This window comes from Paenibacillus qinlingensis, from assembly GCF_013204845.1.
GTDB classification, from domain to species: Bacteria; Bacillota; Bacilli; order Paenibacillales; family NBRC-103111; genus Paenibacillus_E; species Paenibacillus_E qinlingensis.
In genome coordinates, this window is record NZ_JABMKY010000002.1 from 403,698 (window position 1) to 771,577 (window position 367,880).

A 367,880-nucleotide genomic window follows, 5' to 3' on the forward strand; every position below is an offset into this window, starting at 1 on the left:
TCATTTGGATTGACCTCCTGCAATTGATTACTTACTGTACCTACTTTATCACCCATTCCGAGCCCAAATAAGAAACAGAATCCATGAATCTATAGAACAAAAGTCACATTGTCGAAAAAACGCGAAATGGGTTTATATTCGGTTTCTGAAGCTTGCAGGCGTCCCGCCGGTGGAACGTTTAAAAATCTTAATAAAATAATTATCATTCGCGAACCCGACTCGTTCACCAATTTCACTTATTGTTCGATCCGTTTCGCGCAGCAATCTTTGGGCATGTTCAATTCGAATCTGATGCAAATAGTGAATGATACTGACTCCCAACTTCTTCTTAAATAGACCGCTAACATATTTATCATCCATGCAAACTAACTTTGCCAAAGTGTCTAAGGTAATTTCTTCGGCAAAATGTTCGTGCAAATATGTAATGATCTTGTTGATTTCGGGATGATCAGAAATAGGTATGCGCGAAGCGCTCAAGTGTTTGAAATGTGCTTCCAAACGAGCCAAGAACGCCGATTTAAAATTTATATGATCGGGCGCAAGTATCACCTCTTCATCTGAAGTGGTAAGTTGAGATATTCTCTCACATAAATGCACAATTCTCTTTGCTGCTTGCTTCACTTGCTGCTGAGGCGCATTCTGAACTTCGAATTTCCCCCACAACTCGTTCACAGCTCCTGTAACGGCCTCCCATCTTAACTGTTCTAAGTTATGCCAGATTTCATACTCAAGCCCCCAGGTATCTGCAGTTTCGCGCAGAGGAGAACTCACAGAAGTGCATAGTTTCGCACTAAAAGTCGGATTGTACCATTCCTCATTTAACGCAACTAGAACGCTTTGCCACGTATCCATAAGTTGCGTAGCTGGTTTTAATTCTGTATATATCAGGCTATAAGGTAAGTTACGCTCCGTAGATATGCTGAATTGTGAAGTGGCTGGTAGCCACATGAATAGGTAGCTAACACCTTCAATGGTCAGCGAATGCCAAACAGCTGCGGATGCCATATCATTTTCTATCAAGTTGAGAGCCGTGAAATCATCTAATGTGTATGCTGAAAGCCCGTGTTGTACCGCGATGATGCTCAAATCACGTCCATGAACACCTGGAACTAGGAGCTCGCTTCCCAATCCATCCGTGGAGTCAACTCGCCCAACCATTAATTTCCACAGCTTACGATATACGACTTCAGCATCTCGTATTTCGGCATTTCTACGCTCGAGAAGCTCTTTGTGTACCTTGCTCATTGTCTCTGCTAATGTCGCGTGATCCATGTAGAGCTTGAGCATATAACTCGTCGCTCCGAACTCCAGCGCTTGCTGAACGTTGTCGAAGTCACTCATAACCGTTAGCATGACGAAACGGCTCGTGAAACCTTCCCTGCGCGCTTGCTTCAACAATTCCACACCATTCATGAGGGGCATCACAATATCGGTAATGACAACGTCGGGTTGGTATTCCCGAATTCTCTCCATCGCTTCTAAGCCATTACCTGCTTCTCCAATAATAGTGAAGCCCATTTCCTTCCAAGGCATCGTTTCTTTTACTTTTCTCCGAACAAAAACTTCATCTTCAACGAGTAGAACGGTCCACATGGGAATCACTTCCTTTCTGGTAAGGTGTGGACATGAGGAGCGGAAGCTGGATACGAACCATGCAACCGTGTGATACTGGAACGAAATCAAGACTCGCTTCCTTCTTAAAAAGTAGGGCTAAACGCTCTCTCAAATTTTGTAAAGCGATTCCGTTATGGTCCTTTTTGGATACCCCTTCGCTATATATGAGACCAACGCCATTATCGACTACCTCGAGCATAAGATAAGTATCTTTCGTATACACATGGATCGAGATATGACCTTTCTCTTGAATTTGTGAAATACCATGATAAATCGCATTTTCCACGATCGGTTGAAGGCTAAGTTTCGGAACGAGTGCATATTTCAAGTCATCGGTATACACATAATCAACTTGAAATTGCTGATCATATCGGAATTGTTGGATATAGATATATCCTCGGACAAGCTCTAACTCTTGTTCCAAATGGATGAGATCTACATCGAGTTTCAGTCCTGCCTCTGTTAATCTTCCCAGCGACACACAAATTTGAGGAATTGCGTTGTCCCCTTTTTCCAATGCCAACCAGCGTATTGTGTTCAACGTATTCAACAAGAAATGAGGATTCATCTGCGAAAGCAGCATTTGGAATCGACTGGCTTCCTTCTGCCGTTCCTCAACTTTTAAACGCTGCACAAGGCCGTTCATATCGACAATCATTTGGTTGAATGCTTGTACGATTGGCTGGATGTCCCCACCATACTTTTGATCAGGGAGACGTACTTTCAGCTCTTTACGAACGACATCGAGCATTTTAGCTTGAATGAGTCGAAGTGGACGCGTGACCGCGGATGCGATAAGAAACGTGATTATCATGAAAGCGATTGTGAAAAAAATAAGTGTGCCCATATAGGCGTTCTGAATCGAACGAAGCTCAGCAAAGAGCACGTTAGATGGCACTGTTTTGATTAAATAGGCATGGAAGGATGGGACAACTGTATAGTTAATAAACGTACTTCCTTGTATGAAAAAGCCGTTACTAGAACCGTCTGTAAGCAAACGATCGATAATCGGTGCTTCCAAAGGCATGGTCGACTTATCTGCGCCGGAATGTACGATTTCGTTTCCTTCTTGATCAATCAAATAATACTGCTCGGAAGTTGGACTTCCGTTAGTAGCTGATTTAAACCAGCTTTCATAGTCCACAGCGATGTGTATAATCGCTCGAATGGTGCCATCTGCGTCCCTTATCGGCGTAGAAATAGCAACTAGCTGCGAGCTTTTGTTAACATCAAATAGTACTTCATTGCTTTCCAACTGCCATTGATACGGTGCAGAAGCTGTTAAAGCGCTTTTAAACCAAGGTTTTGCCTGTATCACTTCATAATTTAAGCGCTGCGCTGGCGGGAATGAGGTATACACGTTACCGAGTAAATCAGCAATCGTGTAGAAAACAGGTGGGCTAGAGATGAACAGACTATTCGTTACCGAGCGAAAACGTTCTTCAATTTTACGTTGATTCACGATTTGATCGACGGCTTCCGGCATCTTTAACACTGAAATGACGGATGAATCTTGCTCGAACATCGTAATCGTCTTGAAAGTCGTGGCGAGTAGACTTTCAAGAGATTCATTCATTTTGTTCATTTGTAGGAGGCTTTGTTCACTCGTTTTTTGTTGTAAATTGAGCTTCACTTTTTGAAAATTATAAATATCCAAAACAGAGAACGGTAGAAGAATAAGTACGATGAAAGCCAGAAAAAGGCGATATTTCAATGTCAAAGATGAAAACCAGTTTAGTAACGGCACTTAAATTCCTCGTTTCAGCTGATCGATGTCAAATATTTTTTAGTCTAACATAAAGGGCTCTGAAAAGAGAACAATCCGGGAAGCCCCCTCTCATTCTAAGAACTTCCACTCAACCGTTCAAGAAACAAAATCCACTATTTCATAGAACGATTTACTGATTTATCAGAACTAGATCGAGTTTCACACGCGAAGAAAGCAAAAGCTGCCCTCAAAGTAGATTATTCTACTTCTCGGACAGCTTTATTAGATATACTACTTATTCAATCTTTCGTTCATATAAATGAGCGCTCCAAGCGTGACTCTCGTATCTACCCTGATGAATGAAACCAAGGCCCCGATAATAGTCGTTCAGTGTTGGATTATCTGCCATACAGTCTAAACGCAGCCAGCCTTTACCCTTGTTCTTTATATAGTCTTCTGACCAAGATAATATCCTGCTGCCGATACCCTCTCCCTTGTATTTCCGCGCGACGACTAAACGGTGAACGTATCCAGCATCATCATGAAACAAGTCTCCCCAAATCTCTTCGTACTGCCACTGGATGGAAAAACAACCAATTATCTCACCGTTCTGACATGCGACAAATACTTCTTGGTCATGAATGAAAGATGTTAAATAGTCTTTGGTGAACGAATCCACTCTCCACTGAGTGAATCCCTTTGACACTTGAATCCATTGGGCTGCTTCAACAAACAATTGCTGGATTTCATCTACATCGTTTATTTGAGCTTTCCTAATGACAAATAAATCGTTCTGCTGCTGCGCTGCCGACTTCTCATCTTTGTGCCAATGATACTCGATTTTCGCAGCCGCTGCGAGAGCTCTTTCTTCGCCAAATAGCCTTGCAACGACATAAAGCGCAGCATCGAATCCCGCGGTAACCCCCGCGGACATCACGATCTTGCCATTATCCACATAACGAACATCTTCAACAATCGTAGCATTAGGTGGTACAATTTCGCGCAATACATCAAAGGCATTTCGATTCGTCGTCACTCGTAATCCATCAAGTAAGTTTGCCTTCGCTAACAAGAGCGCACCTGTGCAAACTGATAAAACAATTTCAGCGCTTGCAGCGGTTTGGCTAATCCATGATGTAGTGATTATGTTGTTCATTTCAGTTCGCGATCCTAGACCTCCAGGTACAATCAAAATGTCTGGCAGTGGGCAATTGTCAAAGCTGTATTTGGGATGGATCGTGAGACCACTAACTGTTGTCACAGGTTTTTGCTCTTCGCCCACCGTGTAGACCTTGAAATCCTTGCCCCAATTACTTGATACTCCAAACACATCAAACGGACCGGCAATATCCAATAGATCTACTTTCTCATACATGAGGACTGCCACATTTCTAGCTCGTTCCATTGCATTCTCCTCCTTGAAATGAAAAAAGTATTTGATCGATTGATCAAATACTTTGCCCAGGCGAACGGCTGTTATGGAATATGTGCTCCCCCGTAGTGATCTACGTTTCGCCAGTTACACATACCAAATATTCCCTTTATTATAGTCGGACATGATTATGAAAATCAAGTGAAAATTATTCCGTCATGCCATATTTTGTTTAGACTAATTGTGTAAGTAAATAAACGGAAGTCACCCACATAATTATCGCGGATACTTTGTTGAGATACGTCATAAATGTGTTCGACTTATCTAATTTCCCGACCTGTCTCCCCACGACGGCAAGTGCCAAAAACCAAATCCATGACACAAGAATACAAGCAATCGCAAATACCAGTTTTTCTTTTCCAACATAGTGGATAGAACTTGTCCCAATAACTCCGATCGTATCCAAAATGGCATGTGGATTTAGGAGTGAAACCGATGCGGCAAATGCAATCTGCTTCTTAGGAGATAGTGCTTTCTCATCGGATGAGGTAGCGGCAGGTTTACTTTTCCAAGTCACAATCCCCATATAGATAAGGAAAAGAATGCCTAGTACGAAAAGCACGAACTTAATTGCAGGTATAGTTACGATAACGACGGATATGCCTAAAATAGCCAACGTAATTAGTGCAGTATCGCAAAGTGCTGCCGTAAGAACGACTGGTAGTGCCCTAACTAAACGAGGTTGTGTCACACCTTGATTAAAAACGAATACATTTTGAACACCTAATGGTAAAATCAGACCTGCTGATAAAAGAATTCCTTGGAAGATGGCACTAAGCATGATGTATTTCTCCTATCTACAAATCATTTACTTACATTTAAAAGAAAGCGGAAACGTGCTGAATCAATTTGATTCACAACGCTTCACATGCTCGCTGAGCACCTCGTCAATCGTGCGTAGCGAAATGGCGGCAAGCCCTGGATTCTTGTCTATGTAGTAGGTGTAAGCAATTAATCCAAAAGAAAGCGCCCAGCCGCGTCCTCGCGACCAAGTTGCTTCATCGACCGTTAACAAGGCGCGGAAATGCTTTCGGCTCTCAGGTGTAAGAAAAGTCCATGCAACCATGAGGTCGCAAGCAGGATCACCCACACCTAACGTACCGAAATCAATCACAGCGCTTAGCTCCCCTTGCTCTATAAGAAGATTCCCCGGATGTAAATCCCCATGTACCCAAACACCCTCACTCTGCCATACACGAGCTTGAAGCGCCAGATCCCATACAGCCTCAGCCACATCAGTGTTAATCAACGTGTTCAAGCTTGCGATGGCATGTCGAACTTCCACATCTCGCTTTGCTAAAGGTTCACCCCTGCCAGAATTGTGAGAACCTGGGACTGGTCCACCAGCTGGATCGATTGTTTGCATGGCATGGATGAATTGCGCTAGTGCTGTTGCTGCTTGGTTATAACTATTTAGATGTCCCACTGTCGCATTCTCGCCTTCCAGCCAACGATACACCGACCAAAACCATGGGTAGTCTTCCGTGGGAATTCCTTTTGCTAGTGGCACTGGAATGGCTATCGGGATCAGCGGGGCTAGCTTTGGAAGCCAACGTTGCTCCTTATCCACTTGTCCAATGGCCCAATCAACGTGAGGTAAACGAACCGCCATATCCTCACCAAGGCGAAAGATCACATTGTCTGTTCCTACTGAATCCACAGGTCGTAGAGGCAGTTCTGCCCATTTTGGAAATTGTGAGGAGATCAGTTGTTGCACGAGTTTCAAGTCCATATCTATCTCTTTTGAATGGCTCATTCGAACACTTCCTTTTGAGTTTTGCAAGATCATCCAATTATCACATCTGCACCTGCGTACCAGCATCACCCGGTTCCAAGAGCAAGAGCAAGCACAAACCCCAATTCAATCCCCAAACTCAAACCCCAATTCAATCCCCAAACCAAACCCCAAACCAAAGCCCACACCAAAGCCCACACCAAAGCCCAGACACCGCACTGGCCTAGGCGCTCAGCATAAAGTGAATAGATGGAAAATATGTAGTTATTTTCACGTTTTTCTACGCCTAGTTTGAAATAACTGTAAAAAGTACAGCTAATATCAATGGAAATCGCTGAAATCAACTGAATCAAGAGAATTAGATGTACCTTTTCCATTTAATTTCAGAATTTCAGCCTAAGCTGTCGAAATAGCTGGAGTGTTTCCAGTTATTCGAATTTCTCTTACGCTTACCTCCGCACCTAGCTGTCCAGAACGAGCTTAGTCACAAATTTCTCAGTACCAAAATCATATCCTGCAAACCAAATTTTCGCTTGCTTACCCACTATTATATCGGAGAATTGTGCTGGGCCGCTTCCCTTTCTTAGTTGCGCAAATGGAAGTAATCTATGTTTCACCCCATCAATTTCGATGATACGCTCTACATTTACGCCTTCACCAGTGGTAACAAATCCTGTGACCTTACCATTGGCATCACCGACACCACGATCTACTTCTATGATTTCAAAACGAAGCCCCGCAGCTTGACCAGGGTAACTCGTCAGCATCATACCGTCCGTCCATACTTTAACGGTAGACCCAATCTGAACCTCATTCACTTGTAGCTTTTTCCCATTAAAATTTATAGTTGCATCATCTGACACGCTATACCAAGCAGCATCAGGCATTTTCTTGTCTTGACCAATGAATTTATCGGATGATACGACAAGCAAACTACCCTTCTCATTGATCGCCGTGATTTTCCCGCTTACTTCGACTTGATCTTCTTCAATCTGTCGATCACCGCAACCCGAAATCAGGACACCTATAAGAATCGTACAAAGAACCATCGCCAACCAATTTCGCTTTGTCCACATGAACATATCCCCACCCTTCTTCCGCTTGGTAATACACAATTTCCGTTGTATGTATTAGACGGTCGCTCCTTGATAATTGTTTCTATTTCAAGCCATACTTTGGTAAAATGATCATGACTCGCCATCACATCGGTATTATCAATAAGGAGTGTTTTCAATGGCATACGAAGCCAAAATGAAAGAAACGGATAGCAGTGTCCTTGAGTTTATCGAAAATGTGGAAAGTGCTAAAAAGCGTGAAGACGCTTATCAATTATTAGATATTTTTACAGAAGTGACAGGTTATGAAGCGAAAATGTGGGGTCCAAGCATTATTGGTTTTGGCACTTATCATTACAAATATGCATCAGGTCATGAGGGCGATGCGCCTCTAACTGGTTTCTCACCGCGAAAAGCCAAGATCAGCTTGTATTTTGCAACAGGAGATGATCGGGAGGAATTATTAAAGCAGTTTGGCAAGCATGAGGCTGCAAAAGCTTGTGTCTATATCAATAAAGTTGCAGATATCAACGTTGATATTCTAAAAGCTTTAATCAGTCAGTCGGTCTCATTCCTGCAGGAACGATTCCCAAGCCATGATTAAATTAAAACAGCAAGCATCCCAGATGCTTGCTGTCTTGATTTTATTTCGCTTGAATATAACCTTCCGCTTTAAGCAACTCAGCGATTAGAACCGCACCACCAGCTGCGCCGCGCAAAGTGTTATGCGACAATCCAACGAATTTATAATCGAACATGGAATCTTCACGCAGTCGTCCAACGGAAACGCCCATACCGCGCTCAATCTCGCGATCCAGCTTCGTTTGCGGTCTATTTTCTTCTTCAAAGTAAGTAATGAACTGTTTCGGAGCACTCGGCAGATTCAACTCTTGCGGACGACCTTTGTAGTTCAACCAGCGAGCAAGAATTTCTTCTTTGGATGGTTTATTCTCGAAAGAAGCGAACACCGTTGCTAAATGTCCGTCCGTTACTGGAACGCGGATACATTGCGTCGTAATTAGCGGAGAACTCGCTTTAACGATTTCATTATTTACAATACTGCCCCAGATACGCAGCGGCTCTTGCTCACTTTTCTCTTCTTCCCCACCGATGTAAGGAATCACGTTATCCAACATCTCTGGCCAATCCGTGAAGTTTTTACCTGCGCCTGAAATAGCTTGATACGTAGATGCAACCACATTCGTTGGTTTAAAATCTAACAAAGCGTTCAGAGCAGGCACATAGCTTTGGATGGAGCAATTCGGTTTTACAGCAATAAATCCAGTCGATGTTCCAAGACGTTTTCTTTGCGCAGCAATGATCTCAATATGACCTGGATTAACTTCTGGGATGACCATCGGAATATCAGGTGTCCAGCGGTGAGCTGAGTTATTCGAAATAACAGGCGTGCCTGTTTTCGCGTAAGCTTCCTCTAACCCTTTAATTTCATCTTTTTTCATATCGACAGCACAGAAAATGAAATCAACTCCAGTGGCAACTTCCTCCACTTTCGAAGCATCTTGCACGATAATTTGTTTCACATTTTCAGGGATTGGTGTAGCCAGTTTCCATCTGCTTTGAACAGATTCTTCATATGTTTTACCTGCAGAGCTGCTGCTTGCTGCAATGGCAGTTACTTCAAACCATGGATGTTGATCTAACAATTCAACGAATCTCTGGCCAACCATGCCAGTTCCTCCAACGATACCTACTTTTAATTTTCTCGACATTCTATATTCAAATCCTTTCGCATTCGTATGATACTGATGATAAGCATCTTAATATTAAATTCAAACCGCTTATTACTGTGTGCCTAATATTATAACACGTGCGCAAAGTTTCTTACGCAATAACAAAAAAATCCCACCCCCAAGACTATTGCCAGTCTTAGGGACGAGATTAAAATCCTCGTGGTACCACCCAGTTTCACCAATATGTCGCCATATCAGCCTCTTCAAGTACGACAGGCACAGAGCCTTGCGTATACTTTAGCTCTATAACAGGAGCTCCTGTCACACCATCCCCCACAATTGGTTCCGATGTGCTGCTCTGAGGCTTTGTTCAATAAAGTTCTCTTTACTCCTTTTCAGCGGACGGAGCTCTCTGTGAAAGATTTCGTTTATTTACTCTTCTCTTCAACGCATTTGTTATTGCGATAATATTATCAAATAACGAGAGGTACGTAAACAATAAATTTTGGAAAATGTCTTATTTTTCTTGAAGGGCACCATTTGGATTCGTCATCCACCTAGGCCCCACCCATGTTTCAATTAGAAAACTCTCCGTAAATTTGTTACGGAAAAGCCCGATAACGTGAACCTTTTGCGGGGAAAGTACGAACGAAAGCGTACTGTCAGGGTGAGGCGAATCTTGAAGTGAAGTTGACTGTTGTAGGAGGAGATACGTATCTACGCGTTCAAAGTTACCCACCTGTTGCAGTTCCAACTGTATCCATTGCGGTCCAAGCCAAGTTTCAACCTGAAACCACTTCGTCTCCGTCACATGGCCGTAGGTTAGCCAATCCTCTTGAACGGCAACGATTCGTACATCCTGCGGTGAGATCATCCCGTTCATACCAGTAGATGTATCCTTGGAGCTGTATATAGGTGTATTTTCAAATAAAGTAACAACACTTGGAAATCCAGGTTGAGATGGCGGCTTAATTTTCGATGCCTCTTCCGCGTATCTATTCATTACTTTGTGCATAATCGAAATGGCTTCCGCATTCGTCAGATTGTCTTTCGGGCGGAAATAAGTTGTCGATGCGCTGTCTAACAAACCGTACTGATAGGCGCTTTGAACTAGCCCTTGATGCATTTCTCTGATGTCTTTGAAATCTAAGAAAACTTGTCGCGTATCCAATTGATTATTTGCCCCGCCTCCCTGTACGATGCTGAACGACAGCAATTTAATTAATCCGCCTACTGCCGTCTCCCGGTTCACATGTTGCGCATACTTCGGGGCCAGATCATAGATATAGCCAGCAATCAAATCGTCTTCCTTGCCTTTGGGAAGCTGTACCCCCATCTTCATCATCGTTGCCCAGTTTCCAATATCAATCGGCTCGTCATATCGCGCTGGGTTGAGAACGTAGAAGTAGAACGAGTTCCACTCTTCCCTCGTGATCGGCCCTTCCATCGAGCTGCCGTCCTTATACGGCACGATCTGCTGTTTATAGTTCTTCATTTCAGGTTCAACCCAGTGCGACTCTGCCGCGAATGACCGTAATGGAAGCATAACTAGCATGAGTGCCAACAGGATCGTTACTTTGTGCCTAAATAGAGCTGCTCTTATCAATACTCATCACTCCAAACGTTATTTACTACTCAATTAGACGATATAGTCCACCAATAGTTTCCAGTTCAAGCAATGAAATATTGAAAAAAGGACTACCCAGAGGCAGCCCATCAAATCTTAATGAGAAGCCGAATAAGCTTCTAATTCTGCAGCAGGATCAAATTTCTCTTTACTCATAGCGAATGCTGCCACAAGTGCAATAACGGATGGAATGATGGCCCATGCAAAGGTATGAACGATCGATGAGGACAACGCCTCTGTAATTTTATCAAGAACCTGAACAGGGATTAGTTCCCGGGTTTCTGGTGTCAATATTTTACGCGGGTCACTTAGATCCACACCTTCTGGCATTTGACCACCTGCACGAAACATACCAGCTAATTGATTGGCAAACTGATGACTTTGAATGATACCAAATACAGTGATCCCTAGCGTCATGCCAAGTGAACGCATAAAATTGAGCGTTGAACTTGCTGAACCGCGTTGTCTTGCAGAGAAACCGTGAATTGCCGCGTTACTTAGCACGGAGAACGAAGCGCCGATACCTAGACCAACCAGAATCATGTAGATCGTTACAAGGAATCGGGTTGAATCCGTCGCTAGTGTCGTGAGTAAGGCTATACCTACTACAAGAATGGCTAATGTCGGAATCATGATGGAGCGGTATTTGAACTTAGCAAGCATGGAACCTCCACCGGCGGCAGTCACGACTGAACCGAGCATCATTGGCAGAAGAACAAGTCCCGAATTTGTTGCGGATCCGCCAAGCACGCCTTGAATGAAGATGGGAATGTAGATGGAAGCTGTAATGAATGCCGCGCCAGCAAACATAGCCATGATATTGCTCGTTGCATAGAGGCGGTTTTTGAACATACCAAACGTTATAATTGGCTCTTCTGCTCTGCGTTCGATAAAGATAAAGCCTACAATGAGCACGGCAAACGCGGCAAATAATCCAAGAATCGTACCGGAGTTCCACGCATATTGTTTACCCCCAAGTTCCAGTGCGAACATGAGACAAACGATGGAACCTACAAGCGCAAATGCACCGAGATAATCAATTTTTTGTTTGGAATGCTGGACGGATTCCTTATAGAAGAACGCGATCATAACGAAGGCAATGAAACCAAGCGGTAAGTTAATATAGAAAACCCAAGTCCAATGGATGTAATCCGTAATATATGCACCTAGTAGCGGACCAAAAATACTCGACAGACCGAATACCGCTCCGAACAAACCACCCATTTTGCCACGTTTATCTGCAGGAACGACATCAAACATAATAGTGAAAGCGATCGGCATGAGCGCACCGCCACCTATCCCTTGAATTGCGCGATATATACTCAGTTGAACTATCGTATCTGCTGTCCCGCATAAGGCAGAACCGATCATGAATACGATAATACCGAAAATGAAAAACCGCTTGCGTCCATACATATCTGATAATTTACCGAATATCGGCATACCCGCCATTTCTGCTACTAAATAAGCGGATGTCACCCACATGAATTTGTCAAACCCGCCTAGATCACCAACGATGGTCCCAATCGCCGTTGCAACGATCGTGTTATCCATGGATGCCATTAGAATCGCAAGCAGCAAGCCACCAATAATGATACCTAATTTATTTTCTTTTGCCATTACCTTCATTTCCTCCTCTTATCACAATATTAGTTTCAAAAATCTCCCCGTATGCGACGCTGAAACCTCAGCTACCTGCTCAGGAGTTCCAACGGCGACAAGCTTGCCTCCAGCCGCGCCTCCCTCTGGTCCGATATCGATTACCCAGTCGGATTCTCGTATTAGTTCCAAGCTGTGTTCGACAATCACAACGGTATTGCCTGAGTCTACTAACTTCCGCAGCAATGCGTGTAGCTTCTTGATATCCGAAGGATGGAGCCCAGTAGTGGGCTCATCTAATAAGTAAAGCGTGTGATGCTTTGTCGGCTTACTTAATTCTTTGGCGAGTCGGATACGCTGTCCCTCACCGCCTGACAATGTTTTGACGGATTGGCCCCATTTCAGATAACCGAGTCCAACCTCGCACAGCATCTCGATGATAGCCGCTATTTTTGTTTCCGTCTTGAGGATCTCGAGACTTTCTTGGATGGACATATTCAACAGATCAGATATGGATAGTCCCTTAAAATGAACCTGAAGAACCTCATCCGTAAATCGTTTCCCCTTGCAATCCGGGCATTTCACTTCCAGATCGGGTAGGAAATTCATATCGACGGACATTGTACCTAGACCTTGACATGTCTCACAACGACCACCTGATGTATTAAATGAAAAATGTTTAGATGTGAGCTTACGTTCTTTGGCTTCAGGCAATCCAGCAAAGAGCTGACGCAGATGTGTAAACACATCGGTATAGGTAGCGACATTTGAACGCTGCATTCTCCCCATTGGCATTTGGTCAAAGATAATGGTTTGACCAACATGGTCCATGCCAATAATTTCTTCGCATCCAGTTACATGTCCATTGCCTGCTTGCGCCAGGATATCAAAAACGAGTGTCGATTTCCCTGAACCAGAAACGCCAGTAACGGCGACCAAGCAACCTAATGGAAATGAAACCGATGGAATACTTATATTGCGCACCCCTGCTTCTCGGATTGTGATGTAATGTCCATTCCCTGCGCTGCGAAGCCGTTTCGGAGATGGCAGACTTTCTTCTCGCAAATAGGCACCCGTTATGGAGAACTCATTTGAAATTAAATCCTCTAGACTGCCCTCTCCTACAACAGCTCCTCCGAATTCTCCAGCCCCAGGTCCGATATCGATGATATGATCGGCAGCACGCATCATCTCGACATCGTGCTCAATCACAAGGACGGTATTGCCTAGATCACGCAACTGCTGAAGTACGCGAATGAGGCCAACCGTATCCCGCGGGTGCAATCCTGTAGTTGGTTCATCTAGGATATAGAGCACACCAGTCAAACCTGATCCTAGTAGAGAAGCTAAACGTAATCGTTGTGTCTCTCCACCTGATAATGTCACCGTTTGACGATTCAAAGAAAGATAACCAAGACCGACATCCATGATCCGTTTAAGCTTCGTAGGCATGTCATGAAGGATTGGCTCTAGCATATGTTGCCCTTCTGGCGGAATCGCTTTTTGTATTTCGCTTAACCACGAATAGACATCACCAAGTGACCATTCTGCTACTTCTGTGATTGTTGCTCCTGCTGTCCGTACTAGGAGTATTTCCTTCTTCAGACGCGCTCCAAAGCAATCTGGACACATCTTTTCATGGAAAAAGCTATTTTCCTTTTCCTGGCTGCCTTCCCCCTCTTTCTCCTTATAGCGTCGCCATAAGCCAGGGATAACACCTTCAAACTTCGTACCTTGGACTGGCTTGACGTGGGGAAAATGGCGTTTGAATGATTCGCTCTCAACTCCGTGGTACAGCAAATCAAGTTGGATTTCGCCGTATTCCTTCAATGGTTGATCGGGATCTAGTTCAAATCCATAATGCTTGGCAGCCGCCACTAGGATACGGATTTGAATATCACGATGGACGCCACTGAGCGAGGCAACACCACCTTCTCGCAGACTCAGCTCAGGATTGAACACCGCGGCTTCATCAATGGTCGCGACATGTCCAAGCCCACTGCACATCTCACAGGCTCCTTCCGGCTTGTTGAAAGAGTAGTGCGACATGCCCAGCTTTTCCAAGGATACATCGCAATGAGGGCAAATAATCGTCGAATGGACCATTTCCTCGTCATCCTCTACACGCAATCCTTGGTGCTCCCATGATGGAGTTATTAGTCCGCTGCAGGACGGGCATATGCGCTCCCCAAACCGGGAAAAAATAAACCGGACATACGTGTAAATATCCGTTACCGTTCCTACAGTAGAGCGTGGATTTCGGTTCGTCACATGCTGTCCAACACTTATGGACGGGGAAAGTCCTTCAATGTATTCGACCTTCGGTTTGCTTACTGATCCTGATGACATACCCATGGATTCCATATACTGTCTCTGGCATTCACGCTGAAGTGTATCCATCGCAAGCGTCGATTTACCAGAACCTGACGGTCCTGTTAGCACGACTAACTTATATTTCGGAATCGTTAATGTTATGTTTTTCAAATTATTCTCACGGGCACCCTTGATGATGATGCATTCATTCATCCTAATTCCTCCTATTTTTCGAAATCCACCTTTCTCTTTGCATGAGCAGAACGATTTCGTTATAATAAGCAATATTAATAATATGACTATCAAGTATCTCGTCAATAAAGTATCTTGATAATCAAGATATATTTCATCTTAAAAGGAGGGCTGTCTTTTGTCAAGCCATCAAGAATTAGAACCAACAGAACTACAGGAACAATTTACCTTACGCATGCGTGGCCTAGGTACTCGAACGGTGCTCTATCAGCAAAATGTCGCTACCTCGCTAGGGTTATACAATAACGATTTCATTTCCATCGATATTCTCCGAGAGAGAGGTCCGATTACCGCGGGAGAGCTGTCCAAACTAACCGGACTAACTACAGGCAGTGTTACTGCACTCATCGACCGGCTTGAGAAAAATGGTTATGTTCGTAGGCAGAATGACCCGAATGATCGTCGGAAAGTGATTATTGTGCCTTTATATGAAAATAAGGAAGAAGTCAGTCATACCTACCTCCCCCTTCACAGTGCGATGGTGAAACTGGCTTCCTCTTATTCTGAGGAAGAGCTTACTTTAATCACAACGTTTCTAGAGCAAGCAAGTCATGTGCTTGATGCGCAAATTGATCAACTCAGCGCAAAGCTTAGCAGCAAATCCTCTTCTTGATTAAAAAAGACGTTACCTCCAAGTTCATTGACTTGGGTGTACCGTCTTTTTTGTGCATTAATCCTTGTTACTCCTTTCCCATCCGCTGAAGTCATCTCATCTCTCAAACCGCGTAGCAACGGATATCGCTTGGCATCCAGAGTTTGAGAAGAATCTTTTACTGCTTGCAGGGTTGTTCCTACTTGATTGCGAGATGTGGGTTTGGGTTCGGGTTCGGGTTCGGGTTCGGGTTCGGGGTCAGGTTTACAGTTACACGATAGTGAATTAATGGAAATAGTACAGTTAAATTCGCAATTCTCTCCCCCAGAATTGAGATAAATGGATATTATGCATCTATTTTCCCACTTTCTCTGAGGAACTGGCGAATACTCAAAAAATAACTACATTTTTTCCATCTAATCACATTTTCCACCCGCAAATCGTAACATTAGCTGTAGATTTTCCAGTTAAACATAATTAGGAGCATTTTCATCTGCTGTACTTCTAACTTGCACAGAACCAGAGGAAGTATTGCTTCCTCCACACATATAAATACAATAAAAAAATCCGCCTCTCGGCGGATCGTAAACCAGCTATATGTTTTTATTCAACATCATTTCAAGGACGAGCTTATCGATCTCTGAAGTAGCTTCATTCCCGATCCGACAGAAGTTGTCGATCGTTTTCTCAGCGTCATTTTCGATAAAACCATTCGTCGAGGATATGGTCATCCCCTTCGAAGCGAGAAGGGCAGATTGGACCGCCGCACTAGTACAAGTGGCCACTTTCATCGCACAACCGCCTTTGGCGCCATCGCACATCATCCCTGTGACATTGCCGAGCATATTTTGAATGGCGGCTTTAATTTCGTTCTTCCCTCCGCCTAACAGGTAGGTAATACCACAGCTTGCACCCGTTCCCGATACCGTGACACCGCATAAAGCGGACAATCGACCGAATTTGGACTTTATGTGAATCGTCACTAAGTGACTTAAAGCCACTGCACGAATCAGTTGTTCCTCTGAGGAGCCAAGCTTCTCTGCTGCCGCAATAACCGGATTGGTCGCAGCAATACCTTGATTCCCGCTGCCCGAATTCGCCATTACAGGCATGCTTGATCCCGCCATCCGACCATCTGACCCCGCGGAAGCAAGCGCCATCGCATGAGAGATGAGATCATCGGACAAAATGCCTTTTTTCACATTTTCTTTGATCGTCTTCCCGACTTGGAGACCATAGTCATTCGCTAATCCGTCTAATCCAGCTTTACGGTTCAATTCAATGCTTTGCTTGACCAATTGGAGCTCGGATAGATCTACTGTATTTACGAATGCTACAATGCCATCGACAGTAAGCTCTTCACGTTCCTCTTTAGAACTCTTGAAACTCGCGTTGGCACAGCCTCCTGATTCAACGACCTTGCCATCTACCTCAACTAATGTGATATTCGTGTGGTTATCCGTGATGACAACCTTTGCATAACTATGCGCTGTGTTAACGATGACCTCAATATATAACTTTCTGGTTGTATCAGATAGATGAACCACCGATAAGCCTTGTTCTACCATGCCCTGCGCCATAACAACGTCACTAGGCTGAATATCAGCAAGTACTTCTAATTGTTTGTCCGCATTCCCTGCAATAGCTCCCAAAGCCGCGACAAAATCAATCCCGGTTATATTCGTACCTGGAATCCCAACGGCCAATGCATTCTTGATGATCCCAGCGCTAGCATGAACGGTTACTTTCTCAATAGGACCTTTGATATAGCTTCGTGCCTTCGCGGCAGCTAAGGCGATCGCAACGGGCTCTGTGCAGCCAAGCGCGACAACAAGTTCCGTTTTTAATATGTGAATGAATGTATGTGTATGCAAAGATGAACCCTCCTCGACACCCGAGAATCACGAATTTGCTCGAATGCTAATCTAGAATACTATATCTGCATCGCCTAGTTCAACTACTACTATATAGGAAAAGTATGTGGAGAGTATGTTGAATCTATTTGAAAACATCACGAAATTACCCTTCGGCCACGTCTGCTCCTAATTCACTTGCAACTTCTAACATCCTCGGGATAACAGCTTCATTCGTTCCTGAGACATAAATATCCCCCTGATAATGTCGAAAAGGAATCCTGATCTCACCATAACTCCACATGAAGAAATCCCCCTCGATCGACATGCTGGTAGCGCCAGTCACTGTATATACGGATGTATAAGTGAAATCCGGTTGTGTGGAGAAGTATTGTTTACACGCTTCCAATGAAATGGTTGGTTCCATTCCTTCCTGTTGTTGAAAAGCTCTCGTAATGCGATAGCGTTGACTCATTGTGCGACCTCCGTGATTGTGTAATTTGATCTCATAGATAAACGTACTACAGAACTTCCTTTCGTCACTCTGGACACAAATCCCACTATGACCTACGAACATTCTAATGATAGGACAATTTGAGAAGAATGCCAACTAGAGACAATGGAGTGTGGTAAGAAGTGGGTAAATGGAAATCAGGAACAATTGGCTTCGTATGTGGTGCCTTGTTTTTCTCAGGGCTTTCCTACGCTGCGACCGATCCAATCGGTATAGACGTTTATTTCAGAAAGCTGCAGTATTATTTCGATGGCGAGATGAAGCAACCTCCACCAGATCTTCAAGGTTTCATTTACAAAAATACAACCTATGTACCTCTTCGATTTCTAACGGAATCATTGGGAAAACCCGTGGGTTGGGATGATACGACAAGCTCTATATTTGTTGGGGACAAGCCCCAGCAGACATCTTCTGGCACCGGAGCACTGCAAGTATTTCCAACGAATAATCCTTGGAATACAGACATCTCTGCGTTGCCTATTCATCAGAATTCAAAGAAGTATATCGAATCTATTGGTTTTAATACCAGCGTGCATGCTGATTTCGGTACGGAATGGCAAGGAGCTCCCATTGGGATTCCCTATATCATCGTAAACGGCGATCAACCGAAAGTAAACGTAACGTTTACAGATTACGGCGATGAAAGCGACTCAGGCCCTTACCCAATTCCAGCGAATGCGCCAATTGAAGGCGGATCAAACAGCGAAGGCGATCGTCATGTCATTGTTGTCGATAAAGACAATGCTATGCTGTATGAACTGTTCAATGCACATAACACGGCTGACGGATGGCAAGCCTCGAACGGAGCGAAGTGGAATTTGAACTCCAATGCGCTTCGTACGAAATATTGGACATCCGCTGACGCGGCAGGCTTGCCAATCTTCCCAGGTCTTGTACGTTATGAGGAAGCCAGTACTGGTGAAATCAACCATGCGCTACGATTTACAGTACGGAAGACGCAACGCGGCTTCATCGCTCCTGCTACTCATTTTGCCTCCAATAGCACCGATCCTAATCTTCCACCTATGGGGCTTCGACTCAGGTTGCGTGACAATTTCGATATGTCCAGTTATTCAGCAACGAATCAAGTGATTTTGCGTGCCCTGAAAAAATACGGCATGATTGTTGCTGACAATGGCAGTGATCTCTATGTGAGTGGAGCGCCTAACCCGAAATGGGACGATGATGACTTGCACAATCTGGGTAAACTCAAAGGCAGCGATTTCGAGGTTGTAGATACAGGTCCAATTGAAAAATAGTGCGACTAGGTTACTGATTTCTCACATCATAGTACCATATTCCAGATAAGATCAGCCATTGCCCTCCTAGTAAATACAAATAGGCTATCCTCAAGTAGATTGCTTTACTTGTTGGACGGCCTATTCTTGTTTATCATCACCTTAGGTTATGTTTCCTTCCTTTGATAACGTCATATGTTGAGATTCAATCATACGTAAAATACTAGTTTTACATTTCATCGACAGCCTAAAAACAGAATACCCGATTATACCACCCAACCCATTTAAAATGAGATCATCCACATCAAAACTCCCCATGGAAAGTACAAGTTGTAAACTTTCCAAACATAAACTCAACCCTACTGAGCGTATGAGCGCACCAAACAGTGACATTTTCTTTTGCCGCGACATCAGAATTAGAAACATGCCATACGGCATGAATACCGCGATATTCCCAAACAAATTTACGAGATCATGTTGAGATAAGCTATGAATATTATTCGATATCGTAAGGAAAGGCTTGAAGTTCGCAAATGATAAACGATTTTGGATATGCTCAGGATTCTCTATATTCCGCTGAAGTTGACGCCATAGAAATGGCAAATCAATGGAACTGAATTTAAAGAGAATGACCTTGAACAGGACATACATATAAAAGGCGAATAGCGCCGACAGCAGCATCTCATTCCATGCTTTCATGGGTTTCATACTGTAAATTCACTCTCCTCTGATAATTAGTTTAGTTGCTCCTCATGGAAGCACAGTTACGATGATCCCATCCATGTTGTTGCCCGATAAATGAAAGGAACGACTGCTAGGTACTTGAATCGTACTATTCTGGGTGATTGGATAATATGAAATCTCATAGATTTTCCCTTTTACCTTCGTTGTAATGTTCTTTTGTTGTTTCAAATACGCCAAATATTCTTCTAAGGACAAGTTCATCTGCTGCATGATTATACTGTGTGGTAAACCAACGTAGCGAAAGTGCCAAGGTTCGTATTGAATGCCCGTGATGGCTGTCTTGTCCTTGGGATATCGTAAAATAAACCCATATTCTGCAGCATTTCGAATCATCCATTCGCCCTCTGGCGCCTGATTCATGTCCGCTTGTGTTGACCCAATATCAAGAGCTAATCCTAAGTTATGTTCACTATGACCTGCAGGTAAGGCATAATTAGATCCCATATCTTTGTACAATTGACTTTGTTCTTTATTATCTCGGTAGCCACTGTTAATCAGGAAGTGACGAACACCGTCTTTTTCAGCAGCGCTGATCATTGTAGTAAAAGCTTCAACAACGCGTTGTGATAACCGAATCGTGTTATCTAATAGGCCAAATCCTTTAACTAGCTCTTTATGCTGAAAAAGATTAAGAATATCGGTCTGCATGCCTATTTGATGTACCGGATAATCTTGATTAATTAATACGAGATATCCTTGATATATCTGATCTTTCATCACTTTAATTGTTGTAAGATCCTTCGCAGAGGAAGTCATTGCATAAGTGCTATTTTCTACCTGCGATTGGTCAACCCTTTTACCATCTGCTGAATGTTGCTGTATAGCCTCATATGCTAACAGTACGACTATAACACACCAAAAAACCCACTTCTTCATGTCTCGTTTCCCTCCTAAACCTTGCTTGCATTTAGAATAAAGAAAACTGTTTAAATTAGAAGTGGGACAAATATAAAATTTTTCTTAAATTGTATCAGGACAGTGGCAATCTGACCTCAAAAAGCGTACGAATCACGTTACTTTGGACTGTAATCGTCCCTTTGTGTTGCTCTACGATATTCTTCGCAATGAATAAGCCGAGTCCCGTGCTCCCGCCCTGATGAGTCCGAGCTTGGTCGCCTGTATAAAACATATCAAAGAGATGAGGAAGTTCATCTGGGGGTATACAATTGCCATAGTTGATGACTTGAACAACCACTTCTTCCCCATCTCGATGACCGTTAATATCCACAAATTGACCATCTTTCCCATACCGATTGGCATTCGTCAATAGATTTTCAAATACACGTGCAAGCAGCTCTCCATCTGCTGAAATTTCCAAATATGGAGTAACATCCAACCTGCTTATCAACTTGCTTTTTTCAAAAACGGGATACAATTCCTCATTAAGTTGAATGAGCAGCTCGCTTAGATCAATTTGCTTCTTTTCAATGGACAACATACCATATTTCATTCGCGTAATTTCAAACAATTCATCTATGAGCTTCTCTAAGCGTCGCGATTTGTTAAAAGCAATGGTCGTATAATGGATCATTTGTTCCCTCGATAACTGCTCGTCCTGAAGAATAAAATCCAAATAACCAATGACCGAAGTGAGCGGCGTGCGCAGATCATGAGCTAAGTTCAAAACGAGCTGATCCTTACTGTTTTCTGCAAAATCGCCACGTTCAACTGCTTGTCGTAATTTCTCACTCGCCATATTAATATCTTCAGCGATATCCTTGAATTCGTCATTCGCATCAATATGAATGCGGCTATGAAAGTCCCCGTTAGCAAGTCGATGAATTCCCGTGGAGATCTCGTTAAAATAGGTGGCATAGCGCTTTGTTAGGAAGAAGAAACACAAAATAGATAGCGGTACAAACACCATCAAGAAAAAGTTTAAGTCCCCAATTGTGTTAACAAAATGACGTAATTTAGCTACAGGATCTTCCCGTCGTACGCCTGAGTAATACAGCTTCAATACACGATAAAGGATGAAGGTAAAAGTGCCGGACAACAGCATGCTGAGTCCTAATAAACCGATCATTTTGGATCGAAAACTGCGTAATAGATTAGCCATTGAATGTATATCCCACGCCCCATACTGTTTTGATTAATTTGTTTTTATTGCTATCTTCACCGAGTTTTTTGCGCAGTGTGCGAATATGTACCATGACTGTGTTACCACTTTCATAGTAGGCTTCCCCCCATACATGTCCAAAAATATGTTCGGCACTGAACACTTTCTTTGGGTGACTCGCTAAAAGGTAAAGAATATCAAATTCTTTCGGTGTAAGCTCGACTTTTTCTCCATAGAGAAGAACGGACCTTTGATCCGCATCGATCGTCACGCCTCCCACGTCCAACACAGGGCTGCTCGCTGCTGCCGGCTGGCTCAATTGAATAGACCGCCGCAGCTGAGCATTCACCCGAGCGACTAACTCCATAGGGTTGAACGGTTTCGTCATATAATCGACGGCCCCCATAACTAACCCCGTAATTTTATCCAAATCAGAGGATTTGGCACTCAGAAATATGATCGGTAAGGGATACCGCTCACGTATTTGACGCGTCACTTCATAGCCATCCATCTTCGGCATCATAATATCCAGAATCGCCAGGTCAATGGCGTGAGATTCAATGGCTTGAATCGCTTCTTTTCCATCGGAAACTTTAATCAGGTGATAGCCTTCTTTTTCTAAATGTAACGCAACCAAATCAGCGATCTCCGCCTCATCATCTGCGATTAATATCGTCGTTCGTTTCATCCTTATCGCGCTCCTCATAAATCTTGTCCTGCTCTCGCTTACAATTCATTCCTATTATAACCGATTCAAACAAAAACAGCTTATATGCGGTACCGTATCTTCTAGGCGTGAAATGGAAAATATATACGAATTGATACTGGTTAACTCGATTCGTACATAAGGAGGATGCTTTTATCAGGAAAATAAGCGACAATAAAGATCCCAAACTTGTCTTTCGTCACGTTTTTTTGGCTGCTGGGTTTGGCTGGTTATTTGATGCCATGGATGTCGGTTTGTTATCTTTTATCCTTGTTGCACTTCGCAAAGAGTGGGCGCTCACGGCCCAAGAGGCGGGGCTTCTCGGTTCGGTCAATCTGATTGGCATGACGATCGGAGCAGCACTTGGCGGATACCTCGCGGATAAGATCGGGCGTCGTCCAGTGTTTTTAATGACCTTAGTATGTTTTGGTGTTTTCAGTTTTGGCAGCGCGTTTGCAAGCGGATTAGGGAGTATGCTCATCCTTCGTTTCTTGATGGGGCTCGGGCTCGGCGCTGAGCTTCCTGTCGCTTCTACACTTGTTAATGAGTTCGCGCCACCCGATAAAAAAGGGCGAATTGTTGTATTGCTGGAGAGTTTCTGGGCTGCAGGCTGGATACTAGCGGCTATCCTCGCTTACTTTGTGATTCCTCCATTCGGATGGCGAACAGCTGTAATGATTGGTGCAATCCCTGTTTTGTTTGCTTTCTGGGTCCGGCGAGCGGTCCCGGAGTCTCCACAGTTCGGTAATCATCGTGGAAGGCCGATTAAATTAAGTGAGTTATTCACCACTTATAAAAGGGAGACTATTGCGCTTTGGGCAGTCTGGTTCGCTATTGCATTTTCCTATTACGGGATGTTTCTTTGGCTGCCTTCCATTTTGGTCGAGAAAGGTTTCTCGATGATTCAAAGTTTTCGTTATGTGCTTCTGATGACACTAGCACAACTACCTGGTTATTTTACAGCGGCTTACTTCGTGGAGAAATGGGGGCGTAAGCCGACTTTATCCGTTTTTCTTGTTCTTTCCGGGGGGATGTCATTGGGTTTTGGGTTAAGTAACAGCATTTCCATGCTCCTATTAACCGGCTCGTTATTGTCCTTTTTTAATTTAGGTGCTTGGGGAGCACTATACGCATACACACCTGAAAATTATCCGACAGAAATCAGAGCAGTTGGAACAGGCTTTGCCGCCAGCTTCGGCAGGATAGGTAGTGTGATTGCCCCCTTTTTAGTAGGCGCAATGGTACAAAAGGACATTGGCCACACTTGGATATTTGGCATGTTTACGGTCGTTATTATAATAGGTACAGGGATGCTTCTTCTATTCGGCAAAGAAACCAAGGTACGATGAGTCCAGACACTCCTGCTCAGATGGCTTCTTAAACTGCATACAAGATGTAATGGAGGGAATACTTGGAGAGAATCTGCTGAGAAGGAGAACGTGAATGGAGTCGACTGAAAAAATATCGGGACATCAGTTATGTTTATTAGTTTTTTCCTTTATAGCACCCACACTCATTCTTGTTGTCCCTTCTCTCATGGAGAAAATATCTCGTCAAGATGCGTGGATGACGATTTTTCCTTCTTATTTGATCGGAGCCCTTCAAGTATGGATCATGATCGTTTTAGCGAAACGGTTTCCAGGTCAAACAATCATCCAATACAGTTCTCAGATTTTAGGTAAATTCCTCGGAAAATTACTAGGTTGTTATTTGCTATATTACTGGATTAATTTTGATTTCATTATTCTCAACCAACATATACAGTTCATCAACAGCATTTTTCTCATGAGAACGCCATCGGTCGTTGTTAGTCTAACGTTGGCCATTTTATGCGCAATTGCCGTCTATATGGGCATTGAATCTATCGCAAGGTGTAATGAATATCTATCCTTACTTATCTTTGTTTTACTGATTCCACTCTTGCTGCTTATGCTAGCAGTATCGGATCCCCAATTACTCCGTCCCATGTTAAGTAAAGGGGTTCTCCCCGTTCTCCAAGCGTCTATTTTCCCTATTGCTTACTTGGGTCAATTCATGATTTTAGGCTGGTTCTTTCCATTCTTGAGTCAACCGAAGAAAGCAGCCAAAGCTTCGTTTATCTCATTGTCCATTATTTCTGGTCTTTTCTGCATCACAATTTTACCTCTTATCATGATCTTCGGTCCGTTAACGAGAAAATTGGCTTTTCCAGTATTGAGCGTTATTCAGTATATTGGTATTAAAGGAAGCTTTGAGCGCTTAGAAGCAGTTGCGGTAGCGATTTGGGTTATGGGTTGCTTTGTAAAAGTATCCCTTACCTTCTTTATTATTTGTCTAACGATTGCCCATCTTTTTGAATTAAAAAGTTATCGGACCTTTATCGTACCCGTCATGTTGTTATCTGTGATTGGATCCGTTTTCGTATTCGAAAATTATTCCACCGATTTGAACAGTTATCTTAGAAATACATACCCGAGTTTCGCTTTTTCTACCCATTTATTAATACCACTTGCGCTTCTTCTGATTGATACGATAAAGAGGCACTGGAAGAAGTCAGTGCCTTAAGTGTCATTGCTGTAAGATGATTTTTCCGAAGTGCTCAAACATAAGTCTGGCTAGAACCGTTGAGCTTGGAACATGAATATGGGCAATGACCAAAGAGCCCAGAATTGCACAAACACCCATCAAACAACTATAGATGACGGCCTCTTTAGGCTGTTTTTTATTGAAATAATACCGAGTTTTATAGAAGGACCAACTCAACATTACAATAACATAAACTGCGATCTGTACAATCATCCTGAATCTCCTATTCTCGTAATTCGAAGGTTGAATGTATCATCCCCGCTCCGTGTACTCTCAAGTTAACTTCAATCGATATGTCTACCTCAGGAAACCGCATATCCCATTGATCTTTCAACCTGCTCCACTCATCAGGGTAATTCTTATATATTTCTTGACCAAAACCCACGCTATCTACTTTAAACTCTTTTTGAATTTTAAAAATAAATTCTTGTACTTGCTTTTTGGCTGCATCTTCCAAGGCTTTTTGGATGAGTTGAAAATTAGCCGGTTCGTTAATATCCAATGCCGTATTGTTCTCAAGTAAACTTCCTTGACCATCTAATTGAATCTTAAATTGAACAGAATCTTGTTGAATCTGTGTAATAATTTTACGGTCAACATGGTTTAGTATCATGCCCACTTGCCCATTTCCTTTCGGTAATTTAGCCGTGAGGTAACCAAACCTCAGCTTGCCAGTCACCCACATCTGGCCTAATGTTTCTTTTTCATCAAGTATTCCGGAAAGTTTGAGATCTTTAAACACAGCTGTACCCGCGACCCTGAAAATTTGCTTTTCCGGGTCATTAGAGCGGAGTTCGGGCTCAACAACCCCTACAACGGGATTAGCCCCTTCACTTCCATATAAAATATAAAAATCGCGCAAGGTGACAGCTACATCTTCTCCCGAAACTTCCATTCCCCTTACTGCTTCAATAGGAACTGGCTTTAAAGGAGATTTTAACTGCAAAATACTCCTCGCTTCTCCCCCTTTTACAACCATTAGATAAGTTTTCAAGCGATTCCTAGGGTCATGAGTAAAAATATCCAGCGCATTGTCAATGCCGTGTTTAGCCAACTTTTCACTCAGAAACACAACGCTGCGATGAGAGTAAAACAAATGGCGTGAGCTTTTCTTTTGGAGTTTTTGATGAATCTCATTTCCATTCTCCCCTTCAACAGCTATAACGTATGATTTGCTGCTCTCCCCACCACTCTTTCCTCCTTCCGTAGATGAAGGTATGGCGATTTGAAGGGTACATAAAATATGTCCATCGTCTGTCAGATCTAAGGCAGTTCCCATAACAAAGGCAAGATCATTAATTTCTGTCCGATCCCAACACCCGCTAAGAAGGACGCATACGACAAGATGAATGACAAATTTTAATGATCTCATTTGCTCCCCCACGAACGTTTCGCCCAAATGGGAATCCGAATCAGAACATCCTTTAATGCAGCAACCTTGAACGGAGCAATTGGCGAGAAATATAGAACCCCGAATGATCGTAAAGAGGTCACGTGCAACATGATGCCGAGAAATCCTAGAACAATCCCATATAGGCCTAAACTTCCAGCTAAAAACAACATAGGGAACCGGAGTAATCGAATGCCATTAGCAAAGCTGTATCGCGGAATCGTAAAAGCAGCAATGCCTGTGATAGATACAATAATAACTACGGGAGCAGATATTAACCCAGCTTGAACGGCAGATTGACCGATGACTAAGCCACCAACGATACTTATGGTTGGTCCGATCTGTTTCGGCAGACGAATTCCTGCTTCTCGCAAGGCTTCGAATATGATTTCCATTAATAAGGCTTCAATCATCGCCGGAAAGGGAACCGCTTCCCTTGAGGCAGCAATACTCAGCACAAGATTTGTGGGTATCATCTCTTGATGGAAGGTCGTTATCGCTACATACAGAGGTGGAGCAAATATAGCAAAATGGATAAACAGCAATCGGATCCACCGAAAAAAAGTAGCGACTGGCCATCGAACATAGTAATCTTCACTTGCCTGAAGTCCTGTCCAGAAAGTCATCGGAACAATAAGGACAAATGGCGACGTGTCTACAAGAATAGCTACTTTACCTTCAAGCAATTCAGCAGCCACAACATCTGGACGTTCCGTGTTATGAACTTGGGGAAATGGTGAATACGGTTGATCCTCAATACACTCTTCGATATACGCAGAATCGAGTACGCCGTCCAATTTAATTGGCTTTAATCGTGCTCTAACTTCTTCAACTATAGAGTCCAACGCGATACCTTTTAGGTAGGTAATCGCAATTTTAGTTTGGGTATGTTCCCCTAGAATTAAATACTCAACTTTTAATTTTGGAGTTTTGAGTCGGGACCGTATCAAACTAATGTTTGTAGAAATCTTTTCGATGAAACCGTCCCTTGGACCGCGAATGACTGGCTCGGATGACGCTTCCTCAATACTTCTCTTGGATGAAGCGGGAAGGCAAACCATCATGACATTGCTTGTGCCTGCCATTAGTATTGCGGCATGTCCCTCTAGGACGTTATGAATGGCATCCGAAACTTTGGTAGAGCTCGTTGTGTTTCCTATGGAGATTAACTCGTCTTCTAGATCTCCTGGTTCCGTCGGAACCTGATCCCTTGTTACACTAATTAGCATGGGTTTAATGACATGCTCTTCAAGCATATTCGTATCAATCAAGTTATCAATATAAACAATAAGCCATTGCTTTTTTTGGTTAATTTCTACCTTACGGTATACAAGATCGGAACAATCCTGAAAAACCTCTTTTAATATCTTTTCGTTGTGCTCTATATCGGTTGAAAACTCATTATCATTGTTTTCGTTCAGGCTAATGGTTTTCATTTTATCAAGATTTCCGGTTATTTTGACTTTTCCTCTTTTAAACCATCTCATGAAAGATCCTCCTGATTGCTACAATCACTGTTATTCTCCCAAAAAAAGTAACATAAATGACAAGAACATTATCCCATTCCGGTTTAACTTCTTGGGAAATATAAAAAAGCCGTCCTGTAGTTTCACAGGGCGGCTTGAAAATGATGATGGATACAACGTGCATATCTGTTTTCCTTAATTATTTCTGCGTGACAGCGCGATTGAGCCAATCATGAAAGTGTGTCGTTGTGATTCGTGCGCTGCTGTCAGTAGGAACGAGAGATTGATCATTCACTTCTACTGAACCGAAGTAGAGTGCATTCTCATCTGTGATCACCTGACGTGCATCTTGATTGGCAGCCAAGAATTGTCGAACAAGTTCGTCCAGGGCAATTTGATCTGGACCTGCTACGTCCACAATGCCATTCACTGGTGCACCAAGGGCGAAATCAACCAACACAGCCGCGATATCATCCGAAACAATCGGCTGTGTAAGAGCGGAAGGTAACCGTACGGTATCCCCTTCCGTAGCCACATAGGCGATGCTGCCAATGAATTCAAAGAACTGCGTTGCGCGGACAATTGTATAAGGGATCGGGGATGCCTTGATTAGCTCTTCTTGCGCCATTTTAGCCCGGAAATATCCACTTTGGAGAAGACGTTCGGTACCAACGACTGATAATGCAACGTGATGACGCACACCCGCTACGGCTTCAGCAGCAAGAAGGTTCTTATTCGACGTCACGAAAAATGCCATAACTGCCTCGTCTTCAAACGAAGGGGAATTCGTCACATCAACGACTACCTCTGCACCATGTAGTGCATCAGCAAGCCCTTCACCAGTGATCGTATTGACGCCTAAAGAAGGTGATGCCGGGACTACCTCATACCCAAGCTCACGAAGGTTATTTACAAGTTTGGATCCAATTAGTCCACTTCCACCAATAACTACAATTTTCATCTGAATTCCTCCTAGTTTATAGCCCTTATTTATGGGCTAGGGATGTCTAATCTAAGTACCTCTTTTTTGGTTGACATGTATAAGACAATTGGCGTCTTCGAAGTGTGACAAATATGTATTGGTTATTTTCACCACATTGTTATACTTGAACGTTCAAAAACTAGGCAGGAGATTCGTTGGATGCTCGGGACGCGGACAAGGGACTTCGCGGCTCCGACGGTAGGTTTGGAGGAGGGCGTGAAAAAGCAAATTTGTATGAAATGAATTTATACAGTTAAATAAGAGAAATTACCTCAGGATTTGGATTTAACTGTAAAACATGTAGTTGAAACTGCCGTTTTTGTTCAAATCGAATAAAATGGTCAAAATTAACTACAGGTTCTCCATCTGTTTCTTCGAAAAACTCAATATTTACCTGCATAAAATCCATCTATTTATCAGACGTACCGCATCCCATGCGCCTCCCGACGCGCGCTGCTCGGTCACACGTCGACTGTCAAGCCTCGTGTTCAAAAAGCCGTTGATTCGTTGATTCTGTTTAACCTGATCATATGAAAAAGGAGCTGCTAGGAAGCAAGCCCCTCATTGTTAACTATACTAGTCTTGACGGTAAATAGGCGCTCCAAATGGTGATGAACGCGCTCCCCCATCTACCGTAATTTCTGCTCCTTGCACAAATGAAGAGTCATCAGAAGCAAGAAACAAGGCAACATTGGCAATTTCCTCTGGATCCCCCATACGATTAAGAGGGATTGTTCGTGCTTGTGTGGCTTCCAGTTTAGCGGTTTCTTCCGGAGTCGTCTTTTTCCAAATGGATGTGCGTGTTGCACCTGGTACCACCGTATTTACACGGATACCTCGTGGCGACAGTTCGGAAACGAAAACCCTCGCCATAGAACTGATCGCCCCTTTACTCGCCGCATATGCAGATCTTCCCGGGGCACCGTCAGTTGCACGCGTTGAGCCCGTCAAGATAACGGATGCTCCTTCCTTCAAATGAGGCAAAGCAGCTTGTACCGTAAAAAAGACCCCGGTTATATTCACTTGAAGTACTTCTTCGAAAACCGAAAGTTCAGTTCCTCCCAAAGGTGTTGGAGATGCAATTCCGGCATTCGCGTAAACTATGTCCAGACTGCCGAAGGTTGTGATTGTTTTGGCGACTGCTTTTTCCATACTTCCCGGATCAACAGCGTCCGCTTGAATTGCAAGAACGTTTGCGCCAAGTTCCTCAGCTACTGCGTTTAATGTCGTTTGATTGCGACCTGTAATCACAACCTTCGCACCTTCTGCAATAAATAGTTTTGTAGTTGTCAATCCGATTCCACTACTGCCACCTGTAATTAGAGCAACTTTACCATCTAGTTTTCCCATATTCCTTCTCCTTTTATATACGTTACAAGCAACATCAAGCCAACGATTATACTCCCCAATTCACTCGTATCTATAACCTATCCAATCTTCCTAAGATTTCTATATGTTTTGTTCTTTTACAGTGTTCATTAACCGTTTTGATAAAACTAAAAAAAGCTGCACACGGCAGCTTTTTGGGGGAGTTCATAAGTCTAATAGAATCTAACATGATTTGCGATAAGTTTGTTATTAATTAGGAGTGTAAGAAAGAGTGGCGCTAAATGAGAGTTGGGTAATATCAGCTGCAGAGGGATTAGACGCTACATTCGTTCTTATACGAATACCAATACGATCTCCAACTACAACATTTAATGTTCCTAGATTAATATTAGTTGCAGTATAGAAAGTACCAGCAATAACCGTATTGCCAGGCCCTCCAAAAGTAAGCGAACTAGTCAGCGGAGTTGTCAAGTAAAGTGAAGAAAGATGACTACTCCCATTATTAGGTGCTGAAGGTGCTCTGAAAACTGTAAAATCATAAATAAGAGGTGTCACATTTATAGAAGCCACTGAAGCAACCAACAGATCTGCGCTTATTTGCAAGTTTCGAACGATTCCATTAAAGGGAATTGGGAAAGCAAAACCACCTGCTTCTGGCGGCATCGTTGATTCTCCAGAACCATTAATAACTTCAACTGTTCGATTACCAAAACCCATTAAAATTGGTGCAGCCGATACGACTGTAGCACCACTTAGGATGATACCCGTTGAAAATGGAATTAATCCTCCAGTACCCGCTGGGCCTGTTGCTCCCGTTGCGCCTGCAGCTCCCGCTATTCCCGTTGCTCCCGTTGGGCCTGCCGCTCCCGCTGTTCCCGCTGTTCCCGCTGTTCCCGTTGCTCCCGTTGGGCCTGCTGCTCCCGCTGTTCCTGTTGCTCCCGTTGCGCCTGCAGCGCCTGCAGCTCCTGCCGTTCCCGTTGCTCCCGTTGGGCCTGCTGCACCCGCTGTTCCCGCTGTTCCCGTTGGACCTGCAGCTCCCGCTGTTCCCGTTGCTCCCGTTGGACCTGCAGCTCCCGCTGTTCCCGTTGCTCCTGTTGGACCTGCAGCTCCCGCTGTTCCTGTTGCTCCCGTTGGGCCTTCCGGTCCTTCTGGTCCCGGTGGACCACCCGCAGGGCCTGTTGCTCCCGTTGCGCCGGTTGGACCAGCTGCACCTGCTGTGCCGGTTGCTCCGGTTAGGCCCGTCGCTCCCGCTGTTCCCGTTGCTCCCGTTGGTCCTTCCGGTCCTTCTGGTCCTGGTGGACCACCCGCAGGGCCTGTTGCTCCCGTTGCTCCTACACCTGTAGCTCCTGTAGCCCCTGTCGCTCCTACTGTTCCCGTTGCTCCTACACCTGTAGCTCCTGTAGCCCCTGTCGCTCCTACTGTTCCCGTTGCTCCTACACCTGTAGCTCCTGTAGCCCCTGTCGCCCCTACTGTTCCCGTTGCTCCTACACCTGTAGCTCCTGTAGCCCCTGTCGCTCCTACTGTTCCCGTTGCTCCTGTAGTTCCTGTCGCTCCCCTTGCTCCCGGCGTTCCTTCTGGCCCCTCTGGTCCTTCTGGTCCTTCTGGTCCTTCTGGTCCTTGATGACCTCTTGGTCCTTCTGCACCTTGGTGACCTCGTGGTCCAGCAGGTCCTTCCGGTCCTTTGTGACCTCGCGGCCCTTCTGGACCTTCTTGCCCTTTGTGACCTCGTGGCCCTTCTGGCCCCGTAGCTCCAGTAGCTCCCTTTTCTCCCTTTGCTCCCGCTGCTCCACTAGGTCCTGTTGCTCCCACAGCTCCTTCAGCCCCGGATGTCCCCGTAGGTCCTTGGGGCCCCCGTGGTCCTTCTGGCCCTGGAGGCCCTGGGGGGCAATTACATTTCCCCATACTAATCTCATCTCCCTATTTTCAAACGTATTTCATCATATTAAATGCCCAAATAGATAGACACAGTAAATGCCTACCACATGAATCAATGTGGTAAATAAAGCCAAATATTTAGCGAAATTCAGATCATTTAAGTCTTTGACCCATACCAAAACGACCTTGCTAGCATTAATTACTAAAGATGGTTCGATGGCTAGGGAGTGATAAGTATGGACAAGCGCCCATTTATAGGCATTATGGTAACTACTAGGAAAAGTAGGAGAAGAATTTTGGCACTTTGCCAACATTATCAAAATCAAAACCAAAGACTTTACGCTTTCACTCCAGCAGATATACGTTGGAAAAAGCAACGAATTATTGGGCTTAGCCTTAAAAATGGCAAAGTAACACAACGTTTGTACCCTTTTCCAAAAGCCGTCTATAACCGTTGTTACAACAAAACATCTATCACCATTCAACGTCTTGAGAAAATAATAGGTACCGATAAGTGTTTCAATACGATCAATCAATTCAATAAATGGGAGCTCTACAACCAGTTACAACAATCAAGTCTTTCATCTTATGTACCCAAGACACTTCAATACAATGAAGTGAATATAACAGAACAACTAGAGATAAATAATCTTCTATTTATAAAGCCGATTTATGGGTCAAAAGGCGCATCTGTCTATCGAATTGAACGGCTGGAGAATGAAGATATTCACATTTCCTTACACAGTTTAGCACCAAGCGTTATTTGCAGGAAAAATGAAAGTATTCAAGAAAAATTAGATGAACTTTTCCAGAATAAGAATTTCCTTGTCCAACAAGGGATTCAAATGAGTCCACTCAATCGTCAATATTTTGACATCCGGGTCCTTGTTCAAAAGGGGAAAGTTGGTCAATGGATGATTTCCAACATCACGTGTAGAGTTGCATACGAACGTTACTTTAACACAAGCATGTGTGAACGAGTTTATGATACAGCAGAAATTCTCCAACAACTATATACGTCTGAAAAAGCAACTGAAATCCTACAGTCTCTGAATGAGGTAAGTGTTAAAGCCGCTCAAGAAGCAGAGACTCTTATGGGAACCCTAGGTGAATTGAGTGTGGATTTTGTCATGGACAAACACAGTAAATTATGGATTATTGAACTTAATGGAAAGCCTCAAAAAAATATATACGAGGATCTTAAAGGATTTAAGAAAAAGGATTTGTATCGTAGACCAATGGAATATGCTTATTATCTTACTCAAACATAAATAAACCGAACTCACCGCTGAAAGAGATCGATGAGTTCGGTTTATTCATTTTATTATACATATTCCGATACTAATGGACTTACCTGCACGGCACACACTTTAAACCCAGGCATTTTGCAGGTTGGATCGAGCGCATCATTCGTCAATTTATTGACGTTCTGAGTATCGCCCCAATGCATAGGCACGAACACAGTATCTTCGCGAATAGCATCACTATAGCGACTACGCACGTAAATTTCACCGCGTTTGGACGCCAACTTCACTAGTGTAGCATCTTCGATGTGGTGTTTTTTCGCCGTTCTGGGATGGATCTCCATGAAAGACTCCACATCTCGCGCGGCTAACGATGGACTTTTACGCGTTTGCACACCCGTTAGATAATGCACGAGAACCCGGCCAGTGGTCAAATACAGTGGGAATTCCGCACTGGTCTGCTCCTTGGGCAAATGGTTCTCCACGGTTGTGAGAATCGCTCTACCCGCTGGGAGCGGAAAGGAAGATTCGAATAAGCGTTTGGCACCTGGATGTGATTCTTCCGGACAAGGCCAATAGACACCTTCTTCCTTCCGCAATCGCTCATAGGTAATGCCATAGTAGTCTGCCGTCCCACCGCGACTTGCTAATCGAAGCTCGTTAAAGATATCTTCCACCTGTCCAAATGGAAAGTAATGACCTCTCCCTAGCTTCTCGGCTAGCTCACTAAGGACCTGCCAATCATGTTTAGCTTCACCAGGTGCAGGACGGCCAGCTTCCCTCAGAAGCACGCGTCCCTCTAGGTTAGTCAAAGTCCCGGCATTCTCTAAATAGGCCGTTACTGGTAAAATTAGATCAGCTAGCTGTGCTGTTTCTGAGATTAGGAAGTCCACAACGACAAGGAAATCGAGTTTCTTCAATCCTTCTTCAACGAAGTTAGCGTTCGGGTTGGATACGAGAGGATTCGAACCCATTACGAATAACGCACGGATCTCCTGCTCATGGACCTTCTCCATCATTTCGTAGGCGGAAACACCTTTACCTGGCAGCTCGCTCGGATCGATGCCCCACACGTTCGCAACATAGGCGCGATCTTCTGGATTTTCTATCAGTCGGTAGCCTGGGAGCTGATCTGCTTTTTGACCATGCTCCCTTCCCCCCTGTCCGTTCCCTTGGCCTGTGACAGCCCCATAGCCGCAGCCAGGCTTGCCGATTTTACCAGTAAGAAGCACGAGATTCAGGAAGTTTCGAACTGCCATATGGCCATCCGTTTGCTGCTCCACGCCTCTTGCTGTAAACACCATGCCCGTCTGCGATTTGCCATAACTCAATGCGGCCTTACGAATCAACTGAGACGGCACTCCGGTTAAGTGGACGATCTCTTCCATATCAAGCGAATCGAGATGAGCCTTCAATTCCAGAAAGCCAGTAGTCCGATTAGCTACGAACTCTTCATCCAAGCAACCCTCTTCAAGCAGAACTTTGAGCATCCCATTAGCCAAAGTCGCATCCATGCCAGGCTTCACACGTAAATGAATATCAGAGATAAGCGTAGTACCTGTTTCACGCGGATCAATGGTTATGATGATGGCACCTTTTTCTTTCGCTCTTGTAAAATAAGGCATCAACGTCGGTTGACACTCCGCTATGTTCGTTCCCGCCAGGATGATACACTCGGCTAATTCAATGTCCGAGAGTTGATTCGTTAACCCTCGGTCAATCCCGAACACTTTAACACCAGCAGAAGCCGCGGCTGACATACAAAATCTGCCGTTATAATCAATGTACTTGGTTTGCAGCGCAACACGGGCGAATTTCCCTAATAAATAAGCGGATTCATTCGTGAGTGATCCACCGCCGTATACCCCCACCGTATGGTTGCCATACGCTTCACGGAGGTTGCTAAATTGATTTACGATTAGCTCGTAAGCATCATCCCAAGAAATTTGCTCGAAACGACCATTCCGCTTCAACATAGGATGGAGCAGTCTTTCCCCAGTTAGCACATGCTGATATGCGTTCATTCCTTTGATGCAAAGACGTCCTTCAGACGCTTGATTTGGCTTTGGCACAACAGAATAAACGGACCGTCCATCCGAGGCGCTGCGATCTTCAATGACTTGCATTTTGCACTGCACGCTGCAAAACGGGCACTGCGTATCCATCACATGTAAAGAATCAGAAACGACTTGTTCTTGCTGTGTAAATAGACTCATAAGCTCACCTTGCCAATGCAGCTGTCCGCTGCGAATTTAGTTGCTGTTGTTTTTCCATCAACTTGCTCTCTATCTGCCATCTATGAATGAGCTCCATGCGTTCCGTAAGATTGAATAGTCGTTCACGAAGCAGCGTAATCCCTTTACGCTCAACCCATTGTCCCGTCGTTTCACCGAAATTCGCTTCTTCACGGTACCATTGAAAAAATGCGATTGCAAGATCTAACACGGTTTCCTCGTTGGATTCCATGCAGAACAACTCAGCTTGTCGAAGCTTTGTACCTGCGCTGCCTCCAACGTAGATCTCCCAGCCGCCTGGGACACCTACAAGTCCTAAATCCTTAGTAAGCGTGCCGGCTCGGTGCAAAGGACTTGCAGAAACCGCAACAGTAACCCCTGTTGGCATTTGCATGCCATCCAATCGAAGTTCAAGCCCAATGCCCATGTTGATGGAATCTTGAAGTCCACTTCGATCGTAATCTTTTCCTGCACATGTTGCAACCGATGTGATGATCCTACCGTAAGATGGAGCTGTCGAGGTCCGGTGGCCTAGCTCAGCACCGATGGCATTGACTTGCTCTTCAGCAATACCGAGGAGATCCAGATGTGCCCCTCCGGTTAGCTTCACTAACGGGATGTGATATTTATCGATCACATCAGCAAGTAGCCTTAATTGCTCGGCGTTCGTGACGCCGCCATACATGCGCGGCGTGATGCCGTACGTGCCATCGGCGAGCAAGCTCGCAGCTGAATCCAGCGCCATGGATTCAGTACCCACTTTATCGGCAGCAGCACCACGTGCCTGGCCGAGATAGTACTGCACAGCAGGACGGCATATCGCGCATCCGTCCGCATTGCTCCAACCTAGCGCATGCCTAGCTTCATGCGCGGTCTCAAATCTAGCGCTGCGCACAGCGTCGCGCAGCTCGTCATGACTGTGCGATGTGCATCCGCAAACCGTTTCTTTCGCCGCCGCCGGCGCATCCTGGCTCTGCAGCGCCAGCTGCAGCATCGCCGAAACGAGCGGCTTGCAGCCACCGCAGGTGCTCGATGCTCGCGTGCATGCGCGAACATCCTCGATAGTCGCGCATCCGTTGTCACGTACCGCATCGAGGATGCCGCCCTTGGTTACACCGTTGCAAGAGCACACGGTTGCCGTTAGTGCCAATGAAGCCGCATAGGCTTCATCTGCTCCGCCGCCTACTGCTGAAGCTTCTTCCAGCACGGACACATCCGCTTGTTGCTTAATATAGCCAAGCAATTTATTGCCCTCACTGCTGTCTCCGTAGAGAACGGCTCCAACGATTTTGTTATCACGTACAGCGATTTTCTTATACGTGTTTTTGACCCCATCTATCACTTTCAATGACGTTGTAATTTCGGAATCACGAATTTCCCCTGCCGAAAACACTTCTACACCTGAAACTTTTAATTGGGAATACAGAATTGACCCTTGGTAACCTTCGGTTTTCATCCCGCATATTTGCTTAGCCAGTACTTTACCCTGCTCATAGAGAGGGGCTACCAGACCATAGACCATATTGCGATGCTCCGCACATTCCCCGACTGCATACACACCTGGCACATTCGTTTCCATATAATCATTCACCATAATAGCGCGATTCGTCTCTATGCCACTGTCTGCCGCAAGCTTAATATTCGGGCGTACACCGACAGCAATAACGATTAAATCTGCCTCCACTTTACTCCCATCTTTAAATAGAAGCCCTTCTACTCGTTTCTTACCAAGAATTTTCTCGGTCTGCTTCTCGAGTAGAAATTTCATCCCTTGCTTCTCTAGCTCTCTGCGCAGCATCCCTGCTGAAGTCGGACTCAACTGGCGCTCCATCAAATGATGGTATATGTGGACGACATGAACATCCATCCCCAAATTAAGCAAGCCCCGAGCTGCTTCTAGACCAAGCAGACCACCGCCGATAACAACAGCCTTCTTATATTTTTTGGATGTTTCTACCATTTTATTGCAATCTTTAATATCACGGAATGCTGTCACACCCGGTTTATCTGCGCCAGGCAGCGGAAGCATGAATGGTAACGAACCCGTGGCAAGAATCAATTGATCATAATCAACAGTCCGTCCTTTTTCACTCACGACTCTTCGTTTGGCCGTATCTATACTAATTACGGGATCCCCAGCGTAAAGTGTAATTCCTTTATCTTGATACCATTGCCAATCATTAATGGTAATATCATTCACCGTTGTACTTCCTTGAAGCACTTTTGACAACATAATCCGATTATAATTGGGATGCGGTTCACTACCGAAAATTGTGATTTCGAATCGATCTGGCGCAAGTGCGAGAATTTCTTCCACACAGCGAACGCCAGCCATTCCGTTTCCTATTAAAACAAGTTTTTGTTTCCCCATAGCCTAATGACCTCCACATTCCCATGCTGAAGTGCTCGTGTTCCTATCCCTAGATAAGCTGTACTACGATGCCAATGTACGTTGTTTGTTCAACACCATGCGTCTCGTTGCAAGATTCATCCAAAGACAAGCGCACGCGAATACCATAAGAAAGACAAATCCTAACGTATACGCACCTGATACATCTTTCACAATCCCTAGTACGATTGGTGGGAAAAATCCGCCTAATCCACCTGCTGCACCAACAATTCCGGTAACAGCACCCGTATTACCCGAAGAAACTTCGGGAACCATTTTGAACACGGCACCATTCCCAATACCAAGCAAGGTAGCCGCAACTAGACAACAAATACTAAAAGAAGTAAATTGATGCAGTGATGCTGATAATGCAATCGAAGTTATAATCATACCTGTAAACACCACGACAAGTACACTGCGTGATCCCATACGATCAGCCATATAGCCGCCTAGAGGACGGATGAGCGTTGCAATGACGACAAATCCTGCCGTTTTCAACCCTGCATCTGTGGCAGATAAATGAAACAGATCCTTGAGGAATGTTGGCAAATAGGCACCAAATGCGACGAACCCACCGAAGGTTAGGAAATAAAAAAACGATAAATACCAGGTTGATTGATCCTTTAGGACAACCATCGATTGTTTGAATGTCTTCTTTTGAGGGGGAGATGGTAAATCCTTCGTTCCAATCCAAAAGATTGCCGTCACCAGCACGATCATAATTGCGAGGCTCCAGAACACCCATTGGAATCCGTATTGGTTAAAGACGAAGGGCAATGAAAAGCTCGCAGCCGCACCGCCTAAATTACCTAGGCCAGCTAAACCGAGTACCAATCCTTGTCGTTCAGGAGGAAACCACCTAGAAACGTAAGTAAGGGAAATGGCAAAGGTCGTCCCCGCCATCCCTATAAAAAGTGCACAAAGGAGCAACATCCAGTAAGAGTGCACAAATCCCGTAAGCAGAAGTGGAATCGTCAGAAAGAGCATGGTAATAGCGAATACACGTTTTCCACCGAAACGATCTGTATATATCCCCATTGGGATTCGCATGATGGAGCCGAGCAGCACAGGCGTTGCGATCAACAAACTTTTTTGTATCGTACTTAACTGAAATAATTCTTGAATTTGTCCAGCAATCGGTGAAAAAACGCCCCAGATCACAAAGGATGCCATCATGGCTAACGTGGATAATCCTAAAGCAACTGCTGATCCATTATGTCGCATGATTCGGTACTCCCCTTTGCTAAGATGCCAAGATACTTTCTTCTGAAATATGCAAATACATCTGTCCGCTTGCCTCTTCAATCTCAACCTCGAATTTGGCCACACAGCCATCATCCGGTGCCTGAACAAGTCCGTTGTGTAAATCGATCTTCCAATCATGTAGTGGACAAAATACATGATGGTCACAAACAATCCCCTCGGAAAGCTTACCCGCTTTGTGCGGGCAGCGATTTTCAATAGCTTTGATGACTCCGTCTGAAAGTTTGAACACAGCAATTTCTAAGTCACCAATACGTACAACACGTGATCTTTTTACTGCAATTTCTGAAATATGGCCAATGTGTACCCTTTTCATATGCATCATCCCTTCTATTTCAAAATCGACGCTGCCGATTGTTCTTCAATGGGTGAAAATGTTTGGCGAAGTGCCTTTTCTTCAATAATCTCTTTCCATGGATCCTTCAGCAGTGATAATGCTTTGTTAATGCGGTCGTTGAAGGCAGCACGATCTTCGCTTGACGCCAAAGTTGTTTTAATTGTCTCTAGACCTACGCGCTCCAACCACTCCGATGTGCGCTCATTGTACTTCCCGGTTTCCCGATAGTATTGCAGGTAAGCGCCAGACCATTCGAGCACTTCCTCTTCCGTCTTCACTTTGCACAAAAGATCAGTTCCACGCAGCTTCGTTCCTCCGTTACCACCAACATGGAGTTCCCAGCCGCCGTCTATGGCGACGACACCAAAATCTTTGATTGTCGCCTCCGCACAGTTACGCGGGCAACCCGAGACAGCCATTTTAACTTTAGCTGGCGTATACAGTCGTTCGAACTTCTTCTCAAGTTGAATGCCCATGCCGATCGCATCTTGCGTACCAAAGCGGCAGAACGTGGAGCCCACACAAGTTTTCACCGTACGAAGTGATTTCCCATACGCATACCCTGAAGGCATATCTAGATCCGCCCACATGCCAGGCAAGTCTTCCTTCTTCACACCGAGCAAATCGATTCGCTGTCCGCCTGTCACTTTCACAAGGGGAACTTCATATTTCTCTGCAATCTCTGCAATCTTCTTTAAGTCCTTCGGTGTTGTCACACCGCCGTACATACGCGGAACGACAGAGTACGTGCCATCTTTCTGAATGTTCGCATGATTCCGCTCGTTCACGAAACGAGACTCTCTTTCGTCTTCATGCTCTTCCGGCCACACCATACCCAAATAGTAATTCAATGCTGGACGGCACTTGGAGCACCCTTCTGTATTAGACCATTCAAGTACATTCATAACTTCTTTCGTAGTTGTAAGTTGCATGGTTCGGATCGCTTCAACAACTTCGTCACGCCCAAGCGTTGTACAACCGCAAATACCTTCCTTAACGGTTTTCACACCATCAGCACCAAGGACATAAGTGAGCACATCGGCTACAAGCGGCTTACACCCTCCGCAAGAAGCGGAAGCTTTGGTACATGCTTTGATATCATTAACGCTGGAACAGCCTTTCTCTTGAATCGCTTGGACAATGTCCCCTTTGGAAACACCATTACAGCCACATACGATTTCATCTGCGCTCATGCCAGCAACTAAATCAACACCGGATTGCGTCTTCCCTCCACCATCGCCAAGCAGCACCGTCTTTTCTTTGCCCGTTACATCCTCTCCATTGCGGATCATAGCGAATAGTCTCGAGCCATCGCTGATATCACCGAACAAGACGGCTCCGATCACTTTCCCATCGCGAATGACGACTTTCTTATAGATGCCATCAAAATCATCTTGTACCCGAACAGCACGCGTACCTGGTTTATCTGCATACTCACCTGCGGAGAAGACATCAACCCCAGACACTTTAAGCTTCGTAGAAACGACCGATCCTTGGTAACCTTCCGTATTAACACCTGCTAAACGCTTCGCAAGAACAGCGCCTTGCTCATACAGTGGTGCCACGAGTCCGTATGCAACACCGCGATGTTCCGTACATTCACCAATGGAGTAGATATGCGGGACACTCGTTTCAAGGAAATCATTGACGACAATGCCTCGATTAATCTCAATGCCACTGTTCTTCGCAAGAGCCATATTCGGTCTAATCCCAACGGCCATCACGATAAGATCAGCTTCTACCTCTGAACCATCCGTAAATCGAAGTCCAGTTACCCGTTTCTTGCCTAAAATGGTTTCACTATTTTTCTTTAGCAGGAATTTCATCCCTTGTTGTTCTAATTCTTGTTGCAACATCGTGGATGCGGTTCTGTCGAGTTGAAGATTCATTAAGTATTCGTTGATATGAACGACGGAAACTTCCATATTCAGGTTCAGTAATCCACGTGCTGCTTCAAGTCCGAGTAGGCCGCCGCCGATAACTATTGCTTTTTTGTAATTCTTAGCAGTTTCCATCATCGTCTCGCAGTCCGCAATATCGCGGAAAGCAATCACGCCTTCTTTGTCTGCACCTGGCAGTGGCAGCATGAACGGCAGTGATCCAGTTGCCAGAATCAATTCATCGTAGGGAACCGTGATTCCAAGATCTGTGCTAACAAGCTTGCGTTCCGTATCTATCTTGTTTACGGTATGACCCGTATGCAAGGTAATGTTGTTGTCCCTGTACCAAGACCAATCATTAATGACGATATCTTTCATATCCGCATCTCCAGCCAGTACAGAGGAGAGCAGAATACGGTTATAGTTTGGATGCGATTCTTTCCCAAAGATCGTGATTTCGTAGGAGTTAGGTGCAAGTTTTAGCAATTGCTCTATACAATTAACTCCAGCCATACCATTTCCAACTAAAACTATTTTTTTCTTCATCCTATGTCACGCTCCTATTCAAATTTAAGTAACATTTAGTGTGATGTTTCATATTTATTGTGTATTAAAAAGAGCAAACCTTATATTGTGTAAAATTACCTAACATTTGTTTCTTATTATCAATATACGCTGTATCATCGTTTTTTTCAACAAAAATTTGCCAATTGATTGTAATAACGTACATGATTATTGTAAATTACGAACATTTAACTATAATTTAAGTGTAATTGTACGCTTTTTATATATTGTTTCCGCTTCCATTTACTAGCTTCCATTATTTTTACATCCATATTTTCACTTCTCACTTTCTAACATGTCATATTTACTAACAAAAATATGAATAACAAGATTCATTTCTACAGATTTTCCATATAACCCATGACAATCGCCACTTAACCTCGTTGATTTCTTACAAACGAATTATAAAATATTCATATTGGCAATTTCATAAAACCACCGTTTTATGTCAGATATCGTAACGTACTCACCGAAAATATTTGAAATTATATGATAATTTATAAGAAAAGATTATTTGTCATCAGATTTACGTTAGTTTATATTACATATATACCTATTTTGAAATTTATGGAAAGAGGAGGAAAACTATATGATCAAAACGCGGCGCTACTCCACGTTAGATACAGATGATTTATGGAGGATTCATTTATTAGTCATTTCCGAGGCACAAGTAGAACCTACTCATCAGCATTACCATGATATTTTGCATATACCTGAACAGTATTTGAAAGATGGAGGTGAATTTCTGGTAGGCACTGGAGCAGACGGTAATGTATTGGCCATGGGCGGCTTAAAGCTGCTGCAGGAAGGCAAAGCCGAAATTAAGCGGCTTCGTGTTCATCCTAGTCACCAGAAGAAGGGATATGGTCAGCAGATCCTATCGCAATTAGAAAAAAAAGCTAGAGAGCTCGGTATCAATCACCTCATTCTTGATACACTTTCCAATCAACTCGGCGCTCAAAAGTTATTCTCGAAAAATGGCTATCAACAAAAAGGTCCAGCTACTGTAGATGGCTTCCACGTCTTTCTATATGAAAAAGTACTTCTGTAAGTAAACAAAAGAGGTTGACCCTTTGTCATTAAAGACAATGGGCCAACCTCTTCTATGTTGTGTATCTTATATGTCTCAGGAATTCGATGAAATGTCGTACCGATACATGATGAAAGTAAATGGGGCTGGTCGCGTTACCACATATTCTCCTTGAGGTGTTGATTCCCACGTTACGTGATGCGCCTTTTGAGGAATTAGCACTTCGTCTTTTACATCCATTCGCATTAACTCGGTGACGTTGACTTCACCACTCACACCCCACAGTTTCATAACTGCGGTGTCGGACTCGTGTAGCTCGCGGTAGATTAGGACATAACCATGCGTTGGGCTGCAAATACTTTGCATACCTGTCCAGCTAGCACCTGATGGTTCTTCACCTATTGGTAACACTTGTCCAGCTAAGATCTCAGCATGATATGGCTTCAATGCCTGAATAATTGTAGACAAAGAGTTCATTTGCTGATCCGTTAGCTTCGTTAATTCCATCCAGGCTAATGGATTCGAGAAAGCTGTTGCTGCGAAAGCGTAGACTTGCCCGCAAGTATTTGGAGCTAACGGATCTTCCGCATAGTTATCCGTGTTGCGATTCACATTCAAGAATTCCATTTGCAGCCTTGCTGAGGGTAAATATGGAGCTAGCATCCACAGGTTGCGGAGCGTCCAGTGAGGATAATAATTTTTCCAATCGGTGTAACGATTTTCAAGGAAGATACTACCATATTGGGTTTGCCCAAAGTAACCTAGTCTCTTCTGAGCAGTTGTATCAATATTGAAATCAACTTGTCCGTTGCTCGCTTTCTGAACGTATCGCATCATATTCAGTAAACGAGTCTCTCCCAGCTTAGATCGCAGCTCAATCCCATCTAATTTAAATGCACGGATATTGTAATTTCGATGGAGATGCAATAACGTAGCAATATCCCTTTCCCAATTCATATTGTCATGGACAGAGTCTGGTGAGTACCATAAGCCTAAGTCAACACCCAGTTCCTTGGCTAGCGAAACGATGGGCGCGAGTCCGTTCGGAAATCTGTCTGGATGTACCTCCCAGAAATCTCCATCACCGCTATAATAATCACTCCACAAACCTCCATTCGCCTTCGTTGCTGCATGAACAGAATTAACTGTTGCACCCTTCTGCCACCCGTCGTCAATTTGCATGATGCTTAAACCAAGGGCAGCTGCTGCCTGCAATTCTTTAATTAGGAACGACTCGCTTATGGCACCATCTTTCGAGCGATCCCCCCACGTATTACTCATCATAAAGCTATCTCTACCCCAATTGTGCGCACGAAGATTCCGATGATACGTTTCAAGCAAAGTGTAGCCACCGAGCATAGTCCCATCGTAAACACCAACGGTTACGCCATATGAGGTGATGTCTTCTTTTTGTTGGAGATCACCTTCACTGATCCCAGTGCCTTCCAAGCTCAAACGCTTTCCGCGAAATTGAAATTCCAATTGAGAGTTACCGAATATCCCTAACGGGGTTGGACCTTCTTTGATAATCAACAAACCGCTCTCATGCAGTGTTTTCGTAAGGAATAACAGATTACCTTGTAAGCTTCGTTTCTCATTAACGTATAACAACCCCGTGTCACGACTTACGAGATTATTGTTCGTATCCGTTTGATCAAGGAATTGAACAGATGTCCATCGGCAATGAAGATCTCGAAGTACCATTTGTTCACAATAATCAGCCAGATCAACATGATGTGGTTTATTATTCGTATCTAGTTGAAGTGCTGTAGCGGAACGTGTGCTATTCGCATTGAAATCATCTTTCGTCCAGGCGAGTGTTCGTTCCATATCAGGTGAGAAATGATTGTTTGCGACTTCACTATCTTGTATCACAGTGATTTCATGTCGAATGAATGGCGCATTCGGATAGATCTTCAAGGTTAATCTTTGGAAGGATATCATCGCTTCAACTTGTATATCGACATTCGTTTGTAGATATGACTGCGATATGCCAAAGTCATTCTCAACGAAATTCGAAATGAATATGGCATGCGGCGGCTGTTCATCAGTTACTCCTGGTAGTTGAAACATCGAAGTTTCGGTTTCAGGTGCGAGCCATTCTTGATTTGTATGTTTATCTAGAATTGAGACATTAACTGGACGACCGCTCGCAAAAGACCAACACCTTTCAATCTTAGCATTTCCAACCCGTAGATATGTCCCTTCAACACGAACATAACAATCCAACCATTCCTTAAGCAGCATATCTTTTACAACCTCCATTATGGTAATATATTATCTACTAATCAGATTATATATCCTAGAAATAATAGAAAAAATAGTAACATATTGAGGATTGGTGGTAAAATATTGTGCATAAATCTTATGGATTTAGATACACGGAAGATACGAATCGCCATCTTTTTAAGCTCAACTCTATCGGACACAGTTCGGTAACTGACGAGAACTACCAATGGAACGGACTTAAGCGCGGCGGCCAAGGGGTCATCTTCCAATGGTCAATAAAAGGCGTAGGTAAACTTCGTATTGGGAAAGAACATTACACAATCCCCAAAGGTCATGCATTTGTGGTGTCTATTCCTAACGATCATGAGTATGCATTCGATGCGTCATTGTGCGATCAATGGGAGTTTATTTGGATACGTTTCGAGGGATTTAAAGAGGATTGGTTGCGACAAGATCTGGTTCAAACATATGGACCTGTTTTTGAAATCCATCCTGAGGCCACACCCATTCAGCTACTTTGGAGACTGTATTCAGATACAGCTGAGAACCTATTGAATGATCGATTTGATCTATCGCTCCGCATTTATGAATGGATACTTTCGCTACAACGTTGTTTATTGGATGGGAACACGCCAACAAGTTTAGAAATTCCGTCCGCCTACAAGCGCGTCGCCGCTTACATTCAGGACCATTTAGCAAATGACCTTACCCTGGAACGGTTAGCAGAAATCGCACAGCTGGATAAATATTATTTATGCAAAATGTTCCCCCACTACTTCCGCATAACGCCGATGGAATATGTCCGAAACCGACGTATCGAGAAAGCAGCAGAACTGCTTCGCGATCACGGACTGTCCATTACTAACGTCGCAGCACTATGCGGCTATACTAGCTTGAGCTATTTCGGGAAGGTATTCCATAAAATGGTGGGACTATCCCCCATCGCGTTCCGCCTATCAGAAGTCAGTGAAAGCGAAGATTACTTACGTTTCTTGGAGTAATTCTGATTCATATCTGGCACCTTTCAGTGCAATTGGTGGATAGCCCATGATTTGTTTAAATTGCTTGGAAAACGAATAGGGATCAGGATAGCCTAATGAAAGCGCGACTTTATGAACTTTTTGCCCCCGCTCCGATAAGAGTAACCGTGCATGCGTCATGCGAACTTTAATCTGGTATTCCAGCGGGGTCTGACCTACTTGTTTTTTGAATAGTTCCCGAAAATATTTCTCTGAAAGTCCCGCCATTTCGGCTAATTGATTCGGTAACACAGATGAAGACTTTGCAATTTGGAAATACAATACTGATTGTTGATTGAACGCATTTTCACGAGGAACAGCTAACTGAACGTGGTACTAATGTCGAATAGGCGGAGGATTTAGAATAGTTTTTTCGGAAATGTAAATGATGCCATTGTCATCAACGGAAGCATAGAAGATATCGTCTTGGCAGACCCCTTTCGCTTGCAATTGCGACTCCAACCAGCATGTATCTTTCTTGATATAAGATAGCGTTGTATCGTACAGGGTCCCTTCTACGATTAATGGATAGGACAAATCGATTTGCCGCTTGACTATCCCCAAATCTTCAAGGGTCGGCGCAGATTTCGGACCGCTCTTATACACGGTCAATTTACCATTTGCCTCTAGTATGGCAAGATCAACATCCGGGAGATGAAAAACATCCTTTTCTCGCAACATCTGAAGAATATTATCGATCGAATAACGTACATTCTTGAGGTTATTGACCAACAAGTTTCCTTGATGAATCACGATTGTTGGTTCGAACGAGATTAGTTTTCCGAATTTCCTTGATTTAATAGCTAATATAGAGACAATCCGTTGCAGCAGACCGATTAATACAATAGCTATTCCAATATGGAAATGGCTAATGTTCGGTTCGGCTATATCAGCGCCGACGACGGATCCCAACGAAAGGATGACCAGAAAATCAAATACAGGCAATTCTCCTAGAGACCGTTTACCCATAAATAGTCCCACAATCAACATAAGGGGGTAAATCGTCACAATCCTTCCTGCGATCTGCAAGAAATCTTGAATGGTTTCCATCCACATGGCGTACACGACCTTCCTTCTGACCAAACTAACCTTGATCAGACGTGAGAATTGGATTTATATTCAATATGTCCAATTACCATTTTTTTACTCCATTCGGATTGGGTACACTCTCTATCCTATATTGATTGTGAAGGACTGCAGCATAGCAGTCCTTCTTTTTTTTCTTCCTAATACACTTACCTACGATAACCTATTTTTCCATATTATGGGATTACTAGACTCTATTTTCACGCTAGCTGAGAATCCCTATTTGCTTATTTCATCAAGGAGTTCATTTGAATAATTTCCAGTTTATAGTAAACACTACCTCTGGGAGGTTAGCCATGAATAATTTTTTAGATGTGATGCTAAAAAATAGTAAGTTAAATCGCGATCTGAAAATTGAAATGCTGCAACTTGGAGAAGAACATATCTGGTTAGTATGTTATGACTCTGTTGTAAATGTACAGGAGACCATTACGTTTATTTGGAATTCTGGAATTTCCCCCACAGTTTCCTATGAAGACATTTGTAGGCACTTGGTTGGAAAGGCGTGGAAACCTGAAGAGATGAATGCGCTTCAACAAGGACAAGTCATTTTAATTAATGCCAATGGCGAACAAGCATTCAGTTTTCAAGGAAAGCCAACATCCCTAGCCAGGGCTATTGAAAGACCAGAGAATGAATCGATGCCATTTGCTCCAGCGATCGCCTTCATGGAACCGTTAACCACGAATATCGGACTCATTAGAAAAGGAATGAATTCGCAATCCTTAGTTGCTGAAGGTTTTACATTTACAGGAGCAGCAACGAAAGAGGCTTCCTTAATTTATCATTCAGAACTTGTCGATACGGACCTGTTGCGACAAGTTAAGACCCTTTTGCAAAATGCCTCAAACAGGGATTTACAGAGTGGTCAAGATCTGATGGAAATACTAGACTGCAGTCGATATGACTTACTTTCTCCCTTCTATAAAACTGAAATTCCTATGCAAGCGATCTCCTCCATAATGAAAGGAAGAGTGGTCATGCTGATAGAAGGAGAACCTGTTGCTTACGTGCTTCCTCTGCTCTTCGGTGATTTTATTTCAATAGAGTGGGATAGACAACTTCCATTCCTCATTATGCTTGGTCTCCGATGCTTGCGTTTAATGAGCATAGTTATCGCTTTGCTGACACCTGGACTATACGTAGCCTTAGTTTCAGTAAATCCGGAAGCTTTGCGAATTGAACTTGCACTCTCTGTTGCAAGCAGCCGAATTGGCGTCCCACTACCTACATTTTTAGAAATGGCTTTCTTATTAATTATTAGCGAGATCAGTATTGAATCTACACAGCGATTACCCAAAAACATTGCGGGATCCATTACGGTCATAGGAGGCATTGTTCTTGGAACGGCCATTGTCGATGCAAAGCTGGTAAGCAGCCTTGTTATTATTGTACTATCGGTTTCCGTAACTGCCACCTTTGCTTTTCCTAATTACTTAAACACCTTGAATATTCGAATAATGAGAACTGCCATCGTTGTGCTCTCTGGTATTTTTGGTGTCTTCGGTTTGTTCGCTGGCTTTATAGCCATTTGCTTTTATGTGTGTAAAATAGAACACTTTGGTATACCCTTTATGAAATTTCTCGATTTCAAGAAGATAAGGCAAACATAGGACAAGGAAAGGAGTGACTCCCGTGAGCTCTCGATTGATTTCAACATTAACCGTCCCTTTATTTTTCATAGGAGCCCACTGCAGCATCATCTTTCTGCTCTTTCCTAGAGCTGTGTTACATACAACGAAATTTGGCCATTGGGAACCAGCCGCTATGTATACACTTATTGAAATAATACTCATGGTTATTTTGCTAAAAGGTTTGAACAAATCTGGGGACTTGGATTATGCTGATATACTTCTTCCTCTTGGCAGATGGATCAGCATAGTCCTGCTTCTTCCACTTGTTATCTATATACTCATGATCGGGGTTTTGGGAATTCGCGGTTTTGCCGAACTAATGATTATCGTTTTCGTGGTTCGTTCACCGTTATTTTCAATTTTGATTTTGCTTAGTTTCATTACTTTACTTGGATCATCCATTGGCCCACAAGGCATCTTAAGGGCTAGTACATTAATCTCACTCTTGCATTTACCTGCCCTTATATTCGCACTAGTAGGTTGTCTTGTTAATTCAACTTTTACCAACATCTTTCCGCTTGTAAATACAAACTTTGACTTTTTGCAACATGGAAAGTTTCTTGTTCCATTGTTCTCGATTTGTCCTTTTCTTCTTCTTGGCATGCTACCTCCAGTTATCAAAGTTCGGATGAAGCCTATGCTGTTTACAATGATTCCTATAACTATACTTTATGTGGTTATTATTTATATTCCAATCCTTGTATATGGAATCAACGCTGCAACACTATTGAATTTCCCACTGGTAACGAGTATTGACACGGTCAATTTCACCTGGACAATTTTTAACCGAATTTCATTATTCTATGCCGTTGCAGTGCTTGCTTTCGTCTTATTAATTACCTCCTTTGCACTCTGGTCTTCCGCCGTGTTAGTTCGAAAAATGGTGCCACGGTGGAAGGAGTCGTATATTAGACCCATTCTTTGCTTACTTGTTTTTGTGGGATCAGCGATGATTCCAAACTGGAGTTTTTACGTGAAGATGTACACCATCGATATTGGGTTCCGTATATTTGTCTTTTTGGTCATACCCATTGTCGTCTATATACGAGGTAGTTTCATTCAAAGAGCGGTAAGAAAGAAGGTTTTCAAAAATGATGCGTAAGCTTCAAGTTGGAGCTCTACTAATCACATGTGCGGTATTGTTAACGGGTTGTTGGGATATCAAGGACGTCAATCATCGGGTTCTACCTATTGTAATGGGCGTCTCATACGGTAAAACCAATAAATACAGGATCCACATTCAAGTACCTTTACCGGAAAAGCAAGGACTAGTCTCTAAGGTTTATTACAAGGAAGCCGACACGATTAGTAAAGCACTAACTGATATTGATACGGATATTGAAGCAGGCATCGATTTTATGCATGTACAATTAATCGTATTTGATCGAGCATTTGCGGAAGATGGGATTCAAGAAGCGATAACCTTCATTACAAGAACCCAACAAGTACCTACCAAAGCGCTTGTCGCAATCACGTCAGAAGAAATCGGGGCTTTTCTAGCTCATACAGGGCGTGTTATTCAAACTGACGGAAGCGCACTAATGAACTTTTTCAATAAAAATGCAGGCTGGAGTCCTGAGATTAATTTGGCTTATGTTTGGAAAACCTTCGGCGCTATCCACTCAGATACAGGAGATGTCACTATACCGATCCTGCGATCGGGGAAATCAACGATGTTGGAGTTTCAAGGTTCTGCGGTCATGGCTAAAGGAGAAATGAAAGGAGAGATTAAAAAAGAGCAATCTTTGCTAATAAATTTATATGAGGAATTATTTCAAGGATCCGTAGTTCAAGTATCGGATCAAGTAAGCGTTGCCATTGTAAAATGTAATAATCGAATACGTACCAGTTGGCGTGATCAGCATCCCGTACTTCAAATGAATATGCAGCTTTCTTTACATCTTATTGAAAATAATGGTGCTTTGAATGAGCAACAGATTGAGGAAACAATCGCAAAAGATATGAAAAGAAGGTATGAGGAGCTATTTGGTCAGCTAAAGACTTTAGGATCAGATGCTTTAAACACCGGACAAAATTTCAGAAACACACTATCGATCAATCAACTTCCGAATTGGCGTCAAGATTATTATCCTAAATTGGAAACCGAGCTGACGATTGGATGTATAATCACGAATAGTGGCGATATATCAGAAAATTGAACGATCAGGGTCAATTTGTTCACCAATTTGAAATATCTGCCTTTATAAATTTATTGTCAAAAGGTGTAGAATAATGTAATACGTTTTTTTTACGCAAAGGAGGATTTGTCATATGTCGCAGACATCAACTATTCAAGAAGTACCAGCTCCAATTGTTGCTGAAACCAAATCATTAGACGTACTTGACCAATTACTGAAGCCCGAGGTGCAAGAATCGTTATCACTTTTGGTGGATAATCTCCCTAAACTAGCTGAAATGGTAACCATGCTAACCAAAGCTTACGATTTCGCACAAAATGTGGCCACTGACAAAGTACTCATCAATGATTTTGCCCAAGGTATTGGGGAATTCGTAAAGCCTGTACAAGAGAAAGCAAAAAACATAGCATCGGCAGCTATTGAAGCTGGTGAGCGGTCGCAAGCTGACGTAAGTACAACCATAGGTCTTTTCGGTATGCTGAAAATGCTGAAAGACCCTGAAGTGCAGAAAACACTTCGATTTGCTCAAGCATTCTTAAACGTACTCGCGGAACGAAAAAATTAATCCGGACAAGGGATGGTAACGATGGCTAAACAAATTTTAATTCTTGGCGGCGGGTACGGTGGTCTCTTGACTGCGTTAACTGCACGTAAACATTTATCTGCTTCTGAAGCTAACATTACGATCATTAATAAATTCTCAACGCACCAAATCATTACCGAGTTACATCGATTAGCAGGCGGCACAATTAAAGAACAAGCCGTTGCACTTCCCCTTCAAAAACTACTCGGCGACAAAAATGTCAATATCGTCGTTGATACAGTCCAAGAGATTAAACCAAATGAGAAACAAGTCCTTACGAACAGCGGTGGCGTATATAAGTATGATGCACTAGTTGTAGCACTTGGTAGTGAAACGAACTACTTCGGCATTCCTGGATTGGAAGCGAACAGTTTGATTCTGAAATCAGCTTCTGACGCAAACCGGATCCGTGCACATGTTGAAGCTCGCTTGGACGCTTATAAAGTATCTGGTAATAAAGCAGATGCAACAATTGTCGTCGGCGGTGGTGGCTTAACAGGTGTAGAGCTCGTTGGTGAATTCGCAGATAAGCTTCCTGAAGTATGTCGTGCTAAAGGTATTGATTGGGCTGATATCTCCATCTACTGTGTGGAAGCAGGCCTATCCATTCTACCTGTATTCCCATCAGTTCTCATTGAACGTGCTGTCACAAGTCTTGAGAAGCGTGGCGTTACGTTCCTGACAGGTGTTGCGATCACAGAAGCTACGAATAATTCGGTTTCGTTGAAAAGCGGACAAACGATCGAAGCAAGCACGATTATTTGGACTGGCGGCGTCAAAGGCAACCAAGTTGTCGGCAGCTGTGGGATCGCTGAAGATCGCGGTCGCGCTACGGTAACATCGACACTGCAATCTACATCTCATGCTGATATTTTCTTGGCAGGTGATTGTGCGGTTGTATTCCCAGAAGGTAGTGAAAGACCTTACCCTCCTACTGCACAACTTGCTTGGCAAATGGGTGAGACGGTTGGTTACAATTTGTCTGTTCAACTTAAAGGCGGCGTTATGGATAAATTCGTACCTGTATTCTCCGGAACACTTGGCAGCCTCGGACGTAAAGATGGCATTGGCACAATCGGCGGTAAAAACACACAGTTGAAGGGCTTACCTGCTACATTAATGAAAGAAGCAAGCAACGTTCGTTATCTTTCACATATTCACGGCCTATTCGCATTAGCCTATTAATTCATACAGATGTCTCGCAGCCTATACGGTTTGTGAGGCATTTTTTTTCTTTCTTGTCGCTTGCTAATGTTTAAGATACGACTCCATCATAAATCGGCTCTTTTCCATGTCTTTCTGCAATAGCTCGTTGATTTGAATTACAGTCATCCGACTGAATTTGCCCAAAATTAGATTGCGGCACAGATTATGAGGAAAAGCCAAATCAAGATATAGAAGCTTCATTTCTTGCCTAGATAATGTGTTCATTCTCAGATAAGCACGCATTACCTTAAGAAAAACATGATGATTCCAAGTTTTCGACTTCTTTATCATGGCAAATAGTAATCGATTTATGTCTCTGGATGGCAAATCATATCGGACAAATTCCCAATCAATGAGATAAATCTTCCCTGCTTCATCTAGTAAAATATTTTGAGTATGAAAATCATGATGGCTTAGTACCATGCGACTGTGAACTTCCCCCCAGGTCATATAACCTGACTGTTGTTTAACGCTTTCTATTACAAACTCACCAGTACGCATGTAAAAATCAATATATGTTAACACGGCTATACGCCAGGGTTCTTCAACGCATGCATTCATTTCTTTCCATTTTCCCAAAAAGTGCAGAGCCTTTTCATACTCTTGCTCCCAATCTGCTCCCCTATTTCGGATTGAACTATTGGGAAATTGAAACTCGTTGGATATCGCGTGCATCCTGCCCAGTAAAACAGCTAGCTGAACTACGTTGTCTACATTAATCAGTGGATAAGGTACGGCATTAATCCATTCCTGAAGAACATAGAAATAACCTTTATACAACATGTAATTCTTGTTCTCATTTGTCTGATAAATAGTTGGAATGTTGATGCCTCGGCATCTAAGAAAATCTTCGACTTCCACCATAAACTGCAAGCGAAGCTCATCCATATGCATTCTTTTCAATAGAAAGCTGCCCTGGTGTGTTATGATTTTTAAGACATAAGAACGTGAAGTATTACGCATGAGTACCACTTGTTGGATCGACAAATCATATTTAACCGCAACCTCCGCGAGAAGTCCTTTCCCCATCTGCACCACTCTCTCACTATAGTAGTTTAGATAGTTTATGTTCCTTGTCCAGAAAGGCATGGTATGAAAGCGGATCATGCTATGCCCGATTGAGAGCTGATAGAAACAACAAAAAGCAGTACGCCGCAGCGTCTGCTTAGTCATGCACGCATTTAAAAGTTAATGGGTGAAACATACAATTTGAATAAAGAACAAAACCGCAAATAGATAAAATATTGGATGAACATCCTTTCTTTTGCCCCGAACAACTTTGAGTATCGGATAAACAATGAATCCAATGCCTATCCCCGTGGCTATACTGTAGGTCAGTGGCATCAGAACAACGATCAGAAATGCTGGAAAAGCTTCTTCCAGGTCCTGCCACTCAATTTGTCGTAACACGTTCATCATGAGGAAACCTACGATGATTAAAGTAGGCGCTGTTATTGCCGGTATACTCGCAAGAACTGCAATAATTGGCGAGAACAATAAGGTCAACGATAGCAGGAGACAAACAATGACAGCAGTGAGTCCTGTTCTTCCACCAACTGCGACACCAGAACTAGATTCGATATAAGCTGATGTTGGACTTGTCCCCAGTAATGCCCCCGTTGTGGTACCAACCGCATCCGCCAGAAGAGCACCTCTCGAACGTGGAAATTTATTCACTTTGAGAAGCCCCGCCTGCTCAGCCACCCCCAGCATTGTTCCGGTTGTATCGAATAAAGTGATCAATAGGAATGTGAAAATGACCGCATATAGACCACTGGTAAAGACACCCTTTATATCGAGTTGAAAAGCTGTTGCCACTAGTCCTGTTGGAGCTGCGACGAAGGTATCTGGCAATGCTATAAGCCCATACATCCAAGCAAGAACGGCAGTAATCAGCATACCAAAGAATAGATAACCGCGTACCTGATAAGCCAGTAATACAAGTGAAATGATAAGTCCGATCAAGGTAAGTGCCGTCATGGGCTCTCTCAAATTGCCTAGCGTGAGTAAGGTTGCAGGTGAGCTTACAATGATTTTCGCATTTTGTAATCCAATGAAGGTGATAAAGAGTCCAATTCCTGCGGTAATGGCGTGTTTAAGGCTAGCGGGAATCGCGTCGAGCAATACATAACGAAAAGAAGTGAGCGACAGCACTATGAACAACATGCCAGCAATAAAAACTGCTCCTAACGCTACTTGCCATGGAACCCCATTCCCTCCCACAACTGTAAAAGCGAAGTAAGCATTTAATCCCATTCCTGGTGCAATCACAATCGGATAATTGGCAAAGAGCCCCATGATCAGTGTGGCTACAATACTGGCTAGCACAGTTGCCATGAATACACCATGGAAATCCATCCCCGTCGTGCTTAATATCCCAGGATTTACGATCACGATATAAACCATGGTTAGGAATGTCGTCACTCCTGCCAATAGTTCTGTTGCAACGGTAGTTCCACGCTCTTTTAATTTGAATAGTCGATCCATGGGGTCTTCCTCCTGAGATTAGGTTTAGTTCAGTTTGATTGACTTGCTCACGTTTCCTGCAACAACTCAGCGTCGCGCTGTGGTCCCTTCTTTCGTTTATCTCGGAGATCATGGATATAAAACAAGATGAGCACGAATGCGGGAAGCATGATACAGAACGCAATGTCAAACCAAGGATAGTAAGACTCAAGAATCGCATTATATAGCGTAATATTAGGTGTACCTGCGACTGTTCCCACGAGTAACAGCATACCAACCGGTATGGTCAGCATATGACTTTCCTTTAACTGAAACAGTTCTGCTAGTCCTGATGTCAAGGAGAAAAAGATAAGTAACGTTTTATAAAACACCGATATGAACCATAGAAAAGCCATTACAGCTTCTAACCGTTCTAAGAAATGTCCTATCGTTATTTTCTGTGCGAGTACGAAAGTCGGATAATACTTCGTTTCCATTAAATTGGGTCCTAACACAAGTACACACAGAATCACAATGATAAATAAAATGGCACCACCAATTGCGAAACCTATTAAGATTGGTTTAGTTAGTGATGTAGAACCGACAACATTTGATACAAGCATAAGTAGTACAATCATTTCTGTAAAAGCAGTTACAAAAGCCATGATTGCTCCCTGAAAAATGACACCCATTCCTTCTGCCACAAAAGGTTTCAAGTTTGAGAATTCCACTTGAGGCAGTAATAAAACAAGGAGAACTAGGAATAAAAGCATAAACACAGGAAAAAGCAGCTCTCCCATCCGTGCAAATGCTTCAACACCATACCTGTAAGCTATAATAATGACCAGAATAAATACAGCGATGATCGCATTGATGGGTGTTTCTGGCATTAATTGTGTAGTCATAAATTGACTCATTTCACTTAACAAAGTAAGTGAACACATATAGAATTCGAACAGAAATAATAAAATAAACAAACTTCCAAACCAAACACCCAGATTTAGTCTGATTAGATTGAAGAGTCTTCGTCTACGAAGCTTATTTGCAATACTAGCGAATAGCCCCGCCACAACGAATCCAAGGCATACGGCTAACAACATGGACAACCACGCATCCTGCTTGGAAGAGGCCGCGAGGATGGTCGGCATAATGAGAATCGAGTCTCCAATAACGCCAAGAATGATTAAAATCGTAAACTGGCGTATGGATATAGTAGCATTATCAAATGTTCTCATTCGTACCTCCTTGTCCCAGCAGCGAGCCCATTTAATCCATCCATCCAAACATCCAAGCAACGATTTTGAATGGATTTGGTAACACGATCTCTAATGTGAGCAATATATACAGCACGCTAGCTATTAGTAGGAACATGATGAAAATAACAAACTCTCGTCTATGATTTTGACGTATTAGTTTAGGCGCTTCTAGCCAGAACGTACCCGCGGCTAACGCAAGAACAGTGAATACAGACGCCATTCAAGACCAAGCCTTTCTCCATGCCTATTGCATGGTTGAATTCCCAATTGTCCCCGTTTTTCTTATAAACAATTCGATCTTATAGTTGACAATTGTTTGAGGAAACATCTCATCATTCCACGTTTCTTTAACTTCTTTCCAATACGCAGGCTGATCCTTACCGAGTTGACTGCCAAAACCGATTAAATCCGATTTCATTTTCTTCGCTCGAGTAACGGTCGCTTCCACATTCGATTGTATGATTTGTCTTGTTTCTTGCTCAAGTCGCTTGATCGTTTGAGGATCCTTCAAATCGATATCTCTGCATTGTCTGTCCACAATATTTGCTTCCGCTCGTATGGAAACATCAATCACTGGTTTACCGTTCTCAATGCTTGCTTTCAATTTAGAATCAGAGGATGTAATTTCAATTCCCGTATATTTCTGTTCCGCACAAGGAATTTCAATAGATGTACTATCCAAATTGTTTGTTATATCCGTATATCCTTTACTTTCCTGCTCATCCAGCCAGCCAATTAACTTGTCTTCTTTAAAAGCCGCGATACCCATATAGCGGAATCGGCTGGGAGGTTGAAAGAATTCTACGTTTTTTTTCGATTCCCCCATAGAAGTGTCTCCAATTAATTTGATACCCGTTAACGCTAGTTCGAAACCTTTGCCCGACAGCTTATTCAACGCTTCATCCAATGTCATAGCGACAGTCGGTGCCCAAGACCTTTGTGAAGTCTGTAAGGATTGCTGCATACTATAACTAGATAATTTCTCGACGGGCGTAAATAGTTTCAAAATATTCTCCGCCATATCTCCTCTTGCTACAACGATATTAAAATCCATGCGCAATTCATTATCACGAACTGAATTATCCAGAAAATCTTTAATCCCTCGCTTCGCCAATTCCTCTCCAATGACATACATTTGCAAATGTCCCATGTACACTTTCCGTGGTGCCTCCGCTGTTAAAGACCTTGCTGCCTCAAATAACGTCTTTCCTCTACCTTGATAGAGCGTGCTAGGCGGACGATCTCCCCCTCTTCGTTGTGCAGATATTTCACTTGGATTAACGACTTGAAACGAAACCAAATACTCGCCATCCTTCCAATCCACTCCAACTCCAAGGACAATAAGCAGCTCATTTAATTCACGTCTACTCCAACAACCCGATAGCAGTAGTAAGCAAAGCAGCATAACAGTTAATTTATATTTCATCCTACTGCGCCTCCTTGCTACTACTTTCGTATTCGATCACTGCCTTCATCGAGCGATGTCTCAGGACGTTTAAACGTAAGCCATCGCGGTAATCGAACCAACGTATCCTCTAAATCAGCTTTACGGTAAGGTGAAAATGGAGACATAAAAGGCTCTCCGAAAGAACGAAGAGCACACAAATGTAGTAATAACACAAACATCCCCATCGCAATCCCAAATAATCCAAAGCTTGCCGCAGCTCCCATAAATACAAACCGAAGCAGTCGCACTGGAATAGACATGCTATACGCTGGCAACGTAAATGTTGAAATCGCTGTTACTGAAACGACAATAACCATAGCTGCCGAGACAATTCCCGCTTCTACTGCAGCTTGTCCGATGACAAGCGTGCCAACAACAGATACGGCTTGTCCAATGGCTCTCGGCATGCGAAGACCTGCTTCTCGCAATATCTCAAAGGTCAACTCCATGACTAACGCCTCCACAAATGCGGGTAACGGCACCCCTTCACGTTGCGCCGCCAGGCCAATTAACAGTGAAGCTGGCAGCATATCGCGATGAAAAGTCGTTATTGCGATATAAATGGAAGGCAACAGCAAGGAAATAAATACTGTGCTAAATCGAAGTATCCGAAGAAGAGTGGCATAGTAGGCTCGCTGATAATAGTCCTCTGCTGATTGAAAAAAAGTAACAAGCTGCGTAGGCACTAACAAAATATTTGGTGTACCATCTACGAGAATCGCTACCTTTCCCTCTAATAATTGGGCCGCTGTGGAGTCAGGCAGCTCAGAATTATAAATAGTTGGAAAGAGTGAAAATTTATTATCCTCGATTAATTCCTCGATATATCCGCTGTCCAAAATGCTATCGATATCAATTGCTCTTAATCTAGAGCGAACGAGATCGATTACAGATGGCTTAGCAATCCCGTTAATATACATCATCGTTACGTCAGTTTTGGTCATCCGACCAATGGATATTGTCTCCAACCACAGTCTGGGGTCTTTAATTTTACGTCTGATTAACGCAGTATTGGTGCGAAGTGTCTCGGTAAAACTTTCCCTAGGACCACGAACGGCTGTCTGGTTAGTGGATTCAGTAACATCCCGTCCCTTCCATTGACGAATGTCTGCGCGATAGGCGTGGTGCTGCTGATTAAAGAAAATTATAGCCTCGCCAGAGAGTAGATTTTCATACAGAGTTGCCATATCTGCTACGGTTTGAATGCAGCCTAATCCTGTCATCAGTTCTTTGGCAATAGTTTCTGTATTTAGGCTATCTCCATGTGCGTCCTGAGTGACATTCCTTACCATCATTTTTAACACATCAAAAATATAAGTATTAATCGCCAACGTATCAGAAAGTCCATCGATATATACAACTGCGGCCGCTACTATCAAAGTGCCGTCATCTTGTATTTCTCGAATGACGACATCGTCGCTTCCACCTAAATCCATCATGATTCGTTCAAGGTTTATCTCCACATTCGGGTCAATAGGAATCGTTGCATCATCAGGCATGATGTGAGTCCCTCCTTAGTCTCATCCCTTTTCCATTATGACCATTTGAATTGGGAGATAAACCGTGAAGAACGATTAGGTCAATTCTTGTTGGAACAGCAAAAAGCCGTTACCAAAAGGTAACGACTAGAATTACATAGTAGAATAAGAACATATCTCGCTAAATTCGCATTTCGTAGATAACCGCGAATATACTCAAGTAACAACGGAACGATTAGGAACATGACTTACGATTCAGCCAGCCGCCATGGAGCGGCGACCGAAGGAGATGGCGATAATCATGATGATGACGTTGACATCCGATGGAGATCTATTTATAGCTGCGCTATCTCAAACAACGGTATCCGTATGGCAAACCGATGAGCATGGTGTTTTCTGTGAAGTCGATCGCGGTATTATTGAAGAATTCACACGAATATCCATTCGAATGAGTACGATTACTGATGAGATTGCCTTTTATTTTCGTGACGATGGGACGGAATTTCGGGCTGAAACCTAGATTGATTTCATACTTGTTACAGATAGCTAATTCGTTTCCTTGATCTAGCAGATTCATACACATCCATAACGAGATTAAACGCTTTGAATCCTTCGGGCCCATTCAAACCGTAGCTGCGATCCGATAAGATATGGTCATAGAAATCAGCGATTTGAGTACCATGACTGATTCCCCAGTACGATTTGGCCCCTAGATTCGACGTTTCTGGAGAAGTCAGCATTGTTTGCACTCCATCAATCACGCGATACAACGTATCACCCGTGAGTACGAGTTTCCCTTTTTCAAAGACAAGCTCAATCTCAACAGGGGAATTTATCCCATACGAGTTCGTTGCATAAAAGATAGCCGTGGCTCCACTTTGATACGTGAGGTGTGCATGGACAGTATCTTCTACTTCAATAATCCCCTCAAGTGAATCCGTCGACATGGTTCCTTTAATACTAGTTACTTCTCCGCCTATCCATTGCAATAAATCTAACGTATGAATGGACTGGTTAATCAGGACACCACCACCTTCTGTGGCCCATTTACCTTTCCATTCTGTTTGATAATAGGAGGCATCTCTACTCCATGTAACAATACCTTTTAGACAAAGCAATCTCCCTAATTCACCTGATTGAGCCGTTTTCTTCATGATCTGGGAAGCAGGGTTATATCTATTTTGGAAAATAACACCAAGCTGTACATTCGGATTGGATTCTGCTGCACGCAACATCGTAAGCGCTGCTTCTTTCGTTTCAGCCATCGGCTTCTCCGTAAGAACATGCTTACCAGCATGAAGTGCATCAACTGCCATTGGCGCGTGCTGGTAATGTGCCGTACATATGTGAACAACGTCAATATCAGGATTTTTCAGCATCTCGAGATAATCCGTGTAATACGCGCAGGAGTACGTTTCAGCTGTTTGAGCAGCTAATTCGGCGTTCGTGTCAACCACGGCCACTAGTTTCGCTGTCGGTATTTCTGAAATGGCTTTCAAATGTACGCCGGAAATCGCCCCGCAACCAATAAGTGCAATGCCAATCTGTTTCATTGAAATCCCCTTTTCTGCTTCAATATAATGGTTCAACTCGATGTTACAAATGTATATATTAGAGGTTCGCCCATCCCGAACCAAATCCTTTACAACTCCACATGCGGAAATTGACTACTTATTGCTTTATCATGACTTTTCCACTTGTCCATGTGGTTTCAACGCAATTTCCCACAGCATCTTCTTATTGGCATATCGATCCATTTCATATTCGTCCGTATGAAGGTATGTCCACTTTTCGCTATTAAAAAATCGCTCGATCTCCTCTCGATCAAAAAATCTTCGGTAGATCCCTTCCGATTCCATTAAAAATCTCTCAGTTGTTTGCATGACTTTTCCTTTATTGCCAATTTCATTGGTTGAATTCAACCGGCTTAGTAAAATACCATCTGGTTTCAGCACCTGATGGAGATCTCGGATGACTTCATGGGTAGTCGCTTCATCGAAATAATGAATGCTAAGATCAGCGATCAAAACTTGTACAGATTGTTTTGGAAAAGGAAGACCCTCCGTCATATCCAAACAAAGTGTTTGAACATCCGGTAGGAATGACTTTAATGTACGGATTGCCACTTCGGAGATATCACAAGCGATTGGCGACAGTCCACGTTCTACCAGGTACTTTGTGTTATTACCGACACCACAACCAAGATCAACGATAAGATCTTCGTTACTAACCGTAGATAAGTGTGCTTGCCAATATTTGTCCAGCCAGTTATCGAATGTAGGTTTGAGGTCAGGCCTTTGATACGATTCATTCCAAAATTGTTCTAATGATTTCATTGCTTGGCTCCATCCGTTATTCATTTTTCTCTTCTAATTGGCGATTTTCTTCAAGAATCTGCTTTAATTTTCGATTATTTTTGACGTTATATACTGCCATATATATTACAATGCTCATTCACATTTGTCATTGTATCCCTTCTCCAAGTCCTCCCATGAATTATCTGGAAAATCTACAGTTATATTTCAGCAATACATTATTTCCATTTATTTTCATATTCCAGCGTAATTAAAGCTAATTAGATGTACCTTTTACAATTAAATGTTCCAATCGAGCAGATCAACCCACAGAATCTTCAAATAAAAATAAGCCACCCAGTGAAGCAGCTTACGCTACCACTGGACAGCTCTCTTACATGCTCCGATATCTCGGCAAAATCAATGTGTATCCTTCTGCTTATCTTTCGTCTCTTCGTCCTCTAACAATCCCTTCGTTCCTTGTCTAAACTCCTTGATTGTCGTCCCGAAAGCACGACCTAGCTGCGGGAGCTTTGTTGGTCCGAATAATAATAGCGCAACACCTACAATTACAATAAGACCTGGTATGCCAATACCTGATAGCATATGAGTCACCACTCTTTCCATGATTGAGAAACCTTAAAATTTCACCATTAACGCAGTTACATACATGATTAATATACCTGCTGTAAGTCCGCTAAAGTTTAACCAAGATACCGGAGATAAGCCTTTTTTCTCAGATTCTTTAAGAATCATTTTCGAAATAACGTAAATGACTTGCAGAATCGCACCTGCACCAATACCGAAGAAGAGCGCAGCTAATGTATCGTTAAATATGAAGCCACCCGCCCATGTACCTATTATAGCAGGTCCGCCGGCAATTAAGGCTAATTTGACAAATGTTTTCCATGATGGCCGATCTTTCAGCAGCGGAGCTGCAATACCTACACCCTCTGTAATGTTATGCAGAGTGAAACCAATGATTAGGAACGTCCCTAACGCGGCCTCCCCCACTGCAAAAGCTGAACCAATGGCAAGACCTTCTCCAAAATTATGAAGCCCTATGCCAGTTGCGATTTTGTTCGCGACGCGCTTGCCAGCATACGACTCACTGCTTAATTTACGCTCATTCGACTGGTCGACAGCGATCAGGAATAAACAGCTCAGCAAAGCACCGAACCATACTAACCCTGAGCCCTGGAAGACGCCTGGCGCTTCTGCAGCCATCTCAAAGCCTTCGCCAAAGGTATCAATGACTAGGAAGAACAACAGACCAACGGTCAACGCAAGAATCGCGTGCATGCCTCTAACCGAGAATCTACGAAGAAATGGATACCATAATAGACCAAGCCCTACGGGGATTACACCTACATAGAAGCCAATTAACGCGTATTGCCAGAAAAGCTTCCCATTTGCTTCTGGCGTAGCGGCAGCAGCAGCTACTTCACCTATGAAAATCAAACCATTCGACGTGATGAGTTTCACTTCATGCGGATCACCTTGTACCCATGGGTATGGGATATGGATCATGCCTTGTTCAAATCTTTTTAACGTATCACTAGGTGAAAAAGAAGCATTCCAAAATGCGCCATCAACAACAACTTGAGCGATGGTTAATTCTTCTGGCCCCGAGTTCAGTACTCTCACTTGAATACCGTCATCATTGAGTGTGATTTTCTCGACATTCAAGACTTCGATCGGAGCAGCCGGTTCGTTCTCAATACCGGTGCCTACTTTGGCAATCGTTGTAATAATGGCTAATAGCAAGATCAAGGGCAACAGGCCCCATAGAATAGCTTTTATTTTAGAGGAAGATGATGGCTTAGTGGTTTGTTCGTTGATACTCATATCGTACGTCGCCTCCTTTCTTATTCAGCAATGAAGAATCCCATCCAACCTAGTTCAGCAAATTCGCTTTGATGCGCATGAAACATGTATCGCCCGGGCGAAGGAAACACAATTTCCAGAATCCCACGTTCACCCTGACATTGCATAATGGTATCGGTATACGCTGGCCGAGCTTCAGGATCTGCCCCCGTTGCGTAATAATTGAAAAAATTCGCATGAAGATGAAAGGAATTAATTAAATCAAATTCAGTGAGATTGCTTAAATAAATACGTACAAGCTCCCCAACCTTCACTTTAATCGGTTCCTGCTGATAGGCAAAAGCATAACCATTCACGGTGTAAATTTCATTTTCCCCATCGAGATCCAGATCGTAGCCATTCATCAGCATGTTGAATTCCTTGGCAGCAGCTCTTGGTTTCTTCGGGTCAATAATGAAATTACCATAGAGACCTTTATGGATATGTCTGGCTAAAGGAGCCACATGGCAGTGATAAACGTGCATACCAGCTGGTTTGGCTTCAAATTCATACGTAAACGAATCCCCAGAAAGTACAGATTCAAGTCCATCCATATTCGTAGGGTGCATGCCATGAAAATGAATGGAATGTGGATGCAGGGTGCCATTGGTAAATTTCACACGCAGGACATCACCTTCCGTACAACGGATTGTTGGACCAGGTATTGTCCCATTGAACGTCCAGCCAGGAAACTTGATTCCTTTCGCAATTTCTACATTGGCCTCATAGGCTGCGATTTCATATTCCCTAAGAGTTCTACCGTCAGGAAGCTTACTCACTTTGCCATAATCAAATGCCGTCAGCGCATGCTGTGCAGCTTTGAAACCTTCTGTTACTTCGTTGCTTGGGACATAGCCATGCTTCATACCCTCATGTAATTGTTCTTTCATCGCATGGTGAATATCATGCTTATCTTGCGCTTGTGCGATCGGTGGCCTACCGAATAACGAGGAAGGATTCAATAATGCACTTCCTATCACAGCAAACGCTCCTGTCGTTCCTAGCTTCAAAAGATTACGTCTCGATAACTTTTTATCTGGTTTCTGAAACATCGCTATGACCTCCTATTATAAATTGCTTGTTTACAATTTTTTTTACCTAGGGAAACATTTTAAGTAAAAATAAAGTTTCCAGTGGGACAAAAAGTTTACCAAAGGAAACACCGTGATTTAACTATATGCGGAATGGTGGCGAAAGTAAACCTTTTTGTTAAAAAATTCAAACATTTCATTTGAACCCTGATTTAATACTAAAAGGATATCCGCCAATTTCATAAAAATACATACGATTTCGACAAAAGAAACCTAATTCTCATCTATGGTTTGACAAATATTTTCGTCTATTGAAATTATAATAGAGTTAGGTTTGGTGTTGAGGTTCTTAACTATTGTGTATACATTTGGGAGGATGATCGACATGGACGAGCAGTTTATCAAAAGATTACACACACTTAATCGCCGCGATTCATTAAGGTCTTTGCTGCTTATCGAAGGTGTTCGGCTCACTCTCAGACGTAAAAAGAATGTAAGCTTATTCAAGAGGCTGTTTAATCGCAAGAAACAAACCATCACAGCAAAAGGATGGAAATAACGATAGACTGATAAATGAATAGGGTATTTCTCGCTTAAAGCAGCCATTTATAGTAGAATGATGTCTCAGCTACATGAAATGGATACGGGGTGTAGGAATGGCCATTAGCTTTACGAAGACAATTGTTGCTCAGTTAAAGAAAGAAATTGCTGAACTTGAAAGCAAGCTGCTAAACGAGAAGAAAAAGATAGAAAAAGCACAAGCCAAAATTAATCAGGTTAGGCGAGATATGAAATTAAGCCAGTCGCACAGTGATTTGAGCAGTAAAATGTCGCGCGTGAATAAGTTAAACGAAGAAATGAAGACAAGTGATCGTCTACAAAAAGATATCATGAAAGAATTAACAGCCAAAAAAGCTGCATTGAAGCTGAATCTGGATAAAGCGACAACTCAGGATGCAACCTCAACGTGATCGACAGTAAAGCAAAACACCGCCCAGCTATGCAGGTGCGGTGTTTTTGATATGTCAGGAAGACGACAGGATGTTCAGTTCGGGGATATTCGTCTGCATATGTTTTTTTATCATTTCATAGTGCGATTTAGCATGAATAAGTTGATCATTGGTTAACCTATCCATTGAAATAATTTGAAAGTGGCGTCCTTGTTGACTGTACGTATAGGTTGGAAGAAAGCTGGGATTCATGAGCTCAATTTTCTTGGCATTTCTGTTTGTGGTTTTCAACACGTCGATGGTGGCCATTCCACCTATTTGCTTATATAAGTTGATTTGAGCGGAAAGAAAGTTGCCCAGCGAATACACAACAAACGCACGATGCCCTTGCTTCCCTTCTACCCAAGCAGGCGGTTGTAACACATGCGGGTGATTCCCAATGATGATATGAACTCCCATGTTGGCTAGCTTTTGAGCAAGCGTTGTTTGATTAACATCTGGAATTCGTTCATACTCGTTCCCCCAATGGAGGGCAACCACAATGACATCGCTCATTTGCTTGGCCTGTTCCACATCCGTACGAATTTGCGAGTCATCGATCCGATTGACCAAGAACGGTTTTCCCTTCGGTGTTGATATACCATTCGTTCCGTAGGTGTAACTTAAGAAGGAGAACGAGATCTCATTTCGTGTAACCGTCCTTATTGTGTCGCGGTCATTCTGGGATTTAAAGGCACCCGTGTAAGGAATCCCAAGTGTATCCCAATAGGTGAGCGCACTTTGAATCACTTTCTCGCCTCGATCTAGTGCATGATTATTCGCAATGGTAACAACATCCACCCCTGCTACCTTCAGGGCATCTCCAATTTCATGAGGGCTGTTAAATGCAGGGTACGTGGATAGCCTCAGCTCCTTGCCACCAATCATCGTTTCTTGATTAGCAACAAGGATATCTGGTGCTTGCAATAAACTTCTCACCCCGTCAAAAATACGATTAAAATTGTACGTCCCATCCTTCTGCTTCGCATCTATATAAACTTTATCATGGATAAGGATATCCCCGATTGCAGCAAGCGTGACCTTAGAAACTTTGGTTTCTGATTCTGCTTGTTTCTTTGAAGTCGAATGATAGGACTGTGTCGGTGACGAACTCATCTGGACAAGGGGGGCGACTTGTTTTGCTTCCAAACTTGGATCTTGCGGTGCATGCGTACTTCCTAAGCACCCGCTTGCCAATAAGAATGTCGTAACAATCGCAGCAGCTCGCTTTAACACGACAAACCAGCTCCTTAAGGGTTGACCCTGTATTGACCAGTAGTATTCCCTTAAGAAATTCTCTCATGAATGAGGATTTTTACCAATTCATTTCACTGCACTTCTTTAATTTACACACCAATAATTAATCCCATTAAATTTCTTGAGGTGCCTGTAATCCAATTAGCTTCATCCCATTACGCAGTGTAATTTGAACGCATTGGACTAGAGCTAGACGTGCTTCACGTAACTGTGTATCCTCAACTAGGATATAACAAGCATGGTAAAAGCGATTAAATGCTTGCGCGAGATCGATGAGATAACGCGATACGATCGAGGGCTCCAGCTTTACCATGGCTTGCTCTACTCTCTCCGTAAATAGATAAAGCATTTTCACAACGGCCATGGCCTCTTTATTTTGCAAACAAGCACCGTCTATTTCCGACTTTTGCATCGTATGTCCGACGGCTAATTGCGCTTTCTTCAACACACTGCAGGTTCTAGCATAGGTGTACTGCACGTAGGGTCCCGTTTCGCCATCGAAGTTAAGAGCTTCCTCCCACGAGAAATCAATATCTTTAATTCGATTTGCACTCAAATCGTTAAAAATTACAGCCCCTATCCCCACCTGCTCAGCAACTACATCTTTCTTCGCCAAGCCTGGGTTTCTTGCTTCGATGACATCGCTTATTTTCTGAATGGCTTGTTCCAGCACATTTTCCAGTCTAATCACATTGCCCTTACGGGTCGACAAACTTCCCCCTTCAATACTCACACGTCCAAATGCCACATGCTCAAGCTTGGTGGACCACGCATAGCCCATGAGTTCAACAACTTTAAACAACTGCTGAAAGTGAAGATTTTGAGCATAATCCGTCACGTAGATCAACTTCTCAAATTCGTACTTCTCCGCTCTATAAACAGCTGCCGCTAGGTCACGTGTATGATACAGCGAGCTGCCATCCTTCTTAAGCATCAATGCTGGGGCCATGCCAAAGTCATCCAACCTAACTAATAAAGCACCTTCATCTTCTTCCAAAAGTTGCTTATCCTTCAGTTCCTGAATGACGGGCTCCATCTTATCATTGTAGAAACTTTCACCTTGATAAGCATCGAATTGAACGCCTAGCAGCTTATAAATCTTTTGAAATTCGGTGAGGCTGATCTCTACAAACCACTGCCATAAGGCTAGTGCTTCTTGATCACCTTGCTCCATTTTCGTAAACCAAGAACGAGCTTGATCCTCTAACGTAGGATCTTTCTCAGCTTCCTCATGAAATTTCACATACAGATCGAGAAGTTCATCGATAGCTCTCTCGTATACAGCTTCCTTACTACCCCACAATTGGTAGGCAACAATCAGTTTCCCAAATTGTGTCCCCCAATCACCCAGATGGTTAATCCCCACACAGTTATATCCAAGAAAAGCATGGATGTGGTATAAAGCATTGCCAATCACCGTGGATCTCAAATGGCCAACATGAAAGGGCTTCGCGATATTCGGAGAGGAATAGTCAATGACCACCGTCTTGCCATGACCTAACTTCTGAGATCCATAGCGTTCTCCAGCTTGGCTAATATGATTAATCAGAGACTCAGCAAACGTAGACTTCTTGAGAAAAATGTTTAAATAACCGGAGACGGCTTCCAACTCGTCAATGTGCTCATCTTTTAGCGCTGTTTTTACCTCTTCGGCAATGACTTGTGGTGATTTACTAAGGATTTTGCTTAGTCGAAAACAAGGTAATGTTAGATCTCCTTGATCCGGATTTGCTGGGTATTCCATCCATGTCATAATGTCTTGTTCTTTAAAACCAGTGAGTAATGATGCGATTTTCCCTGCAAAATAGAGCTTATAATGTAACATAACGATTCTCTCCTATCCTTTTTTGAAAATATAAAAAGCCCCCGTCTCTATAAAAGAGACGAGAGCTGAAAATTCCCGCGGTACCACTCTAAGTGTTAAACCTCTGGTTTAACCCCTCTGTTTCGTAACGGTCGATAGACCGGATTTACCTACTCAACTTTCGGCAAACCATTTCCTGGGTCCGTTTCATTCATAACATCCGTACCGGCTTACACTGACCCGGCTCGCTGTGACTGTCTGTTAGGAATTACTGTCCCATTCATTAATATTTCGATATGAATTTTTCAATATCTTACAAGGGATCTGAGGGAATGTCAAGCCTGTTTTCCGCGACTTTCACTGAGTTAAGAAGTTATGCTCGTATGCTAACATCCGAAGATCCATAACTTGTTGCCAAAAAAATCAGACTTTCTCTCCTTTCAAACCATTTAAAATTATACCATCCGCATCAAAGGAGGGAAGATAATAACTATTTACATGTAAACGCTTTCCGAAAAGGCACTGCGAATCCATCCAAATCGTTCACAAACACCAATCAAGGAGGAATTAATTAATGTTGAAAACATGCTTGTCCAAATTACTTGCTGCGACACTCATTGTAGCCCTGCTCGGTTCCGGCTTACAATGGATCGGCGGTACTACAGCTTATGCTGCAACCCCAGTTAATCCCAACGCGACGCAAGCTGTTCAAAACGTACTGAATTATTTCGATACCGTCCAAACGAACAATCAAATCATCTCTGGGCAATACGTACGGGGGCAAAATTATGGATACTTGGAGACCGATCACCTCTATAATCTAACTGGCAAATATCCCGCGATGATTGGTTATGATCTTTTATACAACGTGACGAACGCTAACGATCTCAGTAAATGGCGGTCTTTCATTGTGGATCATGCAACGGATTATTGGAAAAAAGGAGGGCTAGTCACCCTTTCTTGGCATGAGACGAACCCTTTGGATGCTAATGCGGACGCTGGTGGTTGGAACAGTGTGATCAGTTCCATGTCCCAGACGGATTTCGACTCGCTCACAACCCCTGGAACGACCTTGTACAACAAATGGTTAGCACATATCGATACGATGGCGGGCTATTTACAATCCCTCCGGGATCAAGGCGTTGTTGTACTCTGGAGGCCTTATCATGAGATGAACATTGGCTTTTGGTGGGGAGGTAAGTCAGCAGCCAGTTACAAAAAGTTATGGCAGAATATGTACGACCGCTACACCAATTATCATGGTTTGAACAACCTAATTTGGGTGTGGGCTCCAGGACGCGACGATAACAATGCCGTTAACAGCAATTATTACCCTGGCTCCTCTTATGTGGATCTCGGTGGCGCTGACATCTATACGCAAGCCCGTGGGGATGCCAAATTCACAAATGGGAATAGTGAGCTGGCTTCTGTTCTAGGCAGTAAGCGTTATGGCTTGTCCGAAGTTGGATTGCTCCCTAACGAATCTGCCGTTCAAACAAATTTTGACTACACCTGGTTCCTCACATGGGCTATCGGTTGGGCAGACAATCAGTTCTACGGCTACCCCGCTGCAAATGGACCCGGAAATGATACTTACACTATCACGCAATTTTACAATAATGTCGTAACACTCACGAGAGACGAGGTGCCTTCGTTCGGGAGAACGCTCACTTCGGAAACCATCATTTTCAAAGACGCTATGAACGGATACTCAGCAGCTGGTGTCTCCCCCTCTAACTGGACCACTGTGACAACTGGGGGCACCGTTACCGTGCAGAACGTTCCAACTGTGGGACTCGCCACTGGTCCTGATCGAAGCATGAAAATCAATAAGACAAGCACGACGAACGCTGCCACCGCTGAGAAATCGTTCACCCCACAAACTGGCATCGTGACCTTCAAGGCCACCCTGCGGACGGAAGATGTCAATTGGAAGGACTTCATTGTCTATGACAGCTCGAACAGAGCAGCCTTGCATGTGGGCCTACAGGGTAATTACATAAAAGTGTATGATGGTGCAACTACGCTTTCGAGTATTGAATCCATCACCAGTGGCAACTGGTATGATATCAAAGTCATCCTGAATACCGATACCAAAAAGTTTGACTTGTATGTTAACGGCGCAAAAAGAGCCAATCAATTTAGCTTCAAAAATACAGCAGCATCTGATGTCAGTCGGTTGAAAGTTGGCGTTGCCGCAGATGCTACTGGCATCTACTATATGGATAATGTATTTATAACGAAATAAGAGTGAGCCTATCTAAGCACGAAGGCGCCAGCTCCCTCGAGTTAGTCGATTATTTCGACTAACTCACCTCCATTTAAACGGTTGCACCGTCCTTAATGAACTATTTATCGCGAAATAGTGGAACGTAGTTCCATTTCGCATCACCGGAAACATCGCTGAAACGTTCACCACGCGTAATAAAGACACCCCCGCGGGTGTCTTTTTACATTCGCACATTATTTATTAGCGTGCTCTGCCGGTGAAAAGAAGACTAAAGTAGTTAAGTCTTCCGTAATATCAAAGAATCTGTGTTCTTTATGGGCCTCCACGAATAGAATGTCCCCTTTGCTTATTTGTGTAATTGTATCCCCATTCTGAAACGATGATTCACCTTCGAGGATAAAATAAACCTCATCTTCTGTATGTGGCTTTTGTTTATCGCGTTCACCTTTATTCAACTTATAGAGGCCTACACTCATTGACGATACCTTTAGAAATTCATAATAAGCGTTGTTTTCTACTACTTTTAACTCATTAAGATGATTTCGTAAATCGATTAATTTAAAATTCACCTTACTATCTCCTTATTCTTTCAAATCCCCCACATAATAAGCAAACACTTGATCAATCGGTTTAAAATACAAATGTCCATCCTCTTCCCATGGCTGAAAATGCAGGTCCATCCGCGAATCGTTCCAATTCTCAGGTGTTCCTTTCGTACTTAGACGCCCCTCCACCACAGGTTCCTCAATGACTTTGGGAAATTCCTGATAACCGAATAACAGGTTCTCATGCATCGCAATCATTTCATACTTTTCCCCGTGAAAAGCACGCTCCTCTTGCAGCTGATAATGATAGTAGATGTAACTGCTCATCATCTCCGGCTTCAAATGCGCAACCCTACCCACCCGCGAAACGACGGGCTCTTTTCTCAGCCAATGCTCAACACTTGCAGGCTCATTAAAATGAAACACATCAATCATTAAGATCCACTTCCGAGGTTCCGCCTGACCTGGCCACTCCTTCAAAAAAGGAACCGCAGCTCCAGCCACTTCATCAGGCATAACCTCTTGGCTCATGCACTCATAATAGAGGAAAAGATTGTTTCGCCAAACGAAGGCTGCAGCAGTCATTATTTCACCCTGAGCTACCCGTATTTGTGCTTGTTTGTCTAACTCTAAAGCTTTTAGACCGAGGTCCTTCATCCCTGTTTGCCATTCAGCACGATACATCCTTCTTAAAATCATGATGACTAACCTCGACTTTCAATATTAGTTTTAGCTCTAACCAACTAAATCGCGACCTATTTGAACGCATAATAGAACTGTGCTAACATGAATACAGTTCTGTCAAGGTGGTGCAATAGATCCATGGTCATACAAAAGATCTCCATAAATAAACCTATCGGGCTGTTCGTAGCTCTCATTACTGCCCTGCTAGGCGGCTACTTGTTTCAACTCTTACATATTCCTATCCCGTGGCTTCTGGGTCCGATGATTGCGGTATTACTTGGTTCCAATGTGTTCAAAGAGCGATATGCATGGCCTACTCCAATTAGAAATGCAGGACTCATCATTGTCGGATACACGATTGGACTCTCCATGACCGCGACAGCTTTGCATGAAATGGTGATTCAACTGCCTTCCATGCTGCTTATGACACTGCTTTTAATGCTACTCTGTGTATTGCTGGCCTACTTCATATCCAAACTATCTGGGATAAACTTTAAAACAACATTGCTAGGAAGCATACCTGGCGGTCTTACACAGATGGTTATTTTGGCAGAAGAGACTGAGGGTATCAATCTAACTATCGTGACTGTCTTACAAGTCGTTCGCCTCATGATGATTGTTGTCTGTGTGCCGTTGCTGGTGTTTAGTTCGATCATGGGCAATCAGCATACAGTAGAAACTCTAATTCAACAGGTATTGACTTCGACAGCAAGTTGGGGTGCCCTAACACCGAATATCTTCATTTTCGCCATAGTCAGTATTAGTTGTGCACTTCTAGGAAATAAAATCAAGTTTCCAACTGCCTTTTTACTCGGGCCTGCCTTCAGTACAGCAATCATTCAACTCTTAGGACTTCATGGACCATCGCTGCCAACAATGATAATTAATGCAGCCCAAATTATGATTGGTATCCATGTTGGATTAATGCTAAAGCCTGCTCAACTCAACCACAAGCTCCAAATCATTACGCTTGCAATTGGCAGTAGTCTAGTCCTTCTTCTAGGCTCATTTGGACTCAGTTTTATCTTTATGCACCTGCATGCCATCTCCAAATCGACTGCACTGCTCAGTCTCGCACCTGGTGGAATGGATCAGATGGGGATTATCGCTCACGAAATTAATGCTAATTTATCCGTCGTTGTTGGCTACCAGTTGTTTCGTACCTTTTTCATCTTCTTTGCGGTGCCACCACTCTTACGAATGATATTCAAATACAGCGCATCCAAAAAGATGATCAGAAATAGCCCCTCCTAATGAAGGAGTGGGCTATTCTTTATTTCCCTTTTACACGATAGGCTTTCTCATGATACTCGGTAATAAATTCGAACAATTGTCTTCCGTCATACGTCTCGGACGTGCCAAAACTCACATACATAGCCCGATAAGTTTCCGGCACCCATATGTAGGTATGCACGTAATCGGTCAAATGAAATCCGGCTTTTTCCCAGAATCGAATCCGATCCGCATTTTCCTTGGAAGATTCAGCTTCGACCTCAATGACCATACCCCAACAATTGGCTTCGTTCTCTGCCCAATTTCGAATATCATGCATACAAGCCAACCCTACTCCATGACCACGCTGATCTTGGCGAACCGCGATATAATCAATAATTAACATACGTGCACTAGCATTCAACGCAGTAAGTGCCATTGCGACCACATCTTCACCAATTCTCCACGTGTGCAGCAGGCAAATGCCTCTTTCAAACATGCTTCGAATGAGCGCACGATTCTTTCTGCCGTGTTCTGGAAAGGCTCCTTCGTATACTTGCTCTGCTTTCTTCCAAAGAACTTCATCCCACCGAGTCGTTATTTCATAAATCATACGCAATGTCCCTCAGTGCATAATCAACCGCATATTCAGCATGAATTTTCGTCGTATCAAACAAAGGAACCGACGCGTCCTGTTGTGCAATTAAAAGCGTGATTTCGGTGCAGCCCAATATTACCGCTTCCGCCCCTTCATCAACTAGATCTCGAATGATCTCTATATAGGATTGCTTGGAATCCTCGTTTATCGTTCCGAGACATAACTCCTCGTAAATGATATCATGGACAATTTTCCTTGCGTCCGCATTCGGGACAAGCACTTCAAGCTTATATTTGTCCACAAGTCTGCCTTTGTAGAAGTCTTGTTCCATCGTAAAGGCAGTACCGAGTAAAGCGACTTTCTTAATACCCGCCTTCACGATCTCTTTGGCAGTCGCATCAGCAATATGAAGTAGTGGGATGGATACAGCGTCTTCAACCTCTTTTGCCATCTTGTGCATCGTATTTGTGCAAATAACTATGCAATCTGATCCTGCAGATGCCAGTTTCTGAGCGGACTCGATCATCACATTAGTCGCTTCTTCCCATTTACCTTCATGCTGAAGCGTCTTGATCTCATGAAAATCCACCGAATACATCAAACTTTTGGCTGAATGATGCCCACCTAACTTTTCCTTTACTCGCTGATTGATGATTTGGTAATACAGCAAGGAGGATTCCCAACTCATGCCGCCTATTAATCCAATTGTTTTCATTGCCTTTTCCTTTCATACTCTATACTCGTTCGAGTGGACGATAGGGCTCCATAGGAAGGATTACGCGGATTTCATCCCCAACTCGCACTTCTCCCCCCGTTAATACGATCCCCATAACTCCTGCTTTACGGACGAGGTTACCATTATCATCGTGGTCCAAAACTGCTTGCAGCAGCCCTGATTGGAAATGATCGATTTGCACACAGGGATTGCGGAGCCCTGTAATTTCAATGACAGCATCCATGCCGATGGTTAGCTTGGTTCCGGTTGGCAGTCCGAGTAAATCTATGCCACGTGTTGTAATGTTTTCACCTAATTGTCCAGGCTCAACACGAAATCCTGAAGCTTTTACTTCGTCAAATAACTCCGAATGAATGAGGTGAACCTGGCGAAGATTCGGTTGATTCGGATCTTGCGCAACACGTGAGCGATGCTTTACCGTCTTCCCCATGTGTGCATCACCTTCAACGCCAAGTCCGGCCAAGAGCTTAATGCCCTCGACAGTCTGTTTACTAAAGGAATGAGTCGCATAACGACTGGTTGATAGAACTTCTCCAATTTGAGATTCATGGTTTATGGCCATTCTTAACGCATCCTCTCCGATTTGAAAAACTCTTTTAACCCCATTTTACTTCCAATCCTCCACAAAGCCAACTCGCGTTGACAATGCCTGATCTATTTCATATAGAATTTCACTGTAGTAATGACTTGGAATATCCGATGGATGAATCAACTCTTCCTCTTGGATGTTACTGTAGATGTAAGGACCTCTCTTCACTTTGCCAGCTATATAAAAGATAAGTTCGTGTACCGTCACAGTTTCATCCTCATACCCTACCGAAGTTCCGCTAAAGGTCAAATTCACACCAACCCCAAGATGTTCATTCTCTTTGAAAAACTCATCGTAACCTCCCCCATCTACGATGGACCCGCGCTGCCAGCCAGCCTTGGTTAACTTCCCTAGTAACGAGAACCCATTTACCTGTACGCCACCGAAGCGCTCAACACGCAGGGATTCGTCATGCTCTGGCATAAACACCTTACGATCAAGTTGTGCGAAAGGTTGGGCAATATCAAGCCTTTTCAACTGTTCTCTCCATAATTCAATGGAAGTATGATTGAGTTCCAGCGGATGAATATGTCGAATATACGATTTATCATCTAAATCAATTACATTATTATTCGCTGAAGTATAACTCCCATCATCCAAATAGAGGAAGGTTTCTCGCAATTCTTTTTCCTCCGCTGTATAAGCCCCCCAGATCAAAGAGCGTGCAAAGAAATGTAAAATGGGATTCTGTATAAAGAGCTCTTCCCAAGCCGGCTTCGTCCAATAACGCCTTGATGACATCGCTTGTTCTAAGCGGATTGCGATAGAATCCGTAACAAGCTTCAGCTCTTTTTTCAACTGTTTGAATTCATCCGTTGCTGATTTAATAAGCGTTACATCCTCATGTTTCCCAGGTGTCGGCAAAGATTTATAACTTTTGCCTTCAGCGTCCTCAATTCGGATTTCCAGCTTTTTCGTAAGTATCAGATTCAACGCTCGCTCGCCATATTGGAGAACTTTGTGTCCAGTTGAATTAAAACCGAGATTAGATATGATGCGATCGGCAAGCTCCTCTGGATCGATGTCAAGATCTTTTGAAGCTTTAGCTAAAGCCTCCTGAGCTGTTTTCTTAAGTTGCTTAAACTTGCTCTTTCTAGCCAATTGATCAACCATAAGCAAACCAGAATTCTTCTTTGAAAGCACCAATGCTTTCACGGCTTCTGTTGCTACAGCTAATCTTGATTCTAATGGCCACTTCAGGATGCAAGAGTGAAGTTGGTTCATAACTCGCTCATCGCCAAACATCGTAGCAAAAGCCATTATCCATTTCTTTTGAACATCGGCACCTGATTCAAGCCAGTTCTGCATGAGAAACCATGCAACTTGGGAAAGGTCTTCCAATTCTAGATGTTCAGCTACCGAGCGAGCTTCCCAATTCATTACAATCTCATTCTGAATCGCATAAGAATACAACAAATATTGGCTAATGACTGGTTCAATAATTTGTTGATTCGCTTTTAGTCGTATACGTGGTAGTTCATTGAAGGGAATCCAATCTATTTGTTGAAGCTTCGCATGTTGTAGTTGCGCCCTGCAATATGAGCTGATTTCGTCTTTGCTAATCGGTTCTTGATGTGTGATCTCTGGCTTTTCCTTTAAAGTGTTTAGAATAAGCATTTTGATTTTTTCATTTTTCTCTACGTCTAGCAAGCGCTCCAGCTCCATGTGGGAAGGCTCATCATTCCAGCTGCACAAGAGTTGCACCACTGTCTCTCTTATTGCAGGCTTTTTATGGAGAAGATAGGGCAACACAAAAGGCAATGCGGCAGGATATTCTCTTAGTATTGCGATACTTGTATCCCTTACCACCTTATTATCATCCTTCAGATACGTGGAAATGAAAGGTATGTACGTTTCATTATTGGATTGGTGAAGCTCTTCGAGAAGAAACTTCTTCGTATATTTATTATCCTCCGAGTCCTGAAGAAGGGCTACTATGACTTCTCCGTGATCACGTATATAGGATCTCAAAAACTGATATCCGGTTTGGTTAAAGGCCTCATCACCAGAGGAATGTTGTGTATAAGATTTCGTAACTATCATCGGGAGCAATATACGACTATCGCCACCAGCGTTGGTGATTCGTTCAACAAGCTCTGTCACAGTGAATCCTTTATCCGACAGCCAGCTGCCCATGATCCAAAGCGTTTCCATATCGGCATAAGCCAAGAAACACAAACCCCTGTCGAACATCTCGGAGAGGTTGCGTAGATCCTTCAAATCAAGCATTCTACGATAGTTAGAACCTGTTGAAGTCTCATGCAGATGGCGGAAGTACCGTTCAACCTCTGCAAATGGGATTTCTCCTCGAAAGTAAGCATGTAATTGAGGATCATTCGGAATTAATTCTTCCAAATAATTAGTAAATTCCCGAAGCGCATCACCTAAGTAAGGCTTCTCTTCTTCTTTCTCCCAGACTATACGACACAAATGCAGGGTTTTTAATCCTGCTGACATAGCGATTGCTTTTGCGAAGCTCTCTGGTCGAGCAGCGTATTCTTCTCTCAAGACATCATCATAGGACCCGTCGCGGCTTCCTAGACCAGGTCCAGCAAGGTTGATGAGATAGTGCTCCCGCAAAGCTCCAAACTCTTCCAGCATGTAAGGGATTTTACGCAATTCCTTGTCACGATCATGATAAAAAGCCATTCTACAATTCGTTACAAAAGCATTCGGATCCTCATTAATCAGTTTTTTCAAGTATTCCCATGCTATACGACTGTGCTGCTTTACTGAAACAGCCAAATAAACACAATTTCTCAGCTGCTTTCTCTTATTATCTGTATCCAAATGATCAACCGAGGCAAGTCGGTCAAAATGTTTTTCAAACCATGCTAAAGCTTCATTATCTTCACCGTTATGCTTAGTTAACAACGCAGCAATATAGGGCTGCACTTCAACATCTTGATCTGAGTACAACTTGTGCAACAAGTCTGGATCCGTTTGCGCCATTAATTCCACAAATTCCAAGGCATAGGACTCCGGATTTCCTCGATAATCAAAAAACTTGCTCTTCGCTAGCATCCATTCCCAAACGATAGTGTATGGGACGTTGTATTGGGTAACAAGACGTAAACATCCTCTACGCCACAAGGCATCCTCCATATTGAAATCGGAGCTAGTTTCTAGAAAACTATCCTTACCTATGTATATGAATAGTGATAGATATCTTCCGATCCTATCGGGTTCATCTTTCTTCTTCCTCAACATAGCCAGCAATGCCCATGTTTTGCGACGCTGTTCCCGTTGCAGTAATTTGAAATCTTTAGGGGCTACGCATACCATTAATTCATCTTCCAAGATGTTGCCTTCTATATAGGCCAAACCTGTTCGAATTTCGCTTTCATTTAAACCAATCGCTTGTAAAACATCTGTCATTTCGTTTACGTAACTTTGTTCTCTCAATGTGATTCCCCTTCGATTAGCTAAAATGAAAACAAGGAGCAACTGCTGACGCAGATTTGCTCCTTCTTATGACATACACTTAGTAAACAAATGCAGATCTCGTTTTCTTCTCCATCATTGCTTTGATCTCATGCACCAATTGAATCGAAGCTTCGATTTCAACTTTTCGCGTGGAGACACTTTCCACACTGCATCCGATCGGAATGCCTTTTTCAAGGCCGAATTCGAAAATTTCCTCAAATATTTGTTGGGAAACCGATACCGATTTATCAAGCACATCATGCGAGTACTTCAAATCATTTTCCAACCATTTCGGAATTGAAATTCCAAGCCATTTCATAAACTCAAGGGTCTTCGTGGAGCCGCACGGCGCAATATTCATGAGGATTGGCACCATATCCAGCTTATTCTCTTTGCAATGATAATAATAATCCGATAAAAAGTTCTTCGAGGCTTCGACATTATAGGTCGCTTGGGAAATAAAAAACCGACTGCCACTCGCTATTTTGCTGATCATTCTGAGATGTTCATCATCTTTTTTCATATGTCTTTCAGGGATAACGACGGCCCCTAAAGTTAGATTGTCATTCAGCTTCCTACTTAACGCATACGCTTCTGGCAGTCTCATTTGAACATCTTGTTTACTGGAGGATGCCCCCACGAATACGGAGAATCGCTCCTCATCAAGATCAGCTTGAATCCATTCCGCCAACTGTTCCTCTGTGTATTTCCCCACACATCGATAAATAATTTTCGGGATATGCAACTTGCTCAAATACGTCTTACTGTACGTAGTCGGGTCAACCGTCTGCAGATAAGGAAAAGGCCGATCTTGATCTATGCGATCACTTTCTTCCTGAACATCATAGAGAATTAAACCATCTATTTGAAGTTTCTGAAGTCGCTCACATTGTTTTTGTGAAATTTCAGCCATTTTCTCTAACGAATGTGTTTCCTTGGGAGGCGTCATACCATATGTTATGATACCTGATTCTCTTCGAAGTATTTTATCTTTTAACAATTGCGTCACAACCTTATCTGCCTAATTCCCGAAAAATCAAATCACAGTTAATTACTCGGTATTAATTATTTCGACCCCTTTGTGCTAAATCCTTTTCAATTGGGCAGGAACACTACAGGAACTTCCCTCTCATAAAAGCCAAACTTGCCGCAAGTTCATTCTCTGGATCATGGACCGTACACTCCCCAGAAATCATCCCAGCATAGCCAGATGCTTTGAGTGTGGCCGCAAATTGATCATAAGGATATTGCCCTGTGCCAGGCGACAACCGCCCCGTATCGGCAAGATGGATATGCTGAAGCCAGTCCTTATTTTCAATCAACGTGGATATCGGATCCTGCTCCTCATCCATATGATAGAAATCTGCCAATACTCGGATCGACGGAAGATTAACCTGCTTGGCCAACATCACTGCCTCTGAAACCGTGTTCACGATGTTGGACTCCTTTTGATTCAGGGGCTCAATGGCTAGCGTAACACCTGTTCCGGAGAACTCTTCTCCGATACGTGCGAGTAGCTGAAGAAGTTGCTGCTCTCCGCGATTCCGTTCCCAACCATCCGGAATGTGACGTGCTTTTCCACTGCCGAGAACGGCAGTTCTGGCTCCAATCTTATTTAAAGCGCTTGCAGCTTTATGAACATAACGTCGAATTCGTTCCTCATCGGCTTCTGGCCCGACCACTTTCAAGTCTCCTGGGAAAAAAATACTGAATGCCTGTACGGGGAGTGGACTGTTCAGATACATAGGTAGCTTGGCGGCGAAATCCGCCTCATCTTCTAGATTTAAAGCTACAAGCGCACATTCGATATAATCAAATCCCAATCGCTCAAGTCTCTCCGCTTCCTGAATCCCACTGCACCATCCAAACGTGTACATGTACATTCCTCCCTAACGGCTTATAAGTTCATTTCTCCCTATTTAATATACCAAGAAATAACCACGAAGTGGATCTTTTATTTATACAAAAGTATGATCTATTTTAAGGAAATCACCTTACGAAATACAAAAAAGAACTACCATAAGGCAGCCCTTTCTCCATACTATCATAATCAATTATTTAAAATAGATGAAACGCTCTCCAGCGGACATCATGTGGAACTTCTGCGCAGGATACGTATGGAACAAATAATCAACGAAGTAAGCCGGGTTATCACGATTTTTGGAAAACATATCAAAATGAATAGGTATCAGGAGATCGGATCCGATTTCAACACCGAAATCAGCTGCTTCACGGAAGTTCATATTCCCCACAATCCCTCTGGAGGTCCGCGCATAATCACCCCCATTAATTGGAAGAAGTGTTACATGGGGCTGAAATCGTTTGGCATGCTCGATCAACTCTGGTGTGACAACCGTGTCTCCTGTATGAAAGATTCTCACTCCGTTGATTTCGATAAAATAACCCAAATAGTACTGATTCCCATCTTGATCCGTCTCATACGCTGTGTGCGCTCCCGCAACAGGAATTATGGTTACGCCTTGTCGGGAAATCACCTGCTCTTGCTTGGCAGCAATGATTCGATTTGTATCCACTTCTATTTCATGAAGCAAATTCACATGTGAAGCTGGTGCCACGAATGTCGTCTCTGGATGAGCCTCAGAAACACCCTTGATCGTAGTTAAATCCATATGATCATTATGGAAATGCGTGAGCAATACGATGTTGACATCCAGCTCCTGCGGCGTAAGCGGCGGCGGAATTTCCCTTTTAAACTCCGTATCCGGATTCTCCAATTCAATTGAATAACTTAAATAGGGATCAATACAAATGAGTTCGTCAGAGTTGCCTGCTTTAATCAGCGCCCCAGCTTGGCCCAAACTCCATATCGCTACCCCATCCACTGGTACATTCGTACGTTGAATTTCTTTCAATAACAACTCGCCTGCCTTGTAAATAGGTCTTACATTTTCTCTACCCATGTCGGTTACACTCCGTTGGTATGGCTTATCATGCAATACATTCAATTATAAGTGCAAGAACAATGAAAGCCAAGATCTAGTCCATCACATGTATGGATAATAACTTGCCATCTGCCTTAGATTCCGTATACGTGATTGGGATAACGTCATTCGGAAAAGGTACATCAAGCCGAAACACACCGATCTTGTCGTCACTTTTAAGTGATGTTAGATCTTTCAATTCATAACTACCTTGAACACCTGCTTTGGTCAGCAGTTCAAGAAATTTATCCCAACTTATACCTAGATATTGATTATGCAAGTAAGCTGTCCACGTCTGACTATCCCAGTCTGGAGCTTTCACGTCTACACCGGATTGACTCATTGTCTTAAGTACTTTAACAACCGTATGCCCATCTCCTTCCTGCATAGCAGAAGCAAGCGCGAGGTAGGCTCGATTAAACATGGCGGTGTCATTCAATTGGTTTTTGGCAGCAAGTAAATTGAACATATGATCCGTATGTTGTTCCGTAGTAAACCAATAGGTGTGGAAATCCATTGGATTCAGTGGGCTGGTTCCCGTAACTAAATATCTCCCATCATCCGAAACACGAAATACAGGTGAAATATCGAAGCGTGTTGGATACTGTATAACAAAAATCTGACTGCCATCTCCACTGACCATGATTTGTACGGAGATTGGTTCACGCGGCTCTACATCACCTGGCAGAATCGAAGATGAGCCTCTCAAACTGGAGTAATACACATTACCATCTTTTGCTTTTTCCTTGATTAATCGATACATTAACTGACTTTCGTGCATGACAGGCTTTACATCGATTTGGGTTGAATTCCCTTGTGCGGTGCGAATTTCCTCATCCATCTGCCACGTAATATTTGCTACGCCCCGCAGTTCATCAGGCTTCTGTTCGCCGGACAGGTCAGGAAGATGCATAGCGATGCTGTATTCTTCTGGTTGCCACATATAGGCTGTATACTTCGTTTTAGAGGCATAGTACACGTCGGAGAAACTTGTCACATAAGAGATTCCTTCGAGCTGCTTTTTACTACCAAAGTCGAACATACTATAGTGCTTTCCCGAAGCAGTCAATATTCCTGTGATGAGTAACGCTGGAATTAGCAGCACATAGAATGCGTTCACCACTCCTCTTGTTCGAATCTTATCGCTTGGCTGAACCTCAGTCTGCTCAGGGCTAATCGTTAGATTCACCGCTAGCATTTTCATAAGCCAGCCTATCAACAAGGTTCCCATACATGCGTAAGCAAGCAACGGAACCGCATATCCCCATGGAGGTGTCATAGACCGAAACAGACTGATAACTAATGTGCAAATCATAGCCAGCAACGCTAATGACAGCAGAGAACCGATATGGCTGCGTAATATGCGAGGCGCTTTTGCCAATGCAGCACGAAAGCTGCTATTCTCAAGAACGATCACATACGGCGTGAGTGAATAGCCTATCAAAGCAATCATCAAGATAATCCCAATGGGAAAAAAAGCGGCTGCAAAGAAGAGAAGTAACGCGCCGGTCACAGTTTGAAAAATCGTCCATGCGATCATACCTCCGAAATATCTGCGTCCTATCGCGAAGAGCGAGATGTTCTCCTGGTTCAGAACCATTCCTTTCAGAGCGCCTAAATACATGCCTCGTATAAAACTTTGTACTGCCATTAAGGTGGCGGTTACTAGGAACGCTGCTGCTCCCCATGCTGGAGTACCTAAACGTAGAAACGTGTATGGAACTTTCAAGTCACCTAGTGATGGCATATATAGGGGTATTGTTGCGTTGAAACCACCTGTTTGCACAGCGGCACCTGTTGTCGATAACGTTGTCAACGAATACGGATATATCGCAAATCCAAAGTAAATACCCAAACTGACTACCATCGTTATCATAACTTCAACGACCAGCACCATAACAATCAAACGAATAAAGGCCATCTTTACCTCCTTAGATAAACAGATGCCATGCAGTAAGGCATTTATACCATTATTTTACTACCTTGGAGGGATGAATATCGTCATGCGCTTTGGATTCACTCATGTTCCCATTCCGAATCTCGCGCTATATTGATAAGCCCTAATTGCTCCATATCAGTGAGAAAATCAGGCTTCCGATCAATCATGCACATGCTAATGTTTAATACCCGCAGCTTCTTCAGCTTCATGAGCTCGATTGGCAATTCGTGAATCGAGGTATATTGTATCGTTAACTGTTCCAGCTTCTCTAGCTCTCCAATTTCAGCTGGAATGACACTGAGATGAATCTCCTCCTTTGGCTTTATCTGAAATCCCGGAGTCGGCCGATCATAGCTTCCGCATTGGATACTTAATACTCTTAGGTTTTTCAACTTAGCTATCGATGCTGGAATATACGCCAAATCTGCTGTTTGGATTGTCAAGCTATCAAGTTTACTTAACTCGAACAGCCCCTCAGGTAAGTGGAAAAGATCTTGTTCAAAAATGATCAGTTCCCGCAGCTCCGTGAGCTCCCGGATTCTCTCCGGCAACTCTTTAAGTTGATGTCGACTTATATATAACCAATCCGTTTTATGCTTAATGGCATCATCTAGTAGTCGATCAAAGTCTGAGTGAGCCTCTATTTTTAGAAAAAGCCCAGTAATTTGATCCATCAGTTGCATGGCTTCTTCGTTCGTTATATCCATCCCATACTGATGTTCATGCACAATTGAATAAAGGTAGTCGCCACCGCCTTCTTTCAAAAAGCACAAGTCTTCCGGAAGTTTAGGAAATATCCAATCCGACAACTGATTTGCCATCTGCTTCAGCAGATTGCCACTCTCTTTACAACACTTATATAAATAATAAGTTCCCGCGGTATAAAAAGCATGACTGTGATAAGCTTTTTTAACTTGGATAACATCTTCAATAGTCTCGCCCTGGATGATGATCGTCTTCACCAAGTAAGGCTCCAACGATTCTAATACACGTGTGTATTGCTTCTCCTCCCCATCTGCAAGATGCCATAATCTTTCGCTTAGAACAAAACATTCCGAGTTTCGTATCGCTACATCGATGACTTGCTCGTAGGCTTCTCCTTTGGGATCTGTATACATTCTTATCATGGGAATCTCCATTCTAAATCGAAATACATATAGATATTTAATCAGTAAATATTACTAATATTTAATTGAAGAATCGTGATACTAGAATTGTAATCGCAGGACCAATTACCACGAAGCCCAACAATATGGCAACAAATTTCATCGGGGTTGACAACCCTTTTGACGTTTGTAATTGATCCAGTTTTTCGTTTATTCTCTTTAACTCTTCCAGTATTTCTTTGCTCATTTCGTCAGACATGGACAACTATAATTCTCCTCTCACCTACAAAATACACGCAACAGTACCTATTTTACCATAATTAGGAATATCCAAGCGATTAAAAAAGAGACCCAAAGCAACTCGTGCCGTGGGTCTTCGTTCACTTAATCCCATACTTCCTTTTAAATGCCATAATCTCATCAACAGCTTGACGATATCCGCCTGACTCTTGAAAAGAGTCCCTTATTTTTGCAACTGCAGTCAAGAATGAAGTGTTGCTTAACACCTGATCTACGGCATCCCGTAATTGATTTGCCTGCAAAGTTTGCATCTGCAAAGTCAGACCCGCTCCAATACTCTCGACTTGTTCAGCAATAATCGGCTGATCAGCGCTCTGGGGGATCACGATCAGCGGAATCCCGTAATATAAAGCTTCATGTACACTATTCATCCCGCCATGCGTGATAAATAATTTCGTGTTGGGCAGTAACTCTGTTTGTGGAACATATGGTTTCACAGTGAAGTTAGTAGGTATCTCCCCTAGGTCAGATAATCGAACGTTATTCCCAATTGACATGATAATGGTATGCTCTGTGTTCCCCAATGCCTCTATACAAAGCTTATAGAAATCAATAGATCGGTTAAACACGGTCCCTAATGAAATATAAATTGGTTTTTCCGCCTGATTTTCTGTATACGTATTGCTTTCTGAGCTCAATCGTGTTGAGATGGATGGCCCTACAAATTTATATGTCTGGTCGAAAGATTCTCCATTCGGTTGAAACTCCCTAGTTGTATATACGATTGAAAGCGGCGCTGGATTACACCATACTTCGTATGGAGAATGGATGTCTACATCATATTTTTCCTTTACCATCCTCGTCAGAATATGAAATTGTTCATAAATAGCTTGAACAATGTCAGACGAAACGTTTGTATAAAATTGTTCCAACTCTTGCTCGATGGATTCTCTAGATTGTGCAAAAGACGTACAAGAATTTATTGCAGGAAGCTGAAGCAGCTGAGCAAGTAAACGTCCACAACCAAACATGGCATCATGGATGATATAATCAAATTGTTCATCTTTGATCTGTTCAAGTACGCTTGGGATAACGATATCCGTGGTTAATAGAAGACCGTTGATTCGCTCCAGCATATAGTTTCTTCCACCAGAAATAAAGGCTTTTATAAATTGCTGGTCGTCAAATGTTCGTACAGTTGCTCCCGTCTTTTCAATACGCTCCCTAAACGCTTCTATGCAAACGTATACGACCTCTTCGCCACGGGAAATCAGCTCTTGCACGACGCCTATAGTGGGATTAATATGTCCCTCCGATCCACCATTCATAAACAAAACGCGCGCCATTTCTACATCTCCTTATGCTAAATGAACAACTCGCTCTTCATAACCGTCACTGCTTGCCCTGACATTAGTACTCTATTTTCATCTAAACGAATTTGTAAGAGACCGCCTCTTGCGGATGCCTGATACGCATACATGTCCGTTTTATTTAATTTCTTACCCCAGTAGGGTGCAAGACCACAATGAGATGAGCCCGTTACGGGATCTTCATTCACTCCTACCGCTGGGAAGAAGCATCTCGATACAAAGTCATATTCTTGCGAACGGCTTGTCACATTGATGCCCCTTGTTTGAATCGTTTGCAACAAAGAAAAATTAGGACTTAGTCTCTTAATGATGTCTTCAGATTCAACTTCAATGAAATAATCGAATCTATTTCGTCCAACAAATAAAGGATGAATTTGGAGTGCATCAATTAATTCGGACGGATACTCACACGCAAGCACAGGTTCTGACGGAAAATTGAGTTGAATCCAAGAATCATGTTTGAATGCAGTTAATAGTCCACTCTTGGTATAGAAATTAGCACGTTGGCTTAGAGATAATCCCCCTGTTTCCCACAAGATGTGCGCACTTGCCAGTGTCGCGTGTCCGCATAAATCCACCTCAGAATGAGGCGTAAACCATCTAAGTGAATAACCGTCTTGCTGAGGAAACATAAAAGCTGTTTCTGAAAGGTTCATTTCTGATGCAATTTGCTGCATCAACTCTTCGTCTAGCGGTTCTGAAGTTAAACAAACAGCAGCAGGATTTCCTTTGAATATTTTATCCGTGAAAGCATCCACAACGTAGATTGTCAAAGTCAAAATAATCCCCCCTAAACACTTCTAATGGAATGATAATCTGATCTATACTTCCTTTAACCGCTGCTCTGCAAAGCCCATCCGGCACATCGAATACTGAAAACTTGATTGCTGAATTTTATCACTTAAATCCCACAAATTCGTAAGTAGCCGGACTTCAATATTCCTTTTAAAAAGCTCGCCAAAGAGATCTTGTATTTCAAATTGACGGATGGGAACCTGCGATTTCTCACTCACATAGTAACCCGCTCCAAGATCTTGCAGATAAAAATCTGACGAATCAAATTCATACACATATAAGGTTGTACTCTTCATGATTTCAAACCATTTATGCTCAATCGCTACGACGTGATTTACTGACTTTGATGACAAATAGTTCGTACTATCTGCCTCTGTAGTTGCTTCATTGGCATAAAAAGTAACTCTTGGACAATTCCGAGGTGTAAGAAAATTTGGGAAGCATTTCTCGTTAATCGCCCATACTAATCCTACAGTCGGGTCCAGATCTTTTCTTGAAGGAAGTCTAGGATGGAAAATAGAAATATTTTTTTCTTCACTGACGTGAAATAATTTCATCTTACTCCCCCTTTTCAACTACAACTACGCTAACTTTTCTGCCGCATCGACGGTGTGTTTCAACAAAGTGGCTATTGTGACAGGCCCGACACCAGCAGGAACAGGGGTAATTGCTGATGCTCTATCCTTACAAGCCTCATAATCAACATCCCCAATGTTGCCTTCGTTATACCCCGCATCCAACACGGCGGCTCCTGGTTTAATCCAATCCCCTTGCACAAATTTCGGTTTACCAACTGCCGCTACAACAATATCCGCTAATCTAACCATATCTTCAAGATTCGCAGTCTTCGAATGGCACATCGTTACGGTCGCATTGCGATTGAGCAACATCATGGAAACAGGTTTTCCTAGAATGGGGCTTCGCCCTATGACAACAGCATGCTTGCCTTCCATTGCAATCTGATAATAGTCCATAATGGCAAGAATGGCTGCAGGTGTACAGGAAGGGAAATCGGCAAAGCCGAAGGCATTTTGAGCAAATCCAAGCGTTGTAACACCATCTACATCTTTCTCGATGCCAATCGCTTCAAATGCAGCCCTTTCATCAATATGATGAGGCACAGGGTGTTGTAACAGAATCCCATGGACACTAGGGTCAACATTCAGCTTCTGAATTTCAGCAATCAATTCTTCCGTCGATGTATGCTCGGGAAGTTCAATTCGGATCGACTTGATACCAAGTCGTTTACACGCATTCCCTTTCATTTTGACGTAAGTAGCTGAAGAAGGATTACCACCGACCAGAATCGTAGCCAAACATGGCACGATCCCCTTCTCGCCTAATACATGAATCCTACTTTTCAGCGCCTCTTTCATGTCTGTTGCCACTCGATTACCATCCAAGATTACGGTTTCCGCAGTCATCTTATCATTCCTCTCAAGTTAGGTTCAAACATAAAGAGGTAAGGGGATTTCCCCTTACCTCTTGCCCAGGCGTACGGCCATTATCGATATGCTCCCTCATGGTTACCCATGCTCCGCCAGTTACACATCGTTTATTAGTACCTCTATGATAGCAATGAATGCCATTAATTTCAATTCCTATGCACGAACTTCATGACAAGGAAGCTGGTGACATAAAGAACGAATACCACATATTCGTCATGAAAACATCAAGAACTACGAAATAGAACATCTCAAGTCCAACATTTCGCTCGGACAATCCTCTTCTCCATAAGCGGGTTAACCCATAAGAAATCCCAGCAAACAGAAGAAGCACAATCAAGCTAACCCAAACCGATTGCAAGAATTCCGGCATCACCTGCAGCGCAATCGGTTTACGGTAATCGCCTATAAATAGCGCTTTAACTATCAGATACATGGCCATAGAAATTCCAAAGTGCCTTTTCGCATGCTCGTCGTAATGATATTGCCAAAATACGCTGATAACGATAAGATACAGGCCAGGTAAAAGGATCCATTTTAAGCTAATCAGGGCAGTAAGTACGCCAATTCCCCAAAACAATGGCAAATTTCCAGCTGCATGTTGCAAGTCTTCTGCATGAAGACTGTTCATTCGTTGCTCGTATGATAGCTGATCTGTAGCATAGTAAACGCGATACGTCTCGGCGTTCACGGCATCCAGCCATATGACTAATGAACTCCCATTGTACGAAGTATATGTCGGATATACGGCAAAACCACCGAATTGGCTAATACGCGTAGAATCTAACATTTTGCCATCCTTAAAGCCAATCCTGTACACTTCTTGACTTGTTTGACGCCTATTTTTCTCATACACGGAAGAAACTACAAGCGTTAACTCCCCAGAAGATGACTGACTAAACGAAGGATGCAAAATCGTATCGGAATCGTTCCCCTTCGCGACAGGAAGGTTTAGGACCTCGTCCTGCATCTTATCTGGTTGATTGGATGGGATAGTAATCATATGTAAGGTGCTTTTACCTGATTTGCGCGAGCTGGTTGTATACGCGGCAAGCAATGAAGAACCATCTCCACCTAGTGCCAACTCATCCAAACTGCTCGTTGCATAATCTACGTCCTTCAGCTTCATCTGCGCAAGTGGTTTCCAAGATGCTTTTTCAAGCTTCGCAAAGTGAAAGGATTCGTTGCCATCTTTATTAACCGCGTAAACAAGTGATAAACTGCTGTCAGCGTTATCCCAGATACCATGTATTTGCTTCATGTTCGCAATATCTAGCTTAGTCCAGGTAAGATTAGCATTCGGTTGAAATTCGCTGACATAAAGCGTTGAATCATTGTAAGCTAGCAGGACGCTTTCCCTTTTGGAACCAACGACCGTTTGCACACCTGTTATCTCGTTTTCATTAAGTGCGTTCTTCGAACTCCATGACCCATTCTTCCACACACTTGAATACAGTTTATTGCCGTCCCCAATCCAAATAACATGATCCTTATCTATCATCTTATGGGCATGGAAAACGCCAGTATCTGGCAAGGGACGAGTCTCTGTTCGATGATGTCCCTCCCCATCAATGGTGATGATTTCAATTGTTTTTCCTGCGAGATACGTGAAGCCGCCTTCCTCAATCCATTGGACAGGTTCGCCATAGGTTGCCAACTGAGGCAATTCTGTTGCACGGCCGAATGGTTCTGGATATGGCTTCACATACTCATTGGCTAGCATGAAAGACTGGATGATTCCGATGATAACGATGATTGCTAGAAAAGGCACATATGTAAGCAGCTTCCATCTTGCTTTCTTCACTTCTTAACGCCTCCAAACCATATTTGAAAAATAAATAATGATGTGCAATTAATTTTCCATTGTTCAATAAATGCTCATGCCAATGATATCACTGATTCCATTATGCTTCACTACAAAAATTAGAGCGGTGCCATCATGTACTCATCATGGACCGCTCAATCATTAGACACATCGGATTATCAATCCGCTACTTCAAAAATAGAATCCACAATAATCGGCAGGTTATCTCTTAGTGAAACAGCTCCGAAGACCGATCGGGCAGACTTACCCTTGTCGCCGAACACATCCAACATCAGATCCGAACATCCATTAAGCACCACATGATGCTCTTCAAATTCAGGAACAGCATTCACGAACCCTTGTAGTTTGACAACTTGTTTAACTTGCTCCAGAGAACCTAATGCAGATTGCAGAACAGCAAGAATCTCGATCCCTGTTAATCTAGCAAAGTGATAACCCTCTTGTGTTGTGTATTCCTTCCCCAATTTACCTTTTGGACTGCCAGACGGCCCCTTGCCTGACACATACAAAAGTCCGTTAACTTTCACATAATTCGTATATTTCGCTGCTGGTTCACTTGCCGTAGGTAGTAGGATTCCTAATGCCTCTAATCGTTGAGCAATGGTTTGTTCCGTCATAGATATATCCTCCCAAATGCATCTATTTTTCTAACCCTATCATGGCCCAGAACTGATCCCTTTTATTTGGTATTCACCGTTTATGGCTTGAAGTGTGACATAGCGCACACGGTTTTTGATCCAACCATCTTCGGTTCTTTCACCGCCTCCAGCAATAATGAACTCCAGAGAAGCCGGCAATATGTCATACGTGACAATAAAGTAGGTATCCTCCTCATTTTTTAAAATCTGAATGTCATCATGAATCTTATAATTTATAATTCGTTGACTTACAGAGACAGAAGTAGCCTCGTCCTTTTCTAATTCAGTACCAAACAGCTTTTTAACGATCGGTTTCAAGTCATCCTGTTGCTGAATACTCACATCATTGCCCCGCACATGTTGTACAGCATAAGCAGAGCAGCCAGTCATACAACTAACACAACTAAGTAAGATTAGCGTTATCAACCATCTCATCGTATCGCCTCGTCTAATGAATTTTTAGTTGTTTCTATACAACAATCTAGATTTACATATAACCCAGTTTTTAACATCTTACTTCAATAGACGATGACAATACAAATAAGTTGCAATTAGCTTCCTATTATTTACAAGCATTCATCGTATTCCTTAAAATGACAGGCCCTAACTTGCCAGTTTTGGAATTCGCTAAACGAACTTCCATCGTACTATTCGTTAAATCAGCTGTAATATCATCAAGCCTCCCAGTCCAAGTCGGCCCGCCTTCTTCTGGTGTTGGGAACAGTTTGAAACGCCAGCTAATCTCATTTGGAATAAAAGCAAAACCTTCATATCCATCATACTCACCCGCTGTAAATGGCACAGGTAAATGATTCGCATGGATGCTAATACTTGTTCGGGGAAAACTTGGTGTTAACTTCACTTTGTAAACGAGCGCTGCTCCTTTGGCATTCACATTATCTGCCATGACGGATTCAAGAACGGCACTACAAGGCATCGCTACTTCAGCATCACTCCGTTCGGATTGGAACAAGACACTTCCAACTATCAACATAACCATCATCATTTTCTTCATGGAATCCCTCCGAAGTAAATTTCGTGGTTATTTTTCCCATTCAATCCATTTCTATTATGCTTTAGAAAAAAGCCACCTCGCGGTGGCAATACTAGGACTAACTGAAACTAGCATGGAATAACTTGTTCGCGTCGAGGTCCGACAGAAATCGTTGAAATCTTTACGCCGATAGCGGATTCAACGAATTGAATGTAGGTCTTTGCCGCTTCTGGGAGGTCTTCCATGCGTTTAGCTTGTGAGATATCACATTGCCAACCTGGTAATCTTGACCATACAGGTTTGGCAGAATCCAGCCTTGCATTAACTGGAAAGCGATCAACAATTGTACCGTCCGCCAACTCATAGCCGACACAGACTGGAATTTCTTCCAAATAGCCTAGCACATCTAAGTTTGTTAAAACGACACTTGTTGCTCCCTGAATCATGCAGCCATACTTAGTTGCAACGACATCGAACCAGCCCATGCGTCTGGGACGCTTCGTGTTAACACCATATTCACCGGCATCGCCTCCGCGACGACGTAATTCTTCAGCTTCACTGCCCTCAATTTCTGAGACGAAGGGACCAGCTCCTACGCAGCTCGAATAGGCTTTGACAATCGCAATGACCTGTGTGATTGACCTAGCGGGCAACCCAGCTCCTACTGACGCGAACCCAGCAAGAGTCGAAGAAGATGTAGAATAGGGATAAATTCCATGGTCTGGATCCCGTAAAGCACCGAGCTGACCTTCCACCAGTATGTGGTCACCATTAGCTTCGGCATCCTGAAGCAGTGTGGTTGTGTCACTCACATAAGGAGCTATTCGTTCAGCTTGGCTCAACAGCTGTTGCAATAGGTCATCTGACTCGATGGCAGCTCGTCCATATAGATGCTGTAGTAAGACATTTTTCGCTGTGAGCAAATGATCGAGTCGTTCCTTTAACCGAGATTCGTTAAATAAATCAGACACTTGAATGCCAAGCTTCGCATATTTGTCCGCATAAAATGGCGCTATCCCGCGCTTCGTTGAACCATAACTACGTGCGCCAAGCCGCTCTTCTTCGAGTTCGTCAAAAACTCGATGTACCGACAATACGACTTGCGCCCGCTCAGAGATGAGTAACTCCGGCTTAGGTACGCCTCTTGCTGCAAGTTCATCTAATTCGCTTAGCACGATATCGATGTCGAGTGCCGTTCCTGGCCCTATTACGTTCGTCACATGTGAATAAAACACACCTGATGGCAGCATCCGCACCGCAAATTTACCGTAGTCATTTATGATCGTATGCCCTGCATTGCTTCCTCCCTGGTATCGAACCACATAGGATGATTGCGCCGCTAAAACATCTGTCATCTTCCCCTTACCTTCGTCTCCCCAGTTAGCTCCAACTATCGCAGTTACAGTCACATCTAACGCCTCCTACACTTGTTTTACCTGACAAAGCTTATTATAATTGCTCTAATGACATTAGAATAATTGATATAAGTTATACCAGATATAAAGTGAGGTAATGTTGTTGGATGTTAATTTGGAGTGGTACCGCGTCTTTTATTGGACAACCCTTACGGGTAGCCTATCGAAAGCGGCCGAAGTACTGCATATCACACAAACTGCAGTGAGTCATACGATTAAGCAGTTGGAAGCAGCGCTTGGCGGACAACTTTTTTTCCGAACAGCCAAAGGTGTCACGCTAACCGTTGAAGGTGAAGTGTTATTTCGCCACGTCGAGCAGGCATTTCAATCTATGAAAATTGGCGAAAAAGCCATCGCAGACATGCATAGCTTACATAGTGGGGAGATCAATATTGGGGCAAGCGATACGTTGTGCAAGTATTATCTTTTGCCGTATCTAGAGGCATTTCACGAACAATTTCCTGGTGTGCGAATCCGAGTTACGAACCGTACAACCCCTGAAACCATCGCACTTCTTAAGGAGGGGAAAATCGACTTTGGTATCGTCTCCCTCCCTGCTTCGGACAAACAAATCGACTTTCGGGAAAGTACTGCGATTCAAGACTGCCTTGTCGGCGGGAAGCCCTACGCACATCTGGCAGGGAGTCCGTTATCCCTTCAAGAATTACACAACTACCCCCTCTTATTATTGGAAAATGGGGCAAGCACCCGACGCTTTATCGATAACTTCGTTACCTCTAAAGGCATAACTCTCACACCTGAGTTCGAGCTGGGCAGCATCGATCTCCTAGTGCAGTTCGCCAAACGAGGATTTGGCCTCGCATTCGTCATCGGCAATTATGTAGCCGAGGAACTTGCTGCTGGTGATTTAGTCGAAATCCCGCTTGATTGTCCTCCACCTGCACGTCAAATAGGGATTGCTACACTTCGGGGAGTTCCCCTGTCCGCGGCATCGAAGTCATTTCTGGCAATGCTGCCTTGATTGCTCCAGATTGTCGTTCTCATGACAAATAAATGGATTTCATGTAGCTAATTTCACCCATATCTTTAGAAATTCACATATAACTGGATTTCATGTAGCTATTTCGCCTGGATTTCATCGGAATCGTGGACATTCGCAAAATTAGCTGCAGTAAATCCATTTATTGTGCTCATTCCCCTAGTTTCGTTGAATTCAACGGGATATTTTCCATTTATTTGGATAATAGCTCATCCGTACTTAGTTGATTTATTCATAGAACACCATATGAGTTTTATCAGCTTTGTAATAGGAAAGTCTGTCTGCTAACGACCCTGTATGGAATTCGAACTTATGTCCATCAGGGTCGGTGAAATAGATCGACTGCTTGTCTCTTTCGTCCCTAGTTCGACCAGGAAGCATATGGACATTAAGCCGCTTAAGTTTTTCATATATCTCATTGAAATCATTTTCTTCAATCGTAAAAGCCATATGCGTATACGAATAGTGGATGTCTTGACGGGGAATATCCTTCTCCTGATTTAATGCAAGCCAGATCCCATTTAAGTCAAAGTAGGCTAAATTCCGCCCTTTTACCAATAACTTAGCACCGAAAACTTGTTGATAGAATACAATCGACTTCTCCAAATCGGACACCGAAAATAGCAAGTGATTAATCACGCCTATGTTCATAAAGTCCTCCCCCTACGCTTCTGTATGGCATCCCCTATCTTCTGTACCGGAACGCTGAATAAGATGAGAACGGCCGCTAAGCCATCCAGCCAAGATAGCCGCTCTCCCAACAAAATCATAATAAACACAAGTGTTACAAAGGGGGCAAAGAAAGTGAAACTCGCGATTAATGAGGCTGACGAGTACTTCAATGCCCTGAAATACAAGAAAAATCCGAATACGATATTACTCAGGCATAACCATAAGACACCATAGAAATCCATCATCTGAAGCATCTTTCCATGTGAATAGACCAGCATCCCCGCAATGGACAATAGCCAGGCTATGAAGGTCATTACTAAGGTGCTGACTAGCATATCTTTCGTATTTTTCTTCACAAGATTCGTAAACAATCCCCAGCACACGGCGGCAAGAATAGCCAACAAATCGCCTCTCAGGTTCGTGAAACTGAAATTACTGATGTTTCCCTTCGTGATCAATAGGATTGTTCCTGCAAATCCCATGATGATGGAGAGGAATTTATACCTATTCAACCGCTCCTTGTGAATTGGAATTGCGAATATAACGATGAAAATAGGAAATAAATAATTTAACATGGATGCTTCCACGGCTGGAATGAGTTCTAATGATTTTAGATAGAGAAAATCGTATAAGAACGTACAAACTCCGCAAGCAAGCACCAGCAACCACTCCGAAAATCTCCATACCTTGAAGGGCTTCCCCCACGCTTGAATAATTAAAATGACTGCAAATATGCCCACACCTATACCATACATATAAAATAAAATCTGATAGCTTTCCAATCGAGATAATACCAATTTGCTAACCGCTGCAACCGAACCCCAAATCAACAACAAGATGGGCATGAGGACATAAGGATTCTGGGTCGGATTTAATTTCTTTTCATCTTTCATCAAAATTGCTTGCTCCTCAAAAATCTAAATTTTCTTAGAAACTCTAATCTTACTTGATAAGAAAAGGAGAATTCAAGCAAGTAATGTACGCTACAGGTGCAAGAACCTGAAACACATACGAAATCCACCTTTTACAATTTGCTTTTCTTAAACTTCCTCCTCTCTCTTCGCATATTAAAATCCGGCGAAACTATAGCAAGCCCCGCCGGATGTGTAGGTATGTTATTCGTTAATAAATTTCACATGCTGTAAAAATCGTTTCAAAATAACAGCAGCTTGTGCACGTGTCGCTGACTTAGCAGGTGCAAATTGCCCTTCGTCTTCCCCTTGTAATAAGCCAAGAACAACAGACTGCTTAACAGCTGGAAGCGCCCATGTAGATACGTCGTCCAAGTCAGTGAATGGAAGAACAGAAGATACTTCTTCTGTTTCACTACGGCTACCAGCCACTTTCAAAGCACGAATGATCATGACAGCCATTTGCTCCCGCGTTATAGTGGCTTTTGGACCAAACTCATCCTCTGATTTGCCATCTACAAGACCCGCGTTTAGAGCTGCGCCAACTGCTCCTGCATACCATTCGCTAGGTGAAATGTCTTTGAATCTTGATCCTGCTGCGTCTTCATTCAATCCAAGTGCCCGAACTAATAGAGTAGCGAATTCACTTCTAGAAATAGGGAAATCAGGTGCGAATGCATCCTCACTTCTCCCCTTGATTAACAGTTTGGAAGCGAGTAGTTCTACGTCGGATTGGGACCAGTGATTGGTTAGATCATTGAAGGTTTTGGTGTACTGAATGACCATGTAGGCGCTGTTCCCTTTTCTTTTGATTACCGCAACTGTCTTGCCCCCCTCTTGTTTAATCGTCATTGGGACAAAAGTCAATTGCCCATTAGCATCGATCTTCACGGCTGTCACACTATTCTCAACAACAGATGTATTCAGTTCAAGGCCTCGTTCCACATATTGGTTAAAATTGTTCAGTTCAATAGATCGACCTGCCCCTTCTGCAATCACCTGATAATCGAATATATCGGATAGAGAATTAGCGGCTAGCCCATTAATCGTTTGCCTAGCTTTCGCTGCTTGATCCCCATTGACTGGCTTAATGGTCACTGAAACTTGAATATCATCTTGCGCAGCACCCAAAGAATTCGCTATTGCTGTAAGATCAAGAAGCTGTAACGGCAAACTAAAGGAAGCACCCTCCGTTTGAACAATTAGGATTGCCTGTGAATTTTCAGCCGCTGCTTTCACGAGTACACTGCTTGGAAGTGCTACTGTCGTACTACCAGATATACTTGTCGTTTGAACAACGATATATGGCTTTAATGTTCCTTTTAGGCTATTCAATGCTCGGGATAAAGCTTCTGCAGAGATACGGATATGTTGTCCGTTGGACCCATCCGGGTTGCTTTGCATAGTGGTTGTAAGTCCATCTCCTTGCAGCTGAACGCCTTTCGCAATCTCACTTAGCAACTGTTCATTCGTAACAGGTGGCACAGATAAACTTGGTTCTGCGTTTGGTTCTGTATTAGGTTCTGTTGTTGGTTCAGTTGAAGGTTCCGTGGTAGGCTCACTCGATTCCTCCTCAGGACGGACCACAAGATCAAATGTCACAGTTGATCCTGCATAGGCAGCTGTAATACGCGCTGTACCTTGCCCTATGGCTTCAACCGTTCCATCCACACCAATACTTGCAACTTCAGGTTGATCACTTTCATAAGTAATCCCCGTTTCTGGCTCGATTAGTTCTCCGGAGTCATCCATTGCCTTCACCGTGGCAAATAAAGTCTCACCAACCACCATATCTGCTAATCCATTCATAATGAGTCCAACGATCGGTTGCGTGGAATCATCAGTTTTAGAGAAAGTCATGCTGCCGTTCCTCGAAACAAGTCCGAAATAACCTGGCTGACGAATCGCTTGCGGAGCTGTATCCAAATAATTGAAAACTTCGACGCCATCCACTTTCAAAATAATTCGTACCCCATTCGCTTCGTTGAAAGTCCCAAGTTGCAGATGTCGCTCCTGATTGAAAGGAAGCATCGTATTCGGAATAGCCGGCCCTGCTAGACTTGTATAGTTGGCAATCGAACCATAAATTACCGTTCTTTGTGCCTTATTGTAGCGCTGAAGCTCGATGCCAGCTTCGGAAACAACCATGAGGTAGTTATCCTCATCTCCATGACTGTAACCAAGGGTATTACTTTGCTTTCCAAAAAGAAGGGCATACCAGCTTGTCGTGGCATTGATTTTAAGATTAAAATCTATAAACTCGTTCATGAACGTACGTCCTTGATATATGGCATGACCACTATTCGGTGTCGTAATCGTGATACGATCTGTGTCACTCTGCACGTTATTCAAAGTAGTCGGATACACATACCAGCCATCCAAATCATTAATTTCCTTACGCAGTTTGTAATTGTCCTTGGTGGTATTGTTCCACACCCTCACATGATAATAACCTTCTCGCTGTTGCCCAAGAAAATCTCCCTTCAGTAGGAGGATCGCCGATCCTGCTTGAAGCGCAGTTAACGTACCCGTACTTGTCACTGTGGCGATATCTGGCGTTAACGAAGTGAATGTCACGTGATCCAATTCTGTCCGATTACCGAATGATGTGTTCCCGTATGCATGAAGCGCGGTAGTCGACCCTTGCTCGGCATGGAGAATATTCCCCGTTGTGTCGGTAAGTCGAATATCCGTTAAGACATCCCCGACAAAAATATCTGCTTCAAGCTTACGCATAACCGTACCATTCACGATGTAGATAACAACTTGGGTAGAGCCTGTAGAGATGCCGCTTACATTCCCTTGTGCATCAACCGTAGCAATGTCAGGATTCTTGGATTCGTAATACAGTTGACTATCTCCCAGACTAAGCTGCTGATCTTTCCCGTTTTGAGCAATGACTTTCACCTTACTTGTGGTGCCAACATTGAGACTTAGACGCTCTGTCGACCAACGACTGACAATACCTGCCTGTAAATCCTGATAAGCCGGTTCTATCCCCGCTTGCGCAATAATTGCCTTGGCACCTACTGGCCAGTTAGCATCTGGTACGACCGTCGTTCCTTCAAACGTATTGTTGATCCCAATATTGACGTAATACGCTTCCGTCGTATAGTTATTCACAAAATCAAGATCATGGATCAAATTCGTCCATGCTTGCGCCCACCGCTTGGAACCATGCCATGGCTTCGATTCCTTCAAATCGATGACATTGTTCTCATATCGCCAATAAGCGGACGATTGATCTGCATACAATACGGCACTATCGTCCATTTGATTACGAATAAAGTTACCGGAAACAATATTCTTATCCTGCGGACTGGCGCCGTTCGTGCCAAGACTGTAGATGGCCCCGCCATCCCGAACCCCTTTGCCCATGAGATCATAGATCATGTTGTCTTGAATCTTTATATTTTTGGTAACGGGATCAAAATTCTTATCCCACCCGTACCCAATATGCGTTCCGCTATACGGAATGTTGAACATCTCATTATGGCTAATGTCCATATCCAGCGGATAACCGGCCGAGATCGCAGAAGCCGACTTGAAATCAACTCCGATATCATAAATCAGATTGTTGAGGATATCATCATTTTTCATCACCATGCGATAATCCGTTGGGTTAAAATATTGACGATCATTCGAAATCGGTTGACCTACCGAGATCGCGCTGCCGGAAATGTCGTAGAAGCGATTCCCTTCGATCAGGCTGTTTTGTACGCCATTTTGCAAGATTAAGCCTGTGATGCCTAACTTAGCAAAGTCATTCCCAATGAAATTAACTGTATTCGCAAGTTCTACCTCGATAGCCGCATCTGGAAGCTCATCTGGCGTTCCCGCATAGCGCAGATAGTTATTCTGGGCATCCGAATGCCCCATATCCGTGCTCGGTCTCATCCAAGTCGTATACATAAATTTCATGCCCTTAAACTGAAGATTACGAACAGGATGATCCGCTGATTGTCCGATGACTGTTACTAATTTTTCTAAAATAGGTGCTGTCACTTGAGCCGTAGTTAAATCCTCCCAAGCTCTTGGCTTATAATAGACATAACCGTCCGTTTGGTCGTAATACCACTCCCCAGCTTCATCGAGCAGTTCAAAAGCATTCTCATAATAGACAGGAACCGTCACGGAAGATAGTCCGCGAACGGAAGAAGCTGTCCAACCTGGATTTTTCATCGTAATCTGTGCTTTACTGCCGATCACATTCACTGACTCCACTTTCACACGTGAATTTGACCATAAATCATTGAAGACCATTTCTAGATCACTGATCCGATGGTAGTTAGCGAGGAAGGTATCGTCAGAAGTGTAACCTGTCGCTGTCTTTGTTGCGTTAACTAACCCTCCTTCACTTCGCGCCCGAACCGCACGTACGCCATCAATATAAAGTTGTCTTGTTTGAAAATCCGGCCCAACGAATGCACGATACACATGCTTATTGCTGTCAAACTCATTCCAGCCTACGATCGCTTGTCCACCACTAATGACGGGTTGTTCGCCTAGATAATTGTGATACGTTACAAAATAACCATTGCTGCCCGAGTCTGTTTCATCAAATCGAAGTGTATCACTCAAGGTGTAAGTTCCCTCACGTAAATAGATGATGATATCACCCTGCATGTTGATATTTAGCCCTCTTGCAGCTGTTTGTGCCTTAGTAATCGTCTTAAAAGGTGCTAGCAATGTCCCTGGATTAGAGTCATTTCCTCCCGGCGAAACGTACAACTCATGCGCGACGGACCTGTTCACGACAGTCACATTCGTCTGTCCTTGTACCGTGCCCTCCTTATTCGTTGCATAAATACTCGTTGTGCCGGCTCCAACAGCCGTCAACTCCCCATAGGCGTCAACCGTTGCTATAGCAGCATTCGAAGTTCCCCAAACTATTTGCTGCTCGGTAGTCCCTGGTGGTGTGAGCGTAGCATTGAGATACAACCTGGAACCGACGGGGATTGCACCGGAGACAGCTGCAACAGAAATCCCCGTAAGGGGAACTTCGTAAACATGGACAGTTACCGTTGCTTGTGGAATATTCTCATACGGCTGTGCAGAGATGAGTGTCGTTCCTGGTAGCAGACCTTTTACAACCCCATTATGATCTACCGAAGCGATAGTCGGTTCACTGGTAGTCCATACGGCACTCTGTACGGTTGCGTTTGCAGGTGTAAACAAAAGTGGTAGCTGTAAACTAGCATCCTTCGCCAATGTAACATCGTCTGGACGAATGGTTGCACTGACCGCAGCATGATAGGAATACATTTGAAAGTCATCAAAAAAGGCCGTGCCGATGCTGTCTTTATAAATGCCTAAATACATCACAGATGGTACGCCACCGATATCATAAGGCTCACGAGACAATTTCTGATTACCGTTAATGTAAAAATCAAATACATCCGCATCCGTGTCCAGCATCAGCTTAACCTCATACCACTCTCCGCTGGTGAGCGGTTGGATATTCGTCCACGCTGCAGCTCCTTGCTTCATATAGCTGAATTGGCCTGTATTTAAAGCGAATTTCAATGCAGTGCTTCCTGTAACCGCACTCTTCAGAGAGGGCAAATAAATAACAGCATCGGATTGTTCCGCACGAAATTTGTAAGTCATGGTCACTTTCGTGCTTGCACCTGTAATCGCTTTTTCAATATTGTAGGAGGCGGTTGATTTCCCATTTTTCTCAAGCTTCAGCATCTTGCCTGGGTAACCTGCGAGTTCACCTATCGTTGCCGCCAATATATACGGATCTGGCGGCGGACTAACCGCCGTAGAAGGCGTCGGTACTTTCCAAGCCGTAGGCTTCGCTCCTGTTGTTTCCCCATCGAATGGGATGGATAAGAGATCTCCTACTCCCCCGTCATTCGGTGTTATTCCGTTCACGTTCACTACATAGGTCGCATCCGGAACTTGATCTGCTGCTTTGGCCGTAATGCTCGCTGTGCCCGGCGCTATCCCTGTCACCACACCACTTGCAGTAACCGTTGCAATCGCTGTATTACTGGATGACCATGTCAAACTTTGATTCGTTGCTGTTGGCGGTGTGAATATGACGGTTAGTGGTTGGCTTGCACCCACATTCAGCTCATAAACCGCTTGCGTAACGGCAACCGAAGTAGCTGGTACATACCCATAAATATGAAAATCATCGAAGTAAGCGGTACCAATTGTATCTTTGTACAAGCCCAAATAAAAGGACGTTATTGCTTCCGTTTCCGCCATAGGTTCATTCGTGAGTTTCTTCTCATTGTTAATGTATAAGTCAAACGTATCCGCATCTGAATTGAGAAGCAGTTTCATTTCATACCAAGTGACACTTGAAAAAGCATGAATCGTCGTCCAAGTCGATGCTCCTTTCTTCATATATTGGAAGTTGCCACCATTCATCGCGAATTTAGCCATGGCGGTTGTTCCACTTTTGGGTGATGGCAAATACACAGTCCCTGAGGTTTGTTCTGCTCTCACTTTATAGGTAAATACCGACTGACTGCTCGCACCTGCGAAAGCGCGCTCGATTTGGAGATTCCCCGTTGATTTGCCGTTCTTCTCGAACTTTAGCAATGCCGAGGGATAACCAGCTAGATTCTCGACAGATGCTTTAGCGATATACGGTACTGGCGCAGAAGCATCTGCTGCTGGTGGATTTCCAGTCCAGTTGGCGGGCTTAGTACCCAGCGTACTTGTATCAAAATTCTCGATGAATACTTCGTCCGAGCTTGCCATGACGCTAGGTACCGCTACTGGTAAACAAAGACCTGTCAGTAGGGCAAACACCAAGAAAGCGCATACAAATTTGGACTTCAAAATGATACTTCTCATTATTCCTCCACCTTTTCTAGTGTATTGTTGTTTCTGGAAGTAAACATATGACGCAAAGACCCCCTTAAGCAATATTCAACTTTCCCGTATATCGCGTAAGGAGGCCAATTAAGCTCTACTCATGAGGATCTATATGCAACTGTACCTTTGCCATGCCTGGCAAGATTAATCCGATCTGTCTGATTTCTGTAAATTTCGTTCGCGGGACTTCTCCGTCCGCAAAGCTATGATCTTCAACTCGGACTTCTTCCAAATAAGCTTGGATCCCATTCGAATTAGTAATATGATCTAGGCAGAGTACTGCCCATCCGGATTCCAATCTTGTATGACGAACAAAACCTGACTGATCTGTGTGAAGTACCTGCCTTAACTTGACTCGATTCGATTCGTGCACAATTTCTACAGTCATTACCTGTCTCTCAGTATCATTGCTTGTTATTCCATTCAAAGCTGTGATCGCAATGGTCGTTTGCGCATATCTCAACAGCAGCCAATGTCTACTTTCTACCGTTGTAACGATCTCTTCGATGGCACCCGCATAATGGTGTATAATCCACTCATCTGCAATCTCAGAGACACAATGATTCAAATTCGTCATGCTGCGAACCGTAAGTAAACAATGTTCAAACTGCGCTGAACGCGTCTGAATGTCAGGAAAGAATGTTTCCTTAAATAGCGCCGGGGCTAAGTATGACGTACGGTAGGATTCTCCTGGGTGAGTGCGAACCTCGTCACCTAAATCAACATACCAGCGCAAGAATGAGACCCCCTCACCTGTTACACTAAAACTGACAGGGAAGGATTGCCAGCCAAGTCCCCAATCCTGCCACTGGTAGCTGCCAGGGATGACGGGAAAGCGGTTAATGCTGCCAAGTCGAGAGCTAGTACCTACCCAGTAGTAAGCGGTACTCTTATCGAAGATAGGTTCTTCCCATATTCTCGGCTTTGGTTGCAGGTTACTCCCTCCTGTAAGCTCAGTTAACTCCTCTTCAAATAAAAGCAGGCTCAGCATATGATTCATCGTTAATTTCTCTGCTTGCAACGCATCTACTTCCACGAGGCCCGCAAGTGTCCATATCATATCATCACGTTTGGTTTCACCGCTAAAGTTATAGCTGCGGATCGTAGGGACGAATTCTTCGCCATCCTGAAATCTAAGAAACTGGTAAATGTTCTGGATTCTCACGCGTAATTGCTGCTCGAGCGGATGCTGCTGACCCACTAACACTTTAATCGCAATTTGAAGGGCATTTAAGATCACAGACAAATAAACCAAGCTGATATTCTCGCCCCAGCCCCAGCCTCTTCGCGTCGTATATTCCTCCCAGCGTTCAAAGAAGCGGATACCCTCCTCCAAATAATAGGGATTGTTAAGCAAATACGAAATCGCTAAGAGCAGTGCACCATCACTCACAATTTTATTGGGATAGTAAAGGATTGGATCTTCGCATTCCTTACGGAACCACTCACCTGCATGGTGTAACATCTCATGTATAATCACCCTATGGCTGTCAGGTATAACATCTGGATGGCACATATTCAACATAACCAGTGGTCTAAGAATGAAGAAAGCGGCATTCGTATCATTCACGTGTTTCTCTTCCCTATACCAACGAAAACCGCCATAGTGCGAATCAGATTTATCTGTTCGTTGCAGCAAAGCTATGGACTGAAGAATAGCCAATCCTTCCTGTTCATCCAAATGTCCCAATAACATGCCGAATGTATAATAATGCGCGGTTTGCCTGCCTTCATGGCAATAGCCTAAATGTGCAATTTCTCGGGTATGCCCAGGTTTATTGTATCTGACCATGCCGTCTTCTAGAATGACCCCGTTATTTTCGTAAAGAAAGGTTTCATTCATCAATTTATGTATATTGGGTTTCATCTTTACCACTATCGTCACCTCATATGCCCTTAATTTGACGTCCAATAAACACGGAAAGTGCCTCATAGGAGACACTTTCCTTATCCACTTTTCAGGAGATGATTTTATTTAATCTCATACAAATCTTTCATTAATAAAGCTGTTTTCTTGTTAGCTTGGTACCATTCATCGTAGAAAGCATCGACTTTCGGTCCCCCTGCTTTTTCCCAAGCTGCTTTCGCTTCTTGGATGAATTGATCCATCGTATAGCTATTACCACTCACGAGCACTTTCGTTGCCAAATCGACAATCGTTTTATTAGCATTCGTATTAATGGCTACCAAATCTTGCGGGAGAAGTGGTAAGAAATCACGATGCGTCACACCTGGCATTGGACGGCTCGGATCGACATACGCAACGCGCCCTTGCTTCAGTACTTCAAGCATGTCTTTCTCAATCGGCGTAGGATTCGTTTTATTTTCAAGACCTGTGCAGGAATCTTTCGCTAACGAAGCCAGCATGTTCAAGTCAGCAATGTAGCTAACCTCTTTCTTCGTTTTCTCTGCATCAATCGGCTCTGGACAGCCATTAGCGCCTTTTTTGTACTGTTCGCCTTCAATCCCATTATTCATAGTTGTCTTGAATGCTTCACTAGACATGAAATCGATTTCTTTGACAATGGCTGCTGGGTCCTTCGCTGCAGCGTTCACAGCACCTGTGACAGCAATCGGATTATTCAATAGCGGACTGAATTGACCAAACTCGCTCTTCGGCAATGCGATCGGGATAATTTCGGCATCTGGTACATTTTTCTTTAAAGTTTCATAGTTCTTCGTCGGAAGGGAACTTCCGATGATCCCCACTTTACCCGCCATCCAATCTTGCGCGGATTTGGCCCCGTTTTTATCCGTCACAAAATCCTTATCCGTATAGCCCGCTTCATAAATCGTTTTCTGATACGCAATCGCTGCTTTCAAGCTATCCCAATCATGAACAACCTTGTCATCCTTCAGATTCCACGGATATTGGTCCGTACCGAAGAGTGTGAAGCCATTGCCAAACATATGGTTTAGAATAATTCCCGAAATGAAGCTAAGTCCGATACCTTGCGTATCTTTCTTGCCGTTCCCGTCAGGATCGTTTTCTGTAAAAGCTTTCGCGACCGCTAACAGCTCCTCCGTTGTCTTCGGTACTTGTAGATTCAGCTTCTTAAGCCAATCTGCACGGACGAATAAGTAATGGTTAGGATCTAAATTGTAAGGACGGCCCAAGAAGTACATTTTGCCATCAGGCATCGTTGTTGCCTTTTTCAGTGCAGGGTATTTCTCAAGTCTTGCCTTGTATTCTTTACTGTATTTATTAATAATGTCATCCAGCGGCATTAATTGCTTCTGGTTATATAATTGACCTAGATACGATTTATCGAATTCAAAAATAAGATCTGGCGCAGAACCAGAGGCAAATAACACATTGTATTTCTGTAAGGATTCGAACCGAGGAATCGGAACGAATTTCACATCTGCAGGACCTTTTTCATTTACCCATTTCGTCCAGCGATTGTTAATGATCGTCCCTTCTTCTGCCGGGATATTTCCGCGATCGTAGAGCGATGCTGTAATAGTGCCACGTTTCTCCGGTGTCGCTTGGGTTGCCGCACTTGGACTTGTCGTTGACGTTTTCTCATCTTTGGTACTGCAGCCTACGACAACCAGAGCAAGCGCTGTCGCAAGCGCTGCTGTTGCAGTTGTTTTACGTGTTATCCATGTTTGTTGTCTCATTGGTAGTGACCTCCCGAATTAGTATCGCTGTTTACATTCTAATACGACTTGTCCATAACTGCCATTACCCTTTGATGGCGCCGATCATCACCCCTTTAACGAAATACTTTTGCAGAAACGGATACACAATAAGCATTGGAATGATCATGATGATGACGCCCGCCGCCTTCATCCCTTCTGGAGTCACATTGACGACAGCTTCTGGGCCCAGATTATTAATATCTGTAATGAGTGATTGACTCTTGATCATTTGCTGAATCAGTACAGTCAGATTTAACTTCTCCGGGCTGTTCACATAGATCATCACATTAAAGAAGGAGTTCCAGTACTGCACGCCATAGAAGAGGGCAATTGTGGCAATCATCGGCATGGATAGTGGTAAAATAATTCGCATCAGCAGCTTCCATTCGCCGCAGCCGTCCATCCGGGCTGCTTCTTCCAGCTCTTCGGGAATATTTTCAAAAAAAGATCGCATGATGAGCATATTGAACGTACTCACCAAAGAAGGAAGCCATAAGGCGCCGTAGGAATCAATGAGCCCCATCTGCTTGATGACCAAGTAAGTCGGAATCAATCCTCCCTGAAACAACATCGTGAACACGATAGCTAATGTCAAATACTTACGACCGTAGAATACCTTTCTTGATAACGGGTAAGCGGCCAGCACGGTGAAAATCATACTCAGGCCAACACCAACAACAGTAATGATCACATTATTCGTAAAAGCTTGGATGATCGGCGTGCCTTTGAACAGAAGGGCATACGATTCCGTAGACCAATCTACCGGCCAAAGAACAACGAAGCCCGACAATACGGCGTCTTTACCGCTTAACGAAAGCGAAGCCAAATGCATTAAGGGGAGCAGACAAAGCAACCCTGCAATCGCCAAAATTACATAATTAATGCCATAAAATACTTGTTCACCTGAAGTCGTTTTCATGCTCACATCATTCCCTTTACCATAATTGACGGTTAAACCGTTTCGCGATTGCGTTCGTCATCACAACAAGCACAAGTCCTACTAGCGATTCGAACAAACCGAGTGCTGTCGTTAAACTAAATTGGCCGCCTTGCAAACCCGTTTGATAGATGAAGGTTGAGATGACATCTGAAACATTCGAGACAATTGAATTTTGCAACACATAGACTTGGTCGAAACCGACTTCCATGACATGTCCCATTGCTAGGATGAGCATGAGGATAATGGTTGGACTAATACCTGGAATGGTAATGTGCCAGGTTTGCTTCCATTTATTCGCTCCATCCATACTGGATGCTTCATAGAGGCTCGGATCAATCGTAGTCAATGCTGCGAGATAAATAATAGCGCTGAACCCCGCTTCCTTCCAAATACCTGAACCAAGGAATATTGACACCCACGACCATTCATGGAATAGAAAGGCATACGATTCTCCGAATAGCTTGGTCACACCCGCATTAATGACCCCGCTTTGCGAGAACAAGGTAACGACGATTCCCCCGACGATGACCCAAGAGAAGAAGTGAGGTAGATATACAAGCGTCTGCACCATACGTTTGAACCACATCTTGCGTGCTTCATTCAATAGAATGGCAAGTATAATTGGGAATGGAAAACTCACGAATACGGTCAGTACACTTAAAACAAGCGTATTGCGAATAATTTGTACCGATTGTGCCTGTGTGAACAGATGTTGGAAATTCTGCAAGCCTACCCATGGGCTGCCCCAGATGCCTTCATAGAAATTGTAGTTTTTAAAAGCAATCACAAGTCCAAGCATCGGCGTGTATTTGAAAATAAGGTAAAAGGCTGCGATCGGTAGAAACATAATCCAGAGTGGAATGTTTTTCCGAACTCGGCGGCTCATCCAAAAGGTTCGCGCTTTCGATGATGTATACTGACTTGCTTTCTTGTTGGCATTTGTTTGTGTTTCGAGTATTGGACTTGTCTCCAATGTCATACCTCCTTGTGTCAATTGTGTTGTGCCTTGGCTGACATCAACATACCGTCTAGTAAGGCCTTCGAGCAATATTCACTTTTCTCGTATACCTAAACGTTACGGAAACAAAGAAACCCGGCCAATGGCCGGGTTTCTAACGAATGGATGAGAAAGTTGTTTATGTTAATTAGATTGAATTTCCCTTGCGTTCTTCGTATTCTTTACGATAATCACCTGGCGTCGTCCCCACGATTTTCTTGAATACGCGGATAAAGGACATCGGGTATAGATAACCCACCTTTTCGGAAATGACCTGCACAGGCTCCGTCGTTTCTTCTAAAAGCTGCTTTGCTTGTTCCGTTCGAATTCTCGCTAAGTAATCGACAAACTTCTCACCGATTTCTTCTTTAAAAATACGACTTAATGTTTTCGTATTGACTTCAAATGTTTCACTTACTTGAGATAGGGATACATCAGGATCGCTGTAGTGGGTTTCCAAATAAGTCTGTACATTTGAGGCTAACGTATATTGCTCACGATTCATACGCAAATCTTGCAGCTCGGCATGTGATTCTCTAAGCGGCGGCAGCAGCTTCGCTTGTGCTTCCCCAATCCATTCGAAGTCGTCCGCTAAGGCATTCATATGCACGAAACCACCCGCTCGCCACTTCTCTTGAAACTCTTGCGGCAGCTCCTGCATTTCCCGATGCAACTGCATTTTGAAATTGCGAAGTAAGCTCGTCATTTCCGCTTTGGTGTAGAAACCGGCTACCATGGTGTCAAACGATTGCTGTAACAGCATCTCCCACTCTGGATTCCCGATGCGGAATAGTTGTGCAGCTTCGCGCAAATCCATCTGCAACGTATCCAGCCCTCTACCTTCGGTAAGCATGTCCCAGCGAGAATCATACATATGCACACCGTTGGGTCCTACCGATATTTTACGGTCAAGTGCTTTCCGTGCTTCTAGGAACGAAACAGGCAGTGTTTCCGTCTGCTTCACGATATTCGCAATTCCAATCGTCACGGTGAATGTCAAATATTGTTCAATCCAGGCTCTTGCCCGTTCGGCCATCATTTTGATCTTGAGAATGGTTTGTCTCTCGCGATCGGCTCCCTCCGTTCGGTATAACAATCCTAACTGATGGGGAGCTATCCATTCCGTCCACAGATGCTCTTTGTCTGCTTCAGCAATTTCTTGAACCGCACTGCGCAGCGTAAATTTGAATAAGGATTGATCTTTCTGCGTAAAGGCTTCGGCAAATGACCGATAATGATCAATTTCAATGACGGCAACAACCAGGTGATCAAACACTTCATGAAGCCCGACAGCTGCAAGTTCAACTGTAAGCTTATTCATTGGCAATACACGTGTACCATCCAAAATATCTTTAAACAACTGAGCACGCCGGAACAGCATACCTTCCGCTTGTAATTTATCAAAGTTATTCGTATGTTCAATCAAGCTCTCCAGAGATTTGTCGATAAAAGCGAATTCATCATCTGTATCCTGCCGCTTCACTAAACTATTCTTATGCTCGGAAAACGTGGAGATCCGATTCATAACCTGATCGAGCGGACGATAGTGCCGATGACTGATATAGGTCATGGCGGCGATCCCGCCAATGATGGTTACAAATCCAAGCAATACCCATACATAGGAGAAGGTAGAAACATAAGCAAAGAGCCCCTCGTGCTTCATCCCAATGTGCAGGGTCCAATCTGTATAAGACGATTTCAACATCGTATCATCCGATAGATCCTGCCCCGCATTGACGCATTTTCGACCAGAACCTTCAAAGCTTTTCCCATTGCTGTCCGCTAAACATAAGGAGGAAACCCCATCAATTTTCATCTCACGCGTCAAATCATGCAGCGAATCTGCTCTCACATTAATCACGATGAGCCCTTGCTCACCGGAGTAGTAGGGAACCTTTTTGACCAACGAGATCACACGTTTTATTTGATCCTCGTCTTGGAATAAAGAAAGGGTTCGAAGATTACTCCACATCATGGGTGTTTGAACAGACATCGACTCCGTAACGAACCCTCTGTCACCAAACAGAGCCAACTCGGACGAGAGGTGCTGCATAATGATTTTGCCATCAGACTCTCGATATAAATACACGGAATCGATCATAGGCACAGATGCCATGAAGTCCTGTAGAACCTCGGTCACCTCATAATAGTTGTAAACGGACTGTGGCACTTTATTGTTAAAGTAAGCTGTGATTTTACTGTTCAGCAGCACATTTTTGCTGGCTACCGTGTCTATATTTTTCAACGTAGAATCGAGAATTTGTACAACTTGTCCTGCGAAAACTTCGTTAGCTTGAAGTGTCTGTTTACGAACCAAATCACTCATGGTCATAAAAAATAACAACATCAGGCAAAAAACCACCGCGAAGAAGATAGGAATGTAAGACATAATTAAGCGATACAACCATTTTTTCTGCACGGTACATCTCTCCTGTTGCTGGATAGCATCGATTTTACAACTCATTTTAAAGGATATTCGGTGAAAAAGACATCATCAACTTTCTCGTTAATCATTTTTCACTTGTCTGCATGCGTAATATCGTGTTCATTCGCTCTGCTAATTGATAAGCCATTCTCATATGTCCGTATTCTCCGGGATGCACAAGATCCACGGACAATCCAGAAAAATCATCCAAGATTTCAGCACCTTCAATGAGATGTAGGTTAGCATGATTGAATTTCTGTACATGTGCCCGAAGGATGTCATTGAATGCGGCATCTTTTTTCGTAGTTTCACTCTCATTGTAAGTTGCGAAGTTGGGATAAATCGTAATGAGGAAAATCGGTTTATCAGGATGTTTCCCTATGAGTCCTTTCAACAAGTAATCCGTAGCATCATGGAATTGCTCCACTGTGTATCGATCCCGCATGTTAACGCCTAGCTCCAAGGTTGCTAACTGCCAGTCCTGGCGATCTGCAAGAAAGTCTGCAACCTCTTTCTCACACAAACAGGAGCCGCTTAGACCGCAATTATAGACATCCATGCTTAATCTTCTTGCAGCTTGCTGGATATAGGTCATCGGTTGATTATACATGCCATGCGTAATTGAGGATCCGAAGGCAAGCCACTTCTGGTCTGGCATTTCATGCGGTTGTGGCGGACGAACTGGATACCCGAATGTGTGCAAATGGGAAATGAGACAAGTCGTTCTTCCGAAGAAAATACGCCATACTTCAGGAGCAAAGCCCGATTGCACGAGATGCTCGCGATCGACAGTAGGAATACGATTGGGTGCTTCCAAATGAATCGTATGTCTGACACCTGCGTTCAATCGATGCTGTGAATGAAACAGCCCCCCTTTGTAAATAAATACATCACCGTTTGTTTCCGGTATACAAAGTGTAATGCGAATCGCGGGCGCATCCGTTACAAATCTGATCTCACAACCGCTAGCCTCTTCGGATACGATACGTCCTCGATCTCCCAGCGCATGTCGAACATGCTTAGGAAATCTATATAATTGCAATTCTCCTGTCGTGGGATGCTTATCTACCTCAGATACATTATGCAAATACACATGTTCTCTAATCATTCAAATCTCTCCTTATTTTCGCTTAATAGTATGAGGACGCTTGACGCGAATTCGGGATCTCGTATCTCGGAAGGCGTTAATTGAGTTTGAATGGGACTAACGCTGATCTCCATTACTATTAAATGGAAAATATGCGGCTATTTAAACAGAACCTTCACGAAAATTCCATTTAACTGTAAAACATGTAGTTAAAATCTCCACTTTTGTTCGATTCAGATAATTTTCTTAAAAATTAACTACAGCTTTTCCATCTATTCTGCATTTGATCGAAAAAACCCGAAATTTAACTACATAAAATCCATTTATTCCCTTGGAGTACAGGAGAATTCCGAAGCTCACAACCAGCTTGTCACACTTCTTCCGGCTCTTATCATTAAAGGGGTAAGCATCGCTTACCCCAAGATCACAAACCTATTAATGCCCCTGTAGCCTTTGCATGCTTATAATTTCACTTCAGATCCTGTACGTGCTGATTCATAAATAGCTGATAGAATTTGAATCATATGCAAGCCATCAGCTGGGGTAATAATGGGTTGTTCCCTGCCTTGTACACAATCAATAAAGTGATGAAGATGCTCCCCGTGACCATGATGATCTTTCGCAAGCTTAGGTGAGATGTCACATAATGTGCCTTCAATTTCCGTGAAAATTCTCGTTTCGCCATGTTTAAAAGTGAACCCAGCTTTGGTGCCTCTCAACTCCACAAAATTCATCTCTTCTTCAATATTCGAAGCCCAGCTGAACTCAATTTGCAGCGTTGCCCCGTTGTCGAAACGAATAAAACCAGTCGCCAAATCCTCCACATCGTAGATGCCTTGCTCTGCTTTCTCACCGAACTGACTATGTGCCGAATCACTTAACGATGTATCTGCGAACTTGGTATACGTGGCTCCGACAACGGAGACCGGTTTCGGATTCCCCATAAGCCATACAGCAACGTCGATGAAATGGACACCTAAATCAATCAGTGGTCCTCCTCCGGACAATTCTTTCGTTGTAAACCAACCTCCTTTGCCCGGAATGCCTCGGCGTCTCACCCAGCCACAGCGACCCGTATAAATTTCACCAGCTTGTCCTGCGGCTACATACTTTTTGAGGAATTGGATCGCTGGACGAAACCGATTATTCCGCATCGTCATGAGCAGCTTGCCTGATTTCTCAGCCGCATTTGCCATTCGATTCGCCTCTTCAGGTGAAATGGCATCTGGTTTCTCACAGAATACATGATGGCCAGCTTCCAGTGCAGCAACCGCAATATCACTGTGATAGATATTCGGCGCACAAATGTCAATCGCGTCCAATTCAGGATGATTAGTCAGCATTTCCTTATAATCGGTATAATAATGCGGGATTCCCCATTGGTCGGCTTGCTGTTTCGCTCTATCGGCAATCGGATCACAAACAGCTACGAACTCGATTTCCGGATGTTCTGCAAGAACGGGAGCATGGGCAACTTTGAAAATATTACCTGCCCCTACGATACCTAATTTCAGCTTATTCTTCATGTTGTGTTGCTCCTTTTCATCGTGGTTTCGATCTGGCATTGATCGCGTACGCAAGTGGCGTAACGTTCTTTCGTTCGATCTCACCATACAGGGCAGTCTGTTCACGAAGCAATATGCAATTTTCTTGTATACAAGAAAACCTATTTCACGGAAGTATATGATTTGCCGATCACCATATGCCTAATGCCAAATTATAATATGACCTTCATATTCCATTGACATTCCCCGAATACTCCCCTGCTACGCTGAAGCTAAACTTGGAACTACAGGAGGGATTCATATGCGTCTCGCGTTGTTTACCGACACTTTTGTTCCTCAAATGAACGGCGTTGCACTCACACTTGGACGTTTCACCGATTATTTGAATCGACGAGGCATTGAGCATCTTGTTTTTTCGCCTAAAAGCACGGCTGATATGGTCTATTCGGATCCCATTCGACCTGTAACGAGCATCCCATTCTTTCTGTATCCCGAATGTCGTCTTGCTTTACCGAACCTGGCTGCTATTCGTACAGAGCTCGATCGCTTTCAGCCTGATTTACTGCACCTTGCAACTCCTTTTAACTTAGGTTTATGTGGTCTGCACTACGCGCGCAAACACCGTATCTCACATGTTGCCTCTTATCATACTCACTTTGATCGTTATCTGGCTTATTACCATATGAAGCCTGCAATTCCACTTTACTGGAGCTATATGAAATGGTTTCACCATTCCTGCGATGCTACCTTTGCACCGTCTCGTGATACCTTAGAGATCTTACAGGAACAGGGGATGGAACGCTTGTTGCTGTGGTCACGAGGCGTAGATTGCTCCCTGTATACACCAGATAAGAAGAGTTTGGACGTTCGTGAACGATATGGAATCACAGCACCTTACCTCTTTCTCTATGTAGGTCGTATTGCCCCAGAGAAAGATATAGATACCCTATCCGCAATTATGACATCGTTGCCAGATTCCGTGAGCGCGCAAGTTCATTGGCTCATCGTCGGAGATGGTCCACAGCTCCAAGAACTGCGTGAGCAAGCACCTTCGAATGTCACATTCGCTGGTTATAAAAGTGGCGAGGAGCTCGCTCAGATTTATGCTTCCGCGGATCTCTTCGTCTTTCCTTCGAGTACAGAAACGTTTGGTAATGTCGTTCAAGAAGCTATGGCATCAGGGCTTCCTGTCGTTGCAGCCAATAGCGGTGGAGTTCGTGAAATGGTGAGCTCTGGGGAAAACGGCGTGTTGTGTACTCCCCGTCAACCGCAATCCTTTGTACAAGAAATCATCTCTTTGGTAGATGACAATGACCGATTGACAAAGTTTCGCTTTGAAGCAAGGGAATTCGCACTAGGTCGTTCGTGGGACGCTATCTTTAATCAATTGCTTCATGATTATGAGACGATCATCGATTTTCGCCGTATCGGCAAGAAATCTGGCTTCTATTCAGCTTGAAGGAGGACTATGCATGCAATTAACGATTATTGGAACGGGTTATGTCGGTTTAGTTGCCGCAGTTTGCTTCGCAAAGTTAGGACATTTCGTTACAGCGGTCGATCGGGAACATGTGATTCATGGCCTTCGCGAGAATAAATTGTCGTTATGGGAGCCTGATCTACAGGAAATGCTTGAATCGTGCCGCAGAGAAGGCCGTTTGTTCTTTGACACTGATATAACGCATGCCTCCCGGGGTGCGGATGCACTTATGATAGCAGTTGGAACCCCATCTGGTACCAACGGTCATACTGACCTTAGTCAAGTTGACGAAGTAATTGCTCAATTGAAGCAAGGTGATGGTGTCTGTCCACCTCTCATTATTGTAAAAAGCACCGTTCCCGTCGGTACTTGTGATGAGCTGGAGGCTAATTTACTTACTGCAGGACTCCACACGGAAGTCGTGTTCAACCCGGAATTTCTTCGACAGGGCAGTGCGATTAACGACTTTATGAACCCAGACCGCATCGTATTCGGTTGCCGATCGCACCTTGCCAAAGCAGCACTTCACCAAATGTACAAAGGGATCAATGCCCCGATTCAAGTCTGTGATCGACGTAGTGCTGAGCTGATTAAATATGCCTCCAATGCCTTCTTAGCTATGAAGATTTCATTTGCCAATATGATAGCGGATGTTTGTGAAGGATATGGCGCAGATAATCGCCAGGTTATGCAAGGTGTAGGCGCAGATCGACGCATCGGTCCTCACTTTTTGCAAGCAGGAATTGGTTATGGGGGTTCCTGCTTTTCAAAAGATTTGCAATCACTGCTGACATCCGGTAATGCCATTGGACGATCACTTCCCTTACTCGAAGCAACCGCTCAAATCAACGAGGAGAGAATTCCGCAATTGTTGGAGAAACTGATCTCCCTCTGGGGAAATCCACGTGGAAAACGACTAGGCGTGCTGGGTATTTCTTTCAAACCGAATACGAATGATATGCGCGATGCGCCATTTCTAACATTGCTACGGCTATGTTACCTGTACGGGATTGAGGTGCAGACCTTTGATCCTGTCGTCCAAACAACCTCAATAGAAGGAGTAATCCAGATGGACACAGCCTATGAGGTAGCCACAGATGCTGACGCCCTTATTATCATGACGGAATGGCCGCAATTCGCTGAATTGGACTGGGTTCTCATGGCCCAGCTCATGTACCAGCCGATCTTACTTGATGGCCGCAACGTTTTATCCGAAGAGACGATTTCGAGGTTATTGTTAGTGGAAAATGTGATCTACATCCCTGTGGGAAGACCGCTGGAACGGACAAATCTTGCAACCTCATCACACTTATAAAAGCTAAAAAACCGGCAATCTTGAACGAATGAACGTCCTTGATTGCCGGCTTTATTTACTTCTTGCTGCCTGGAAAAATAAATCTTATCGCATGAGGAAAATAAGCATTAAAATAGCTATGTAAATGCAAGCCTTCGGGATCTGTCTCTAGACGTATATAATCCCTTCCGCCAGGAATTTTCTGAGTTAATAGCTCGTAAGCTTTCCTCGTATTCGGTACCATATGTTGCTGTATGGTCGTCCTTCCTACCCCTTCTTGTTCTCCTACATACATATAGATTCGCATATCCGATTGTTTGAATACATGTTGTTTAAGGAAATCCATGATATTCTCATACCATAAGGAAGCTGACATGAGGGCGAATCGGCCGAAATATGCAGGCTTTTGAAATGCTGCATAGAGAGAAATCAATCCTCCAAAGGAAGCACCAGTTATTCCTGTCTGAGCTGCATCTTCAATAATTCGATAGCGTGCTCTCACATAGGGCATGATATCCTCTGTCACCATTTTCAAATACACATCACCTTCACCATCATAAAAACCACCATCATTCATAAGATTATCCGCTCTCCATGGCGTATATTCCCGATTGCGCTCCTCCGGTTTTATGCCAATGAAAATAACTTCTTCCGTTACACCGCTTGCAAAATCGGCTTCAAGTTCATTCATCGAGTCTAGGAAGAGATAATTGCCATCTTGTACAATCACCGAAGGAAAGTGTTTTGATTCTTCCTTGTTGTAGGATGGCGGGGTATATATGTAGATCGTGCGATTTGCGAATTCTAGTGTATCCAACGTTCCTTGCAACCTAATCATCTCCAATTGTGATTCATCAAACTTCTTTATCATTGATAATCATTATCATTAAGAATATGGTAGCATAGGAATGCTTTTCTGTCCATCTTAGGAATCAAACCTACTTAGTTTCGTTTTTAAAAATTGAAACAATTTACCACTCGCATATCTTGTTGGAACGGATTTGTAGATAAACCCCGTCAACATATCGATAGATGTACCACTCACGGGAAGAGCTTTTGTCCCGCGAGGCAACGGGTCTAGTACACTCTCCGGTACCAGAGCAAAACCAAATCCATTTTCCACATATGTTTTCAAAGCTGTCATAGAGCCAATTTCCATCGTGTCTATCCCCACATGCCCTAGCTCTTGAAGGATCATTTCCAGTTTTCTTCGATAGGGACACGTTGCTGACGTTATCAAAAGGCGATGACCCAGGAATAGACTAGGTACAAGCTCATCATACTGGCTAAGGGGGTGTCCAACAGGCACTAAAGCTACAAATTTCTCCAAGAACAACGGTTGAAAAAAAGATCAGTTCCTATCTCTGGTGCTGAACAACAAGCGAAGTCAATATTTCCTTGCAACACAGACTCGACCAGAGCTGGCGTGCTAGCCATTTCAAGCGAAACTCGGATTCGTGGATACATCGTTATGAACTCTTTTAACAATTGCGGTAATCGATAACTGGCCGTTGGCTCTGTAAGACCGATTCGCACACTCCCTATATCACCTGATTGCAGATCCGATAAATTCGTTTGCAACCTTTCCATCCGCTTAACAATCTCCAAACTTTCCTCAAAAAATAATCGGCCCGCTTCTGTTAATCGGATTTTCTTTCCTCGTTCTAACAGTTGCACCCCTACATCGACTTCTAACTTTTGAATTTGCATCGTCACTGTCGATTGAGCATAGTTCATTTCCACTGCCGCTTGCTGAAAACTACCATGTTTTACGATCATATGTAATGTTTTTAGCGTTTTAATATCCATGAGGCTGTTCTCCGTTCTGACAATTCAATAAAAATGAATCCATACTTCAATTTCTTCAATTATACAGAACTCTCATTTGGCATTACAATTTATATATAGTAAGCAAGGAGGAGATTTGTATGCAGTTAGCCAATAAAGTCGCACTCGTTACAGGAGGAGGTACTGGCATCGGCAGAGCGGTAAGCTTCGCACTAGCTAAGCGTGGGGTTGCTGTTGCCGTGAACTATTCACGCTCAAAGGAGGATGCTGAGGAAACAGCTCAAAGGATCATAGATGAAGGTGGTCGCGCGATTGCGATACAAGCTGACGTTTCCAATAACAACGAAGTCATTGAGATGGTACGAAATATTGAACACCTTTTGGGAAGCGTAGACGTATTAGTCAACAATGCGAGTATGACACATCATATTCCCCTTCCTGATCTTGACGCTGTAACCGAGGACATCTGGGATGAATTGTTCGACGTGAATGTGAAAGGAATGTTTTACTGTGCAAGAGCTGTTGCCCCCATGATGAAACAAAGCGGACAAGGTGCAATTGTGAATGTGGGTAGCATTGCAGGATTGACGGGAGTTGGGTCTTCTCTTCCCTATGCGATTTCCAAGTCGGCCGTCCATGGCTTAACCAAGTCTTTAGCGCGAGCGCTAGCACCATATATTAGGGTTAACTGTATCGCACCAGGAGCAGTAGCCACTCGTTGGTGGGCCGGAAGAGAAGAACAGATGCAGAAACTAGCTCCTAACTTGTTGCTCCAACAAATTGCAACACCTGAAGACATTGCTCAGTTTATATGTGCAGCTCTGGAGCAGGAAGCCATGACCGGACAAATCATCACCGTTGATAGCGGTCAGACGTTGTAGCCACCAAATAAAAACAACGTTCTTCGTCAAATTGACCAGAACGTTGTTTGATAATTCTCTTACATTTAAATTGAAGCCAAATGCTCGATCTGTTTCTTGACCTCCAACCAATTCGCTGCACGGTACACATACTCGTTAGCAATACTCAAATTGTAAGGCTGATTAAATAAAATTATGGGCCTCTGAGCTGCAGCTAGCTCTTCTGCATAGTGTGGCGCATCATCAATCAGAACGTCAACTCCATAGTCTATGCAAGCTTGAAGCTTATTTTCAACTAACAATATGTGATGATAATCAATCTGGTACTTTTCAAGCCAGGCCATCGTGACTTTCTGATATTGTTGCGGCCTAGCCGTCACGATCGTAATCTGATGTTGTTTAAATAATTCTTGTAAGATGACAATGGCATTTGGAAATGGAACCGAGCTCCAATGTATGTCATGTCCGAAGCTATAATAAACTTCATCCCGCTTGGCTTTATCCCATCCATATAAGCGGTACAGATAAAAATCATTCACATCCTCATGGGTTAGTTGCAACCCTGAAACTTGATTATAACAATGTAAAATAGCTGAAGTCGCATCCAGTACGGTGTTATCCAAATCTATGCCAATGTGCATCGTGTAACATATCCCCCCTCTTTACATTTCTAAGCAAGCGAGCTGTTCAAGTGACGACTAAGTTCAAGTAAAATGTTTCTTGCCACAGTCACTGGCTCCGCTAAATTGCCCTCTTCATTCTGCTTTCTAAAATAGGCCGATAACTCGAAATCGCTCTCTCGCGCGATTTGTTGCATGCCTGTGTTCATCATTCCGGGGTCAATGGTAAGCATAAGAACCGGATTTCCTTCTTTGTTTTGTTCCATTGCCACACATTTCGTGAACATGTTCAGCGCAGCTTTTGAAGAGCAGTACACACTCATGCTGCTTGCTGGATATTGGCCTGAACCAGATGAAATATTAACAATCGCGCGTTGAGCAGCCCAGTTCGCAGTTTCCTTCATAAAGCTTGATGTAAGTAGTATCGGTGCTGTTAGATTCAGTTGAATGGAAGACACAATTTCATCTGGTAAACATGCTTCTATAGGTTTTATTGGAGTTACAGTTGCCGCATTGTTAATTAGGGTTATCGTTTCGATTTTGGATGAATCCAGGGATTCTATAATTTCCCGGAAGGTCGCTTCAATGCGCTCAACCTGAGTAAGGTCAGCAGCTATGAACTGATAGTTAGCTTTTAAATCCTGCGCAAGCTGTTGAATTTCCCTATTCACTGTTCGTGATAAGCCGAATACTAGCGTTTCCTCCGACAACAACAGTCGTGATAGTGCTGCCCCTAACCCGCTTGAGGCTCCTGTAATGATGTACACGTGTTTACTCATTTCATCCATCCTCCTAATCATTAAACGCTGCACGAGTTACCAATGCTTCTCCAAAGCTTCTTCACTTCGAGCGAACTCATTTCTCACATAAAAATCAACACTGTCAGCACTCGGCCATAAAATAAGAAACTCGACATCGTGTTCTTTGGACCATTGTTCCATAGCTTGATGTATCTTCGTTCCTAATCCTTTACTTCTATTACTAGGCCTTGTATACACATTCGTTACATAGCCAAAGTAAGGATCTGGCGATTTGCCTGGTCTGGGAACTTTATGAATCAATTGCAGATACATATGCGAGACGATCTCGCCATCCACTTCTGCAACCCATATCTTCCAGTTACTGCCGTTCAATGCGTTAACTATGAATGCGCTGCAAATCAATTGAAACTCCTCAAAGATTGCCCCGCTCTTGTTATCTTCCTCTGAGAAATCCCATCTCATTTGCACAAGTGTATCCACATCGTTCAATGTTGCCAAACGAATCATTTCCATATCGTAACCTCGCAATTCCGTTATCCCAGTTAATTCGCTGAGAGACGTTCATTTCCTTTTTTCACCAAATTGAACCGCTAATGACTCAAAGAAAGACCGCCGCAACATTTCGCGGCAGTCTAACTCTCTCATACGGTGTCTACAAATCAATTTTGAATACAGCAATCTCTGGCGAGCAAGCGAAACGAATCGGTAACAACCGCGAAGTTCCCAGACCTCGATTAATATAGAAATGCTTTCGCTTATCGATACGTTTGAGCCCAACGTGATAGTTTTTATACGCACCAATCGTACGCCCAAACAGCCTGATTTGCCCCCCATGCGTGTGTCCAACAAGTAATAAATCGTATGGAATGTGCTTCTGCAGTGAGGTTTCAATAATACTCGGAGAATGAGCTAACATGATGATCACGTCAAAGCTATGTAGTTCATCTACACGCATAGTCAGCCGTTCTTTGCCATATAAGGAATTGTCAAAACCGTAGATCAACCACTTCTTATCTCCGATGTCGACAGGAAATTCACGATTCGATAACACAGTAATATTCGCGTCCCCAATGGTTCTAAGAATCGCCTCATAATCTTGATCTGAATTCAGTTGGAATCGGGATTGGACTAACCCATAACGTTCATGATTACCTGGAACAAAAAATAAACGCTCACACTTTATTTGTCGAATTTCTTTCAGTACTTTGTCCAGTTCCTCTTTCGTAGATGCTAAATCACCTGTAATCATCACAAGATCAGGGTTAACACGATTCACCATCTTACTCAAGGAGCCATTGATGAAATGAGTTTGACCATGCAAATCAGTAATTTGCACAACGGTGACCTTTTTGCTGGCTGGATCGCCCAGATGAATAAGTGAATACTTCACCCATAAGGTGCTTGATAGGATATATAGTGCTGCTAGCACAAGAATACTAACAATGGCGCTAACTAGCATCATGAAAATTGAACCCCCTTCAAGAAGGATATACCTGCCAATATACCTCTTTCTCATTACAAATTCCACTTTCACGGGGTATCCACAGCAATCATTACCTAAAAAATAGTAAAAAACCATCAGGGCAGATATCCTGACGGTCCTTCGCTTTTCAAGCACTGTTTAATGCAGATGTCGCAATTCTTCCAACTGTCGCAGACCCTTGCTGGCTTGTGCCATCATTAGACGAACGTCACTGCTCCAGCTCAGCAACTGCATGCCGTGTTCAACACTTGTTTTCAGAAGCCACTGGTCCGATGATATAATACCCGACCAAATCGTGTGCCGCTGAGCAGCTTCTGCAAGCTTGCTTATAGCTCCGGTTAGATGAGCTGTCGCTGTTTCTGTGCTCAGCGCATCTCCATTTCCCTGTATATCCTGAAGTAAGTCATTAGGCCCAAGCAGCATACCATCGAGTCCAGCTACCGCACAAATCTCATTTACCCGCTCCAACCCTTCTATCGTCTCTATCTGTCCGAGCAGAATCGTCTCTTCATTCGCTTGCCTCATGTAAGCTTCTGCATCAGGAACCTCATAGCCGGCATGCGTTCGGTTCAGGGCTACGCCCCTTTTCCCTAGCGGCCTGTATTTGGCATACTCCACTACTCTTTGCATGTCCTCCGGTCCCGATACCATGGGCACCAAGAGACCGCTAGCCCCCATATCCATGTACTTCAATATACAGGTACGGGACGTATCCGGAATTCGCACGATCACCGACATTCCCCAGCCTTTGGCAACGGCAATCATATTAGCCACAGACCCATAATCGAAGTAACCATGCTCACAATCCACAATCACATATTCGAAGCCGCTGACTTGAAGCATACGAGGAAGATTCGGCGTATTGAATTCCACGGCCATCGTTCCAATCACAAGCTTACCGGACTTCAGTCTATCTTTTAATAAGCTCATGTCACGCCCCCTTATTATTGGCATGTATTTTTTTCAGCAACACTTCTCTTGTTTCGTGTACGCTGGCGTACAAGCCTTCGCTTACTAGTGCTAGTCGCAGTAAGCCGTGAAAAACCTCATCGCATGCAGGTGCCATAACGGCTTCAATTCCGACAGCCTTCGCAATCGCATCCCGCAAAAAAGCATTTTTCATCATCACGCCGCCTGTAAAAGTGATCTGTTCGATAGCTTCGCCAGCTGTTGCCAGTACATACAGATTACGCTCATAAATCGCGGCGATTTCTTCCATCGCTGCGGCAAACAGGCCGCCCACTTGCAAATTATCGGAATCGATATTGTCAATTGTCCCTTTGTCAGCGCCTGTTTGCTTCCCATAAAATCCAACATGCACATGTAGCTGCCCATTACTGGATTGCCCCTTTCCAGTTTTGAAGTGTTGCGCCGCTTTGTCTGCTTCTGCTAGTAGCCGCTCCCACAGCATGTCTTCCGTTAATGTTGTCCCGTAAATCGATTGTCCCACATCGGCAATAAAGCGCACGAGTACGGCCATATTCCGTCCACCGGGCAGCTTTGTAATTGTAGGTAGATTGCGACCATCAAAATAAGGCCGCAGTTCCCACTCGCCGATACGATACGCATCCGACACTCGTGAGACCCAGCCAGCTGTGCCCATGTTGACGATAGCCTCGTTCGTCGTATCTGCGAGGCTGCCCAGTACAGATGCCTGATGATCCCCAATGTCGGGGTATACTGGAATTGCTCCCCACCGGCTATGATAATGACCCACCATATCGGTACCAACCACAATCCGCGGGAATTGCAGCGCTTGGCAGCCCACAGCGCGAACAATATCTTTATCCCACTCGCCTGCCCTAACATCAACAAGTCCGGTAGGTGCTGCATTCGTGATATGGCAAACATGGCTCCCCGTCAAACTCTGGATTAAATAGCCGCCTAAGGTGCACAATCGCTTGGAGGCGGGACATGCCGTCCCCTGCCTCTCCCGCTGATTCTCTACCCCCGAATCTGCTTGCTGCAGCATATGGAATAAACCAACCGCAGCTACTCCGGGCTTCTCCCATAGTCCAGTCCGTCTCCAAGCTTCCTCCCCTACCCGTTCCATCAGTGCGGAGAAATAGCTTGAGCCAAGCTTTGCAGCGTACTCTAAGCCACGCTCGTCCTGCCAGCTAATATAAGGGGTAACAGCTACGCCATAATCATCAGTTATAATAAATCCATGCATTTGCGTCGTAATCCATATCCCCTTGCATCCTGGACAACTGGCCAATTGGCGATCAATCAACCCTTTCATCAGCTCAAGCAGTTGAATCGCATTCCATTCCTTACGCAATGGATTTTCATTAGGAAGCGGTTCGGGCATACGAATTGATTCCATGTGCGTAATCGCAAGATTCTGAACATCGAGCTGACCCGCTTTTAGAAATGTGCTTCCCACGTCAATCGCAATATATCGCATCCAAATTTCCTCCACATAGAATCTCCATTTAAATCATATAAAGGCACATTTCATGAATGAAACAATGCATGTCAACTGCTCTTGCCAAAAAGAGCTACAACCTTTTCTAAAACCTCTTTATTAAACACTGCCACTCCATCAGAACGCACTTCGATTAAACCCACCCAAGGATTATAGGCATAAGGATTATGTCCAATTTCATACAATAACACGCCTGTCACTCTATCATCCCTCACAACAGCTTCGACGAATTCCGCCCGCAAATCATCCCCCTGTGCGATATAGCAATGAACCCACAGCGGTTTGCGCAATGCCGCTACCCGGTCCTTAATCTGTGTAGATAATGTGTTTCGATAGGTGCCCCAATTATAATCCTTGATTGTAATCTCATCAGCAAGCTCGATCAATTTCTCCCAGTTCGGAAGAACCTTCGGCATTGCCCAGAAGCCTAGTTCACCAAATGAACTGGATATTTGCGGGTTTTCATAGCAATCGTGGAAGTGGATCTGAACGATTTTATGATGCTCATGCAGCACATGCGCGGCATCAGTGACAAATTGCAGATAAAAATCCCCCCGGATCCTCATCACATTGAGCGGATCTGCTTGTTCCGTCAGGATATCTATGCCGTATTCTTTGCGATAAGCTTCTACAATCGGTTCATTATAGCCGTAGTTCACATAATCACTAACCATACCCGAGTGATTCTGAAGTCGAAAATCCACGCCATCGATACCAACCGCTATCAATTTCTTCACGACATCCAACCAATATTCCCGCACTTCCGGATAGGCTTCGCAATGGGTGCCTTTCATATATTTCATCTTTCCCCTTGCAATTCCGTAGCAGGTGCCTCCCATCCAACCTTTGCCCCAGATACCTGCTCCATACCATTCGAATTCAAACCCATTGCGTTTGAAAAGCGACTTAGCTCCGCTATTACTGCCAGAACCAGCACCATCTTTGATAGGATACGTAGTATCAAACCATTTCTCGGTTCCAGGTGAGAATGGTTGGAACGAATCAGCAGCATCGCTGCCTGCATCATGGCATGCTTTCTTGTCCTCATGAGTTACTGCCTCGTTTCGTACATAAGGTGTGCAGGTCACCGGAATCTCGCCCAGATCGCCATACACACGAATCATTGAATACGGAATCATCACTACCTGTTCCTGCTCCATTTCCATGGTTATTGCCAGATAGCTAGCATCCGAAGGAATATTCAGCTTAGTAATGTGCACTTCCCGACTTCTCTTCGGTTCATCAAACAAGGGCAATCCGTTGGCATCAAATAGAGGCTTGACAACCACTTCCTCACGTATTTCCAAGCTTCCTTCATATAGCTGATAAGTTCCGTTATCGACACTCGTCCACAATTGAAGTCCCGTCATCGGATAATTAATCAGGCTAACGTCCGGTTTAGAGGCATATACATCCGACCGATCATAGCCCATTCTTTCTTCAACTTGATCCAAACAAAAGCTTAGTGTTAAACGCGTAATGGGCTGAGCGATCAATTGCTCATAATTAGGGATAGGCTTACGCATCACTCGCATGTTCCCATGGTCAGGCAGAAATGAGTCCAATCCTACGCGTTCTCCCCCGATGCAAGAAAGGGAACGGTTCTTGAACGAAGCCTGTTTTCCATGAGGAATCGTATAACCGCCTCCGCCTTCGTAGGGTTTCATAACAGCAAAGGCCTCCATGCCTACTCGATGCGCTTCATATATATGTTCAAAAACAGGATCTCCTACAGATAGAATAGATTCTATGCTGTAATTACCCGCTTGATTATCTGGATTCATCAAGCTCAGCCACGGATTACTGTACATAGGATATCCGGGCAAGGAGATCACAAGGTAAACGCGTCTGTAGCCGAGTTGGGCAAGCAGCTCCATTTTATTGCGAATTGAACCATAGCGATAAGGTACACCGCATAAATCTGGAAAAATATCGATGACCGGTGCAACATTCTTGGGAAAGCCTATACTCATATGAACTCCATCCCTACCTTGATTCAGTTTATAGTAACCGCTTTCACAAGCGGCCTACCTCTATTATAAATCTTGCTTCGACCCTGATCATTTAAAAAATATGCACTAAAACATCAAATTTTAAATAAGCCCGCTCCTGATCCATCCGCTTCTATCTTAATAATTATTCGAAATTATCCTTCAGACACCAATGCATACAGCCCAATATCTCGTATCCTTCCGTGATACAATCATGACCCCCTTTCAAGGCACGATTGATAAAAGCAACACGACGGATATCATCATCCGTACCTACGCCATTTTCAGTAATCATCATCGGCATCTTCAGATTCTCGCTTACAAAGCGGACAACAGCCGCAAGCCCTTCTGGGTAATATTCATTCCCCATTTGTGTTGTCTCTGCATCTTCTGGAATAGGGAGAAGGCCATCATGTTCATACACGGCACGTGTATAGTTTTGCAAACCGAAAAAGTCATCCTCTTTCAATTAGGAAACAAATTGAAGAAACTCCTCTTGCCATACCGCCTTCGCGTTCTCTTCTCCACCAGGCGCACTTTGAATGTTATATATGGCACAATAGGTGAAAAAAAGAGGCTGTCCCAAAAGTCAGTTTTAGACTTTTGAAAGAGCCTCTTTTTTTCATTAATGACAGATGAATAATAAACCTGCTTCTCGCAGAATAACTGGATTTTCTCCATCTAATTGAAGCGGATTTCTCAATTTCGAAAGATTAACTGTATTTCCTGTAGGTAAATTCCTTCGATTTGCTCATTTCTCAAAATTATGTAGAAACGAAATGTACTTTTCCATCTAATCACGAAACTACCTCAGATTGGAGCAAATTAGCTGTAGTTTATACATCTAAACACAAATCGGCAGTCACCTTACGTTTGCAAGCCACAAATCAACCTCAAACCATGCAATTCTACGCCGTATCCTCGTTTGCTTTCTCAGGTTTGTCTTTGGTGACAGCCCCTTTAGCCTGTTGTTATTTACAACACCGTTTGTGGATTCAATGCAGTTGGCTTCTCACAGCTGCTTTTCATCACATAATGCTGTCCCGCATCCGAAGCATCGTGGAAACCATGCATCGCTTCGAGCACATGGTACGCTAACTCACCATTCGCACGGTGTGCGGAGCTGTCTCCTGTGATGAGCGCCTGCGCCATAGCCGCAACGCCAAGTCCACGGTTTGGGTCTTTGTAACCGTGTGATAGCGGAATCGGCTCCCAATCGGAACCGTTTTTGCGAATCATCACCTGTCCGCCGAACGTATTGGGGTCAGGTACCCGCAAGGATCCGTGGCTGCCATAGATTTCGATATTCGGTAACTGCGTGCCGGCCATGATATCGAAACTAGTAATCATCGTAGCAATCGCACCGCTATGGAAATCAATCAAACCAGTCACATGCGTAGGCGTGTCTACCTTGATTTTCTGACCACGTTTTTTCTCACTGGAGATCGTTCGTTCAGGAAAGGATATAGCTGTAGAACCTGTCACGCGACGAATTGGTCCCAGCAGCGCTACCAATGCTGTTAGGTAGTATGGACCCATGTCGAACATCGGACCGCCACCTTTGGCATAATAAAACTCCGGATCTGGATGCCAATGTTCATGTCCTTTCCACATCATGAATGCTGTAGCAGCAATAGGTGTACCAATCCAGCCATCCTCAATCAGTTTCACGCACGTTTGAATGCCGCCACCGAGGAACGTGTCTGGCGCACTGCCGATCAACAACCCATTGCGCTTCGCCACTTCCAAAATCTGTTGACCCTCTTCACGTGTTACAGCAAGCGGTTTCTCAACATAAACGTGTTTACCCGCTTCAAGAATTTGAATACATACTTCTGCATGAACCGCAGGAATGGTTAAATTGATAACAATATCCACCTGAGGGTCACCTAACAATTGTTCTACGGTGTAAGCATACGGAATCGCAAATTCCTCGGCACGTGCTTGCGCACGACTCACATCAATATCCGCACAAGCGTAAAGCTCCAGATGCGCATAACCAGGAATGTTTTTCATATAAGCTGCACTAATGTTCCCACAGCCAATAATACCAACCTTCATCTTGTTCATCGTCTTACTTCCCCTTTTTGACTAGCGCGTTGCCCATAGCAGTCCGCGTCGCATTAATTCCAATGTTTCTGGCATACGCACAATGTCAGCTTGATGCCCCAGTGAGTTATAGTACACTTTGCCTGCGCCGAATGTTTTTGTCCACACAACTGGCATCTCGACATCATCGAAGTCTGTCGCCGCATGCACTTTGATCGCCGGGTCAACATGCATATAATATTTCTCCGAAACGACGACGAAATCTCCGATGCCCGCAGTCAATGGCTGCTCGCTATCTTTGATACGAACCGTGTACGTAACGCCACCATTGCCTGGATGAGCCACCCATTGGCCGCCAACCATGTATTGATACTCCACTTCGTTTCGGAAAGAATCCCCCATGCCTCCGTGACAACCTGCAATGCCTGAACCGCCTACTTTAACTGCGTGAATGAGAGGCATCAGCTGCTCTTTTTCAATTTGCCCCATCGTCCACACAGGAACGATGAGATCAACACGCTTTAATCGCTCCTCATCACGGAAGCTGTCCAACGTATTCGAAACTTCCACAGCGTAATTCTCTTCCCGCAGCAAACCTGCAAAAATCCCCGCAACCTCCTCGGGTTGATGACCTTCCCAGCCACCCCATACAATCAAAGCTTGTTTCTGACTCATCGCAAACCACTCCTCCCATATCTTAGACTTCGCTAATTTTCACCCAACGACGCTGCGCGATCGATTGATCCACAATAAAGGCATCCATAGTAACCGCTTTCACTAGCAGCCTACCTCTATTATAAATCTTGCTTCGCCCCTGATCATTTAAAAAATATGTACTAAAACATCAAATATTAAATAAGCTCTCTCCTGATCCATCCACTGCTTCTTGAATTTGAAAGCATAGTTGTGGAATCCAAATTCCAGTGGGGCTGTCCCAAAAGACAAACCTGAGAAAAGGAAACAAGGATACGGCGTAGAATAGTAGCTGGTTTAAGGGGTCAGTTTGTGGCTTGCGAACGCAAGGTGACTGCCGATTCGTGTTTAGATGTATAAACTACAGATAATTTGCTCCAATCTGAGCTAGTTTCGCGATTAGATGGAAAAATACATGGAATTTGTATATCATTTGAAGAATCGAGCAAATGGAAGGAATATAACTACAGGAAATACAGTTAATCTTTCAATTTCAAGAAATCCGCTTCAATTAGATGGAGAAAATCCAGTTAGATTGTGAAAGGCAGGTTCATTAGCTCAACTGTTATTGAGAATAACTTCTATCGAAGTCCATCAAGGATGTGCGACCGCGTATTTAAGGTAGTTTTTATCGCCAATTATCAAGATGTTTTCGGGTACCGAAAACTTATACTTTCTAATGTGGTAACAAAAAGAGGCTGTTTCGAAAAGTCTGAACGGACTTTTGAGACAGCCTCCTCCTAGTTCTCAAGCCAAGCACAATTACCGCTTATGAGATCGGCTCATTGAATCCAATGAATGAATTATAGGTCTTCTCCAAGTCTATCCGCTATTCGGTGCAAGTTCGTTAAACTAAGCTTCACGCAGTCCATGGGGTTGCCTTGGCACACATCCTGCTCCACAATGTACCAGGCAACGCCATTCTGCTCTCCCCATATCAAAATAGGATCGAAATTGATTACACCGGTGCCAATTTCCGCAAACGTCCGACTCTCATCGTCCCTCATATCTTTCAAATGTATCGTTGGCATCCGACGGCTGTACACACCAATAAATGCTGCCGGATCTTGCCCGGCTTTCGCCACCCAATACACATCAACTTCGGCCAATACGGCATTATCAGCAGAAGGCTCCAGTATAAATTCCAACGCATTTTTTCCATTAACAATTGTCTCAAACTCGAAAGCATGGTTGTGGAAGCTGAGCGTAAAACCACCCGGTTGTATCTTCTTCGCAATATCATTTAATTGAGCGTGAAATTGCTGGAATCCCTCCTCGTTCCGTAGCTCATGGGGCACAGTAGGGCAGATTAATGTTGACGTATTCAATCGTCTTGCTTCCGTTAGCACGCTCTCTAGTTCACTGCATAAACGCTGGAAAGAAACATGCATACCTGCCGTTTGTAGGCCTGTTTCTTGCAGCACTTCGGCAATCGCTTCTGCCGAATAACTGTGCAGACCCGCCAGTTCAACCCCTGCCCAGCCCATACTCTTCAGTTCTCTTAGTACGCCCGGAAAATCTTGTTCGCATTCGTTACGCAGGGTATATAGTTGTATAGCAAATTTCTGTTTCATAGTATAGTCCGCCTTCTCTATGATTTAGTAGGGTTATTCCCGATTCCGTGGAAGGTGTCTAATCAGTCGCTCGAAGTTTGGCTATGCCATTGGCCTCCTGCAGCACAATTCCGAAATACCCGGATTCCAAGATCGGATCCGTCGTATCTACATAATCAAATACCGTTACACCATCGATCTTAAATAAAACACGAACTGTTCCGCCGGATTCATTCAATGCTCCCAGTTCTACGTTGTACCATTGTCCAGAGGTTAGAATTACATCATTATTAGGTACGACAGCTAGATTTCCATAGCTGACCCCACCTTTACGCTTTTGCAGCTCCAACTGGTCGCCCTTAATGACAATAAAATAAGAGTCCGTGTTTGCGACTTTGGTTGCTATGACATCTTTGCTGGATTGTCTTATTACAAAACCATTCCATTGCACCAAATCCTCCAAATAGAAATTAAATGTCAGGATTTCGCGAAGATCGACCTTTTCCGTATACACAATCTCAGTAACACTGCCTGTAACCCCCATAGATAATTCATTTACGTTTTGGGTAACAGCTATACGGGGCGGCACGGCATCACCGGTTTCACGCCATTTAACCTGATCGGTATCGAAAGTCCGGAAGGCAATATTCCTGTGGGTAACTGCTTCCTGTATCGCCTGCCATAGTGTTTCGGTTGCCGTGTTCACTTCCTCTTGCAGCTTGAACTCCGCATCTGCCAAAATCACCTCAGCATCAACAATTGCGGCCTCAAGTGCAGACTTGGCACCAACTACGTATTGCCCAGGGTCAATTCCTTCCTCTATTGTTCCCACTAAAGCCACAGCTTGGGTAATTGCGAGTTCCAAATTAGCCGTGTCGGCTTTGTTTGCTGCCAAATATTCCTCAAATGTCATTGTCATAAATGAATACACTTGGCTGTGGCTGACCGGTGTACGTATTCGAGAATTTGCATACGTAGCAGCTGTAACCGTCCAATAATAGGTGTGGTCATATTGGAAATAATCATCGTTTGCCAACCGATGGAAAGCCTTTTCTGTATCCATAACTTTCACGTTTTGCGTCAATTCTTCGTCCGTGGCCACGGTAACAAAGTAATGGTCTGCTCCAGCCGCTGGGGTCCATTGCAGCAAGACATCACCTGAATACACTTCCCCATGACTGCCATTAATCGGACCATACTGGTTGAAGTCTCCTATCCCCCTTTTGGTTCCGATAATTCCTATTTGCTCGAATGGAATCGGGTTATACGCGAACTCCAGCTCCATGCCACTCTTCAGGGAAAAGTCTCCATTAACAGAGTCGACAAAAGGATCTATATCCGTAACCAAATTAGGTTCTACCGTATGATTGGTTCCGTTGGCGATAATATTTTTGTGATCATAGGATATATTCCCGATAAATGCGTTGCCACTGGCTTTTACAAGCTCACGTTCCTTGGCCGTTATTACATAAGCACTGCCCAGAGTTGCACGTTCGGCTAGTACCTCCTGCATCTTATCGTAATAGTCACACAGCGCAGGCTGTCTACTTCTCAAGGCAGCTTTTGCTGTGCTTGACATACTTTGATACAGGTTATAACTAGATTGCAAAAGTGGTGCACGTAGTAGACGCTGTGGCAGTGTAAAGTGGTCAAAATTAGAGCTTCCCCAGATGGAGGCAATTGAATTTGACCTGCCATGCATGACGATGTTATTCGTCACTACATTGTCTCCACCAGAATTTGTGAAAAATCCAGTGGGAATGTTATTCATGACATTTCCGTATACATAATTCTCAGAGGAGCTTTCATCAAAATAAATGCCATGCGGATTGTAGCTCTCTGATGAAATACCGATGTCATGAATATAGTTGTAGCGATAATGATTGCCTTTAGACACTGGGAAGCCTATGGCGTAAATTGCCGCGCTATCATAAGTTTCTACGGGTCCGCCGACAATCTCGTTATACTCGACGATTGACTCGTTGACATTGGTGGTATAGATGCTGACACCGTAAGTGCCTTGAATCAAATTGTGCGAGACTACATTGCCTACGCCATTTAAGTGAACATATCCATACTCGGGATTGAGTCGGCCGGTATTGTAAATATAGGTGTTTTGCAGAAAGTTATGATCCGGCGTGTAATCAAAATAATCGGAATCGGTTGTAAAACTCGCCGGATTATTCCCGGTATCGTGTATGGTGGATTTGATTAATCCGCTTTCCTTGCCGGCAATAACGACACCTGTTTGTGCAATATACTGTACGGTGCTATTCTGGACAAGCGTCTTGTAGTTGTTGTTATCCATGACAATCCCGTTTTTACCGCCGTATTCAATAATTAAGCCATTTAATACGACATTCCGTGTCCCTTTTAATTGCACAATATCATGAGGTTTGGACACAAAGGTCACTTTTGCAGAGGTTAAATCGTGAATCGGATACATATACAAAAGTCCATTCACCGTATCAAGAAAGAACTCGCCAGGTACATCCATTTCCTCAAGCACATTATAATAATAGTAAGTCTGATCGGGGCCGCTTATTGCACCGAGAGTAGTCCCCCCAGCCAGCTTAATACTGGATGAACTTTGCTTAATGTCGGAAATACGCAGATTTCGTGTATCCCATTCCGCAAACAATGATCCATTCAGCCAAACGTTGTCTTTATCCAGCCACTTAAAGGGTCTATTATTCCCCTCAATAAATTCAATGCCTGTAGAACTCGCATTCGTACCTTGAGCAAAACTGCTGTAACTGGCTGTTACTGGCCCAATATCGAGCACCTTTCCAAGTGGAAGCTTGGTAACATTGGGATAACGAGCCAACCTCATCGCCTCGCCGTCCATGAATACCTGGTAAGTCGGACCACCAGGCCGGCCAGATACGATAGAGCCGTAGTCAGTAATGCCAAGTGCTCGCAAATCAGCCACGACAATATGATCCGAAGCAGCTGGAGCCAATCTTTCTCTTACCGACTCATCTGTTACAGAAGAGAAGTTGTTGCCACTTATTTCGATACCACTTGCGATATGCACTTCTTCATTCATGTATGCGCTCAGGATCACAGACGCTTCGTCGGTTCCAGAATGCTGCTCGCCCAGCACAATGGGTTCTTCTGTGATATAAGTACCTCCACGCAAATAGATCACAATCCCTTTAACGTTCAAACTGGACCGAATCAAGGGAATGTAGCTCAATGCCTTTTGAATCGTAAGCAATGGCGCTAATTTACTGCCACTATTGGTGTCGCTTCCGTTAGGTGCAACATAAATCTCTACTTCGCCTTGAACTACCGCAGGTACAATGACGTTGGCAGCTTCCGCAGCGTCACCAAGCTCCTCTAACCGCTGTTCATACCGATCGAATACAGACTCGCCGTCCATCACAGCATTATAGTTTGCCGGCAACCCCAAATCGACGTTAAGCGGCAAGCCATCCGTTCCTCTCTGCCCAATCGAGAAACCATCGTCGGACAATCGCCAGCGGGCATCAGTTGACGCATCGCCTGGTTGATAACCTAATGAATACTGAAACGGAATCTGCAAGGCAAACAGATTGGCTGTACCGTATGGAGCGGTGATAAGCGGTACATCCAGCACATACTGATCTTGCGTCTTCAACACCGAAAGTCTTATCGCCGGCAATGTACCGGGATTAAACTCCAGCTTCAGGCGGCTATCGTCCGTCAGCTTTAGACCGTCCAAGCTGCTCCAAAAAGCCGCATTCGCACTACCCAACTTCAAGTAAGAATGGCTCAACTTCAGCACATCTGCATTTCCCAGCGTACTCCCCGGACTTGCTAATGCTGCTTCATTCCCGAACCCGTTCAGCACCACGGTTCTTTCTCCAACGACATTCGCTCCCGTTGCTGAACCATAAATAGATCCTGCTGAGGCATTACTATAGACAGCGACCGTCACATTTCCATACAAGGTTGGCGTATAGGACATATTGCTGCCGCTCGGAGGCCGAACATATGGATTGGCTCCATATACAGCAGTTGTCACCGTTCCACCTTTGATGTTGATTTCAACACCTTCATAAACGGTCCCCTCTTTATGAGCCCCATAGATATTGCCTGCCGTTCCCCCGTTCATGTCTATCTTCACGCTTTTCTGGTGAGGATTATCTGTATTCCCCAACCCCGTTCCGAAAATGTTGCTCACGGTCCCTCCATCCATGGTGATGCGGCTGTTGTAATTCTTCGCCCGCAGGATCACACCTTGATAGAAGGAACCGCCTCCGTATACATTGTCGTATTTCCCACTTTCAATCCTGATCGATGTATGGTTGATCGGGGTTGCGAGTCCGACATCCGCATTCGTCCCACCATAGATATCCTTTACAACCCAATTCCCCGCCGCACTGGAGCTGATGCCTTTTCCAAAGTGGATCGCATGGTATCCTCCAAACAACGTCGCCAGCGCTGAGGAGACGACGAGTTTCTCCAGCTTCGTGTCGCCAAATAGATGCAGTACTTTGTTGTTAAACGCCAAACTCCCGGTTGATGTGTAATCCTCCTCATCGTATTGGCTTGTAAGCACGACTAGCCCCTGATGAGCCGGTAAAGCGTAGGCATCTGCCCTGTTCGCCGGTTTCGCCAGCCCAGTGTCACTTGAAATCGATACAGGTCCGGCAATGACGATCACCGCCTTTTCACCCTCTTTCAAGGAACTGGCAAATGCTCCGTACGCCTCTGACAAGTATTGAAAAGCATCATTCCGTGACGTGCCGTCTTCATCCCCTGATCCCACGCCATCGACATACACCACGTAATCTGCTGGCGAGTCGGAAGGGTCGGAGCTTTGAGACAATTGCCAACGGGCATCGGTTGACGCATCGCCTGGTTCATAACCTAATGCATACTGGAAAGGAGTCTGTAGGGCAAACAGATTGGCTGTACCGTATGGGGCGGTGATAAGCGGTACATCCAGCACATACCGTGCTTGCGTCTTCAACACCGAAAGTCCTAGCGCCGGCCATGCACCGGGATTAAACTCCAACTTCAGGCGGCTATCATCCGTCATCTTTAGACCGTCCAAGCCGCTCCAAAAAGTTGCGTTCGCACTTCCCAACTTCAAGTAGGAGTGGTTCAGCTTCAGCACATCTGCATTTCCCAGCGTACTCCCTGGACTTGCTAATGCTTCTTCAGTCCCGAACCCGTCAAGCACCACTGTTCTTTCTCCGACGACATTCGCTCCCGTTGCTGAACCGTAAATAGATCCTGCTGTTGCATTTTGATAGACAGCGACCGTCACACTTCCAAACAAGGTTGGCGTAAATGACATGTTGCTGCCGCTTGGAGGACGGACATATTGATTGGCACCATATACAGCAGCTGTCACCGTTCCACCTTTGATGTTGATTTCAATACCTTCATAAACCGTTCCCTCTTTATGGGCCCCATAGATATTGCCTACCGTTCCCCCGTTCATGTCAATCTTCACGCTTTTCTGGTGAGGATTATCTGTATTCCCCAACCCCGTTCCGAAAATGTTGCTCACGGTCCCGCCATCCATGGTAATGTGGCTGCTGTAATTCTTCGCCCGCAGGATCACACCTTGATAGTAGGAACCACCTCCGTATACGTTGTCGTATTTCCCGCTTTCAATCCTTATCGATGTATGATTGATTGGGGTTGCGAGTCCGACATCCACATTGGTCCCACCGTAAATATCCTTTACAACCCAATTCCCCGATGCATTGGAGTTGATGCCTTTTCCAAAGTGAATCGCATGGTATCCCCCAAACAATGTCGCCAGCGCTGAGGAGACGACGAGATTCTCCAACTTCGTGTCGCCAAATAGATGGAGTACCTTGTTGTTAAACGCCAAGCTCCCGGTTGATGTGTAATCCTCCTCATCGTATTGGCTTGTAAGCACGACTAGCCCCTGATGAGCCGGTAATGCGTAGGCATCTGCCCTGTTCGCCGGTTTCACCAGCCCTGTGTCATTTGAAATTGATACGGGTCCGGCAATGACGATAACCGCCTTTTCACCCGCTTCCAACGAACTAGCAAATACTCCGTATGCCTCCGACAAGTATTGAAAAGCATTATTCCGTGTCGTACCGTCTTCTGCCCCTGATCCCACGCCATCGACATACACCACGTAATCTGCTGGCGATTCGGAAGGGTCTGAATCATCGGCATATAGGGCGGCTGGAAAAAGTTGAAGCACTAGTATCCATGTCAGCAAAATGCTAACAATCCGTTTGTTTACACGCATTCTCATTCTAATTTGGTGATCTTTCATCAATATTCCCTCCCAAATATAAAAATGGAGGAAGTGAAGATACTTATTCTCCACTCCCTCGGCTGTTTACAAAAGTTATTTCACTGCATTATAAGCTTCCGTATATACGGCAATAACATAATCACCACCTTGCTTATGCCAGCTCTCAATCGCTGCTTAAGTTATTTGTTCCAACGATCGAAGGCCGCTTGGTAAACGTCGATCAGATCTTTTGAACCGATTTTCTGCAAGGTAGCAATATACTCATCCCATTTGGAGATAGGTGTCTCTCCATAAATGAATTTCGCTTCTAGCTGTTCAGCATAAGTTTTGAGATCAGTTTGAATTTTATTGACTTTTTCCGTCTCCGCTGCCGTCAGAAAGACATTTGGATAAATTGGTTTTCCGTAAGGAATCTGGTTGTTCACGATATTCTGAGTTAAGAATATCGAATCTGGCGCTTCCTTATTATTGACTGAGAACTGATCTGTATATGTCAAGCTCATATTGGTCACGAACTTCGAACGATAGGTATAGCTGTCAATATCTGCAGGATTCTTAAATTGCCATGTGTTATCGCTGTTCTTTACAACGCCAGCATCTTGTCGCAGCACACCCACATCAGGACCAAAGCGAATGGACATACCTCCTTCTGGCGTATAGGCATAATCAAATATACGCATGGTAGCTTCAGGGTTTTTATTTTTGGATGTAATGGCCATTGAACTAAGTCCACCTAGCGTTACAATGCGTTGGACAGGCCACATTTTCGTATTATTTTGAGGACTAGTTAGTGGCGGAAAGCTCGGATAATCGGTATATTTCTCTGCACCTACGGAAAGAACTGGTGCTGCATCAAAGAAGAAACCCACTAGTCCTTGCTGCGCTTTTCCTCGGTATGCTTGAATATTCTGTGTATAGTATTCCGGATCGATCAAGCCTTCTTTGAACAGCTTATTCATAAAGATCAAATATTCTTTATATTCTGGCTGTTGTGGTGCATAAATGACCTTGTTGCCCGTTTTATCTAAGGTAATGCCATTCCATGACCCTTCTACCAATCCAAGAGCACTTAGGACAATCATGCTCAGCGGGTTTGCTGTACTGCCCGAGGCTGGAATTTCATCCGCTTTGCCATTGCCATTCGGATCCTTCTCTTTAAACGCTTTCAGAACCGTATAAAATTCGTCCAGTGTGGTAGGCATTTTCAAACCCAGCTTATCCAGCCATTGCTTATTAATCCAATACCGTCCTATTGAGGCTTCTCTTTTCACCGGATTAACACCGGGAAGCGCATATATGTTACCTTTGGGATCCGTGATCGACTTTTTGACATCGGGATTAGCGTCCAAAAACTTTTTAATATTCGGTGCATACTTGTCGATTAGTTCATTTAAGCGAATCAGTTGTCCCTGCTGCCCATAATTCAAAACATCAGTAGATGTAAATGCATTGTTTGTCATAAAGAAATCAGGCAATTCGCCTGCAGCAAAGGCAAGATTCTTCTTTTCATTCCATGAAGCGTCGTCCACTTCCGTTGCAACGATTTTTCCTCCCAGCTTCTCTTCCAGATGTTTAGAAATCCAGAGGTCCTGCCAAGCACCCTGATTTGCCGCTTTTTTGACCATAATCGTAAGCTGTATGTTTTCATTGGATATCGGAAACCCAGTTGCATTAACTTTAGTTTTGGGAGTCTCTGATGCTTGTTTCCCTGTATCCGTAGGCTTCGCGGTATTCTGACTCCCGTTTTCACTATTACTGCTGCATGCAGTTACAATCAAACTCATTGCTAATGCAAGTGCCATCGACGTTACAAACACCTTTTTCATTTTCGTCCACGCTCCATTTGATTTATTAAATACCTGTCAAACTTCCCCCGCTTTTTATTCCATACTTTTAGTTTTTTTTACATAGACGATCACTTCCCTTCATTCTCCACCAGCTCAACATCGTTTGCAACTATCCTTTGATCGCGCCAACTAAGAATCCCTTCATAAAATATTTCTGCAGGAATGGATAGACGATCAGCAGCGGAAGCGAGGAGACAATCACCAGACCATATTTCATAATCTCCGCCATGTACATCTGTTTCATCTGACTTTCCATTTGATCAGTGGTCATATTAAGCATATCGTTAACTTGATTAAGCACCAGAATTTCTCGCAGGATGAGCTGAAGCGGGTAAAGATCTCTATCTGACAAATAGATCAAAGCATCAAAAAATGAATTCCAATGAGAAACACCATAGAATAAAGCCATCACGGCAATAATTGGCTTCGATAATGGCAGCACGATACTCAGAAACAAGCGTGTATTCGAACAGCCGTCCATATGAGCGGATTCCTGAAGTTCAATAGGTATGCTTGTCTGAAAAAAAGTGCGTGTGATGATAATGTTCCACGTAAATGCCGCACTCGGCAGCAGCAAAGCCCAATAAGTGTTTACTAAGCCTAGCTTCTTAACGACTAGAAATGTAGGAATAAGCCCGCCATGGAAAAACATTGTAAACACCAATAATAGTGTAATAAAATTCCTGCCCACCAAATCCTTTCTAGACAATGAGTAAGCACAAGTTAGCGTAATGAACAGATTGATAACGGTACCGATAACTGTATAAAAAATCGTATTGCGGTAACCAACCCATAAGGGGTTAAATTCAAAGATCCGCTGATAGCCCTCGAAGGTCAGTCCTTTTGGCCAAAGCCAAACTTCCCCGAGACTAACCCTAATTGGATCGCTGACTGACGCAGACATAATGAAAATGATTGGATATAACACGCATGCCGTTATTAGCAGCAACAATATGTTATTGGCTTTGTTGAACAATTTATCTTTTCTCGTTTCGTAGAACACGTTCCCACTCCTCGCATCATCTATTTTAGAAGTTTAATTCAAGAGGCCACTTTACCAAAGGCTGTTTTGTTTCAAGCTTTTGGCTATTCGATTAACCATAACTAGGAGAATGAAATTGATTATGGAATTAAATAATCCAACTGCTGAAGCGAAGCTATACTGGGATTGTTGAATCCCTCTTCGATAGACATAGGTCGTAATAATGTCGGATGATTCCATATTGAGCGGATTCTGCATTAAATATATCTTTTCGAATCCGACGGACATTAAATTACCTACACTAAGGATAAGCAGGATGACAATCGTCGGAAAAATCCCAGGGATGTTGATGTACCAAATTCGCTGCATACGAGAAGCGCCATCTATGACAGCGGCTTCATTGATTTGCGGATCAATTGTCGCTAACGCTGCCATGTAGATAATGGAGCTCCATCCAGCAGTTTGCCAAACCCCGGAGAATACATAAATCGTTTTGAACCACTCCGGAGAAGTAAGGAATGGGATCGGACTGCCTCCCAAAAAATTAATTACCTTATTGATTAAACCGGTCTGCGGTGAAAGAAAAAAAGTTAACATGGATACAAGCACGATTGTAGAGATGAAATGAGGTGCATATGTGATGGTTTGCACTGCCTTTTTAAAACGTGCACTTCTCAACTCGTTCATCATAAGTGCCAAGATGATAGGTACTGGAAAACCAATGACCAACGAATACACGGTTATTTCGATCGTATTTCTGAATAACTGCCAAAATAAATATGAATTAACGAATTCACTAAAATGTTTAAGTCCTACCCATGAACTTCCCCAAATCCCTTGGGTAGTTACATAGTTCTTAAAAGCAATTTGCACACCATACATCGGCCAATAATGAAATATCGCAAAATACAATAAAGCGGGTAATAGAAAGATATATAATTCATAATTTTTGCTTAACGCTTTCCACTTCATCTCGTCGACTCCTCTTCCTGTAATAAAACGCTTTCAATAATTTGATTATAGGATGCGTTCCATTTGGGAAAATGCTAAATTTCTGCAATAAAACATCAAAAATTTTCACAACATATTAGGATCTTATGTGTAAATGAATTGTCCTAAAATTATGACCTCTTCGGATCATATAAATTTGATATTTAAGTACAAATATTTTATATCATCAGGGATGAAGCAACCTCTTTAATTAAGTTATAAAATAAATGAAAGCGATTTCTACTAACTGCCTGCTTTTCATCCATTCGTTGACGATCCCTTTTATATTCATTAGAATACAAATAATCCCCTAAGGCGGTGCTGCCCTCATGAGTAAGCAGACTAGAGCTAATTTAACCGAGTTTATCAAATTCATCAAAAGCCTGCTCCATTATTCCGCAAGCATCCAAGCAAAAATATTCATTACTTTCAGCATTATCGTCCTGCTCTCGATTGCAGCTATTTCTGTAACCACTTACCTTAATTTCTCTCGTACCATTGAGAAAAATGCGATTAACTATGTATCTGATTCGGTCAAGCATGCGAATGATAATTTCGAACTGATTTTCGAGGACATCAAGAAAATTAGTACGGTGATTGTGACGAACAAACCGAATGTCATAGATGCGATTACGAGCTTTAACGATCCTGTTTCATTTGAAGGCTTTCGCGAGAAGCAAGAGACAGAGAATTTCCTGTTGTCCTTAATCGCTTATAAGGCATCCATCTCGCGTATTGCCATCATTGGGTTAAATGGGAAAATATTCAACACCGGCAGTTCGTTAATCTTCAATTCTATTCTAGACCAGCCTTGGTTTGAAAGCGCCTCCTCCTCCAAAGACAACCAAATTCTGATTGATGCGCCCGCAGTCGGCAGCGTCTCCTTCACTCGTATCATTCGCCAGAATAATCGCCCCGTCGGCGTAGTTATCATTGATTTTGACAAAACTACGATTCAGCAGATGTTTGCGATCAATCCTGTTGAAGGCAGCTTGTTATATGTGGCCGATCCATTAGGTAATTTCATATTTCAACCAGAGCATGCTCAAGCGGAATCCACGATGCAGAACAGTCCGCTGTCGCCCTTCTATACACCGGTTAAATCCGTAACCTCACTTTCTAGTTCCGTCTTTGATCTTAACAACCATCGATATTTAGCAGTACGCTATCATTCCAACATTACCGGCTGGCTGACGCTTGGCTTAATCCCATACAATGCCCTGCTAAAAGATGCCTCAAGAATCCGCAGCCAAATCGGGCAGATCGTAGCACTCGTCTTTTTTGCAGTGCTGCTTGTCTCTATTGCGCTCTCTCGCCAAATTACGAAGAATATCAAGCATCTCAGCTTTACAATGAAGAAGGTACGTGAAGGGAATCTGCAAGCACGCCCTCATGTAGTGTCCAAGGATGAAATCGGCGGCTTGAGCGAAGGCTTTAACCTGATGATGAACAACATTACGACGCTGATGAAAGAAATAAAAATACAGGAGCAAGGTAAACGAGAAGCGGAGCTGTTTGCTTTGCAAGCCCAAATTCGACCGCATTTCATCTACAACACGTTAGGTACGATTAAAAATTTGGCACGCATGCAGAATGTGAAAAATGTCGAAGAATTGCTTGGTTCCTTTATCGAATTACTTCGGATGACACTTGGCCACACCACGGAAATCATTACAATTCGTGAAGAATTGGATTATTTAAGAAGCTATATTCATATTCAAAAATACAAGTATTTGGATCGTATTACGGTCATGCTTCAGGCGGAGGAAGAAATTTTGGATTGTCAGACTCTGAAGCTCGTGTTGCAGCCGATCCTTGAAAATGCGATGATTCACGCCCTCGGTCAGTCTAACAAGAATTTGTTCATTACCATCCGCATCTACAGCGAGCTGGGTCGGGTAAAGTTCGAGGTGACCGACAATGGCATCGGCATGACACCTGAACAAATCGAACGAGTTTTGGAGTCTTCCGAGCATGATGAAAGCTTCAACGGCATTGGGATGAAAAACGTTAATGAACGCATCCGCAGAACCTTTGGCAATGAATACGGCATCGCTATCCTGAGTGAACTGGGCATGTACACAACGGTGGAGTTTACGATACCCGAAATGAGAAAAAGCAGTAAGGCATAGATAGCAGTAACTATTAAAAAGGGGTGTTGCTCATGTATACTCGGGTCATGATTGTCGATGACGAGCTGCTGGCTAGAAACCAACTGTGTGCCATGATTGATTGGGAAGAATATGGGTATGTGCTTTGCGGGGAGGCCGAAGATGGACTGAAAGCCCTGGAATTGATTAAGGAGTTACAACCGCATATTGTGTTAATTGACATCAATATGCCGTTAATGGACGGCGTTGCTTTATGCCAATATGTTAGCGAGCATTACAAAGCCGTAAGTACAATCATTTTAAGCAATTTCGACAATTTCGATTATGTCCGCGATACTCTGAACAGCGGGGCTGTCGACTATTTATTAAAGCATCGGCTGGATCCAGAAAGCTTACTGGATGTACTGGAACGCGCTTCTAATAAGCTTGGGAAAAGCCCTAATACAGAAAATACGCATGACTCTGCAGGGAAACTGGAAGAACGGAAAGCATCTACCGCTGATTTGGAGTCTGTGATCCAGCAGTTAGCGCAAAGTGACGGTTCTGCTTTAATGGATGAAGCCGCTGCAGCGATTCTTAAGCCCTATACGAAGAATACAGTTGTCCTCGTCATGCAAATGCTGCATAACGTTATGCTGGCCGAGAAGCATATAGGGGAGGACCGCAGTATGTTCATCCGTTCCATTCTAGAGCTTTGCCGACAGCTGATCGGCGATGTACATAAAGGCTGTGTTGCTTACACGGGGCATGGTTCGCTTGTTTTTATTTTATCTTATCCGGAATACCGCAGCGAAACGCCAATCCTTCAATCGATACAAACCTTTGCCGACAAGGTAAGTCAAACCCTGCAGATGATCTATACAGTTTCTGTTGCCTTCGGACATAGTCCAGTATGCCATCAGATCGACAAGCTGCCCAGCTATTATCGGCACGCATGTGATGCAATGGATCGCAAGATCACGCATTTACAGTCTGAACCAGTTGTTCGAGCTCCTGGTACAGGGGGTGGTGGAACGGGCTTTGCAGCTGCATCTCCTGCAGGCTACAATTCAAATCACGCTAATTCTATAGGCTCCACGCCAATGATGGCACTTACCATCCGTCAAGAGAAAGAGTTGCTTGCTTCCATTCTCATTTGCAATACCTCCCAAATCGATGCCATTATCGATGAAGTGTTTATTGCTTTTACGGCTCGTTCCAGCGGGTTTCCTCAGCTCACCTTTCTTATCGAAGAAATGATCAATCTTGCTCACCGCGTGGGCAAAAAAATAGGTGCAGACGTGCACTGGATTTCCGTGACTACAGACAGCAGCCTGCCTAAAAGCAGCCATTTGCCTGAAATCCAGATTTGGATCAAAGCACTTTACCATCGACTCGTCGAAGACATCAAACGGCTGCAGACCCAAGGGAAATATTCCAAAAACGTCGAAGAAGCCATGAAGCTGATTCATGAGCATTATTTACAGGGCATAACGCTGGAGGAAGCAGCAGTCACAATTGGGATCACCCCCTCCTATCTAAGCCGCATATTCAAAGAGGAAACCGGCAGGAGCTTCACTGAATCCATCAATCATTTCAAAATAGAGCTCAGCAAGCAATATATAGAGAATGGCAACCAGAAGTTCAAAGAAATGTATTCTCGTATCGGCTTCAACAATTATAGTTATTTTTTCAAAGTGTTCAAAGACATAGTGGGAGAAACTCCGCACTCCTATGCGAAGAAGTATTTGAAAAATAAGTAAGTAGTGGGCTTACCAACCTCAACAAGAAGAAATCCAACACAACGAGGTACGCTGCCAAGTTGATCTTAAAGAGAAAAGCCAGTTGCAATAGCAACTGGCTCTCATTCAAGATTTTAGAAACACCGTTTTGATATCCGTGTAAAACTCAATAGCCGCCTGCCCTTGCTCTCGTGAGCCCGAACTGGACATTTTCACCCCGCCGAATGGGGCTTGCAGCTCCACACCAGCACTTTCGGAATTGATGCGCACAAGGCCTGCGTCAATATCATGCATGAAAGTTAACATTTTCGAGAAGTCTCTCGTGAAAATTGACGCGCTTAGTCCGAATTTCACATCATTCGCAATTTGAATGGCTTCCTCAAAGGAATCCACTTTGATTAAGGCAAGAACAGGTCCGAAAATTTCCTCCTGCGCGATGGTCATCGAACTTGTAATATGTTCAAAAACTGTAGGCGCAATGTAGTACCCTGCATCAAGACCTTCATCTTTCACTTTCCCGCCGCCGCAAAGCAAGGTCCCACCCTCTTCAATCCCTTTGGCAATATAGGATAGTACTGTATGATATTGCTTCTCACTCGCGCAAGGCCCCATCCATGTAGACGCCTCCATACCTGGGCCAACACGAATGTCCTTGACACGCTGAAGCAGCTTCTCTTTAAAAGCATCATACACTTCGCTCTGTACGATCACACGACTCGTTGCTGTGCATTTCTGCCCCGTTGATCGCAAGCCGCCACTCACCGTTGCTTCAACAGCAAGGTCCAGATCCGCATCATTGACAACGATGACCGGGTTTTTCCCGCCCATTTCGAGCTGATATTTTGCACCCTTAGCTAGTGCGCTCTGACCCACTATTTTCCCAATACGATCCGATCCTGTAAAAGTAATGCCGTGGACGTCTGGATGATCCGCGATAGCTTGACCAATTACATCGCCTTGACCCGTCACCATATTTACTACACCTGCAGGGATTCCTGCTTCTTCGAAGCATTCCATGACGAGGGCTGCCGTTATTGCGGTTTCTTGAGCAGGCTTGAACACAATCGTATTACCGAAGATTAAAGCGGGAGCGATTTTCCAAATCGGAATAGCGACGGGGAAATTCCACGGTGTAATCACACCAACTACGCCTAAGGGCACACGTGTCGTAAACATTAAAGCCGCACTATCCGTGGATGGAATCAAATCACCTGTCTTCCGCATACCCTCACCTGCATAATAGCGTAAAATGGCGATGCCCCTAGCCGTTTCACCTTTGGCCTCAGGGAATGTTTTTCCCATTTCAAGCGTCATCATGATTGCAACTTCATCCAATCGGCGCTCCAATTTATCTGCAACCTTGTACAAATACTCGCCTCGCGCTGCACCGGATAATTTACGCCAAGCTAGCTTCGCCGCTTTCGCTGCTGCAACAGCCTCATCCACATCAACAATCGATGATTTCTGTACATAGCCCACGATCTCATGTCGGTTCGCGGGGTTGATACTTGCCTCGATCTCGCCGCTAGAAGACACAACCCACACACCGTTGATATAGTTCCGATATGTTTTAATTTCACCCATATTAATCTCTCCCGCCTCTAAACTCCGTTAACGCCGCCAAAAGTGCTTTTACATAGCCAATTGCATAAGCCCAACCTACCCAATTCATCTTGGTTTCAGCACTTCGATGCGGTGCACGATCCATTTCGAGCGATGTGATATGATCTGGATTGATACAGCCGTTGTAGCCAACCTTATGGAGTTCAAGCAATATTTTCGCCATATTCATATGTCCATCATCCAACATCGCCTCTTCAAACGCGCCAGCCGTTGCCAAACTGCCCCGTACATTGCGGAAATGAACCAAAAAGATTTTATCCTTGCGTCCATACTGATAAATTTCATCAAGAACAAGCGGTGTTCCACCTGCTTCTCCCCGCGTGCCTACACAATAGACGAGACCAACGTTTCTACTAGGGAAACTATCTAACACCCGATTCAAGCCAAGTCCACCGAATGGCGTGTTATGATAAGGCGTATCAGAAGGATGGACAGCTAACTTCATCTCATATTCTTCAGCAAGAGGTACCAGCTTACCGAATACTAAATCAAAGCGCTTCCACCAAGCATTCAATTGCTCCACTGTTGGAGGTTGTTTGTCTAGATTGCGTTTCAAAGACTCTCCACGTACTAGCGCTCCACCTCGGTGTACAGCTGTATATTCCTCTGCCATATAAGGAAATACATCGCCTGCAAAACGCTGACGAACAAGCGAAACCCCTGCTTCGCCGAAGGTTTTGATCGCATTGCTGACATTCTCCAATTGGATTTCTGAGCCTGGTTCCTCCAACATGAAGCTAGTCGACATATCAGGCAGCGTCACCCGATTAATTTCCATCCCGTGAGAGCGAACTCTGCGTTTTAACTGTAGAAGTTGATCAAGATCCGGAAAGCCCTGCTCACGAACACCTGGGAAAGAACCTCCCTGCGTAAAATCAATACAATCAACTCCGAGTTGACACATTTGTCTCAAATCGCTATCTGATAATTCACATGTGGGAACTTGTATGGATACCTTCATCATGCTATTTTCCTCCTAACCGTTATTGGTGATCGCGACCAGGTCTAAACTTCGTTTGATAATGGATTCCAATCGGACATAATGCTCATGTTCTACTTGAACTAGCGGAGTTCGAACTTCAAGTCCAACTGGTAGTCCGACAATGTTCATACCCGCTTTAATCAATGAAACCGCATACCCTTTGCGCAATTGACGAATCCGGTGAATCGGTAAGATGACTTCTTGATAGATGGAACTGACCGTCGCGTGATCTCCAGCAAGCAAGCTTGTATAGAAGGTTCTCGAAACCTGCGGAATGTAATTGGAAATTGCGGATGAGTAGGACAGATAACCTAATGCCGAGTAGGCTGGCATCGTTAATTCAGCAAGCGGCATTCCATTCATCCATTGTAACCTTGAACCAATCGTTTGTACGAATTCAATGTTGAGCTCAAAGTTTCCTAATCCATCCTTAAATCCAATGACGTTTGGTAAATTAGCTAATTTTTCTAATGTGCCCAAGGTAAAAATCGCGTTATCACGCTGATATATGATGACTGGTAAACTTGTGCTCTGTGCCAGCGTCCGATAGTAGTTAAACAAGCCCTCTTGCTCGGGTATGATCAAATAAGGCGGTAGCAGCAATAAACCGTCTGCACCAAGCTTTTCAGCAAGTTGAACGCGTTCAACCGCTTCTCGAATATTGCCTCCAGCCCCTGCGAATACAGGCACTTTACCTGCAACCGTCGCCACGCCTACAGTGACTACCCGCTCATACTCTTTGATATCCAATGATTGATATTCGCCGGAACCTGCACATACAAAGACGGAATCCAAGCCATTTTGCACTAAAAAGTTAATATTCGCTTGTAATGCTTTCTCATCTATTTGCTCCTGAAGATTAAATGGTGTTACCGGAAAGCCCATGATGCCAGCGAGTGAAATGTTCACGTGATTGCCCACTACTAACAGCTCCTTTTCAACTTCTTACGTACCTATGAATGTAAGTATAGAAAATGAAGGCGTTTTCGTCTTTGTAAAAACATGCCGCTTTTTTTCAAAAAATCCATGCTATAATGATCTTCAGTCTACTTGAAAGGAGCCCTCCTGTGTGTTGAATCCATCCATTTACTCGCGTAGTAACCTGTATCTCAACCACAATCTGGTTCAGCTGCAAGGTGCCTCCGCCTCTATTTTCGTTCACTATTGGGGTGCAAAACCGCAGCATAAGGGCAATCGTCCGCATACGCATTCTTTTTTTGAAATCTGCTACGTCGTTGAAGGAGAAGGCCAATACTCGCATGACGGTATCACCTATCCACTACGGCCAGGTACGCTTTATTGCTCGAAGCCCGAAAGCCGCCACTCTATTCAAAGCGATGAGGGCATGCTGCTGTTGTTTTTTGCATTAGAACCGGTCTCGTCCGAGTCGAGTGAGGCTTTTATGCAGGATTTCAGCCAGCTATGTGCTTATCCGCATCTTTTTATCCCAAATGCTGAGGGAACAGCTCCCATGCTCATTTGGCAAGCCCTGCTCATCCAAGCTTCTGAGACGGGGGATCGCTACAAAGAAACGATAGAACAACTTGCATATACACTGGTCATCAGTTGTATCTCCTTGTTTCTGCAGCATTGCCGCTCTGGTGATACCGCTTCATCAACTTTTGATATGGAGCTGCAAGGTACGCTTAAGAAGGTTAAAGCCTATATTCAGGACCATCTTTCTCATAAAATGGCACTTAGTGACGTGGCGCAAAGCCTTCACTTGTCTGAGCGGCAACTCTCCCGTCTGATCGCGGATGAATTGGGACAAACCTTCCCGTCCATCGTGAAAACGGAAAGAATCAAAAGAGCCGCCTATCTGCTAGGCTACACAGACATCCCATTGAAACAAATTGCTGAGGATACCGGCTTTGAAAGCATCCACTACTTCACGCAAGTATTTACCAGAGAAATGGGAACGCCACCCAGTCATTTCCGTAAAAACTGCTTAAACTCCGAAACCGTTGACGCTTGGATTCATAAGTATCTGGCACAAGTTGCGACGCGATATCAGAAGAATAAGGTTGTGCCGACAAGTGAGGAAAGCATTACTTAGCCCCACCTCCCTCTAGTCACACCAGTCACCCCGTCACACCTTACATATAAAATAACTGGAATTTATCCAGCTAATATTCAGCAAATCGGCGATCTTAAGTGAATAACTGGAAAAACTCCAGCTATTTTCAACCAATTCCTCTCGTTTCGCGAAATTGGTGAAATTTAACTGGAGTTTTTCCATCTAATTTGTAAAATTATCCATTTTCGTAGAAATTAGCTGTAACTTTTACATCTATTCGCAGATTTCGGCATATGTTCGACCCTATATCTGCCTAGTGCTCGTCAATTCCTACACTTCCATTGCCGTATTTCGAAGCACCATATGAATATGGTCCTCCCAGACGCCATGAATTTTCAAATATTTGATCGCCAAACCTTCGTCGTAAAAGCCTAGTTTCTGAACGACTTTCATGGAAGCCTGATTGCGCGGCATAATATTCGCCTCGATTCGATGAAGCTGCATCTCATCAAACGCATACGCAATAACCGCTTCGATGCCTTCAGTCATCAACCCTCGATTGAGCAACTCGCCATCCATCCGATAGCCCAAATGACACGATTGGAATGCCCCGCGCACGATATTGTTGAGCGCAATAGATCCAATGATGCGTTCTTCGTATAACATCCAAACTTTGAGAAGCTGCCCATCCTCGATGAGTTTCATTTCCTTATCCAATAATTCCGCGTGAAACTCTGAAGTGTAAAATGACTCGTCCCGCACCATTTCCCAGGGTTCGAGAAATTCACGATTGCGACGAAAGTAATCGACGACCAACTCACTGGATGATGCGTCTAGTTGAACAAGTGACATGCGATTCGTGCTACGTATGACTTTCATAGAAGTGCTCCTTACCAAGTGAAGTCTAAGAAATATGTGCGTAGGGAGCCTTGTCCGAAACAAGATTCAAGCGGACGCCATGTTCCAGATACGCTTTCAATCCACATAATACAATCGTAAATCCTTCAGTAGAATTCAGCGCTTGTTTCACCACTTCATCCGAACTTCCTCTGAAGCCCGAGTCTGTAATGGTCACGAAAGTTTCGTTATCTGCTTGAGCTGTAAAGGTCCACTCAACCAAAGTTCCCCAATCCAGCAAAATCCGCTTGTTTTCCTCGATTTCTTTGACTTCCACATCTGCCGTTGCCCCGTACATTTCCCAATGCCATTGCACGTGAGATCCAACTTCTAATCGGCCAGTTCCCTGCGTAAACCAAAATTTTGACGTAATCCCAGGATCGATAAAAGCTTCAAATACCTCTTGAACTGGCTTACGAATCAGCATTTCAACTTTAACCTTCGGATCTTGAAGAAGCTCAGTCATCTTCATGCCTCCATAACTTGTCTGTTTTTTACTATCATAGCATAGGAGGATAACCAACCAAAAATAAAAGCAGTTCCACAGACTCATCCTCTGTGAAAACTGCTTGATCTCCTTGCCAATCCAACAAATTAAACAAAATGATGACCGCATGACGAACAGAACTTGGTATCTGCAGCAACAACTTTCCCACATGTGCATTCTTTTTCATTTCGAACCTCAGCAATCTTCTGCTCAAGTTCACTAATCTCTTGATTAATTTGAGCGATACCTTGGCAATAATCCGCAACATTGGTTTCCACTTGTGTGTAATCACCCGAGAGATACGATGTGTAAACCGATTCGCCGATAATTTTGTAAATTTTATCAATTTCTCTTTCTTTTAATGAAACTTGTGTCTTGAATTTCGTTATTTCCACGGTTTGCTGCGCTTTCTTTGCCGCTTCAGATGCTCCTTGCTTAACTTTATCAAAAAAAGACATTAGCCTTCCACTCCCCAGCCTTTAAGTTATTCGGTTCATAACGAATCATATGCGATAATGTCGCAAAGTAATACCGTGTGATCGGCTAATCTTGCAATCCCTTACCTTCGAGAATGAGTTGCGCATATTTCTCAATTCTGGATACTCGGGTTTTAGCTTGTTTGGGTTCAGAAAAATGAAGTAAATAAGCTCTTTGTCGTCCTGGTGTCAAAGCTTCAAAAGCCGCTTTCAAAGATCGGTTTTCTTCAAATTGATGTTCTAATTCCTCAGGGACTTTGTACGCTGTACTTTTCTTGAAAGTAACTTCTATGCCGGCCTTTTCAACTTCAATTGCTTCATAGATATAGGCTTTCAAAATCGAATCCATTGCTGCTATTTCACGAACATTCGTGAACCTCATCTGGCGCCCCGCCTGTACATTCTCCGTTTGTTGAATGAGAACACCATTAGCATCCTGTAATAAAGAACCTTTGAAAAACAGCACCGCACAATATTCTTTAAAGCCGTGTACTAATACAATGTTTTTATTCTGAAACGTGTAACAAGGACAACCCCATTTTACTTCTTCGTTCAGTTGACACTCTCCAATAATTTTTCTTAATTCCCCGAATTCATCCTTCCATCGTTTGGCTTTACCATAAAAATCATCAACCGAAATACTCATTCTACTGCTGACCATGAAAGGACACCTTTCTTCATCACTATAATAAAAAGCAGCTCAGTAGCTGCGTATCTTAAGTTTAATTGTACTACTTTTTTTAATAAATCAAATCTGTCCGATTAGCCCCACGGAAATGGCCCCTCCAGCGCCCGAGATAGTCGATTATTGCGACTATCTCCCCGCTCTCTTTACCCCGTGTCCTCCACGCTACCTGCTTAATTCAAATCCTTCGCCTTATGTGGTTTGCTATAATGACTTACTCCACCAGAGCCGACGAGCACCTTCCCGCCTCTATTGAAAATAATCAGTTTTCTTAACCCAGTGGTTAGTAAAACAGTAATCTTTGCGTTGTTCTTTGTAGCAGTATAAACAACGTAACCACTACTCAATACACTTGTCTTCCAATTCTTATCGAATTCCGAACGAGCAACGCGATTCGAATAGACCTGATTTTCCAACCTGGCCGTTTGCACTTTTTTCATCCCACTTTCTCCCCTTCACGCATTCTAGTTGCTCTGCTATTTTATTCACTATTGTAAATTTTGGTATGGATACTAATGATACAAACAGAAAAAACCGCTCAAGTTTAATTAACCCTGAACGGTTCTATACCCGTCGAACTCTTCCCCTCACGGAACTCGGAAGGTGTCCGATTCGTGATCGTTTTGAACACACGATTGAAATGTCTAATATTCGTAAATCCAGTAGAATCAGAGATAACTTGAATCTTTTCATCCGAATAAAGTAGAAGTGACTTTGCCTTCTCAATCCGTTTCTCCGTCAGGAAGTCTATGAATGACTGGCCTTGTTTGCTTTTGAACAAAGAACTGAGATAGGACGGACTGAGATAGACAATCTCTGCCATCGTATTTAACGTGATAGATTCCGCATAATGCTCCTCAACGTAACGAACGACAATTTCGACGGGACTAGTCACCATCTTTTTCTGACGGTTCCCGATACAAACGGTTAGATCACCAAGCAGCTTCTGACACCGCTCGATCAACTCTTTACTGGACGAATACGAGTAAATATCCACCAAAACCTGCTTCACATCCGTGTTCTGCAGCCATTGCTTCACGATAGCTAAATTCACGGCCAACTCGTAGAAATGCAGCAGCATTTTACAAATTTGTTGGTGAATGATCTCAGGATCCTTCCATTGCTGGCATAGCTTCGTCACATAAAGACTGGCTTGCTGCTGTACATTTGGCAAATCTCCCTCTTGGACGAACTGATTCAAAGAATGCCAGTCGGCAGCGTGCCAATCGTGCTTTTCCATTTTCATCTCGGCAACAATCTCGTTTGATAGCAACCGATCCCCGCCAATAACTAATCGATAAAGCAGTGCTAAACCCGCCTCTTTATAAGATTTGGAAATAGATTCCAGGTCTTTTGCAGGACTACCTAGCCCGAATGTAAGGGTAAAATTTGATTGTACTCGAATTTCCTTCCGAATCCGATTCGTCAAACGTTCCATGTCCGCGTTAATAGACGCAACGTCCTCATGGTTAATCAAGGCAACCACTTCAGTTTCATGATGAATGAACACATAGCCTTTAAAGCTCACATCAAGGCTCTCTTGTATGAATTGCTGAATATAGATCGAAAACAGGGATGGATTCAACTGATAATAACGCTCATCCGTCACCGAATCACGATCCAGCTTGGCAATTAGGCATGAGATATAAGCATGCGGGAATTGAATGCCCACATTTTCAAGAAGCTCCTCCTCCCCATGGTGAACATTGCCAGTGAGAAGACCTGCTAACACATGCTGGCGCATCTGATTCTGTACTTGTTGATCCATGCCACTCGATGTATTCGGCCTTTTTTCCGTTAACCATTCTTCCTGCAGCTTCGCAAGCAATGCATATAGCTCTTCCCGCTGAAAAGGTTTCATCAGGTAATCTTTAGCACCCAATCGCAAGGATTCGCGCGCATATTGAAAATCGTTATAACCGCTCATCACCACACAAGAAATATGCGGGTACCGCTCTTTCACAATATATTGAAGTTGAATTCCGTCGATCCTAGGCATTTTGATATCCGTAATGATCAAGTCAGGCTGCAGTTCTTCAATTTTATCTAATGCTTCTGCACCATCCGTTGCTTCATCGATGACGACCCATTCACTTTGCATGTCTGTAATCATCAATCGTATCCCTTTGCGGAAAATCGTCTCGTCGTCCACGATCAAAATACTAGGCATCCATGTTCCTCCCTTCGTGATGACTCTCGATCAACGGTAACGTTAATGTAATCGTCGTTCCTTGCTTCAAATTACTCTCGATCGTTACACCGTACTGATTCCCATAACGTAAGGCAATTCTACGATGTACATTCATTAAACCTGTACCACCAGTACCCTCTTCGGTTGTAGTCATTTGGAACTTGCGATCATGTAAGCTCTGTAAATGACCAGCACTCATGCCAGCGCCGTCATCTTGGATTTGGATCAACATATGGTTATCCTGCTTCTTCCCAATCAGACTAATCGTGCCATACCCATTTCCTTTATCGATGCCATGTACAATAGCGTTCTCAACGATCGGCTGCAAAATAAACCGAATAACCGAATAGCTCAGCAACTCTGGTTCAATGCGAACGTGAAACTTGATTTTATCCTCAAAACGAATTTGTTGAATCGCCATATAGCCCGTCACATGCTCAATTTCCATATGGAGAGGAACTTGGCTCTGATGACTATTAATACTGTAGCGTAAAAGTTTACTAAGATGATTCGTCATTTTCACAACTTCTTTATTGCCTTGAATTTCAGCATACATACTAATAGAACCTAATGTGTTATATAAAAAATGGGGATTAATTTGGCTCTGAAGTGCCGATATTTGTGCATTTTTCTCTCTGATCTCTGACTCATACAGGCGATAACCCAGATCACTTAGCTTCGAAACCATGATGTTAAAAGACTGGCTGAGCTGACCTATCTCATCACGACTATGGATCGGAATGGAAACCGCCAAATCACCTATAACAACCTTTTTCATGAGATTCCGCAATTCACTGATCGGATTCGTGATCCGAAGGGCAAATAAAGTAAAAATAATGATCGCTAAAAGCAAACATACCGCACCGATGCCAATAATATAATTCCTCACATATACCGTGTCTTGTAACAAAACTGCAAGTGGCACCATCTCAATCATCGTCCACCCCGTCAAAGGTGACGTATAGTAGGAAACTAGCTCTGAATCGTTATCTTGTTTATAGACAACAGTCCCCATGCCTTTAAATTGCTTGATTTGATTCGCATCGGGGCTGCTAACCATGCTTTTATAAATCATCGAACCTTCGTTATCAACGATCATAATGTTTTTCTTATCATTGGAGATCGCTTCAATCTTATTGCGAATGATATTTCTGTCTACATCGAGCACCAAGTATGCAAGTACAGCGCCCGTATCTACACTTCGAATTTTTCTGGCAAAAGAGTACACTTGATTCGTAATGCCCATGCCATTTTTACTAAATGTTCCGAGATACACCATTTTACCTGTCTGTGAAACCTTGTTGTACCAGACTTCATTCTTCACTTCGCGTGGTAAGTAATTGGCTTGCTCTTCTGACATTGCGGTATACGTGTTCCCACCCCGAGTACGAAATAACGTCAACCCAGAAATGTCCACACGTCCATTGGCAAATACTCGTTTTGCAAAATCTTCAATCGTTACACGATCATTAAATGAAAGAGAAGCACTCGTCTGCTCACCAACCTCCAAATACTTCATGATTTGTGGAGATTGATACGGTAATAATGTCAACAAATTAAGCTCATTTAAGTACGTATCAATATTGGCGGTCAGTTCCTTCACCACGTCCATCTGATATTTCCCTGTATTTTTCTGAATGGATTCCGAATAGCTCGTAAACGTTAGATAACTGGCAATCCCCAGTGGTACCGCTATAAAAATAGCGCTCAATACGATCAGTTTCATTGCAATTGGCAAATCTTTGATCAACTGCAGCTTATTTTGCATTCGTATTTTGCTGGATTTGAAGATTCGTATTAATGATCTTTTGCGCATTTTGCAGCACCTCTTGTGGCGTGATTTGGCCCGCCATCATCTTCTCAAACTCACGCACAATCTCATCGTTAATCGTTCCCTGCCGCGGTTGATTCGGGAAATATTTCACATCATCGGCTGCACTTGCATAGTCCGGACGGTATTTCAGTTTTTGAAACTCTTCGGAAGTGACTGCATTCTTCACAGCCGGTATATGCCCTGCCTTTGCCCAGCTAGCCCCATGAGCAGCTACCCAATTCGCGAATTTAAGCGCAGCGAGTTGCTTTTGTTTATCAGGCTTTTCATGATAGGGCAGCGAAAAGGTATGAGAATCTCCCCACGCTGCAGGATGATCGTAAATTTGTGGAATTTTGGTCACTCCGAAATGTAAATCTGTTGCTTGCTCGAACGTTCCTGTACCCCATACACCAGAGATTAACGTGGCTGCCGTGCCTTTGGCAAAGCTTAGAACCTGATCATTGATATTCGGCAAAATAAGTTTCTTCGTGTATAGCGAGTTGACGAATTCCAAGGATTTTAGAGCTGATGGATTGTCGATCGCAGCCACTTTGCCATCATCGGTGTAGAATCGTCCGCCATCCTGGTTCATTTGATTATAGAAGGAGTACCAGATCCAGAAGGAATCGATCCGCACATTAGGTTCAGCTAGCGGCGTCACATTCGACGGCACACTAGCACGGATTTTCTCCAGAAATTCTAAATACCCTGCTTCACCGCTCGCCATAATCGGTTTCTCTTTCTCATCCAGAAGACCCGCCAGTCTCAGCCAATCCTTGTTGTAGTACATGACTTCCAAGTGCGTATCCAGCGGAATACCCAGGTGCTTATTGTCGGCTACCGTGCTTTGCAGAATCGTCGGGTTAAAATCATCCCAATGGACACCAGCTTCTATCGCCAGTGCATTCAAATCTGTCAGGAATCCAGCAGGTGCGTACTGCGAATACTTAGCCGAGTGAACAATTGCGATATCTGGCGCCTCTTCGGTAACAATGGCCGTGGACAGCTTCGTATAATAATCACCTGAGTTATTGTTAATTTGCTCTATTTTCACATGATCTTTATTCTCATTATTGTATTGCTGAATGAGCTCCGCCATAAACTGCCCATCCCCTCCACTAAACGGCGTCCAAAAAGTAATCCTTAGCTTACTCGCCGTAGGCTCATCGAGCGTGGTGTCTGACTGCGCATCGCAACCTACCGTGCACGTACTCACAATGAGAAGAAAACAAATTGCTTTTGTCGCTTTCCAACCTAGTCGCTGCCTTCTGCTCACATGAATCCCCTCCGTACTTTCAACCTATGCCATCATCATTATACAAACTTAAGCTGAGGCAAGCCAATGACCTATTTCCGTTAGTCATGGACATATTTTTGGATTTCTAGACAAAAAGAAGCTGAAATGCCCGAAAAGGGGATTTCAGCTTCTTTTTCTGTGCGGGATTTCTCGCCCGCGCGGGGGCTATAACGCCCCAAAAGGGCGTTATCTCCTCGCTTTCGCGGGATTTCTCTCTCACGCGGGGGCTGTAACGCCCCAAAAGGGCGTTATCTCTTTGCTTCCGCGGGATTTCATGCTCGCGCGGGCACTGTAACGCCCCAAAAGGGCGTTATCTCTTGCTTCCGCGGGATTCCTCGCCCGCGCGGCGTCTTTAGCGCCTCCACTCCACAAACTACTCCCCGCCAGGCACCTGAATCGGTACACCTTCCGCAATCGGCGTACCGAAATTCGGCGTACCATCCTTATTCCACTGGAATTGCTGCATACGTACGTTGCGATTCCAGCCGGAGCCTTGTGTTTTAGCGGCGTGGTATACGATCCAGTCCTCTTTGCCGTCCACCGACTTCGTGAATGAGTTATGGCCGGGTCCAAAAACTTGATCCGTTTTCGAAAACACCGCCTTCTCACCCTTCTTCCAAGAGGCCGGATTGAGCACATCACTGCTCATCTCCGTACTTAACATGCCAAGACAATAGTCATCGGTCCAGCTCCCGCTAGCCGAATAAATCACATGAATACGATCCTCATGCAGCAAGACCTGCGGTCCCTCATTGATCGTGGGATTACCGACTAGCTCCCAATCGTAGGTGGGACGTGAGATTTCTACTGGCTTTCCACTAATCGTGTACGGATTGCTCATTGGCGCAATATAGAGGTGCTGGCTTACATTGACAGCGCCTTCCCATCCCGACCATATGAAATAGAGCGATCCATCTTTCTTCTGCAGTGTTGTCCCATCTATCGCCCAGCGGCCAGCTGTGTCCATCATCCCTTTATCAACGTAAGCACCTAGCGGATCATCCGTCACGGATTCGAGGACGAACATACGATGATTCTCATTCTGGCCGTCATCAGCGGCATAGTAGATATACCATTTTCCAGCAATAAAATGTAATTCAGGCGCCCATATATTAGACGTATTCGGTCCGGAAACTGGCGGGAACCAGACGTCTTTATACTCAGCTTCTGCTAACCCCGTCAACGTCTTCGATTTCCATACGCAAATGGAATTTCCGGTTGTATGTGTGTAGTAGTAAGTTCCATCTTTGGTCGTGACCCAAGGATCTGCCCCATTATCGATAATCGGATTGGTGAATGTTTTGGCTTCCTTTGTCGGTGAAACAACGTTACTGGTTTCTTTCATTTGTGTCTCTGCAACTCCCTTCGTACACCCGGCTAATAGCACCAAGCTTAAACAAATCACACTAAATCTCCACATAGAAAACTCACCTCTACCTATTCACTTCGTATCACATTTCTCCCTCTATTGTTTAACCCCTGTAGCTGTAATCGATTGAATAAATTGACGCTGTCCAATGAGGAAAATGATCAAGGTCGGTATCGTCGATAACGTCGCGAGTGCCATTAATTTACCATAGGATTGTGTGAAGCTGCCCGTTGCCATAACCGCAACCCCTGCTGTCAAAGTACGCATTTCAAGGTCTGTCACGGTAAAGAATGGCCACACATAATCATTAAACACACCCATAAAGGTGAAAATGGCAAGCGTAGTTACAATAGAAATGGATGAGGGCATCAAGACAGACGTAAATACTTGCCATTTATTAGCCCCATCAATACGTGCAGCCTCAATAATTTCATTTGGAAATGACTGGAAAAACTGAATTAACATAAACACACCCAGTGCCCCACCTGAGTACGGCAAAATAAGCACATAATACGTATTAATCAAATTGAAATTACTGAAATTCAAATATTGAGGAAGAAATGAAATAATGCCTGGCACCATCATCGAACCAACGAATAGGGCAAATAGTATCCTTTTAAAAGGAATATCTAACTTCGCTAACGCATATGCAGCCATCGCATCCAGAATAATGACTAGAAATGTCGCAGCAAAGCCTACGAAAAAGGAGTTGAACATCCAACGGAAAATGGGAACCTCAACGGCACCACCCACAAAAATAGTATGGAAATTGTCCCATGTAAATTCTTGTGGAAATAAATGAAATACAGGTGACATAACTTCTATATCGGTTTTGAATGAATTAGAGAACATCCATAAGATCGGCAGAATGAAAATGATGCCTAGGATGGAAGCTAGCAGCACATAAAAGATTTTCAGCGTTTTCAACGTCTTCTACTCCTTCCTGCTCGTGACTTTGAATTGAATAACTGACACGATCATGATCGTTAATCCCATGAGAATCGCCATTGCAGATGCGGAACCGATTTCTCTAGCTGTATAAGCTGTTTGCAGAATCCCCATCAATAGCACTTTGGTCTCATCTCCGGCATTACTCATCAAATTAGGCTGAGCAAAGACATTATACGAGGCAATCGTTGAGGTAATCACAACAAAAACGAGTATAGGTCTAATGAACGGAAGTGTAATGCTCTTTAGTCGATCCCAACCATTTGCACCATCAATTTTGGCTGCTTCATAGAGATCCACAGGCACACCATTGAGGGCATTCACAAATATGATCATGTTGAATCCAATCGTCCACCATAGTGTTGCGATAACGAGCGCAAACCACACGAAAGGCGTATCTAACAGCCAGGGAACCGGATCAAACTCTCGAATGCCAACTTTTGCAAGGAGTAGATTGAAGAACCCCCCTGTGACGTCGAACATCCGCTTCCAAATTACGGCCATAACCGTTGCAGAAACAGCATAGGGAATGAAATAGATAGAACGAAACAGGGATCTCAATTTCGCTGGAAGTGCATTCAATAATAAGGCAAATCCGAGTCCTACGATGACTAAAAAAGGAACCGAGAACACGACAAATTTCAATGTGGCTTTCATTCCGATGAAAAACAAGTCATTTTCTTGCGTTCCGTTCGTAAATATTTTGCGGTAATTGTCGAAGCCCACGAAGGGATGCACAGGATCTAATAGGTTGTATTGCTTCAAGCTAATGATGAACCCATAAATAATGGGGATCAGCGTGAAAGCCAAGAAAGCAATCAGATAAGGTAATATGAATAAGCTTGATGTCAGCTTGGATTTCCATTGTGATGGGGTAGGCACGTGATTCCCTCCTCTTCTTTAAAAGGGAAGACGGGTACTGGGTACCCGCCTTTCCATAATATTGCGCTATGGTTACTTCTTCATGGCTGCAGTCGATTTAGCTGCTGCATCATCAAGTGCAGCTTTTGGATCTTTTTTACCTTGTAGGGCGTTAGCAAGCTCGCTCCAAATACTGTCGGAAATCGGGCCCCAATTTAATACTTTTGGTGCAAATTTCACATAGTCAAATTCTTTCGCTACTTCGGTTTGTTGTTGTGTCATCGCTTGGAAAGCTGCGCTATCACGTACGACTTTGGAAGCTACAGCTTGGCCGGACTCAGCCCAATCAATGGAATTGGCATTCACATATTTCAAGAAATCACCAACACCTGCAAGAACTGCAGCATCCGTTGTTCCTTTAGGAATAACGAAGTTATGGGATCCGCCGAACACAGCTTGTTTCACAGTACCCAATTGTGGAACCGGAGCTACACCATAATTAATTTTCGCTTTATCGAAGGCGTCCTTCGACCAAGGACCATTAAAGTGCATCGCACTTTTCCCTTGTTGGAACAGGTTGAAATCGCCATCTGCTGCAACGGTTGGAGGTGAAACCTTCATCGTTGTTAAACTTCTCATGAAAGTAACCGCTTCTACACCAGCAGGTGAATTGTAAGCAATGTTGCCTTTATCGTCTAAGAAATCGCCGCCGTTCTGGAATAGTACCGTCGGGAACAAGAAGTTCTGGATCCAGAAGGTAGGCATTGCAGCTCCCCAAACACCTTTGGAAGCATCTGTTAACTTAACTGCTGCATCTACAAACTCTTGACGATTCGTAGGTACCTTTGTAATACCGGCAGCTTTAAACAAATCTTTGTTGTAGTACATGACTAGAGGATGAATATCAAGCGGAATGCTGTACCAGTTGTTGTCCTTCGTGGAGTATTCCACAGTTGCTGGTGGGAAGTTGCTTTTCTCAACGCCAACTGCTTTGGCAATGGCATCCAGAGGTTGCAATTGATCCTTAGCAATGTAAGTAGGTGTTTGGTCAAGATGCATAATTGCGACATCTGGCACACCTTTTTTCGTAGCAATCGCAGTATCGAGCAACTTATAGTAGTCACCATTCGGTTGAATCGTCATTTTCACTGTATATTTATCTTGTGATTTATTATAGTTATCCACGATTTTCTTCATAAATGGACCATCATTACCTGAGAAAGGGTTCCAGAAGTTAATGGTAACTTTCTCTCCGCTTTTCGCGGGCTCAGGCGCTTTCGTTGCCGCTGCCGCTGATGAAGGAGCTGGTGAAATCGCAGCTGGTGAAGTTTCTGCCGTTTTCGTAGACGAACATCCCGTCAAAACCAAAGCCATCGACAAACTTGCTGCACCCATCATTTGTAAACTTTTCATTTTTCTCATCGTCGTTAACTCCCTTCAATTTTAAACACATAATTTGTACTTGCTTAACCAGCTGAATTTGTGTCAAAATTGTAGTGAGTTGTGAATTTCGGGCAGAAATTCATTCTCACTACCGAGAGCGATTCTAAGGAGTTCCCACGCCAATGGACCTTAGATCGCTCTTTCCTTTGTTTGCCATCCCCGTACCTGTATATATAGGTTTCTCCACTTGCCAATTCGAATGTTGCGCCCTCCTTCGCTCGTCTAAGTTAACCACAATTTAACTATACGGTTTTCCAGAAAACGTTACCATGACGATATTCATGAACCATTGGACATATTTTCAGATATACGTATGCGAAGTAATCTGAACAAAAAAACAGCGACAGCTAGGACTTAAATATAAAGTCGTAGACTGCTGCTGTTTTATCATTCCCGTTTATTCCTGTTGATCTCAATGATTACGCTCCTGCATGCTTCAACATTTGTTCAATTTCCGTAAAATTATTTCGCTTAGCATGCTGCAGCGGGGTAACGCCATCCCGATCAGCAATATGTACATTCGCACCATGGTCGATCAGCAGTCTGGTAATTTCCTGATGATTAGGTCCGCCATTACTCAAAATGGTTACTTCAAGCAAGGCCGTCCAACCCAAGTTGTTAATGTGGTTGACATCCACATCTGTCGTTGCGAGCAACGCCCTTACATTTTCAACATGACCTTTTTCTGCCGCAGGTATGAGTGCATTCCCACCATATCGATTCGTCAACTTCGTGTCGGCACCAGCATTTATAAGTAGCTTCAATATTTCAAGACGTCCTTCGGCACCTGCGTAAAGAAATGGATTATCCTGCTTATCATCTTTCAAATTGATATCGGCCCCAGCTTCAATCAATATCTTTACGATCTTAGGATTGTTGGCATGTGTTGCCGCCATAATCGCTGTCCTGCCTCTATTGTCTCGCTCGTTTAAGTTGACCCCTGTCTCCAGAAGTTGTTGCAATGCTTGGAGATCATCCCGCTCGGCGGCAGCAATCAAGGTTTGGCTCATGATACTCACAACCTTTCAATCTTGAGCTTCTAGTATAATTATCCTCTGTGTCCTATTAACGTTGTTATACTGATTTGGCAAGACGGAATCCAAGATCATCGATGCTGAATGTAGGATGACTGCGACGGCGGCAGGTTGCCCCGCACCCACGCGCCTCTTCTGCCCAGCTGCCTCCCCGGAAAATGCGATAGCTGCCGTACACTTTTTCATCATACACATCCCAACACCATTCCCAAACATTTCCTAACATATCGTACAAACCCCATGGGTTCGGCTCCTTTGTTCCTACTTCATGGACCTCGCCCCCTGAATTCTCTTCAAACCAGGCAATCTTATCAAGCTCCCCGTATGTATAACCTGTCGTCCCTGCTTTACAAGCATATTGCCATTCAGCTTCAGTAGGAAGTCTATAACCGTTTGATGCCCAATCACAAATGACTTGTTCACCATCTGAACTGACGGAGTAACATGCATTCAGTCCCTCTTTCTGCGAAAGTAAGTTACAGAAGGAAATGGCCTCATGCCAGGATATATGAACAACCGGCCTAAGATCCTCGGCACTTGTAGGAGGAATTTGCTCAGTAATCTCATAGTATTGACGGACAGTTACAGGATGGCAAGCAAGCAGAAACGGTCGTATTTCAGCTGTCCATTTGATTTTTCTACGATCATCTCTTAACTCAACTTCTCCTGCTGGTATTTCAACCATCTCCAATTTCTACACCTCACTATCTTAATTGCGTCCTAGAATTAACTTTATTCTATCTAAAATTACCGCATTATACCAATCCTACCTCAGATTTATCATGTGGAAAATGTTAACCTTGTGTTGCACGTGAAATGGCTTCCGTTATAAAATTGCTATTAACTAAGCAAGAGCTATGGACTGCGGGAAGAGGAGCGTGTGCACCAATGGTTTTTATGAAGAAATATGTCAAAAAGCACTGGAAACTGTTTTTAGTTGCTGTGTTTTTCGTCATGCTGGAAGCGCTTGCGGATTTACTGCAACCAACGATCATGTCGCACATTCTGGACGTTGGCGTTGCCGAGAAACGACTTGATTATGTGCTCCGTATGGGCGGTTTGATGCTTATTATAACGGCATTTGGCGCTGTCGCGGCCTCGATTCGGAATATCGTTGCCAGTCATGTTTCACAGAAATTCGGCACGGAACTTAGAGCGGATTTATTTGAAAAGATACAATCACTTTCCTTCACCAATATCGAGCGATTCGAACGCGCGTCCTTAATAACACGTCTAACGAATGATGTGACGCAGGTGCAAAACTTCGTAAATGGCCTTATGCGTATTTTTATCAAAGCACCTCTCCTATGTATTGGGAGTTTAATTATGGCAGTAAGGCTGAATATGCATCTGGCTGTTGTGCTGCTTATCGTGGTTCCGCTCGTTGGTGTGCTCGTGGCTTTGAACTTGAAAGTGGGTTTTGCTAGGTACGTTAACGTGCAGAAAGCACTGGACAACGTTAACCGCGTGATAAGAGAATATTTATCCGGCATTCGTGTCGTGAAAGCATTTAATCGGTTTGATCATGAAGCCGGGAAGTTTCAGAAAGCCAATATAGATTATCAGGACAAATCGATTCAGGTGACAAGGCTGCTCGCGATCTTTAACCCCTCCATCCTGCTCACTGTCAATTTTGGAATTGTTGCCGTGCTTTGGTTAGGTGCCTGGCGAGTTAATCAACATCAGATGCAAGTCGGTCATATCGTAGCTTTCGTCAATTATATGACGCAAATTTTGTTTGCTTTACTAACGATTTCGATGGTATTTAATATGTTTGTTCGTGCCAAAGCCTCAGCTACTCGGATCGGTGAAGTGTTTAATCAAATCAATGAAATGACTTGGAACCCTACCGCTGCCCTACCTGATCATCGTCCTGGTGGCCGAATCGACTTCACGGATGTCTCTTTTGCTTATGATGGAGCTGTCGGTGAACCTATACTGAAGCATATCAACTTAACATGCCTCCCAGGGGAAACAATCGGTATCATCGGCTCTACGGGGTCTGGAAAAAGCAGCCTTGTGAGTCTCGTCCCCCGCTTCTACGACCCGAGCTCTGGCTCGATCCGTGTTGACGGTGTGGATATACGTGAGTTGGACCCTTCCAAGTTAAGGGATCGTATTGCCATCGTGCCTCAGAACACCATTCTGTTCAGCGGCACCATTGAAGAGAACTTGCGTTGGGGTCACGAGCACGCATCGCATGAAGAGGTTGAACAAGCCGCAATCATGGCAGAAGCCCATAGCTTCGTTACTGCATTCCCTGAAAGTTATGAAACGAAGTTGGGTCAAAAAGGAGTGAACTTGTCCGGAGGTCAGAAACAACGGTTATCCATCGCTCGCGCACTTATTCGAAAACCCGACATTCTCATTCTCGACGATTGTACAAGCGCTTTAGATACCGCGACGGAGACGAGAATCAAACAATCACTCAAAGAATTTGCCTCTGGCGTCACTTGTTTGATTATTGCACAGCGCATTACTTCCGTCATGGATGCGGATAAAATTGTCGTTATGGACGATGGTGAAATCGTCGGCATCGGCACACATGAGATGTTACTGGCTAGTTGCCGTATTTATATAGAAATATGTCAATCCCAATTCGGAAAGGAGCTGCCGCATCATGTCAAAGCCGAGTGAAGGTTCACGTCAACAAACACCTGACGTCCCCATGATCACAGGACCCATAGGCCGTGGTGGGCGTGCTCCTACCGTAAAGCCCAAAAACTTCAAACATACGTTACGCCGTCTTTGGTCTTATCTAGGTACTGAACGCAAATGGTTGACCATCGTCTTCCTATTTATTCTAGCAGATGCTGCCCTGACCTTAGCTGGCCCCTATCTCATTGGTGTTGCCATTGATGCGATGGCCGGAGGCGTAGTAAATTATAGTGTTCTCGATGTGGTGATGATTGTTCTAATTGCCACTTACATTGCTGACGGTGGACTTACCTTCATGCAGAGCTGGGTCATGGCTGGACTGGCACAACGTGTCGTGCGGAGACTTCGCCAAACGATGTTTGCGAAGCTGCAAAAACTGCCCCTTGCTTATTTCGACGGACGCACCCATGGTGATGTCATGAGCCGTCTGTCGAACGATATTGACAATGTCAGCAACTCAATCTCGCAAGCAACCACACAATTGATGACGGGCTCTATCGCAATTGTCGGATCCTTCATCATGATGCTCATTCTAAGTCCAACCCTGACGCTAGCTACTTTAATTACGGTTCCACTTGTATTCTTGCTTGCAAAAACAATCACCAAACGTACTAGCGTGCTATTCAAAGAGCAGCAGGCACAGCTTGGCAAGCTAAACGGTCATATTGAAGAAACGATTTCCGGCCTTCTCGTCGTTAAAGCATTTAATCGTGAGCAGAAAGCGATCCATGAGTTCAACAGCGTAAATGGTCGATTGTATGAGGTTGGGTTAAAAGCACAAATTTGGTCAGGTTTTCTAATGCCGATCCTTGGTGTTATCAACAATATCGGCTTCTCTTCTGTTGCGATTGTCGGTGGTGTGTTGGCAGTGAAAGGTCATATTACGGTCGGTGTCATTGCAAGCTTTCTGAGTTATTCGCGCCAGTTCGTGAGACCACTTAATGAGATTGCCAACACTTATAATGTGCTGCAATCCGGTGTAGCAGGGGCGGAACGTGCTTTTGAAGTGTTAGATGAAGCGGAAGAAGCTGAGGATGAACCCGGCGCAGTTGATCTGCAAAAACCTATCGGTCACGTTACCTTCCAAGACGTAACCTTCGGTTATCGGCTGGATAGGCCGATTATTAAAGGAGTTAGCTTCGAGACAGCGGCGGGCAGCAGCTTAGCGCTCGTTGGACCCACTGGTGCCGGTAAAACAACAATCGTGAATCTCGTGACGCGATTCTATGATGCAACAAGCGGTACGATCTTGATTGATGGTCGAGATATCAAATCGTATACCCGCAGCTCTCTTCGCCGCAGCTTCGGCATCGTGCTGCAAGATACTTATTTATTCTCCGGCACTATTAAGGAGAACATCAAATACGGCAACCCTGACGCAACGGATAGCGAAGTGATTGCAGCGTCTAAACTGGCAAATGCCGACGCGTTCATTAGCCGACTGCCTAAGCGCTACGATACGCCACTCTCGGAGAATGGCGGGAATTTAAGTCAAGGCCAACGACAGTTGCTTGCGATCGCTCGCGTTATTCTAGCTGATCCTTCTATACTCATTTTGGATGAGGCAACAAGCAGTATTGATACGCGGACGGAACTTCATATTCAGGAAGCACTTCTCTCCATCATGAAGGGACGCACAAGCTTCATTATTGCTCACCGTCTGAATACGATACGGAATGCAGATACAATCATGGTTATCGATCATGGAGAGATCTCCGAGCAAGGCAATCACAATGCATTAATGAGTCACAAAGGAACGTATTCGCGGATGTTTTCTAATCAATTCGTCACAACGAACCCTACGTCAGAATAATTAGCACGAAGAGGCTGTCTCGAAAGAGACAGCCTCTTGATGTAAAGGGAACTAGAATTCGCTATTAACAGATATATGAACGAAAAGGGCTGCTATAGGGAACGTCAGTACCTTATTAGGCCCAATTTACGCCAAACACGGCGAAAATTAGGCAAATAGCGTATCTACGTTCCTCTTGATTCCCATTTCAACGAATATCGGCGAGATAGCGTAACTACGTTCCCCCTTTTCAAAACAACCTATATCGCTCTCTACTTATTCATTCAATCTCCGAACCATCAAATCCTCATCATAATACTGACCATTATATTTCAGTGCATTATGCTCCACACCATAAACCTTAAACCCAAGGGAATTGTACAGCTTCTTCGCTGCATCATTATGTGAAATGACAGCCAGGTTGATTTGCTCAACACCTTCGCATTCACTAGCTCTCCGAATAAGCTCATTCAGCAGCTTTTTCCCTAAACCTTGACCGCGCTGATTCATAGCAACAAACATCGCATAAACATTGCCTTTATGTGCGGTCTTCAGACTGCTCTCTCTTACAAAGGAGACAGATCCAACAAGCGATCCCTGCTCATCCAATGCCCCAAGTACAAACTTACCGCTAGTTGGCTTTATACGATCAGCAACCATTTCCAGTGTAAAATGTACCTCTCGCTCATACGTGGAGCCAAATGCTTCTGGACTGATTTGCAGCGCACTTAATCTTAATTCATGATATATCTTTGCATCATGTTCATCCAGAACTCGAATATACAATGACTTCTCCTCCACAACCAATTTGCTGATGTTATTCAGTAAAATGCCAGAGAACCCCCGCAGGGTCGATCAAATGAATGGCTCTTTTTCCATAAGGCTGCATCTTAGGCGGAGTTGCTCGAATTTGATATGTACGGATGACCTCTGTGTTTTGGATATGCGCCCACCACGCGTCTATGTCCTGTACACATAGTTCCAACATATAATTTTGCTGTAATTCTACGTTATGATAATTCTGTAAATGAAATTCCGTATCGTCAACTTTGAAAATGGCACCCTGATGATTTGCAAATATTTGTTCAAAACCGAGATCCTTATAAAACTGCACAGCAAGAGGGAAATCCTCACCAGACGGAACAAATGGACGTATTTTTTGAGCGCGCATGTAGGAAACTCCTTTTAACTAGATTTGTAGTTATTTAGATATCACTTACACTTCACATTCGATGTCCGCACCATTACTTCCTGCCTGGCAAATCCAACCCCCGAAAAGCCCTGTAACAAAGAATTTCGTAATATGCGTAAAGCCGGAATCTTGTAATAACCCTTCGATTTGCTTTTCAGGCAAAAAGGATATTTTCATAATACCTGTATTCACCATTTCGTTGACAATGGAAGTCGATCTCCCCGCCTCCAACCAAAAGCTCCTCCAAACATGCAATCTGTCCTTTAATTCGGTACCCTCGCGATCCCCGTACGCACTCACTAGCACAAATGGCGCACCTGGTTTCATTCGTTCATGAATACTTCTGAGCAGCTCCAGCTTCTCTTGCACATTGTCGATGAAATGCAGTACCAAAATACAGCTGGCTGCATCGAATGCCGCGTCAGCTTCTGGCAAATCGGTAATCGTTCCATGAATGAGATTTACGCGATTGGCCATGTCTAGTTGGTTGGTTTTGTGTTGGGCAATTTTAAGCATTTCTGCTGAAATGTCCACGCCTGTAAAGCGCCATTCAGGATTAGCTGGTCCCCATGTGGAAAGTTCTTGTCCCCCTCCTGCACCGACTACCAGCACCGAAGCAGCTTCACCGCTAATTTCAGCTCGGAAATAGGATTGCACCATCCCAAATAATGCATCATAAGTCGGTATTGATATACGAGCGTTTGTTTCATATGCCTGAGCCATTTCCGTATTATAGCTAGATTTATCCTTCATATGGGCAATCTCCATTCTTTCTTTTCAAATTTACTGCAAACTCGCTTTTTGCCAATTCTCCATGAGCAGTTCACCATTTATGCTCATACCAGCTATCGCGCCTAATGAGGCAGCCATGATAGCTTGATACATTTCCGAAGCCGCATCTCCAGCACTATACACGCCAGGAACGTTTGTTTTGCCAAAAGGATCAACCACGACTGTTCCTGCTTCCGTCATTTCACAGCCTATTGTTTGCGGGAGTTCCGATCCGATCACTAATTTCGGGCCAAAGAATATTCCCGTGCAAGAGAGTCGGTTTCCGTCCTCTAGCTCAACATGTTGGACCAAGCCTTCATTCGATACGATGGAACGTATCGGCGAATCATATATCGGTACGTTATGTTGAATGAGTTCCTCTTTTTCAGTATCTGACAACCCATCAGGTCCATTCGTGCAAATTGTGAAACGGTTTGTCCAACCTGAGATCATTTTCGCAAGGTGAAGTGCCTTCGCTCCATTCACGATAAGCACGAGTGACTGATCTCTGAGTTCCCAACCATCGCAATATGGACATACAAAAGCACTTTTACCGTACACCTCAGTCAAACCGGTAATTTCCAAAGGAAGGTCTTTTTTACCTATTGCAAAAAGTACCTTCTTACCCTCGTATCTCTTCCCTTGAGTTGTCGTGATTTGAAAATCGCCATCGCTTCCGGTTATCGACACTGCCCTATCGGACACAAAATCGACAGATGGATAAACGCGAATTTGTTCCATAGCAATCTGCCGAAACTCGCTTGGCTTTATACCGTCCCTTGTAAGAAAACCATGTGTTTCATGAGTAACCTGGTTACGAGGCCGACCCTCATCAATAAGTAGCACATTCTTCCTTGCTCTCCCTAAAACCAAAGCTGCGTTAAGACCTGCAGGACCTCCGCCGATAATTAAACAATCATAAGTCATGTTCATCTTCCTTTCGATCATTCTTATTAGAGACTTAAAAGACTCTCGATATCTACGATAAACCTTGAAAAAAGGACGGAAACTATTCCGTCATAGGCATGCTCACCAAATCTGCGATTTTCTTACTTGCCAGATACTGTTCCAACTGTCGTTCAGCGTCCATCACAACCTGTTGTATCTGACATCCGTTTCCATGATTAAAGCTGCATTCGAACAAAGAGGCTGTACCTTCGATTGCCCGAATGATATCTAGAAAGGAGATGTCCTGCCGATTATGCTTAATACGATACCCACCATAAGCCCCGGAAGAAGAATGAATTAATCCTGCTTTGACAAGCTTCGTCATCAACTTAGATAAATAAGTCTGTGAAACGTTTAGCTTCTCGGCAAGCAATTGCACACCAACTGGTTTATCAGCTTCGGAGTTTACCAAAAAGAGCATCGCATGAAGGGCGTAGTCGGTCGCTTGTGAATATTTCATTTTCAAGCCCCCATTAAAGACTTTATGAGTCTATAATAGCGTTAATCATAATGAGTATCAAGTTTTTCTTTTTAAGAACTTCTCTATTGAACCTTAATCACAAAAAAATAAATGGAATTACCTTTCCTCCGCCTTCCAAACGATCTTCCTTAATTTCCACTCAACTGCTCGACCGCAAACTTATAAAAGGACAAAGCATCCTCCCTACTGGAGAACCCAGCTTGCGCCAGCTTATCACTGCCGCCGCCTTTGCCGTTGTAGCTTCCTAGATGAGCTTTGAAAAAAGCTCCGCAAGCTTGTGCATGTTGGCCACTGTGTGCAAATACGACTTTGTTCTCAGAAGTACTCAGGAACAAGATAGGCAAATCTGTCTTTGACGCAACCTTCGTCGCTAAACTCTGTATGTCTTTCAATGATTTCTCTTCGAATTGACGTGCAATAATTTCCTGACTTTCTACCAACAACTCCTGAGCCAAGTACTCATCTAGTTTCTCTTTCAGCCCAGCTAACTCTGTTTGAACTAGCTTGTGCTCATACTCCCACTTCTCAATGCGATCCATGATTTCATCTTTGCCCGTATTAAATTTGCCCGACAATGCCCCTAGAATTTTGACATTCTCGTTAAACTCAGCCAACGCACGAAAGCCACAGAGGAAATATATCCGGGTGTTCCCCTTTTGCTTCTCTGTTTTCAAAAGCTTAATCATCCCGATTTCGCCCGTTGACGAAACATGTGTACCACCGCACGCGTTATACTCTACCCCGTTGATTTCAACAATCCGAATGTCCTTCGTCACCTTGGGCTGTTTGACAAGCGGCAGCTGTGCTAGCTCCTCGGGTGTTACAATATAGCTGCTAATCAAGCGATTCTCGTAAATCTTACGATTCACCTCTGTCTCAATCGCTGCCAACTTCATCGGTTCAAGATCGAGCGTCTCCACATCAATCGTGCAGTAATCCGTGCCCAGATGAAAGCTCACCGTGTTAGCCTCAAACAGATCTCGGCATACCGCGGAAAGTAAATGCTGACCACTATGCTGCTGCATATGATCGAATCGAAGTTGCCAGTCTATTGTGCAAGTCGCGCTCGTTCCTTCAGGCATGCGCTCTAGCTTATGTAGAACATCGTCCTCCTCCAGTAGCACATCCATTACGGGAATACCGTTGATTTCACCAGCATCACAAGGTTGTCCACCGCCATGCGGATAAAACGCAGTCTCCTCCAAGAGGACATAGTGACCATCTTCACGTTCAATCTTTTGAGTGATCGTCGTTTGCCATTCCTGTTGATAGGCAGAAACATAATAGAGTTTTTTCGTCATGATGTTCGTATTCCTCTCTGTATATCTGTATCAAAGTCTACGGATAAATCTTCTCCCCATTTTCCAACATTAAAATAAACTCTTGGATCCGTTTTACACGGGTTTCTTGCTTCTTAGCTGTATGAATTCGGAACGTAATGGCATATTTATTTTGCCGATCCAGCGTATCATAGAAGGCCTTCGCCTCGCTATTCTTCTCCAATTGCAAAGCAAAATCCTCTGGGATCGTGGCGTGGCTTTGCGGTTCATAAGCTTTCTCCCACTGCCCATTCTTCTTGGCAGACTCTATCGCCTTCAAGCCGGAAGGTTTCATTCGTCCATTTGCAATCAGCGTCTCTGCTTTATCTTTATTTACTTTGGACCAAATGCTCCTAACACCGCGAGGCGTGAAACGCTGAAGCCAGATCTGCTCATCCGCTTTTTCTTTCTGGCTATCAATCCACCCATAGCACAACGCGCTCTCGAGAGCTTGATCGTAAGAAACTGTTTTGACACGAGCACCTTTCTTTGCAATTTGCAATCGGATGCCTAGTGATGTGTTATGATTTATCGCAAGCCACTGTTCAAAAGCAAGTTGATCTTCGAAGTGCACCTGCGGTAATTCGTTTTTCATATTCATATGTTTCGCCTCCCTAGTTGTTCAAACATGATCTCGTCCACAATGATTGTATCGACTGTTTCTATGTCGCATTAAACTACGTTTTTCTTCTGATCACAACGCCATACAAATAAACGCCAATGAAATAAATCGGAAAAAGAATAAGCCCCAATCCCGTCATCGCTAAAATTAGATACATTTTATTCTCGTCTACATCGTTATAATTGTTATAACCATAGAACATCCATATCAGCCAAATGGTCACCAACACATAACCATATCTATACGCTTTCATTATACATTCAACTCATCCTCTTCACCTAAAAATCCCAAAATTTCAAGCGCCATTCTCAAAATTCCGCGATTATTCTCATAGCCGTTCAGATTGTGTTCGGCCCATACATCGGCCGCGTTGTGCCACTTTACTCCCCGAATTTCTTCTGTTTGAGCTTTAAGCTCATCACTGAGCGCTTCGACTAGATAATAATGAGTTTCCTTCTCTACTTGTCCATGTGCCGTGTGCTCGAATTGATAATAATTGATGGTGAGCGGCTGAATGATTCTGCCATCAATATTGGTTTCTTCTTTAATTTCCCGAAGTGCAGCCTGTTCAATCGTCTCCCCAAACTCCATGCGACCTTTTGCAAAAGCCAGTTTCCGATAGCGATCCTCGATTAGTAAAATGTGACATTCATCGCCAATTTGTCGGTAAACGACTCCGCCTGCTGAGATTTCTTTTTTCATATGTTCAATTACCTCCAATCGAACGAAGCTCATCCCTTCTATTTTACAAATAGTACCAACAAAAAAGCAACCAAAGCGAATAGCTTCAGTTGCTCGGAGTTCATTATTTCGTTTCTTGCAGCCATAAAATGCTTGTAACACCGCGCGGGTAATACTTACTTCCTGTAATCTCTCCGGAAATGATTTGATCACTCCAGCTCCAAATGGACAGGGTTGGGTGCGTCAACCAAGCAACATGGGCTGCATCCGCTGCAGCTCCCGTTTCATCCCAAGCTAGATCCAGGATTTCACGCGCGACGAATTGGCACAAATATATTTTGCTTAACCAAGAGTTGTTACTCGTCGAGGAAAGTTTCCAACCACCATCTGTGAAAAGGCAGGTACCTTCAACAAGCACAACGTCCAAATGCTTTTTCAAAGCTTCGATATAAAAGCCGTAACGACCATTGGCATCTAATGCAGACTTATTGCCAGTGAAGTAAGGAAATACTAAGCCTTCGATCGCTGGAATGATTTTGGAATCGTTGCCTTCACCAACTACAGCTGGAATGTAACCTTCTTCCGTGACGAAAGATGTTACCGTTTGTGCACTTTTTAGTGCTTGCTGACTTGCGATGAGAGCTAGATCCTCTCTCCCATTTTGAGCAAAAATAGTTTCCATCGCCACGTATGCCGCCCAACATTTGCCCGCCATATAAATATTGTTACGTGATTGTCCCAGCGAGACATCTAAACTGTCATACGTCGTGATTTCTGCTCCGCCCATAGTACGGCTGCTATCTAAGGACATAATCCCATTACGAAGTTCTGGATTCGGATGATCGCGATGGAGCATACTCGTTAAACATTTCTCAAAAATCGTAAGATTCGCTTGCAGCCAAGCTTGATCATCCGTATGAGCCACATAAGTTGCTCCGCATAAAGTCCAATTCACCAACTGCTCATGTGTCATATGGGAGAAACAGTCATCCAAACCGTACAACTCATAAGCGGAGTATCCTGGTCGAGAAAGTGTATTGGCTACACCCATATCATGCGTAAACGAAATCCCGCCCGGGTATTCAGTAGGATCATCTGGGAAACTAACCTTATCCTCATAGCTATAACGTTTCACGAACATATCTAGTTCATTACGAACCGTCCAAGGATTCACAGCTAACTCATAAAATAATTGATCAACTGTCAAATCGAACGTGTTCATCATCCGATACTCGCCTTCATTGACGATCCAGAATGGCTCATCATCCATATCTAGCAGTTGTGTATTTCCGTTATAGCTTCGGATTGCATGTGCAAGCATAAACTTCTGATCAGCCGACAAGCGCGAATTGACGATGTTAGCGTCTGAGCTTTGAGCTAATGTTGATAGCGTATCGAAATTGTCTAAAGCATAATCGGCAACGGCTTCAATATTCTTGAATAAGCGTGCGTACGTATAGGATGCATCACGCCCCGCAGTGACAATGCCTCCGCGATGGAAACAAATTGCAAATTCATACGAACGTTTCTCGCCAGCAGGCGTATCCGCGAATAAAGCGCCAACAGTACCGAGACCGAAGGTCAAGTTTTCAACAATTTTCATTTTCAAAATATCTTCGATACTAAAGTAAAGCCCTGAACGTACATCAGGATCTTTGGAAACAATCGCCGTAATGCGGCCTTGCCCTACTCCCGCGGCTCCTTCCATCGTATCATCCAGCCTGCGCATTGCGCTGTATGGATCTGTTCCTTGGTACCCGAAGAAAACTCTTCTGGATGCTGTACCTTTGGTATTGTCGACAGTAATCTTAGCAAGAACGGCTGGGACAAGTGCTAGACGTAACTCCTCATCACTCGCTGTAGCTGGATCAGGTACAGACTGTGCAGGAGATATAAGACTGAATTCCAAATCGCCAGCTTTCCACGTGTCCGTGCTGACTTTGAAATCTCGTTGAATCTCATCCTGTGCAAATGGGAATACCGTTTTCTTTTTATTCGGCTTTGGATCCGGATTCTCGATATCATAACGAAGGCTTTCATCCTCGCTCACATACTCGAAGAAAGGCAAAGCGTCATAAGTGCCACCTTGAATCGTTTCTAGCCCAATATATATATTTTGCTTTGGCGGACGCGCTTGTTCGAGATCGAAGCCTCCGCTTTTGCCTGGAAATCCAAGTGTAAAACTAGCAAATGCGCCAATTGGTGAATGGTGTGCATTGAAAAATTGATTTTTCATATTAGGATGATGCTCCTCTCAGTCATTTGCCCTTATTATACAATGAGAGAAACCCTGAACCCATGGGCATTACGATCTTTCATTTGGACAAAACAAACATTTGATTCCATGCTAGTATAGTGAGATAGTTAGTGTAAAGAATGAATCATAAGCTTTTTATAAGGAGACTGATCTATGAAGGTCTTTCAACAAGAATCCTTGCCCGCTGGTCTCGATAATGTCGTTCATGGCGGCATGCTGCCTGATGTGCAGGCATCTTTCCGGATTTTTGCTGCGCATCTTCGCAAGGTTAACGCGCAGTGGTCTTTCCCCGAGCATCAACATCCGATGTTCGAGCTCAATCTTGTCGTTGACGGTTCTCAGCGCATGCGCGTTGGCGACAAGCATTTTGTACAAAGGCAAGGCGATCTGGTTTGGATACTTCCGAATGAAGTGCATGCAAGTTTAGGCGCAGTCGATGGCCATATGATGGAGTATGTGTGTGTGCATTTGGAGGTAACAGATCCTTGGTTTCGTCAGCAGTTAAGTCTAATCGGGCAAATCGTTCACCCGTCTGGCAGCAAAATGGAGAGCTTACTCCGTCCTATTCTTATGGATCTCGCACAAATAGCAAGAGAAAATACCGCCAGCGGACTGAGTCTGAAGTTGCAGACGATGCATGCATCATTTCGTATTTTCACCGCGTTAAGCGAGATATTACTCGATGAGGCTGTGATTTCTAATCAGCAAACAGGTGACTCTGGCTTAGCTGCACAGCTAGCCCAATTAATAGAACACCAAGCATCTACGCTACTCAAAGGGCAGGAACCTTTTCGAATAACGCTGATTGCCAAACAGCTCGGTTATAGTCCTGCTCATTGTAATCGAGTTTTTCACAAAGCTTATGGCGTCTCGCCACGACATTATCTAAGTACAGTCAAGCTGCGTCAAGCCAAGCTCATGCTCATGGACCCCTCTCATTCTATCGAGCACATCGCCGAACAATTGGGATACAAGGATTTGTCTCAATTCAGCAAACAATTCAAACGATGGACGAATTTATCCCCTACCGCCTATAGACATCTTTCTTGGTGAAAATACGTTGGGTATTTCTGAAAATACCATAAGTCATACTATCTTATCCTGTCTTATACTCATAGATATGTCTTTGGATTAAGGATAAGGAGTAATAACAATGAAAATACGAGGTTATAAATCCCTTTGGGAATGGAATGGATTGTGGGAAGGGAAATTAGAGCAAATCGTAGAGGCCGGTTATTACGGTGTCGAGTACACGCCTCCTTCCGACGCGAAGGATGATCGTCAGTTTCGAAAAGATTTGGACGACTTGAACTTGTCGTTCATCGCACAAGTGGTGACGCGGGGCCCGAATCACATTCTATCTTTCCGTGAGCAGGTGCTTCGCGCAGCTGAACTGCGGCCAGATCTGATCAATTCGCATAGCGCTGCTGATCGTATGACTGCTGACGAGCAGCTGCGGTTCTTCGAGGCGGCGCTGCGTGTAGAGCAAGAGATCGGGATACCGATCGCGCATGAGACGCATCGCGGAAGGGCTTTTTTCACGCCGTGGCAAACGGCGGCCGTGTTGAAGCAGCTGCCGGCGCTTACGATTGGCGCCGATTTCAGCCATTGGTGCGCAGCCTGCGAAAGCATGCCGAGTCCGCAGGACGAGGACGTCCAGCTGAGCTTAGCCCGTGCCATTCACATTCACGGACGCGTCGGGTTCCCCGAAGGTCCGCAGGTATCCGACCCGCGGGCACCTGAATTTGCCGCGCATGTGGAAACCTTCATCGGCTTATGGTTGGCGATCTGTCAACACCGATTCGAAGCCGGAGCGGATACGATGACCTTCACACCAGAGTTCGGGCCGCCGCCGTATTTGCAGGTACTGCCTTACACGCAGCAACCCGTAGCGGATTTGTGGGAAGTGAATCTGTGGATGTTCCAAACGTTTAAGGAGCGGTTTGAGGCGACTTTTAATTGAAAACGGAAGTCAATGACGAAGGGTTGCGTCATTGACTTCCGTTTTTCGGTTAATTTGTATTGTACATCAACTGATTGATTGCAGCTATTTCATTTGGAGCTTCACACTTATTTTCTTCGCTTCATCTGTGGCAAGTTGAATCGAATAGCTCCCCTTTACACCCTCAAACTCGATAAGTCCAGTACTTGATGGAGATACTACTTTCTCCCATTGTATGAGATTCGATTTCATTACTCGAAGGGTTACTGTCCCGGATTCAACCGTTGATACGTATGGAATATCAATTTTCCCATCGGTTTTAATAGTAAAATCATGAACCTCATACGTTCCTTTTAGCGTGCCGATAGTAAGTTTAATGTTGCCATTCACATTTGATTTACTAGTAAAAGTCGACACATTATGGCTAGTAACTACCATATCTCCGCCGAATGCTACAATAAGCTTTATCGTGATCATAGCAATGATGAAGATTGCAAAACTAAGAATGAGTATCTTTAATCTCTTTTTGCTCACTTGGTTGAACTCCTCTAACTTTTAAAATACTTCGCGAGATTTTTCTTGAGTTTTAAGAGAATACTGGTTTTAGTATTTCTAAAACCTATGTCCGATTCGTCATTTATATGGCTTTGTCTCGACATATAACCAGTATACATAGCAATCCCGATATCATATGCTTTAAGCATGAGTTCATTTTGCGAAATTTCTTTCCTCTTATTGATTTCAGTGATGAACACATCGAAATCTAACTCGGAAGGGTTAGCCCTCAGAGTTGAACAATAGGTATCAAAGCATAAAGATCCTGAGATAACTATATCATCCAAGTACTGATACCCTGTTTGATTAAGTAATTTTTCAACCATTAGATAATAATACCGATAGATTCCCCATGCTTCTTTTGCATACTGGGACTCAGCCACTATTAAATCCCTCAAAAGTTCGCCTGGTATATTGTTGAAATCAATTGACTCTATGTATTTAATTAACTCTCTCCTAAAATGTATATTCTCATCAACCAGTTCATTAGCATGCTTACCATTCCATTTGAAATAAATAAACTCATTTTGAGTTGAATTATATGTTTCTATAAATTCATTCGGATTCATGATTTTGATCCTTTACATAGGTTTTAAGAGAACTGTCTTCAGTTATTCGATTCATTTTTGACTGTTTCTGAACCCAAGGGAACTAGGAGACACTATTTCCAGCAAAACGAGCGAAAACCGTATCGAAAGGGAACGACAGTGCGCTATTCACTCGAAAACCACCACAAAAACACGAAAACGGGCAAATAGCGCACACACGTTCCCTTAGCTGCCAAAACTAGCCTATTACTCGGAAATAGCGTACCTAGGTTCCCCTTACTGCTTGAATTTGGCTCCCGCGTGTTAGTTAACTAGCTACTTTGCTTGATCCCTCCAACCAGATCATCAATCGTTCCAATGATTTTATGTACCTCTGGCAGTTGATAAAACGTACTCGTTTTTTCCATATCATTTATCTCGTCGGTTGCGAAATACATAAATATCGTCTTCCCTGCTCCGAGAGCGAGGCCCAACTCGACATGGCTTCCCTTCCCGGCTGGCAGCATGATGATGAATAGGTCTGCACGCAACACGGCTTCTTTCTCTTTGGCACCGATCGCCGCAAGGACTTGAAGTGAATCGACATCTGTATGTGTCGTCCAATCGTAAGTTTGAGTAAATCCATTCGAATTCAATTGCTGAGCGACATTTCGAACATTATCAATGTTCTTGAAACTAGATGCTATATAGAATCTCAATGGCTTTCCTCCGTTGTTACTCCTGTGGTCACTCCTGTTTTCTCTCCTGTTGCTGCTCCTGTGGTTGCTCCCTCTACTAATCCTTTGCATGCTTTTCAGCCAAAATCTTCAACTGCTCATTCCGATAGTTCAAAAATCGCATCATATATCTTCTCAATACAACCCTCTCAACGATCCAGCCGATCCAACCCAGCGGGGCTTCAAAACTTAACGTATCTTTCATCAACGTTCTGTCCCCTAAATCAATAAACTCGTGTTCATGCCTCATACTTTTGAATGTCCCCTGCAACATTTCATCGACAAAACGATTAGGTCGCACATAATTCGATATGAGTGACGTGTGCTTTTGCCTAATTAAGAAATGTCTTGCCTCAAAAGTAACCGTATCCCCATCACGAATCATGCCAGTGGTAGTTCCAGCTATCGCTCGTTCCTTGGTGTGTGGCCAAACAGTCTGTGTATGGATATCAATATTCGATGCCATGTCAAAGCAAACATCTATAGATGCTTTAATTTCGATTTGTGTGCGTATCTTAATCACTGGATGCACCTCTTGGGAATTTATTTTCAAGCTTTTTAAATGGTTCTAATTGGGTTCGGATCTGTGACGATACTATATAGTTTATATAAATAATAAGCATGTAAAATAAACAATAACCAGAAGAATACTCGTTTCTTGCGATATGCCCAAACATTTAAAATACAGAATGCAATAGTGAGTATTGTTCCGACAATGAAATAGAAAATAACGAATGATTGGGTTGACACTATGCCCATCTGACTAACTAATTTACCTACATATAAGGCCGTATCTGCGGTGAGGAAAATCCAATAAAGTAAAAACAAACAGATATAAAAGAAACCAGTAACTATCCAAAATGTCATTCTTTTAATTCTTGTCACTACGACACTACTCCTTTATCTTTCCAAGTCACTGGACTCCATTTTTTCTTAAAAACCCAATCTGTAACTGATTTCCAATTCGACATACGCAACCTTTCTCCTTCGTTAAGAAATAAAAAAGACAGCCTCCCCAAGGGAGACTGTCACAATCCACGATAATAAATTAGTTACTAATGAATTCCTGCACCCACTCACCGTTATAATAGGCGACGCCGATTTGGGTGAAGTTTGGGCTTAGAATGTTTTGACGGTGACCAGTACTGTTCATCCATGCTGTCATAACGGCTTCAGGGGATTGCTGTCCTTTGGCAATATTTTCACCCGCGTAGGAGTAATGAATGCCATAGGAGCTCATCATTTCAAAAGGTGAACCGTACGTTGGCGATGTATGATCGAAATATCCCTTATTGTACATATCCTTCGCTTTGTCCAGCGCCATGGCAGTAAGTGCGTTGTTGCTGGTCAAAGGTTTCAATCCCGCCTTCGTTCGCTCCTGGTTGACCAAGGTAACCACTTGGCTCGCAAATGTGGATTGTGTCGGAGTTACTGTCGGTATTGGCGTAACCGACGGTTTAGTCACAACCGTTGTACCCGTGCTTCCAGGAATATTGAGTTTCATCCCCGACCAAATCACGTTCGGATTGGCTACTTGTGGATTCGCTTTGATCAGCGAAGTCAGGCTGACGCCATATTTCTTAGAGATTAACCACAAGGTATCATTACCTGCTACCGTATGAGTTCCCGTTGCAGCAAACGCTGCGTTCGCGCCCATAAGGACACTTAAACCTAAAGCACCTGTAACGACAAGCTTTTTGAAACGCTTCAATTAAAACCTCTCCTTTTTGCGGCCTGCGAGGTTAGCTGTCGGATTCGGATCAAAGAGTAATCACCCGGCCGCGCATAACGCGACTTCACCCCAAAGATTGGTTCCCCCGTGCTTCAAAAAAGCTTCGGCCTTCTAAGTTTTGGACCCGTAATGGATCTCACCGATTGTAACATGGGTTCTCAGTGAGATCATGACTCAAAATTTACCAGCTGAAATAAGATCTGGATACTTCCACCTTCAAACATACAACTTTTCCCATCAACCTGCGTCTAATCAGTAGCAATACTAACTTAGAAAAGGGTGATTATTTTGAAAAAATTTGCCATAAAATGCTCGTTGGTCATACTCGGATTGATGTGCTGGTTGTTGGCGCTACTTCCCATGGAGGCTTCCGCAAGTGTGTCTGTGAAGGCGTCTCTGCCCTATTTTTCAATTCAAATTAATGGACAAAACATGGATATCGCTCACAGCAAATACCCGTTTTTATTATATAAAGACATCACTTACTTACCCATGACGTGGAATAATTTCCAAACGCTAGGCATTGAATACAACTGGAGCGAGTCCGATGGATTACAAATTTGGTCAAATCGAAACTTCCCTCCGCCGATTCATCAGACTCCACTAGAACAGGATCTTACAACCAAAAGTAATGCAAGTAGTTACTTTGTCCAAGTTTCCGATGTGCCCATCACGATAAATCAAATAGAAATCAATAATAAAACAGAGCCCTACCCTTTTCTAACGTATCAAGATGTAACTTATATGCCGCTCACTTGGCGATTCATTCATGATCTGCTTCAAATTGACATCCAATGGAGTGATGAGGAAGGACTATCGCTAGTTGGCGGGCAAAATGCCATATATGCCATCATCGGCGACGATGATAGTTCGTTATATTTCTACTCCCTGCTTTCCGCGGACCCTGCAAAATCCATGCTTAAGATGGATAAAAGCAACTATCAGATCGAATGGAAAGACAATAAAGAACAAGATCAATTCATTAAAGGCCTTTCTGCGTCTCCACACTCATTAGCTGGTCAACCAATAGAGTTGGTGCGTAAAGATCGCGATTTATACTATGGTAATGTAAAAGTATATACACTAACAGACTCCGATGTATGGGAATCGGGAGCCTGGGGAGCGCCTGTCCATACGTACACAGCATTTCCAGCAGGTGATCAACGGATCATCTTGTCCATTAATTTAACCTTGCCTATTGCTGCTATTGGTCCAAATTATGGTACGACCTATACGTTTCTTATTCAAAAAGGGACCGTGACGCGACTCCTTGACTTCAATCAAAAGATTGATCGTGTCATCCCCAACCCTGATGGTACTGTATGGATTGCCTCTGACAAATTACCTAGTCGAAAGGACTTTATTCCAGGCAGTGCTCGCGTTGGGTTGCTAAAGCAAGATGGTACTGTTCAGATGGTAAATGAAAAGCTTCATGAATTGGATGTCTTGGCTTTAGGTATAACTAATCTTTCCTTGCCTAATCCTGCAGCCAGTGATGGAAGTCTTTATATCGTACTTCGTGGTATTTCGAATAAGGATTATGCTGTGCAAGATACGGCTGGACTGTATACGCTGAATACGAAATTAGAAACAAAACGTTTATCCGATTATGTTTTCGGCGACTATTATTTGGATAAGAATAGAAACGTTTTCATTAAGCATCGCAACAATACGATTGAGAACTTATCGACAGGTGAAATGCGAACGTGGTTTGATTATGAATTAGCTGCAATGAAATAAGCATACACATGTATATGAGAAAAGAGGCTATTAGATATCAATCTAGTAGCCTCCTTCTTTGAAAACTAAACGTTTGCCCAATCGAGGCATCTAGACAACCTTCCAATGTGTACGAGATACCCGATTCAACTTTCGCTGAACTAATACCTGTACATTCTGTTTTCAGGCGTTTGCCATCCCCATGTTTATCCTCTTTATTATTAAACACATAAGAAATCTTATCTTTATTGGAAGCCAGATCATAATAAACGGGATCCCCTTCTATTGTCATTTGCGTAACCCGAATTTGACTCTCCACATGGCCTTCCATGTTTTTCAAAAATTGATCGAATCGATCACCATTGATGATTCTTCCGTGAATATTGATGACTTCTCCTCTCGCAGTCGCTTTATCGACGTCGTATTTCTCATCTGCACATGCGCTTAACAAGAGTACACTTCCTAGTAAAACAATGCTTCGTTTCATCACCTTCATGCCCCCTAACCGTTCCTTCTACCTATTTGACGTTAGGAAAATTGGAAATGTTGTACAATTACACAAAAAAAGCTTGATGTCTCAAGCTTGAAAGTGGTACCTATTTTAAATTTTACCTACAGATAGCGCTTGGTATTCCCACAACACATGCTGCACCTCTTGAACTCGTCCCTCATGGCATTGAATAATGACAGCTAACTCGGGTAATCGCTCTTTTTTCCGAATAACATGTTTAAGCAGCTTAATTTGTATGAACCGTGTAACGCAATACCCAATAATAAATCCACAAATTGCCGCTATAATTCCCCAAATAATAGGGCCCCAATACAGAATGAAGCCGACACTAATCCCTATGACAGTTAAAGCCGTAGACGATGCCATGCCGACCTCAAATGCCAACGTTTTCTTATTCGGATTGGAATTGTAATTATGATCGGGTATTTCCATATAGTTATCCATCATGATCGTCATGATTTCGTTACGAGGCAGACCCATGTTCTCCAGCACGGCAAGGGCTTCTTCCACCTCGATCGAATGCTCAAAAGTACTAATAATCAACATGCGTGGCATTCTCCTTTTCAAACAGCTGGATTGGAAAATGAGGGTACTTTTCTGTTAAATACTGCTTCTGCTCGATACGAAAAAGTCTGTTATGATCAATTGCCGTCATATATGCGTCATAGATGGCACCAGCGATTACGGAAGGCATAAACAATAGCCAATGCGGGTCTAAAAGTGCTGTTGATTTGGACAATTTGCCTAGTATCAGATATAAGGCCGCCTCATGTGATCGTGACATAGTCATATAAATAAACCACCAGAAAACTCCGTAGAATCCTAATGCGAGTCGATTGTTATATAGTTGGCCTAATCCTGGAAAAACGAAGGAACAAACCATAGCAGCTCCCGGTCTCTTCATACTTATATTCGTAATTGTCCAAGGTTTAATAAGATTGGAAGTTATTCTTGCTCCCTCCAGCTTAGCCAGATGATATTGCTTATTTGCATCAATCGCTTTGATATAACTATCCCAAATTGTGAATAAATAGACGATCGCATAGGCAAATGCCCATCTTGGTTCGATCACTTGTGCAGCCAATTCGGATTGCCCACTGAAGGAATAATAGATCGCCTCATTGATTCTAGCAAGTGAATTGATAGTAACTTCCCAAGCTGACAGCAGAAATCCACGAATAAATTGATGAAGCAGGAAATGACCGAATCCTGGAAAGGAAGCTGACCACCACAGTATAATCTTCGGATCTTGCCACCGCAGGCTGCTTAAACCGTCAATACTTAATAAAGCTTGATGTCTCCGTGGGGGCTGGGCTTGTAAAGAGCTCAAGTTCGATTGATTCTCCTTAATGAATGGTTTTTTGATCAATCCAATGCTGTTTCAACTTTGTAAATACAAGAACGCACAGCGTCTGCACGATGAGATACACGCAAAAGGAATAACTTAATTTCCAGTGTCGATACTGAAAAACATCAAAATAAACATTCAAATATTCATAGGCTGTTCCTATTAATGAACAACCTAAAATAAAGACAGGAATCATAAACCCACGAATACGGAACCTGTTGTAGTAATAGGCAAAGAAATAACCAAAGACGGGATATAAACACCAAGTTAAGATATCGGCGAAATCAAAATACGGATAAATATTCGTGTTATAGAGGTCGAACGGTGGTACGGCAAGTGTCGTATCCAAACTCTTGGCAGTATCAAGGCTAAATAGCATCATGATGATACTCACGGTTTTTGGCATGTTACTTGGCAGGAACCACATGAAACCATAACTGAGAACGAGGCAGACCATAGTAAATAACGTATTCCGTTGTATTAACACATCAAGGTGACTCAAATGGAATACCTTCCTTTCGCATAACCGTACGGTACAACATTAGGGCAATCCCTATACAAATAAGGAGCAAGATACTTTCCAAGTACGACCAAGATGGTTTCCACTGCGACGAGTACTGCACAATTCCTAAATAGTGATTACAAGTTTTTAGCACCATGAGCATGATTGAAAAAATGATGATATAGACAAGTTTATGCAACAAACTACGCTTTTTTACACACTGGTCCATGGCCCAAATGACAAAAATCGGAGTTATAATCTGCTGATTTACGATTCTTAGGATGATATCAGGCAACCTTTGTGAAGGAATCAGTAAATGATAATTTAAAGTAATAATCATAAAGTAGACATCATGCAAAAAAACTACAATTAACCAACAGAAGATCGTCTCGAACAATTGTAGCCTTCGTTTTATAACGAAAAAGGTGATGATGGTAAGGATATACCATGTAATAAGTAGAATATTTCCCATGCTTGCACCACCATTGTCCCCTTCTTCAACATGTGTTTTTAACAAATATGCCCAACTTTGCACACATTTAAAACTAGGAGGAAGAAGCACAACTCGCCACCAATCTTAATAAAAATGAAAACATGATATACTAGAACAAAATAATGTCATTGATCCACACTAGGGAAGTTAGGTGATAACCTATGTTTGAGAAAGAAGTAAGATTCGCATTAGGCACGAGCAATCAAGCAAAGCGAGCCGCGGTGGAGGCGGCTACGGGGATAGAACCGATTTGTCACGCTGTTCCTTCTGGTGTATCTGACCAGCCAATGACAGAAGATGAAACGATTCTTGGTGCGATCACGCGGGCCAAAAATGTACGTATAGCCGTGCCAGAAGCAGACTTTGGTCTTGGACTCGAAGGAGGGCTCACCTATGATAGCGTCCATACGAAGCAATGGTATCTGTTCTCTGTTTGTGCCGCTTGGGATGGCACTCAGCTTTACGTCGGCAAAGGGCTTTATTTCCCAATCCCCCATGAGATTGGCGAGAAGTTATTACAAGGCGGGACTGAGCTGCGTCATATCATTGATGAACTGAGCAGTACAATCGGGAGTAATCACAAGGAAGGCGCTTATGGTTTATTTACAAATGGTCGAATTACACGAAGTGATGTATTTCGTGATGCGGTCATTGCAGCGCTGACCCCCTTTCAATCCACATTCTATAAGTAACAAAATGATACCGAATAAGAAGACAAATAAAGAAGGCAACCTACTTGTAGATTTTTCTACTAGCAGGTGCCTTCTTTGTTTCACTTATATAGAGGTGCAATAAGATCAATCCGATTCGTCCATATTCCTCCAGTATACGATGCAGGAAGCCGTTCCAAATCCGTTGGCGTATCAAACCCAGTTGAAAACTCCGTGCCATTTCCACCAACTACGATCACTCTCGTATCCACTTGATCCATTCGGTTTAGAAACTTATTCGGCCATCCCCAGAGCAGCGGTGCCAATTTATCAGGAATATGAATCTGTATATGTTCACATGAGGCAGGTATAATGCCTGTCCATCCATAAGCAAGGTACGGGAGCAAGCAGCTCTTCATCGAATCGACAGAAATGACGCGCATATCTGGCATATTTTCCTTCACAATAGATACAGGTAAATTACCGCCATATATGGTCAACTGGCTCCTCCGTTCCGGGGAAAGCTTAGCCAATATATCTACCAACAAGTTACCTTCACGGGGATCATTGGTTTTAATATGAATGAGGAGCATTTTGTCCGAAAATTGTGTGAGCACTTCTTGTAACGAGGGCATCAATCCAATGCCTTTCCCTCGAAATGGATATGATTTCCCATTGTCAGCCGTGTAACCATAGCCAATATCCACCTTTTTCAGTTCAGCCATGGTGTAGTCTTTCGATTGCCCTTTGACATTCGTCCGACAGTCTAGCGTCCAATCATGAAATACGGCAAACTGATCATCTTTGGTTATATGAATATCGAATTCAACCTCATCCGCACCAGCGTCAAATGCAGCTTGCATGGAAGGAATCGTATTCTCCAAATACGGATGTTCCGGCTCAAAGATTCGTTCCGCCGTACACGTATCGTTCTTCAAGTCCTCCGTGTGGAACGTTTGCGAGAGTCCGCGGTGGGCCATCAGAAACGGATCCCCGCGCCGTTCTTTGGCAAGCAATGATGTGTTATTCACGTAGATGAAGACAATGAGAATGAGCAGAGCCCAAACAAATTTACTTTTGACAAGCTTTCGTAATCGTTTCATAATTCCTCCATTTTGATCCTGTCTGCTCCAGAGCCTTCCTCAAGTTCATCATCCAAACTGTGGATTGCTAGCAAAGCATTCGTCCTTTTAGCGACCAGTAATTCGACTGATTGACCGCTACGAAATTGTTCATATTCTGTTGCTTTTACACGCAACTTCATTAATTTTCCATTTGGTTTTCGAATATGAATCCGATATTCTTCGATAAATTCAACCTTAGCTGCTATTTTCTCGGCGTCATTTTGGAAGAGATCTATACTAATAATGACCCCTAGGATGAGAAAAACACCAAGACAAAAACTAAAAATAACAACAAAGCTAATAGGGCGATGGTCTCCTATATTAATGATGAGTTGTACTAAGGATAAGAAGAAAAAAACGCCAACAGTAGCAATCTGAGATTTTAATGATCGTTCGTATAGTTTCACAGTTATCCCCTCCATAACTAAGGTATTCGCGAAAAGCTTCCTATTCCCTTTGCTTGATGGGAAGCAATCCATACAAAAAGCCCGCAAGCGCTTCATCAGCACCAGCGGGCAATCTTCACATATAAACGTTAGCGAGCTTTCCTTTTTCGTTTATGAAATACAAACCACGCCACTCCGATCGTCCCTGCCGCGAGCACTGCGCTAAACAATAGAATGTAACTAAGGTGAAATAGTTGCAACGGATCTCCTCCTCTGTTGATCACCCTTATCTTTCCTTCTCCATTTAGGATGAGTCTCACGAAGGCAAACTATCCCCTATACATAGAAAAAGACCCGCGCATCGCACGGATCCCCTCTTAAATCTTTTTAACAAACTCCGACTTTAATTTCATTGCTCCGAAATCATCGATTTTACAATCAATATCATGATCGCCATCGACTAGGCGAATATTTTTCACTTTAGTACCAATTTTGATAACGGATGAAGTCCCTTTAACTTTCAAATCTTTGATGACCGTAACTGAATCACCATCTTTTAGCACATTACCATTCGCGTCTTTGATCACTTTCTGATCATCGCCGTTCTCATCTTCGCTTACTGATGACGACCACTCATGCGCGCATTCTGGGCACACCAGTAAATCGCCATCTTCATACGTATAGGCAGATTCGCATTTCGGGCATTTCGGCAACTCTTCCATGATGTTAATTCCTCCATTCAATAGTGCTAATAGTGCCACAAACTAGGAGAAATGACAAGGCACGGGCAGCTAATATTATTTGATATCCACCAACGGTAGAGCCCGTTTCCTCGCCTTCACAGCCAAATAACAAGCCGTCACAATCGCCCCTGATGTTCCACAAATGATGTCTGTCATCGTATCGAGCAGGCTTCCATTCTGTGAATTTAGCCCAAAGAGATGGTCCGTCGCGAACTCATAAATCTCCCAAACTCCCGCCATCGCGATCGAAAAGAACAAACAAAGCCACACCGCAACATGCGATGAAGGGTGTTCTGCCCCCTCTTGATGATTCGAAGCTTTGCTATAAATCAATAAACCGATGAAGCAAAGGATCACGCCTGAGAATAGATGCTCTATTTTATCCAAATAAGGGATGACACCATAATAGCCGAATTCATTCGCAAGGAACATCGTGACGAAGATAAATAACAGCACACAGAAACGAAGCGAGGTGAACATGGTCGTCTTCGTCCATTTAACAAGAAGTCGAATGAGTTGAAGTACAGCCACAATGAGCACCGCTTGGAACATTTTCGCCCCGTTGCCTTTAACTAGAAAGTAAACAAAGCAACCTCCTGCCAGTACATACATCGCCAACTCAAAGAGATCATTCCACCGATCTTTGCCCTTCATCTGGTTCATCTCCCTATTACATCATGATCAAAAGGAAGCAACTTTTTCCGGAATATTTCAAACGACTTCATTATCTTATGCCTATAATGGCACAAAATGAATGGCTGGATCGCTGCAAAAGAAAAATCCCGCCTTGCGTGATCAGCGAAGGGCGGGTTCATTCCTGACTATTTTTTGTCTGCAAGCCATGTCGATAACGAATTAATTTCATCATCGGATAGCTTTCCTTTAAAAGCAGGCATTGCACCCTTCCCGTTCGCGATAATCGCGGTGAGTTGTTCTTTCGAGTGCTTTCCGCCAACCTTCTGAAGATTCGGCCCGACTAAGCCCTCCAGATTGGCACCATGACAGCTGACACAATTGGCTTTAAATACCGTCTGCGCATCAGCCTTGGTGGTTGTTCCAGTACTTGCTGATGCTGTTGGTGCTGTTGATGTGCCTGCACTTGGACTAGGTGTCGTTTCACTCTTTCCGCATGCCGATAAGGCTCCAGCAAGCAAAAGGGTGAGTAATACAATCTTTCTGTTCATGAGTATGCTTCTCCTCACATTCCTAGATTCAAAACATGGTTAGAAAACGGAAACCTACCAATACATTACCCACGTTTCCATATTTTCATGCAAATCATGCATAGGAAATACGCTTACAGCTCAACATATCCATAACTACCCAGAAGTACATAAAATTCCATGGAGGTATGACAAGTTGGCTGACAAAAACACGCATAATCATACGCCTGATCACTCACGTCGCCGTTTTCTCAAGTACACCGGAACTGCCATAGGTGGCGTGGTGGTTGGTGGCGTCATTGGAAGCGCAGTTTCGGGAGGGTTTAAGAAAGATGCAACCCAAACCTCTCCCTCACCTTCAACAAGTCCTAAACCACAAGTCACAGCTGATTATAATCAAGCGCCGATGTTCTTCAATCAATCCCAACTGCAGATCGCCGAAGCCGCAGCTGAGCGTATTTTCCCTAAAGACGATAGCGGACCTGGAGCTGCAGAGCTTGGCGCTGCCTTCTACATTGACCATCAGCTTGCCAGTCCATGGGGTGTGAATGCCCGTACCTATCGGATGGGACCGTTTGTGAAAGGTGAAGTCACACAAGGGGATTACCTCAGCATTCAACGCCATGAACTCATTACAATGGGGCTTAATAGCCTTGAAGAAACGGCCAAGACCAAGTATACGAAAGGCTTCGTAGATATTACACCTGAAGAACAAGATGCGATTCTAGCCTCCATGGAAAAAGGTGAAATCAGTGTCGTAAATGGGATTACAGGTAAAACCTTTTTCAATCAATTTCGCGTACTCGTTATGGAAGGCGTCTACTCTGATCCCTTATACGGCGGGAATAAGAATATGGCTGGATGGAAAATGCGGAAGTATCCTGGCAACCAGATGACCTATACGAATATGATCGACAAAGATCAATTCGTTGCCATGGAGCCACGCAGTTTGCACGATCATTTCGTTCATTAAGGAACTTATCTCACGAAGGAAGGAATACATTGATGGCTACTAAAATGCCGAAAGTACCCGTTGTCATTGTGGGCATGGGATGGGTTGGGGGAATTATCGCAGCAGAATTAACGAAGCAAGGTGTCAAAGTTGTTGGGTTGGAGCGTGGAAAGCCGCGCAGCACAGCAGATTACTATATGGTGCATGATGAGCTGCGTTATGCTTCTCGTTATGATCTCATGCAGGATTTATCCAAAGAAACGGTCACATTCCGCAATACGGAGAAGATGGCGGCAGTGCCGATGCGTGAGTACGGCTCCTTCCTGCTGGGAGAAGGCCTAGGCGGTGCAAGCGTGCATTGGAATGGACAAACCTATCGTTTTCTCCCGTACGACTTCGAGATTTACAGTAAAACGGTTGAACGCTACGGGAAGCAAAAAATCCCTGAAGGGATGTCTATCCAGGATTGGGGCATCACGTATGACACGTTAGAGCCTTATTTTGATAAATTCGAGAAATTGGCTGGCATTTCGGGTGATGCCGAGCAGAATCCACTAGTTGGCAAGCGTTCAGCTCCTTTTCCTACCAAACCGATGGTGAAAACACCCGTCCTGAAATTGTTCGAGGATGCGACCAAAAAGCTCGGGTATCATCCGTATATGATGCCTTCAGCAAACTTATCGGAGCAGTATACGAACCCAGATGGCATTACACGTGCTGCCTGCCAATATTGCGGTTATTGTGAGCGCTTTGGTTGTGAATACGGTGCAAAAGCAGATGTGATCGTGACAGCACTCCCCATTGCGCAGAAATCAGGTAATTTCGAGCTTCGCTCTTACTCCAATGTGATTCAGGTGCTGAATGATGGCAAAAAAGCAAGTGGCGTTGTTTACGTAAATACAGTCACAGGAGAGCAATTCGAGCAGCCTGCGGATGTCGTCATCATGGCTAGCTATGTATTTAACAACGTTAAGCTTCTCCTCACTTCCAAATTGGGTAAACCTTACGATCCTGCTACAGGTAAAGGGGTTATCGGTAAAAATTACTGTTACCAAACGAACGGCGGAAATGCAACAGGCTTCTTCGATGAAAAACAGTTCAATTTATACGCCGGGGCTGGTTCCCTCGGCATGGAAATTCCTGATTTCAACGGGGATAATTTTGACCATACGAATCTGAATTTCATCCATGGTGCTGGTATTCGGATTTCCCAAACCGGCCAACGTCCGATTGCAAATAACTCCGTTCCCAAAGGCACACCAGCCTGGGGGAAAGATTTTAAGCAAAAGTCACTGAAATATGCGAACAGTGTTTTGTCTGTCTCACCGCAGGGTAGCAGCATGCCATGGCAACATCATTATGTGGATTTGGATCCGACTTATAAGGATGCCTATGGGTTGCCACTGCCTCGGATTACCTTCGATTTTGAAGAGCAGGATCGACAAATGATCAAATTCGTTGCTGGTAAAGCGGCAGAAATTATGAAAGAAATGAACCCATCGACCATCGGGTCATCGGATACGTTAGCAGCGTACAATATCGTTCCGTATCAATCGACCCACAATACTGGCGGTGTAATCATGGGGGCAGACCCCTCCACCTCCGCGGTTAACTCGTATTTGCAAATGTGGGATGCTGAAAATGTGTTCGTCGTAGGCGCATCGGCGTTCGCTCATAACAGTGGTTATAATCCAACAGGTACGGTTGGCGCTCTGGCTTATCGCGCTGTGGACGGCATTGCGAAATATTTGAAACAAGGTGGAAGTGTCGTTTAATGTGGGCAGCCACAGGTTTCATGATGAAGGAGGAATGACATGGAGCAAGAAGATTGGATCTTACATTTGACAGAAGTTCGCAAGCGATTGCTCATCGTGTTCGCCTGGTTCATCGTCACGCTGTGTGTAGGCTTGTACCTCTCGTCTGATATCCTTCTGTATTTGAAGTCACAGCCATTGATCGGAGAAATCAAATGGAATGTGTTTTCGTTCACGGATGGGCTGATGATTTATATGAAATGCGCGTTTCTATTCGCCGCTTTATTTACGGTGCCTGTCGTTCTCTACCAAGCGTGGGTATTCGTGAAGCCAGGGCTTACTGAAACCGAATCTAGGAACGCGCTTCCTTACATACCCGTCGCTTTTGCGCTATTCATCATCGGGGTGTCGTTCAGTTATTGGGTCGTATTCCCCATGATGATGCGTTTTATGATCCGAATGAATCAATCGATTGGCGCCGTTGAGACGTATGGGATTGATCGATATTTTGCATTCCTGTTTCAAATTGTCATTCCGATGGCAATCGCATTTGAGCTGCCTGTGGTTCTCCTGTTTTTAACAAAAATAGGGCTCTTAACGCCTCAGATTCTGAAAATGTCCAGGAAATACGCCTATATCGCGCTCACCATCACCGGCTCGTGCATCTCGCCGCCTGATATGATTTCACACCTGTCGGTCACTGTACCATTAATTCTCCTGTTTGAAATCAGTGTATTGGTTGCAGGCTGGCAATGGCGAGCTATGCAGCGTGTTGCGAAATTGAACCTAATTGAAGAATAAAAGAAAAGAGGATGAACACCATGTTCAACAATATTGGAGTATCAGGATTAATCTTAATCCTAGCCATCGCTTTAATTGTCTTCGGACCTTCCAAGCTGCCGCAGCTAGGTCGTGCATTCGGCGATACCCTTCGTGAGTTCCGCAACTCAACCCGGAATATCATGGAGGAAGGCGAACATGACCATTTAATCGAAAATGAAGGTAAAAAGCCACCTCTATAAGGAACCGGCTACATGTGAAAAGGAGCCTTTCACTTGGTGAAAGAGCTCCTTTTTTTTACGTTACAACCTAAATCTTCTCCAACCAGATTTCTGTCGATAATTGAATCACTTCTTGCGCTTCAATTCCCCTTGCTCCTGTCAGCTCAGGCGGATAAGGGAGATTAAACGCATCCGTCACATATGTGTAAGGTTCAATTGAGAATGCATCTGTCCAATCTGGTTTAAATAAGACGACGAACGGAAATTTCGGATCAATCTGATAGGCAATGCGATAACCGGCTTCCTTCATATCAAAGCGGCACGTTCGATCTCCGTTCAGCGTCAACAAGGAGCAACCTAGCTTAGGATAGGTGTCCAGAGGTATACCTTGGGACAATCTTTCGCAGAATGCGGTATCTCCGGGATACCCTTTCACGAAAGCCAAGTTGGTGACTGGCCATTCTTCAGCTGCTGGAACGGTCAAGTAACAACCCTCCCCCGCGGGTGGTGTCGCAAAATACGGATGCAACCCCAGAGCAAAGGGTGCCACCTCTCCACCTTTATTTTCAACGGTTAGCTGGGTCTTCAAATGACCGTCAAACACGTTATGTCTCACCGTAAAAAGCAGCGGATGAGGAAAATAAGCCATAATCTCTGGGTGCTCCGCAAAGTCGAATTGACAGCTTACGTACGCCCCCTTCTCATCAGAAGCGCCGACATCTACTACTTTCCAAGCTTTATGTGACATTTCACCGTGCAAATGATGATGAGGCGGCTCATTGAGCGGAAGCCGGTAATGCCTACCACCAAATGTAAACGTCCCTTCCAGAATGCGATTCGGTGGAAATAAAATAGGCGTCCCATACATGGTATGTGCACTTGTCTGTTCGATAAAGACCTGCAAACTGTTTGGTGGTACAATGATAGGAATCTCCTTGTACGAATAGGAAAGTAAATTAGCGCCAAAGTCAGGGGTTATCATCGCGCTTCCATTCTCATGAGTATCCACGAGTTCAAACAACGTATAACCCAACTCCTGAACCTTGTTCACAACATATCGATTCATTGTACAGCACCCTTTCAGTTCTAGTTAGAGGCTCTCCGCGATCATAATACTCGTATCGGTATACTGAAGTTCATGGTCAGGTTTCTTCCCATTGAATATAAGATCGTACAATATTCGCAGGGAGCGGTAACCTTGCTGAATCGGATTTTGCATAATAGTAAAATCAATCAAACCCTCTCGCAATCCTTGCTCAACTTCAGGCATCAAATCATTGCACACGATCCGGATCTGACCACCCTTTCCTACCAATTTCACCGCATCGATACATGCCCCTGCATGACCTGTTGCCATATATATGCCATCCAAATCAGGATACATCTTCAGTGACTCATTCAGCTTGCGAAAAGTATCTTCGTAGCGATCATATCCTTCAATGACATCAACAATCTCAATTTCACTCTGGATTAATTTCTCTTTAAAATACCGAACACGCATGCGATGCGCATGGAATTTCATATTGGCTACAATGACTAACACCTTGGCTTTGCCTGTGAACATACGGGTCATCAATCCTGCAGCAATTTCTCCGCTTTTTCCCAGATCCTGACCCACGAAACAGCTCCGCTTCGAGTTCTCCACATCAGAATTAAACGTAACGACTGGAATGCCTTGTTCAATCGCTCGATCTATGCTTGCTCGATTAGCCTCATCATCAATAGCTGAGAATAGAATGCCGCTTGCACCGTTCGCAATCAGCGTATGAATGGCTCTCGCACCCTCATCTGGCAGTTGATTATTGATATACGCATACTCTAAGCAAATGCCAAGCCCTTTCAACTCATCCTCTGCAGCATGAATCCCCTTGCGGATGTCATCAAAGAATGAAATATCTTTCGGGGGCATTACGATACCTATTTGAATCGGTTTTCTATTGTAAGCGAGCGCCTTTGCAGCCACATTGGGCACATACTGCAGCCTATCTGCAATCGCAAGAATACGTTCCCTAATTTCAGGTTTTACACCTGATCTTCCATTCAGCACACGATCAACGGTGCCTCTGGACACACCAGCTTGCTGGGCAATTTCTCTAATTGTGACACTCATAGGGTTCTCCATTCACAAGGAATTGTGCGCGGGCACGTAACAAGTATGATTGAAATGAAGTTCAATATCAAGTCCGCGGCATTCGTACCTCATGTTTTCTCTTCCCCACTATACCAATTGCATAAACACCTTGCCTGATTCAACCTTCGTTGCATAGGTTTTGAGCTTGATACAGACGGGAACTCGCTTCGCCTCTCCTGTTGTGATATCGAATCGACCGTTATGCTTCGGACATTCAATGAGATTTCCCATGACAAGTCCCTTCGATAGATGAATTTTTTCATGTGTACAATAGCCGTCTGAAGCGAAAAATTGTCCCTGAGCGTTTCGATAAATAGCGAACGTTGCTTCGCCATGATCAAATCGAATAACATCCTCCTCTTCTAATTCACTAGCAGCACAGACTTCAATCCATTCGTTCGTCATATGTGTTGTCTCCTTATTGTAGATTGTTCCTCTTCGCGGTTACCGCCATAATAATAAGGTTGAGCCGTTACGGGTAACGGTTTCACCACCACATAAGAGGGGTTATTTTTTTGTAACCGCAGCGCTGTAATAACCTCTTTCAGTGCCGCCCATAAGCTCGTGCGTGGGGCCGGGCAATCCCCCTTCATCTCTTGATGCAGTCTAGGCAAGGCATGGTAGGGTACCATGGGATACATATGATGCTCGGTATGATAGTTCATGTTCCAGTACAAAAATCGAAAGATCGGATTCATATGAATCGTACGTGTATTCAAACGGTGATCTAGTACATCTTCATAAAGTCCAAGGTGCTGTGTCATTCCAAAAAGAAGTACAAACAAGTTGCCATAGAAAGATGGCAAGACAATAAACATGGCGGGAAGCAGGCTTCCCATATATAGACATGCCGCCGTGGTGGCAACGATGATCAGCATGTAGATGCGAGCTTCACGAAATACTTTTGGAAACTCGGAAGCTGGAATATAATCCTTCTCCTGTATTTCCAATCGACCTATCGTGTGCAGCACAAATCGCTTAATCTCGATGGGTCCGCCATATAAATGAAAAATCTGCATGAGAATGATTTTCCAGATCGGTGGTCTCTCCATCAGAATTTCTGGGTCTCTGCCAACAATAATGGTATCCGTATGATGCCGTGCATGGCTCCAACGCCATGGTGTAGCTGAACGTAGTACGAAGAATGATGCAATCTGATACACCACATCGTTCATCCAAGGCGTCTTAAATGCTGTACCATGCCCGCATTCATGCCACCTCGAATCGCCTGGAGAAGCATAGATCACACCATAAACGAAAAATGCCGGCACAGCCCACCAAGTTCCCCATGATAAATACGCCAGATAACCAAATATCAGCAAGGCACCAAACCAGATTATGGTGTCCCGTATCGCAGGTCCATCCTTGCGTTTCATTAATTCTTTCATTTTTGTGCGGGGAATGGGGCTAGCATACCACTCTGCACTTGCTAAACCGCGTTCTTGCGCTCTAATGCTTTCCTGGCCGGTGATACTGTAATCTCTTTTCTGAACAACAATGGCCACATTAACGCCTCCTTTTTGGTTGGAACTGATTGGATTTTAATTCGTTCGTGCTCGGGCACGAAAATGTCCAAAAAATAAAGCCACCATGGCTTTGTACGATTTGCCTTTGCTTGTTGCTCCACCTCGTGCTCGGGCACAACTTTATTTTAAAACATCCTTCTCTACATTTCAAGTAGAAAAAAGCCATGATTGGGGAATCCCCTCTCATGACTCTAATCAAAATCCTTGCCAACATGATCGAACAAACCTTGTGACCTTACAGTTCAGAATAAATGTGATGTAATTTATCTGGATTTCGGATGACATAGAGATGGTTGGATTGTTGCCGACTCGCCGCAAGCTCAAACAGGACAACCATCAAAGGAGATTGATCCTTAACTAGAATCAACCCGGATTGTCCATTGAACGTCACAGTCAACCACTCTCCCTCCAACGCTCCTTTGGGTTGAACACCTTCGAAGAAAGCAGCGATGCGCTCTTTTCCATAGATCGGATGAATGGGAGCACTTGCCTTCCCGCCCCCATCTGAGACCATAACAGCATCTTCCATAAGTAGTTGTACGAAATCTTGGAAATCCCCCGTACCCACTGCGTGAAGAAACTTCTTGACCAGAGGTTCTGTTTCTCCCAATGAACGCTCATCTTCTTCATCTGATGAATCATTGATTTTACTCTTGGCGCGGCTATAAATTTTGCGGCAATTCGCTTCCGTTTTATGAAGCATGTCCGCAATTTCTTCATAATCATAACCGAGCACTTCTCTAAGCACGAAGACCGCACGCTCTACAGCTGACAGCTCTTGCAGCATTACTAGAAACGCATATGAAATCGTTTCATCCTGAACAAGTCTTCCCATCGGATCTTCGCGGGATGACGTCACTTGAGGCTCTGGAAGCCAAGTGCCTATGTAGGTTTCTCTTTGCTTACTAGCTGAATTCAAGTAATTCAAGCACCGATTCGTGACCATTTTGACTAAATACGATTTCAAATTCGTTACATGTCCGGTGTCTGTCTTCTGCAGTGTAATAAACATGTCTTGCAACATATCTTCTGCATCGGATACAGAGCCTAACATGCGGTACGCAACTGAGAATAAAAGCTGTTTATATGTCAGATAGACCGTTTCCAACTCCATTAGATGAAGCTCCTTTCCCCTTTGTAGTGTAACCGCAGGGAGCTAACACATACATATCATAAGTAAATTCCCATCGGGATCCTTAAAATTAAACCAGTGTCCATGCTCTATGCCTGTTACCAGCTCGACATTCTTTTCCTTCATATAGGCATAGGAGGCCTGAATATCTTTCGTATTGAGATGAAACACGGGTACCTTATAAATATGATCTTCAGCGAAAATCTTACTATCAAGCACGATGCTTGTCCCTTTCATTGGCAACACATACAAATGCCCGTGATGAATCTCTCCATCATTGGTGATACCTAACAGATCACAATACCAATCACGTGATTTGACAATGTCTCTAACAGGGATAAAGACGGTACCAATCTCGTTTTGAATGGGGTTCATAAAAGGAGGCTCCTCTTATTTTTTTCTTGCAACATACGTTAGACAATCTGTCTTCAGTAGGATCTGTCTACCATTGCGTTCTATGTTGAATGTCAATTTATTTAATGTTGTTAATAAAATGTCCCAACCTACATATTGTTCGTTCAATATTTCATATAAGTGTTCTGTCGTCAGATTAAGTTCAATGAGAGGTACTAATTCCTCCCCAGTTAACTTATCGATCTCTTGCAGATTCGAATTTACGATCAAACAATTAACCCCATTCACTTTTGTGCCTTGGGCCATGTTAGTCAGAACACGTTTGAAGGATTGCTCAGAGTCAACATGCTCGAGGGAAGAAACAGCAACGATGTAATCAAAGGTATTCAAAGGAATGTCATACTCCCCAATGTCGGAGAGGTGCGTTTCAATTTGACCACTAATACCGAATTGTTCACTGTATACCAGCAACTTGGTTAAGGCGGATTGCATAATGTCCACGCAAAGCACTTTACCCTCCCTGTGTTTCAGCGATTGTGCAATGGGTATACTATTTCGCCCAACTCCACTACCCAAATCCAGAACGTTTACTTTATCATAACCGTCGAAATAAGATAAAGTATCCATAACCGTTTTCACTGGTTTTGATAACCATGAGCCTTCTTCAAACAACTTGTAGTTTTCGTAACAGGCCTCATGATATTTTCTTTCTTCTTCTCTAATCTTCGTAATCCGCGAGTACGCCATCAACCAACAATCTCGCAGCTCTCCCTCGTGCATCTCCCGTGCAGGCAGTTCTTTCACTTTTGTAAATCCACATCGTTCATAGCAGCTAATCGCTCGAATATTCCACTGTTGCGGATCCATGACTACGCGGTCTGCCTTATGGACATTCATCAAATACTCCAGCATCGATCTTACTAGCTGTTTCCCAATCCCTTTATCCCAATAAGCTGTTTCACCTATGAATTGGTCTGTCCCATAGATCCTCTCAGTTGAATCCGAATAACCGTAAGCGAGACGTTCTTCTTCCTCTATCTCATAAAATTGAATATAGCCGATCGGCTGGTTCTCATATTCGATAAGGCACCTGACCACAGAATCTTCTTCTTGATAAAAATGTTCATCCACCAAATGCGCATCGTGGGGGCAATCGCGGCCTCCATAATAAGTTAATACCAAGGGGTCATTCAGCCAGGAAACCAGCAGATTCTTGTCACTTTGTTCAAGTTCTCGAATCGTTAACCTATCTGTTTGGTAAACTAACATAACGAATCTCCTTTCCAATTCTTGCTATCTATGACTTCGACATTCGACTTCCATATTCTTTTTTTATTCAAAAAGGAAGTTTGTTTTTGCACAATCGTGAATTTTCGCAAGCTATTGCGATGCTTTTCAAAGCCGCCTATACTACATTTATACAGAAGAGTGAATTGGAGGCCGTTATGAAAATTTATATCATTCGACATGCTGAACCGGACTATCCCAATAACACAATTACACCGCCTGGACATCTTGAAGCGCAAGCCTTAGCAACAAGACTTTCTGGAACGAAAATCGATCGAATCTACCATTCCCCTCTTGGCAGAGCGATTCACACGATGCAGTACACCGCTGATGCGATGGGCATTAAGCCCACTTTATTACCATGGACGGCTGAACTAGAGGGTTGGAACTTCCAGAACCCTTCGGGTAAAACCGAAGTTATTTGGAATGCTGACAACTCGTGGATTCGTGAGCAACGTCCGTTTCCTTCCAGCGAGAACTGGCATCAACTGCCACCTTATGACAATCCTGCTTTTCATGACAAATATGAGGAAATTCGTCTCAACTCAGATCGTTTCTTTCAGGAAAACGGCTATCAACGTGAAGGAGGACGTTATCGCATTGTCGAGCCCAACCGTGATACCATCGCTGTGTTCTGCCATCTCGGCTTTGGTTTAGCTTGGCTGTCTCACCTCCTAGAGCTTCCCTTACCGATGGTATGGGCTGGGTTTTGGATTGCACCTAGCTCGGTTACAACGGTCGTCATGGAGGAACGTGCACATGGTTGGGCTGCTCCGCGATGCTACGGTGTTGGAGATGTCGGACATATCTATCAAGCAGGACTCCCCCTCAGCCGTGCTGGTCTGGTTGCCGACAATATTGACTAAAAAAACACAAAAAAGGCTGTCTGAAAGCAGATATTTTCTACTTGTCGAACAGCCTTTTCATATAAAGCGTGACGTAATATCAGCGCCAACTTATTTCAATCACTACTTCCTGCTGGAAGTGGTCACACACAATTTCAAATACGTCATTTCCTATCGAAATAATTGGCTGCTCTTCCCCATTGGCCAGCACTTGGGTTGGTATTCCATGCATGTGAAAAGCAAATCTGCCCCCCTCCCGAAGTCGAATGATCTCACTTCCGTCCTTGCTCCATTGATTCATGATCGCATGCGGGGAGGCATATTTATTAATCAAACCTAATGGCGTTACTTTACCTTTGACCTCGACGAGTAGAAACAACTTACACGACTCTGGCTGCATGTTAAAAGAGTAACTTTCCCCCGCTTCCAGTACCTTGCACGCTTGCGAGAAATGTTCGTAGAGAACAACACGTTTATCCGTAAACGATGGGATATCTGAAGCTGATAAGCTACTTTCCAACGTTATACTTTCCTCCCCAATATGAAATGCGGCAATCAGGCCAGCTTCACCAGCATAATTCCATATTTTTAGCGGAATTGCATCACGGGTCGGATCTTTGGTCAAACAATCCCTCGTAGGAAGAGCAGTTCGTACACATCGTATTAACTTTCCATCGTTATATATCAATGGCAGGAGCAATAAAGGATTGGTTTGACCCAACGGATCACTGATATAGACAGGTCCCCCACTAATTGCCCGAAGCACAGCATTCTGCTGATCATCATGATTGATGGTCCAGAACATATCCCAATCTCCCCAGTAGAAGGAACCATGATAGTAGGAATTGTAAGCGTTCTGCAATGCATGCTCACGAAAACCACTCTGACTTTTCGGCATAAAATCATCACTATTGCGCGACACCGCAGATTTCGGACGATGCCAAATGTTTTCTGCCGCCATTCCCATACAGTTGATCATCGTAGAATTGAAATGCAGCGCTACCGAGGCTTCTATGGCTTGATGAGCAGCCGAGGCCGAAGCGCCGACAGAACGTTCAAATTGCAGGAAGTTATTAATCGCAGCTTGGCTGTCAACTTTGACGAAATCTACTCCTTGGCGTTCAAGATAACCATGCCAGGCGTGCCAGAAGCCGAAGCCTAAGGCTGGATCAGGATAAGGAATAAGACTGCCGTCTGCTGTTTGGTACAGGTAATTCCCAAGTGACTTCGCTAGTGTACTCTCCGGATGGATTCCTCCCCAATACCCGACGATCGTATGCCAGACACCGACCCACTTTACACCATACTGTTCTTTAAGCATGGATACCGTATGTGCGAGTCCCTCTGGAAATTTGTCGCTATTAGCATCGAAACCCTGCAGCTTCCCGTCCGTAATTGTGGACCAGCCGTCATCTATCATCATCCAACGAACAGGCAGACCTAGATCATTGAACTCCTTAGCTTTGGCCACTACCCCTTGCTCATCCACCTTTTGATAAAAGGCATCCCAGCTACACCACCCCAAGTAATCCAGAACTTCTGGATACGTTTTGCGCTCACGTGGAAGGACTGGATAATTCAGCTCCTTCAAAGCAGTATCAGTTGTTCGATCTGCCAATGTGTATGGATCGTCACCCATGCCAAGCACGAACGCAAGTGCGTCTTCACGCTGTAAACCTCCTTGAAAGGATGACAGGATCACAGAAAAGCCCTGTCCATCTGTCCCACCCCCACCTTTAAGATCGGTTCGGCACATCGGCCCACTCACAGGCAGCAGGTGGTAGTAAGTTGAATCCGACTGCCATAGCAGGGATATGGTATGCGTTGGAAGCTTTATCAAATCTGGATCGAAATGTGGCCGAGTCCACCAGTCGTTATGTTGGTAATTCGCCAGTAAACTGTGAATGCCCTCAATCTCATCCACTGTAATAGCAATACTCTCTTTAGCCGCAAATGATTTCCTTCGCATGAAGGGATTCTCACAAGCAATCTTGCCTTCTACGAATCCAAGAACGACATCACCGTAGTTCCTCAGTTTTAAAGCCACAGATACGACAGTATCGTTATGAAAGTGTAACGTAAATTCATCATAAGTCCCTAGGTTGTTGACACCATTTATCTGATCACTGGATTGATAGAGTAATTTCTTAGGTGCTTCACCCTCCAGAGATACGGTTATGCCCAAGCCTTTCAACACTGGTTTGTCAGAAGTCACTTCTAATACTTCCCGAAGAGCAGCTATGAATAATGTCGTATCCTTATACCTAAACATCGTTGTTCACATCCTGATTTTTTTTCCATAATTGTTAGTATTAATCAATCCCATTAATTGTTGAATGGCGTAGGCAGAGGTTTACTCTTCGCCCTGCCTACGCCATTCCGATTCCTTATTGTAATATCGCTAAATCAGTTAAAGCTGTCATATCCGTGAGATTATCCCAAATAAATGCTTTAAGCGAATACCCTTCCACTCGTTCCGGCGTCGTAATCGACACGGTTAGCGTATTATTATCGTATTTGTTCAATACGACCTCCTGACTCTTGGTTTCCACAATACCGGCTGGTCCATGTAAGACGACAATTAACGTTGCGTTCAGATGCTTTTCGGATGAATTAATGATTCTGGAAGATACCGTAATCGTACCTGCTTTCATAGCGGTTAGTTCCTGACCATTAGCATCCGTGAACGTTGGTGTCTCTACTGCCAGCTTCGGCCCGACAATCAACTCAACTGAATTGCTGTCTAGGAACCGGCCGTTATAGCTGAATTTGGCGTGAAAGTGAGTCACACCATTGGAAATGCCACTAACAATGCCACCGTTGATCGTTGCAACCGTCGGATCGTCAACGATATAAGACAGCTCCGCAGAATCCGTAGGCAGTTCTACCATCTGCCCTTCGCTGTCAGTACCTGTCACGGAGAATCTCGTCGTTTCGCCTTCACGTAATTGCAGCTTCGTAGTGAACAGCTGAATGCGCGCGATATCTTCCAAGCCGAAGCCATCCAGATAAACGAGTTTAATCGCGTCAGCGACAACCTCGCCGCTTGCTGCATCACTCAACTGAACGAAGCCCGAAGTACCTGCACTAAAACTATGAATACCGAGCTGGTTCCAGGTTCCCCCTCTAACCGGTCTTTGATCGGCCGTATAGGTTTTGGATCCTGTTGAAGAAGTCACTGTGTACTTCGCATTCCCCGCTCTCGATGAACCTCCGTCCGGCAGATAGTAATACACCGCATAAAATCCGGGAATCGTAACTTGTGGTGTCCATTTGACGGAGTTCGTTCCCGAACCTGCTGCAATCTTCACAAAGTTGTTATTATAGGAATTGGTTCCTGTTGCAGCCGTCCATGTACCGACCTTAACAGCCTGTGTATCATCGATGATAACAGATTTTCGCGTTTTTACGGCAATGTTTGCGCTTGGCTCGGACGCATTCCAATTCCTGTCTTTGGCTACCACGTAGAGATTGTAGTCCGTATCTGGCGTGAGACCTGTTACCGTAGCTTCATTGCTGGCGATCACAGAGGTGAGCAGTTGATTGTTCGCTGCATTATAAATTTCCGCATCCAGTTCCACACCATTTTCAGAAGCCGCCCATGTCAAGGTGACGGTCGAGTCCTGGTAATCTTTCACTGCCACCGCAGTTGGTTTCACCGGAGCAATCGTATCATTAATGGCTGTAGATGAATCTTCGAACGCCCCGATATCTGGCGATCCCCGGTAAATCGGATTGTTCCAGAAATCTCTTCCCCCGTTGTTAGCGACGACAGTACCCGCTCCAATCAACGGCGAATCCGGCTTTAACTTATAACCGTCCACCGTATTGTAACCATCCACACCTTTACCGGGATCTACGAAGCCAGGATCGCCGACAACGTTATTCTTCCCTTGTGCTGGTGCTGCCTTGCCGTAAAATGCGTTGGACAGAAATTTAGGACCCGTCGGATACGTTTCTGTGACGGGAGATGGCCCAGTTACATAAAAAACGTTGTTCATATACGTTGCATTCGGATTATTTTTCATTTGAAACCCGATGCCAAGATCATTATAGAAAACGTTGTTGTAATAGATTCCCGGGTCGTTGATATTCATCGTATAGCTATGCCATCCGTCACGCTTATCGTTCTGACTGATGTTGTAGCGGAGGATGTTGATGCCGCCTTTCAACTGCCCCATATCCATGAAGAAACCGCCTGCATTGTCATGGGTGTAATTGTATTGGAAAATATGGTCGCCTCGCGTGGCCAGATCCGTATCGAAAGCTGCAGAATCCGAATCGGCTTTAATCTCCGCACGTGTACGCCCTACTTCGTTAAATTGCACGAGCGCCCGGTCGGTTCTCCATACCCAGATACCGGCAATCCATTTGATTCCAGGGGCATAAGCACCTGCATCCAAACTGATGTTATGCTCAATCAATGGATTAACTGATACCCCTACAATGATGCCGTCTGCACCCGTATTTGACACTGTGTTACCTTTAATCGTGACATTTCGGTTAAAATACGCGACATCATTGGAGAATGCCGTAATATTAACCCCAATGACCGCCAGATCATGAATATAATTGTTTTCAAGGGTCAAACCGTCAATATATGCTTTGGGCTTGCCTGTTTCGAATTCCCACGCTTCAATTTGGATACCGGCGTTCGCGTTTTTGTTAACGCCTTTATCCTTGCCATCTGTCGTCGTGGTCGTCGCTTCACCTGTCAAATTCATCCCTGTGACATCATGAATATCCATATTACGAATCGTAATATCATTCATAGGTCCATTGTGAAATGATTTAATCCAGATCCCGCTTCTTCTGTAAAAACCCGTTTTGTAGTCATCCGGTGCCGCTGGATTAAAGTTCGTTAACTCCAGATCCTGCAGCGTAATATACTGAATATTTTCCAGATCGATCGCTGCATAAGCCGCATTGGCATTAATGATTGGTGTAGGACCATCCCCATATTTGCCTACAACAATGGGATTCCCCTCTGCCCCGGAGCTTTTCAGCTTCAGAGAGCCTGACCAAGAACCGCCAGATTTGAACAAAATATGATCGCCAGGTTGAAAATTAGTCTTGTTGTTCACCTTTGCTAAGCTCTTCCAAGCTGTCGCTTCACTCGTTCCATTATTACTGTCATTTCCGTTAACGGCATCCATATAGTATGTAACTCCATCAGCATAGGCACGATTAACAGGACCGACAGCTCCCCATGCACTTAGCAGCATAATTGCTGTCATAGCAATGGAAATCATCTGTACAATTTGACGTTTATATTTCATGGTTACCCTCCTCATGGACGCACGAGAGATATCGCGTTGAACAGATTGACGATCACTTGTGCGGCCTCAGCGCGTGTGGTATGACCCAGCGGCTCGAACTTTCCATTGGCACGTCCTTGAATCCATTTGTTGGTGAAAGCTTTGTTCACAGCATCTACTGCCCAGGATGAAATTTGCGACTGATCAGCGAAATTCGCGGATGCTACCGAAGCGGAGGACTGGCTATTCTTCTCAAACGCCCTCATGAACATAACGACCATTTCTTGACGGGAAATTGGTGCATTGGGCTCAAATAACGTCGCGCTTTTGCCTTGTACAATACCTCTGCTGACAGCAATGGAAACCGACTCTGCGTACCAGCTGTTTGGAACTACATCGGTAAACTCATGAGTACCCTTGCTGGAAAGATGCAACGCTTTGACCAATAGCGCCGTGAACTCTGCTCGCGTCAGACTCCGGTCTGGCTCGAATCGCTTCGCATCTGTTCCCGACAGTATGAGTCTGGCGGTTAGATCCCGAATGGCACTGGCAGCCCAGTGGCCTGCAGGGACATCGCTGTAATCTTTTTGCAGCTCAAGTACCCCATATTGGCTAAAATGCGGAAGCTCCGCAGTAATTTCACCATTGCTGCTCTGACCGCCAATGTAAGACAGTTGGCCATTATCTGAAATGTAGTATAAGGCTGCCCACTTTACCTCCGTATTGCCATCAAGCTTCAGACGAAGGGTGATCGGCGCATCGAATTGTGTTACTTTAAGGGTCTTGCCAGATGGACTCGTCAGTGTCAATTCGAAATTGTGAATTTTGCTGCCCAGTTTCACATTACCAGCAAAGGCTTGTTGGAGCTGTTGTTGCAATTGATTAGCTGCAGGTTCAGTGAGTGGCGTGATGTTGAATGTCGCCACAGCATTCTTCCATTCTGTTCCTGCCGTCAAAGCCGCCACTTGTTTGAAAACCTCTGGTGGAATGCTCACGCTCAGCTCTTTGGATTTGATTTCAAATTTTTTCTGCCCAATATAACTGAAAGCATCCGTTGGAAAGCTGACCTGAATCTTATCGGAAGCAACGGTGTAACTTGCACTTCCTTTCAAATAGCTCCCTGTCAATACACCTGAATTCGAATCTTGCCCAGGTCCAGAACCGCCTGTGCCTGGAAGTTCAATAACAGTTGTGTTAACCACCAGCAGGGTCAACGCAGAAGCAGTGCCTGCACTGAATTCGAATGATAAAGTTGAACCACCTAAGGGCAATCTCGCGAGGTACGATTTGGATAATACAACCCGTGTGCCGTTCACGACATAATCCGTACCCGCAATTAGAACGTTTGTTCCATTCTTAATTGCTGTCAGCGTATTCCCATTCAGGGTCATGTCAACGTTCAAATCAGCTTGTTTGGATACGTTCTTATCAAACGAAACCGTTATTGCTGATAGAGTCGAATTGGCATCACCAACTGTAAAGGCCGTTGCTTGCGGAACCTGGATACCTTGGCCGCCAATTTTGACCGTGTATGATCCTTTTTTATTAGCCAAACTACTTAAATCAAACTGGAACGCAAAATTTCCTTCTTCATCGCTAGTGGTTTGGTCCAGTGCAATCGTTACGCCGCCTTCATTTTGCATCGCCATTGTCACATAGCTGTCCTGAACATGATACGTTTGCCCGCTCACCGTAACGAACTGCGTGCTCGGATCGACGGTCGCCATCACATTCATCTCTGAAACTGGTACTGCTGTTGGCTCAAAGGCAATCTTGCCAAAGTTTCCTCTTACCTTCTTGTTCTGTTCACCGTTAATTGTCCAGCCCCATTGACCACGACTAGCAAAGCCTCCGTCGCTCAGGAAAGCGTTCAGAATGAATGGTTTGCCGGTCCATGGTTGAGATAAACCTAGTGCATGCAGAGGTATGGCCACTTCCATCGTATAGCCTTTTCCATCTGTGTCCTTCTTAAGCTCCATGAAAACGGACGGTTTGGAGTTTACGCCATTAATGGACATATAGGATTGATAACCAAAATCAATACCGCTTCCAAGTACTAACTGAATATCAGTTGGAAGCATAGTACCCTTTTTATCTGGATACTGGATATAATCGAGATCCTCAGCACCCATAAACAATTCAAGCACATCACCGTTCCAGATACCTGTTCCTGTTTTGGTATTGATCATCGGTGTTGGATCTTTGATTTTAGCTCCGAGATACAGCTTCCTCTCATCATATTTAAAATAAATGTCCGCACTATGCTTATCTCCGTTATTATCGGTTACGCCTGCGATGCGCATCAGTTCGCTGCCAGCCCATTCACCTATTGGATTGCCATTTTCAGCATCAGTTTCAACCACACCATCCAGGACGATTTCGCCTGCAGCGCGTTTGATCATAATGTCGGTATCAATCGGAGCAACAGGAACTTCCGTCCCATAGCCGAAAGCCATCTTCGTTAAGTAAGGGAACCCGTTCCCTGTATTTCCGATGAGCTTCACCCTGACGTATTTGACTGCTGGAGGCAAATAATTCGCTTGCACAACGTCCGGTATGCTGTTATTTGCTAAGGATCCGAAGGCTGGATGTTTGTAAACGCCAGCAATGTTGTACAACGTGAAATCAATGCCGTTTGTCGAGGTCCACAGTTCCATGGCTGGGCTACTCGGGAGATTACCGAAATAATAGCCTTCGACATACGCATTTTTGAAGTCCTTGCCAGCTGGCGCTGCATACGTCATCATCGACGCATTTGTCGTATCCCTGCGCTTAATATAGGAAGTTGTGCCAAAGGTTCGTATATCGGCAATCGTGGATGGATTGACCACTTGCAAATTGGAGGTATCGCTTCCCGCTGTATACATAGAGAAACTGGATGCATCATCAATTACATATCCACTTAGCGGTGTTGTTGTTGAGAGTGAGCTCTGGATACTAATTTGATCAATTTTGAAGTCAGCTGCTGTAGCCGTATCTCCATAAAATGTAGCTTGGGGCAGGATGACGCGTAGATATTTAGTTCCTGGTGTAATCGGTTCTGCCGTGGTGTATGTTGCTTTTACATATTGAACACCTGACATGAGCTCTGGACGAAGCTTGCGAAGCAGTGTAACTTTTTTGCCATTCTCAAAAGTACCTGTTTGGCTGTTATACACCGCTTCATACACGGATAGTTCATTTTGTGGCGTGAAGTTCAGCGTCCATTTGTTATAGGTAACTTCCATATCCATGGACTTGAAATCACTTGCCCCGGAATAGTAGGAGAAATCTCCTGCCATACCTATGGCACTGCCACTGTTAATTGTGGTTCCTTTGTAACTGAAAACTTGTGAGAAATTTGACAGCTCATCCAAAAACCGATGATTACTGTCAAACGCTATCGTGTTTCCCGTAACGGTGCCCGCCAACGAAGATGTAGGTGGTTGTGGCACATATACGCCGGAACTTACTACATGTGTACCCGAAATAGTCCCTTGTTCTGCAATTGGCGTAACCCCAAAAAATACATATTTGCCAATATCTTCGGCCACAATCGTATAATCGGCATACACCGCATTCGTTATCGTTGTTTTATCTGAGCCGTTGGCTTGTGTCCCCCGATACCACTTGTAAACCGACGTTCCTTCAGGATCAGATTCCGTATCGTTGAACGAGTAGTCACCTGTTAACTTATTTCCAAGTGCAGGTGTGCCATTCACGTTTAAAGTCACCGCTGTCGGAGCTTGATTAACCTGGCCTCCGCCTTGGCCGTTGTCTTCTTTCACAATGACAAGATCATCTACAGAGATGGTGCCTGTCTGATTACGATACGAAGAGAACGAATACTGGGAAACCGAGCTAGCTGTTGGCGTATAAATGGCAATATTTGAAGCCAAGGCTGTGCCATCAATCGTGACACTATATTGCTTGTTAATCATGTTCACATCAATATGGATGTTGTACCATTGATTCGCTGCAATACCAGTCAGGACTGTGGTCTTATCGTTTGCACCCGATCTGCGTGCAATCTTGTTCCCGAAAAACAACAACTCGACCACTTTTTCCTCTTGCGCATTCTTTAATGCAAAGAAGTATCCTTCAAAGCCTGAGTTGATTGTACTAGTCTTAGCACGCAAATCTACACTGAAAGAAGTGGTGATGGGAGAAGCAAAATTGTAGGTAGCCATATTTGCAGTACCATTGCTATTCTCTGTCGTGGACAAAGAGCGGTTACCATAGGTATCTTGCACGACACTGACTACATTGGGGGTTGCTGTGGCCACCCACCCAGTAGGCACTTGACCTATAGAAGTGTTTTGAAAGTCTTCTGATAGAACGGTTATACTTGCGGCTTCTGCCTCATGAGTTGCTATGGGAACCATGCTGAATAGAAGGGCTGCCAATGTAAGCATTGTTACTAGTTTTCTCATTCTGCCACCTCGTCATTATCTCGAATTTCCTTACTTCTCGAGCAATACTTTAGCTGCAACGGAATTTAGCGCCTCATCATTCACAATGAGTTCAGCTTGGCTGACTTTATCCTGAAGGAACCGATCGAAAGCTTGATCACCTAGTTTCTGTGCAATCCCCTTACTCACTTCATCCAGTGGAAGTAAAACATCTGCTTGTTTCTCCACACACTGCAATACGTTGAGTGTCTGACGCTCCTCAATAACGCCACTAATTTCGCCGTAATGCAGACCTTTCGCTGCTAATGCAATGGCGGGACCCGTCATCACATCCATTCGGGCTGATTTGGCGTCGAAAACTTGTTCCTTACACCTGTAGATAGCAGGCTGATTTTCACAATACATATCCGTTACTGTCTTGAAATCTTTGCCAGCTTCCAATTTCTTGATTACATCCTCCAACTGCTGCTCGGCGCCCAATTTGGATGTTCCTTCATTCGTTACGCTGTAAGGGATGGAAATCATGTTTACCTTGCTCATACCTGCCTTCACAAAATCCCTTTGATTCGCATCATAATAAGTTTTAATTTCTGTCTCCTTGATTGTTGCAGAGCTGTTCATCTTACGCTTAAGATCTTCAAGCAATTGTGACTGTCTCATCTCGTAATACACTTTTGCATCCAATTGTTTGGGACCATAGATAGGTTTACCAGCTCTTGCATCCTTTGTTCTTCGTTCATTCTCAATCCGCAATTGTTCAAGAAATGCCGTATAGCTGGCATTCTGAAGATGACCATATTGAATACCCAGCGATTGCTGAACCTTCAACATCATCATTTTCCGAAGAACCTCTTTAGTAATTTTGTCTAATGGAATTTCACCCTGATAACTCGTTGTCCAAAATTCAGGACTCTCTTCAGCTCCGTATGTATGTTGAAAATAAGCGAGAATCTTTGCGCGCTCCGCCACTAAGAAGACGGAAAATTCTCTAGCTTCAACAACCTCGCCGTTAACGGAGGCAACACTTGCAGCATTGGAACTGTCCTCTCGAATGAGCTGTATGCTTCCAGTTAGCAAGATACCCGCCAGAATCACAATAAAACACCATAAACCGATAGCCAGTCTGCTGTTTCTCGCCTTTTTCATCGTCATCTACTCACCTCCATGTGAAAAAGTTTCCAACTCACTCACATATTAGCAGTTATGATTCAGCCCCGACTATATGATTACATGACATAAACATCGAATTTGTAACCTATTCTGAAGTATCCGTTGCAATCTCCCTTGACTCAAAGTGAGACCAAACCAGATCGGGTACCGGTGTCTGCAAAAACCTTTCCCCTTCTGTGACTAATTGTTCTAGATATGGCAAATAGACCTCATCGGAAAGAATTCAAGTATGTCGTTAACTTTCATGCAGATAACCTCTCCTCTTCCGGAAGCCGGATATTTCTTCCTGCGCCAAGACCCGCCCATAAAAATACAAGGATAGCAACGAATAGCACACTTAGCGGTGTACGCCAACCTCCGCTCAAGTCATGCAGCCAACCAAATAAAGCAGGTCCTGTACAAGCAAGTGTATACCCGATAGATTGCGCCATGCCGGATATTTCGGCTGCTTGACGTGTGCTGTTCGTACGCAAATTAAAGAACATCATCGTCAGGCTAAAGGCAAATCCAGCCGCACTGCCGATGAGAGCGCCACCTAACGCAAGCAGCACCACATGGTTCATGAATAAACAAAGAACCCCGCCAATAGACATGGCAGCACTCGTCATTGCTAATACACGTTGGTTCTTCATCTTAACTGCAATCAAAGGCACAACGAAATTAAAGGGTAGTCCGGCAAATTGCATCAAACCGACCATGACACCAGAGGTGCCCGCACCGACTCCGCGTTCTGCCGCAATGTCAGGAAGCCAGGCCATGACCACATAGAAAAAGAACGATTGCAATCCTAAATATAGGGTAATTTGCCAAGATAATTTATATCGCCATAAGGATATTCGTTTTTCTTTTGTACTTGTATTGACCGTTAACGTTGCGTGCTGACGCGCTCTTATACAGTACAACCAATAGGAAGCGGTCAGGATAGCTAGAATCCCCCACAAAGCCAACGTTTTCTCCCAACCCCAGCCCAACGACCTGGCAATTGGGATACTTGAAGCCGATGCAATGGATCCCGTTAGATTCATGGAGACCGTGTAGATGCCTGTCATAAATCCAAGCCGGTTCGGAAAATAACGATTTAACAAGGAAGGCAGCAAGACGTTGCCAACGGCAATGCCCATACCCGCCATTGTCGTGCCGACAAGCAGCAGACTTACACCTGACCAAGGTCGTATCAGAAGGCCTGACGCCAACAAGAGTAATGCGGCGAACACCACGCGTTCCAACCCAAAGCGATTGGCCAGTCGTGGCGACAGAATAGAGAAAGCTGCAAATGCCATCAGAGGCAGCGTCGTTAGTGTGCCTGCCACAAGATGTGACAAACTCAATTTCTGACTGATGGATTCCAGCAGTGGACTAATTGACGTTAATGGCGCCCGTAAATTAGAAGCAATGAGTACAATGGCAATGACCATGGCTAGTTTATTTTTTTCAATTTTCCACATGCAACTCACCCTTACTTAAATGGGAACGGCTCCGATTATCGGAGCCGTCCATGTAATCATTATTTTTTATTTGCGGCTGCCCATGCTTCCAGTTGGGTTTGAACTTCTTTGTTAATTTTATCCATACCCGCTGCTTTCAACTTCTCAACCATCTTAGGCAGGTATTCGACTGGATCTAGTGTACCTGTGATCAAGCCAGGATAGAATTCAGCAAGAGCATTGGTATAAGCAGAGATTTCATTTTTGACATTTTCGTTGTTGAAAATAAAGCCAATTCCTTTTGCTTCTTCTGCGTCTGTATTAAATTTGTTGTATTTCTCCCATTTCTTTGGATCTTCATTCGTCCAGAGGTAGTCATTGAACTGATTGCCGAACATGTAAGGAGCTCCTAGGGAGTAGCCTGAAGTTTGTGCTGTCATACCTTGAGGGAAATCAATGGTGTTGGCATCTTTCTTCACGAAATGCTTGCCCTCAATCCCGAATGCAATCATATTGAGCAGCGTTTTATCCGTATACAACAAGTTCAGGAACATCATGACGCGCTCTGGATCTTTGGACGTGCGGGAAATCGACAACATGTTGCCAAGTACACTGCCTGTAGTAATAAGCGGCTTTGTAAATTCGATTTGCACCCATTGTTGACCTGTCGCTTGGGACACTTCCAAATCTTTCCCCGGTTTCAATGTTTCAGGGAAAGCAAATACTTTACCCGAGCGATACGTACCTGCGAAGTCGGTCAACGTAGCAGCATCCTTATTGATAAAGCCGGCTTTATACCATTTATTCGCCAGCTTCAGCATATCCATGTAACGTGGATCGCTATAAACGTCAATCAGCTTTAGATCTTTCGTAGTGCGGTCAAAGGCACCGAGATTCGTAGCGCTGGAGCTTGCCCCGTAGAAGTTGCCTTCTTGTATGGCGATGAATAGCGCATTGCCCTTGCTGCTTAGGAATGGAATCATCCCGGGCTCATTCTTCTTAATGACTTCGAAGAACGGCTCCATATCTTCCGGTTTTTTCACAGTGCTGAGATCGAACTTATACTTATCCACTAAATCTTTGCGTACCAGGAACCCTTTACTGGCGGCAAATTCTTTATTGGTCGGCATCCCATATGTTTTGCCGTTGTACTTAATCCCGTTCAGGACCTTAGGATTCACGATTTTCAGCGCATCTTGCCCATATTTGGCCATCAAGTCATCAAGCGGAATGATCGAGTTATTTGTAATTTTGCCTTTCCAATTGTCAAACGCCGCCGTGTACGTAATATCAAACGCTTCATTGGACGCGTATTTCAGATTCATTTTGTCTGCCCAGCTACCCCAGTCGATAACCTGCATATCAAGCGTCACATTAATCTTGTCCTTCAAATACTTGCTGACCTCAGCGTTGACCAGCTCCTGGTCCTTCTGCGGAACGCCAGGCACGAACATTTTGATTGTGTACGGATCTAACTTCGCAGGTGCTGGCGTCGCCGAAGCTGTTGTTGCCGTTGTGCTAGTCGTTGGTGTGCTTGTGGTGTTCGAAGAACATGCGGTTACCAAGAGACTTGCGGTAATGGTTAAGCCTAATGCCAAACCGATTTTATTACGGATCATTTTCATTGTCTTTACCCCTCCATGATAATATTCATTCTAACATGCTATATGCTCGACCGGTGTGATTACCGGATGAAGCCTACCCTTTCACAGCGCCAACTGTTAAACCTTTCACGAAATATTTCTGAAAAAAAGGATACGCCAACACGATGGGCCCCATCCCGATGATCGCCATCGCCATCCGTGCCGTTTCACTTGGAAGTTTGGCAGCCTGATCGCCTACTCCGCTGTCCACAGCAATGGTAGTTAAATATTGCAAGTTTCGCAAAGCTTTATACATCAAATATTGAATGGAAACCAACTTATCCGAATTTAAAAACACCAAGGAATTAAACCAATCGTTCCAGTAGCCTAATGTATAGAACAAACCGATGGTCGCCAGCACTGGCAGCGATAACGGCAGAACGATTTGTGTAAAAATTCGAATCTCGCCAGCTCCGTCGATCTTGGCTGACTCTAGGATGGATGGATGAATGCTAGTCGTAAAAAAAGTCCTCATAATAATTACGTAGAAAGCACCTAGCAAATGGTTCGGAATAATTAAGGCCCAAATTGTGTCCCGCAAATCAATGAAGTTGGTATACACGAGATACCAAGGAACCAACCCGCCGCCGAAAATCATCGTGAAGAAGACGAAGAAAGAGAAGAAATTTCGAAAAGAAAAATCTTGCCGGGATAACGGATAAGCGACCAAAGCTGTGATCGTGAGCGCTATGATCGTTCCGAATACCGTTACGAAGATCGTAATCATGTACGAATTGAGGATTGGACCGATATCACGCATGAGATACTCATAGGCAGCCAAGCTGAAGACACGCGGAATGACATTATAGCCATACAGGTAAATCGTATCCTGATCCGTCAGCGAAACGCCCAACACAACGAGCACTGGAAAAATGCAGGCAGCCGAGAACAGCAGGAAGAATAGATGCAAAACAATTTCAGTCGGTTTTTTAATGGAATTGATTTCGTGCTTCCGCCTTATCAGCGATAGTTTGCTACCCTGCGGGGGAGCTTGCGAGGCTACAGTCAACTTCTGAACAGATTCTTTCATTTCGGCTCCTCCTAGAACAATGCATTTTCTTTATCCATTTTACGCACCACGTAATTCGTTGTTAGCACTAGTACAAATCCTACCGAAGCTTGATATAAACCAGCTGCCGAGGACATCCCGATGTCTCCCAAAGTGAGAAGTGCGCGATACACATACGTATCAATAACCTGTGTGGCTGAGTAGAGCGCCCCCGAGTCAAGAGGTACCTGATAGAATAATCCAAAATCCGCATTGAAAATTTTACCGACCTGCAATAACATCAAAATAATGAGCACGGGACGAATGAGCGGAATCGTAATGCGAGTAATCTGCTGCCATTTGCTTGCACCATCGATGTGCGCTGCTTCGTAGTACTCGTTATCAATACCGATGATCGCCGCCAAATATACGATACTGTAGTAGCCGACAGACTTCCATATGTTCACTAGCGGGAGAATATACGGCCAATACTTTACCTCGCTGTACCACGATACTGCTGGAAAACCAAGTGGCTCCAGCACTGTTTTGTTAATAAATCCGTACTCGCTGTTTAGCAAAGAATACACCAGATAACTAATGACGATCATGGACAAGAAGTAAGGAAGAAACATGACGCTTTGATAAAATCGTACTGCGAGCCGCACTCTCATTTCATTCAGCGCAATGGCAAATCCCACCGGAATCACGAGATGGAGCAAAATAAACAACGCATTATACAGCACCGTGTTTCGCGTAATGATCCAAACTTCCTTCGTACTGAACAGAAACTTGAAGTTATCGAATCCAACCCAGTCGCTGCCGAGAATCCCCTTGGAGTAGTCGATGTGTTTGAAAGCAATTACGACACCGAACATGGGCAAGTAGTTGTTTAAGATTAGATACAGGACGCCAGGCACAAGCAACATAAGCAGCGCCTTGTCTTTCCTCACGTTTCGCAAGAATCGCACGAACATGTTTTGTGACTTTAGATTAATGTTATTGCTTTTCATGTGATGTCACACCTTTCACTTAATTCCTATACTCCTAGTATACTGTCGTTTTCTGTCTCTCTCTATCGGGTAGCGTGACTCTTATCTCGATTTTATGACTGCTTTGATCCAAACACATTTCACGAAAACAAAAAAAGTCTGGCATCATGCCAAACTTTCTATAAACGCTTGCCTTATTTCAATTCTAGGTTTTGGAATCGTTTACGGAATTCCACGGGCGAGATGCCTACCTTCTTCTTAAACGCTTGTCCAAAATGCGAGTAATTCTCGTAGCCAATCTCCTCGCAGATATCAACCGTTTTCAGACTCGATTCAGTCAACAGTATTTTTGCCCGATCCATTTTCGCGTTAATGATAAAGTCTATCAGAGATTGACCTGTTTCCCTTTTAAATATGCGTGACAGATAAGCGGAATTCAAGTAAATGTAAGCGGCAGCCTTCTCCCGAGTCACGTCTTTTAAGTTGGATTTAATAAATAGCTTTGTCTTCTCAATAATCTGAGAGCTTTCATTGCGTTGCAAATCCAGATAACGTGAGCCCGTATCGATTAATTTCTCTGCCCACGTTTTCAATTGAGAAATTGAACGAATGGCATGTAATTCCCCGCTTCGTTCGCGAAGTCCTGACCACTCTTTCACCGAAAAACCGTTCTTATGTGCAACGTGATAGATCATATACACGAGGGCATGATACAGTGCACTTGCCGACTCCGTATCCGCACCACCTTCCTGCATCCCGGCAAATAATTGATCTAACCGCTTTAAGAGCTCTGTTTTATTGCCTGTTTCAAAAAGAATGACCCAATCCGACCATGGGATGACGAACGGATGCTTGCTAGCATGGTTAGAGCGCTCCGATTGATCTAGCTGCTGAACAGACAGGGGATTAGACAAATTCTCCTGCTCCATCTCGATTAAACGATGGTACACCTCGGTAAGCTCTGGGAACGGAACCAAGTGCCCGATATAGCAGGAAACCGTACAGTAAAAGTACCGACTGCAAGCATCAGCGAACGTGCGGCATGCCTCTGACAATTGCTCTATATGGGACGACCGTGCGGATGATTCATAGACAAGCGCAAAGAGAATCCCATTCTCATCTTTAATAATGTCCCCAGCGAACCCGCCTAGAAGCAGCTCGGACGCTGCGTTGCGAATCGCATACTCCAACGTGTCCTCATCGCGTAAGCTGAATTCCTTATGCCATTGCTCAATACTGATAAGAATGGGCAAGATTTGAGAATCTGTTCTTACAGGCAAATTGACCGCTTGCAAATTACTCGCATCAGGAATAATTCGACCTGACAATAGATTCTGCCAATAGCGCTCAACGACAACTGATTTCTGCCGTTCCCACAAATTGCGGTATTTCTTGCTCGTTTCCACCATTTGCGATGCATTTTTGTTTTCATTGATTTTGTCAATCGCCTTGTTCACCGTGGAGACGAGCTCTTCCGTTTTGACAGGCTTCAGTAAATATTCGAAACTTCCTAATTGCACGGCTTTTTTTGCATAGGAGAATTCCGCATGTCCAGTTAAAAAAATCGTTTCCACTTCGGGATAGTGATCATTCACCCAGGCAATAAGCTCCAGTCCGCTCATGCCAGGCATTTCAATATCGCAAATGATTAGATCGATGGAATGCGCTTTCAATATTTCCATTGCTTCTTTACCACCCATGACCTGATACACTTCTTCAAAGCCAAGTGCCGCAAAATCGACAGACCTCATCATGGCACGCAGCACGTAGACCTCATCATCGACGATCATCAACTTTGCCATTTTCCTCATCCTCCATTTCATGAAAAGCACCAATTGCCGGAATAATCAGACGTACAACGGCACCATTCGGTTCAGCTTGCAAAAAGGAAACCTCTGCTTGATCCCCAAACGCCATCCGCATTCTTCGGTATACATTCCAGATGCCCATATGCGTCCCCGTGCCGTCTCCAAACATCTTGTCATTAAATGTTGATAAGATCGACGGGCTAAAACCTACGCCATTATCGCGAATAAGAATTTCGATACAGTTGGGAACTTCTTGACAGATTCCCGCAGAAATCTCGATGTGAAAAGTTTTACTCCCCTCTTCCATCCCGTGAATCACTGCATTTTCCACAAATGGCTGAATCATCAGCGGAAGTATCGATATGCGAGTGAGAGGCTCTGATAGCTCAATCTGATACGTAATTTTCTCTGGAAAACGAAGCATTTGAATTTCCAAATAGTTGCGTATGTGCCGCACTTCTTCATCCAACGTAATCGTATCCCTGTGCGATCTCGTAATAAATCGGAAATAATCGGCAAGATGCTCCGTCATCTTCTTAATCAGATCATTCTCCCCAAGCGTAGAAAGACTATTAATAATATTCAGGGAGTTTAAATAAAAATGAGGATTAATCTGTGCTTGTAAATGCTTAAATTCCGATTGCTGCGCTTTCAGCATCTCTTCGTAAACGTTAATTTTCAAGTGGCTAATCTGAGAAATCATGTGATTAAAAGTTGTAATCAGAAAATTCAGCTCTTCTGTCTCTGCTTCCTTTACGCCGATTTCCAGATCCCCTTTCACGACACGCCGCATCCCCATAATCAAGGAATTCATGGGACCGAACAGCATTTTACGCAAATAATGAGAGTAGAAGAAAAAGATAATGATGACACCAAGCGGAATGAGATAGATGACTCGTTGAAAAAAAGGCAGTCGCTGCAGCAACGATTTTTCAGGGATCATCGCAGCCAGGCTAAGTGGTGCCTGTTGAAAAGCCGTACTGACAAGCAGGTAATCCTTATGGTCAACTGGGTTTTCAAAAACTTGAAAGGCTTGCGGGTTAGCAATTAGCTTACGGTTAACCGCTGTCATCGTTTCCGGTGACATCACCGATTTAGTTAACGTTTGTCCCGCCGTATCCAGTAGTATCGCCTCCCAACGTTCACCATAGTCTAATCCGCGCAGAGGTCTAATCAAATCCTCTAACAAGATAACAGCGCCGATATAGACACCGCTATTCGCTTGCGCCAAGCGGACCAAATAATTTCTATCCCCTTGCTCAAGTACCATCCAGTTCCCGAATGTTTGTCCATCCTCCCGCTTTTTCAAGTACGCGCCCAACATCTCCCTCAGATTGTTCGTATCCGTGTAGGAGGAACGAGAGAATATAAAATCTTCTTTGTCGACGGAATAAGCGAAGAATGAATAGAAATTTTCGAACGCGCTGCTGCCGGCCGTGATTTCGTTATGAATTTTGATCTTGGCCAACGTATATTTCCCATTCGTCTCTGGATATGAGGCCATATCAAGATAGGCAGATTGGAAATCAGGTGAAACAATCTGGCGCAATAAATAGTGCGTGATTTCCTCTAGCGTGCGATCAATCTGTGTAATATGTATCGCGAGTACATTACTGGTAGATTGCGACACTTCCTCTCGAACAATTCTAATGGCGTAGTAGTTTTCATAATACAAAAACAGGATCAAAGGTGTAATAATCACTAAGAAGCTGCGGATCAAACCGATACGAAGAGTTGGTTTTTTCATTTCATTTCCACCCGCCATGAACATCAGGATATAAAAATAAGGCACCCCGTCATGAGCACCTTACTTTCTTCGATATGATCATAACACGCACTTCAGGTTCAACGTCAAGTACTATTCCACTAGAATACTTATTCAAAACCATCTAAATGCGCTATACAATTGTATTGTAAGCATTCCCAACGGCTCTCATTGTGACGAATTTTCGTAACCGAAGTGTTATGCAAATGTTCCTCAATATCTTCATGTGGAATCAAATCCATTAGAGTCAGACTAAGTAAGGCACCATGACTAACGATTAAGACCTTCTGATTCGGATGCCTCTCGATCACTTCTTGGATGAAACTCACACCGCGAGCCGCAATTTGTTGATGGGTTTCGACCCCTAAATCCAATTTGGACCAGTCTTCTCCCCATTTTGCCACACGTTCCTCCAGTGTTGTCCCTTCAATCTCACCGCAATACATTTCTCTTAATCGCTGATCCGTGTAAACTTCCAGTTGCTTCACATTGCCAATGTATGCTGCTGTTTCACGAGCACGCCCTAAATCGCTAGCATAGAGAATATCCCAATCCTCATCTTTCATTCGTTGGGATAATAAGTCAGCTTGTTTGCGACCAAGTTCATTGAGTGGAACATCCGTTTGTCCTTGTATGCGTCGTTCCGTGTTCCAATCTGTTAACCCGTGTCGTATGAGTCCAATAACTGTCATCCAATTTCATCCTCCAAATAATACATCTAGTATCGTACCTAATGAGCCCGCTTTCTTACCTTGTAACACATTCGGATCATACATGTCTACGTATCCACAATGCAAGCAAGAGACCGCTAAGAAATGTTGATGCTGAATATCGAACATTTTACTTAAACCTGTCCCCGTCATCGCTATTTCTTTGATCTGACACTCTGTGTGCTTACATTTGCAGCACTTGTATTGGTTAGAAATCCGCTCTTCCAGACTTAGCGTGTCAGACTCTTCATATTCGGTTAAAGCTTCAACATCACTTTCTTCTCCATTTGAATTCAAATGGTACGTGATCCTGCTTGCAAGCAGGACAAACATCCTCAACCAACTGTACTTGTTCATGACACCAAGGACATTCTATCATGGTTAGTCTCCTCTCAGGAACATCTTTTACTATTCCATATGTATGTTCATTTCCCTTCCCTTCGTCGAAAATGACAAAAAATAGCTGGAAAACTTCCAGCTATTTCTCATTTCTTCCTATAGAAATTGTTCCACGCCAGTTTCGGCTGATCGATATACAGCCTCAAGCGCGGCTATGACGCCTCGCGCATATTCGGGTGGACAACTCGTTTCACTTTTCGCCTCAATTGCGATTAACAGATCCTTATACTGTAACTGGAAAGGAGTATCCATTGGTGGCACGTCCACCTGTTCATACACACCGCCACGACTGATCCATAAACTTACTCCAGTAGCCAGCTTCAACATCCCTAATGTACCAATGATTTCTGTTTCATTCCGAGTAGCCCCTGGATAGCCAGACTGGGCAATTGACGCGGGCAGCCCCGAAGCTAGCTCCATATAGATGATGCCGCTTCCTTCAACATTTCCTCGTTTGCCATGATGACTTACTGCGGCGCTTACTTTGCGTACAGAACTGTCCATCAACCATTGAATCTTATCGATCGAATGTGTGCCTAAATTAGCAAGGATGCCTCCACCTGATTTATCTTTTTCCAGAAACCATTGCGGCCTTACATCTTGGAAGTAATTCAGATGCCGGACATCATTAATCATGACAATCTCACCTAGCTCGCCACTTTCAATGATCTTCTTAGCATAAATATTCTCAGCCATATAATGCTGTGTATGTCCGATTAAGATGCGAATATCCGCTTTGTTCGCGGCATCCATAATGTCATCACATTCTGCAACGTTCAGGGCCATTGGCTTCTCCAGCATCAAATGGCAACCATGCTCAGCAGCGAAAATAGCCGTCTCTCTATGTAGAAAATGTGGCAGCGCAATGACCACAACATCCGGTCGTTCTTGCCGAATAAGCTCTTTATAATCACTATAAGCTCTAATACCGTAGGTCACTGCAATAGCTTCGGCTCTCTCTAGTTGAATATCCGCAACAGCACAAGCTACAAACCCATCCGTACTGCGAATCGCATCAAAATGCTGACCAGCTATAGCCCCAGCTCCTAGAACAGCTACCTTTAATTCTGCTTTTTCCATCATTGTAATCCTCTCCTTAACTCCTACACAATTACTACTATAAGTTCACTGTTAGTCCTGTTTCCCGACTCTCATTAGCCGCTTCCATAAAACGAATGATTTGTAGTGTCTCTTCCTGATCGATATCTGGAGTTGCACTCCCAAACATTGTCATAATTTTCTCCAAGAGACTCGCATAGTACGGTTTCGGGTGTTTGTTGACATCAACAAATTGCGTATGTGATTCTCGATGCAGAAGTGCACCAAATTGTCCGTTGCCCCTACGATTGCCACGTATGGTACCAATAACGCCATTGTCCCATACGCCAGTTATCAGATCATGATCTTCTGTTGTAGCAGCAGTCACGTGAAGACAGCCCTTGCCAAGCGCTCTAAAAAGCATTTCAACCGTATGCACACCATACCAAAACAGCCCAGGCTGTGTCGGTTGTAACGCCAGAGGACCGTAGCAGTCCATCCCAATAATGTTACTAGTAGTATCTGATTCTTCTAAGGCTATCGTCAACTCCTCTGCGTATCTTAACGAGGAGCAACTCATGATAGGAATATTATTTTCTTGCGCGATAGCGAAAATTTCACTAGCTTCGGCAGAAGATACGGTCATAGGTTTATCGATAAAAATAGGCCGACGATAGGACGCTACACGGCGGAACTGCTCCAAATGAATTCGGCCATCCACGGATGTCATCAGAATGCCATCGCAATTCGCTGCTACTTCTTCTGGTGAGTCGACAATTTCAACTCCTCCTTCGCGAAGCTGAGCAGTAAACTTTTCAATCCGGGAATAACTCATCTCAAAATCAGGAGAACCACCAGGATAAGCAATGGTGACCTTACCGCCAGCAACATGAAAAGGATGATCCTTATCATTTAACAAATGTGTAAATGTAGGTGCATGCGAGGAATCAATGCCAATGATACCGATTCGAAATGTAGACTGATTCATAAATGGAACAACCTCCAATACAGAATAAATGAATTTGTACGTTAATCTGTGATCCGCTTGATCCAGTATCTCTTCACTTTCATCATAATGAACTTCCACATAAGAGACAAGTCTTTTAATAGACTATAAAGATATTTCACATCAGTGCTTAACATGAAAAATAAGCCCCCCCATTAGGGAAGCTATATCTCATTTGCCATTGCTGATCACACTCAGCATCAACCAATAAATTGTGTAAGTACGTAATTAAAGCGATCTCTTTCCTCCCAGAATCCACCATGCCCGCTGTAATGAAACGGGATAAGCTGCGAATTTGGAATTCGTTTATTTATCTCGACCGCTTGTTGGTAAGGAATTACTTTGTCATGAATCCCGTGAACAATCAAAGTAGATACTTCAATTCGACCTAGATCTCCTGCCACATTCTCATCTCTCAACAATCGAATGACTGCCGCGGTTGACCAGCTGGCTGCTTGTAAGCCCATTTGAAAGAACCAATCTGAGAATCGCTCCGTGATATACTGAAAGAAGAATGTATCCGTTACATTTTGCAGCATATTAGCGCGATCGTTGGCGTTCGCTTGCAAAAATTTCGCTGCCGCTTCGTTCGTTAAGCCGGTTGGGGCAGCGGCGTCAATCAGCACAAGCTTCGCTACACCTTGGCCGTGATGTCTGGCCATATAACGGATCGCGATAGCTCCGCCTGTTGAATGTCCTGCAAGTGTAATCCCTTCCAGCTTTAACGCCTGAATCACGGCATGCAAGTCATCTGCGAGACGATCGTACGTATAGCCGTCCATCGGTTTATCCGATTGTCCGAATCCACGCCAATCCATACCAATACAGCGATACCCCAAACCTGGAAGCACATTAAACTGATACTCGAATTGTGTATGCGACAAAGGCCACCCATGAATAAACAGGATGGTCTTCGTCCCTTTTGGATTTACATCTTCGATAAATAATTTCACACCATTTTCCACTTGAACATAGTATCCCAAGTTTGACGCCTCCGTTATGGAAATCACTTCTGTCCAATACGATATTCAACTAGGCAAATATCGGTGTCAATGTGCTTAGCTTTGTGCAGAATTATTCCTCTTTCTGATGATTCGTGTAGACCCCAATGACAGAAAGAAGCGCAGCAACACCATTAGCAATGGCATTCGCTGTTTCATCTGTAATAATATCCATGCCAAATGCATCCAAAATCAGTTTGGCCGCACCTAATAAACCTAGCGCTAATGTGTAATAGTTGATTGTTTTCATATCTCTCACCACCCGTCTATTAGAGGATGCTATATCCTATGTGAGAGAGTACGAGCTTGCACAGTTCGAATACAGGGGGTTAAAAGCACAAAAAAATGCTGCCATCATTGAAAGATGGCAGCATTTGAACCTCTTATTTTAGTCCGCTTAGTTCAGCCTTCACTTCATACTTCGAAGACACATAGGTTTCTGCCTTTGCTTCTGTCATGACTTGTGCGTACATCATGTCAGGTTGCGGCTCTGTCAACGAATACTTCACAATCGCTTGACCACCCGATTCAAACTGGATGCTATCAATGCTAATACCATAGCCAGGATTCGGCTTGATACCTCTGGAAAGTGTCACTTTGTTCACATCATCGTTCACTTTTTCAATCGATACTGTGACTTCTTCTACTTGTGGTGGTTTCTGCACATGCGCCTCTAGCACACGAATGGCATTGTACAGCCAAGTCGCGGCTTCTCCTCTTGTTAGCTCACTTTTGGGATTGAAGTTGCCATTCCCATCCAGAGCGGTAATTTTATATAGCAATAACCTTTGAATCGTACCTTGATAATCCACGGTAAGCTGATCTTCATCTTTGATTTGGATATACATTTTCACTAATGGAAATTGACCCTTGGTTTCAAGCGCTTTAACCAATAGATTCCCGAATTGTTCGCGAGTAATCGTTGCATTCGGATTCACATCCTTCGGGATGTCCAGGTTGTGGTAATGCGCAATAATGAACGCATCTGCATACCAAGCATCATTCGGGATATTCGAATAGCTATCAGATGCTAAGGGTTGCTTAATAAATCGCAAATTATCCAAGTTAAGATTCAGACCTTTGACGATCATTTGAACACTTTGTGCATAGCTGATTTTACCCTTCGGCACAAAATGCTCATTATCAAAACCACTCACAATACCTCGATCTTTTAGTGCTAGAACGGCTGTTGCTTGTCCCTCTTCTAAGTCTGAGAATGCGTATGCGGAACCAAATGTCAAACTACTGCCCAAAAGAAGGGTTAAACTGAATGCTGCTATTTTTTTCATACTAGTGCTCCTCTCATTTTCGGTTGGTATTTAGTACCTTATTGGTTATGGATACTTTCCTAACGTCAGGAGCACTGAGATTGTTGCAGCTTACGTCATTTTGTTAAAGCAATGAAATTAATAGCGCCTGTAAGGCAATCGCTTCCTCATGTTCTGGGGATTGCGAAAGCGTGCGATCTACATATCGCTTAGCCGCATCATCCTGTCCCAACTCATAGTAGCACACCGCCATTTCATAGAGAACAGTCGCATCATTCTCAAGCCTCGGCTGAGTTCGTTCAAAGTAAGGGATTGCGTCTTGATACATGTCCATTTGATATAAGAGAATTCCACAAGCTAGGGCAACATCCGAGTTACCATCCATTGGATAATAATGTGCCCACATGTGATGAATTCCTTGCTGAAGCGCAATCCATTCATGGTCCTTACTATCTGGAATCAGTTCAATTAGACGTTTCGTACAGGGCAGCAGAAACTGCGTATCGTAGCCGCTCAAGCGCCACAAGGCTAACAACTGAGGCATCGTCTTCTGCTCCAACTGCGTGTCGAAGACTTCCTTTAGATTGAAAAAATCGTCAGGACCGAATCGCTCCACAAACCTATCATACGCTAATCTTGTTAGACCATACTGGTTAGGTTCAGAAAGATTGAGCATACATCCGATGTTTAAGTAGGTATAAGGATGCTTCGTGAATAGCGCTTTTGCCCCCTGCGCTTCGCATACATAGCTAATCGCATGATAATTCGCCGTTAATGAAATGCTGCCGTGATGTATGAGCTTCGGAGGTTCGTTATATTCCCAGCTTTCTAAGCGATGATCGCCTTTATCAGCCGTGAGCAACAGGAAACCTTCCTGAGATAATGCTTTCAACCGCTTTAAACAGGCCAAACTTACTTCAGGTATAAGAATGTGTGAATCTGAAATATGCCCTCGATACACATCTAACAACTCTCGATAAGGGTACGAATCGTCATCATACCTATGTTCTCGATGGTAATGATAGCTCGCTACAACCTCTTTCAACTGCTGGGAAACGCTAAGTTCATGTGCACCTTCCGGAAATTGCAATGAAATCCGACAATCGTACATGTGCCCATCTTCGACATAGATTAATTCCTGTGGCAGACTGTCAAAAAAGTAATTCGCCAAAATAACTAACGGCTGCGCCAGATCACCCGATCCAATGCGTTCACCGGCATGCTGTAAGTATATTTCTTTATCCTGCACCGCATCGAATTTCGCAAAGTCCAACACACCTTGCTCCACGAATGGCGTTAAGCAAGCATGTTGCCGCCAGAATGCAACGTTCTTCTCTGCCAAATCGCTCATCACATATCGAAACGGAGGCAGTGGTAGTCTAGCCATTTGTGTAAGCTTCGTTAATTCCTGTAATACATAAAAAGCGAACTGACCAGAGCCCGCTCCTATCTCAAGGATAATCACACGTTCTGTCAGCTGCCCGATTCTTGCTCGATCCTGCAAGAAACCAAATAACATTTCCGCATAAGAAATAGCCATTACCCGATTACTTGTTATGTACTGCGGCACTTCTCCGCTCTGCCAAGCCGTAATACCCTGTTCCTCGTAATAGGCACGTTGCAGCTCCCATATAGGCGCTTCACTAAATCGATACATTTCTTGCTCCTTATGCGTCATTCTGTGATCCAATTCCCTTCCAATTCAATTTCCAATCGCACAAATGTCATCTGGGCATATAGTAATATATCACTACGCGAGAGGAAGAACACAATGACTTATTTTAACGAGAATTATCAGAATCCAGGCCCTTCATGGCCATCACCTTATCCATCCAATCCCATGCCTACGAACTGGCCCTATATGCCAACCCCTTGGATCCAAGAGGATGATTCCTCTTATCGTGCCAAAGAGCAGCCACTTACGTTCGTCCTTGTCCATGGTTCATGGGCGGATACCAGCTTCTGGGCCGGCATTGCTTCTGAGTTAAGCAAAAAAGGTCATACCGTCTACGTCCCCGAGTTTCCAGGACATGGCGCTGACCCGAATAAAAATGTGACCCATGCGATGATAAGCAAATCAGTTGCGGATTTCATCATTTCACATAAACTTCATAACGTCGTCCTTGTTGGCCATAGTTTTGGAGGATCCGTGATCCAAAAAGTAGCGGAGTTAGTACCCGATCGCTTGAAGCGACTTGTTTTTCTCAATGCTTTTGTCCTCAAAGATGGCGAAACGCTTGCTGACGAGTTGCCGCCACAAGTCGTAGAACAATTCAAGCAGCTGGGTGCAAGCTCCAAAAACAATACCATTACGCTTCCTTTTGACTTTTTCAGAGAAGCATTCACCAATCTGGCAAGTCTCAACCAAGCCAAACAGATGTACAAAACGGCTTTACCCGAACCTATAGGTCCTTTATTCGAAAAGTTGGATCTCAAGAAATTTTACAGCCTTCCGATTCCCAAAAGTTACGTACATCTCATGGAAGATAATGTGATCCCGTTTGGCGACCCCAACTATGGTTGGCATCCTCACATGTCAAGCAGGCTCGGCCTTTTCCGATTCATTCAACTGCATGGCGATCATATGACGACTCCACAATATGAGCCCCGGCTGGTAGCCAGCAAGCTTTATGAAGCGGCTCGAGACTGATTCGAACGAATTAGGATGAACAAGCGGGTGCGCCCGCTTTGGGATTAGCTTTTAACCAATCTAATATATCATCTAATGTTCGCACCGGTACGATAAGTAGCTCACCGGCACCTTTTCGCGCATCTGCTTCATTCGCCACAGGAACGAAAAACACGTCCGCATTCGTACGGCTCACGGTGTAGGCTTTCTGAACGAGCCCGCCGACAGGGCCGACGGAGCCATCCGGTTCAATCGTTCCTGTCCCTGCAACGTGATGACCATATGTCACACCGCATGGTGTAAGCTGGTCAATTAGTGTTAATGCCAACATCGCTCCATGGGAAGGTCCACCTTCGTGCAATAAATAGTTATGATATGTCACTAGATCAGGGATATCGTATTGGAGCTCATTGGCAATCATGATTCCGATGGAGGCACGAGCTGGATCGTCAGTACTTGCACGCGTAGCTACCGTCAATTCGACCTTCGCTTTATTACGGACCACTGTCAGTTTAATCGAATCACCTGGTTTAATCGCCTTCATCTGCTCGCTTAACTCCAGAGTCATCGTAATCGGCTTTCCATTCAGTGCGATGATGACATCGCTTGGCTGCAGCACCTCAGCGGCTTTCGTATTTTGCAAAACGGCCGTAATCCGAACACCTTCTGAGAGGATGCCTTTGCCTAACCCTACTTTATGAAAAGCGATCGCACTACCCGCGGCGTTTGCATCTTCCTTCATCGTACGAACTTCCTGATTATATTCGCCGAGCGACATCCCTAGCGTTTCAATCTTCTCAAACGTATAATCTTTAAAAAGCTTCGCATACACCCAGTCCATAGGAAACGCCGGACGTTCGAAAATAAGAACACCCGAAATATCACCATGCTTGGAGCCGCCTTCGGCTTGTGCATACCGGTTCATATTGAGGGTGATTCCTGGATATGTCACCAAATATTGTGTTGGCCAAAGCATCACAAGCAAGAGAGCCAGTGTCACACCAAACACGATTATACTTTGGCGTGGCACCCTGCGTTTCTCTTTTTCGTGCAGGACGATATCCGTTGCGACAAGCAACAGACTAAGAATCATAGCGGAAGCAGAGAACTCCAGCTTTTTGGGTATGGAAACGACGAGAATAGCACTAAGTAAACATACGAAAGCAATTAGGGCACGAAATACCTTCATCCTCCGTGTTTGCGGCTGCGCAAGATGCAGGAGTGCAGCTGCCATCCAGATCAAAGGAACAATGGCAATCGCGTAAATCAGCCCATCAATAACATCTATCCAATAAAAGCGAGTCCCCCATCGTAACGGATCTGGCAGCCAGACCAGTTCTCCAATCATAATTAACAGGAGAATAATGACAATTCCCCACACATACAGCTTGTGCCAAAGTGCCATCGCACACATCCTTTTTGCGAAAAACTAACGCTACACGGGGTTGCTTAACTGCTCCACAACTTCATCATACGAGAGCTTTCCACCGAAAATATCAAGGGCACTGCCGACCGTAATGTCTAACTTCCCTTGGGAAAGCTGTCGAAATAACGCCAAATCCTCAAATGATCTAGCACCGCCTGCATAGGTAGTTGGAATTGTGACCCACGCAGCTAATGAACTTACGAGACTTTGTTGAATACCACTCTGTTTCCCTTCTACATCAACCGCATGTATTAGAAATTCATCGCAATACTGTTCAAAGAACCGTATCGACTCTTGATTTAATTCCACATCACTTAACTGTTTCCATTGATTCGTTGCTACATACCACTTGCCATCTTTTTCTTTGCAGCTAAGATCAATAACTAATTTCTCTTTACCAATCGCTTCTACGATCCGCGTAAGATTATCCATATTCAGCTGACCATCGCGGAAGATATATGACGTTACAATGACGTGTGATGCCCCTTGCTCCAGGTAAAAGCTAGCGTTCTCCGCATGTATGCCGCCGCCAATTTGCAGTCCTCCAGGATATGCCGCAAGTGCTTTTATAGCCTCTTCCTTGTTCCCATCGCCTAGCATGATAACGTGCCCGCCGGTTAAACGATCTCTTTTGAACATATCCGCGTAATAAGCGGAGTCATACGAAGACACGAAATTCTCAACAACAGCTTTCCCCTCGTCACCTAAGGTTTCACCGACGATTTGTTTCACTTTTCCGTTATGTAAATCGATGCATGGTCTAAATTTCATGACGTTATGTTTCCCCTTTGACATTCGTAATACTTGAACGATTTTCCATCTATTATAACATAAAATAGCTGCTTGAACGTACCGATGCAAGCTGACCTTGCGCGCAACTTTTGTGCGCTAGCGTGCGTGGCCGGCCCTTTCTTCGGCCTTGCGCACAATTTTTGTGCGCTAGCGTGCGGCGGCCGGCCCTTTCTTCAGCTTTGCGCACAATTTTTGTGCGCTAGCGTGCGGCGGTCGGCGCTTTCTTCGGTCTTGCGCACAACTTTTGTGCGCTAGCGTGCGGCGGTCGGCGCTTTCTTCGGTCTTGCGCACAACTTTTGTGCGCTAGCGTGCGGCGGCTGGCCCTTTCTTCGGCCTTGCGCACAACTTTTGTGCGCTAGCGTGCGGTGGCCGGCCCTTTCTTCGGTCTTGCGCACAATTTTTGTGCGCTAGCGTGCGTGGCCGGCCCTTTCTTCAGCCTTGCGCACAATTTTTGTGCGCTAGTGTGCGTGGCCGGCCCTTTCTTCGGCCTTCCGCACAATTTTTGTGCGCTAGCGTGCGAGGCCGGCCTTTTCTTCGGCCTTGCGCACAACTTTTGTGCGCTAGCGTGCGTGGCCGGCCTTTTCTTCGGCCTTGCGCACAACTTTTGTGCGCTAGCGTGCGGTGCCCGGCCCTTTCTTCGGCCTTGCGCACAATTTTTGTGCGCTAGCGTGCGAGGCCGGCCTTTTCTTCGGCCTTGCGCACAATTTTTGTGCGCTAGCGTGCGTGGCCGGCCCTTTCTTCAGCCTTGCGCACAATTTTTGTGCGCTAGCGTGCGGCGGCTGGACTTTTCTTCGGCCTTGCGCACAATTTTTGTGCGCTAGCGTGCGGTGGCCGGCCCTTTCTTCGGCCTTGCGCACAATTTTTGTGCGCTAGCGTGCGGTGGCCGGCCCTTTCTTCGGCTTTGCGCACAACTTTTGTGCGCTAGCGTGCGGCGGCCGGCTCTTTCTTCGGCCTTGCGCACAATTTTTGTGCGCTAGCGTTGTGGCCGGCCCTTTCTTCGGCCTTGCGCACAACTTTTGTGCGCTAGGGTGCGTGGCCGGTGGACTCACTCAGAAAGAGGAGCCTGATCTTTGAATTTTATACATGCTAAATTACACAAAAAAGCCCTCCAAGGAGGGCTGATCCATCTGATTCAACATATCACTCTACTAAAGTTACTTCTTATCGAAACCTTCTTCTTCCAAATACTCTTGTACTTCTTCATACGTCTCAAAGGCACAATCGAGGTTTTCTCCTGCGTAGATATACCATAAATCTTCCACGAAAGTTACACTCAACGTGTTGCCATCTTCATCCACCCAAATCTCTTCTTGAGGGTTTTGGACTTCCTCGACCTTCGAAATCTTAGGACTACCGCTGCGAGTTAAAGACTGAATCGACTTCGCAATGATTTCACGAAGCTCGTCTTCACTATAATCCCGAATATTAATTAAACCTTTGGCATCCACCGTACAACCTGGGATGTATTCGGCATACACGAATCCATTTCCATTCGGGTGAAGATGATAAAGAACAGTTGTCTTCTCATAGTCACTTTCTAGATAATGAAAATTAATTCGTCCCAGTGAAACATCCTTACGCGCAAGTTCCGGGAAGGATGCTGCTATTGCTAACTTCTCGTCTAAACTAAGCATACAAGCCCCCGTAACTTAATCAATCACTTGAATTTTAAACACGTTCTCAAGCTTACCATCTGCGCGCTTCTTCAGAGGCACTTTAATATCTCGCCCAAGCTCTTTGAAAAAAGTCTCAACATCACATTGTACATTCGAAAGAACAACCTTAAATGAACCATCTTGGACGATATTCTGATTTGCTTCAGCAGGCACCGTAATATCAACTGCGTACTTCTTCGTTAACGTGTTAATATAACGACTAAAAATTTCAATGAGCTCCTCATTATTGAAATTTTCAATTACCACTTTGCCCTTGTTTGTAAAATTTAAATGAACGTTCACTTTTAAATGTCCCCTTTTCCTGTACACCCTGTATTTGCTTGTGGGTAAAAGCCTACATCGAACGAATAATGCTTCACTTCTATTTTACTTGTTTATAGGGGTATGAAGCAACACTAAAGCCAAATTCATTTTCTGTACACAAAAAGAAGCAGGTATTTCCCTGCCTCTACGGGTATTGCTTCTATACTAATTATGCCACATTTACCTCATTTCTACGCACAAATGGCATTAAGCTTTTTCCGGAATTCGTCGTATCCGCGTCTGAAGACGATTAATCGAGATGATTCGAAACTCGCCAAACGTCGAGATTCGTTGACGAACCGCTTCGGGAAAGGTTGGATGATAAACCTCCAAACGATCGTCAAGCTCGTTATACCATGGCAATAAATTCATTTTAATGATGAGAACACGCTCACTCACATCCCCACTCCACCTTTTCCACACAGGTTTACTATATGATTTGCGTCTAATTGAACTCATTTGCTCAGTAAATATTTGGCATAAAGCATCGGTGTTTCATAAGTACGATAAAAAGTCTTATTCAAATTCAAATGCTTATATTGATATCGCTGATCTCGGCCATTCACTTCGATTAACCATATCGCACCTTGATGATCAATCCCAATATCCATTCCAACATCCGAGATTGATGGAATTTGCTGACTTAAGCTCTCTGCGATTTGAAGCGCTGCATCTTCAACCTGTTTTCTTTTGACTATAGGATCAAATCCGTTGCTAAGGAACAACTTCTCACAGCGCACAGCTTCACCGCCCTTAGCCAAATTCGTGACATGACGTCCATCTGCGGCGACCTTTCCAGCGATCCCCGTAACTCCCCATTCTCCTTTAGCACCACGTTGTACCGATACTCTTAAGTCATAAGGACGTCCTTCATACTTGGATAGTGCGATTGCTCTCTGAATCAAATAGGATTGGCCATTGACTTTCCCATTTATGAAATCAATCGTTTGCTGTTCGGCTAGCTGCCTCGGTAATTGATTACTCCACCAGACTTGCCATACCCGATCTGGCATCGCTGCAACTTTAAGTACCCCTTTCCCCACAGAGCCATTGGTAGGCTTCACAAAAAAGGAGTCCTCTCGGTTCATCGCATTAATTAGATTTTCACGTGAATACTTCATGGCATGAGGAAGAAATGCAGAGCTATTCGCACTCGCACGTAACAAGCGATGAATTTGAAGCTTATCATGTCTATTTTGACCATTAAAAACTTGGCTTATCTTCGCAATAGCTTTTAATTTCTGTTGTGAAGCTGGGGAAAGAGTCATTGCTCGATTATGAATGACCTTGGGAATTGGCAACCGTTTCAACGTGTAATTCTTATTCTCAAAACTCAAGCCAAGCGCTGATTTTCTATTTATATGTTTTAAGCACATGTAAAATGGGATCATCCCAAGCTCAATTGCAGCTTGATTATAGTAATCGATATGCTCATAGCCCGTTTGTTTCCGTTGGATGCCGAGATAGGTTTTACGATCAAGGAGAATGCCAATCACATTGCTCACAATTACACCTCTCCTGCTTGGATTCATCCTACTATTGTATGCACAATTGGCATAAATGGTCCAAATTCACATAAGGAAATCGTGACAACTGCTTTATCACACTCTGGAGTTTGACTACTTGGAAATGAAGTGCTACAATTCAAGCAAATTTGGATTCATATTGTCTGGAGGGGATGGCCCGTGAACCCTTTAACACGCAGATGCTGTTGGACAATCATGGTCTGGCTGATTCTCGGACTTTTCGTCTTCCCATTAACACCCCCAATATCCTATCATGCAGCAGCCGATACCGATGTTCTCATTTCAGCCAATACCACTCAGGTCTTGACTAGTCAACAGCAACCGCCTACTAAGGAATTCATTCATGTTTACGAAAATAAAATTCACCTGCATGACCAGTTTCACAAGCATTATGAAATAACTGTATTTGTTGTATTCATCGTTTTTTTGACACAAATCATCTGGAAAAAGCTGAAAGTTATTCTACTTGCTTTCCTCAAATTCACCTCACGTTATACGGGCCTCATTCCTTCTTACTCATAAGTAACGAAATTGAATGATTGAGGAAAAGAGGAAACTTTCATGGCTAATTCACAAGCTCAGGCTCAAGCACATGCACATGCACAACATCAAAAATTGACACGATTGAAATTTGCACGCAGAATCCTTTTTATGATCATTGGTGCCGCGCTCGTATCCATTGGTTTAGAAACTTTCTTAGTTCCAAACCATATTATTGATGGTGGTATTGTAGGGATTTCCATCATTGCATCACATTTATCTGGCATCCCACTCGGTATATTTCTAGTTCTGCTTAACCTACCTTTCGTCTTACTCGGATATAAGCAAATTGGCAAAACCTTTGCAATATCAACAACCTTCTCGGTTATTGTCATGTCGATTGGCACATCTTTACTTCACCCTGTTAAAGCCATCACCTTGGATCCCTTGTTAGCTGCTGTATTCGGCGGGATTATCCTTGGGATTGGCGTTGGGCTCGTTATTCGATCAGGAGGATCGCTAGACGGCACCGAAATTGTAGCTATTTTATTTAGTAAAAAGAGCGCCTTCTCGGTAGGCGAAATTGTCATGTTCTTCAATTTGTTCATTCTTGCCAGCGCAGGCTTTGTCTTCGGTTGGGATCATGCGATGTATTCTCTGATTGCCTATTTTATTGCTTATAAAATGATTGATATCACGATTGAAGGTCTTGATCAATCCAAATCGGTTTGGATTATCAGCGATGAGTATGTGAAAATTGGCGATTCGATTACGAATCGGCTAGGACGTGGCGTCACGTACCTCAAAGGCGAAGGCGCTTTTACGGGGGATGATAAAAAGGTCATCTTCAGCGTCATTACTCGACTTGAAGAAGCGAAGCTCAAATCCATTGTCGACGACTTGGATCCCAAGGCTTTCCTAGCCATCGGGAATATCCATGATGTTAAAGGTGGCAGGTTTAAGAAGAAGGATATTCATTAATCGGGAATTCGGTGATAGTCGAGCCTAGCGTTAGCGAATAACTGGATTTCATACAGCTAATTTCAAGCATATCTTGCGATAATAACAAATAACTGGATTTCATGTAGCTAATTCGCCTCGATACCTTCGAAAACATCGAAATTGGCATAATTACCTGTAGGAAATCCATCTAAAGTGTTTTTTCAGCTGGATGGAGCGAAATTAGCTGTATTTTTTCCATTTAGTTGGGTCGGCTGTACTTGAAATAGCTGCTGAGCGGGCGGGAGTATCTGACCTGTTAGCTACTTTGACTGGCCTGCTACTCCAACCTGATATTCCTTTTACTTTAACTAACCTGCTGCACACATAAAAGCCAACAATCCCACACGTAGTGTGAATTGTTGGCTTTTTTATCATGTATGTACGCAGCTTAGCTCCAATACGAGCGCAGGTCGACCTTCTGTCCCAGCTTCGCGCTGTCCAGTGCGCCCAAAACCATCGCCATACTCTTGATATTGTCGCGGCAGTCGGTCTCCGCGCGGCGGCCTTCGGCCAGCGCCGCGAACATCTCGTCCAAGCAACCGGCATGGCCGCTGCGACCAGACCAGTTCACGTTCGCGTCCACGCGCGTGAACTCCCGAAGGAACTTGCCGTCGCCATCAGTGCCGGCAGCTACGACCTCCGCGTACGGAGCACCCGCTCCGTCCCACAGAGCGGTGCCCTGCTCGCCCGTCACGCGCCAAGCCGCCTCCCAGGAGGTCGGCGCACCTTCCGCGCACCAGGAGCCGCGGTAGCAGAACACAGAGCCGTCTGACATCTCGTAGATGCAGATCGCGGAGGCATTCCCGGCGTACCAGGAGCCGGGCGGGTTCCATTCCTGGCAGTACACCGAAACGGGGTCTGCCCCAGTAATAAAACGAGCCTGATCGAACGTATGGATCGCCATATCTAGAATGAGCGGACTTTCCATCGCATCGCGAAAGCCCCCAAAATGCGGCCCCAGAAAGAAGTCCGCACCAACATATCCTACACGACCAATCGTACCGGATTGGACCAACTCGCGGAATGCGCGAATATTCGCGTCATACCGACGATTTTGCATAACAGCTAGCGATTTCCCAGTTTCATCTGCCCTTTGAATAAGCTCCCTAGCCTCGTCCATCGTAGCTGCCATCGGCTTCTCACCGAGTACATCGCAACCATGGCGAAGCGCTGTTGTTGCAACTTGGAAATGACTCGCAGGTATCGTAATATCCAGTACCAGATTGGCCTCATTGTCACGAATCGCTGTTTCAACATCCGTATACACACCACAAGCCAGCCCATGACGCTCAGCCATCGCTTGCGCGAACTCCGCTTTAATATCAACAAGCGCAACGATTTCGCAATCGTGTCTTTGTTTCATATTTTCAACCCATACATTGGCCATACCGCCACATCCTACAACAACCACGCGATAACTACTCATCGATAAATGACCTCCAACAGCCTTTACTAGCGTGTTTCCACACTGATTATATCTGCTATTCTACCGCTTTTATCGTGACATCGCTCTATCCAATCTTGTCGCAAAACAGTCCCATTTTGTGCTTCTGAAAGCGCATACGAACAAGCAGTTAACAAAAGATCCGAAATAAATCAAAAATAAAATGCATCGCCTCTTCCTCATCTTTCCCTCTCGTGAGCAATCGCAGTGTTGTGCCTGCCTTGATGGGGACTAGCAGCATGCCTAATACACTTTTTACATCAACCTTATGGTGCTTCTCATCAAACTGAAAGTCGAGCGTGATATCTGAAATAAAATGAGATGATTTCACAGAAATGCCAGATAAATCGCTTCGCTCTAGATCTTTTGTAACCTTAAATTCATGTACGCGCATGCCACTCGACTTCCTTTCCAAGTCATTTGGAGGTTTGTGATTTCTCATTATGTGTGGTATTATACAAAGATATTTGTGAAAAGTGAAGTGTTGAATATGACTAATTTTGATAGCTTAGTAGATTTATATAAAAAATTCAGCCCAATCCCCCGACCTTAGGTCGAGGGATTTTTTTTCCTTCGGGAAACACTTCTGCAGGAGGTCATCATTCATGCACGTCAACAACAAGTCATCCGTTTGGGCCATATGGCTCTCCCTCATCAGTAACATTTTATTAACGATTATCAAAATTATCATTGGTCTCATTTTTCACAGTGAAGTACTTTTGGCAGACGGTGTCCATAACGCAGGCGACATTATTGCAACTATTGCCGCACTAAGTGCCATGCGGATTTCCAAGCTCCCCGCAGATGAAGATCATCCCTATGGCCATGGTAAAGCGGAAGTACTTGGCTCGGGCTTTGTTGCTTTCATCCTTGTAACAGCCGCACTTTATATCGGGTATCATGCCGTTGCTGCATTATTTCATGAGCCGAGTGCGCCAAGTTTAATCGCTTTGATCGCTTCAGCTGTATCGGTCGTATGGAAATATCTACTTTATGTATACACCGTGCGGATCGGGCGCAGTACGAACAGCAAAAGCTTAATCGCGACGGCTCACGATCATTTAGCTGATGTGTATGCCTCACTTGCGGCTGTTGTGGGTATTGGTTTGGCATTCGTCGGTAAAGCTTATGACATTCATTGGTTAGCCTATGGCGATGCAGCGGCCGGGGTCATTGTCTCCCTCTTAGTTTTGAGGTTAGGCATCGAAATGGCCAAAGAATCCTTCGATATCCTCATGGAAAAAACCGTCGATCAACACATGCTTTCGCAATACACTGCGTTGATCGAAGCGGTTCCAGGCGTGAAACGTATTGATCGCGTACGTGCGAGAGAGCACGGTCATTATATTCTGGTAGATGCGCGCATTTCAGTACCAGGCGAGCTTACCATTCAACAAGGCCATGACATCTCGCGTGCCATCAAGAAATCCATCATGGATCAGCATAGTGACGTAGATGAGGTTCTGATCCATTTGAATCCGTGGTACGAAAACTAATCCCGTTGTTCGAAGAGGGGCTCTCGCCCCTCAAAATTTCTATTACCTGTAAAATGTACATCTATTTATGCAAAATTCCCCCGATATTTCGATTTAACTTTAAAATATGATGTTAAAACTTCCTATTTTATTCAAATCGACTAGAATCGTTAAATTTAGCTGTAGATTTTCCATTTATTCTGTATTTGATCGCAAATTCAAAGAATTTAACTACATATAATCCATCTTTTTGCATAGATTCCAGAAGATTTATGCAACCTCCATCCGACCAACTCACCGTTCTGACTCTGCAATAAGTACTTAATCTAATACCTATACATCCTTTTCATTCTCATTCGACCTTAGTGCTTCGACGCAATTTCTGTCACGATTTGCTCGATAATCTCCGGGAGCGATCTTATTCCAAGATCACCTTCTCCCCGTTTTCTGATGGAGACACTGCCGGAGTTTTGTTCTTTTTCACCAAGAATGAACATGTATGTGACTTTGTCTAGCTGAGCTTCGCGAATTTTATAACCTAGTTTCTCAGCCCGCGCATCCAATTCCACACGTATGCCAGCTTCTTCGAGTGATTTCTTGACTTGGAAGGCATAATCCACATAATGCTCTGAAACTGGCAGCAGTTTCACTTGAAGGGGTGCCAGCCACAACGGAAATGCTCCCGCATAATGCTCAGTTAATATCCCGATAAAACGATCAATCGAACCATACACAGCCCGATGAATCACGACTGGCCGATGCTTGAGACTGTCATCTCCAATATAAGTTAAATCGAATTTTTCAGGCATTTGGAAATCCAACTGGATCGTTCCGCACTGCCAACTCCGCTTTAAGGCATCTAGGATGTGAAAATCAATTTTGGGCCCGTAGAAAGCGCCATCCCCTTCATTAATGCGGTACGCGATCCCTCTTTTATCCAGGACATTCTGCAACGATTGCTCCGCTTGGTCCCAGAGCTCACTTGAACCCATATAATCATCCGGTCTTGTTGAAAGCTCAATCCGATATTCGAAACCAAACACGTGATAGACATGCGAGATCAGCTCAATGACCCGCCCGATTTCATCCTCAATTTGATCTGGCAAAACGAAAAGATGGGCATCATCCTGACAAAAAGTACGCACGCGCATCATCCCATTCAGCGCTCCCGAAAACTCATGACGATGTACCTGACCAAATTCTGCAAGGCGAATCGGTAATTCCCTGTAGGAGTGTAAACTATTTTTATAAATCAACATGTGACCTGGGCAATTCATTGGTTTCAATGCAAACTTCGTCTCGTCTACATGCGTAAAGTACATATTATCTTTATAGTGATCCCAATGTCCCGATTCTTCCCAAATCCGATTATTCATCATCAACGGTGTACGCACTTCATCATATTCTCTAATCCGCTGCAGCTCTCGAGCGAAATCCTCAAGTTCGTTGCGCAGAATCATCCCCTTCGGCAAATAAAAAGGCATACCCGGCGCTTCTTCCGAGAACATAAAGAGTTCAAGCTCTTTTCCAAGCTTACGATGGTCACGTTTTTTCGCTTCTTCAAGCCTATCCAGATGGTCATCGAGCTGCGCTTTCTTCAGAAATGCAGTGCCATAGATCCGTTGCAACATGGGGTTCTTCGCATCACCCCGCCAATACGCCCCTGCTACATGAAGCAGTTTAAAAGCTTTAATCCGTCCAGTTGAAGGAAGATGAGGGCCTCGGCATAGGTCGAAGAATTCCCCTTGATCATAGATCGAAATCAACACGTCCACTGGCAGATCTCGGATAAGCTCAAGTTTATAAGACTCATCTAACTGTGCAAAAATGTCCAAGGCTTCCTCTCTGCTGACGACTCGTCGAACAATTGGAATGTTCTCTTGAATGATTTGACTCATCACATCTTCAATTGCTCTTAGATCCTCACTTGATAAGGGTTTCTCAATATCGATATCGTAGTAGAAACCATCTTCAATGACAGGTCCAATACCAAGCTTAATGGCTTGATCGCCGTAGATACGTTTAAGCGCTTGAGCTAGTACATGTGCTGTACTATGACGATAAACCTCTAACCCCTGTTCACTTTCCAAAGTGACGATTTCAATGCGGCTATCCGCTTCAATTGGTTGCTCTAAATCGACCAATTGGCCATTCATTTGGCCCGCGATGGCTTGCTTCCTAAGCCCGATACTAATCGATTCAGCTACTTGTTCAATCGTCGTGCCTTGTACGTACCTCCTTTTAGTTCCATCTGGCAAAATCACTTCAATTTCCATGCCTTCCTACCTCCCTTTCCATATATTTGTGAACGCAAAAAAACGCATCTCTCCCAGAAAGGGACGAGTGCGTTCAGCTCGTGGTTCCACCCTAATTCGACTCCCATGACAGAAGTCCTTATTAGTATCCGTTATCGGGGATAAGTCGGTGACATTTACTTCCTTGCGTTACTTCGCAATGGGTTCAGCGGCACAGCTACAAAGGGGTAATTTCCAACCGGCAACAGGAGAAGATTTCAGCTAGTACTTCTCTCTCTGGGCAGTTCGTGAAGAAAATCATGTCTTTGATCATAACTTCGTATGTGATTATGAAAATCATATTACCTACTCTAACAGGTCAATGTCAAGGGGCATACGAGGATAAAATAACTATAACCATTCTCTCCTACACATACTGTACGACCGTGAACATGCCGCCTGTCGGCTTCGTCATGTTGTTTGAGGTATGATGTGGCATATGACAATGAAGCGGCCAAACGCCGTGATTATGCGCTGAAAATTCAATATCTGAGGTGACTCCGCTTGGCACAAGTATCGTGTTGCGCAGCTCTCTATTGAAATGAGGGATCGTGTTCCCATCTGCTGCTGCAACCCAGAACTGATGACCGTGAAAATGGATGGGATGCGCATTCATCCCGATATTCCCAAAGCGAATACGCACCTCTTCACCAAATCGGACAGGCAACTGAGCTGTATGTGGAAAGCAGCGACCATTCATCGTAAAAAAGTTAAAGCCATCCGACATGGTATCCAGCTCAAATTGCCCTGTCTTCACCACGCCTTTTTCCATGCCTTTTAAGTGGAACTCCTGCAACATAATGAAATAATCGCGCTGGACAGTGCATTCATAAGGATCCTCAATGATAAAACCACCACCTAAACCCATTAGCTCTTGAAAAGCAGTGTCTACATGGGTGTGATACATATGCGTACCAGGTGGATTCACAATTTGAAAATGATAATCAAAAAATTGGCCCTGCTCGATATAGGGTGAGGGTTCAACGGCTGGTACGCCGTCCATGCGATTCGGCACATCAAGCCCGTGCCAATGCACACTTGTAGCCTCCGGCAGCCGATTGTGTACACGAATTGTCACCCAATCGCCGGGAAACACACGTATCGTCGGGCCTGGGATACTGCCGTTGTATCCCCACCCTTTCATGAACACACCTGGGAGAATTTCTTGCACAACGGGCTCGGCAACCAGCTCAAAGAACTTCACGCCTTGCACATGAACATAGCTTAGATCTTGCAAATTTGGTGAAACAACCATAGCAACTCCCTCCCGCTTCAACGCTCCATTGTTAAATGTATGCGGGAATGGTTGAGACTTACCTGCAACACCTTACTTCTGATCGAAGAATTGAAGGTAAGCGCCGTACCCTTCTTTCTCCATGTCAGCAAGTGGAATGAATCGCAAAGAAGCTGAATTGATGCAGTAACGAAGACCATTTGGACCTGGACCATCATTAAACACATGACCCAAATGCGAATCCGCCTCGGTGCTCCGAACCTCTGTCCGTATCATGAAATGACTTGTATCTGTTACTTCTTTCACATGTCCTTCGAATAATGGCTTGGTGAAACTCGGCCAGCCGCAGCCAGAATCAAATTTATCATAGGATGTGAATAAAGGCTCCCCTGAAACGATGTCAACATAAAGACCTACTTCTTTGTAATCATGGAACTCGTTCTGGAAAGGACGCTCTGTTGCATTATTTTGCGTAACTTCGTATTGCAGCGGAGTAAGGGATTTCTTGCGCTCTTCTTTATCCTTCGCTGTGTTCCAGAATTGTGAAATATACGCATCGCGTCCTGAGCCTTTGCGGTAGGCTTTGTAGTGAGACGGATTTTTATGATGATAATCTTGATGATACTCTTCACCTGGATAAAATGCTTCCGCATCAATTCGCTCGATTTCCGTCACGATTGGACGATCAAATCTACCGCTGTCCTGCAGCGCTTGTTTGGATGATTCCGCTTTAGCGAGCTGTTCATCGCTATGGGCAAATATCGCTGTACGATAGGAAGATCCCCTATCATGAAATTGCCCACCAGCATCGGTTGGGTCAATTTGACGCCAGTACGTATCAAGCAATTTGTCGTAAGGGTACAATTCGGGATCAAAAGTAATTTGCACAGCTTCCGCATGCCCCGTCGTCTCGGAACAAACCTCTTTGTACGTCGGATTGGTCGTGTGCCCGCCTATATAACCGGAAACAACAGAAATAATGCCTGGCAATGACTCGAAAGGCGTCACCATACACCAGAAACAACCTCCTGCAAATGTCGCTTTATCTAAATGAACTCCTTGAATGTGTTCTGTCATGTTTAGCCACCTCTTTCTTAAAGTATCCTCTTATCATACCAAAACTTATCGGTATAACCAAAACACACCGTCCATTTGAATGAACGGTGCTCGATAATGTGCGATTGGATGTATCCTACAGGTTGTTAAAAATGTCTGTAAGCACAGGTACGATTTGTGATTTACGGGAAACAACGCCTTTAAGTACAGCTTTGTTATCAACAAGAGAAACGTTGTAAGCTTTCTCAACTGCATCTGCTTTTCGTCCTAGAGCAAGACCTACGGAGTCATTGTTCAAAATGTCCGTTACAACGAACAGAAATAAGTCTAGGTTTTTCTCAGCGATAATCGCTTGGAGAGCCGTTTCGATTTCCCCTTGTTGGGAAAGCACATCGTTCACATCAACCGCATTGACTTGAGCGATTTCTGCTTTGTAGCTCCCTAATTGGAATTCTTTAGCGTCCAAAGAAATCAACTGTGCCACCGTTTTGTCGCTCAGATCCGCACCTGCTTTCAGCATGTTCAGACCATATACTTCAGCGTCTACACCAGCGATTGCAGCTAGCTCACGCGCAGCAGCAACATCTTGCTCCGTGCAGGTTGGGGATTTGAATAGCAAGGAATCCGAAATGATAGCAGAAAGCATCAAACCAGCGATGTCAGCATCGATGGAAACACCGTTTTCTTTGTACAATTTATTTAAAATCGTTGCTGTGCAACCAACTGGCTCCGCGCGGTAGTAAAGCGGGTGGCTCGTCTCGAAGTTAGCAATACGGTGGTGGTCAATGACTTCCACTACGCGTACTTGATCGATATCATTAGCGCTTTGTTGGCGCTCAACGTGGTCAACCAAGATGACCTGAGCTGCTTCGTTAGCAACAGTTTGAACTTCTCTTGGAGCGGCTACTTTAAAAGTATCAAGTGCAAATTGCGTTTCGCCGTTAACGGAACCAAGACGAACTGCTTCTACTTCTTGACCTAGTTTAGTTTTCAGTGCAGCATACGCAATTGCGGATGTGATTGAATCAGTGTCCGGATTTTTATGTCCGAAAATAAGTGTTTTTGACATTGTAGACTCCTTAAACGACATATTTTAGTGAGAATAGGAATTATCTCTGTATACGATTATACTCAAAATTCCGGGTAAATTCACTAGTAAACTCGAATAGCAGAAATCCACTCGAATTGCTGGGTAAATTGACGCAAATGCAAGGAACTAAGAAGATCTCACTTACTTAGACGTATCCTCGGTTAATTGCTGTACCCAATCTTCGAATGTTTTTTGACTGTCTACGACGATCCGGTGCAGTTCCAGCGTGGGTTGATCCGACGTGGCCCAGCCTTCTAAAATTGTAAAGGCATACCGAAATTTGGCCTTTCGTAAAAGCTTTAACGTCGTACGGTCGTATTCACCGTACGGATAAGCGAACGTATCCGCTGGTTTCCCCAGCTCTTGCTCAATCTTGGCGCGCGCAGCGAGTATCTCTTCGCGCTGCGCTTTTTTGCTGAGCTTGGGCAGATGCGGGTGCGTCACCGTGTGTGACGCAATATCCCAGCCTGCTGCGCTCAGTTCATGTATTTGAGGCCAGGTGAGGTAACCTGGCGTATTGACAAGACCCGTCGACACGTACAACGTCGCGGGAAAGCCGTGTTGCTGGAGGATCGGCAACGCCACCTCCGCGTTATTGGCATAGCCGTCATCGAACGTGAGCAGCACGGGGTGAGCTGGTGACGGCATCTTGTGTGAGAGGACGCTGGCGAATTCATCCAGCGTCAACGGGGTGTAGTGATGCGTGGCCAAATAATCCATTTGGCGCGCGAACGTATCGGGGTGGAGCACGTACGTGTTCCCCGGGGCCACCCCGATGCTGTGGTAGTTCAGCACGGGGATGGCGACCCCGTGCTTGGCCTCCGGTGCGGAGGCTAGAGCTTGTGATGGCGTGGCTAAACACGCCATCAGGAGGCACCAGAGCAGCATGGCATGCGTTGTGGAAACCGCTTGAGTGCTACTCCTCGCAATCGTTGCTCGAATAGCACTCGCTGTTTTTAGAGTGCTCATTAACTTTTGTAATGGTGTACACATAGATCTCCTGCTTCTTATTGAACATAAACGTCTCTTGTTTGATCTCCTAAGGCTCCCCTATTCTCGTACCTCATATGCAAAAAATCCCAACTAATTATTAGTTTAGAGAAACTTAAGAATTCCCCTGCTGAAACACATTTAATAATTTGTCCTCACCAATCTACCATTATTTCCATCTACTAGTAGTAGAGTTAGGAGGTGTTGAAAATGAAAGATATGATTCAAAAAATTGTTACCTATGAACCCTATTTCGAAGAATTGGTTAGTGCTATGCAAGAATTACTTCATGAAGGCAATCTTGATTTAGAAGCTCATGCACGTCTCCAACAACTTCTCCTAGGCGTTAACCAGCAATAGGTACTATGAAAATAATTCGAATGGGATAAGGGGGTTATGATAATGAGTTTGATAGTAAGTCCACCAGTGGGACAGCGACTGAATCTTACTGATGATAGTTTCATTTCCGTACCGTTTGGCGGAGGCTTTACTTTCACCTTTTACGGTGTTGTTTATACCAGTGTCTTTGTTAACTCTAACGGAAACTTGACCTTTGGTGTAGGTGATACCTCATTCAGTGAATCAGTTCCGGCTTTTATTGGAGGCCCGCCAAGAATCGCACCGCTCTGGGACGATCTTGACCCTGATCCATTCCCACCTCTTAGTCCATTTGCCGGTGGAGGAGCAGTTTTCGCTAGACAGGATCCCGACCGATTCGTTGTAACATGGTATAGTGTCCCTGAATTCGCAACAGATAACGTAAATACGATGCAAATCGTATTGTTTAACACTGGTGTAATCGGTTTCGCTTATGATCGCCTAGATTCCAATGATGGCTTAGTTGGTGTTGCAAGCGGAGCAGGTGGCCCATCTAGTATATTTCAATTTAACGGTACAACGAACCCACCTGTAACGATTTTCAACGGTCCACAAGGTCAACTGGATTACACTCAGTTGTATTGGGAATTCGATGGAACTAATTATATTCTTGCTATCTTCGATAAAATGAAGGTAGAGGACGGGGAGCTGAAATTCGATAGTCCTAAGATCAAATTCGAAATTGAAGGTAAAATTAAACTTAATAGTAATAGCGATGGTATAGACCCAGTGAATGAACATGTGGTCATACAGGTCAATAGACAGACATTAGCCCTCATTTCACCTGGATCCTTTATCCAAAACGGGAATAAGTACGAGTTCTCAAATGGTGAAACAAAGATTAAATTTAAAGTTTACGGTAATACTGTCAAATTTGAGATCAAGTTCCATCAGTTAGCGGTCATTGGTATTGATAACCCACTCCGAGTCGGACTTGCTATCGGTGGAGATTTCGGGTCAACCCTGATCCCTCTCTGTGGAGAAATTGATTTGGACAAATAAATCAAACTACGAGGGGTGTGACTACCTAGTTACACCCCTTTACTTATTGGAACTACTATCCGCCAACTGAATCAACTTATTCACCGTCTCCCAATTCCGAGTGGTGGCAGATACACCTAGCTTCTTCTCGATAAAGTTGTTGCTGAATTTGGAGTCGCCATAGTTTTTGCGAATGAGCAGATACACGGTTAATCCCTTGACCTGATACTCATCAACCTCACTCTGCGCAGCATCTAGCTTAGCAAGTGCAGCTTCTGTTGGCGCTTGCGACAAGAAAGTTACATATCTTTGCTCATTCTCATCTACATTCACAGCCGCATATGGCGTGTCCTGAACTACTTCTAACAGCTCTGCTGGAGTGCGAATAATGACAGGAATGTCATACGTCAGCTGTTCCTTTAACTCATGAACGATCCGATCTCGTAGGATCGCAGCATCGAGCTCCTCAGCTTCAAAAATCACATTTCCACTCTGAATATAGGTACTTACATCTGTGAAATTCATTGATTCAAACAGCTGCCTAAGCCTGTCCATTTTAATAATTTTCTGACCACTCACATTGATTCCCCGCAACATAGCAACGTACTGCGCCATAGAATACCCTCCCTTTTCATACGCTCTGATCACCAATTCCTCTTCGCCTTACCCTACCTCTTCTACACGTGTCCCCTCGATACAAGCAGCGATATATACAGCTACGCCATCCTCATCATTACTCATGACAATCTCATCGGCCAGTAGCAAAATCTCTGGATGCGCATTTGCCACCGCAACTTTACGACCTGCCTCTACGAACATGCCTGTATCGTTCAAATTATCACCGAAAACCGTCACATCCTCGGACGCACAGCCAACAAGTTCTGCCCATAACCGCAGACCCATCTGCTTATTCGCCTCAGGGTGACTGAATTCAAGGAAATAATGATCCTCTATGTAATTATCCTTCATCAAATGAATGTGAACCTCTGATCCCAGCACTTCCTGGACCGCAGTTTTCAACGGAATTAGCTCCTCCAACAGGCCAATATACGTGAGGATTAACGTTCGCAATGATTCCGTACTGCGGAGCTCTTCTACTTCTCGAAATCTCGGGTCATTCGGCCGACTAGCTAAGAATTGAAGATCCCCCGTACGTTCCAACTTCTCATGATGCACCCGCTCATTGTCCTGCTCATCCAGTGCAAACAGCAGCGGTGTCAAGCCCCTCGTTTTGCCCGTTTGAATAATGATATTAGTCCGCTCATGATCCAACCAACGCCCGCCGAGAACCCGTTTCTCCAATGGATCAAACAACATAGCCCCATTATATAAAACTAGCGGATACCGCCAAGGTATTTTCGAAACCACTGCCTGTGAGCTCTGATAACTCCGTGCAGTCGCATAACTAATGACCGCCCCCTGCTCCAGCGCTGAAGTAATTACACCTACCGTAAAGTCCGATGGCTTCGCGTGGGAGCTCAACAAGGTTCCATCCAAATCGGTTAAGAAATAGTTGCGATCCGTTTGACGCACATAATTAGTCTCCAAACTCATGACTAGTCCCCCTAATCAGTTGTCTTCATTGATGCAAGCATTATATCATAAACGCTTGGGACATTGACGCCCGCATCAATCCTCCCACTCATTTTCAAAAGTTAACAATTTGATTTATACTTAGGTCAATTATTCCCAAGCAGAAAGGATACGGATCACATGGCGCAGCCCCCTGCAGCGACGAATTATGAAATCGCACAAGTGTGTTTACTCGCGGGTAAAATCATGCTGGAAAACGGCGGCGAAACCTATCGGGTTGAAGATACGATGACCCGCGTGGCCGAGGCCTTTGGTATTCCGAATTCTCATAGCTTTGTCACGCCTACTGGCATCATTTTCTCGATTGATGGACCTGAACAGACAACCCGACTCATTCGCATTTCTTCGCGGTCAACGGATTTACGGAAAGTAACGGTCGTGAATGCCATTTCTCGCAGAATCAGTCAAGGTGAGTTATCACCAACAGCGGCGTATCAGGAGCTTGAAGCTTTGTCTGCCGATACACGAAGATATCCCGCGTGGTTACAGGCGTTAGCCGCTGCGATCGCGAGCGGTTGTTTTCTCATCATGTTTCAAGGTACGTGGTCCGATTTCTTCCCGGCTTTCCTTGCCGGTGGTGCTGGTACCATATCGCTGACTTTTTTCCATCGTTTAGTTCCGATCAAATTTTTCGCTGAATTTCTCGCCTCTTTAATCATTGGACTTATTGCCTATGTAACGGTCAAAACAGGGCTCGGTTATAATCTGGATAAGATTATTATTGGCTCCGTCATGCCGCTCGTGCCTGGATTGCTCATCACTAATGCCGTGCGCGATTTGATGGCAGGGCATTTCGTATCGGGCGTGTCCAAAGGCGCGGAAGCATTCTTAACCGCATTCGCGATCGGCGCAGGAATAGCTTTTGTATTGACATTTTATCCAGGGAAGGGGTTCTAGTATGGAGATGTTGGAACAGCTCATTACAAGCTTCATTGCGACCTCCGCTTTCGGCATTATTTTCAATGTACCTCGAAGAACCCTTGTCCAATGCGGGTTTGTTGGAATGATTGGTTGGATGCTCTATTTCTCTTTTCAAAAAGCGTATCTGGATCCCATCCTAGCAACGCTCATTGCATCCTTTGTTGTCACGATTATCTCTCAATTTTTTGCGAAAATATATAAAACACCCGTCATTGTTTTCAGTGTCTCCGGGATTATCCCTTTAGTCCCAGGTGGATTAGCTTATGACGCCATGCGCAATGTCGTACAGAATCATTACGATGTCGCTGTGCAGCTAGCTGCGAAAGCTTTCTTACTATCCGGGGCAATCGCCATCGGATTGGTGTTCTCCGAAGTCATTAATGTTTTGTTAAGACGAACGAGAGCTTAATCCGAGACGAAAACGAATAAATATCTAACCTTTAATAGTTTATACCTATAACTTCAGTGTTTTTACATCTTGGATTTTTTCGCTACTGCCCTTTACACTAAGCGTATAGCACAAATAAGCCAAGGATTGGAAATGGAGCTGAAGACATATGACCGACAACACTAACCATCACATTGAATCGAAATTTAATGAAATTGCTCAAAAGTACGACAGCCAACGCAGAAAATTGATTCCTTGCTTCGATGATTTTTACAATACGGCTGCTTCATTGGTCCAATTCGACCAGAAAGCACCACGCATACTAGATTTAGGAGCAGGAACAGGACTTTTCTCTTCCTATATCCTGCGTTCGTACCCGCAAGCGCGGTTAACTTTGATTGACCTGTCGACGGGGATGCTTGATATAGCCAGAGAAAGATTTGCAGATGCGGGAGCTTCGGAAGTGACCTACCTTGTTGGGGATTATTCGACTTTTGAAGATGCAGAGCCTTATGATGCTGTAATCTCCTCCCTCTCTATTCACCATTTGGAGGATGAGGCTAAGCAAGCTCTATATACACGTATTTTCCACAGATTAAAGCCAGGCGGAGTTTTCGTTAATGCGGATCAAGTCTTAGGCAAGACGCCATTCCTTGATGGCTTATACCGATCGGACTGGGTTGCCAAGATTGAGGCCACAGATCTATCTCCAGAAGCGCTGCAAGCCGCCTACGAGCGTACGAAGCTGGACAGAATGGCTCCACTTGATACGCAGCTTGGCTGGCTTCGCGACTCCGGCTTTTCAAATGTGGATTGCGTCTATAAGTCTTATAATTTTGTCGTGATGTTTGCGAGAAAATCATAGGCCTCAGGGCAGTGTCGCTATTCCCGCTGCGCTTTACCAGATCATCGGCTTGGACACCATGAACCACATCATCGCAAGCGTAATGATCACATACAGAATCAAAGCTTTACGCAGCTTGTTAACGAGGATATTACGATCTTCATGCGGAGCTTTGAGTTGGCGCAACAGTGGTGAGAATGCACGTGCAATGAAGTAAAGCGATGCAACCATAATCAGGACCGTCGCGACAATCCATGACGTTTTCCAACTCCAGGCCGTAATCCAAGTAAGAATAATACCAGTTGCGACCAACACATGACCTGCATGTTTCGTCAGTCGAACGGTAATCCGAAACGGCTCTAAGTAATCTGGCAGCGACTCGAATGGTGCTCTACGAATAAGAGCTAGTAATGGAAAGAGGACGAAATAAGGACCGATGCTTAGAACAACGCTGAAAATATGAATGTAGAGCATGATAATATACCAAGACAAGTTGATCATCCTATCTGTAATGTGAATAAACCGTGTGAATCCAAGGATCCACACGGTTCTTTGTCTTATTCGGCTTTTTGAAATTCGTGTACCCATACTTTCATCTGTGGCAGCCAAGGCATACCCGGATGCATAGCAAGAATACTGTCGCGGTACTCATCAACGGTTTCGTGACCTTCTTGTTTCGCATGTTCAGGTGTTAGTTCACCCAAAGCTTGCTGATACACCTTGGTTACTGTAAAGGATGTACCTTGCAGATCCATGGTTTCGCCAATATCCGCATAACGTCCATTACGTCGACAAGCCGTTTTTTGGCCAGCAAGCACTTTGCTTACTTCTGCTTCTTTTGTAACTAGTCGATCGATGGAACACGTTTTTGGTGGTAAAGTCTCGTTTACGTTCGTTTCACTCATGTTGTTCCCTCCTTTTGCCAGTTTTCATTATAGCGAATCCGTTTCGCTTTGTCGAACTGACACCTTTCTTCGGATCCAATAGCAGCAATTACTCCCTCAAAGCTTCCTTTAGCTTCGTTGACATACTCTCCATGGAACCCGATGCTGGAGGCTTTACTCCGCGTAGACGCGCAATTTCCGCCTTTAATCTCTCATTCTCAGACAATAATGCCTCAACTTTGGCGATCATCTGATCTCGATCTAAGTGATCCCACTTCCCCATCCTTACCCCTCCTAGAGTCAAAAACACCCCCTCCTCGCAAATCGATCATCCCATCGGATTCTCTCGATGCATCAAAGGGGGTGGTTCCTATTGCTAATTAGTTAGCGATTACTTCGTGATTTTGATCGTATATAATCGAGCCGTTTCTTCCCAAACTTCACTTGGCTCTAAGGAGACAAGTCCGATTTGATCCGCAGGCAGATCCACATTCGGCGCATTAACTAAATTCATTTGCGGCTCAGGGCAGAAGAATCCTTCTGTTTTGCCATTGTTCCAGATCATCCATTGCTTATAGGAAGTTCCTACATCATAAACCAGTTTGATGCCTTCGCGCGAATCTGTCAATGCCATGAAATTGCGACTGTTTTGCGGAACACTCGTATAATGATTATCCATACCCTCAAAGAATGGCGATAGACCGCCAACTTTCATCTTCTCTTCATCCGCAGTTAGCGCTTGGTATTCGCCGGTTGGCAGCATACGCTCATTCAACGCCCAACGCTCGCCAATTGTCATTTGGAACGTATAATCAGAAGGCTGGCTATTGACAGCAAATGGTGCATTAATCGTTGTGTGGAACGCCAACAAGCATGGCATCGCTACATTGCCTTCATTATGTACGGAAATCTGTTGATGCAAACCTTGCTCATTCAAGGTATAAATCAAGCGGATCGTAAAGTCAAAAGGTAAGAATTCATGAACGGAATGCCCTTCGCGCACCCGCAAAGCTAATGCGACGCGACTTTCATTGCCATCACTGCTGAAATTCTCAACTGCCCATGGAATATTGTGTACAAATCCGTGCAAATGATTACCTGTCTTAGGTTCATTGACTGGGAATTGGAATACGTTCCCTTTCCAAGGGAATTTGCCATCTTCATAGCGATTCGGGGGGAATAACACAGGAATTCCATGAACGATTGGACGTTCTTTAAACGCTTCCATCTCTTCTAGTGCTGGCTCGCGCAAGAAGCGATATTCCTTCTCTATATCACGGAAAGCAATCAGATTTGCACCAACATCTGGCAAAACTACCGCTTCATAACGCCCAGCTTGCAGCCAAATCGCTTGTTCTCCGTTGTACGTTCCTTCATATGCTTTGGTAGACATCTCTTCATTCTCCTCCTAAATAACTGCTTATCCTCAGTCCAATATTTGGACGAACACACTGATTTCACTTTAGCCCATGTACGCGAAAAATGTCAATGGACGTAAATTGCTTTTATATCGACAAATGTGACTTTCCACGAAGTGAGAAGAAAAACCTGAGGCTGTGGGCCTCAGGTCCTTAACAAACATGGCTAACTTAGCGTTTCCACACCGCATCATTCCAACGAAGCTCATTGCGGAACTGTAAGGTTGATGTATTTTTATTAATAATGACGACTTCAATCCCTGCTAGCTCAGCCCAATCCACTAGTTGCTCTGTGCTCACATTGTAAGAGAACACCGTGTGATGTGCGCCGCCAGCAAGAATCCAAGCTTCTGCTGAACCACTTAAGGAAGGTTGCGGCTTCCAAAGAACGCGTGCCACAGGCAATTTCGGCATCGCTTTAACCGGTTGAACCGCGTCAACTTCGTTAATTAGCAAGCGGAAGCGATTGCCCATATCGATAAGTGAGGCATTCAGCGCTGGACCGGAAGCACCGTCGAAAACAAGACGAGCTGGATCCGCTTTGCCACCGATACCAAGTGGGTGCACTTCGATTTTCGGACGAGTCGCTGAGATTGTTGGACAAATTTCTAGCATATGAGAGCCGAGTACGAGCTCATTGCCTGATTCCATATGATACGTGTAGTCCTCCATAAAGGAAGTCCCTTTATTATTTGCCATGATTTTCATCACGCGCAGCAAGGCAGAAGTTTTCCAATCCCCTTCGCCACCGAAACCGTAGCCTTGCTCCATCAAACGTTGAACAGCAAGTCCTGGCAATTGCTTAAGACCATGCAAATCTTCGAATGTTGTTGTGAATGCGCCGAAACCGCCCTCTTGTAGGAATGCTTTCATCCCAAGCTCGATGCGAGCTTGCTCGCGAATCGCATCACGAATTGGACCCGCTGTACGTCCTTCTGGCGTAATATCATACGCTTCGTTGTATTCATCCATCAGTTGATCGACTTCAGCTTCAGAGATATCTCCTACACGTTGTACAAGATCGCCTACACCGAACCCATTAATAGACCAGCCAAATTTAATTTGCGCTTCAACTTTATCGCCTTCCGTTACCGCAACATGGCGCATATTATCACCAAAACGGGCAACTTTTAAATTGCGTCCTTCAATGAATCCCATTGCCGTGCGCATCCAACCGCCAATACGTTCAAGCACAGCTGGATCTTCCCAGTAACCGACAACGACTTTACGAGCAATTCCCATGCGTGCGCCGATGAAACCATATTCACGGTCACCGTGGGCAGCTTGGTTCAAGTTCATGAAATCCATATCAATCGTATCCCAGGGAATATCACGGTTAAATTGAGTGTGCAAGTGCAGCAACGGTTTACGGTACTCCGAAAGACCCGCAATCCACATTTTAGCTGGTGAAAATGTATGCATCCATGTAATAATTCCCGCACAAGAGTCATCTGCGTTCGCGTCAAGACATAGTCTACGAATCGCATCGTGCGTAGTTAGAACGGGCTTAAACACGAGTTTGCTTGGAATAGCTTCGGAACGATCAATGCCTGCTGTAATTTGTTGGGAGTGTTCATCTACTTGAAGCAGCGTTTCAGGTCCGTACAAATGCTGACTACCAGTAACAAACCAAAATACTTTTTCTGAAAAAGGGTTCATGGGCTTGATGCCTCCTAGGATATTGGGTTATTGAATTGCAAATTACGTTCGTTAATTAACGGATCATTAATGACGAGCTTCCTCGCGAATCGAGCGAAGTCGTTTCATAACATCATTGTCACCACGACCAAAATAGTCATGCAGCTTGCTATACTCTTGGTATAGCTTCTCGTATACAGCTACATTCTCTGCAATCGGCTTGAACGTTTCTTTACGAACACGTGCCATTTGCTGCGCGGCATCTACAATGCTGTCATAACCGCCTTTGTCCGCACCTGCAGCAACTGCACCGAACATCGCTGCGCCAAGCGCTGGCGTTTGTTTGGAATCCGCGATTTTGATTTCACGGTTCGTTACATCTGCATAAATTTGCATCAAAAGATGATTCTTTTGCGGCAATCCGCCACATGCGTACAATTCTTCAACCGCAACCCCATTGCTATGGAAAGCATCAACAATTTTACGTGTGCCGAAAGCTGTTGCTTCCAGTAAAGTACGATAGATTTCTTCTGGTTTCGTAAGTAAGGAATAACCTAGGATAAGTCCATTTAACTCTGTATCTACAAGCACTGAGCGGTTGCCGTTCCACCAATCCAAGGCAAGTAAGCCTGTTTCACCTGGTTTGTAAGCGGATGCACGACGCTCCAACCATTCATGCACGTTGATGCCTTCCTCCGCGGCAGCCTTTTCTACATACGCAGGAACACCTTGCTCCACATACCATGCGAAAATATCACCAACAGCCGATTGTCCTGCTTCGTAGCCTAAGTAGCCAGGAATGATGCCGTCTTCAACGACGCCGCACATGCCTTCTACTTCTTTCTCTTCAGTGCCAAGCAGCATATGACATATCGAAGTTCCCATTGCCATGACCAGCTTGCCTGGTGTAACTACACCAACACCTGGTACAGCTGCATGAGCATCAACGTTACCAACAGCGATCGCAGTTCCCGCTACTAGACCCATGCGCTCAGCCATAGCCGCTGTCAATTCCCCGGCTTTCGTGCCAAGGGCAACAACATCTCCGCGAAGCTTCGTTTCTGTGACATCTACAAGTCTAGGGTCCAATGCTCCAAAGAAATCTTGGCTTGGGTACCCGTCTTGCTTGTGCCAAATGGATTTATATCCTGCTGTACAACTGTTGCGCACGATTTCGGTTTGCCCTGTCATTTGAGACACAACCCAATCCGTCGCTTCTAAGAAACGATCCGTTTGCTCATAAATCTCAGGCGCTTCATTCAAAATCTGCCAAACCTTCGCAATCATCCATTCGGAAGAAATTTTACCGCCATAACGTGGTAAAAAAGCTTCCCCTCTGCTCGCTGCAATCTCATTAATGAGTGTAGCTTCATCTTGTGCTGCATGATGCTTCCACAGTTTCACCCAGCTGTGTGGATTAGCCGCAAGTGCTGGTTCAAAACACAGCGGCTGACCCGCTTTATTGATTGGCAGCATTGTACATGCCGTGAAATCAATTCCCAATCCGATAATATCTGCTGGATCTACGCCAGATGCACGTACAACTGCTGGAACAGATTGTGTGAGTACATCGATATAATCCTGAGGATGTTGTAAAGCCCAATCGTATTCTAACTTCACACCGGATACCGGCAGTTTCTCATCAATAACATTGTGAGGATACGGTGTAACGTGATCTGCCACCTCTGTGCCATCACTCAAATCAACCAGAACCGCACGTCCTGATTCCGTACCATAGTCAACACCAATCGCATATTTCTTCGACATGGGGAGCCTCCTTCAAAATTATACCTGTTCCTTGCTCTTAGTATAACACTTGTACGTACAAGTTGACTACCCCTATTTTGAAAATTACAGAATGCGAATGGTTGACTCTCGGATCACCAGTTCTGGCTTGTATACTTTCCCTGTTTCACTGCCACTCCCTCGCTTATTCTCAATCATATCAATCAAAATGCCCGCAGCATCGCTGCCAAGTTCTGTTTTGGGATGTGAAAGTGACGTCAATTTCACTTCGGTTGCCGTTGCAAGATTCGAATCATCGAATCCGACTAACGAGATATCTTGCGGTACCTGCATACCAATTGTACGTACAGCTTCAAGCAGATGAATCGCAAGCTCATCGTTGTAACATACAAAGGCCGTTGGCCGTTCCCCTACCGCACTGTGTTCCAGCATAGCAAGCGCACTTCTGTATGGTTTTGTCCGCTTTTCTTCCGTCGTATAATGAATAACGAATTCCGGAAGCAACGGAATTTGGTATTTTTGATGCGCGCGAATAAAGCCTTTTAACCGATTTACACCTTGCCCATCATCCGTTTTGAAAAAGCCCGCCAACCGCCGATGTCCCAGCTGAATCAAATGTTCTGCAGCCTTAAATCCACCGACTTCATCATCCACGACTAAGGAAGGACAGTTCATCTCAGGGTATCGCTCGTTGATCATGAGATACGGAATATGTTGGTAGTCCAATGACAAATAATAACTAAGATTCGGGTTGCCCTCCGCACTTTTTGTCGGCTCAATAATAAGTCCACTCAGAGGCTGACTCATCATCATGTCCAAGCTTTCCCGTTCTTTCGCTTTGTCGTTATCCGTGGAGGAGAGCAGTAGTCTATAACCTCTCGCCCGTAATGTGGCCTCTGCTCCTCTAACAATATGCGGAAAAATATAGTCAGAAATATAGGTCGTCAGGATGCCTATCGTTTGTACATCGCGTGATTTTTGCGTTTGTGGTGTAGAGACGAAGGTTCCTTTGCCTTGCATCCGATACAACCAACCTTCTTTCTCCAGTTCACCAAACGTCTGCCTTACCGTCTGACGACTCATCAGGAATTGTTCAGCAATTTCATTTTCAGATGGCATTTGATCATTTGGCTTAAGCCTTCCAGTATGTAACCAGAATAAAATTTCCTGTTTTAATTGTTGATATTTGGGTAATTGCTTTTCTTTCATGCTTCACCTCAGGGCTTTGATTGTGAACGTATTATACCATTCGCTCAACTTGTATGTACATATTTCTATAAAACGACGTTGCTATGTCAACTAGGTGCTTATTCAGCTAATTTGCTCATCAGCAGTCTGATCTTCGTATCCGTATCAGATCCAATAGATGGCGTATATACACTGCATCTCAGATCCGTTCTCCCTTGGACCTGTAAGGAAGTTAGATCGAACAACATTTTCCCTACCTTGGCATGTCGAAATTCAATAAAAACTTCTGGTGCAGTGCTAACATCACTCTCGTTCCAAAAGGCACGAAAATCCTTGCTCCGATCACTCAGTTCCTCAATAAACTCGCTATACCAATTATCTCCTACATATTGACCATAATAGGAACGAAACATCGATAAGAAGCCTTTTGCGAAGTCGCTCCAATTGACAGCCAGTGATTTCAACTCTTTTCGGGTAAAAAGCAGCCATATCATATTCCGCTCCCCTTCTGGGAGTTTTGCAAAGTCAAGAAAGACTGCCGCAGCCGCTTGATTCCAACCAACAATGTGACATCGACGATCTGATACAATTGTGGGGCAATCATGCAACTCCGTCAAAATCCGATTCAAAGCCGGACTTATTGTCGGTATTTGATCAACAAAGGTCGCTGGCGCTGGTTGTTCCAACGCTAAACTGAACAAATACTGCCGCTCATCTTCATTTAATTGTAAGGCCAATGCAATGCGATCAAGTACTTGTACAGACATTTTGATGTCTCTTCCTTGTTCCAGCCAGGTATACCAAGTCGTGCTTACACCAGCAATCGTTGCGACTTCCTCTCGACGCAATCCCGGCGTCCGCCGTCTACTACCGCCTAATAATCCAACTTCATGCGGCTGAATACGTGACCGATGTGCCATGAGAAAGTGCGATAGTTCCTGAAGTCTCTCTTTCGTGTTCATGCTAGGTATCCTCCTTAGCCTAGTATCATAGAAGCCATTATACCAGTATAAACGCTAACTTGTAATAGGATACGCAGTGTGACATTCTATATGAAAAAGGAGGACGACGCGATGAAACGTGTGGTTATTACAGGAATGGGCGTCATTACGCCAATAGGAAATAATGTAGATACATTCTGGGGGAATTTGACAACGGGGCAATCTGGCATTTCTACAATAGAGCATTTCGATACATCGGATTACAAAACGAACTTCGCTGGCGTTGTCCGGGATTTCGATGCCGAAGCCGCCGTTGGACGTCGCGAGGTGCGACGCATGGATCGCTACACCCAGTTCGCCGTCGCGGCAGCTAAACAAGCCGTCGATGACGCTAATCTCGTGATTGATGCTTCCAACGAAGAACGTGTTGGCGTCTATATCGGCTCTGGCATTGGCGGCATCCAAACTATCTTGGACAACTATCGAACACTGCTGTCCCGAGGGCCAAGTCGAGTCAGTCCGACTGTTGTTCCGATGATGATCGCTAACATGGCGGCTGCCCAGGTTAGCATCTTGTACGGTGCCAAAGGGCCATCGTTAGCTCCCGTTACCGCCTGCGCGACGGGCAATAACGCTATTGGCGAAGCCTTTAAGCTTATCCAGCGCGGAGGCGCAGATGCCGTCATTGCCGGCGGCGCCGAAGCGACGGTCACCGACCTCGCTCTCGCAGGCTTCGGCAATGCAACCGCGTTGTCGACGCGCTGCGACGCGCCGGAGCAGGCAAGCCGCCCGTTCGACGCGCAGCGCGACGGATTCGTCGCCGCCGAAGGCGCCGGCGTCTTGGTCTTGGAGTCGCTCGAGCATGCGGAGCGACGCGGGGCTCGGATCCATGCCGAAATCGTCGGCTATGGATCTACCTCGGACGCCTACCACATCGTGGCGACCGATCCGGAGGGCTCGGGGGCTTTCCGAGCCATGCGCGAAGCGGTGGTAGATGCGGGGATCGACGCGTCGGAGATCAGCACCATCAACGCTCACGCGACGAGCACCGTTGCGGGTGATCTCTCCGAGACGCTGGCGATCAAGCGTCTCCTTGGCCGCGGCGCTTACAACGTGCCGATCAGCGCCAACAAATCCATGATCGGCCACATGCTAGGTGCCGCCGGCGGTGTCGAGGCCGTCGCCCTGATCAAAACCTTGCAGGACAGCCTCATCCCCCCGACCATCAACTTGGACAATCCAGATCCTCAGTGTGATTTGGATTACGTGCCCCATGTGGCGCGACGTGCGGAACTTCAGTACGGGCTGTCTAGCTCATTTGGCTTTGGCGGACATAATGCGGTGTTGATATTGAAAAAGTTTGGGTGAGCGGGGGAACGGCACGGGGCTATACAGCGCCGCTCGGTACGGTACAAAACCTCATCATCCAACAAAGTTTAGAATGACAGATTTCAAATAATGTCAGTTGTCTTCTGTTAGTTTGCTTCATCTCTAATGTCAACAACAAAGAGGCAATCTCTAAGGTCAATGTAGACCTTTTGAGATTGCCTCTCATTTCGTTAATGATTAATGAGCAAACCTGCTTCAAATCCACTGTGACTCCCGAAATCCGAATATAGGATGCATGACCTTGTTCAAAAGGGAACGTAGATGCGCTATTTCCCCGATATCGGGTGCAATTGACTCCAAGCGGAACGTAGATACACTATTCGCCTGATTTCGTCTGATTTTGGCGTATTTGGGCTAAATAAGGTACTGTCGTTCCCCTTCGATGCCCATTTTGTTCTTTTATCAGTAAATAGCGTATCCTCGTTCCCTTTCGTCAGTGTTGTCTTTTGGAACACCCTCTACGTGTGATAACTTTGATAACCATTTCAAGTAAAGATCAGGTGCAGAGTTTAGTTACTTCGCCACAGTTTCTCGCGCCGCGTTCACAAGTAGATCAAACCACTCGTCTTCCTCTAATAATTCCTCGACAGCCTCGATATCCTCTTCTTTACCGGATTCACTTAAGAAGTGAAGGGCGTAGCTCCAGTCGTTTTTACCTTTGGTGCTTTGGAGTGTGATTTCGTACGGATGCTCATGGCCTTCGACTTTGAATTCGACATGCCCGAGGTAGCCATCTTCCTTGCTGTGTTCCATACTTGCTTTCAAAATTTCAATCATGTTCAACATCCTTTTCCATTGTTTGTAGCCATCTCCAAATTGCGTTCATGGTGGTTTGTAAGTTTGATGCCTGTTCCCATATGTAGGGGTTGTGATCTCTAAAATAATCAGCATGACTCCCGATAATCGGGAGCATTACCTGGTGAATCGGCGCATGTTTCACTCGGTTCCAGGCGTGAATGCCTAATCGTGTTCGGCTCCACCCTCCCCATGTTCCCAGCCGAGGTATGGGATCACGGGATTGATTTTGTGGATTCGTAGCATGTACATATAACACTTTGTGCATTAATGATGCCGGAATCGCACATCTCGGTGATCCAATTTGGATGACGCCAAGGATGTCACAGCCGTGATGTTCCAGCTCTTTTGCTGCCAAGATAGAGGCTACCGCACCTGCGCTATGCCCGATGAATAGCAGCTTTTTCCCCTGCCCCTTTGTAGAAACGACGAATTCGAGCAAACTTTTACCACCATGAACTGAATTTTTTCGGTGGGCATTATGCCACATATCACGTACGATTTCCTGCAACTGACCTCGCTTCGATCGCTCCCAATCGCCATATGGGAAGTGAATATGGACACATACACGTCTCCCTGCTTGCTCGTAACGCGAAGCAAGTTTTGCCGCAAAGTCATCCAAGAAGTTTGACGCGGTTGCAAATCCAGCTGAAACATAGATAACGATGTTCGCGGTATCAGCGTGAATTGTCATGGCTTGCTCCGTTCCTTTCTAGGAAAAATGGGGTCAGGTTCTAGGCTTTGCACGGTTCGTCGGAATTGCCGCCATAGGATCATCAGGCCAGTAGTGCTTGGGGTAGCGGCCTTTAAGATCTTTCTTCACTTCGAAGTAGGCTTCTCGCCAAAAGCTAGCCAAATCCTTCGTCACCTGCATAGGCCTTTGTGCTGGCGATAACAAGTGTAAAGTGACTGGCACCCTCCCTTTAGCGATACGAGGCGTATCTGCCAATCCAAACATTTCTTGCAATCGTACAGAAAGTGTAGGTGACTCCATATTGCTATAGTCTACGGGGATTCGTGACCCACTTGGCACTTGAATGTGTGTAGGCGCCCATTCGTCTAACGAACGTCGTTGCTCCCATGTTAGCATTCCTTCTAATAGGCTTGTCAAGTTAAGGCGGCTCAAAGCTCCTTTACTTTTTAGTCCATACAGATGCGGACCCGCCCATTCCTCAAGAGTTGCCAGTAAGGTTTCTTCCCGAAGGTCAGGCCAATTTTCCGTAAAACGATGTAAAAAGATGCTGCGTTCCTGTAGCTGCCGCGCATTTCGTGTCCAAGGCAACACGTCTAAGGATTCTGAGCGAATCCCTGCAAGCAATGCTTGCAGGACGAGATCCGGATCGGGTTCTTGAAGCGGTTTATCTTTGAGAGTAAGCGCACCAAGCTGCCAAAGTTCTCTGGCTCGCACAGAACCTACTGCACCGTCCCATTCCACAACTTGTTCCTTGCGGATGTGGTTCTCAAAAGCAGTGAACAACGCCTCCTCTTGCAGAGGCGCTGCGAGGTAGATGCGGCTCTCCGTTCCGCTATCGTCCAGCTCTGCTGCGACAATATAGCGCTCGTTCGAGAGCGGCTGCAGCTCCGGCAGCACGGCACCGCGGCCGTTAGCGAGCGTAAACCGCCCCGCCGACCGTCGCTGCGCGACGCGGTCGGGGAAGGCGAAGGCGAGCAACAGTCCGCTCGCCGCTGCAGGGCTAACGCTCGGCCGAATGCCGAGCGACTGCATCAAGACCTTTGCCTCCGCCGTGATGCGGCGGCAAAGGTCAAGGTCCACCCCCTGGCGCGCGTCGCCTCGCAGCGCGCGCCAGAGCTCTTCGATGCGGCTGCGCACATCCGCATCCCTCTCGGCGGCGCGCATGAAATCGCGCTCACTGAGCATGACCGCGAGCTCGCACGCCAGTGCGCCGAGCTCAAGCGGGATGGCTTGCAGCACCATGTGCGCAAGCCGCGGGTGCAGGCCTAACGCCGCGACACGCTTGCCGTGCGGCGTTAGGCTCCCGTTCTCGTACAGCGTGCCTAGCTGCACGAGAAGTTCCCGCGCCTGCTGATACGCAGCGGCAGGCGGTGGGTCTAACCAGACCAGCGCAGCGGGGTCTGGCGCGCCCCAGGCGGCAAGCTCCAGCGCCAGCGGGGCGAGATCAGCTTCGCGGATCTCGGGCGTAGAGCTCGGCGGGAGCTGCCGATGCTCGGTCTCGGTCCACAGGCGGTAACACACGCCTGGACCGAGACGCCCTGCTCGGCCTCTGCGTTGATCAGCAGAGGCAACGGATACCGGCACCGTCGTCAGACGGGTCATGCCGGTGCGGGGCGAGAAACGCGGCACACGCATGAGGCCGCTGTCGATCACAACCGTGATCCCCTCGACCGTTAGGCTGGTTTCGGCGATCGAGGTGGCCAGCACGATTTTGCGATGGCCAGGCGTGCGGACAGCCGCCAGCGCTTGATCTTGATCCTCCAACGAAAGATTTGCGTATAAAGGTGCAACATGCACAGCCTTTCCCAATCGCAACGCCGCAAGTCCATTTGCTACACGATGAATTTCTGCTGCACCTGGTAGAAATACGAGCAAACTCCCAGCGTGTTCTTGTAACGCTTGCCCAATGCTTGCAACTACCGCTTGTTCTATTCTCCCTACAACTTTCTGTTGCAGATAGTGCGTATCAACGGGATAGTTTCGGCCTGCACTCTCAATAATCGGCGCATCATCTAAAAGTGTAGAAATCTCGTTGGCTTCCAAGGTTGCGGACATTAGCAAAATTCTTAAGTCTTCCCGAAGTAGTAGCTGTGATTGACGACACAAAGCAAGCCCTAGATCTGCATGCAGGCTTCGCTCATGAAATTCATCAAATATGACGATGCCAACCCCATCCAAAGCAGGATCCTGCTGCAGCATACGGGTTAGAACACCTTCTGTAATAACCTCAATCCGTGTTTTCGGTCCAACTCGTGTATCATTTTTCACCCGATAACCAATCGTCTGACCGACTTCTTCACCCAGCAGTTTGGCCATGTAACGCGCTGCTGCGCGGGCTGCAAGTCTTCTTGGCTCGAGCATAAGAATCTTGTGGCCTTGCAGCCACGCTGCTTCCAATAATGCTAATGGAACCTGCGTTGTTTTGCCCGCACCAGGCTGCGCAACTACAATTGCACTCGTTCGGTCTTGCAAGGTTTGTACGAGTTGTGGAAGTATTGCATTAATGGGTAACACGTTCATGAGGGTTCACTCCGAGCTCTCTATCTTATTAATGCCATTAAATGTTAGTGGAATGAATGAAAGATCACGATTTGTTCATCTGTTTTCTGTTTGGAAACCTGTTCCTTCGCTTTTCAATCGTGTATACTAGAAGACAATCTAGTCACTAAAGGAGAACTTTAACATGAATGTACATGAAGCGATTTCCAAACATTCGAATGCACAGCATTTGCATCTCGTTCGATTTGCTGAGCTTGATGCGCAGCGGGAGCACGCCATTGACGCGGCTGTCGATCTGTGCAAACGCGGGCTGCCATTTAACGTTGATGCCATCAACGCGGTAACGGCCCAAATTATCGCCCATGCCCAAAAAGGTATTTCTCCACTCCGTTCCCTTGTTACTGAGGAAATGGTTCGTGATTACGTAAACAAAGGGTAAGGAGATACATTTCCATGGGTGTACTAACTTTTATTTCAATGCTTATCATGGGATCCGCTTTCAGCGCTGGATTCTTGCTCTTGTTTAAGCAGAAAATTGCATGGGGAATCACCTGCATAGGCCTCTCCATCGTGTGTTACATCGCGTATGTCTACGTTGCGAATGCCTATTTCGTTTAGAAGATATTGCGCACCATAAGAACCGATCAGATCAACTGATTCGGTTCTTTTTCATTCAGGTCTTCCTATTATCTTATCTACCTTCAGGTCTGCAGTCTTCTCACACTACTCCCAGCCCTGTTCCCCCATCTTCTGAAAAAGCAGCTCAAAATACGCCGTTGGATGAGGAACCACTTCCTTCAACGAAATGGGCCATTCGACATCTTCATACTCTCCGTTACTTCCTCTTTTGAAACCATTTGCCGTAATCTCAGCCTGTTCACCGCTAACAAGTTGTTTGAACTCCGACACAGTCACAGCAAATAGTCCTGTCACCTCATCGGGCTGGAGTTCATAACTTCGCAACGCTTGATCGCAGCGATAAAGGAAGACATGACAGAACTCACGATCAATCAGCATGTCCGAAATTAGATCCTCTTCCGCAAATACTCCACAAGGAATTAAATCTTCGAATGAAACGGAGAGCCCTAACTCTTCCTCTAGCTCCCGTGTCCCCTCTTTGACTGTTTCACCAGCAGCTAGATGCCCTGCACAAGAGATATCCAGTAAATCAGGGAAGAGATCTTTATCAGGATGCCTTAGCTGAAGCAGAAGCTTCGGTACGTTCTCTTCCAAGGTGATAATCCAGCATTGGAAGGTCTGATGCCACAGTCCCTTGGCATGAACCTCAGAGCGAGGCGCCACGCCGAGCCAATTCTTTTTTTCATCAAACACATCAAACTGCTCTTCAGACTTCTTCATTACACGTTCCCTCTCCAAATCAGCTCTTGCTTGAAGAAATTCACGTTACCTCCGAGTAAGCTTGGTAACTTTCATCGCGTAGAGATCGTCCTCTAGCACAGCCATTCTGTCTCTAACGCCTTTCAGTGCATCCTCAATCGCAAGGTTATAAATAGGTGCTGTAAGTTGCTGAAGCATGTAGTCGATCAATTGCTCTGCAGCAATTTGACCTATTGTCACCCCAAGCTCGACATCTAAATGTTCCTGCAAATCACTAATTAGGGTGTCTTTCTCATCCTTGGGCAATTTCAAAACTTTCATCTAGGCATCCCTCCTATTACTCGAAAATTTGAAAATCGATTTCTTGGAAGGAGCTAACTTCTTTCATCCAACGCTCAGCCACATACTGGGTATGTACGGGGTGATTATTATAAGCCTCATAAGCGGCTTGATTTGCAAAAACCATAGAGAAACCATAGTCGTAATCCGCTTTAACACTCACTTGGCGCAGCACTTCAAATTGTTCAACACCAGGTATTGTTGTCAGCTCTTCAGCGCTAACTTTCAGGAAATGCTCGGCATTTGCGTTATTTTTACCCCCATGCAGCTTGAAAACAACCATATGTTTAATGTTTGACGTATTCATTCTTACCATCTCTCCTTCATAGTCCATCTTTGCCTATTATAGCGGATTTTGCTGCAAGGAACTATATGGACTCTCACTCCTGCTTCACCGTGTCTAAAAAAGGGAATAAAATCCTTCTCTTTCGAACACATTAATCGAGTACTTTAAATCAGAGATAAGGAAGTGCTCCTATGGTCGAAAATAAGAAACATCAAGGCAACTATACAGGAACTACGAATACGAATGCGGAAAATCAAGATATGGCTTTCGTGAATGATACGTTAGAAAATGCACCTAGCACATCTACTATCAATCTTGCCAAAGACGATATTAGTGAAGAAAATGAAGAAAATCAACTGAACCAAAAATAGTCGGCTTCCTTCATTTAGAGCAGTCATTCCATGCCTCCTTCAGGAGCTGGCGGCTGCTCTATTTTCGTTATTTCGACTTATTTTCAAGGGTATTCGAACTTGGCATCTCCTACCTCGTGCGCTACTATAGACTTAGAAGCATGTATTGGAGGAGGTTGCAACGTGGAACAAGTCATTGTTATTGGGGCGGGTCCTTGCGGATTATCGGCAGCTGTTGCCTTAGGGCGCGCCGGTCTGTCGCCATTACTCATAGAGAAAAGCTGTATCGTGAATGCTATTTACTTATACCCTACGTATTTACAGTTTTTCAGTACACCGGAATTGTTAGAGATCGGCGGCTACTCTTTTACGACCCCGCATGACAAACCTTACCGCCAAGAGGCGCTGGTTTACTATCGTGAAGTCGCTCGCCGTGAGCAGCTGCGCATTCGATCTTATGAAGAAGCTGTTCGTATTGAACAAGTGGAAACTGGATTCAAAGTTCATACGTCTGATCAATTTGGCAATAAAGCAACCTATGATACGCTTAAAGTCGTTGTCGCAACTGGATATTTCGATCATCCAAACATGCTGGGCATCCCTGGTGAAGAGCTTCCGAAAACGACTCATTACTACAAAGAAGCACATCCTTATGCCGGTGCGAAAGTCGCGATCATCGGAGGTAACAATTCAGCCGTGGATGCGGCCATGGATTTGCTCCGTGTAGGTGCTGATGTAACTGTCGTCTACCGAGGGAAAGACTTCTCTGCCAATATCAAACCATGGGTTCGACCCTTATTTGAAAGCATGGTGAATAAAGGACGTATCCGAATGTGGTTTGACGCGCAGGTGGAACGAATAGATGAGCAAACTGTTCATGTCCGAAAAGGAAACGAACACGTCACTCTGGAGAATGACTTCGTACTTGCCCTAACCGGCTTTCGGCCGGATCGGTTCCTGCTTACGGATATCGGCGTTCTGTTTCATGAAGAAACGAACGCACCATTGGTTAACCCAGAGACCATGGAAACGAACATTCCCGGCTTATACGTCGCAGGTGTGGTCGCTTCTTCCAAATATGATGCGAACGAGATCTTCATCGAAACAGGCCGGTTACACGGACTTTCCATTACCGAACATATCGTTAACGGCCAGAGCCATCAATCTTAGAGATTGGTGGTTTTTCTTATGTTAATTCTATGAAAATATTTCCTTTTTTTCAGAGATTCCTCTTCCATTACGAACACATGTTTGTTATAATGAAAACAAGAACAAATGTTCTAATAGATGAGGAGGTAGTTAACATGATGAACCCCAGTCACAATTTTCGTTTTATCGAGAGAGATTATTGGTATCAGAAGGCATTGTGTGACACTGACCATCTTTTGCCTGCACAGATCAATGACATGCTTGACGAAGCACACACCTATTATGCCGATTACACGTTCAAGTTTTATGACGACGGATCGGTGACAATCATAGATAACGACACGAACAACCGCATTAAACCAAAGGAACTTACTGGCGCTGTTTATGATTTCTACATTCGCAAACGGATTTATATGATCAAAGCCAATCTAATAGAAAAACAACTCCAACATGCCAATTGAAGCACAATAAGGCCATCTGATTCGGACACTTCGTCCTTCAGATGGCCTTATGTTTTACTTCAAGTTATTCGTTGTGATAACGGAAACAAGCTTGGCTATGATCATTTACCATGCCCACTGCCTGCATGTAAGCATAACAAATCGTCGAACCGACGAATTTGAACCCGCGCTTCTTTAAGTCTTTACTCATACGATCTGAGATGTCCGTTTTGGCAGGTAACTGACGACTGTCTTCCCAGTTATTCTTAATGGTTTCGCCACCTACGAAGCTCCAAATATACGAATCAAACGTGCCGAACTCTTGTTGAACCTTCAGAAAGGCCTTTGCGTTCCCAACAACGGAAGCTATTTTCAAACGATTGCGCACGATGCCTGGATTTTGGAGTAAATCCTGCAGCTTCGCCTCATCATAATTCACGATCACGTGCGGATCAAAGCCATCGAAAGCTTCCCGGTAGGCAGCTCGCTTCTTCAAAATCGTATACCAACTTAAACCAGCTTGAGCGCCCTCCAAATTCAGCATCTCAAACAAGATGCGATCATCATGCACGGGAACTCCCCACTCATGGTCATGGTAATCTTGATATAAAGGGTCTTCGTTAACCCAACCGCATCGGTTTGTCATCTTATTCTTTCACCTCATCCAAATATCGAACATGTGTTCTATTTCATTATAGATCCAAGACGAACACTTGTCCAGTTGGATTTATTTCAGGCCTCAAGACAACTTATAGAAGCGAGTGGTGTTTTGAAGTAAAATAGCTGCCGTCTCTTGCACGGATTTCCCCTTCAGCTCAGCGATTTGTTCAATGACAGCGTGAATCATACGAGGATGTGTCTCTTCACCCGCGAAGGGTCCCTCGAATGGCCAAGGCCCATCTGTCTCCACCATCATGAGCTCCAGAGGGTATTCACGAACAAGAGTTCTTATTTCTTCTTCATAGAGAACATCTGGTGTGATAGATATATAATAACCAGCGCCTATCATCCGCCCCACAGTTTTGTTAGATCCTTTAAACCAATGAAAATGCGCTCGCTTAAGTCCATATTTGGCAAGTAGGTTACAAACGATTTCCGCATCCTCATAAACTGCATGCAGTACAACAGGTTTGTCCCACTGGGCAGCAAGCTGTAAGAAACGCTCCAGCAGTTGAATATACGGTATTATGTCAAACGGCTTGCCGGACTCTTCTACTTCGTGACGCATATAGTATGGCAGGCCAATCTCACCAACTGCGACCATATCATTTTCGTGTTCACTCATCCAATCGATTAATGCCTCCACCTGCGTTTCCGTGGGCAGCTCTTGCTCTGGATGAAAGCCATAAGCCGCAAATATGCGATCTGGAGCAAGTGACTTTAATTGCTTTGTAGCTTCACAAGAAACCAGATGTCGGGATACCGCGATACAGGCTTGCACCCGCGAAGCTTCCAGATCTGCAATAATCGCCTTCGCTGACTCTTCGTCATACATATCGAGATGAATATGCGCATCAATAGCTGACATTGTTTATTTTCTCCCGTCGCAACAGCCCTTGTATATGCTGTCTTAGTGCAATAAATTCCGATTCCTGCATGACAGATTCCTGACGCGGTCTTGCAAATGGCACCTTCAACTCTTCCAAGATAGTTGCAGGCTTATTGGAAAGCACATAGATACGATCTGACAGAAATAACGCTTCCTCGATACTATGCGTGACGAATAAAATAGATCGTTTATTCTGCTCCCAAATGTTAAGGAGCCACGCCTGCATATCCAGCCGTGTTAACGCATCTAAGGAGCCGAAGGGTTCATCTAAGCACATAAGTTCCTGCGGACTTAATAAGGCTCGCAGAAAGGAAACACGCTGTTGCATCCCCCCTGACAGGACATGTGGGAGCTCCCGTTCATAGCCGCCTAGTCCAACTTTGGGCAGCCATTCTCTAGCTTTGGCGATCGCTGAAGTACGCGACTCTCCTGCCACTTCCTGCCCTAGTGCTACATTTTCCTCTATGGAGCGCCATGGGAACAACGCCGGTTGCTGTGGCATGTAAGAAATGAGTCCTTTTTTCCCCGTCACCTTCTCGTCATCTAACCAAACTTCACCAGACGTCGGCTGAACAAGTCCACCAATAATATGGAATAAGGTACTCTTACCGCTGCCAGAGGGTCCAATGATGGAAACGAATTCACCTTGTTCGACATGAAGATGAATATCCGCAAGCACGGAGACTTGCCCCTTTTTGTTAGGAAACACATGATGAATCCCAGTAAGTTTTAGTTTGCTCATGGTCACAGCTCCTCCTCTCCTACGAAGAACGTTTGACGTTCCAACGAATGATGAGCTTCTCTAGCCCTGCTATGAACCAGAAAAAGAGTAAACTCAGAATCACGATGATCCCGATTGCCACAAATTCCCGATCCGCACGGAAGGCTGATTTTTGTAAGATCATATAATACCCTAGGCCCACATTTCCACCTAACCATTCGGCAATTACAGCCCCCATCACACTATAAGTAGCTGATATTTTAAGTCCAGTGAATAGAAATGGCAGTGCATGAGGCAATTCTAATTTATAAAAAATTTGGCGTTTCGATGCACCAATCATTTGCATGTAGTTGTACATGCTGCGATCTGTCTGCATAAAGCCATCTAACGTTGACATCGTCACAGGAAAGAAGCAGACAAGTGAAATCAATATAAGTTTAGGTAAAAGGCCAAAACCAAATAAAATAATCAACAGCGGCCCCAGTGCGATGACCGGAATATTTTGAGATAGGATTAACAACGGATAGAAACCCGCTTTAACGAAAGGAAGCCTATGTAGGACGCTGGCAACTAAAACACCACCGATAGCTCCCACACTAAAACCAATGCACATCAAACGAACAGTAGCCCACATATGCATCCACACACGCGTCATATCAGTGGTACCGTCTCGCCATATTTTGAGAGGGCTCGGAAGCAGCCAATCTGCAGTTCCTCCCCAAGTGACAGCAAGCTGCCATATAAACAACAGAAGGATGACTACCACAAGTGGCGGCCATCCTGCTTTAATCCAGCGATGGATGTTCATTATCTGTATTTCTCCGTTAACTTGTCCATCGAAGCACCCGACGGATTGAAGTAAATTTTCACCTGAGAAATGACATTCGGACTCCCCATTTCAATCATCGCTGTATTCATATCTTGAATAATTAGAAGGAGTTGATCCAACTCACCTTCCATTGTCGTTTCCAGTGGAGAAACGAAATATTTAACTCCTGACTTTGCAATCACTTCGATTGCACGATCTACATAAGGAATGACGTCTTCACCATTCACTGTTTTAGGTATAATTTGAATACTTACAAGTGCATTAGCCATGATTGGAATTCTCCTCTTTTCGACTCAGAATTATTTCGTGCTTGCTGGTAAAAATGTATTCGTAAACGCTGCATCCACATCCAGCTTTTTCTCTAAAAGCTTATGATCCAACATCCATGTAGCATAGTTCTCCCATACGGATTTCTTTTGCTCACCCCAACGTGGGGCATCATCCTGGTAACGAGGGCTTAACCATTTTTGACTAGCAACGACCAACTTAGGATCAAGATCTGGGACTGCTTTAATCAATATATTCGCCGCATCTTCTGGTTTGGAAATGGCGAACTGATACCCTTTGGATGCCGCAGCAACGAACGCCTTAACGATTTCCGGCTTCGATGAGATCATCTTCTCATTTGTCGCCAATACCGGCGTATAATAATCCAGTTTATCCGAATATTTGTTCAAATAAATCATATTGAGCGGCTCACCGCGAAGTTCCGCATCTACACCCGTCCAAGCATAGTAAATCCAAGCAAAATCAATATCGCGTTTGACCGCTGTAAAATAATCCGCATCCCCGATATTGACCATTTTCACTTTCGTCGCATCAGCCTTCTCTGATTGCATCAATGATTCAATCATGGCACTTTCAGAAGGAGCACCCCAACCGCCATACGACTTGTTCTCGAAATCCTTCGGAGTTTTGATATTCTTCGCAACCGGTGAAGCAAAGCCAGATGTATTATGTTGAATAACTGCAGCAATCGAAACTAACGGTACACCTTGAATACGGCCTTGCGTAATACTTTCTTGATAACTCACACCAAACTCCGCTGCACCAGAAGCGATCATCGTATCCGCTCCACCTTCACCAGGGGCGATGATTTGCACATTCAAGCCCTCTTGTTCAAAAAAACCTTGATCCTTCGCGACATACAGCCCCGTGTGGTTCGTATTCGGCGTCCAGTCTAGAACAACTTTTACATCGGTTAGTTTTTTGGTGCCATCTGTCGGTTGAGCTGATTTTCCTGTGTTATTGCCGCAGCCTGCCATTAAGACTGTAAAACTAACAAGTACCAGCGATGCTATTTTATTCCATTTCATCTTCTTCTTCCCCTTCACTGTGAATCTTAATGCAACCATGCGAAAAAGCCCCCGGTATCCGGGAGCGCCAGTGCATTTCTATGAATCTCTACGCTGGCATTCCCCCAGGAGTTCATAGATACAAAAAAGCCGCTAAAGACAAAAGGTCTCTCGCGGCGTATACGTTGACATTCGTACACTTGTGGTCGTGTACAATCATTCTCTGCACTAGCATTATCTAGATCAGATCGAACGGTCAGCGGTATATCCCGCACTCTCAGCCTGACTACTCAAGCTCCCGGAAGGTTGCTATTCAATTTACATTAATATACCCCTAGTTAAATAAATAAGCAAGTTATCCCTGTTTAACGTTGTCTGGGTATACTTTCCATATTGAGATACATAATAAGGGTGAAGAATCTCATGGTGAGGAGCTGCTCTATATTTCACAACATATATATACTATTTTGAAGGAAACCATTAGATCCCCTGATTTGATACAATCTGTACACATTATCCACGATAAACGTATTCATTTCACATATTGCAATGCCATTGTTGACCAGAAACTCCTCCAACAAGAAGTATTACACCGTCTTCAGATCTCGCCAACAGAGATTACTGATCTATCTGCGTTACAACAACTCATTCCACTAGAAAAGATCAGCTTCTCATCCAATTTGGAAGAAATTTCACAGAAATTGATCAAAGGCTCCGTGTATATTCAGTTGGAACCTGATTTCAATGAAGGGCTTTTAGTACATGTTGCGGATCATAAACTGGGCTACCGAAGTAATAATGAAGCGGATAATGAATATAGCGTAATTGGTCCAAAAGTTGGCTTTGTAGAAGATATCGATACGAACCTTAACTTACTCCGCAAAGAGATCATATCCGACAAGCTATTATTTGAAGAACTTACCCTAGGCTCACTTTCACAAACCAGAGTAATGATTGTATATATAGATAACATTTGCAACCCCCAGCATGTAAACACGGTCCGGCAAAGACTCTTAGATCTTGATTTCGACGTAATATTTGACACTTCTATTCTTGACCAAATCATAGCAGATAACGCAAATTCACCCTTCCCATTATTCATGTCTTCTGAACGTGTGGATAGAACAAAATTCAATCTATTGAATGGTCAAGTAGCTCTATTAAGCAACGGTTCTCCTTATGTGATCTCAGGGCCTACCACCGTATTCGATTTTTTCATCTCACCAGAAGATTATTATTTACCTTGGGTTTTGGGTTCCTTTTTTAGGTGTATACGATATTTTGGAGTCACCTTTTCCATACTTGCTTCTCCCGTCTATGTTGCGGTGTTAACCTTTCATTATTCCGTTATCCCACAATCACTTCTGGCCCCGATTATAGAATCTAGAGCTAACGTCCCTTTCGCACCGATCTTTGAAGTTTTGCTATTGGAATTAACGGTCGAATTGTTACGTGAGGCTGGGGCGAGATTGCCTACCAAAGTCGGACAAACACTAGGAATTGTTGGTGGTATCGTACTAGGTGAAGCAGCCGTACAAGCCGGACTTACCAGCAATATTTTAATTATCATTGTATCTCTTTCTGCGCTGTCCTCTTTTGCCACACCTATATTCAAAATGGCTAACACGATTCGTTTTTTGCGGTTTCCATTTATGTGCTTGGCTGCGGCTTGGGGAGGTCTAGGCGTGATCATTGGGTTGGTGCTTCTTCTGGGCCATTTATTGAGATTACAATCTCTGGGTACCCCCTACATCGTACCCGTGTTCCCTTTTCGTTTCCGCGACTTCAGAGATAGCTTCATTCGTTCCTCCCTCAACCTTGCATCTAATCGCCCAGGGTTTATACGACCTCTTTCGACCAAACGGTTTAAGGTGAACAAACCTAACGATATTAGCGATGATTACAATAACGAATAAATCAGAAGTAAGGAATTGGAGTCCATGTATAAATATCTCATCCTTCTCTTTTGCTTCGTCCTATTCGGGTGTGCTAAAGAACAAATTGTAGATCGGATTAAACTCATACAAAGTATCGGTTTTGACTTGCAAGAGGATACATTTAAGGTAAGCGGTACTTATTATGCGTATAACAATAAAGTTGGTCTATCTCTGATGAATGGAGAAGCTAAATCATTTAATGAAGTACTAACTCTATTTACTGCACAATCAGATCACCCTATTGCAATCGGCCAATTACGAACAATGATGATTAGTGACACCATGGCAAGAAGGGGTATTTCGAATCTGGCAACCACCATCATTCGAGATCCCCTTATGAGTAATAACGCTATCCTTGTTTTAACGAACGAACACGCAAGTGATGTTTTATCCGAAACCTTAAAACATCCACCTAGCTATTTATCTAATCTGATTAAACAAAACATGGAAAGTGGGAATACCCCTGTCACAAATGGCCATTTATTTCTGGATCAATACTTTGGAGAAGGTCAAGATGTTTATTTACCTATATTATTTATGAATCCCCAAGGCATTCTACAAATGGATGGTGTAGGTGTCTTTCATCATGATAAGTTGAAACTTACGTTGTCAAGTAAAGAAGGATTACTAATTAAGTTACTCAAAGACGATAGAACCAACGTCATGACAAGCACGTACAACTTCATCGATGATCAGAACAAACGAACTTCTTTTAAAATTATGAACGCAAAACGAAAAGTAAGCGTGCAAAATAATACAGCCAAGATCTCACTTCAACTGAATATTGAACTTCGAGATTATCCTGCAGCATCAAACGCTTTCGAGAACAAAAAGGATATGCTGGAACTGAAGAAACAATTCGAAAATCACTTAACAAACGATATTAAAATCACCTTAGAAAACTTCCAAAAGAATCGGGTAGATCCTATTGGATTCGGACATCTGACTGAAATTCACCAACGGAATTGGAATGAGGAAGATTTTAATGATCACATCTATTCGGCAATGAAATTTGATGTACAAACCGAGATCAACATACTATTTCTGGGAGTTGGGCATTAGTGCAGAACGTGGTGAAGGAAAATCATATGATTTCCGGATTCTTTATATTTTTCCTCATCTACGGTTCTTTAGTGGGGGTTGGTGCTTTAAGTTTTCAACATTTAATTTTTGAAACGGCTGGGAACGATGCTTGGATATCCGTACTTCTTATGGGAATTAGTCTGCATGCCATTATTTGGATGATATTTAAGATGTTAGGTAACCCGGCCAAAGATGTCATAGACTTACATCGCATCTTACTTGGTAAATACGTAGGGAATGCTGTTTCACTCGTAATGGTCGGATACTATTTCATAATGGCTCTAACGATATTTCGCAGCTATATCGAAATCCTACAAGTTTGGATGTTTCCAACACTTCGAACTTGGATTTTGGCTCTCATACTCGTATGTATCGTCTATTACATCGTTTCTGGAGGATTTCGAGTTTTGGCTGGCTATTGTTTTTTCGCTGTTATTTTCTCAACGGTGTTACCGCTATTCATGTACTTCAATATTAAATACGGACACATTAATAACCTATTGCCCGTGTTTAAACATACTAGCCAAGATTTACTCACATCATGTAAATACGAAGGGATCATGTTTATGGGATTCGAAACATTACTAATCTACTTCCCTTTTTTAAAACTACCTGAAAAAAACTTGAAGTGGGCACAATCCGCTGTAGCAATGACTACCCTCAAATACGCCGTATTAACGATTGTAACTCTCATGTATTATAGCCACGGACTATTGATGCATACGTACTGGCCAACTTTGGTGATGATAAAAATCCTTGAGTTTTCTTTGATTGCAAGAGTTGAATTCATATTCATTAGTATTTGGCTCTTTATTATCATCCCTACGCTTTGCATCTCAATTTGGAGTTGTACTCGAATTATCAAAAGAGTCACCACACTTAAACCTACCTACTCACTTATTCTTACATTGATAGCACTCTATATAGCCTCACTTCCCATTCACGATCGTGTTAGGATAAATTGGTTAGGAAAACATGTTGCTGAAATTGGATTTTATTTTATATATGCTTACATCCCATTACTCTTTGTTCTGTATCTGTTTCGCAGAAAAACCTTACATAATTAAGCGAAGAGAATAGTTATCCTACACCTTTTGGATACTGAATCCTTCCCTATCACTGAGCATAATGTCATTGTCCATAGCATAAAGCTTCAAGGCAATTTGCAATTGCAACCGATCGTCTGCATCTTGCAGATCCACACCAAGCAGTTCTTTCACTCGTTCTAACCGATAAATGACCGTATTGTGATGCGTATACAGCTTTTGCGCCGTTTTACGGACGTTTTCGTGTTGTTCAAAATACGTCAAGAGCGTATGAATCAGCGAGCTTTGATGCTTCCAATCATACGTTTCCAGAGGGGCAATCCACTCCTCTCGAAACTTCGTTAACTCACGCCCCTGCGGGAGCAGGTACAAGATTTTATAAATCCCCAAATCATCGTAACTAATCCACTCTTGCGCCATGCCGCAAATATGACTAATCGTATACACATTAGAAGCTTGTAGATAACTTTCATTCACTTCCTCAGCGGATGTTACCATTTTCCCTAAGCAAAAAGAGAACGCAAAAGGAGAATGTGTGCTGTGCACTTCTTGCAACGCTGCTCTTAAACGCTGTTTAAGCTCTTTTTCTTGTAGACTGATCTCTGAGTTTAATAGCACAACTAATCGATCATCAATGATCGAGTATAGCAAATCACGGCTGCGCAGCGATTCTTGCTGACGCAACTGTTGTACAATTCGCTTGAGTTGGAGCGCGTTTGGAGCAGCAGACAGCCATCGAACGAGAACAACATGGAAATTGCCATGATGATCAATCGGGCATCCGCATGCTTCCGCACGTAAATCCAAATCCCTTCGCGTACCTATGCGGCCAACGAGCCAGTCTTGTAGAAACTGATCTATATATTTCGCTTCCACTTCTCGCCTGGCGTAAATATTCATCATCTCTAAATGAATTAGCACCCCTACCCGTTCTAACGTCAGGGTGTCTATCGGAGATAATTTCTGGTTCCATTCCAGCAGCAAAAGAAAGGATTCTGCACCTAACTGTTCTTTAATCTTCGTTACAGTTATCTTTACTTCCCGCTCCCCGATCTTGAGTGAACTCATACCTTGCTTGCTACTTTGCTGCAGCTGTTCTAGCGTCAATCGCTTATTCAAACCCATTTCCTGTGTTAGCCCCGCTGTTGAACGAGATACGTGAAGTTTACCTACGGAGCTAAGCAACAATATCGGGTTCGCAAGCTCCTCTTCCACATGTCCTAACAAATCCTCCAATCCTTTTCCTTCCAAAAGCAGCTCTGAAAATCGCTGAAATCGTCGCTGCAAGAGAGCCAGCTGGGCAGCTTCATGCACGAGAACACGTTCCATGACTTCACGCACGACCTCCGAGAAAACTGTACCTGGCGGCAATTCAATGATAGGAAATTGGTATCGCTCGGCCACTTCAAGTACGTGTGGTGGAATAACATCAAGAAATCGTTTTGTTTTAATCCCTAAAGCTGCGACACCCTTCTCCACAAGTTGAGGAATTAACTCTGCGAAAGCGCTCGGGTCATCACGAAAAGGATACCCCGTTGAGATCAGAAATTCGCCTGGCATGACCCAGTCAATCACATCAGGAACTTCCATGACATTGACACGAATAACCGCTGTGTGTAAACCAAGACGACCCGCAAGTACCTTAGAACCAGCCAGATGCGGCATACTAAGCAAATCTTGGCAAATCAATCCATGTCCCGCTTGCTGCGCACTCATCCTTATCCGCCTCCTTTACGTTGATTCAATGGCCGCGATCCAATCATCAGCCCAGCCAACCCAGCCGAAAATGCCGCCTTGCTGGTGCACCATACGGATCGCGGCCTCTTGGTCCGCGGGATCAAAAGCCGCTGTCCCGTCCTCCAGGACGAGACACTCATACCCGCGATCGTTCGCTTCGCGAAGCGTCGTATGTACACAGACGTGCGTGGTCACGCCCGTCAGCACAAGCGATGTGATGCCCTCTGCCTGTAGCAGCGCATCAAGCTCCGTCCGGTAAAAGGCACCTTTACCGGACTTGTCAATGACGAGCTCGCCCTCGGCGGGCGCGAGCTCACTGACAATCTCGTGCCCGCGCTCGCCGCGCACGAGGATACGCCCCATCGGCCCCATGTCGCCGATGCCTGCGCCTTGAAGCTGGCTGCGCCGCAGCTTCGTCGGTGGACAATCCGAGAGGTCGGGCAGATGCCCCTCTCGGGTGTGTACGACCAGCACGCCATGTTGGCGACAAGCTGCCAGCACCTGCTGCAGCTTGGGGATGATGGCCCGCGTCTGGGAAATATTATTGCCCAGCAGCTCACCGAACCCGCCCGGTGAGCAAAAGTCATTCTGCATGTCAATAACGACAAGCGCAGTAGTGCGCTTGTCGCATTGGAAGGGGAATGGCTTAGCTGGAAGTTTCACATTCTCAGACATTCGGTTTCGCTTCTGTGTCTGTTGGATGACCATATACCTTGGCATCCACCAAGTAGGTTTGAAAAAAGCTATTGCTCGGCACATTCGCATCTGCGGGTAGGAAGATGCTGATTTGCTCCGTTGGTTGCGTATCGTCATTGGCTACAGAATGAATGGTTAGCGCTGGAACATGGAATGTATCCCCCGCCTGATAACTGACCCACTCTCCGTTACACAGCAGTTTCACCTTTCCTACTGTGATATGGATCACTTCCACGACATCATGGTAGTGCGGCAGCACTTGACCGCCTACACCAATCCGCTCCCATAAGATGGAGCTAACTCTAACGCCTAAAGCATCTGCCATTGCAGCATCCATAATTTCCCTATGATAGAGTTCTGGATGCGCAGCAATTGGTGTCCATGGCAAAGGTTCACCTCGTAAAACAGTTGTTTCTTGTGATAGCATTGACATCCTCCATTCGTGGTTGCATCATCAAACACGCCTTTATCTTTATTGTTATCTTTATCTAACAACTCACAACCTCTTCAAAACCTCAATCAACTGCTCCGAATGTGCAACAGCGCCAAATACGCCGCCTTGCATCGTAATCATTTTCAAAGCCGCCTCATGATTCCCAGGGTCAGTTGCTCCTGTGCAATCCGAGACTAACAAACATTCGTATCCTCGATCATTCGCGTCACGCATCGTCGTATGTACACACACATCCGTCGTAATACCCGTTAAGATAAGGTGCGTTATACCTTTGGTTCGTAAAACCAAATCCAAATCCGTAGCATAGAAGCTCCCTTTGCCTGGTTTATCAATGATTACCTCGCCGTCCATAGGAGCAAGCTCATCAATGATTTGCCACCCAGGTTCACCCCGAATGAGGATTCTTCCTGCAGGTCCCGACGAACCGATTTCCGCGCCAATTTGCTTGCTTCGCCAGCGTTTATTCGCTGGCAAATCCGAGAGATCAGGCCGATGACCCTCTCTCGTATGAATAACCGTAAAACCAGGTATAGCGCGTACTTCAGTTAACAGCCTTTTGATTGGCTTAATCGTCCGAGCTGTCAAAGAAAGATCGTAACCCATACGATCCACATAGCCGCCTTTCCCGCAGAAATCAATCTGCATATCAATAATAAGGAGGGCCATTCTCGAGGGAATCAACTCATTATCATAGGGCCACGCGTACGGTACGGCTTCAATATTCATGGGATCAACTCCTTAATCATAAATTGCGCGAAATTGCTTATTTAGGAATACTGCCAATAACACCTTCGACAAAATAGTCCGTCGCTTCGAGTTTATCCAGCTCAAGCTTGGCTCCCGCTTCAATTTTGACCACACCCTTCTGATCTTTGACAGGTCCAATGAATGGATTCAGCGTTCCAGCAACAAAATCCGCTTTGCCTTTGTCCACGAGCTTCTTCACATCATCAGGCACCGTACTACCGTAAGAGGTTAACTGAACGACATTATCTTTGAGTTGTCCGCGATATTTCCCATCATATTTGCTGCCTTTAAACGTACCTGCTACACCTGTTTTCACCATATCCACATAGAGATCGGACCAATTCCATATCGAGCCTGTAATCCAACCTTTGGGTGCTAGAACGGAGGCTTCTGCATGATAGCCAACGGAGAGCGCACCGCGTCTTTCGGCGGTTTCAATGACCGTTTTGGTGCAATCCTGATGCTGCGACAACACATCAATGCCTTGATCAATCATACTGTTCGCTGCATTCGCTTGCTGTGCGGGATCACACCAGCTACCCGTGAATACGACAGTCGTGGTGGCACTTGGATTAACCGATTTCGCACCGAGCTCGAAGGCGTTAACATTTAGCAATACCTGAGGAATCGGCACAGAAACGATATAGCCTAACTTGCCGGTTTTGGACATTTTGCCAGCCGCAATCCCTGCTAAATAGACAGGCTCCCAAATCGTCCCAAAGTATGTTCCTAAATTAGCAGCTGTTTTCAAACCACCTTGATGATAGAACAGTACATCTGGATGACGCTTCGCTACATTCAAAGCAGGATCTAAGTGACCATACGAGGTTGGAAAAATAATTTTCGCTCCGTTCCGTATCATCTCTTCCATTACGCGCTCGGCTTCGGCCGTTTCAGGGACATTTTCACTGCGCAGCACCTTTAAATCTGGAAAAGCTTTCTCTACACCTTGGCTGCCAATATAGGCCGCTTGGTTATATCCATAATCATCTTTCGCACCAACGAAGATAAAGCCAACAGCTTTCCCGCCTGTACCTGCCGCTCCTCCGCTCACTGCTGTAGAAGCAGGAGAGGAAGTTGAACTACAGGCCGCAAGGGTCAATGATACAACGAGTGAACTAGCAATGAGTCCCCACTTTTTTCCAAATGATCGCATGGTTAAAGACCTCCACTATTCTATTTTTTTATCTGTTGAACTTGCTCCCGCCCCTCTTACTGCTCAACCACCCCCTGCACCTGTAAATACTTTGGACAAGCCTTCTGGCATCTGACTTCGCTGCTTTCGGGCAACCAAATACAACGCCAGCAACGTTATCACATAAGGTGTCATGAATAACAGAAACGGAGAAATATCATAGCCCTGTTGTTGAATAACGAGCTGTAAAGCTTGCGCTCCACCAAATAAATAAGCTCCCAACAGCGCTTTGGCTGGCCTCCATGCCGCGAAGATTACAAGGGCAACGGCTACGATTCCCTTCCCTTGGGTCATATTCTCAACCCAGGTATGCGTGTAGGCTGTAGATAGCTGCGCACCTCCTATCCCTGCAAGAAAGCCGCCTGCCATCACCGCACAATACCGGATTACTTTAGGTGAGAATCCATAGGTATAGACGACTTCCTCCCTTTCACCAGTGGCTCGAAGAATGACACCGATCCTAGTTTTAAAAATGAGAAACCAAAGGATAGGCACGAGGAGTATCGAGATGTATGTTAACCCATCATGCTGGAATAGGAGCGGTCCTACGAACGGAATTTTGGATAGAAACGGGATCGCAATGGGCTCGAAACCATTGATTTGTTTGTTCACGAAGCCCCTCCCCAAGAAGGAGGTTAAACCGATTGCGAAGAACATGACGGTCAAACCACTGGCCAACGCATTAGCTTTGCGGGAAATAACCAGAAAGGCGTGGATAAGGGCAAGAGCAGCTCCAAAGAGTCCGCCTGCTAGTGCTCCCAGCCATGGATTCCCACTCCATACGGTTACTGCAAAAGCACCCAAAGCACCGCCTAACATCGAACCCTCCGTTCCAAGGTTCACGACACCTGCTCTCTCCGCAATCAATTCACCTAAGCTAGCATAAAGCACAGATGTTCCTGCTCGAATAGCTCCAGTTCCAATATCCACTACATTCATGCTTGCTTCCTCCTGCCGACAGCCAGAATTGCGAATAGGACAAAGGCCATAAGAATCTGCACGGAGGAGGCTGGCAGTCCACTATTCATTTCAAGTGAATTACCAGCAACACTAATCATTCCGATAATAAATGAAGTGGCAACCAGCCATAACGGGTGATTCCATGCCATCCATGAGGCCAAGAAGCCTAGGTAGCCGTAATTCACACCCGTGGTCGGACGAAGACGTCCTTCAATCCCAGTAATTTCAATCATTCCTGCAATACCAGCCAAAGCGCCTGCAGCGATCAAAACCCAGAATTGGATGCTCGTATCTTGTAACCCAGCACGCCTGGCCGCCAGGACATTACCACCGACGACACGAATCCGGAAACCTAGACGGGTATGGGTAATGAGGAACCATACGACAGCCGCTAGAATGAATGCGATACCGATGCCAACATGAACGCGGCTGGAGCTTGAGAAAGTAAGTAAACGAAGTTGTCCGGCAAGTTCTTTGGAGAATGGCCAATTAAAAGAGGCAGGATCCTTGAGGAGACTATGCACGAAGAAACCAATCGTGAAGTAAGCCACATAATTCAAAAGCAACGTTGTAATCGTTTCATTCATTTTCCCTTTTACTTTGCCAATTGCCGCAATCGCAGCCCAACATGCACCGCCTAACGCGCCAACGATGACGAGGATAGGGACGCCAATCCACCCAGGAACGGAAGGCAATAGGTACACACCAACAGCGGTAACAGCGAGTGCGCCTATGGCTAACTGTCCCTCACCGCCTACATTGATCATCCCTGCTTTCGCTGGCAATGCTGCTGCGAGAGCTGTTAGAATGAATGGCGTGGCTTTGATTACCACTTCCCCAAACCCATACATATCGCCGAATGTCGAACGAAGCATCGTTCCGTAAAGCGTGATGGGGTTAACACCTGAAGCAAGTAGAAATATCGCAAAAGCTAGAAGCGGTGCAATGACGACCAAGGTTGGAGTAAGAATAACTCCCCATTTCACCTTTACGGATCGTTGTTTCAGCGGTAAAATCACACTCATGCCGTCTCCCCCTTCAACATGATTTGACCTATTGTATAGGCATCGGTTTCCGAAGGTATAAACGGCCCATGCATCTTCGCATTGGATAACACGAGCAGCTCATCCGAAAGTGCAAATAGTTCACCTAGATCTTCCGAAATCAACAGTATCGCAGCACCACTATCCGCAAGCTCAATCAACATATTCTGAATCGAACGTGTTGTCCCTATATCTAACCCGCGACTTGGATAGCTGACCAGAAGAATACTCGGCTCCTTCAAAAGCGCTCTGGACAAGATCATTCGTTGCACGTTCCCTCCCGATAACCGGTCAGCCCGCCTCGAAGGATCTGCAAGTCCTAGCACTTGTACTTCTTTTCTCGCTTGCAGTTGAGCGCGAATGTACGACCAGTCCATGCCCAAACCCCTAGGTTTCATTGGAAGCCCTGCAAGAACCATATGCTCTAGAATGGTAAATCCGCTAATGACGGAATCCGTCAACGGATCTTCAGAGACTAGTGCCATACCTGCGTCGAGATAGGCTTTGACAGGCGCATGCGTAAGATTAATGCCATTTACTATGATTGAGCCTGATGTGGGTGCTCTCAGGCCAAAAAGCGCCTCAATCAGTTCCTTTTGACCGTTACCTGAGATGCCTGCAATGCCCACAATTTTTCCTTTCGCAATTGACATATCCATCCCATCCACGATCATCTGACCATGATCATCTTGAATCGTCATTTGATGTGCTTGCAATGCAGGGTCTAGCTCTTGATCAATGGCTATGAACGGTGTCCGCTGTTCCAGCTCCACAAGCTGCTTCGTCCCCATCATCCTGGCCACAAGCTGATCACCTGTAAAGTTCGCTGCTCTGGTTGCTGTAAAATGTACAGACCCATGACGAAGCACGGTCACGCGATCTGCAATGGTCATAACCTCATTAATTTTATGTGTGATTAATAAAACCGCGTATTGATCCTTACGTAAGCGATCCAACATTTGCAAGAACGCATCAACCTCAACTGGCGTCAATACACTTGTAGGTTCATCAAAAATAATCAGCCGCGTTCCTTTCATCAACAGCACTTTGAGAATTTCAACACGTTGCCGTTCCCCTAAATCCAACTGCCACACCCAAGCATCTGGATCTACTGAAATGCCATAGCGTGCTGATACATCAATAATTTGCTGACGTATTTTCGTGTGATTCATAAAGATACCCTTTTCCGTGATAGCTAAAGCAATGTTCTCAAGTACGCTTAGCGCGGGTACAAGGCGAAAATCCTGATAAACCATGCCGATGCCTTGAGCTTTAGCTTTCGCTGGCGGATGGAGTTGAACGTCTTCACCAAGCCACTTAATCGTCCCTTCGTCTACCTCGTACACACCAGAAATCATTTTCATTAAGGTACTCTTTCCAGCCCCATTTTCACCTAGAATGGCATGCACTTCCCCTGTCATAACCTGAAGATCGACCTCGTTGCTCGCGACTAACTCTCCGAAACGTTTGACCAATTTCGTAGCTTCTAATAAAAGCACATGTGGAATTGCTTCCAGGTTGGTCTCCATCCGACACCTCTTCATCCGTGTTATTTTTCATAACATCATTTATCTATTTCTCTGTTGTTTCTTATTATATTACATGGAATTATGGATGTCGTTAGTAGGAAAAACCAATAATATAAGGTTTCCCTTGGTTAAAAGCACTAGAACGATGTTCATTATGTTATATTATATAACACAAAAACCACCTTCCATGGTTGGAAAGTGGTTTTAATTACATGTCTATTTAGTAGAAAGTGATAACCTATTTCTCAAGACTTAACTGCCAAGTTACACCGAAGCGATCCCCAACCCAGCCGAATCTTTCGCTAAAAGGGTACGCATCTAGTCCCATGTAGACTTTGCCGTCTTGCGATAACGTTTCGAATACGCGATTAATTTCTTCGACCGTATCGCAAGTCACAAATAAGGATATCGAAGGAGTAAAGGTGAAGCCGTGCTTAACCGGACTATCACTGCACATCATTTGTTGTCCATGAATAGAGAATGTCGCTTTCACAACACTTCCTTCAGGCCCAGGACCTGCAGGACCATAGCGCTCAATACTGATGATCTCAGATTGATCAAAGAGCCTGGTATAGAAATTCATAGCTTCCTCAGCCTGACCCTCAAACATCAAAAATGGCTTAACTTTCTGTTTCCCTTCGCTCACCACTTACAACCCCCTAATGAAGTAACCATTCCTTTAACTGCAATCCCATCTTCTTCGCATCTTCGTAGCCAAGTTCATGTAATTTCTCAAGCTTACGCGGGTCCTTCTCCATACGTCCAACTTCAACTTTGGTTGAAGGTCGAATAATGATCGCACTGCCATCCGCTTCCATGCGTTCAATTGTTTCTAGGGTGTTATTATAAATTTCACTGCGATTCACAAGCACATTCACTAAACCGTTATATTTCGGATAAAAGCTCTTCGCCAACCAGCGCTGCTTGAACGGCCGTTTACGGTAGCCTAGCTCCTTCGTTAATACAATGATATGCTTTTTGTTGCCGTCAGCAACTGATTTCTGAACAGGAATCGGATCGACCAATCCCCCATCAAATAAGGTTCTACCTTCAAAATGGATCGGCGTAGCTACAAATGGCAACGAACTTGAAGCTTGCACGATGGGCATCGTTTGCTGCTGAAGCTGATGTTTCGTAAAATAAATCGGCTCACCTGTATGTGCATCTGTTGTACCTATTGCAAATTGCTGTGAAGAGGCATAGAACGTGTCATAGTCAAATGGCACAAGCCTGTTCGGCAGCTCATTAAAAATAAAATCCATACCAAATATGCTTTTACTGCGCAATAAATTGCGATAGCTTAAATAACGGTGATCCGCAACATAGTCAATCGTTACTTTCTTATTCCGCCCAGGTTGTTTAGAAATATAAGAAACGGCATTGCACGCTCCTGCTGAAACACCCACCACATAGGGGAAATATAAATCCTGCTCCATAAAGTATTCCAAGACTCCCGCGGTGTATACTCCTCGCATACCTCCGCCTTCCAGTACGAGTCCAATCCCTTCCATGGTGACACCTTCTTTCTGTCTGTCTCAAGCCCCTTTCTAGCATACAGGAATTGTAAATTAAAAGAAACGGGCTTCTTTCTTCGAAAATGAGACGAAGACGAAGATTTCATCCTACTTTCTTAGACAAATTAGGGGAAATCACAGTTCAACCGTATTTTTGCCGAAATTTAACGTGTACGTCAACTTCCTGAAACTCAATCCTAATTTATCTTCATATAATTACCAAAAACCCCTGCTCCGAAGAACAAGGGTTGACAAGCCTTGAAATAATTAAGATTTGTTTTTACTAATGTTATTTAGGCTAGGAGGAAACTCAGCCGCTTTTTGCTGTTTTAATGTCTGAGCCTCTTCAGTGAAGTGCGCAGCATTTTGTTGGTTATTTTTTTTATCAGGTCGATTAACTTTAGGCATTCCTTTCACCTCCATCATCTCAACCGTAGTATGAGAAGGTGATCCTTATCTTATGCCAGCTAACTGAAATCCTTAAGGTAATTAACGATTTTCTTTATATAATTCCTTGATGACCATAAATTCGTCTAAGTTACTTAGGAAGAGATCAACAATGACAGGGTCAAAATGCTTACCACGTTCAGATTTCAACAAATCCAATACGCGATCTAATTCCCAAGCCTTCTTATATACCCGATCGCTGCACAACGCATCGAATACGTCTGCCAAAGCTGTTATCCGGCCATACAAATGAATGTTTTCCCCACTTAGTCCTTGTGGATAACCCGTTCCGTCAAATCGTTCATGATGCTGATGAGCGATAATCGCCGCGGCATGCAGCACCTTTTTATTCGAATGCTTAAGCATTTCATAGCCTAAATTAGAATGTGTTTTCATGATTTCGAATTCATCCGTAGTTAAGGAGCCCGGTTTATTGAGTATGGCATCTGGGATCCCAACTTTGCCTACATCATGCATGGGTGTTGCTAATCGAATCGTTTCTGCTTCCTGCTCGGATAGTCCATATTTCAGCGCTAACAGTCGTGAATACTCGGCCACTCGCTTTACGTGATGACCGGTTTCCTGCGAGCGGGTTTCTGTGATCTCGCCCATGGTATAAATAATTTCCTGTTGCGTACTCTCAAGCTCATTGTTTAAATAGATATTCTCGAAAGCAACCGAAACGTTCGCACAATAAATATCTACCAGGTAATGCTCCCATTCGCTTAGGGCATTAAACCCGTTCATATAGATCACGTTCTCCATCCCCATCTTACTTTGAAAATAGATGATGAATCGATCCGCAGCAAAGCTGCTTTTGCGAGTATGGAAAGCCAACTCAATCTCCTCGAGAACTTCAACGGGAACCACATCACGTGCTCTTGCATCTTGATTCTGCGCATAATCGCCGCTAGCTGCAAGAATGTAGATGTCCTCGATCCCTTTCGTCACCGCAAAACTGCAATGTATCGCATTCTTATGTAAATTAACGATGGAGGTCATTTGGGTTAGAACGCCTGACGCAAATTTCTTCATAGACTGTAATTCAAATAAAGTCGCCGAAGACTTAATAATTTCTTCCAGGCCAATTCTACTTTTCTCAATCGTTTTGATATCCCGAAAGGAGCGCAGCGCCGTAACTACCGTAGTAAACAATTTCTGCGAAGTTAACTCCGTTTTTTCTTTATAATCATTAATGTCATAATCCATGATGACCGTTCGCTCAGGAGCTTGTCCTGGCTGGCCAGTCCGCAAAATAATACGTACAGCTTGATTATTCAGTTCTTCGCGAATAAATTTAACAATTTGCAAACCTGCATCCTCGTGTTCCATAACAACATCTAATAAAACAAGGGCAGCTTGCGGTTGTTCTCGCAAAAGTTGTTTCGCTTCTAAAGCAGAATGAGCACTATGAAATTCTAATTTTCTGCCAGCAAATTCGAAATCCTGCAACACCATTTTCGTTACTTGGTGTATTTGTTTCTCATCATCGACAATAAGTACGATCCACGGGTCTTGTTCCACAGTCCTTAGATTTGCTGCAATGCCATCTTCCTCAGCAGCAAAAAGAAGCTCATCCTGATCGACAGACTCCACTTCATTTGTCATATCTCAGCTTCCTCCTCTTTGGGGATTGTAATTGTAAATAAACTGCCCCGTCCTTGTACACTTGAACATTCAATCGTACCGTTTAACGACTCTTTTACAAGATTATAAACGATATTCATTCCTAGGCCTGTCCCTCCTTGTCCGCGACTGGTTGTGAAGAATGGATCAAAAATGTGATCCAACACATCATCAGACATCCCTTTTCCATCATCGGAGTAAGCAAGCATAACATAATCAGGGTAGTCTAGAACACGGATACTCAAGCGTCCTTCTTCATTCGCATCGTAAGCATGATTCAGAGAATTCATAACTAAATTCGTAATGATTTGCGATAATGCACCTGGGTACGTATACAACTGTAGTTGATCATCGCAATAAACATCCAGTTGAATTTGTGTTTTCTTGAGGGCAGGCTTCAAACTTGCGATAATCCCTTCCACATATTCTTTGAATCGGAAGGTTCGTTTCATCTCGACGCTCTGATCTACTGAAATTTGTTTGAAGCTTTTCACTAATGAAGAAGCTCGTTCCAAATTATGTTGAACCATCACAATGCTCTCTTGAGAAATGGTTAGAAATTGCTCCAAATCGGATTTCTTCATTTTCCCTGCTTCATACAGGGCTTGAAACTCTTTCGCTTTCTGATCTAAGTAACTTATAGCCGTAACACCAATACCAATTGGGGTGTTAATTTCATGCGACACACCTGCAACTAAATTACCTAGTGCTCCCATTTTCTCCGAATGTACAAGTTGATCTTGTGTAACCTGCAAGGTATTAAGGGCTTGTTGCAGCTCATGATAGCGTTCATCCAAGTTACTGACCATATCATTGAAAGCTTCAGAAACTTCGGCAATTTCAGGAGATGCTTTGAATTGCAATTTAGGGAGTTCTCCACCTTGTTTCACAATGACAGCCGCTTCACGCAACCGACTTAATGGCCGAATAACAATGACTCTCAGAATAAGCCATAATAAAATTGAAAGTATAATTGCAATACTAAGTCCAACGAACACAATCAGCTTTGTTCTATGTTCGAGAAGCAGTTCTTCTTCCGAAGAGTCAAATATTACCTCAACAGCCCCGACTACCGAGCCATCTTCTTGCAGAGGTGCCGTCAATCGAACAATGGGTTTATCATTCTCGGCAATCGGGATACGATCTACAATCGTATTGTCTTGTTGAGGAATCACAATTTTTGATCTATGTAGGATTGTTCCTACTTCTTGACGATTCGAGGCAGCCAAGACTTTCCCATGCTTGTCATAAAGCTTCATTTCCATAACGCGATTATTCTTATATTGGATGTAATCGAAAATCTGCTGGATATCTGAGATCGATCTGGATTCTTCATAACGACCGTTGATAGCCATCGTCATTCCGCTGATTTGACTAACATATGCTTCACGAATCGATTGATTCAAGCTGATCGTATCAAACACCATCATCGTCGAAATCATGCCCGTTGTGACAACTGTGACGAGGAAAATAATCCGTTTCTGCAAGCTCAATTTCTTTTGACGAAAAGACATCAACACACCTACTTCACATCGAACGTGATGGTTTTACTTACATCATAAGGCGTGTGGTCGTTATTATGTAAGGAGATCTTCACTTCATGTGATCCTTTGCTTAAATGATCCAACACCTTCTGTTTCGTTGTAACAACGATCTTCTCACCCTTGTCTAACGATATATGAACATGACCTTCACCTTGCACACGTTGTTGATCATAATGCTCTTTCGACAACTTTAGATCCGTTGTCAGATCTAAGGTGACCGTATCATCTTTAACAACGTAAGCGACTTCTAAAGTAGGTGTAAACGTAGGCGTGTTGGAAGTTGTCGTTTTGGCTTTCCCACAGCCAGAAATTACGATTGTTAATGCTGCTAACAAATAAAAACCTTTGATTTTATTCATTTGTCATCCCCCATGAAGATGTTTTTATATCTATACGTGCCCAAAAAACTATCCTCTCTAGCTTAAGAATAATCAGTTAATTTGTCCACTTTTATTTTGGTAACATGTGTAAGTATGAATCCTATCGTAAGAATAGTTACTTTATTCAAAATTATCTGACAATTAATGTCGAATTCGCATGAGAACGCTCACATTTTGCGCTTACCCAGGAAATAATTTCATTTCCCGAATCCGAATTATTTCCCCAATTTTGGTGCAATGTAGTAAAGTCGCTTTTCATTAGCTTCTCCCTTTCTTTAAGATCCCTAAGGAGGTTTCCCCCATGACAGGAACCAATCAACATCAACAGCCGGTTCAGCACGCCATTGACGCCGCTGATCATGCCATTCTTCAAGCGCAAGATGCCCAGCATAAGCTGCAAGTCGCCATAACCGAAGCGAATCCAAATGCGATTCAATCCGCGCAAGCGGCACTCGTTCAAGCAGATCAACAAGTTACGCAAGCCCAAAGACAATTAGCTGAATTCGCAAACGAACAGTTTGGACAACAAATCAAGCAAACTTTCGAGCAGTTAAATCAAGCCGCTCAGGATATTGAAGCTAATCAAGTAAAGTTTCATACACCAAAGCAGGTTCGGTAGCTAGTATTAACATCACAGTACGATCCAATCTCTAGCAACAGGAGCTAAGCGTTGTTTTCACGCTTAGCTCCTGTTGCTAGATTCGCATGTTTCTTCTCGCTGTAACGATGAAAAACAACCTTACAGCGCCCAGACAGCCAAATTCCCATGCCTCCCCTCACTGTAACGATGAAAAACAACCTTACAGCGCCTAGACAGCCAAATTCCCATGCCTCCTCTCGCTGTAACGATGAAAAACAACCTTACAGCGCCTAGACAGGCCAAATTCCCATGCCTCCCCTCGCTGTAACGACGAAAAACAATCTTACAGCGCCGAAATGGCCAAATTCGAATGCCTCCCCTCACTGTATCGATGAAAAACAACCTTACAGCGCCTAGACAGCCAAATTCCCATGCCTCCCCTCGCTGTAACAGCAAAATCTCCTAAAAATAGGGTCTGCCGCAAATTCAACAGCTTTCGGGACACCATCTTTTCATTTTAGGCACACATTATGTTAAACTACGTAGGAAGGTTTTCAAGTTATTTGGGGAGGCACTACATACATGCTCGTGATTGGAATTGCCGGAGGTACCGGTTCAGGTAAAACGACAGTAGCAAGATCAATTATTACAAAACTCGGATCCACGAATGTGACTTTAATTTCACAAGATAATTATTATCTTCATCATAGCGGACTGACTTTTGAAGAGCGGGAACGCATTAATTATGATCATCCTCGTGCTTTTGAAAATGAATTGCTCCTTCAGCATTTGAATATGTTGAAAAACGGGCAGCCCGTTGACATTCCCGTCTACGATTTTTCTACACATGCTCGCTCACAAGAAACGATCCGCATTGACGTTAAACCAATTGTTCTTCTTGAAGGCATTCACGTTTTAACTGATGAGGAACTCCGCGGAGCGTTAAATATCAAAGTATTCGTAGATACAGACCCCGACGTCCGTATTCTTCGCCGGGTAACTCGCGATGTTAATGAACGCGGTCGTTCCTTACAATCCGTTTTCGACCAATACTTAACGACCGTTAAGCCCATGCATGATGCATTTATCGAACCGTCCAAGAAGTACGCCGACATCATTATTCCTGAAGGAGGAGAAAATCAAATCGGTATCTCCCTCCTTACAATTTTGACAGAACGCTACATGACGGATCAAGCCGCCAATTATGAAATCGGCTAACAGCCAATGAATCTGAAAAGCCACCTTCCTTTATCAAGGAAAGTGGCTTTTTTCAGGCCCTACGTGCTTTGAAAATGTACCCCGAGAGCCCAAACAACAAATAAACAAGGCCAAGGAAGTAAAAAATACTAAATACACTCAAATAATGAAGTGCCATCCCTCCTATTAAAGGACCGATGATACTCCCTACGCTATATTGGATAGAGGCAATGATATTGGCTGTTGGCAGCAAATGACGAGGCAATATATCCGCCGCATAGGCCAGCCCTAGCGAGAAGAAAGATCCTACCATACCGCCTGCTACGCCTAAACAAAGCCCTAATCCCCATAAGTTCGTCCCAACGAAAGGCACAAAACTGAACGCCAAAGCCCCTACGATGGCTGTACCCATGAGAATGGGCTTCCGACCTACGCGATCACTCCATAACCCGAGTGGGAGCTGCATGATGAGTCCCCCAATCCCCGTTACGGGAAGCAATAGCCCAATCGTAGACTCCGAAATGCCAATCCGAAGGCCATAGAGTGGAAAGTTGCTATTCATAGCCGCTTCCATGTAGCCAAAGAGTAAGGAAGTTATCAGCGGGAACCACGCCAATGAGATGACGGTTGTTGCTCGTTTATGCGCGGCTTCCGCTCGTTCGGCTCGCTCTGGCTTCTCATTTTTGAGCCTCGTTAGAAGTAATAAGATTAGAAGAAAGAATGTACTTGTCACCATAAAAGGGACCCATATCCCCGCTTTAAGCAAGGTTATGCCCAATGGCCCAAGACTAAACCCTATCCCGTAGGCCATCCCGTACAGGGAAATATTGCGTCCTCTCTTCTCTTTCGGACTGGAGGCTACAATCCAGAGTTGTGTAGCAAAATGTAAGGCGCTATCGCCAATACCCACTAGAAGCCGCAGTACAAACCAGAAGCCCACATGCTGCCAGACCGGAAATAGACAATTGGCAATAATGATTAAACTCATTCCGATCATAATGACGGGTTTGTAACCATAACGTCGAACTGGCTTTTCGATGAAAAACATCGTCGCGAATATCCCAATGTACAAGGCAGCCGCGTTTACACCGTTTGCATCTGTTGATACACCAGAACGATCTAATAGTATCGTGAGCAAAGGCAGGAGCATCCCTTGACTCATCCCAGCCACAATGATGACCATAATTAATGTAGTTAATTGATAATTAGATCGAAGTAATTTAAGCGCCATTCCCGAAATCCACCGTTTCCCATCTCTCGGCACAGTCATTTAGCTTGCCATGAAGGGGAACACGGAACTGCGTAAATATGACGAGTCTTGCTTTTTTTATCCATTCTTTGAAAGACGGGTAGGTAACGAAGAGGTTCGCATAACGATCGCTCATACAAATAAAGTGTGGACCAGGGGATTTCTCCGTTAAAAAGGTTAGTGATGTATCGAGAGGAGTGTATTTCTTACGCTTCCCTTCCCATTTGTCTACTTCAACTTGAAGACTAGTATTTACATCCTCCAGCAGCTGTTCCAGATGCTTAAGCCGGGCGTAATAGGGCATTTCCGAGCGAATGTCCATTCTACGAAGCGTTTCCTCGTGCTGTGGATAGAAGATCACACGGACGAATTTCCGTTCTTCTGCCCAGGCGATACATGCACTCATTTCATGCTCCGTCCAATCTTCGAACGTCTCGAATACAAGGACTGTTCCCTTATCTGAATTTGCCGGGGGTTCATACCCGTAGGGTACTTTTATTTGATCTCGTGCCATAGCTTCCTCCTCTAGTTGATCTTGCATGTCATTGGTCTGTTGGAATTACTTACACATATACCTAGTATACCCCTTCCATCCCTACGAAACCATTGCCCAGATTGGATTACAGGATCGCGTTACGTTATAATTTAGAGGTACGCATTTTTTTGTTAAGGGGACTTAGAGAATGAGAGATCCAAGATTACAAACGTTTGCCCGAAACATTATTCGGTATTCCGTGAGCCTGCAGCCCGGTGAGAACATATTGATTGAAATGATTGGTGTCAAGGATCCAGAACTCGCAAAATGCTTAATTGAAGAGGTTTATGCAGTCGGAGGTAATCCATTCATTGAATTGCGTGATCCTGCCATTACACGGAGCTTGCAAATGAAAGGAACACAAGAACAATTTAGCACGTGGTCTGCCATTGAGCTTGCTAGAATGAAACAAATGGATGCCTATGTAGCTGTTCGCAGCGGAGATAACATTACAGAATCATCAGATGTGCCAGATGAACAAATGAAGCTGTTCCTGAAGTACTTCCAACGTCCTATCTTTGATGAGCGTATTAACAATACCAAATGGGTCGTTATGCGTTACCCGAATCCGTCGATGGCACAACTGGCCGGTAAAAGCACAGAGGCTTTCGAGGATTTCTACTTCAACGTCTGTAACCTTGATTACAGTCTAATGGCCAAAGCCATGGAATCCCTCGTTGATCTGATGAACCGCACGGATCGTGTGCGATTAGTTTCTAAAGGTACGGATCTCAGATTCTCGATCAAAGACATCGGTGCTGTACCTTGCTCCGGACTAAGAAACATCCCGGACGGCGAGGTATATACGGCACCTGTGAAAGATTCCGTCAATGGTACGATCAGTTACAATACACCAACGATTTACTCGGGCACTTCCTTTGAGAACATTGTTCTAACTTTCGAGAATGGCCGTATTGTTAATGCGACAAGTAATGACTCCAAGAAGTTGAATGAGATTCTGGATACGGATGATGGCGCACGTTATATCGGTGAATTCGCGATTGGTGTGAACCCGTATATTCAACATCCGATGAAGGATATCCTATTTGATGAGAAAATTGACGGCAGTATACATTTCACACCAGGTCAAGCTTATGAAACTGCAGACAATACTAATCGTTCATCTGTTCATTGGGACATGGTTCTGATCCAACGTCCTGAATATGGCGGCGGAGAAATTTATTTCGATGATGTGCTTATTCGCAAGGATGGTCGTTTCGTCATTCCTGAGCTTGAAAAGCTTAATCCAGAGAACTTAATGTAGTTAACTTTAAAAAATGGCAACACTAAAAAAGCAGTTGATACTTCCGAGTACATTCACTCGGAAAGCTTCAACTGCTTTTTTAGCCTAACCAATGAAAGATGATATTTCCCGCGGATTCTGAGTGCTGTGGCATACTCGTTGGAATAAGCTTAGACATTTGACTCACTTGACCATTGGGATTAGACGTATGTTCACTGGAAAGGATTCGTACTTCAGCTCCTTTTGGTACGAAAGGAAATAGCTGTTGTATGTCGTCATTAGTTAAGCGAATACAACCTAAGGACTTCGATTCTCCGATCGAGCTCTCATCATACGTGCCGTGTAACGCGATAGATCCTAGTCCTAAGCCTGCATCACCATAGCTTTGACTTGTCTTTCCTTTGGGCTGCTGTACTCGCTCTAAGACCCGATAAACGCCATCAGGTGTGCTGCCATTAGCACCAAGTCCAATATCTTTGTCCCATAGCAGGTGTGAGCCGCTAACGAGCTGCAACTGATATGCACGCTGATTCACTTCGAGATGAACAGGTTCATAGGGAACCTTCTCTCCTCCAGCTACATTCGCATAGAACATATGTGCAATATCTGCCGCTTTGGGGTTAAATACCCAGCCCCCATCGCCCTTATAAGCCGATTTGATCTCATTTGAACCCGAAACAGCTTCAATCGGGATGAAGCTCAAATAATTGAGCGGATAATCCTGCAGGAGTTCATCAATACGTGCGGGAGCCTGTCCCACATTTTCGCGATAGGATGCCAAAGCAGTTCGAACTAAATTAGCACCAATCGCGCTAAGCGGTTGGTGCTCTTCAAATTCAGCGTTCAGAAATCGGATGTGAACCAAGGCGTCTGCCTCTGGCTGATATGTTGCGATAACCATCGCACGCTTAATATCATCTTCCTTCGTCAGCAGCAACGTTTTCCCTTTATCCCTGTTGTCCTCAGTGACAATCCCATAAAGAAGAATCGTTGCCTTCGGTATTTCCTTTGCCAAAACCAAGGCTTGAGCATGAAGCTTTTTCTCGATTTCAGCATGTGACATTTCTGGTGAAAGATACAAAATAAATGGCTTGTCTACCGATTCGTAGGTTACTTGTGTACCTGCACTCCACAGTTTCATTTGACTGATTGTCCGTGGTATGGCCTGATTTCCAGCAAAAAACAAAACTAAAAGAACATTGAGGATGAGAAGAACAAGCAACAACATTTTCATAAATGGCGGTAATAAAGGCTTTTGCTTCGCAGGCAGCGTTTGTTCTAGATTCGCAACGTGGGTGGCCTGCTGTTGATCGAGAAGCTGAATCGCACGATTTGCAGCAGAATAGAATGGCGAGGGGTAGGTTTTGAGCACTTCCTTGTAATGAAACCTAGCTCTCTTCCAATTCCCTTTCTCACGAAATTTCTGCCCCAGATTGAAGTGGGCCTCAGGCGAATTCGCATCCAAATAACGAATTACTTTCTCATGGTAAAGTGGATCGGCATGACTAATGAACAAATTCTTGTGCAAATGGACGAGGTGATCATCGAGTTGGTTACGGAATCGTTGGTTTCGTCGGATCATTTGGCTCCTCTCCGTTCATAAATTTAGCTCGTCACACATGATGATTGATACAATAAGTATCTCTTAAGTATCTCTGATACATAATGTATCATGAGCTATATGGAAAGACAACCCTTTTTCCGGGTATTCCAATCAACGTAAGCCATCAATTGAAAAAAGACGCCCTCAGCCTCGATAAAGAAGGCTAAGAACGTCCTTTCATTCATGCTATTAACTATTTAATGCGCGACCGTATTATAGGTCATGATCCAGATGGAACCTGCTACGATGGTTACTAGAATAACTAGACCAAATAACAGCGCCATGATGTTCCACCGTGCATTCTCACCTTCTTTGACATGCATGAAGAAGAACAGCTGCACACCAAATTGCAGAACGGCCATCAATAAAATTAATACTAACGTGCCTGTTTTCCCAAGCATATGGTTCATGACAACAACGAGTGGAATGATGGTCAGAATGATAGATAACGCAAAACCGATAATATACGATTTCAATGATCCATGCGACCCGTGATTGCTATGAGATTCTGTATGTGGTTGGCTCACTTACATCACCCCCATAAGATAGACGACTGTAAAGACGAAGATCCAAACGACATCTAGGAAATGCCAATACAAGGAAATGATCTCTACTTTACGTTTTGTAACTGTTGTGATCCCGCGGCGCTTCAATTGAAATATTAGACCAATCATCCAAAGTAGACCAACGGAAACGTGCAAACCGTGTGTGCCAACTAAGGTGAAGAAAGCCGATAGGAAAGCACTCGTACTGATGGTTGCTCCCTCATGGTTAACCATGGTAATGAATTCTGAGAGCTCTAGTCCAACGAATGATGCTCCTAATATCACGGTCACGATCAACCAACCGATTAATTGCTTCAGATTTCCTTTGTGCATACCCAGTACAGCTAAACCACTAGTAAAACTACTTGTAAGCAAAATGAAGGTTTCCGCAATAATTCCCGGCATCTTAAATAACTCTTCCGGAGTAGGTCCGCCATTCGTATTTTGATGAAGAACGATATAGGTTGCAAATAACGAGCCGAATAAAATCACGTCAGTGATTAGAAATATCCAAAAACCGAACGTTTTGAGCGATTCATGCTCTTGCTCATGATCATGTTCATGTGCACCATGTGCAGCTGCGTGTGCCATTACACCTTCACTCCTTTCCAAGCGGCGTCTTCCGTCTTCTTCACTTCATCCGCTGGAATATAGTAATCCGTATCATAGCTGAAGGAACGAGCAATCATACAGATGGCAACACCAATTAATGCTGGAATGGTTAGCCACATCCAATCCCAGACGAATCCGAAGCCCGCAAAAAACCATAACAGCGATATAATAAACGGAATTGCTGAGTTTTTAGGCATATGAATCGGTTCATAGGTAGTTGGTTTAGGTTGTTTCTTACCTGTCGCTTGCTTCTCTTCCCACCAAGCGTCAGCGACTTCTGCTTTAGGCAGCACAGCAAAGTTGTACAGTGGTGCTGGTGAAGGAATGGACCATTCCAGTGTACGTGCATCCCACGGATCGCCAGTCACATCTTGTTCTCTAAACTTAATGGAGTGAGCAATTTGCCATACTTGGAAAATGAAACCAAGACCCATTAAGAAACCACCGACGGTTGAAACCATGTTAAGCGGGCCCCAGCCCATATCCCAGCTATACGTGTAGGTACGACGCGTCATTCCGTCTAAACCTAGGAAGTATTGCGGCATGAAACAGACATAGAAACCGATGTTCCACACCCAGAACGCCCATTTGCCTAAATGTTCATTCAGCTTAAAGCCGAACATTTTCGGCCACCAGTAGTAAAGACCTGCGAAATATCCGAATGCTACACCACCAATAAGAACTTGATGGAAATGGGCAATGAGGAAGTAACTATTATGGAATTGGAAATCAGCTGGAGCGACAGATAACAGTACTCCTGTCATCCCCCCAACAACGAAACATGGAATAAAGGCGATTGTCCATAGCATCGGCGTCGTAAAGCGAATTTTCCCCCGGAACATCGTGAAGAGCCAGTTAAATACTTTTGCTCCTGTAGGAATAGCAATTAACATTGTACTTATCGCGAAGAATGCATTCACATCCGCGCCGGAACCCATCGTAAAGAAGTGATGTGCCCAGGTAAAGAAGGATAATAAGCTGATGATCAACATCGCGAATACCATCGATTTGTAACCGAATAGTTTCTTTTTCGAGAAGGTTGATACGATCTCGGAGAAAATACCGAAGGCTGGTATCACCACGATATAAACCTCAGGGTGTCCCCACATCCAAATTAAGTTGATATACATCATCGGATTGCCGCCACCATCTAAGGTGAAGAAATGGGCGCCAAAGAAGCGGTCCAAGAATAGTAACGCTAGTGTAACTGTCAAGATTGGAAAAGCAAAGATAATCATAATACAGCTTGAAAATACGGACCACGTAAACATCGGCATTTTCATCAACTTCATACCAGGTGTACGCATTTTCAAAATGGTCACAATGAAGTTAATCCCTGTTGCCAAACTCCCGATACCTGAAATTTGAATGCCCCAAATGTAGAAGTTCTGGCCCACTCCTGGGCTATGTGACAATTCGGATAGCGGCGGATAGCTGAGCCATCCTGCATCTGGTGAACCACCGATAACGAATGAGACATTGAATAACATAGCGCCCCAGAAGAACATCCAGAAACTCAGTGAGTTCAAGAATGGGTACGCGACATCGCGCGCTCCGATTTGCAGAGGAACAACAATGTTGAATAAACCAAACATGAGTGGCATCGCCATGAACAAAATCATGATGACACCGTGCGTTGTAAAAATTTGATTATAGTGATCTGGCTGTAAGAACTGGCTATCCGGAATGGCTAGCTGCAGCCTCATTAGAAGCGCATCTACACCACCGCGGAATAACATCATTAATGAACAAATAATATACATAATCCCAATTCGTTTATGATCGACGCTAGTCAACCATTCCCGCCAAAGCCAACCCCATTTTCGGAAGAACGTGAGTACGAATACCATGGCTACTAGCGAGAGCCCGATACTAACCTGGGCTCCCAGAATCATGGGATCGCCCGTTACGAAAAACTCGGATGCAAAATCTTTAATTTTATCCAGCATGAGCAGATCTCCCTTTCATAAAACTCTGATCTATCACTATTTACTTCGACATATTCATTTGACTATGATCCATTTGCGAATGGTCCATGGAGCTTTCTTTCTTAATATCCTTTGAATCTTTACTTTCATGACTAGCACCGTGACCATTGTGAACAGGCTGGCCATTCGTATATTTCGTTACGATTTGTTCGAAAAGTCCATCTGGAACCTCTGAGAAATATCTCACACCAGACTTACCTGGCAATGCTAATTCTTCGTAGCCTTCTTTAGTTAATTTCGTAGGGACTTTCTTGGTCTTCGCAATAAACGAATCAAAATCTTCTCGCGAAGTCGCATTTACGTCAAACGTCATGTCTGCGAAATGTTCACCACTGAAATTCGCTCCAGTTCCGAAATAATGGCCGATCTCATCCGCTTGCAAATACAACGTCATCGCCATGCCTGACATCGTATAAATCTGCCCGCCTAATTGTGGAATCCAGAATGAGTTCATTGGCGCATCCGAAGTGAGCTCAAATTTAATTGGTGTGTCCTCTGGAATTTGCAAATAATTCACAGTGGCAATCCCTTGCTCTGGATAGGTAAACAACCATTTCCAATCTAGTGAAGTCACTTGAATGGTAATCGGTTCTTTATCCGACTTCAATGGTTTTGACGGCTCCAAAGCGTAAGTGTACTTCAGCGTAACCACAGCTAATGTGACAATAATGATGATCGGCACAGCCCACCAAACAATTTCAAGCGAGGTGCTGTGAGACCAATTCGGTTTATACGATGCCTTATTGCTTTTGCTATCGCGATATCGCCACACAATCCAACCCGTAAGTACAAGAACTGGAACGAGGATTACCCCACACAAAATAGTTGCAATCACAATTAAATCTCTCTGCTCTGCACCAACGGGTCCTTTAGGATCCAACACCATAGCTTGGCTGCAGCCAGAAAGTACTAAGATGATGGCGACCATCATGAAGAGCATTCCTGCTTGTACAAGCTTTCTCTTCTTCATCCACTTAACCTCCCAATCAACAAATCCTACCTGTTATCAACATATCATCTTGTAGGGCAAAGTACACCATCACAGAGTCAACTTAACAAATACGTCAACGGTTCGACGTAGTAATGTAAAACAAATGTCACAGAACGTTTGTTGACTCTGCTGGAAAAATATGAACAGCAAAAAGCCTTCCAAGTATTAAACTTGAAAGGCTTGCATAGTATTCCTTCGAACCCTCGTTCTCATTCACTCTTGGAAACATTGCGAGAATGTACCAAATGAATAGCGGTACGAATCACATAAATGTGGACACTACCGACCATGAAACCAATACCAACCATTAACGTTGTATTGCGATCACTGAAACTTTCTAAACTTACTAAGCTAAGTACTAAACCTATAGCAAGCAACGCCCACGCGGCAAAAGTCATTAATTTCACTAACGGCATCACATCTCGTTCAACACGCTCAACGGAATTTACGGACACGGCTCTATTTGACATTATCATCACCACTCCTGACTTAAATGTAAGTGCTTTAAAACTAGTATAACACAAAAATTCGTTTTTGTTCATATTTTATTCACACGATGATCAAAATTTGGACAAAATTTCACTAAGTAATTGCAAATCAAAAAATAGCATTGACTTTTCATCGATATTGTGTTATAATTTAATATTTTGTTGACACAGAAGATCCCAATGAATATGATAATTCCATGACTTTTCACATTTATCATTCCATATTGGAGGGTTTCGCATGCAAATTTCTGATGGACTTTATTCCGTTGACCTATCTGTTTCACTAATGGGTCGAATCAACGTGATTCATCTTGCCCTGTTCGCTGATGAGCTTGGAGCTATACTTGTTGATACTGGCTACCCTGGCACACTACCACTCCTACATAAAGCATTTGAAGACATAGGCGTTGTTGCATCAACTTTGGATTCCATCATCATTACACATCAAGATATCGATCATATCGGAGGTTTACCTTCGCTTCTCGAAGATTCTTCACATCCCCTTGAAGTGTTCGCTTCTGAACTAGAAAAGCCTTATATTCAAGGTGATAAAATGTTAATTAAAGTAACCCCCGCATCCATTGAACGTGCAGTTGCGAATTTACCTGCTGACACGTCCCCAGAGTGGCGAGACGCGTTTCGACGTAACCTTGAGAATCCGCCGAAAGCACCGGTTGACACTATTTTGGAAGATGGTCAGGTCATCGACAGATGTGGTGGGATTGTTGTCATCCTTACGCCTGGCCATACGCCAGGTCACATGAGTCTCTATCATATAAAAAGCAAAACATTAATCGCCGCGGATTCCATGGTTGTCGCTGAAGGTGAGCTTCAGGGACCGATACCAGCTTATTGCTCTGACTATCCCTTAGCCTTGCAATCATTACGTAAATATTTGCAATTCGATATTGAAAAGGTTCTTTGTTACCACGGCGGCTTAATCACTGATAATGCGAATCGACGAATCGCTGAAATCGTACATACGATAGAAGCTAAGTGAATGAAAAAAGGGCTGACTAACCGTAGTTGATCTACAGGAAGTCAGCCCTTGCTATTATGTACGTTCTACTTCAGGAGTGTATAGCTGCCGATAATAGGAAGAGGTTTAACTTGACCTTGCGCTGCCGCAACAATGCCCAGCACAGCCAAAATCACCAAAGCCAAGTTAGCAATCGGCTGAAGGATCCAACCAATGAACGGGATAATGCCGAGCACAACATTCACGATGACCCAGGACAAAAACAAAGTGAGTCCTTGGTTGGCATGGTACCACGCAAACTTGGATTCCTTCGCCGCGATTAACGGGATGAAAAACAAAATGTACGCAAGAATCGCCATACCTTTGTTACTTTGAATATCTGTGGAATCGTACATGGATAGCACCTCTTCTTCTCAGAGTTTACTCTTCCATTATATTCAAATTCCAGCAGCTATTCATCTACCTATTGGACAAATCTCAAATTATTTTTGACCGGCTTTCCGTTCTTTCCAATCCTTGAGTAATTGTTTTTCTCGCTCAGGTTTTAATCCAGCGAGCCGCACAATTTCAGCGCCTCGACTCTGATCCCATGCCCGTGTATCTTTCACAGTATCAACGAGCGCTCTCGTCGTTAAACCTGAATTGAAGGCTTTCGCATTGTTCAACTGCAACATACCGATCAAATTGTCGCTGGGCAGCCAGAGCGGCAACTCCATCCATGGGCCAACTTCTTGTTCGATTAAGAACTCTTCCGGTACCCAAGTAAGTGTCGTCTCTATAGCATTGTCGTTAGATCTGCACGCTTCCACAACCTCTTCCATTGAATAGTCACTTCCACTTGCATGAATGGTTCCCGTTACGCCTTGTTCAATCAGACCTATCGTCCACGCTGCGAGGTCACGCACGTCAATGAATTGAAGTTTCCGCTCTTTGGGCAGAGGAACTAACACATCACCGCCTCGTTGAAAGCGTGCTGGCCAGTAGGTGAATCGGTCTGAGGCGTCATACGGCCCAACGATGAGACCAGGACGAAGAATAAGCGCTCCACTTGGAAATGCCGCTTGGACTACCTGTTCACATTGCGCTTTCAGCGCCCCGTAGCGCTGTCCAGGATCTGCTGCCTCCTCAAGCGATAACACGGCTGCCGTTTCATCTAATTGTACCTGCTTTAAATCCGCGTACGCAGAAATGGTAGAAATAAATGTGTAGTGTTTCGCATGCTTTTTCAATATCTCCGATGCTGCCATCACAGACTCTGGCTCATAACCGCTTGTATCAACGACTGCATCCCATTCCCTGCCCTGCAGTTTAGCGAGGTCGGTATTCCGATCACCTAGAATGTGTTGAACATGAGGGAATGCAGCAGCATCATGAAGTCCGCGATGGAACAATGTTACTTCGTGCCCATTCGTGAGTGCCGCTTCCGTCATTGCTCTACCTAGAAATTTGGTTCCGCCAAGGATTAGAATATTCATTCGTCACTTCCACCCCCCTCCGGATTTACTTGAATGATCTCATCTAACATGATTCTCGCTTTTCTTACCTTCTCTTCTTCCACTGCACCACTCACAGTTCCATTTTCTCTTACAGCTGTGCCTAAGTGGACACTCTGCACCCCAGTGCCTTGGACAAATGAAGTCAAACTGTCAAGCGTGAGCCCACCGCCTGGCAAGATGTTTACGTGACTGCCGCGGGTAAGCGCCGTTAGTAACCGTATCTGCTCAACAGCATGAAGCGCACTTGCGGCGCCTCCCGATGTGAGCACGGATTGAATTTGTTGATAAGACAATAGCAGTGACAACGCTTCCGTTTGTTGTTTAATTTCGTCAAAGGCACGATGAAAAGTCACAGGTAAAGATGAAGCCGCTAACAGAATATCAAGATTATGGCGATCAATCTTCCGATCAGGTGTCAACACACCTAATACAAGAGCACTGGCTCCAGCTTGCTCCGCGCTTTCGATCGAAGTGAGCATAGTTGCGATGTCAGCCTCGGACATATGAAATGACCGAGCATGTGGACGAATCATCACGTGCACTGGAATTTTCACAGCAGTTATGATTTCCTTAACGAGCTCTATATCGGGGGTTAATCCACCTTGTTGCAAATCTGCAACAAGTTCAATCCGATCTGCGCCGCCAGCTTCAGCCCGCAAGGCGTCTTGCAACGTAGTCGCAATAACTTCCAGTAGCATGTTTCGAACTACCTCCACATTCGATATATAATTCCCACTCTCACTCTAACACAAAGTGGACAACACAAAAAACTCCATTAATCGATTCGATTAAGGAGTTGTGGTTACGCAGTGGGATATGTAGAGTCCTAAATATTCGCAGCAGTTTGCCATTGTTGTTGATGCACTTCGACGAGCTCAAGATTGGCAAATGAACGACTAAGCTTCAACATTTTCTCCGTTGCTGCTAATTTCGGCAGTGGTGCACTCATAGGCTTGCCTTTGTAACATACGATAAACAACAATATCATCACCTTCGCTTTCTAGGATTACAACGTTGAATTCATTTTCTACTATATCATTCGAAAGACCCCCTCAGGTTTGAGGGGGTCTTTTCGACATTTCGACAAATTTCGCTTAAAGCATTTATACGATGGCCAAATCAGATAACTTGGTACGAACCTCTTGGACCAGCTGTGCTGCATCAGCTGCGCGGTTAACGACATCAATCCGGTCCATATCAACGATAAGAACTTCAGACGCATGATAATGATTCATGACCCAGTCGTCGTAGCCTGACCACAACTTGCGATAATAATCGACCAAGGATTGATCCTGCTCAAAGCTGCGGCCACGAAGACCAATGCGGTACATAACGGTTTCGAAGGAAGCCTTCAAATAGACCATCAGATCAGGCGCCTTCTTTGGCAGCTCCGCCAACTCTGACATCATGTTATCAGCCAAACCTTCATATACATCAAATTCCAATTGTGAAATACGCCCTAGCTCACGGTTCACCTTGGCAAAATACCAATCTTCATAAATACTTCTATCCAGTACATTTCGGTTATGTACTAACGCCTGTTTAATGGCCTTAAAACGTGTATTTAAAAAGTGTAATTGCAGCAAAAACGGATACCGATGCTTTTCGATTTCTTCCGGTGATGCTGTGTAAAATAGCGGTAATATTGGATTATCATCGACACTCTCATAGTAAACATTCGAATTTAGTTCTTGTCCTAGTAAAGTGGATACAGATGTCTTACCAAGACCGATCATTCCCCCAACCACAATCACTGCCATTGACCCCTTTCTCCTTCTACCCAATCATAATTTACCTACTGTCAATTCAGCAAAGCTTACCTATTATACAAGGAATTCAAACGCTAGGGAACCCTCTTTTTTTTCCTTATCGCGGACTTCCTCTTCATTGATAATTCGCTCAATTACAATACTTGCAAAATTCCGAGCATCAATTACTCATATTCTACATATTTTAGGAAATCCTCAAAGTAACGAGTAAAAAAAGCATGGTTCTTAGCGAAAAATCAGAACACCGCAAAAAAAAAGTTGAACACGTGTGATGATTTCATTTGCCATACTGTCCCTATTTATAAGTGCCTTACAACTATCCATATGACAGAGGTGTATCGATGATTTACGGAACAAAGCTACTAGATACAGATTTAGAATTATTTACTGCTGCCCTAACGAAAACGCCTGTGTACGTATGGTCACTTGATCAACTAGGCGTTTATTACCAAATAACTACAGGGATTATCGTCAAATACACGCCAGATCATGTACAAGTTTACAATGAAAAAAACGCCACTATTTCCACATGGTATTCAAGAGAAACCTCGGAATTTAGCATTGCTTTCTAGAAATGAGAAAACCGCCGTTACCGGTTCAACCCGTCGGCGGTTTTCAGCTTCTCATCATGAACAATGCAAGCAACTCATATAGGCTCCTTAGAATAAGTAGGCAAGAACACATCGATTGTCGTCCCATACCCCACTTGACTCTGGATCTCCATGGTTCCCTTGTGTGCTTCTACAATCTTGAAGCACATCATTAAACCTAAGCCAGTCCCCTTCTCTTTCGTCGTATAAAAGGGTTCCCCTAGCTGTTTCAATCGTTCCTTCGGTATCCCACATCCATTATCTTGTGTTCGAACTCTAATCTGATCATCCCCGTGCAAGGAAACTATTAATTTAATTTGACCGTCCTTTGGAATAGCTTCCATCGCATTTTTGATCAGATTGATGAATAATTGCTTCAAATGCATTTCCGAACACGTAATTTCAGGTATATCCGTTTGGAATTCCAATACAAGTTCTACATTACAGAGTACGGCTTGCGTATCCAGAAGGGCAATGACCGATTGCAAGATCGTCACTAGATCACTTTTTTTATACGTTATGGCTTCCGGTTTAGCGATCACTAGGAATTCACTTACAATGAAATTGATGCGATCCAACTCCGATAACATGATGTCAAAATAATGCTTCTTATCTCTCAGATCATGTTGAAGCAATTGTAAGAATCCTCGCAGTGAGGTAAGCGGGTTCCTAATTTCATGTGCTAGTCCCGCCGCGAGCTGACCTGCAACGGACAATTTATCCGATTTTCGGAGTAGTTCCTCCGTTTGCTTGCGTTCTGTAATATCTCTTGTAATTCCTGCGAATCCGAAAATATCCCCTTTTTCATTCATAATGGGCGTTTTCGTTATACTTACATCAATTAATTGACCATCCTTACGAAGACGAACCGATTCCATCCCCGATATTTGCTTCCCTTGACGCAGTTCGTTATACATCTCTTTGCGTTCATTTTCCAAATGCTCCGGATAAATCGGTAATGTACGATGGGCCAACTCCGCTTGACTCCAGCCAAAAATATGCTCATGCGCCGCATTGATTGAAATCACTCGCTCATTCAAATCCAGCACACAAATTGCGTCAGAGGTGTTATTAATAACAGATTCCAAAAGCTCCTTCGTTTCTCTGAGCTCTGTCTCCATCCTCTTACGTTCCGTAATATCTACGCACGAGCCGATAACTTCTACCATGCGCTCATTCTCCATAATAGGTCGCAAGGAAGTAAGGTACGTAATCCCTCGGAAAGTCGTTTCAAACATCACGTTTTCTTCGCCATTCCACGCTCGATGGTAATAAGCTTCTATAGAACTGGCCAAAAAGGCTGGCCAAATATCATGCAGTGTATTCCCTAAAATGTGTATTGGTTTAAAACCCAAACGATAAAGCAACTCACCGTCACAAAGGGTATGGATGAAATTTCCATTTATTTTTCTAAACTTTAAAGTCATCCCTTGTTGTCTTCGTACAGTGTCATGGAGATCCTGTTGTGCGATTCGCAATGATTCTCGGTCACGATTGAATTGTGTGATATCTTTTGCGATTAAATACAAACCGTCCAGTTTATCATTTACAATGATGGGAACATTTTTGACACCTAATTCAATTCGTTCCCCACTCTCTTGTTGGAACACCAACATATAATTATCATTTTGCATCAGTATGCCAGCAGCAGCATCTAGTCTCGTATTATTTTGCAGAAAAATGTGGTGGATATATTGTGCGATTAATTCATTTTCCGAGTATCCTAGAATCCTTTCCATGGCTGGATTAACACCTTGAATGCGTCCATGGATGTCACAAGTCAGAATACCTGCGGGGTTATGCTCAATTAAAGATTTATAGCGCTGTTCGCTTTCCGCCAGTTTTCTCTCCATGTCAGACTGTTGGGAGACGACCTTCATTTGAACAATGAATGCCTGAGGCGTGTTGTCTATATCTCGCATGACTGACATCCGCCAGTCGACGTATAGTACAGATAAATCCTTATGTAAGATAGAGATGTTTTCTTGAAATACAGGTAATTCTCCACCAAGTAAGTTCTTCATGATCCGATCTATGAGACGCACTTGATTCGGTTCTAATAACGACTTCATTTGCGTTGTAAGGAGCTCCCGCTCCGAGTAGCCGACGATGTCGCACAAACTGCGATTCATTCTCAACCAATGACCCTCAAGCGAAATCAGAGCCATTCCCATTGTGGTAAATTCAAAAATCGCATTGAACGATGGCTCCATTTCCGATTGATTATTCATATATTTTCCCCCAGGGTACATGCTTAGATGGTGATCCTCACCGTTTGATAGATTCGACAATGCCATTAACAATCCTGCACTTAGAGCCTTATGGATAGAAATTGTTCACGAAATATGCCCTTGGTTTCCGTCATTATGATAGAATGGAAAGGTTCAATATTCTTCATCTCAAGTTGTAGGAGGATGCTCCCTTGCCCAATATTTGGACTCATTTAATCTTCGGACAAAAAGTTATGAACGAACTAGGTCATACTTCGGTTCTAAACGATAAACAGCAGCGGCACATTTTTTCACTTGGTTGCCAAGGACCTGATTTTCTTTTTTACCACAACTTTCTACCTTGGCAAAAAGACAAGAAATTAAATGCACTTGGTAGTCTCATGCACAAAGATGCCTGTGGACCCTTTTTACTTGAACTAGTTCGACAGGTGCAAGGACGCGGTCTGTACAACCCTGCGGTTCTCTATGTTCTCGGTTTTCTGACACACCATATTTTAGATCGCAATTTACATCCTTATGTGTTCTATAAATCTGGTTTCAAGAAATGGGATCATCAACGATTTGAAATCATCATGGATACCATTTACGCCAAGCATGAGCGAGATATTCAAACTTGGAAAACACCAGTATGGAAAGAAATATATGTAGGTGATAAGTTCCCCTTAGGCATCGTACCGGCTCTCACCGCGGCAACCGCAATCCATTACCCAGATATCGCCTCGCACATGCAGGATTCCGATTGGGACGCCGCCTACTATGACATGATCCGAGCACAACGGTTATTTCATGATCCACGAGGAATCAAACGAGTATTGACATTTGGTCAAATCTCACCGTTGGTTTATACGAAGCATCCCGCTCCTCGCGATTATTTTAACGAAGCCAAGACGACTTGGAACTGTCCAACGGATAGCAATGAAACTTATACCTATAGTGTATGGGAGTTATTGGACACCGCAATGAGTGATGCAAAACTTGTGCTCGAAGCAGCGATCCAAGTCTTACAACGGGGTACCGCGGCTGATTACGACACCTTCCGTGATGTCCTTGGGAATCGTTCCTACGAAACAGGTAAGCCTTGCGAGCTCCACTTGCCAATTACTTATGTGCAACCTATTCTATAGAATGGCAGGCAATCTTTACATAGTCTATATATACTATTCGTCTCAGAGTGTCGGTTTAGGTCTATAGAAATGCAAAAAACCATGAATGATGTCATTCATGGTTTTCGTTATGTCTACTATTCGTGATTTCCCAGTCGATCCCTGTCATTTCAAGTCGATTCAGCACGGTATTGATGTTAGAAAAAGGCTTGCTCCCAAAAAATCCTCGATATGCCGATAGCGGGCTTGGATGAGCCGATGTGATGATTACATGTCGAGTGGTGTCGATCAAAGTTTGTTTGGCCTGAGCGTGACTTCCCCAAAGCAGGAAAATGACAGGCTTTTCACGTGCACTCAACGCTTGTATGATCCTATCCGTGAATCTTTCCCATCCCATTCCCTTATGCGAGTTAGGCAGCGCCTCACGAACGGTTAATACCGTATTCAACAACAGAACGCCTTGTTCTGCCCATGCTTTCAAACAACCATGATCAGGCACGGCACAGTGGAGATCTGACGCTAGTTCTTTGTATATATTCCTTAGCGAAGGAGGGATTGCAATCCCTGGTTTCACAGAGAAACTAAGCCCATGAGCTTGACCGCTTCCATGATAAGGATCTTGTCCCAGTATCACAACCTTCGTATCCGCAAAGGACGTCCATTCCAGCGCACGAAACACTTCATCCTCCGGTGGATAGATCGTTTGCTGCGCATACTCTTCCTGCAGAAACTGTTGTAGCGCCTTAAAGTAAGGTGCTTGAAATTCTTCTGCCAATACCGTCAACCAATCGTTCGATAATCGCTTCACAACTTAGATCCCCCATGTGTTCATTCCGTACCAAGTGCACCCGTAGCAACGTCCTTCAACACAATCTTCCCATCTGTTTCTGTACCATCTGCTAAAACAAGCTTCAGCTTTGTTGTTTTCCCTTTTTGAACAAGCGCTTGTACTTGTGTGTCCGTTAAGCTTCGACCGAAGCTTTCCTTCCAAATAACGAAGGAGCAGCCTTCCTTATAATGCGAACAGCCATAGCCTTTTCGCCCCATAAAGAGGGAGCCGCCGCAGCCAGGTCTAGGACAGGTTGCAATGAACGTACTCGCGCCGTCCCCTGCCGGTTTAGCAGCTGTTACTCGCTTCTTCGCAGGGGCTTTCGATGCACCCTCCCCACGTGCCGCTGTCTTCGTTGAAGCTGAGCCACGTTTACCAGTTGCTTCTGGTGCATTCTCGCCTTCGAAATCCGTTTTCGAAGCTCTAGCTTGCTTGCGTACCTTATCAACAATCAGCGTTGCAAATCGCTTCACATTGTGCATAAACTGGTCATCCGAGGCGGTACCACGGGAAATTTCGTTCAATCTGCGCTCCCATTGCCCTGTCATCTCAGGTGACGTCAACAGTTCAATGCCCGCTCCGCGAATCAATTCAACGACCATCCTGCCCTTCTGGGTCAAAATGATTTTCTTGCCCTGCATGTCGATATAGCCAACCTTCTTCAAGCGTTCGATGGTTGCTGCCCGCGTCGCAGGTGTGCCAAGCCCGGAGTCTTTCATCGCATCGCGGAGCTCTTCATCCTCAATCTGCTTCCCTGCGCTCTCCATCGCCTTCAGCAAGGTGCCTTCGTTAAAATGCTTAGGTGGCTGTGTGTCTTTCTCTTTCACAATCGCATCTGTACACGCCACATCCCCATTCGCATCGATGGAGAACGGCTCGTTGACTTCGACCTCTTCTTCGTCTTCCGTGTCTTCCTTGTCTTTTCCTTTGGTCGCCTTTGCCTTTTCTTTCTTCTGATCAGCGTAAATAACCTTCCAGCCTAGCGACAACAATTCTTTAACGGTTGTCTTGAAAAGCTCTTGTTCCACTTCCGTCATAACGGTGTGTACTTTGTAGGCAGCAGGCGGGTAAAACTGAGAAAGAAATCGTCTGACAATGAGATCGTACAATTTCTGTTCATCCGGACTTAGACCTGAAGCTTTCTTATTCGTAGGCAAAATGGCATGGTGATCCTCAACCTTGGTTGGATTACAAATAAATTTATTATTAATATGAACAAGATTGCGATTCGCGCCTTGTACAAGGTCATGATAAGCCGTTCCTTGCAAAGCGTTTAGCGCCTTGTGCATGTCCGGAATGTTTTGCTCTGTCACATAGTTGGAATTCGTTCTTGGGTAAGAAATAACCTTGTGCTTCTCATACAACGCTTGCGCCGTATCCAAGGTTTTCTTCGCCGAAAAAGCATATTTTCCATTCGCCTCACGTTGGAGCAAGGTCAAATCATATAATTTAAATGGGAATTCTTTGGTTTCTTTTACCTCATAGGACTGAATCCGTGCGGGCTTCCCTTTTACCTTTGCAGCAAGTGCTGCCGCCTTCTCACCATCCGTAAAACGTTCACCCTGCCACATGCCTCGGTAAGGAGTTTCGCCTTGCGCGAAGTGTCCCTCCAACTCGTAAAATTTAAGGGAGGAAAATGCTTCGATTTGCTTTTGGCGATCATAAATCAGTGCAAGCACCGGCGTTTGAACACGTCCCACCGATAGTAACACATTATGTTTCGTCGTAAAGGCACGTGATCCGTTCATACCAATTAGCCAATCCGCTTCACTGCGAGAACGCGCGGCGCGCGTCAAGTTCTCATACTCGGCGCCATCCTTTAATGTGGCGAACCCATTGCGTATCGTTTCCGACGTTAAATCGGAAATCCAAAGCCGCTTAACGGGCTGATTGAGCCCCAGATGCCGCTGTATAAGGGAGAAAATGTACTCACAAATGGAAAGTTCGCATATGCATTTTTCATCGAAATTGCCGATACCGCGCACTCTACCAGTAATATTCACTTAAAATAAATTCAACGTATTCACTCGCGCATAAGTATTTTCATCGAAACTACACGTTTTCAATAAATTAAAATTTAATATTTTAAATTTAATATTCATCAGTATGAATATTTATACATCAAAACAATTTCCAAGCATTTTTTTAGACTTTTAAATTTTATTTTAAATCATGTCTGTAATAAATGCTAATTCAAAAAAAATAAAGAACAACTAAAGATTTGCATTTGATTCAAGAAGAATCAAAACAATATCTTTTAATTGCTCTTTACTTATCTAGGTTTTCAAGACAAATTTCATTTTATTAAATAATAACCTATCATAAACCCCGAACTAACAATAATAAATACATCATCCTTTGTTGGAACAAAACAATTTATGTCACTTAAATTAACAATATTTAATATACCCTTATTCAATTTTAAGAGTCGGCTCACCAGCCTCCGCATTCACGATTATTAAACGTGCATCAACTGAGGATCCATCCTCTCGTTCAAGCTTTAGTTTGCCAGTTTTACCTTTTTCAATTAAAGATTTAACCTGAGCATCTGTCAAAATACGTCCGAAGTTTTCTTTCCAGATAACAAATTTACAACCTTCCTTATATTTAGAACATCCATAACCCTTGCGGCCCATGAATATTAAACCGTTGCAACCCTTCCGTGGGCATCTGGCAATTATACTTGGTGATGCATTAGAAGACTCGGAAGTAGTTTCTTCAAGTGATTTAGACTTTTTGGCAGTCGAACGACGACTGGTCTCGTTTGAAACACTTTTATCATTTGGGCTTTTTGTGTCTGAACTTTGCTTAGTAATTTTACTTCGTCCTTTAGTAGTAGCTACCTTAGTTAGGGTCTCGCTCTCAAATGAGGTTTTAGATGCGCGAGATTGCACTCTAACTTTTTCGACAATTCTAGTGGCAAATTTCTTCACGTTCTCCATGAATTGATCATTTGATGCAGTTCCACGAGAAATCTCATTTAGTCTACGTTCCCATTGTCCTGTCATTTCAGGGGAGGTCAAGAGTTCAATTCCTGCACCCCGAATCAATTCAATTGCGGTCCGACCCTTCTGAGTAATTTGAATTTTTTTCCCCTGCATCTCCACATATCCTACATTTTTCAGCCTCTCGATTGTAGCTGCACGAGTTGCTGGCGTTCCAAGGCCAGAGTCTTTCATTGCATCGCGAAGCTCATCATCTTCAATTTGTTTACCGGCACTTTCCATCGCCTTCAGCAATGTACCTTCATTAAAATGCTTAGGAGGTTGGGTGTCTTTCTCTTTAACTATCGCATCCGAACATTGGACTTCCCCCTGAGCATTGACTGAAAATGGCTCACTAACTTCTACTTCTTCATCCTCTTCCTCATCTTTTTCTTTCCCTTTTTGATTCTTTGCCTTTTCCTTCTTTTGATCTGCATAAATAACTTTCCACCCTAGCGAGAGTAGCTCTTTAACAGTTGTCTTAAATATTTCGTTCTCAACTTCTGTCAACACTGTGTGTACCTTATAGAATGCAGGTGGATAGAATTGCGACAAAAAACGTCTCACAATTAGATCATAAAGTTTCTGTTCATCTGGATTAAGTGATGTAGCCTTTTTATTGGTTGGTAATATTGCATGGTGATCTTCGACCTTTGATGGATTACAAATAAATTTATTATTAATATTAACAAGATTACGATTAGCACCTTGAACAAGCTCATGGTATGCCGTGCCTTGTAAGGCATTTAAAGACTTATGCATGTCCGGGATATTTTGCTCGGTTACATAGTTCGAATTTGTTCTTGGGTAGGATATTACTTTATGCTTTTCATATAAAGCTTGCGCAAGGTCCAATGTCTTCTTAGCTGAAAAGGCATATTTCCCATTTGCTTCTCGTTGCAACAAAGTCAAATCATACAACTTAAATGGAAATTCCTTTGTTTCCTTAACTTCATAGGAATTAATTCTTGCTGGCTTTCCCTTGACTTTGGTAGCAATCGAATTTGCTTTTTCTCCGTCAGTAAATCGTTCGCCTTGCCACATGCCTCTATACGAAATATCCTCTTGAGTGAAATAACCCTCAAGTTCATAAAATTTGAGCGATGAAAATGCCTCAATTTGTTTCTGACGGTCATAAATTAGAGCAAGCACCGGTGTTTGTACGCGGCCAACAGAGAGCAATACATTATGCTTAGTCGTAAAAGCTCTCGAACCATTCATGCCAATCAGCCAATCTGCTTCACTTCGGGCAGTTGCAGCTTTTGTTAAGTTTTCATATTCAGAACCATCTTTAAGCTCCGAAAATCCTTTTCTAATTGTTTCTGGAGTTAAATCAGAAATCCATAATCGTTTAACTGGTTGACTTAACATTAGATATCTCTGGACTAGCGAAAAGATGTACTGGCCTTCTCTTCCGGCATCGCAAGAGTTGACTACCAAATTGCACCGTTTAGCTAAATCAGCAATAACTTTAAGTTGATCAACTGTATTTTTATTGGGAACTAACTTAAAATTATCGGGAATAATAGGTAAATCGTTTATGTTCCACTTCTTGTACTTATCATCATATGCATCTGGTTCAGCTAATCCAATTAAATGCCCAATTGCCCAAGTAATAATATACTGTTCGCCTTCTAAATAAGAACGGTTATTTTTTGCTTTAGGATCTATTGCGGCAGCTATATTTCGTCCCATATCCGGTTTTTCCGCAATAATTAATGTCTTCAACAGATTATCGCTCCTTAATTAATATATCTACTCAAAGTTGAGAACGAAAACTGCAAACAAAAAAGGCCCGAGCTACTAACTCTGGACCTTTTAAGTCATACTTTATTATTGCAATTATTATATCATCTGCAGATTGGTAAGTAAATATTAATTCAGTAAGGTAATTAGTTTTGAATTTTCACTATCCGAGCAGATATCAAATTACTCCTTAATCCGAATAACTCGATGGTAGTTGGTGGTTTGGATGTAAATATACGATACGTACGGAAATCTTCTCCAGCACATCCCAAGGGATACGTGCCCACTTGGCTGTCATCTTTGCTCTTTTTGTAGAAAACAAAGTCGTGTGCAGCCACCATGACCAGAGAGAATGAGCCAAATTCCCTGTTTGTTATTAACACCATTTTTCCATGACTCTCTAACACAATGGAGCTTGATGCGAACTATCTAGCCCCCATAACCTTTCAAGATTGACTGTTTCGCTCATAGGCTGCAGACTTTTATCTAATAATGGGATTTGGACTACAATAGGTGTTTCAGTTGCTGTACCAGTAAAAACGCATGCTCCAGGTGGTAAAATAGACAAAGAATCGAAAGAAGTTTTGTCCAAAAAGGAGATAGTTTTGCTCATCGTTAATAAATCATTATTATTTATTAGCCTGTGAATAAATACATTATGAAGCTGGGAAATAATCGTGTTAGAAATATCTGATGGTCTTTGACTTGATAGGGTTAGAAACACACCAAACTTTCTACCTTCTTTAATTATCTCCTCAAATACTTCCAACCTATAATCCTTCCAACTCTCACTCTCCCTAAAAGATTCATCAGATAGTATATTATGAGCTTCATCAATAACAAGATGCAGTGTCTTAGTGATTACGCTCTCACTATGGTTTTCTTTATGACTATCGTAAATTTTCTTTGTAATTAGAAGTGGGATTAACTTTTTCATTTCTGTATTCACATCTTTTAACGATATGCTAGTTAAAACGGCAGGATTACTTTGGTCGAAAGCAATATCACCAATTTCAAATAACTTCTCTAATTCAAGTTTCCTTTTTTGAAACCTATGTATTATTGGAGAAACATGTTCAAAATGTGCGATATTATTTAGGACATCTTTTGCCAATCTAAGTCCCAATGCAAGTTCGAACAAACCCAAATCAGAGATACCACCAGTATAATCCCTTACTAATTCAATTAGTTTATTTCTAAATGATTGTAATTCTAAATCTGAATTTGTATTATTAGCGCCAAAGTAAATCTTACCACTATAGTTAGTATAGCCAATATCAAATTGTGGATTATAAAACCTACTTAATGCGCCATTATGGAGAGTATAATAACGAAAAATTTCACTACAATTATCTTCATTTCCAATTGAGAAAAATTCTTTAATCGACTGCTTTAAGAGATTAAATGTATCGACCTCTTTATTAGAAACTCCACCATTGTTCAGGATAATCTTCAACAAACTTAATATTACCTCAACAATATTTTGAAGAGTCTCATCCCTGCTGCTTTTGGATAAAGTTTCTTGATAGTTTAATGTCCGTCTTATAAAGGGTTTTTGAGTTCTTTCAGTTGCCTGTAGTAATATCCCCCAAAACTCATCATCCAGCCAATCTTTTTTGATCTTAAGTCTGTCCTTCTGCGTTCTGGTAGATAGGATAATATTTGTTTTCCCGTTGATGACAGTGTTTTCATTTGAATATTCACCATTAAAATCCAAGAAAATTATCTTACTATTACTCAAATCTATACCATCACAAGTTAATAAATTGTGATACAACCGTGCCAATGTATTTGATTTCCCACTACCTGTATTTCCAAATATCCCAATATGACTAGCAAATAGTTTTGTTATTCCTGCTTCAATACTGACTTCTTCAAATAATGCTTTACCAATCGAAATTGTATATTTGCTAGACAACTGAAAAATTTTTTTAACTTCATGTTCTGACATAAGAAACGCTTCATTATACAAAAATGGGAGTTCTTTAATCCCTCTAACAAATAAGCCGTTTTCAAAAAAACCAATTATTAAAAGTTCAACGAATCGATCGTATTGTAATTGTTTGTTTTCAATTTTACTGTTTATATTTTCTTTTATGAATTCTTTATTCACTTTTCCAATCAAGTAAATAAAATCTTTCTTTACTTTTATATAACTGCCAATACCAACATTTCTATATATCTCTCCATTAAAAAAAAGGTTTGATAAATTTTTTTGATTATCAACTTTGATAAGAACTCTTTTACCTTCTACTTCGAAAACTTCACCGATTTTTGAAAATGCTTTAATTCTTAAAATCTCATCGACTTGTTCAATATCAGTGTTCATTAAAACACCTTTCTTTCGGAAACCATATTAAGCAAAAAACTAAAAGTATCGATAAAGACCTGGAAATCAATATTTACTCTCCTCGTTCTGTCCATTTCATTGTTCGCGAAGATTAGTGAATACTCTTTATTCCCATCATCTTCTTCATTTGTTATTTCTTGGATTCTGACGACTTTAACATTTGTAAATAAATTAAAATACCTTAATAATCTTTGCTCATCCTCAAAACTATATGGGAAGATTAACAAAGTTAAGTACGGGTTGCTCAATGCCCTTTGTGTTATTGATCTTATGTGTTCATCCTCAAAAGAAAAACCAAAGGTAAACAATACACTCTGCTCTCTTTCTAATTCGTTAGAATACAGACGTGACAAGTCATAGTATGTATGTTCCATTAACGTTCTAACAAATTTCTGTTTTGTCGGTAGTATAATTGGCAAATTAACATCTTGCCTAAAGTATGCGTACTCATCAAGAAATTCATCAGTAACTTCAGGAATAGCAACATTATTTGCAATGCGTATTGAATCTGTCTCACTATCAAAATTCCAATTTACAGAACCATGTAATTTAATAATATTAATTAACGGCTCCTCATATTGGTAGGAGTATGATTCACTCAACTTAAAAATTCTCTTTTGAAAATTTTTACTACTAAAATATCTATAAAACACCCCAATGCCACCATCATTGTATGGTATTCTTAAATTTTCTAATGCAAACTCTAAAAACAAATCATAATTTGTTGTGAAAACATTCATTTTTTTAGGTAATCTATCTGAACCTCTCGTAAGCATTAACTGATAGATAACTTTCAAAAATTTCATATATGATTCTAATGTTTCTTTAACCCCTTCAGTCATTACATGATTATTGTTAATTATACTTTCTATTAGTTGATTATTTGGCATTTTTACGTCATTCAAAAAAACATTAATCATACTTATGATAGAGTCTCTAACACTATTTTCTTTACTTATCTGAAAATCACGAATAAACATTGTTAAATCATTTTCAAGATTACCAAGAGTTCTAATTGCCTTTATCGATGCACCCGAGCCAATTAAAAAATGGATATTTCCAGATTCGATATATTTTTTCACTTTCTCAAATAGCGTATTATTCTGAAACTTCATGGTCAAAAATCTCACCTTCAAACTATTTTATTAACAGCTATAGAATCATGAACATTTATTGTATTTCTACTTTTTTCCAAAGTACATTTATTGTAACATTTCCCATCTCAGCGTACTATAGTTTTGAAATTATCACTTTATCAAAATGACTACTGATGACATAAGAACATAGACTCTCATTTATCGCTCGATAAAGAGTCGTTTTCTTTACTCCTGTCATCTCTTCGATCTCTGTAACTAGAAGCAGCTAACAATTATCTTGAACATGGCTTCCCCTGTTAGTGTAGATGTCTCTTAACTGTCATTAGTGCTTACCAGTTCTAACACCTTGCGCATTAAGCATCTCATATAACTCAATAAGTTTATAAACCACGAACACATCACCTTGTCGCAAAGCATCTAGGTTTTTTTGTAGTTCTATTCTATCATCTTTCGCCCAACTTTCGTTCTCCGTAGATATCCGATCACATTACGCTTGCATATCTGCAAAATTTCGGCAAGGTATTCCTCGTGTCGAATAAACTAGTTATAATGACCTATATACTCTAACAACATATACCAAGCATAACATAGTACTAATAATGGCTTCAGATGAATTAAAAACACTAAACATGGAGGTACAAATGATTACCACACTATACGATATTGATTTTAATATTGAAACTGAAATCGATAATAATGGAACCAAAACACTTATCATTACACCAATTCCATATTCTATCGACGATTTCCAGAAGTCTTCTCAAGTTTTAGATCAAGTAAGCTTAGAGATTTTGTGGAGTAAACATTATTATGGCATTTCACAGCGCACTGGTCTGTTTACTGATCTTTATAATACTTTTGAAGAATTATCTGCTAGGTGCAACGGTATTCAGGATTACATAAAAATGCAAGCTCTTTACTGTGACTTGATTCTTCGATACGGCACGATCATTGAAGAATTTGCTGGCATTTGCTCTGCTGTTCGGGAATTTAGTCTAAATGGGACATCAATATCAGAGTATTTTTTAGCTTATTCTGATCCAATGGGCTTTTATAATTCAATTGCAAATGGAAATTCCCGAATAATAAAACAAATTTTTAGACTTCCTCAAGCCAAATTCGATCTTAATAGAATTTTTAACAATATTACCGAAGATGAAAGAGAAACTATCTGGAAGGGAATACAAGTATCATCACAATTAATTTATGAATTATTCTTACCAATCTGCGAATCAATTGTACGAAAAGATCAAGATAGTGTTACCTACTATGATTTTTATAACAAGATAAAACATGGCTTTTCTCCAGTTTTCCCTTTTGTTCTTCCAATACAAGTTAATATTGAAGGTGTTCCAATAGAAAGAGCAGATGAGGAAGTATTACATGAGAATTACTTCGAAATTGTGATGATTGTTCATGATAAACTTAAAGGGCAAAGAACACCTGCAGAGCAAGTTAAATACGATACACATAAACTTGCAACACCTGCCCACACATGGGAGAGTGTCAACCTTGAACAAGCAAAGATAATGTTTGATATTGTAAAAGATATAGATTATTTGTATAAACATTTAGTAAAAACATACTTGTCGTTCTCCCAAGGAAACAAAAGGCTAAGCTTATTACTTAGACCTGGTAACCTGATTACTGAGGAAGAGCAAATAATAAGAGATATAATTACAAACGATGCCAATTACATTTAGCATTACTTGCTCACTAAACATTCAGCTGCCATTCAAGCAGTTATTCAATCATTGCCTGTCGTAGAGGGACAGTGTGCGGGAATTTCTGAGAATAAAAGCGCTTCTGATTAACTTTGCCCCGATACTTGTGGTCTAATACGGCTTAGATCACAGTAGGGGGAAATTCATAAGTAACCACAGTACAACTCGCTGTAGCTACTTTCATTTGTTCAGCAGCACAATAATTTTTTCGCAATTTCATAGCCATCCACCTATCGCTCCAGCGATGCGATTTATTGAATTTCAAACTTCTATCGATTCAGCCCTATCGCAAATTTTTAACACTAAGCGCATCGTAGGACTCGCAAGACTTAATACTTGAGATGAAAGTAATTCAACTCGACAATAAAAAGCTTCAGTTCACACTAGATTGGAGAAGCTTTTAATGAAGGCAATAGTTAATATAGGAAAAACTCCACCTGTTAAAATGAGGTGGAGTTTTTGAGTACTTTAGGTTACTGTATCTTTTCGTTAACTAATTGTCCTATACAGAGTTACCCTCTTAACGCTAGTTAATCCCCTATCTCCTCCATCGTATGGGTTTGTGCGTCATACAATTTCAGGGCTTGTTCAAGTTTCCTCTTATAACTGACATTCGTCCATCATTTAGCCTTCGCCGCCGATAACCCCGCTTGAGCGCGCTCAACAGTAATATTTCGTTCAACTCCGCGAAAACCGCCAACATTCCAAAAAGTGCTTTTCCTGCATTTGTGGTGTTATCTATTGAGTCATCAATTGAAACAAAGTGTCTCCCCTTAGTTGAATATCATCAGGCACTTGAATAAGCTTGCAATTGAATGGGTCGGCATATCCAACATATTACGACCAAAGTTGACCCCGATGTCCTGTCGCAGAAGAACAGCCTCATGGCATTATTGCAGCTGACGTAACTATTTTTGATATTTACGCATCCCCACTCTCTATATTATCAGCACTAGTCGATAGAATTTACCCCATCTATATTAAATCCAAGTTTGGTTATATCCATCGACTCAAATCCGTCAATTTCTTTCCCTAAACGTTCAAGCAAGCCTATAACATTACCCACAGTTACCATCCCATCCGTAAAATCAGCGGACATTATCGAAGTTATTATGCTGTTAAAATAACCATGGAACTTAATATCGAAATTTATTAATTTATTTTTCCAATCTTCCAACACAATTGTATCTCTATGAGCCATTTGAAGTTCAAGCCCATTAATTTCCAACGGAAAGCGATGATTACCATTCTTCATCCCTTCTATATTGAAAGTTCCCCTGTGCTTTATATAGTTATATGCCTCTCGAACTTCTCGTGTTGTAGGATTGTTGAAAAAATCTGTAACGCAAACATTTGTCTTATTTTGATTAGCTAATCTTAGATAATATCGTACAACCTCATGATTACATCCTTGCAATGCCTTGTAGTATTCATCCCTGTTCAATAAAATATTGTATGAATTATTTCCATAATACAAATAAAGGGTCTGCCAAGATAAGTCGATCGCATAGTTATAACATGCTAAAGCATCCATTAAAAATTTCGATCTTATAAAGACAAGGGCTTGATCGGTATTAGTAACTATCTTCCCATAATCGTCAACTTCCATAAATAATAGAGAGGATCTTGCATTAAAAACTTGTGTGTACACATCTTCTATTTTTAGAGCTGCCAAAATTTCAAACGGCATAAATTTGGTATATTGAACTTCAGAGGGTTTATAAGCAGCCCAATGTCTAATGCTGTATTCTCTTTTCAATTGTTCTATTTTCATAGATAATCACCCTCACAAAAAAATACCATTAATCTCTTAAAACATTTTATATCTCTAAGCTGCTTATTGCAAAAAGTAAACATTTTGACACAGGCAAATCACCGCCCAATTCATTATTTCAAAAAGTATTTAACATCAAATTGACATATCCTATTTTTAGGATATACTTTTTGACATATTCCAAATCATTCCAAGGGGTGAAAGTCCATGAAATTAGGTTATGTTCGAGTTTCAACCAAAGATCAGAACACAGAAAGACAATTAAAAAAGATGCGAGAACTTGGCATCCAAGATCGATACACATTTGTTGATAAGCAATCAGGAAAAGACTTTAATCGCCCACAATATCAAGCAATGCGCCTTATCATTCGAGAAGGTGATCTTCTGTACCTTGATGCTTTAGACAGACTAGGACGCGATTATGATGGAATTATTCGTGAGTGGAAGCACATTACACGAGAACTAAATGCTGACATTGTTGTTCTGGAGAACGAGACGTTATTCGATAGTCGCAAATTCCGAACAATGGGTGATCTAGGAAAGCTTCTCGAAGATCAATTCCTTAGCATGCTATCTTACGTTGCAGAACAGGAGCGCAAGAAAACAAAGCAACGTCAAGCTGAAGGAATTGAAGTGGCTATGAGTCATGGTGTTAAGTTTGGAAGACCAAAGCAAAAGATTACTCTTGAATTTTTAGGCGTGTACTCTCATTGGAAATCTGGTCAAATTACAGCTACAGAAGGTATGAAAAGGTTAAATATGAAACCGAACACCTTTTACAGAAGAGTTAAAGAACATGAAGAAATTGATTTACAAATAACCACAGGATAATTCGCTGTGGTTATTCTTAGTCCACCTATCGCTACAGCGATACAAGATAATATGATCTTCAACGATACTTTCCTGATTAAGTGGTTCCCCTTATAATATCTACTTCTCCAAGACATTCTCACTCCACGGTACGATGTCATATATTCCATCCCAACCAAAATAGAGTTGATTAAGATATCTGCCTTTATATCCAATGATAAATAGAAGACCAAGCTCAACATAATGAAGTCCTAATCTTAATACAAAAAAACTAAAATCATTCGGTAATGGTTGAAATATCACCTTTTTTTTCGGGTGAACAACATTATTTCTAAAATCGGTAATTAGATGCGCAGAATCAAAATAATTTAGTTTTCGAACTTCTTCTAAATATGGAAAATTGCTTGGAATCGTCGTATTTATAATAAATTGTTGGATAAATAAACGAAAAATATCCGATGCTCTCTTTTTACTATATTCTTGTTCTTGCAGAATCCCCTTTTCTTCGACAAGATAACTCCAAGCCAAAGTTTCTAAAGCAATTTGGTTAGAAACTATTTTATTTTCAATTATTCCTTCCGAATGACATTCAAGATACCAGCTAAAAACATTAGTTAATACTTTCTTCCAGTATACATCTTGTAGTTTGGTATATATTAGCTGAAATATTTCGGAAAGTGCCTTATCATCCATAGCAGGAAACCAAGTTTTTCTATATCTCCATTTGTCTATTGAAGGGGTTTGATATTTCTTCCAGATAACTTCACCGTTTTCATCATAACCTTCAAGGTAGCATATACCGACGTGTCTTCCTGTAACGAAAGAAAGTGCCCAATGCAATGCTTCTTCCAAATCTGAAATACCTTTCGTTTCAAAAGCTTGTCCATCTTCTCTTTTAATTTGACAAAGATGTGTTATTGCATAACCACCCGTACTCTTGAGTGTTTCATATATCCTTTTCTCTTTGTAATCTGGTCTTTTGTCTATAGTAATATTCCACCCATCAATACTTATATTGAACCTGTTTCGAACGCCACCTTCTTTATATTTAACGTTCTCTCCACCAAAAGTATTGATAAGATTAGTAATCCCACACTTAATGTAAGCAACCTTTTTAGATTGCTTCTTCAATATGGAGGATAATATTTCACCTTTAATGTTTATACTTCCAGATAAATTATGACTAATTCCGCTTATAAACACATCTTCTACAAAATAATCGGAGATTTTTATCTTGGCTTTGTTCTGCTCCATATTGTCTGTATTGTGAAAATCATTATGGCTATGAATTGATGCTCCGTTTAATCTAAGCATTGGACTAGGAAGCCAGTTTAAACTTACTTCACCTATAAAAGAATGTTCTTTCTCATCATTGACGATTAGAATAAATTCACCACTATAGATAAGAATACTTTCATTAACCTCATATTCGAGGTAATTAGCTTCTAAAATATTATCAAATTCCAACAAAAATAAAGCCTCCTTCAGAGAAATAATTTCCAATACTCTTCTAACATAGATCATACCATATATTGGAACCCTTCTTTTGCGTACCTACATTTTAAAAAAATAAAAAAGCATCAATTGGATGCCTTCTTGTAAAATTAACACTTCATTTTTTCTCATATTGTAGGGATACTCTACTGATCAATAATCTCATCACATTCTTTGCAAAGCTCCGCCTTCAGTACATCTTGAAATCTAATCCAATCCCAATCCTCTGCCCCACTGAACGGGTCAATGGTGTCCAAACGAAATTCTCCATGCTTGCTGCGCGTCACTACACCCGAAATAGTACGTGGATGGTATTTGTCATATACGGTTAGTTGTACAGTTCTTTTGTAAATTTGGGATTGGCTAAGTGTAGCAGAGATGAAATGAATTTCTTGCTCATCGAGTACTTGACGCTGAATGTATTGCTTTTCTTCCTGAACTCTGATTGCGGACTCTTTATGTTGAGGAAGCATCATCCGACTTGATTCCCATAGACCGTTCATTTCTAGTTTCTTGCTCATCTATAATGCCCCCCAATTTTACCAGCCCTATCAGTTGCTAATCCAGCCTTCATAAGACTCGAAGCACGAATGATTGCTGTATTACCAAAACGGTCCTTTATGCCATCGACTACGCGATCAAGTTCACGCAATTTCGTTACATCTTCGAATAGGTCAAGTTGAGTAACGTCTTCCTCTGCAAGAGTTCCCAGCGTAACGCCTACCTTCCGAACGGGCAATCCGTTCCAATTGCGACGAAATATTTTACGTACTGAGTCGTAAACTTTCAATGTATGATTTGTGTTCAGTGGCATCTTACGTTGTTGACTGAAGCCTGTTGGAGAGTCATATGGCGAACACATACAGAAAACGTGGACTGTCCCGCTTGTAAATCCCTTCGACCTAGCATCGCGGCACACTTCTTCCGTTAACTCCAGTAGTACGATGTCAACCTCCTCAACCGTCAAATAATCGCGAGGTAGCGTCATAGCGTGGCCAATTGACTTTGGTGCGATATCAAATGTTCCAGGCGTGACAGGACTATCGTCTAATCCGTTTGCCGTTCTCCACATGACTTCCGCTTGAATATCGGATTGTTTACCGAAACGTGCACGGAATTTCTGCTTTAGTGTCGCTAATGGGGTTTTAGCCACATGACCTATTGTTGTCATACCAAGAGCGACAAAGTGGCGTGTCATTCGTGAACCAACTCCGTACATCTTATCAATGGATAAGGGCCATAGGAATCTCTCAACATCATCCTTGCCTAGCGTAAATATTCCACTCGCATTTTTCTTTGCGAAATTATCAGTTGCCTGCTTTGCAAGTATTTTAGTCGGTCCAATTCCTACTCGAATTCGAATGTTCATTGATGCAGCAACTTTTTGTTGAATCATTACTGCCAGTTCATCTGGCGTACAACCAAAATGATTGAGTGAACCAGTCACGTCCAAGAACTGCTCATCGATTGAAAATATCTCTACGAGATCAGTATATTTTTCGTATATACCTGTTATCGCAAGCGATACGTCAATATAGCGCTGCATGTGCGGACGCATTACAATAGCATTTGGGCAAAGTTGTAAGGCTTCACCAAGACGTTGGGCTGTAGTAATGCCAAAACCTTTTGCAATAGGACATGCCGCCAAAATAATTCCTGATCTCCTGGCCGGATCTCCAGCTACAACAACAGGTAAATTATCAAGACCAGGATGAGTAGCCTTTTCAACGCTTGCATAGAATGACTGACAATCTGATAGGAAAATTGTCTTTTCGCATTTTTTACTCATCTAAACGCGCCTCCGCATGTTCATCAGCGTAGTCATTAGTTCTGCTTTAACTAAGCTTCGTAACATCGTGAAATAATAGATATAACCTCGGACTTTGTATTCTACGTTAATACCGACTGCATTCGTGGTTGTACTGAGCACTTTGATATCTCTCTTCTTCATACTGTTCTTAATAATTTGTATTTGGGGGTAAATATCGCTCTCCACTTCTTTCAAATAAAAGAGAACATGGTTATATACGATTTTATCTTTATATATCTTCAGCTCCTCCATGTCCCTGGTTAACATATCGAGCAAAATGGGTAATAACGTATACTCTTTAATAATTTGAACATCCTCCGCATTCTCAAATCTTGATACAACACTCATCTTTTCACCGCCACTACAAAACGTATGTTCGTATAAATTATTATATACCGAACACGTATTCGCTATGCAAGTACTAAAAATAAAAAAATCCCCACTGGCCAATTACGGTCAATCAGGGATTTGCTTTCTATCCTTCAACAAGTGAGGTTATTCTTCGATTATAGACTAAGTTTACATCAACAAGCTCCTGAATGTGTCATTTAACGACAGCTTATATTAATGCTATGCCAAGTTAATTACAAGGCTGCCGAAGACTAATTATTGAAGCCCGGAGATCATGACTCCGTGCTTATTCACACATGTGGTTATCTTCCTTTAAGAGCGAAATAAACTGGAAATGAGATTGCAGTTGCAATGCTCAAACAAAAAATTGAACTTGGAATTACAATTTTTTTCATTTAACAAGACTCCTTAATTCCTTCAAATTCCATTAGTCACAGACTGCTCTAAGGTGTACCATTATTATGGGTGATGAAGAAAATGTTTATTCCTCCAATGCTTTTACAATACAGTAAAAACAATCTGGCATTTGATGACTCTTCCACTTTTGCCGAACTCAAGTGGGATGGCATAAGGTTGATTGTTTCTAATCTAGATGAATTAAATCTATATACAAAAAATACAAATGCAACAGATAAATATCCAGAGCTGCACAATCCACCTATTCCAAAAGGAACCATACTAGATGGTGAAATTGTAGTACTTAATGAACAAGGTCGAGCCGATTTCGAAGCGTGTAACACAGGATTCCGATCCAGCAAGAGTAGAAAGCCAGTCTTATTTATGGCGTTTGATATCTTGTACCACCGCGGCGTAGATGTAACTAGTATGCCGTTAGAACAACGAAAACAGCTTCTTGAAGAGGCAGTGCAGGAAAATGAAAACTACAGAATTGTACGGCCAATACAGGGAAGCACACAGGATTTCTTTAATATCGTATGTCAGCATGGACTTGAAGGAATTGTGATAAAAAAGAAGGCTTCGAAGTATGAAACGGATTTACGATTATCGCGCTCAATTCGCTCGTGGTCATGGCAAAAGGTAATTAATTATCAAAAAGCAGAAGTCTATATAACTGGATATAGCAAGAAGGAACATTCATGGCTACTTGGTTATCCCGATGGCGACAAAATTAGACCAATTGGTGCTTTGGAGTTGGGAATAACCCAGTCAGCTCGCCAATCCATGTGGCCAGTATTCCAGGCATACAAAAGTGGTGAGAGCAAAGATCACGTATTTGTTAAACCATTAGTACGTTGTAAGGTGAAGTACCGGGACTGGTATAAATCAGGTTTAATGCGTTTGCCTGTCTTCGAGGAATTTATTGTTTAGGGGTTGAGGTCATGGAATACAAAGTAAAGCATAAGGTAACCGGCGAGGAGAAAACATTGAGTCATCTTGAGATTAATGACATGTTGTATAATGATGCTAGGGAGATAATTGTGTTTGATATAGGAATGGAAGCCTATATTTTACTTGATGATAATTTGGAATTATAAAATAATTAAACCAAACTTTTAAGCACATAAAGCCCTTGGGATGCTTTCCTAATGGCTATTTCTTTTTGTTCGATTCTAATGACATGTTCAAACTGTCCATCTTGGATCCCCGATAAATCAAGACAATCGAACCCGCAGACCGCTTAGAGGCATGTTAATCTTGCAGCTCCGGCTGCCTATTGATTTAGGTAATGGTAATAACATTCTAACGTGCTACCACGTTTTACTAATGGAACCAAAAAAAGAGCTGCTTAAATGCAGCTCCCGTAATATAGTTCCACTTAGTTTAAACTTAGATTAACTATAAATGAACAAATCAAAATCCACGTAAACATAACCAAACCTTCTTTAATTCTACCTAAATTTAACAAAAGGTTCTCGTTAGCTTAATAAATAGAAACGAATCCCCTAATAGTAACGCTAATTGTGTTTAGCGACTATGGTGTATTCCTTCAAATTCTCTTCCCCCCACTCATACATTGCCTGTATAATTGGAGAAAATTTTAATCCTAAATCTGTTAATGAATACTCTACTCTTGGCGGAACTACCTTGAATACTTCACGATAGATTAATTTATCCTGCTCCAGTTCCCTCAACTGTTTTGTCAACATGGCCTCAGTAATCTCCGGAAAACATCGACGGATCTCTCCAAAACGTCTAGGCTCCTCTGAAAGATACCATAGTAATAAGAGTTTCCATTTCCCTCCTAACATTTGTTGAACTTTTGTTAAACCACAGTCAGGTGTACGGTACTTCGTATTTTTAGTCACATTTCTCCTCCTAAAATAGCCAAATGAAATCTCATTACTACCAAAAAACATAGTACATATTAAAAATAACAGTACTTGTTATTATTGCTTATAAAGAATAAGGTAATAGTACCACTTTTGCTGTGGTTTTAAAATAATTGTTTCATGAAGGATTATGAAAGAACAACTTTACGTGAGCATCTAGGAGTACCTTTTCAATATGGACGTGAGATCAATCAATTAGAAAGGATGTAGGCAGAACATGGTTCAACGTTTATCTATATTGGATATGGCTCCAGTCGATCATGAAACGTCAGCCAAACAAGCTTTATTAAATTCGGTTAAACTAGCGAGTAAAGCGGATGAACTAGGTTATGAACGCTTTTGGGTCACGGAGCATCATAATCTTTCCTCCGTAGCCAGCGCTTCGCCCGAACTGTTAATCGCTCAAATAGCTGCGAATACGCAGCGCATAAGGGTTGGTTCAGGTGGTGTCATGCTTCCCAATCATTCTCCGTTAAAAGTAGCTGAGAACTTCAAACTACTGCAGACGTTCTACCCAGATCGCATTGACTTGGGTGTGGGCCGTGCACCTGGAACTGACAGTAAAACTGCGCTTGCCTTACGTCGCTCTATGAGTTCATTAAACGCAGATAATTTACAAGAATTGCTTCGTGAATTAAGAGGATATGACCAGCCTTCAGAGTCATTGTCTGATGATTCATTTGCTCAGATAATTGCGATGCCACAAGACGCACCACTTCCGCCAATCTGGATTCTAGGGTCCAGCCCTTATAGTGCCCAACTTGCGGCAATTGAAGCAGCCAACTACTCTTTTGCATATCATTTCAATCCTGCAGGGGCAAAAGAAGCCATCTCATTGTATCGCAAGCTTTATCAAGCAAATCATGGCGCGTCAGCACCAGATGTTATATTAGGCGTTTCAGTAATCGGCGGAGATACGGATAAAGAAGTAGAATATCAAAAAAGAATCCTAAGTTTAAAATTTTTACAAAGTTTAGGGTACTTCAACGGTTTTGATCCACTGAAGGCACATGAGTTACGGTTTTCTGAAGCTCATCATCAAGCTGCACAATCGTTTTTATCTACGATAGTAATAGGTACGTGGAGCAAATTAAAGCCGAAATTGGACTTCTTGGCGGATACCCTAGGTGTCCAAGAACTCATCGTGTCAACTGCCCAAGAAGGCTTTGATACGCGATTAAAACTGTATGAGAAACTTGCTGAGTTCTATAATCTACAACCAAACTAAAAATATACCCATGAAAGGTGATATCAAATGAATAATCAAAAATTGATTTTAGTTACTGGCGCTACTGGATTACAAGGCGGTGCTGTTGCAAATGAAGCATTAAAACAGGGATTTAAAGTTCGTATTTTAGTTAGAGATGAAAATTCTTCTAAAGCCCAGGCGCTTATTCAAAAAGGGGCAGAAGCTGTAGTAGGTAACTTCGATGACCCATCCTCTTTGGAGAATGCTATGAAAAATGTCGATGCTGTTTTTTCTGTACCGATTTCTGGAGTGGATACCAATGAAACGGATAGAGAGAGGAAACAGGCTTTTGCATTAATTCAAAGTGCAAAAAAAGTTGGCGTAGAACAATTTGTGCACACTTCTGTTGCAGCCACAAGCAGATATACGGAGTTCCCAGATTGGGGAACAGGTTATTGGTTTGAAAAATACTGGACAGATAAGTGGGATATAGAGGAGGCTGTTCGTTCAGCAGGCTTTTCTTCATGGACTATCTTGAAACCAGCAAATATTATGGAAAATTTCACTGAGAAATTTGAGTTTATGTACCCTGATTTGAAACAAGGGGATATAAAAACTGTTGTGTTTGGTGATAGACGTATAGATCACATTGCAGTTGAAGATCTTGCTTCTTTTGTTTGTGCAGCCTTTGCAAATCCTGAAAAATTCAATAAACATAATATTGAGTTAGCTGCCGAATCGCTGTCATATAAAAAAATTGCCGAGATCATCTCGGAGGTCACAGGAAAAGAGCTTAAAATCACAACACTAGGTATTGAAGAAGCATTGGAGCAAGGAATTCATCCATTAGCTGTAAAAAGTGACCAATGGATTAACGTAGTTGGTTATAATGTAGATATTGATTTATTAAAGACTTACAATATTAAATTAACTTCGTTTAAAGAGTTTGCAGAAAAATATAAAGATAAGTTTAAAATAGATTAACCGCCAGTTAGATGAAAAAGCAGTCGCTCACAATGAGCGGCTGTTTTCACGGTTGAGAAGAACTTTATGTGTGTTTCATTTGATAGGCCGCTTAGATATGATTGACTTACTTTATCGGTCATGATGTCTGAGTTGTTTTATTGGTTTTAACCATCACTTCAATTTCTGGTTTTGGATAATTTTCCTGTTCGAGATTCTCCGGATCCTTTATTGACCACGTAACGTAAGTTAAATATTCGTCATTTGGCGCACGAACTTCCTCAAAGTCCGTTACAAGCTCTTCCCCAGAAGCTATAATTCTATATATAAGAGAAAGATTTGCTATGTTTGCAGCTACTTTTCTGTCAACAATATTTACAGTACTCATATTGCCTGGCTGAAGCTCAACACCTAATGCAACGTTACCTGTATAAAGATTCCTGCCAGATTCGGCATCATACGTGTTAGCTCCTTGCGCCAATCCAATCTTGCAAACGTAAATTGTTGATTTATTGTTTAGCCCAAACTCATGAGTACACTGTGCTTCCAAATATGCCTTGTATTCCTTTTCAAAATCTTCTCTTTTTATTTCTTCCGTTTTTAATTGCTCTGATTCTGTCATTATCTTTAATCGCTCCTTACATATTTTTCTTGAATCTCATATGCTCATTTTTAACCCATGGGAATTATTTAAGAGTAAGAAGCAGCCACCACTGTATTGTAAACAAATCTTAATGAAACCAATATTTTGTATCCTGGATTCTGATATTTCCTTATGAACATGTACGATTTCTTCAAGCAATTCATCCTATTAAGCACCTAATCCACCCTTGATTCATTATCATAGGTTAGTTTATCCATCCGTGATAAAAAAACTCATGTTACCAGATTTGAAAAACTATACAGAACAACCTCACTTCAATTAAAGTGAGGTTGTTTGATGGATTATTAAGTTGTTGAAATTTATTTATTTAACCACCAGAATTAATATTCGCATCATCGATACCATTATTGCTGCTGCTTTTTTTACTGCGATTTTGATTGGGTTTTTGGTTTTTTTGCTTTGCTGATTCTATACTCTTTTTTTGGTTCGTCATAAAGTTAGCCCACCCATCTGAGTAATTTGTAACACTCATATTATATGTTTTTATGAACAATCTACACCATCCATTTAGTGGACTTCTTGGGTCCTCTCTCATTCGTATAATTGATTTACATACAGGAGAAAACAAAGGTGTCAAAATAAATAATTTGAAGGAGAGAAGCCAAATGAAAAAGCAGTCCTTTTCGTTTTTCTTAAGTATCTGTTTCATGTTTCTATTATGTACAGGGGTATCGGCCGCGGATAATACAGGTATGACTGGTTCGGTTAATTACGGAAATGGTTCAGGGAATGGAATGACTACTACCAATAGTTACGGGACAAATAATGGTTATGGAACAAATTCAACAGCTACTTATCGAACAAATGCTGCTAACGATGACAATGATACCAATTGGGGCTGGCTTGGCCTTCTAGGGTTAGTCGGTTTAGCTGGGTTAAAAAAGCGGAATCGTGAACATACCTAAACATAAACAGTTTTCAAATAACCGTCTTTTTCTAAGGCGGTTATATTTTATTATCCACCCTCAAGAATCCAATATTAAAGGAAATGAGTGAATATATGTATTACTATAAAGAAGAACTGATTAATCAAATTGTTCCAGACAAACCTGATCCAGCAGCAGCTAAAGTTTTACAAGAAGCTCTAGGTGGACAATTTGGTGAAATGAGAACTATGATGCAATATTCATTTCAAAGCTCAAATTTCAGAGGTAAAGCTACACAGTACCGTGACTTAATCCGCGGCGTATTTTTAGAAGAAATTTCCCATGTGGAACTGGTTCAAAATACGATAAATCAACTGCTAAACGATTCGGGTAACTCCACAGCTGTGGGGAATGCAGGTATCGATGGCGCACCTCTTGATGAAGCCGTCAAACATGCAAATCCCCATCATTACATTGTTGGTGCTCAAGCTTCCTTACCCGTAGATGCAGGTGGTAACCCATGGAATGGTTCATGGGTGTATTCTCACGGTAATTTAATTAGTGATTTGTTGGATAATTTAGTTCTTGAATCAACGGGAGTACTTCAAAAAAGTAGAATTTATGAAATGAGCTCCAATAAAACGTTCCGGGAGACTCTTGGCTTCCTCATCGTTCGAGATAATGCTCACCAAAATGCTTTTGCTAAAGCTTTAGAAACGCTAGGTGTCGATTGGGGGAAACTTTTCCCAGTTCCTAATTACGATATAAATAAGTATCCTGAATGCAGAAAATTTGTAGAGATGGGTTATCATAATATTCAATTTAACTTTCGTTTAGACGATACGCGTATTGCTGAGGTCTACCAAGGTGCTTCACCAAGTAGAAATAAAGGACAGCTAATAGTTGCCCCGCCACCGATGGGATTCCCTGTTCCTCAACTACCAGACATGCCAAATGAGCATAGCCCAGGATTGCAAGATATGAATGTTTAAAACAAGCATACTTATAGGCTTACACCTGAATCATCAGGAATAAGCCTATTTTACTTTTACTTTAATGCACTTTACTTGTCGCTATCGGTATCATTATTGAAAATTTCATCCAGCTCTGAACTATGTTCGTTCGCTGCTGCCAGGATCCCTTCATCTACTTTATTACTCCCTTGAATTTGCTCCGCAGCTTCTGCTTGATTGTTCAATTGCTCAACAATTTGTCCAGCGCCATGAGCGCCTTGATGTCCTCGACTTGATGTCATCGTTGTTGCACCTTCCCTTTTCGATGAATGAACTTCCAGCTATATTATGATGTTATTTCCCACCATTATTCACGAATGTTAAACCTGAATAATAAATCTGGGTATATAAATATTTGCCAATCGTTTCTTTAAGAGCTTGCTTATAAAGTCCCCATTGGTTCGTTTTCGCGTCTTGTAGTTGTGTTATTGTAGTTAATGCAATCTTGCAATCCGACGTACTTTTTCCATCAATCCTCGGATTCTTTAACATAGCCCCGATACAATTTTGCCATCCGCTATACTCAGGGTAAGCACAAAAATCATTATACCGTCTTCAGATAACACTTTTCGATCTCGTAAAACAATATGACCTACATCTCCAATACCAAGCCCATCAACCAACGTATTTCCATTTGGAACATAAAAATGTTATCAGAAACAACACCAACAGCTTCAGCTAATAAACGGTGCTGATGGAGCATGCGATATTCCCCATGAATAGAGATAAAGTATTTTGGCTTCATTAATGTCAGCATGAGCTTCAATTCTTCCTGACTTACATGACCGGATACATGCATCCCTGTTACAGATCCGGAGCCGTAGATAACTTTAACTCCTGCCATCTTATGTATATCTGCATATTGCTCATTTACCGGTGTTAAATCAAACTTGAAATATCCTGTTGTACAACTACTCCTTGCTGGGTATTGAAGGTAACGCCTAAGCAATCCGGAATACTGTGGTTAGTCCGAAAAAAGCTTAACGGGATTTCCCCTAATATAAGGCTAGAATATGCATCTATTTCATGTAAGGTAGTCGTGTTAAGAAGCACATGTTCTTTTAGTTTTCCCTTAATAAGCCGAAGGTAAGTCGCGTAGCATAAATTGGCATGTTCAACTGTTTGATAATATAGGGAATACCACCAATATGATCCTCGTGTCCATGAGTTATAACCAAGCCCCTTACTTTATCTCTATTTTCAAGCAAGTAGGAGATAACCCAACAGGCTTTCATCTGGAAATTTAGATCCACAGTCGATAATGATGAGATCATCATTATTTTGAATGACATACATATTTTTGCCAATTTCGTTTAAACCACCGAGGGCAATTATTGAAAGCTTATCCTGATTTGACTCCAATAAAAAACCTCCATAGCTTGTTCGATTAAATTTTAGGTGAATTTCGACGCTTGATAATCGTACAAATAAAACATTTCATTTTTTTCCCTTTTAACAATTGCTCATTCTCGCAAAGTAAACAACGCATGTGATCACCTCTGTTGTAATGTGTCCAAAAGTTATAGTGAAAAATTCACTTTACAGTAACTTTATCCTAATTGAAGTTACAACTATTAAGTATATTTGGACATAATATCGAGAAGTTTATTTCACTTTAAAATAAGGGGGGACACTAATGGAACATACTCATTATGGGGATATGGATGATACTTTGGCAGATAATTATATACCGATGACTTCCGTTAGAAGCGGTGTCGGTGAAGTAGTTAGCGACGATCTATTCTGCTTTACCAATCAGATCGTCAACATAAGTTTGGTTGGCACTGCCGATGATTGGGTGTTAGTTGATACGGGTATGCCACAATCCGCAAACCGTATTTTGAAAATGGTTAAAGATCATTTTGGCGTAGCTTCGAAACCAAAGGCCATCGTTCTAACGCACGGGCACTTTGATCACGTTGGTGCTGTTGTTGACCTTGTCGAGTCTTGGAATGTATTGGTGTATGCCCACGAATTAGAAATACCTTATTTAACCGGCCAAGCCAATTATCCAGAACCTGACGGGTCCGTTGAAGGTGGTATTATTGCTAAATTATCACCTTTCTTTCCTAATGAACCGATCAACCTTGGAAGTCATGTTCATCGTTTACCATCAGATGGCATCATCCCTGGAATGTTCGGATGGCGATGGATCCATACGCCAGGTCATACGCCTGGACATGTCTCGCTATTTCGAGATAAGGACAGGGCACTTATTGCTGGTGATGCATTTATAACGGTTGAACAGGACTCACTATACAAGGTCTTAACTCAGAAAAAGCACCTGACAGGGCCTCCAGTATACTTTACAACCGATTGGCATGCAGCTGAGCAGTCTGTAAGAAAGCTAGAATCTTTAAAGCCAAGTGTTGCAATATGCGGTCATGGGGTACCTATGTCTGGTGAGGAACTGGCGTGCGGATTATCACAACTGGCAACGGATTTCAAAAATATAGCTGTCCCCGATCATGGCCGTTATGTAGATAACAATATTCATTGATATAGATTGATGGGCACATGAATTGTAAAGTGACACAAGGGTATGATAATCAAGTCATTAAATTAGAAAAAAAGGAGCTACACTCATATGGGAATTTTAAGCGGTAATCCAAAAGATGAACCTCTACACTACGGGGAAATATTTAGTGTTTGGACAGCATCCACAGTGGCTAAAGGAGCTGTATCCTGTTATCAAGCATATTTAAATCATTCAGGAGACAAAGATCTTAAAAAGATACTCGACGGTCTCATTGATCAAGCAAATCTTGAAATAAAAGAATTAGATAAAATACTTATTGATAACGGAATTGCCACAGTTCCAACAATGCCTGATAGACCGGCAGTTAAACTCGAGGATATCCCAGTCGGTGCAAGATTCGCTGATCCCGAGATTGCAGCCAAAATTGCTGCTGACGTTTCATTGGGATTGGTTGCCTGCAGCCAAGCTATGGGCCAATCCATTAGAGTTGATATTGGCGCTTTATTTGCAAAATACCATATAACTAAAACGGCACTAGGCCTTAAAATACTTGAGATGAGTAAAGAAAAAGGTTGGCTTGTTCCTCCTCCACTACAAATAAAAAGGCCTGAAACAGTAAATGCGTAGTTTTGATTTAAATCTTTAGTTAAAATAAGTGAGCAGAATTTCTGCTCACTTATTAACCCATACATGCTACTTTGAGGAGGTTGAATTATGGGTGAAAGTCGGACGACGACAAATAGGTTAGGTATTGAATCTTGAAAGAAAATAAATGGAGCATTATCTCAATTGCATCCATTCCATTGATTATGACTTTGGGAAATTCCATGCTTATTCCCGTTCTACCTTCAATTCGTAACAAATTACATATAACTTCGTTTCAAGTGAGCTTATTAATTACGGTTTACTCTGCAGTAGCCATTATACTTATACCGATTGCTGGGTATTTGTCGGATCGTTTTGGCAGGAAGATCATCATTATCCCCAGTTTACTTATTACTGGAATTGGTGGTTTAATTTCTGGTTTAGGTGCATGGTGGCTGGAACAACCCTATGTGGTCATTATGCTAGGTCGTGCGTTACAAGGAGTAGGAGCAGCAGGAGCTTTCCCCATTGTGCTGCCACTTGTCGGTGACATTTACAAGAATGAAAGCGAAGTTAGTAAAAGCCTCGGGATTGTAGAAACAGCCAACACACTAGGAAAAGTTCTGAGTCCTATTTTAGGGTCGCTGCTGGCTTTCGTTGTCTGGTTTTTACCCTTTCTCACCATACCTGTGTTGTGTGTGGTATCTACTGTATTAGTTGCCTTTCTAGTTAAATCTCCCAAGAAAAAAGATGGGAATGAAGAAAAAGTAACATTTAGGCACTTTCTTCAAAATGTTAAGCAAATATTTGTAAACAATGGCCGTTGGTTATCAGCAATTTTTGCTATTGGTTGCATCTGTATGTTTGTTATTTTTGGGACACTGTTTTATTTGTCAGACATACTGGAGGACAAATATCAGATTAAAGGCATATGGAAAGGATGCGTGATTGCTATCCCTTCTGCTGCACTATGTCTTGCTTCATTCATTACAGGTAGAAAAATTGGTAAAAACAAAAAATTAATGAAGTGGATCACATTTTTTGGAATAGCGATAGTAACTACCTCTCTTGTCGTTTCTGGTATGGTTCAATCCCTATACTGGTTGATTACTATAATTAGTATAGCAGGCATTGGTATTGGTGTTACTCTACCTTGCTTAGATTCTTTGATAACGGAAGGAATAGATAAAGCAGAAAGAGGCACAATAACTTCCATCTATAGCTCTATGAGGTTCATTGGTGTTGCAGTTGGTCCCCCACTGGCTTCAGTTCTTGTGAAATTTTCACCTCAACTTATGTTCTATAGTATCTCTGGTACTTGTGTAGTTGCTGCGCTTCTTGCTTTATTCACTATTAGACCAATTCAAGAAGGATCGACTGCAAAGTAAAGAAGATCTCCAATTTATGGAGGTCTTTTTCCCTATTTTATATACTTAAATCTGGGCATCCTAACATTGAATTCATATCATGTTAAAAAGGAGACACTCCATGACAAAGATCATCATAGTTACAATTTCTATTCTTCTAACATTAACATTCAATTTTTATGCGGTTAATAGATTAAATGTAAAAAGTAGTACGAGAGCAGTTACGATGAATACAAGCTATTCTCTTTTGCCAGAAAACAATGTAATAGATAACAAACACGTGACTAGTTACAAAAATACAGGCACAGTATTGGAGTACTAGGTTATGTTTATTGGAAGTTTCTAAAAACAATAGTTATGAAGTGTTCATGCATTGCGACAATGAATCAGTGTGAGCAAATAATGGGTATGCTAAAACTGAACAAAACACCATATGATGAATGCGAGGCTATAATGAATCAAGTCAATCTAGTGCGATTATTTGTTGCTGTACCGGTCCCGCCCGAAATTAAGCATGCTTTCGCCAGCTGGATCGATCAAATCAAACCACATCTGTCTTTTCGTAAATGGGTTCATCCTGGGGACCTGCATATTACACTGCAGTTTCTCGGAGATACACCGTCAGGAAGTGTCTTTCGTATTAACCAAGTTCTGCATGAAATAATGACAGTAACTAGTCCACTCTCTCTTCGTATGGAACCCCTCGGCTTTTTCGGGCGATCAACCCAGCCTTCTGTGCTGTGGGCCGGTGTTGGCGGCGACGTAGAAGGGCTTCGCAACTTACAGAAACGGGTAACCGACACACTTACGCCACTTGGCTTTTCTATTGAAGATCGTAATTTCCACCCACACTTAACGCTTGCACGTAATTACATAGGCAAGACTTCATTTGATAGTAATAAGTTGAGTACTTTTACAATGCTTAATTCTTCCCCAGAAGACCTACTTTCGTGGGAATCAAATGAAGTTATGCTTTACCGGAGTCATTTAAACAAACGGCCAATGTATGAAGCTATTACTTTTGACGATGATTCGAAGTCTGAATGAACTTCAGAACAGGTGGACGGTTTGATACATCATTTTCTCAAGAGGTTTTTCAATTTGAAAAATAAATCGTTCATCTCTGCACGTTTAATTGCTAGTTCATTGAGCATTGCAACAGCTGTTTCTTTTCCAATTTACTTTGCTATGGAGGGAAAATAAATGCGGATGAGAAGTTAGCTCACTCTCTTCTGTTATACGAAGTAGTTAGGAATCAATTCTAAATAAACAATAACCCAAAGGAAGCTAATCCCTTGGGTTATTACTCTGTTAAGTCATAATCCCCTTCTGTTATAAATATCTTGGGAAGTCCACTTCATAACATCGATGTGTCACGTGATTAAGTACGGATAAATAACCAATTATTCACAGGATAAAAGCAGGCTGTTTCCTAATAATAATGTAGGCTCTAAAGGCCAATTTAGATATTTTGGGAGGGACTTCAAAATGAATCAATTCACCAATGCATCTCAATCGTCTTTTACAAACGGATACGCTAATTCTAATACTTCGCATGACCCGGTCATTTCTCAATACAGCGGATATCAGACTCAAAATTCACAGGACAACGCATTTACACAGAATACTTCACAGCCAGTCATTTCTCATTACGGAGGCTACCAAGCACAAAATTCTCAGCGCAGCAATCAACTTAACCATGCATCCCAAATCAATGCTTACTCTCAAAACGCCTCACAACCGGTCATTTCTCATTATGGCGGCTACCAAGCACAAAATTCTCAGCACAGCATTCAGCCTAACCATGCATCCCCCCAAATCAATGCTTTCTCTCAAAACGCCTCACAACCGGTCATTTCTCATTATGGCGGCTACCAGGCACAGAATTTTCAGAACAGTTTTCACCCAAACCAAACATCTCAAATAAATGCTAACTCTCATTACCCCTCACAGCCTGTCATTTCTCACTACGGGGGCTATCAGGCACAGAATTCCCAGAACAGCATTCAGCCTAACTATGCATCTCAAATATCTGCTAACTCTCATTACCCCTCACAGCCTGTCATTTCTCATTACGGTGGCTATCAAGCACAGAATTCCCAGAACAGCATTCAGCCTAACTATACATCCCAGCTTAATGCTAACTCTCATTACGGCGGCTACCAAGATCAGAATTCCCAATATAGTGGATATCCACAACAAGGATCAATACAATCATCACAACCGGTCATCGCGCACTTCGGATATACCAGTAACTAATTTAGTCGAATAAATAAATTGAGGACTTTCATCTCTAGTGTTTAGGGAGATGAAAGTCCTTTTTTAAAGTCACTTTATCCGGATAACCGTTAAAAAATCTTCTTCTCCATACGATCATCCTTCAAAATTTCGACAGCTTCCCTAAATCGCAAAGAATGGACAATTTCTCTTTCACGTAAGAATTTTAAGCTGTCCTGCAAATCCACATCATCGGTTAAATCTATCAGCCACTGGTATGTCGCTCTTGCTTTCTCCTCGGCAGCTATATCTTCATATAAATCAGCAATTGGGTCTCCCTTAGCTTGTATATAAGCAGCTGTCCATGGAACGCCAGAAGCATTCTGATAGAACAGCGCCCTATCATGGCCGACATAGTGATCATCAAGACCTGCGGCCTTTAATTGCTCAATAGTGGCATCCTTAGTAAGCTTATAAACCATCGTTGCAATCATTTCTAAGTGAGCAAATTCCTCTGTGCCAATGTCTGTCAACAATCCCACGACCTTATCTGGGATTGTGTATCGTTGGTTTAAATACCTGAGTGCCGCAGCGAGTTCACCATCTGCACCTCCATACTGCTCAAGAAGCATTCTAGCCATTCGAGGATCGCATTTACTAACTTTCACGGGATATTGAAGCTTCTTTTCATAAATCCACATCGGCTGACCTCCTTCTCAAACTTGCCATGGCCAAGGTGTCTCCACCCATTGCCAGGGCTGACTCGTAAAGCTATGTCCAAAGGGCATCAGTGGGCCAAATTCCATTTCAAACTTTCCAGCCATGTGCATGCGTTTCTGAGCATAATGATTGTATTGCTGAATGATGTTTTGATCATTAGGGTGTGTATCCAAGTAGAGCGTCAACTCCACCAAGACGAAATCCACAGCCTGTAAGTCGCGCAGTTGAGTGTAATAGGAACTGGGAAGCACATGGTGACTCATAATTGATCGACCTCCCTTAGCTGCTCCTGCACCATTGGATAGGGTCCATACAAGGCTGGCCATAATGTCCCAAATCGTAAAGCTTCATACGGACTAAATTGCGGTAGACCAGCCGGTTGAACATGCATATACAACTGAGGCGGCGTATTATACCATTTTACTTGAATGGGGGGACATGGGTCGTATGGGCTTATGTACGGGTAATATTTTTTGAATTGAGATTGCATACGCTCGACCCCTCCTTTCATACCTTATATGGTTTGGTATATGCTGTATAACTTGACCAAAATCACTTGTTCCACATATTTTGTTAGATTATCAAGTACCAAAACGTTGTCTCAACATTTTAGGCCTAGGAAAGAAATATGATGAGATTACGTATGTGCCTTTGCAAAAATGGAAGAAACTTAAAAACAAAAAAAGGCTGTTATCTTTAGGAATTCCAAAAGATAAAGCCTTAAAAAGGGGAACGAATGTTACGTAAGGTGGTGTGAGAGGTCCGCCGTTAATCTCCGCCCTCCTACTCAAATGATTATGGCTAGCTACCTGATCAGGTTAAGGTTTCAATATAATCTTGATAGCCTGATCCTCCTTCCTATTAAAAATACTATACCCATGCTCCGCATCATCCAACTTCAGTCGATGACTAATAATATCGGTAGGATCGAATACACCTGCCTTGATTTGGCGATATAATTCAGCCATATAGTGAATGACTGGCGCTTGACCCATTTTCAGTGTAATGTTGCGGCTAAATAAATCACCAAAAGGGAAAGCATTATAATTCATTCCATAAGCGCCAGTTACCTGAATCGTGCCGCCTTTGCGCACCAGTTTAGCTGCCATCCGGAATGCACCGAGTCCACCGCCTTGGAGCATTAGCATCGTTTCTATTTTCTCCACAAAGGTTTTCTCAGAATCCAGTCCGACAGCGTCAATTACCACATCTGCTCCACCACCTGTAAGCTCAGCTAAGTATTGAAGCAGAACATCTTGTTTTTTAAAATTAAAAACTTCGACTTGATTTGTTTTACTCGCATGCTCCAAACGATAATCGACATGATCAATTGCAATAACACGTTTTGCACCTTTTAACCACGCAAATTTCTGTGTTAGCAAACCCACGGGTCCACAGCCTAGAATAATAACGGTATCACCAGCCTTAACACCTGCATGATCCACACTCCAATACGCAGTAGGAATAATATCAGAGAGAAATAAGATTTTCTCATCCTCCATTTCAGCACCCTCAGGCACTTTGAAAGGGACGAAGTTTCCATAAGGAACACGCAGCAATTCAGCTTGTCCGCCTGCATATCCGCCATATGTATCGGAATAACCGAAATATCCGCCTGTATCTCCATGTAAATAATCATTGGAATTATCACATTGGCTTTCTAATTGATGATTACAGTACCAACACTGACCACATGCAATATTAAAAGGAAGGATGACGCGGTCTCCCTTTTTCACCTTGGTTACATCTTTTCCTACTTCCTCCACGATTCCCATTGGCTCATGGCCAATAATAAAGTCGTCTCGCATATTTGGCATTTCCCCATTATAGATGTGAAGATCCGAGCCACATATGCTAGTAGTTGTGATACGAACCAGAATATCATCCGATTTCTGTAGCTTGGCATCAGGCACTTCTTTAACTTTCACATTTCTAATTCCTTGGTAGGTTAACGCTTTCATTTTATCCTCCCTTTCTTAGATGCAATTATTCTTCTCTTCTGCTTTCTTTATTATCATGTTGAAGCCAAACGTGGTTACAACATCAATAAATGGGCAAATTAGGAGGAAGAAAAAAGGTAGCAAATAGGAAAGGAATTCTGCGAATGAATACAGCGAACCTGATTCAGAAAGATAGTGATTTGACTTCGTATGCCAACCGCAATCTGTGGTCCGGTATTTTATTTGGCCTCGGTTTAGTCGGTTTTATTGATGAAACGGTATTTCATCAACTTCTGCATTGGCATCATTTTTACGACAAATCCACAACCCAAATCGGCTTGATTTCAGATGGTTTGTTTCACTCGTTCAGTTGGTTTGCAACTATTGGATCGCTGTTTATGTTTGCGGACCTGCGCCGTCGAAAAGCGTTACACCTCAAAAGGTGGATTGGAGGAGTTTTCCTAGGCAGTGGCTCTTTCCAACTCTATGATGGAACCGTGCAACACAAAATCATGCGTCTTCACCAAATCCGATACACCCCAAAAGTGATTATTTATGATATGGTTTGGAATATTGGAGCTAGTATCATGCTACTCGTTGGAATTGTTCTTACACTACACTCATGGAAAGAATTACGCGATGAACATTTAGGGAGAGATGCTTCACATGTCGAATGAACACCTTTCGCATGGAATCGATGTTAATTCTGACTTACTCCTCATATTGCTAGGTCTAAGTGCAATTATTCTCTATCTATACGCTGCGGTGAATTCCAGTCGTACTTACAGCAGCTGGCCCGTCGCGCGCGCTCTTTATTGGTTTCTTGGCACACTTTGTGCGGTACTATCTATTGCTGGCCCCTTAGCCCATTTAGCTCATATGAATTTCACAGCTCACATGTTAGGCCATTTACTTCTTGGAATGTTGGCTCCACTATTTATTGTGCTTGCTGCGCCAGTAACCCTCATTTTAAGGAGCCTGCCCATACGTCTTTCACGCAGACTCGCACGTATTCTCAAAAGCTTGCCTTTCCGCATAGTTAGTGATCCTTACGTTGCTTCCCTCCTTAACATCGGCGGACTTTATATTTTATACACGACAGACTTATATGCGAGGATGCACTATTCCTCGATATTATTTCTATTTGTGCATCTTCATGTCTTCTCGGCAGGTTACTTATTCACGATTTCAATGATTTACATCGACAAACCTCCACATCGAACAAGCTTCGTGTACCGTTCCATTGCGTTTGTATCAGCTATGGCTGCACATGAAATCTTATCGAAATATTTGTATGTAAACTCACCAAATGATATTTCAGCAGTCCAAGCAGCAAACGGCGTTAAACTCATGTATTATGGAGGCGATGCCATTAACATCTGTATCCTTATTATCTTTTTCACACATTGGTTTAAAGCAGTACACTCCCGTCATGCACTTCCACCAATAAAATTAGAACTTTATAATTCAAAAAAATAAAACTTATTTGCATGGCTTTTTTTATTTAACGATATGAGGCTAAAGGACCTTCAACAAAAAATATAATCTATGAAATTCTAATATGTATGGCACGATCTTTTAAATTCAATTGCATGTGGTCTGCAGCAATTCCAGCGAGAACTTCCTCTACCTTTCCAGCAGTCGTCATTATAGCAATTTCTTGACCTCGGTGTCTGCTTATATGCTGTACAAACATGGGGTCAAGTTGTTTGATATACATATTAGGCTGAGGAATTCCTGTAATTGGAATAATTTATGTATGCATCACTGGTCTCTGCGACACGAACGCTGGCTGATTAATTGGATTTGACTCATAGGGTTGCCTAATGTATTTCCATTCATATTTCCCTCGCCACTTACCCAAAAAATTGAAGCAACTAGATGAATTAAACGAATTTCCCTACGTTGGGATTGGATTATTATATTTAAGTGTCCTTTAATTGAAAATAACAAAAAGAGCCCCCAGCATTGGGCTGAGGGTCAGGGTCTATGTTAAATATTTAAAGGGGGCAATTTAAACTATACTGTGCCTTATGAAAAAAATGTTAATTTAACTAACGTTTCTCGTTAGATTTCTTAGATATAATACGCCAAATACCGATCCCTAAAGAAGCGGTATTTCCGGTTGCATTAGTTAATATACGAATAATCACATTTGAACAATAAATAAATGTTAAAAAACACGTTTCATACATCACTCATTCGGTTTCCATTCTAATGAGTTGAAAATTTCCAGAGAGATCCTATGGATCATCTTTACATCTTCAACTCTTTTGGTTCTAAGAAATTCACTATGCTTCTGAATAACTGATTCTAATTCATAATTTGCATCCTTGAGATCAATTTCATGATAACCAAATAAATCACTTGGTTTTAGGTCGAGTGCACCCATAATTTTCTCTAATGACTCCAAAGATATGTTTCTCGCACCTCTTTCTACATCGCCTAAATATCCTTGTTTTATATTAGCTTTGGTTCCTAACTCCAGTTGCGTTAATCCCTTTATCTTTCTATAATTCTTTATCTTTTCCCCTACAATCACTTGTAAATTTGACATCCAGTTACCCCCATTATTTACTATCACTTTTAAGGTATAAATTTAATTGTTAACAAACCTTTTAAGTGATACAATATATGTATTCGTATCCTATATAGCTATCGAGGTGAGTTTTATTGTTGAGAGTTTTTCATAACGTTGAATATGGTGATTTTTCTGAGGAAGGTGGTTTTCTTTAGAATGCATCTAGGGAAAATCACAGTTAGATTGCTTAGTAAATTAAATTTGATAACCGCTGATCATTGCATTTTACCTAAAAGTTTCTATGAGAACGGATGGGCGGAATTTCTCCCTTTAGCAAATATTAGTACACTCCCTCAAATTAGCTACTGTGTCTCAAAAGAATTTACAAGAGAAGACACTGTACAGTATCTTAGCTCTCATAATAGCGATCATCTTTTTTGTAATTTTGAGAATGTAGATATATTGTTCAGCAGAGAATATCAAATAAACGAGTATACTCTTATCTACTCTCGTGAACTTTTGATAAAAGAAAATCTAGAGAAAAATGGTTTATTTTATCCAAATACGATGGAAGAAGTTATCGATTTGTTTCTTCAACTTGGATTCCTAATTCAACAGAACGATAAATCTGGAAATATCATACTCGATTTGGTTATACGACCATTCCCAAAAGTAACTGACAAGCTAAAATAACAGAAAATCACAGGAGTGAAGACATCATGAACAGCACACTAGCAAGTCCAATTGTGATTGAAAATATTATCCAATGCAAAATTCGTGGAAAAGTGGCATATCAAAGTCATGTCCCAGCTACTGTCGCTTTAAACATGACTTTCGTCAAACCTTTTGATGATCCCTCAGGTAAGGGCTACCAAAGGCCTGTTGATCCAAAAAGATGTAATGATTTTGCAATTTACCTATCTAAAGGTGAGGATGCCTTATTTACTCCCATATTACTCAACGCAGGAGGTCAATGGGAGTTCTCAGCTTACGATAAGCAACGTCCTTCTTTTGGTCGAATCATTAGTAAAGGCAAAGCTTCATTAATGGACGGTCAGCACCGACTAGGTGGAATTAAAAGATATATACAAGAAACCAATGCCGAGATAAACATTCCATTTCTTGCTTTTCATTGTCTTGATGAAGATGAAGAAATACGGCTCTTCAATACGATAAATACAAAAGCTAAAGGGATTGGCTCCTCATTAAGTAAATATCTACGTAGAGATTCTGATGACATGAGCTGGATAGCTACTGAACTCCTTATTCGAGCTGAAAGTCCATTTTATAATATCGGGAGTATTATTGGAAAGAGAAACAAAGGACGTCATATTACTCTACAGAATTTGTATAGAACCTTACATTTATTGAGCAAAAATCCTAAGGTTTCATTCTATTCACGAGAAGATAAATTAACTATGGCGTTGACTTTCTACAATGCTGTAAAGGAGTGTTTTCCACAAGAGTGGCTTGATTACAGCAGTTATCGATTAACACATATTGTTTGTTTAGATGCACTTTCCATTGCAGGGTCTACTATTCTCGCTAACTGCTCGACTGAGTCTAAGCGTCAATTTGACTATAATGGAATTACTAAAGCAGTTATTAAATTAGGTAAAATTGATTGGTCAGCTTCAGGACCCTTAAAATATATAAAAGGAATGAATGGATCCAAAAGCTTAGCGATGGATCTTGAAGAACGTATGCTTTCTTAGATGGGGTGGGGCCAACGAGTCCCACCCCATTTATTTATTTCTGTTAATTTCCATCAATATGTCCAAAGCGAAGGATAGTAAGTTCCCTTAACTTTGCATTTTCTATACGTAATTTCTCCAAGGCATCCCTATACGTTGCAACCAGATCCGTCAAATGTGTCACTTTTGCTTCTAATAATGCATAATTTTTTGACAATTCTTCTGATCGAGTTTGAGATGGGTCTGCATCAGAATGTGAGTCAAAAATCAATTGAAGCTCTCCCTCCAATTTAACGAACCAACTTTCCAGGTACTCTCGTTGTGGGCCTGCCCAAAGCATTCGTGAGCTTTTCAAACCAATTCGTGGACGTGCAGCAATCAATTCAAAAACAACGGATTTAGAAACACGAGTTATTCGACCCTTTTTGGCATCATTAAGTAACTTTCTTTTCACTTGCGAGCATTCCCAAGTTAAATCACTATTGGAAAATGATGAAGTACGCGCCAATCATGTCATCTCCCCATTATCTATGAACTTTAGTATCTCCTCTGTACTTGGCATAGGTATTGATTTCGGTTTAAGTTTTGATTCTTGTGTAAAATAGCTTTTAGCCTTTTTCCAGAGCATAGTATGCAGCTTCTTCGCTTCATTGGGCTTAATTCCAAACTTATCAACCCACAGTTTGATTTCTGTTGTCCTTAGACGTTCTTTTATATCATCAGCCTTCTGGAATACCATTCTTCGTTGCCCTGTGGATTTTAATTCCTTCTCAGCTTCGATACAGTAATAGTAATGTAACATCTCTCGGAAAACTTCAACTCGGTGTGCATCCTCCGATCCTTTATCAGGACTATAATAATCACATGCTCGACAATGCCCTGGTGTGTGTCCACAATTTAGCAAAACATGCGCGTTGCAGTTATGTGTATAGCCCCCTACAACACTCTCTGAGAGCTCTTCTTCTGATTCAAATACATTTCCTTGAAATTTAAGAGGGGCAGCCTCCATGACCTTCTGTGTAAGTTTGAAAACTTCCTCAAGTTTAGATGGTGTAATCATAAACTTGCTAGATATCTTTGTAATCTCATCGAGATTAGTATTCTCATCCACTGAAAAGCTCTGTTCATCAACATTTGTAGTTTCATGTTTTGTTTTTCCCCACACCCCTTTTTTTAAAATATCAGCAAACTTACCCACTTCTTCAGCTGGCATCGTTTGTGTATATGGCTTTTTGGAAGATGGGTGACTATGTCCTGCTTGACGCTCCAATAACAAGTCATTATCACCTATTATTTGACGATATGTAAGGTGAAGTGCCCTTAAATTGTGTGGCGTGAAATAAGGTTTAGCTAGCTCTGGCCAAATCTTTCTCTGAATACGCGCTAAGAAATTGTAAAAACCGCCAGCTCGAATAGGAGCATCATTATGTTTTGTAGCAAATAAACGTAATTCAGTAAGATCGTCACCACCCCATTCAACGGGAAAGTGCAAAGGTTTAGATGGAGCAAAATGCAATAATTCATGAAACCATCTCAGAGCATCTGATTTAAGAGTAACTTGATGAACCCATTCGAATGACTTCTTAACTGGTTGATTTCGAATTGTTTTAGTTTTATGAAATCTTATCCAATAATCCCCCTTTGAATCTATCGTTATTGCCTCTTGAAGCAGATTAACAACTTCATTTGGCCTAGCTGCAGTTGATAGGATTAACAAACATCCTCTTCTATAGCGATAATCCATTAAGTCATTCTCATTAAATAGAGCACTTTGATTATTAAGCAGATTCTGTACAAAAATATAAGCTTTTGACATGCTAAATACGCGTCCATGGTTTTTTGACAATATTCGCTTAGGGGTAGGTACTATTCGGTCAATATTATAACGAGTATTTGTTGTTCTTTTTAACCAACGGAGCCATTGCCGAATTGCCACTCTAAAGCTTGATTTGTTAACTTGTCCTTTCATCTGACTATTTATTTCATTGTATACCTTAATAATAGAATCTTCATTTAGATCGTTAATACTTAAAGACTTAGCTCGAATTGCGAAGTAACGAATGTACTTAACTATCGATTTCCAATAATTTTGGCTTATCGTTTTCTTGCCATATCGAAACAGTAATATCCCCTCGTCATCAAAATAATCCTCCGCTACCGTTCCATCTACACGTCCAACCAAGTAGGAGAATACAAAATTAATTAAACTCTTTACAAAAGACGTTTCGGTAGAAAATATCCCCGCGGCTATCCAAAGATTCTTCTCAGCGTCATTGAATCTTATCAGAGCTTTGACTTCAACAGGGGACTCCACCTCTTTAGCTAGCATCTTACCAAGAATAGCCAAGCTGCTTTTATGATATTTTGCAATCTTTCTTGCCTCATTTAACGTCGATGTTGTTATTATTCCACTTCCCCCAAGACCATCTTTAAGTGCATAGCCTGCAAACCACAAGCATGCAACCGTTTGGAGTAAAGGTTTTTTTTTTTTTGCTTTCATAATCCACTTTTCACTATCCATCTGATAAATCGAAGGATAGTGACGTTCAAATAACTCATCGAAATAAAGAAAATTGGGTAATTTAGAGAATGGAAATTTAATAAGATTGATACGTTGAGGGAAGGCTAGTTCAATAGGAAGAATTCCACGTTGTAAAAAAGCAAGAAGTAATACGTAATCTTTTTGTATTTCTGATAACTTGGGGAAATTACTAGGTTGTGATAGTTCTGCTACTGGTAAGGACAACAAAACTTCAACAACTGGCCACTTTTTTTCATTTCTATACATTATGTATTCTGATTTAGTTAGATGTTTCCAAGTTTCACTAAATCCCTTTCTCTTAGCAAAAATAGGGATATCACTGCTTTTTGTGCGGGCTAATGACAAAGACATGGTTTCCCCCTATCTAATGTAAACATTTGAGATTCGATGAACAATTTCCTCTTGAATTTGATCTTCTGAGTACCCGAAATGTCGAATCATATCTCCGAGCAGTGCTATTTGTGTCATTAACCCAGCTGCTTTCGAATTTTGAGTAGTAAAGTCTCTACTTCCTCTCATCATGTTCCACATTCCTTTAGTTAATCTAGCAAGTGTTTGGAAAGCTTGATCTACTTCGCTCTTTCTTATTGCATAATGATGACAGGAAAAGCATTTCGCTTCAAATAAACATGCTCCCTGAATGAGACACTTACCTACACCTGTTGGTGCAGGTAAACCATAGTTTGTAAAAAATTCATCTAAAGTAATTTCTTCTGATCCCAGTGCCTTTATCAACTCATCTGGTTCAGATTGATTATCGGTAAGTGCTTCAAAAATACGCCAAATAAATCGACCTGCAATTTCACCATCTTGATACTTCTTCATTGTTGCGAATAGCAAGGCTTTACGAGAGAGATTACTTCTTAGGTAACGACTTAACATCGCTTCATTTTCGTGCCCTGCAGCTAATCGAGCTAAAGCACTACTTCCAGTCTCAATCGAAATATGTGTTATAAGATAGTGTCTATATCCGTGAGCCTTCCCTTTTTTATCTTTATGTCCAATAAATTCAGCGATTTTGTCAAAAAACTTATATATTTGCTTTTCATTCAATAGCCATGGAAACTCTTTGAGCTGAAACAAGTGAACATAAGAGGCTTCTGCCCTTTCATTCCACATCGGACGTAATTCATTTTCCATTGCTCTCTTCTTTAAAAAGTTTAAAGCCATTAAACCGCTAGAATCTAAAATTGGAAACTGACCATTTCTATGCTTAGCCTTCTCAATACCCGCATGAGGACTGTATAAACCAATTGCAGCTGGTGCATTTGGTAGAGGTAATACACAATCATCGACTTGCAAGTTAAGCAGATACGTTTTACGTACCGGCGAAGAAGCTATAATTAACCAAAACGCACGACATAATGCTTCTAAGTCGTCCTCAGGTATATAATTTTCAATCGCTCCCTTCATAAGTGAAGGAAATTCAGGGTCATCAAATGCTAAACCGTCGCCAGCATACGTCTCTCTTTGAGCCTCACGATGTATACCTGAATACACATCATTTGGCCAGTCCAATTGTTTCGGAAAAAAGGAATTCAGACCAATTCCCCACAACATAAATGCTTTGATAAAGCTTAAGCTATTGCCGATGTATTTGTTAGAGTATTTATTACCTTCATCATTTCGCGAAAAATAATCAAACAAATCTAGATAGTCTTCATAATCAAGAAGAGAAGCATCATGCTCCCTACGTTTATCAAGCCAAGAATAAAATTTTAATAAAGCTGCTCCAGCCTTACGAATATAGTAATCTAAAGCTTCTGAACGCATCAAATGCTGACGATACTCTTCTGACACATTACCCCATACGGGATGTAAACAACATTCATCAAAATATGTCTTATGTCTTCTCTTCCCAGGTATTTCTGAATGTCCCAACTCAAAAATTAGATCTTTTAAATTCTTGACATTGTAGCGTTGATCATTTGGTCGCATCAGATCTGCTAGAGCTACTTCATCTTCTGTAAATTGTTTTAACGGCTTCATGACACTTATCATATGAATAGCTAGTTTGTTCAACAAACCTTTTTTAGAGCAGCTATCCTTACTTCTTATAAAGTCCTCTTCAGAATTCGAAAGCAGTCCTAACTTTACAGGAAAATTAGCAAGGTTTACACGCCCTCTTGTAGATAAAAATCTAATAATATCTGTACGTCGAGTGAGTGCCTCTTGATCATCGCCATTGCAGTAGCCAGTATCCCAAACCCAGAAAATAATGTACCAGAGCTCATGAGAACCCCCTACTCGAAAGGACAATCTTTGCTCAGGTTTGATTGCAAGCCAATCATGTGGGTTAGGATAGGTGGCTTGAAGTTGAATTACAGCATTCTTCATTGGAAAAAATTTTTGTGCCACATTATTTAATTTGAGTGTTTCTTTCAGAAATCTGCGAAACGCAGCCAAGGGAACCCATTCTAATGACACTAAACTTCTTCCCCTTTACTCAACATTGCACGCTCTGAAATATCAGATTGTTCCTTGTACAATTTACTCATATGCGCTACTTCACCCTTTTCAATCTCTGTATTTGTTTCTGGAATCCAATGAATATAACTATTTTGCGTTATTGTTACTGATGAATGCCCAAGCCATTTGCTAATCTCCTCTATTGGTCTGCGATATCTAAGGCACAAAGAGGTTGCAAAAAGGTGTCTGAAAGTATGAGGATAATAAGATCGTAAATCCATTAAATACTGAGAATTTCCCCATAATTTATTGGCTAGTTTATTAAATTTACTGTATACTCCCTTTTCACTTAATGGATTTCCTCTCGAATTATTAGAACCCGAAACAAACAAAAAACCATGATCTTTTCCATGGTTATGCGACATCAAGTCACTTCGCTGGACAAGTGCCCAGTAAAGTATATCTGTAAACTGATCTTGTGTAGGAAAAGAAATTTCATCTCCAGAGTAGGGATCAATTGCCTTGTGATTTATTAACGGTACTTCTCTTTGCGACGCTTTCGTTTTCCACCCAGTTTTTATGACCCAGTTTCCATGTAACCCGTTCTCTTGAATGAATGTTATATTCCCACGCAAAGATAAAACTAATGCTTCTCTTGAGCTATGATACATATCAAGATTGGCTGGGAGAGTAGACTCATCAATTTGGATGTTAGCTGCTTCCCCAGGTCGTAAACCAAAGTATCTTAAAATAGTGAATAAAAGAAGGTCTTGTGCATCTTCATAAGGGTTCAAAAATCTGAAGAAAATATTCGCTTCAACTTCGCTTATAACCTCAGAACGATCAATTGGCGTACCTTGACGACCCTTTCCACCGCTTGGACCTGCAGTTCCAGAGTCACGTGCTAGATTCTCAACATCAAAAACGATGCGTATTCGGCTACCCGCAGTACCAGATATCAAAGAGTAGCTTTCTCTTATTTCTTTTCTAGGAATTTGTTCTATAGGTAAATTCTCATACCGCTTTGTACGGTCTCGTAAAAATTCCAAATAAGCACAAGCTGTGTATAGGACAGGTGCAAGTGCACCTGGAGAATATTCACACCAGTCTGCTTTCTTAAGTTGGTTATGATCACTTCGAACTGCTGGCATTACCTTCCCCTCAGCCATTGCATACTTATTGAGAGGAATACTTTTTAACATTGACCACTGTATACTATGATTTGAACCCTTTAATTCTGAAAATGGCTTATACCCATTTGGTATACATCGCAGATAATCAGTAAACCCTAAGAGAATTACCTCAAGTGGATAAGTCCCACCAGACTTTACTGGTATATGATGTATAATTTCCATTTCGTCTTCTAGCAACCAAAACATTATAAAGTCTAAGAACTTCTTTAAATTACGAGCGTGTCCCTCTACTGTTTTAATTTGACACTTCTTATCATGTAGCTGACTCAATAAAAATGTAGTTGATTCATGATGCGTTTTATGATCTGGTCCACATATGGCAATGGCATTGCTTCCTTCTACTTGATGTACGTAATATAAACCATTTATTTGAAGCGACTTGTAGTATCGGGCATAAGAAACTAATCTAACTGTTTCAGTCATTAATGCCGCCCTATCCAAGAGTTCTTTGTATCCCAATCCCGGTCCCCCTTTTGTATCATTATTCATTATATTGTATATAATAATTAGGTTATACTATATTCAATCTTATTTTCATTTACATATTCTCCCTTAATTCTACACAAAGACTTAATTTCTTACAACAATAATAAACCCCTTCCGTAAGATAACAGAAGGGGTTTCTAAATATTTCATTGTCTACTTCCCATTTGCTGCCCTTCTCGCCCCGCATCGCACGCATTAACGAGTTGATTGCATTTCTTCGCTAATTCCGCTATCACCTTGAGCTGATCATACGTACGCGGGTTAGGAATTAACTTAAATTCAGAAGGGATAATCGGAAGATGATTAATATTCCACTTTTTATATTTTTCGTCATAATGATCCGGTTCCGCCAGCTCAATCAAATGTCCGATTGCCCACGTGATGATATATTGCTCACCTTCTAGATGAGACCTCATATTTTTGGCTTTTGGTTCTATTGCGGCAGCTATGTTTCGGCCCATATCGGGTTTTTCCGCAATAATTAATGTCTTCAACCACAAATCGCTCCTATCATATGATTTCCGAAGTCGAACTAGAAATCAGATTCTGTCGATTCAGTGTATCCCACTTTATTATCGCCTGCAATATCGATTGCGTGAATTATGTCTTTTGGCATAAAAAAAAACCTCTCACACCACCATCGGAAGTGGAATAAGAGGTTTACATGAATGGATGGAAATCTTGTTGTCATGGCAGGTCAGTCGTATTAAACCAACTTCCCATTCCAATAATAACTATCTTCCCGATATACCTTGAAAGCAATTTCAACCTCAGGAATCCCGAGTGATAATATATGTTTAGTCAGGACCTCCGCATAGGCATCACGAACTTCCTGCCCACGCTCGAACCAGCCAACTTCAATAAAAGGATAGGTCGTACAGATCTCACCTTGGAAAATGGAGACGACCTGCAAACATTCCAACATGAAATTGTCTGTTCCACAAGAGCAAACATCAGCTAATTCCGTAATCAGCGCTGCACTTATGGCCTGGATTTGAGGAACACTAATCCCTCTTACTATCATATGAGGCATAATGGAAAGCTCCTTTGCGTACTGGTGCGATTAAGCTCTCATTAATTCTTTTATGGTTTGCAAGGAAACCCCTGTTTGATGGTAAATTTCAATAATTGTCGCGCGCGGATGCGTTCGAACAAAATCTTTTACTTTATTCGATTCGTTCAAAACAAGCTGCGAACAACTTGTACATCTTGCTACCCATTTCGTGAGGAACAATCGCCCACATGTATCACAATTGCAAAGTAACATTCTTACACTCTCCTAGAAAACGTTGAATGACCTGTTCTTTAAGGTCATTCGTAGTAGCTAATTGTTTTCTGGGGGTACATCAAAAAATAGGAGCTAACATGCCGACTATTCGTCACCAACCTGCCAACCGAGCACAAAAGCCTCCCAGCGTCTCTCCTCTGGAAAATCAACTAGATTGCCAAAGTGTCTTCCTATCGTAACATGCTGCGTTTCATGAGCTTTAAGTGCAGCAGCTTTAACGGACCATAACTTCTCGGTATCCACCAGAATAGAAGGTTGAAGCCCTTGGGCACGCAGCAGCGGTGAAAAGGCATAATACAATTTCCTTACACTTGGACAAGCTCCACTGTGTACAGCCGCAGTAGTCGCCTTGGAGATCGCGATATGGTCACGATGTCCATTACCGCCATCCTCTGCAAATGTGTAGACATTCTCCACTTCGTGATGCTGAATAAACGTGATAATCTGTTGCACGAGCGTTTCGAAATCAACTTCATCCAACTGACCATCAGGCCAGCCTAAATGCTCAACCGCTGAAATCCCTAAGATTTCAGCAGCTGCAAGCATCTCTTGTTCTCGTAGTTCCGCTAATTCTTGTCGATTATTCGCACGCTCTAACCCTTGTCTTCCCGCATCGCCACGTGTGGCTAGAAGTAAGACATTGTCTTCTCCAGCATCAGCTAGACGGCGAATGAGGCATCCGCTTAAGAATGTTTCATCATCAGGATGGGCATAAATAAACCCGTTTTGGGACCCCATTGCACGTCCACCTCATCTTTCATTTATGCTAAAACAGCTTCAATATCGGCACTAATGTCCGCAGGTTCTGTACGCGCACTATATTGTTTAATCACATTTCCATTCGCATCAACTAAGAATTTCACGAAATTCCATTCAATGTCGCCAGTAGCATACGGCTCAGGCGTATGACTTAACAAATACGTGTATAATGGATGAGCATGCTCACCTTTTACATCGATTTTATCAAATAATGGGAATGTCACTTGGTAGTTAAGCTCGCAAAACGCTTGGATTTCTTCATTGGTCCCTGGTTCTTGACCAGCGAATTGATTACAAGGAAATCCAAGTACGACCAACCCTTGATCTTGGTATTGCTCATAAAGCGCTTGAAGCCCTTTATAATGCGGTGTAAGTCCACAAGCACTAGCAACATTCACAATGAGAAGCGTCTTCCCTTTATACGCTGAAAGTGTTTGTGTTTCGCCTGAAATCGTCGTTACTGCGATATCATAAATAGACATGAATCCCTTCGCCTCCATTATTTAAAATGCATACTTCCTGAGTATACCATTCCTTTCCACAGAAGCCCAAATGTTCGCCAATGATATTCCCGAATCACTTTCTATCTCCCGCTAGGTGTGTTATAGTGTTTACCTGTTTATGACAAATCAATAGACAACATCTGATCTTAGGAGGTAACTGATCTTGGACACAAAGACTCAAAGTGCCTATCAAGAAGAACTTCAGCGGCTTGAACAAACGAATAAGGAAATCGATAAGCAACTGGAACGCCTTAGAGCAACTCCGGTTTATTACGGTCCTGATTTAACAGAGCAAGCACTTGAAGTTTTACGAGAGAACGGCAGGCACAATTTAACCAAAGCCATCGACGAACCCTATTTCGGTCGCCTTGACTTCGAAGAAACTGGTACCGGTTCACCTTCACCACTTTATATTGGTAAAGCAGGGGTAGAAGATGAGCGAACAGGTCGACTTCTCGTCATTGATTGGCGCGCGCCAGTAGCTAGCCTTTTCTATTCCTTCACAGGCGGCTTGGACGCAGCTTCTTATGATTCGCCGGATGGTATCATCGATGGCTTAGTCTATTTGAAGCGAAATCTCGTTGTGCGCAAGCAAATTCTCCAGCGTGTTGTTGATACATATGACCGAAATGAAGACTCCCTCTCTGTCGGCGACGAATTCTTGCTATACCGCTTAGGCGAAAATAAAGATAATAAGCTGCGCGACATCGTCTCCACGATTCAAGCGGAGCAAGATCGGATTATCCGTGCAGCGAAGAATACCGCACTCATTATTCAAGGGGTCGCAGGAAGCGGTAAAACAACCGTAGCACTGCACCGCCTCGCCTTCCTTCTCTATCAATACCGTGAACAAGTTCGGGCAGAGCGTATGATTATTTTCGCACCCAACTCCATGTTCTTGGACTATATCTCAGGTGTGTTGCCAGAGCTAGGTGTCGGCAATATTCAGCAGAGTACGTTCACAGATTGGGCACTGGATGTGCTCGATCATGAAGTGCAAATCGCAGATCATGAGATGACATTACAACGTTGGTTTGCTCTCGGAAGCAAGCGGCCTCCAGTAGATGACCAAGCGCCAGGACGTTTCAAAGGTGCTATCGCTTTCCAAAACTACCTGGATGACTGTCTCAATCGTCTTGAAGCCACCTATGTTCCTACTGCGGACTTCTCGCCTTGGGATGGCGTCAAACTTCCGATTGCCACCATTCGCGAATGGTTTTTCGTCGAGAATAAGCATTATCCGATGATTAAGCGTCGTGAGCGCGTCGTTGCACGTATCAAGCGTTGGATGGAGATCCAGCTTGAGAAGGTGTGGGAGCAAAGCTTGAAAAAAGAGCTGAAGAAGAAATCCGCTCAAAAGCTGCGAACCTACTTGACAGGTTGGCCTGAGTATACAGCATTTACATTCTATAAAATGCTGTTCACCGACAAAGGGCGATGGGACAGCTTGCCTGCAGATCTGCTTCAGAACATACCAGAGTCCATCGTCACTGCATCGGCAAAGCTTTTCAAAAAGAAGGAAGTTGGGCTCGAGGATCTTGCTCCCCTCCTCTATATTCATACACGGCTCCATGGCATTCCGTCGGATCGCTTATTCGATCATGTTGTTATCGATGAGGCACAAGACTTCTCACCATTCCAAGTTCAGGTGTTAGATGCGTACACACGCAACAGCTCCTTTACGATTTTGGGTGATTTATCGCAAGGGATACATGCTTATCAGGGCATTCAAGACTGGAAGGAATTTTCCAGTCTATTCCAAGAAGAAGAAACAGGATATTTTGAATTGGAGCGGAGCTATCGTTCCACGATGGAAATCATCCAGTTTGCCAATTCGGTGCTCCAACGCGGCGTAAGCAATCCCTTACTTGCCGTTCCCGTCTTCCGCAGCGGGAATAAAGTTCGCATCTTGCAAACTTCGCTCAAGGAGCGACTGCCACTGGTGCAGAAAGCGATCAAAAGCTTGCTAGCTGGCACCTCCAGCACGGTCGCTGTCGTCGCACGCACCGAGAAGCAAGCCCAAGAGTTGCATGAAGCTTTGACACTCGCGCAGATCGAAACGAACCTAATCACATCCAAACAACGTGTTTATCGTGGTGGCATATCAGTGCTTCCTGTTTATTTGACCAAAGGCTTAGAATTCGATGCCGTTATCCTGATGGACGTGACAGATGAGCATTATGAAACAACCCTCATGGATGCGAAACTTCTCTATGTAGGTTGCACACGCGCACTGCATGAGCTATGGCTGATCGTGACAGGAGACATTTCGCCGCTAGTCACAATCGATCAACCGGATATCACAACGACGGAGTTTCCGAAGTAAAGCAAAGACAATAAAGACACCTATCTTCCGATCACTTATATCGATCGGAAGATAGGTGTCTTTTGCATAGCTTAGTAGGCGACTAATACGCCACCTTCACCAGCATAGGTGCCAATCACTGTACCCATATTGGAGAACAGTACATGGCGGAACGGATGCTTTTCTAAAAGCTGAGTCATGAATTCGCGCGCTCTAGCCTCACAATTGCTATGTGCGATAGCAATCACATCCTTCTCGTAATCATGTTCCTTATCACCAAGAAACGAGAGTAATCGCTTCAATGCTTGCTGCGAGCCGCGGATTTTCTCCACAACCTCAATTGCACCCTCTTCGCTTGCTTTCATCAGAAGCTTTATATTCAAGACAGAAGCCACTGCGCCGCGCACCCGATCGAGCCTTCCTCCTTTAATGACATTTTCCAAGGTATCTAAGAAAAAGAAAGTCCCTGAGCTCGGTACGGCTTGCTGAATGGAAGCTGTCATCTCTTCATAGGACATACCGCTTGCCACCATCTGAGCTGCTCGAAACACAAGTACGCCTAAACCAAGCGAAGTTGTTTTGGAATCAATGACCTCGATGCGGCCTGTGAAACCATCTTCCAGCAGCATTTCTTTTGCCATGACAGCATGATGGTACGTTGAGCTTAACGCCGATGATAGACACAACACAAGAATATCTTGATCAGGACCACCCTTCTGATACTCACTTAGGAAGTGCCCAGGTGACGGGCTTGAGGTTTTCGGCAACACGCTCTCCCGCTTCATCCTAGCGTAGAAGTCAGCAAGATCCATATCTGCCCGCATACATTCCTCGCCAAATTGAACAGATAAGGGAACGATGCCTACTCCTATTTCTTCAATAGTGCTTCTCGATAGGTCGCAGCTGCTGTCCGTGATAATCTTGATTGTCGTCATGGGTGTCCACTCATTTCTTATTTTTTGGCGAAAACAATACCTAGCGTATGTGGTCCGCAGTGGCTCGAAACGACGCAACCGGTTTCCGTCAAAAATACGTTTTTCACATTGGTATGTAATTCAAATTGTTGTTTTACAAATGCCGCTTCTCATAAGCCTGCGCATCTGTGATGAACATGAAATCCGTATCCATGTCATCTTTAAAAGCCAGTGCATTCTCCAAAAGTTGATGGAGCGCTTTCTCCCGTTTACCTTCGGCTTTCTAATGCAGCTTGCGCCGCCTTTACTACTAGTACGCCAATACCTGTTGATAGGTTTCGAGAATCGATCACCCTAATTCTACCAACCGGGAAACTCCCAGCGGCGATCATCCCATTCTGGATTATGATTCTTTGCCCCATATCTGTGACTAGTATAATAGAACTAAAATGAAAGCTCAATCCTACAATTTTAGACAGCATTCACCAAAATTCGCAGAACAAACAAATAAAAAATGATTTAATTCCCTATGATTCTATGATATGTTAATATTTGTAATGGTATTTTTACCCAATAATACAAAGGAATGGTGAAAGATGACTCGATTATTAATAAGTAAAAAGAAACTAGTAACTGCCGCTATTGTAGTAGGAGCAATTGCCTCCGGGGCAACCACCGCTCTTGCAGGCATTACTACTTCCACGTACACGTTAGATTCAATGGTATCTACACCAGGTAATTACGCGTGGTTAGGCGATGCGACAGGCACATACAATTGTCTCGCATATGCACTTGGCAATTATAGTTCGTGGGACTGGCCATGGGGATTGAGTAATCCGGATACTTGGAAGGCAGACACCTATTTAAAATCAAAAGGATTCGGAACTAGTAAAGATTTCAACAGCACGGATGTTGCTGCTTATGAAATAATTTCATACGGAAACATTTATTCCATTACGCATTTCAGCAGGATTGCAGCTTCGAATTACACCAATGCCAAGTGGGGCAATTATGAGCTTCTTCAAAGTTATGGCTGGCAACCCTACAGCAGTACTTACGGACCCGCCGTCAAAAAATACGCACACTAAGGAGAGGTGATATCCATTGAAAAAAATAATAACCTTTTTATCTTTATTTGCTTGCAGTTTTCTACTCGTATCCTTTTTAGTGAATAATAAAAACGTTTCTGCTGCTGAGAAACAAATCAACGAAAGCTTCGCTGCCATATCCGAACAAATAAATAAGGAAATTTCTTTACAATCCAACCTCTCATTCAGTTCGAATCCCTATGACTACATCAAACAAAATAAGGATTTTGATACCATCATTGACCTAGGTAACTATGCACTCCCCTACTTAGATAAAAAATTAGCTAACAGCAAGCAAAACGGCTTACAAGAATACATCACAGCAATAGCTATCGAACGAATTGCAAAATTAGATTTAAAAGAAAATGAAAGTAGCGCATGGGAAAACGGAAAAGGTTTTTCTACAAAATGGAACCTGTATCTTGCATCCATCCCTGCATCCGTCGATGCTATTCTAGCTGATAAACAATCCAATTCTGATGATAAAGTAAAGAAGCTGATTAAACTCGGAACACCTGCAATTCCATTCATAGCTGATAAAATTGAGCGTGGCGATGAATTTTTATTCCCTGCATTGATTGCCTTAACGAAAGGCGATGCAAATAAAACCGTTGCTGATGAAACCATTTCTAACAAAAAAGAATGGGTAACTGCTCATAAATCGCAATACAATAGTCTGAAAGAATACGTGCTGCAGAAATAACGGTATGCACTCACCAAGCATCACATTAAGATGAATCCCTCTTAAGCTTTCAAAGCACTTGTGCTGCCAATCGCAGCACGAAGTGCTTTTTTTTGCTAGAATCCGTATATCGTCATGCCACCATCTACAAACAACGTTTGGCCTGTAACATAGTTCGCTGCATCTGAAGCGAGAAAGACCGCTGGCCCAACTAGCTCCTCCAGTTCCCCAACACGACGAAGTGGTGTCCGTGCGATAATTTCGGCTAAATAATCCGGCTGATTCAGTATTTTTTCTGTCAACGGCGTTTTGAAATACCATGGACCGATGCCATTGACCAAAATGCCATATTTCCCCCACTCAAGCGCGAGCACCTTGGTCATTTGAATCATCGCTGCTTTTGTTGCAGCATACACGACACCTGTTCGCAACGCTACTTGACCTGCGACTGAAGCAATATTAATGATACGTCCATATTCACGCTGCTGCATGTGGCGGCCAACAATTTGTGAACATAAGAAAGCAGATTTCAAGTTTGTCTGCATGATTGTGTCCCATTCCTCGTCTGTGACGGCCAACGCTTGACTCCGGATGTTCATGCCAGCATTATTGATGAGTATATCTATGCGATCTGTCTCATTGATGATAGCCGAAACCGCTGCCTCAATTTGTTCACGATTCGTAACATCAACAGTAAACGGGTAGGCTTGTCTACCTAAAGCGCGAATTTCACTTGCCACTGCTTCCAAATTGGAAGCCGTTCGAGCGAAGATCGCGACGTCAGCCCCCGCTTCAGCTAAGCCAATAGCAAGTGCTCGTCCAATGCCTCTCCCGGCACCGGTCACCAGGGCAACTTTTTTATTCAGTTGAAATGAAGGTAAATACATCGTTTCATCGTCCAATCTATATAGGAGTCTCCATTCTGTTAAAGAAAGAAGGGGTGTATATGCAATATTCCATCAAAGAAGAGAAAGCCAATGCGATTACACACGGTATTGGCGTTGTACTCAGCATCATCGCACTCGTCCTACTCATCATACAAGCATGCATACAAGGAACTGCATGGCATATCGTTAGCTTTAGCATTTTTGGCAGTGCGCTTGTTCTCTTGTATACATGTTCCACGCTGTTACACAGCGTTACAGAATCGAAAATAAAAGATATTTTCGAAGTTCTTGATCACTCGGCGATCTACGTGTTAATCGCGGGGAGCTACACGCCCTATTTACTGGTTACCTTACGAGGGTCTCTCGGCTGGACATTCCTTGGCATCATATGGGGGCTAGCCCTCATTGGTATTGTACTGAAGCTATTTTATGTCAAAAGATTCGTACTCGTTTCAACCTTGTGCTATATCGTGATGGGTTGGTTGATTGTGATCGCGTTCAAGCCACTATACCTTCAGTTGCCGCTCGGCGGCATCATTTGGTTAGTTGTAGGTGGCTTATTCTACACACTAGGCTCGATATTTTATGTATGGAGGCGCATCCCCTATCACCATGCCATCTGGCACTTATTCGTGCTGGCTGGCAGCGCCTGTCATTTCATTTCCGTGTTTGGGTATGTGAGATAGCCTCATTTCACATGAACAACTGCTGCAGTTGCTGCAAGGATACTGCTACCTCTAATTGGTTAGCCAACCGTTCATAACCTAGATCATTTGGATGAATGGCATCCTCAGACAAAAATAGTGCCGCTTGACCAACGAATGCGTCGTAGACCTGCACGATTTGAATATGGGGCTGTTCTAGTTTACGTAGAAATAGATTAAAACGCTGTACCCAATAAGCAGCATCCGGAATTTGCGGTAATGGATTATATAGACCAATTAAGGCCAATAAATACGGGGTTTGTATACCTTGCCGCAGTCTTTCAATCTGAGCGATAAGTTTACGGTAGTTGGATTCGTACGTTTGCAAAGCTGTTTTGAGAACCGTATTATCGCCGTCATAAAAGAATGGAATTGCCGCTTGAATGAGATCGTTTCCGCCAGCTGTAATTGTGATGAGAGTCGCTTCTTGGATATCTTTCTGAAGCTGCGGATCAGATTCGATAGTCTCCAGCAATTGCGCAGTCGTGGCACCGTTGGTGCCAGCATGACGTAAGGAAACAGGTACATTCAGCAAACATTCCAACCTTTGTCGATACAGCGAAACGAAGCCTTGACCTTCCTCAGCACCATAACCAACGGTTAAAGAATCACCAAATGCCAAATATTGAATTCTTTTTTCCATCGCTATCCTCTCCCCTAAAGCGTGACGTATATTACTATATGCGCCACCGCCCAGTTTGGGAAGGGATACCTACAGGGGTTCATTCGTCGTTTTTTTGGCGCTTACAAGCTGATTTACATACTTTTCAATTTGTTCCTTCTCCGCATATGTGAATTGGAACTCACTGTCACAACCTTCATCATGCAAAACGATCTGTACAATCTCACCTTCGATATTGCAAATCACAAGAATAGATGGATCTAACAAGCCATCTGGAAGCTCTTCTCCATCTTCCAGCTGGATACCCAAATAAACGTCCTGCCACTGTCCGCGGCTCTCCTCTTCAAGAAAGCATAAACTAAATCGGTGTTCCTCATGCTCTGCCCCATATTTCATCATCGTTGCTTCCTCCAATTTCATATCTTCAAGAATGAGCCCTCTTTTATGCCCTGATGACTTTGCATTTGGTAGTTCTCGCTTCTATATACTACAATGGACTTAAGAACCATTCAACAAAGGAGCTTACAATGCCAATGAAATCAATTATCTCTCAAACCATAGAAACCAATGCCGCAAGATTTAAAGACATCTCTCGCTTTATTGGGGCAAACCCAGAGCTGGGGCATGAAGAATTCCTTGCATTCGCTCGTTTAACAGAAGAATTAGCCTACCACGGTTTCGCGATCGAACGCGGCGTTCTAGATATTCCTACCGCTTTCATCGCCACTTACGACTCAGGCAAACCAGGTCCCGTCGTTGCCTTCATGGCTGAGTATGATGCCCTTCCTGAGCTCGGTCATGCCTGCGGTCATCATCTCATCTGCATGATGAGTATAGGGGCTGCTATCGGCCTTAAAGCGGCCTTAGCAGAAACCGGTGGCAGCATACGCGTCTATGGCACGCCTGCGGAAGAAACCAAAGGCGCCAAAGTTCCTATGGCTGCTGCCGGGCTTTTCCACGACGTCGATATCGCACTCATGGCACATCCTTATTATAAACATGAAAAATCCGGCGAATCGCTTGCGATGGATGCAATCGAATACGAGTTCTTCGGCCGCTCCGCACATGCCGCAGCACAGCCATACGAAGGCATCAATGCCCTTGACGCAGTCTTACAGCTATTCAACAGCATTAATGCGCTGCGCCAACAGCTCAAGTCGGATGCCCGTATTCACGGTGTTATCAGCGAAGGCGGGAAAGCACCGAACATCATTCCCGATTATGCTGTTGCTAGATTTTACGTCCGCTCAGCTACACGCACGTACACAAATGAGCTCGTCCAGAAAGTCCTTCGCTGCGCAGAAGGGGCTGCACTTCAAACCGGCTGTACGCTGAAAACATCATTCTACGAGTACTCGTATGATGAACTTCGTACGAATGAAGCTTTGTCGAACGTCTTCACCGATCAATTATTCGAGCTTGGCATCCAACCGAAGGAAATCGAAATCGGCAAAGATCACGGTTCCTTGGATCTCGGCAATGTCTCAACGCAATGCCCCACTATTCACCCTTTCGTGAAAGTAGTTAATGAGCGACATTTGCTTCATACCAAGGAATTCCGTGATCTCGCCATGACAGAACCGGCTTTAGACAGCATGCTCTTCACAGCCAAGGCGCTAGCCTATACGGCCTATGAAGTACTCTCCAAACCAGCTTTATTAGCTTCCATAAAAGAGGAATTTGCCGCTGCGAAATGACCGTTCTTCCGCTCTTCTAGCTGTACAAGAATGGAGTAGAACATCACCATTCCAATCACACCGCTGACTGCGATCAACGAAGCCATCAGCCAGGAAGACAACATGCCGCCTAGGATTACGCCTAGACCACCTAGAAACGTAGCTCCTCTATATACCATGCCATATAAGGCCATATAGGAGCTGCGTGCATGGTCTGGTGCCAGGTTGCCCAGATAGGCTTGCTTAATCGGAACATACATCAGTTCTCCAACTGTGGCAATGAGCATCGACAGCAAAAGTAAACCTGGTTGATTGCTGTACGCTAGATAGCTGTACCCTGCGATATAAAAGGCATAGCCAATAAACAGGACTCGGCGTTCCGAAAACCTACGCATCAGAATCCCCATAAAAACTGAGAGAACAACCACGAGAACCGTGTTTTCCGTACGCATAAACCCTAACATTTTGAAACCGTCAATCCGCCATGCATCCGTTACCCATGGAAGGAAAGGCGTATCCACCATCTCTTTCCCTAAGCGAACAGCGACATAGTTCCCCAAATGAAATTCCACTGAAACCAATAATAAGGAAGCTATTGTGAAAATCAGAAACGTCTTATCTCGCAGAACCATGCGGTAATTCGCCCAAATGGAAGGGCTATTCTTCCTCGTCGTGCTGTCCATCCCACTTATTGGCGCTTTATAATCATCTTGAATAAAGATATAAGTAATCATTCCCGTTATTAAACCAATCACAGAAAGGGCAATAAATAATTCAAATAAATACGATTTAAACAAGAAAGCACCCGCCATTCCCGCGATTGCAAACGATAAATTATTTATCCAGTACATGATGGCATACATAAATTTACGTTCTGCAGGAAGTGTAACATCTAGGAGCATCGCTTCATTGGCAGGTCCATGGATACCCCAGAAAATGCTGACAATTATCATAAGTATGAAAGTGATGCCTGCCGACTCAAACCAAGGCGAATTCGCTGCCGCCATGAGAATGAAACAGAGCATCCAGCCAATTTCTGCGGCGAGCATAAGCTTTTTCCGGCCAAAACGATCCGAATAATAACCATCTATAATCCCAGCAACAACACCGGCAATAATGCCCAAAATAACAACCAATCCAGCCAGTGTGTCCCCTAATTTCCCCGAGAAATAAATCGACATAAATGGAAGCACCATATTGTTCGCAGTGCCCGATAGGAAGGATAGGCCTATTCGCAATTTCACATTACGATGAAAATCTCGAAACCTCATGCTGCCTCTGCCCCTTCTCTACAACTTTTCAAAAGTAATCAACAACTCTCTACTTTGTTAACCATAGTTCAATTAATAAGCAAAAAGAAACCATTAAGGTTTCTCGTTACTACGTAAGAATATAGCTACGCCAACTAATAGAAGACAACCCGCTAAAAGCTGCATCGTCGTAATCTTTTCGCCTAGTAAGAAATACGCCAAAATTGACGCTCCCAGCGGCTCTCCAAGCACGGTCATCGAGACCGAAGAAGCTTTCATATATTTCAGCAACCAGTTAAATACATAGTGACCGAAAATCGTGGAAACAAAGGCTAACAGGAAGAAGATCCCCCATTCCTTCCACGGATAACCCGTAAACGATTCGCCTGAATAAACATTCGTCACCGCAAGGGTCAACCCAGCGAAAAAGAAAACGAGAAAGCTATATACATAAGCCGAAATGCGTTCCCGCAAGCTTTTGCCAAGTAACATATGAAACGCTACAGCGATCGTACCTACGAAAGACAACACATCCCCCTTGAGTGCTTCTCCGGAAAATTGAAAGTCGCCCCATCCTATGCAAATGGCACCCACAATCGCGATACACATCGCAATCAATGAGGTACGGCTTGTCCGAACACCATAGAGCAAGAAAGCGCCAACGAGTACAAAAATCGGCTCAAGCGTCAAGATCGCCGTTGAACTAGCCACCGTCGTATATCGTAGGGAATCCATCCAAAATAAGAAATGCAGGCCAAGGGCAATACCCGATATGGCCGTGCGCAGCCAATCTCTCCCCTTAATCCTCTTAAATTCGTTGCGATAATTCCACAAGAAAGGCAGCATTAATACATTGGTCATAAATAATCGGTACATGGCAATGATGGAGGCAGAAGCGTCGGACCATTTTACAAATATCGAAGAAAATGATATCGCAATGATGCCAATTAACAGGTAAATCGGGATCGGTATTTTCGTTTTATTCATTGCATTCATAGATAGGTAACTCCTTACATGTGAACGTTTCCGTCATGTTGTCGTCCATAAGTATATAGGAGGATGTTTGGCTTGCCAATCTTTTTTTGACCGTCGTTCATTTAATGGACAGCATGAAAAGCCCTCCGTTTCACCTACATCACGTAGACAAAACGAAGGGCCCAATGTGTGACAGAATTAGTCCAGAACCGCGGACATATGTTTGTTCGTTACTGACCAGTGCGAAGTATTCCAGATGGACTCTTTATTTTTGAAATAAAGAATTTGCGGTGACGCATGCTTGATCCCTAGATCTTCTGCGATTTGATTCGATACTGGGCGTGATTCAATTACTTTCACCAAAAAATAATCAACAGCCTCGTTGTGTGTACCAGCCAAATATTGTTCATATTCATCAAGTGCGCTCGCACTTACTGGACAAGTTGTACTGTGCTTCAGAACGACAGCCGGCTTTTCGCTAGAACGATCAAGCACTTCCTGCCATTCAGTTAAAGTCGTTAACTCTTTCCATGCAGACATGTTTCACATCTCCTTTCTCTACTCTCTTCAAAATTATAAGATAACATATACGGTTATGCAACTAAAGAGCGTCCTTAACTCCTCTGTGCACACCTACCGAATCCGCCAACCCCTTGACACCATACCCAATCCAATCGAACAACACCTACAAAAGCAACCAAAACGACTCAATCACAAGCAACAATATCTACTAAAGCAATCGAAACTGACTCAACCACAAGCAACAATATCTACTAAAGCAACCAAAATTGACTCAACCACAACCAACAATAACTACTAAAGCAACCAAAACTGACTCAACCACAACCAACAATACCTACTAAAGCAACCAAAATTGACTCAACCACAACCAACAATAACTACTAAAGCAACCAAAACTGACTCAACCACAACCAACAATATGCAGCCCAGTCCCGGACTTTGTTCCCTCATTTGCTATACAACTTAATTCATCCTTATAGGGATAGCAGGTTTTAATTTAGGTGTGGTGGGTGTTTGTAGGGTTATTTGGAGTATTGGGTTTGGCGGGTATGGCGGGTATGGCGGGGGCTAGTTATATGGGGTACGGTTCGTGTTTTGGGGGTGTTGATTGTAGCACTGTTGATGTGTTAGGTGATTGTGCCATCCCGAAAACAAGTAATAACTGGATTTTGTACATCTATTTCGAAGAAATATTGCCGAAAACACGAAATAGATGTAAAAAATGTAGGTAATTCTCTCGTAAATGATTAAATCAATAATAAAGCTTGAAATTAACTGCATAAAATCCAGCTATTCCGATCTTAAGCGGAAATATGCAAGATTTACCTACATAAATGCTCTTCTGTCAAGAAAGTGGACGTCACTAAGTTATGCAACTTGCTGGTAGTATAGCTGCTCAAATTGCTCAGGTGACATGTAACCAATTGTGCTATTCGACCTTGTCCTGTTGTAAAAG

General features: G+C 43.4%; 340 protein-coding genes, 4 pseudogenes, 3 riboswitches and 2 other annotated features (1 of these 349 only partly in view). Of the genes and pseudogenes, 82 read left to right on the forward strand and 262 right to left on the reverse strand.

Annotated features, from left to right (window positions below; translation table 11 throughout):
• The 8 genes from HQN88_RS05205 to HQN88_RS05240 all read right to left on the reverse strand — a co-directional run.
• Positions 1-4 carry the beginning of an ABC transporter substrate-binding protein gene (locus tag HQN88_RS05205; protein WP_173109171.1) on the reverse strand. It extends 1,328 nt beyond the left edge of the window, so only the first 4 of its 1,332 coding nucleotides appear in the window; it begins with the start codon at positions 2-4; its stop codon lies off the left edge, out of view.
• Positions 5-132: 128 nt separating this feature from the next.
• On the reverse strand, positions 133-1,593 hold the full coding sequence (locus tag HQN88_RS05210; RefSeq protein ID WP_173109172.1) for a helix-turn-helix domain-containing protein: 1,461 nt from the start codon (positions 1,591-1,593) through the stop codon (positions 133-135).
• On the reverse strand, positions 1,571-3,361 hold the full coding sequence (locus HQN88_RS05215; protein ID WP_173109173.1) for a cache domain-containing sensor histidine kinase: 1,791 nt from the start codon (positions 3,359-3,361) through the stop codon (positions 1,571-1,573). The genes HQN88_RS05210 and HQN88_RS05215 overlap by 23 nt, the downstream gene beginning before the upstream one ends.
• Before the next feature lie 256 nt (positions 3,362-3,617).
• Positions 3,618-4,727 (reverse strand): GNAT family N-acetyltransferase, encoded by a 1,110-nt coding sequence (locus HQN88_RS05220; protein WP_173109174.1) that lies wholly within the window; start codon positions 4,725-4,727, stop codon positions 3,618-3,620.
• A gap of 47 nt (positions 4,728-4,774) precedes the next feature.
• A riboswitch (ZMP/ZTP riboswitch) is annotated at positions 4,775-4,855 on the reverse strand.
• A gap of 71 nt (positions 4,856-4,926) precedes the next feature.
• Positions 4,927-5,535 (reverse strand): LysE/ArgO family amino acid transporter, encoded by a 609-nt coding sequence (locus HQN88_RS05225; RefSeq protein WP_173109175.1) that lies wholly within the window; start codon positions 5,533-5,535, stop codon positions 4,927-4,929.
• Positions 5,536-5,598: 63 nt separating this feature from the next.
• On the reverse strand, positions 5,599-6,510 hold the full coding sequence (locus HQN88_RS05230; RefSeq protein ID WP_173109176.1) for an aminoglycoside phosphotransferase family protein: 912 nt from the start codon (positions 6,508-6,510) through the stop codon (positions 5,599-5,601).
• Between the two features lie 65 nt (positions 6,511-6,575).
• Positions 6,576-6,842: a hypothetical protein gene (locus tag HQN88_RS05235; protein WP_173109177.1), complete on the reverse strand. Its 267-nt coding sequence runs from the start codon at positions 6,840-6,842 to the stop codon at positions 6,576-6,578.
• A gap of 108 nt (positions 6,843-6,950) precedes the next feature.
• Complete coding sequence (locus HQN88_RS05240; protein ID WP_173109178.1) at positions 6,951-7,565, reverse strand: DUF3221 domain-containing protein; 615 nt, start codon at positions 7,563-7,565, stop codon at positions 6,951-6,953.
• A gap of 157 nt (positions 7,566-7,722) precedes the next feature.
• Between HQN88_RS05240 and HQN88_RS05245 the strand changes: the two genes are divergently transcribed.
• A complete protein-coding gene (locus tag HQN88_RS05245; protein ID WP_173109179.1) occupies positions 7,723-8,148 on the forward strand; it encodes a DUF1801 domain-containing protein in 426 nt (141 codons plus the stop codon).
• Positions 8,149-8,188: 40 nt separating this feature from the next.
• On the opposite strand, the gene asd is transcribed toward HQN88_RS05245, so the two are convergent.
• From asd to uvrA, 4 genes are all read right to left on the reverse strand, one after another.
• Positions 8,189-9,274 carry an aspartate-semialdehyde dehydrogenase gene (gene asd / locus HQN88_RS05250; RefSeq protein WP_173109180.1) on the reverse strand — a complete coding sequence of 362 codons (1,086 nt, stop codon included), beginning with the start codon at positions 9,272-9,274 and terminating at the stop codon, positions 8,189-8,191.
• 156 nt (positions 9,275-9,430) lie between these two features.
• Positions 9,431-9,692 (reverse strand) — a binding site (T-box leader).
• 60 nt (positions 9,693-9,752) lie between these two features.
• Positions 9,753-10,841: a hypothetical protein gene (locus HQN88_RS05255; RefSeq protein ID WP_173109181.1), complete on the reverse strand. Its 1,089-nt coding sequence runs from the start codon at positions 10,839-10,841 to the stop codon at positions 9,753-9,755.
• A gap of 117 nt (positions 10,842-10,958) precedes the next feature.
• Complete coding sequence (locus HQN88_RS05260) at positions 10,959-12,482, reverse strand: MDR family MFS transporter (RefSeq protein ID WP_173109182.1); 1,524 nt, start codon at positions 12,480-12,482, stop codon at positions 10,959-10,961.
• A gap of 21 nt (positions 12,483-12,503) precedes the next feature.
• On the reverse strand, positions 12,504-14,987 hold the full coding sequence (gene uvrA / locus HQN88_RS05265) for an excinuclease ABC subunit UvrA (protein WP_173109183.1): 2,484 nt from the start codon (positions 14,985-14,987) through the stop codon (positions 12,504-12,506).
• A 214-nt stretch (positions 14,988-15,201) separates the two neighbouring features.
• On the opposite strand from uvrA, the gene HQN88_RS05270 reads away from it, so the two are divergent.
• On the forward strand, positions 15,202-15,639 hold the full coding sequence (locus tag HQN88_RS05270; protein WP_173109499.1) for a MarR family transcriptional regulator: 438 nt from the start codon (positions 15,202-15,204) through the stop codon (positions 15,637-15,639).
• A gap of 572 nt (positions 15,640-16,211) precedes the next feature.
• Here HQN88_RS05270 and HQN88_RS05275 read toward each other — a convergent pair.
• Together HQN88_RS05275 and HQN88_RS05280 are read right to left on the reverse strand one after the other, a co-directional pair.
• Positions 16,212-17,492 (reverse strand): L-cysteine desulfidase family protein, encoded by a 1,281-nt coding sequence (locus HQN88_RS05275; RefSeq protein ID WP_173109184.1) that lies wholly within the window; start codon positions 17,490-17,492, stop codon positions 16,212-16,214.
• Between the two features lie 145 nt (positions 17,493-17,637).
• Positions 17,638-17,946 (reverse strand): hypothetical protein, encoded by a 309-nt coding sequence (locus HQN88_RS05280; protein WP_173109185.1) that lies wholly within the window; start codon positions 17,944-17,946, stop codon positions 17,638-17,640.
• Between the two features lie 161 nt (positions 17,947-18,107).
• On the opposite strand from HQN88_RS05280, the gene HQN88_RS05285 reads away from it, so the two are divergent.
• Positions 18,108-19,244, forward strand: coding sequence for a stalk domain-containing protein (locus HQN88_RS05285; protein ID WP_173109186.1), 1,137 nt, complete (start codon positions 18,108-18,110; stop codon positions 19,242-19,244).
• 141 nt (positions 19,245-19,385) lie between these two features.
• On the opposite strand, the gene HQN88_RS05290 is transcribed toward HQN88_RS05285, so the two are convergent.
• The 4 genes from HQN88_RS05290 to HQN88_RS05305 all read right to left on the reverse strand — a co-directional run bounded on the left by HQN88_RS05290 (position 19,386) and on the right by HQN88_RS05305 (position 22,714).
• Complete coding sequence (locus HQN88_RS05290) at positions 19,386-19,931, reverse strand: VanZ family protein (protein ID WP_246320051.1); 546 nt, start codon at positions 19,929-19,931, stop codon at positions 19,386-19,388.
• A 42-nt stretch (positions 19,932-19,973) separates the two neighbouring features.
• Complete coding sequence (locus HQN88_RS05295; protein ID WP_173109187.1) at positions 19,974-20,843, reverse strand: M15 family metallopeptidase; 870 nt, start codon at positions 20,841-20,843, stop codon at positions 19,974-19,976.
• Positions 20,844-20,937: 94 nt separating this feature from the next.
• A complete protein-coding gene (locus HQN88_RS05300) occupies positions 20,938-22,026 on the reverse strand; it encodes a HAMP domain-containing sensor histidine kinase (RefSeq protein ID WP_173109188.1) in 1,089 nt (362 codons plus the stop codon).
• Positions 22,019-22,714, reverse strand: coding sequence for a response regulator transcription factor (locus tag HQN88_RS05305; RefSeq protein ID WP_173109189.1), 696 nt, complete (start codon positions 22,712-22,714; stop codon positions 22,019-22,021). The genes HQN88_RS05300 and HQN88_RS05305 overlap by 8 nt, the downstream gene beginning before the upstream one ends.
• A 173-nt stretch (positions 22,715-22,887) precedes the next feature.
• Here HQN88_RS05305 and HQN88_RS05310 point away from each other — a divergent pair, with 173 nt between their 5' ends.
• Together HQN88_RS05310 and HQN88_RS05315 are read left to right on the forward strand one after the other, a co-directional pair.
• Positions 22,888-24,081 (forward strand): MFS transporter, encoded by a 1,194-nt coding sequence (locus tag HQN88_RS05310; protein ID WP_420794201.1) that lies wholly within the window; start codon positions 22,888-22,890, stop codon positions 24,079-24,081.
• 94 nt (positions 24,082-24,175) lie between these two features.
• Positions 24,176-25,276, forward strand: coding sequence for a GerAB/ArcD/ProY family transporter (locus tag HQN88_RS05315; protein ID WP_173109191.1), 1,101 nt, complete (start codon positions 24,176-24,178; stop codon positions 25,274-25,276).
• Between the two features lie 3 nt (positions 25,277-25,279).
• Here HQN88_RS05315 and HQN88_RS05320 read toward each other — a convergent pair whose 3' ends face one another.
• The 6 genes from HQN88_RS05320 to HQN88_RS38035 all read right to left on the reverse strand — a co-directional run bounded on the left by HQN88_RS05320 (position 25,280) and on the right by HQN88_RS38035 (position 32,366).
• The gene (locus tag HQN88_RS05320; RefSeq protein WP_173109192.1) at positions 25,280-25,510 is read right to left on the reverse strand and encodes a hypothetical protein; all 231 of its coding nucleotides are present in this window, start codon (positions 25,508-25,510) and stop codon (positions 25,280-25,282) included.
• A 10-nt stretch (positions 25,511-25,520) separates the two neighbouring features.
• Positions 25,521-26,669 (reverse strand): Ger(x)C family spore germination protein, encoded by a 1,149-nt coding sequence (locus HQN88_RS05325; RefSeq protein WP_173109193.1) that lies wholly within the window; start codon positions 26,667-26,669, stop codon positions 25,521-25,523.
• On the reverse strand, positions 26,666-28,174 hold the full coding sequence (locus HQN88_RS05330) for a spore germination protein (RefSeq protein WP_173109194.1): 1,509 nt from the start codon (positions 28,172-28,174) through the stop codon (positions 26,666-26,668). Before HQN88_RS05330 ends, HQN88_RS05325 begins: the two co-directional genes overlap by 4 nt.
• A gap of 178 nt (positions 28,175-28,352) precedes the next feature.
• Positions 28,353-29,114, reverse strand: a complete 762-nt coding sequence (locus tag HQN88_RS05335; protein WP_173109195.1) for an SDR family oxidoreductase — start codon at positions 29,112-29,114, stop codon at positions 28,353-28,355.
• A 597-nt stretch (positions 29,115-29,711) separates the two neighbouring features.
• The gene (locus HQN88_RS05340; RefSeq protein ID WP_173109196.1) at positions 29,712-30,485 is read right to left on the reverse strand and encodes an SDR family NAD(P)-dependent oxidoreductase; all 774 of its coding nucleotides are present in this window, start codon (positions 30,483-30,485) and stop codon (positions 29,712-29,714) included.
• 228 nt (positions 30,486-30,713) lie between these two features.
• A complete protein-coding gene (locus HQN88_RS38035) occupies positions 30,714-32,366 on the reverse strand; it encodes a hypothetical protein (protein ID WP_173109197.1) in 1,653 nt (550 codons plus the stop codon).
• A 209-nt stretch (positions 32,367-32,575) separates the two neighbouring features.
• On the opposite strand from HQN88_RS38035, the gene HQN88_RS05350 reads away from it, so the two are divergent.
• A complete protein-coding gene (locus tag HQN88_RS05350; protein WP_173109198.1) occupies positions 32,576-33,610 on the forward strand; it encodes a YheC/YheD family endospore coat-associated protein in 1,035 nt (344 codons plus the stop codon).
• A 53-nt stretch (positions 33,611-33,663) separates the two neighbouring features.
• Here HQN88_RS05350 and nasC read toward each other — a convergent pair whose 3' ends face one another.
• From nasC to nirB (HQN88_RS05375), 5 genes are all read right to left on the reverse strand, one after another.
• Positions 33,664-35,799 carry an assimilatory nitrate reductase catalytic subunit NasC gene (nasC, locus tag HQN88_RS05355; protein ID WP_246320052.1) on the reverse strand — a complete coding sequence of 712 codons (2,136 nt, stop codon included), beginning with the start codon at positions 35,797-35,799 and terminating at the stop codon, positions 33,664-33,666.
• Positions 35,800-35,803: 4 nt separating this feature from the next.
• Entirely contained in the window at positions 35,804-38,188 is a 2,385-nt protein-coding gene (gene nirB, locus HQN88_RS05360) for a nitrite reductase large subunit NirB (protein WP_173109199.1), read from the reverse strand.
• A gap of 63 nt (positions 38,189-38,251) precedes the next feature.
• Positions 38,252-39,430: an MFS transporter gene (locus HQN88_RS05365; RefSeq protein ID WP_173109200.1), complete on the reverse strand. Its 1,179-nt coding sequence runs from the start codon at positions 39,428-39,430 to the stop codon at positions 38,252-38,254.
• A 19-nt stretch (positions 39,431-39,449) separates the two neighbouring features.
• A complete protein-coding gene (nirD, locus tag HQN88_RS05370; RefSeq protein WP_173109201.1) occupies positions 39,450-39,785 on the reverse strand; it encodes a nitrite reductase small subunit NirD in 336 nt (111 codons plus the stop codon).
• Between the two features lie 14 nt (positions 39,786-39,799).
• On the reverse strand, positions 39,800-42,232 hold the full coding sequence (gene nirB / locus HQN88_RS05375; RefSeq protein ID WP_173109202.1) for a nitrite reductase large subunit NirB: 2,433 nt from the start codon (positions 42,230-42,232) through the stop codon (positions 39,800-39,802).
• A 607-nt stretch (positions 42,233-42,839) separates the two neighbouring features.
• On the opposite strand from nirB (HQN88_RS05375), the gene HQN88_RS05380 reads away from it, so the two are divergent.
• Positions 42,840-43,301 (forward strand): GNAT family N-acetyltransferase, encoded by a 462-nt coding sequence (locus tag HQN88_RS05380; RefSeq protein WP_173109203.1) that lies wholly within the window; start codon positions 42,840-42,842, stop codon positions 43,299-43,301.
• Positions 43,302-43,376: 75 nt separating this feature from the next.
• Here the strand turns inward: HQN88_RS05380 and HQN88_RS05385 are convergent, their stop codons facing one another.
• Entirely contained in the window at positions 43,377-45,527 is a 2,151-nt protein-coding gene (locus tag HQN88_RS05385; protein ID WP_173109204.1) for an alpha-galactosidase, read from the reverse strand.
• Positions 45,528-45,634: 107 nt separating this feature from the next.
• Between HQN88_RS05385 and HQN88_RS38300 the strand changes: the two genes are divergently transcribed.
• On the forward strand, positions 45,635-46,510 hold the full coding sequence (locus tag HQN88_RS38300) for a helix-turn-helix transcriptional regulator (RefSeq protein ID WP_173109205.1): 876 nt from the start codon (positions 45,635-45,637) through the stop codon (positions 46,508-46,510).
• Here HQN88_RS38300 and HQN88_RS05395 read toward each other — a convergent pair.
• The gene (locus HQN88_RS05395) at positions 46,493-46,780 is read right to left on the reverse strand and encodes a helix-turn-helix transcriptional regulator (RefSeq protein ID WP_173109206.1); all 288 of its coding nucleotides are present in this window, start codon (positions 46,778-46,780) and stop codon (positions 46,493-46,495) included. The two genes, HQN88_RS38300 and HQN88_RS05395, sit on opposite strands and share 18 nt — an antisense overlap.
• Before the next feature lie 84 nt (positions 46,781-46,864).
• Positions 46,865-47,578, reverse strand: coding sequence for a DUF421 domain-containing protein (locus HQN88_RS05400; protein ID WP_173109502.1), 714 nt, complete (start codon positions 47,576-47,578; stop codon positions 46,865-46,867).
• Between the two features lie 284 nt (positions 47,579-47,862).
• On the opposite strand from HQN88_RS05400, the gene HQN88_RS05405 reads away from it, so the two are divergent.
• The 5 genes from HQN88_RS05405 (at position 47,863) to HQN88_RS05425 (ending at position 53,154) form a co-directional block, all read left to right on the forward strand.
• Positions 47,863-49,227 carry a spore germination protein gene (locus HQN88_RS05405; RefSeq protein WP_173109207.1) on the forward strand — a complete coding sequence of 455 codons (1,365 nt, stop codon included), beginning with the start codon at positions 47,863-47,865 and terminating at the stop codon, positions 49,225-49,227.
• 22 nt (positions 49,228-49,249) lie between these two features.
• Positions 49,250-50,350, forward strand: a complete 1,101-nt coding sequence (locus HQN88_RS05410) for a GerAB/ArcD/ProY family transporter (protein ID WP_173109208.1) — start codon at positions 49,250-49,252, stop codon at positions 50,348-50,350.
• The gene (locus tag HQN88_RS05415) at positions 50,340-51,407 is read left to right on the forward strand and encodes a Ger(x)C family spore germination protein (RefSeq protein ID WP_173109209.1); all 1,068 of its coding nucleotides are present in this window, start codon (positions 50,340-50,342) and stop codon (positions 51,405-51,407) included. Before HQN88_RS05410 ends, HQN88_RS05415 begins: the two co-directional genes overlap by 11 nt.
• 112 nt (positions 51,408-51,519) lie before the next feature.
• Positions 51,520-51,951 (forward strand): DUF1641 domain-containing protein, encoded by a 432-nt coding sequence (locus HQN88_RS05420; RefSeq protein ID WP_173109210.1) that lies wholly within the window; start codon positions 51,520-51,522, stop codon positions 51,949-51,951.
• A gap of 21 nt (positions 51,952-51,972) precedes the next feature.
• The gene (locus HQN88_RS05425) at positions 51,973-53,154 is read left to right on the forward strand and encodes an NAD(P)/FAD-dependent oxidoreductase (RefSeq protein WP_173109211.1); all 1,182 of its coding nucleotides are present in this window, start codon (positions 51,973-51,975) and stop codon (positions 53,152-53,154) included.
• Between the two features lie 63 nt (positions 53,155-53,217).
• Here the strand turns inward: HQN88_RS05425 and HQN88_RS05430 are convergent, their stop codons facing one another.
• From HQN88_RS05430 to HQN88_RS05455, 6 genes are all read right to left on the reverse strand, one after another.
• Positions 53,218-54,204: a phosphotransferase gene (locus tag HQN88_RS05430; protein ID WP_246320086.1), complete on the reverse strand. Its 987-nt coding sequence runs from the start codon at positions 54,202-54,204 to the stop codon at positions 53,218-53,220.
• A gap of 159 nt (positions 54,205-54,363) precedes the next feature.
• A complete protein-coding gene (locus HQN88_RS05435; RefSeq protein WP_173109213.1) occupies positions 54,364-55,662 on the reverse strand; it encodes an NCS2 family permease in 1,299 nt (432 codons plus the stop codon).
• Between the two features lie 47 nt (positions 55,663-55,709).
• Positions 55,710-56,855, reverse strand: coding sequence for a GerAB/ArcD/ProY family transporter (locus HQN88_RS05440; RefSeq protein ID WP_173109214.1), 1,146 nt, complete (start codon positions 56,853-56,855; stop codon positions 55,710-55,712).
• A 31-nt stretch (positions 56,856-56,886) separates the two neighbouring features.
• Entirely contained in the window at positions 56,887-57,096 is a 210-nt protein-coding gene (locus tag HQN88_RS05445; protein ID WP_173109215.1) for a hypothetical protein, read from the reverse strand.
• 24 nt (positions 57,097-57,120) lie between these two features.
• On the reverse strand, positions 57,121-58,302 hold the full coding sequence (locus HQN88_RS05450; RefSeq protein ID WP_173109216.1) for a Ger(x)C family spore germination protein: 1,182 nt from the start codon (positions 58,300-58,302) through the stop codon (positions 57,121-57,123).
• A gap of 20 nt (positions 58,303-58,322) precedes the next feature.
• Positions 58,323-59,822 (reverse strand): spore germination protein, encoded by a 1,500-nt coding sequence (locus HQN88_RS05455; RefSeq protein WP_173109217.1) that lies wholly within the window; start codon positions 59,820-59,822, stop codon positions 58,323-58,325.
• Between the two features lie 280 nt (positions 59,823-60,102).
• Here HQN88_RS05455 and HQN88_RS05460 point away from each other — a divergent pair, with 280 nt between their 5' ends.
• Positions 60,103-60,321 carry a hypothetical protein gene (locus HQN88_RS05460; RefSeq protein ID WP_173109218.1) on the forward strand — a complete coding sequence of 73 codons (219 nt, stop codon included), beginning with the start codon at positions 60,103-60,105 and terminating at the stop codon, positions 60,319-60,321.
• Between the two features lie 16 nt (positions 60,322-60,337).
• On the opposite strand, the gene HQN88_RS05465 is transcribed toward HQN88_RS05460, so the two are convergent.
• From HQN88_RS05465 to HQN88_RS05485, 5 genes are all read right to left on the reverse strand, one after another.
• The gene (locus HQN88_RS05465) at positions 60,338-61,354 is read right to left on the reverse strand and encodes a Gfo/Idh/MocA family protein (RefSeq protein ID WP_173109219.1); all 1,017 of its coding nucleotides are present in this window, start codon (positions 61,352-61,354) and stop codon (positions 60,338-60,340) included.
• A 129-nt stretch (positions 61,355-61,483) separates the two neighbouring features.
• Complete coding sequence (locus tag HQN88_RS05470) at positions 61,484-62,137, reverse strand: class I SAM-dependent methyltransferase (protein ID WP_173109220.1); 654 nt, start codon at positions 62,135-62,137, stop codon at positions 61,484-61,486.
• A gap of 378 nt (positions 62,138-62,515) precedes the next feature.
• Positions 62,516-62,722 (reverse strand): twin-arginine translocase TatA/TatE family subunit, encoded by a 207-nt coding sequence (locus tag HQN88_RS05475; RefSeq protein WP_327205116.1) that lies wholly within the window; start codon positions 62,720-62,722, stop codon positions 62,516-62,518.
• 12 nt (positions 62,723-62,734) lie between these two features.
• A complete protein-coding gene (locus HQN88_RS05480) occupies positions 62,735-63,943 on the reverse strand; it encodes a ZIP family metal transporter (protein ID WP_173109221.1) in 1,209 nt (402 codons plus the stop codon).
• Between the two features lie 20 nt (positions 63,944-63,963).
• Positions 63,964-65,013 (reverse strand): multicopper oxidase domain-containing protein, encoded by a 1,050-nt coding sequence (locus tag HQN88_RS05485; RefSeq protein ID WP_173109222.1) that lies wholly within the window; start codon positions 65,011-65,013, stop codon positions 63,964-63,966.
• A 364-nt stretch (positions 65,014-65,377) separates the two neighbouring features.
• Between HQN88_RS05485 and HQN88_RS05490 the strand changes: the two genes are divergently transcribed.
• Together HQN88_RS05490 and HQN88_RS05495 are read left to right on the forward strand one after the other, a co-directional pair.
• A complete protein-coding gene (locus tag HQN88_RS05490; protein ID WP_173109223.1) occupies positions 65,378-65,551 on the forward strand; it encodes a hypothetical protein in 174 nt (57 codons plus the stop codon).
• Between the two features lie 73 nt (positions 65,552-65,624).
• Positions 65,625-65,963, forward strand: a complete 339-nt coding sequence (locus HQN88_RS05495) for a coiled-coil domain-containing protein (RefSeq protein ID WP_173109224.1) — start codon at positions 65,625-65,627, stop codon at positions 65,961-65,963.
• Between the two features lie 54 nt (positions 65,964-66,017).
• Here HQN88_RS05495 and HQN88_RS05500 read toward each other — a convergent pair whose 3' ends face one another.
• Positions 66,018-67,217 carry a CapA family protein gene (locus tag HQN88_RS05500; protein ID WP_274320684.1) on the reverse strand — a complete coding sequence of 400 codons (1,200 nt, stop codon included), beginning with the start codon at positions 67,215-67,217 and terminating at the stop codon, positions 66,018-66,020.
• A 133-nt stretch (positions 67,218-67,350) separates the two neighbouring features.
• Entirely contained in the window at positions 67,351-69,063 is a 1,713-nt protein-coding gene (argS, locus tag HQN88_RS05505; protein ID WP_173109225.1) for an arginine--tRNA ligase, read from the reverse strand.
• A gap of 51 nt (positions 69,064-69,114) precedes the next feature.
• Positions 69,115-69,335 (reverse strand) — a binding site (T-box leader).
• A 281-nt stretch (positions 69,336-69,616) separates the two neighbouring features.
• Here argS and HQN88_RS05510 point away from each other — a divergent pair.
• Positions 69,617-71,290 (forward strand): glycosyl hydrolase, encoded by a 1,674-nt coding sequence (locus HQN88_RS05510; protein ID WP_173109226.1) that lies wholly within the window; start codon positions 69,617-69,619, stop codon positions 71,288-71,290.
• Between the two features lie 215 nt (positions 71,291-71,505).
• Here the strand turns inward: HQN88_RS05510 and HQN88_RS05515 are convergent, their stop codons facing one another.
• Entirely contained in the window at positions 71,506-71,841 is a 336-nt protein-coding gene (locus HQN88_RS05515) for a cupin domain-containing protein (protein WP_173109227.1), read from the reverse strand.
• Between the two features lie 12 nt (positions 71,842-71,853).
• The gene (locus HQN88_RS05520; RefSeq protein ID WP_173109228.1) at positions 71,854-72,516 is read right to left on the reverse strand and encodes a hypothetical protein; all 663 of its coding nucleotides are present in this window, start codon (positions 72,514-72,516) and stop codon (positions 71,854-71,856) included.
• Between the two features lie 123 nt (positions 72,517-72,639).
• Here HQN88_RS05520 and HQN88_RS05525 point away from each other — a divergent pair, with 123 nt between their 5' ends.
• Positions 72,640-73,755, forward strand: coding sequence for an AbrB family transcriptional regulator (locus HQN88_RS05525; protein ID WP_173109229.1), 1,116 nt, complete (start codon positions 72,640-72,642; stop codon positions 73,753-73,755).
• 19 nt (positions 73,756-73,774) lie between these two features.
• Here HQN88_RS05525 and HQN88_RS05530 read toward each other — a convergent pair whose 3' ends face one another.
• From HQN88_RS05530 to HQN88_RS05620, 19 genes are all read right to left on the reverse strand, one after another.
• Entirely contained in the window at positions 73,775-74,326 is a 552-nt protein-coding gene (locus HQN88_RS05530) for a GNAT family N-acetyltransferase (RefSeq protein WP_173109230.1), read from the reverse strand.
• A complete protein-coding gene (locus HQN88_RS05535; protein ID WP_173109231.1) occupies positions 74,316-75,026 on the reverse strand; it encodes an aspartate/glutamate racemase family protein in 711 nt (236 codons plus the stop codon). Before HQN88_RS05535 ends, HQN88_RS05530 begins: the two co-directional genes overlap by 11 nt.
• 19 nt (positions 75,027-75,045) lie before the next feature.
• Entirely contained in the window at positions 75,046-75,609 is a 564-nt protein-coding gene (locus tag HQN88_RS05540) for an MOSC domain-containing protein (protein WP_173109232.1), read from the reverse strand.
• Between the two features lie 45 nt (positions 75,610-75,654).
• Positions 75,655-79,041, reverse strand: a complete 3,387-nt coding sequence (locus HQN88_RS05545; protein WP_173109233.1) for a DUF4132 domain-containing protein — start codon at positions 79,039-79,041, stop codon at positions 75,655-75,657.
• A 79-nt stretch (positions 79,042-79,120) separates the two neighbouring features.
• On the reverse strand, positions 79,121-80,071 hold the full coding sequence (locus HQN88_RS05550) for a methylenetetrahydrofolate reductase (protein ID WP_274320689.1): 951 nt from the start codon (positions 80,069-80,071) through the stop codon (positions 79,121-79,123).
• Between the two features lie 103 nt (positions 80,072-80,174).
• The gene (locus HQN88_RS05555; protein WP_173109234.1) at positions 80,175-80,939 is read right to left on the reverse strand and encodes a sugar phosphate isomerase/epimerase family protein; all 765 of its coding nucleotides are present in this window, start codon (positions 80,937-80,939) and stop codon (positions 80,175-80,177) included.
• Between the two features lie 177 nt (positions 80,940-81,116).
• A complete protein-coding gene (locus HQN88_RS05560; RefSeq protein ID WP_173109235.1) occupies positions 81,117-81,983 on the reverse strand; it encodes an MBL fold metallo-hydrolase in 867 nt (288 codons plus the stop codon).
• Between the two features lie 76 nt (positions 81,984-82,059).
• Positions 82,060-83,925, reverse strand: coding sequence for a hypothetical protein (locus HQN88_RS05565; protein ID WP_173109236.1), 1,866 nt, complete (start codon positions 83,923-83,925; stop codon positions 82,060-82,062).
• 95 nt (positions 83,926-84,020) lie between these two features.
• On the reverse strand, positions 84,021-85,070 hold the full coding sequence (locus HQN88_RS05570; RefSeq protein ID WP_173109237.1) for a leucine-rich repeat domain-containing protein: 1,050 nt from the start codon (positions 85,068-85,070) through the stop codon (positions 84,021-84,023).
• Positions 85,071-85,131: 61 nt separating this feature from the next.
• The gene (locus HQN88_RS05575) at positions 85,132-85,314 is read right to left on the reverse strand and encodes a hypothetical protein (RefSeq protein WP_173108887.1); all 183 of its coding nucleotides are present in this window, start codon (positions 85,312-85,314) and stop codon (positions 85,132-85,134) included.
• A 115-nt stretch (positions 85,315-85,429) separates the two neighbouring features.
• Positions 85,430-86,635, reverse strand: a complete 1,206-nt coding sequence (locus tag HQN88_RS05580) for a macrolide family glycosyltransferase (protein ID WP_173109238.1) — start codon at positions 86,633-86,635, stop codon at positions 85,430-85,432.
• A 17-nt stretch (positions 86,636-86,652) separates the two neighbouring features.
• Positions 86,653-87,438 carry a PhzF family phenazine biosynthesis protein gene (locus tag HQN88_RS05585; protein ID WP_173109239.1) on the reverse strand — a complete coding sequence of 262 codons (786 nt, stop codon included), beginning with the start codon at positions 87,436-87,438 and terminating at the stop codon, positions 86,653-86,655.
• 42 nt (positions 87,439-87,480) lie between these two features.
• Positions 87,481-88,011, reverse strand: coding sequence for a DUF6886 family protein (locus tag HQN88_RS05590; RefSeq protein ID WP_173109240.1), 531 nt, complete (start codon positions 88,009-88,011; stop codon positions 87,481-87,483).
• A gap of 24 nt (positions 88,012-88,035) precedes the next feature.
• Positions 88,036-88,878, reverse strand: a complete 843-nt coding sequence (locus HQN88_RS05595) for a bifunctional 5,10-methylenetetrahydrofolate dehydrogenase/5,10-methenyltetrahydrofolate cyclohydrolase (protein ID WP_173109241.1) — start codon at positions 88,876-88,878, stop codon at positions 88,036-88,038.
• 56 nt (positions 88,879-88,934) lie between these two features.
• A riboswitch (ZMP/ZTP riboswitch) is annotated at positions 88,935-89,012 on the reverse strand.
• 56 nt (positions 89,013-89,068) lie between these two features.
• Positions 89,069-90,703 (reverse strand): hypothetical protein, encoded by a 1,635-nt coding sequence (locus tag HQN88_RS05600; RefSeq protein ID WP_173109242.1) that lies wholly within the window; start codon positions 90,701-90,703, stop codon positions 89,069-89,071.
• A 179-nt stretch (positions 90,704-90,882) separates the two neighbouring features.
• Positions 90,883-91,341 (reverse strand): RidA family protein, encoded by a 459-nt coding sequence (locus tag HQN88_RS05605; RefSeq protein WP_173109243.1) that lies wholly within the window; start codon positions 91,339-91,341, stop codon positions 90,883-90,885.
• Positions 91,342-91,380: 39 nt separating this feature from the next.
• Complete coding sequence (locus HQN88_RS05610; protein ID WP_173109244.1) at positions 91,381-91,797, reverse strand: hypothetical protein; 417 nt, start codon at positions 91,795-91,797, stop codon at positions 91,381-91,383.
• Positions 91,798-91,924: 127 nt separating this feature from the next.
• Positions 91,925-92,377, reverse strand: coding sequence for a YoqH family protein (locus HQN88_RS05615; protein WP_173109245.1), 453 nt, complete (start codon positions 92,375-92,377; stop codon positions 91,925-91,927).
• A 107-nt stretch (positions 92,378-92,484) separates the two neighbouring features.
• Positions 92,485-93,765, reverse strand: coding sequence for an adenylosuccinate synthase (locus HQN88_RS05620; protein ID WP_173109246.1), 1,281 nt, complete (start codon positions 93,763-93,765; stop codon positions 92,485-92,487).
• Positions 93,766-93,874: 109 nt separating this feature from the next.
• On the opposite strand from HQN88_RS05620, the gene HQN88_RS05625 reads away from it, so the two are divergent.
• Positions 93,875-94,753, forward strand: a complete 879-nt coding sequence (locus HQN88_RS05625) for a LysR family transcriptional regulator (protein WP_173109247.1) — start codon at positions 93,875-93,877, stop codon at positions 94,751-94,753.
• A gap of 246 nt (positions 94,754-94,999) precedes the next feature.
• On the opposite strand, the gene fosB is transcribed toward HQN88_RS05625, so the two are convergent.
• The 10 genes from fosB to HQN88_RS05675 form a co-directional block, all read right to left on the reverse strand.
• On the reverse strand, positions 95,000-95,422 hold the full coding sequence (fosB, locus tag HQN88_RS05630) for a metallothiol transferase FosB (RefSeq protein WP_173109248.1): 423 nt from the start codon (positions 95,420-95,422) through the stop codon (positions 95,000-95,002).
• Positions 95,419-96,336, reverse strand: a complete 918-nt coding sequence (locus tag HQN88_RS05635) for a DMT family transporter (RefSeq protein WP_173109505.1) — start codon at positions 96,334-96,336, stop codon at positions 95,419-95,421. The genes fosB and HQN88_RS05635 overlap by 4 nt, the downstream gene beginning before the upstream one ends.
• 222 nt (positions 96,337-96,558) lie before the next feature.
• The gene (locus HQN88_RS05640) at positions 96,559-103,170 is read right to left on the reverse strand and encodes an Ig-like domain-containing protein (protein WP_173109249.1); all 6,612 of its coding nucleotides are present in this window, start codon (positions 103,168-103,170) and stop codon (positions 96,559-96,561) included.
• 115 nt (positions 103,171-103,285) lie between these two features.
• Positions 103,286-105,067: a hypothetical protein gene (locus HQN88_RS05645; RefSeq protein ID WP_173109250.1), complete on the reverse strand. Its 1,782-nt coding sequence runs from the start codon at positions 105,065-105,067 to the stop codon at positions 103,286-103,288.
• Between the two features lie 95 nt (positions 105,068-105,162).
• Positions 105,163-106,815, reverse strand: coding sequence for an extracellular solute-binding protein (locus HQN88_RS05650; RefSeq protein WP_173109251.1), 1,653 nt, complete (start codon positions 106,813-106,815; stop codon positions 105,163-105,165).
• A 64-nt stretch (positions 106,816-106,879) separates the two neighbouring features.
• A complete protein-coding gene (locus tag HQN88_RS05655; RefSeq protein ID WP_173109252.1) occupies positions 106,880-107,755 on the reverse strand; it encodes a carbohydrate ABC transporter permease in 876 nt (291 codons plus the stop codon).
• 16 nt (positions 107,756-107,771) lie between these two features.
• Positions 107,772-108,662 carry an ABC transporter permease gene (locus tag HQN88_RS05660; protein ID WP_173109506.1) on the reverse strand — a complete coding sequence of 297 codons (891 nt, stop codon included), beginning with the start codon at positions 108,660-108,662 and terminating at the stop codon, positions 107,772-107,774.
• Between the two features lie 259 nt (positions 108,663-108,921).
• The gene (locus HQN88_RS38305; protein WP_173109253.1) at positions 108,922-111,192 is read right to left on the reverse strand and encodes a helix-turn-helix domain-containing protein; all 2,271 of its coding nucleotides are present in this window, start codon (positions 111,190-111,192) and stop codon (positions 108,922-108,924) included.
• 91 nt (positions 111,193-111,283) lie between these two features.
• A complete protein-coding gene (locus HQN88_RS05670; RefSeq protein ID WP_173109254.1) occupies positions 111,284-112,306 on the reverse strand; it encodes an SGNH/GDSL hydrolase family protein in 1,023 nt (340 codons plus the stop codon).
• A gap of 440 nt (positions 112,307-112,746) precedes the next feature.
• Positions 112,747-113,811, reverse strand: coding sequence for a Gfo/Idh/MocA family protein (locus tag HQN88_RS05675; RefSeq protein ID WP_173109255.1), 1,065 nt, complete (start codon positions 113,809-113,811; stop codon positions 112,747-112,749).
• Positions 113,812-114,091: 280 nt separating this feature from the next.
• On the opposite strand from HQN88_RS05675, the gene HQN88_RS05680 reads away from it, so the two are divergent.
• Together HQN88_RS05680 and HQN88_RS05685 are read left to right on the forward strand one after the other, a co-directional pair.
• Positions 114,092-115,249 carry a glycosyltransferase family 4 protein gene (locus HQN88_RS05680; protein ID WP_173109256.1) on the forward strand — a complete coding sequence of 386 codons (1,158 nt, stop codon included), beginning with the start codon at positions 114,092-114,094 and terminating at the stop codon, positions 115,247-115,249.
• Between the two features lie 13 nt (positions 115,250-115,262).
• Positions 115,263-116,585, forward strand: a complete 1,323-nt coding sequence (locus HQN88_RS05685; RefSeq protein WP_173109257.1) for a UDP-glucose dehydrogenase family protein — start codon at positions 115,263-115,265, stop codon at positions 116,583-116,585.
• A gap of 55 nt (positions 116,586-116,640) precedes the next feature.
• Here HQN88_RS05685 and HQN88_RS05690 read toward each other — a convergent pair whose 3' ends face one another.
• The 3 genes from HQN88_RS05690 to HQN88_RS38315 all read right to left on the reverse strand — a co-directional run bounded on the left by HQN88_RS05690 (position 116,641) and on the right by HQN88_RS38315 (position 118,373).
• The gene (locus tag HQN88_RS05690; protein ID WP_173109258.1) at positions 116,641-117,393 is read right to left on the reverse strand and encodes an alpha/beta hydrolase; all 753 of its coding nucleotides are present in this window, start codon (positions 117,391-117,393) and stop codon (positions 116,641-116,643) included.
• A gap of 96 nt (positions 117,394-117,489) precedes the next feature.
• Positions 117,490-117,873 carry a LysR family transcriptional regulator substrate-binding protein gene (locus HQN88_RS38310; RefSeq protein WP_337995225.1) on the reverse strand — a complete coding sequence of 128 codons (384 nt, stop codon included), beginning with the start codon at positions 117,871-117,873 and terminating at the stop codon, positions 117,490-117,492.
• Between the two features lie 5 nt (positions 117,874-117,878).
• A complete protein-coding gene (locus HQN88_RS38315; protein WP_337995226.1) occupies positions 117,879-118,373 on the reverse strand; it encodes a LysR family transcriptional regulator in 495 nt (164 codons plus the stop codon).
• 119 nt (positions 118,374-118,492) lie between these two features.
• On the opposite strand from HQN88_RS38315, the gene HQN88_RS05700 reads away from it, so the two are divergent.
• Positions 118,493-119,233, forward strand: a complete 741-nt coding sequence (locus HQN88_RS05700) for an SDR family NAD(P)-dependent oxidoreductase (protein WP_173109259.1) — start codon at positions 118,493-118,495, stop codon at positions 119,231-119,233.
• Between the two features lie 65 nt (positions 119,234-119,298).
• Here HQN88_RS05700 and HQN88_RS05705 read toward each other — a convergent pair whose 3' ends face one another.
• The 15 genes from HQN88_RS05705 to HQN88_RS05775 form a co-directional block, all read right to left on the reverse strand.
• A complete protein-coding gene (locus HQN88_RS05705; RefSeq protein WP_173109260.1) occupies positions 119,299-119,853 on the reverse strand; it encodes a 5' nucleotidase, NT5C type in 555 nt (184 codons plus the stop codon).
• Between the two features lie 29 nt (positions 119,854-119,882).
• The gene (locus tag HQN88_RS05710) at positions 119,883-120,611 is read right to left on the reverse strand and encodes an SDR family NAD(P)-dependent oxidoreductase (protein ID WP_173109261.1); all 729 of its coding nucleotides are present in this window, start codon (positions 120,609-120,611) and stop codon (positions 119,883-119,885) included.
• 36 nt (positions 120,612-120,647) lie between these two features.
• Positions 120,648-121,106, reverse strand: a complete 459-nt coding sequence (locus HQN88_RS05715; protein ID WP_173109262.1) for a GNAT family N-acetyltransferase — start codon at positions 121,104-121,106, stop codon at positions 120,648-120,650.
• A 139-nt stretch (positions 121,107-121,245) separates the two neighbouring features.
• Positions 121,246-122,055 carry a metallophosphoesterase gene (locus tag HQN88_RS05720; RefSeq protein ID WP_173109263.1) on the reverse strand — a complete coding sequence of 270 codons (810 nt, stop codon included), beginning with the start codon at positions 122,053-122,055 and terminating at the stop codon, positions 121,246-121,248.
• Between the two features lie 159 nt (positions 122,056-122,214).
• Positions 122,215-123,006: an HpcH/HpaI aldolase family protein gene (locus HQN88_RS05725; protein ID WP_173109264.1), complete on the reverse strand. Its 792-nt coding sequence runs from the start codon at positions 123,004-123,006 to the stop codon at positions 122,215-122,217.
• A 1-nt stretch (position 123,007) separates the two neighbouring features.
• Positions 123,008-124,483: a sedoheptulokinase gene (locus HQN88_RS05730; RefSeq protein WP_173109265.1), complete on the reverse strand. Its 1,476-nt coding sequence runs from the start codon at positions 124,481-124,483 to the stop codon at positions 123,008-123,010.
• Positions 124,484-124,554: 71 nt separating this feature from the next.
• A complete protein-coding gene (locus tag HQN88_RS05735) occupies positions 124,555-126,477 on the reverse strand; it encodes a hypothetical protein (protein WP_173109266.1) in 1,923 nt (640 codons plus the stop codon).
• Between the two features lie 163 nt (positions 126,478-126,640).
• Positions 126,641-126,940: a family 1 glycosylhydrolase gene (locus tag HQN88_RS05740; protein ID WP_173109267.1), complete on the reverse strand. Its 300-nt coding sequence runs from the start codon at positions 126,938-126,940 to the stop codon at positions 126,641-126,643.
• Positions 126,941-127,470: 530 nt separating this feature from the next.
• Positions 127,471-128,565, reverse strand: a complete 1,095-nt coding sequence (locus HQN88_RS05745) for a Gfo/Idh/MocA family protein (RefSeq protein ID WP_173109268.1) — start codon at positions 128,563-128,565, stop codon at positions 127,471-127,473.
• 21 nt (positions 128,566-128,586) lie between these two features.
• On the reverse strand, positions 128,587-129,219 hold the full coding sequence (locus HQN88_RS05750; protein WP_173109269.1) for a ThuA domain-containing protein: 633 nt from the start codon (positions 129,217-129,219) through the stop codon (positions 128,587-128,589).
• An 821-nt stretch (positions 129,220-130,040) separates the two neighbouring features.
• The gene (locus HQN88_RS05755; RefSeq protein WP_173109270.1) at positions 130,041-130,811 is read right to left on the reverse strand and encodes a sugar phosphate isomerase/epimerase family protein; all 771 of its coding nucleotides are present in this window, start codon (positions 130,809-130,811) and stop codon (positions 130,041-130,043) included.
• 58 nt (positions 130,812-130,869) lie between these two features.
• Positions 130,870-137,046: a right-handed parallel beta-helix repeat-containing protein gene (locus HQN88_RS05760; RefSeq protein WP_173109271.1), complete on the reverse strand. Its 6,177-nt coding sequence runs from the start codon at positions 137,044-137,046 to the stop codon at positions 130,870-130,872.
• Positions 137,047-137,207: 161 nt separating this feature from the next.
• Positions 137,208-138,854, reverse strand: coding sequence for a type 2 periplasmic-binding domain-containing protein (locus HQN88_RS05765; RefSeq protein ID WP_173109272.1), 1,647 nt, complete (start codon positions 138,852-138,854; stop codon positions 137,208-137,210).
• A gap of 130 nt (positions 138,855-138,984) precedes the next feature.
• Positions 138,985-139,878 carry a carbohydrate ABC transporter permease gene (locus HQN88_RS05770; RefSeq protein ID WP_173109273.1) on the reverse strand — a complete coding sequence of 298 codons (894 nt, stop codon included), beginning with the start codon at positions 139,876-139,878 and terminating at the stop codon, positions 138,985-138,987.
• Positions 139,879-139,929: 51 nt separating this feature from the next.
• The gene (locus HQN88_RS05775; RefSeq protein WP_173109274.1) at positions 139,930-140,829 is read right to left on the reverse strand and encodes an ABC transporter permease; all 900 of its coding nucleotides are present in this window, start codon (positions 140,827-140,829) and stop codon (positions 139,930-139,932) included.
• Positions 140,830-141,176: 347 nt separating this feature from the next.
• Between HQN88_RS05775 and HQN88_RS05780 the strand changes: the two genes are divergently transcribed.
• Both HQN88_RS05780 and HQN88_RS05785 read left to right on the forward strand, forming a co-directional pair.
• Positions 141,177-142,979, forward strand: coding sequence for a sensor histidine kinase (locus HQN88_RS05780; protein WP_173109275.1), 1,803 nt, complete (start codon positions 141,177-141,179; stop codon positions 142,977-142,979).
• 32 nt (positions 142,980-143,011) lie between these two features.
• On the forward strand, positions 143,012-144,700 hold the full coding sequence (locus HQN88_RS05785) for a response regulator transcription factor (RefSeq protein WP_173109276.1): 1,689 nt from the start codon (positions 143,012-143,014) through the stop codon (positions 144,698-144,700).
• A 105-nt stretch (positions 144,701-144,805) separates the two neighbouring features.
• Here HQN88_RS05785 and gucD read toward each other — a convergent pair whose 3' ends face one another.
• Genes gucD through kdgD form a run of 3 tightly spaced genes read right to left on the reverse strand, consistent with a single transcriptional unit; the run spans position 144,806 to position 148,205 of the window.
• The gene (gene gucD, locus HQN88_RS05790; RefSeq protein WP_173109277.1) at positions 144,806-146,263 is read right to left on the reverse strand and encodes an alpha-ketoglutaric semialdehyde dehydrogenase GucD; all 1,458 of its coding nucleotides are present in this window, start codon (positions 146,261-146,263) and stop codon (positions 144,806-144,808) included.
• Position 146,264: 1 nt separating this feature from the next.
• Positions 146,265-147,266 carry a mannonate dehydratase gene (locus HQN88_RS05795; RefSeq protein WP_173109278.1) on the reverse strand — a complete coding sequence of 334 codons (1,002 nt, stop codon included), beginning with the start codon at positions 147,264-147,266 and terminating at the stop codon, positions 146,265-146,267.
• Between the two features lie 12 nt (positions 147,267-147,278).
• Positions 147,279-148,205 carry a 5-dehydro-4-deoxyglucarate dehydratase gene (gene kdgD, locus HQN88_RS05800; protein ID WP_274320707.1) on the reverse strand — a complete coding sequence of 309 codons (927 nt, stop codon included), beginning with the start codon at positions 148,203-148,205 and terminating at the stop codon, positions 147,279-147,281.
• A 148-nt stretch (positions 148,206-148,353) separates the two neighbouring features.
• Between kdgD and HQN88_RS05805 the strand changes: the two genes are divergently transcribed.
• On the forward strand, positions 148,354-149,340 hold the full coding sequence (locus tag HQN88_RS05805) for an AraC family transcriptional regulator (protein WP_173109279.1): 987 nt from the start codon (positions 148,354-148,356) through the stop codon (positions 149,338-149,340).
• Positions 149,341-149,631: 291 nt separating this feature from the next.
• Here HQN88_RS05805 and HQN88_RS05810 read toward each other — a convergent pair whose 3' ends face one another.
• From HQN88_RS05810 to HQN88_RS05875, 14 genes are all read right to left on the reverse strand, one after another.
• On the reverse strand, positions 149,632-150,180 hold the full coding sequence (locus HQN88_RS05810) for a GNAT family N-acetyltransferase (protein WP_173109280.1): 549 nt from the start codon (positions 150,178-150,180) through the stop codon (positions 149,632-149,634).
• A 25-nt stretch (positions 150,181-150,205) separates the two neighbouring features.
• Positions 150,206-150,664 (reverse strand): SRPBCC family protein, encoded by a 459-nt coding sequence (locus tag HQN88_RS05815; RefSeq protein WP_173109281.1) that lies wholly within the window; start codon positions 150,662-150,664, stop codon positions 150,206-150,208.
• Positions 150,665-150,792: 128 nt separating this feature from the next.
• Positions 150,793-151,143, reverse strand: coding sequence for a zinc ribbon domain-containing protein (locus HQN88_RS05820; RefSeq protein WP_173109282.1), 351 nt, complete (start codon positions 151,141-151,143; stop codon positions 150,793-150,795).
• A gap of 85 nt (positions 151,144-151,228) precedes the next feature.
• Positions 151,229-151,822, reverse strand: coding sequence for a YdeI/OmpD-associated family protein (locus HQN88_RS05825; protein ID WP_173109283.1), 594 nt, complete (start codon positions 151,820-151,822; stop codon positions 151,229-151,231).
• 197 nt (positions 151,823-152,019) lie between these two features.
• Positions 152,020-152,286, reverse strand: coding sequence for a hypothetical protein (locus tag HQN88_RS05830; RefSeq protein ID WP_173109284.1), 267 nt, complete (start codon positions 152,284-152,286; stop codon positions 152,020-152,022).
• 104 nt (positions 152,287-152,390) lie between these two features.
• Positions 152,391-154,016, reverse strand: a complete 1,626-nt coding sequence (locus HQN88_RS05835) for a response regulator (protein WP_173109285.1) — start codon at positions 154,014-154,016, stop codon at positions 152,391-152,393.
• Positions 154,009-155,853, reverse strand: coding sequence for a cache domain-containing sensor histidine kinase (locus HQN88_RS05840; protein ID WP_173109286.1), 1,845 nt, complete (start codon positions 155,851-155,853; stop codon positions 154,009-154,011). Before HQN88_RS05840 ends, HQN88_RS05835 begins: the two co-directional genes overlap by 8 nt.
• On the reverse strand, positions 155,795-157,126 hold the full coding sequence (locus HQN88_RS05845; RefSeq protein ID WP_173109287.1) for an ABC transporter substrate-binding protein: 1,332 nt from the start codon (positions 157,124-157,126) through the stop codon (positions 155,795-155,797). Before HQN88_RS05845 ends, HQN88_RS05840 begins: the two co-directional genes overlap by 59 nt.
• Before the next feature lie 394 nt (positions 157,127-157,520).
• Positions 157,521-158,567, reverse strand: coding sequence for a glycoside hydrolase family 43 protein (locus HQN88_RS05850; protein WP_173109288.1), 1,047 nt, complete (start codon positions 158,565-158,567; stop codon positions 157,521-157,523).
• Positions 158,568-158,612: 45 nt separating this feature from the next.
• Entirely contained in the window at positions 158,613-159,443 is an 831-nt protein-coding gene (locus HQN88_RS05855; protein WP_246320053.1) for a carbohydrate ABC transporter permease, read from the reverse strand.
• A gap of 6 nt (positions 159,444-159,449) precedes the next feature.
• The gene (locus tag HQN88_RS05860; RefSeq protein ID WP_173109289.1) at positions 159,450-160,346 is read right to left on the reverse strand and encodes a carbohydrate ABC transporter permease; all 897 of its coding nucleotides are present in this window, start codon (positions 160,344-160,346) and stop codon (positions 159,450-159,452) included.
• A gap of 72 nt (positions 160,347-160,418) precedes the next feature.
• Positions 160,419-161,747 carry an ABC transporter substrate-binding protein gene (locus HQN88_RS05865; protein WP_173109290.1) on the reverse strand — a complete coding sequence of 443 codons (1,329 nt, stop codon included), beginning with the start codon at positions 161,745-161,747 and terminating at the stop codon, positions 160,419-160,421.
• Between the two features lie 440 nt (positions 161,748-162,187).
• Positions 162,188-162,778, reverse strand: coding sequence for an ankyrin repeat domain-containing protein (locus HQN88_RS05870; protein ID WP_173109291.1), 591 nt, complete (start codon positions 162,776-162,778; stop codon positions 162,188-162,190).
• 64 nt (positions 162,779-162,842) lie between these two features.
• Positions 162,843-163,487 carry a formylglycine-generating enzyme family protein gene (locus tag HQN88_RS05875; protein ID WP_173109292.1) on the reverse strand — a complete coding sequence of 215 codons (645 nt, stop codon included), beginning with the start codon at positions 163,485-163,487 and terminating at the stop codon, positions 162,843-162,845.
• Between the two features lie 203 nt (positions 163,488-163,690).
• Here HQN88_RS05875 and HQN88_RS05880 point away from each other — a divergent pair, with 203 nt between their 5' ends.
• Both HQN88_RS05880 and HQN88_RS05885 read left to right on the forward strand, forming a co-directional pair.
• A complete protein-coding gene (locus HQN88_RS05880; RefSeq protein ID WP_173109293.1) occupies positions 163,691-165,439 on the forward strand; it encodes an ABC transporter ATP-binding protein in 1,749 nt (582 codons plus the stop codon).
• The gene (locus HQN88_RS05885) at positions 165,423-167,273 is read left to right on the forward strand and encodes an ABC transporter ATP-binding protein (RefSeq protein ID WP_173109294.1); all 1,851 of its coding nucleotides are present in this window, start codon (positions 165,423-165,425) and stop codon (positions 167,271-167,273) included. Before HQN88_RS05880 ends, HQN88_RS05885 begins: the two co-directional genes overlap by 17 nt.
• Positions 167,274-167,528: 255 nt before the next feature.
• On the opposite strand, the gene HQN88_RS05890 is transcribed toward HQN88_RS05885, so the two are convergent.
• From HQN88_RS05890 to HQN88_RS05935, 10 genes are all read right to left on the reverse strand, one after another.
• Positions 167,529-168,038 carry a GNAT family N-acetyltransferase gene (locus HQN88_RS05890; RefSeq protein WP_173109295.1) on the reverse strand — a complete coding sequence of 170 codons (510 nt, stop codon included), beginning with the start codon at positions 168,036-168,038 and terminating at the stop codon, positions 167,529-167,531.
• A 31-nt stretch (positions 168,039-168,069) separates the two neighbouring features.
• The gene (locus HQN88_RS05895; RefSeq protein ID WP_173109296.1) at positions 168,070-168,423 is read right to left on the reverse strand and encodes a VOC family protein; all 354 of its coding nucleotides are present in this window, start codon (positions 168,421-168,423) and stop codon (positions 168,070-168,072) included.
• 45 nt (positions 168,424-168,468) lie between these two features.
• Positions 168,469-169,197 carry a class I SAM-dependent methyltransferase gene (locus HQN88_RS05900; RefSeq protein ID WP_173109297.1) on the reverse strand — a complete coding sequence of 243 codons (729 nt, stop codon included), beginning with the start codon at positions 169,195-169,197 and terminating at the stop codon, positions 168,469-168,471.
• 30 nt (positions 169,198-169,227) lie between these two features.
• Entirely contained in the window at positions 169,228-170,148 is a 921-nt protein-coding gene (locus tag HQN88_RS05905; RefSeq protein WP_173109298.1) for an NAD(P)/FAD-dependent oxidoreductase, read from the reverse strand.
• A 76-nt stretch (positions 170,149-170,224) separates the two neighbouring features.
• Positions 170,225-170,623 carry an RrF2 family transcriptional regulator gene (locus HQN88_RS05910; RefSeq protein ID WP_173109299.1) on the reverse strand — a complete coding sequence of 133 codons (399 nt, stop codon included), beginning with the start codon at positions 170,621-170,623 and terminating at the stop codon, positions 170,225-170,227.
• A gap of 149 nt (positions 170,624-170,772) precedes the next feature.
• Positions 170,773-171,945, reverse strand: coding sequence for an alanyl-tRNA editing protein (locus tag HQN88_RS05915; RefSeq protein WP_173109300.1), 1,173 nt, complete (start codon positions 171,943-171,945; stop codon positions 170,773-170,775).
• Between the two features lie 37 nt (positions 171,946-171,982).
• Positions 171,983-172,564, reverse strand: coding sequence for a YdeI/OmpD-associated family protein (locus HQN88_RS05920; protein ID WP_173109301.1), 582 nt, complete (start codon positions 172,562-172,564; stop codon positions 171,983-171,985).
• Between the two features lie 76 nt (positions 172,565-172,640).
• A complete protein-coding gene (locus HQN88_RS05925) occupies positions 172,641-172,838 on the reverse strand; it encodes a hypothetical protein (RefSeq protein WP_173109302.1) in 198 nt (65 codons plus the stop codon).
• Complete coding sequence (locus HQN88_RS05930; RefSeq protein ID WP_173109303.1) at positions 172,838-173,287, reverse strand: NUDIX hydrolase; 450 nt, start codon at positions 173,285-173,287, stop codon at positions 172,838-172,840. Before HQN88_RS05930 ends, HQN88_RS05925 begins: the two co-directional genes overlap by 1 nt.
• 103 nt (positions 173,288-173,390) lie before the next feature.
• Positions 173,391-175,502 (reverse strand): glycoside hydrolase family 52 protein, encoded by a 2,112-nt coding sequence (locus HQN88_RS05935; protein ID WP_173109304.1) that lies wholly within the window; start codon positions 175,500-175,502, stop codon positions 173,391-173,393.
• A 174-nt stretch (positions 175,503-175,676) separates the two neighbouring features.
• On the opposite strand from HQN88_RS05935, the gene HQN88_RS05940 reads away from it, so the two are divergent.
• Both HQN88_RS05940 and HQN88_RS05945 read left to right on the forward strand, forming a co-directional pair.
• Complete coding sequence (locus tag HQN88_RS05940; RefSeq protein ID WP_173109305.1) at positions 175,677-176,576, forward strand: helix-turn-helix transcriptional regulator; 900 nt, start codon at positions 175,677-175,679, stop codon at positions 176,574-176,576.
• A gap of 100 nt (positions 176,577-176,676) precedes the next feature.
• The gene (locus HQN88_RS05945) at positions 176,677-177,486 is read left to right on the forward strand and encodes a sugar phosphate isomerase/epimerase family protein (RefSeq protein WP_173109306.1); all 810 of its coding nucleotides are present in this window, start codon (positions 176,677-176,679) and stop codon (positions 177,484-177,486) included.
• A gap of 84 nt (positions 177,487-177,570) precedes the next feature.
• On the opposite strand, the gene HQN88_RS05950 is transcribed toward HQN88_RS05945, so the two are convergent.
• The 5 genes from HQN88_RS05950 to HQN88_RS05970 all read right to left on the reverse strand — a co-directional run bounded on the left by HQN88_RS05950 (position 177,571) and on the right by HQN88_RS05970 (position 180,995).
• On the reverse strand, positions 177,571-177,999 hold the full coding sequence (locus tag HQN88_RS05950; protein WP_173109307.1) for a hypothetical protein: 429 nt from the start codon (positions 177,997-177,999) through the stop codon (positions 177,571-177,573).
• 14 nt (positions 178,000-178,013) lie between these two features.
• Positions 178,014-178,589 carry a hypothetical protein gene (locus HQN88_RS05955; protein WP_173109308.1) on the reverse strand — a complete coding sequence of 192 codons (576 nt, stop codon included), beginning with the start codon at positions 178,587-178,589 and terminating at the stop codon, positions 178,014-178,016.
• Between the two features lie 290 nt (positions 178,590-178,879).
• Complete coding sequence (locus HQN88_RS05960; RefSeq protein WP_173109309.1) at positions 178,880-179,266, reverse strand: group-specific protein; 387 nt, start codon at positions 179,264-179,266, stop codon at positions 178,880-178,882.
• Positions 179,267-179,342: 76 nt separating this feature from the next.
• Positions 179,343-179,807: an SRPBCC family protein gene (locus HQN88_RS05965; RefSeq protein ID WP_173109310.1), complete on the reverse strand. Its 465-nt coding sequence runs from the start codon at positions 179,805-179,807 to the stop codon at positions 179,343-179,345.
• Between the two features lie 525 nt (positions 179,808-180,332).
• Entirely contained in the window at positions 180,333-180,995 is a 663-nt protein-coding gene (locus HQN88_RS05970) for a CAP domain-containing protein (protein WP_246320055.1), read from the reverse strand.
• A gap of 5 nt (positions 180,996-181,000) precedes the next feature.
• Positions 181,001-181,135: riboswitch (cyclic di-AMP (ydaO/yuaA leader) on the reverse strand.
• Positions 181,136-181,394: 259 nt separating this feature from the next.
• On the opposite strand from HQN88_RS05970, the gene HQN88_RS05975 reads away from it, so the two are divergent.
• Complete coding sequence (locus tag HQN88_RS05975) at positions 181,395-182,756, forward strand: hypothetical protein (protein ID WP_274320734.1); 1,362 nt, start codon at positions 181,395-181,397, stop codon at positions 182,754-182,756.
• A 37-nt stretch (positions 182,757-182,793) separates the two neighbouring features.
• On the opposite strand, the gene HQN88_RS05980 is transcribed toward HQN88_RS05975, so the two are convergent.
• The 4 genes from HQN88_RS05980 to HQN88_RS05995 all read right to left on the reverse strand — a co-directional run bounded on the left by HQN88_RS05980 (position 182,794) and on the right by HQN88_RS05995 (position 185,096).
• A complete protein-coding gene (locus HQN88_RS05980) occupies positions 182,794-183,222 on the reverse strand; it encodes a DUF4362 domain-containing protein (RefSeq protein ID WP_246320096.1) in 429 nt (142 codons plus the stop codon).
• Positions 183,223-183,336: 114 nt separating this feature from the next.
• Positions 183,337-183,792: a hypothetical protein gene (locus tag HQN88_RS05985; protein WP_173109312.1), complete on the reverse strand. Its 456-nt coding sequence runs from the start codon at positions 183,790-183,792 to the stop codon at positions 183,337-183,339.
• A complete protein-coding gene (locus HQN88_RS05990; RefSeq protein ID WP_173109313.1) occupies positions 183,779-184,576 on the reverse strand; it encodes a hypothetical protein in 798 nt (265 codons plus the stop codon). Before HQN88_RS05990 ends, HQN88_RS05985 begins: the two co-directional genes overlap by 14 nt.
• 16 nt (positions 184,577-184,592) lie before the next feature.
• Positions 184,593-185,096: a hypothetical protein gene (locus HQN88_RS05995; protein ID WP_173109314.1), complete on the reverse strand. Its 504-nt coding sequence runs from the start codon at positions 185,094-185,096 to the stop codon at positions 184,593-184,595.
• A 654-nt stretch (positions 185,097-185,750) separates the two neighbouring features.
• On the opposite strand from HQN88_RS05995, the gene HQN88_RS06000 reads away from it, so the two are divergent.
• Entirely contained in the window at positions 185,751-186,281 is a 531-nt protein-coding gene (locus HQN88_RS06000) for an inosine/xanthosine triphosphatase (RefSeq protein ID WP_173109315.1), read from the forward strand.
• 80 nt (positions 186,282-186,361) lie between these two features.
• On the opposite strand, the gene HQN88_RS06005 is transcribed toward HQN88_RS06000, so the two are convergent.
• From HQN88_RS06005 to HQN88_RS06025, 5 genes are all read right to left on the reverse strand, one after another.
• Positions 186,362-187,342, reverse strand: a complete 981-nt coding sequence (locus HQN88_RS06005) for a glycerophosphodiester phosphodiesterase family protein (RefSeq protein WP_173109316.1) — start codon at positions 187,340-187,342, stop codon at positions 186,362-186,364.
• On the reverse strand, positions 187,339-187,770 hold the full coding sequence (locus HQN88_RS06010) for a hypothetical protein (RefSeq protein ID WP_173109317.1): 432 nt from the start codon (positions 187,768-187,770) through the stop codon (positions 187,339-187,341). Before HQN88_RS06010 ends, HQN88_RS06005 begins: the two co-directional genes overlap by 4 nt.
• Before the next feature lie 356 nt (positions 187,771-188,126).
• The gene (locus HQN88_RS06015; RefSeq protein WP_173109318.1) at positions 188,127-188,471 is read right to left on the reverse strand and encodes a zinc ribbon domain-containing protein YjdM; all 345 of its coding nucleotides are present in this window, start codon (positions 188,469-188,471) and stop codon (positions 188,127-188,129) included.
• A 75-nt stretch (positions 188,472-188,546) separates the two neighbouring features.
• Positions 188,547-189,146: a DUF2238 domain-containing protein gene (locus tag HQN88_RS06020; RefSeq protein ID WP_173109319.1), complete on the reverse strand. Its 600-nt coding sequence runs from the start codon at positions 189,144-189,146 to the stop codon at positions 188,547-188,549.
• Between the two features lie 167 nt (positions 189,147-189,313).
• Entirely contained in the window at positions 189,314-189,676 is a 363-nt protein-coding gene (locus HQN88_RS06025) for a c-type cytochrome (RefSeq protein ID WP_173109320.1), read from the reverse strand.
• A gap of 175 nt (positions 189,677-189,851) precedes the next feature.
• Between HQN88_RS06025 and HQN88_RS06030 the strand changes: the two genes are divergently transcribed.
• The 4 genes from HQN88_RS06030 to tatA are packed head-to-tail and all read left to right on the forward strand — an operon-like array spanning position 189,852 to position 193,383.
• Positions 189,852-190,628: a gluconate 2-dehydrogenase subunit 3 family protein gene (locus HQN88_RS06030; RefSeq protein ID WP_173109321.1), complete on the forward strand. Its 777-nt coding sequence runs from the start codon at positions 189,852-189,854 to the stop codon at positions 190,626-190,628.
• 32 nt (positions 190,629-190,660) lie between these two features.
• Entirely contained in the window at positions 190,661-192,382 is a 1,722-nt protein-coding gene (locus HQN88_RS06035) for a GMC family oxidoreductase (RefSeq protein ID WP_173109322.1), read from the forward strand.
• A 39-nt stretch (positions 192,383-192,421) separates the two neighbouring features.
• Positions 192,422-193,162 carry a twin-arginine translocase subunit TatC gene (gene tatC / locus HQN88_RS06040; RefSeq protein ID WP_173109323.1) on the forward strand — a complete coding sequence of 247 codons (741 nt, stop codon included), beginning with the start codon at positions 192,422-192,424 and terminating at the stop codon, positions 193,160-193,162.
• Between the two features lie 20 nt (positions 193,163-193,182).
• Positions 193,183-193,383: a twin-arginine translocase TatA/TatE family subunit gene (gene tatA / locus HQN88_RS06045; protein ID WP_171630607.1), complete on the forward strand. Its 201-nt coding sequence runs from the start codon at positions 193,183-193,185 to the stop codon at positions 193,381-193,383.
• A gap of 67 nt (positions 193,384-193,450) precedes the next feature.
• On the opposite strand, the gene HQN88_RS06050 is transcribed toward tatA, so the two are convergent.
• The 8 genes and pseudogenes from HQN88_RS06050 to HQN88_RS37290 form a co-directional block, all read right to left on the reverse strand.
• Positions 193,451-194,428 carry an aldose 1-epimerase gene (locus tag HQN88_RS06050; RefSeq protein ID WP_173109324.1) on the reverse strand — a complete coding sequence of 326 codons (978 nt, stop codon included), beginning with the start codon at positions 194,426-194,428 and terminating at the stop codon, positions 193,451-193,453.
• Between the two features lie 24 nt (positions 194,429-194,452).
• Positions 194,453-195,472, reverse strand: a complete 1,020-nt coding sequence (locus tag HQN88_RS06055; RefSeq protein ID WP_173109325.1) for a LacI family DNA-binding transcriptional regulator — start codon at positions 195,470-195,472, stop codon at positions 194,453-194,455.
• 108 nt (positions 195,473-195,580) lie between these two features.
• Complete coding sequence (locus HQN88_RS06060; RefSeq protein ID WP_173109326.1) at positions 195,581-195,898, reverse strand: MocE family 2Fe-2S type ferredoxin; 318 nt, start codon at positions 195,896-195,898, stop codon at positions 195,581-195,583.
• Complete coding sequence (locus tag HQN88_RS06065; RefSeq protein ID WP_173109327.1) at positions 195,895-196,998, reverse strand: fatty acid desaturase family protein; 1,104 nt, start codon at positions 196,996-196,998, stop codon at positions 195,895-195,897. Before HQN88_RS06065 ends, HQN88_RS06060 begins: the two co-directional genes overlap by 4 nt.
• A gap of 256 nt (positions 196,999-197,254) precedes the next feature.
• The gene (locus HQN88_RS06070) at positions 197,255-198,133 is read right to left on the reverse strand and encodes an RNA polymerase sigma-70 factor (protein WP_173109328.1); all 879 of its coding nucleotides are present in this window, start codon (positions 198,131-198,133) and stop codon (positions 197,255-197,257) included.
• 42 nt (positions 198,134-198,175) lie between these two features.
• Positions 198,176-198,526: a VOC family protein gene (locus tag HQN88_RS06075; RefSeq protein ID WP_173109329.1), complete on the reverse strand. Its 351-nt coding sequence runs from the start codon at positions 198,524-198,526 to the stop codon at positions 198,176-198,178.
• A gap of 15 nt (positions 198,527-198,541) precedes the next feature.
• On the reverse strand, positions 198,542-199,252 hold the full coding sequence (locus tag HQN88_RS06080; protein WP_173109511.1) for a class I SAM-dependent methyltransferase: 711 nt from the start codon (positions 199,250-199,252) through the stop codon (positions 198,542-198,544).
• 57 nt (positions 199,253-199,309) lie between these two features.
• A pseudogene (locus HQN88_RS37290) lies at positions 199,310-199,774 on the reverse strand (GNAT family N-acetyltransferase); the annotation flags it as partial.
• An 86-nt stretch (positions 199,775-199,860) separates the two neighbouring features.
• On the opposite strand from HQN88_RS37290, the gene HQN88_RS06085 reads away from it, so the two are divergent.
• On the forward strand, positions 199,861-200,658 hold the full coding sequence (locus HQN88_RS06085) for a histidine phosphatase family protein (protein ID WP_246320056.1): 798 nt from the start codon (positions 199,861-199,863) through the stop codon (positions 200,656-200,658).
• Positions 200,659-200,737: 79 nt separating this feature from the next.
• On the opposite strand, the gene HQN88_RS06090 is transcribed toward HQN88_RS06085, so the two are convergent.
• The 18 genes from HQN88_RS06090 to HQN88_RS06175 form a co-directional block, all read right to left on the reverse strand.
• Positions 200,738-202,909: a Sip1-related alpha-galactosidase gene (locus HQN88_RS06090; protein ID WP_173109330.1), complete on the reverse strand. Its 2,172-nt coding sequence runs from the start codon at positions 202,907-202,909 to the stop codon at positions 200,738-200,740.
• Positions 202,910-203,024: 115 nt separating this feature from the next.
• Positions 203,025-205,916 carry a golvesin C-terminal-like domain-containing protein gene (locus HQN88_RS06095; RefSeq protein WP_173109331.1) on the reverse strand — a complete coding sequence of 964 codons (2,892 nt, stop codon included), beginning with the start codon at positions 205,914-205,916 and terminating at the stop codon, positions 203,025-203,027.
• Positions 205,917-205,927: 11 nt separating this feature from the next.
• Entirely contained in the window at positions 205,928-210,307 is a 4,380-nt protein-coding gene (locus HQN88_RS06100) for an S-layer homology domain-containing protein (RefSeq protein ID WP_173109332.1), read from the reverse strand.
• A gap of 30 nt (positions 210,308-210,337) precedes the next feature.
• Positions 210,338-211,438: a peptidylprolyl isomerase gene (locus tag HQN88_RS06105; protein WP_173109333.1), complete on the reverse strand. Its 1,101-nt coding sequence runs from the start codon at positions 211,436-211,438 to the stop codon at positions 210,338-210,340.
• A 260-nt stretch (positions 211,439-211,698) separates the two neighbouring features.
• On the reverse strand, positions 211,699-212,901 hold the full coding sequence (locus HQN88_RS06110) for a CynX/NimT family MFS transporter (protein WP_173109334.1): 1,203 nt from the start codon (positions 212,899-212,901) through the stop codon (positions 211,699-211,701).
• A gap of 59 nt (positions 212,902-212,960) precedes the next feature.
• Positions 212,961-214,505, reverse strand: a complete 1,545-nt coding sequence (locus HQN88_RS06115) for an ABC transporter substrate-binding protein (RefSeq protein WP_173109335.1) — start codon at positions 214,503-214,505, stop codon at positions 212,961-212,963.
• A gap of 73 nt (positions 214,506-214,578) precedes the next feature.
• Positions 214,579-215,553, reverse strand: a complete 975-nt coding sequence (locus tag HQN88_RS06120; protein WP_173109336.1) for a carbohydrate ABC transporter permease — start codon at positions 215,551-215,553, stop codon at positions 214,579-214,581.
• An 11-nt stretch (positions 215,554-215,564) separates the two neighbouring features.
• Entirely contained in the window at positions 215,565-216,521 is a 957-nt protein-coding gene (locus tag HQN88_RS06125) for an ABC transporter permease (protein WP_173109337.1), read from the reverse strand.
• Positions 216,522-216,694: 173 nt separating this feature from the next.
• A complete protein-coding gene (locus tag HQN88_RS06130; RefSeq protein WP_173109338.1) occupies positions 216,695-218,302 on the reverse strand; it encodes a response regulator transcription factor in 1,608 nt (535 codons plus the stop codon).
• Positions 218,277-220,055 (reverse strand): sensor histidine kinase, encoded by a 1,779-nt coding sequence (locus tag HQN88_RS06135; protein ID WP_173109339.1) that lies wholly within the window; start codon positions 220,053-220,055, stop codon positions 218,277-218,279. The genes HQN88_RS06130 and HQN88_RS06135 overlap by 26 nt, the downstream gene beginning before the upstream one ends.
• A 128-nt stretch (positions 220,056-220,183) precedes the next feature.
• Positions 220,184-220,765, reverse strand: a complete 582-nt coding sequence (locus HQN88_RS06140; protein ID WP_173109340.1) for a histidine phosphatase family protein — start codon at positions 220,763-220,765, stop codon at positions 220,184-220,186.
• 6 nt (positions 220,766-220,771) lie between these two features.
• Positions 220,772-221,080: a zinc ribbon domain-containing protein gene (locus HQN88_RS06145; RefSeq protein ID WP_246320057.1), complete on the reverse strand. Its 309-nt coding sequence runs from the start codon at positions 221,078-221,080 to the stop codon at positions 220,772-220,774.
• Positions 221,081-221,278: 198 nt separating this feature from the next.
• Complete coding sequence (locus HQN88_RS06150) at positions 221,279-222,265, reverse strand: Gfo/Idh/MocA family protein (RefSeq protein ID WP_173109341.1); 987 nt, start codon at positions 222,263-222,265, stop codon at positions 221,279-221,281.
• A 34-nt stretch (positions 222,266-222,299) separates the two neighbouring features.
• Positions 222,300-223,208 (reverse strand): Gfo/Idh/MocA family protein, encoded by a 909-nt coding sequence (locus HQN88_RS06155; protein WP_173109342.1) that lies wholly within the window; start codon positions 223,206-223,208, stop codon positions 222,300-222,302.
• Between the two features lie 218 nt (positions 223,209-223,426).
• Entirely contained in the window at positions 223,427-224,209 is a 783-nt protein-coding gene (locus tag HQN88_RS06160) for an alpha/beta fold hydrolase (RefSeq protein WP_173109343.1), read from the reverse strand.
• Positions 224,210-224,300: 91 nt separating this feature from the next.
• Entirely contained in the window at positions 224,301-224,477 is a 177-nt protein-coding gene (locus HQN88_RS06165) for a hypothetical protein (protein ID WP_173109344.1), read from the reverse strand.
• A gap of 133 nt (positions 224,478-224,610) precedes the next feature.
• Entirely contained in the window at positions 224,611-225,516 is a 906-nt protein-coding gene (locus tag HQN88_RS06170) for an S-layer homology domain-containing protein (RefSeq protein ID WP_173109345.1), read from the reverse strand.
• A gap of 103 nt (positions 225,517-225,619) precedes the next feature.
• Positions 225,620-227,152, reverse strand: a complete 1,533-nt coding sequence (locus HQN88_RS06175; protein WP_246320058.1) for a tetratricopeptide repeat protein — start codon at positions 227,150-227,152, stop codon at positions 225,620-225,622.
• Between the two features lie 114 nt (positions 227,153-227,266).
• Here HQN88_RS06175 and HQN88_RS06180 point away from each other — a divergent pair, with 114 nt between their 5' ends.
• On the forward strand, positions 227,267-228,145 hold the full coding sequence (locus tag HQN88_RS06180) for an alpha/beta hydrolase (RefSeq protein WP_246320059.1): 879 nt from the start codon (positions 227,267-227,269) through the stop codon (positions 228,143-228,145).
• Positions 228,146-228,155: 10 nt separating this feature from the next.
• Here the strand turns inward: HQN88_RS06180 and HQN88_RS06185 are convergent, their stop codons facing one another.
• From HQN88_RS06185 to HQN88_RS06210, 6 genes are all read right to left on the reverse strand, one after another.
• Positions 228,156-229,529, reverse strand: a complete 1,374-nt coding sequence (locus HQN88_RS06185) for a PDZ domain-containing protein (protein ID WP_173109347.1) — start codon at positions 229,527-229,529, stop codon at positions 228,156-228,158.
• A gap of 30 nt (positions 229,530-229,559) precedes the next feature.
• A complete protein-coding gene (gene hisA, locus HQN88_RS06190) occupies positions 229,560-230,321 on the reverse strand; it encodes a phosphoribosylformimino-5-aminoimidazole carboxamide ribotide isomerase (protein ID WP_173109348.1) in 762 nt (253 codons plus the stop codon).
• A gap of 1,175 nt (positions 230,322-231,496) precedes the next feature.
• The gene (locus tag HQN88_RS06195; RefSeq protein WP_173109349.1) at positions 231,497-231,976 is read right to left on the reverse strand and encodes a hypothetical protein; all 480 of its coding nucleotides are present in this window, start codon (positions 231,974-231,976) and stop codon (positions 231,497-231,499) included.
• 15 nt (positions 231,977-231,991) lie between these two features.
• Positions 231,992-232,300, reverse strand: a complete 309-nt coding sequence (locus HQN88_RS06200) for a hypothetical protein (protein ID WP_056621264.1) — start codon at positions 232,298-232,300, stop codon at positions 231,992-231,994.
• Between the two features lie 228 nt (positions 232,301-232,528).
• A complete protein-coding gene (locus HQN88_RS06205) occupies positions 232,529-232,720 on the reverse strand; it encodes a hypothetical protein (protein ID WP_173109350.1) in 192 nt (63 codons plus the stop codon).
• Positions 232,721-232,776: 56 nt separating this feature from the next.
• Positions 232,777-233,826 carry a YheC/YheD family protein gene (locus tag HQN88_RS06210; protein ID WP_173109351.1) on the reverse strand — a complete coding sequence of 350 codons (1,050 nt, stop codon included), beginning with the start codon at positions 233,824-233,826 and terminating at the stop codon, positions 232,777-232,779.
• A 180-nt stretch (positions 233,827-234,006) separates the two neighbouring features.
• Between HQN88_RS06210 and HQN88_RS06215 the strand changes: the two genes are divergently transcribed.
• A complete protein-coding gene (locus tag HQN88_RS06215) occupies positions 234,007-234,369 on the forward strand; it encodes a hypothetical protein (protein WP_173109352.1) in 363 nt (120 codons plus the stop codon).
• A 39-nt stretch (positions 234,370-234,408) separates the two neighbouring features.
• Positions 234,409-235,308 (forward strand): YitT family protein, encoded by a 900-nt coding sequence (locus tag HQN88_RS06220; RefSeq protein ID WP_173109353.1) that lies wholly within the window; start codon positions 234,409-234,411, stop codon positions 235,306-235,308.
• 409 nt (positions 235,309-235,717) lie between these two features.
• Here HQN88_RS06220 and HQN88_RS06225 read toward each other — a convergent pair whose 3' ends face one another.
• Positions 235,718-236,755, reverse strand: coding sequence for a Gfo/Idh/MocA family protein (locus HQN88_RS06225; protein ID WP_173109354.1), 1,038 nt, complete (start codon positions 236,753-236,755; stop codon positions 235,718-235,720).
• A 148-nt stretch (positions 236,756-236,903) separates the two neighbouring features.
• Positions 236,904-237,167 carry an HPr family phosphocarrier protein gene (locus HQN88_RS06230; protein WP_173109355.1) on the reverse strand — a complete coding sequence of 88 codons (264 nt, stop codon included), beginning with the start codon at positions 237,165-237,167 and terminating at the stop codon, positions 236,904-236,906.
• A 211-nt stretch (positions 237,168-237,378) separates the two neighbouring features.
• Between HQN88_RS06230 and HQN88_RS06235 the strand changes: the two genes are divergently transcribed.
• Positions 237,379-238,269 (forward strand): cation diffusion facilitator family transporter, encoded by an 891-nt coding sequence (locus HQN88_RS06235; protein ID WP_173109356.1) that lies wholly within the window; start codon positions 237,379-237,381, stop codon positions 238,267-238,269.
• A 341-nt stretch (positions 238,270-238,610) separates the two neighbouring features.
• Here the strand turns inward: HQN88_RS06235 and thrS are convergent, their stop codons facing one another.
• From thrS to HQN88_RS06260, 5 genes are all read right to left on the reverse strand, one after another.
• Complete coding sequence (thrS, locus tag HQN88_RS06240; protein WP_173109357.1) at positions 238,611-240,524, reverse strand: threonine--tRNA ligase; 1,914 nt, start codon at positions 240,522-240,524, stop codon at positions 238,611-238,613.
• 385 nt (positions 240,525-240,909) lie between these two features.
• Complete coding sequence (locus HQN88_RS06245; protein WP_173109358.1) at positions 240,910-241,797, reverse strand: multicopper oxidase family protein; 888 nt, start codon at positions 241,795-241,797, stop codon at positions 240,910-240,912.
• A 72-nt stretch (positions 241,798-241,869) separates the two neighbouring features.
• The gene (gene msrB, locus HQN88_RS06250) at positions 241,870-242,853 is read right to left on the reverse strand and encodes a peptide-methionine (R)-S-oxide reductase MsrB (RefSeq protein ID WP_173109359.1); all 984 of its coding nucleotides are present in this window, start codon (positions 242,851-242,853) and stop codon (positions 241,870-241,872) included.
• Between the two features lie 115 nt (positions 242,854-242,968).
• The gene (locus tag HQN88_RS06255; protein WP_173109360.1) at positions 242,969-243,901 is read right to left on the reverse strand and encodes a manganese-dependent inorganic pyrophosphatase; all 933 of its coding nucleotides are present in this window, start codon (positions 243,899-243,901) and stop codon (positions 242,969-242,971) included.
• Between the two features lie 162 nt (positions 243,902-244,063).
• Positions 244,064-244,915 (reverse strand): polysaccharide deacetylase family protein, encoded by an 852-nt coding sequence (locus HQN88_RS06260; RefSeq protein ID WP_246320060.1) that lies wholly within the window; start codon positions 244,913-244,915, stop codon positions 244,064-244,066.
• A 207-nt stretch (positions 244,916-245,122) separates the two neighbouring features.
• Between HQN88_RS06260 and HQN88_RS06265 the strand changes: the two genes are divergently transcribed.
• Entirely contained in the window at positions 245,123-245,272 is a 150-nt protein-coding gene (locus tag HQN88_RS06265; RefSeq protein ID WP_173109361.1) for a hypothetical protein, read from the forward strand.
• A gap of 42 nt (positions 245,273-245,314) precedes the next feature.
• Positions 245,315-246,292, forward strand: a complete 978-nt coding sequence (locus HQN88_RS06270) for a hypothetical protein (protein WP_173109362.1) — start codon at positions 245,315-245,317, stop codon at positions 246,290-246,292.
• A gap of 39 nt (positions 246,293-246,331) precedes the next feature.
• On the opposite strand, the gene HQN88_RS06275 is transcribed toward HQN88_RS06270, so the two are convergent.
• Together HQN88_RS06275 and HQN88_RS06280 are read right to left on the reverse strand one after the other, a co-directional pair.
• The gene (locus tag HQN88_RS06275) at positions 246,332-246,886 is read right to left on the reverse strand and encodes a DUF1697 domain-containing protein (protein ID WP_173109363.1); all 555 of its coding nucleotides are present in this window, start codon (positions 246,884-246,886) and stop codon (positions 246,332-246,334) included.
• Between the two features lie 48 nt (positions 246,887-246,934).
• Complete coding sequence (locus HQN88_RS06280) at positions 246,935-247,825, reverse strand: HAD hydrolase family protein (RefSeq protein ID WP_173109364.1); 891 nt, start codon at positions 247,823-247,825, stop codon at positions 246,935-246,937.
• 159 nt (positions 247,826-247,984) lie between these two features.
• Here HQN88_RS06280 and HQN88_RS06285 point away from each other — a divergent pair, with 159 nt between their 5' ends.
• The 3 genes from HQN88_RS06285 (at position 247,985) to HQN88_RS06295 (ending at position 250,038) form a co-directional block, all read left to right on the forward strand.
• Positions 247,985-248,761 carry a threonine/serine exporter family protein gene (locus HQN88_RS06285; RefSeq protein ID WP_173109365.1) on the forward strand — a complete coding sequence of 259 codons (777 nt, stop codon included), beginning with the start codon at positions 247,985-247,987 and terminating at the stop codon, positions 248,759-248,761.
• Between the two features lies 1 nt (position 248,762).
• A complete protein-coding gene (locus tag HQN88_RS06290; protein ID WP_173109366.1) occupies positions 248,763-249,194 on the forward strand; it encodes a threonine/serine exporter family protein in 432 nt (143 codons plus the stop codon).
• 148 nt (positions 249,195-249,342) lie between these two features.
• On the forward strand, positions 249,343-250,038 hold the full coding sequence (locus HQN88_RS06295; protein WP_173109367.1) for a class I SAM-dependent methyltransferase: 696 nt from the start codon (positions 249,343-249,345) through the stop codon (positions 250,036-250,038).
• Positions 250,039-250,071: 33 nt separating this feature from the next.
• Here HQN88_RS06295 and HQN88_RS06300 read toward each other — a convergent pair whose 3' ends face one another.
• From HQN88_RS06300 to HQN88_RS06335, 8 genes are all read right to left on the reverse strand, one after another.
• Positions 250,072-250,518, reverse strand: a complete 447-nt coding sequence (locus tag HQN88_RS06300) for a hypothetical protein (RefSeq protein WP_173109516.1) — start codon at positions 250,516-250,518, stop codon at positions 250,072-250,074.
• A gap of 56 nt (positions 250,519-250,574) precedes the next feature.
• The gene (locus HQN88_RS06305) at positions 250,575-250,922 is read right to left on the reverse strand and encodes an ASCH domain-containing protein (RefSeq protein WP_173109368.1); all 348 of its coding nucleotides are present in this window, start codon (positions 250,920-250,922) and stop codon (positions 250,575-250,577) included.
• A gap of 88 nt (positions 250,923-251,010) precedes the next feature.
• A complete protein-coding gene (locus HQN88_RS06310) occupies positions 251,011-251,184 on the reverse strand; it encodes a hypothetical protein (RefSeq protein ID WP_173109369.1) in 174 nt (57 codons plus the stop codon).
• A 108-nt stretch (positions 251,185-251,292) separates the two neighbouring features.
• The gene (locus HQN88_RS06315) at positions 251,293-252,294 is read right to left on the reverse strand and encodes an aldose 1-epimerase (protein WP_173109370.1); all 1,002 of its coding nucleotides are present in this window, start codon (positions 252,292-252,294) and stop codon (positions 251,293-251,295) included.
• Between the two features lie 196 nt (positions 252,295-252,490).
• Positions 252,491-253,978: an L-arabinose isomerase gene (gene araA, locus HQN88_RS06320; RefSeq protein ID WP_173109371.1), complete on the reverse strand. Its 1,488-nt coding sequence runs from the start codon at positions 253,976-253,978 to the stop codon at positions 252,491-252,493.
• Positions 253,979-254,044: 66 nt separating this feature from the next.
• Positions 254,045-255,724 (reverse strand): ribulokinase, encoded by a 1,680-nt coding sequence (locus HQN88_RS06325; RefSeq protein ID WP_173109372.1) that lies wholly within the window; start codon positions 255,722-255,724, stop codon positions 254,045-254,047.
• A gap of 84 nt (positions 255,725-255,808) precedes the next feature.
• Entirely contained in the window at positions 255,809-256,912 is a 1,104-nt protein-coding gene (locus HQN88_RS06330; RefSeq protein ID WP_173109373.1) for a GntR family transcriptional regulator, read from the reverse strand.
• Positions 256,913-257,010: 98 nt separating this feature from the next.
• Entirely contained in the window at positions 257,011-257,853 is an 843-nt protein-coding gene (locus HQN88_RS06335; protein WP_173109374.1) for a helix-turn-helix transcriptional regulator, read from the reverse strand.
• 111 nt (positions 257,854-257,964) lie between these two features.
• Between HQN88_RS06335 and fabF the strand changes: the two genes are divergently transcribed.
• Positions 257,965-259,200 (forward strand): beta-ketoacyl-ACP synthase II, encoded by a 1,236-nt coding sequence (fabF, locus tag HQN88_RS06340; protein ID WP_173109375.1) that lies wholly within the window; start codon positions 257,965-257,967, stop codon positions 259,198-259,200.
• Positions 259,201-259,734: 534 nt separating this feature from the next.
• Here the strand turns inward: fabF and HQN88_RS06345 are convergent.
• The 3 genes from HQN88_RS06345 to hrpB are packed head-to-tail and all read right to left on the reverse strand — an operon-like array spanning position 259,735 to position 263,230.
• Positions 259,735-259,998 (reverse strand): hypothetical protein, encoded by a 264-nt coding sequence (locus HQN88_RS06345; protein ID WP_173109376.1) that lies wholly within the window; start codon positions 259,996-259,998, stop codon positions 259,735-259,737.
• Positions 259,991-260,710, reverse strand: a complete 720-nt coding sequence (locus HQN88_RS06350) for a lipase family protein (protein WP_173109377.1) — start codon at positions 260,708-260,710, stop codon at positions 259,991-259,993. Before HQN88_RS06350 ends, HQN88_RS06345 begins: the two co-directional genes overlap by 8 nt.
• Before the next feature lie 33 nt (positions 260,711-260,743).
• Positions 260,744-263,230 carry an ATP-dependent helicase HrpB gene (gene hrpB, locus HQN88_RS06355; protein ID WP_173109378.1) on the reverse strand — a complete coding sequence of 829 codons (2,487 nt, stop codon included), beginning with the start codon at positions 263,228-263,230 and terminating at the stop codon, positions 260,744-260,746.
• Positions 263,231-263,393: 163 nt separating this feature from the next.
• Here hrpB and HQN88_RS06360 point away from each other — a divergent pair, with 163 nt between their 5' ends.
• Positions 263,394-263,648: a YpbS family protein gene (locus HQN88_RS06360; RefSeq protein WP_173109379.1), complete on the forward strand. Its 255-nt coding sequence runs from the start codon at positions 263,394-263,396 to the stop codon at positions 263,646-263,648.
• Between the two features lie 14 nt (positions 263,649-263,662).
• Positions 263,663-263,827, forward strand: a complete 165-nt coding sequence (locus tag HQN88_RS06365) for a hypothetical protein (protein ID WP_157276792.1) — start codon at positions 263,663-263,665, stop codon at positions 263,825-263,827.
• 105 nt (positions 263,828-263,932) lie between these two features.
• Here HQN88_RS06365 and HQN88_RS06370 read toward each other — a convergent pair whose 3' ends face one another.
• The 3 genes from HQN88_RS06370 to HQN88_RS06380 are packed head-to-tail and all read right to left on the reverse strand — an operon-like array spanning position 263,933 to position 265,193.
• On the reverse strand, positions 263,933-264,568 hold the full coding sequence (locus HQN88_RS06370) for an NUDIX hydrolase (RefSeq protein WP_173109380.1): 636 nt from the start codon (positions 264,566-264,568) through the stop codon (positions 263,933-263,935).
• A 45-nt stretch (positions 264,569-264,613) separates the two neighbouring features.
• Positions 264,614-264,868 carry a DUF2164 domain-containing protein gene (locus HQN88_RS06375; RefSeq protein ID WP_173109381.1) on the reverse strand — a complete coding sequence of 85 codons (255 nt, stop codon included), beginning with the start codon at positions 264,866-264,868 and terminating at the stop codon, positions 264,614-264,616.
• 16 nt (positions 264,869-264,884) lie between these two features.
• A complete protein-coding gene (locus HQN88_RS06380; protein WP_173109382.1) occupies positions 264,885-265,193 on the reverse strand; it encodes a Dabb family protein in 309 nt (102 codons plus the stop codon).
• A 170-nt stretch (positions 265,194-265,363) separates the two neighbouring features.
• On the opposite strand from HQN88_RS06380, the gene HQN88_RS06385 reads away from it, so the two are divergent.
• From HQN88_RS06385 to HQN88_RS06395, 3 genes are all read left to right on the forward strand, one after another.
• Positions 265,364-265,543 carry a hypothetical protein gene (locus HQN88_RS06385; protein ID WP_173109383.1) on the forward strand — a complete coding sequence of 60 codons (180 nt, stop codon included), beginning with the start codon at positions 265,364-265,366 and terminating at the stop codon, positions 265,541-265,543.
• Between the two features lie 162 nt (positions 265,544-265,705).
• Positions 265,706-266,692 carry a YpdA family putative bacillithiol disulfide reductase gene (locus HQN88_RS06390; protein WP_173109384.1) on the forward strand — a complete coding sequence of 329 codons (987 nt, stop codon included), beginning with the start codon at positions 265,706-265,708 and terminating at the stop codon, positions 266,690-266,692.
• A 134-nt stretch (positions 266,693-266,826) separates the two neighbouring features.
• Positions 266,827-267,132 (forward strand): hypothetical protein, encoded by a 306-nt coding sequence (locus HQN88_RS06395; protein WP_246320061.1) that lies wholly within the window; start codon positions 266,827-266,829, stop codon positions 267,130-267,132.
• A 64-nt stretch (positions 267,133-267,196) separates the two neighbouring features.
• On the opposite strand, the gene HQN88_RS06400 is transcribed toward HQN88_RS06395, so the two are convergent.
• From HQN88_RS06400 to HQN88_RS06425, 6 genes are all read right to left on the reverse strand, one after another.
• Positions 267,197-267,757, reverse strand: a complete 561-nt coding sequence (locus HQN88_RS06400) for a DNA-3-methyladenine glycosylase I (RefSeq protein WP_173109385.1) — start codon at positions 267,755-267,757, stop codon at positions 267,197-267,199.
• A 93-nt stretch (positions 267,758-267,850) separates the two neighbouring features.
• Complete coding sequence (locus HQN88_RS06405) at positions 267,851-268,639, reverse strand: TatD family hydrolase (RefSeq protein ID WP_173109386.1); 789 nt, start codon at positions 268,637-268,639, stop codon at positions 267,851-267,853.
• On the reverse strand, positions 268,626-269,402 hold the full coding sequence (locus tag HQN88_RS06410) for an ABC transporter ATP-binding protein (RefSeq protein ID WP_173109387.1): 777 nt from the start codon (positions 269,400-269,402) through the stop codon (positions 268,626-268,628). The genes HQN88_RS06405 and HQN88_RS06410 overlap by 14 nt, the downstream gene beginning before the upstream one ends.
• A 19-nt stretch (positions 269,403-269,421) precedes the next feature.
• On the reverse strand, positions 269,422-270,189 hold the full coding sequence (locus tag HQN88_RS06415) for an ABC transporter permease (protein ID WP_173109388.1): 768 nt from the start codon (positions 270,187-270,189) through the stop codon (positions 269,422-269,424).
• Positions 270,189-270,479 carry a thiamine-binding protein gene (locus tag HQN88_RS06420; protein WP_173109389.1) on the reverse strand — a complete coding sequence of 97 codons (291 nt, stop codon included), beginning with the start codon at positions 270,477-270,479 and terminating at the stop codon, positions 270,189-270,191. Before HQN88_RS06420 ends, HQN88_RS06415 begins: the two co-directional genes overlap by 1 nt.
• Positions 270,480-270,509: 30 nt before the next feature.
• Entirely contained in the window at positions 270,510-271,526 is a 1,017-nt protein-coding gene (locus HQN88_RS06425) for an ABC transporter substrate-binding protein (RefSeq protein ID WP_173109390.1), read from the reverse strand.
• Positions 271,527-271,999: 473 nt separating this feature from the next.
• On the opposite strand from HQN88_RS06425, the gene HQN88_RS06430 reads away from it, so the two are divergent.
• The 3 genes from HQN88_RS06430 to HQN88_RS06440 are packed head-to-tail and all read left to right on the forward strand — an operon-like array spanning position 272,000 to position 275,592.
• Complete coding sequence (locus HQN88_RS06430) at positions 272,000-273,421, forward strand: spore germination protein (RefSeq protein WP_420794145.1); 1,422 nt, start codon at positions 272,000-272,002, stop codon at positions 273,419-273,421.
• Positions 273,422-273,445: 24 nt separating this feature from the next.
• Complete coding sequence (locus tag HQN88_RS06435) at positions 273,446-274,504, forward strand: Ger(x)C family spore germination protein (RefSeq protein WP_173109391.1); 1,059 nt, start codon at positions 273,446-273,448, stop codon at positions 274,502-274,504.
• Entirely contained in the window at positions 274,504-275,592 is a 1,089-nt protein-coding gene (locus tag HQN88_RS06440) for a GerAB/ArcD/ProY family transporter (protein WP_173109392.1), read from the forward strand. The genes HQN88_RS06435 and HQN88_RS06440 overlap by 1 nt, the downstream gene beginning before the upstream one ends.
• An 18-nt stretch (positions 275,593-275,610) precedes the next feature.
• Here the strand turns inward: HQN88_RS06440 and HQN88_RS06445 are convergent, their stop codons facing one another.
• The 14 genes from HQN88_RS06445 to HQN88_RS06510 all read right to left on the reverse strand — a co-directional run bounded on the left by HQN88_RS06445 (position 275,611) and on the right by HQN88_RS06510 (position 289,422).
• Positions 275,611-277,287, reverse strand: coding sequence for a PucR family transcriptional regulator (locus HQN88_RS06445; protein ID WP_173109393.1), 1,677 nt, complete (start codon positions 277,285-277,287; stop codon positions 275,611-275,613).
• 15 nt (positions 277,288-277,302) lie between these two features.
• A complete protein-coding gene (locus tag HQN88_RS06450; RefSeq protein ID WP_173109394.1) occupies positions 277,303-277,983 on the reverse strand; it encodes a cysteine hydrolase family protein in 681 nt (226 codons plus the stop codon).
• On the reverse strand, positions 277,976-278,431 hold the full coding sequence (locus HQN88_RS06455) for a cupin domain-containing protein (protein ID WP_173109395.1): 456 nt from the start codon (positions 278,429-278,431) through the stop codon (positions 277,976-277,978). The genes HQN88_RS06450 and HQN88_RS06455 overlap by 8 nt, the downstream gene beginning before the upstream one ends.
• A gap of 69 nt (positions 278,432-278,500) precedes the next feature.
• A complete protein-coding gene (biuH, locus tag HQN88_RS06460; protein ID WP_173109396.1) occupies positions 278,501-279,184 on the reverse strand; it encodes a biuret amidohydrolase in 684 nt (227 codons plus the stop codon).
• Between the two features lie 37 nt (positions 279,185-279,221).
• Positions 279,222-280,361 carry a BMP family ABC transporter substrate-binding protein gene (locus HQN88_RS06465; protein WP_173109397.1) on the reverse strand — a complete coding sequence of 380 codons (1,140 nt, stop codon included), beginning with the start codon at positions 280,359-280,361 and terminating at the stop codon, positions 279,222-279,224.
• A gap of 63 nt (positions 280,362-280,424) precedes the next feature.
• On the reverse strand, positions 280,425-281,339 hold the full coding sequence (locus tag HQN88_RS06470; protein ID WP_173109398.1) for an ABC transporter permease: 915 nt from the start codon (positions 281,337-281,339) through the stop codon (positions 280,425-280,427).
• Positions 281,336-282,385 (reverse strand): ABC transporter permease, encoded by a 1,050-nt coding sequence (locus tag HQN88_RS06475; RefSeq protein ID WP_173109399.1) that lies wholly within the window; start codon positions 282,383-282,385, stop codon positions 281,336-281,338. The genes HQN88_RS06470 and HQN88_RS06475 overlap by 4 nt, the downstream gene beginning before the upstream one ends.
• Complete coding sequence (locus tag HQN88_RS06480) at positions 282,382-283,932, reverse strand: ABC transporter ATP-binding protein (RefSeq protein WP_173109400.1); 1,551 nt, start codon at positions 283,930-283,932, stop codon at positions 282,382-282,384. The genes HQN88_RS06475 and HQN88_RS06480 overlap by 4 nt, the downstream gene beginning before the upstream one ends.
• Positions 283,933-284,170: 238 nt before the next feature.
• Positions 284,171-284,578 (reverse strand): VOC family protein, encoded by a 408-nt coding sequence (locus tag HQN88_RS06485; protein WP_173109401.1) that lies wholly within the window; start codon positions 284,576-284,578, stop codon positions 284,171-284,173.
• Positions 284,579-284,591: 13 nt separating this feature from the next.
• Complete coding sequence (locus HQN88_RS06490) at positions 284,592-285,443, reverse strand: patatin-like phospholipase family protein (RefSeq protein WP_173109402.1); 852 nt, start codon at positions 285,441-285,443, stop codon at positions 284,592-284,594.
• Positions 285,444-285,713: 270 nt separating this feature from the next.
• A complete protein-coding gene (locus HQN88_RS06495; protein ID WP_173109403.1) occupies positions 285,714-285,854 on the reverse strand; it encodes a hypothetical protein in 141 nt (46 codons plus the stop codon).
• 81 nt (positions 285,855-285,935) lie between these two features.
• Positions 285,936-287,501, reverse strand: coding sequence for a DUF3369 domain-containing protein (locus HQN88_RS06500; RefSeq protein WP_173109404.1), 1,566 nt, complete (start codon positions 287,499-287,501; stop codon positions 285,936-285,938).
• Entirely contained in the window at positions 287,498-289,033 is a 1,536-nt protein-coding gene (locus HQN88_RS06505) for an ATP-binding protein (protein ID WP_173109405.1), read from the reverse strand. The genes HQN88_RS06500 and HQN88_RS06505 overlap by 4 nt, the downstream gene beginning before the upstream one ends.
• An 8-nt stretch (positions 289,034-289,041) precedes the next feature.
• Positions 289,042-289,422 (reverse strand): hypothetical protein, encoded by a 381-nt coding sequence (locus HQN88_RS06510; protein ID WP_173109406.1) that lies wholly within the window; start codon positions 289,420-289,422, stop codon positions 289,042-289,044.
• 322 nt (positions 289,423-289,744) lie between these two features.
• Between HQN88_RS06510 and HQN88_RS06515 the strand changes: the two genes are divergently transcribed.
• Complete coding sequence (locus tag HQN88_RS06515) at positions 289,745-290,062, forward strand: hypothetical protein (protein ID WP_173109407.1); 318 nt, start codon at positions 289,745-289,747, stop codon at positions 290,060-290,062.
• Positions 290,063-290,605: 543 nt separating this feature from the next.
• A complete protein-coding gene (gene udk / locus HQN88_RS06520; RefSeq protein WP_173109408.1) occupies positions 290,606-291,241 on the forward strand; it encodes a uridine kinase in 636 nt (211 codons plus the stop codon).
• A gap of 52 nt (positions 291,242-291,293) precedes the next feature.
• Here the strand turns inward: udk and HQN88_RS06525 are convergent, their stop codons facing one another.
• Entirely contained in the window at positions 291,294-292,451 is a 1,158-nt protein-coding gene (locus HQN88_RS06525; RefSeq protein WP_173109409.1) for an MFS transporter, read from the reverse strand.
• Positions 292,441-292,983: a hypothetical protein gene (locus tag HQN88_RS06530; protein WP_173109410.1), complete on the reverse strand. Its 543-nt coding sequence runs from the start codon at positions 292,981-292,983 to the stop codon at positions 292,441-292,443. Before HQN88_RS06530 ends, HQN88_RS06525 begins: the two co-directional genes overlap by 11 nt.
• 169 nt (positions 292,984-293,152) lie before the next feature.
• Here HQN88_RS06530 and HQN88_RS06535 point away from each other — a divergent pair, with 169 nt between their 5' ends.
• Positions 293,153-294,268: an aminopeptidase gene (locus HQN88_RS06535; RefSeq protein WP_173109411.1), complete on the forward strand. Its 1,116-nt coding sequence runs from the start codon at positions 293,153-293,155 to the stop codon at positions 294,266-294,268.
• 79 nt (positions 294,269-294,347) lie between these two features.
• Here HQN88_RS06535 and HQN88_RS06540 read toward each other — a convergent pair whose 3' ends face one another.
• The 6 genes from HQN88_RS06540 to HQN88_RS06565 all read right to left on the reverse strand — a co-directional run bounded on the left by HQN88_RS06540 (position 294,348) and on the right by HQN88_RS06565 (position 300,456).
• Positions 294,348-295,829, reverse strand: coding sequence for a L,D-transpeptidase family protein (locus HQN88_RS06540; protein WP_173109412.1), 1,482 nt, complete (start codon positions 295,827-295,829; stop codon positions 294,348-294,350).
• Positions 295,830-296,047: 218 nt separating this feature from the next.
• Positions 296,048-296,377, reverse strand: a complete 330-nt coding sequence (gene cyoD, locus HQN88_RS06545) for a cytochrome o ubiquinol oxidase subunit IV (protein ID WP_173109413.1) — start codon at positions 296,375-296,377, stop codon at positions 296,048-296,050.
• Positions 296,378-296,986 carry a cytochrome o ubiquinol oxidase subunit III gene (gene cyoC, locus HQN88_RS06550; protein WP_173109414.1) on the reverse strand — a complete coding sequence of 203 codons (609 nt, stop codon included), beginning with the start codon at positions 296,984-296,986 and terminating at the stop codon, positions 296,378-296,380.
• Positions 296,986-298,956 (reverse strand): cbb3-type cytochrome c oxidase subunit I, encoded by a 1,971-nt coding sequence (locus HQN88_RS06555; RefSeq protein WP_173109415.1) that lies wholly within the window; start codon positions 298,954-298,956, stop codon positions 296,986-296,988. The genes cyoC and HQN88_RS06555 overlap by 1 nt, the downstream gene beginning before the upstream one ends.
• Before the next feature lie 40 nt (positions 298,957-298,996).
• On the reverse strand, positions 298,997-299,965 hold the full coding sequence (gene cyoA, locus HQN88_RS06560; protein ID WP_173109416.1) for a ubiquinol oxidase subunit II: 969 nt from the start codon (positions 299,963-299,965) through the stop codon (positions 298,997-298,999).
• A 230-nt stretch (positions 299,966-300,195) separates the two neighbouring features.
• Positions 300,196-300,456 (reverse strand): hypothetical protein, encoded by a 261-nt coding sequence (locus tag HQN88_RS06565; protein WP_056621159.1) that lies wholly within the window; start codon positions 300,454-300,456, stop codon positions 300,196-300,198.
• 256 nt (positions 300,457-300,712) lie between these two features.
• Here HQN88_RS06565 and HQN88_RS06570 point away from each other — a divergent pair, with 256 nt between their 5' ends.
• The gene (locus tag HQN88_RS06570; RefSeq protein ID WP_173109417.1) at positions 300,713-301,474 is read left to right on the forward strand and encodes an MBL fold metallo-hydrolase; all 762 of its coding nucleotides are present in this window, start codon (positions 300,713-300,715) and stop codon (positions 301,472-301,474) included.
• A 65-nt stretch (positions 301,475-301,539) separates the two neighbouring features.
• Here the strand turns inward: HQN88_RS06570 and HQN88_RS06575 are convergent, their stop codons facing one another.
• The 5 genes from HQN88_RS06575 to HQN88_RS06595 form a co-directional block, all read right to left on the reverse strand.
• The gene (locus tag HQN88_RS06575) at positions 301,540-301,848 is read right to left on the reverse strand and encodes a DUF4870 domain-containing protein (RefSeq protein WP_173109418.1); all 309 of its coding nucleotides are present in this window, start codon (positions 301,846-301,848) and stop codon (positions 301,540-301,542) included.
• A gap of 87 nt (positions 301,849-301,935) precedes the next feature.
• On the reverse strand, positions 301,936-302,928 hold the full coding sequence (locus tag HQN88_RS06580) for an NAD-dependent epimerase/dehydratase family protein (RefSeq protein ID WP_173109419.1): 993 nt from the start codon (positions 302,926-302,928) through the stop codon (positions 301,936-301,938).
• Positions 302,925-303,647 (reverse strand): copper homeostasis protein CutC, encoded by a 723-nt coding sequence (locus tag HQN88_RS06585; protein WP_173109420.1) that lies wholly within the window; start codon positions 303,645-303,647, stop codon positions 302,925-302,927. Before HQN88_RS06585 ends, HQN88_RS06580 begins: the two co-directional genes overlap by 4 nt.
• A 128-nt stretch (positions 303,648-303,775) precedes the next feature.
• Positions 303,776-303,928: a hypothetical protein gene (locus tag HQN88_RS06590; RefSeq protein WP_157276788.1), complete on the reverse strand. Its 153-nt coding sequence runs from the start codon at positions 303,926-303,928 to the stop codon at positions 303,776-303,778.
• Positions 303,929-304,052: 124 nt separating this feature from the next.
• Positions 304,053-304,709, reverse strand: a complete 657-nt coding sequence (locus HQN88_RS06595) for a deoxynucleoside kinase (RefSeq protein ID WP_173109421.1) — start codon at positions 304,707-304,709, stop codon at positions 304,053-304,055.
• 350 nt (positions 304,710-305,059) lie between these two features.
• Here HQN88_RS06595 and HQN88_RS06600 point away from each other — a divergent pair, with 350 nt between their 5' ends.
• Complete coding sequence (locus HQN88_RS06600) at positions 305,060-305,290, forward strand: hypothetical protein (protein ID WP_173109422.1); 231 nt, start codon at positions 305,060-305,062, stop codon at positions 305,288-305,290.
• 74 nt (positions 305,291-305,364) lie between these two features.
• Here HQN88_RS06600 and HQN88_RS06605 read toward each other — a convergent pair whose 3' ends face one another.
• A complete protein-coding gene (locus HQN88_RS06605; protein ID WP_173109423.1) occupies positions 305,365-307,539 on the reverse strand; it encodes a PAS domain S-box protein in 2,175 nt (724 codons plus the stop codon).
• A 191-nt stretch (positions 307,540-307,730) separates the two neighbouring features.
• On the opposite strand from HQN88_RS06605, the gene HQN88_RS06610 reads away from it, so the two are divergent.
• Positions 307,731-308,663: a zinc dependent phospholipase C family protein gene (locus HQN88_RS06610; protein WP_173109424.1), complete on the forward strand. Its 933-nt coding sequence runs from the start codon at positions 307,731-307,733 to the stop codon at positions 308,661-308,663.
• Between the two features lie 91 nt (positions 308,664-308,754).
• On the opposite strand, the gene HQN88_RS06615 is transcribed toward HQN88_RS06610, so the two are convergent.
• The 6 genes and pseudogenes from HQN88_RS06615 to HQN88_RS06640 all read right to left on the reverse strand — a co-directional run bounded on the left by HQN88_RS06615 (position 308,755) and on the right by HQN88_RS06640 (position 317,666).
• Complete coding sequence (locus HQN88_RS06615; RefSeq protein WP_173109425.1) at positions 308,755-309,450, reverse strand: uracil-DNA glycosylase; 696 nt, start codon at positions 309,448-309,450, stop codon at positions 308,755-308,757.
• Positions 309,451-309,470: 20 nt separating this feature from the next.
• Positions 309,471-311,456, reverse strand: a complete 1,986-nt coding sequence (locus tag HQN88_RS06620) for a type IA DNA topoisomerase (protein ID WP_274318790.1) — start codon at positions 311,454-311,456, stop codon at positions 309,471-309,473.
• Positions 311,457-311,882: 426 nt separating this feature from the next.
• Positions 311,883-314,183 (reverse strand): type IA DNA topoisomerase, encoded by a 2,301-nt coding sequence (locus HQN88_RS06625; RefSeq protein ID WP_173109427.1) that lies wholly within the window; start codon positions 314,181-314,183, stop codon positions 311,883-311,885.
• Between the two features lie 208 nt (positions 314,184-314,391).
• Positions 314,392-314,499, reverse strand: a pseudogene (locus HQN88_RS38595) (hypothetical protein); the annotation flags it as partial.
• 102 nt (positions 314,500-314,601) lie between these two features.
• Positions 314,602-316,530 carry an ATP-binding protein gene (locus tag HQN88_RS06635; protein WP_173109429.1) on the reverse strand — a complete coding sequence of 643 codons (1,929 nt, stop codon included), beginning with the start codon at positions 316,528-316,530 and terminating at the stop codon, positions 314,602-314,604.
• The gene (locus tag HQN88_RS06640) at positions 316,530-317,666 is read right to left on the reverse strand and encodes an SIR2 family protein (RefSeq protein WP_173109430.1); all 1,137 of its coding nucleotides are present in this window, start codon (positions 317,664-317,666) and stop codon (positions 316,530-316,532) included. Before HQN88_RS06640 ends, HQN88_RS06635 begins: the two co-directional genes overlap by 1 nt.
• A 623-nt stretch (positions 317,667-318,289) precedes the next feature.
• Between HQN88_RS06640 and HQN88_RS06645 the strand changes: the two genes are divergently transcribed.
• Positions 318,290-319,351, forward strand: a complete 1,062-nt coding sequence (locus tag HQN88_RS06645; protein WP_173109431.1) for a hypothetical protein — start codon at positions 318,290-318,292, stop codon at positions 319,349-319,351.
• A 598-nt stretch (positions 319,352-319,949) separates the two neighbouring features.
• Here the strand turns inward: HQN88_RS06645 and HQN88_RS37540 are convergent.
• A complete protein-coding gene (locus tag HQN88_RS37540) occupies positions 319,950-320,126 on the reverse strand; it encodes a recombinase family protein (protein ID WP_338118523.1) in 177 nt (58 codons plus the stop codon).
• A 198-nt stretch (positions 320,127-320,324) separates the two neighbouring features.
• A complete protein-coding gene (locus HQN88_RS06655) occupies positions 320,325-321,146 on the reverse strand; it encodes a hypothetical protein (protein WP_173109432.1) in 822 nt (273 codons plus the stop codon).
• 207 nt (positions 321,147-321,353) lie between these two features.
• Here HQN88_RS06655 and HQN88_RS06660 point away from each other — a divergent pair, with 207 nt between their 5' ends.
• Positions 321,354-321,977: a recombinase family protein gene (locus HQN88_RS06660; protein WP_173109433.1), complete on the forward strand. Its 624-nt coding sequence runs from the start codon at positions 321,354-321,356 to the stop codon at positions 321,975-321,977.
• Positions 321,978-322,076: 99 nt separating this feature from the next.
• Here the strand turns inward: HQN88_RS06660 and HQN88_RS06665 are convergent, their stop codons facing one another.
• From HQN88_RS06665 to HQN88_RS06680, 4 genes are all read right to left on the reverse strand, one after another.
• Positions 322,077-323,426, reverse strand: coding sequence for a YopA family protein (locus HQN88_RS06665; protein ID WP_173109434.1), 1,350 nt, complete (start codon positions 323,424-323,426; stop codon positions 322,077-322,079).
• 170 nt (positions 323,427-323,596) lie between these two features.
• Positions 323,597-323,971, reverse strand: coding sequence for a YolD-like family protein (locus HQN88_RS06670; protein WP_173109435.1), 375 nt, complete (start codon positions 323,969-323,971; stop codon positions 323,597-323,599).
• Complete coding sequence (locus HQN88_RS06675; RefSeq protein WP_173109436.1) at positions 323,968-325,239, reverse strand: DNA polymerase IV; 1,272 nt, start codon at positions 325,237-325,239, stop codon at positions 323,968-323,970. Before HQN88_RS06675 ends, HQN88_RS06670 begins: the two co-directional genes overlap by 4 nt.
• Positions 325,240-325,608 carry a YhjD family protein gene (locus HQN88_RS06680; protein ID WP_173109437.1) on the reverse strand — a complete coding sequence of 123 codons (369 nt, stop codon included), beginning with the start codon at positions 325,606-325,608 and terminating at the stop codon, positions 325,240-325,242.
• Positions 325,609-326,079: 471 nt separating this feature from the next.
• Between HQN88_RS06680 and HQN88_RS06685 the strand changes: the two genes are divergently transcribed.
• Positions 326,080-326,940: an ATP-dependent DNA ligase gene (locus tag HQN88_RS06685; RefSeq protein ID WP_246320102.1), complete on the forward strand. Its 861-nt coding sequence runs from the start codon at positions 326,080-326,082 to the stop codon at positions 326,938-326,940.
• A gap of 11 nt (positions 326,941-326,951) precedes the next feature.
• A complete protein-coding gene (locus HQN88_RS06690) occupies positions 326,952-327,107 on the forward strand; it encodes a hypothetical protein (RefSeq protein WP_173109438.1) in 156 nt (51 codons plus the stop codon).
• Between the two features lie 420 nt (positions 327,108-327,527).
• Here HQN88_RS06690 and HQN88_RS06695 read toward each other — a convergent pair whose 3' ends face one another.
• Positions 327,528-327,878, reverse strand: a complete 351-nt coding sequence (locus HQN88_RS06695) for a winged helix-turn-helix transcriptional regulator (protein WP_274318787.1) — start codon at positions 327,876-327,878, stop codon at positions 327,528-327,530.
• 241 nt (positions 327,879-328,119) lie between these two features.
• Between HQN88_RS06695 and HQN88_RS06700 the strand changes: the two genes are divergently transcribed.
• Positions 328,120-329,130, forward strand: coding sequence for an LLM class flavin-dependent oxidoreductase (locus HQN88_RS06700; RefSeq protein ID WP_173109439.1), 1,011 nt, complete (start codon positions 328,120-328,122; stop codon positions 329,128-329,130).
• 27 nt (positions 329,131-329,157) lie between these two features.
• Entirely contained in the window at positions 329,158-330,075 is a 918-nt protein-coding gene (locus tag HQN88_RS06705) for an NmrA/HSCARG family protein (RefSeq protein ID WP_173109440.1), read from the forward strand.
• A 118-nt stretch (positions 330,076-330,193) separates the two neighbouring features.
• Here the strand turns inward: HQN88_RS06705 and HQN88_RS06710 are convergent, their stop codons facing one another.
• Positions 330,194-330,676, reverse strand: coding sequence for a hypothetical protein (locus HQN88_RS06710; protein ID WP_173109441.1), 483 nt, complete (start codon positions 330,674-330,676; stop codon positions 330,194-330,196).
• Between the two features lie 349 nt (positions 330,677-331,025).
• On the reverse strand, positions 331,026-331,151 hold the full coding sequence (locus tag HQN88_RS38045) for a hypothetical protein (RefSeq protein WP_274318786.1): 126 nt from the start codon (positions 331,149-331,151) through the stop codon (positions 331,026-331,028).
• Between the two features lie 172 nt (positions 331,152-331,323).
• Here HQN88_RS38045 and HQN88_RS06715 point away from each other — a divergent pair, with 172 nt between their 5' ends.
• Positions 331,324-331,623, forward strand: a complete 300-nt coding sequence (locus HQN88_RS06715; RefSeq protein ID WP_246320062.1) for a WGxxGxxG family protein — start codon at positions 331,324-331,326, stop codon at positions 331,621-331,623.
• 95 nt (positions 331,624-331,718) lie between these two features.
• Positions 331,719-332,576: a manganese catalase family protein gene (locus HQN88_RS06720; protein WP_173109442.1), complete on the forward strand. Its 858-nt coding sequence runs from the start codon at positions 331,719-331,721 to the stop codon at positions 332,574-332,576.
• 71 nt (positions 332,577-332,647) lie between these two features.
• Here HQN88_RS06720 and HQN88_RS06725 read toward each other — a convergent pair whose 3' ends face one another.
• Positions 332,648-332,839, reverse strand: a complete 192-nt coding sequence (locus HQN88_RS06725) for a hypothetical protein (protein ID WP_173109443.1) — start codon at positions 332,837-332,839, stop codon at positions 332,648-332,650.
• Positions 332,840-332,891: 52 nt separating this feature from the next.
• Positions 332,892-333,959: pseudogene (locus HQN88_RS06730) on the reverse strand (ribonuclease J).
• Between the two features lie 274 nt (positions 333,960-334,233).
• On the opposite strand from HQN88_RS06730, the gene HQN88_RS06735 reads away from it, so the two are divergent.
• From HQN88_RS06735 to HQN88_RS06755, 5 genes are all read left to right on the forward strand, one after another.
• A complete protein-coding gene (locus tag HQN88_RS06735) occupies positions 334,234-335,097 on the forward strand; it encodes an MBL fold metallo-hydrolase (RefSeq protein ID WP_173109444.1) in 864 nt (287 codons plus the stop codon).
• 87 nt (positions 335,098-335,184) lie between these two features.
• Positions 335,185-335,703: a DUF3231 family protein gene (locus HQN88_RS06740; RefSeq protein WP_173109445.1), complete on the forward strand. Its 519-nt coding sequence runs from the start codon at positions 335,185-335,187 to the stop codon at positions 335,701-335,703.
• A 131-nt stretch (positions 335,704-335,834) separates the two neighbouring features.
• Complete coding sequence (locus HQN88_RS06745; RefSeq protein WP_246320063.1) at positions 335,835-337,049, forward strand: bacillibactin exporter BcbE; 1,215 nt, start codon at positions 335,835-335,837, stop codon at positions 337,047-337,049.
• A gap of 432 nt (positions 337,050-337,481) precedes the next feature.
• Positions 337,482-338,075, forward strand: coding sequence for an RNA 2',3'-cyclic phosphodiesterase (thpR, locus tag HQN88_RS06750; RefSeq protein WP_173109446.1), 594 nt, complete (start codon positions 337,482-337,484; stop codon positions 338,073-338,075).
• 441 nt (positions 338,076-338,516) lie between these two features.
• Complete coding sequence (locus HQN88_RS06755) at positions 338,517-339,287, forward strand: hypothetical protein (RefSeq protein ID WP_173109447.1); 771 nt, start codon at positions 338,517-338,519, stop codon at positions 339,285-339,287.
• An 89-nt stretch (positions 339,288-339,376) separates the two neighbouring features.
• Here the strand turns inward: HQN88_RS06755 and HQN88_RS06760 are convergent, their stop codons facing one another.
• The 4 genes from HQN88_RS06760 to HQN88_RS06775 form a co-directional block, all read right to left on the reverse strand.
• Positions 339,377-339,946 carry a manganese catalase family protein gene (locus HQN88_RS06760; protein WP_173109448.1) on the reverse strand — a complete coding sequence of 190 codons (570 nt, stop codon included), beginning with the start codon at positions 339,944-339,946 and terminating at the stop codon, positions 339,377-339,379.
• Between the two features lie 15 nt (positions 339,947-339,961).
• Positions 339,962-340,228, reverse strand: a complete 267-nt coding sequence (locus HQN88_RS06765) for a spore coat protein CotJB (RefSeq protein ID WP_173109449.1) — start codon at positions 340,226-340,228, stop codon at positions 339,962-339,964.
• Positions 340,225-340,455, reverse strand: coding sequence for a spore coat associated protein CotJA (locus HQN88_RS06770; RefSeq protein ID WP_173109450.1), 231 nt, complete (start codon positions 340,453-340,455; stop codon positions 340,225-340,227). Before HQN88_RS06770 ends, HQN88_RS06765 begins: the two co-directional genes overlap by 4 nt.
• Positions 340,456-340,783: 328 nt before the next feature.
• Positions 340,784-341,926: a zinc-dependent alcohol dehydrogenase gene (locus HQN88_RS06775; RefSeq protein WP_173109451.1), complete on the reverse strand. Its 1,143-nt coding sequence runs from the start codon at positions 341,924-341,926 to the stop codon at positions 340,784-340,786.
• 143 nt (positions 341,927-342,069) lie between these two features.
• On the opposite strand from HQN88_RS06775, the gene HQN88_RS06780 reads away from it, so the two are divergent.
• The gene (locus tag HQN88_RS06780; RefSeq protein WP_173109452.1) at positions 342,070-342,582 is read left to right on the forward strand and encodes a DUF2243 domain-containing protein; all 513 of its coding nucleotides are present in this window, start codon (positions 342,070-342,072) and stop codon (positions 342,580-342,582) included.
• Positions 342,572-343,384: a cytochrome c oxidase assembly protein gene (locus tag HQN88_RS06785; RefSeq protein WP_173109453.1), complete on the forward strand. Its 813-nt coding sequence runs from the start codon at positions 342,572-342,574 to the stop codon at positions 343,382-343,384. The genes HQN88_RS06780 and HQN88_RS06785 overlap by 11 nt, the downstream gene beginning before the upstream one ends.
• Before the next feature lie 67 nt (positions 343,385-343,451).
• Here the strand turns inward: HQN88_RS06785 and HQN88_RS06790 are convergent, their stop codons facing one another.
• Both HQN88_RS06790 and HQN88_RS06795 read right to left on the reverse strand, forming a co-directional pair.
• On the reverse strand, positions 343,452-343,625 hold the full coding sequence (locus HQN88_RS06790; protein WP_274318785.1) for a DUF2642 domain-containing protein: 174 nt from the start codon (positions 343,623-343,625) through the stop codon (positions 343,452-343,454).
• Between the two features lie 474 nt (positions 343,626-344,099).
• Positions 344,100-344,462: a helix-turn-helix domain-containing protein gene (locus tag HQN88_RS06795; protein WP_173109454.1), complete on the reverse strand. Its 363-nt coding sequence runs from the start codon at positions 344,460-344,462 to the stop codon at positions 344,100-344,102.
• 180 nt (positions 344,463-344,642) lie between these two features.
• On the opposite strand from HQN88_RS06795, the gene HQN88_RS06800 reads away from it, so the two are divergent.
• Both HQN88_RS06800 and HQN88_RS06805 read left to right on the forward strand, forming a co-directional pair.
• Positions 344,643-345,119 carry a DUF6042 family protein gene (locus HQN88_RS06800; protein ID WP_173109455.1) on the forward strand — a complete coding sequence of 159 codons (477 nt, stop codon included), beginning with the start codon at positions 344,643-344,645 and terminating at the stop codon, positions 345,117-345,119.
• A gap of 26 nt (positions 345,120-345,145) precedes the next feature.
• A complete protein-coding gene (locus HQN88_RS06805; protein ID WP_173109456.1) occupies positions 345,146-346,141 on the forward strand; it encodes a DGQHR domain-containing protein in 996 nt (331 codons plus the stop codon).
• 43 nt (positions 346,142-346,184) lie between these two features.
• On the opposite strand, the gene HQN88_RS06810 is transcribed toward HQN88_RS06805, so the two are convergent.
• The 8 genes and pseudogenes from HQN88_RS06810 to HQN88_RS06845 all read right to left on the reverse strand — a co-directional run bounded on the left by HQN88_RS06810 (position 346,185) and on the right by HQN88_RS06845 (position 355,279).
• Positions 346,185-346,628 carry a hypothetical protein gene (locus HQN88_RS06810; RefSeq protein ID WP_173109457.1) on the reverse strand — a complete coding sequence of 148 codons (444 nt, stop codon included), beginning with the start codon at positions 346,626-346,628 and terminating at the stop codon, positions 346,185-346,187.
• The gene (locus tag HQN88_RS06815; RefSeq protein WP_173109458.1) at positions 346,629-349,013 is read right to left on the reverse strand and encodes a site-specific integrase; all 2,385 of its coding nucleotides are present in this window, start codon (positions 349,011-349,013) and stop codon (positions 346,629-346,631) included. It abuts the gene before it with no gap.
• Between the two features lie 9 nt (positions 349,014-349,022).
• Positions 349,023-351,089 carry a site-specific integrase gene (locus HQN88_RS06820; protein WP_173109459.1) on the reverse strand — a complete coding sequence of 689 codons (2,067 nt, stop codon included), beginning with the start codon at positions 351,087-351,089 and terminating at the stop codon, positions 349,023-349,025.
• Positions 351,089-352,723 (reverse strand): tyrosine-type recombinase/integrase, encoded by a 1,635-nt coding sequence (locus HQN88_RS06825; RefSeq protein ID WP_173109460.1) that lies wholly within the window; start codon positions 352,721-352,723, stop codon positions 351,089-351,091. The genes HQN88_RS06820 and HQN88_RS06825 overlap by 1 nt, the downstream gene beginning before the upstream one ends.
• A 182-nt stretch (positions 352,724-352,905) precedes the next feature.
• Positions 352,906-353,244: pseudogene (locus HQN88_RS06830) on the reverse strand (toprim domain-containing protein); the annotation flags it as partial.
• Between the two features lie 212 nt (positions 353,245-353,456).
• On the reverse strand, positions 353,457-353,783 hold the full coding sequence (locus HQN88_RS06835) for a DUF1904 family protein (protein ID WP_173109461.1): 327 nt from the start codon (positions 353,781-353,783) through the stop codon (positions 353,457-353,459).
• A 339-nt stretch (positions 353,784-354,122) separates the two neighbouring features.
• A complete protein-coding gene (locus tag HQN88_RS06840) occupies positions 354,123-354,776 on the reverse strand; it encodes a PIG-L deacetylase family protein (RefSeq protein WP_173109462.1) in 654 nt (217 codons plus the stop codon).
• A 23-nt stretch (positions 354,777-354,799) separates the two neighbouring features.
• Positions 354,800-355,279, reverse strand: a complete 480-nt coding sequence (locus tag HQN88_RS06845; RefSeq protein ID WP_171630695.1) for a glutathione peroxidase — start codon at positions 355,277-355,279, stop codon at positions 354,800-354,802.
• A gap of 184 nt (positions 355,280-355,463) precedes the next feature.
• Between HQN88_RS06845 and HQN88_RS06850 the strand changes: the two genes are divergently transcribed.
• Positions 355,464-357,626 carry a HelD family protein gene (locus tag HQN88_RS06850; protein WP_173109463.1) on the forward strand — a complete coding sequence of 721 codons (2,163 nt, stop codon included), beginning with the start codon at positions 355,464-355,466 and terminating at the stop codon, positions 357,624-357,626.
• Between the two features lie 71 nt (positions 357,627-357,697).
• Here the strand turns inward: HQN88_RS06850 and HQN88_RS06855 are convergent, their stop codons facing one another.
• Complete coding sequence (locus HQN88_RS06855; RefSeq protein ID WP_173109464.1) at positions 357,698-358,540, reverse strand: DegV family protein; 843 nt, start codon at positions 358,538-358,540, stop codon at positions 357,698-357,700.
• Positions 358,541-359,115: 575 nt separating this feature from the next.
• On the opposite strand from HQN88_RS06855, the gene HQN88_RS06865 reads away from it, so the two are divergent.
• Together HQN88_RS06865 and HQN88_RS06870 are read left to right on the forward strand one after the other, a co-directional pair.
• Positions 359,116-359,607: a DUF7689 domain-containing protein gene (locus tag HQN88_RS06865; RefSeq protein ID WP_173109466.1), complete on the forward strand. Its 492-nt coding sequence runs from the start codon at positions 359,116-359,118 to the stop codon at positions 359,605-359,607.
• Positions 359,608-359,623: 16 nt separating this feature from the next.
• The gene (locus tag HQN88_RS06870; RefSeq protein ID WP_173109467.1) at positions 359,624-360,310 is read left to right on the forward strand and encodes a hypothetical protein; all 687 of its coding nucleotides are present in this window, start codon (positions 359,624-359,626) and stop codon (positions 360,308-360,310) included.
• A 95-nt stretch (positions 360,311-360,405) separates the two neighbouring features.
• On the opposite strand, the gene HQN88_RS06875 is transcribed toward HQN88_RS06870, so the two are convergent.
• The gene (locus HQN88_RS06875; protein WP_173109523.1) at positions 360,406-361,176 is read right to left on the reverse strand and encodes an SDR family NAD(P)-dependent oxidoreductase; all 771 of its coding nucleotides are present in this window, start codon (positions 361,174-361,176) and stop codon (positions 360,406-360,408) included.
• 59 nt (positions 361,177-361,235) lie between these two features.
• Between HQN88_RS06875 and trhA the strand changes: the two genes are divergently transcribed.
• Positions 361,236-361,862 (forward strand): PAQR family membrane homeostasis protein TrhA, encoded by a 627-nt coding sequence (gene trhA, locus HQN88_RS06880; RefSeq protein WP_173109468.1) that lies wholly within the window; start codon positions 361,236-361,238, stop codon positions 361,860-361,862.
• Positions 361,863-361,869: 7 nt separating this feature from the next.
• Here the strand turns inward: trhA and HQN88_RS06885 are convergent, their stop codons facing one another.
• Complete coding sequence (locus HQN88_RS06885) at positions 361,870-362,523, reverse strand: GDSL-type esterase/lipase family protein (RefSeq protein ID WP_173109469.1); 654 nt, start codon at positions 362,521-362,523, stop codon at positions 361,870-361,872.
• Positions 362,524-362,592: 69 nt separating this feature from the next.
• Positions 362,593-362,901 carry a hypothetical protein gene (locus HQN88_RS06890; RefSeq protein WP_173109470.1) on the reverse strand — a complete coding sequence of 103 codons (309 nt, stop codon included), beginning with the start codon at positions 362,899-362,901 and terminating at the stop codon, positions 362,593-362,595.
• A gap of 128 nt (positions 362,902-363,029) precedes the next feature.
• On the opposite strand from HQN88_RS06890, the gene HQN88_RS06895 reads away from it, so the two are divergent.
• Positions 363,030-364,199, forward strand: a complete 1,170-nt coding sequence (locus HQN88_RS06895) for a M20 family metallopeptidase (protein WP_420794144.1) — start codon at positions 363,030-363,032, stop codon at positions 364,197-364,199.
• Here the strand turns inward: HQN88_RS06895 and HQN88_RS06900 are convergent.
• The 3 genes from HQN88_RS06900 to ytxJ all read right to left on the reverse strand — a co-directional run bounded on the left by HQN88_RS06900 (position 364,133) and on the right by ytxJ (position 366,943).
• Complete coding sequence (locus HQN88_RS06900; RefSeq protein WP_173109472.1) at positions 364,133-365,449, reverse strand: MFS transporter; 1,317 nt, start codon at positions 365,447-365,449, stop codon at positions 364,133-364,135. The genes HQN88_RS06895 and HQN88_RS06900 overlap by 67 nt on opposite strands.
• A 93-nt stretch (positions 365,450-365,542) precedes the next feature.
• Positions 365,543-366,424, reverse strand: a complete 882-nt coding sequence (locus tag HQN88_RS06905) for a DMT family transporter (RefSeq protein WP_173109473.1) — start codon at positions 366,422-366,424, stop codon at positions 365,543-365,545.
• 177 nt (positions 366,425-366,601) lie between these two features.
• Positions 366,602-366,943: a bacillithiol system redox-active protein YtxJ gene (gene ytxJ / locus HQN88_RS06910; protein WP_068667191.1), complete on the reverse strand. Its 342-nt coding sequence runs from the start codon at positions 366,941-366,943 to the stop codon at positions 366,602-366,604.
• Between the last annotated feature and the right edge of the window lie 937 nt (positions 366,944-367,880).

Coding starts and splice junctions, on each gene's coding strand:
- HQN88_RS06480 (WP_173109400.1), bottom strand. CDS start 283,932: ATGGAGACCAACCTGGAAGCAATTCCACATGTGCTTTTATTAGAAGCT.
- HQN88_RS06070 (WP_173109328.1), bottom strand. CDS start 198,133: ATGGAGTTGGAAACGGTCTATCTGACATATAAACAGCTTTTATTCTCA.
- HQN88_RS05430 (WP_246320086.1), bottom strand. CDS start 54,204: ATGGGGAAAGGACTTCTCGCGGAGGTTGCGGTTAAATATGATTTGTCG.
- HQN88_RS06525 (WP_173109409.1), bottom strand. CDS start 292,451: ATGGCGCTTAAATTACTTCGATCTAATTATCAATTAACTACATTAATT.
- HQN88_RS06890 (WP_173109470.1), bottom strand. CDS start 362,901: ATGATGAAATATGGGGCAGAGCATGAGGAACACCGATTTAGTTTATGC.
- HQN88_RS38035 (WP_173109197.1), bottom strand. CDS start 32,366: ATGGGGAAATGTAATTGCCCCCCAGGGCCTCCAGGGCCAGAAGGACCA.
- fabF (WP_173109375.1), top strand. CDS start 257,965: ATGAAACGTGTGGTTATTACAGGAATGGGCGTCATTACGCCAATAGGA.
- HQN88_RS05495 (WP_173109224.1), top strand. CDS start 65,625: ATGAAATGGATACGGGGTGTAGGAATGGCCATTAGCTTTACGAAGACA.
- HQN88_RS05815 (WP_173109281.1), bottom strand. CDS start 150,664: ATGACTGAGCTTCTTCAAGATCCGAAGGTTAAAGTTGAAATGCTGATT.
- HQN88_RS06075 (WP_173109329.1), bottom strand. CDS start 198,526: ATGAACCCCATTCAAAACGAGATTGGTACCGTCTTTATCCCTGTTAGA.
- HQN88_RS06025 (WP_173109320.1), bottom strand. CDS start 189,676: ATGAACAGAAAGATTGTATTACTCACCCTTTTGCTTGCTGGAGCCTTA.
- HQN88_RS06115 (WP_173109335.1), bottom strand. CDS start 214,505: ATGAAAATGATCCGTAATAAAATCGGTTTGGCATTAGGCTTAACCATT.
- HQN88_RS06365 (WP_157276792.1), top strand. CDS start 263,663: ATGGGTGTACTAACTTTTATTTCAATGCTTATCATGGGATCCGCTTTC.
- HQN88_RS05905 (WP_173109298.1), bottom strand. CDS start 170,148: ATGAACATGACTTATGATTGTTTAATTATCGGCGGAGGTCCTGCAGGT.
- HQN88_RS05415 (WP_173109209.1), top strand. CDS start 50,340: ATGATGCGTAAGCTTCAAGTTGGAGCTCTACTAATCACATGTGCGGTA.
- HQN88_RS05220 (WP_173109174.1), bottom strand. CDS start 4,727: ATGGAACGAGCTAGAAATGTGGCAGTCCTCATGTATGAGAAAGTAGAT.
- HQN88_RS06775 (WP_173109451.1), bottom strand. CDS start 341,926: ATGAAAGCGTTAACCTACCAAGGAATTAGAAATGTGAAAGTTAAAGAA.
- HQN88_RS05935 (WP_173109304.1), bottom strand. CDS start 175,502: ATGAAAAATCAATTTTTCAATGCACACCATTCACCAATTGGCGCATTT.
- HQN88_RS05955 (WP_173109308.1), bottom strand. CDS start 178,589: ATGAATCCGAATGAATTTATAGAAACATATAATTCAACTCAAAATGAG.
- HQN88_RS05570 (WP_173109237.1), bottom strand. CDS start 85,070: ATGATAAGAATGTATACAGATCCCAAAGGAGAAGCCTACGAGCAAGTC.
- HQN88_RS05595 (WP_173109241.1), bottom strand. CDS start 88,878: ATGACTGCGGAAACCGTAATCTTGGATGGTAATCGAGTGGCAACAGAC.
- HQN88_RS06245 (WP_173109358.1), bottom strand. CDS start 241,797: ATGGTTGTTTCACCAAATTTGCAAGATCTAAGCTATGTTCATGTGCAA.
- HQN88_RS05745 (WP_173109268.1), bottom strand. CDS start 128,565: ATGAACAAGATGAAGGTTGGTATTATTGGCTGTGGGAACATTAGTGCA.
- nirB (WP_173109202.1), bottom strand. CDS start 42,232: ATGAAGAAAAAAATAGTTTTAGTTGGAAATGGTATGGCTGGAGTTAAT.
- HQN88_RS06635 (WP_173109429.1), bottom strand. CDS start 316,530: ATGAACACTGATATTGAACAAGTCGATGAGATTTTAAGAATTAAAGCA.
- HQN88_RS06800 (WP_173109455.1), top strand. CDS start 344,643: ATGCATCTAGGGAAAATCACAGTTAGATTGCTTAGTAAATTAAATTTG.
- HQN88_RS05940 (WP_173109305.1), top strand. CDS start 175,677: ATGAAGGTCTTTCAACAAGAATCCTTGCCCGCTGGTCTCGATAATGTC.
- ytxJ (WP_068667191.1), bottom strand. CDS start 366,943: ATGTCTGCATGGAAAGAGTTAACGACTTTAACTGAATGGCAGGAAGTG.
- HQN88_RS06645 (WP_173109431.1), top strand. CDS start 318,290: ATGATTACCACACTATACGATATTGATTTTAATATTGAAACTGAAATC.
- HQN88_RS06135 (WP_173109339.1), bottom strand. CDS start 220,055: ATGAAAAAACCAACTCTTCGTATCGGTTTGATCCGCAGCTTCTTAGTG.
- HQN88_RS06845 (WP_171630695.1), bottom strand. CDS start 355,279: ATGTCTATTTATGATATCGCAGTAACGACGATTTCAGGCGAAACACAA.
- HQN88_RS05445 (WP_173109215.1), bottom strand. CDS start 57,096: ATGGCGTCTGTATTCACTGTTCTTGCGTTAGCCGCGGGTACGTTCTGG.
- HQN88_RS06835 (WP_173109461.1), bottom strand. CDS start 353,783: ATGCCTCATATGATAGTAAGAGGGATTAGTGTTCCTCAAATCCAGGCC.
- HQN88_RS06420 (WP_173109389.1), bottom strand. CDS start 270,479: ATGGCTAATGCACTTGTAAGTATTCAAATTATACCTAAAACAGTGAAT.
- HQN88_RS06005 (WP_173109316.1), bottom strand. CDS start 187,342: ATGAAACGATTACGAAAGCTTGTCAAAAGTAAATTTGTTTGGGCTCTG.
- HQN88_RS05305 (WP_173109189.1), bottom strand. CDS start 22,714: ATGAAACGAACGACGATATTAATCGCAGATGATGAGGCGGAGATCGCT.
- HQN88_RS05635 (WP_173109505.1), bottom strand. CDS start 96,336: ATGAAAGATGAAAAGAAATTAAATCCGACCCAGAATCCTTATGTCCTC.
- HQN88_RS06050 (WP_173109324.1), bottom strand. CDS start 194,428: ATGAATCGATATGTTGTGAACAAGGTTCAGGAGTTGGGTTATACGTTG.
- HQN88_RS05850 (WP_173109288.1), bottom strand. CDS start 158,567: ATGTGGAGATTTAGTGTGATTTGTTTAAGCTTGGTGCTATTAGCCGGG.
- HQN88_RS06405 (WP_173109386.1), bottom strand. CDS start 268,639: ATGTCAGCTATTGATGCGCATATTCATCTCGATATGTATGACGAAGAG.
- HQN88_RS06225 (WP_173109354.1), bottom strand. CDS start 236,755: ATGAGTAGTTATCGCGTGGTTGTTGTAGGATGTGGCGGTATGGCCAAT.
- HQN88_RS06740 (WP_173109445.1), top strand. CDS start 335,185: ATGGGAATTTTAAGCGGTAATCCAAAAGATGAACCTCTACACTACGGG.
- HQN88_RS05730 (WP_173109265.1), bottom strand. CDS start 124,483: ATGCGATATATTGCGATTGACGTGGGAAGCACATTTCTAAAAGCGGGT.
- HQN88_RS05225 (WP_173109175.1), bottom strand. CDS start 5,535: ATGCTTAGTGCCATCTTCCAAGGAATTCTTTTATCAGCAGGTCTGATT.
- thrS (WP_173109357.1), bottom strand. CDS start 240,524: ATGGAAATTGAAGTGATTTTGCCAGATGGAACTAAAAGGAGGTACGTA.
- HQN88_RS06670 (WP_173109435.1), bottom strand. CDS start 323,971: ATGAGCAAGAAACTAGAAATGAACGGTCTATGGGAATCAAGTCGGATG.
- HQN88_RS06285 (WP_173109365.1), top strand. CDS start 247,985: ATGGCGCAGCCCCCTGCAGCGACGAATTATGAAATCGCACAAGTGTGT.
- HQN88_RS05315 (WP_173109191.1), top strand. CDS start 24,176: ATGGAGTCGACTGAAAAAATATCGGGACATCAGTTATGTTTATTAGTT.
- HQN88_RS05350 (WP_173109198.1), top strand. CDS start 32,576: ATGGACAAGCGCCCATTTATAGGCATTATGGTAACTACTAGGAAAAGT.
- HQN88_RS05330 (WP_173109194.1), bottom strand. CDS start 28,174: ATGAGATGGTTTAAAAGAGGAAAAGTCAAAATAACCGGAAATCTTGAT.
- HQN88_RS06315 (WP_173109370.1), bottom strand. CDS start 252,294: ATGTCTACCAAAGCATATGAAGGAACGTACAACGGAGAACAAGCGATT.
- HQN88_RS06035 (WP_173109322.1), top strand. CDS start 190,661: ATGGCTACTAAAATGCCGAAAGTACCCGTTGTCATTGTGGGCATGGGA.
- HQN88_RS38045 (WP_274318786.1), bottom strand. CDS start 331,151: ATGACGAACCAAAAAAAGAGTATAGAATCAGCAAAGCAAAAAAACCAA.
- HQN88_RS06855 (WP_173109464.1), bottom strand. CDS start 358,540: ATGACGACAATCAAGATTATCACGGACAGCAGCTGCGACCTATCGAGA.
- HQN88_RS05875 (WP_173109292.1), bottom strand. CDS start 163,487: ATGGTTGAAATACCAGCAGGAGAAGTTGAGTTAAGAGATGATCGTAGA.
- HQN88_RS05480 (WP_173109221.1), bottom strand. CDS start 63,943: ATGAGTATCAACGAACAAACCACTAAGCCATCATCTTCCTCTAAAATA.
- HQN88_RS05320 (WP_173109192.1), bottom strand. CDS start 25,510: ATGATTGTACAGATCGCAGTTTATGTTATTGTAATGTTGAGTTGGTCC.
- HQN88_RS05685 (WP_173109257.1), top strand. CDS start 115,263: ATGCAATTAACGATTATTGGAACGGGTTATGTCGGTTTAGTTGCCGCA.
- HQN88_RS05715 (WP_173109262.1), bottom strand. CDS start 121,106: ATGGAAATGATTCGTTTGGCAACATTGAACGATGTGGATACACTTGTG.
- HQN88_RS05865 (WP_173109290.1), bottom strand. CDS start 161,747: ATGAGAAAAATGAAAAGTTTACAAATGATGGGTGCAGCAAGTTTGTCG.
- HQN88_RS05605 (WP_173109243.1), bottom strand. CDS start 91,341: ATGACGGAACAAACCATTGCTCAACGATTAGAGGCATTAGGAATCCTA.
- HQN88_RS06605 (WP_173109423.1), bottom strand. CDS start 307,539: ATGAATAATCAATCGGAAATGGAGCCATCGTTCAATGCGATTTTTGAA.
- HQN88_RS06530 (WP_173109410.1), bottom strand. CDS start 292,983: ATGGCACGAGATCAAATAAAAGTACCCTACGGGTATGAACCCCCGGCA.
- HQN88_RS06330 (WP_173109373.1), bottom strand. CDS start 256,912: ATGAAAGAAAAGCAATTACCCAAATATCAACAATTAAAACAGGAAATT.
- HQN88_RS05920 (WP_173109301.1), bottom strand. CDS start 172,564: ATGAATATGAAAAACGAATTACCGCAGGTGCACTTCGAAGATCAACTT.
- HQN88_RS06475 (WP_173109399.1), bottom strand. CDS start 282,385: ATGAGTGTGATTTTACCGCTGAAACAACGATCCGTAAAGGTGAAATGG.
- uvrA (WP_173109183.1), bottom strand. CDS start 14,987: ATGAATGAATGCATCATCATCAAGGGTGCCCGTGAGAATAATTTGAAA.
- HQN88_RS06280 (WP_173109364.1), bottom strand. CDS start 247,825: ATGAGTTTGGAGACTAATTATGTGCGTCAAACGGATCGCAACTATTTC.
- HQN88_RS06495 (WP_173109403.1), bottom strand. CDS start 285,854: ATGCCTAAAGTTAATCGACCTGATAAAAAAAATAACCAACAAAATGCT.
- nasC (WP_246320052.1), bottom strand. CDS start 35,799: ATGAGTCTATTTACACAGCAAGAACAAGTCGTTTCTGATTCTTTACAT.
- HQN88_RS05840 (WP_173109286.1), bottom strand. CDS start 155,853: ATGCGCAAAAGATCATTAATACGAATCTTCAAATCCAGCAAAATACGA.
- HQN88_RS05640 (WP_173109249.1), bottom strand. CDS start 103,170: ATGAGAAGTATCATTTTGAAGTCCAAATTTGTATGCGCTTTCTTGGTG.
- HQN88_RS05810 (WP_173109280.1), bottom strand. CDS start 150,180: ATGAAAGTCATACGTAGCACGAATCGCATGTCACTTGTTCAACTAGAC.
- HQN88_RS05590 (WP_173109240.1), bottom strand. CDS start 88,011: ATGAAATTATTTCACGTCAGTGAAGAAAAAAATATTTCTATTTTCCAT.
- HQN88_RS05755 (WP_173109270.1), bottom strand. CDS start 130,811: ATGAAACAGAAATTTGCTATACAACTATATACCCTGCGTAACGAATGC.
- HQN88_RS06555 (WP_173109415.1), bottom strand. CDS start 298,956: ATGCTGGATAAAATTAAAGATTTTGCATCCGAGTTTTTCGTAACGGGC.
- argS (WP_173109225.1), bottom strand. CDS start 69,063: ATGTTACATTATAAGCTCTATTTTGCAGGGAAAATCGCATCATTACTC.
- HQN88_RS06275 (WP_173109363.1), bottom strand. CDS start 246,886: ATGGCGCAGTACGTTGCTATGTTGCGGGGAATCAATGTGAGTGGTCAG.
- HQN88_RS05535 (WP_173109231.1), bottom strand. CDS start 75,026: ATGAAAACAATTGGATTAATAGGCGGCATGAGTTGGGAATCCTCCTTG.
- HQN88_RS06540 (WP_173109412.1), bottom strand. CDS start 295,829: ATGATCCGACGAAACCAACGATTCCGTAACCAACTCGATGATCACCTC.
- HQN88_RS05245 (WP_173109179.1), top strand. CDS start 7,723: ATGGCATACGAAGCCAAAATGAAAGAAACGGATAGCAGTGTCCTTGAG.
- HQN88_RS06180 (WP_246320059.1), top strand. CDS start 227,267: ATGACTTATTTTAACGAGAATTATCAGAATCCAGGCCCTTCATGGCCA.
- nirB (WP_173109199.1), bottom strand. CDS start 38,188: ATGGGGAAACAAAAACTTGTTTTAATAGGAAACGGAATGGCTGGCGTT.
- HQN88_RS05520 (WP_173109228.1), bottom strand. CDS start 72,516: ATGATTTTAAGAAGGATGTATCGTGCTGAATGGCAAACAGGGATGAAG.
- HQN88_RS06090 (WP_173109330.1), bottom strand. CDS start 202,909: ATGTTTAGGTATAAGGATACGACATTATTCATAGCTGCTCTTCGGGAA.
- HQN88_RS06435 (WP_173109391.1), top strand. CDS start 273,446: ATGTATAAATATCTCATCCTTCTCTTTTGCTTCGTCCTATTCGGGTGT.
- HQN88_RS06815 (WP_173109458.1), bottom strand. CDS start 349,013: ATGTCTTTGTCATTAGCCCGCACAAAAAGCAGTGATATCCCTATTTTT.
- HQN88_RS06895 (WP_420794144.1), top strand. CDS start 363,030: ATGCCAATGAAATCAATTATCTCTCAAACCATAGAAACCAATGCCGCA.
- HQN88_RS05725 (WP_173109264.1), bottom strand. CDS start 123,006: ATGAGCTTATTAAAAGATAGACTGAAGTCCGGTAAGCTTGTGATTGGA.
- HQN88_RS05425 (WP_173109211.1), top strand. CDS start 51,973: ATGGCTAAACAAATTTTAATTCTTGGCGGCGGGTACGGTGGTCTCTTG.
- HQN88_RS06490 (WP_173109402.1), bottom strand. CDS start 285,443: ATGGAAGGGATTGGACTCGTACTGGAAGGCGGAGGTATGCGAGGAGTA.
- HQN88_RS06105 (WP_173109333.1), bottom strand. CDS start 211,438: ATGACGATGAAAAAGGCGAGAAACAGCAGACTGGCTATCGGTTTATGG.
- HQN88_RS05610 (WP_173109244.1), bottom strand. CDS start 91,797: ATGAGATGGTTGATAACGCTAATCTTACTTAGTTGTGTTAGTTGTATG.
- HQN88_RS06120 (WP_173109336.1), bottom strand. CDS start 215,553: ATGAAAGAATCTGTTCAGAAGTTGACTGTAGCCTCGCAAGCTCCCCCG.
- HQN88_RS06260 (WP_246320060.1), bottom strand. CDS start 244,915: ATGTGTACACCATTACAAAAGTTAATGAGCACTCTAAAAACAGCGAGT.
- HQN88_RS05380 (WP_173109203.1), top strand. CDS start 42,840: ATGATCAAAACGCGGCGCTACTCCACGTTAGATACAGATGATTTATGG.
- HQN88_RS05555 (WP_173109234.1), bottom strand. CDS start 80,939: ATGTACACGTTTGGATGGTGCAGTGGGATTCAGGAAGCGGAGAGACTT.
- HQN88_RS05540 (WP_173109232.1), bottom strand. CDS start 75,609: ATGGCCATAAACCATGAATCTCAAATTGGAGAAGTTCTATCAACCAGT.
- HQN88_RS06155 (WP_173109342.1), bottom strand. CDS start 223,208: ATGAATCAGTCTACATTTCGAATCGGTATCATTGGCATTGATTCCTCG.
- HQN88_RS05835 (WP_173109285.1), bottom strand. CDS start 154,016: ATGCCTAGTATTTTGATCGTGGACGACGAGACGATTTTCCGCAAAGGG.
- HQN88_RS06270 (WP_173109362.1), top strand. CDS start 245,315: ATGAGTTTGATAGTAAGTCCACCAGTGGGACAGCGACTGAATCTTACT.
- HQN88_RS05780 (WP_173109275.1), top strand. CDS start 141,177: ATGAGTAAGCAGACTAGAGCTAATTTAACCGAGTTTATCAAATTCATC.
- HQN88_RS06900 (WP_173109472.1), bottom strand. CDS start 365,449: ATGAGGTTTCGAGATTTTCATCGTAATGTGAAATTGCGAATAGGCCTA.
- HQN88_RS05420 (WP_173109210.1), top strand. CDS start 51,520: ATGTCGCAGACATCAACTATTCAAGAAGTACCAGCTCCAATTGTTGCT.
- cyoA (WP_173109416.1), bottom strand. CDS start 299,965: ATGAAGAAGAGAAAGCTTGTACAAGCAGGAATGCTCTTCATGATGGTC.
- HQN88_RS05880 (WP_173109293.1), top strand. CDS start 163,691: ATGGTTTTTATGAAGAAATATGTCAAAAAGCACTGGAAACTGTTTTTA.
- HQN88_RS06510 (WP_173109406.1), bottom strand. CDS start 289,422: ATGAATAAAATCAAAGGTTTTTATTTGTTAGCAGCATTAACAATCGTA.
- HQN88_RS05460 (WP_173109218.1), top strand. CDS start 60,103: ATGATGATGACGTTGACATCCGATGGAGATCTATTTATAGCTGCGCTA.
- nirD (WP_173109201.1), bottom strand. CDS start 39,785: ATGAAAAGGGTACACATTGGCCATATTTCAGAAATTGCAGTAAAAAGA.
- HQN88_RS06770 (WP_173109450.1), bottom strand. CDS start 340,455: ATGCAATCTCAATTCAAAAAATATTACCCGTACATAAGCCCATACGAC.
- HQN88_RS05280 (WP_173109185.1), bottom strand. CDS start 17,946: ATGAGTCAACGCTATCGCATTACGAGAGCTTTTCAACAACAGGAAGGA.
- HQN88_RS06655 (WP_173109432.1), bottom strand. CDS start 321,146: ATGAAAATAGAACAATTGAAAAGAGAATACAGCATTAGACATTGGGCT.
- HQN88_RS05440 (WP_173109214.1), bottom strand. CDS start 56,855: ATGAGAACATTTGATAATGCTACTATATCCATACGCCAGTTTACGATT.
- HQN88_RS05680 (WP_173109256.1), top strand. CDS start 114,092: ATGCGTCTCGCGTTGTTTACCGACACTTTTGTTCCTCAAATGAACGGC.
- HQN88_RS05820 (WP_173109282.1), bottom strand. CDS start 151,143: ATGTCTTTTTTTGATAAAGTTAAGCAAGGAGCATCTGAAGCGGCAAAG.
- HQN88_RS05475 (WP_327205116.1), bottom strand. CDS start 62,722: ATGGAAAGAGTGGTGACTCATATGCTATCAGGTATTGGCATACCAGGT.
- HQN88_RS06640 (WP_173109430.1), bottom strand. CDS start 317,666: ATGAAGTTTCAGAATAATACGCTATTTGAGAAAGTGAAAAAATATATC.
- HQN88_RS06755 (WP_173109447.1), top strand. CDS start 338,517: ATGAATCAATTCACCAATGCATCTCAATCGTCTTTTACAAACGGATAC.
- HQN88_RS06055 (WP_173109325.1), bottom strand. CDS start 195,472: ATGAGTGTCACAATTAGAGAAATTGCCCAGCAAGCTGGTGTGTCCAGA.
- HQN88_RS05895 (WP_173109296.1), bottom strand. CDS start 168,423: ATGCGCGCTCAAAAAATACGTCCATTTGTTCCGTCTGGTGAGGATTTC.
- HQN88_RS05720 (WP_173109263.1), bottom strand. CDS start 122,055: ATGATGCTAGTTAGCGCCATTGTTAGTATTCTTGTGCTAGCAGCACTA.
- HQN88_RS06565 (WP_056621159.1), bottom strand. CDS start 300,456: ATGTCAAATAGAGCCGTGTCCGTAAATTCCGTTGAGCGTGTTGAACGA.
- HQN88_RS05830 (WP_173109284.1), bottom strand. CDS start 152,286: ATGAAAAAAGTGCAAACGGCCAGGTTGGAAAATCAGGTCTATTCGAAT.
- HQN88_RS06130 (WP_173109338.1), bottom strand. CDS start 218,302: ATGGCAAAGTTGATGATCGTCGATGATGAGGTCTACGTGCTGCGTGCC.
- HQN88_RS05765 (WP_173109272.1), bottom strand. CDS start 138,854: ATGAAAAAGGTGTTTGTAACGTCGATGGCACTTGCATTAGCAATGAGT.
- HQN88_RS06170 (WP_173109345.1), bottom strand. CDS start 225,516: ATGAAAAAAATAGCAGCATTCAGTTTAACCCTTCTTTTGGGCAGTAGT.
- HQN88_RS06580 (WP_173109419.1), bottom strand. CDS start 302,928: ATGAATATTCTAATCCTTGGCGGAACCAAATTTCTAGGTAGAGCAATG.
- HQN88_RS05655 (WP_173109252.1), bottom strand. CDS start 107,755: ATGAAAACGACTTCAGGTGAACAAGTATTTTATGGCATTAATTATGTA.
- HQN88_RS06445 (WP_173109393.1), bottom strand. CDS start 277,287: ATGAGTGCGCAGCAAGCGGGACATGGATTGATTTGCCAAGATTTGCTT.
- HQN88_RS06735 (WP_173109444.1), top strand. CDS start 334,234: ATGGAACATACTCATTATGGGGATATGGATGATACTTTGGCAGATAAT.
- HQN88_RS06375 (WP_173109381.1), bottom strand. CDS start 264,868: ATGAAAGTTTTGAAATTGCCCAAGGATGAGAAAGACACCCTAATTAGT.
- HQN88_RS05795 (WP_173109278.1), bottom strand. CDS start 147,266: ATGATGAAGGTATCCATACAAGTTCCCACATGTGAATTATCAGATAGC.
- HQN88_RS06705 (WP_173109440.1), top strand. CDS start 329,158: ATGAATAATCAAAAATTGATTTTAGTTACTGGCGCTACTGGATTACAA.
- HQN88_RS06660 (WP_173109433.1), top strand. CDS start 321,354: ATGAAATTAGGTTATGTTCGAGTTTCAACCAAAGATCAGAACACAGAA.
- HQN88_RS05925 (WP_173109302.1), bottom strand. CDS start 172,838: ATGAAAGCGTATAGATATGGTTATGTGTTGGTGACCATTTGGCTGATA.
- HQN88_RS06780 (WP_173109452.1), top strand. CDS start 342,070: ATGAATACAGCGAACCTGATTCAGAAAGATAGTGATTTGACTTCGTAT.
- HQN88_RS05435 (WP_173109213.1), bottom strand. CDS start 55,662: ATGGATCGACTATTCAAATTAAAAGAGCGTGGAACTACCGTTGCAACA.
- HQN88_RS05260 (WP_173109182.1), bottom strand. CDS start 12,482: ATGGCAAAAGAAAATAAATTAGGTATCATTATTGGTGGCTTGCTGCTT.
- HQN88_RS06725 (WP_173109443.1), bottom strand. CDS start 332,839: ATGACATCAAGTCGAGGACATCAAGGCGCTCATGGCGCTGGACAAATT.
- hisA (WP_173109348.1), bottom strand. CDS start 230,321: ATGAAATTTAGACCATGCATCGATTTACATAACGGAAAAGTGAAACAA.
- HQN88_RS05465 (WP_173109219.1), bottom strand. CDS start 61,354: ATGAAACAGATTGGCATTGCACTTATTGGTTGCGGGGCGATTTCCGGC.
- HQN88_RS06080 (WP_173109511.1), bottom strand. CDS start 199,252: ATGGCGTACTCGCGGATTACGAAGATTAGAGAAGAAGAAAGAAAATAT.
- HQN88_RS05565 (WP_173109236.1), bottom strand. CDS start 83,925: ATGGCCTTTATTCGTTTGATTGTTATGGTGCTGGTCGTTGAAGTTATG.
- HQN88_RS06295 (WP_173109367.1), top strand. CDS start 249,343: ATGACCGACAACACTAACCATCACATTGAATCGAAATTTAATGAAATT.
- HQN88_RS06500 (WP_173109404.1), bottom strand. CDS start 287,501: ATGACAAATGAAGTGGAGTCTGTCGATCAGGATGAGCTTCTTTTTGCT.
- HQN88_RS05385 (WP_173109204.1), bottom strand. CDS start 45,527: ATGCTGCTTAAGGAATGGTTGGATTGTTATGTTCGTGTTGAAGGGACA.
- HQN88_RS06425 (WP_173109390.1), bottom strand. CDS start 271,526: ATGAAATGGAATAAAATAGCATCGCTGGTACTTGTTAGTTTTACAGTC.
- HQN88_RS05210 (WP_173109172.1), bottom strand. CDS start 1,593: ATGTGGACCGTTCTACTCGTTGAAGATGAAGTTTTTGTTCGGAGAAAA.
- HQN88_RS06015 (WP_173109318.1), bottom strand. CDS start 188,471: ATGGAAGAGTTGCCGAAATGCCCGAAATGCGAATCTGCCTATACGTAT.
- HQN88_RS06710 (WP_173109441.1), bottom strand. CDS start 330,676: ATGACAGAATCAGAGCAATTAAAAACGGAAGAAATAAAAAGAGAAGAT.
- HQN88_RS06395 (WP_246320061.1), top strand. CDS start 266,827: ATGATGAACCCCAGTCACAATTTTCGTTTTATCGAGAGAGATTATTGG.
- asd (WP_173109180.1), bottom strand. CDS start 9,274: ATGTCGAGAAAATTAAAAGTAGGTATCGTTGGAGGAACTGGCATGGTT.
- HQN88_RS06400 (WP_173109385.1), bottom strand. CDS start 267,757: ATGACAAACCGATGCGGTTGGGTTAACGAAGACCCTTTATATCAAGAT.
- HQN88_RS06585 (WP_173109420.1), bottom strand. CDS start 303,647: ATGCTACTGGAAGTTATTGCGACTACGTTGCAAGACGCCTTGCGGGCT.
- HQN88_RS06840 (WP_173109462.1), bottom strand. CDS start 354,776: ATGGGGTCCCAAAACGGGTTTATTTATGCCCATCCTGATGATGAAACA.
- HQN88_RS05230 (WP_173109176.1), bottom strand. CDS start 6,510: ATGAGCCATTCAAAAGAGATAGATATGGACTTGAAACTCGTGCAACAA.
- HQN88_RS06290 (WP_173109366.1), top strand. CDS start 248,763: ATGGAGATGTTGGAACAGCTCATTACAAGCTTCATTGCGACCTCCGCT.
- HQN88_RS06100 (WP_173109332.1), bottom strand. CDS start 210,307: ATGAGAAAACTAGTAACAATGCTTACATTGGCAGCCCTTCTATTCAGC.
- HQN88_RS05300 (WP_173109188.1), bottom strand. CDS start 22,026: ATGGCTAATCTATTACGCAGTTTTCGATCCAAAATGATCGGTTTATTA.
- HQN88_RS05735 (WP_173109266.1), bottom strand. CDS start 126,477: ATGAGTATAGGCTTTCCCAAGAATGTTGCACCGGTCATCGATATTTTT.
- HQN88_RS05985 (WP_173109312.1), bottom strand. CDS start 183,792: ATGTTGATTATTAGTACTTTTGAGCATTCGATCGAGGTGGAAGAAGCC.
- HQN88_RS06515 (WP_173109407.1), top strand. CDS start 289,745: ATGACAGGAACCAATCAACATCAACAGCCGGTTCAGCACGCCATTGAC.
- HQN88_RS06385 (WP_173109383.1), top strand. CDS start 265,364: ATGGTCGAAAATAAGAAACATCAAGGCAACTATACAGGAACTACGAAT.
- HQN88_RS05525 (WP_173109229.1), top strand. CDS start 72,640: ATGGTCATACAAAAGATCTCCATAAATAAACCTATCGGGCTGTTCGTA.
- msrB (WP_173109359.1), bottom strand. CDS start 242,853: ATGACAGAACACATTCAAGGAGTTCATTTAGATAAAGCGACATTTGCA.
- hrpB (WP_173109378.1), bottom strand. CDS start 263,230: ATGAACGTGTTACCCATTAATGCAATACTTCCACAACTCGTACAAACC.
- HQN88_RS06765 (WP_173109449.1), bottom strand. CDS start 340,228: ATGAGTCACCATGTGCTTCCCAGTTCCTATTACACTCAACTGCGCGAC.
- HQN88_RS05670 (WP_173109254.1), bottom strand. CDS start 112,306: ATGATTAGAGAACATGTGTATTTGCATAATGTATCTGAGGTAGATAAG.
- HQN88_RS06785 (WP_173109453.1), top strand. CDS start 342,572: ATGTCGAATGAACACCTTTCGCATGGAATCGATGTTAATTCTGACTTA.
- HQN88_RS05530 (WP_173109230.1), bottom strand. CDS start 74,326: ATGATTTATGAAATAACGACTCGGTGGGATGAAGTTCTTTGGAAGAAA.
- HQN88_RS06305 (WP_173109368.1), bottom strand. CDS start 250,922: ATGAGTGAAACGAACGTAAACGAGACTTTACCACCAAAAACGTGTTCC.
- HQN88_RS06060 (WP_173109326.1), bottom strand. CDS start 195,898: ATGACGAACGAATGGATTGAAGTCTGTGCTGCTAGTGAATTAGAAGAG.
- HQN88_RS06220 (WP_173109353.1), top strand. CDS start 234,409: ATGGCTAATTCACAAGCTCAGGCTCAAGCACATGCACATGCACAACAT.
- HQN88_RS05510 (WP_173109226.1), top strand. CDS start 69,617: ATGTTGAAAACATGCTTGTCCAAATTACTTGCTGCGACACTCATTGTA.
- HQN88_RS05450 (WP_173109216.1), bottom strand. CDS start 58,302: ATGAAATATAAATTAACTGTTATGCTGCTTTGCTTACTACTGCTATCG.
- HQN88_RS05335 (WP_173109195.1), bottom strand. CDS start 29,114: ATGAAAATTGTAGTTATTGGTGGAAGTGGACTAATTGGATCCAAACTT.
- HQN88_RS06380 (WP_173109382.1), bottom strand. CDS start 265,193: ATGAATACGTCAAACATTAAACATATGGTTGTTTTCAAGCTGCATGGG.
- biuH (WP_173109396.1), bottom strand. CDS start 279,184: ATGAATATTGAAGCCGTACCGTACGCGTGGCCCTATGATAATGAGTTG.
- HQN88_RS05910 (WP_173109299.1), bottom strand. CDS start 170,623: ATGAAATATTCACAAGCGACCGACTACGCCCTTCATGCGATGCTCTTT.
- HQN88_RS05325 (WP_173109193.1), bottom strand. CDS start 26,669: ATGAGATCATTAAAATTTGTCATTCATCTTGTCGTATGCGTCCTTCTT.
- HQN88_RS05615 (WP_173109245.1), bottom strand. CDS start 92,377: ATGAAGAAAATGATGATGGTTATGTTGATAGTTGGAAGTGTCTTGTTC.
- HQN88_RS06310 (WP_173109369.1), bottom strand. CDS start 251,184: ATGGGGAAGTGGGATCACTTAGATCGAGATCAGATGATCGCCAAAGTT.
- HQN88_RS06450 (WP_173109394.1), bottom strand. CDS start 277,983: ATGTCTGAGAATGTGAAACTTCCAGCTAAGCCATTCCCCTTCCAATGC.
- HQN88_RS06470 (WP_173109398.1), bottom strand. CDS start 281,339: ATGAATGTAGTGGATATTGGAACTGGAGCTATTCGAGCAGGAACATCT.
- HQN88_RS05490 (WP_173109223.1), top strand. CDS start 65,378: ATGGACGAGCAGTTTATCAAAAGATTACACACACTTAATCGCCGCGAT.
- HQN88_RS06345 (WP_173109376.1), bottom strand. CDS start 259,998: ATGATTGAAATTTTGAAAGCAAGTATGGAACACAGCAAGGAAGATGGC.
- HQN88_RS06230 (WP_173109355.1), bottom strand. CDS start 237,167: ATGCGCGTACATGAATTTAAGGTTACAAAAGATCTAGAGCGAAGCGAT.
- HQN88_RS05295 (WP_173109187.1), bottom strand. CDS start 20,843: ATGAAGAAGTGGGTTTTTTGGTGTGTTATAGTCGTACTGTTAGCATAT.
- HQN88_RS06790 (WP_274318785.1), bottom strand. CDS start 343,625: ATGTATATCAAACAACTTGACCCCATGTTTGTACAGCATATAAGCAGA.
- HQN88_RS05660 (WP_173109506.1), bottom strand. CDS start 108,662: ATGAGCCGCCGAGTTCGGAAAAACATTCCACTCTGGATTATGTTTCTA.
- HQN88_RS06350 (WP_173109377.1), bottom strand. CDS start 260,710: ATGACAATTCACGCTGATACCGCGAACATCGTTATCTATGTTTCAGCT.
- HQN88_RS06795 (WP_173109454.1), bottom strand. CDS start 344,462: ATGTCAAATTTACAAGTGATTGTAGGGGAAAAGATAAAGAATTATAGA.
- HQN88_RS05930 (WP_173109303.1), bottom strand. CDS start 173,287: ATGAAAAAAGAAATCTCAGCAGGCGGAGTCGTTTACCGACAAATTGGC.
- HQN88_RS06875 (WP_173109523.1), bottom strand. CDS start 361,176: ATGTATTTACCTTCATTTCAACTGAATAAAAAAGTTGCCCTGGTGACC.
- HQN88_RS06410 (WP_173109387.1), bottom strand. CDS start 269,402: ATGAGCAAACTAAAACTTACTGGGATTCATCATGTGTTTCCTAACAAA.
- HQN88_RS06175 (WP_246320058.1), bottom strand. CDS start 227,152: ATGTATCGATTTAGTGAAGCGCCTATATGGGAGCTGCAACGTGCCTAT.
- HQN88_RS05400 (WP_173109502.1), bottom strand. CDS start 47,578: ATGGAAACCATTCAAGATTTCTTGCAGATCGCAGGAAGGATTGTGACG.
- udk (WP_173109408.1), top strand. CDS start 290,606: ATGCTCGTGATTGGAATTGCCGGAGGTACCGGTTCAGGTAAAACGACA.
- HQN88_RS05240 (WP_173109178.1), bottom strand. CDS start 7,565: ATGTGGACAAAGCGAAATTGGTTGGCGATGGTTCTTTGTACGATTCTT.
- HQN88_RS06265 (WP_173109361.1), top strand. CDS start 245,123: ATGAAAGATATGATTCAAAAAATTGTTACCTATGAACCCTATTTCGAA.
- HQN88_RS06165 (WP_173109344.1), bottom strand. CDS start 224,477: ATGAAAACAATCAACTATTACACATTAGCGCTAGGTTTATTAGGTGCG.
- HQN88_RS06600 (WP_173109422.1), top strand. CDS start 305,060: ATGATTTACGGAACAAAGCTACTAGATACAGATTTAGAATTATTTACT.
- HQN88_RS05710 (WP_173109261.1), bottom strand. CDS start 120,611: ATGAGTAAACACGTGTACATCATTACAGGAGCCTCAAGCGGGTTAGGG.
- HQN88_RS05915 (WP_173109300.1), bottom strand. CDS start 171,945: ATGACGAAAAAACTCTATTATGTTTCTGCCTATCAACAGGAATGGCAA.
- HQN88_RS05340 (WP_173109196.1), bottom strand. CDS start 30,485: ATGGGAAAACTAGATGGTAAAGTTGCTCTAATTACAGGTGGCAGTAGT.
- HQN88_RS38315 (WP_337995226.1), bottom strand. CDS start 118,373: ATGGATATTAAAACGCTAAAAACATTACATATGATCGTAAAACATGGT.
- HQN88_RS06465 (WP_173109397.1), bottom strand. CDS start 280,361: ATGCGATCATTTGGAAAAAAGTGGGGACTCATTGCTAGTTCACTCGTT.
- HQN88_RS06020 (WP_173109319.1), bottom strand. CDS start 189,146: ATGAAGGGCAAAGATCGGTGGAATGATCTCTTTGAGTTGGCGATGTAT.
- HQN88_RS06675 (WP_173109436.1), bottom strand. CDS start 325,239: ATGAGTAAAAAATGCGAAAAGACAATTTTCCTATCAGATTGTCAGTCA.
- HQN88_RS06570 (WP_173109417.1), top strand. CDS start 300,713: ATGCAAATTTCTGATGGACTTTATTCCGTTGACCTATCTGTTTCACTA.
- HQN88_RS06255 (WP_173109360.1), bottom strand. CDS start 243,901: ATGTCAAAAACACTTATTTTCGGACATAAAAATCCGGACACTGATTCA.
- tatA (WP_171630607.1), top strand. CDS start 193,183: ATGTTCAACAATATTGGAGTATCAGGATTAATCTTAATCCTAGCCATC.
- HQN88_RS06185 (WP_173109347.1), bottom strand. CDS start 229,529: ATGGCACTTTGGCACAAGCTGTATGTGTGGGGAATTGTCATTATTCTC.
- HQN88_RS06805 (WP_173109456.1), top strand. CDS start 345,146: ATGAACAGCACACTAGCAAGTCCAATTGTGATTGAAAATATTATCCAA.
- HQN88_RS06535 (WP_173109411.1), top strand. CDS start 293,153: ATGAGAGATCCAAGATTACAAACGTTTGCCCGAAACATTATTCGGTAT.
- HQN88_RS05945 (WP_173109306.1), top strand. CDS start 176,677: ATGAAAATACGAGGTTATAAATCCCTTTGGGAATGGAATGGATTGTGG.
- HQN88_RS06455 (WP_173109395.1), bottom strand. CDS start 278,431: ATGCTATCACAAGAAACAACTGTTTTACGAGGTGAACCTTTGCCATGG.
- HQN88_RS06140 (WP_173109340.1), bottom strand. CDS start 220,765: ATGACAGTTATTGGACTCATACGACACGGGTTAACAGATTGGAACACG.
- HQN88_RS05775 (WP_173109274.1), bottom strand. CDS start 140,829: ATGAAGTGGAAAGCGTTAAGCAAAAATTATGAATTATATATCTTTCTA.
- tatC (WP_173109323.1), top strand. CDS start 192,422: ATGGAGCAAGAAGATTGGATCTTACATTTGACAGAAGTTCGCAAGCGA.
- trhA (WP_173109468.1), top strand. CDS start 361,236: ATGCAATATTCCATCAAAGAAGAGAAAGCCAATGCGATTACACACGGT.
- HQN88_RS05760 (WP_173109271.1), bottom strand. CDS start 137,046: ATGAAAGATCACCAAATTAGAATGAGAATGCGTGTAAACAAACGGATT.
- HQN88_RS06885 (WP_173109469.1), bottom strand. CDS start 362,523: ATGGAAAAAAGAATTCAATATTTGGCATTTGGTGATTCTTTAACCGTT.
- HQN88_RS05560 (WP_173109235.1), bottom strand. CDS start 81,983: ATGGGTAGAGAAAATGTAAGACCTATTTACAAGGCAGGCGAGTTGTTA.
- thpR (WP_173109446.1), top strand. CDS start 337,482: ATGAATCAAGTCAATCTAGTGCGATTATTTGTTGCTGTACCGGTCCCG.
- HQN88_RS06505 (WP_173109405.1), bottom strand. CDS start 289,033: ATGTCTTTTCGTCAAAAGAAATTGAGCTTGCAGAAACGGATTATTTTC.
- HQN88_RS05885 (WP_173109294.1), top strand. CDS start 165,423: ATGTCAAAGCCGAGTGAAGGTTCACGTCAACAAACACCTGACGTCCCC.
- HQN88_RS05580 (WP_173109238.1), bottom strand. CDS start 86,635: ATGGCGCGCGTTTTGTTTATGAATGGTGGATCGGAGGGACATATTAAT.
- HQN88_RS06595 (WP_173109421.1), bottom strand. CDS start 304,709: ATGGCAGTGATTGTGGTTGGGGGAATGATCGGTCTTGGTAAGACATCT.
- HQN88_RS06325 (WP_173109372.1), bottom strand. CDS start 255,724: ATGTCGAAGAAATATGCGATTGGTGTTGACTATGGTACGGAATCAGGA.
- HQN88_RS05750 (WP_173109269.1), bottom strand. CDS start 129,219: ATGAGTCAGAAACAAGCTTTGATTGTATGGGGTGGCTGGGAAGGTCAT.
- HQN88_RS06370 (WP_173109380.1), bottom strand. CDS start 264,568: ATGAAGAAGTCTGAAGAGCAGTTTGATGTGTTTGATGAAAAAAAGAAT.
- HQN88_RS05290 (WP_246320051.1), bottom strand. CDS start 19,931: ATGAAACCCATGAAAGCATGGAATGAGATGCTGCTGTCGGCGCTATTC.
- HQN88_RS05365 (WP_173109200.1), bottom strand. CDS start 39,430: ATGCGACATAATGGATCAGCAGTTGCTTTAGGATTATCCACGTTAGCC.
- HQN88_RS06680 (WP_173109437.1), bottom strand. CDS start 325,608: ATGAGTGTTGTATCAAGATTTGAGAATGCGGAGGATGTTCAAATTATT.
- HQN88_RS06110 (WP_173109334.1), bottom strand. CDS start 212,901: ATGTGGAAAATTGAAAAAAATAAACTAGCCATGGTCATTGCCATTGTA.
- gucD (WP_173109277.1), bottom strand. CDS start 146,263: ATGGGTGAAATTAAAACATATCGGAACTATATCAACGGTGTGTGGGTT.
- HQN88_RS05785 (WP_173109276.1), top strand. CDS start 143,012: ATGTATACTCGGGTCATGATTGTCGATGACGAGCTGCTGGCTAGAAAC.
- HQN88_RS06235 (WP_173109356.1), top strand. CDS start 237,379: ATGCACGTCAACAACAAGTCATCCGTTTGGGCCATATGGCTCTCCCTC.
- HQN88_RS06760 (WP_173109448.1), bottom strand. CDS start 339,946: ATGTGGATTTATGAAAAGAAGCTTCAATATCCCGTGAAAGTTAGTAAA.
- HQN88_RS05675 (WP_173109255.1), bottom strand. CDS start 113,811: ATGAAGAATAAGCTGAAATTAGGTATCGTAGGGGCAGGTAATATTTTC.
- HQN88_RS06415 (WP_173109388.1), bottom strand. CDS start 270,189: ATGAACATCCATCGCTGGATTAAAGCAGGATGGCCGCCACTTGTGGTA.
- HQN88_RS05700 (WP_173109259.1), top strand. CDS start 118,493: ATGCAGTTAGCCAATAAAGTCGCACTCGTTACAGGAGGAGGTACTGGC.
- HQN88_RS06690 (WP_173109438.1), top strand. CDS start 326,952: ATGGAATACAAAGTAAAGCATAAGGTAACCGGCGAGGAGAAAACATTG.
- HQN88_RS06125 (WP_173109337.1), bottom strand. CDS start 216,521: ATGAAAAGCAATAACATTAATCTAAAGTCACAAAACATGTTCGTGCGA.
- araA (WP_173109371.1), bottom strand. CDS start 253,978: ATGAACCCTTTTTCAGAAAAAGTATTTTGGTTTGTTACTGGTAGTCAG.
- HQN88_RS06360 (WP_173109379.1), top strand. CDS start 263,394: ATGAATGTACATGAAGCGATTTCCAAACATTCGAATGCACAGCATTTG.
- HQN88_RS05870 (WP_173109291.1), bottom strand. CDS start 162,778: ATGAGCCAAACCTTGATTGCTGCCGCCGAGCGGGATGATCTCCAAGCA.
- HQN88_RS05900 (WP_173109297.1), bottom strand. CDS start 169,197: ATGAAGGATAAATCTAGCTATAATACGGAAATGGCTCAGGCATATGAA.
- HQN88_RS06300 (WP_173109516.1), bottom strand. CDS start 250,518: ATGATCAACTTGTCTTGGTATATTATCATGCTCTACATTCATATTTTC.
- HQN88_RS06685 (WP_246320102.1), top strand. CDS start 326,080: ATGAAGAAAATGTTTATTCCTCCAATGCTTTTACAATACAGTAAAAAC.
- HQN88_RS05825 (WP_173109283.1), bottom strand. CDS start 151,822: ATGGTCAGCAGTAGAATGAGTATTTCGGTTGATGATTTTTATGGTAAA.
- HQN88_RS06865 (WP_173109466.1), top strand. CDS start 359,116: ATGACTCGATTATTAATAAGTAAAAAGAAACTAGTAACTGCCGCTATT.
- HQN88_RS06720 (WP_173109442.1), top strand. CDS start 331,719: ATGTATTACTATAAAGAAGAACTGATTAATCAAATTGTTCCAGACAAA.
- HQN88_RS05650 (WP_173109251.1), bottom strand. CDS start 106,815: ATGAGACAACAAACATGGATAACACGTAAAACAACTGCAACAGCAGCG.
- HQN88_RS06700 (WP_173109439.1), top strand. CDS start 328,120: ATGGTTCAACGTTTATCTATATTGGATATGGCTCCAGTCGATCATGAA.
- HQN88_RS05705 (WP_173109260.1), bottom strand. CDS start 119,853: ATGCACATTGGCATAGATTTGGATAACACCGTACTGGATGCGACTTCA.
- HQN88_RS06335 (WP_173109374.1), bottom strand. CDS start 257,853: ATGAACACGAAAGAGAGACTTCAGGAACTATCGCACTTTCTCATGGCA.
- HQN88_RS05470 (WP_173109220.1), bottom strand. CDS start 62,137: ATGAAATCATTAGAACAATTTTGGAATGAATCGTATCAAAGGCCTGAC.
- HQN88_RS05485 (WP_173109222.1), bottom strand. CDS start 65,013: ATGTTTCAGAAACCAGATAAAAAGTTATCGAGACGTAATCTTTTGAAG.
- cyoC (WP_173109414.1), bottom strand. CDS start 296,986: ATGGCACACGCAGCTGCACATGGTGCACATGAACATGATCATGAGCAA.
- HQN88_RS06195 (WP_173109349.1), bottom strand. CDS start 231,976: ATGCTTAGTTTAGACGAGAAGTTAGCAATAGCAGCATCCTTCCCGGAA.
- HQN88_RS06575 (WP_173109418.1), bottom strand. CDS start 301,848: ATGTACGATTCCACAGATATTCAAAGTAACAAAGGTATGGCGATTCTT.
- HQN88_RS06000 (WP_173109315.1), top strand. CDS start 185,751: ATGTTTGAGAAAGAAGTAAGATTCGCATTAGGCACGAGCAATCAAGCA.
- HQN88_RS06905 (WP_173109473.1), bottom strand. CDS start 366,424: ATGAATGCAATGAATAAAACGAAAATACCGATCCCGATTTACCTGTTA.
- HQN88_RS05980 (WP_246320096.1), bottom strand. CDS start 183,222: ATGAAACGAAGCATTGTTTTACTAGGAAGTGTACTCTTGTTAAGCGCA.
- HQN88_RS06095 (WP_173109331.1), bottom strand. CDS start 205,916: ATGAAATATAAACGTCAAATTGTACAGATGATTTCCATTGCTATGACA.
- HQN88_RS05270 (WP_173109499.1), top strand. CDS start 15,202: ATGCGTGGCCTAGGTACTCGAACGGTGCTCTATCAGCAAAATGTCGCT.
- HQN88_RS05455 (WP_173109217.1), bottom strand. CDS start 59,822: ATGCCTGATGATGCAACGATTCCTATTGACCCGAATGTGGAGATAAAC.
- HQN88_RS06715 (WP_246320062.1), top strand. CDS start 331,324: ATGAAAAAGCAGTCCTTTTCGTTTTTCTTAAGTATCTGTTTCATGTTT.
- HQN88_RS06150 (WP_173109341.1), bottom strand. CDS start 222,265: ATGATGGAAAAAGCAGAATTAAAGGTAGCTGTTCTAGGAGCTGGGGCT.
- fosB (WP_173109248.1), bottom strand. CDS start 95,422: ATGAACATAGGCGTGATTAATCACTTGCTATTTTCGGTGTCCGATTTG.